Annotated in this window: 439 protein-coding genes, 4 tRNA genes, 3 pseudogenes and 1 riboswitch (2 of these 447 cut by a window edge); of the genes and pseudogenes, 190 read left to right on the top strand and 256 right to left on the bottom strand. The window is 72.0% G+C overall.

Going from position 1 to position 445,016, the window contains the following annotated elements; genetic code table 11:
* The 5 genes from SVTN_RS24555 to SVTN_RS24540 form a co-directional block, all read left to right on the top strand.
* Positions 1-1,250 carry the 3' portion of an APC family permease gene (locus SVTN_RS24555; protein ID WP_041131043.1) on the top strand. It extends 112 nt beyond the left edge of the window, so the window shows 1,250 of its 1,362 coding nt (coding positions 113-1,362); the start codon falls outside the window, past its left edge; its stop codon occupies positions 1,248-1,250.
* A 237-nt stretch (positions 1,251-1,487) separates the two neighbouring features.
* Positions 1,488-2,705, top strand: coding sequence for an exodeoxyribonuclease VII large subunit (xseA, locus tag SVTN_RS24550; protein WP_041131042.1), 1,218 nt, complete (start codon positions 1,488-1,490; stop codon positions 2,703-2,705).
* A gap of 42 nt (positions 2,706-2,747) precedes the next feature.
* A complete protein-coding gene (locus SVTN_RS24545; RefSeq protein WP_041131041.1) occupies positions 2,748-2,996 on the top strand; it encodes an exodeoxyribonuclease VII small subunit in 249 nt (82 codons plus the stop codon).
* A 25-nt stretch (positions 2,997-3,021) separates the two neighbouring features.
* Positions 3,022-3,216, top strand: a complete 195-nt coding sequence (locus tag SVTN_RS45135) for a hypothetical protein (protein WP_218922685.1) — start codon at positions 3,022-3,024, stop codon at positions 3,214-3,216.
* A 127-nt stretch (positions 3,217-3,343) separates the two neighbouring features.
* Positions 3,344-3,934, top strand: coding sequence for a malonic semialdehyde reductase (locus SVTN_RS24540; RefSeq protein WP_041131040.1), 591 nt, complete (start codon positions 3,344-3,346; stop codon positions 3,932-3,934).
* A 73-nt stretch (positions 3,935-4,007) separates the two neighbouring features.
* Here SVTN_RS24540 and SVTN_RS24535 read toward each other — a convergent pair whose 3' ends face one another.
* Positions 4,008-4,541, bottom strand: coding sequence for a DUF4245 domain-containing protein (locus SVTN_RS24535; RefSeq protein ID WP_174518284.1), 534 nt, complete (start codon positions 4,539-4,541; stop codon positions 4,008-4,010).
* Between the two features lie 117 nt (positions 4,542-4,658).
* On the opposite strand from SVTN_RS24535, the gene glpX reads away from it, so the two are divergent.
* The gene (glpX, locus tag SVTN_RS24530) at positions 4,659-5,693 is read left to right on the top strand and encodes a class II fructose-bisphosphatase (RefSeq protein ID WP_041131039.1); all 1,035 of its coding nucleotides are present in this window, start codon (positions 4,659-4,661) and stop codon (positions 5,691-5,693) included.
* A 92-nt stretch (positions 5,694-5,785) separates the two neighbouring features.
* On the opposite strand, the gene SVTN_RS24525 is transcribed toward glpX, so the two are convergent.
* The gene (locus SVTN_RS24525) at positions 5,786-6,157 is read right to left on the bottom strand and encodes a WhiB family transcriptional regulator (RefSeq protein ID WP_078908476.1); all 372 of its coding nucleotides are present in this window, start codon (positions 6,155-6,157) and stop codon (positions 5,786-5,788) included.
* Positions 6,158-6,379: 222 nt separating this feature from the next.
* Positions 6,380-7,099 (bottom strand): DUF1707 SHOCT-like domain-containing protein, encoded by a 720-nt coding sequence (locus SVTN_RS24520; protein ID WP_041131037.1) that lies wholly within the window; start codon positions 7,097-7,099, stop codon positions 6,380-6,382.
* Positions 7,100-7,423: 324 nt separating this feature from the next.
* Between SVTN_RS24520 and SVTN_RS24515 the strand changes: the two genes are divergently transcribed.
* Together SVTN_RS24515 and SVTN_RS24510 are read left to right on the top strand one after the other, a co-directional pair.
* Positions 7,424-9,094: a fumarate hydratase gene (locus SVTN_RS24515; RefSeq protein WP_041134213.1), complete on the top strand. Its 1,671-nt coding sequence runs from the start codon at positions 7,424-7,426 to the stop codon at positions 9,092-9,094.
* 190 nt (positions 9,095-9,284) lie between these two features.
* Positions 9,285-9,905, top strand: a complete 621-nt coding sequence (locus SVTN_RS24510) for an HAD family acid phosphatase (RefSeq protein WP_041131036.1) — start codon at positions 9,285-9,287, stop codon at positions 9,903-9,905.
* Positions 9,906-9,910: 5 nt separating this feature from the next.
* Here the strand turns inward: SVTN_RS24510 and SVTN_RS24505 are convergent, their stop codons facing one another.
* Positions 9,911-10,420 carry an allene oxide cyclase barrel-like domain-containing protein gene (locus SVTN_RS24505; RefSeq protein ID WP_041131035.1) on the bottom strand — a complete coding sequence of 170 codons (510 nt, stop codon included), beginning with the start codon at positions 10,418-10,420 and terminating at the stop codon, positions 9,911-9,913.
* Positions 10,421-10,579: 159 nt separating this feature from the next.
* The gene (locus SVTN_RS24500) at positions 10,580-12,109 is read right to left on the bottom strand and encodes a ricin-type beta-trefoil lectin domain protein (RefSeq protein WP_041131034.1); all 1,530 of its coding nucleotides are present in this window, start codon (positions 12,107-12,109) and stop codon (positions 10,580-10,582) included.
* Positions 12,110-12,216: 107 nt separating this feature from the next.
* On the opposite strand from SVTN_RS24500, the gene SVTN_RS24495 reads away from it, so the two are divergent.
* The 3 genes from SVTN_RS24495 to SVTN_RS24485 all read left to right on the top strand — a co-directional run bounded on the left by SVTN_RS24495 (position 12,217) and on the right by SVTN_RS24485 (position 16,895).
* On the top strand, positions 12,217-13,617 hold the full coding sequence (locus tag SVTN_RS24495) for a class II fumarate hydratase (RefSeq protein WP_041131033.1): 1,401 nt from the start codon (positions 12,217-12,219) through the stop codon (positions 13,615-13,617).
* A gap of 126 nt (positions 13,618-13,743) precedes the next feature.
* Entirely contained in the window at positions 13,744-14,409 is a 666-nt protein-coding gene (fomD, locus tag SVTN_RS24490; RefSeq protein WP_041131032.1) for a cytidylyl-2-hydroxypropylphosphonate hydrolase, read from the top strand.
* A 311-nt stretch (positions 14,410-14,720) separates the two neighbouring features.
* A complete protein-coding gene (locus SVTN_RS24485; protein ID WP_041131031.1) occupies positions 14,721-16,895 on the top strand; it encodes an ATP-binding SpoIIE family protein phosphatase in 2,175 nt (724 codons plus the stop codon).
* A gap of 85 nt (positions 16,896-16,980) precedes the next feature.
* On the opposite strand, the gene SVTN_RS24480 is transcribed toward SVTN_RS24485, so the two are convergent.
* Positions 16,981-19,197: a transglycosylase domain-containing protein gene (locus SVTN_RS24480; RefSeq protein WP_041131030.1), complete on the bottom strand. Its 2,217-nt coding sequence runs from the start codon at positions 19,195-19,197 to the stop codon at positions 16,981-16,983.
* A gap of 290 nt (positions 19,198-19,487) precedes the next feature.
* Between SVTN_RS24480 and SVTN_RS24475 the strand changes: the two genes are divergently transcribed.
* Genes SVTN_RS24475 through SVTN_RS24465 form a run of 3 tightly spaced genes read left to right on the top strand, consistent with a single transcriptional unit; the run spans position 19,488 to position 23,058 of the window.
* Positions 19,488-20,012, top strand: a complete 525-nt coding sequence (locus tag SVTN_RS24475; RefSeq protein ID WP_041134212.1) for a PadR family transcriptional regulator — start codon at positions 19,488-19,490, stop codon at positions 20,010-20,012.
* Entirely contained in the window at positions 20,009-20,692 is a 684-nt protein-coding gene (locus SVTN_RS24470) for an ABC transporter ATP-binding protein (RefSeq protein ID WP_041131029.1), read from the top strand. The genes SVTN_RS24475 and SVTN_RS24470 overlap by 4 nt, the downstream gene beginning before the upstream one ends.
* Positions 20,689-23,058 (top strand): FtsX-like permease family protein, encoded by a 2,370-nt coding sequence (locus SVTN_RS24465; protein ID WP_041134211.1) that lies wholly within the window; start codon positions 20,689-20,691, stop codon positions 23,056-23,058. The genes SVTN_RS24470 and SVTN_RS24465 overlap by 4 nt, the downstream gene beginning before the upstream one ends.
* Positions 23,059-23,166: 108 nt before the next feature.
* Here SVTN_RS24465 and SVTN_RS24460 read toward each other — a convergent pair whose 3' ends face one another.
* Positions 23,167-24,138: a hydrogen peroxide-inducible genes activator gene (locus SVTN_RS24460; protein ID WP_052499287.1), complete on the bottom strand. Its 972-nt coding sequence runs from the start codon at positions 24,136-24,138 to the stop codon at positions 23,167-23,169.
* Positions 24,139-24,271: 133 nt separating this feature from the next.
* Here SVTN_RS24460 and SVTN_RS24455 point away from each other — a divergent pair, with 133 nt between their 5' ends.
* Together SVTN_RS24455 and SVTN_RS24450 are read left to right on the top strand one after the other, a co-directional pair.
* Positions 24,272-24,826, top strand: a complete 555-nt coding sequence (locus tag SVTN_RS24455) for a peroxiredoxin (RefSeq protein ID WP_041131028.1) — start codon at positions 24,272-24,274, stop codon at positions 24,824-24,826.
* A 13-nt stretch (positions 24,827-24,839) separates the two neighbouring features.
* Positions 24,840-25,373 (top strand): alkyl hydroperoxide reductase, encoded by a 534-nt coding sequence (locus tag SVTN_RS24450; RefSeq protein WP_041131027.1) that lies wholly within the window; start codon positions 24,840-24,842, stop codon positions 25,371-25,373.
* A 52-nt stretch (positions 25,374-25,425) separates the two neighbouring features.
* Here SVTN_RS24450 and SVTN_RS24445 read toward each other — a convergent pair whose 3' ends face one another.
* The 5 genes from SVTN_RS24445 to SVTN_RS24425 all read right to left on the bottom strand — a co-directional run bounded on the left by SVTN_RS24445 (position 25,426) and on the right by SVTN_RS24425 (position 31,090).
* Complete coding sequence (locus SVTN_RS24445) at positions 25,426-26,109, bottom strand: hypothetical protein (protein WP_041131026.1); 684 nt, start codon at positions 26,107-26,109, stop codon at positions 25,426-25,428.
* Positions 26,106-27,512 carry an AI-2E family transporter gene (locus SVTN_RS24440; RefSeq protein ID WP_041131025.1) on the bottom strand — a complete coding sequence of 469 codons (1,407 nt, stop codon included), beginning with the start codon at positions 27,510-27,512 and terminating at the stop codon, positions 26,106-26,108. Before SVTN_RS24440 ends, SVTN_RS24445 begins: the two co-directional genes overlap by 4 nt.
* Positions 27,513-27,613: 101 nt before the next feature.
* Positions 27,614-28,330, bottom strand: coding sequence for an aggregation-promoting factor C-terminal-like domain-containing protein (locus tag SVTN_RS24435; RefSeq protein ID WP_041131024.1), 717 nt, complete (start codon positions 28,328-28,330; stop codon positions 27,614-27,616).
* Between the two features lie 377 nt (positions 28,331-28,707).
* Entirely contained in the window at positions 28,708-30,033 is a 1,326-nt protein-coding gene (phoH2, locus tag SVTN_RS24430; RefSeq protein WP_041131023.1) for an RNA 5'-3' helicase PhoH2, read from the bottom strand.
* Positions 30,034-30,328: 295 nt separating this feature from the next.
* On the bottom strand, positions 30,329-31,090 hold the full coding sequence (locus SVTN_RS24425) for an isoprenyl transferase (RefSeq protein WP_041131022.1): 762 nt from the start codon (positions 31,088-31,090) through the stop codon (positions 30,329-30,331).
* 111 nt (positions 31,091-31,201) lie between these two features.
* Here SVTN_RS24425 and mgrA point away from each other — a divergent pair, with 111 nt between their 5' ends.
* Positions 31,202-32,239 carry an L-glyceraldehyde 3-phosphate reductase gene (gene mgrA, locus SVTN_RS24420; protein WP_041131021.1) on the top strand — a complete coding sequence of 346 codons (1,038 nt, stop codon included), beginning with the start codon at positions 31,202-31,204 and terminating at the stop codon, positions 32,237-32,239.
* Positions 32,240-32,585: 346 nt separating this feature from the next.
* Here mgrA and SVTN_RS24415 read toward each other — a convergent pair whose 3' ends face one another.
* Positions 32,586-34,064, bottom strand: coding sequence for a DUF2079 domain-containing protein (locus tag SVTN_RS24415; protein WP_041131020.1), 1,479 nt, complete (start codon positions 34,062-34,064; stop codon positions 32,586-32,588).
* Between the two features lie 25 nt (positions 34,065-34,089).
* Positions 34,090-34,827, bottom strand: a complete 738-nt coding sequence (locus SVTN_RS24410; protein WP_041131019.1) for a prepilin peptidase — start codon at positions 34,825-34,827, stop codon at positions 34,090-34,092.
* A 40-nt stretch (positions 34,828-34,867) separates the two neighbouring features.
* On the opposite strand from SVTN_RS24410, the gene SVTN_RS24405 reads away from it, so the two are divergent.
* Positions 34,868-35,224, top strand: coding sequence for a DUF192 domain-containing protein (locus SVTN_RS24405; protein WP_041134209.1), 357 nt, complete (start codon positions 34,868-34,870; stop codon positions 35,222-35,224).
* Positions 35,225-35,260: 36 nt separating this feature from the next.
* On the opposite strand, the gene SVTN_RS24400 is transcribed toward SVTN_RS24405, so the two are convergent.
* The gene (locus tag SVTN_RS24400) at positions 35,261-36,415 is read right to left on the bottom strand and encodes a hypothetical protein (protein ID WP_052499286.1); all 1,155 of its coding nucleotides are present in this window, start codon (positions 36,413-36,415) and stop codon (positions 35,261-35,263) included.
* A gap of 31 nt (positions 36,416-36,446) precedes the next feature.
* On the bottom strand, positions 36,447-36,833 hold the full coding sequence (locus tag SVTN_RS24395; RefSeq protein ID WP_052499285.1) for a DUF7674 family protein: 387 nt from the start codon (positions 36,831-36,833) through the stop codon (positions 36,447-36,449).
* A gap of 122 nt (positions 36,834-36,955) precedes the next feature.
* Between SVTN_RS24395 and SVTN_RS24390 the strand changes: the two genes are divergently transcribed.
* Complete coding sequence (locus SVTN_RS24390; RefSeq protein ID WP_041131018.1) at positions 36,956-37,876, top strand: hypothetical protein; 921 nt, start codon at positions 36,956-36,958, stop codon at positions 37,874-37,876.
* Positions 37,877-38,217: 341 nt separating this feature from the next.
* Here the strand turns inward: SVTN_RS24390 and SVTN_RS46220 are convergent, their stop codons facing one another.
* Both SVTN_RS46220 and SVTN_RS24380 read right to left on the bottom strand, forming a co-directional pair.
* Positions 38,218-38,343, bottom strand: coding sequence for a hypothetical protein (locus SVTN_RS46220; protein ID WP_281192482.1), 126 nt, complete (start codon positions 38,341-38,343; stop codon positions 38,218-38,220).
* A gap of 62 nt (positions 38,344-38,405) precedes the next feature.
* The gene (locus tag SVTN_RS24380) at positions 38,406-39,047 is read right to left on the bottom strand and encodes a hypothetical protein (protein ID WP_041131017.1); all 642 of its coding nucleotides are present in this window, start codon (positions 39,045-39,047) and stop codon (positions 38,406-38,408) included.
* Positions 39,048-39,801: 754 nt separating this feature from the next.
* Here SVTN_RS24380 and SVTN_RS44385 point away from each other — a divergent pair.
* Positions 39,802-40,869: a hypothetical protein gene (locus SVTN_RS44385; protein ID WP_159026497.1), complete on the top strand. Its 1,068-nt coding sequence runs from the start codon at positions 39,802-39,804 to the stop codon at positions 40,867-40,869.
* Positions 40,870-41,135: 266 nt separating this feature from the next.
* Here SVTN_RS44385 and SVTN_RS24370 read toward each other — a convergent pair whose 3' ends face one another.
* From SVTN_RS24370 to SVTN_RS24350, 7 genes and pseudogenes are all read right to left on the bottom strand, one after another.
* Positions 41,136-41,747: an OmpA family protein gene (locus tag SVTN_RS24370; protein ID WP_041131016.1), complete on the bottom strand. Its 612-nt coding sequence runs from the start codon at positions 41,745-41,747 to the stop codon at positions 41,136-41,138.
* Between the two features lie 9 nt (positions 41,748-41,756).
* Complete coding sequence (locus SVTN_RS24365) at positions 41,757-42,341, bottom strand: hypothetical protein (RefSeq protein WP_041131015.1); 585 nt, start codon at positions 42,339-42,341, stop codon at positions 41,757-41,759.
* 28 nt (positions 42,342-42,369) lie between these two features.
* Positions 42,370-42,765: a hypothetical protein gene (locus SVTN_RS46405; protein ID WP_342669716.1), complete on the bottom strand. Its 396-nt coding sequence runs from the start codon at positions 42,763-42,765 to the stop codon at positions 42,370-42,372.
* Positions 42,766-42,852: 87 nt separating this feature from the next.
* Positions 42,853-43,065: pseudogene (locus SVTN_RS46400) on the bottom strand (pilus assembly protein TadG-related protein); the annotation flags it as partial.
* Positions 43,011-43,223 carry a Flp family type IVb pilin gene (locus SVTN_RS24360; RefSeq protein WP_174518283.1) on the bottom strand — a complete coding sequence of 71 codons (213 nt, stop codon included), beginning with the start codon at positions 43,221-43,223 and terminating at the stop codon, positions 43,011-43,013. The pseudogene SVTN_RS46400 and the gene SVTN_RS24360, both read right to left, overlap by 55 nt.
* A gap of 96 nt (positions 43,224-43,319) precedes the next feature.
* The gene (locus SVTN_RS44380) at positions 43,320-43,484 is read right to left on the bottom strand and encodes a hypothetical protein (protein ID WP_159026496.1); all 165 of its coding nucleotides are present in this window, start codon (positions 43,482-43,484) and stop codon (positions 43,320-43,322) included.
* Positions 43,485-43,615: 131 nt separating this feature from the next.
* Positions 43,616-43,873: a GntR family transcriptional regulator gene (locus tag SVTN_RS24350; protein ID WP_245727620.1), complete on the bottom strand. Its 258-nt coding sequence runs from the start codon at positions 43,871-43,873 to the stop codon at positions 43,616-43,618.
* Between the two features lie 167 nt (positions 43,874-44,040).
* Between SVTN_RS24350 and SVTN_RS24345 the strand changes: the two genes are divergently transcribed.
* Positions 44,041-44,388, top strand: a complete 348-nt coding sequence (locus tag SVTN_RS24345; RefSeq protein WP_041131013.1) for a hypothetical protein — start codon at positions 44,041-44,043, stop codon at positions 44,386-44,388.
* A gap of 155 nt (positions 44,389-44,543) precedes the next feature.
* Complete coding sequence (locus SVTN_RS45130) at positions 44,544-44,693, top strand: hypothetical protein (RefSeq protein WP_218922736.1); 150 nt, start codon at positions 44,544-44,546, stop codon at positions 44,691-44,693.
* Positions 44,694-44,755: 62 nt separating this feature from the next.
* Here the strand turns inward: SVTN_RS45130 and SVTN_RS24335 are convergent, their stop codons facing one another.
* The 9 genes from SVTN_RS24335 to SVTN_RS24300 all read right to left on the bottom strand — a co-directional run bounded on the left by SVTN_RS24335 (position 44,756) and on the right by SVTN_RS24300 (position 51,890).
* Positions 44,756-45,646 (bottom strand): DUF5936 domain-containing protein, encoded by an 891-nt coding sequence (locus SVTN_RS24335; protein ID WP_041131012.1) that lies wholly within the window; start codon positions 45,644-45,646, stop codon positions 44,756-44,758.
* 14 nt (positions 45,647-45,660) lie between these two features.
* The gene (locus SVTN_RS24330; protein WP_041131011.1) at positions 45,661-46,608 is read right to left on the bottom strand and encodes a type II secretion system F family protein; all 948 of its coding nucleotides are present in this window, start codon (positions 46,606-46,608) and stop codon (positions 45,661-45,663) included.
* A gap of 43 nt (positions 46,609-46,651) precedes the next feature.
* Positions 46,652-46,825: a hypothetical protein gene (locus SVTN_RS44375; RefSeq protein ID WP_159026495.1), complete on the bottom strand. Its 174-nt coding sequence runs from the start codon at positions 46,823-46,825 to the stop codon at positions 46,652-46,654.
* Positions 46,825-48,171 (bottom strand): TadA family conjugal transfer-associated ATPase, encoded by a 1,347-nt coding sequence (locus SVTN_RS24325; RefSeq protein ID WP_041131010.1) that lies wholly within the window; start codon positions 48,169-48,171, stop codon positions 46,825-46,827. The genes SVTN_RS44375 and SVTN_RS24325 overlap by 1 nt, the downstream gene beginning before the upstream one ends.
* Positions 48,168-48,554 (bottom strand): TadE/TadG family type IV pilus assembly protein, encoded by a 387-nt coding sequence (locus SVTN_RS24320; RefSeq protein WP_041131009.1) that lies wholly within the window; start codon positions 48,552-48,554, stop codon positions 48,168-48,170. The genes SVTN_RS24325 and SVTN_RS24320 overlap by 4 nt, the downstream gene beginning before the upstream one ends.
* Positions 48,551-48,919, bottom strand: coding sequence for a TadE/TadG family type IV pilus assembly protein (locus tag SVTN_RS24315; RefSeq protein ID WP_041131008.1), 369 nt, complete (start codon positions 48,917-48,919; stop codon positions 48,551-48,553). Before SVTN_RS24315 ends, SVTN_RS24320 begins: the two co-directional genes overlap by 4 nt.
* A gap of 3 nt (positions 48,920-48,922) precedes the next feature.
* A complete protein-coding gene (locus SVTN_RS24310) occupies positions 48,923-50,176 on the bottom strand; it encodes a CpaE/TadZ family protein (protein ID WP_041131007.1) in 1,254 nt (417 codons plus the stop codon).
* Between the two features lie 6 nt (positions 50,177-50,182).
* Positions 50,183-50,893 (bottom strand): Flp pilus assembly protein CpaB, encoded by a 711-nt coding sequence (gene cpaB / locus SVTN_RS24305; protein WP_041131006.1) that lies wholly within the window; start codon positions 50,891-50,893, stop codon positions 50,183-50,185.
* A 64-nt stretch (positions 50,894-50,957) separates the two neighbouring features.
* The gene (locus SVTN_RS24300) at positions 50,958-51,890 is read right to left on the bottom strand and encodes a hypothetical protein (RefSeq protein WP_245727618.1); all 933 of its coding nucleotides are present in this window, start codon (positions 51,888-51,890) and stop codon (positions 50,958-50,960) included.
* A gap of 338 nt (positions 51,891-52,228) precedes the next feature.
* On the opposite strand from SVTN_RS24300, the gene SVTN_RS24295 reads away from it, so the two are divergent.
* The gene (locus SVTN_RS24295; protein ID WP_099055226.1) at positions 52,229-53,959 is read left to right on the top strand and encodes a chitinase; all 1,731 of its coding nucleotides are present in this window, start codon (positions 52,229-52,231) and stop codon (positions 53,957-53,959) included.
* Between the two features lie 80 nt (positions 53,960-54,039).
* On the opposite strand, the gene SVTN_RS24290 is transcribed toward SVTN_RS24295, so the two are convergent.
* Positions 54,040-55,437, bottom strand: coding sequence for a serine/threonine-protein kinase (locus SVTN_RS24290; RefSeq protein WP_063782279.1), 1,398 nt, complete (start codon positions 55,435-55,437; stop codon positions 54,040-54,042).
* A 225-nt stretch (positions 55,438-55,662) separates the two neighbouring features.
* On the opposite strand from SVTN_RS24290, the gene SVTN_RS24285 reads away from it, so the two are divergent.
* Entirely contained in the window at positions 55,663-57,018 is a 1,356-nt protein-coding gene (locus SVTN_RS24285; RefSeq protein WP_041131003.1) for a M14 family metallopeptidase, read from the top strand.
* A gap of 61 nt (positions 57,019-57,079) precedes the next feature.
* Here the strand turns inward: SVTN_RS24285 and SVTN_RS24280 are convergent, their stop codons facing one another.
* Genes SVTN_RS24280 through SVTN_RS24270 form a run of 3 tightly spaced genes read right to left on the bottom strand, consistent with a single transcriptional unit; the run spans position 57,080 to position 59,306 of the window.
* Positions 57,080-57,490: a RidA family protein gene (locus tag SVTN_RS24280; protein WP_041131002.1), complete on the bottom strand. Its 411-nt coding sequence runs from the start codon at positions 57,488-57,490 to the stop codon at positions 57,080-57,082.
* Positions 57,487-58,248, bottom strand: coding sequence for an IclR family transcriptional regulator (locus tag SVTN_RS24275; RefSeq protein ID WP_041131001.1), 762 nt, complete (start codon positions 58,246-58,248; stop codon positions 57,487-57,489). Before SVTN_RS24275 ends, SVTN_RS24280 begins: the two co-directional genes overlap by 4 nt.
* Entirely contained in the window at positions 58,245-59,306 is a 1,062-nt protein-coding gene (locus SVTN_RS24270) for a sugar kinase (RefSeq protein ID WP_041131000.1), read from the bottom strand. Before SVTN_RS24270 ends, SVTN_RS24275 begins: the two co-directional genes overlap by 4 nt.
* 123 nt (positions 59,307-59,429) lie before the next feature.
* Here SVTN_RS24270 and SVTN_RS24265 point away from each other — a divergent pair, with 123 nt between their 5' ends.
* Positions 59,430-60,695 (top strand): alanine racemase, encoded by a 1,266-nt coding sequence (locus SVTN_RS24265; protein WP_041130999.1) that lies wholly within the window; start codon positions 59,430-59,432, stop codon positions 60,693-60,695.
* A 21-nt stretch (positions 60,696-60,716) separates the two neighbouring features.
* Positions 60,717-62,300 carry an N-acyl-D-amino-acid deacylase family protein gene (locus SVTN_RS24260; protein WP_041130998.1) on the top strand — a complete coding sequence of 528 codons (1,584 nt, stop codon included), beginning with the start codon at positions 60,717-60,719 and terminating at the stop codon, positions 62,298-62,300.
* Here SVTN_RS24260 and mptB read toward each other — a convergent pair.
* Together mptB and SVTN_RS44370 are read right to left on the bottom strand one after the other, a co-directional pair.
* Positions 62,274-63,743 (bottom strand): polyprenol phosphomannose-dependent alpha 1,6 mannosyltransferase MptB, encoded by a 1,470-nt coding sequence (gene mptB, locus SVTN_RS24255; RefSeq protein WP_052499281.1) that lies wholly within the window; start codon positions 63,741-63,743, stop codon positions 62,274-62,276. The two genes, SVTN_RS24260 and mptB, sit on opposite strands and share 27 nt — an antisense overlap.
* Positions 63,744-63,973: 230 nt before the next feature.
* Entirely contained in the window at positions 63,974-64,459 is a 486-nt protein-coding gene (locus SVTN_RS44370; RefSeq protein WP_041130997.1) for a hypothetical protein, read from the bottom strand.
* Positions 64,460-64,585: 126 nt separating this feature from the next.
* On the opposite strand from SVTN_RS44370, the gene SVTN_RS24245 reads away from it, so the two are divergent.
* The 7 genes from SVTN_RS24245 (at position 64,586) to SVTN_RS24215 (ending at position 71,870) form a co-directional block, all read left to right on the top strand.
* Positions 64,586-65,797 carry a pyridoxal phosphate-dependent aminotransferase gene (locus SVTN_RS24245; RefSeq protein ID WP_030693207.1) on the top strand — a complete coding sequence of 404 codons (1,212 nt, stop codon included), beginning with the start codon at positions 64,586-64,588 and terminating at the stop codon, positions 65,795-65,797.
* Between the two features lie 90 nt (positions 65,798-65,887).
* Positions 65,888-66,286 (top strand): SCO4983 family protein, encoded by a 399-nt coding sequence (locus SVTN_RS24240; RefSeq protein WP_041130996.1) that lies wholly within the window; start codon positions 65,888-65,890, stop codon positions 66,284-66,286.
* Positions 66,287-66,427: 141 nt separating this feature from the next.
* Positions 66,428-67,564 carry a hypothetical protein gene (locus SVTN_RS24235; protein WP_174518282.1) on the top strand — a complete coding sequence of 379 codons (1,137 nt, stop codon included), beginning with the start codon at positions 66,428-66,430 and terminating at the stop codon, positions 67,562-67,564.
* Positions 67,561-68,775, top strand: a complete 1,215-nt coding sequence (locus SVTN_RS24230) for a toxic anion resistance protein (RefSeq protein WP_425429000.1) — start codon at positions 67,561-67,563, stop codon at positions 68,773-68,775. The genes SVTN_RS24235 and SVTN_RS24230 overlap by 4 nt, the downstream gene beginning before the upstream one ends.
* On the top strand, positions 68,772-70,343 hold the full coding sequence (locus SVTN_RS24225; RefSeq protein WP_041130994.1) for a substrate-binding and vWA domain-containing protein: 1,572 nt from the start codon (positions 68,772-68,774) through the stop codon (positions 70,341-70,343). The genes SVTN_RS24230 and SVTN_RS24225 overlap by 4 nt, the downstream gene beginning before the upstream one ends.
* Entirely contained in the window at positions 70,330-70,920 is a 591-nt protein-coding gene (locus SVTN_RS24220; protein ID WP_041130993.1) for a hypothetical protein, read from the top strand. The genes SVTN_RS24225 and SVTN_RS24220 overlap by 14 nt, the downstream gene beginning before the upstream one ends.
* A 17-nt stretch (positions 70,921-70,937) precedes the next feature.
* Complete coding sequence (locus tag SVTN_RS24215; protein WP_041130992.1) at positions 70,938-71,870, top strand: poly-gamma-glutamate hydrolase family protein; 933 nt, start codon at positions 70,938-70,940, stop codon at positions 71,868-71,870.
* 129 nt (positions 71,871-71,999) lie between these two features.
* Here SVTN_RS24215 and SVTN_RS24210 read toward each other — a convergent pair whose 3' ends face one another.
* Positions 72,000-73,817 carry a phosphoenolpyruvate carboxykinase (GTP) gene (locus SVTN_RS24210; protein WP_041130991.1) on the bottom strand — a complete coding sequence of 606 codons (1,818 nt, stop codon included), beginning with the start codon at positions 73,815-73,817 and terminating at the stop codon, positions 72,000-72,002.
* 197 nt (positions 73,818-74,014) lie between these two features.
* Here SVTN_RS24210 and trhA point away from each other — a divergent pair, with 197 nt between their 5' ends.
* Both trhA and SVTN_RS24200 read left to right on the top strand, forming a co-directional pair.
* Entirely contained in the window at positions 74,015-74,701 is a 687-nt protein-coding gene (gene trhA, locus SVTN_RS24205) for a PAQR family membrane homeostasis protein TrhA (RefSeq protein ID WP_041130990.1), read from the top strand.
* 18 nt (positions 74,702-74,719) lie between these two features.
* A complete protein-coding gene (locus SVTN_RS24200; RefSeq protein ID WP_245727616.1) occupies positions 74,720-75,322 on the top strand; it encodes an acyl-CoA-like ligand-binding transcription factor in 603 nt (200 codons plus the stop codon).
* Here SVTN_RS24200 and SVTN_RS24195 read toward each other — a convergent pair.
* The 3 genes from SVTN_RS24195 to SVTN_RS24185 are packed head-to-tail and all read right to left on the bottom strand — an operon-like array spanning position 75,308 to position 77,513.
* Positions 75,308-76,342, bottom strand: a complete 1,035-nt coding sequence (locus SVTN_RS24195) for a glycoside hydrolase family 26 protein (protein WP_052499280.1) — start codon at positions 76,340-76,342, stop codon at positions 75,308-75,310. The two genes, SVTN_RS24200 and SVTN_RS24195, sit on opposite strands and share 15 nt — an antisense overlap.
* Position 76,343: 1 nt before the next feature.
* Entirely contained in the window at positions 76,344-76,991 is a 648-nt protein-coding gene (locus SVTN_RS24190) for a vitamin K epoxide reductase family protein (RefSeq protein WP_041130988.1), read from the bottom strand.
* 18 nt (positions 76,992-77,009) lie between these two features.
* Positions 77,010-77,513, bottom strand: a complete 504-nt coding sequence (locus tag SVTN_RS24185; RefSeq protein ID WP_063782278.1) for a DUF5949 family protein — start codon at positions 77,511-77,513, stop codon at positions 77,010-77,012.
* 149 nt (positions 77,514-77,662) lie between these two features.
* Between SVTN_RS24185 and SVTN_RS24180 the strand changes: the two genes are divergently transcribed.
* A complete protein-coding gene (locus SVTN_RS24180; RefSeq protein ID WP_041130987.1) occupies positions 77,663-78,064 on the top strand; it encodes a tyrosinase family oxidase copper chaperone in 402 nt (133 codons plus the stop codon).
* On the top strand, positions 78,048-78,914 hold the full coding sequence (locus SVTN_RS24175) for a tyrosinase family protein (protein ID WP_041130986.1): 867 nt from the start codon (positions 78,048-78,050) through the stop codon (positions 78,912-78,914). Before SVTN_RS24180 ends, SVTN_RS24175 begins: the two co-directional genes overlap by 17 nt.
* Before the next feature lie 62 nt (positions 78,915-78,976).
* On the opposite strand, the gene SVTN_RS24170 is transcribed toward SVTN_RS24175, so the two are convergent.
* The 6 genes from SVTN_RS24170 to SVTN_RS24145 all read right to left on the bottom strand — a co-directional run bounded on the left by SVTN_RS24170 (position 78,977) and on the right by SVTN_RS24145 (position 83,370).
* Positions 78,977-79,255: a chaplin gene (locus SVTN_RS24170; protein ID WP_041130985.1), complete on the bottom strand. Its 279-nt coding sequence runs from the start codon at positions 79,253-79,255 to the stop codon at positions 78,977-78,979.
* 301 nt (positions 79,256-79,556) lie between these two features.
* Entirely contained in the window at positions 79,557-80,033 is a 477-nt protein-coding gene (locus SVTN_RS24165; protein WP_245727615.1) for a hypothetical protein, read from the bottom strand.
* A 140-nt stretch (positions 80,034-80,173) separates the two neighbouring features.
* Positions 80,174-81,262, bottom strand: coding sequence for a hypothetical protein (locus SVTN_RS42320; protein ID WP_078908473.1), 1,089 nt, complete (start codon positions 81,260-81,262; stop codon positions 80,174-80,176).
* A 234-nt stretch (positions 81,263-81,496) separates the two neighbouring features.
* Entirely contained in the window at positions 81,497-81,772 is a 276-nt protein-coding gene (locus tag SVTN_RS24155; RefSeq protein WP_041130982.1) for a hypothetical protein, read from the bottom strand.
* Between the two features lie 224 nt (positions 81,773-81,996).
* Positions 81,997-82,854, bottom strand: coding sequence for a hypothetical protein (locus tag SVTN_RS46215; protein WP_041130981.1), 858 nt, complete (start codon positions 82,852-82,854; stop codon positions 81,997-81,999).
* A gap of 276 nt (positions 82,855-83,130) precedes the next feature.
* Positions 83,131-83,370 carry a chaplin gene (locus SVTN_RS24145; protein ID WP_041134196.1) on the bottom strand — a complete coding sequence of 80 codons (240 nt, stop codon included), beginning with the start codon at positions 83,368-83,370 and terminating at the stop codon, positions 83,131-83,133.
* Positions 83,371-83,752: 382 nt separating this feature from the next.
* Here SVTN_RS24145 and SVTN_RS24140 point away from each other — a divergent pair, with 382 nt between their 5' ends.
* The 9 genes from SVTN_RS24140 (at position 83,753) to SVTN_RS24100 (ending at position 94,459) form a co-directional block, all read left to right on the top strand.
* On the top strand, positions 83,753-84,811 hold the full coding sequence (locus SVTN_RS24140; protein ID WP_041130980.1) for a DUF3344 domain-containing protein: 1,059 nt from the start codon (positions 83,753-83,755) through the stop codon (positions 84,809-84,811).
* Between the two features lies 1 nt (position 84,812).
* Positions 84,813-85,949 (top strand): glycosyltransferase family 4 protein, encoded by a 1,137-nt coding sequence (locus tag SVTN_RS24135; protein ID WP_041130979.1) that lies wholly within the window; start codon positions 84,813-84,815, stop codon positions 85,947-85,949.
* Positions 85,946-87,397 carry a sugar transferase gene (locus SVTN_RS24130; RefSeq protein WP_041130978.1) on the top strand — a complete coding sequence of 484 codons (1,452 nt, stop codon included), beginning with the start codon at positions 85,946-85,948 and terminating at the stop codon, positions 87,395-87,397. Before SVTN_RS24135 ends, SVTN_RS24130 begins: the two co-directional genes overlap by 4 nt.
* A 2-nt stretch (positions 87,398-87,399) precedes the next feature.
* Complete coding sequence (locus SVTN_RS24125; protein WP_041130977.1) at positions 87,400-88,728, top strand: O-antigen ligase family protein; 1,329 nt, start codon at positions 87,400-87,402, stop codon at positions 88,726-88,728.
* A 328-nt stretch (positions 88,729-89,056) separates the two neighbouring features.
* Positions 89,057-90,814 carry a murein biosynthesis integral membrane protein MurJ gene (gene murJ, locus SVTN_RS24120; protein WP_078908787.1) on the top strand — a complete coding sequence of 586 codons (1,758 nt, stop codon included), beginning with the start codon at positions 89,057-89,059 and terminating at the stop codon, positions 90,812-90,814.
* Positions 90,714-91,514: a polysaccharide deacetylase family protein gene (locus SVTN_RS24115; RefSeq protein WP_052499279.1), complete on the top strand. Its 801-nt coding sequence runs from the start codon at positions 90,714-90,716 to the stop codon at positions 91,512-91,514. Before murJ ends, SVTN_RS24115 begins: the two co-directional genes overlap by 101 nt.
* Positions 91,511-92,644 (top strand): glycosyltransferase, encoded by a 1,134-nt coding sequence (locus SVTN_RS24110; RefSeq protein WP_041130976.1) that lies wholly within the window; start codon positions 91,511-91,513, stop codon positions 92,642-92,644. Before SVTN_RS24115 ends, SVTN_RS24110 begins: the two co-directional genes overlap by 4 nt.
* Positions 92,645-92,657: 13 nt before the next feature.
* The gene (locus tag SVTN_RS24105) at positions 92,658-93,335 is read left to right on the top strand and encodes a YveK family protein (RefSeq protein WP_041130975.1); all 678 of its coding nucleotides are present in this window, start codon (positions 92,658-92,660) and stop codon (positions 93,333-93,335) included.
* Positions 93,332-94,459 (top strand): GNAT family N-acetyltransferase, encoded by a 1,128-nt coding sequence (locus tag SVTN_RS24100; RefSeq protein ID WP_041130974.1) that lies wholly within the window; start codon positions 93,332-93,334, stop codon positions 94,457-94,459. The genes SVTN_RS24105 and SVTN_RS24100 overlap by 4 nt, the downstream gene beginning before the upstream one ends.
* A 28-nt stretch (positions 94,460-94,487) precedes the next feature.
* Here the strand turns inward: SVTN_RS24100 and SVTN_RS24095 are convergent, their stop codons facing one another.
* Positions 94,488-95,870 carry a glycoside hydrolase family 26 protein gene (locus SVTN_RS24095; RefSeq protein ID WP_041130973.1) on the bottom strand — a complete coding sequence of 461 codons (1,383 nt, stop codon included), beginning with the start codon at positions 95,868-95,870 and terminating at the stop codon, positions 94,488-94,490.
* A 156-nt stretch (positions 95,871-96,026) separates the two neighbouring features.
* Here SVTN_RS24095 and SVTN_RS24090 point away from each other — a divergent pair, with 156 nt between their 5' ends.
* Together SVTN_RS24090 and SVTN_RS24085 are read left to right on the top strand one after the other, a co-directional pair.
* Entirely contained in the window at positions 96,027-97,337 is a 1,311-nt protein-coding gene (locus SVTN_RS24090; protein ID WP_041130972.1) for a carboxylate--amine ligase, read from the top strand.
* Positions 97,338-97,363: 26 nt separating this feature from the next.
* Positions 97,364-98,611 (top strand): FAD-dependent oxidoreductase, encoded by a 1,248-nt coding sequence (locus SVTN_RS24085; RefSeq protein ID WP_041134193.1) that lies wholly within the window; start codon positions 97,364-97,366, stop codon positions 98,609-98,611.
* 68 nt (positions 98,612-98,679) lie between these two features.
* On the opposite strand, the gene SVTN_RS24080 is transcribed toward SVTN_RS24085, so the two are convergent.
* Both SVTN_RS24080 and SVTN_RS24075 read right to left on the bottom strand, forming a co-directional pair.
* Complete coding sequence (locus SVTN_RS24080) at positions 98,680-98,913, bottom strand: chaplin (protein ID WP_041130971.1); 234 nt, start codon at positions 98,911-98,913, stop codon at positions 98,680-98,682.
* Between the two features lie 176 nt (positions 98,914-99,089).
* The gene (locus SVTN_RS24075; RefSeq protein WP_041130970.1) at positions 99,090-99,503 is read right to left on the bottom strand and encodes a rodlin; all 414 of its coding nucleotides are present in this window, start codon (positions 99,501-99,503) and stop codon (positions 99,090-99,092) included.
* Between the two features lie 219 nt (positions 99,504-99,722).
* Between SVTN_RS24075 and SVTN_RS24070 the strand changes: the two genes are divergently transcribed.
* Complete coding sequence (locus tag SVTN_RS24070) at positions 99,723-100,133, top strand: rodlin (RefSeq protein WP_041130969.1); 411 nt, start codon at positions 99,723-99,725, stop codon at positions 100,131-100,133.
* A gap of 66 nt (positions 100,134-100,199) precedes the next feature.
* On the opposite strand, the gene SVTN_RS44845 is transcribed toward SVTN_RS24070, so the two are convergent.
* Positions 100,200-100,349 (bottom strand): hypothetical protein, encoded by a 150-nt coding sequence (locus SVTN_RS44845; RefSeq protein ID WP_167352210.1) that lies wholly within the window; start codon positions 100,347-100,349, stop codon positions 100,200-100,202.
* Between the two features lie 175 nt (positions 100,350-100,524).
* On the opposite strand from SVTN_RS44845, the gene SVTN_RS24065 reads away from it, so the two are divergent.
* A complete protein-coding gene (locus SVTN_RS24065; protein ID WP_041130968.1) occupies positions 100,525-101,565 on the top strand; it encodes an LCP family protein in 1,041 nt (346 codons plus the stop codon).
* 94 nt (positions 101,566-101,659) lie between these two features.
* Positions 101,660-102,067, top strand: coding sequence for a rodlin (locus SVTN_RS24060; protein WP_041130967.1), 408 nt, complete (start codon positions 101,660-101,662; stop codon positions 102,065-102,067).
* Between the two features lie 79 nt (positions 102,068-102,146).
* Here SVTN_RS24060 and SVTN_RS24055 read toward each other — a convergent pair whose 3' ends face one another.
* Positions 102,147-104,168, bottom strand: coding sequence for a thioredoxin domain-containing protein (locus SVTN_RS24055; protein ID WP_041130966.1), 2,022 nt, complete (start codon positions 104,166-104,168; stop codon positions 102,147-102,149).
* Positions 104,169-104,278: 110 nt separating this feature from the next.
* Between SVTN_RS24055 and SVTN_RS46610 the strand changes: the two genes are divergently transcribed.
* A complete protein-coding gene (locus SVTN_RS46610; protein ID WP_052499278.1) occupies positions 104,279-104,998 on the top strand; it encodes a hypothetical protein in 720 nt (239 codons plus the stop codon).
* A 40-nt stretch (positions 104,999-105,038) separates the two neighbouring features.
* Positions 105,039-107,822, top strand: a complete 2,784-nt coding sequence (locus tag SVTN_RS24040) for a tetratricopeptide repeat protein (protein WP_425429053.1) — start codon at positions 105,039-105,041, stop codon at positions 107,820-107,822.
* Between the two features lie 408 nt (positions 107,823-108,230).
* Here SVTN_RS24040 and SVTN_RS24035 read toward each other — a convergent pair whose 3' ends face one another.
* Positions 108,231-108,467: a hypothetical protein gene (locus tag SVTN_RS24035; protein ID WP_041130963.1), complete on the bottom strand. Its 237-nt coding sequence runs from the start codon at positions 108,465-108,467 to the stop codon at positions 108,231-108,233.
* Entirely contained in the window at positions 108,460-109,341 is an 882-nt protein-coding gene (mca, locus tag SVTN_RS24030; RefSeq protein WP_041130962.1) for a mycothiol conjugate amidase Mca, read from the bottom strand. The genes SVTN_RS24035 and mca overlap by 8 nt, the downstream gene beginning before the upstream one ends.
* 98 nt (positions 109,342-109,439) lie before the next feature.
* Between mca and SVTN_RS24025 the strand changes: the two genes are divergently transcribed.
* From SVTN_RS24025 to SVTN_RS24010, 4 genes are all read left to right on the top strand, one after another.
* The gene (locus tag SVTN_RS24025) at positions 109,440-109,841 is read left to right on the top strand and encodes a DUF4307 domain-containing protein (RefSeq protein ID WP_041130961.1); all 402 of its coding nucleotides are present in this window, start codon (positions 109,440-109,442) and stop codon (positions 109,839-109,841) included.
* Positions 109,842-110,031: 190 nt separating this feature from the next.
* The gene (gene greA, locus SVTN_RS24020) at positions 110,032-110,529 is read left to right on the top strand and encodes a transcription elongation factor GreA (protein ID WP_041130960.1); all 498 of its coding nucleotides are present in this window, start codon (positions 110,032-110,034) and stop codon (positions 110,527-110,529) included.
* Positions 110,530-110,646: 117 nt separating this feature from the next.
* Positions 110,647-113,115 (top strand): protein kinase domain-containing protein, encoded by a 2,469-nt coding sequence (locus SVTN_RS24015; RefSeq protein ID WP_041130959.1) that lies wholly within the window; start codon positions 110,647-110,649, stop codon positions 113,113-113,115.
* Between the two features lie 5 nt (positions 113,116-113,120).
* Entirely contained in the window at positions 113,121-115,412 is a 2,292-nt protein-coding gene (locus SVTN_RS24010; protein WP_041130958.1) for a protein kinase domain-containing protein, read from the top strand.
* Between the two features lie 15 nt (positions 115,413-115,427).
* Here the strand turns inward: SVTN_RS24010 and SVTN_RS24005 are convergent, their stop codons facing one another.
* Positions 115,428-116,282, bottom strand: a complete 855-nt coding sequence (locus tag SVTN_RS24005) for an ABC transporter permease (protein WP_041130957.1) — start codon at positions 116,280-116,282, stop codon at positions 115,428-115,430.
* A complete protein-coding gene (locus SVTN_RS24000) occupies positions 116,279-117,298 on the bottom strand; it encodes a daunorubicin resistance protein DrrA family ABC transporter ATP-binding protein (protein ID WP_041130956.1) in 1,020 nt (339 codons plus the stop codon). The genes SVTN_RS24005 and SVTN_RS24000 overlap by 4 nt, the downstream gene beginning before the upstream one ends.
* Positions 117,299-117,507: 209 nt before the next feature.
* Here SVTN_RS24000 and SVTN_RS23995 point away from each other — a divergent pair, with 209 nt between their 5' ends.
* Positions 117,508-118,074, top strand: a complete 567-nt coding sequence (locus tag SVTN_RS23995; RefSeq protein ID WP_078908469.1) for a helix-turn-helix domain-containing protein — start codon at positions 117,508-117,510, stop codon at positions 118,072-118,074.
* Between the two features lie 25 nt (positions 118,075-118,099).
* Here SVTN_RS23995 and ilvA read toward each other — a convergent pair whose 3' ends face one another.
* On the bottom strand, positions 118,100-119,329 hold the full coding sequence (gene ilvA / locus SVTN_RS23990; protein WP_041130955.1) for a threonine ammonia-lyase: 1,230 nt from the start codon (positions 119,327-119,329) through the stop codon (positions 118,100-118,102).
* Between the two features lie 149 nt (positions 119,330-119,478).
* Here ilvA and SVTN_RS23985 point away from each other — a divergent pair, with 149 nt between their 5' ends.
* From SVTN_RS23985 to SVTN_RS45665, 3 genes are all read left to right on the top strand, one after another.
* Complete coding sequence (locus SVTN_RS23985; RefSeq protein WP_041130954.1) at positions 119,479-120,000, top strand: MarR family winged helix-turn-helix transcriptional regulator; 522 nt, start codon at positions 119,479-119,481, stop codon at positions 119,998-120,000.
* A gap of 246 nt (positions 120,001-120,246) precedes the next feature.
* Complete coding sequence (locus SVTN_RS45670) at positions 120,247-120,762, top strand: sigma factor-like helix-turn-helix DNA-binding protein (RefSeq protein WP_041130953.1); 516 nt, start codon at positions 120,247-120,249, stop codon at positions 120,760-120,762.
* 43 nt (positions 120,763-120,805) lie between these two features.
* Positions 120,806-121,057 (top strand): hypothetical protein, encoded by a 252-nt coding sequence (locus SVTN_RS45665; protein ID WP_041130952.1) that lies wholly within the window; start codon positions 120,806-120,808, stop codon positions 121,055-121,057.
* 40 nt (positions 121,058-121,097) lie between these two features.
* Here the strand turns inward: SVTN_RS45665 and SVTN_RS23970 are convergent, their stop codons facing one another.
* Entirely contained in the window at positions 121,098-122,252 is a 1,155-nt protein-coding gene (locus SVTN_RS23970) for a cystathionine gamma-synthase (RefSeq protein ID WP_041130951.1), read from the bottom strand.
* Positions 122,253-122,324: 72 nt separating this feature from the next.
* Here SVTN_RS23970 and SVTN_RS23965 point away from each other — a divergent pair, with 72 nt between their 5' ends.
* The 5 genes from SVTN_RS23965 to SVTN_RS43285 all read left to right on the top strand — a co-directional run bounded on the left by SVTN_RS23965 (position 122,325) and on the right by SVTN_RS43285 (position 127,470).
* The gene (locus tag SVTN_RS23965) at positions 122,325-123,434 is read left to right on the top strand and encodes a hypothetical protein (RefSeq protein ID WP_041130950.1); all 1,110 of its coding nucleotides are present in this window, start codon (positions 122,325-122,327) and stop codon (positions 123,432-123,434) included.
* 186 nt (positions 123,435-123,620) lie between these two features.
* Complete coding sequence (locus SVTN_RS23960) at positions 123,621-125,234, top strand: M48 family metallopeptidase (protein ID WP_041130949.1); 1,614 nt, start codon at positions 123,621-123,623, stop codon at positions 125,232-125,234.
* 43 nt (positions 125,235-125,277) lie between these two features.
* A complete protein-coding gene (locus SVTN_RS23955) occupies positions 125,278-126,390 on the top strand; it encodes a DUF4034 domain-containing protein (protein WP_041130948.1) in 1,113 nt (370 codons plus the stop codon).
* Between the two features lie 83 nt (positions 126,391-126,473).
* Positions 126,474-127,139 (top strand): peptide-methionine (S)-S-oxide reductase MsrA, encoded by a 666-nt coding sequence (msrA, locus tag SVTN_RS23950; protein WP_041130947.1) that lies wholly within the window; start codon positions 126,474-126,476, stop codon positions 127,137-127,139.
* Entirely contained in the window at positions 127,132-127,470 is a 339-nt protein-coding gene (locus tag SVTN_RS43285) for a hypothetical protein (RefSeq protein ID WP_099055224.1), read from the top strand. The genes msrA and SVTN_RS43285 overlap by 8 nt, the downstream gene beginning before the upstream one ends.
* Positions 127,471-127,507: 37 nt before the next feature.
* Here the strand turns inward: SVTN_RS43285 and SVTN_RS23940 are convergent, their stop codons facing one another.
* Positions 127,508-127,855, bottom strand: a complete 348-nt coding sequence (locus SVTN_RS23940; protein ID WP_041130945.1) for a DUF1330 domain-containing protein — start codon at positions 127,853-127,855, stop codon at positions 127,508-127,510.
* Positions 127,856-127,933: 78 nt separating this feature from the next.
* The gene (locus SVTN_RS23935; RefSeq protein WP_041130944.1) at positions 127,934-128,986 is read right to left on the bottom strand and encodes an NAD(P)-dependent alcohol dehydrogenase; all 1,053 of its coding nucleotides are present in this window, start codon (positions 128,984-128,986) and stop codon (positions 127,934-127,936) included.
* Between the two features lie 128 nt (positions 128,987-129,114).
* Here SVTN_RS23935 and SVTN_RS23930 point away from each other — a divergent pair, with 128 nt between their 5' ends.
* Positions 129,115-129,981: a helix-turn-helix transcriptional regulator gene (locus tag SVTN_RS23930; protein WP_041130943.1), complete on the top strand. Its 867-nt coding sequence runs from the start codon at positions 129,115-129,117 to the stop codon at positions 129,979-129,981.
* A gap of 54 nt (positions 129,982-130,035) precedes the next feature.
* Here SVTN_RS23930 and SVTN_RS23925 read toward each other — a convergent pair whose 3' ends face one another.
* Both SVTN_RS23925 and SVTN_RS23920 read right to left on the bottom strand, forming a co-directional pair.
* Positions 130,036-131,304 (bottom strand): L,D-transpeptidase, encoded by a 1,269-nt coding sequence (locus SVTN_RS23925; protein ID WP_041130942.1) that lies wholly within the window; start codon positions 131,302-131,304, stop codon positions 130,036-130,038.
* Between the two features lie 184 nt (positions 131,305-131,488).
* Positions 131,489-131,827 (bottom strand): hypothetical protein, encoded by a 339-nt coding sequence (locus SVTN_RS23920; protein ID WP_041130941.1) that lies wholly within the window; start codon positions 131,825-131,827, stop codon positions 131,489-131,491.
* Between the two features lie 111 nt (positions 131,828-131,938).
* On the opposite strand from SVTN_RS23920, the gene SVTN_RS23915 reads away from it, so the two are divergent.
* Positions 131,939-132,208 carry a hypothetical protein gene (locus tag SVTN_RS23915; RefSeq protein ID WP_041130940.1) on the top strand — a complete coding sequence of 90 codons (270 nt, stop codon included), beginning with the start codon at positions 131,939-131,941 and terminating at the stop codon, positions 132,206-132,208.
* 128 nt (positions 132,209-132,336) lie between these two features.
* Here the strand turns inward: SVTN_RS23915 and hutH are convergent, their stop codons facing one another.
* The 5 genes from hutH to SVTN_RS23890 form a co-directional block, all read right to left on the bottom strand.
* On the bottom strand, positions 132,337-133,878 hold the full coding sequence (gene hutH, locus SVTN_RS23910; RefSeq protein WP_041130939.1) for a histidine ammonia-lyase: 1,542 nt from the start codon (positions 133,876-133,878) through the stop codon (positions 132,337-132,339).
* A gap of 80 nt (positions 133,879-133,958) precedes the next feature.
* A complete protein-coding gene (locus tag SVTN_RS23905; protein ID WP_052499276.1) occupies positions 133,959-135,128 on the bottom strand; it encodes a GGDEF domain-containing protein in 1,170 nt (389 codons plus the stop codon).
* 87 nt (positions 135,129-135,215) lie between these two features.
* On the bottom strand, positions 135,216-136,004 hold the full coding sequence (locus tag SVTN_RS23900) for an enoyl-CoA hydratase/isomerase family protein (protein WP_041130938.1): 789 nt from the start codon (positions 136,002-136,004) through the stop codon (positions 135,216-135,218).
* Positions 136,005-136,066: 62 nt separating this feature from the next.
* On the bottom strand, positions 136,067-137,215 hold the full coding sequence (locus SVTN_RS23895; RefSeq protein ID WP_041130937.1) for an adenylate/guanylate cyclase domain-containing protein: 1,149 nt from the start codon (positions 137,213-137,215) through the stop codon (positions 136,067-136,069).
* Positions 137,216-137,528: 313 nt separating this feature from the next.
* Positions 137,529-138,374 carry a biotin--[acetyl-CoA-carboxylase] ligase gene (locus SVTN_RS23890; protein ID WP_041130936.1) on the bottom strand — a complete coding sequence of 282 codons (846 nt, stop codon included), beginning with the start codon at positions 138,372-138,374 and terminating at the stop codon, positions 137,529-137,531.
* Between the two features lie 134 nt (positions 138,375-138,508).
* Here SVTN_RS23890 and SVTN_RS23885 point away from each other — a divergent pair, with 134 nt between their 5' ends.
* On the top strand, positions 138,509-140,101 hold the full coding sequence (locus SVTN_RS23885) for an acyl-CoA carboxylase subunit beta (protein WP_041130935.1): 1,593 nt from the start codon (positions 138,509-138,511) through the stop codon (positions 140,099-140,101).
* Positions 140,102-140,128: 27 nt separating this feature from the next.
* A complete protein-coding gene (locus SVTN_RS23880; protein ID WP_041130934.1) occupies positions 140,129-140,341 on the top strand; it encodes an acyl-CoA carboxylase epsilon subunit in 213 nt (70 codons plus the stop codon).
* 68 nt (positions 140,342-140,409) lie between these two features.
* Here the strand turns inward: SVTN_RS23880 and SVTN_RS23875 are convergent, their stop codons facing one another.
* Positions 140,410-141,804 (bottom strand): MFS transporter, encoded by a 1,395-nt coding sequence (locus SVTN_RS23875; protein WP_041130933.1) that lies wholly within the window; start codon positions 141,802-141,804, stop codon positions 140,410-140,412.
* A gap of 70 nt (positions 141,805-141,874) precedes the next feature.
* On the opposite strand from SVTN_RS23875, the gene SVTN_RS23870 reads away from it, so the two are divergent.
* The 3 genes from SVTN_RS23870 to SVTN_RS23865 all read left to right on the top strand — a co-directional run bounded on the left by SVTN_RS23870 (position 141,875) and on the right by SVTN_RS23865 (position 143,391).
* The gene (locus SVTN_RS23870) at positions 141,875-142,522 is read left to right on the top strand and encodes a TetR/AcrR family transcriptional regulator (protein WP_052499275.1); all 648 of its coding nucleotides are present in this window, start codon (positions 141,875-141,877) and stop codon (positions 142,520-142,522) included.
* 71 nt (positions 142,523-142,593) lie between these two features.
* Positions 142,594-142,722: a morphogenic membrane protein MmpB gene (gene mmpB / locus SVTN_RS46210; RefSeq protein WP_099055223.1), complete on the top strand. Its 129-nt coding sequence runs from the start codon at positions 142,594-142,596 to the stop codon at positions 142,720-142,722.
* 63 nt (positions 142,723-142,785) lie between these two features.
* A complete protein-coding gene (locus SVTN_RS23865; RefSeq protein WP_078908466.1) occupies positions 142,786-143,391 on the top strand; it encodes a nucleoside triphosphate pyrophosphatase in 606 nt (201 codons plus the stop codon).
* A gap of 19 nt (positions 143,392-143,410) precedes the next feature.
* On the opposite strand, the gene SVTN_RS23860 is transcribed toward SVTN_RS23865, so the two are convergent.
* Positions 143,411-143,857, bottom strand: a complete 447-nt coding sequence (locus tag SVTN_RS23860; protein ID WP_078908465.1) for a hypothetical protein — start codon at positions 143,855-143,857, stop codon at positions 143,411-143,413.
* A gap of 375 nt (positions 143,858-144,232) precedes the next feature.
* On the opposite strand from SVTN_RS23860, the gene SVTN_RS23855 reads away from it, so the two are divergent.
* Together SVTN_RS23855 and SVTN_RS23850 are read left to right on the top strand one after the other, a co-directional pair.
* Positions 144,233-145,987 (top strand): acetyl/propionyl/methylcrotonyl-CoA carboxylase subunit alpha, encoded by a 1,755-nt coding sequence (locus SVTN_RS23855; protein WP_041130931.1) that lies wholly within the window; start codon positions 144,233-144,235, stop codon positions 145,985-145,987.
* Positions 145,988-146,064: 77 nt separating this feature from the next.
* Positions 146,065-146,610: a TetR/AcrR family transcriptional regulator gene (locus SVTN_RS23850; RefSeq protein WP_041130930.1), complete on the top strand. Its 546-nt coding sequence runs from the start codon at positions 146,065-146,067 to the stop codon at positions 146,608-146,610.
* Between the two features lie 144 nt (positions 146,611-146,754).
* Here the strand turns inward: SVTN_RS23850 and SVTN_RS23845 are convergent, their stop codons facing one another.
* Both SVTN_RS23845 and SVTN_RS23840 read right to left on the bottom strand, forming a co-directional pair.
* The gene (locus SVTN_RS23845) at positions 146,755-147,681 is read right to left on the bottom strand and encodes a DeoR/GlpR family DNA-binding transcription regulator (protein ID WP_041130929.1); all 927 of its coding nucleotides are present in this window, start codon (positions 147,679-147,681) and stop codon (positions 146,755-146,757) included.
* 225 nt (positions 147,682-147,906) lie between these two features.
* Positions 147,907-149,346, bottom strand: coding sequence for an NAD(P)H-quinone dehydrogenase (locus tag SVTN_RS23840; protein ID WP_041130928.1), 1,440 nt, complete (start codon positions 149,344-149,346; stop codon positions 147,907-147,909).
* Positions 149,347-149,610: 264 nt separating this feature from the next.
* On the opposite strand from SVTN_RS23840, the gene SVTN_RS23835 reads away from it, so the two are divergent.
* The 4 genes from SVTN_RS23835 (at position 149,611) to SVTN_RS23820 (ending at position 154,295) form a co-directional block, all read left to right on the top strand.
* Entirely contained in the window at positions 149,611-150,048 is a 438-nt protein-coding gene (locus tag SVTN_RS23835; protein WP_017239758.1) for a gamma-glutamylcyclotransferase family protein, read from the top strand.
* A 181-nt stretch (positions 150,049-150,229) separates the two neighbouring features.
* On the top strand, positions 150,230-151,033 hold the full coding sequence (locus SVTN_RS23830) for a purine-nucleoside phosphorylase (protein WP_041130927.1): 804 nt from the start codon (positions 150,230-150,232) through the stop codon (positions 151,031-151,033).
* Between the two features lie 307 nt (positions 151,034-151,340).
* Positions 151,341-152,993, top strand: coding sequence for a phospho-sugar mutase (locus SVTN_RS23825; protein ID WP_041130926.1), 1,653 nt, complete (start codon positions 151,341-151,343; stop codon positions 152,991-152,993).
* A gap of 153 nt (positions 152,994-153,146) precedes the next feature.
* On the top strand, positions 153,147-154,295 hold the full coding sequence (locus SVTN_RS23820; protein WP_107072766.1) for a glycosyltransferase 87 family protein: 1,149 nt from the start codon (positions 153,147-153,149) through the stop codon (positions 154,293-154,295).
* A 6-nt stretch (positions 154,296-154,301) separates the two neighbouring features.
* Here the strand turns inward: SVTN_RS23820 and SVTN_RS23815 are convergent, their stop codons facing one another.
* The 3 genes from SVTN_RS23815 to SVTN_RS41115 all read right to left on the bottom strand — a co-directional run bounded on the left by SVTN_RS23815 (position 154,302) and on the right by SVTN_RS41115 (position 157,537).
* Positions 154,302-154,994 carry a PH domain-containing protein gene (locus tag SVTN_RS23815; protein WP_041130925.1) on the bottom strand — a complete coding sequence of 231 codons (693 nt, stop codon included), beginning with the start codon at positions 154,992-154,994 and terminating at the stop codon, positions 154,302-154,304.
* A gap of 34 nt (positions 154,995-155,028) precedes the next feature.
* Positions 155,029-155,673, bottom strand: a complete 645-nt coding sequence (locus tag SVTN_RS23810) for a class F sortase (protein ID WP_041130924.1) — start codon at positions 155,671-155,673, stop codon at positions 155,029-155,031.
* A gap of 445 nt (positions 155,674-156,118) precedes the next feature.
* The gene (locus SVTN_RS41115; protein WP_052499274.1) at positions 156,119-157,537 is read right to left on the bottom strand and encodes a hypothetical protein; all 1,419 of its coding nucleotides are present in this window, start codon (positions 157,535-157,537) and stop codon (positions 156,119-156,121) included.
* 252 nt (positions 157,538-157,789) lie between these two features.
* On the opposite strand from SVTN_RS41115, the gene deoC reads away from it, so the two are divergent.
* From deoC to SVTN_RS23790, 3 genes are read left to right on the top strand one after another with little or no spacing between them, the layout of a single operon-like run.
* Entirely contained in the window at positions 157,790-158,749 is a 960-nt protein-coding gene (gene deoC / locus SVTN_RS23800; protein WP_041130923.1) for a deoxyribose-phosphate aldolase, read from the top strand.
* Positions 158,750-158,754: 5 nt separating this feature from the next.
* Positions 158,755-160,191, top strand: a complete 1,437-nt coding sequence (locus SVTN_RS23795; RefSeq protein WP_041130922.1) for an aldehyde dehydrogenase family protein — start codon at positions 158,755-158,757, stop codon at positions 160,189-160,191.
* Complete coding sequence (locus SVTN_RS23790) at positions 160,184-161,074, top strand: aldehyde dehydrogenase family protein (RefSeq protein ID WP_041130921.1); 891 nt, start codon at positions 160,184-160,186, stop codon at positions 161,072-161,074. Before SVTN_RS23795 ends, SVTN_RS23790 begins: the two co-directional genes overlap by 8 nt.
* A 253-nt stretch (positions 161,075-161,327) precedes the next feature.
* On the opposite strand, the gene SVTN_RS23785 is transcribed toward SVTN_RS23790, so the two are convergent.
* Complete coding sequence (locus SVTN_RS23785; protein ID WP_041130920.1) at positions 161,328-161,726, bottom strand: hypothetical protein; 399 nt, start codon at positions 161,724-161,726, stop codon at positions 161,328-161,330.
* 52 nt (positions 161,727-161,778) lie between these two features.
* On the opposite strand from SVTN_RS23785, the gene SVTN_RS23780 reads away from it, so the two are divergent.
* Complete coding sequence (locus SVTN_RS23780; protein WP_078908463.1) at positions 161,779-162,468, top strand: ATP-binding protein; 690 nt, start codon at positions 161,779-161,781, stop codon at positions 162,466-162,468.
* A 153-nt stretch (positions 162,469-162,621) separates the two neighbouring features.
* Here SVTN_RS23780 and SVTN_RS23775 read toward each other — a convergent pair whose 3' ends face one another.
* Entirely contained in the window at positions 162,622-163,344 is a 723-nt protein-coding gene (locus tag SVTN_RS23775; RefSeq protein ID WP_078908462.1) for a SigE family RNA polymerase sigma factor, read from the bottom strand.
* A 169-nt stretch (positions 163,345-163,513) separates the two neighbouring features.
* Here SVTN_RS23775 and afsQ1 point away from each other — a divergent pair, with 169 nt between their 5' ends.
* The 5 genes from afsQ1 to SVTN_RS23750 all read left to right on the top strand — a co-directional run bounded on the left by afsQ1 (position 163,514) and on the right by SVTN_RS23750 (position 167,470).
* A complete protein-coding gene (afsQ1, locus tag SVTN_RS23770) occupies positions 163,514-164,191 on the top strand; it encodes a two-component system response regulator AfsQ1 (protein WP_017239746.1) in 678 nt (225 codons plus the stop codon).
* Positions 164,188-165,720 (top strand): sensor histidine kinase, encoded by a 1,533-nt coding sequence (locus SVTN_RS23765; RefSeq protein WP_041130916.1) that lies wholly within the window; start codon positions 164,188-164,190, stop codon positions 165,718-165,720. The genes afsQ1 and SVTN_RS23765 overlap by 4 nt, the downstream gene beginning before the upstream one ends.
* Positions 165,717-166,322, top strand: a complete 606-nt coding sequence (locus SVTN_RS23760) for a hypothetical protein (RefSeq protein WP_041130915.1) — start codon at positions 165,717-165,719, stop codon at positions 166,320-166,322. Before SVTN_RS23765 ends, SVTN_RS23760 begins: the two co-directional genes overlap by 4 nt.
* Positions 166,323-166,651: 329 nt before the next feature.
* Positions 166,652-167,179 carry a VanZ family protein gene (locus SVTN_RS23755; protein ID WP_041130914.1) on the top strand — a complete coding sequence of 176 codons (528 nt, stop codon included), beginning with the start codon at positions 166,652-166,654 and terminating at the stop codon, positions 167,177-167,179.
* Positions 167,180-167,269: 90 nt separating this feature from the next.
* Complete coding sequence (locus tag SVTN_RS23750) at positions 167,270-167,470, top strand: PspC domain-containing protein (protein ID WP_041130913.1); 201 nt, start codon at positions 167,270-167,272, stop codon at positions 167,468-167,470.
* 78 nt (positions 167,471-167,548) lie between these two features.
* On the opposite strand, the gene SVTN_RS23745 is transcribed toward SVTN_RS23750, so the two are convergent.
* Complete coding sequence (locus SVTN_RS23745) at positions 167,549-167,920, bottom strand: hypothetical protein (RefSeq protein ID WP_041130912.1); 372 nt, start codon at positions 167,918-167,920, stop codon at positions 167,549-167,551.
* A gap of 182 nt (positions 167,921-168,102) precedes the next feature.
* Positions 168,103-169,257, bottom strand: coding sequence for an adenosine deaminase (locus tag SVTN_RS23740; protein WP_041130911.1), 1,155 nt, complete (start codon positions 169,255-169,257; stop codon positions 168,103-168,105).
* A 92-nt stretch (positions 169,258-169,349) separates the two neighbouring features.
* On the opposite strand from SVTN_RS23740, the gene SVTN_RS23735 reads away from it, so the two are divergent.
* Both SVTN_RS23735 and SVTN_RS23730 read left to right on the top strand, forming a co-directional pair.
* Complete coding sequence (locus SVTN_RS23735) at positions 169,350-170,123, top strand: GNAT family N-acetyltransferase (RefSeq protein ID WP_041130910.1); 774 nt, start codon at positions 169,350-169,352, stop codon at positions 170,121-170,123.
* 88 nt (positions 170,124-170,211) lie between these two features.
* Complete coding sequence (locus tag SVTN_RS23730; protein ID WP_041130909.1) at positions 170,212-170,988, top strand: alpha/beta hydrolase; 777 nt, start codon at positions 170,212-170,214, stop codon at positions 170,986-170,988.
* Here the strand turns inward: SVTN_RS23730 and SVTN_RS23725 are convergent.
* Positions 170,974-171,954, bottom strand: a complete 981-nt coding sequence (locus SVTN_RS23725) for a LysR family transcriptional regulator (RefSeq protein ID WP_078908461.1) — start codon at positions 171,952-171,954, stop codon at positions 170,974-170,976. The two genes, SVTN_RS23730 and SVTN_RS23725, sit on opposite strands and share 15 nt — an antisense overlap.
* 62 nt (positions 171,955-172,016) lie before the next feature.
* On the opposite strand from SVTN_RS23725, the gene SVTN_RS23720 reads away from it, so the two are divergent.
* The 3 genes from SVTN_RS23720 (at position 172,017) to SVTN_RS23710 (ending at position 175,122) form a co-directional block, all read left to right on the top strand.
* Positions 172,017-173,276 (top strand): MFS transporter, encoded by a 1,260-nt coding sequence (locus SVTN_RS23720; RefSeq protein ID WP_041130907.1) that lies wholly within the window; start codon positions 172,017-172,019, stop codon positions 173,274-173,276.
* 82 nt (positions 173,277-173,358) lie between these two features.
* Positions 173,359-174,066 (top strand): L,D-transpeptidase, encoded by a 708-nt coding sequence (locus tag SVTN_RS23715; RefSeq protein ID WP_041134186.1) that lies wholly within the window; start codon positions 173,359-173,361, stop codon positions 174,064-174,066.
* 84 nt (positions 174,067-174,150) lie between these two features.
* Positions 174,151-175,122, top strand: a complete 972-nt coding sequence (locus SVTN_RS23710; RefSeq protein ID WP_041134185.1) for a sigma-70 family RNA polymerase sigma factor — start codon at positions 174,151-174,153, stop codon at positions 175,120-175,122.
* Here SVTN_RS23710 and SVTN_RS23705 read toward each other — a convergent pair.
* The 13 genes from SVTN_RS23705 to SVTN_RS23645 form a co-directional block, all read right to left on the bottom strand.
* Positions 175,111-175,386, bottom strand: coding sequence for an STAS domain-containing protein (locus SVTN_RS23705; protein ID WP_052499273.1), 276 nt, complete (start codon positions 175,384-175,386; stop codon positions 175,111-175,113). The two genes, SVTN_RS23710 and SVTN_RS23705, sit on opposite strands and share 12 nt — an antisense overlap.
* Before the next feature lie 61 nt (positions 175,387-175,447).
* Positions 175,448-176,038, bottom strand: a complete 591-nt coding sequence (locus SVTN_RS23700; protein ID WP_041130905.1) for a Uma2 family endonuclease — start codon at positions 176,036-176,038, stop codon at positions 175,448-175,450.
* 100 nt (positions 176,039-176,138) lie between these two features.
* Positions 176,139-177,416 (bottom strand): thymidine phosphorylase, encoded by a 1,278-nt coding sequence (locus SVTN_RS23695; protein WP_041130904.1) that lies wholly within the window; start codon positions 177,414-177,416, stop codon positions 176,139-176,141.
* An 82-nt stretch (positions 177,417-177,498) separates the two neighbouring features.
* Positions 177,499-177,903: a cytidine deaminase gene (locus SVTN_RS23690; protein WP_041130903.1), complete on the bottom strand. Its 405-nt coding sequence runs from the start codon at positions 177,901-177,903 to the stop codon at positions 177,499-177,501.
* Positions 177,900-179,162 (bottom strand): ABC transporter permease, encoded by a 1,263-nt coding sequence (locus SVTN_RS23685; RefSeq protein ID WP_041130902.1) that lies wholly within the window; start codon positions 179,160-179,162, stop codon positions 177,900-177,902. The genes SVTN_RS23690 and SVTN_RS23685 overlap by 4 nt, the downstream gene beginning before the upstream one ends.
* Positions 179,159-180,274 carry an ABC transporter permease gene (locus tag SVTN_RS23680; RefSeq protein WP_041130901.1) on the bottom strand — a complete coding sequence of 372 codons (1,116 nt, stop codon included), beginning with the start codon at positions 180,272-180,274 and terminating at the stop codon, positions 179,159-179,161. The genes SVTN_RS23685 and SVTN_RS23680 overlap by 4 nt, the downstream gene beginning before the upstream one ends.
* Positions 180,271-181,980 carry an ABC transporter ATP-binding protein gene (locus SVTN_RS23675; RefSeq protein ID WP_041130900.1) on the bottom strand — a complete coding sequence of 570 codons (1,710 nt, stop codon included), beginning with the start codon at positions 181,978-181,980 and terminating at the stop codon, positions 180,271-180,273. Before SVTN_RS23675 ends, SVTN_RS23680 begins: the two co-directional genes overlap by 4 nt.
* Positions 181,981-182,099: 119 nt before the next feature.
* Positions 182,100-183,158: a BMP family lipoprotein gene (locus tag SVTN_RS23670; protein ID WP_041130899.1), complete on the bottom strand. Its 1,059-nt coding sequence runs from the start codon at positions 183,156-183,158 to the stop codon at positions 182,100-182,102.
* Positions 183,159-183,530: 372 nt separating this feature from the next.
* Positions 183,531-184,751, bottom strand: a complete 1,221-nt coding sequence (locus tag SVTN_RS23665) for an amidohydrolase (RefSeq protein ID WP_041130898.1) — start codon at positions 184,749-184,751, stop codon at positions 183,531-183,533.
* 116 nt (positions 184,752-184,867) lie between these two features.
* Positions 184,868-186,031, bottom strand: a complete 1,164-nt coding sequence (locus tag SVTN_RS23660) for a hypothetical protein (protein ID WP_041130897.1) — start codon at positions 186,029-186,031, stop codon at positions 184,868-184,870.
* The gene (locus SVTN_RS23655; RefSeq protein WP_041130896.1) at positions 186,028-186,921 is read right to left on the bottom strand and encodes an N-acetylneuraminate synthase family protein; all 894 of its coding nucleotides are present in this window, start codon (positions 186,919-186,921) and stop codon (positions 186,028-186,030) included. Before SVTN_RS23655 ends, SVTN_RS23660 begins: the two co-directional genes overlap by 4 nt.
* Positions 186,922-186,932: 11 nt before the next feature.
* Positions 186,933-188,117 (bottom strand): acylneuraminate cytidylyltransferase, encoded by a 1,185-nt coding sequence (locus SVTN_RS23650; protein ID WP_041130895.1) that lies wholly within the window; start codon positions 188,115-188,117, stop codon positions 186,933-186,935.
* On the bottom strand, positions 188,117-189,406 hold the full coding sequence (locus tag SVTN_RS23645; RefSeq protein WP_041130894.1) for a DUF6716 putative glycosyltransferase: 1,290 nt from the start codon (positions 189,404-189,406) through the stop codon (positions 188,117-188,119). Before SVTN_RS23645 ends, SVTN_RS23650 begins: the two co-directional genes overlap by 1 nt.
* Before the next feature lie 219 nt (positions 189,407-189,625).
* On the opposite strand from SVTN_RS23645, the gene SVTN_RS23640 reads away from it, so the two are divergent.
* Complete coding sequence (locus SVTN_RS23640; RefSeq protein WP_041130893.1) at positions 189,626-190,645, top strand: glycosyltransferase family 2 protein; 1,020 nt, start codon at positions 189,626-189,628, stop codon at positions 190,643-190,645.
* Positions 190,642-191,958, top strand: coding sequence for a polysialyltransferase family glycosyltransferase (locus SVTN_RS23635; RefSeq protein ID WP_041130892.1), 1,317 nt, complete (start codon positions 190,642-190,644; stop codon positions 191,956-191,958). Before SVTN_RS23640 ends, SVTN_RS23635 begins: the two co-directional genes overlap by 4 nt.
* Positions 191,959-192,029: 71 nt before the next feature.
* On the opposite strand, the gene SVTN_RS23630 is transcribed toward SVTN_RS23635, so the two are convergent.
* The 3 genes from SVTN_RS23630 to SVTN_RS23620 form a co-directional block, all read right to left on the bottom strand.
* Positions 192,030-192,851: a MerR family transcriptional regulator gene (locus tag SVTN_RS23630; protein WP_041130891.1), complete on the bottom strand. Its 822-nt coding sequence runs from the start codon at positions 192,849-192,851 to the stop codon at positions 192,030-192,032.
* A gap of 37 nt (positions 192,852-192,888) precedes the next feature.
* Positions 192,889-193,542 carry a leucine efflux protein LeuE gene (gene leuE, locus SVTN_RS23625; protein WP_041134184.1) on the bottom strand — a complete coding sequence of 218 codons (654 nt, stop codon included), beginning with the start codon at positions 193,540-193,542 and terminating at the stop codon, positions 192,889-192,891.
* 76 nt (positions 193,543-193,618) lie between these two features.
* Entirely contained in the window at positions 193,619-195,199 is a 1,581-nt protein-coding gene (locus SVTN_RS23620) for an acyl-CoA mutase large subunit family protein (protein WP_041130890.1), read from the bottom strand.
* A 198-nt stretch (positions 195,200-195,397) separates the two neighbouring features.
* On the opposite strand from SVTN_RS23620, the gene SVTN_RS23610 reads away from it, so the two are divergent.
* Positions 195,398-196,273, top strand: coding sequence for a L,D-transpeptidase family protein (locus SVTN_RS23610; protein WP_063782277.1), 876 nt, complete (start codon positions 195,398-195,400; stop codon positions 196,271-196,273).
* 151 nt (positions 196,274-196,424) lie between these two features.
* Here the strand turns inward: SVTN_RS23610 and SVTN_RS46205 are convergent, their stop codons facing one another.
* On the bottom strand, positions 196,425-197,594 hold the full coding sequence (locus SVTN_RS46205) for a hypothetical protein (RefSeq protein WP_052499272.1): 1,170 nt from the start codon (positions 197,592-197,594) through the stop codon (positions 196,425-196,427).
* The gene (locus SVTN_RS23600) at positions 197,594-198,271 is read right to left on the bottom strand and encodes an RNA polymerase sigma factor (protein WP_041130887.1); all 678 of its coding nucleotides are present in this window, start codon (positions 198,269-198,271) and stop codon (positions 197,594-197,596) included. The genes SVTN_RS46205 and SVTN_RS23600 overlap by 1 nt, the downstream gene beginning before the upstream one ends.
* Positions 198,272-198,662: 391 nt before the next feature.
* Here SVTN_RS23600 and SVTN_RS23595 point away from each other — a divergent pair, with 391 nt between their 5' ends.
* A complete protein-coding gene (locus tag SVTN_RS23595; RefSeq protein ID WP_041130886.1) occupies positions 198,663-199,400 on the top strand; it encodes a Clp protease N-terminal domain-containing protein in 738 nt (245 codons plus the stop codon).
* A 9-nt stretch (positions 199,401-199,409) separates the two neighbouring features.
* Here SVTN_RS23595 and SVTN_RS23590 read toward each other — a convergent pair whose 3' ends face one another.
* From SVTN_RS23590 to SVTN_RS23580, 3 genes are all read right to left on the bottom strand, one after another.
* Positions 199,410-199,970 carry a hypothetical protein gene (locus SVTN_RS23590; protein WP_041130885.1) on the bottom strand — a complete coding sequence of 187 codons (561 nt, stop codon included), beginning with the start codon at positions 199,968-199,970 and terminating at the stop codon, positions 199,410-199,412.
* Between the two features lie 66 nt (positions 199,971-200,036).
* On the bottom strand, positions 200,037-200,669 hold the full coding sequence (locus SVTN_RS23585) for a DUF4328 domain-containing protein (protein ID WP_041130884.1): 633 nt from the start codon (positions 200,667-200,669) through the stop codon (positions 200,037-200,039).
* A gap of 93 nt (positions 200,670-200,762) precedes the next feature.
* Positions 200,763-202,385: a beta-N-acetylhexosaminidase gene (locus SVTN_RS23580; RefSeq protein ID WP_052499271.1), complete on the bottom strand. Its 1,623-nt coding sequence runs from the start codon at positions 202,383-202,385 to the stop codon at positions 200,763-200,765.
* A 137-nt stretch (positions 202,386-202,522) separates the two neighbouring features.
* Between SVTN_RS23580 and SVTN_RS23575 the strand changes: the two genes are divergently transcribed.
* The 6 genes from SVTN_RS23575 to SVTN_RS23550 all read left to right on the top strand — a co-directional run bounded on the left by SVTN_RS23575 (position 202,523) and on the right by SVTN_RS23550 (position 207,333).
* Positions 202,523-203,116, top strand: a complete 594-nt coding sequence (locus SVTN_RS23575) for a 2-oxo-4-hydroxy-4-carboxy-5-ureidoimidazoline decarboxylase (RefSeq protein WP_174518281.1) — start codon at positions 202,523-202,525, stop codon at positions 203,114-203,116.
* A 192-nt stretch (positions 203,117-203,308) separates the two neighbouring features.
* The gene (gene sdhC, locus SVTN_RS23570) at positions 203,309-203,689 is read left to right on the top strand and encodes a succinate dehydrogenase, cytochrome b556 subunit (protein WP_041130883.1); all 381 of its coding nucleotides are present in this window, start codon (positions 203,309-203,311) and stop codon (positions 203,687-203,689) included.
* A gap of 8 nt (positions 203,690-203,697) precedes the next feature.
* The gene (locus SVTN_RS23565) at positions 203,698-204,174 is read left to right on the top strand and encodes a succinate dehydrogenase hydrophobic membrane anchor subunit (RefSeq protein ID WP_041130882.1); all 477 of its coding nucleotides are present in this window, start codon (positions 203,698-203,700) and stop codon (positions 204,172-204,174) included.
* Between the two features lie 25 nt (positions 204,175-204,199).
* Positions 204,200-205,954, top strand: a complete 1,755-nt coding sequence (gene sdhA, locus SVTN_RS23560) for a succinate dehydrogenase flavoprotein subunit (RefSeq protein ID WP_041130881.1) — start codon at positions 204,200-204,202, stop codon at positions 205,952-205,954.
* Complete coding sequence (locus SVTN_RS23555; protein ID WP_041130880.1) at positions 205,954-206,712, top strand: succinate dehydrogenase iron-sulfur subunit; 759 nt, start codon at positions 205,954-205,956, stop codon at positions 206,710-206,712. The genes sdhA and SVTN_RS23555 overlap by 1 nt, the downstream gene beginning before the upstream one ends.
* Positions 206,713-206,829: 117 nt before the next feature.
* Entirely contained in the window at positions 206,830-207,333 is a 504-nt protein-coding gene (locus SVTN_RS23550; protein WP_041130879.1) for a hypothetical protein, read from the top strand.
* A 4-nt stretch (positions 207,334-207,337) separates the two neighbouring features.
* Here the strand turns inward: SVTN_RS23550 and SVTN_RS23545 are convergent, their stop codons facing one another.
* From SVTN_RS23545 to SVTN_RS23530, 4 genes are all read right to left on the bottom strand, one after another.
* Positions 207,338-208,048: a DUF7737 domain-containing protein gene (locus SVTN_RS23545; RefSeq protein WP_052499269.1), complete on the bottom strand. Its 711-nt coding sequence runs from the start codon at positions 208,046-208,048 to the stop codon at positions 207,338-207,340.
* Positions 208,049-208,314: 266 nt separating this feature from the next.
* Positions 208,315-209,529: an RNA-guided endonuclease InsQ/TnpB family protein gene (locus tag SVTN_RS23540; protein WP_052499714.1), complete on the bottom strand. Its 1,215-nt coding sequence runs from the start codon at positions 209,527-209,529 to the stop codon at positions 208,315-208,317.
* A gap of 242 nt (positions 209,530-209,771) precedes the next feature.
* Entirely contained in the window at positions 209,772-210,068 is a 297-nt protein-coding gene (locus tag SVTN_RS23535; protein ID WP_041130878.1) for a hypothetical protein, read from the bottom strand.
* A gap of 49 nt (positions 210,069-210,117) precedes the next feature.
* The gene (locus tag SVTN_RS23530) at positions 210,118-210,645 is read right to left on the bottom strand and encodes a MarR family winged helix-turn-helix transcriptional regulator (protein ID WP_041130877.1); all 528 of its coding nucleotides are present in this window, start codon (positions 210,643-210,645) and stop codon (positions 210,118-210,120) included.
* 85 nt (positions 210,646-210,730) lie between these two features.
* Here SVTN_RS23530 and SVTN_RS23525 point away from each other — a divergent pair, with 85 nt between their 5' ends.
* Positions 210,731-211,957 (top strand): MFS transporter, encoded by a 1,227-nt coding sequence (locus SVTN_RS23525; RefSeq protein WP_052499268.1) that lies wholly within the window; start codon positions 210,731-210,733, stop codon positions 211,955-211,957.
* Between the two features lie 32 nt (positions 211,958-211,989).
* A complete protein-coding gene (locus tag SVTN_RS46200; protein ID WP_052499267.1) occupies positions 211,990-214,476 on the top strand; it encodes a DUF4132 domain-containing protein in 2,487 nt (828 codons plus the stop codon).
* Here SVTN_RS46200 and SVTN_RS23515 read toward each other — a convergent pair.
* A complete protein-coding gene (locus tag SVTN_RS23515) occupies positions 214,451-215,242 on the bottom strand; it encodes an alpha/beta fold hydrolase (protein WP_041130875.1) in 792 nt (263 codons plus the stop codon). The two genes, SVTN_RS46200 and SVTN_RS23515, sit on opposite strands and share 26 nt — an antisense overlap.
* Before the next feature lie 125 nt (positions 215,243-215,367).
* Between SVTN_RS23515 and SVTN_RS23510 the strand changes: the two genes are divergently transcribed.
* Genes SVTN_RS23510 through SVTN_RS23500 form a run of 3 tightly spaced genes read left to right on the top strand, consistent with a single transcriptional unit; the run spans position 215,368 to position 217,011 of the window.
* The gene (locus tag SVTN_RS23510; protein ID WP_041130874.1) at positions 215,368-215,799 is read left to right on the top strand and encodes a hypothetical protein; all 432 of its coding nucleotides are present in this window, start codon (positions 215,368-215,370) and stop codon (positions 215,797-215,799) included.
* Positions 215,800-215,834: 35 nt separating this feature from the next.
* A complete protein-coding gene (locus SVTN_RS23505; RefSeq protein ID WP_041134177.1) occupies positions 215,835-216,242 on the top strand; it encodes a thiol-disulfide oxidoreductase DCC family protein in 408 nt (135 codons plus the stop codon).
* 10 nt (positions 216,243-216,252) lie between these two features.
* Positions 216,253-217,011 carry a TetR/AcrR family transcriptional regulator gene (locus tag SVTN_RS23500; RefSeq protein ID WP_041130873.1) on the top strand — a complete coding sequence of 253 codons (759 nt, stop codon included), beginning with the start codon at positions 216,253-216,255 and terminating at the stop codon, positions 217,009-217,011.
* Between the two features lie 11 nt (positions 217,012-217,022).
* Here the strand turns inward: SVTN_RS23500 and SVTN_RS23495 are convergent, their stop codons facing one another.
* The 3 genes from SVTN_RS23495 to SVTN_RS23485 all read right to left on the bottom strand — a co-directional run bounded on the left by SVTN_RS23495 (position 217,023) and on the right by SVTN_RS23485 (position 220,421).
* Complete coding sequence (locus SVTN_RS23495) at positions 217,023-218,576, bottom strand: ABC transporter substrate-binding protein (protein WP_041130872.1); 1,554 nt, start codon at positions 218,574-218,576, stop codon at positions 217,023-217,025.
* A 193-nt stretch (positions 218,577-218,769) separates the two neighbouring features.
* Positions 218,770-220,152 carry a metallophosphoesterase gene (locus SVTN_RS23490; protein WP_041130871.1) on the bottom strand — a complete coding sequence of 461 codons (1,383 nt, stop codon included), beginning with the start codon at positions 220,150-220,152 and terminating at the stop codon, positions 218,770-218,772.
* Positions 220,153-220,175: 23 nt separating this feature from the next.
* The gene (locus tag SVTN_RS23485; RefSeq protein WP_041130870.1) at positions 220,176-220,421 is read right to left on the bottom strand and encodes an SCO4848 family membrane protein; all 246 of its coding nucleotides are present in this window, start codon (positions 220,419-220,421) and stop codon (positions 220,176-220,178) included.
* A gap of 109 nt (positions 220,422-220,530) precedes the next feature.
* Here SVTN_RS23485 and SVTN_RS23480 point away from each other — a divergent pair, with 109 nt between their 5' ends.
* On the top strand, positions 220,531-221,844 hold the full coding sequence (locus SVTN_RS23480; RefSeq protein WP_041134176.1) for a D-alanyl-D-alanine carboxypeptidase family protein: 1,314 nt from the start codon (positions 220,531-220,533) through the stop codon (positions 221,842-221,844).
* On the opposite strand, the gene SVTN_RS42300 is transcribed toward SVTN_RS23480, so the two are convergent.
* From SVTN_RS42300 to SVTN_RS45650, 3 genes and pseudogenes are all read right to left on the bottom strand, one after another.
* Entirely contained in the window at positions 221,729-222,676 is a 948-nt protein-coding gene (locus tag SVTN_RS42300) for a YihY/virulence factor BrkB family protein (RefSeq protein WP_078908460.1), read from the bottom strand. The genes SVTN_RS23480 and SVTN_RS42300 overlap by 116 nt on opposite strands.
* 61 nt (positions 222,677-222,737) lie before the next feature.
* Positions 222,738-223,661 carry a decaprenyl-phosphate phosphoribosyltransferase gene (locus SVTN_RS23475; protein WP_041134175.1) on the bottom strand — a complete coding sequence of 308 codons (924 nt, stop codon included), beginning with the start codon at positions 223,659-223,661 and terminating at the stop codon, positions 222,738-222,740.
* A gap of 173 nt (positions 223,662-223,834) precedes the next feature.
* Positions 223,835-224,344 (bottom strand): annotated as a pseudogene (locus tag SVTN_RS45650) (phosphatase PAP2 family protein); the annotation flags it as partial.
* A gap of 578 nt (positions 224,345-224,922) precedes the next feature.
* Here SVTN_RS45650 and dprE1 point away from each other — a divergent pair.
* Positions 224,923-226,299, top strand: coding sequence for a decaprenylphosphoryl-beta-D-ribose oxidase (gene dprE1, locus SVTN_RS23465; RefSeq protein WP_041130869.1), 1,377 nt, complete (start codon positions 224,923-224,925; stop codon positions 226,297-226,299).
* Between the two features lie 12 nt (positions 226,300-226,311).
* Entirely contained in the window at positions 226,312-227,067 is a 756-nt protein-coding gene (gene dprE2, locus SVTN_RS23460; protein ID WP_041130868.1) for a decaprenylphospho-beta-D-erythro-pentofuranosid-2-ulose 2-reductase, read from the top strand.
* An 83-nt stretch (positions 227,068-227,150) separates the two neighbouring features.
* On the opposite strand, the gene SVTN_RS23455 is transcribed toward dprE2, so the two are convergent.
* From SVTN_RS23455 to SVTN_RS23445, 3 genes are all read right to left on the bottom strand, one after another.
* Positions 227,151-227,741 (bottom strand): 2'-5' RNA ligase family protein, encoded by a 591-nt coding sequence (locus SVTN_RS23455; RefSeq protein WP_041130867.1) that lies wholly within the window; start codon positions 227,739-227,741, stop codon positions 227,151-227,153.
* 92 nt (positions 227,742-227,833) lie between these two features.
* Positions 227,834-228,847, bottom strand: coding sequence for a tryptophan--tRNA ligase (trpS, locus tag SVTN_RS23450; protein ID WP_041130866.1), 1,014 nt, complete (start codon positions 228,845-228,847; stop codon positions 227,834-227,836).
* 107 nt (positions 228,848-228,954) lie between these two features.
* Positions 228,955-230,223, bottom strand: coding sequence for a serine hydroxymethyltransferase (locus SVTN_RS23445; RefSeq protein WP_041130865.1), 1,269 nt, complete (start codon positions 230,221-230,223; stop codon positions 228,955-228,957).
* Positions 230,224-230,287: 64 nt separating this feature from the next.
* A riboswitch (ZMP/ZTP riboswitch) is annotated at positions 230,288-230,378 on the bottom strand.
* Positions 230,379-230,501: 123 nt separating this feature from the next.
* Here SVTN_RS23445 and rocD point away from each other — a divergent pair.
* Both rocD and SVTN_RS23435 read left to right on the top strand, forming a co-directional pair.
* A complete protein-coding gene (rocD, locus tag SVTN_RS23440; protein ID WP_041130864.1) occupies positions 230,502-231,707 on the top strand; it encodes an ornithine--oxo-acid transaminase in 1,206 nt (401 codons plus the stop codon).
* Positions 231,708-231,786: 79 nt separating this feature from the next.
* Complete coding sequence (locus tag SVTN_RS23435; RefSeq protein ID WP_041130863.1) at positions 231,787-232,482, top strand: polysaccharide deacetylase family protein; 696 nt, start codon at positions 231,787-231,789, stop codon at positions 232,480-232,482.
* Positions 232,483-232,508: 26 nt separating this feature from the next.
* On the opposite strand, the gene SVTN_RS23430 is transcribed toward SVTN_RS23435, so the two are convergent.
* Positions 232,509-233,693 carry a glutathionylspermidine synthase family protein gene (locus SVTN_RS23430; protein ID WP_041130862.1) on the bottom strand — a complete coding sequence of 395 codons (1,185 nt, stop codon included), beginning with the start codon at positions 233,691-233,693 and terminating at the stop codon, positions 232,509-232,511.
* An 18-nt stretch (positions 233,694-233,711) separates the two neighbouring features.
* Complete coding sequence (locus tag SVTN_RS23425; RefSeq protein ID WP_041130861.1) at positions 233,712-234,002, bottom strand: hypothetical protein; 291 nt, start codon at positions 234,000-234,002, stop codon at positions 233,712-233,714.
* A 115-nt stretch (positions 234,003-234,117) separates the two neighbouring features.
* On the opposite strand from SVTN_RS23425, the gene SVTN_RS23420 reads away from it, so the two are divergent.
* Positions 234,118-234,957, top strand: a complete 840-nt coding sequence (locus tag SVTN_RS23420) for a DMT family protein (protein ID WP_041130860.1) — start codon at positions 234,118-234,120, stop codon at positions 234,955-234,957.
* 16 nt (positions 234,958-234,973) lie between these two features.
* Here the strand turns inward: SVTN_RS23420 and pdxR are convergent, their stop codons facing one another.
* The gene (gene pdxR / locus SVTN_RS23415) at positions 234,974-236,464 is read right to left on the bottom strand and encodes a MocR-like pyridoxine biosynthesis transcription factor PdxR (RefSeq protein ID WP_041130859.1); all 1,491 of its coding nucleotides are present in this window, start codon (positions 236,462-236,464) and stop codon (positions 234,974-234,976) included.
* 47 nt (positions 236,465-236,511) lie between these two features.
* Between pdxR and SVTN_RS23410 the strand changes: the two genes are divergently transcribed.
* Together SVTN_RS23410 and SVTN_RS23405 are read left to right on the top strand one after the other, a co-directional pair.
* On the top strand, positions 236,512-237,006 hold the full coding sequence (locus SVTN_RS23410) for a carboxymuconolactone decarboxylase family protein (RefSeq protein WP_041130858.1): 495 nt from the start codon (positions 236,512-236,514) through the stop codon (positions 237,004-237,006).
* Positions 237,003-237,737, top strand: coding sequence for an isocitrate lyase/PEP mutase family protein (locus SVTN_RS23405; RefSeq protein WP_041130857.1), 735 nt, complete (start codon positions 237,003-237,005; stop codon positions 237,735-237,737). Before SVTN_RS23410 ends, SVTN_RS23405 begins: the two co-directional genes overlap by 4 nt.
* Before the next feature lie 81 nt (positions 237,738-237,818).
* Here SVTN_RS23405 and SVTN_RS23400 read toward each other — a convergent pair whose 3' ends face one another.
* The 3 genes from SVTN_RS23400 to SVTN_RS23390 all read right to left on the bottom strand — a co-directional run bounded on the left by SVTN_RS23400 (position 237,819) and on the right by SVTN_RS23390 (position 240,629).
* Positions 237,819-238,808 carry a malate dehydrogenase gene (locus SVTN_RS23400; RefSeq protein ID WP_041130856.1) on the bottom strand — a complete coding sequence of 330 codons (990 nt, stop codon included), beginning with the start codon at positions 238,806-238,808 and terminating at the stop codon, positions 237,819-237,821.
* Positions 238,809-239,203: 395 nt separating this feature from the next.
* Positions 239,204-239,767: a DUF3017 domain-containing protein gene (locus SVTN_RS23395; protein WP_041130855.1), complete on the bottom strand. Its 564-nt coding sequence runs from the start codon at positions 239,765-239,767 to the stop codon at positions 239,204-239,206.
* Position 239,768: 1 nt separating this feature from the next.
* Positions 239,769-240,629 carry a bifunctional methylenetetrahydrofolate dehydrogenase/methenyltetrahydrofolate cyclohydrolase gene (locus SVTN_RS23390; protein ID WP_041130854.1) on the bottom strand — a complete coding sequence of 287 codons (861 nt, stop codon included), beginning with the start codon at positions 240,627-240,629 and terminating at the stop codon, positions 239,769-239,771.
* A 231-nt stretch (positions 240,630-240,860) separates the two neighbouring features.
* On the opposite strand from SVTN_RS23390, the gene SVTN_RS23385 reads away from it, so the two are divergent.
* Complete coding sequence (locus tag SVTN_RS23385) at positions 240,861-241,586, top strand: RDD family protein (protein WP_041130853.1); 726 nt, start codon at positions 240,861-240,863, stop codon at positions 241,584-241,586.
* 69 nt (positions 241,587-241,655) lie between these two features.
* On the opposite strand, the gene SVTN_RS23380 is transcribed toward SVTN_RS23385, so the two are convergent.
* The 3 genes from SVTN_RS23380 to purN form a co-directional block, all read right to left on the bottom strand.
* Positions 241,656-243,131, bottom strand: coding sequence for a DUF2079 domain-containing protein (locus SVTN_RS23380; RefSeq protein ID WP_425428998.1), 1,476 nt, complete (start codon positions 243,129-243,131; stop codon positions 241,656-241,658).
* Positions 243,132-243,238: 107 nt separating this feature from the next.
* On the bottom strand, positions 243,239-244,804 hold the full coding sequence (gene purH, locus SVTN_RS23375; protein WP_041130852.1) for a bifunctional phosphoribosylaminoimidazolecarboxamide formyltransferase/IMP cyclohydrolase: 1,566 nt from the start codon (positions 244,802-244,804) through the stop codon (positions 243,239-243,241).
* A complete protein-coding gene (gene purN / locus SVTN_RS23370) occupies positions 244,779-245,408 on the bottom strand; it encodes a phosphoribosylglycinamide formyltransferase (RefSeq protein ID WP_041130851.1) in 630 nt (209 codons plus the stop codon). The genes purH and purN overlap by 26 nt, the downstream gene beginning before the upstream one ends.
* A gap of 311 nt (positions 245,409-245,719) precedes the next feature.
* On the opposite strand from purN, the gene SVTN_RS23365 reads away from it, so the two are divergent.
* Positions 245,720-246,484, top strand: coding sequence for a hypothetical protein (locus SVTN_RS23365; RefSeq protein WP_052499265.1), 765 nt, complete (start codon positions 245,720-245,722; stop codon positions 246,482-246,484).
* Positions 246,485-246,507: 23 nt separating this feature from the next.
* Here the strand turns inward: SVTN_RS23365 and SVTN_RS23360 are convergent, their stop codons facing one another.
* On the bottom strand, positions 246,508-248,055 hold the full coding sequence (locus SVTN_RS23360; protein ID WP_099055221.1) for a cell division protein PerM: 1,548 nt from the start codon (positions 248,053-248,055) through the stop codon (positions 246,508-246,510).
* Positions 248,056-248,174: 119 nt separating this feature from the next.
* Here SVTN_RS23360 and SVTN_RS23355 point away from each other — a divergent pair, with 119 nt between their 5' ends.
* Entirely contained in the window at positions 248,175-249,572 is a 1,398-nt protein-coding gene (locus tag SVTN_RS23355) for a helix-turn-helix domain-containing protein (RefSeq protein ID WP_041130849.1), read from the top strand.
* 134 nt (positions 249,573-249,706) lie between these two features.
* On the opposite strand, the gene sucD is transcribed toward SVTN_RS23355, so the two are convergent.
* From sucD to SVTN_RS23330, 5 genes are all read right to left on the bottom strand, one after another.
* Positions 249,707-250,591: a succinate--CoA ligase subunit alpha gene (sucD, locus tag SVTN_RS23350; RefSeq protein WP_041130848.1), complete on the bottom strand. Its 885-nt coding sequence runs from the start codon at positions 250,589-250,591 to the stop codon at positions 249,707-249,709.
* A 21-nt stretch (positions 250,592-250,612) separates the two neighbouring features.
* Entirely contained in the window at positions 250,613-251,791 is a 1,179-nt protein-coding gene (gene sucC, locus SVTN_RS23345; RefSeq protein ID WP_041130847.1) for an ADP-forming succinate--CoA ligase subunit beta, read from the bottom strand.
* Between the two features lie 399 nt (positions 251,792-252,190).
* Positions 252,191-253,315, bottom strand: a complete 1,125-nt coding sequence (locus tag SVTN_RS23340; RefSeq protein WP_041130846.1) for a VWA domain-containing protein — start codon at positions 253,313-253,315, stop codon at positions 252,191-252,193.
* Positions 253,315-256,137, bottom strand: a complete 2,823-nt coding sequence (locus tag SVTN_RS23335) for a DUF5682 family protein (RefSeq protein ID WP_245727614.1) — start codon at positions 256,135-256,137, stop codon at positions 253,315-253,317. Before SVTN_RS23335 ends, SVTN_RS23340 begins: the two co-directional genes overlap by 1 nt.
* The gene (locus SVTN_RS23330) at positions 256,134-257,291 is read right to left on the bottom strand and encodes an ATP-binding protein (protein WP_041130845.1); all 1,158 of its coding nucleotides are present in this window, start codon (positions 257,289-257,291) and stop codon (positions 256,134-256,136) included. Before SVTN_RS23330 ends, SVTN_RS23335 begins: the two co-directional genes overlap by 4 nt.
* Positions 257,292-257,456: 165 nt before the next feature.
* Between SVTN_RS23330 and SVTN_RS23325 the strand changes: the two genes are divergently transcribed.
* Together SVTN_RS23325 and SVTN_RS23320 are read left to right on the top strand one after the other, a co-directional pair.
* Entirely contained in the window at positions 257,457-258,803 is a 1,347-nt protein-coding gene (locus SVTN_RS23325) for an SWIM zinc finger family protein (protein ID WP_245727613.1), read from the top strand.
* Between the two features lie 127 nt (positions 258,804-258,930).
* Positions 258,931-260,571, top strand: coding sequence for a DUF5691 domain-containing protein (locus SVTN_RS23320; protein WP_041130844.1), 1,641 nt, complete (start codon positions 258,931-258,933; stop codon positions 260,569-260,571).
* A 97-nt stretch (positions 260,572-260,668) separates the two neighbouring features.
* On the opposite strand, the gene icmB is transcribed toward SVTN_RS23320, so the two are convergent.
* Positions 260,669-261,076 carry a coenzyme B12-dependent isobutyryl CoA mutase small subunit gene (icmB, locus tag SVTN_RS23315; protein ID WP_041130843.1) on the bottom strand — a complete coding sequence of 136 codons (408 nt, stop codon included), beginning with the start codon at positions 261,074-261,076 and terminating at the stop codon, positions 260,669-260,671.
* A 303-nt stretch (positions 261,077-261,379) separates the two neighbouring features.
* Here icmB and SVTN_RS23310 point away from each other — a divergent pair, with 303 nt between their 5' ends.
* Together SVTN_RS23310 and SVTN_RS23305 are read left to right on the top strand one after the other, a co-directional pair.
* Positions 261,380-262,171 (top strand): esterase/lipase family protein, encoded by a 792-nt coding sequence (locus SVTN_RS23310; protein ID WP_041130842.1) that lies wholly within the window; start codon positions 261,380-261,382, stop codon positions 262,169-262,171.
* Positions 262,172-262,393: 222 nt separating this feature from the next.
* Positions 262,394-263,956: a M23 family metallopeptidase gene (locus SVTN_RS23305; protein ID WP_041130841.1), complete on the top strand. Its 1,563-nt coding sequence runs from the start codon at positions 262,394-262,396 to the stop codon at positions 263,954-263,956.
* A gap of 75 nt (positions 263,957-264,031) precedes the next feature.
* Here SVTN_RS23305 and pcrA read toward each other — a convergent pair whose 3' ends face one another.
* Both pcrA and SVTN_RS23295 read right to left on the bottom strand, forming a co-directional pair.
* Positions 264,032-266,488: a DNA helicase PcrA gene (gene pcrA / locus SVTN_RS23300; protein ID WP_041130840.1), complete on the bottom strand. Its 2,457-nt coding sequence runs from the start codon at positions 266,486-266,488 to the stop codon at positions 264,032-264,034.
* A gap of 112 nt (positions 266,489-266,600) precedes the next feature.
* Complete coding sequence (locus SVTN_RS23295; protein WP_041130839.1) at positions 266,601-266,954, bottom strand: hypothetical protein; 354 nt, start codon at positions 266,952-266,954, stop codon at positions 266,601-266,603.
* 345 nt (positions 266,955-267,299) lie between these two features.
* On the opposite strand from SVTN_RS23295, the gene SVTN_RS23290 reads away from it, so the two are divergent.
* Positions 267,300-268,415, top strand: coding sequence for a C40 family peptidase (locus tag SVTN_RS23290; protein ID WP_041130838.1), 1,116 nt, complete (start codon positions 267,300-267,302; stop codon positions 268,413-268,415).
* A gap of 45 nt (positions 268,416-268,460) precedes the next feature.
* On the opposite strand, the gene SVTN_RS23285 is transcribed toward SVTN_RS23290, so the two are convergent.
* Both SVTN_RS23285 and SVTN_RS23280 read right to left on the bottom strand, forming a co-directional pair.
* Positions 268,461-269,177: a LuxR C-terminal-related transcriptional regulator gene (locus SVTN_RS23285; RefSeq protein ID WP_041130837.1), complete on the bottom strand. Its 717-nt coding sequence runs from the start codon at positions 269,175-269,177 to the stop codon at positions 268,461-268,463.
* A complete protein-coding gene (locus tag SVTN_RS23280; protein ID WP_041130836.1) occupies positions 269,174-270,436 on the bottom strand; it encodes an ATP-binding protein in 1,263 nt (420 codons plus the stop codon). The genes SVTN_RS23285 and SVTN_RS23280 overlap by 4 nt, the downstream gene beginning before the upstream one ends.
* 156 nt (positions 270,437-270,592) lie before the next feature.
* Between SVTN_RS23280 and SVTN_RS23275 the strand changes: the two genes are divergently transcribed.
* Both SVTN_RS23275 and SVTN_RS42290 read left to right on the top strand, forming a co-directional pair.
* Positions 270,593-271,933 (top strand): PspC domain-containing protein, encoded by a 1,341-nt coding sequence (locus tag SVTN_RS23275; RefSeq protein ID WP_099055220.1) that lies wholly within the window; start codon positions 270,593-270,595, stop codon positions 271,931-271,933.
* Positions 271,920-272,180 carry a hypothetical protein gene (locus SVTN_RS42290; protein WP_078908457.1) on the top strand — a complete coding sequence of 87 codons (261 nt, stop codon included), beginning with the start codon at positions 271,920-271,922 and terminating at the stop codon, positions 272,178-272,180. The genes SVTN_RS23275 and SVTN_RS42290 overlap by 14 nt, the downstream gene beginning before the upstream one ends.
* On the opposite strand, the gene SVTN_RS23270 is transcribed toward SVTN_RS42290, so the two are convergent.
* The 4 genes from SVTN_RS23270 to guaA all read right to left on the bottom strand — a co-directional run bounded on the left by SVTN_RS23270 (position 272,090) and on the right by guaA (position 276,660).
* Positions 272,090-272,650, bottom strand: coding sequence for a DoxX family protein (locus SVTN_RS23270; RefSeq protein ID WP_078908456.1), 561 nt, complete (start codon positions 272,648-272,650; stop codon positions 272,090-272,092). The genes SVTN_RS42290 and SVTN_RS23270 overlap by 91 nt on opposite strands.
* A gap of 90 nt (positions 272,651-272,740) precedes the next feature.
* Entirely contained in the window at positions 272,741-273,973 is a 1,233-nt protein-coding gene (locus SVTN_RS23265) for a hypothetical protein (protein ID WP_041134168.1), read from the bottom strand.
* A gap of 194 nt (positions 273,974-274,167) precedes the next feature.
* Entirely contained in the window at positions 274,168-274,956 is a 789-nt protein-coding gene (locus SVTN_RS23260) for a class II aldolase/adducin family protein (RefSeq protein WP_041130834.1), read from the bottom strand.
* Positions 274,957-275,067: 111 nt separating this feature from the next.
* Entirely contained in the window at positions 275,068-276,660 is a 1,593-nt protein-coding gene (guaA, locus tag SVTN_RS23255; protein ID WP_041130833.1) for a glutamine-hydrolyzing GMP synthase, read from the bottom strand.
* A 400-nt stretch (positions 276,661-277,060) separates the two neighbouring features.
* Here guaA and SVTN_RS23250 point away from each other — a divergent pair, with 400 nt between their 5' ends.
* A complete protein-coding gene (locus SVTN_RS23250) occupies positions 277,061-277,351 on the top strand; it encodes a chorismate mutase (protein ID WP_041134167.1) in 291 nt (96 codons plus the stop codon).
* A 697-nt stretch (positions 277,352-278,048) separates the two neighbouring features.
* Here the strand turns inward: SVTN_RS23250 and SVTN_RS23245 are convergent.
* From SVTN_RS23245 to SVTN_RS23220, 6 genes are all read right to left on the bottom strand, one after another.
* The gene (locus tag SVTN_RS23245) at positions 278,049-279,854 is read right to left on the bottom strand and encodes a GMC family oxidoreductase (protein ID WP_041130832.1); all 1,806 of its coding nucleotides are present in this window, start codon (positions 279,852-279,854) and stop codon (positions 278,049-278,051) included.
* 39 nt (positions 279,855-279,893) lie between these two features.
* Positions 279,894-281,576, bottom strand: a complete 1,683-nt coding sequence (locus tag SVTN_RS23240; protein ID WP_041130831.1) for a succinic semialdehyde dehydrogenase — start codon at positions 281,574-281,576, stop codon at positions 279,894-279,896.
* A 152-nt stretch (positions 281,577-281,728) separates the two neighbouring features.
* Positions 281,729-283,513 carry a serine/threonine-protein kinase gene (locus SVTN_RS23235; RefSeq protein ID WP_063782276.1) on the bottom strand — a complete coding sequence of 595 codons (1,785 nt, stop codon included), beginning with the start codon at positions 283,511-283,513 and terminating at the stop codon, positions 281,729-281,731.
* A 145-nt stretch (positions 283,514-283,658) separates the two neighbouring features.
* The gene (locus SVTN_RS23230) at positions 283,659-286,730 is read right to left on the bottom strand and encodes a protein kinase (RefSeq protein WP_041130830.1); all 3,072 of its coding nucleotides are present in this window, start codon (positions 286,728-286,730) and stop codon (positions 283,659-283,661) included.
* A gap of 159 nt (positions 286,731-286,889) precedes the next feature.
* Positions 286,890-289,274 (bottom strand): serine/threonine-protein kinase, encoded by a 2,385-nt coding sequence (locus SVTN_RS23225; protein WP_041130829.1) that lies wholly within the window; start codon positions 289,272-289,274, stop codon positions 286,890-286,892.
* Between the two features lie 236 nt (positions 289,275-289,510).
* The gene (locus SVTN_RS23220) at positions 289,511-291,217 is read right to left on the bottom strand and encodes a glycerol-3-phosphate dehydrogenase/oxidase (RefSeq protein ID WP_041130828.1); all 1,707 of its coding nucleotides are present in this window, start codon (positions 291,215-291,217) and stop codon (positions 289,511-289,513) included.
* Positions 291,218-291,515: 298 nt separating this feature from the next.
* On the opposite strand from SVTN_RS23220, the gene SVTN_RS23215 reads away from it, so the two are divergent.
* The 3 genes from SVTN_RS23215 to SVTN_RS23205 all read left to right on the top strand — a co-directional run bounded on the left by SVTN_RS23215 (position 291,516) and on the right by SVTN_RS23205 (position 293,672).
* Complete coding sequence (locus SVTN_RS23215) at positions 291,516-292,757, top strand: nucleotide sugar dehydrogenase (protein WP_041130827.1); 1,242 nt, start codon at positions 291,516-291,518, stop codon at positions 292,755-292,757.
* A gap of 108 nt (positions 292,758-292,865) precedes the next feature.
* The gene (locus tag SVTN_RS23210) at positions 292,866-293,132 is read left to right on the top strand and encodes a hypothetical protein (protein ID WP_041130826.1); all 267 of its coding nucleotides are present in this window, start codon (positions 292,866-292,868) and stop codon (positions 293,130-293,132) included.
* 48 nt (positions 293,133-293,180) lie between these two features.
* A complete protein-coding gene (locus SVTN_RS23205; RefSeq protein ID WP_041130825.1) occupies positions 293,181-293,672 on the top strand; it encodes a hypothetical protein in 492 nt (163 codons plus the stop codon).
* A 60-nt stretch (positions 293,673-293,732) separates the two neighbouring features.
* Here SVTN_RS23205 and SVTN_RS23200 read toward each other — a convergent pair whose 3' ends face one another.
* From SVTN_RS23200 to SVTN_RS23185, 4 genes are all read right to left on the bottom strand, one after another.
* Positions 293,733-294,857 (bottom strand): GuaB3 family IMP dehydrogenase-related protein, encoded by a 1,125-nt coding sequence (locus SVTN_RS23200; RefSeq protein WP_041130824.1) that lies wholly within the window; start codon positions 294,855-294,857, stop codon positions 293,733-293,735.
* A 105-nt stretch (positions 294,858-294,962) separates the two neighbouring features.
* Positions 294,963-296,465, bottom strand: a complete 1,503-nt coding sequence (guaB, locus tag SVTN_RS23195; RefSeq protein WP_041130823.1) for an IMP dehydrogenase — start codon at positions 296,463-296,465, stop codon at positions 294,963-294,965.
* A gap of 140 nt (positions 296,466-296,605) precedes the next feature.
* Complete coding sequence (locus SVTN_RS23190) at positions 296,606-297,208, bottom strand: sigma-70 family RNA polymerase sigma factor (RefSeq protein ID WP_030211429.1); 603 nt, start codon at positions 297,206-297,208, stop codon at positions 296,606-296,608.
* 243 nt (positions 297,209-297,451) lie between these two features.
* Positions 297,452-298,063 (bottom strand): response regulator transcription factor, encoded by a 612-nt coding sequence (locus SVTN_RS23185; RefSeq protein WP_003948568.1) that lies wholly within the window; start codon positions 298,061-298,063, stop codon positions 297,452-297,454.
* 431 nt (positions 298,064-298,494) lie between these two features.
* Here SVTN_RS23185 and SVTN_RS23180 point away from each other — a divergent pair, with 431 nt between their 5' ends.
* The gene (locus SVTN_RS23180; RefSeq protein ID WP_041130822.1) at positions 298,495-298,860 is read left to right on the top strand and encodes a WhiB family transcriptional regulator; all 366 of its coding nucleotides are present in this window, start codon (positions 298,495-298,497) and stop codon (positions 298,858-298,860) included.
* Between the two features lie 186 nt (positions 298,861-299,046).
* Here SVTN_RS23180 and SVTN_RS23175 read toward each other — a convergent pair whose 3' ends face one another.
* Positions 299,047-299,940, bottom strand: coding sequence for a LysR family transcriptional regulator (locus SVTN_RS23175; RefSeq protein ID WP_041130821.1), 894 nt, complete (start codon positions 299,938-299,940; stop codon positions 299,047-299,049).
* 80 nt (positions 299,941-300,020) lie between these two features.
* Between SVTN_RS23175 and SVTN_RS23170 the strand changes: the two genes are divergently transcribed.
* Positions 300,021-300,695, top strand: a complete 675-nt coding sequence (locus SVTN_RS23170; RefSeq protein WP_041130820.1) for an MOSC domain-containing protein — start codon at positions 300,021-300,023, stop codon at positions 300,693-300,695.
* A 28-nt stretch (positions 300,696-300,723) separates the two neighbouring features.
* Complete coding sequence (locus SVTN_RS23165; protein WP_041130819.1) at positions 300,724-301,497, top strand: SDR family NAD(P)-dependent oxidoreductase; 774 nt, start codon at positions 300,724-300,726, stop codon at positions 301,495-301,497.
* 91 nt (positions 301,498-301,588) lie between these two features.
* On the opposite strand, the gene SVTN_RS23160 is transcribed toward SVTN_RS23165, so the two are convergent.
* On the bottom strand, positions 301,589-302,869 hold the full coding sequence (locus SVTN_RS23160; protein WP_167352209.1) for an RNA-guided endonuclease InsQ/TnpB family protein: 1,281 nt from the start codon (positions 302,867-302,869) through the stop codon (positions 301,589-301,591).
* Between the two features lie 122 nt (positions 302,870-302,991).
* Positions 302,992-304,818: a DUF2264 domain-containing protein gene (locus tag SVTN_RS23155; protein WP_041130817.1), complete on the bottom strand. Its 1,827-nt coding sequence runs from the start codon at positions 304,816-304,818 to the stop codon at positions 302,992-302,994.
* Positions 304,819-304,983: 165 nt separating this feature from the next.
* Between SVTN_RS23155 and SVTN_RS23150 the strand changes: the two genes are divergently transcribed.
* The 6 genes from SVTN_RS23150 to SVTN_RS23125 all read left to right on the top strand — a co-directional run bounded on the left by SVTN_RS23150 (position 304,984) and on the right by SVTN_RS23125 (position 311,104).
* The gene (locus tag SVTN_RS23150) at positions 304,984-306,084 is read left to right on the top strand and encodes a substrate-binding domain-containing protein (protein WP_041130816.1); all 1,101 of its coding nucleotides are present in this window, start codon (positions 304,984-304,986) and stop codon (positions 306,082-306,084) included.
* A gap of 123 nt (positions 306,085-306,207) precedes the next feature.
* Positions 306,208-307,524 carry an ABC transporter substrate-binding protein gene (locus SVTN_RS23145; RefSeq protein ID WP_041130815.1) on the top strand — a complete coding sequence of 439 codons (1,317 nt, stop codon included), beginning with the start codon at positions 306,208-306,210 and terminating at the stop codon, positions 307,522-307,524.
* Between the two features lie 4 nt (positions 307,525-307,528).
* On the top strand, positions 307,529-308,473 hold the full coding sequence (locus tag SVTN_RS23140) for a carbohydrate ABC transporter permease (RefSeq protein ID WP_052499262.1): 945 nt from the start codon (positions 307,529-307,531) through the stop codon (positions 308,471-308,473).
* Positions 308,470-309,321: a carbohydrate ABC transporter permease gene (locus SVTN_RS23135; protein ID WP_041130814.1), complete on the top strand. Its 852-nt coding sequence runs from the start codon at positions 308,470-308,472 to the stop codon at positions 309,319-309,321. The genes SVTN_RS23140 and SVTN_RS23135 overlap by 4 nt, the downstream gene beginning before the upstream one ends.
* An 18-nt stretch (positions 309,322-309,339) precedes the next feature.
* Positions 309,340-310,359, top strand: coding sequence for a hydroxyacid dehydrogenase (locus tag SVTN_RS23130; protein WP_041130813.1), 1,020 nt, complete (start codon positions 309,340-309,342; stop codon positions 310,357-310,359).
* A gap of 46 nt (positions 310,360-310,405) precedes the next feature.
* Entirely contained in the window at positions 310,406-311,104 is a 699-nt protein-coding gene (locus tag SVTN_RS23125; RefSeq protein ID WP_041130812.1) for an ester cyclase, read from the top strand.
* A gap of 66 nt (positions 311,105-311,170) precedes the next feature.
* On the opposite strand, the gene groL is transcribed toward SVTN_RS23125, so the two are convergent.
* The 4 genes from groL to SVTN_RS23105 all read right to left on the bottom strand — a co-directional run bounded on the left by groL (position 311,171) and on the right by SVTN_RS23105 (position 314,558).
* Entirely contained in the window at positions 311,171-312,799 is a 1,629-nt protein-coding gene (gene groL, locus SVTN_RS23120; RefSeq protein WP_041130811.1) for a chaperonin GroEL, read from the bottom strand.
* A gap of 111 nt (positions 312,800-312,910) precedes the next feature.
* Complete coding sequence (groES, locus tag SVTN_RS23115; RefSeq protein ID WP_010471835.1) at positions 312,911-313,219, bottom strand: co-chaperone GroES; 309 nt, start codon at positions 313,217-313,219, stop codon at positions 312,911-312,913.
* A gap of 218 nt (positions 313,220-313,437) precedes the next feature.
* Positions 313,438-313,620: a hypothetical protein gene (locus tag SVTN_RS23110; protein WP_041130810.1), complete on the bottom strand. Its 183-nt coding sequence runs from the start codon at positions 313,618-313,620 to the stop codon at positions 313,438-313,440.
* Complete coding sequence (locus tag SVTN_RS23105; RefSeq protein ID WP_041130809.1) at positions 313,617-314,558, bottom strand: polysaccharide deacetylase family protein; 942 nt, start codon at positions 314,556-314,558, stop codon at positions 313,617-313,619. Before SVTN_RS23105 ends, SVTN_RS23110 begins: the two co-directional genes overlap by 4 nt.
* Positions 314,559-314,658: 100 nt before the next feature.
* Here SVTN_RS23105 and SVTN_RS23100 point away from each other — a divergent pair, with 100 nt between their 5' ends.
* The 3 genes from SVTN_RS23100 to SVTN_RS23090 are packed head-to-tail and all read left to right on the top strand — an operon-like array spanning position 314,659 to position 317,060.
* Positions 314,659-315,846 (top strand): THUMP-like domain-containing protein, encoded by a 1,188-nt coding sequence (locus SVTN_RS23100; protein ID WP_078908454.1) that lies wholly within the window; start codon positions 314,659-314,661, stop codon positions 315,844-315,846.
* A 10-nt stretch (positions 315,847-315,856) separates the two neighbouring features.
* Positions 315,857-316,504 carry a hypothetical protein gene (locus tag SVTN_RS23095; RefSeq protein WP_041130807.1) on the top strand — a complete coding sequence of 216 codons (648 nt, stop codon included), beginning with the start codon at positions 315,857-315,859 and terminating at the stop codon, positions 316,502-316,504.
* Complete coding sequence (locus SVTN_RS23090) at positions 316,497-317,060, top strand: hypothetical protein (protein WP_041130806.1); 564 nt, start codon at positions 316,497-316,499, stop codon at positions 317,058-317,060. Before SVTN_RS23095 ends, SVTN_RS23090 begins: the two co-directional genes overlap by 8 nt.
* Here the strand turns inward: SVTN_RS23090 and SVTN_RS23085 are convergent.
* The 7 genes from SVTN_RS23085 to tsaB all read right to left on the bottom strand — a co-directional run bounded on the left by SVTN_RS23085 (position 317,051) and on the right by tsaB (position 322,186).
* Complete coding sequence (locus SVTN_RS23085; protein ID WP_425429052.1) at positions 317,051-318,244, bottom strand: RNA polymerase sigma factor; 1,194 nt, start codon at positions 318,242-318,244, stop codon at positions 317,051-317,053. The genes SVTN_RS23090 and SVTN_RS23085 overlap by 10 nt on opposite strands.
* A gap of 61 nt (positions 318,245-318,305) precedes the next feature.
* Positions 318,306-318,671: a YciI family protein gene (locus SVTN_RS23080; protein WP_041130804.1), complete on the bottom strand. Its 366-nt coding sequence runs from the start codon at positions 318,669-318,671 to the stop codon at positions 318,306-318,308.
* Between the two features lie 99 nt (positions 318,672-318,770).
* Positions 318,771-319,613, bottom strand: coding sequence for a polysaccharide deacetylase family protein (locus SVTN_RS23075; protein ID WP_052499261.1), 843 nt, complete (start codon positions 319,611-319,613; stop codon positions 318,771-318,773).
* A gap of 66 nt (positions 319,614-319,679) precedes the next feature.
* Positions 319,680-319,919 (bottom strand): hypothetical protein, encoded by a 240-nt coding sequence (locus SVTN_RS23070; protein WP_174518335.1) that lies wholly within the window; start codon positions 319,917-319,919, stop codon positions 319,680-319,682.
* 11 nt (positions 319,920-319,930) lie between these two features.
* Positions 319,931-321,040 carry a tRNA (adenosine(37)-N6)-threonylcarbamoyltransferase complex transferase subunit TsaD gene (gene tsaD / locus SVTN_RS23065; RefSeq protein WP_041130801.1) on the bottom strand — a complete coding sequence of 370 codons (1,110 nt, stop codon included), beginning with the start codon at positions 321,038-321,040 and terminating at the stop codon, positions 319,931-319,933.
* Complete coding sequence (gene rimI, locus SVTN_RS23060; protein ID WP_174518334.1) at positions 321,030-321,515, bottom strand: ribosomal protein S18-alanine N-acetyltransferase; 486 nt, start codon at positions 321,513-321,515, stop codon at positions 321,030-321,032. Before rimI ends, tsaD begins: the two co-directional genes overlap by 11 nt.
* A gap of 29 nt (positions 321,516-321,544) precedes the next feature.
* Positions 321,545-322,186 carry a tRNA (adenosine(37)-N6)-threonylcarbamoyltransferase complex dimerization subunit type 1 TsaB gene (gene tsaB / locus SVTN_RS23055; RefSeq protein WP_041130800.1) on the bottom strand — a complete coding sequence of 214 codons (642 nt, stop codon included), beginning with the start codon at positions 322,184-322,186 and terminating at the stop codon, positions 321,545-321,547.
* 135 nt (positions 322,187-322,321) lie between these two features.
* Here tsaB and SVTN_RS23050 point away from each other — a divergent pair, with 135 nt between their 5' ends.
* Entirely contained in the window at positions 322,322-322,864 is a 543-nt protein-coding gene (locus tag SVTN_RS23050; protein ID WP_041130799.1) for a hypothetical protein, read from the top strand.
* Positions 322,865-322,971: 107 nt separating this feature from the next.
* Here SVTN_RS23050 and SVTN_RS44840 read toward each other — a convergent pair whose 3' ends face one another.
* The 8 genes from SVTN_RS44840 to glmS form a co-directional block, all read right to left on the bottom strand.
* The gene (locus SVTN_RS44840) at positions 322,972-323,127 is read right to left on the bottom strand and encodes a hypothetical protein (protein WP_167352208.1); all 156 of its coding nucleotides are present in this window, start codon (positions 323,125-323,127) and stop codon (positions 322,972-322,974) included.
* Between the two features lie 105 nt (positions 323,128-323,232).
* Positions 323,233-323,733, bottom strand: coding sequence for a tRNA (adenosine(37)-N6)-threonylcarbamoyltransferase complex ATPase subunit type 1 TsaE (gene tsaE / locus SVTN_RS23045; protein WP_041130798.1), 501 nt, complete (start codon positions 323,731-323,733; stop codon positions 323,233-323,235).
* A gap of 10 nt (positions 323,734-323,743) precedes the next feature.
* Positions 323,744-324,907 (bottom strand): alpha/beta fold hydrolase, encoded by a 1,164-nt coding sequence (locus SVTN_RS23040; RefSeq protein ID WP_041130797.1) that lies wholly within the window; start codon positions 324,905-324,907, stop codon positions 323,744-323,746.
* A 6-nt stretch (positions 324,908-324,913) separates the two neighbouring features.
* On the bottom strand, positions 324,914-326,062 hold the full coding sequence (alr, locus tag SVTN_RS23035) for an alanine racemase (RefSeq protein WP_041130796.1): 1,149 nt from the start codon (positions 326,060-326,062) through the stop codon (positions 324,914-324,916).
* 20 nt (positions 326,063-326,082) lie between these two features.
* Complete coding sequence (locus SVTN_RS23030) at positions 326,083-326,907, bottom strand: L,D-transpeptidase (protein WP_041130795.1); 825 nt, start codon at positions 326,905-326,907, stop codon at positions 326,083-326,085.
* Positions 326,908-327,092: 185 nt separating this feature from the next.
* Positions 327,093-328,550 carry a bifunctional ADP-dependent NAD(P)H-hydrate dehydratase/NAD(P)H-hydrate epimerase gene (locus SVTN_RS23025; RefSeq protein WP_041130794.1) on the bottom strand — a complete coding sequence of 486 codons (1,458 nt, stop codon included), beginning with the start codon at positions 328,548-328,550 and terminating at the stop codon, positions 327,093-327,095.
* Positions 328,551-328,874: 324 nt separating this feature from the next.
* Positions 328,875-329,243, bottom strand: coding sequence for a holo-ACP synthase (locus SVTN_RS23020; protein ID WP_041130793.1), 369 nt, complete (start codon positions 329,241-329,243; stop codon positions 328,875-328,877).
* A 7-nt stretch (positions 329,244-329,250) separates the two neighbouring features.
* Positions 329,251-331,098, bottom strand: coding sequence for a glutamine--fructose-6-phosphate transaminase (isomerizing) (glmS, locus tag SVTN_RS23015; protein ID WP_041130792.1), 1,848 nt, complete (start codon positions 331,096-331,098; stop codon positions 329,251-329,253).
* A gap of 131 nt (positions 331,099-331,229) precedes the next feature.
* Between glmS and coaA the strand changes: the two genes are divergently transcribed.
* Both coaA and SVTN_RS23005 read left to right on the top strand, forming a co-directional pair.
* Entirely contained in the window at positions 331,230-332,342 is a 1,113-nt protein-coding gene (coaA, locus tag SVTN_RS23010; protein ID WP_245727612.1) for a type I pantothenate kinase, read from the top strand.
* A gap of 18 nt (positions 332,343-332,360) precedes the next feature.
* Positions 332,361-333,311, top strand: a complete 951-nt coding sequence (locus tag SVTN_RS23005; protein WP_041130791.1) for a DUF389 domain-containing protein — start codon at positions 332,361-332,363, stop codon at positions 333,309-333,311.
* Positions 333,312-333,405: 94 nt separating this feature from the next.
* Here the strand turns inward: SVTN_RS23005 and glmM are convergent, their stop codons facing one another.
* The 4 genes from glmM to SVTN_RS22985 form a co-directional block, all read right to left on the bottom strand.
* Positions 333,406-334,764: a phosphoglucosamine mutase gene (gene glmM, locus SVTN_RS23000; protein WP_041130790.1), complete on the bottom strand. Its 1,359-nt coding sequence runs from the start codon at positions 334,762-334,764 to the stop codon at positions 333,406-333,408.
* A gap of 115 nt (positions 334,765-334,879) precedes the next feature.
* Positions 334,880-335,392 (bottom strand): 30S ribosomal protein S9, encoded by a 513-nt coding sequence (rpsI, locus tag SVTN_RS22995; RefSeq protein ID WP_041130789.1) that lies wholly within the window; start codon positions 335,390-335,392, stop codon positions 334,880-334,882.
* Positions 335,393-335,436: 44 nt separating this feature from the next.
* Positions 335,437-335,880 carry a 50S ribosomal protein L13 gene (gene rplM, locus SVTN_RS22990; protein WP_041130788.1) on the bottom strand — a complete coding sequence of 148 codons (444 nt, stop codon included), beginning with the start codon at positions 335,878-335,880 and terminating at the stop codon, positions 335,437-335,439.
* Positions 335,881-336,118: 238 nt separating this feature from the next.
* Positions 336,119-337,741 carry an ABC-F family ATP-binding cassette domain-containing protein gene (locus SVTN_RS22985; protein ID WP_425428997.1) on the bottom strand — a complete coding sequence of 541 codons (1,623 nt, stop codon included), beginning with the start codon at positions 337,739-337,741 and terminating at the stop codon, positions 336,119-336,121.
* 56 nt (positions 337,742-337,797) lie between these two features.
* Between SVTN_RS22985 and SVTN_RS22980 the strand changes: the two genes are divergently transcribed.
* Positions 337,798-338,769, top strand: a complete 972-nt coding sequence (locus SVTN_RS22980) for a hypothetical protein (protein ID WP_041130786.1) — start codon at positions 337,798-337,800, stop codon at positions 338,767-338,769.
* Here SVTN_RS22980 and truA read toward each other — a convergent pair.
* The 33 genes from truA to SVTN_RS22815 all read right to left on the bottom strand — a co-directional run bounded on the left by truA (position 338,737) and on the right by SVTN_RS22815 (position 357,900).
* Positions 338,737-339,597 (bottom strand): tRNA pseudouridine(38-40) synthase TruA, encoded by an 861-nt coding sequence (gene truA, locus SVTN_RS22975; protein WP_041130785.1) that lies wholly within the window; start codon positions 339,595-339,597, stop codon positions 338,737-338,739. The genes SVTN_RS22980 and truA overlap by 33 nt on opposite strands.
* A gap of 93 nt (positions 339,598-339,690) precedes the next feature.
* Entirely contained in the window at positions 339,691-340,161 is a 471-nt protein-coding gene (rplQ, locus tag SVTN_RS22970) for a 50S ribosomal protein L17 (RefSeq protein WP_031012120.1), read from the bottom strand.
* A 163-nt stretch (positions 340,162-340,324) separates the two neighbouring features.
* A complete protein-coding gene (locus tag SVTN_RS22965) occupies positions 340,325-341,347 on the bottom strand; it encodes a DNA-directed RNA polymerase subunit alpha (RefSeq protein ID WP_004946635.1) in 1,023 nt (340 codons plus the stop codon).
* A 124-nt stretch (positions 341,348-341,471) separates the two neighbouring features.
* On the bottom strand, positions 341,472-341,876 hold the full coding sequence (rpsK, locus tag SVTN_RS22960) for a 30S ribosomal protein S11 (RefSeq protein ID WP_003956432.1): 405 nt from the start codon (positions 341,874-341,876) through the stop codon (positions 341,472-341,474).
* Positions 341,877-341,942: 66 nt separating this feature from the next.
* Positions 341,943-342,323, bottom strand: a complete 381-nt coding sequence (gene rpsM, locus SVTN_RS22955) for a 30S ribosomal protein S13 (RefSeq protein ID WP_015035595.1) — start codon at positions 342,321-342,323, stop codon at positions 341,943-341,945.
* A gap of 189 nt (positions 342,324-342,512) precedes the next feature.
* On the bottom strand, positions 342,513-342,626 hold the full coding sequence (gene rpmJ / locus SVTN_RS22950; protein WP_003956441.1) for a 50S ribosomal protein L36: 114 nt from the start codon (positions 342,624-342,626) through the stop codon (positions 342,513-342,515).
* A 59-nt stretch (positions 342,627-342,685) separates the two neighbouring features.
* Positions 342,686-342,907, bottom strand: a complete 222-nt coding sequence (gene infA / locus SVTN_RS22945; RefSeq protein ID WP_003956442.1) for a translation initiation factor IF-1 — start codon at positions 342,905-342,907, stop codon at positions 342,686-342,688.
* A 159-nt stretch (positions 342,908-343,066) separates the two neighbouring features.
* Positions 343,067-343,918 carry a type I methionyl aminopeptidase gene (gene map / locus SVTN_RS22940; protein WP_041130784.1) on the bottom strand — a complete coding sequence of 284 codons (852 nt, stop codon included), beginning with the start codon at positions 343,916-343,918 and terminating at the stop codon, positions 343,067-343,069.
* Between the two features lie 97 nt (positions 343,919-344,015).
* Positions 344,016-344,663 carry an adenylate kinase gene (locus SVTN_RS22935; protein WP_041130783.1) on the bottom strand — a complete coding sequence of 216 codons (648 nt, stop codon included), beginning with the start codon at positions 344,661-344,663 and terminating at the stop codon, positions 344,016-344,018.
* Positions 344,663-345,982, bottom strand: coding sequence for a preprotein translocase subunit SecY (gene secY, locus SVTN_RS22930; protein ID WP_041130782.1), 1,320 nt, complete (start codon positions 345,980-345,982; stop codon positions 344,663-344,665). Before secY ends, SVTN_RS22935 begins: the two co-directional genes overlap by 1 nt.
* A 214-nt stretch (positions 345,983-346,196) precedes the next feature.
* The gene (gene rplO, locus SVTN_RS22925; protein WP_030687807.1) at positions 346,197-346,652 is read right to left on the bottom strand and encodes a 50S ribosomal protein L15; all 456 of its coding nucleotides are present in this window, start codon (positions 346,650-346,652) and stop codon (positions 346,197-346,199) included.
* A gap of 1 nt (position 346,653) precedes the next feature.
* Entirely contained in the window at positions 346,654-346,836 is a 183-nt protein-coding gene (rpmD, locus tag SVTN_RS22920) for a 50S ribosomal protein L30 (RefSeq protein ID WP_041130781.1), read from the bottom strand.
* Positions 346,836-347,438: a 30S ribosomal protein S5 gene (rpsE, locus tag SVTN_RS22915; RefSeq protein ID WP_015035588.1), complete on the bottom strand. Its 603-nt coding sequence runs from the start codon at positions 347,436-347,438 to the stop codon at positions 346,836-346,838. The genes rpmD and rpsE overlap by 1 nt, the downstream gene beginning before the upstream one ends.
* Positions 347,439-347,483: 45 nt before the next feature.
* Complete coding sequence (gene rplR / locus SVTN_RS22910; RefSeq protein ID WP_030687809.1) at positions 347,484-347,867, bottom strand: 50S ribosomal protein L18; 384 nt, start codon at positions 347,865-347,867, stop codon at positions 347,484-347,486.
* Positions 347,868-347,870: 3 nt separating this feature from the next.
* Complete coding sequence (gene rplF / locus SVTN_RS22905) at positions 347,871-348,410, bottom strand: 50S ribosomal protein L6 (protein WP_041130780.1); 540 nt, start codon at positions 348,408-348,410, stop codon at positions 347,871-347,873.
* A 21-nt stretch (positions 348,411-348,431) separates the two neighbouring features.
* Positions 348,432-348,830, bottom strand: coding sequence for a 30S ribosomal protein S8 (gene rpsH / locus SVTN_RS22900; protein WP_041130779.1), 399 nt, complete (start codon positions 348,828-348,830; stop codon positions 348,432-348,434).
* Positions 348,831-349,052: 222 nt separating this feature from the next.
* A complete protein-coding gene (locus SVTN_RS22895) occupies positions 349,053-349,238 on the bottom strand; it encodes a type Z 30S ribosomal protein S14 (protein ID WP_003948630.1) in 186 nt (61 codons plus the stop codon).
* Positions 349,239-349,243: 5 nt separating this feature from the next.
* A complete protein-coding gene (gene rplE / locus SVTN_RS22890; RefSeq protein ID WP_099055218.1) occupies positions 349,244-349,801 on the bottom strand; it encodes a 50S ribosomal protein L5 in 558 nt (185 codons plus the stop codon).
* Complete coding sequence (gene rplX / locus SVTN_RS22885) at positions 349,798-350,109, bottom strand: 50S ribosomal protein L24 (protein ID WP_041130777.1); 312 nt, start codon at positions 350,107-350,109, stop codon at positions 349,798-349,800. Before rplX ends, rplE begins: the two co-directional genes overlap by 4 nt.
* A 2-nt stretch (positions 350,110-350,111) precedes the next feature.
* The gene (rplN, locus tag SVTN_RS22880) at positions 350,112-350,480 is read right to left on the bottom strand and encodes a 50S ribosomal protein L14 (protein WP_003956455.1); all 369 of its coding nucleotides are present in this window, start codon (positions 350,478-350,480) and stop codon (positions 350,112-350,114) included.
* A gap of 97 nt (positions 350,481-350,577) precedes the next feature.
* On the bottom strand, positions 350,578-350,859 hold the full coding sequence (gene rpsQ / locus SVTN_RS22875; RefSeq protein WP_030208995.1) for a 30S ribosomal protein S17: 282 nt from the start codon (positions 350,857-350,859) through the stop codon (positions 350,578-350,580).
* On the bottom strand, positions 350,859-351,083 hold the full coding sequence (rpmC, locus tag SVTN_RS22870) for a 50S ribosomal protein L29 (protein ID WP_017239580.1): 225 nt from the start codon (positions 351,081-351,083) through the stop codon (positions 350,859-350,861). Before rpmC ends, rpsQ begins: the two co-directional genes overlap by 1 nt.
* Positions 351,083-351,502 carry a 50S ribosomal protein L16 gene (gene rplP, locus SVTN_RS22865; protein ID WP_017239579.1) on the bottom strand — a complete coding sequence of 140 codons (420 nt, stop codon included), beginning with the start codon at positions 351,500-351,502 and terminating at the stop codon, positions 351,083-351,085. The genes rpmC and rplP overlap by 1 nt, the downstream gene beginning before the upstream one ends.
* A gap of 5 nt (positions 351,503-351,507) precedes the next feature.
* Positions 351,508-352,347 (bottom strand): 30S ribosomal protein S3, encoded by an 840-nt coding sequence (gene rpsC / locus SVTN_RS22860; RefSeq protein ID WP_041130776.1) that lies wholly within the window; start codon positions 352,345-352,347, stop codon positions 351,508-351,510.
* On the bottom strand, positions 352,347-352,694 hold the full coding sequence (gene rplV, locus SVTN_RS22855) for a 50S ribosomal protein L22 (protein ID WP_031012097.1): 348 nt from the start codon (positions 352,692-352,694) through the stop codon (positions 352,347-352,349). Before rplV ends, rpsC begins: the two co-directional genes overlap by 1 nt.
* A gap of 42 nt (positions 352,695-352,736) precedes the next feature.
* Positions 352,737-353,018: a 30S ribosomal protein S19 gene (gene rpsS / locus SVTN_RS22850; protein WP_015035577.1), complete on the bottom strand. Its 282-nt coding sequence runs from the start codon at positions 353,016-353,018 to the stop codon at positions 352,737-352,739.
* A gap of 12 nt (positions 353,019-353,030) precedes the next feature.
* A complete protein-coding gene (gene rplB, locus SVTN_RS22845) occupies positions 353,031-353,867 on the bottom strand; it encodes a 50S ribosomal protein L2 (RefSeq protein WP_030208986.1) in 837 nt (278 codons plus the stop codon).
* A 40-nt stretch (positions 353,868-353,907) separates the two neighbouring features.
* Positions 353,908-354,231 (bottom strand): 50S ribosomal protein L23, encoded by a 324-nt coding sequence (gene rplW / locus SVTN_RS22840; RefSeq protein WP_041130775.1) that lies wholly within the window; start codon positions 354,229-354,231, stop codon positions 353,908-353,910.
* The gene (rplD, locus tag SVTN_RS22835; protein ID WP_041130774.1) at positions 354,231-354,881 is read right to left on the bottom strand and encodes a 50S ribosomal protein L4; all 651 of its coding nucleotides are present in this window, start codon (positions 354,879-354,881) and stop codon (positions 354,231-354,233) included. Before rplD ends, rplW begins: the two co-directional genes overlap by 1 nt.
* A 7-nt stretch (positions 354,882-354,888) precedes the next feature.
* Entirely contained in the window at positions 354,889-355,533 is a 645-nt protein-coding gene (gene rplC, locus SVTN_RS22830; RefSeq protein ID WP_030687820.1) for a 50S ribosomal protein L3, read from the bottom strand.
* A gap of 13 nt (positions 355,534-355,546) precedes the next feature.
* Positions 355,547-355,855, bottom strand: coding sequence for a 30S ribosomal protein S10 (rpsJ, locus tag SVTN_RS22825; protein WP_003948644.1), 309 nt, complete (start codon positions 355,853-355,855; stop codon positions 355,547-355,549).
* Between the two features lie 444 nt (positions 355,856-356,299).
* Positions 356,300-357,541 (bottom strand): RNA polymerase sigma factor, encoded by a 1,242-nt coding sequence (locus SVTN_RS22820; RefSeq protein ID WP_041130773.1) that lies wholly within the window; start codon positions 357,539-357,541, stop codon positions 356,300-356,302.
* On the bottom strand, positions 357,538-357,900 hold the full coding sequence (locus SVTN_RS22815; protein ID WP_041130772.1) for a YciI family protein: 363 nt from the start codon (positions 357,898-357,900) through the stop codon (positions 357,538-357,540). Before SVTN_RS22815 ends, SVTN_RS22820 begins: the two co-directional genes overlap by 4 nt.
* A gap of 213 nt (positions 357,901-358,113) precedes the next feature.
* On the opposite strand from SVTN_RS22815, the gene SVTN_RS22810 reads away from it, so the two are divergent.
* Positions 358,114-360,090 (top strand): PIG-L family deacetylase, encoded by a 1,977-nt coding sequence (locus SVTN_RS22810; RefSeq protein WP_041130771.1) that lies wholly within the window; start codon positions 358,114-358,116, stop codon positions 360,088-360,090.
* 109 nt (positions 360,091-360,199) lie between these two features.
* Here SVTN_RS22810 and tuf read toward each other — a convergent pair whose 3' ends face one another.
* The 5 genes from tuf to SVTN_RS22785 form a co-directional block, all read right to left on the bottom strand.
* Positions 360,200-361,393, bottom strand: coding sequence for an elongation factor Tu (gene tuf / locus SVTN_RS22805; protein WP_041130770.1), 1,194 nt, complete (start codon positions 361,391-361,393; stop codon positions 360,200-360,202).
* A gap of 150 nt (positions 361,394-361,543) precedes the next feature.
* The gene (gene fusA, locus SVTN_RS22800) at positions 361,544-363,670 is read right to left on the bottom strand and encodes an elongation factor G (protein WP_041130769.1); all 2,127 of its coding nucleotides are present in this window, start codon (positions 363,668-363,670) and stop codon (positions 361,544-361,546) included.
* A gap of 39 nt (positions 363,671-363,709) precedes the next feature.
* Entirely contained in the window at positions 363,710-364,180 is a 471-nt protein-coding gene (rpsG, locus tag SVTN_RS22795; RefSeq protein WP_015035567.1) for a 30S ribosomal protein S7, read from the bottom strand.
* Positions 364,181-364,182: 2 nt separating this feature from the next.
* A complete protein-coding gene (rpsL, locus tag SVTN_RS22790; protein WP_003948652.1) occupies positions 364,183-364,554 on the bottom strand; it encodes a 30S ribosomal protein S12 in 372 nt (123 codons plus the stop codon).
* Positions 364,555-365,278: 724 nt separating this feature from the next.
* Entirely contained in the window at positions 365,279-365,728 is a 450-nt protein-coding gene (locus tag SVTN_RS22785; RefSeq protein ID WP_041130768.1) for a helix-turn-helix domain-containing protein, read from the bottom strand.
* A 252-nt stretch (positions 365,729-365,980) separates the two neighbouring features.
* Here SVTN_RS22785 and SVTN_RS43275 point away from each other — a divergent pair, with 252 nt between their 5' ends.
* Genes SVTN_RS43275 through SVTN_RS22770 form a run of 3 tightly spaced genes read left to right on the top strand, consistent with a single transcriptional unit; the run spans position 365,981 to position 367,285 of the window.
* Positions 365,981-366,328, top strand: coding sequence for a WhiB family transcriptional regulator (locus tag SVTN_RS43275; RefSeq protein ID WP_245727611.1), 348 nt, complete (start codon positions 365,981-365,983; stop codon positions 366,326-366,328).
* The gene (locus tag SVTN_RS22775; protein ID WP_078908451.1) at positions 366,321-367,088 is read left to right on the top strand and encodes a hypothetical protein; all 768 of its coding nucleotides are present in this window, start codon (positions 366,321-366,323) and stop codon (positions 367,086-367,088) included. Before SVTN_RS43275 ends, SVTN_RS22775 begins: the two co-directional genes overlap by 8 nt.
* The gene (locus SVTN_RS22770; RefSeq protein ID WP_030687838.1) at positions 367,082-367,285 is read left to right on the top strand and encodes a MerR family transcriptional regulator; all 204 of its coding nucleotides are present in this window, start codon (positions 367,082-367,084) and stop codon (positions 367,283-367,285) included. The genes SVTN_RS22775 and SVTN_RS22770 overlap by 7 nt, the downstream gene beginning before the upstream one ends.
* Before the next feature lie 72 nt (positions 367,286-367,357).
* Here SVTN_RS22770 and SVTN_RS22765 read toward each other — a convergent pair whose 3' ends face one another.
* Positions 367,358-368,182: an ATP-grasp domain-containing protein gene (locus SVTN_RS22765; protein ID WP_041130767.1), complete on the bottom strand. Its 825-nt coding sequence runs from the start codon at positions 368,180-368,182 to the stop codon at positions 367,358-367,360.
* Between the two features lie 280 nt (positions 368,183-368,462).
* On the opposite strand from SVTN_RS22765, the gene SVTN_RS22760 reads away from it, so the two are divergent.
* The 4 genes from SVTN_RS22760 (at position 368,463) to SVTN_RS22745 (ending at position 370,410) form a co-directional block, all read left to right on the top strand.
* Positions 368,463-368,873, top strand: coding sequence for a hypothetical protein (locus tag SVTN_RS22760; protein WP_041130766.1), 411 nt, complete (start codon positions 368,463-368,465; stop codon positions 368,871-368,873).
* Positions 368,874-369,006: 133 nt separating this feature from the next.
* Positions 369,007-369,618, top strand: a complete 612-nt coding sequence (locus tag SVTN_RS22755; RefSeq protein WP_041130765.1) for a phage tail tube protein — start codon at positions 369,007-369,009, stop codon at positions 369,616-369,618.
* A gap of 88 nt (positions 369,619-369,706) precedes the next feature.
* The gene (locus tag SVTN_RS22750) at positions 369,707-369,997 is read left to right on the top strand and encodes a hypothetical protein (protein ID WP_030687847.1); all 291 of its coding nucleotides are present in this window, start codon (positions 369,707-369,709) and stop codon (positions 369,995-369,997) included.
* 119 nt (positions 369,998-370,116) lie between these two features.
* On the top strand, positions 370,117-370,410 hold the full coding sequence (locus SVTN_RS22745) for a hypothetical protein (protein ID WP_425428995.1): 294 nt from the start codon (positions 370,117-370,119) through the stop codon (positions 370,408-370,410).
* Between the two features lie 53 nt (positions 370,411-370,463).
* Here SVTN_RS22745 and SVTN_RS43845 read toward each other — a convergent pair whose 3' ends face one another.
* Entirely contained in the window at positions 370,464-371,291 is an 828-nt protein-coding gene (locus SVTN_RS43845; protein WP_041130763.1) for a hypothetical protein, read from the bottom strand.
* Positions 371,292-371,596: 305 nt separating this feature from the next.
* Between SVTN_RS43845 and SVTN_RS22735 the strand changes: the two genes are divergently transcribed.
* The 15 genes from SVTN_RS22735 (at position 371,597) to SVTN_RS22665 (ending at position 384,101) form a co-directional block, all read left to right on the top strand.
* Entirely contained in the window at positions 371,597-371,809 is a 213-nt protein-coding gene (locus tag SVTN_RS22735) for a hypothetical protein (RefSeq protein ID WP_041130762.1), read from the top strand.
* 101 nt (positions 371,810-371,910) lie between these two features.
* Complete coding sequence (locus SVTN_RS22730) at positions 371,911-372,858, top strand: hypothetical protein (RefSeq protein ID WP_041130761.1); 948 nt, start codon at positions 371,911-371,913, stop codon at positions 372,856-372,858.
* A gap of 30 nt (positions 372,859-372,888) precedes the next feature.
* A complete protein-coding gene (locus SVTN_RS22725; protein ID WP_041130760.1) occupies positions 372,889-374,091 on the top strand; it encodes a phage tail family protein in 1,203 nt (400 codons plus the stop codon).
* Positions 374,092-374,126: 35 nt separating this feature from the next.
* On the top strand, positions 374,127-375,335 hold the full coding sequence (locus SVTN_RS22720) for a phage tail family protein (protein WP_245727610.1): 1,209 nt from the start codon (positions 374,127-374,129) through the stop codon (positions 375,333-375,335).
* Positions 375,336-375,396: 61 nt separating this feature from the next.
* Positions 375,397-376,320: a phage distal tail protein gene (locus SVTN_RS22715; RefSeq protein ID WP_041130758.1), complete on the top strand. Its 924-nt coding sequence runs from the start codon at positions 375,397-375,399 to the stop codon at positions 376,318-376,320.
* A 36-nt stretch (positions 376,321-376,356) separates the two neighbouring features.
* Positions 376,357-377,550, top strand: a complete 1,194-nt coding sequence (locus tag SVTN_RS22710; protein WP_041130757.1) for a hypothetical protein — start codon at positions 376,357-376,359, stop codon at positions 377,548-377,550.
* A gap of 34 nt (positions 377,551-377,584) precedes the next feature.
* Positions 377,585-378,775, top strand: coding sequence for a hypothetical protein (locus SVTN_RS22705; protein WP_041130756.1), 1,191 nt, complete (start codon positions 377,585-377,587; stop codon positions 378,773-378,775).
* Positions 378,776-378,817: 42 nt separating this feature from the next.
* The gene (locus tag SVTN_RS22700; RefSeq protein ID WP_041130755.1) at positions 378,818-379,957 is read left to right on the top strand and encodes a hypothetical protein; all 1,140 of its coding nucleotides are present in this window, start codon (positions 378,818-378,820) and stop codon (positions 379,955-379,957) included.
* A gap of 12 nt (positions 379,958-379,969) precedes the next feature.
* Positions 379,970-381,100: a hypothetical protein gene (locus SVTN_RS22695; protein ID WP_041130754.1), complete on the top strand. Its 1,131-nt coding sequence runs from the start codon at positions 379,970-379,972 to the stop codon at positions 381,098-381,100.
* Positions 381,100-381,672, top strand: a complete 573-nt coding sequence (locus SVTN_RS22690; RefSeq protein ID WP_041130753.1) for a hypothetical protein — start codon at positions 381,100-381,102, stop codon at positions 381,670-381,672. Before SVTN_RS22695 ends, SVTN_RS22690 begins: the two co-directional genes overlap by 1 nt.
* Before the next feature lie 34 nt (positions 381,673-381,706).
* Entirely contained in the window at positions 381,707-382,102 is a 396-nt protein-coding gene (locus tag SVTN_RS22685; RefSeq protein ID WP_041130752.1) for a hypothetical protein, read from the top strand.
* Positions 382,103-382,171: 69 nt separating this feature from the next.
* Positions 382,172-383,077, top strand: a complete 906-nt coding sequence (locus SVTN_RS22680; RefSeq protein WP_041130751.1) for a peptidoglycan-binding protein — start codon at positions 382,172-382,174, stop codon at positions 383,075-383,077.
* A 17-nt stretch (positions 383,078-383,094) separates the two neighbouring features.
* On the top strand, positions 383,095-383,328 hold the full coding sequence (locus SVTN_RS22675) for a hypothetical protein (RefSeq protein WP_041130750.1): 234 nt from the start codon (positions 383,095-383,097) through the stop codon (positions 383,326-383,328).
* Positions 383,315-383,578 carry a hypothetical protein gene (locus SVTN_RS22670; RefSeq protein ID WP_041130749.1) on the top strand — a complete coding sequence of 88 codons (264 nt, stop codon included), beginning with the start codon at positions 383,315-383,317 and terminating at the stop codon, positions 383,576-383,578. The genes SVTN_RS22675 and SVTN_RS22670 overlap by 14 nt, the downstream gene beginning before the upstream one ends.
* Positions 383,579-383,810: 232 nt before the next feature.
* A complete protein-coding gene (locus SVTN_RS22665) occupies positions 383,811-384,101 on the top strand; it encodes a hypothetical protein (protein ID WP_174518280.1) in 291 nt (96 codons plus the stop codon).
* 71 nt (positions 384,102-384,172) lie between these two features.
* Here the strand turns inward: SVTN_RS22665 and SVTN_RS22660 are convergent, their stop codons facing one another.
* The 10 genes from SVTN_RS22660 to SVTN_RS22615 form a co-directional block, all read right to left on the bottom strand.
* A complete protein-coding gene (locus tag SVTN_RS22660; RefSeq protein WP_041130748.1) occupies positions 384,173-388,072 on the bottom strand; it encodes a DNA-directed RNA polymerase subunit beta' in 3,900 nt (1,299 codons plus the stop codon).
* A 98-nt stretch (positions 388,073-388,170) separates the two neighbouring features.
* Complete coding sequence (rpoB, locus tag SVTN_RS22655) at positions 388,171-391,653, bottom strand: DNA-directed RNA polymerase subunit beta (protein WP_041130747.1); 3,483 nt, start codon at positions 391,651-391,653, stop codon at positions 388,171-388,173.
* Positions 391,654-392,233: 580 nt separating this feature from the next.
* Positions 392,234-392,620 carry a 50S ribosomal protein L7/L12 gene (gene rplL / locus SVTN_RS22650; protein ID WP_041130746.1) on the bottom strand — a complete coding sequence of 129 codons (387 nt, stop codon included), beginning with the start codon at positions 392,618-392,620 and terminating at the stop codon, positions 392,234-392,236.
* Between the two features lie 112 nt (positions 392,621-392,732).
* On the bottom strand, positions 392,733-393,263 hold the full coding sequence (rplJ, locus tag SVTN_RS22645; protein ID WP_041130745.1) for a 50S ribosomal protein L10: 531 nt from the start codon (positions 393,261-393,263) through the stop codon (positions 392,733-392,735).
* Between the two features lie 249 nt (positions 393,264-393,512).
* The gene (locus SVTN_RS44365; RefSeq protein WP_041130744.1) at positions 393,513-394,334 is read right to left on the bottom strand and encodes an SCO4651 family lipoprotein; all 822 of its coding nucleotides are present in this window, start codon (positions 394,332-394,334) and stop codon (positions 393,513-393,515) included.
* Between the two features lie 112 nt (positions 394,335-394,446).
* The gene (rplA, locus tag SVTN_RS22635) at positions 394,447-395,175 is read right to left on the bottom strand and encodes a 50S ribosomal protein L1 (RefSeq protein ID WP_041130743.1); all 729 of its coding nucleotides are present in this window, start codon (positions 395,173-395,175) and stop codon (positions 394,447-394,449) included.
* An 80-nt stretch (positions 395,176-395,255) separates the two neighbouring features.
* Positions 395,256-395,690 carry a 50S ribosomal protein L11 gene (gene rplK, locus SVTN_RS22630; RefSeq protein WP_030687894.1) on the bottom strand — a complete coding sequence of 145 codons (435 nt, stop codon included), beginning with the start codon at positions 395,688-395,690 and terminating at the stop codon, positions 395,256-395,258.
* A gap of 158 nt (positions 395,691-395,848) precedes the next feature.
* The gene (gene nusG, locus SVTN_RS22625) at positions 395,849-396,703 is read right to left on the bottom strand and encodes a transcription termination/antitermination protein NusG (RefSeq protein WP_041130742.1); all 855 of its coding nucleotides are present in this window, start codon (positions 396,701-396,703) and stop codon (positions 395,849-395,851) included.
* Positions 396,704-396,747: 44 nt separating this feature from the next.
* Positions 396,748-397,032, bottom strand: a complete 285-nt coding sequence (secE, locus tag SVTN_RS22620) for a preprotein translocase subunit SecE (protein WP_041130741.1) — start codon at positions 397,030-397,032, stop codon at positions 396,748-396,750.
* 105 nt (positions 397,033-397,137) lie between these two features.
* A tRNA-Trp gene (locus SVTN_RS22615) sits at positions 397,138-397,210 on the bottom strand.
* 207 nt (positions 397,211-397,417) lie between these two features.
* On the opposite strand from SVTN_RS22615, the gene SVTN_RS22610 reads away from it, so the two are divergent.
* Both SVTN_RS22610 and SVTN_RS22605 read left to right on the top strand, forming a co-directional pair.
* A complete protein-coding gene (locus tag SVTN_RS22610) occupies positions 397,418-398,644 on the top strand; it encodes a pyridoxal phosphate-dependent aminotransferase (RefSeq protein WP_041130740.1) in 1,227 nt (408 codons plus the stop codon).
* 119 nt (positions 398,645-398,763) lie between these two features.
* The gene (locus SVTN_RS22605; RefSeq protein WP_041130739.1) at positions 398,764-399,780 is read left to right on the top strand and encodes an adenosine deaminase; all 1,017 of its coding nucleotides are present in this window, start codon (positions 398,764-398,766) and stop codon (positions 399,778-399,780) included.
* 24 nt (positions 399,781-399,804) lie between these two features.
* On the opposite strand, the gene SVTN_RS22600 is transcribed toward SVTN_RS22605, so the two are convergent.
* Entirely contained in the window at positions 399,805-400,401 is a 597-nt protein-coding gene (locus SVTN_RS22600; protein ID WP_041130738.1) for a TetR/AcrR family transcriptional regulator, read from the bottom strand.
* Between the two features lie 87 nt (positions 400,402-400,488).
* On the opposite strand from SVTN_RS22600, the gene SVTN_RS22595 reads away from it, so the two are divergent.
* Entirely contained in the window at positions 400,489-401,121 is a 633-nt protein-coding gene (locus SVTN_RS22595) for an NAD(P)-dependent oxidoreductase (protein ID WP_041130737.1), read from the top strand.
* 43 nt (positions 401,122-401,164) lie between these two features.
* On the opposite strand, the pseudogene SVTN_RS22590 reads toward SVTN_RS22595, so the two are convergent.
* From SVTN_RS22590 to SVTN_RS22565, 6 genes and pseudogenes are all read right to left on the bottom strand, one after another.
* A pseudogene (locus SVTN_RS22590) lies at positions 401,165-402,241 on the bottom strand (UDP-N-acetylmuramate dehydrogenase); the annotation flags it as partial.
* Positions 402,242-402,290: 49 nt separating this feature from the next.
* Positions 402,291-402,719, bottom strand: a complete 429-nt coding sequence (locus tag SVTN_RS22585; RefSeq protein ID WP_041130735.1) for a MaoC family dehydratase — start codon at positions 402,717-402,719, stop codon at positions 402,291-402,293.
* 2 nt (positions 402,720-402,721) lie between these two features.
* Positions 402,722-403,174: a MaoC family dehydratase N-terminal domain-containing protein gene (locus tag SVTN_RS22580; RefSeq protein WP_030687915.1), complete on the bottom strand. Its 453-nt coding sequence runs from the start codon at positions 403,172-403,174 to the stop codon at positions 402,722-402,724.
* 101 nt (positions 403,175-403,275) lie between these two features.
* Positions 403,276-403,440: a 50S ribosomal protein L33 gene (gene rpmG, locus SVTN_RS22575; RefSeq protein ID WP_003956487.1), complete on the bottom strand. Its 165-nt coding sequence runs from the start codon at positions 403,438-403,440 to the stop codon at positions 403,276-403,278.
* Between the two features lie 88 nt (positions 403,441-403,528).
* Positions 403,529-403,601: transfer RNA gene (locus SVTN_RS22570), tRNA-Met, on the bottom strand.
* Positions 403,602-403,645: 44 nt separating this feature from the next.
* Positions 403,646-403,718 (bottom strand) — tRNA-Thr (locus SVTN_RS22565).
* Between the two features lie 206 nt (positions 403,719-403,924).
* Between SVTN_RS22565 and SVTN_RS22560 the strand changes: the two genes are divergently transcribed.
* Both SVTN_RS22560 and SVTN_RS22555 read left to right on the top strand, forming a co-directional pair.
* Positions 403,925-405,187: an amidohydrolase family protein gene (locus tag SVTN_RS22560; RefSeq protein ID WP_041130734.1), complete on the top strand. Its 1,263-nt coding sequence runs from the start codon at positions 403,925-403,927 to the stop codon at positions 405,185-405,187.
* Between the two features lie 20 nt (positions 405,188-405,207).
* Complete coding sequence (locus tag SVTN_RS22555) at positions 405,208-405,864, top strand: SDR family oxidoreductase (RefSeq protein WP_041130733.1); 657 nt, start codon at positions 405,208-405,210, stop codon at positions 405,862-405,864.
* Positions 405,865-405,941: 77 nt separating this feature from the next.
* On the opposite strand, the gene SVTN_RS22550 is transcribed toward SVTN_RS22555, so the two are convergent.
* A tRNA-Tyr gene (locus tag SVTN_RS22550) sits at positions 405,942-406,023 on the bottom strand.
* Positions 406,024-406,195: 172 nt separating this feature from the next.
* On the opposite strand from SVTN_RS22550, the gene SVTN_RS22545 reads away from it, so the two are divergent.
* From SVTN_RS22545 to SVTN_RS22525, 5 genes are all read left to right on the top strand, one after another.
* Positions 406,196-406,687, top strand: coding sequence for a YajQ family cyclic di-GMP-binding protein (locus tag SVTN_RS22545; protein WP_041130732.1), 492 nt, complete (start codon positions 406,196-406,198; stop codon positions 406,685-406,687).
* Between the two features lie 117 nt (positions 406,688-406,804).
* Complete coding sequence (locus SVTN_RS22540; protein ID WP_245727609.1) at positions 406,805-407,377, top strand: methylated-DNA--[protein]-cysteine S-methyltransferase; 573 nt, start codon at positions 406,805-406,807, stop codon at positions 407,375-407,377.
* Positions 407,374-408,006 carry an alpha-ketoglutarate-dependent dioxygenase AlkB family protein gene (locus SVTN_RS22535; protein WP_041130731.1) on the top strand — a complete coding sequence of 211 codons (633 nt, stop codon included), beginning with the start codon at positions 407,374-407,376 and terminating at the stop codon, positions 408,004-408,006. Before SVTN_RS22540 ends, SVTN_RS22535 begins: the two co-directional genes overlap by 4 nt.
* A 10-nt stretch (positions 408,007-408,016) precedes the next feature.
* Positions 408,017-409,255, top strand: a complete 1,239-nt coding sequence (locus tag SVTN_RS22530; RefSeq protein WP_041134158.1) for an APC family permease — start codon at positions 408,017-408,019, stop codon at positions 409,253-409,255.
* Positions 409,256-409,430: 175 nt separating this feature from the next.
* The gene (locus SVTN_RS22525; protein ID WP_041130730.1) at positions 409,431-409,832 is read left to right on the top strand and encodes a YccF domain-containing protein; all 402 of its coding nucleotides are present in this window, start codon (positions 409,431-409,433) and stop codon (positions 409,830-409,832) included.
* Positions 409,833-409,902: 70 nt separating this feature from the next.
* On the opposite strand, the gene SVTN_RS22520 is transcribed toward SVTN_RS22525, so the two are convergent.
* Positions 409,903-410,442, bottom strand: coding sequence for a 2'-5' RNA ligase family protein (locus SVTN_RS22520; protein ID WP_041130729.1), 540 nt, complete (start codon positions 410,440-410,442; stop codon positions 409,903-409,905).
* A gap of 280 nt (positions 410,443-410,722) precedes the next feature.
* Between SVTN_RS22520 and SVTN_RS22515 the strand changes: the two genes are divergently transcribed.
* The gene (locus SVTN_RS22515; RefSeq protein WP_041130728.1) at positions 410,723-411,160 is read left to right on the top strand and encodes a transposase; all 438 of its coding nucleotides are present in this window, start codon (positions 410,723-410,725) and stop codon (positions 411,158-411,160) included.
* 9 nt (positions 411,161-411,169) lie between these two features.
* Here SVTN_RS22515 and htpX read toward each other — a convergent pair whose 3' ends face one another.
* The 12 genes from htpX to SVTN_RS22455 all read right to left on the bottom strand — a co-directional run bounded on the left by htpX (position 411,170) and on the right by SVTN_RS22455 (position 422,855).
* Positions 411,170-412,033, bottom strand: coding sequence for a zinc metalloprotease HtpX (gene htpX / locus SVTN_RS22510; RefSeq protein WP_041130727.1), 864 nt, complete (start codon positions 412,031-412,033; stop codon positions 411,170-411,172).
* Between the two features lie 146 nt (positions 412,034-412,179).
* Complete coding sequence (mscL, locus tag SVTN_RS22505; RefSeq protein ID WP_041130726.1) at positions 412,180-412,629, bottom strand: large conductance mechanosensitive channel protein MscL; 450 nt, start codon at positions 412,627-412,629, stop codon at positions 412,180-412,182.
* Between the two features lie 34 nt (positions 412,630-412,663).
* Complete coding sequence (locus SVTN_RS22500) at positions 412,664-414,196, bottom strand: NADH-quinone oxidoreductase subunit N (protein ID WP_041130725.1); 1,533 nt, start codon at positions 414,194-414,196, stop codon at positions 412,664-412,666.
* Complete coding sequence (locus SVTN_RS22495; protein ID WP_041130724.1) at positions 414,193-415,746, bottom strand: complex I subunit 4 family protein; 1,554 nt, start codon at positions 415,744-415,746, stop codon at positions 414,193-414,195. Before SVTN_RS22495 ends, SVTN_RS22500 begins: the two co-directional genes overlap by 4 nt.
* 27 nt (positions 415,747-415,773) lie before the next feature.
* A complete protein-coding gene (locus SVTN_RS22490; protein WP_041130723.1) occupies positions 415,774-417,750 on the bottom strand; it encodes an NADH-quinone oxidoreductase subunit 5 family protein in 1,977 nt (658 codons plus the stop codon).
* Positions 417,747-418,106, bottom strand: a complete 360-nt coding sequence (nuoK, locus tag SVTN_RS22485; RefSeq protein WP_041130722.1) for an NADH-quinone oxidoreductase subunit NuoK — start codon at positions 418,104-418,106, stop codon at positions 417,747-417,749. Before nuoK ends, SVTN_RS22490 begins: the two co-directional genes overlap by 4 nt.
* Positions 418,106-418,654, bottom strand: coding sequence for an NADH-quinone oxidoreductase subunit J family protein (locus SVTN_RS22480; protein ID WP_041130721.1), 549 nt, complete (start codon positions 418,652-418,654; stop codon positions 418,106-418,108). Before SVTN_RS22480 ends, nuoK begins: the two co-directional genes overlap by 1 nt.
* A complete protein-coding gene (locus tag SVTN_RS22475; protein ID WP_041130720.1) occupies positions 418,651-419,307 on the bottom strand; it encodes a NuoI/complex I 23 kDa subunit family protein in 657 nt (218 codons plus the stop codon). Before SVTN_RS22475 ends, SVTN_RS22480 begins: the two co-directional genes overlap by 4 nt.
* Positions 419,308-419,309: 2 nt before the next feature.
* On the bottom strand, positions 419,310-420,278 hold the full coding sequence (locus SVTN_RS22470) for a complex I subunit 1/NuoH family protein (protein WP_041130719.1): 969 nt from the start codon (positions 420,276-420,278) through the stop codon (positions 419,310-419,312).
* Entirely contained in the window at positions 420,275-421,873 is a 1,599-nt protein-coding gene (locus SVTN_RS22465; protein WP_052499259.1) for an NADH-quinone oxidoreductase subunit C, read from the bottom strand. The genes SVTN_RS22470 and SVTN_RS22465 overlap by 4 nt, the downstream gene beginning before the upstream one ends.
* On the bottom strand, positions 421,870-422,436 hold the full coding sequence (locus tag SVTN_RS22460; RefSeq protein ID WP_041130718.1) for an NADH-quinone oxidoreductase subunit B: 567 nt from the start codon (positions 422,434-422,436) through the stop codon (positions 421,870-421,872). The genes SVTN_RS22465 and SVTN_RS22460 overlap by 4 nt, the downstream gene beginning before the upstream one ends.
* The gene (locus SVTN_RS22455) at positions 422,427-422,855 is read right to left on the bottom strand and encodes an NADH-quinone oxidoreductase subunit A (RefSeq protein WP_174518279.1); all 429 of its coding nucleotides are present in this window, start codon (positions 422,853-422,855) and stop codon (positions 422,427-422,429) included. Before SVTN_RS22455 ends, SVTN_RS22460 begins: the two co-directional genes overlap by 10 nt.
* Before the next feature lie 286 nt (positions 422,856-423,141).
* On the opposite strand from SVTN_RS22455, the gene SVTN_RS22450 reads away from it, so the two are divergent.
* The 5 genes from SVTN_RS22450 (at position 423,142) to SVTN_RS22430 (ending at position 430,359) form a co-directional block, all read left to right on the top strand.
* A complete protein-coding gene (locus SVTN_RS22450) occupies positions 423,142-424,332 on the top strand; it encodes a sensor histidine kinase (RefSeq protein WP_078908448.1) in 1,191 nt (396 codons plus the stop codon).
* 168 nt (positions 424,333-424,500) lie between these two features.
* On the top strand, positions 424,501-425,793 hold the full coding sequence (locus SVTN_RS22445; protein ID WP_041130717.1) for a sensor histidine kinase: 1,293 nt from the start codon (positions 424,501-424,503) through the stop codon (positions 425,791-425,793).
* A 620-nt stretch (positions 425,794-426,413) separates the two neighbouring features.
* Positions 426,414-427,085 (top strand): response regulator transcription factor, encoded by a 672-nt coding sequence (locus SVTN_RS22440; protein WP_063782275.1) that lies wholly within the window; start codon positions 426,414-426,416, stop codon positions 427,083-427,085.
* Positions 427,086-427,367: 282 nt separating this feature from the next.
* Positions 427,368-429,305, top strand: coding sequence for a 2-oxoacid:acceptor oxidoreductase subunit alpha (locus SVTN_RS22435; RefSeq protein WP_041130715.1), 1,938 nt, complete (start codon positions 427,368-427,370; stop codon positions 429,303-429,305).
* Complete coding sequence (locus tag SVTN_RS22430) at positions 429,298-430,359, top strand: 2-oxoacid:ferredoxin oxidoreductase subunit beta (RefSeq protein ID WP_041130714.1); 1,062 nt, start codon at positions 429,298-429,300, stop codon at positions 430,357-430,359. The genes SVTN_RS22435 and SVTN_RS22430 overlap by 8 nt, the downstream gene beginning before the upstream one ends.
* A gap of 45 nt (positions 430,360-430,404) precedes the next feature.
* On the opposite strand, the gene SVTN_RS22425 is transcribed toward SVTN_RS22430, so the two are convergent.
* The 4 genes from SVTN_RS22425 to SVTN_RS22410 form a co-directional block, all read right to left on the bottom strand.
* The gene (locus SVTN_RS22425; RefSeq protein ID WP_041130713.1) at positions 430,405-432,591 is read right to left on the bottom strand and encodes a bifunctional serine/threonine-protein kinase/ABC transporter substrate-binding protein; all 2,187 of its coding nucleotides are present in this window, start codon (positions 432,589-432,591) and stop codon (positions 430,405-430,407) included.
* A 4-nt stretch (positions 432,592-432,595) separates the two neighbouring features.
* A complete protein-coding gene (locus SVTN_RS22420) occupies positions 432,596-434,824 on the bottom strand; it encodes a bifunctional serine/threonine-protein kinase/ABC transporter substrate-binding protein (protein ID WP_041130712.1) in 2,229 nt (742 codons plus the stop codon).
* Complete coding sequence (locus tag SVTN_RS22415) at positions 434,821-435,636, bottom strand: hypothetical protein (RefSeq protein WP_041130711.1); 816 nt, start codon at positions 435,634-435,636, stop codon at positions 434,821-434,823. The genes SVTN_RS22420 and SVTN_RS22415 overlap by 4 nt, the downstream gene beginning before the upstream one ends.
* Before the next feature lie 130 nt (positions 435,637-435,766).
* Positions 435,767-436,147, bottom strand: a complete 381-nt coding sequence (locus SVTN_RS22410) for a winged helix-turn-helix transcriptional regulator (RefSeq protein WP_041130710.1) — start codon at positions 436,145-436,147, stop codon at positions 435,767-435,769.
* A gap of 141 nt (positions 436,148-436,288) precedes the next feature.
* Here SVTN_RS22410 and SVTN_RS22405 point away from each other — a divergent pair, with 141 nt between their 5' ends.
* Both SVTN_RS22405 and rarD read left to right on the top strand, forming a co-directional pair.
* On the top strand, positions 436,289-437,155 hold the full coding sequence (locus SVTN_RS22405) for an NmrA family NAD(P)-binding protein (protein WP_041130709.1): 867 nt from the start codon (positions 436,289-436,291) through the stop codon (positions 437,153-437,155).
* A gap of 156 nt (positions 437,156-437,311) precedes the next feature.
* Positions 437,312-438,262 carry an EamA family transporter RarD gene (gene rarD / locus SVTN_RS22400; RefSeq protein ID WP_052499710.1) on the top strand — a complete coding sequence of 317 codons (951 nt, stop codon included), beginning with the start codon at positions 437,312-437,314 and terminating at the stop codon, positions 438,260-438,262.
* A gap of 206 nt (positions 438,263-438,468) precedes the next feature.
* Here the strand turns inward: rarD and SVTN_RS22395 are convergent, their stop codons facing one another.
* Complete coding sequence (locus SVTN_RS22395) at positions 438,469-438,786, bottom strand: DUF6401 family natural product biosynthesis protein (RefSeq protein WP_041130707.1); 318 nt, start codon at positions 438,784-438,786, stop codon at positions 438,469-438,471.
* Positions 438,787-438,887: 101 nt separating this feature from the next.
* On the opposite strand from SVTN_RS22395, the gene SVTN_RS22390 reads away from it, so the two are divergent.
* Positions 438,888-439,535 carry a DUF4291 domain-containing protein gene (locus SVTN_RS22390; protein ID WP_041130706.1) on the top strand — a complete coding sequence of 216 codons (648 nt, stop codon included), beginning with the start codon at positions 438,888-438,890 and terminating at the stop codon, positions 439,533-439,535.
* On the opposite strand, the gene SVTN_RS22385 is transcribed toward SVTN_RS22390, so the two are convergent.
* A complete protein-coding gene (locus tag SVTN_RS22385; protein ID WP_041130705.1) occupies positions 439,478-440,131 on the bottom strand; it encodes an NADPH-dependent F420 reductase in 654 nt (217 codons plus the stop codon). The genes SVTN_RS22390 and SVTN_RS22385 overlap by 58 nt on opposite strands.
* Positions 440,132-440,358: 227 nt before the next feature.
* On the opposite strand from SVTN_RS22385, the gene SVTN_RS22380 reads away from it, so the two are divergent.
* Positions 440,359-440,721: a hypothetical protein gene (locus SVTN_RS22380; protein WP_052499257.1), complete on the top strand. Its 363-nt coding sequence runs from the start codon at positions 440,359-440,361 to the stop codon at positions 440,719-440,721.
* A gap of 656 nt (positions 440,722-441,377) precedes the next feature.
* Positions 441,378-442,697 (top strand): M28 family metallopeptidase, encoded by a 1,320-nt coding sequence (locus SVTN_RS22375; protein ID WP_041130704.1) that lies wholly within the window; start codon positions 441,378-441,380, stop codon positions 442,695-442,697.
* 94 nt (positions 442,698-442,791) lie between these two features.
* Here SVTN_RS22375 and SVTN_RS22370 read toward each other — a convergent pair whose 3' ends face one another.
* Positions 442,792-443,994 (bottom strand): LolA family protein, encoded by a 1,203-nt coding sequence (locus SVTN_RS22370; RefSeq protein WP_041130703.1) that lies wholly within the window; start codon positions 443,992-443,994, stop codon positions 442,792-442,794.
* A 132-nt stretch (positions 443,995-444,126) separates the two neighbouring features.
* On the bottom strand, positions 444,127-445,016 hold the 3' portion of the coding sequence (locus SVTN_RS22365) for a polyprenyl synthetase family protein (protein WP_041130702.1). Its footprint extends 121 nt past the window's final position; only the last 890 of its 1,011 coding nucleotides appear in the window; its start codon lies beyond the right edge, outside the window — the gene reads right to left on this strand; its stop codon occupies positions 444,127-444,129.

The raw sequence follows: 445,016 nt of genomic DNA, 5'->3' as shown, positions 1-445,016 counted from the left end.
TCTTCGGCACGCTCGACGCGAAGTCGCACGGGGCCGTCGCACTGGTGTACGTCGTGGCCACCGTCGCCATGGCGTTCACGGCGTTCAGCTACGCCCAGATGGTGCGGGTCGCGCCGCAGGCCGGTTCCGTCTTCACGTACGCGCGCAAGGGCCTCGGCGAAGGGCCCGGTTTCATCGCCGGGTGGATGGCGATGCTCGACTACCTGCTGATCCCGGCCGTCGCCTACCTCTTCGCGGGCATCGCGATGGAGGCGCTGGTCCCCGAGGTGGACCGGTGGGTGTGGACCGGGATCGCCGTGGTGGTCACCACCCTGCTGAACCTGTGGGGCGTACGGGCGGCGGCCCGGGTCGGCTTCGCGGTGCTCGCGATGGAGATCGTCGTCCTGCTGGTCTTCGTCGGCTCGGCGGTGGTCGTGCTCGTACGGGACGGGGCGCAGCGCGACTGGTGGTCGCCGCTCGCCGGCGACGTCTCGTTCTCGCTCGGCGCGGTGGTGGGGGCCGTGTCGGTGGCCGTCCTGTCGTACCTGGGCTTCGACGCGATCGCCTCCTTCGCGGAGGAAGTGACGGGCGGCTCGCGGAAGGTGGCGCGGGCGGTGCTGTTCTGCCTGGCGCTCGCGGGCGTCCTGTTCGTGGCCCAGACCTGGCTGGTGGCCCTCCTCCAACCGGTCTCCTCGGCCGAGCTCGCCGCCGACCCGGCCAAGCAGGGCTCGGCCTTCTACGACGCCGTGGAGGCGTCGGTCGGCACCTGGCTGCACGACCTGGTGGCCGTCTCGAAGGCGATCGGCGCGGCCTTCGCGGCGCTCGCCGGGCAGGCGGCGGGCGGCAGGCTGCTGTTCGCGATGGGCCGCGACCGGCGCCTGCCGCACCTGCTCGCCCGCACCGACGGCGGCGTCCCGCGGGTGGCGCTGCTCGTGGCGGCGACCGTGACGATGATCGCCGCCCTGTGGGCGGCGCGCCGGGACGACGGCCTCGACCACCTGGTCTCGGTGGTCGACGTCGGCGCGCTCACCGCCTTCGTCCTGCTGCACGCGAGCGTGGTGGGCTGGTTCGCCGTACGGCGGGCGGAGGGGCCGCCGCACTGGCTGAAGCACGTCGTCCTGCCGGTGGTCGGCGCGGCGATCCTGATCGCGGTGATCGTCGAGGCCTCGGCCGCCGCGCAGGTGGTGGGCGTGGTGTGGCTGGGGGTGGGCCTCGTCGTCCTCGCGGTCCAGGGCGCGGCGCGGACGTCGCCGCCGTCCCCGCGCGCGTGAGCGCGGTACGGGCCTCCACGCGCGCGTGACGCCACGCGGCGGGCGCGGTACCGGTCGCCGCACGGCGCGCGGTACGGGGTCGATGCACGGCGCGGTACGGGCCGATGCACGGCGCGGTACCGGCCGGCGCACGGCGCGGTACGGGTCGACGCGCGGGCCCGGCGCCGTACGTCCCGGGCCGCCGCGCACCGTCCGCGCGCCCCTGACGTTGTCGTACCGCGCGGTTACGCTCGGTCCATGGGTCTGACTACGTCCGCAGAAGCACCGCTTCCCGTCGGTGAGGTCTCCCGGATGATCGGGGGGTGGATCGACCGGCTCGGGGCGATCTGGGTCGAGGGGCAGATCACGCAGCTGTCGCGGCGCCCCGGCGCCGGGGTCGTCTTCCTGACGCTGCGGGATCCCTCGTACGACATCTCCATCAGCGTCACCTGCTACCGCCAGGTCTTCGACGCGGTCGCGGACGTCGTCTCCGAGGGCGCCCGGGTCGTCGTGCACGCCAAGCCCGAGTGGTACGCGCCGCGCGGGCAGCTGTCGCTGCGGGCGGCGGAGATCAAGCCGGTCGGGATCGGCGAGCTGCTCGCCCGGCTCGAACAGCTGAAGCGGAGCCTGGCCTCCGAGGGGCTTTTCGCGCTCGACCGGAAGAAGCCGCTGCCGTTCCTGCCGCGCCTCGTCGGCCTGGTCTGCGGCCGCGCCTCGGCGGCCGAGCGGGACGTCCTGGAGAACGCGCGCCGTCGCTGGCCCGCCGTCCGCTTCGAGGTGCGGAACGTCGCGGTGCAGGGCGTGAAGGCGGTCCCGCAGGTCGTCCAGGCGGTCAAGGAGCTGGACGCGCACGAGGACGTGGACGTGATCATCGTGGCCCGGGGCGGCGGCAGCGTCGAGGACCTGCTGCCGTTCTCGGACGAGCAGCTGGTCCGGGCGGTGGCCGAGTGCCGTACGCCCGTGGTGTCCGCGATCGGGCACGAGCCGGACTCGCCGCTGCTCGACCTGGTGGCCGATCTGCGCGCCTCGACGCCGACGGACGCGGCCAAGAAGGTCGTCCCGGACGTCGGCGAGGAGCTGGACCGGGTGCGCGGGCTGCGGGACCGGGCACTGCGGACCGTGCGCGGCCTCCTGGAGCGGGAGGAGCGCGGCCTTGCGCACGCGCTCGCGCGGCCCGTCATGGAGCATCCGCACCGCATGATCGAGGTCCGCGAGGACGAGCTCGCGGCGCTCCTCGCGCGGAGCCGGCGGGTCCTCGGGCACCTTCTGGACCGGGCGGACTCGGAGCTCTCGCACACGCGGGCGCGTGTCCGGGCGCTGTCGCCCGCCGCGACGCTGGAGCGGGGGTACGCGGTGCTCCAGCGGCCGGACGGGGCGGTGGTCCGCTCCCCCGAGGAGGTCGCGGAGGGCGAGGAGCTGCGGGCCAGGGTGGCCGAGGGCGAGTTCACGGTGCGGCGCGTGGCCGACCCGGCCTGAGCGTTCAGCAGAGACCGATACGTACGAAGGATGGAGCGGGAGATGGCAGCGGGTACGGACACGGGCGCGGAAGAGGCGGCCCTCGGGTACGAGCAGGCGCGGGACGAGCTGATCGAGGTCGTCCGGCGCCTCGAAGCGGGCGGGACCTCCCTGGAGGAGTCCCTCGCGCTCTGGGAGCGCGGCGAGGAGCTGGCAAAGGTGTGCCGCCTCCGCCTGGAGGGCGCGCGGGCCCGGCTCGACGCCTCACTGGCGGCGGAGCGCACGGCCGAGGCGGAGGACGAGGACGAGTAGCGCTCCGGCGCGGGCGGACCCCGGCATGAGCGGCACCCGGCGCGGGCGGATCCGGGCACGGATGGAGCCCGGCGCGGGCGGATCCGGGCACGGATGGAGCCCGGCACGGGCGGCCCCCGCCTGGACCGCGCCCCGCATGGACGGCCCCCGCCTGGACCGCGCCCCGCACGGGCAGCACCCCCTGGACGGATCCCCGCCCCGGCCACGCCCCGGCATGTAGACTCCGAGTGAAGCGGATCACTATCCGGATGGATTAGTTGAAATTTCACCAATCCTGGGCGTACTGTCGAGACATCGCTTGAACCCCGTACGAGCGACCCCCCTTTGCAGTCCGGAAGGTACGCAGCATGTCTCTCGCCCTTGACGCCGTCGCCCAGGACCTCCTCTTCCGTGAGGCCCGCACCGCCAACACGTTCACCGACGAGCCGGTGACCGACGAGCAGATCCAGGCGATCTACGACCTGGTGAAGTTCGGCCCGACCGCCTTCAACCAGTCCCCGCTGCGCGTCACCCTGGTCCGCTCCCCCGAGGCCCGCGAGCGCCTGGTGAAGCACATGGCCGAGGGCAACCAGGCCAAGACCGCCGCCGCCCCGCTGGTCGCGATCCTCTCCGCCGACAACGAGTTCCACGAGGAGCTCCCGGCCCTGCTCCCGCACTTCCCGCAGGCCAAGGACATGTTCTTCTCGGAGCGCCCGGTCCGCGAGGGCTCCGCGCTGCTGAACGCCGCCCTCCAGGCCGCGTACTTCATCGTGGGCGTCCGCGCCGCCGGCCTGGCCGCCGGCCCGATGACCGGCCTGGACTTCGCCGGCGTCCAGAAGGAGTTCCTGGACGACGACCACACCCCGCTGATGGTCGTCAACATCGGCAAGCCGGGCGAGGACGCCTGGTTCCCGCGCTCCCCGCGCCTCTCCTTCGACGAGGTCGTCACCACCGTCTGAGCCTGACGGCACACGCGAAAGGGCCCCGCACTCCACGAGTGCGGGGCCCTTCCCGTATGCCTGGAAACCCGGCTCAGGCCTTCTTCGCCTGGAGCGAGCCGGCCATCTCCGCCAGCCGCTCGAAGGAGGCCGTGCCGGCCACCACGGTCGTCGCGCCGTTCTCCGTACGGACGAGCGCGTCGTACTTCGGGCCCTCCCAGCGCTGCCAGACCCGGCCGGCCACGGTCTCGGTCTTCCCGGTGTTCTTCGCCTTGTGGGTCACCTCGGGCACGAACTTCCCCGGCTCGGCCGTCGACTGGTTCACGGCCACGTACTGGGTGTCCGGGGAGAGGAAACCGAGCTGCCAGGCGTCGGCCTTCTCCCGCTTGTACGAGACCACCGTCGCCTTCCAGCCCTCGCCGAGGCCCTCGGGGGCCAGCACCGGATACGGCGCCACCCGCTGGGCCGTGAGGAGCTCGACCCGGTAGTCCTTCGCCTGGATCGGAGCCGCGTCCTCGTCGTGCGGGATGAAGAGATACATCACGCCCGCGGCGATCATGATCACCCCGAGGGACTGGAACATCCCGCGTACCGTCTGCCTGCCTCGCATACCTGCCACGCCCACCATGGTCGCATCATGGTGCTGTGCTCATACGTGGGCCCCTCTGCTCATTTTGTCGACGTACCGATAGAGTCGCACCACCCTCTTTTTTCCGGCCGTCGCCGTACAGAAAGGTGCGTTCCGATGACCGAGCACCACCACCTTCCGCCCGAGCTTGTCGTTTCTCCCGAGGCCCCCGACCGCAACCTCGCCCTGGAGCTGGTCCGCGTCACCGAGGCCGCAGCCATGGCCGCCGGCCGCTGGGTCGGCCGAGGCGACAAGATCGGCGCGGACGGGGCGGCGGTCAACGCCATGCGGACCCTGATCTCCACCGTCTCGATGAACGGCGTCGTCGTCATCGGTGAGGGCGAGAAGGACGAAGCCCCGATGCTCTTCAACGGCGAGCGGGTCGGCGACGGCACCGGCGCCGAGGTCGACATCGCCGTCGACCCGATCGACGGCACCACGCTCAACGCCAAGGGCATGCCGAACGCGATCGCCGTCCTGGCCGCCGCCGACCGTGGCACCATGTTCGACCCGTCCGCGGTCTTCTACATGGACAAGCTGGTCACCGGCCCCGAGGCCGCCGACTTCGTCGACATCAACGCCCCCGTCTCGGTCAACATCCGCCGGGTCGCCAAGGCCAAGAACTCCTCGCCCGAGGACATCACGGTCGTCATCCTGGACCGCCCCCGTCACGAGGGCATCGTCAAGGAGATCCGCGAGACCGGCGCCCGCATCAAGTTCATCTCGGACGGCGACGTCGCCGGTTCGATCATGGCCGTCCGCGAGGGCACCGGCGTCGACATGCTCATGGGCATCGGCGGCACGCCCGAGGGCATCATCTCCGCCTGCGCCATCAAGTGCCTCGGCGGCGTGATCCAGGGCAAGCTGTGGCCGAAGGACGACGCCGAGCGCCAGAAGGCGCTGGACGCGGGCCACGACCTGGACCGCGTTCTCTCCACGAACGACCTGGTCAGCGGCGACAACGTGTTCTTCGTCGCGACCGGCATCACCGACGGCGAGCTGCTGCGCGGGGTGCGCTACCGCGCCGAGACGGCGACCACGCAGTCGCTGGTCATGCGCTCGAAGTCCGGCACGATCCGCCAGATCGACTCGACGCACCGGCTCTCGAAGCTGCGCGCGTACAGCCAGATCGACTTCGACCGCGCGAAGTAACGCTTCAGCACGACGGTACGAAGAGGGGCGCCCCCATGTGCGGTGGGGGCGCCCCTTCTCGTACGGGCGGCGGGAAGCTCTCCGCGGTCCCGTCAGCCCGCCTGGGCGATCCGCTCGGTCGCGGCCGCCTTCCGCAGCTCCACCTCACGCCGCCGGCGCCGGGCGAGGACGACGCGGCGCTCGGCCGCCGTGAGCCCGCCCCACACCCCGTACGGCTCGGGCTGGAGCAGCGCGTGCTCCCGGCACTCGACCATCACCGGACAGCGTGCGCAGACCCGCTTCGCCGCCTCCTCGCGGGCGAGTCGCGCGGCGGTCGGCTCCTTGGAGGGAGCGAAGAAGAGCCCGGCTTCGTCCCGGCGGCACACCGCCTCCGCGTGCCAAGGACCGGCCTCGTCCTCCCGGGCAGGGGCGCGCTGAGAGGGTACGGCGGCGACCTGGAGGGGCTGATGCGGCAGTTGCAGCACGGTCTACTCCTGACGACGGCTTCGCGAGCGAGCGGCGATGCACCAGCCCTACCCGCTGTGCGCGCGCCTATGCACTGCGTGCCCTGCCGTTCCGCACTGCGGATACCCGACGGCGAATTCCGGTCACCGCCGAACGGCCACCGTTGAACGGCCGCCCGGGGCGGCCGTCCCGGGCGGTCACCCGGGGCCGTCACCTCCGGACGGTCGCCCCCCGGAGCGGCGTCAGTGGCCGGGGTTCTTCTTCAGCTTGCCCTGGAGGTCGGTGATCCACTTGCCGCGCTTGGGCTTGGCCTCGACGTTCCCGAAGACCGAGTAGCCGTTGACGACGACGACCGGGGCCTGCGGGTCGACCCCTTCCAGGGTCACGACCTCGAAGTTCCCGAAGACGCCGCTGCCGCTGCCGCGCAGGCTGATGTTCTCCGGGACGCGCACCTCGACGTTCCCGAAGATGGAGGTGGCGTTGATCGTGGTCAGCCGCTGGGCGAAGATCGCCTCGGTCAGGTCGATCTCGACGTTCCCGAAGAGCGCGAAGGCGTTCGTCCGGCGGCTCACCCGCCAGCGGCCCTTGCGGGTCGTGCTGGAGAAGATCGCGACGAGGTTGTCCGCGGGCCCCTCGGGGTCGTCGGAGCCCCAGGCGAAGGCCGGTTCGGGCGCTCGGGCGGTCCGGGCGCCCGGCAGGTCGCGGACGATCGGCTCCAACTCCCCGACGGTCTTGGCCCGGTAGACCGCGTCGATCCGGTCCGAGTGCTCCTCGGCGTCGAGCCGTCCCTCGGCCAGGGCGTCCCTGAGGATGTCCGCGATCCGGTCCCGGTCCGCGTCCGAGGCCCGCAGCGAGCCCTGCGGATCGGCGAAGGCGGGCCCGGCGAGAGCGGGCTCGGCGGGGGCGACCGGACGCTGCGGCCGCGGCTGCTTCTCGGGTTCGGGCTGCTTTTCGAGGTCCACGGACTCAGCCTAGCGAAACGCGATAGATCGCGACCAGGGGGAGATCCCCGGTCCTGTCCCCTAGGGGACACGTAGGGGATGCGCAGGGGGTGCCCCCGCCGTGGGCCGACCCGTACCGCCCGACGGCCACGGTCGCGTAGCCGACCCGTACCGCCCGCCCGACCGCCACGGTCTCGTGGCGAAACACTCCACAGAGGCGCGGTCCCGGTCCCCAGTGAGCCTTACCTCACAGGATCGGGATCGCGCCCTCGTCATACGCTGGAGGGCGCGCCCGCCAACGGAGGCGGCGCGCTGCTGTCTGCCGAGTGAGGAATGGCCGCCGTCATGCCTGAGTTTGCGTACTCCGATCTGCTCCCCCTGGGAGAGGACACCACGCCCTACCGCCTGGTGACCTCCGAAGGCGTCTCCACCTTCGAGGCCGACGGCCGTACGTTCCTCAAGGTCGAGCCGGAGGCGCTGCGCAAGCTGGCCGCCGAGGCCATCCACGACATCCAGCACTTCCTGCGCCCGGCCCACCTGGCCCAGCTGCGCCGGATCATCGACGACCCGGAGGCGTCGAGCAACGACAAGTTCGTCGCGCTCGACCTCCTGAAGAACGCGAACATCGCCGCCGCCGGCGTGCTCCCCATGTGCCAGGACACCGGCACCGCGATCGTCATGGGCAAGCGCGGCCAGAACGTGCTGACCTCCGGCCGCGACGAGGAGGCCCTGTCCAAGGGCATCTACGACGCGTACACCAAGCTGAACCTCCGCTACTCGCAGATGGCCCCGGTCACCATGTGGGAGGAGAAGAACACCGGCTCGAACCTGCCCGCGCAGATCGAGCTGTACGCGACCGACGGCGGCGCGTACAAGTTCCTCTTCATGGCCAAGGGCGGCGGCTCGGCCAACAAGTCCTTCCTCTACCAGGAGACCAAGGCGGTCCTGAACGAGGCCTCCATGATGAAGTTCCTGGAGGAGAAGATCCGTTCGCTCGGCACGGCCGCCTGCCCGCCGTACCACCTGGCGATCGTCGTCGGCGGCACGAGCGCCGAGTTCGCGCTCAAGACCGCGAAGTACGCCTCCGCGCACTACCTGGACGAGCTGCCCACCGAGGGCGACGCCGCCACCGGCCACGGCTTCCGCGACAAGGAGCTGGAGGAGAAGGTCTTCGAGCTGACGCAGAAGATCGGCATCGGCGCGCAGTTCGGCGGCAAGTACTTCTGCCACGACGTCCGCGTCGTCCGCCTCCCCCGCCACGGCGCCTCGCTGCCCGTCGCGATCGCCGTCTCCTGCTCGGCCGACCGCCAGGCCGTCGCGAAGATCACCGCCGAGGGCGTCTTCCTGGAGCAGCTGGAGACCGACCCGGCGCGCTTCCTGCCGGAGACCGAGGACTCCCACCTGGACGAGGCGGGTGACGTCGTCAAGATCGACCTCAACCAGCCGATGGACGAGATCCTCGCCGAGCTGACCAAGTACCCGGTCAAGACCCGCCTCTCCCTCAGCGGCCCGCTGGTCGTGGCGCGCGACATCGCGCACGCCAAGATCAAGGAGCGCCTGGACGCGGGCGAGGAGATGCCGCAGTACCTGAAGGACCACCCGGTCTACTACGCGGGCCCCGCGAAGACCCCCGAGGGCTACGCCTCCGGCTCCTTCGGCCCGACGACGGCCGGCCGCATGGACTCGTACGTGGAGCAGTTCCAGGCCGCGGGCGGCTCGAAGGTCATGCTGGCCAAGGGCAACCGCTCCCAGCAGGTCACGGACGCGTGCGGCGCGCACGGCGGCTTCTACCTGGGCTCGATCGGCGGCCCGGCGGCGCGTCTCGCGCAGGACTGCATCAAGAAGGTCGAGGTCGTCGAGTACGAGGAGCTCGGCATGGAGGCGGTCTGGAAGATCGAGGTCGAGGACTTCCCCGCGTTCATCGTCGTCGACGACAAGGGCAACGACTTCTTCCAGAACCCGGCCCCGGAGCCGACCTTCACGCACATCCCGGTGCGCGGCCCCGGTCTCGCCTGATCCCGTAGGGCCCCCTAGAGCTCTCACGACCAGAGCTCTCACGACGCCCCCGGCCCGGAAGGGCCGGGGGCGTCGTCGATCTTCGCTCAGAAAGTCGCTACCGACCGGTAGCCCTCTCGTCACCTACTGGCCAGTATGGGTCGCGAGCATGTCAATCACTGAGCCGGTTCGACCCACTCGGGAGCCCCCCATGCCCTCCGCCAAGACCACCGCCGCGGCCCTCGGCCTCACCGCCGTCCTCGTCGTCGGCGCCGCGCCCGCCGCCTCCGCCGCCGACCCGGACACCCACGTCGCGTCGACCGCCGCCCTCGCCGGCGTGGACTACGACACCTGGCGCCACGACGTGGCGGCCGTCGTCGCCGAGGCCCGCCCGTACATCGAGGCGCGCGCCGAGAACGCCGGCCGCGAGAAGCAGGCCATCGTCCTCGACATCGACAACAGCTCCCTGGAGACGGACTTCCACCCGTTCTGGGAGCTGCCGACCCCCGCCATCGCGGACGTGCGGGCGCTCGTCCGCGACGCCCACGCGCGCGGGGTGGCCGTCTTCTTCGTCACCGCCCGGCCCGGGATCATCTACTCCCTGACGGACTGGAACCTGAAGAAGGCCGGATACCCGGTCGACGGTCTTTACGTGCGCTCGCTGCCCGACCTGTTCGCCGAGGTCAGCGCGTACAAGACCGAGAAGCGCGCCGAGATCGAGGCCAAGGGCTACACGATCATCGCGAACATCGGCAACAACACGACCGATCTCGTCGGCGGCCACGCCGAACGCGCCTTCAAGCTCCCGGACTACGGCGGCAAGCTGTCGTAACGGGCTCACCGCTTGGTGATGTGGAAGTCCATCCGGTCGTAGTCCCCGTCGGGGGTCACACGGATGTAGCCGCGCGCGCTCTTGAAGTCGCCCGTGCCGCCGGTGACGGCGAGGTCGAAGGCGGACGGCGTGTCGTTCGAGGTGTCGAACGTGGTGAGGGCCTGGGCGGCGATCTGTCCGCCGGGTCCGCCGTTGAGGAGGATGGTGCCGACGCAGTTCATGTCGACCTGGTCGCCGGAGACGCGCACCACGGCGCAGGCCACGCCGTCGCGGCCGACCGTGTCGCCGCCCTTGGTCTTGTAGAGGTCGTCGGCGAAGACGGGGTGGTCCCCGACCTTGGGCGGCGGACTGCTCTCGTTCGTCCCGGGGGGCGGGACCTGCTTGGCGTAGAGCGTGAACTCGAAGCCTTCTCCGTCGTCGGCGAAGGCGGAGAAGGGGGCGGCGGCGAAGGCGACGGCCGCGATGGCCGCCGCCGTACAGACGCCGAGCGTACCGGTCCTCAAGCTGCGGATCATGTCCTGCCTCCCGTGGGATGGGGGTCCCCCTCGGCACGCTTCACATTGTCCGGTGCTCGGCGCGACTTCGCCCGTTCGGGTGAGGCCCGGCCGCTCCGGGCATGGCCGTGGCCCCCGTCCCGCACCGGACGGAGGCCACGGCGTTCCTGGGGTTGCCCCTTACACGAACTTCTGGTTCGCGGAGCCGTCGCAGTTCTGGAGCCGGATCGGCTCCTTCGCCGCGCCCTGGGTGAGGCAGAGTCCGGTCGCGGCGGCGGGCCGGACGGTGGCGCCGTCACGGACGAACTTCTGGTTGGCGGCGCCGCTGCAGTTCCAGATGATGAGCGCCTTGCCGGTCTGGTAGACGGCGCCCGGGACGTCCAGGCAGCGGTCCTGGGTGAGCTGGGTGTGGACGGTCTGCCGGGCGGAGTCGTACCACCAGTTCTGGTTGCGGCCGCCGTGGCAGTCCCAGCCGAGGACGGCGGTGCCGTTGGCCGACTCGGAGGCGTTGACGTCGAGGCAGTTGCCGGTCGCCTGGTTCTTCAGCGGCTGGTACGCGTCGTCCCAGGCGAGCGGGAAGAGCGTCGGGGTGCCGGAGGAGTTGACGTCGGCGCAGCTCGCCTCGCGCAGGCCCGAGTTGTAGATCTGGGTGAGGCAGGACGCGAAGGCGCCGTGGCCGCTCCTGTTGGGGTGGAAGGACTGGCGTACGGAGTTCTCGTCGAGGCCGCCGGGCTTGGAGAGGTCGATGTAGAGGCCCCGGGCCCAGGTGTCCTCCATGCAGACCTCGTGGCCGTTGAAGAGGCGCGAGTTGTCGAGGTAGGTGGCCCCGGTGTCGGCCGCGACCTTGCGCATGCCGCGCTCGAAGGCGGGAACGGCGCTGTTGCGGCCCCACTTGGTGTCGGAGTCGTAGCCCATGCCGCCGCAGGCGAGCTTGCCGGGGAAGTTCGGGTTGTCGTAGAAGTCGGGGCCGATCGGGCTGGGGTAGCCCATGACGACGAGCTTGTAGTCGCCGTCGGCGTATCCGGCGTCCCGCATGACGGTCTTGAGGTCGCGGACCGTCTGCTCGACCTTGGGGACGAGCCCGTCGACGCGGGCCTGCCAGCCGGGGGCGTACTTGGGCTCGCAGGTGCCCTGGCTGAGCACGAACCGCTGGACGCAGTCGGTCATGACGGGCCCGAACTGCAGGTCGTCGTTGGCGCCGGCGACGAGCAGGACCATCTTGATGCGGGTGTTGCGGGCCTTGACCGCGAGGTTGTCGCTCTGGACGAGCTCGTCGGCGTACTGCTTGGAGCCGCCGATCCTGATGTTGCCGGTGTACGCACCGGAGCAGGCGACGTTGAAGGTGAGGTCCGCGGGGATCCCGGTGCGGTGGATGGCGGCGTCCGGGGAGCGGTGGCACCAGTTGGTGGGCCCGTTGGTGGGGGACTCGTACGTGCCGACGCCCTCGCCGGAGATCTCGCTGTCGCCCAGCGAGATCAGGCCGGTCTTGCGCTGGGCGAGCGGGCGCTCCTCGGGGCTGCCGTAGATCTTGGTGGCCTCGGCCGCCCGGATCGCCTCCAGCTCGGGGGAGAGCGGTACGGAGGTGATTCCGGCCGCGGTGCTCGTGTCGGCCGCGCCGGCGGGGGCGGCGGCGGTCATGCTGCCGAGGGCCGCCGCGGCTGCGGCGACGGCCGCGACGGGCCAGCGGAGTCTGTACCTGGTGCGCTTCATTGCGCCTCCTGGAAGTGGGGTTACCCACGGTTTTTACTGGCCGGTACGCCCCTTGGGAATACATCGAACAAGAGAAGTGCTCATCTTTTTCAGGAGGTTGACTCACCATGAGCAATGACGACGGCTACCGCATCGAGCACGACTCCATGGGCGAGGTGCGGGTCCCCGCGCACGCCAAGTGGCGGGCCCAGACCCAGCGGGCCGTGGAGAACTTCCCGATCTCCGGTCAGCGCCTGGAGCGCGCCCACATCGAGGCCCTGGCCCGGATCAAGGCCGCCGCCGCCGAGGTCAACGCCGAGCTCGGGGTGATCGAGAAGGACCGCGCGGAGGCCATCGTCTCGGCGGCCGGGGAGGTCGCCGAGGGGCGCTGGGACGAGCACTTCCCCGTGGACGTCTTCCAGACCGGCTCGGGCACCTCGTCCAACATGAACACCAACGAGGTGATCGCCACCCTCGCCACCGAGCGGCTCCCCGAGGGCCGCGAGGTCCACCCCAACGACCACGTCAACGCCTCGCAGTCCTCGAACGACGTCTTCCCCTCCTCCATCCACATCGCGGCCACCGCCGCCGTCACCCGCGACCTGATCCCCGCGCTCGACCACCTGGCCGCCTCCCTGGAGCGAAAATCAGCCGAATTCGCGACGGTGGTGAAGTCCGGCCGTACGCATCTGATGGATGCCACCCCGGTCACCCTGGGCCAGGAGTTCGGCGGCTACGCGGCACAGGTCCGGTACGGCGCCGAACGGCTCCGCGCCGCACTCCCCCGCCTCGCCGAACTCCCCCTCGGCGGTACGGCGGTGGGCACCGGGATCAACACCCCGGCCGGCTTCTCCGCGGCCGTCATCGCCGAGGTCGCCCGCGCCACCGGACTGCCGCTGACCGAGGCCCGCGACCACTTCGAGGCCCAGGGCGCCCGCGACGCCCTGGTGGAGACGTCCGGGCAGCTCAGGACCATCGCCGTCTCCCTCACCAAGATCGCCAACGATCTGCGCTGGATGGCCAGCGGCCCGCGCACCGGCCTCGCCGAGATCAACCTCCCCGACCTCCAGCCCGGCTCCTCGATCATGCCGGGCAAGGTCAACCCGGTGATCCCCGAGGCGGTCCTCATGGTCGCCGCACAAGTGACCGGAAACGACACCACGGTGGCGGTGGCGGGCGCGGCCGGGAACTTCGAGCTCAACGTGATGCTGCCGGTGATGGCGAAGAACCTCCTGGAGTCCGTACGGCTGCTCGCCAACGCCTCCCGGCTGCTCGCCGACCGCACGGTCGACGGGATCACGGCGAACGTGGACCGCGCCCGCGAGTACGCCGAGTCCTCGCCGTCCGTGGTCACCCCGCTGAACAAGTACATCGGCTACGAGGAGGCCGCGAAGGTCGCCAAGAAGTCCCTCGCCGAGCGGAAGACCATCCGCGAGGTGGTCCTCGAATCCGGCTACGTCGAGCGGGGCGACCTCACGGTCGAGCAGCTGGACGAGGCGCTGGACGTGCTGCGGATGACGCACCCGTAGCGGAGGTGCCCCGCAGGTGACCGGCCGGTAGCGACCGGCCGGTAGCCGATTCGTACGTGACCGGTAGCAGACTCCTTCGTGATCTGTGCCGCAGCGGTCGTGGGAGCGCGCCCCTAAGATCTGCGCATGACAGGATCGGGCGGCTCTCAGCACTGGGCGCCGGGGGATCACATCCTCTGGCGCTACCGCGGCAACGGCACCGGCGCGGTGCACATCTGCCGGCCGGTGACGGTCGTGCAGGACACGCCCGAGCTGCTCGCGGTCTGGATGGCGCCCGACACCGAGTGCGTCCGGCCCGTGCTCGCCGACGGCACGCCCGTCCACGACGAGCCGCTCGCCACCCGCTACACCGCCCCGCGCACCACCGAGCGCGCGCGCTGGTCCGGCAGCGGGGTGCTGAAGCTGGCGCGGCCCGGGGAGCCGTGGTCGGTCTGGCTGTTCTGGGAGCGCGGCTGGCGCTTCCGCAGCTGGTACGTGAATCTGGAGGAGCCCCGGGTCCGGTGGTCCGGCGGTCTCGACTCCGAGGACCACTTCCTCGACATCTCCGTCTACCCCGACCGCAGCTGGCTGTGGCGGGACGAGGACGAGTTCGCGCAGGCCCAGCGGTCCGGCCTCATGGGCCCGGAGCAGGCCGCCCGGGTGCGGGCGGCCGGGGAGCGGGCGGTGGAGCGGATCAAGTCGTGGGGGACGCCGTTCGCGGACGGCTGGGAGGACTGGCGGCCCGATCCGGGATGGCGGGTTCCGGAACTGCCGGCGGACTGGGATCGCACTCCGGCGCACACGGCGCCGTGAGACCCTTGATGCGCCCCAGGGGTTCAAACGTAGGATCGTCCTCCGCACGGCAGAGACCGATCCGACACCACGTCAGACCGACCGAACAGCACGTCAACGACTCAGCACAGCGCAGGACCTGACCAGAAGTCATCCACGAGGGGGAGAGCAGTGCCGGACGTGTGCCCGGGTGTTCCGACCCCTGCCGTTGCCGCAGCTCGCGGAACGTCCAGATCCGCTGCATACGAGGGGTTTACCCCCGCCGAAGGCGCGGCATCGGCGAGAAGAGCGAGTGCATCGCACCACCGGCCCGGACGGACGGAATCCCACGCGTGACGGAGCATCCCACCTCCCACGAAGGCCGGCAGCCCCTGGCTGCCCGGCCGCAGGAACGCGCGCGCCCTCGCCAGGAGGCGGCGGCCGCCGGCCTGCCCTCCGACCTGCCCGCTCAGCCGGGCGGCCCGGTGGCCCCCGCGGCCCCGGGCCCGGAACTGCCCGCGCAGCCGACGGGCCCGACCCCGCCGGCCGGCACGGACCACCCGAGCACCCCGGCCGGTGCGGAACACCCCGACGCCTCCGGCGGTACGGCACACCCCGGCTCCCCCGCCGGCATCGACCACCCCGACACGACGGCCGGTACGGGCCGTCCGAGCCCCGCCGACGACACCGGACACCCAGGCGCTCCCGGCGGTACGGGACACCCCGGCTCCCCCGACACGACGGGCGGTACGGGACACCCCGGCGCCCCCGGTGCCGTGGCCGTCGCCGTGTCCCCGCAGCGTCCCGGCGGCGGGGCCCGCGGCGGGGACGGCGTCGCGCGGCGGGAGGGCGAGCGGCTGCGGTTCGTCGGGGCCGCGACCCGGCGCATCGCGCGCGGCATCGACCTGGACGAGATCGTCCTCGGCCTGTGCCGGGCCACCGTGCCGACCTTCTCCGACGAGATCCTGGTCTACCTCCGCGACCCGCTCCCGGTGGGAGACGAGCGCCCGGTGGCGCCGTTCGTGCTGCGCCTGCGCCGCACGGACCGGCTGCGGTTAAGCGATCTGGAGGGCGAGGAGCTCGTCCTCGTACCCGATCCGGACCCGACCCCCGCAGCCGAACTCTGCGAGGTGCGGAACGGCGGGGCGCTCGCCGAGGTGCTGCGCGGGGTGCGGCCGGTCTTCGGCGACTCCGCGGCCGCCAAGACGGCCCTGACCGAGCTGCTCGGCCCCGAACACCCGCTGCCCGGCGGGCTGCGCGCGATACTGGCTCCGCTGCGCGGCCGGCGCCGGGTGATCGGCGCGGCCGTGTTCCTGCGCCGCCCCGAGCGGGCCGGCTTCGAGCCGAACGACCTGCTCGTCGCGGCCCAGTTGGCGACGCACACCGCGCTCGGCATCGACAAGGCCGTCCTGTACGGCCGCGAGGCGTACATCGCGGACGAGCTCCAGCGGACGATGCTGCCGGACTCGCTGCCGCAGCCGACCGGCGTCAAGCTGGCCTCGCGCTATCTGCCGGCGGCCGAGACGGCCCGCGTGGGCGGTGACTGGTACGACGCGATCCCGCTGCCCGGCAGCAGGGTCGCCCTGGTCGTCGGCGACGTCATGGGCCACTCCATGACCTCGGCGGCGATCATGGGCCAGCTGCGCACCACGGCGCAGACCCTGGCCGGTCTCGACCTGCCCCCGCAGGAGGTCCTGCACCACCTGGACGAGCAGGCGCAGCGGCTCGGCCAGGACCGGATGGCGACGTGCATGTACGCGGTGTACGACCCGGTCTCGCACCGGATCACCGTGGCCAACGCGGGCCATCCGCCGCCGATACTGCTCCACCTGGGCGGCCGCGCCGAGGTGCTGCGGGTGCCGCCCGGCGCCCCGATCGGGGTCGGCGGGGTGGACTTCGAGGCGGTCGAGCTGGACGCCCCGGCCGGCGCCACGCTGCTGCTCTACACGGACGGTCTCGTCGAGTCCCGGCTGCGGGACGTGTGGACGGGGATCGAGCAGCTGCGGGAGCGCCTGGCGGCGACCGCGCAGCTGACGGGCCCGGACCACTCGCCGCCCCTGGAGGCGCTCTGCGACGACGTCCTGGACATGCTGGGCCCGGGCGACCGGGACGACGACATCGCGCTGCTCGCGGCCCGGTTCGACGGGATCGCGCCGAGCGACGTGGCGTACTGGTTCCTGGAGCCGGAGGACGCGGCCCCGGGGCGGGCCCGGCGGCTCGCCCGGCGGGCGCTCGCCCGCTGGGACCTGGAGGAGCTGACGGACTCGGTGGAGCTGTTGATCAGCGAGGTCGTGACGAACGCCGTGCGGTACGCGGAGCGGCCGGTGACCCTGCGGCTGCTCCGTACGGACGTGCTGCGCTGCGAGGTCGGCGACGACTCCCCGCAGCTGCCCCGGCAGCGGCGGGCGCGCGACACGGACGAGGGCGGGCGCGGACTGTTCCTGGTGAACCGTCTTGCCCGGCGGTGGGGGGCGACCCGGCTCTCGGGCGGCAAGGTGGTCTGGTTCGAGCTGGCGACCCGCACCTGAGCCCGTACACCTGTGAGAACAGCCCGTACACCTGTGAGAACGGCGAAGGCCGGACCCCGTGCGGGTCCGGCCTTCACTCATGTCGTCAGCGCGGCGGGCGGGTGGTGCTGTTCGCCACGGGGTCGCCGGCGTCCGGCGGCTGGATCGACGTCGGCGGGGCCGTCGGCTCCTGGGTCGCCGTCGGCTCCTGGGTGGGCTCCGGCGGCGTGGTGACGGGGTCTCTCGTCGGCTGCGGCGGCGTGGTGGTCGTCGAGGTCGCCGGGGCCGTCGGGGCCGTGGTGGCCGTGGTCGGCTCCTCGGTCGGCTCCTCGGTCGCCGGGGCCTCGGTGGTCCTGGTGGGCTCCGGGAGCGTGCCGTCCGGGGCGGCGCCGTCGGTCTCCAGGTCGAAGGAGGCGTCCGAGCCGCCGTTCAGGGCGCGTTCGGTGTAGTCGCCCCAGATCTGGGCGGGCGTGCGTCCACCGTTGGCGCGGCCGGGGTTGATGGTGTCGGTGAGGGTGACCTGGTTGCCCTGGGCGTCCTCGCCGAAGAGGGCGACGGCGGTGACGAGTTCGGGGGTGTAGCCCACGAACCAGGCGGAGCGGTTGTTCTCGGAGGTGCCGGTCTTGCCGGCGGCCTCGTAGTCACCGGCGGCGCGGAAGCCGGAGCCGCTCTGCACGACGCCCGTCATGGCCTGGGTGGCGGTGTCGGCGGCCTCGCGGCTGATGACCTGCTCGCCGATCGGCTGGGCGCCCTTGACGGTGCGGTCCTTGTGCTCGGCGGTCTTCACCAGGGTCGGGGTGACCTTCTTGCCGTGGTTGTCGAGCGTGGCGTAGGCGCCGGCCATGTCCATGGTCGAGGCGCCCATGGTGCCGAGGGAGATGGCGGGGGTCTCGGGGAAACCCGCGCCGTCCTTCATGCCGAGGGCGAGTGCGGTCTTCTTGGCCTTGGCCGGGGTGACGTCGACGATCATCTGGGCGAAGACCGAGTTGATCGAGCTGTTGGTGGCCTTCTGGACGGTGACGGGGCCGTAGCTCTCGTCGTCCTCGTTCTCCGGCGCGAACGCGATGGGGCTGCCGACGACCGGCCGCTGGCTGGTGCCGTCGTAGATCGTGCCGAGGCCGATCTGCCGGCCGTCCTGGGTGACCGCGTGGTTGTCCACGGCGGAGGCGAGGACGATCGGCTTGAAGGTGGAGGCGGGCTGGTAGTCGCGGCGGGTGGCGTTGGACATCCAGTGCTCGGTGGCGCCGACGCCGCCGTACATCGCGACGACCGCGCCGGTCTTCGGATCGACGGAGGTGGCGCCGGCCTGGACGGTGGCCTGCTTCTTGTCGCCCTTGCGGTCGAGCTTGGCCTCCAGCTGCTTGTCGACCGCCTTGACGAGGTCCTTCTGCTTCTTCTCGTCGATGTTGAGGGTGATCGTCCAGCCGCCGGCCTTGATGTCCTCCTCGCTGACGCCCTGGCGCATCAGCTCCTGGTTGGCGGCCTCGACGATGTAGCCGGTCTGGCCCTCCATGCCGGGGAGGGGCTTGGGCTTCTGCGGGACGGGGAACTTCATGCCGGCGCGCTCGGAGGCGCTGAGCCAGCCCTCGCCGACCATGTTGTCGAGGACGTAGTTCCAGCGGTCCTCGACGAGCTTGCGGCCGGTGGCGCTGGCGGAGGTCCAGTCGTACTGGTTGGGCGCCTGGAGCAGCGAGGCGAGGTAGGCGCCCTGGGCGGTGGTGAGCTTGGTGGCGTCGACGCCGTAGTACGAGCGGGCGGCGGCCTGGATGCCGTAGGCGCTGCGCCCGTAGTAGCTGGTGTTGATGTACCCGGCGAGGATGTCGCTCTTGCTCATCCTCTGGTCCACCTTGATGGCGATGACCATTTCCTTGAGCTTGCGCGTGGCCGTCTGGTCCTGGCTCAGGTAGAAGTTCTTGACGTACTGCTGGGTGATGGTCGAGCCGCCCTGCTTGCCCTTGCCGGTGACGGTGTTCCAGGCGGCGCGGGTGGTGCCCTTGATGTCGACGCCGTTGTCCTTGTAGAAGGTCTTGTTCTCGGCGGCGACGAACGCCTTCTGGACCGGGAGCGGGATCTTCTCCAGGCCGACGATCTCGCGGTTTATCTTGCCGGTGCGGGCGAGGATCTTGCCGTCGGAGTACTTGTAGATGTTGCTCTGCATCGTCGCCTCGGCGTTGGCCGACGGCACCGGGACCAGCAGGTAGACGACGTAGAGGGCGCCCATGCCGAGCAGGCAGAACACGAAGAAGGTGCCCAGGAGCTTCTTCCAGGTGAAGAGGCGGCGTATGCCGCGCTTCTTCGCCTTGCCCTTGTCCGGTCGGCCCATGTGTCCAGTCGCTCCGCTCGTCGTGTGTCCGGCGCCCTCGGTGCTGAGCCCGTCCGCGCCGGATCAGCTCAGACAGCTAACACCGACGAGGCGGACAAAGGACAACCGATCACGTCTTTTCCGGACGTGAGAATCAGCACCCACGCCCAGAGGAACCGACGCTCGAGCGGACCGGATGGTTGCGTGAAGGGTCGATTCCGTTTAGTGACCGATACGGCGGCGCTTCGGCGACCGACGCGGCGACACCCGGCTATACATCGTGCGTATACACCCGATGTACAGTGGTCGACATGTCCATCGGTCACACCCTCCTCGGACTCCTGGAGTCCGGACCGCGCCACGGCTACGACCTCAAGCGCGCCTTCGACGAGAAGTTCGGCCAGGACCGGCCGCTCCACTACGGCCAGGTCTACTCGACCATGTCCCGGCTCCTGAAGAACGGCCTGGTCGTCGTCGACGGTATCGAGGCCGGCGGCGGCCCCGAGCGGAAGCGGTACGCGATCACCGAGGCCGGCATCACCGATGTCGCCCAGTGGCTCGCCACCCCCGAGAAGCCGGAGCCGTACCTCCAGTCCACGCTCTACACCAAGGTCGTCCTGGCCCTGCTCACCGGCCGCGGCGCCGCCGAGCTCCTCGACGTCCAGCGCGCCGAGCACCTGCGCCTGATGCGCGAGCTCACCCGGCGCAAGCGGGACGGCGACCTCGCCGACCAGCTCATCTGCGACCACGCCCTCTTCCACCTGGAGGCTGACCTGCGCTGGCTGGAGCTGACCGCCGCCCGCCTCGACGCGCTCGCCGAGGAGGTCCGTCGATGAGCTCCACGCCGCTGCTCCGCGCCACCGGCCTGGACAAGGCCTACGGCCCGACCCCGGCGCTCGCGGGCGCCGACTTCTCCCTCCGGGCCGGCGAGGTCGTCGCCGTCATGGGCCCCTCCGGCTCCGGCAAGTCGACGCTCCTCCACTGCCTGGCCGGCATCGTCCGCCCCGACGCCGGCACCATCACCTACGACGGACGCGAGCTCACCGCGCTCTCCGACGGCGATCGCAGCTCCCTGCGCCGTACCGACTTCGGCTTCGTCTTCCAGTTCGGCCAGCTCGTCCCCGAGCTGACCTGCGTCGAGAACGTCGCCCTCCCGCTCCGCCTCAACGGCGAGAAGCGGAAGGCGGCCGAGGCCAGGGCCGCCGAGTGGCTCGCCCGCCTGGAGGTCGACGCCGTCGCGGGCAAGCGCCCCGGCGAGATATCCGGCGGCCAGGGCCAGCGCGTCGCCGTCGCCCGCGCCCTCGTCACCGCCCCGCGCGTGATCTTCGCCGACGAGCCGACCGGCGCGCTCGACTCCCTCAACGGCGAGCGGGTCATGCGGCTCCTCACCGACGCCTCCCGGGACACCGGCGCCGCCGTCGTCCTCGTCACCCACGAGGCCCGGGTCGCCGCCTGGTCCGACCGCGAGGTCGTCGTACGGGACGGCTCGGTACGGGACTCGGAGTGGGCCGCATGAGCCTCGGCACCTGGGCCCGCGACCTGACGCTCGGCGCCCGGTTCGCGGTCACCGGCGGTCGCTCCGGACTGCTCCGCACCCTGCTGACCGCGACCGGCGTCGGCTTCGGCGTGGCCCTGCTGCTGCTCGCCGCCTCCTTCCCGAACATGCTCTTCCAGCGGGAGGTACGGGAGGCGGTCCGCGCCGTCGACGGCAGCGAAGAGGTCACCTCGCCCCGCCCCGACTCCTTTCTCCACCTCGGCCGGACCACCGTCTACCGGGACGACGTCATCAGCGGCCTGCTGCTGCGCCCCGAGGGCGACGCGCCCCCGCTCCCGCCGGGTGCCGCGAAGTTCCCCGGGACCGGCGAGATGCTGGTCTCCCCCGCGCTCGGCGAGCTGCTCGACTCCCCCGAGGGCGCCCTCCTCAAGAAGCGGCTCCCCTACGAGGTCGTCGGCACGATCGGCCCGGCCGGACTCATCGGCCCGGCCGAACTGCGGTACGTCGCCCACGTCGACTTCCTCGATGCCGACAACCTCGACGGGCGCGGCACGCGCTACGGCTGGTCGGTGCCCGGGGAGCCGATGAACGCGTTCCTGATCCTCCTCGTCGTCGTCGCCTGCGTCGTCCTGCTCCTGCCGGTGCTCGTCTTCATCGCGACCGCCGTCCGGTTCGGCGGCGAGCAGCGCGACCGGCGGCTCGCGGCGCTGCGCCTCGTCGGCGCGGACACCGCCATGACCCGGCGGATCGCGGCCGGCGAGTCCCTCGCCGGCGCGCTCCTCGGCCTGCTCGCGGGCCTCGGACTCTTCGCCCTGGGACGGCAGTTCGCGGGGACCTTCACCATCTGGGACGTCAACGCGTACCCCTCCGACGTCGTACCGATGACCGCGCTCGCCGTGCTCGTCCTCGCCGTCGTCCCGGTCGCCTCCGTCGTGGTCACCCTCTTCGCGCTGCGCGGAGTGGCGATCGAGCCGCTCGGCGTCGTCCGGACCGCCACCCCGCGCCGCCGCCGGCTGTGGTGGCGGCTGCTGATCCTCGCGGCCGGCGCGGCCTTCCTCGTACCCCTCATCGGCGACATCCAGGTGTCCCAGACCAGCATCGACACCGTGGGCGTCGTGACCGGCACGACGCTCGCCCTGATCGGCCTCACCACGCTCCTGCCGTGGCTCGTCGAAGCGGTGGTGAAGCGGCTGCACGCCGGTCCGGTGGCCTGGCAGCTCGCCGTCCGCAGGCTCCAGTTGAGCAGCGGAACGGCGGCCCGCGCGGTCAGCGGCATCGTCGTCGCGGCGACCGGGGCGATCGCGCTCCAGATGCTGTTCCATGCGATGGAGAACGACTTCACGCAGGTCAGCGGCGAGGACACCTCCCGCGCCCAGATCGCGATCGGCATCGACGCGAAGAACGCCGGGGAGGCCCGCGGAATCATCGACCGCGTCGGGCGGACCGAGGGCGTCAGCGGGGTGATCGGCATCGTCGAGTCGCGTGCGTGGCGGCCCGGACCGCTCAAGCAGGGTGAGGAGTTCGCCCCGGGCGTCTCGCTCCGGGTCGGTGACTGCGCCTCCCTCCGGGAGTTCGCCACCCTGCCCTCCTGTACGGACGGCGACGTCTTCGTCTTCCTCGCGCACGGCGCCCAGGGCAACCCGGACGACTCCTTCGTCACCAGGGCGGCCCGGCCCGGCGCCACGGTCGCACTGCGCGACCCGCATCCGCACCCGGGCGCGCCGAAGCGCCCGAAGGGGCCGCTGCCGCAGTGGCGCATCCCCGCCACGGCCAAGGTCGTGGACTCCCGCCCGGACCCGACGGGCATGTACCAGTACGGCGTCCTCGCCACCCCGTCGGCGATCGGCACCCTCCCGCTCGACGAGCCCGACGCGCAGGTCATGGTCCGGCTCGACCCGGCCGTGCCCGACGCCGCCGATCTCGTACGGAACGCGGCGGACGCCATCGATCCGACGTCCTGGGTGCGCACCCTGAAGGACACCGAGCGCGACGCGGCGTTCTCCAGCGTCCGCACCGGCATCCTCGTCGGCTCCACCCTGACGATGCTCCTGGTGGCGGCCTCGCTCCTGGTCACGACCCTGGAGCAACTGCGGGACCGCAAGCGGCTGCTGTCCTCGCTCGTCGCCTTCGGCACCCGGCGCTCGACGCTGAGCTGGTCGGTGCTCTGGCAGACGGCGGTGCCGATCCTCCTCGGGCTCGGCCTCTCCGTGGCCGGCGGCCTCGGCCTCGGAGTCGTCCTGCTGAAGACGGGCGGCCAGCCGGTCGACGACTGGTGGGGCTTCCTGCCCGTCGTCGGGATCGGCCTCGGGCTGATCCTGGCGGTGACGCTGCTGAGCATGCCGGTGCTGTGGCGGCTGATGCGGGCGGACGGGCTGCGCACGGAGTAACCCGTCGTTCGCATGTACGAGGGAGGGGCGGCGGTTCCTGGCACCGGGGGGTGTCAGGAACCGCCGCCCCTCGCTCGTACGGGGATACGGGTCGGGCCCCGGCACCCCTCACTCGCCGGGGGTCACCCGTACGGGAAGCTCCCTCATCGCCCCGCGCAGGGCCTCCGCCAGCTCCTCGAACTCGGCGCCCCGGGCCGCGCCCGTCCGCATCGCGAGGGCGATCCGCCGCGAGGGCGCCGGTTCGGCGAACCTCCCGGTCCACAGGGCGGTGTTGCGGGCGGTCTCGACGGTCACGGCGGTGCGCGGCAGCAGGGTCACCCCGAGGCCGCCGGCGACGAGCTGGACCAGCGTGGCGAGCCCGGCGGCGGTCGTGGTGACCTCGGCGCCTTCGGTGCGCCCGGCCTCCCGGCAGATGTCGAGGGCCTGGTCGCGCAGGCAGTGCCCCTCGTCGAGGAGCAGCAGCCGGAGCTCCTTGAGGGCCTCGCGCGGGATGTCGTCCCGCCCGGCCAGCGGGTGCCCCTCAGGGGTCACCAGGACGAAGTCCTCGTCGAAGAGCGGGAGTTCGGTGACGCCGGGCACGCCGAGCGGCACGGCGAGCAGCAGCAGGTCGAGCCGCCCTGCGGCGAGTCCCTCCAGGAGCGAGGAGGTCTGTTCCTCGTGGACCTGGAGGTCGAGCTCGGGGTAGCGGCGGTGGACGAGCCGCAGGACGGTGGGCAGCAGGTACGGCGCCACGGTGGGGATCACGCCGAGCCGGAGGACCCCGGTGAAGGGGGCCTGGGCGGCCTCCGCCTCCTCCATCAGCTCCGCCACCGCGTCGAGGACGGTCCGCGCCCGGACCGCGAGCCGCTCCCCGGCGGGCGAGAGCAGCACTTTTCTCGTCGTACGCTCGAGGAGCTGGACACCGAGTGCCTCTTCGAGGGCCGAAACCGCGCCCGAGAGGGCGGGCTGGCTCATGCCGATGGCGGCCGCCGCGTCGCGGAAGTGCAGATGCTCGGCGACCGCCACGAAGGCCCTGAGCTGCGAAAGGCTCGGCTGCTTGCCTCGGTGCGGGCCGTGCGGGGTGCTGTACGGGGACGCCACTGATAACCACCTTCGATCAACACGACCCACTCTAGCTATTTCACTGATCAATGCACCCCGTGCCATGCTGTGGGCCGTCCAACCCCTCACGGAAGACCCCAAAAGGGCACCTTCCACCCTGCAAGGAGAGCGCGTGCTCACTGTCGGTGACAAGTTCCCCACCTACGACCTGACCGCCTGCGTGTCGCTGGAGAGCGGCAAGGAGTTCGCGCAGATCGACCACAAGGCCTACGAGGGCAAGTGGCGCGTGGTGTTCTTCTGGCCGAAGGACTTCACCTTCGTCTGCCCGACCGAGATCGCCGCGTTCGGCAAGCTGAACGACGAGTTCGCCGACCGCGACGCCCAGATCCTCGGTGTCTCCGGTGACTCCGAGTTCGTCCACCACGCCTGGCGCAAGGACCACGCCGACCTGCGTGACCTGCCCTTCCCGATGCTGGCCGACTCGAAGCACGAGCTCATGAGCGACTGCGGCGTCCGCGGCGAGGACGGCTTCGCCCAGCGCGCCGTCTTCATCGTCGACCCGAACAACGAGATCCAGTTCACGATGGTGACCGCCGGTTCCGTGGGCCGTAACCCCAAGGAGGTCCTGCGGGTCCTCGACGCCCTGCAGACCGACGAGCTGTGCCCGTGCAACTGGAACAAGGGCGAGAGCACCCTCGACGCGGCCGCGCTCCTCGCCGGCGAGTAAGGGCGGATCCGACATGGCTCTCGACGAACTGAAGTCCGCCATACCGGACTTCGCCAAGGACCTGAAGCTGAACCTCGGTTCGGTCATCGGCAACAGCGACCTCCCGCAGCAGCAGCTGTGGGGCACCGTCCTCGCCTGCGCGATCGCCTCGCGCTCGCCGAAGGTGCTCAAGGAGCTGGAGCCCGAGGCCCAGGCCAACCTGAAGCCCGAGGCGTACCAGGCCGCCAAGTCCGCCGCCGCGATCATGGCGATGAACAACGTCTTCTACCGGACCCGGCACCTGCTGTCGGACCCCGAGTACGGGACGATGCGCGCCGGCCTGCGGATGAACGTCATCGGCAACCCGGGCGTCGAGAAGGTCGACTTCGAGCTGTGGTCGCTGGCCGTCTCCGCGATCAACGGCTGCGGCCAGTGCCTGGACTCGCACGAGCAGGTCCTGCGCCAGGCCGGTGTCGACCGCGCCACGATCCAGGAGGCCGTGAAGATCGCCGCGGTGATCCAGGCGGTCGGCGTCACGCTCGACGCGGAGGCCGTCCTCTCCGAGTAGGGCATCGCTGTACGAGAAGGGCCCCGGGGTTCTGTACCCCGGGGCCCTTCCGTCACTTCTTGAGCGCCTCCATCAGCGCCAGCACGTCCTGGGTCATCGGGACGTCGATCCCGGAGAGGTCGGTGGGCTCGGCCTTCCCGAGCGGGTTCCCGTTCTCGTCGGTGTTGACGTACCGGTAGAGGCGGAGCTGGATCTCGACCTGGCCGTCGAGGACCCGGAGCTCTCCGCCCTCGCCGCCCACGTCGTTGAAGAAGGCCCGCTCCCCGAGACCGCCGATCGGCGTGGTGATCTCGGCGTTCTTCGCCCGCGCCGCGAACTCGGACTCCGGGTCCGTCACCTTGTGCAGGGTGTACATGAGGTCGGCGCTGTACCCGACGTCCGGACCGCCGAAGGTCATCGAGCAGGACGCCTCGTACACGGCCGGATCGTCGATCTCGGGCCCGTAGCCGTCCTCGCTCCGCTTGCCGAGGATCCCGCCGAGCGCCTTCAGCTTCGCCGTCTTGCAGAGCGCGCCCTCGTCCGCCAGCGTCCGGTACCCGCCCAGGTCCGGGCCCGGGTCCTTCCGCTGCCCGTACGCGTACAGCCCGCCGCCCCACACCGCCGAGGCGAGCACCGCGCCGCCCAGCGCCCACAGCCAGGGGCGGCGGTCCCGGGGCGGCCGCGGTGGCGGGGCGTCGGTGAGCACCTCGGGGTCGTCGAACTCCGCGCCGCCCACGAGCTCCGGCTCCGATATCACGCGCGCTCCCCCTCGACGGTGCCCGGCGCCGGGACCGGTGCCACGGCGAAGGCCGTCGCCCCGCGCGGCTCCGGGGTGCTGCGGAGGGCCTGTTCGGTGCTGTACGCGCGCAGGTAGCCGACGACCGTGTTGAGGACGGCGACCAGGGGCACGGCGACGACGGCGCCGCCGATGCCCGCGGTGAGGCCGCCGGCGGCGACGGCGAGGACGACGGCGAGCGGGTGGACGCGGACGGCCCGGCCGAGGATGAACGGCTGGAGGACGTGGCCTTCGATCTGCTGCACGGCGAGGACGACGACGAGCACCATGAGGGCGGTGAACACGCCGTTGGTGACGAGGGCGACGACGCAGGCGAGGGCGCCGGAGATGACCGCGCCGACCAGCGGGATGAAGGCGAACAGGAAGATGAAGACGGCCAGCGGCACCGCCATCGGCACGTCGAGGAACCAGAGTCCGAGGCCGATGAAGACGGCGTCGATGAGGGCGACGAGGACCGTGCCGCGGACGTAGGCGGTGAGGGTGCGCCAGGCGCGCGGTCCCGCGCCGGCGACGCCCGGCCGGGCCTGGGCGGGCACCAGCTTGAGCGTCCACTCCCAGACCTTCTTCCCGTCGTAGAGCAGGAAGAGGGTGCAGAACATCGCGAGGAGTATGCCGGTCATGGCCTCCACGATGACGGTGACGCCCTGGAGTCCGGCGGAGGTGATCTGTTCGGCGTTGGCGCCGATGGCCTCGCTGAGGTTCTTGGCGATGTCGTTGATCTGCTGCTCGGTGACGTGGAACGGGCTGTCGAGCAGCCAGTGCTTGAGTTCCTCGATGCCGTCCTTGACGCGGTCGGACAGGTTGTCGACGTTGTCCATGACCTGCCAGACCACGAACCAGCCGACCAGCCCCATGACGACGAAGCCGGAGACGGCGGTGACGGCGGTGGCGAGCCCGCGGGGCAGGCCCTTGCGGCGCAGCATGGCCACGGTGGGCTGGAGCAGGGCGGTGACGAGGAGCGCGGCGACGAAGGCGAGGACGACCAGCTGCACGGAGCTGATCACCTTCATCAGCACCCAGACCGTGCCGGCGAGGACGAGCAGCCGCCAACTCGCCTCGGCGGCCACGCGCATGCCCCAGGGGATGGCGGCGACGGGGTCGGGGCGGGCGGCGACGGCCGGTGCGTACGAGGGGGGTGCGGGGACGGTGTCCGGGAGGGGCCCGGCGGTGTCCGGGTCGACGTCCGGCCGTGCGGAGGCGGCCGCGCTCGCGGGCGCGGCCTCGTACGGGACGTCGAGGGCGACCTCGTACGGCGGCCCGAGCGGATCCTCCCGTTCCGCCTCGGCCCGGCGCTCGTCGAGGCGTTCACCCATGCGGCTCAGGCTCGCGCCCAGCCGTCCCAGCCACCCTGGCACTCCGGACATCTCTTCCTTCTTCCCCCCACCGACTCGTCCCCGCGAACCTACACGCAGGAAGCCCCTCACCGTAGGACGGTGAGGGGCTTCCCGAGGTTGAGAGCGCGGTACTAGTACCAGCGGTTGGCCTGCCAGAAGGACCAGGCGCCGCACGGGCTGCCGTAGCGGCCGTCCATGTAGCTGAGGCCCCACTTGATCTGGGTGGCGGGGTTGGTCTGCCAGTCGGCACCGGCCGAGGCCATCTTGGAGCCCGGGAGGGCCTGCACGAGGCCGTAGGCACCCGAGGACGGGTTGGAGGCGCGGTAGTTCCAGCCGGACTCGTGGTCCACGATGTTGCTGAAGCACTGGAACTGGTCGGAGCCCATCATCTGCCGGGCCATCGACTTGACCTCGGAGATGCTGTACGAGCCCTGCGCGGAGAAGGACGTGATGTCGCGGGCCGCGGAGCGGCTGGCGCGCTCCTGCGCCTCCTGCTCCTTGCGCTCCTTCTCGGCCTTGGCCTCGGCGGCGGCCTTGTCGGCGGCCTCCTTCTTCGCCTCGGCGTCCTTGGCGGCGCGGATGCGGGCCGCTTCCTCCGCGGTCTTCTTCGCGGCGGCGTCGGCGGCGGCGGCCTGGACGTCGGCCTGCTCCGAGAGGGACGAGACCTGTACCTGGGCCTGCTCGCCCGCGGGGATGTCCGCGAGCAGCGTGGTGCCGGCCGCGGTGGCCTCGAAGTTGTCGTCCGAGGGCTGCGCGGCGTTGCCCGTGGCAACACCGGCGATGGCGCCGACAGTGGTGACCGCAGTGGCCGAAGCCACCGCGAATCCCCGGACCGAGATCCGGCTCACACGGTTTCCTTCCAGCACGCCCGCACAGGTGACCACGCGGGCGAAATCTTGCCCCTGGCACTGGTCTCCGACGTACGGGGTCACAGAAGACACGGGCCCGTGGTGCTGTGGGCGGCATACGGCGACGGCTGTGGAGTTGTGTGGTGCGGTGCGCACCCTTGAGGGTGCACGTGTGCCGTATGCGGGGCCTGACGGAAGCAAGACTTTGCCGGACGGCGACGCCGCAAGGCAATTCCGTGTTGCGTGTGAAAGCTCACACCTGGGTGGACGCAAGGGATTTGATGGATACGGGAGACAGCAGGACGCCGCCCGGCTAAGCTCCTGCGCTTTGCCGAGCGGCGCCAACTCCCGTACCCCTACAGAAGGGTACGAACCGGTCAGATCGAGACGTCCTCCAGCATCTCCGTCACGAGCGCGGCGATCGGGGAGCGCTCGGAGCGGGTGAGGGTGACGTGGGCGAAGAGCGGATGCCCCTTCAGCTTCTCGACCACGGCGACGACTCCGTCGTACCGGCCGACCCGGAGGTTGTCGCGCTGGGCGACGTCGTGGGTCAGCACGACCCGCGAATTCGCCCCGATACGGGACAGAACGGTCAACAGGACGTTCCGCTCCAGGGACTGGGCCTCGTCCACGATGACGAAGGCGTCGTGGAGGGAGCGACCCCGGATGTGGGTGAGCGGCAGGACCTCCAGCATCCCGCGGCCCAGCACCTCCTCGATGACCTCGCGGCTCGCGACCGAGGACAGCGTGTCGAAGACGGCCTGCGCCCACGGGCTCATCTTCTCGGACTCGCTGCCCGGCAGGTATCCGAGCTCCTGGCCGCCGACCGCGTACAGCGGACGGAAGACCATCACCTTCTGGTGCTGCCGGCGCTCCAGGACCGCCTCCAGGCCCGCGCAGAGCGCGAGCGCGGACTTGCCGGTGCCGGCCCGGCCGCCCATGGAGATGATGCCGACGTCCGGGTCGAGGAGCAGGTCGAGCGCGATCCGCTGCTCGGCGCTGCGGCCGCGGAGCCCGAAGGCCTCCCGGTCGCCGCGGACGAGCCGTACGTTCCCCTCGGCCGTGACCCGGCCGAGGGCCTTGCCTCGCTCGGACTGGAGCACCAGGCCCGTGTGGACGGGAAGCTCGGCGGCCTCCGGCACGTACAGCGAGTCCTGGTCGTAGAGCAGGTCGATCTGCTCCCCGGAGAGCGCCAGCTCGGACATCCCGGTCCAGCCGTTGGCGTCTGTGATGGCGAGCTCGGCGCGGTACTCCTCGGCGAGGAGGCCGACCGAGGAGGCCTTGATGCGCAGCGGCAGGTCCTTGGAGACGACGGTGACGTCGTACCCCTCCGCCTGGAGGTTGCGCGCGACCGCGAGGATCCGTGAGTCGTTGTCCCCCAACCTGTAGCCGGCGGGCAGGACGCCGGGGTCGGAATGGTTGAGTTCGACACGCAGGGTGCCGCCCAGGTCCCCGATGGGGAGCGGGGCGTCCAGGCGCCCGTACCGGACCCGGAAGTCGTCGAGCAGGCGCAGGGCCTGCCGGGCGAAGTAGCCGAGTTCGGGGTGGTGCCGCTTGGCCTCCAGCTCCGTCACGACGACGATCGGGAGCACCACCTCGTGCTCCTCGAAGCGCGAGACGGCTTTGGGGTCGGCCAGCAGGACGCTGGTGTCGAGAACATAGGTGCGCCGGTCGGAAAGGCGGCGCTTCGTGCTGGTCACCACGGAAGGACAGACCCCCTCGGAAGACCCCTGTGAGGTCGGGGTGCGACGGAACCGGTGTCGCTGCGGAATGGGACCGGGCTCAGGCCGCGATGCGCGGGCCGAACCACGGCCCTCCGCTTCTCCCGTGCTTGTCCCGCACGGTCGTCCTGGTGCAAGGGGCCTCCCGGGTGGCGGTCTCCGTGCCGCTCACTTCACTTGGGATATGCCCTCGAACACCCTCTGCCATGCCATGGCATATGACGACGTGTTCATGAACACCAGATGATCGGTTCCGACCGGGGGTGACCGGTGGGCCTCAGGTCCCGTAGCGCCGGTGCCGGGCCGCGTAGTCGCGCAGCGCCCGCAGGAAGTCGACCTTCCGGAAGGCCGGCCAGTGGACCTCGCAGAAGTAGTACTCGGAGTGGGCGCTCTGCCACAGCATGAAGCCCGACAGGCGCTGCTCGCCGCTGGTGCGGATCACCAGGTCCGGGTCGGGCTGGCCGCGCGTGTACAGGTGCTCCGAGATGTGCTCGACGTCGACGATCTCGGCGAGCTCCTCGAAGCTCGTCCCCCGCTCCGCGTGCTCCAGGAGCAGCGAGCGGACCGCGTCCGCGATCTCCTGCCGGCCGCCGTAACCCACGGCGACGTTCACGAGTATCCCGGTGTTGGTGCGGGTGGCCTCCTCGGCCTCCTTCAGCACCGACTGCGTACGGGCGGGCAGCAGGTCCATCGTGCCGACGTGGTGGACCCGCCAGCGGCCGTCGGCGGCCAGCGAGCGCACGGCGTTCTCGATGATGCCGAGCAGCGGGACGAGCTGTTCCTCGGGGCGGTTCAGGTTGTCAGTGGAGAGCATCCAGAGCGTGACGACCTCGACGTCCGTCTCGGCGCACCAGCCGAGCAGCTCCGTGATCTTGTCCGCACCGGCCTTGTGTCCCTGCTCGGGGGTCCCGCCGGAGGCCTTCGCCCAGCGACGGTTCCCGTCGAGGATGACCCCGATGTGCTTGGGCACCTGGGTATGGTCGAGGCGGCCTTCCACCCGGCGTGCGTAGAGCCCGTACACCAGGTCGCGCAGGTTCACTGTTCTTTACCCCTCCATGCAGTGTCGGCCCCCCGAAGCCGCCACATTACTGCGGATGGGTAAACGGCTCACAGGCCGGGACTGTCACAAGTCCGTGATAAGCAGAGATACGTGACTGATTCCCCCCTCTACCGCGCCTCCGCGGACCGCTACGACTCCATGGAGTACCGCCGGACGGGCCGCAGCGGCCTCAAGCTCCCGGCGATCTCGCTCGGCCTCTGGCACAACTTCGGCGACGACAAGGCCCTCGACACCCAGCGCGCGATCCTCCGCCGCGCCTTCGACCTCGGCGTCACCCACTTCGACCTGGCCAACAACTACGGCCCGCCGCCCGGCTCCGCCGAGCTCAACTTCGGCAAGCTCTTCGCCCAGGACTTCGCGCCCTACCGCGACGAGCTGATCATCTCGACCAAGGCCGGTTACGAGATGCACCCGGGCCCGTACGGCGAGTGGGGCTCCCGCAAGTACCTGATGTCCTCGCTCGACGCCTCCCTGAAGCGGATGGGCCTCGACTACGTCGACATCTTCTACTCGCACCGCTTCGACCCGCACACCCCGCTGGAGGAGACGATGGGGGCCCTCGCCTCCGCCGTCCAGCAGGGCAAGGCGCTGTACGTCGGCGTCTCCTCGTACAACAGCGAGCAGACCGCCGAGGCCGCCCGGATCCTCACGGATATGGGCGTCCGCCCGCTCATCCACCAGCCCTCGTACTCCATGATCAACCGGTGGACCGAGGAGGACGCCCTCCTCGACACCCTGGAGGCGGCCGGCATGGGCTGCATCTCCTTCGTGCCGCTGGCGCAGGGGCTGCTCACCAACAAGTACCTGAAGGGCATCCCGGAGGGCTCGCGGGCCACCCAGGGCAAGTCCCTCGACCCGAACCTGCTCTCCGACGAGGTGCTGCGGCGCCTGCGCGGCCTCGCGGACATCGCCGAGCGGCGCGGGCAGTCCCTCGCCCAGCTGGCGCTGAAGTGGGTACTGCGGGACGAGCGGATGACCTCGGCGCTGATCGGCGCGTCCAGCGTCGCCCAGCTGGAGGAGAACGTGGCGGCCCTGCACGGGGCGCCGCTGTCGGAGGAGGAGCTGAAGGAGATCGACTCCTTCGCCGTCGACACCGAGGGCACCAACATCTGGGCCGGCCGGGGCTGACCCGTTCTTCGTGAGACCGGAGCCGACCCGGCCCCGGGGGAACCGGAGCCGACCCGGCCTCCGTGAAACCGGAGCCGAGCCGGTCCCGGGGAAAGAAAACGGGCCGGTCCGTGGGGGGGATACGGACCGGCCCGAGGGGGGGTTTCCACCATAACCCTTCGATAGTCGTGTTGCGCGCCACGTGCGCCGAACGAACCGCCTCGAATTCGCCGGAGCCCAAGCGGCACAAGGGCTCCGAGGCCCTGTGGCGGGTTTGCGCCCCGGCGTGGCGGCGGGGTTCCGTCCCTCCGAAGAGGGACCGGCCCGCAGGGGTACGACGTTGACGGAAGAGGGCGTTTCCCGCTGGTCAGCCGCCGGTCCTCCGACTCAGCAGCGTGATGCCGTCACGCCGGGCGACGACCTCGTAGCCGTACGTCCGGGTCGCGGCCTCCAGCTCGGCCCGCTGCCGCTCGATCGGATAGGGCCAGTGGCCCGAGGGGTACGGCCAGGCCTCGGGCGCCCGCTCGTCGTGGACGATCCACGCGGCGGTCGGCGCCGGGATGCGCGGGACGTCGTAGCGGTAGAGCTCGCCGCCCACCGGGAACGTCGGGAAGAGGACGACCGTGCAGCGCGCGGTGAGCTGCGGCGCGAGCCGGTTGGAGGCGGCGACGGTGGCGCCGTCGGGGATGCGGGCGAGCAGCGCGCGGGCCGCCTCGATGTGCGGCGTGGTGCGCCAGGTGGCCCGCTGGGCGAGCTGGGCCAGCGGGAAGGACGGGATCAGGACGGCGGTCACGGCGAGGACGGTCGCGAGGACGGCCCGCAGCTCGCGCCGGGACTTGTCCCCGAGCGCGTCCACGAGGCCGGCGAAGACGACCGGCATGAGGATCGCGCTGTAGTGGAAGGACGTGCCCCAGTGGAAGCCGTTCTCGGAGAGCAGCCGCCAGCCGAGGGTGGGGGTGGCGATCAGGGCGAGCGGTGAGCGGAGCGCGAGCAGCGCGGACGGGGCGAAGACCAGGATCAGGGTGACCGCCTTGGCCTCGGGACGGAGCACGTCGAGCGGGGCGTGGGCGAGGGTGGAGAGCAGGGAGCCCTGGGCGGCGGCGAGGTTGCCGCCGTGGGCGTAGCCGCCGCCGGGGTTGAAGGCCGGCAGCAGGACCTTCACCTCCAGGAGCGAGCCGAGGACGCCGACGGCGGCGGTGCCGAGCCCGAGGCGGCGGGGGCCTTTGATCGCGATGTACGCGCCGACGGCGGCGAGCGTGAACCCCAGGTCCTCCTTGACGAGCAGCAGCGGCGCCGCCCAGGCGACGGCCTGCCGCCAGCGCCGCCGGGCGAGCGCTTCGAGGGAGAAGGAGAGCAGCGGGACGGCGAGCGCGACCTCGTGGAAGTCGAAGGCGGCGGCGGAGGCGATGCCCCAGCTCAGCCCGTACCCGACGGCGACGGTGTGCGCGGCCGCCGGGCCGAGGACGTCACCGGCCCGGCGGGCGAGGGGGACGACGGCGAGGGCCAGCAGCGCGGACTGGGCGAGGAGCAGGCAGAGCGGGGAGGGCCAGAGCCGGTAGAGGGGGGCGAGGACGGCGAGCAGGGGGTGGAAGTGGTCGCCGAGGAGGTTGAAGCCCTCGCCGCGCAAGGGGGCGACGGGCGCCCGGAGTTCGGCGTAGGCGCGGACGGCCTGCTCGAAGATGCCGAGGTCGTAGCCGGTGGTGCGCAGGAGCTGGTGGCGGCGCACGGCGACGGTCGCGTAGAGGAGGAAGAGCCCGGCGGCCCAGACCCAGGGAACGGGGGGCCGGCGGGTCGGGGGCGCGGACGCCGTGCCCTTTACGGGTGCTTCGCTCGCAATTGTCAGCATGTGCGGCGATGCTAGGGGCGGGCTTTCAGGGAATCGCGGTGAACGCGCCGAGGAGGAGGCCGAGCAGGGCGCCCCCGAGCATGAAGGGGCCGAAGGGGATCGCCGAGGAGCGGCCGGCCCGGCGCAGCAGGACGAGGCCGAGGCCGTAGACCGCGCCGAGGAGGAAGCCCGCGAAGGCCCCGGCGAAGAGCACGCCCCAGCCGTACCAGCCGAGCGCGGCGCCCAGCGGGACCGCCAGCTTCACGTCGCCGAGGCCGAGCCCGCTCGGGTTGATCAGGAACAGCACCAGATAGGCCCCGCCGAGGGCGAGCCCGCCGAGCAGCGCGTGGATCCAGGATCCGGCGTCGTACGGGAGGAGTTCGGCGCCGCCGAGGAGCAGCGGGACGGCGACGGCGAGCGGCAGGGTCAGGCCGTCCGGAAGCCGGTGCACGCGCGCGTCCACACAGGCGAGGAGGACGGCGAAGGGCGCGCCGAGCAGCCAGACCGCGAGCTCGGGCCGGGGCCCGCCGGTGGCCGCGGCGAGCGCGGCGCAGACGAGGGCGGTGAGCAGCGGCGCGAGGAACGGACTCGCGGTGGTCGCGCAGGCCTGCCGCCCGGGCCCGCCGAGCCAGCCGCGCCCGGGCCCGACGAGGACGTGCCCGGCGGGGCAGCGGTCCCGCCACGGCTCCTCGGGCTCGACGGAGAGCCGGTACGCGGCCCGGGGCACGAGCAGCCCGACGGCGGCCCCCCACAGGGCGGCGACGACGATCACGGTGACGTCCACGCACGAGACCCTAGGGCGCTGGGCCGCTACGGTCTGGCGCATGGGGAAATGGGTGGACGGGACGGGGACGTTGACGGTGGCCGCTCTGGAGGTGCCGCTGGAGGTGGCGGCCTCGTACCGGGCACGTCGACGGGGACTCCTCGGCCGGGACGGCATCGCGGGGGCCATGCTGATCGTCCGGACGAACAGCGTGCACACCTTCGGCATGCGGTTCCCGATCGACGTGGCCTATCTGGACGGCTCGTTCACGGTCCGGTCCGTGGTCACGATGCGCCCGGGACGGCTCGGGATGATCCGGCCGCGCGGCCGGCACGTCCTGGAGGCGGAGGCGGGGGCGATGGAAGGGTGGGGGCTGAGGAAGGGGGTACGCGTGCGCGTGGACCTCACAGGCGACTGACACCCGGGGCACGCGTGCGCGTGTCCTACGGACAGGTCACGGGGGCCCCGAACCGAGCAGGGTGAACGCCCCGTACACACCGGAGGCGAGGGCGAGCCCGGCGAGGACGGGCACGGCGGTACGGGTCCGCACGCGCGCGAGGGCCACGGCGGGCGGAAGGAGCAGCCCGAAGGCGGGCATCATCAGGCGCGGCCGGGAGCCGAAGTAGGCGGCGCCGACGAGCGAGACGAACACGACGCCGATCGTGTAGACGAGCAGTGGCAGCGGCTGGCGCTGCCGCACGCACAGCGCGATCAGCCAGCCGAGCAGCGCGAGCGCCGCGCAGAGCCCGAGGGCGGCGGGCCACGGCAGGCCCGCGATGAACGTGGCGAGGGCGACCCCGAAGTCGATGGAGTTCCCCCAGGCGGCCTGGACCTCGAAGTAGGCGGTCGGGCTCCCTTGGCGAACGCCCACATAAGCGACATACGCGAGCCAGCCCAGCGGGGCGATGAGCACCCCGGCCACCGTCCGCAGGGACAGCCGCCGTTCCCGTACGAGGGTGGCGAGGGCCGTGATGCCGAGGGCGGCGATCAGCGCGGCGGCCGTCGGCCGGGTGAGCCCGGCGGCCGCGCACAGGACACCGGCGAGGACCCAGCGCCCGCGGAGCACCGCGTACAGCGACCAGGCGGCGAGGGCGGTGAACAGCGTCTCGGTGTAGGCCATGGACTGCACGAAGGCGGTCGGGTACACGCCCCAGAGAACGGCGAGGAGCACGCCCGCGCGTGGCCCGGCGACATGGGCGCCGCACTTCGCGATGCCCCAGGCGGCGGCGAGGCCGGCGGTCCAGGAGACGAGGAGCCCGGCGGTGGCGGCGTCGACGGGGAGGACGGCGGAGAGGCCGCGCTCCAGGGCGGGAAGGAGCGGGAAGAAGGCGAGGTCGGAGTGGACGTCACCGTTCGGCAGGGTGACCTGGTACCCGTATCCGTGCTCGGCGATCCGCACGTACCAGACGGAGTCCCAGCGCCCGTCGAGCCGGTGCAGCCCGTCCTTCCCGGTGGCGCCGGCCGCGATGGCGAGGACGATGAGCCCGACGAGCCGGGTGGCGGCGTACCCGCCGAGGGCGGCGAGGGTGGGGCGGTGGGGTCGGTCGGTCCGGTCGGGTCGGTCGGTCCGGTCGGTTCGGTCGGGACGGTCGGGCCTGGTCAGGGGCATGCGCCCGATTATCCCGAGGAGCCCTTTGCGATCACCCGAGGGGCCTTATGCGGACGAACTTCGCGGCCATGACGGGACCGAGCTGCTCGACGATGGCGTGCCCGGGCTCCTGCGGCGAGGGCAGGTCGCCGAGGAAGGAGGTGACGATGACCTCGTCGATGCCGAGGACGCCACGCGCGCTCTGCTCCTCCAGGAAGTCGAGCGTGCGGCGCCAGTCGGCGGCGTCGGGGGCTTCCCCCAGGAAGGACCGGACGGTGTCCTGGACGACGTCCCAGAAGAAGACGTGCGGCAGGACGCCGCCCTGATGGAAGACGTGGGTCTCGTACGTCCTCCGGAACTCGGGGATCCGGGTGACGAGGTCACTGACCAGTTGCACGCTGGGGGCCGGGTGGGGAGTCGCGCTCGGGCTCGCCGTCATCTGTCCAGAATGCTCCTGCCGAAGGGGGTTGTCCCGCCGGATTTACGCTTTCCTGGCGACGTCTTTCGCCTGGTTTTCCACAGGGGGTGCGAAGTGTCCCTCTTTCGTGAATCGTTGGGCGTATGTACGAGTTGGCGATCCTCGCCAGGGGCGGGGTCCTCCTGACGGTCTGGGCGGTCGCGGCGGGCTGGGCGCCGGGCCGGCTGGCCGGACGGCTGCGCCGCGACGGCTGGCAGCGGATCTGCCGGGGCGCGTGGGCGGCCCCGGGGAGGGAGGTGGACTGGCGGCTGAGGGCGACGGCCCTCCAGTTCCTGCGCCCGGAACTGGTGTGCAGCCACGGGACGGCGGCGCGACTGCATCGCATCGAGCGACTGGGAGCGGCGGACGCGGACAGCCGACTGGATTTCACGGCCCCGGCACCGACCCGCTCGGCGCTCGGCCTGCACCTACGGATCCACGGCACGACGTTCCTGACGTCCCGGGACTGGTCGAACCGACGCGGGCTGCGGACGACGACCCCGGCGCGGACGGTCGGCGACCTGATACGGACTTCGGCGACCCGGGAGGAGGCGGTGGTCGTCGCGGACTCGGCACTCGCGCGCCGGGCGGTCGGGGGCGTGCGGCGGGAAGCCGTCGTCCGGTACGAGGAGCTGGTCGCCGAACTCGCCGCACCCCGACCGGGCGGGCCCCGCGCCCGCACCTGGCTGCGCCTGACGGAACCGGCGTCGGGCTCCCCGGCGGAGACGGTGGCCCGGCTGCGGATGGGCGACACGGGCCTGGTCCCCGAATGCCAACCGACCCTCCTCACGGCGAACGGCCGGCCCCTGCGCCCGGACTTCCTGTTCCGGGCGGCGGGCCTGGCGGTGGAGATCGAGGGCTACGCCTTCCACGGCACCCGCCGCGCCCACGAACGCGACGTCGCCCGCTTCAACGCCCTCCAGTCCTGCCCGGAGGTCCGCCGCGTCCTGCGCTTCACGGCGAGGGAGATCTTCCACCACCCGGACCGGATGACGGGGACGATCCTGGCGGCGCTGAGCCTGTGAACGTCGTGTCACCGGGGTGCCGTTGTCAGAGTCTGTTGACTCGCCAGGCGATCATGCCCGTTGCCCCTGCCCTTCCTGTCACATTGACGAGCAGGTCGGGTGAGCCCGGGAAGCGCACATACGCCATGGACTGATCGCAAGGAATGACCTTGGATGCCGTGCCTGCAGGAGGCATGAAGGAGACTTCCACCTCTCCGCTTCCCGCACACACAACGACAAGCTTGTATTCGGTCTCCTTGTGCAACCCGGCCCGCGTGTGGACTCCGTCCTGGACGCGCTCCTCCCCCGATGCGACAAAGCCCATACTGCCAGCAGGCCGGATAGTGGGCCCGAGAGGGTAACTACGCCTTGTCCGCGCGGAGTTCGGCGTGCCGGTGCCGCCGTGTTCCCCGGCGGGACCGGACGGCGGGCATGCCGCGGATGAGCGGTTTGAGGGCGAGGCTGTCGTGCAGGTTCGCGCCGGACACGACGACGGCGGCTGCGGCCCTTGCCGAGGCGAACCGCCCCTCCTGCGGCGAGGGCGCGAACGTCAGGGTGAGGGGACGGCCACGCCGCTCGCGTCGACGGTGAACCGGCCGTTCTGCGCGACCGTGGCGTTCCAGCCGTAGCTGGAGAAGGTCGGCGCACGGCTGACGCCGGTCGGGTTCGCGCGGTCCCCTCCCCACGTGCTGCCGAGGCGGTCCTCCTCCATCAGCTGCGTCCACAACTGGTCCCGGCTGCCCGGGACCACGTGGCCGGTGCAGACGGCGTCCCGTTCCGGGGCCATCGCCCAGGTCGCGTCGCCGTCCGACCGGGTGCTGAAGCCCGCCGACGGTGTCGTCTCCTCCGTCGGCGTGCCGAAGATCGACTCCGCGAACACGGCCCGGTTCACCTTCGCGATGACGGCGGCGCTGTCGGGAAGCACCGGGTTCGCCGCGTACAGCGTCCGGCCGACGTGCTGCCCGTCGAGCGGATTGTTCAGCAGGAGCGTCCCCTGCTGGTCGAGGCGGAAGAAGGGGAGGTGACTGCGGTCGCAGCCCTCGGGGTACGGGCAGGAGCCGTCCGGGAGGTACGGCCTGAGGCTCGCGTTGCCCGGGTCGTCGAGTCCGTTCCGGAACCGCGTCGAGTGGCCGTAGCCGAGCAGGCTCGGAGCGAAGGTGTCGATCCCCGCCCGGGCGAGGGTCCGCTGCATGCTGAGCGTCCCGCCTTCCGGGGCGCCGATCCGCCGCGCCGCCCGGAGAGGGAGGCTCCGGCCGCCCGCACGCCGAGACCGCGCAGCGACCACGTCCGGTTCGCACGCCCGCCGGCCGCGGGCTCATGTCGGTCGGGACGGCAGGGCATCACGTCTCCCGCGAGTTGATGCGTGTCGGTCCGGCACGGACGGCCTCCGCCATAGTGGCCGTCACGTGCGCTTCCGCCGCGACCGACACATCCGGGTCCGCACGGACGGCCCAATGAGGTCCTGGTCGGCCGCCGGCACCACGGGGACGAGAACGGCGGCGCCACGGGGACGAGAACGGCCGGACCTCGTACCAGTACGCCAGGATCGCCGGCTGACAGACCTGCCGACGCACCCGGCCCGAACGGGCCTCCGCTCCGGCCCGACCGGACCCCTCGCCGGGTCCACCGGCAGCTCAGCGACAGCGGCACCTTCCGCACCACGCCCCGCCCTACGGCAGCCACCGGCGGGGCGCGTCGTCCCTGCTTCGGGAGCCGGTGGCGCGGTGACGCTCTCGGAGCCGACCGCACTGCCGACGTGTGTCGGCAATGCCTCCCGCCCCAGCCACACAGCCGTTTTCTCCGACTTGCGGACTATTCATCCGGGTATGACGCGGCGGTGTGTCCGCATGCCCGGCGCCGGTCTGATGTGGCTTGATCGTCGGGCGGTCCCAGGCGGGGACCACATATCCCTCCCAGTCGGCATCCCTGGTCAAGGAGTCCCGAGCGTGAGACTGACCAAGCAATACGCGGTATCCCCACGACGTGGCGCCCAACGGCTGCGGCAGCCGGTCCGGCGCAGCGCCGTCATGCTCGCCGCGGCGGCACTGCCGGCGGCCTTGGTGGTACCCCTGGCCACGCCCGCCGAGGCAGCGCCCGTGAGCGTCACCTTCACCCCCGGCGCCAACCAGCCTTTCACCGTCCCGTCCGGCATCACCCAACTGACCATCACCGCCACCGGCGCCGCAGGGCAGAACGGTCAGTACGGAGGAGTGGGCGGTGCGGGCTCCACCGTCACCGGCACCGTCAACGTGCCGTCGGGCACCACCACCCTCTACGTCAACGTCGACACGGGCGGAGGCGCATCGGGCAGCTCCTTCCATGAGGGCGGCGCCGGTGGCGGAGCCAGCGACGTGCGTACCTGCGACTCCACCAGCCCCAGCTGTTTCCTCACCGGCGTCAGCTCCACCGACCCCCGGCTGATCGTCGCGGGCGGCGGAGGAGGCGGAGGGGCCGGCGTCGACTTGTACCCCACCCCCGAGGAGACCGGCGGGAACGCGGGAGTCACCGGTCAGACCGGTGGCAGCAGGCCCAACGGCGGCGGAGGGGGAGGCGGGGGAACCCAGACGGCCCCCGGCGCGGGTGGAGCCGCGTGCGCCAACGTCGGCCCCGTGACCAGCACACCCGGGACTCCCGGCGCCGGCGGTACCGGCGGCAACGGCGGCGGCCCCTTCTCCGGCGGAGGCGGCGGAGCCGGCTGGTTCGGTGGCGGCGGTGGCGGCGGCTGCAACTTGATCCAGGCCGATGGGACCTACGGGCCCGGTGGCGGCGGTGGCGGCTCCAACCGCGTCCCGGCGGGCGGTACCTCCGGACCCGCCACCGGCCCGGCCTCGGTGACCATCACCTACGAACAGGCCGGCGGGAACAACGGCGGAGGCAACGGGTCGGGGTCGATCCTGCCCATCAACCTCAGCGGCATCCTCCCGATGTTCAACAACATCAGCATCAACAACAACCTCAAGAGCCCCGGAGCCACCAACACCACCACGCAGAACCTCGGCCTGAACACGCCCTGAGGGCGTTGCTTCGTACCGTGCGGTGAGGTGAGCGGGGCGGTCCGGGCGTATGCCGCCCGGACCGCCCCGGTTCCGCCGGTACGTGTCACGGCTCGAAGCACTACCGGTCGGCGAGACGCCGGCCTGGAGCGCAACGCCGATCCGTACGCCCGCACGTACGCCACCGGCGCGGTGGTCGCCACCGCGGCCCTCGGATCATTCCCACGTCGCAGGAGGCCGGTCCGCGAGGAAGTCGCGGACCGGCCTCCTGTGCCCGCGCCCCGCCCTCAGTGCGTGGTGCGGGGGAAGGAGATCTCGACGCGCCGGTTCTTCTTCCGGCCCTCCTCGGTGCCGTTGTCGGCGATCGGGTAGTCCTCGCTGTACCCACGGATGTCGAACGTCGTCCCCGGGTCGAGGGCCCGCGCCAACACCTGCTGCACGGCCACGGCCCGCTCCTTGGACAGCTTGAGCCCGTGCTCGTACGTCCCGAGGTTGTCCGTGAACCCGAAGACCCGGACGCGTCCGGACCCCATCTTGTTGATCTCGGCGGCGATGGCGGCGATACGGGCGTTGGCGGCGGGCGAGAGTTTGGCGCTGTTCTTCGGGAACAGCACCTCGGCCTGCAGCGCGAACGTCACGTCCACGTTGGTGTCCTGGCGCCGTTGTTGCCCGCCCTCCTCCTCGACGATCTGCTTGATGTCGAGGACCTTGGCGGGGGCGAGGGTGGCGCCGTCGGGGAGCATCAGCCCCGGGGAGTTCGGGTCGATGACGGGTGCGGGCGAGGAGGTGCCGGCGGGCCCGGGCGCGTCATCGGCGTACGCAACGGGCACGGCGAGCGGCCCCAGGGCCACGCACACGAGCACGAGGGCGGCGAGGCGGCGGTTTGTCGTCGTCGTCATGGCGTCGCCTCAGGAGAGCTTGAGGGTGGCGGGTTCGAAGGTGGGGAGTTGGAACGAGACCTCGGTGGTGGAGGCGGGGGGTGCGGGGAATTGCATGAAGACGTCGGTGGACTTGCCGGGCCCGATACTGTCGAGCCCCGTGGTGGTCAAGGGCCGTCCGTCTGTGTCACGCAGCACGTAGTACCGCTTCTTACCCACAGAGTCGACGAGAGTTGCTCCGCCCAATGTCAAGCCATGCTTGATGACTTCCGTCTCGTCCCCTCTCATCTCCACGGGCAGGAGGACCGAAGAGTCAGAGGAATTCGTCAGCTGTCCCTTGATTGTGAGGAAGCCACCCGCATCACGCTCAGCAGAATGGATCGAAAGCTCCACGCCCTTCTGTCCCTTAACGACAGCCAGCGTCTCTGTCGGCTCCTCAGCCTCTTGCGAGCCCTGGGTGGCTGGTGCTCCCTGCCGCGGCGCGGCACTCGTTGAGGCCGGCTTGTTCTCGCTGGGCTTCTCCTCGGCGCCGCACCCGGTCGCGAAGAGTGCCACGGACGCGATCGCGACGGCGACCACCCCTCTGCGGGTCTTCCTTGTGTAGCGCGCGTTCATGAAGCGGGCTTCCTTTGCTCGTCGCGGGTCAGTTCGACAGTCGGACTCTGAAGAGATCTGCGGCACTGGGGAGGAGGCTCGTGCTTTCAGGATCGATCACCCACGACTTTCCACCACACACGAGGTCAACGACAGGTGGCTCGTCGTCAGGCTCTCCTTCACCCTCATCGGGGCTCGTGGGCGTCGGATCCGGGGTGGGCTCCGACGGATCTGGGGTGGGCTTCGGCGGGTCGAAGGTGCAACGCGGCTCGAGTACAGCTTCAGCAGACGCAGTCGCCTCTCGACCCGTCGTACGTACAGTCACCCTGAAGCCGCGGTCCTCGGTAGCAAGAGACACGCATCCGAGGTTTGTGACCACAGCCTCATTTCGCGCCGCAAACTCCTCTGCCTGCTGACACGCCGAGCCTTCGTCGGGGTCCGCCACGCCCTGAAGGAACCTGTTCCACTGCCCCGGATCGAGGATCACTTCAATCCAGCCGTCTCGCAGCTGCTCTCGGGCATCCTGAGCCGCTGCGAGAGCTGCTGCGTCTGCAGCGGTCTGGGCGCTGTTCCGCGTTAGAGCAGCCTGCCCCACCAAGAAGTAGGCGAACGCCAGAAACAGGAGCCCAGCAATGACCGCGATGTAGACGGGGAACGCCTGCCCCGCTTCGCCCTGACCTCGAAGCGTGCCTACGAGCCACCTGTGAGGTCGGAGATCTTCTGGCGAATCGCGTTCATGATCGATGTACCGATGTCCGTGCCGGTGATCGCCACCACAATCGCCACCACCACCACGATGATCCCCAGGTACTCCACCGCCGTCTGGCCGCGGTCCCCGCGGCTCATGCGGGTCGCCAGTGCGACCTTGGTCTTGGTCAGGGCCTTCAGCATCGCGTCGTTCATCGTGGTCCCCTCCGCGTTCAGACGCCTGCGCATGGGCACGGTACGCCGACGGGCGGGTCGGCGGACAGGGCCCGTGGGCCCCGGTACGGGCCCCGGTCATCGGGTGGGCCTGGTGCCCAGCAAGGAGGCTATGTCCTCGGCGTATGTGTGGGGGTGGAGTTCGGCGAAGGCGCGGCCGATGTGGCGCTTGGCCGGCTTCTCGGCGATGGGACAAGTCGCGGCGACCTGCCGGTTGTTCAGGCCCGTGTCGATCAGGTCCATCACACCCACCCCTCTCACACTCGGTCCGCACTCTGTCACATGCGGTTGCGCGCGCGAAGCAGGATCCTCAACCTGAGGTGAGATTGAGACAGTTGCCGCCATCCCCGCGGGGCGGAGTGGACGCCCGTACGTCAGTCGCCGGCCTCGGGCAGCTGCTCGGTGACGAAGGAGCCCCTCGCGCGCACCGTCACGATCAGCTCCCGCTCGCGCAGGATGTCGAGGGCTCGACGGACGGTGTTGGAGCCGACTCCGTACTCCTGCGAAAGGATCAACTCGCCGGGCAGGCGCGTCCCCGCCGGGAACTCCCCGCTCCTGATCTTGCCCTCAAGAATCTTTGCGAGCTGTTCGTAGTGGTAGGCGGCGGCACCGGGATTGATCTGCTCTGTCACGCAATCGAACATAAGCGTCCGACAACGTTCGCGCATCGTCGACAACTGTCAACCACTGCCGTCCACTGTCGGCCGCTTTCGACATCGGCTACGCTGCGCACACGAAAGACCCCGGCGAGTGCGGTAACACTCCCGGGGCACGGCCAACCTGAAGGAAGCAGGTCGACATGACAGACCTTATCCGCGCCCTCTTCTTGTGGGTGAGGCTGGTGTTCGGTACGCGGCGCGGCGGCCGGCATCGGGCCCGTACCCCGCAGTGGGCAACCCACCAACCATCGCTCCGCCCGGCCCCAGCTCCGGCACCCGCCCCCGCGCCACCCGCCCCGCGTTCGCCGTACGGGAGCGACGTCCCCCTCGACGGCCACGCGTCAGCCCTCGTCCGGCCCTACCTGCTCGCGGACGAGCAGCGGCAGGAGCGGGCCCGGCAGCGGCAGCGGCGGCTCGCGATGGTGCTCGCGGCGGACTTCGGCATCGACCTCGACATCCGGGACCTGTACGGGCTGGGGGTGGCGTGATGACTGCCGGTTCGGAGCCGTGCGGGGCTCGGCCTCCCGGGCCTGGGTCTCACCGTCCGCCGTGCGTGCTTCCCGCCGGGCACGAGGGCGAGCACCGTGACCCGTTCACCGTGACGGAGGCGCGGCGGCCCGTGCGGATGTGTGTGCGCTGTGGCGTGATCACCAGGGACCCCGTCGTCGTCTCCGAGGTGCACCAGAGTTCCGGACCCGGTTTCAACGTCTACGCCTGCCCGGAGTGCGCCTCGTACTACCCGCCCGTGCCGGACGTGCTCGATCTGTTCAACGACCGGGACCGACGCCGGTGATGCCGTAGGGGTGCCGCGGACAACGGCGGTCCTGAGCCGTCGTCGTCCGTGGCCTCAGGCCCTCACTCGCCGCCCGTCACCACCCCGAAGTCCGTCCCCGTGCCCAGGAACAGGCCCGCGCCCAGCAGGATCATCGTCGCCGGGACCATCAGCGTCGTGATCACCATCGTCGCCTTCGGGACCGCCTTCGCCGCCTTCCGGCGGGCGTTCTGGGCGTCTGTCCGCCGCATGTCGTTGGCGATCTGTATCAGCGTGTCCACGATCGGGGCTCCCAGCTCCTCCCCCTGCTGAAGGGCCGTGACGAACTGCGCCACCTGCTCCGAGTCGTTGCGGCGCCGCAGTTCGTCGAAGGCCTGCCTCCTGCTCACGCCCATGTCCATCTGCCTCAGCGTGATGCGGAGTTCGTCGGCCCAGGGGCCCTCGTACTTCTCCGCCACCCGTTCCAGGGCCTGCCGGAAGCCCAGGCCCGCGCTGACCACGACCGCCAGGACGTCCAGGAAGTCCGGGAGGGTCCGCTCGATCTGGTCCTTGCGGATGCGGACCGCCGACCAGATCCCGACCTCCGTCCAGAACGCCCCGAAGGCAAGCAGCAGCAGCGCCGTCACGTACGAGCCCTTGCTGATCATCACCAGGCCGCCGAGGCCGCCCAGGAAGCCGTACACCGCCCTTCTCGCCCCGTACCGGTCGATCGTCAGGCCGCCCGGGTTGCCCGCCAGGTCGATGCGGCGGCGGACGGCGTTGACGCGCTTCGGGCCCATCAGGCGGAGGACGGCCGGCGACCAGCGCATGCCCAGGCGGTCCACCGCCGAGTCGACCGCTCCCGTACGGGTCGCGCCGACCTCCAGGGCCAGTTTGAGGTCGTCCGGGAGCTTCGCGTCGGCGCGGTACAGGCGCAGGCCGTACGCCATGCCCGCGACTGCCAGGCCTGCCAGGAGGGCTAGGAGGAGGTCCACTTCGGCTTTCGTCCCTACACGTCGATCTTCGAGAAGCGGCGGATGACGGCGAAGCCCACCACGTACAGGGCGAACGCAGCGATGACAGCGAACTGTCCGATGCCCGAGCTGGTCATGCGGTCGAGGGCGCCCGGCTGCATGTTGTCGATGAGCAGGAGCGAGCCGACGCCGATGACCGGGACGGAGTACGCCGTCATGCTCACCTGCGAGAGCTGGGTGCGGACCTCGCGCCGGGTCTCCTTGCGCTCCTCCAGGGTCTCGGTGAGGTTCCGCAGGGAGGAGACGACGGTGCCGCCGGCCCGGTTGGCGAGGACGAGGGTCGTGACGAGGACGACGAGTTCGCGGGAGGGGAGGCGTTCGGCGAGCTCCCCGAGGGCGTCGTCGAGGGAGGTGCCGACCGCCAACTGCTGTGCCACCTTCTCCAGTTCGTCTCCCGCCGGGGCCTCCAGCTCGTCGGCCGCCAGGCTCAGGGCCATGCGGAGGGCCAGGCCGGCCTGGGTGGCGTTTGCCAGGATGCGGGAGAGTTCCGGGAGTTGGTTGATGAACCGCTCGATGCGCTTCTGACGCTGCCAGTTGAGGAAGCCGACCGCGACCCAGATGCCGAGGAGTCCGCAGATCGGACCGAAGAACGGCGACAGCGCCGCCTGCCCCACGACCCAGAGGACCGCCACGGTCGCCGCGAGCGCCACCGTGAACTCGCCGGGCGTGATGTCGAGGCCCGTCGCCGCGATCCGCAGCTCCAGCTTCCGGCCCAGGGCCGTCTTCCGTACGCGGCGGTCCACGCCCCGGAAGCGGCGCCTGCGGCGGCCGGTCACGGCCTCCGGATCACCTCTCTCGTCGAGGCGGGCGACGAGCGCGGCGTGGCGGCGGGCCCCGCTCGCGTACGTCTGGACGCCGACGACGCCGAGCACACAGGCGAGCAGCGTCACGCCGGCCGTCAGCCAGAAGGGGTCCGTCATCATCGCCGCGCCTCGCGTCGCCGGGTGGTGGGGGCGTGGGGCGTCATCACCGCTCCCCCGGTCGCCAGGTCGGGTCGGTCGAGCCGTCGGCCGTCATCGCTCCGCTTCCCGGTCGCCACGTGGGGTCGCCGGTCATCGCCGTACAGCCGCCGGTCATCGCCGTGCGGCCGCCGGTCATCGCCGTGCGGTCGTCGGTCGTCGCTGTGCGCGCGTCGGTCATCATTCCGCCTCTCGGGTGGCCAGGTGGGCGTCCGTCGCCGCCACGCCGAACGCCTGCGGGATCGGCTGCCCCGCCAGGTAGAGGCGTTCGGCGACGCGCCGGGGCAGCGGGTGGTACGTGAACCGCCCGTACACCCGCCCGTCGGCCGCGATCGGCTGCGCCTCGAAGCGGCAGACCGTGGCCAGCAGGAACCTTTCCCGGCCGTGCGAGGCGAGGACGGAGATCTCGGTGATGCGGCGGGTGCCGTCCGGGTGCCGGGTGAGCTGGACGAGTACGTCCACCGCGCTGTTGATCTGGTCCCTCAGCGCCTCGAACGGCACCTTCACCTCCGACATGGAGGCGAGGGTCTGGAGGCGCATCAGGGCGTCCTCGGCCGAGTTCGCGTGGACGGTCGCGAGGGACCCGTCGTGGCCGGTGGACATGGCCTGGAGCATGTCGAGCGTCTCGCCGCCGCGGACCTCGCCGACGATGATGCGGTCGGGGCGCATGCGCAGGGAGTTGCGGACGAGGTCGCGGATGGAGATGGCCCCGCGGCCCTCGATGTTCGGCGGGCGGGCCTCCAGGCGGATCACGTGGGACTGCTGGAGCTGGAGTTCGGCCGAGTCCTCGATGGTGATGATCCGCTCGCCGTCCGGGACGAGACCCGAGAGGGCGTTGAGGAGGGTCGTCTTCCCGGTGCCCGTGGCGCCGGAGACGATCAGGTTGAACTTGGCTTGAACCAGCCCTGAGAGCAGGAGCAGCATCTGCTCGTCGAGCGAGCCGAGGCCGATCATCTCGTGGAGCGTGTACGCGCGGGGGAAGCGGCGGATGGTGAGGGTCGCCCCGGTGAGCGAGAGCGGCGGGATGATGACGTTGACGCGCTCGCCGGAGGGGAGCCGGGCGTCGACCATCGGATTCGACTCGTCCACGCGCCGGTTGACCGTCGACACGATCCGCTCGATCGTCTGCATCAGCTGCTCGTGGGAGGCGAAACGGAGCGGGAGCAGTTCGACGCGGCCGCCGCGCTCGATGAAGATCTGGTCGGGGCCGTTGACCATGATCTCCGTAATGGAGGCGTCTTCGAGGAGCGGTTCGAGTACGCCGAGCCCGAGGGCCTCGTCGACGACCCGGCGGATCAGCTGGGACCGCTCGGCGGTGGAGAGGACCGGGCCCTCGCGGCTGATGATGTGGCCGAGGACGCGCTCCAGACGGGCCCGCCGCTCCGCCGCCGCGAGCGCGGACATCTCGGTGAGATCGATCTCCTCCAGGAGCTTGGCCCGGAAGGCGGCGACGAGGTGGCCGTCCTCCCTGGCGGCCGCGCTGCCGCCCTTGTCCTCGGGGGCGTTGATCCGGGCGCGCAGGCTCATGGCAGGTCCTCCTCGTCGGGCGTCTCGGGCATCGGCATGGTGGCGGTCTTCTTGATGTCGTCGAAGCTCCAGAAGGGGACGACCTGGGGAATGCGTACGGTGACGGTGGCGACGACCTCGTCCCCGCTGGGGATGACGTTGACATCGGTGGCCCAGCTGGCGGCCGCGTAGCCGGCCGCCGTGGCGTCGGGCGCGTCCTCCGCGTCGCTGCTCGCCGCCCGAGCGGCCGCCCGCGCCGCCGTGCCCGCCTGCTGGGCGGCGTACGCGGCGACGCCGAGCTGAAGGCCGGCGAGTCCGACGATGAGCAGGAGGGGGAGGAAACCGAGGTACTCGATGGCGGCCTGCCCCCGGTCGCGCCGCCGCCTCCGCCGGTCGTTTCTCATGGCGTGGCGCCCTTCTCATCCACGGCGGCCGCCTTGCCGTCCACCCGGAAGAGACCTCCCACACCGGGGACCAGGGCCGGTACCTGGAGACTGACCACCGCGGTCACCATCCCGTCGCCCGGTGGGCAGCTCACCTCGGCCCCGTCCCGCCAGGCCCCGTCCACGTGCCGCAGCCCGGCCTCCTGACAGTCGTCACCCACAGCCGCCGCCCGCGCCGCCTCATCCGCCGCGTTCCCCGCAAGCGTGTACGTGTACCCCACCAGAACGACCTGCCACAGCAGCGCCAGCGTCAGCAGGATCAGCGGCACCATGCCCAGGAACTCCACCGCCACCTGCCCCCTGTCGTCGTCCCGGTACGTCCGCATGCCTCAGCGCACTCCCCCGCGCCGCCGCAGTCCGAGCGAGCCCCGGTCCGCCGCGCGGGCGAGCTCCTTGCCGGGCTGGCCGGCGGCCTGGACCAGGCCCAGTTCCCCCGCCAGCGACCACAGCGCCTGCTTCACCGTCGACTTGGCGTCGAGTTCGTGGAGGCGGCCGGCGTCGACGACCGCCGCGAGTTCCTTGAAGTTGGCCGGGACGGCGACGCCCGCCATCCGCGTGCCGGTGATCTTCTGGACGAGGGGCGGCTGGATCTCGCTGGTGCGGTGGTGGCGGTTGACGAGGGTGACGGTCTCCTCGGCCTTGCGGACCTGGAGCCGTTCCCACATCCGTACGGTCCGTTTGGCGGCGCGGACCGCGACCACGTCCGGGGTGGTGACGAGGAGCGCCGTGTCGGCCATCTCGATCGCGGCGGCGTTGGCGCTGTCGAGCCGGGAGCCGCAGTCGAGGACGACGACCTCGTGGCGGCCGCGCAGGGCGCTGACGACCTGCCGGGCGGCGCGGTCGGTGACCTCCTCGCCGCGTTCGCCCTCCGCCGGGGCGAGGAGCAGCGAGAGGCCGGTCTCGTGGACGTACACGGCGTCCTGGAGGACGCGCGGCGAGATGTCAGCGATCGACGCGAGGTCGGCGACGGAGCGGCGGAACTGGACGTCGAGGTACGAGGCGATGTCGCCGCTCTGGAGGTCCATGTCGACGAGGGCGACGCTGCGTCCGGAGGCGCGGGCGGCGAGGGCGAGGTGGACGGCGGTGACGGTGGTGCCGACGCCGCCCTTGGCGCCGCTGACGGTGACGACGGTGCCGCCGGGGCCGGTGGCGAACTGCTCGGCTCCCGCGCCGAGGTGGCGGCGGACGCCCAGGGACCACTGGGCGGCGGCCTGGACGCGGCTGGCGAGTTCCTCGTAGCCGAGGGGGAGGGTGACGAGGCCCCGGGCGCCGGAGTCCATGGCGGCGGAGAAGAGGACGGGGCTGGCGTCGGCGGTGATGAGGACGACGCCGACGGCGGGGAAGCGGAGGGCGACCTCGCGGACGAGTTCGAGCGCAGGAACGGGCCCGATGCGCTCGTGGACGAGGACGACCTCGGGGAGTTCGTCGAGGGAGGCGGCGGCGAGCCGCGCGAGGGTGTCGACGAGCTGGGTGGAGTCGGTGACCGGCTGGGCGGGTTCGGCGTCGGGGAGCTGGCTGAGCAGCGTACTGACGGACCGGGCCGCATCGGGGTCGCCGACGGCCGGCAGGATCCTGGTGGTCATCCGGCCTCACTTGTCCTTGTCGAGCGTGTAGGTGCGGTCGCCGCCCGGGGTGGCCGGGGAGCCGGCCGTGGACGGGGCGACGAGGGCGAGGCGTACGTGCTCGGCGAAGGACTCGGCGTACGCGACGCGCTGGGTGTCGAGGGTGGAGAGCGCGAAGGTGATGGGGACGGCGGAGGTGGCGCGGTCCCCGCGGTCGGAGCGGGCGGAGACCGGGGTGAGCTGGCCGACGTCGAGGACGCGGGCGCCGGTGACGATCAGCCGGGACTGGTCGGGGTCGCCCTTCTTCTCGCCGGCGAAGGTCGCGTAGATGTTGACGGTGGCGCCGGGGTTGATCTTGCCGGCGACGCCGGCGGCGGCGTCGACCATGATCGCGATCTCCTGCTCTCCCGGACGGAGCTGGGGGCGCTCGACGATCATGTCGGTCTGGAGGAGGGAGCCGGCCTTGAGTCTGTTGACGGCGATCCTGCCCTCGATCTGGCGGAGGTCGGTGACGGCGGTCTCGGAGAGCCAGCGTTTCGGCATGGAGATCTTCTCGAACTGGTTCGCGCTCAAGGCCTTGTAGGGCGCCACGTCCTCCTTGACCCGGTACGCGGTGGTCTCCGGGCCGACCTTGGAGTTCACGTCGCTGATGACGGCGAGGACACCGGCGAACGCGCCGAGGGCGCACAGGACGGAGAGCAGCAGCAGGATCACGCCGCGGCGCTGGCGGGAGTTCATGGCCGTACTTCCTCGGTCGGAGACGTGGGGCGGTGGCAGGAGCAGTGGCGGTGCGCGGGACCGCTCACGGCAGTGCGGCGCGGGCCGAGCGGACGCCGGGGCCGAGGGCGCGGGCGTGCGCGCCCGCCTGCGCGCCGGGCCCGAGCGCGCGGGTCCCCGGGTCCGGAGGGGCTGGTGGGGCCAGTGGGGCGGCGCAGAAGCCGCAGCGGTCGCCGATGAGTTCCATCCCGCACCAGTGGCAGGTCTCGCGGCGTACCGAGGCGACGAGCTGGTAGAGGACGGGCAGGTCGGGCAGGTACGCGGCGAACTCGACGAGCTTGCCGGTGCCCCACCAGCCGGGCGAGGACGCGGGCAGCGGCGCCTCGTGCACGGGTCCGGGGATCCGCCACCGGGGTACGAGGGTGCTGGTCGGCCAGTCGGTCTGGAGCTGGCCGCGGGCGAGGAGGAGTTCGGTGGCGAACTCCGGTCCGGAAAGGTGCCCTTCCCCTCCACCGAGCCGCACGATCTGCGGCGTCGGTCCGGCGAGGACGGCGAAGTGGGCGCCGGGGAGCCAGCCCTTGAGGTGGGAGCCGAGGCTGACGGGGACGCGGTCGAGCCGGGAGACGGAGCCGAGGACGGCGCCGGCGTAGATGTAGTGGGCGAGCAGCCGGGCGGCGGAGGCGAGGACTCCGGGGCTGAAGTCGCAGCCGGCGAGCTGCCGCAGCTGGCGGACGAGGACGGCCGCGCCGAGGGGCGGCAGGTCGGTCCTGACCAGGGCGATCCGGTCGCTCTCCAGGAGGGCGCGGACGGCGTGCAGGCGGTGTTCGACGGCGGCCGGTGCGGCGGTGGGGCAGACGACGACCACGTGTCCGTACCGGGCGAGGAGTTGCTGCATGTCGGCGAGGGAGGCGTCGAGCGACCGGCTCTCGGGGGGCGGGAGCAGGGCGGCCTGCGGGGTCCCGGGGTCGGTCGGTGGCAGCACCAGGTCGGCGCTGGTGACGGCGATCGCTGTCGACACGTCGGACCCCCCGTCCCCTCCGGCCTCCGGTGCCCCGGGGGCCGCGGATCACCTACCGCGTTCGCGGCGTCACCGCAGGGTGTCGCCGTCTCTGCACCTTATCCACGTCCCGTGGGGTGGTGAACACACAATCCGCCAAGCTGCCGCCATTTATCGCGACCTCCGCCGTCGCAGTGCCCGGGGTCCGGCCGAACGCCGTTCGGTGCCAGGGGTATTGACAACGCGATTGGTCTGGACCAACTTGTTGCGACAGCGGTGGCCACCGTCCGCACCACCTCCCCACCCCCTCCGTACGACGACGTACGGCACCTCCACATCCCCAACTCCCCCACCGGAGGATGCACGTGGACCGCACCACCACCCGTCCGCACGGACGCCGCACGGACGGACGCCGTCTGCTCGGCGGAGCCCTCGCGCTCGCCGTCGGCTCCGGGCTCGTCCTCGTCGGCGGAGCCGGCACCGCACAGGCGGCCGACGTCAACGTCGCCAAGAACGCCGGGTTCGAGAACGGCCTCACCAACTGGTCCTGTTCCGCCGGGAGCGGCGCCGCCGTCTCCTCGCCCGTCCACACCGGGACCGGCGCGCTCAAGGCCACCCCGGCCGGTCTCGACTACGCCCAGTGCGCGCAGACCGTGGCCGTGAAACCCAACTCGACGTACACGCTGAGCGCCTGGGTCCAGGGCGGCTACGCCTACCTCGGCGCCACCGGCACCGGAACCACCGACGTCTCCACCTGGACTCCCGACAGCCCCTCCTGGAAGCAGCTCACCACCACCTTCACCACCGGCGCGTCCACCACGTCCGTGCAGATCTGGACCCACGGCTGGTACGGCACCTCCCCCTACCTCGTCGACGACGTGAGCGTCTTCGGGCCCGACGGGGGCGGCGGCCAGGACCCCGCCCCGACCGCCCCGGCCACCCCGGCCGGCCTCGCCGCCGGCACGGTCACCAGCAGCTCCGTCGCCCTCAGCTGGGGCGCGGTCAGCGGCGCCACCGCCTACAAGGTGTACCGGGACGGCGCCAACCCGCAGACGGTCACCGGCACGTCGACCACCGTCACCGGGCTCACCGCCGACACCGCGTACCAGTTCCAGGTCTCCGCGACGAACTCCGCGGGCGAGTCCGCGAAGTCCGCCGCCGTGTCCGCCCGTACGGCCAAGGCCACCGACCCGGGCCCCGGCCCGGCCGTGCCCAAGCACGCCGTCACCGGCTACTGGCAGAACTTCGACAACGGCGCCGCGAAGCAGAAGCTGCGGGACGTCCAGGCCGCGTACGACATCATCGCCGTCTCGTTCGCCGACTCGACGGCCACGCCCGGCCAGATCGCCTTCAACCTCGACCCGGCCGTCGGCTACGCCTCCACCGCCGACTTCAAGGCCGACGTCGCGGCCAAGAAGGCCGCCGGGAAGTCCGTGATCCTCTCGGTCGGCGGCGAGAAGGGCAACGTCACCATCAACAGTGACGCCACCGCCACCGCCTTCGCCGACAGCGCGTACGCCCTGATGCAGGAGTACGGCTTCAACGGGATCGACATCGACCTGGAGCACGGCGTCAACGCCACGTACCTCACCAAGGCGCTGCGCCAGCTCTCCGCCAAGGCGGGCTCCTCCCTGGTCCTGACGATGGCCCCGCAGACCATCGACATGCAGAACACGAGCTCGGAGTACTTCAAAACCGCGCTCGCCGTGAAGGACATCCTCACGGTGGTCAACACCCAGTACTACAACAGCGGTTCGATGCTCGGCTGCGACGGCAAGGTCTACAGCCAGGGCTCGGTGGACTTCCTCACCGCGCTCGCCTGCATCCAGCTCCAGGGCGGCCTCGACCCGTCGCAGGTCGGCCTGGGCGTCCCCGCCTCCACGCGGGGCGCGGGCAGCGGCTACGTCGACCCGCAGGTCGTGAACAACGCGCTCGACTGCCTCACCAAGGGCACCGGCTGCGGCACCTTCAAGCCGGCCCAGACCTGGCCGTCGCTGCGCGGCGCCATGACCTGGTCGACCAACTGGGACGCGACGGCCGGCAACGCCTGGTCGAACGCGGTGGGCCCGAAGGTGCACGGCCTGCCGTAGCGGCACCCCGGAGGCCCGCGCAGCGCCGCCGCTCCCCCGGCGGCGCTGCGCCGTTCCCCCGGGCGGGCCTCAGACGGGCCTCACGCGGGCAGGTAGTGGCGCAGCACCGGGTCGAGCAGACGGATCCAGTCGTCGACCCGGGCGGCCCGGCGGCCGTCGACCTCGCAGTCGTAGGACGAGCCGTCGTAGAGGGTGACGGCGACGCGCAGCACCCGGCCGCGCCGGATGCGCTCGTACCGTACGGCCCCGACCTCGGCCCAGAGGAAGTCGGCCTCCTCGCCGAAGAAGTGCAGGGACACCCCGCTGCCGTCGACGGCGATGCCGGAGTTCCGGTCGGCGGCGGCGAACTCCGGCGCGGGCGGCGGCGGGGCGAAGGGCGGCGGGGGTACGTAGAGGGTGGCGGGATGCTGCGGTACGGGATGCGGTACGGGGACGGGTACCGGTACGGGGGCGGGTACGGCGTCCTGGACACCGGCGGTCCGCGCGGGCAGCGCGTGGGCGGGCGGGGACGGCACTGCGGCGGCGGGCGCGGGCATGGGTACGGGTACGGGCCTGGCGTCAGCGGGCGCGGGCGCGGCGTCAGCGGGCGCGGGTACGGCGTCAGCGGGCACGGACGCGGCGTCAGCGGGCGCGGGCGCAGGCGCAGGCACCGCGTCGACGGGCACCGGGACCGCGTCGGCAGGGGTCGCTTCAGGCACCTGGGCAGGCGGGACCGGCGGGCCCGCCGGAGCCACCCGGGGGTCCGGCACCGCCGTCGGCGTCCCCGCCAGTTCGTCCATGATGGCGTCCGGCGTGGGCCGTTCGGCCGGGTCCTTGGCGAGGCAGCGCCCCACGAGCCCGCGCAGCGCCTCCGGTACGGCGCCGAGGTCGGGGGCCTCGTGCACCGACCGGTACATGAGCCCCATCGGCGTCCCCTCCCCGAAGGGCTTCCCGCCGGCCGCGGCGACGAGGACGGCGCCGAGCGCGAAGACGTCGGCGGCGCCGGTGACCTCCTCGCCGAGGGCCTGTTCGGGGGCGAGGTAGCCGGGGGTGCCGAAGGCGTTGCCGGTGGCGGTGAGCCGGGTGGACTCCAGGGCGCGGGCGATCCCGAAGTCGAGGACGCGCGGCCCGTCGGAGGCCATGACGATGTTGCCGGGCTTGAGGTCGCGGTGGACGAGCCCGCAGGCGTGGATCGCCTCCAGGGCCTCGGCGAGCGCGGCGCCGAGCGAGCGGAGCCGGGCCTCGTCCATGGGGCCCTGGGCGGTGAGGAGTCCGGAGAGGGTGGGCCCGGGGATGTAGGCGGTGGCGAGCCAGGGGGCCTCCGCCTCGGGGTCGGCGTCGACGACCTGGGCGGTGTGGAATCCGCCGACCTGCCGGGCCGCGGCGACCTCGGCGCGGAAGCGGGCGCGGAAGGACGGGTCGGAGGCGAGTTCCGGCCGGGCGACCTTGACGGCGACGGCGCGCCCGCCGCGCGATCGGGCCAGATAGACGGTGCCCATGCCGCCTTCGCCTAGCTTGTGCTCGATGACGTATCTACCGATGACAGTCCCCACGCGGGACAGTATGGCCGAACTCCCCATCTTGACCGGTCCATGACATAGCCGGACCATGTGGCCGAACAGTCACACGCCCGGGAAGCAGCAGCTGTCAGGCAGTCACACACCCGGGCATCCGCACGACTCGGCACGGTCGCACTCCCCCACACTCCCCACCCAGGAGACAGCATGCGACGTCCCACCCGCGGCAGAAGGTCCGCCACCCTCGCGGCCCTCGTGGCGTTCGCCCTCGCGGCGCCCCTCTCCGCCCTCACCACGCCCGCCGGGGCCGACCCGGCGCCGACCGCCGCCCGCATCGCGTCCGGGGCCGAAGAGGTGATCCGGCAGTACGAGATCGCCGGACCGGCCACCCCGGCCGCCCGCACCGCGCTGACCGCCACCGGCGTCTCGATCGACGAGGTCGACGCCCGCACGGTCGTCGTCAGCGCCAACACCGAACAGCTGGCCCGCCTCAAGGCCCTCGGCTACGCGCCGATCGCCCTGCCCGCCCCGCCGAACCGCAGCATCGAGGGCGACAAGACGACCGGCCCGCTCGACTTCCCCTCCGCCGACGCGAAGTACCACAACTACGCCGAGACGAACGCGGAGATCGACCAGCGCCTCGCCGCCTACCCCTCGATCATGCGCAAGCAGGTCATCGGAAAGACGTACCAGGGCCGGGACATCGTCGCCATCAAGGTCAGCGACAACGTCGCCACCGACGAGAACGAGCCCGAGGTCCTCTTCACCCACCACCAGCACGCCCGCGAGCACCTCACCGTCGAGATGGCGCTCTACCTGCTGCGCGAACTCGGCGCGGGCTACGGCACGGACTCGCGGATCACCAACATGGTGAACAGCCGCGAGATCTGGATCGTCCCGGATCTCAACCCGGACGGCGGCGAGTACGACATCGCGAGCGGCTCGTACCGCAGCTGGCGCAAGAACCGCCAGCCCAACTCCGGCTCCTCCTACATCGGCACGGACCTCAACCGGAACTGGGACTTCAAGTGGGCCTGCTGCGGCGGCTCCTCCGGTACGAAGAGCTCCGAGACCTACCGGGGCGCGGCTCCCGAGTCGGCCCCCGAGGTGAAGGTCGTCGCCGACTTCGTACGCTCCCGGGTGGTCGGCGGGAAGCAGCAGATCACGGCGGCCATCGACTTCCACACGTACAGCGAGCTGGTCCTCTGGCCCTTCGGCTGGACCACGTCCGACACCACCACCGGCATGACCCAGGACGACCGCGACGCCTTCGCGACCGTCGGCCGGTCGATGGCGGCGAGCAACGGCTACACGCCCGAGCAGTCCAGCGACCTGTACATCACGGACGGCTCGATCGACGACTACCTGTGGGGCACGCAGAAGATCTTCGCGTACACCTTCGAGATGTACCCGACGTCGTCCTTCGACGGCGGCTTCTACCCGCCCGACGAGGTCATCGAGCGCGAGACGAGCCGCAACCGCGACGCGGTCCTCCAGCTCCTGGAGAACGCGGACTGCATGTACCGCTCGATCGGCAAGCAGGCGCAGTACTGCGCGGCCTGACGGCCCGTGGGTGAAGGGGTGCCCCGGCCGCGCCACGGCCGGGGCACCTCTTCGTCCGGTCTCAGCCGAGGACCGCGAGCGCGTCGATCTCGATGAGGAGGCCGGCGGGGAGGCCGACGTAGACGGTGGTGCGGGCGGAGGCGGGGGCCTTGAGGTCCTGCTCCTCGAAGTACTGGTTGTAGATCTCGTTCATCTCGGCGAAGTGGTCCACGTCCGTCAGGTAGACGCGCATCATCATCACGTCGTCCCAGCTCGCGCCGCCCTCCTCCAGGATCGCCTTGACGTTGGCGAAGGTCTGGAGGGTCTGCTCGCGCAGGGTCGGGCCCGCGACCGTCGGGGCCTGGCCCTCGACGGCGGGCAGGAAGCCGACCTGGCCGGCGACCTGGAGGATGTTGCCCTTCCGCACGCCGTGCGAGAACTTCGCGGGCGGGGCGGTGTGGGTGGCGGGGGTGATCGCGGTCTTCTCGCTCATGCGCTGTCCTTCGTAGCGGGTTCGCCGGAGTACTCGCGGCTGATGGCGTCCGCGGTGCTGCGCACCTGCGGGAGGAGGGTGAGGAGTTCCTCGGCGGTGACGACCACGTTCGGCGCCGAGACCGACATCGCGGCGACGACCCGCCCGTCGGCCCCGCGGATGGGCGCGCCGACGCAGTTGATGGACTCCTCGTGGCCGCCGAGGTCGGTGGCCCAGCCCTGTTCGCGCACGGTCGCCAGCTCCTTGAGGAAGGCGGCGGCGTTCGGCGTCGAACGGGGCGTGTACGGGGGGTAGTCGAGCTTCGCGGCGATCGCGCGGCGCTCCGCCTCGGGCAGGTCGGCGAGGAGCAGCTTGGCGACGGCGGCGACGGTGATCGCGACGGGCTTGCCGATGCGCGAGTACATGCGGACCGGGTAGCGGGACTCGACCTTGTCGATGTAGACGACCTCGCCCTCCTCGTACACCGCGAGGTGGACCGTGTGCCCGGTCCGCTCGTTGAGGGCGACGAGGTAGGGGTGGGCGATCTCGCGGACGTCGAGGTTCTCGACGGCCTCCTGCGCGAGCGCGAACAGCCGGGCGCCCAGGCGGTAGCGCTGGTCCTGCTGCCGGTGGACGAGCCCGTGCTCGTGGAGCGTGCGCAGCAGCCGCAGGGCCGTGGACTTGTGCACGCCGAGCCGCTCGGCGACCTGCCCGAGGTCGGCGGGTCCCTGGGCGAGCAGCGGCAGGATGCTGAGCGCCCGGTCGACGGTCTGGCTCATGGCGTACGTACCTCCTGGTCGTCCCCCGTCCAGCCGGGGCCGAGGTGAAGTGTGCCCCAGGCGGCGGCGTCGAGCGCCGCGAGGCGGTCGGCGTGGCCGCGGCGGGGCGGGACGGCGAAGTCCCCGGGGACGGTGAGCGCGGCGGCGGCCGCGAGGTGCCCGTGCCGGAGCCGGGTCCTCATGTCGAGACCGCGGAGGGTCGCGGAGAGGAACCCGGCGGCGAAGGCGTCGCCGGCGCCGACGGAGGAGACGACGTCGACGCGGGGCGGGCGTTCGAGGTGGCCCACGCCATCGGCGTCCTCGATGTCCGCGAAGGACTCGGGACGGCGGTCGGCGACATAGGCTCCGCCCTTGCCGAGCTTGACGACGAGGACCTCGGGCCCGTCGATGAGGTCGGAGACGGCCCCGGTGCCCTTCAGGCCCCACAGCGCCTTCGCCTCGTCCGCGCCCACGAAGACGACGTCCGCCCGCCGCGCGAGTTCGAGGAGCACCTCGGGGGCGTTGCCGTCGCGCCACAGCCCCGGCCGGTGGTTCACGTCGAACGACACGAGCGGCCGTCCGGGGCGCGGGGCCGTGAGGTCCCGCAGAAGGGCCAGGCAGTCCGGCGAGAGCGCGGCGGTGATGCCGGTGACGTGGAGGATCCGGGCGTCGGCGACGGAGGCGTACGGGACGGTCGCGGGCGACATCGCGGAGGCGGCGGAACCGGCCCGGTAGTAGACGACCTCGTGCGCGTCGGTCGCCCGGTCCTCGTCGGTACGGAAGTAGACGCCGGTCGGCCGGTGCGGGTCGCGTCCGACGGCCCCGACGTCGACGCCGTGCGCCGCGATCGTCTCGACGAGGTGGTCGCCGAAGCCGTCGCACCCGACGCGCCCGACCCACCGGACCCGGTGCCCGGCCGCGGCGAGGGCGCAGGCGACGTTGGACTCGGCGCCGCCGATCGCGCGGGTGAAGGAGGGGACGTCGGCGAGGCGGCCCGGCCGGGTGGGCAGGAAGGTCACCATGGACTCGCCGAGGCAGACGACGTCCGGGGCCGCGACGACGGGCGCCGGTCCGCTCACGATCGCGCTCCCTCGCACTCGTACGGGTCCATTGACCCGGCCTTGGCCCGGATGTTAGACAGCCATCAGCACCATGCGCAATGAGCGTTGCACATCCCGCAACGCCCACGATGAGGAGGCCTCATGCCCGACCTGGCGAACGAGCGCGTCGACCACCGCTTCAAGGCCCTGCCCCCGGACGCCGAGGGCCTGACCGTCGGCGAACTCTCCGCCCAGCGGCGCAACCTCTTCACCGGCGGCTACACGACCCCGGTCCTCGCCCTCTCCGCCGAGTCCGTCGAGCACAACCTCCGCCTCCTGGAGACGTACGCCGAGCGCCACGGCCTCGCGTTCGCCCCGCACGGCAAGACCTCCATGGCCCCCCAGCTCTTCGACCGGCAGCTGGAGCACGGCGCCTGGGGCATCACCGCCGCCGTCCCCCACCAGGCCCGCGTCTACCGCGCCCACGGCGTCGCCCGGATCTTCCTGGCCAACGAGGTCGTCGACCCGGTCGCGCTGCGCTGGCTCGCCGCCGAACTCGACGCCGACCCCGCCTTCCACCTCATCTGTTACGTCGACTCCGTGCGCGGCGTCGAGCTGATGGACGAGGCCCTGCGCGCGGCGGGCGCGTCCCGCCCCGTGGACGTCGTCGTCGAGCTGGCCGCCGGCGCGACCGGACGGACCGGCGTACGGACCGAGGCGGAGTGCGCGGCCGTCGCCGACGCCGTCGCGGCCACCGACACCCTGCGGCTCGTCGGCGTCGCCGGGTACGAGGGCACGATGCCCGGCGCCGACGCCGACAGCGTCCGGGAGTGGCTGCGGCGGCTCGTCTCGCTCGCCGCCGACTTCGACAAGGCCGGCCGCTTCGACCCCGCCATCGGCGAGATCGTCGTCAGCGCGGGCGGCAGCGAGTGGTTCGACACGGTCGCCGAGGTCTTCGCGGAGATCCCCGACCTCTCCCTCCCGGTCCTCAAGTTGCTGCGCTCCGGCGCGTACGTCTCCCACGACGACGGCCAGTACCGCAACCGCACCCCCTTCAACCGGATCCCCGAGGAGGGCGCGCTCCAGCCCGCGTTCCGGCTCTGGTCGCAGGTCGTCTCCCGGCCCACCGACGGGCAGGCCTTCACCAACGCGGGCAAGCGGGACGCCGCCCACGACCTGCACCTCCCGGAGGCGCAGGTCGTCCGCGACGCCCGCACGGGCGAGATCCGCGCCGCGGAGGGCATCACCGTCACGGGCCTCTCCGACCAGCACACCTGGCTCGCCACCGAACCGGGCGCGGATCTGGAGGTCGGCGACTGGGTGGGGATGGGCCTGTCCCACCCCTGCACGATCTTCGACAAGTGGCAGCTGATCCCGGTCGTCGAGGCGGACGGCACGGTGGTCGACCACATCCGCACGTTCTTCTGATCGGCGGAGGGGGCCGGAGCGATGGATCTCGTCTTCCGTGACGCGGAGGTCGTCGACGGCAGCGGCGGCGACTCCTACCGGGCCGACGTCGGCATCGAGGACGGCCGGATCGTCTCCATCGTCAAGGAGGCCGCGGCGGCCGGCTGCCAGCGCCCGACCGCCCGCCGCGTCCTGGACGCCGAGGGCCTCGCCCTGGCCCCCGGTTTCATCGACATGCACGCCCACAGCGACCTCGCGCTGCTCCGCGACCCGGACCACAGCGCGAAGGCCGCGCAGGGCGTGACCCTGGAGGTCCTGGGCCAGGACGGACTGTCGTACGCCCCCGTCGACGACCGCACGCTCGACGAGGTCCGCCGGGCGATCACCGGCTGGAACGGCGACGGTGCGGACGTCGACTTCGACTGGCGCACGGTCGGCGGGTACCTGGACCGGCTCGACCGGGGGATCGCGGTCAACGCCGCGTACCTGGTCCCCCAGGGCACGGTCCGCATGTACGCGATGGGCTGGGAGGACCGACCGGCGACGGAACCCGAGCTCGACCGCATGCGGCAGCTGGTCGCCGAAGGCCTGGAGCAGGGCGCGGTCGGCATGTCCTCCGGCCTCACCTACACCCCCGGCATGTACGCGCCGGACTCCGAGCTCACCGCGCTGTGTCGGGTCGTCGCCGAGCACGGCGGCTACTACTGCCCGCACCACCGCTCGTACGGGGCGGGGGCGCTGCGCGCGTACGCGGAGATGGTGGCGCTCACCCGGGAGGCGGGCTGCGCCCTGCACCTGGCCCACGCCACCATGAACTTCGACGTCAACGAGGGCAGGGCCCCGGAGCTCCTGGCCCTCCTCGACGAGGCCCTCGACGGCGGCGCCGACATCAGCCTCGACACGTACCCGTACACCCCGGGCAGTACGACCCTGCTCGCGCTGCTCCCGAGCTGGGCGAGCGAGGGCGGCCCGGAGGCGGCCCTGTCCCGCCTCCGGGACGACGCGACGGCCGAACGCATCCGGCACCACCTGGAGGAACTCGGCTCGGACGGCTGCCACGGGGTGCCGGTCGACTGGACGACGATCGAGGTCTCGGGCGTCACGGACCCGGCCCTGACGGACCACGTGGGCCGCCGCGTGGACGGCTGGTCCACGGCCCGCCGGCTCCTCCTCGACGACCGTCTCGGCACGACGATCCTCCAGCACGTGGGCCACGAGGAGAACGTCCGGACGATCATGCGGCACCGGGTGCACACGGGCGGCTCGGACGGCATCCTCCAGGGCCGCAAGCCGCACCCGCGCGCGTACGGCACGTTCCCGGAGTACCTGGGGCGGTACGTGCGCGAGCTCGGCGTCCTCTCCCTGGAGGAGTGCGTCGCCCACCTCACCTCCCGCCCGGCGTCCCGCCTCCGCCTCCCGGACCGGGGTCTGGTGAAGGAGGGGTACGTGGCGGACCTGGTCCTCTTCGACCCGACGACGGTCGCGTCGGGAGCGACGTACGAGAACCCGCGCACCCTCCCGGTGGGCATCCCGCACGTCCTGGTCGACGGAAGGTTCGTCATGGAGGACGGACGGAGGACGGACGTACTGGCGGGCCGCTCAGTCCGAAGAACCGAGCTCCGCTGAGTCGGGAACCACCGCGGGGCGTGGACCGCTCGTGCGCTGGGGCGGGACGGCGCCTTCTCCGACATCCCCGGCTCCGGGGGGCCACGGCTCCCGCCGCACCCACACGAGCCCGACCACCAGCACCGCACCCGCAAGCACGAACCCGTACCACGGCGTGTGCCCCGACGGCTGCGTCTCGTACACGAGCGCCGCCGACAGCACGGCAAGGACCTGCCCCGCCCGCCCCCGCCACGCGACCGCCGCGGCGACGACCGTCCCCCACAGCAGGTACCACGGCTGCACCATCGGCGAGAGCGCCACGAGCGCGACCAGCGAGAGCCCGAGCCCGAGGACGGGGTCGAGACGGCCCCGGTACGCCCGCCAGGCGAGTGCCGCGATGACCGCGAGGGCCGCGAGCAGCCCCACCTTCTGCACGAGGGCCTTGACCGGGTCCGGGTCGTCGGCGACGAGCAGCCCCAGGCCGAGGCCCACGTCACTGGTGAGGGACAACGGCGTATGGATGGCCGCGGCCACGCTCTGCGTCCGCAGCCACCCGAACCCCGTCCCGGCCAGTACCGACGCCCCCGCCGCCACCGCCCCCGCGACGGCCCCGGGCAGGACGAGTCCCTTCAGCAGACCCCGTACGCCTCCGCCGCGCGCGAGGAGCACGCCGATGAAGAGCAGGGCGACCGCCGCCGGTGACTTGATCATCATCGCGAAGCCGACGAGGACGCTGCCGAGCACCCACCGCCCGCGCGTGGCGAGCAGGACGCCGCCGAGCATGAGGCCGATCATGAGCCCGTCGTTGTGCATGCCGCCGACGACGTGGACGAGGAGCAGCGGGTTGAGGGCGGCGAGCCAGAGCGCACCTCCGCCGCCGCCGAATCCCCGTACCGCCCAGACGATGAGGGCGAGCGCGCCGAGGGCGACGAGCCGCAGGCCGAGGACGGCGGGCACGACCGCCCCGCCGGTCAGCTTCACGACCCCCGCGGCGAGGAGCAGGAAGGCGGGCCCGTACGGGGCGGGGGTGTGGGTCCAGTTCCCGCCGACGCTCGCCGCCGCGTCGGCCCCGAGGTCGCCGGGGCCGAGAACCGACGGCCCGGCCCCGTACACGTCGTGGCCTTCGAGGACCATCGCGCCCTGGGCGATGTAGCTGTAGACGTCGGCGCTGTGCAGCGGCGGGGCGAGGAGCAGCGGTGCGGTCCAGCAGGCGAGGGTCGCGAGGACCCCGTCCCGCAGGCCGCGGGCGAGGAGGACGCCGTACCGCCACCAGGCGGCGACGAGCAGGGTCAGGCCGAGGGTCGCGAGGACCGCGCCGGCCACCTCGACCGCCGACCCGCGCGGCTCCCAGAGCCCCCAGCCGCCGCGTACCGGCAGCGTTCCGGCGGCCCAGCCGCCCACGGCGACGGCGAGCGCCCCGCCCGCACCGAGCCACCGACATCCGGAAGCACTGAAAACCCACATGACGGGCCAACCTATCCCGACACCCGGAAGCCCTCCCACACCCCGTTGTGGGCATGCGTTCCGCCGGGGCGGAACGGGTGGGCACAACGGACGGCGCCCTTGCCGGCGCCAGAGGCTCCCGCGCCCGAACCCGCACCACGTCGTGCGGCGCCGCTGGGGTGCGGGCCCAGGCGCGGAACGCGTAGGCGCCGCTGAAGGGCGCCGTGCAAGGCGGCGCGGCCCGGCGCCCGCTACCTCGGCCGCTTGCTCGCGCCCCGCCCCTTCCCCGGCTTGGTCGGGCGGCCGCCGTCCGGGACGGTGGCGGTGGCGGACGGGCCGGCCGTCGGCGAGGCGGCCGAGGAGGCCGGGGCGGCGGTCGCGGTCCCGGACGGAGCAACGGTGGCCGTGGTCTTCGCGAGGGGCGACGCGGACGGATGCGTACCGCCGGGCACGGACGTGGCGCCGCCGCCCGAGGAGGTCGAAGAGTCCGAGCCGCCCGACGTCCCGTCGGACGGGTCGGCCTGGATCATCGCGGGCGGCCCGTCCGCCCCGCCCTCGACGGAGGGCCGCGGGCCGCCGCCCTTGCCGAGGCCGCCGGCGAGCAGCGCGGCGGCCAGGCCGAGGACGGTGACGCCGCCACCGGCGAGCAGCCACACCGCTCCGCGGCCCCGGCGTGCGGGGGCGTGGCGGCGGCGGGCGCGCCGGGGTCCGGCGGCGCCGGGGTCGTGGTGGCTCATGGCCCGGATTGTAAGGAGCACGACACCGTCGATGCGATCCGGGTCACACCTCGCCCCGCCCGTCCCGCTGTCCGACGTGTCCCAAAACACCCCGCGTCGCGGCCGAGGTCGCCGTAAGCTCTCGTCATGCAGGTGATCCAGTCCACGAAGCTCGCCAACGTCTGTTACGAAATCCGGGGTCCGGTGCTCGAAGAGGCGATGCGGCTCGAAGCCGCGGGTCATCGCATCCTCAAGCTGAACACGGGCAATCCGGCCGCCTTCGGCTTCGAGTGTCCGCCCGCCATCCTGGAGGACGTGCTCCGCAACCTCTCCGAGGCGCACGGTTACGGGGACGCGAAGGGGCTGCTCTCGGCCCGTCGGGCGGTGATGAGCCACTACGAGACGAAGGGCATTCCGCTCTCCGTCGAGGACATCTACCTCGGCAACGGCGTCTCGGAGCTGATCCAGATGTCGATGCAGGCGCTGCTCGACGACGGCGACGAGGTCCTCGTCCCGGCCCCGGACTATCCGCTGTGGACGGCCTCGGTCTCGCTCGCGGGCGGTACGGCCGTGCACTACCGCTGCGACGAGCAGGCGGACTGGATGCCGGACCTCGCGGACATCGAGCGGAAGATCACCGACCGCACCAAGGCGATCGTGATCATCAACCCGAACAACCCGACGGGTGCCGTCTACGACGACGAGATGCTGCGCTCGCTGACGGAGATCGCCCGCCGTCACAACCTGGTCGTCTGCTCGGACGAGATCTACGACAAGATCCTCTACGACGGCACGACGCACACCCCGACCGCCGCGATCGCCCCCGATCTCCTCGTCCTCACCTTCAACGGGATGAGCAAGAACTACCGGGTGGCCGGTTTCCGCTCCGGCTGGCTCGCGGTCTGCGGCCCGAAGCACCACGCGTCCTCGTACATCGAGGGCCTCACGATCCTCGCCAACATGCGCCTCTGCGCGAACATGCCGGCGCAGCACGCGGTGGCGGCCGCGCTCCAGGGCCGGCAGTCGATCGAGGACCTGGTGCTGCCGGGCGGGCGGCTGCTCGAGCAGCGGGACACGGCGTACGAGCTGCTCACGCAGATCCCGGGCGTGACGTGCGTGAAGCCGAAGGGCGCGCTGTACCTCTTCCCGCGCCTCGATCCGAACGTCTACAAGATCAAGGACGACCGGCAGATGGTCCTGGACCTGCTGCGGGCCGAGAAGATCATGGTCGTGCACGGGACGGGCTTCAACTGGCACGAGCCCGACCACTTCCGGATCGTCACACTGCCGGCGGCCGCGGACCTGGCGGACGCGGTGACCCGGATCGGCCGGTTCCTGGACGGCTACAGCCAGCCGTAGCCCACCACTCCGGACGACTCCGGACGATGCTCAACTTTAGACCGAATCTAAGCTAGGATGGCCCCAGAGCAACCGCTGGAGGCCATCCCCATGTACGAACCGATCCGCACCAAGTCGGTCCACCGGATGGCCGACGACGCCCAGGACGCGTACCCGCACCGCTCCCGCGAGGAGGAGCTGGACATCCAGCTCGCAGGACACCTCGCCGCCCTGCTCGCCGTCACCGACGAGCTGGGCGACACGGAGGCCGGCGAGCTCATCGCCCGGCAGGTGGCGCGGCTGCGCGGCGCACCCCCCGCGCGGCACGCCGGTCTGACCGGCTCGTCCGCGCAGGACCTGCACCGCAGGGCGCACGCCCTCGCGGGCCGCGCACTGGTCGTCGCCGCCTCCCGGGCCGACACGGCCGCCGCGATCCTCGCCGCCGGGCGCATGGACGCGCACACCGCGGCGCTGGCCGCCGGGGACACCACCCTGGTCGCCGCCCCCTGACGGCCCCGGTCCGCGCGGCACGAACCGCGCGGACCGGGCGCCACCCAACAGGGCGGCGCCGCACACCCCCCGGTACACCCCGCTCCGGTTCGGTAACGGGATCGCTCCTTCACCCCCCGTACACCCAACTCCCCCTGGAATGTGGGTTTCCGCGAGCACGCTGCCCGCGTGAGACGCATCCTGGGAATCGTCCTGGCCGTCCTGCTCCTCGGCGGCGTGGCCGCCGTCCTCGTGACGGGCGGCGACAAGGACACGGGCACGGCAACGAAGACCGTGCGAGGAGTCATCGGATCGGAGAAGGCCGAGTTCTTCGCCGATCCGCAGGTGGTGAAGGCCCTGGCCGACAAGGGCTTCACCGTGAACACCGAGACCTCCGGGTCCTGGGACATGGAGGAACTCCCCCTCGACGGCTACGACTTCGCCTTCCCGTCCTCCAAGGGGCCGGCCGACGAACTCCGCGCCAAGGCGCAGGCGAAGACGAAGGACAAGGCGGCCTCCGCCCCGCTGCGGCCCTTCTACTCGCCGCTCGTCGTCGTCGCGCACAGCGCCGCCGCCCAGGTCCTCGCCGGCAACGGCCTGGCGACCCTGGGCCCGCGCGGGACGAGCGGCACCCTGAAGATGGACGCCTACCTCGCGGCGGCCCGCGCCGACCGGACCTGGCAGCAGCTGAAGGGCTCGGGCGGACACGCCGAGCTGAGCGGCACCCTCTTCATCACCTCCACCGACCCGGTCGCCTCCAACTCCGGCGCCCTCTACCTCGCCGCCGCGAGCTACGTCGCCGACGGCGGGCGGGTCGCGGGAGACAAGGCCGCCGTCACCCGCACGGCCCCGCTGATGCGCAAGCTGGTGCAGGTGCAGGGCGCCCAGCAGTCCGGCTCGGACGCGCCCTTCCGGGACTTCGTCAGCGGCGTCGGCAACCCGCTCGTCCTCGTGTACGAGTCGCAGGTCGCCGCCCAGCTGCTCGCCGGCCGGCCCATGGGCGACCTGGTCGTCCTCTACCCGGACACCACGGTCAACAGCGACCACACCCTCGTACCGCTCACCGAGAACGGCCGGAAGCTCGGTGAACTCCTCTCCACCGACCCCGAGTTGCGCAAGCTCGCGGTCCGCCACGGCTTCCGCCCGCAGGGCGCGGCGAGCGAGTTCACCGCCGCGACCGACGGCCACACCGAGTACCTCAACCAGACGCTGACCGGAGTCCGCCAGGCGCCCGTGCCCACCAGCAAGGTGCTGCACGAGATGGCGCTGCGGGCCCGCGACCAGGGGGACACCGCATGACCACGCCCGGAGATCCGAGAAGAACGATGGCCCTGACACCGCCCGAGCAGGACACCCCGCTCGTCCTGACCCCGCCCGAGCCCGTCCCCGCCGTCCGCGCCGAGCAGGCCTCGGGCCTGGTGCCGCTGGACGAGTCGGTCCGTACGGAGATGTCCCGCCGGGCCGTCGAGTACGTCGGCTCGCTGTCCGGACTCGACCCGCGCTCCCCCGAGTTCGCCGGCCGCATCGGCGAGATCACGGCGCTCGGCGCGGGCGAGATGCGCTCCGCCGCCCAGCAGTCGAACCGGATGCTGGACCGCACGATCCGCTCCCTCGGCGAAGGCACGGGCGGCGACGCGCAGGCCCGGGTCGGCTCCTCCCTCGTCGAACTCCGGCGCACGGTCGAGGACCTGGCCCCCCAGGACACCCCCGGCAAGGGCTTCAAGGGCCTGCTCTCGAAGCTGCCCGGCGGGAACAAGCTGCGCGACCACGTCGCCAAGTACGCCTCCTCGCAGGCCACGCTGAACCGGATCGTCGACGCGCTGCGCAACGGCCGGGACGAACTGCGCCGGGACAACGCCGCGTTGCAGACCGAGCGGGCCCGGCTCTGGGAGACCATGGGCAAGCTCCAGGAGTACGCGGTGCTCACCGACGCCCTCGACGCGGCCGTGGAGGAGCGCATCGCCCTCACGCCCGACCCGGGCCAGGCGGACGCGCTCCGCGCCGACGTCCTCTTCCCGGTCCGGCAGAAGCACCAGGACCTGCTGACCCAGCTCGCCGTCTGCGCCCAGGGCTACCTGGCGATGGACGTGGTCCGCCGGAACAACGACGAGCTGATCAAGGGCGTGGAGCGGGCGGCGACGACGACCGTGTCGGCGCTGAAGATCGCGGTGATGCTCGCCTCCGCGCTCGAGAACCAGCGGAAGGTCACCGAGCAGGTGAAGGCGCTGCGCTCGACGACCGAGGACATCATCCGGCGCAACGCCGAGGCGCTCGAAGGCCAGGCGGGCGAGATCCAGCAGATCGCGGCGGACCCGGCGGTGGGCGCGGAGACGCTCCGCATCGCCTTCCAGCAGATCTACCGGACGCTCGACGCCATCGACACGTACAAGGTGCAGGCGACGGAGTCGATGGCGGCGACGGTCGAGTCGCTGACGGCCGAACTCCAGGAGGCGAGCGCCCACCTGGCACGCAGCCGCCGCACCGGCTCCCTGGAGGGCGGCCCCGCATGAGAACCCGCACCCTGGCCCGCGCGGTCGCGGGCCTGGCCCTCACCGTCCTCGCCACCGCCTGCTCCGGCGGCGGCGAGGAGGGCGAGCGTCCCGAAGCGCAGAACACGGAGTACAGGACCGGAACCCTCCGGGTCCTCGCCTCCTCCGAGCTCGCCGACATGGCCCCCGTCCTCGACGAGGCCGCCAAGGCGACCGGGGTCACCGTCCGCCCCACCTACGCAGGCACCCTCGACGCCGTCGAGCGCATCGCGTCCGGCGAGGCGGACAAGACGTACGACGCGGTCTGGCTCTCCTCGAACGACTACCTCCGGCTCCGCCCGGACACGGCGAAGAAGATCACCAACGAGACGCCGATCATGACCTCGCCGGTGGCGCTCGGCGTGCGGCCCGCCGCCGTCGCCCGGCTCGGCTGGAACCCGGCGAAGGTGACCTGGTCGCAGCTGCACCGGGCCGTCGCCGACGGAAAGCTGACGTACGGCATGACGGATCCGAAGCGCTCCAACTCCGGCTTCTCCGCGCTCGTCTCGGTCGCCTCCGGCCTGTCCGGCGCCCAGTCGGCCCTCACCGAGCAGGACGTCGCCAAGGCCACCCCGAAGCTCAAGGAGTTCTTCACCGGCCAGAAGCTGACCTCGGGCTCCTCCGGCTGGCTCGCCACCGCCTACGCCCGCCGCACCGACGTCGACGCGCTCGTGAACTACGAGTCCGTGCTGCTGTCCGCGCCCGAGAAACTGACCGTGATCCGCCCGTCCGACGGGGTCGTGACCGCCGACTACCCGCTCACCCTGCTCACCTCCGCCCGCCCCGAGGCGAAGGAGGCGGCGGGCCGGCTCACCACCTGGCTGCGCACCCCCGACGCCCAGCGGCGGATCACCGAGACGACCCTGCGCCGCCCGGTGGCCGTCGGCGTCCGCCCGGCCTCGGCGCTCGCCCGGGACGCGCGCCGCGAGCTGCCGTTCCCGGGCAGCCGGGCCGTCGCCGACGGTCTGCTCGACGCATACGACAACACCCTGCGCAGGCCCTCCCGCACGGTGTACGTGCTCGACACCTCGGGCTCCATGGGCGGTGAGCGGCTCGACCGGCTGAAGTCGGCGCTCGCCGAGCTGACCGGCGACTTCCGGGACCGGGAGGAGGTGACCCTGATGCCCTTCGGCTCCTCGGTGAAGCAGGACGAGGTCCGTACGCACACGGTCGACCCGGCCTCCCCGAAGGCGGCGCTCGACGCGATCCGCGCCGACGCCGGGAAGCTCTCGGCCTCCGGCGGCACCGCGATCTACTCCAGCCTCCAGGAGGCGTACAAGTACCTGGGCAAGACGCCGTCCGACACCTTCACCTCGGTCGTCCTGATGACGGACGGGGAGAACACCGACGGCGATCCGGCGGCCGCCTTCGACACCTTCTACCGCTCCCTCCCGGCCGGGCAGCAGCACACGCCGGTCTTCCCGATCCTCTTCGGGGACTCCGACCGGGGCGAGCTCGACCACATCGCGAGCCTGACCGGCGGAAAGCTCTTCGACGCCACGAAGGGTTCGCTCGACGGCGCCTTCGAGGAGATCCGTGGCTACCAGTGACCGCCTCCTCCGGTACGCCGAGTCCCGCAAGAACCTGCCCGGCAGCGTCCTCGGCCTGGTCGGCGTCGGAATCACCCTCACCGGCGCAGCCGGCGGCCTGTGGCCGCTGGTGGTCGGCGGTCTGTACGCGGCGGGGGCCCTCATCGCCCCGCCCGAGCGTCCCGACACCCCGCACTTCCCGGACGCGGACGAGCAACTCGACGCCCTGCGGGTCGACTTCGCGACCCTCCTCGACTACCTGGTCGAGGTGGAGCTGCCACCGGCCACCCGCGAGAAGCTCAGCGCACTCGACACCCTGATCGAGGCCCTGCTCGAACCGGGCTGGGTGAGCGACCCGGACCACCTCCACGTCCTGGCCCGCGCGGTGCGGCAGGACATCCCGGAGGCCGTCGACACCTTCGTACGGACACGGTGGTGGTCGCGGTTCACGCCGGGCGCCGAGCCCCCGGAGCAGCACCTTGAGCGTCAGCTGTCGGTGCTGCACGAGGAGATGTCCGGCATCGCCGACGCGCTCCGGCAGGCGGAGGCGATCCGCCAGGAGATCCACACCCGGTACCTGGAGGAGCGCGGACCGTGATCAGTTATGTTCCGCGCATGACATTCTCCGAGCGCACCACATCCCGCCGCACGGTCCTCACCGCGCTGGCCGCCGCCGCCACGGCGGGCGCCCCGCTCGTCGGCCAGCTCGCCGGTGCCGCACCGGCGTACGCCACCAGCGAGAACGACCAGTACGTCAGCAACACGGATCTCTACACCAGCACGGAACGCCCCGTCGTCGAGGGCACCGACTACGGCCGCCGCTTCCGGCGCCACGAACAGTTCGACGGCTATCTGTCCAAGGTGGGCGCCTACACCGCGAAGACGGCGATCCTGGCCATCCACGGCGGCCAGATCGAGCGGGGCACCTCCGAACTCTGTCTGGCGATCGCCGGATACGACCCGTCCGACGCGAACAAGACCGCGCTGCTCCCGACGGTCCACGACTACTGGATGTTCGAGGGCATGCGCTCGTTTAACAACAGCGAGCTGCACGTCACCTCGGTGAACTGCGACGACCACGTCGCGAGGGCGCTGGCCGCGAGCCACCTGAACACGCTGAGCCTGCACGGCTGCCAGTACAACAAGCTCGGCATTCCGGAGACCATGATCTGGCCCTCGCAGTCGGACCCGAAGCTGGTCGTCGTCGGCGGTCTCGACAAGACCTTCCGGGAGGCACTGGCGTACGAGCTGAACAACGCCGGGTTCCCCGCGCTCGACGCCCTCTCCGACGAGTGGCGGGGCCGTTACAACCTGCCGGACTTCGACGGTGCGACCACGAACAACATCTGCAACCGGACGATGACCGGTGCGGGCGCCCAGCTGGAGATCACCGAGGACATGCGTCGGTCCCTCTTCGGCCCCCTGCCGACGGACTTCGACAACAAGAGCGGCCGGATCGCGACCTGGAACAACCCTCGCTTCCTCGGCTTCCGTGACGCCTGCCGCCGGGCCATCGCCACCGCCGAGGCCGGCCAGAAGATCCTCTGATCCTCCGGGACATGCGCCGGCCCCCGGGGCCTGAGGGGGCTCCGGGGGCCGGTTGCGTCGTGATGGACCGTCGTGACCCCACTGGTCAGGGCGGTGTTTCGGGGCAGCCCACCACGAGTTCGGGAGGGACTAGCCGAGGCGCTCCACGAGCGCGTTGTACTGGTCCCACAGCTCCTTCGGCGTGTGGTCGCCGAAGGTGTTCAGGTGGTCGGGGACGAGGGCGGCCTCTTCGCGCCACACGTCACGGTCCACCTTGAGGAGGAACTCCAGGTCCTCGGCCGGCAGGTCCAGGCCCTCGGTGTCCAGGGACTCCGGGGTCGGCAGGATGCCGATCGGGGTCTCGACGCCCTCGGCCTTGCCGTCGAGGCGCTCGACGATCCACTTCAGGACGCGGCTGTTCTCGCCGAAGCCGGGCCAGACGAACTTGCCGGCGTCGTTCTTGCGGAACCAGTTGACGTAGTAGATCTTCGGGAGCTTCGACGCGTCGGCGTCCTTGCCCACCTTGATCCAGTGCGCCATGTAGTCGCCCATGTTGTAGCCGCAGAACGGCAGCATGGCGAAGGGGTCGCGGCGCAGCTCGCCGACCTTGCCCTCGGCGGCGGCGGTCTTCTCGGAGGCGACGTTCGCACCGAGGAAGACGCCGTGGTTCCAGTCGAAGGACTCGGTGACCAGCGGGACGGCGGAGGCGCGGCGGCCGCCGAAGAGGATCGCCGAGATCGGCACGCCCTTCGGGTCCTCCCACTCCGGCGCGATGATCGGGCACTGCCCGGCCGGGACGGTGAAGCGGGCGTTCGGGTGGGCGGCCGGGGTCTCCGAGTCCGGAGTCCAGTCGTTGCCCTTCCAGTCGATGAGGTGCTTGGGCGCCTCTTCGGTCATGCCCTCCCACCACACGTCGCCGTCGTCGGTGAGCGCGACGTTCGTGAAGACGGAGTTGCCCCACATGGTCTTCATGGCGTTGGCGTTGGTGTGCTCCCCGGTGCCGGGCGCGACGCCGAAGAAGCCGGCCTCGGGGTTGATCGCGTAGAGGCGGCCGTCCTCGCCGAAGCGCATCCAGGCGATGTCGTCACCGATGGTCTCGACCGTCCAGCCGGAGATCGTGGGCTCCAGCATCGCGAGGTTGGTCTTGCCACAGGCCGACGGGAACGCGGCGGCGACGTACTTCGCCTCGCCCTGCGGCGGGGTGAGCTTGAGGATCAGCATGTGCTCGGCGAGCCAGCCCTCGTCACGCGCCATGACGGAGGCGATACGGAGCGCGTAGCACTTCTTGCCGAGCAGGGCGTTGCCGCCGTAGCCCGAGCCGTACGACCAGATCTCGCGGGTCTCGGGGAAGTGCGAGATGTACTTGGTGGTGTTGCAGGGCCACGGCACGTCGGCCTCGCCCTCGGCGAGCGGCGCGCCGAGGGTGTGGACGGCCTTGACGAAGAAGCCGTCGGTGCCGAGCTCGTCGAGGACGGCCTGTCCCATGCGGGTCATGGTGCGCATGGAGACGGCGACGTACGCGGAGTCGGTGATCTCGACGCCGATGGCGGAAAGCGGGGAGCCGACCGGGCCCATGCAGAAGGGCACGACGTACATGGTGCGGCCGCGCATGGAGCCGCGGAAGATGCCCTTCTCGCCGGCGAAGATGTCCTTCATCTCCGCGGGGGCCTTCCAGTGGTTGGTCGGGCCCGCGTCCTCCTCCTTCTCGGAGCAGATGAAGGTCCGGTCCTCGACGCGCGCGACGTCGGACGGGTCGGAGGCGGCGTAGTACGAGTTCGGGCGCTTGACCGGGTCGAGCTTCTTGAAGGTCCCCTTGGCGACGAGCTCCTCGCACAGGCGCTCGTACTCGGCCTCGGATCCGTCGCACCAGACGATGTTGTCCGGCTGAGTGATCTCGGCGATCTCGGTCACCCAGGAGATGAGCTCCTGGTGCTGGGTGGGAAGGGGAGCCGCGTTGTCGCGCGCCACGATTGCTCCTTGTTGAGGGGTTTTTTAGATGTCTGCCCCGTGGGGGCTGCGACCCGGATGCGTCGTAGCTGCTCATCCGGTGCCGACCGCACTCATTTGATCATCCGACGGATTCGCCCATATGTCCAGGGGGGTGCACACGTGAGCATCGCCACTCATATCCGGTACCTACGGAGCCGTAGCTAGGATTCCGTCCCATGACTGCAGCCACGCCGGAAGTGACCCCGATCGAGCGCCCCGTGCCGCTCCCGACGAAGCCCCGGCTCAGAGGATGGCTGCACGCGGGCATGTTCCCCGCCGTGATCGTCGCGGGCCTCACCCTCGTCGCCCTCTCCGACTCGCCCCGCGCCCGCATCGCCTGCGGGATCTACGTCCTCACCGCCTGCCTGCTCTTCGGCATCAGCGCGCTCTACCACCGCGGCAACTGGGGCCCGCGCGGCGAGGCCGTGCTCCGGCGCCTCGACCACGCCAACATCTTCCTGATCATCGCGGGCACCTACACCCCGCTCACCCTGCTCCTCCTCCCCGACTCCACGGCGAAGCCGCTCATGTGGGCGGTCTGGGTCGCGGCCGCCGCCGGCATCGCCTTCCGCGTCTTCTGGGTCGGCGCCCCTCGCTGGCTGTACACGCCCTGCTACATCGCGATGGGCTGGGCCGCCGTCTTCTTCCTGCCCGACTTCATGCGCGCGGGCGGCATCGCCGTCCTCGTCCTCGTCGTCGTCGGCGGACTGCTCTACAGCGCGGGCGGCGTCATCTACGGCATCAAGCGCCCGAACCCCTCCCCGCGCTGGTTCGGTTTCCACGAGGTCTTCCACTCGCTGACCCTCGCGGCCTTCATCGTCCACTACGTCGGCATCTCGCTCGTGGCGTACCAGCACGCCTGACCTGGGAGCATGAAGGGCATGAACGACCGCCCCGGCCTCCGCGAACGCAAGAAGGCGAAGACCCGCGCGGCGATCCGGAAGGCCACCTACCGGCTCGTCGCCGAGCAGGGCTGGGACGCCGCCACCACCGACCGCATCGCCGAGGCCGCCGAGGTCTCCCCCTCCACCGTCGTGCGCTACTTCCCTGTCCGGGAGGACATCCTCCTCACCGACGAGAACGACGAACTCCTCGAAGCCCGGCTGCGTGCCCGCCCCGCCGCGGAGGAACCGCTCGAATCGCTCCGGGCGGTCGTCCTCGAAGCCGTCCGCGCCGCCCTCGACGAGGAGCCCGAGGAGACCCGGCTGCGCGCCCGGCTCATGGTGGAGATCCCCGCCGTGCGCGCCCGGCTCACCGAGACCACCGCCACGACCGGCCGCCGGCTCGCCCGCGCGATCGCCGACCGCACCGGCCGGGACGCGGACGGCCTGGAGGTACGGATCTTCACGGCGGCGGTCCTCGGCGCGCTCCGCGAGGCGACCGTCCACTGGGCCGAACACGGCCGCACCGACGACCTCGTCGCCCTCCTGGACCGCACGGTCGACACCCTCAAGACCGGCCTGACGCCCTCACCGCCGGCCTGAGGCCCCCAGCGCGCCCCTGACGATCCGCGCCGAATCCGGATTGTCCGCGCACTCCCACACCCCGTGCGGGCAGTAGTCGGTGACGGTCTGGTAGACGGGCCGGTGCGCCGCGAACCAGCCCAACATCCCCCGCACGTACGCCGGGTCGTCCCCGTTCCTGAAGAGCCCCCACTCCGGGTACGAGACGGGCTTGCCGTGCGCCGCCGCGAAGCGCACCTGGTGCGCGAGCCCGTACTCCTCGTCCACCTGCTCCTCGAAGGAGAGCCCGGCGGGCTGGTCGTAGGCGTCCATCCCAATGATGTCGACGACGTCGTCGCCCGGGTAGCAGTGCGGCCAGGGGATGGCGTCGAGACCCCGGCTCGGCGTGAAGTCGAAACGGAACCGCTGCCCCGGCACCTCCCGCAGCACCCCCACCACCCGTCGCCAGTACGCCTTCCAGGCCGTCGGGTCCGGGCGGCAGCGATGGCTGTACGTGGTGCCGTTCATCTCCCAGCCGAGCACCAGGACCGCGTCGCCGAGCCCCTGCGCCACGAGCCGCTCCCCCAGGGTCCGGAAGTGCCCGTCGTACGCGCCGTCCGCGCCCCGCCGCAGCCCCGCCCGCACCTCGGCGTCCGGCAGCCCGGCCTCGTTCCGGTCGAGCAGCGGCACGTTGAGCACGAAGAGGCGCCCGGGCCGCTCGGCCTTCCAGCGCGCCCAGGGCCCGAACAGCGCCGGATGCCCCTCGATGTTGGACCAGCGGTCGCCCGGCAGATAGGTGTGGCCGACGGTCAGGGAGTCGCCGCCGAGCCAGTCCTGCACCTGCGCGATCCGCCGCACCCCGGCCTCGTCGGAGCCGGTGAAGAACCCCGAGGGGACCCCCGTCAGCGGCTCCGGATCCGTCTCGGGCGCGGTCCGCGTCCCGGTCCGGTCGGACAGGAGCGCGCACAGGAAGACGACAACGGCCGCGAGCAGCACGGTCAGTGCGGCCCGCGGCCAGGTGAACCAGGAGAGCCAGGAAGGCCAGGAGGAGAGCCGCCTCACGTCAGCTGGTCCAGAAGTCCCACCAACGGGTCAGGATCAGCATCCCGATGATCCCGATGTGCAGGACGGGCAGGGCGAAGGTGAACTCGCCGAGGAAGGTCCGCAGCCCCGCCGGGGCGGGCAGGACGCGCTCCCGGACGTTGTGCGCGGTGACGTACCAGAACATGGTGATCGTGGCGACCCAGGCCAGACAGCACCACAGGCAGAGCGCGTTGATCTCGTACAGCGACTGGTACATCAGCCAGGTGCAGAAACCGACCCCGAAGAGCATCCCCGCGTTGAGGCCGAGCCAGAACCAGCCCCGGTAGCGGGCCCCGGCGAGCAGCCCGGCACCGACGGCGACGACGACGGCGTACGTGACGAGCCCGAGCATCGGGTTCGGGAAGCCGAACACCGCCGCCTGCTCGCTCTTCATGACGCTGCCGCAGGACACGACCGGGTTCAGACTGCACCCGGGCTGGAAACCGGGGTCCTCCAGGAGCTTGAACTTGTCGAGCGTGATCACCCAGCCGGCGAGGACGCCCGCCGCGCCGGTGACGAGCAGCAACCAGGCGAGCGCCCGGCCCGCGCCGATCGGGCCGCCGGTCTCCCCGGCGGCCTCCTCCTGCCGCTGGCCCGGCACCCCGTCCCGTACGTTCACCGTCGCCATGGCGCGACCCCTTCCCGCTCAGCCCTGGATGCGGCGGACCGGCAGCAGGACGTGGGCGCTGTCGGCGAGCATCGCCTCGTCCGAGACGAAGGCCTTGAGCCGCTCCTCGTCGACGGGCTGTCCGGGCACGCCCTCGGCCCAGGGCCGTACGGAGCAGATGAAGTAGACCTTGCCCTGCTCGCGCGCCGCCGCCTGCCACTCCTCCGGCACCGGGCACTGCACCTTCAGGAAGGGCAGGGTGAGCACGGCCGAACCGGCCTCGACGATCAGCGAGGCGTTGATCCCGGCGTCCTTCTCCAGATCGAAGAGCCGGTCGCCGACCGAGAGGTTCATCGCCTCCAGGGCCGCGCGCATCGCCTGCTGACCGGCCTCAGGACCGTCCCGGCCGTCGCCGAGCGAATACGCCATCAGGAACGGCGTCCCCGCCGATTCGGCGGAGGGCTCGCTGGACCACGGAATCACCGTGAGAGTTCCCAGCGGAGAGGCGCTGCGCGCCGAGGAAACGACGTTGGAAGTGGTCATGAATCGGATGCTAATGCTCCAACCACCCTTTCCCCGCGCCGAATTCACTCGAACGGCCGACATTCACGCCGCTGCCATGTCCGCCGCAACGAACCCGGGTTTTCATCGTTGTGCCCTGAGGGCATAAGCCGACCACCAGGAGATCACTGATGATCGTCCCGCGCCGCGTCGCATTGCGGTCCCTGTTCGCCCTGGCCGTCACCGCCTTCACGGGTGGTGCGCTCGGCCGTATCGCGACCCGACCGGAATCGGGGGTCGAACATGATCCGCACGCCTTCGACGAGATGTACCGGGGCCGTCGCCTCCTGGGCTTCTCCGGACCCGGGGGCGAACCGACGGCCCTCGTCGACGGCCGGCCGCTGCATCTGATGCGCTGCGCCGACGGCGGCTACGTCACCCCGATCGACCACTACGAGTCCTGCCCGACGCCCCTGGCGGCCACCCGCGCGGCCGTGGACGAGCTGGGCGCGGCCCGGCTCTCCCCGCTCGCGGGCGCCCACGGCGTCCCCACCGACCCGACGGGAGGGAGCCCGCGTGGTGTACACGCGTAAGAACCAGCGCGATCTGACCGGCGCCGAGCGCCGCAAGTTCGTCGCTGCCGTCCTGGAGCTCAAGCGCACCGGTGCGTACGACCGCTTCGTCCGCACCCACATCGACCACTACACGGCCGACGGGGAGGGCCGGCTGCGGATCGCCCACATGACGCCGAGCTTCCTGCCCTGGCACCGCAAGTTCCTGCTCGAGTTCGAGACGGCCCTGCGCCGGATCGACCCGACGGTCTCCGTCCCGTACTGGGACTGGACCCGGGACAACTCCCCGGCCTCCTCGATCTGGCGCGAGGACTTCATGGGCGGCAACGGCCGCCGGGCCGACCTCCAGGTGATGACGGGCCCCTTCGCGGCCTCCGCCGGGCGGTGGACGATCACCGAGTCGATGACCGACGTCCGGTATCTGACCAGGGACTTCGGCCGCCCCCGCGACCCGATCACGCTGCCCACCCCGGCCCAGCTCGACGAGGTGATGCGCGAGCGGGTGTACGACGCGGCGCCCTGGAACTCGACGAGCTCCACCGGCTTCCGCAACGCCCTGGAGGGCTGGGCGCCGGGCCGCGGCAACGAGCGGTTCCGCATCCACAACCGGGTGCACCGCTGGGTCGGCGGCCTGATGCTCGGCGGCGGCTCCGTGAACGACCCGGTCTTCTGGCTGCACCACTCCTTCGTCGACCTGCTCTGGTCGCGCTGGCAGCAGCGGAACCCCGGGGCCGCCTACCTGCCGGCCGAGCCGCCGCCCCTGGGGGACGCGCAGTACCGCAAGGTCGCCGCCCGGCACGAGCCGATGGCTCCCTGGGGCGTGACCCCGGCGTCGATGTTCGACCACAGCCGGATCTACCGGTACGCCTGAGCCCCACACATGAATGTCCCCCCGGCCGACGGCCGGGGGGACATTCATGTGAAGCGGGGGGATCAGCCGCCGTAGCCGCCGTCGCCGTGCCCGTGGCCACCGTCGGCGTTGATGCAGGTGTTGCCGAACGCCGGGTTCAGCAGACCGATGACGTTGACGGTGTTGCCGCAGAGGTTGACCGGGACGTGGACCGGAACCTGGACGACGTTGCCGGAGGCGACACCGGGCGAGTGGGCGGCGACGGCCTCGGCGCCCGAGTCGGCGACGGCCAGGCCGGCTCCGCTGAGGGCAACGGCACCCGTGCCTGCGAGAACAGCGGCAGCCTTCGCGATGCGAGACATCAAGAACTCCTTGGACGTATGAAAGCGACCGCAGGAATCACGGCCGTCACTTCCGTTCAACGCCGATCGCCGGATCGGGTCACGGGCATTGAGCCGAACGGGACGAGGGAAAACCGAAAAAATGGCCCGCGGACCCGATCTCGTCCGCCGCCGGATACGACGGGACGCTTCCGGTCCGCGGGCCGCGGCCATGCGACAAGCCTTCTCTTGCAACGACCGAAACACCTTGGGGTGGCGGGGAAGAATCGTGTCTTCACCCGCCCGGTCAACAGTCGTACGAATGAACGGGGGCGCGGTCGCGTCAGCCCGCGTCCGGCGCCAGCCCGAGCTGGGGGTCGAGGGCTCCGCTGAGCACCGGGGTGAGGAGACCGAGCTGAGGCTTCGCCAGGTGCGGGATCCCGGCGAGCCCGTTGCCGCGCGGGGCCTCCACCGGGGTGCCGAGGACGGCGCCGGGGGTGGCCGCCTGCATCTCCGAGTGCGGGCTGCTCAGCAGGGCGCTGCCGGGCTCGCTGCCCTTGAGGAGCTGGGGCAGCGGCGCGTCGACGACGGTCTCCGGCAGGGTGCCGGTGAGCGGCACGCTCGGCAGGGTGACGTCGGGGAGCGCGCCGACGCCCTTCTGGAAGCCGGTGGGCGCGCCGGGCATCGGGACGGGAACGCCGGTCGCGATGGTCGGCGCGTCCATCGGCAGGACCGGCTCCAGGCCCTGGAGCGGGACGATCACCGGCGCCTCGACGGCGGCGGCGGGAGAGACCAGGGCGGCGGAGGCAAATGCGGTCATGAGGAGTCCCATGCCCGCGTGAGAACGCAGATTCATATGAGGAGAACGAGCCCCTTGGCCGAAACGTCGCGGGACTAACCCATGTGCAGCAACGCGCAGGGCCCTCACCGGTGACGGCGAGGGCCCTGGTTGACGCGGGATCAGTGCCGGCGGGCGATCCGTCCGCCGCGGAGGTAGACGACGGTGCCGCCGATGATCAGCGCGGCGCTGACCGCGGCCGCGCCCATGAGCATGGGCTCGCTACCGGTGTCGGGCAGCTCCCCACACCCGTGCGGCCACTCACCGGGCGCGGGCTTCTCACAGGTGGGCTTGCCGGTGGGGTGGTCGGTCGGGTGATCGGTGGGGTACCCGGTGGGGTGGTCGGTCGGGTAGCCCGTCGGGTGACCGGTGGGGTGGCCGGTGGGGTGACCCGTGGGATGCCCGGTCGGGTGACCCGTCGGGTGCCCGGTGGGGTGTCCCGTCGGGTGCCCGGTGGGGTGTCCCGTCGGGTGCCCGGTGGGGTGTCCCGTCGGGTGCCCGGTGGGGTGACCGGTCGGGTGGCCCGTGGGATAGCCGGTGGGGTGACCGGTCGGGTGCCCAGTGGGGTGCCCCGTGGGATGGCCAGTCGGGTGACCCGTGGGGTGCCCAGTGGGGTGGCCCGTGGGATGGCCAGTCGGGTGGCCGGTGGGGTGGCCCGTGGGATGGCCAGTCGGGTGGCCGGTGGGGTGGCCCGTGGGATGGCCGGTCGGGTGACCGGTGGGGTGGCCCGTGGGATGCCCGGTCGGGTGCCCGGTGGGGTGCCCCGTCGGATGACCCGTCGGGTGGCCCGTGGGATGCCCGGTCGGATGACCCGTCGGGTGGCCCGTGGGATGGCCGGTCGGGTGACCGGTGGGGTGGCCCGTGGGATGCCCCGTCGGGTGACTCGTCGGGTAACCCGTCGGGCCACCGCCGTGATCGTGATCGTGGTCGTCGCCGTAGCCGCCTTGATCGTCGTCGCCGTAGCCACCGTGATCGTCGTCGCCGTAGCCGTCGGGGTACTCCGACGGCTGGGCGCAGAGGTCGCCGAGTCCCGTGCTCTTGCCGCAGGCGTCGGCCGGCGGTCGTGCCTGGACATGGCCGGCCGTGGCGGAGCCCGGACCGTCGCCCGTACCGGAGTGGGAGTTCGCGGCCAGGGCGAATCCCCCACTCAGCGACAGGATGCCGGTCGCTGCCGCCGCGGTGAGTACTTTCCTGCTGATGATGGACCGCATACCGCTCTTCCTCTGGAGAAAGGGAGAGACCGGCGAGGATCCCCCCTCGCTCCGACCGGCCTGATCCGCACCGACGTTCCAGTGGGATCGGCCAAAAGGTATGGGTCGACGCCCGGCGTGAAGCCGGGGCCACACGGCAGCTGATCAGAAAATCATTCGATCAGCCGACCGTGAGGAACAGCGGCACGGAGGGCCGCCGTAAGTGCCCGTGGGGACAGGTGTACTGAGGTGGTGTCAGCCGGCCAGACCGCCGGGGACCGGGAGGCCACCGAGCAGCTGGGCGCCCTTGGTGGCGGTGTTCAGCTGCTCCGCCGCCTTCGTCACGGTCTGGACCGGGGAGCCGTCCGTGGTGCTGCTCAGCATGTCGCTCTTCAGTCCGTGGGCGGCGATCGCTTCGAGGCCACCGTTCAGGCTGGTGGGGGTCAGCGCCTCCGTGGCCATGGCGGGCGCGGCGGCACCCAGGGCCATCATCGAACCGGCGACGACCGCGGCAACCTTGGTGGGCTTCATGGAGTGAATCCTTCCTCTGTGCTTTCAAGTCACGTTCCGTACAGGGTTCTTGGCCGAATCCTGTACATCGTTCTGCTTCTGTAACGAGGAGTGAGCGCCCCGGAAACTCCGGGAGGAAGGATTTCTCCGTACTGCACCCGATCGATGCGGGCCGGTGCTATTTGCCGATCGCACACACCCGTACCGGCCCGACGGACGTCGGGCCGGTACGGGTGTGCGGGGTGCTACCGGACGGGCAGCGGGGGCTTGACCGGCAGCTCGGGCGCGGCGACCGGCGGGTCGACGGGCAGCTCGGGCGCGGTGACCGGGAGCGCCGGGAGCGTGGGCAGATCGGGCAGGTCCGGAGCGGGCAGTCCGCTACCGAGCAGGGTGGCGGTGACCAGGTTGACCAGCGAGGTCAGCGTGGAGGTGACCTGCGGTACGACTCCGCCGGCGTCGCCGGAGGTGACGGCGGCGAGCAGGCCGGCGACGGCCTTCTGGATCGAGGCGAGGGCGTCGGACACGACGTCCGCCGGGGCGGCCTTCGCGTCGGCCACGACGGGCAGGGTCACGGGCGGCTTCGCCGGGAGCTCGGCGGCGGGCGGCGTGACGGGGAGGTCCGCGGCGGGCGGCTTCGCCGGGAGCTCGGCCGCCGGGGGCGTGGCCGGGAGCTCGGCGGCGGGCGGGGTCACGGGGAGTTCGGCCGCCGGGGGCTTCACCGGGAGGTCCGCGGCCGGCGGGGTCACCGGGGTCTCCGGTGCGGGGGCGTCCGGGAGCGGGGCCGGGGCGGTGGCCTTCGCCTCGTCGACCGCCGCGGCGATCTTGCTCTTGAAGGCCTCGACGTCGGCCGCGGGCAGCTGCCCGGAGTCGGCCTTGAGCGCGGCCGTGACGAGTTCGGTCACGGGGGTCGTCACCGAGCCGAGCTCGCCGAGTGCTTCGGCCTGGGCCAGGAGGGCGGTGGTGTCCGGGAGGGGCTCGTGGGCGGCCCGGCCGACCGCGGGGGACGGGTGGTGTTCGCCGGCGAAGGCGGTTCCCGCCGTGCCGAGGGTGATGGCGGCGGATATCGCCAGGGCGGTGAGACGGCGTGTAGCCAGGGGACGCATATGTGTTCCTTTTCCTTATGCGTCGGACAACTGCTCTCTCACGGTGCCTGCGGGTATAGCGCTCCGCAACCGGTGAACTACTGAGCGCCACGCCTCCGTTCGAGTGAATCCGCCCCCGCGACCTGCCCCCCGAAGGGGCGTACGCCGTTGCACCGAACGGCGCACGAAGGTGCGGCCGAACGAGTACCGGACCAGTGACCGCAAGGGAAAAGCCGGTGCGCCCACCCCGGCGGGGTGGGCGCACCGGCTCCGGAAGGACCGATCAGACGTGCGTTGTCAGGCGTTGACGCAGGTGTTGCCGAAGGCCGGGTTCAGCGCGCCGATGACGCTGACGGTGTTGCCGCAGAGGTTGACCGGGATGTGGATCGGGACCTGGACGACGTTGCCGGAGATGACACCCGGGGACTTCACGGCCGCGGCCTCGGCGCCGGCGTCGGCGGAGGCGGCACCGGCGGCGCCGGCGACGGCGGCGGCGGCACCGACGGTCAGGACTACGGCCTTGGCGATACGGGACATGGAGAGGCGCTCCTCGATCGAATTCATCCAACTCGGACTGCGCGGACTGTTCGGCCCGGCTCTCTCAACAACGCCCCGGGTTTTCATCGGTTGCTCTCCCGAACGGGTGACGTTCAACCGATCTTTGGGCCATAGGAGGGCCATTCGAGCGACTGGGCGTGGAATGGCGCAACACGCTCAACGAGGAACCGGCCGCGCGGATACGGGAGTTAGCGTTTCCGGGCATCTAATGCGTACTATCGCCCCGCATCGGGGTTATAACGTTCCCGAACGTTGCTTCCGGGCCCGCCGCGCGTTCACCCATTTCGTGCGGACGACACCTTCCCCTCCCCCGGCCTTCTCGGGTCTTCCCTCCCTTCTCTCATCAAAGCGGAGATCCTGTATGCGGAATTCAGCGGTTCTTGCTGTGGGTCGCGGCGTGGTGTGCGCCTTGTCGTGTGCGGTCCTGTCCGCCGCGCTGCCCGGCGCCTCCGCCGCCGCACCCCGGCCGCGGGAGGCGACCCGCGTCCCCTTCGCCGCGCGTCACCAGGTCGTGCAGCACGGTGGGATCGTGCGCGCCGCCAACACCTCGGCGAAGGGCGCGAAGGGCACCGAGTCGGTCAACGACGGCGCCACGATCAGGTACGTCGACGTGGACCGCGACCCCAACACGTACAACTCCAGCCGTGCCGAACTCCCGGTGCCGGCCGGGGCCCGGGTGACCTGGGCCCGGCTGTACTGGGGCGGGAACCTGCGGGTGGGCGAGCAGAAGCCGCCGAAGGACGACGGCCGCGTCCTGATCGCCGAGCCGGGCGGACGGTACAAGGCGCTGCTCGCCGACTCCGTGATCGGCCACCGCACGGCCGACGGCGCCGACGCCTTCCAGGCCTCCGCCGACGTCACCGAGCTGGTCCGCCGCTCGCACCCGGGGCTGTGGACCGTCGCCCAGATCAATGTGGCCGGGGGCCGTTCCGCGATGGGCGGATGGGGCGGCTGGACGCTCGTCGCCGCGTACGAGAAGGCCTCGGAACCGCTGCGCAGGATCAGTGTCTGGGACGGTTTCGAAACGGTCGGTCCGCGCGCCGGGGAGCTGCGCGTGCCGGTCGACGGAAACCGTTTTCCCAAGGGCGTCTCCGGGCGTCTCGGGTTGATCGCCTATGACGGTGACCGCGGCACTTCCGGGGATTACCTGACGGTGGAAACGAGCCGTTCGAAGAGCACCCGCCTCTCCGATTCCGCCAATTCCGCGGACGACGTACTGAACTCCACCATCACCGAATTCGGCACCGGTCGGACCGTACGACGGCCCGATCGTACGAACACCCTCGGATACGACTCCGACGTGTTCGACCTGCGGGGAGCACTGCGCGCGGGGGGCGACCGGGTCCACGTCCGGGTCGGCAGCCGGAAGGACACCGTCTGGCTCGGCGCGGTCTTCCTCCAGGCGGACGTCCGGCGCTGACGTGCGGTCACCACTCTCCACGGACCCCGGGTCCGTCACCGTCCTGCACGCGGTCCAGCCCGGCGACGGCGGGGTCGCCCGTGTCGTCGTCGACCTGGTCCGCTTCCAGCGCGCCGCCGGCCTGCGGGTCGCGGTCGCCTGCCCGCCCGGCACCGGGCTCTCCGCCGCCGTCCGCGCCGAGGGCGCCGAGACCCACGACTGGCGGGCCGGCCGCGACCCCGGTCCCGCCGTCCTCCGCGAGACGCGGGAACTGGCCCGGCTGATCCGTACGGTCCGGCCCGGACTCGTCCATGCGCACAGCGCCAAGGCCGGCCTGTGCGCCCGACTCGCCGTGCGGGGACGGATTCCGACGGTGTATCAGCCGCACGCCTGGTCCTTCGAGGCGGTCGAGGGGACGACCGCCGCGCTCGCCCGGCGCTGGGAGCGGTTCGGCGCCCGGTGGGCGGACCGGATCCTCTGCGTGAGCGAGGCCGAGCGGCACACCGGCGAGGCGGCCAGGGTCGCGGCGGCCTGGTCGGTCGTCCACAACGGCGTGGACACGGCCCGGTTCGCGACCGACGGACCGCCCGGCAATCCGGCGCCCACCATCGTCTGCGTGGGCCGGCTCTGCCGCCAGAAGGGGCAGGACGTCCTGCTCGCCGCCTGGCCCGCCGTCCTCGCGGAGGTGCCCGCGGCCCGGCTCGTCCTGGTCGGCGACGGCCCGGACGAGGAGGCCCTGCGGGCCGCCGCCGGTCCTTCGGTGCGGTTCACCGGGGCCGTCGAGGACACCGTGCCCTGGTACCGGGCCGCCGACGTGGTCGTCCTGCCGTCCCGCTGGGAGGGCATGGCCCTCGCGCCCCTGGAGGCCATGGCCGCCGGCCGGCCGGTCGTCGTCAGCGACGTGGACGGGGCGCGCGAGAGCCTGCCGCCCGCCCACGCGCCCGAGTGTCTGGTCCCGCCCGAGGACCCGGCCGCGCTCGCCACCGCTCTGGGCCGCCTCCTCGGGAGGCCGGAGCTCCGGCACCGCCTGGGCCGCGAGGCCCACGAGCACGTCCTCAGCAGATTCGATGTCCGGCGCACCGGCGCGGCCGTCGCGGACGTCTACCGCGAACTGGCCGGAGTGCGGGGGGCCGAGCACAGAGAGCCGATTGCGCAGTGACCACGGAAAGTACCAGCGTTCCCCCCTCGCCGGGCCCCTGGCCCACGGCGGGCCAGGGCTTCGGCCTCGCCTCCCTCGCGCCGCGCCGCGGTACGCCCGGCCGGCTCGCGCTGCCGCGCCACCGCCGGGTGCGTCAGCGGTCCGGCGTGGCGGCCCTCGTGGTGGTCGACGCCCTGGCCGTCCTCGCCGCCGCGTCGGTGCTGAGCGCGGCCCACCACGACCTCCGGCTCGTGCTGCCGATCCTCGTGCTCGTCCTCGTCCTCGACGGGCAGGCGGGGCTCTACCGGCCGGCCGCGCACACCCGGGCCCTCGACGAGCTGCCCGCGCTCGGCTCCCGCGCCGGGTTCGCCTGGTGCCTGGCGGCGGCCTCGGTCGCCGCGTACTCCCCCGCCCTGGCGATCGGGCCGCTGCGGCTCTGCGCCGCGTACGGCACGCACGTCGCCCTGGTGTGCCTGGTCCGCGCCGTGCTGCTCGGGCGGCGGCGCCGGATCGCCCGCGAGCGGCCCCGTTCGGCGCTCGTCATCGGCGGGACGGGGGCCGCGCGCCGGTTCGCCGCGGCGGCCGCCCAGCACCCCGAGTACGGGATGCGGCCGGTCGGGATCGTCGGCGTCCCCGAGCAGGGCGGCCCTTCCCGGGCGGCCGCGGAGGGCGGGCTCCCGGTGCTCACCACGACCGAGGAGATCCAGCGCGCGGTCATCCAGAACGCCGTGCGCGACGCGGTGTTCCTCGACGACGACCCAGGCCTGGTGGCGCTCTTCCAGCAGTACGGCTGCGCCACCTGGCGGGTCGGCGGCCGGCCGCAGGACGGGCCGATGGGCGCGCACATGTGGGGGTACGCCTGGCAGCGGATCGTCCCGCTGGGCGAACGGCGCGGACGGGCCTCCAAGCGGGCCCTCGACATCGTGCTCGCCGCCCCCGCGCTCGCGCTCGCGCTGCCGGTGCTGCTGCTGTGCGCGCTGGCGGTGCGGCTCTCGGACGGTCCCGGGGTGCTCTTCCGGCAGGAGCGGGTGGGCCAGCACGGGCGCCACTTCACGCTGCTCAAGTTCCGTACGCTGCGCCCCTCCGACGACACCGAGTCGGCGACCCGGTGGAACGTGGCGGGCGACCGGCGGATGAGCGCGGCCGGGAACTTCCTGCGGAAGTCCTCGCTCGACGAGCTTCCGCAGCTGTGGAACGTGCTGCGCGGGGACATGAGCCTGGTCGGGCCCCGGCCCGAACGCCCGTACTTCGTCGCCCAGTTCAGCAAGATCCACGCCGGGTACGCGGCCCGGCACCGGATGCCGGTGGGGCTCACGGGTCTGGCGCAGGTGCACGGGCTGCGCGGCGACACCTCGATCGAGGACCGCTGCCGCTTCGACAACCACTACATCGACCACTGGTCGCTCTGGCAGGACGTCTGCATCCTGCTGCGCACGGCGGCCGGGCTCGTCCGACCCACGGGGAGCTGAGGATGGCCACGGTCGTGACGGCGCCGGCGGTGCCTTCCGCCCCGGACTCCGGTGCCGACGTACGGACCCTGGCCCGCCGGGCCGGGGCGCTGTCCCCGGTCCTCGCCGTGATCGCGCTGCTGCTCGTCCCGGGCGGCGGCGGGGCGCAGGGCGGCACCGGCGGCACGGGGACGGTCGCCGACGCGGCCTCCGGGCTCCTCGTCCTGATCTGCCTGGTGCGGGTGCTGCGCGGCGGGACCCGGCCGCTGACCCGAGCGGCGGCCGTCGTCCTCGGCCTGCCGGTGCTCGGGATCTGTCTGGCCGCGATCACCTCGCACGACCCGGCGGCGAGCCTGCCGGGCGTCGCCCGTTACCTGCAGATCTTCGTCCTCGTCCCGGCGGCCGTGCTCCTGACGATCCGTGACCGGCGGGACTTCGCCGTGATCGCCTGGGGTCTCGTCGCGTTCGCGCTGCTCCAGGGCGCGGTCGGCGTCGTCCAGTACCTGACGGGCACGGGCGCCTCGTACCAGGGCGAGGACGTCCGGGCCGTCGGCACCTTCGGCGCCACCGACGTGATGGGCATGGCGACGGTCGTGGCGTACGGGCTGATCGTCGCCGCCGGGATCGCGCTCGGCAGCGGCCCCGGCCGGGGCCGCACGGCCGCGCTGGTCTGCGCGGGGCTGCTCTTCGTCCCGCTGGTGCTGTCGTTCAGCCGGGGCGCGTGGATCGCGACCGTGCTGGCCTGCGCGATCCAGCTGCTGCTCGCCGGGGTACGGCGGGCGGCCCGGGTGGCGCTCGTGGCGGCCGCGCTCGGGGTGGTCCTCGTCGGCGGCCTCGGGATCGGTTCGGAGATGGTGGAGGAGCGGGTCGCCAGCATCACGCAGGTGGCGGCCGCGCCGGACCAGTCGGTGACCGACCGGTACACGATGTGGGCGGCGGCGGGGCGGATGTGGCGCGCGGAGCCGGTCACGGGCGTCGGCCTCAAGGGCTTCCCCCAGTACCGCGACTCGAACGCCTCGCTCGCGCTGTCCTCCGGCAGCGACACGGCCGGCGCGGGCGCCGCGTTCGCGCGCCAGCCGTTGCTGTCCCCGCACAACATGTACCTGCTCGTGTTGAGCGAGCAGGGCCTGGTGGGGCTGCTCGCCCTGGCGGGCAGCTGGGTGGCGCTGCTCGTCGGCGCGCTGCGGCGGCAGCGGCTCGGCGCGGACTGCGCGCTCGTCGCGACGGGCCTGCTCGTCTGGCAGCTCATCGACTTCTTCTACGCGGACATCGGCGGCCCGTCGACGGTGCTGATGTCCGTCGTGTTCGGTCTGGCGGCCTGGTGGTCGCTGGCGGAGGTGAGGCGTGCGTGACCCGTGGGCCGGGGAACCGGAGCCCACGGACGCGCCGTGGGCCGACGGGCCGCCCCCCTCGCCCCGGCCGCCCTGCGGCACCCCGCTGACCGACCCCTGGCCGACCTCGCCTCCGGGCTCCACGGACTCCCCGTGGCCCCCGGGGGCCGTCGTGCTGCCGGGGGCGGGACCCTCCGGGGGCTACGGGGCGTACGGGGCGGGGGTCGACGGAATCGCCAGGGCCGCCGGGGCGGGTGCCGGGGCAGGCAGGGCCTGCGCGGCCGCCGAGCTGATCGCCGGGGCCCGGTGGGTGACGCGTCACCCCGCCGGGGCTCCGGCGGCTCCGCCCGTGGCCGCCGCGCCTCCCGTGGCCGCCTCGCCGCGCGGGCCCGTGGCTCCGCCCGCCGGGCGCCGGGCGCACGCACGCGCGCGCGTGTCCCGTACCGGGGCGTCCGGGGGCGGCGGGTTCCTGGCGAAGGCGGCGGCCGTGACGGCGGGGCTCACCGCGGCCGGGGCGGTGCTCGGGCTCCTGCGGGACCAGATCATGGCCGGGTACTTCGGGGCCGGGGCCGGGACCGACGCGTTCCTGGTGGCGTGGACGGTGCCCGAGTTCGCCTCGACGCTGCTCATCGAGGACGCGATGGCGCTGATCCTGGTGCCCGCCTTCTCCCGTGCCCTGGCCCGCCGTTCGGCCGGCCTGTCCGACGACCCGGTGCGCGCCCTCGTGCGCGGGACGCTGCCCCGGATCGTCCTCGCCCTCGGTGTCGCCGCCGTCGTCCTGATCGTCGCGGCGCCGCTGCTCGTGGCCGCGCTCGCGCCGGGTCTTCCCGACCCGGCGCTCGCCGTGGACTGCACGCGGCTCACCGGGACCTGCGTGCTGTCCTTCGCCCTGGTCGGGTACTGCTCGGCAGCGCTGCGCGCGCACGGCCGGTTCCTGCCACCTGCGGCGATCTACGTCGCGTACAACGTGGGGATCATCGGCACCGTCCTGGTGCTGCGCGGGCCGTGGGGGGTGCGGTCCGCCGCCGCCGGGGTCGCCGTCGGCGGGGTCCTGATGGTCCTCGTCCAGGCCCCCGCGCTCCTGCGCGAACTGCGGACGCCGCAGCGGCAGATGCCGGCCGCGCCCGCCGCCGGCGGCGGCAGCGGCGAGGGCCGCATCCTGGTCCTCGGGCTCATCGCGCCCGTCGTCGCGTTCTCACTGTGCCGCCAGTCCCAGACCCTGATCGAGCGGTTCCTCGCCGCGCCGCTGCCCTCCGGCGCCATCTCGCATCTGAACTACGCGCAGAAGGTCGCGCAGATGCCGATGATCCTCTCCCTGATGCTGTGCACGGTCAGCTTCCCGGTGGTCGCCCGCGCGCTCGCGGCGGGCGACCCGGAGGCGGCCCGCCGCCGGGTCGAGCGGGATCTGCTGCTCGCCGCCGTCGTCGTGCTCGTCGGCTCCTCGACGGTGATCGCCGCCGCCCCCCGGATCGTCGAACTGCTCTTCGAAAGGGGGGAGTTCACCGGCGCCGACACCAGCGCCACCGCCGCCGTCATGCGGGTGTACGCGCTCGGCCTGCTCGGCCAGACGATGGTCGGCGCCCTCGTCCGCTGCTACTTCTCCGCCGCCCGCCCCCTCTGGTACCCGGCCGCCGCCATGGCCGCGGGCCTCGCCACGACCGCCGCCGCCGGCGTCCCCGGCGCCCACCACTGGGGCGCGGTCGGCATCGCCGCCGCCAACGCCCTCGGCATCACCCTCACCGCCGTCCTGCTGCTGCGGGGCGCACACCGCCAGGCCGTCCCGATCCACGTCGGCCGCCTCGGCGAGGGGCTGCTCCGGCTCGCCACCGCGAGCGCCTGGGCCACCGGCGCCGGCTGGCTCTGCCAGCTGGCGATCGGCTCCGCCGTCCTCGCCGTCGCCGTCGCGGGCCTCGTCGTCGTCGGCGTCTTCCTGCTCTTCATCGCCTGCGCCGCCAAGGCGCCCGAGATCCCGCCCCTGCCCCGCTCCGCCTTCCGGAGGACCTCCCATGCCCGCCGCCACCGCGCTGCGCCGTCTGCTGCCGAAGCCGCCCCTGTGGAAGCCGCCCCTGTGGGTGGCGATGTACCACTCGATCACGGACGCCGCTGACGATCCGTACAAGGTGACCGTCTCCCCCGTGCGCTTCGCCCGGCAGCTGCACTGGCTCGGCGACCGGGGTCTGCGCGGGGTCTCGGTGCGGGAGCTGCTCGCCGCCACCGCCGAGGGGCGCGCCAAGGGGCTCGTGGGCCTGACCTTCGACGACGGGTACGCGGACTTCCTCGACTCGGCGCTGCCGCTGCTGCGCCGGCACGGCTTCACGGCGACGGTGTACGTCCTGCCGGGCCGTCTCGGCGGCGAGAACGGCTGGGACTCGGACGGACCGCGCAAGCCGCTGCTCGACGAGCACGGCATCCGGCGGATCGCCGAGGCGGGCATGGAGATCGGCTCGCACGGCCTGCGGCACGTCCCCCTCACCGAGGCCGACGACGCGGCGCTCGCCGCCGAGACCCGGACGAGCCGGGAGCTCCTGGAGGAGATGACGGGCCGCCCGGTGGAGGGCTTCTGCTACCCGTACGGGCGGGTCGACCCGCGCGCGATCCACGCCGTGCGCAAGGCCGGCTACCGGTACGCCTGCGCGATCGACCCGGGCGAGCACACCGGCACGTACGCCCTGCCCCGCATCCACATCGGCGAGAACGACACCCCGTGGCGGCTCACCGCCAAGCGCGTCCTGCACCCGCTGCGCCGCCGCCACCCCGGCGACCCGTCCCCCGCCCCGTACGGCCCGGCCACGGTCGGTGCGCCGTGAAGGTCCTGCACGTCATCACCGGCCTCGGCATCGGCGGCGCCGAGCAGCAGCTGCGGCTCCTGCTCCGCCACCTGCCGACGCGCAGCGAGGTGGTCACGCTCGCCAACCCGGGCGCGGTGGCCCTGGGCATCGAGGCCGACGGCACGCCCGTCACCCACCTCGGCATGACCGGGAACCGCGACCTGGGGGCGCTGCCCCGGCTCGCCCGGATCGTCCGGCAGGGCCGCTACGACCTCGTCCACACGCACCTCTACCGGGCGTGCGTGTACGGCAGGACGGCGGCCCGGCTCGCCGGGGTGCGCCGGGTCATCGCCACCGAGCACTCCCTCGGCGAGACGCAGATCGAGGGCCGGCCGCTCTCGGCGGGCACCCGCGCGCTCTATCTGGCGTCCGAGCGGCTCGGCACCTCCACGGTCGCCGTCTCGCCCAGCGTCGCCCGCCGGCTCACGGACTGGGGAGTGCCCCCGGACCGCATCCGGATCGTGCCGAACGGCATCGAGACCGGCCGGTTCGCCTTCGACGCGCGCGCCCGGCGCCTCACCCGGGGCGTCCTCGGCATCCCCGAGGACGCGTACGTCGTCGGCGGCGTCGGCCGGCTCGCCCCCGGGAAGCGGTTCGACCGGCTCGTCCGGGCGGTGGCCTCGGTGCCGGAGGCCCGGCTGCTCCTCGTCGGCGAGGGCGAGCACCGCGCGGAACTCCTCCGGATCGCCCGGGAGTGCGGGGCCGCCGACCGGATCCTGCTCTTCGGGGCCTGCGAGGACCCGCCGGCCGTCGCCCCGCTGGGGCCCACGCTGCCCGAACTCCTCTCCGCCATGGACGTCTTCGTGTCCACCTCCCCCGACGAGGCCTTCGGGCTCGCGATCGTCGAGGCGCTCGCCGCGGGCCTCCCCGTGCTGTACGTGGCCTGCCCGGCGATCGACGACCTGCCCCCGGACGCGGCACCGGGCGCACGCCGGATCGGCGAGTCCGTACCCGAGCTGATCTCCGCGCTGCGCGGCATCCAGGGCGCCCGGCTCGCCCGGCTCCCGCTGCCGGAGGCCGCCCGCCGCTACGACATCGCGCACAGCGCACGGCAGTTGATGTCCCTCTACGACCAGGCCGTCCACGGCACCCCCTCCTCCGCGAAGTGAGAGAACCCGTCCCATGAACACCACCCCACCCCGCGCCCTCCTCCCCGCCGGCCTGCGTTCCCCGGGCCGCTGGGCGGTGCTGCCCGCCGCCGTCCTCGCCGGGGCGGTGCTCGGCGGCGGCTACGGAGCCCTGAAGACCCCGGAGTACGCGGCGACCAGTTACGTCATCGTCGTACCGGCCGAGAAGTCCGACGCCTCGGCGGCGCTCGGCTTCGCCCAGGCGTACGGGCGGGTCGCCACCGACATCGCGGTGACCGGCGACGCCCAGGTGTGGGCCGGGGTCACCGCCGACACCCTGCGGAAGAACGTGCAGGCCGCGACCTCCCCGGACGCGCCGATGATCTCGATCACCGCACGGTCGGCGAAGCCCGCCCAGGCGGTCTCCATGGCCGACGGGGTGGCCCGCGCGCTCGTCCTCGACAGCGCGCACGTCGCCGGCAACACCGGGGTGAAGGTCGTCCAGTTCTCCCGCGCCACCAAGCCCCTCACCCCCGTCTCCCCCTCCGCGCCGCTCTCCGCGCTCGTCGGCGGCTGCGCGGGCGGCCTCCTCGGCGGCCTGGTCCTGCTGATCCGCCCGAAGCGCGCCGCCACGCGCGACGGCGCCCGGCACTCCCGGCAGGCGACCGCCCCGGCCGCGACCGCCGCGGTGCCCGCCCCGGCGGTCGCCACGCACAAGGCGGAGGCGGTGTGAGCCCGAGAACCCTGCGCGCCGAGGTCTGCCGTGACGAGGAGGAGTTCGGGCGGCTTTCGGCCGAGTGGACGGCGCTGTACGGGCGCTGTTCCTCCGCCACCCCCTTCCAGTCCCACTCCTGGCTGCACTCCTGGTGGCTCTCGTACGGCAGGCCCGGTGCGCTGCGGGTGGTGCTCGTACGACGCGAGGGCGGCGAACTCGTCGCCGCCGCGCCCCTGATGCGGGCCCGCGGACCGCTGCCCGTCCTCACCCCGCTCGGCGGCGCCATCACCGACTTCACGGACGTCCTCCTCGACGACTCCTGCCCCGAGGCGGCGCCCGCGCTCGCCGGGGCCCTCGCCCGGGCCGCCCGGGGTGCGGTCCTCGACCTGCGGGAGGTCCGGCCCGGGGCGGCCAGCGAACACGTCTTCGCCCACTGGCGCGGGCCGCGCCGCCGGCTGCCCGACTCGCTCTGCCTGGAGCTGCCCGCCGTCCCCATGGAGGGGCTCCTCGAACGGATCCCGTCCGGGAAGGCCCAGCGGGTCCGCGCCAAGCTGCGGAAGCTCGACGCGCTCGGCATCGACGCGCGCGTGGTGACCGGCGAGGAGGTCCCCGCCGCCCTCGACCGGCTCCTCAGGCTCCATCAGCTCCAGTGGCAGGGCCGGGGCGTGACCGCCGAGCACACCAGCGAGCGGTTCGCCCAGCACCTCACCCGGGCCGTGCGGCCCATGGTCGAGCGCGGCGACGCGATGGTCACCGAGTTCCGGCTCGCCGGGGACGTCGTCGCCGCCGACCTGACCCTGATGTCCCCGCGGCTCGCGGGCGGCTACCTGTACGGCGCCGACCCGGCGCTGCGCGCCCGCAAGGTCGACGTGGCGACGATGCTGCTCCGGCACGGGGCGCGCGAGACCAGCGCGGGCGGGCGGGCCACGCTGAGCATGCTGCGGGGCAGCGAGTCGTACAAGCAGCACTGGCGGCCCGAACCGGTCCGCAACCGGCGTCTCCTCCTCGCCGGACGGGGTACGGCCCCGCTCCTCTGGCTGCGCGCGGGCGCGGCCGACGCCCGGCGCTGGGCCGCCAGGCAGGCACGGGAACGGGCCTGGGTCGGGCGGGCGCTCGGGCGTGGCGGCGGCGGTGGCGGATGAGCTCCGCCACCGCCGCCCGTGAGGAGCGTCAGAAGGGCCAGGCCTCCTGCAAGTCGTCCTGCCAGTCGTCCTTCCAGTCGAGGTCGGGCTCGTCCTTCCACTCGTCCTTCGGGACGCAGACGGACCCGCCGAGCCAGTGCTCCACCCACGAACCGAGGTCCACGGTCCAGCAGTCGGGCTCGGGCTTCGGTTCCGGCTTGGGCTCGGGCTTGGGTTCCGGCTTCGGCTCGGGCTTCGGCTCGGGCTTGGGTTCCGGCTTCGGCTCGGGCTTCGGCTCGGGCTTCGGCTCGGGCTTCGGCTCGGGCTTCGGCTCGGGCTTGGGTTCCGGCTTCGGCTCAGGCTTCGGCTCGGGCTTGGGTTCCGGCTTCGGCTCAGGCTTCGGCTCAGGAACCGTCGGGAGCTCCGGTTCCGTGCCGTACAGCATCTGCCGGAAGACCAGCGACGACTGCGGATTGTCGTCGCACTGCCAGACGCCGTGCGGACAGTAGTCGGTGATCGTGTGGTACAGCGGCTTGTGCTGCCTCATCCAGTCCAGCATGCGCCGCATGTATTCCGGGTTGTCGCCGTTCCGGAAGAGCCCCCATTCGGGATAGGAGATCTGCTTTCCGTGCTCGGCGGCGAAATCGACCTGCTTCTGGAGCCCGTACGGTTCGCTGACGTGCCGGTCGAAACTGCTCCCCGCCGGCTGGTCGTACGAATCCATGCCGATGATGTCGACGACGTCGTCGCCCGGGTAGCACTGGGTCCACGGAATCGCGTCGAGGCCACGGCTCGGGTTGAAGTCGAAACGGAACTTCTGGCCCGGCACGGAACGCATCGCGGTGACGATCCGGTTCCAGTACTTCTTCCACGCGGTGGGATCGGGGGCGCACCGGTGGGTGTAGGTGGTGCCGTTCATCTCCCAGCCGAGGACGATGACGGTGTCCCTGGCCCCCTCCTCGACGAGGCGTTCGGCGAGGGTCGTGAAGTGGTGGTCGTAGTACCCGGCGGCGCCGAGCTGGAGCTGGCGGCGGACCTCGCGGTCGGAGACGCGGGCCTCGTTGCGCTCCAGCATGGGCACGTTGAGGACGAGCATCCGGTGGATCCGCTCGTTGCGCCAGTCGGCCCAGGCCTCGAGGAAGCCGGGGGTCCCCTCGATGTTCGACCAGAGGTCGCCCGGGAGGTAGGTGTGACCGACGCGGAGTTCGTGGCCGCCGAGCCACCGTTCGAGCTGCCCGATGCGGGCGACCCCGCGTCGGCCCGAGTCGAGGAAGGCTCCCATGGCGGTGGCGAGGGCCGGATCGGGGTCGGCCGTCCTCACGGACGCGGCGGCGTGCGCGGGGGACGAGAGCACGGCTGAGCCCGTGACGAGGAGACCGGCGGTGAACACCCCCAGCCACTTTCTCGAGGTTCTCCGGTATGCAGCTCCCATGGCCACTCCTTCGCGGTGTACGCCAATTGATGATCTGTCAATCCGATGTTCCGAAAGTATTCCTAATAAGCCGATCGTGAGCTCGGCTTCCCTCTGATCCGTAGTCCATTAGAGGATTTCATCGCCCAGTTGGGGCACCGAGATGAAGGGCCTGCCGTGCTGCGCCGTCAGCGTTTCGACACCAGCGTCCCCACCGTCCTCGTACGGCTCGACCGGAACCCCTTCCATCACGGCACGCTCGGTGCCACGCGTTCGCTGGGACGGGCCGGAATCCCGGTCCACGCCGTCATCGAATCGAGCACCAGTCCGGTCGCCCGTTCCCGCTTCCTCCGCTCGGTCCGGGTGCGCCCCGGGACGGACTCCTCCGCCGAGCTCTCCGCCCTCCTGGCCCGCATCGCGGACGAGGTCACCGACGACCCGTCACATCCCGTGCTCGCCGTGCCGCTGGACGACGTCAGCGCCCTCGCCCTGGCCCGCCGCCGCACCGCACTCACCCCGCGCTTCCTGCTGCCCGAACAGACCGAGGAGCAGCTCCTCCGGGTCGCGGACAAGGCGGAGCTCGCCGAGACCTGCGCGGGCCTGGGCCTGCCCCATCCCCGTACCGAACTCCCCGGGGGCGCCGACGAGGCCGCCGCCATGGCGTGGTCGCTCGGCCTCCCGGTGGTCGCCAAGTGGAGCAGGCCCTGGCTGCTCCCGGCCGGCGGCGGGCTGCGGAGCACCACGATCGTGCGCTCCCTGGCCGAGGTGCGGGAGCTGTACGCCCGCACCCCGGAGGCCGGCAGCCGGCTGCTGCTCCAGGAACTGCTCCCGGCAGGCCACGACCTCGACTGGTTCTTCCACGGGTACGTGGACTCCGCGGGCCGCTGCTCGACCGGGGGGACCGGGCGCAAGGAGCGGTCCTGGCCGGACGGCGCCGGGCTCACCGCCTCCGGCCGCTGGACGGCGAACCCGGTCGTCGACCGGACGGCCCGCGAGCTCCTCGACGCGCTGGACTACCGGGGCGTGTGCGACCTGGACTTCCGGCTGAACAGGGCGACCGGCGCGTACCACCTGCTGGACTTCAACCCCCGGCCCGGCGCGCAGTTCCGGCTCTTCACCGACCCGGACGGCCTGGACGTGGTCCGGGCGCTGCACCTGGACCTCACCGGCCGCCCCGTACCGCCGCACTCCCCCGCGTACGGCCGCCGGTTCCTGGTCGAGAACTACGCGGCGCTCTCCCTGCTCGCCTCCCCGCGCCGCCGGTACGCGCCCGAGCCCGGCGGCACGCGGGGGCGGACCGAGTGCGCCTGGTCCGCCGCCGACGACCCGCTGCCCGCGCTCGCCATGGGCTGCGCCTGGCTCGCGCACCTGCTGCGCAAGGCGCTGACCGCGCTGCACCGGGCGCTCCCGGCCCGCCGGACGGACCCGGCCGCCGCCCCCGCGGCGCCCCCGGCCCGTACCTCCACCGACCAGCTCACCCCCCGATGAACGCGGAAGGCACGATGTCGAAGTCGATGTACGACCTGGTGGTCGTCGGCGCCGGACCCTACGGCCTGTCCGTGGCCGCCCACGCCGCGGCCCGCGGTCTCGGCCTCCGCGTCTTCGGCCGTTCGATGGAGTCCTGGCACGCCATGCCCTCCGGCATGTTCCTGAAGTCGGAGCCCTGGGCCTCCCACCTCTCCGACCCGGCGGGGGCGTACGGCCTCGACGCCTACGCCGCGACCAGGGGCGTCCGCACCGAGCACGGGGCGCCGCTCCCGGTGGACTTCTTCGCCGCGTACGGCGACTGGTTCGCCCGGCAGACCGTGCCCGCGCTCGACGGGCGGCTCATCGGCTCGGTCGCGCCCGCCCCCGGGGGCTTCGAGCTGCGCACGGAGGACGGCGAGACCCTGCGCGCCCGGACGGTGGCCCTCGCCGTCGGCGTCCTGCCCTTCCTGGAGATCCCCGGGCCCCTGCGCGGCCTGCCCCGGCGGTACGTCACCCACTCCAGCCACCACGGCGAGCTCGACGGCTTCGCCGGCCGGGACGTCACCGTCGTCGGGGCCGGCCAGGCGGCCCTGGAGACCGCCGCGCTCCTCACCGAGCGGGGCGCCGGAACCGTACGGATCGTCGCCCGGGCCGGCCGGCTCCGGTGGAACACCCTGCCGCCGGCCCTCGACCGCGGGCTCTGGCCCTCGGTGCGCGCCCCGCACACGGGCCTCGGCTGCGGCTGGCGGAACAAGCTGTACGCGGACACCCCCGGGATCTTCCGACGGTTACCGGCCGCCACCCGCGAGCGGATCTTCGACTCGGCGCTCGGCCCGGCCGGCGCCTGGTGGCTCCGCGAGCGGTTCACGGCGGTCGGCGACGTACGGCTCGGGGCGCGGATCACCACGGCGAGGGTGACCGGGGACGAGCGGCTCCGGCTGGATGTGGCCGGGCCCGACGGGACGACGGTCCTGGAGACCGACCACGTCATCGCGGCCACCGGCTTCACCCCGGGTCTGGACCGGGCCGGGGTCCTCTCCCCCGTGCTGCGCGGGGCGCTGCGCCGGGTCGGTGCCGGCGGCGCCCCGGAGGTCGGCGGCCTCTTCGAGTCCTCCTGGCCGGGCCTGTTCCTCGCGGGTCTGCTCACGGCCCCTTCGTACGGGCCGTCGATGCGGTTCGTCCTCGGCGCCGAGTACACGGCGGGGCGCCTGGTGAAGGGGGTCCGGCAGCGGCTGCGGGCGGGCGCCGCGGTGGGCCTGCCGCGTACCGGGAGGAAGGCGCCGGTCACGGCATGACGGAGGGCCGGCCCCCGGGAAGCGGATGCTCTCCTGGACCGGCCCTCCGTGCCCGCGGGCGCCGGGACTCAGGCGTTGACGCAGGTGTTGAAGCCGGCCGGGTTCAGCAGGCCGATGATGTTCACGCTGTTGCCGCAGACGTTGATCGGGACGTGGATCGGGACCTGCACGACGTTCCCGGAGAGGACGCCCGGCGAACCGATGGCGTAACCGTCCGCGTCCGCGTCCGCGAAGGCGGGCGACGCCACGCCCATGGCCATGACGATTCCGGCGACGACGGCCGCGACCTTCTTACAGTTCATTTCGGCTGGATCCTTTCCTAGGCGGAATACATTTCCGCTGCACACAACACAACGAACATCCCGCACAAAGGAAACCGAAATAACACCGACGCCTTCTCTTTCACCCCATTGCCCGCATGGAACGGGGCCGGAAGGAACATCCCCGTCCCCGCCGGCCCCGCGGTCCGCGAAGCGGATCAGCCGTTGTAGGCGCCGTTCCCGGAGAGGACCGGGATGTCCTCGACGAGGTGCGACAGCGGCTCGTCGCCCTTGGCCTGGGTGGAGTTCTCGGCGCACTGCTGGTTCTGCGGGGAGGACAGGACGTTGACGTCCTGGACGGCGACCGGAACGAGGACACCGACGACCGAGCCGACGTTGCCCTTGACCGGGACACCGAGGCAGAGCTTGTTCAGCGAGCCCTGGACGGCGGAGAGCTGCGGGCTCATGTCGCCGTGGGTCTTGGAGTTGCCGAACTCCTGGTGCGAGTTGTTGCCCGACAGCGAGGTGGTGCCGCCGTCGTCGGCGATGGCGAGCGCCGGGGAAGCCGCTGCGGCGGAGGCGCCGACAACGGAGGCCGTCACAGCCGCAGCCGCCATAATCTTCTTGATCACGGTGATTCCGTTCCTGTTCCCACCAATCGACCTGATTGATGCGACGGGCTCAACTGCGGTGGCGGGCTTTGGTTCCGGCACTTCACTCGTTCGACTGCGTCCGCCTTTCGCGCTGCCGCGCACGCTCCGCCAAGAGGGTGACACAGCGGAACCCCCGCGTCCGACGGCCTGTTGATCAGGTCGCTCCCTGCACGGAGCCGGTTCTAGAAGGGAACTCCCGTGATCAAGAAGGTTATGGCCACCGCGGCCGCAGCCGTCTCCATCGTCGGCGCCACCGCCGCCGTGGCCTCCCCCGCCCTCGCCATCGCCGACGACGGTGGCACCACGTCGCTCTCCGGCAACAACGCGCACCAGGAGTTCGGCAACTCCGCCACCTACGGCAACATGAGCCCGCAGATGGCGCTCATCCAGGGCTCCCTGAACAAGCCCTGCATCGGTCTGCCGGCCAAGGTCAACGCCGGTTCGATCGTCGGCGCCATCCCGATCGCCGTCCAGGACATCAACGTCCTGTCGTCCCCGCAGAACCAGCAGTGCACCGAGAACTCCACCCAGGCCAAGGGCGACGAGGCTCTCTCGCACATCCTGGACGACATCCCGATCCTGTCGGGCAACGGCGTCGGCAACCACTGACGTTCCGCCTGAGCACGACGACGTTCACACGTCAGGGGCCGCCCTCCGGGCGGCCCCTTTCGTCGTCTACCAGGTGGGCCAGACCGGCGTCGCCATCAGACGCTCCCACTCCCGGTCGGGCATCCCCGGCACCGTCCGCCCCGCCTGCACCCACTGGGTGACCAATGCGGAATAGACGGGGAAGGGGGTGCTGTCCGCCGGGGGCGGGTCACTCACATATCGGCTCTTCGGAATGAAGGCCATCCGTTCCCATTTTCCGGGATCCGGCGCCATTTTCGCTCCTTCCGCTGCGATTCCCGCATCATTACACAGGCGCCGCAGGAGAGTGATTCGTCCTGTTCACGTCGCGTCGCGTACCTGTGTGCGAGCGGGTCGAAATTACGGTGCGGACATGAAATTCCCGCGTCTACGGACCGCCCGGCGTCCACTGCTCGCCGCGGCGGCCTTCGCCGCCCTCGCCGCCCTCGCTCCCGGCGCCCTCGCCGTCGCCCCCACCGGTCTCCCGGCCCCCGAGAAGGGGCTGAACCTCCTGGTCGTCGGCCTCGACACCCGCAAGGGACTCACCCCGGACGAGAAGAACCGTTTCCACCTGGGTGAGTACGAGTGCGGCTGCACGGACGTGATGATGCTCGTGCACGTCTCGGCGGCGAACGACCGGGTCGACGTCGTGAGCATGCCGCGCGACTCCCTCGCCTCCTTCCCGGAGGGGCACCGCGACCGGCGCACCGGGCAGGTGCACCCCGCCCACCCGGCGAAGATCAACAGCGCCTGGGCGGAGGGCGGCCCCTCGTTCGCGGTGGAGACCGTCGAGTCGATGACCGGGCTGCCCGTCCACCGCTACCTGGAGATCGACTTCCGGCGCTTCATGGACACCGTGGACCGCGTCGACGGCGGCGTACCGATCTGTACGGCGCAGCCGCTCAAGGACCCGTCCACCGGCCTCGACCTCCAGCCCGGGACCAAGTGGGTCGCGGGCGGCGAGGCCCTCCAGTACGTGCGGTCCCGGAAGGCCGACGGGCAGATGGACTTCGGCCGCATCCAGAAGCAGCAGAAGTTCGTCGTGAACACCCTGCGCCGGCTCCACGACGGCATCCTCGACGACCCCGAGCAGCTGAGGGCCTTCGCGGCGAGCCTGCGCGGGACGGCGGCGGCCGAGCGGGGGATCTCCACGGCCGAGCTGCTGACGCTCGCCGCCCGCCTGCGGGACCTGCCCCCGGAGCACATGGAGCTCGCGACCGTCCCCATCCGGGGCTTCAACCCGGACATCGAAGACGTCGGGTCCACGCTCGCCTGGGACCAGGAAGGCGCCGCGGAGGTCTTCGGACGCCTGGCCGAGGACCAGCCGCTGCCGGCCGCCGAGGCCGTCGCGCCGAGCGAGATCCCGGTGGGCACGTACCGGCCCGCGAAGGGGTCTTCGCTCATCTGCCCGTAGTCCGTCCGGTGGACTTCCCGGAACTTCCGACCCTCCGACCAGTTGATCAGCACGGCTCGGCACTCAGCTGGCCAGTATCCGAAAGGCCTGAACAATGAAGAAGCTCTTGGCGACGGCCGCTGTGGCCGCGTCCGTCCTCGGTGCGACGGCGGCGGGTGCCGGTCAGGCGCTCGCGATCGCCGACGACGGCGGCACCACGTCGCTCTCCGGCAACGGCGCCCACCAGGAGTTCGGCAACTCCAAGACCTACGGCGACATGAGCCCGCAGCTCGCGCTCGTCCAGGGCTCCCTGAACAAGCCCTGCGTCGGCCTGCCGGCCAAGGTCAACGCCGGTTCGATCGTCGGCCTCATCCCGATCGCCGTCCAGGACATCAACGTCCTGTCCTCCCCGCAGAACCAGCAGTGCACCGAGAACTCCACCCAGGCCAAGGGCGACGAGCCGCTGTCGCACATCCTGGACGACATCCCGGTCCTCTCGGGCAACGGCGCCGGCAACCACTGAGCGACGCCGTCCGGCCACGGTGCGGCCCCGCCGCCCCTCCTCCGAGGGGTGGCGGGGCCGTCCCCGTTCCGGGGCCGCCTCAGAGCTTCCGGCGCAGCTCGGCCGGGTCGGTGACCGGGGCGTCGCAGGTGAAGTGACGGCAGACGTACGCGGCGGCCGACCCGGCCACGAGCGGCCGGTCCTTCAGGAGCGGGAACTCCTCGCTGTCGGGGACTCCGGTGGCGATCACCGCTCCGGGGGTGGTCGCCGCCAGGGCCGTACGACGCAGCTCCCGGAACGCCGGGTCGGCGGGGTCCCCGACGACGGCGATCTCGCGGGGCCCGTCGAGGAGGGCCTCCGCGACGGCCAGGCCCCAGCCGATGAAGCGGGGCGCGCGCGGGCCGAGAGCCTTGACCACGCCGAGGGCCCCTTCGGCGGCGGCGCGGTGGGCCTCCGAGCCGGTGTGCGCCGCGTACGAGAGGAGCGCCCCGGCGGCGGCGGTCCAGCCCGACGGGGTGGCGTTGTCGGTGGGGTCCTGGGGGCGCCGGATGAGGGTCTCGGCGTCGTGGGCCGTGTCGTACAGCGCCCCGCCCTCGGCGGTGAAGCGGTCGAGGACGAGGTCCAGGAGGAAGCCGGCGAACTCCAGCCAGGCGCCCTCGCCGGTGACGGCGGCGAGGGCGAGGAAGCCCTCGGCGACGTCGGCGTAGTCCTCCAGGACCCCCGCGTTCGTCCCGGCCCGGCCGTCCTTGGAGGTACGGGTGAGGCGGGCGGACTCGTCCATGTGGACGCGGACGAGGAGGTCGGCGGCCTCGGTGGCGCGCTCGACCAGGTCGGGGCGGTCGAAGAGGGCGCCGGTCTCGGCGAGGGCGGCGATCGCGAGGCCGTTCCAGGCCGCGACGACCTTGTCGTCACGGCCGGGGCGCTCGCGCTCCTCGCGGGCGGCGAGGAGCCGGGCCGCGATCGACGCGATCCGCCCGGCGTCGGCCGGGCCCGCCTCCTGCGGGAGCTGGAGGACCGAGCTGCCGTGCTCGAAGGTGCCGTCCTCGGTGACGCCGTAGTGGGCGGCGGCGAGGGCGGCGTCCTCCGCGCCGAGGACCTCGGTCAGCTGCGCGGGCGTCCACACGTAGTAGGCGCCCTCGACGTGCCTGCCGCTGCCGTCGTCGGAGTCGGCGTCGAGCGCGGAGGCGAAACCGCCCTCGGGGGTGCGGAGTTCACGGACCATGAAGTCGGCGGTCTCCAGGGCGACCCGGCGGGCCAGGTCGCTGCCGGTGGCCTTCCACAGGTGTGCGTACACCCGGCAGAGCAGGGCGTTGTCGTACAGCATCTTCTCGAAGTGCGGGACCACCCACGCCCGGTCGACGGCGTAGCGGGCGAAGCCGCCGCCGAGCTGGTCGTAGATGCCGCCGCGGGCCATCGCCTCGCAGGTGTCGGCGGCCATCTGGAGGGCGCCCTCGGAGCCCGTGCGGGCGTGGTGGCGGAGCAGGAACTCCAGGGCCATCGACGGCGGGAACTTGGGGGCGCCGCCGAAGCCGCCGCGGGTCGCGTCGTACTCGCGGGTGAGGGCGAGGAGGGCCCCCGCGAGCTCCTCCTCGCCGGGGACGCCGTCGCCGCCGTAGGCGAGGGAGCGGCCCGCCAGGTCCTTCACGATGCGGTCCGCGACCTCGTCGACCTCGCCGCGACGGTCGGCCCAGGCGGCCCTGACGCCCTCCAGGACCTCCGGGAAGGACGGCATGCCGTGGCGGGGCTCGGGCGGGAAGTACGTACCGAAGTAGAAGGGGGCGGCGTCCGGGGTGAGGAAGACGGTCATCGGCCAGCCGCCGTGGCCGGTCGCGGCCTGCACGGCCTCCATGTAGACGGCGTCGACGTCGGGGCGCTCCTCGCGGTCGACCTTCACGGCGACGAAGTTGTCGTTGACCAGGGCCGCGGTGGTGTCGTCCTCGAAGGATTCGTGCGCCATGACATGGCACCAGTGACAGCTTGAATACCCGACGCTGAGCAGCACGGGGACGTCGCGGCGCCGGGCCTCCTCGAAGGCCTCGGCCGACCACGGCCACCAGTCGACCGGGTTGTCGGCGTGCTGCAGGAGGTACGGGGAGGTCTCATGGGCCAGTCGGTTCGGCATGTCCCCATCCTGCCGCAGCGGTCTCCTCCTTTCTCCGCTCTCTCGCGCCGACGCGCGCGACGCAGGACACTGGGCCGGATTCGTCGGGCACGCGCGGAGGGGGAACGCAGATGCGGGAGAGTCACCGGGCCGAGGCCGAGCGGCTGTTGGAACGGGCCGTGGCGGAGGAGGCACGGGCCTCCGGCCTCGCCCCGGACGAGGCGGACGCGCTCCTTGCACGGGGCCGGGCGGGGCTGGACGCGATGGCGGCGGGGGCGGGCGGGGAGTACGCGGCGTACGTGAGGGCGGAGGCGCTGGCGGGGGCGGAGGCGCTGGCGGGGGCGGAGGCCCTGGCGGGAGCGGCGGGCGGAACGGGGGGCGGGGCTGGGGCGACCGGGGCTGATGCCGGAGCCGGGGTCGGTCCCGGAGCGGGGGCCGGGGTCGGGCGGGCGCGTCTGGCGGACCGTTTCAGCGGCTCGGCGATCGGGGGGCCCGCGCTGGTCACGGGTGTCGCCGCGGCCGCGGCCTTCGGTGCCGACCTGGCGCTCGGTACGGCGACGGGGACGGCGCTCGGCGCGGGCGCGGCGGTCGCCGTGGCCGGCGCGGCGGCGACCGTCCTCCGCGCGACGGCCGGCCACCGCGGGGCGGCCGACCATCGCGGGGCGGCCGGTGCGCCGGAGCGGGCCGACGGGGTCGAGCAGCTCCGGGTGGGGTGGCTGACGGCCCTGGAGGTCCGGGGGGTACGGCCGTTCCTGGAGGAGGAGCGGGAGCGGAGGCGGGGGGTGGGCGCGGCGGGGGGGGGGGGGGGGGGGGGGCGGGGGGGGCGGCCGGGCGGAGGCCGGGGAGGCTGAGGCCGGGCCCGGGCGGGTGGACGCGGCCGGGCCCGGGCGGGTGGACGCGGCCGGGCCCGGGCGGGCGGACGCGGCCGGGGCCTCGGGGGTCGGAGCCCAGCGGGGCGAGGCGGGGGTTTCGGCGGCGGGGGTCGGGGCCGGGGGGCGGGGGGTGCGTGGGGGTGATCGGAGTGCGGCCGCGCGGAAGCGGGCCGTGCTCGAGCGGTCCTTCGGGCATCTGCCCGATGCCGGTGGGGTGTTCGCCGGGCGGCGGGAGGAGTTGGCGTCCATCACCCGGTGGGTGCAGGCCGGGCGGGCCTCGGCCGTCACCCGGCCGACCGTCGTGCTGCTGCACGGCGCGCCCGGCTCCGGCCGTACCGCGCTCGCCGTGCGGGCCGCCCACACGCTGCGCGACCAGTTCCGCGGGGCCTGCGTGGTGGACCTGCGGGGCGGCGTCGCCGGCGCGGGCAAGGCCGGCTGGGCCGAGCGGCCCGTCGCGACCCGGGACGCGCTGCTGCACCTCCTCAACCGGCTCGGCGCCCCGCGCGACCGGCTCCTCTTCCGCGAGGGCGCCTCGGCCGGGCAACAGGTGCAGCGGCTCTCGGAGTTGTACCAGCGGCAGTTGAGCGGAGTGCCCGTGGTGCTCATCCTCGACGATGCCGCCGACGCCGCCCAGGTGCGGGCCCTGCTGCCGGAGCGTTCCGACAGCCTCGTCCTCGTGACCTGCCGGGAGCCGCTCGACCTCGGCGGAGACGTACCGGCCGAGGTGCACGCCCTGCCCGTCGCCGCGCTCGATGCGGCCGGTGCCGAGGAGTTGCTGCGCGCGACGGCCGGTGCGCCCGACCCCGACCCGTACGACGCGGAGGCGTTCGAGCGGATACGGGAGCTGTGCGGCGGCCTGCCGCTGGCGCTGCGGGTCGTGGGCTCCCTGCTCGGGCGCCGCTCCATGGACGAGGTGGGCCATGTCCTCGCCCGGCCCGGCTGGGGCACCGATCCCGTCGAACGCGCCCTGTCCGTACGGTACTTCCTCGACTTCGACGAGGACGCCCGGCAGCTGCTCCGGCGGCTCGCGCTGGCCGGGCGGGCCTCGCTCGGCGCGGCGGCGGCCGCCGCCCTGCTCGGCGGGAGCGGGCCCGAGGCGGCCCGGCGGCTGCGGGAGCTGTCCGGGGCCGGGCTGCTCGACCACGTGCGCGGGGAGCGGTACCGGCTGCACGACGTGGTGCGCGGCTTCGCGGCCGTACGGCTCCTCGACGAGGAGGACGCGGCCGAGATCGCGGCGGCGCAGGAGCGGCTCATCCGCAACCACGCGGAGCTCGCCGACGCGGTGATCCGGATGGTCGACGGCAAGATGTCGACCCGCGCCGACCGCTTCGACGGGCACGGCTTCGGCTCCCTGGAGGCGGCGCTCGGCTGGCTCGACGAGGAGTCCAGCTTCATCACGGCGGCCCTGCGGCACGCGGAGGGCGTCGACCAGGAGACCGTGCTCGGCCTGCTCAGCGCGCTCTGCGACTACTGCCTGCTGCGCGGCGACCTCTACCGGCTCGGCGAGATCAACGAGCTGGCCGAGTCCGTCGGACAGGGTCTCCTCACGCGCTCGGTGCGGTGGCGGACCGGTATCGCGGCCCGGCAGCTCGGCGAGCTCGACAAGGCCCGCACGACGCTGACCTCGGTCGTCTCCCAGTACCAGGAGGCCCACCAGGACGCGGGCGCTGCGCTCGCGCTCTGCTCGCTCGGGATCACCCTGCACCACCAGGGACGGCTCACGGAGGCCGCGGCACGCCTTCGGGAGGCGCTCGCACTCCAGGAGCCGGAGTCCCTGGCCGCCGACCGGGGCTGGACGCTGCACGCGCTCGCCGCCGTGGAACGGGACCGGGGCGATCTGGCCGAGGCGACGGCACTGCTTGATCGTTCGCTCGCCCTGCACCGGGAGCACGAGTCGCTGCACGGCGAGGCCTGGGCGCACTTCCAGCGCGGGCAGGTGCTGCTGCTCCGGGGCGACACGGCGGGCGCCGAGGGTGAGCTGCGGCGCGCCCTGGAGACGTACGGCCGCGTCCACGACGGGCGCGGCGAGGCCTGGGCGCTGACCCAGCTGGCCCGGGCGCGGCTGGCCGCCGGGGAGGCGGAGCCTGCGGTGGAGGAGCTGCGCGGGGCGCTCGCGCGGCACCGGGAGCAGGAGGACGCGCGCGGCGAGGCGTGGACGCTGTACTACCTGGGGCAGGCCCTGGAGGAGCGCGGCGACCGGGACGCGGCGATACGGGAGCTGGGGCGGGCGCGGTCGATGTTCTCGCGGATGCGGGACCTGTACGGGCTCGCCTGCGCCCGGCACCACCTGGGGCGGGTCACCCGGGACCAGCAGGGGGCGCGGGCCGGCAACCTGCGCAACTCGGGCTTCGCCCGGCAGCTGCTCGTGGACGCGCGGGCGGACTTCCGCCGGATCGGGGTCGCGCACGGGGAGGCCTGGGCCGGTCTGGAGCTCGCCATCGTCGACGCCGGCAACGGGCGGGTCCCGCAGGCGCTCGCGCTGTGCGAGGAGGCGCGCGGGCTCTTCGAGGCGTACGGGGACCGGCGGGGCGCGGACTGGGCCCGCCTGCTGCGCTGCGGGCTGCTCCCGCACGCGGCGCCGGGCACTCCGGAGCCGGGGGCGGCGTCGGCGCGCGAGGAGCTCGCGGCGCTCGTCGCGGAGCGGCACCCGGGCCGCGACCCGCGGGTCGACGACTGCGCCGAGGCCTACGGGCTGCTCCTGGACCGGGGCATCGCCCCGGCGGCCCCCTGGCAGGCCTGGGACCTGGGCCTGGTCCCGTCCCGCCCGGCCCGGGAGGTCCTCGGCGTACCGGCCGCGGGCTGAACGAGCCGACCCCGTTGTGGGCCTGCGCCCGCCGTTGTGGGCAATCGTTCCGCTGGGGCGGAACGGGTGGGCACAACGGACCCGCGCCCTTGCCGGCGCCCGAGGCTTACGCGCCCTGACCCGCACCCCGTCGTGCGGCGCCGCTGGGGTGCGGGTCCAGGCCCGGAACGCGGAGGCGCCGCTGAAGGGCGCCGTCCCGTGTGCCCACCCGTCCCGCCCCAGCGGGACGATTGCCCACACGGCAGCGGGTGCGGGCCCCGCACGGCGGCGGGCACCGTCCAGCACGGGTGCGGGCGCGCGCGTCGGGCGCCGGCCGGTGCGGGCGCGGTCCGGGGCGAGGGCCGGGAGGGCGAGGTCCGGGAGCCTGGACGGCCCGGCTTCCTGGAGGGAGGCCGGGCCGTTCGGGGGCTACTTGCCGGGGGCGGCCGCCGGGGCGTCCGGGGTCGCCTTCGGGTCCGGGGCCTCCTCGAAGGAGATCTTGCCCATGTGGCGGCTCATCGACTTCATCAGCATCCAGACCGCGAGGGCCAGGGCCGCGAAGACGACGAAGCCGAGGACGCCGGGGGTCACCTTGTTCTTGTCCAGCTCTTCGGCGGCGAAGGGGACAAGCTGGGTCAGTGCCAGGTGTGCGCTCATGTCAGGCATTGTCGCGGATGCCCGCGAAGAGATCTTCCTCGGGGAGGGAGGTGGGGACCAGCGCCTTGCTGAGCTCGTACTCCTCCGTCGGCCAGACCTCCTTCTGGATCTCCATCGGGACCCGGAACCAGCCGCCGTCGGGGTCGATCTGGGTGCGGTGGGCGATCAGGGCCTTGTCGCGGGTCTCGAAGAAGTCCGCGCAGGGGACGTGCGTGGTGAGGTTGCGCGCCTTGCCGCCGAACTCGTCCCAGCGCTTCAGCCAGTCCCCGTACGGCGACTCCAGGCCGCGCGCCAGGAGGGCCTCGTGCAGGGCCTCGGTGCGGGGGCGGTTGAAGCCCTGGTTGTAGTACAGCTTCAGCGGCTGCCAGACCGGGCCGAACTCGGCCTCCGGGTACTTCTCGGCGTCGGCCGCGCCGTCGAAGGCCACCATCGTGATCTTGTGGGTCATGATGTGGTCGGGGTGCGGGTACCCGCCGTTCTCGTCGTAGGTCGTGACGACCTGCGGACGGAAGGAGCGGATCTTGCGGACCAGGGCCCCGGCCGCCGTGTCCACGTCCTCCAGGGCGAAGCAGCCCTCGGGAAGCGGCGGCAGCGGGTCGCCCTCGGGCAGGCCCGAGTCGACGAAGCCGAGCCATTCCTGCGAGACGCCGAGGATCTCGCGGGCCTCGTCCATCTCCTTGCGGCGCACCTCGTGGATGTTCGCCTCGATGTAGGGGTCGCCCTGAAGCTTGGGGTTCAGGACCGAGCCGCGCTCGCCGCCCGTGCACGTCACGACCAGGACGTCCACCCCCTCGGACACGTACTTGGCCATCGTGGCCGCACCCTTGCTCGACTCGTCGTCGGGGTGGGCGTGAACGGCCATCAGTCGCAGCTGCTCAGTCAAGACTCGATCCTCAGTGATTCGACGCGGAGGGTGGTCTCTATAGTGACGGAATCGGGGGAGTGAAAATTCCGCACACCCCGGCTTCGAGAGGATCCCCCATGAGCGCGGTGCGAGAGCAGCTGCCCGAGGGGCGCTACGGGCGCTCCGCGGACGAGCGGGCCGACCGCAAGCTCAGGATCACCGGAGCGGTGCTCGGGGTCCTCTTCCTCGGCGTGATGGGCTGGTTCGGCTGGCACTACGTCGTCGACAACAAGATCAGCGCCGAGATGATCAAGTTCGACGTGGTGAGCGCCGACGAGGTCCAGGTCCACCTGGAGATCCGCAAGGACGAGGGCGCCAAGGGCGTCTGCACGCTGCGCTCCCGCTCCGAGGACGGCACCGAGGTCGCCCGCAAGGACGTGCGGATCGACGACGCCGCCACCCGGGTCGACCGCGTCTTCACGCTGCGTACGACCGCGCGTGCGACGAGTGCCGAGCTCATCGGGTGTACGGCGCGGTAGCGGTGGGTAGGGACGGGATGTCGAGTCCCGGCGAGTCACCGCGGTGACCTGGAGAGACGCCATCTTTATGGTTTATGTCCTCCCGCTTTTCGCCACTCATTGTTAGGCTCGTGGTTTCGCCCATTCGGAAAGCGCATGCTGTCCGTGTCAGGGCGATGCTTTGTATTCCCAGTACCTACGAGGAGCACCCGTGACCCAGACCAGCGACAACGTCACCTGGCTCACCCAGGAGGCGTACACCAAGCTCAAGGACGAGCTTGAGTACCTGACTGGTCCCGCGCGTACCGAGATCGCGGCCAAGATCGCCGCGGCGCGCGAAGAGGGGGACCTGCGCGAGAACGGCGGGTACCACGCGGCCAAGGAGGAGCAGGGCAAGCAGGAGCTCCGGGTCCGCCAGCTCACCCAGCTCCTGGAGCACGCCAAGGTCGGCGAGGCCCCGGCGGAAGAGGGCGTCGTCGCGCCCGGCATGGTCGTCACGATCGCCTTCGACGGCGACGAGGACGACACGATGACCTTCCTGCTCGCCTCCCGCGAGTACGCGAGCGGTGACATCGAGACCTACTCGCCGCAGTCGCCGCTCGGCGTCGGCGTCAACGGCAAGAAGGTCGGCGAGGACGCCGAGTACGAGCTGCCGAACGGCAAGAAGGCCACGGTGAAGATCCTCAGCGCGAAGCCGTACACCGGCTGATCCACACTCCTTGAGCGAAGGGCCGACCCCGGTGGGGGCCGGCCCTTCGTCCTGCATGCACATGCAATGATGCGAGGCTGACGACGCGTCACGCATGTCTCCAGGGGGGAGGACGAGGTGCTGGGACCACTGCGCGAAGGCGCACCGCGCCGGATCGGGCCGTACGAGGTGCTCGCCCGGCTCGGTGCCGGCGGCATGGGCGAGGTGTTCCTCGCGCGGGCCGCCGGGGACACCGTGAGCGACTCCTTCGTCGCCGTGAAGACCGTGCGCCGCGACGTCGCCGGTGATCCGGCCTTCCGGGACCGGTTCCGGCGCGAGATCAAGGTCGCCTCGCTCGTCGACAGCGCCTACGCCGCCGCGCCCGTCGGCGGCGACGCCGACGCCGAGACGCCCTGGCTGGCCACCGCGTACGTCCCCGGGCCCAGCCTCTCGCAGGCCGTGCGGCGCGGCGGCCCGCTGCCCGTCGCCGCCGTCCGGGCGCTCGGCGCGGACGTCGCCCGGGCCCTCGCCGACCTGCACGGGGCCGGGGTCCTGCACCGGGACCTCAAGCCCGGCAACGTCATGCTCTCCGTCGACGGCCCCCGGCTCATCGACTTCGGCATCGCCCGCAGCAACACCGCCACCACCATGACCGCGACCGGCATGATGGTCGGCACCCCCTCCTTCATGTCCCCCGAGCACGTGGCCGGTGCCCGCCGGGTCACGGCCGCCTCCGACGTCTTCTGCCTCGGCTCGCTGCTCTGCTACGCGGCGACCGGCGAGGACCCCTTCGGCGACGGGCCCCTCGCGGCCGTCCTGTACCGCGTCTCCCAGGCCGAGGCCGACCTGAGCCGGGTCCCCGAGGAGCTGCGCGGGCCCCTTGCCGCCTGCCTGGCCCTGGACCCGGCGGACCGGCCCACGCCGGAGGCGCTCGTCGGGCTGCTCGGCACCGGGGCCGCGAAGGTCTTCCCGTGGCCGGAGGGCGTACGGGACCACATCGGCGAGTACGGCGGGGAGCTCGCCCAGCTCGTCGCCTCGGGCGGACCCCTCCTGGAAGCCCCGGCCCCCGCCGCGGCCGGTCCCGTGGTCGCCCCGGCCGTCCCCGGCCTGCACTCCGTACCGACGCTCGCGCCGGTGTCCGCGCCCACCGTGCCCGCCGGACCCGTCGCCGGGGAGCCCCGGAAGCGGCGGAGGCGGCTGCTCGCCGCCGTCCTCGCGCTCGCGGTCGTCGCCGGCGGCCTCGGCACCTATCTGCTGTGGCCCGAGCCCGCGCCGCCGAAGGACCCCGCGAAGGCCGCCCCGCCCGCCGGGCCCCGCGTCCCCGGCGTGGACGGCCGGGGCACCGCCGACGCCTCGGGGGTCGTCGCGCAGAACGCCGCCCAGCGCCCGGCCGGCTGGAAGCCCTGGCGGGCGAAGCTGACCGCCCCCGCCTTCGGCTGCTCGGCCGGCGAGAAGGCGCTGGTGTGCCGGACGACGGACGGGCGGTACGAGGCGCTCGACCCGGCGGACGGGAAGCCGCTGTGGAGCGCCGACCTGGTGGCGGACCCCCGGGACGGTTCGAGCACCATCGGGCCTACCGGCGGCATCTTCGTCGCGGGCAGCACGAACGTCCCCGCCGTCCACGGCGACTCCGTCGTCCTGCTCTCCGGCAAGCGCCTCCAGGTCCGGGACGCCCGCAGCGGCGCCGTGCGCTGGGAGCAGGAGGACCCCGCGCAGGCCAAGCTGGACACCCAGCCGATCGTGGGCGACGGCACGGTCTTCGTCCGGTCCGGCGAGGAGAGCGACCAGGTGACGGCCTTCGCCCTGGCGGACGGCCGCCGGCTGTGGTCCGCCTCGCTCACCAACAACGACCCCTCACGGGCCGAATTCCGCGACTTCGAGCCCGTCGCCTACGCGAACGGCCTCGTGTACGCGCTGAGCGACGGCGGTTTCGTCGCGCTCGACGCGAAGACCGGACAGCAGCGCGGCCAGGTGCCGGCGGAGGCCAAGAGCTGCGACGGCCTCGGCGTCCAGGGCCGGTACGCCTACTGCGCACCGCTCGACGCGACGGCCGCGGCCCCGCTCTCGCTGTACCGCCTGGACGCCACGACACTCGCCCCGGTGGGCACCGGCAGGCTCCCGCTGCCCGCCGACGTCACGAAGTCGGGCGCCCGGCCGGCCGCCCTGTCCGCCCGTACGGCCGTCGTCGTCGACCAGGGCCCGCTGCCCTGGGCCGACTGGGGCAACACCGGAAAGCCCGACGGCGTGTTCGTCCTCGACCCGGCCACCGGCAGGACCCTCGGCCACTACCCGATCCCCCCGCTCACCGGCGCCGACGGCAGGAAGCAGTACGTCTCCAGCCCGCTGATCGCCGGGGACACCCTGCTCTACGCCGACTTCTCGGCCCTGCACCTGGTGCCGCTCGGCCGGAACGGCACCCCCGGCAAGGAGCGCGTCGTGCCCGTGCCCGGCGCTCCCGGGCCGCGCGCCAAGGAGCCGTACGAGCGGGTGAACGGCACCGACATCGGCCGGGAGATCCGCCCGCCGGAGGTGCTGCCGCTCGGCGGTGTCGCCCACGTCGTGTACGACACCGGGGTCGTCGCCTCCGTCGCCCTGCCCAAGGAGTAAGTCCCTTGCTGGAAGCCCTGCCGCCGGGACAGGCCCCGCGGCTCCTCGGCCCCTACCGGCTGCTCGCCCGCCTCGGCGCCGGAGGCATGGGCGAGGTTCACCTCGCCTGCCGGACGGACGCGCCGACGGCCGATCCGTACCGGATGGTCGCCGTGAAGACCGTACGGGAGGACCTGGAGGTCGACGGGGACTTCCGGACCCGCTTCCGGCGGGAGATCGCGGCCGCGCGGACCGTGGACGGGCCGGGCGTCGCGCGGCTCGTGGACGCGGACGCCGACGCGCCCTCGCCGTGGCTGGCGACCGAGTACGTGCCGGGGCCCTCGCTCGCGGAGGCGGTCGTACGGTCCGGGGCGCTGCCCATCGGGACCGTACGGGCCCTCGGGACCGCCCTCGCGCGGGCCCTCGCGGGCGTGCACGCGGTGAAGGTGCTGCACCGGGACCTCAAACCGGCGAACGTCCTGCTCGCCGCCGCCGGGCCCAAGCTCATCGACTTCGGCATCGCGCAGGCCTTCGAGGCGACCGCGCTGACCTCGACCGGTCTGGTGGTGGGCTCCCCCGGCTTCATGTCGCCGGAGCACCTGGTGGGCAGCCGGGCGGTGGTGCCCGCCTCGGACGTGTTCTGCCTGGGCGCGGTCCTCGCGTTCGCGGCGAGCGGCCGGGGGCCGTTCCACGACGACGAGATGGCGGCCGTGATCTACCGGATCAGCCGGGCCGAGGCCGACCTCGACGGCGTCCCGGAGGAGCTGCGGCCGGTCGTGGAGCGCTGCCTGCTGCTCGACCCGGACCTGCGGCCGTCGGCGGCGGAGCTGGCGGAGCTGCTCGGCGGCGGTTTCGCGTCCGAGGTGTTCCCGTGGCCCGGCCCGGTGCTCTCGCTGCTCGCCGAGTACGGGGAGGCCGCCAGGAGCGCCGGGGAGGCGGCGGCCTCCGGCGCGGGCGTGGCCGACCTCCCGACGCTCGGCCCGGTCGTGCCGTACTCCCCCACGGCCATGACGACCCGGCCGGTGCTCCCCGAGGCCCCCGTGGAGCGGCGCCGCCGCCCGTGGGGCGCGATCGTCGCGGGCGCGGTGGCGGTGGCCCTGGTTGCGACGGTCGGCGTGGTGCTCCTGAACCGGGGCGGCGGGCAGGGCGGTACGGCCGCGGGCGGGGTCGCGGGCCCGACGAACGGCGGCCCCTCGGCCTCCACCACGGCGCCGGTCACCGCGCTGAGCCAGGTCGTCCTGCCGTACGGCGGCGAGGGCCACGGCAACGACTTCGGCGCGGCCGCCACGGACCACGCCCACCGTCCGGCGGGCTGGGCGCCCTGGACCGCCGAGGTCGAGCAGGGCACCGGCAGCTGCGCGCTCTCCCCGAAGGTGCTGGTCTGCCCCGGGTCCGGCGGCGCGGTCACCGGGCTGGGCGCGGCGGACGGCAAGGAGCGGTGGAAGGTGCCGGGCCGGGGCGAGGGGCTGCGCAGCGGACCCCAGTACCCGGCGGTCGTCGGCGACACGGCGTACGTGACGGGGCCGGACGGGGTCGTCGCGTACGGGGTCGAGGACGGCAGGGAGCGCGGGCGGATCCCGGGGCCCGGGACCGACTGGGCCGTGAAGGGCACCGACCTGCGGGACGGCGTCCTCTACTCGACGTACGTGAACGTGCGCGACGAGCGGACGGGCCTGGCGACGGCCGTGCGCCTCGCCGACGGCAAGCAGCTGTGGCGGACGCCGCTCGACGCCCTGCCGGAGGAACCGGTCGCGGCGGCGGGCCGGGTCCTGGTGCCGCTGGGGGTCGTACCGGTGGCGCTCGACGCCCGTACCGGCAAGGAGGTGGCGCGCGGGGCGGCGGACTGCCAGCGGTTCGTGGTGCACGAGAAGAGCGGCAGCGTGCTGTGCACGGGCTCCTCGGCCGGGTCCGTGACGGTCCTCGACGGCACGACGCTGAAGCGGAAGCGGTCCTTCGGCGCCGGGGTGACCGCGGGTCCCGCCGTGAACGCGGACGGCCTGGTGGCGGTGGCGAACGGCACGCTCCTGAGCGTCTACGACCTGGCGAGCGGCGAGCGGCGCTGGTCCTTCCCGGCCACCCTGACCGAGGGCGCCGCGCAGGAGGTGTACTTCGCGGGGAACCGGGTCCTCATCGCCGCCAAGAACGAGATGGTGTCCGTCGCGGTGGCGGGTCCCGCCTCCAAGTACGACTACAAGCAGTTCGAGGCGAAGCTTCCCGACGGCTTCACGCTGCAGGCCGGCGGGAAGCCGCTGGCCTCCGGAGGGGCGGCCTTCGTCTCGTTCCCCGGCGGGCTCGTCTTCTCCGCCTACCTGCCCTGAGGCCCGGAGCGGGCGTCACGCCGTCGCCGAGCGGTACTTCCGTACCGACAGCGTCCGGAAGACCACGATGATCAGGACCGACCAGAGGAGCGACGCCCACACCGGGTGCTGCATCGGCCAGGCGTCGGAGGTGGAGACGCCCGGGTTGCCGAAGAGCACGCGGCAGGCCTGGACGGTCGCGCTGAACGGGTTCCACTCGGCGATGGGCTGCAGCCAGGAGGGCAGATTGCTGGAGTCCACGAAGGCGTTCGAGATGAACGTGACCGGGAAGAGCCAGATCAGCCCGCCCGAGGTCGCCGCCTCCGGGGTGCGGACCGACAGGCCGATCAGGGCCCCGATCCAGGAGAAGGCGTAGCCGAGGAGGAGCAGGAGGGCGAAGGCGCCGAGCGCCTTGGGGACGCCCTCGTGGATGCGCCAGCCGACGAGCAGGGCGACGATCGCCAGGACGACGAGGGTGAGCGTCGTCTGGACGAGGTCGGCGAGGGTGCGGCCGGTGAGGACCGCGCCGCGGGCCATCGGCAGGGAGCGGAAGCGGTCGATCAGGCCCTTGTGCATGTCGTCGGCGATGCCCGCGCCCGCTCCGGCGGTGGCGAAGGTGACGGTCTGGGCGAAGATGCCGGCCATCAGGAACTCGCGGTAGACCTCCGGGGAGGTGGAGTTCCCGATCTGCATCGAGCCGCCGAAGACGTAGCTGAACAGCACCACGAACATGATCGGCTGGATGAGCCCGAAGACGATCACCTCGGGGATCCGCGACATCTTGATCAGGTTGCGGCGTGCGATCACGAGCGAGTCGTGGACGGACTGGACGATCCGCCCGCGCGGGCGCGGGGCGGTCAGCCGGTCCGCCGACCCCAGGACGGTGGTCACTTCACGGCCTCCTTCCGGCTCTCCCTCTCCCCGGTCGCCCTCGCGTCCTCCTCCTCGCCCCGGTCGGCCACGTGGCCGGTGAGGGAGAGGAAGACGTCGTCGAGGGTCGGGCGCCGCAGGCCGATGTCGTCGATCTCGACGCCGACGGCGTCCAGGTCGCGGATGACCTCGGCGAGCAGCTTGGCGCCGCCGGTGACGGGGACGGTGAGCTTGCGGGTGTGCTCCTCGACGGAGACCTCGCCGTGGCCGATCCCCGCGACGCCGTAGCGGGCGAGGACGTCCCGGGCGTCGGCAATCGTCTCCGGTTCGTGGACGACGACCTCGACGCGCTCGCCGCCCGTCTGGGCCTTGAGCTGGTCGGAGGTGCCGCGGGCGATGACCCTGCCGTGGTCGACGACGCAGATGTCGTGGGCGAGGTGGTCGGCCTCCTCCAGGTACTGGGTGGTGAGGAGCAGGGTCGTACCGCCGGAGACGAGCTCCTTGATGACGCCCCAGAGCTCCTGCCGGTTGCGCGGGTCGAGGCCGGTGGTCGGCTCGTCCATGAACATGACCGGCGGGGAGACGACGAGGGCCGCCGCGAGGTCGAGGCGGCGGCGCATGCCGCCGGAGTACGTCTTGGTGGGCCGGTCGGCGGCGTCGGCGAGGTGGAACCGTTCGAGCAGCTCACCGGCCCGCTCCTTCGCGGCCTTCGCCTTCATCTGGTAGAGCTGCCCGACCATCTGGAGGTTCTCGCGGCCGGTGAGGTACTCGTCGACGGCCGCGAACTGGCCGGAGAGGCCGATCGAGCGGCGGACCTCGTCGGGGTGCCTGAGGACGTCGATCCCGGCGACGACGGCCCGTCCGCTGTCGGGTCTGATGAGGGTCGTCAGGACGCGCACGGTGGTCGTCTTCCCCGCGCCGTTCGGGCCGAGCAGGCCCAGGACGGTGCCCTCGGGCACATCGAGGTCCACCCCGTCCAGAGCTCGTACGTCGCCGAAGGTCTTCACCAGGCCCTCGGCGTATATCGCGCCTGGCATATGGATTCTCCCAGGGAGATTCGGGCGTTTCCTACCGATCCTAGGATTTCGGGGCGTCTCGTGCCCGGTGAATCCGTACATACGTCCACCGTCCCGGGCGTCCCGGGCGGGGTCCCGGGACGGTCGTTGGCGTGCTGTTGGCGGGCCGTTGGTGCCGGGGACGAAGCTGGGGTCCTGGCACGGAGCACGACGAGGACGGGGAGTACGGGATGGGCAGGGTCGACGGTACGAGTGGGGCGAGCAGGACGGGCGGGACGAGCAGAACGGACGGGACAGGCGGGACGGGCGGGACGAGTGCGGTCGGTGAGCGGGGGTGTTCCGGTTGCGTCGGGTGTGACGCGACGACGCCCTGGGCCGAGCTGGCCGCCGAGATGCGCCGCATCAAGGGCGCCACCGAGCTGAGCTACGGCAAGCTCGCGCAGCGCACCCACTACAGCCGCTCCTCGTGGGAACGGTTCCTGAACCAGAAGCAGTTGCCGACCCGGGTCGCCGTCGAGGAGTTCGCCGCGGCCGCCGGGACGGACCCGGGCCCCCTCCTGCTCCGCCTGGAGCGCTCCCTCGCGCACGAGACGGCCGCCCGCGACGCGGCGCGGGAAGCCGCACGGAGCGAAAAGCCGGCGCTCACCCCCGCTCCCCCGGCCGCCCGGCGCGCCCGGCGGGAGTCCGGGCTGCCGGGGCTCGGCCGGCCCCTGGGCCTGCTCGCGGCGGGCGCCCTGGTCGGCGGCGGGCTGGTGGCCGTACTCGGTCGGGCGGCCCGGCTCCGTAAGGGCAGGTAGGACGAGGAGGGGCGTACGCGACAGGTCAGCCGAGCACCGTGTACCCGGCGTCCCGCAGCGCCTCCTCCACCTCCCGGCAGTGCTCCGGGCCCTTCGTCTCCAGGTGCAGCTCGACCTCCGCCTCCGTCAGGCCGAGGCGCGGATCGGTCCGCACGTGGCTCACGTCCAGGACGTTCGCGTCGACCACCGTCAGGACCGCGAGCAGCGTCGCGAGCGCCCCCGGCCGGTCCGTGACCCGCAGCCGCAGGCTCAGGTAGCGGCCCCCGGCGGCCATGCCGTGCCGCAGGATCCGCTGGAGGAGCAGCGGGTCGACGTTCCCGCCGGAGAGGACCGCCACCACCGGGCCCCGGAAGGACGTCGGGTCGGCGAGGAGCGCCGCGACCGGGCTCGCACCGGCCGGTTCGACCACGAGTTTCGCCCGCTCCAGGCAGAGGAGGAGGGCGGAGGAGAGGTCGTCCTCGGAGACCGTGCGGACCTCGTCGACGTACTCCCGGACCAGGGCGAACGGCACGTCGCCCGGGCGTCCGACCTTGATCCCGTCCGCCATCGTCACCGGCGAGTCGATCACCACGGGGTGTCCGGCGGCCAGCGAGGGCGGGTAGGCGGCCGCGCCCTCCGCCTGGACGCCGATGACCTTCACGTCCGGGCGCAGCGACTTCACCGCGAGTCCGATGCCGGCCGCGAGCCCGCCGCCGCCGATGCCGACGAGGATCGTCCGGACCTCGGGGCACTGCTCCAGGATCTCCAGGCCGACCGTGCCCTGTCCGGCGATGACGTCGGGGTGGTCGAAGGGGTGGATGAAGACCGCGCCGGTCTCGTGGGCGTACTCCTCCGCCGCCGCGAGCGTCTCGTCGACGACATGGCCGTGCAGCCGGACGTCCGCGCCGTAGTCGCGGGTCGCGGCGACCTTCGGCAGCGGGGCGCCGACCGGCATGAAGACGGTGGCGTGCACCCCGAGCAGTTTCGAGGCGAGCGCGACGCCCTGCGCGTGGTTGCCGGCGGAGGCCGCGACCACACCGGCCGCCTTCTCCTCGGGCCGCAGCCCGGAGATCCGTACGTACGCCCCGCGAAGCTTGAAGGAACCGGTCCTCTGGAGGTTCTCGCACTTGAGGTGGACGGGGGCTCCCACCAGCGAGGACAGATGGCGGCTGCCCTCCATCGCCGTCGTCCTGGCCACCCCGGCCAGCATCTTCTGCGCCCCGCGGACATCGTCGAGCATCAAGCGGTGCAAGGGGTGTGGCGTACGGAAGCTCATGACAGCAAGTCTCGCAGCTCACGACCCTCGTGGCCGCCCGGCGGGCGGGTGGCCGGACGGGTTTGCGCAGCGCCGGTACGGACCCCGGCGGGGCCGCGTACTCTGTCCCCCACCGACCGACCACCCCCGCACGAGAGAGACCCACAGCCATGCCCAATTCTCAGGACATGACGACTGCGCTCGACCCCGGTCTCCTCGATGCCCTCCAGCACCAGGTGGCCGTCTTCGCCCGCCGGGCCGAGCAGACCCGCCTCGGCGGCACCGGCCAGCTCCGCAACTCCATGGACCGCGCGGCCTACCTCCTCCTCAACCGCCTCGACCAGGAAGGCCCGATGGGGGTGAAGGCGCTCGCGGCGGGCATGGGGATCGACTCGTCCACGGTGACCCGTCAGGTCGCCCCGCTCGTCGACACCGGCCTGGTGAAGCGGACCTCGCACCCGGAGGACGGGCGGGCGGTCGTGCTCCAGCTGTCGCCGCGCGGTCTCGCGCGTCTCGACGAGGTCCGGTCCTCGCGCCGCCAGCTGATGGTCGAGGTCACGGAGGGCTGGACGCCGGAGGAGCGGGAGTCCTTCTGCACGCTGCTCACCCGCTTCAACACCGCCCTGTCCGCACGGCAGTCGGCACACGCGGGCCACGCCCCGGCCGGGACGGAGCCCGGGACCACCGCGTGACGTGGCGCCCCTCATGACCGGGACCACCGCCTGACGTGGCACCCCGCGCGACCGGGACCACCGCCTGAGGCGCCGCCCCTCGTGACCGGGGCGACCGCCTGACGTGCCCCCCTCGTGACCGGGGCGACCGCCCGCGGCGCCGCCCCGCACGTCCGGGACCACCGCCCGACCTGCCGCCCCGTCCGACCGGGACCAAGTCCGCGCAGACCTCTTGACCCGGCACCCGCACTGTCCTCAGATGAGGAGGTGCGAGAGCAGCAGCGTGGGCGGAGTGCCGAACGCGCCCGCCGCAACCGGGAGTTCGAGGCGTTCGTGGCCGGGGCGGCGGGCCGGCTGCTGCATGCCGCGACGCTGCTCACCGCCGAGACCCGCGCCCGCAACCCGTACGCCCAGGCCCTGCTGACCGCCGCGCTCGCACACACGTACGCGGTGTGGGACCGGCTGCGCGACGAGGACCCGTACGACCTCGCGCGGCGCGACCTCGCCGCCCGCTTCGCACGCACCGCCTGGCGGCACCACGGCGGCCAGGGGGGCGGGGTGCTCGCCGTGCTCTCCCCGCAGGAACGGCTCGTCGTCGTCCTGCGGCTGTACGAGGGGGTTGCGGAGGAGCAGGTCGCGGCGCTGCTCGGCCTGTCGGAGGCCCGCGTCCGCGCCGTGTGCGCCCGCTCGGTCGCGACGCTGAGGGCGGCGGCGCGGGGCGCGGCGGAGGCCCGGGGCGGCGCGGGGGCCGCCTCCCGGCCGGACACCGGGGCCGCCGCGTGAGCCGGCGCACGGCCGCCGTGCGGAGCCGACCGGAGGCCGCCGCATGAGCCGGTACGAGGACAAGGAGGCGGCGGTCCGGCGGCTGCTCGACACCCCGCACCCACCGGTCCCCCGCGACCTCGCGCTGCGGGCCGCCGAGCGCGGGGCCCGGCTGCGCCACCACGCCCGACGGGTGCGGCGCGTGCTGTGGGCCCTGGGCGCGGTCGCCGTGCTCGCCTTCGTGGTGTGGGCGTCGATGACGCACCCGTGGGAGGTCCCGCCGGCGGAGACGACACCACCGCTCGAAGGCCTGTGACGACGGCCGGGGCCCCGGCCGTCGTCACGGGCGGGTCCTGCTAGCCCAGCGCCTGGCGCAGGTCGGCGAGCAGGTCCTCGACGTTCTCGATGCCCACCGAGATGCGGACCAGGTCGGCCGGGACCTCCAGGGCGGAGCCCGCGACGGAGGCGTGGGTCATCCGGCCCGGGTGCTCGATGAGGGACTCGACGCCGCCCAGCGACTCACCGAGGGTGAAGAGCTGCGCGCGGTTGCAGACCTCGACGGCCGCTTCCTCGCCGCCCTGCACGCGGAAGGAGATCATGCCGCCGAAGGAGCGCATCTGCTTGGCCGCGATCTCGTGGCCCGGGTGCTCCGGGAGGCCCGGGTAGAGGACCTGGGTGACCTTCGGGTGCTGGGTGAGCATCTCGGCGATCTTCGTCGCGTTCTCGCTGTGCCGGTCCATGCGCACGGCGAGGGTCTTGATGCCGCGCAGCACGATCCACGAGTCGAAGGGACCGGCGACCGCGCCCATCGCGTTCTGGTGGTAGGCGAGTTCCTCGCCGAGCGCCTCGTCGGCGGTGACGAGCGCGCCGCCGACGACGTCGGAGTGGCCGCCCATGTACTTGGTGAGGGAGTGCACGACGACGTCCGCGCCGAGCGCCAGCGGCTGCTGGAGGTAGGGCGAGGCGAAGGTGTTGTCGACGACGAGCTTCACGCCGGCCTGGCGGGCGACGCCGGCGACGGCCTCGATGTCGGTGATGCCGAGGAGCGGGTTCGAGGGGGTCTCGACCCAGATCAGCTTCGTACGGTCGTTGACCGCGGCGCGCACCGACTCGATGTCCGAGGTGTTCGCGACGGAGAAGTCGACGCCCCAGCGCTGCACGACCTTGGCGAAGAGCCGGAAGGTGCCGCCGTAGGCGTCGTTCGGGATGACCACGTGGTCGCCGGGCACGAGGAGCGTGCGCAGCAGGCAGTCCTCGGCGGCGAGGCCCGACGCGAAGGCGAGACCGCGGCGGCCGCCCTCCAGGGCCGCGAGGTTCTCCTCAAGGGCGGTACGGGTGGGGTTGGCGCTGCGGCTGTACTCGTAACCGCCGCGCAGCCCGCCCACGCCGTCCTGCTTGTAGGTGGACACCTGGTAGATGGGCGGGACGACCGCGCCGGTCAGCGGGTCGGCGGTGTTGCCCGCGTGGATCGCGCGGGTCTCGAAACTCTGATGGGAGTGCTGGTCGCTCATGGGTCAGGAGCGTAGTGCCGCGCGCACCCCGCCGCCTCGTTCGTCTCACCGGGTGTCCTGGACAATGGACACATGGACATTCTCTGGTTCCTGATCGCGCTCGGCCTGCTGTTCGGCGTCCTCGGTCCCTATGTGCTGCGCCGCCGGAGCGGCGGAGGGATCCGGCAGGTCGCGCCGGGGGCACCGGACGCGGCGGACCCGGAGGCGTACGGCTTCGTGCGGCAGGAGGAGCAGGACGTACGGCTGCCGGGCGCCGACGACGAACTCCTCCACGTCCTCGACGTCGTGCAGGCCACCCAGGACTGGCGCCCGGCCTCGCGGCTGCTCGGCTCCACCGGCACGGAGGGCGAGGTGCGCTGGCAGCGCGTCCAGGCCTTCGCGGGCGCGGCCTCCCTCGAACTCCAGGAGCGGCCCGGCGTCGGCGGGGCGTGGCTGCGGGCCTGGCGGGCGGAGGAGCCCCAGGACGCGGGCGGCGCGGCCGTGCACGCCGAGTTCCTGGTGCAGCAGGCGTGGCGCTCCTCGACGGCCGGGACGGACGACTTCCGGATCATCCTGGAGGAGGCGCTGAAGGTCACCGAGGAGGCGGCGCTGCTCGCCCCGGCCGACCCGGTCCCGTACATCACGCGGCTCGCGGTGGCGCGCGGACTCGGCTACGGGCACGAGCAGTTCGACCAGGTGTGGGCGAAGGTGATCGACCGCGCGCCGGAGCACATGGGGGCGCACCTGGCGGCGCTGCACTACTGGTGCGAGAAGTGGCACGGTTCGCGCGAGGAGGCCGACCACTTCGCGACGACGGCCGCGGCGCGCGCCCCGCGGGGTTCGCTGCTGGCCGCGCTGCCGCTGTTCGCGGTGTTCGAGCACGTGCCGGACGTGGTGCTCGTGCAGGACTTCTGGCGTACGGCGGTGGTGTCCAAGGCGGTGGACGGCGCGCTGTACGCGGTCCACTCGGCCCGCCCCGACGACCCGATGCTGGCGCACGTCCGCCATCTGCTCGTCTGGTTCCTGGTGCGCTCGCAGCGCTGGACGGAGGCCATGCACCAGCTGGTGCGGGTCGACGGGCACGTGGGCGCGGTCCCGTGGACGCTGAGCGGCGACCCGGCGGCCGAGTTCACGGTCTTCCGGAACCTGGCGGTCGCGGGGTACGAGGCGAACGGCGGGAGCCCGGCGACGCTGCCGCACTGACGTCCGACGTCCGGCTCCGGCGCGGGCGGTCCTCCCCGGTGCGGGCGACTTGACGGATCCGGGCGCGGCAACCGGAATCCGTTGGACGCCGTACTCGCCCGTGGGCGATACTCCGCATCCCCCCACACGCTTCGAACAGTTGTCTTCGACATCTCGTCGACCATTCCCGTGGGGGGACTCTGCCCGATGGGCGCGACCCTGCGTGCCGTGCGCGCGCTCGTACTGCTGTCCGGTTTCTACGCGCTCTGCCTCGGCCTGCTCGCCCTGCTCGGCGCCGCCGACTGGGCCGCCGTGCTGTGGGCCCCGGCCGCGATCCGGATCAAGATCCTCATCGTCTCCGTACTCCTCGCGATCCCCGTCTTCCGGGGCATGCTCATGCTGCGCACCCCGCGCGACGAGGAGCCCGGCGGCGTCCTCGTCACCGAGGCCGACGAGCCGCGGCTGTGGCGGACCGTGCGCGAACTGGCCCGCGAGGTCGGCACCCGCGCCCCGGACGAGATCCGGCTGACCGCCGACGTCAACGCCGCCGTCACCGAGGACGCCCGCCTCCTCGGCCTCCTCGGCGGCGTCCGCAGGCTGTACCTGGGCCTGCCCCTGATGGCCGGCCTCGACGAGGCCGGGCTGCGCGCCGTCCTCGCCCACGAGCTGGGTCACTACGTCAACTCCGACACCCGCCTCGCCGCGATCGGCGCACGCGGACGCGTACAGGTCGGCCGCATCGTCGAACTGTTCCGGGCCAAGGCCGACGCGAAGGTCGAGAAGGAGCGGGCCCGCCAGGAGCGCAAGTCCGAGAAGCGGGTCGCACGCGGCCGGAAGGCCAAGGAGATCGACACCACCGGCGCCGGCGTCACCTACCGCACCATGGCGAAGATCTACACCGCGTACGGCCGGCTCTACCTGCGCTCCACCCTGTCCGGCGCCCGCCGCCAGGAACTCGCCGCCGACCTCGCCGCGGCCCGGATCGCGGGCCGCGACGCCACCGCGCGGGCCCTGCGCGACATTCCCGCGATCGACGCGGCGAACGACTTCTACCTGTCCTCGTACGCCACGCTCGGCACCGAGTTCGGGCTCCTCCCGGCGCGCGGCGAGGTGTTCGGCGGCGTACGGCACCTGCTCGCGGCCCGCGCCGACGAGCTGGCCGGGCTGCGCGAGGAGATCCCCGACGAGCCCGCCTCCCCCTACGACTCGCACCCGCCGGCCGCCGAACGGGTCGCCCGCGTCGAGGCGCTCCCCGACGACGGCCGCGCGGCGGAGGACTCCGGCCCCGCGCTCGGCCTGCTCGCCTCGCCCGAGGCCGCGCTGGCCGCGATCGAGGACGCGACGCTCGCCCCGGAGGCCCAGCGGATGCGCCGCCTGGACTGGCCCGACCTCGTCCACGAGTCGATGAGCGCCCGGGTCGCCCAGGGCACGGAGGAGCTGCGCACGGCGGCCCACGCGGTCACCGGGGCGCCGTGGGCGGCGCCGCTCCCCGCCCTGCTCGACGCGATCGACGCGGGCTCGGCCTGGGAGATCGCCGACCGGCTCCCGAAGTCAGAGGAGGCCGCGGCGGCGACCGGCCGCGCGGCGCGCGAATTCGCCCGGCCCGCGCTGCGTCGGGGCCTGTCGGCCCTGGTCACGGACGAACTCCTGCGCTCGGGCCGCGCCCGCTGGGAGCTGTCCTGGACCGGCCCCGCCACCCTGACGCTGCCCGACGGCACGGCGGACGCACTGCCGGCCGCCCTGGACGCGGCGACGGCGGACCTGCCGGACACGGCCCCACTGCGCACACTGCTGTCGCAGCAGGCCCCGCTGCCCCTCTGACCGCCCCCTCGCTCTGCCCCTCCGAGAAGGAACCGACTCCCCGATGGCCCGTCTCATCCCGCTGACCGTGCTCGCGGTCTGCCTCTACTTCTGGTTCAAGTCCCGCCGCGCCGCGAAGGCGGGCGGGACCGCGAACCCCGATTCCTCTCGGAGCAAGAACGCCGAGGCCGCAGCACGCCTCGGCCTGCTGCCCGCCGACCGCCTCGACACCGAGGAGATCAACCCGCCGTCGCCGGAGCGCACCGCCGTCACCGAGACGGTGCGGGCCGGTGACTGGGCGGCCGGTGCCGCGTACGTGGAGGGGGCGGGCCGCGACTGGTACGAGCGCGACCGGCGGATCAGCCTCCTCGCGGAGGCGGCCGTCGAGGACGACGCCTGGCTGCTCGCCTGGCGGCGCGAGCGCCCGGAGGACCCGGCGGCGGCCGCGGTGCACGCCTCCTCGCTGGTCTACCTGGCGTGGGAGATACGGGGCTCCAAGCAGGCCCGGCACACCACCGAGGAGCAGTTCGCCTCCTTCCACCGGGTCCTGAAGGAGGCCCGCGAGGCCTTCGCGCGGGCGCAGGAGCTGGCGGGCGACGACCCGACCCCGTTCATCGACGAGCTGCCGCTCGCCATGGGGCTCGGCTATCCGCACGAGGCGTTCGAGGCGATCTGGACCGAGATCGAGAAGCGCGACCCGCACCACTTCTCGGCGTACGGCAGCGGCGTGCAGTACTGGTGCCGCAAGTGGCGCGGCTCGCACGAGCAGGCGCTCGCGTTCGCCCGGCGCGGGGCGGAGGGGGCCCGGCCGGGGCAGCTGCTCACCCTGTTCCCGCTGGAGGCGTACTTCGAGCAGGAGACGTACGAGAACGACGTCGAGCCGCAGGACTTCTACAACCGGCCCGAGGTCGTGGCGGCCACCGAGGCCGCCCTCGCGGACCTGGCGGCGGCGGAGCGGGTGCTCGACGCGCGGGACCCGCGGATCGTGCAGACCCGGCACCTGGTGGCCTGGATGCTGTACTGGCAGGACCGCTACGAGGAGGCGCTGGCCCAGTTCCGGCTGGTGGACGGGTACATCGGCTGCCGGCCCTGGAACTACGCGGGCGACCCGAAGGCCCGGTACACCCGGGTACGGGACTACACGGCGGCACAGGTCCTGAAGGCGCGCGGCGACTGATGCCGAGGGACGACGGGGCCGGGGGAATCCCTCCCGGCCCCGGACTGTTGTCACTGCTGCCGACCGTCGAGGAGAGATGCAGCATGTTCCTGTCCCGCACCCCCGTCCTCCCCACTCCCGAGCAGGCCCTGCGCGGCCGCCCCGAGCCGGAGTTCTCCGTGCCCGAGCGCCACACCGTCCTCGGCAACCCGCTCCTCGGCCCCTACCCGGAGGGCCTGGAGGTCGCCGACTTCGCGCTGGGCTGCTTCTGGGGAGCCGAGCGCAAGTTCTGGCAGACCGAGGGCGTCTGGACGACCCTCGTCGGCTACCAGGGCGGCTACACGCCGAACCCGTCGTACGAGGAGGTCTGCTCCGGCCTGACCGGGCACACCGAGGTCGTCCGCGTCGTCTTCGACCCGTCGAAGGTCTCGTACGAGTCGCTCCTGAAGCTCTTCTGGGAGTCCCACGACCCCACCCAGGGCTTCCGCCAGGGCAACGACGTGGGCACCCAGTACCGCTCGGCGATCTACACCCACTCCCCCGCCCAGGCGGAGCAGGCAGAGGCCTCCCGCGAGGCCTACCAGAAGGTCCTGACGGGCTCGGGCTACGGCGAGATCACCACCCACGTCCTCCCGGCCGACGAGACCCGCCCCTTCTACCCGGCTGAGGCCTACCACCAGCAGTACCTGGACAAGAACCCCGCGGGCTACTGCGGCATCGGCGGCACGGGCGTCTCCTGCCCGATCGGGGTCGCGAAGGCCGATGGCTGAACCCCTCTCGCCGGGCGCGACGGCGACGCTGAACGCGCTGCTCGCCGGTCCCGATCCGGTGAGCAGCGCCCTGCGCGCTCAGATCCCGCATGCACGAGTGACGGGCCGGTGCGGTTGCGGCTGTGTGACGGTCGACCTGACGGTGGACCGCGCGGCCGTGCCACCGGCCCCGCCGCACAACAATCCGGCCGCGGACGCCGGTTACACCGTGCCGGACTTCCCCGGGGTCATGGTCCTCACCAAGGACGGCTACCTCTCGCTCCTGGAGATCTACTCGGTATCCGACGACCCGATCACCACGTGGCCGGAGCCTCGCTTCCTGGACCGCTGAGCGGGCGGTCCCGCAGGCAACCGCCCGGGCGGCGAGGTCAGTTGACGGCCGCGCGGAGCCGGGCCGCGGTCGCCGCCGCCTCGTAGCCCTCCGGGACGCCGTCGATCAGGAGGACGTCGCCGGCCATGTGCCGGGTGCGGAGGGGGATCAGGGCCTGGTAGGGCTCGGAGTCGTACCAGCCGCGGGCGTCCTCGTACGTCGGGAAGCCGATGATCACGACGGCGCCGGGCCAGGTGCCCTCGCGGACCTCGCGGGCGGGGGCGCCGTGGACGAGGAAGCGGCCGCCGAAGGGGTCGAGGGTGGCCTGGATGCGCTCCATGTAGACGAAGACCTCCTCGTCGAGGACGGGCTTCGGGTGCAGGTTTCCGATGGCGTATGCGGTCATGACGCAAGCGTGCCGGGGCATGCCGTGCGGGGTCGATTACCCCGGACGTCATGCCCCGGTCGCGTGCTCAGGAGGACGTCAGATCGTCGCCGTGTCGATGACGAAGCGGTAGCGGACGTCGCTCGCGACGACGCGTTCGTACGCCTCGTTGATCCGGTCGGCGCTGATCAGTTCGATCTCGGCGCCCAGGCCGTGCTCGGCGCAGAAGTCGAGCATCTCCTGGGTCTCGGCGATGCCGCCGATCATCGAGCCGGCGAGGGTCTTGCGGCCGCCGATGAGGGAGAAGAGGTTGACCTTCACCGGCTCCTCGGGGGCGCCGACGTTGACCAGCGCGCCGTCCGTCTTGACCAGGCTCAGGTACGCGCTGAAGTCGAGCGGCGCGGAGACCGTGGAGATCACCAGGTCGAAGGTGCCGCGCAGGGCGGTGAAGGTCTCCGGGTCGCTGGTGGCGTAGTAGTGGTCGGCGCCCAGCTTGAGGGCGTCCTCCTGCTTCTTCAGGGACTGGCTGAGGACGGTCACCTCGGCGCCGAGCGCGTGGGCGATCTTGACGCCCATGTGGCCGAGGCCGCCGAAGCCGACGATCGCGACCTTCTTGCCGGGGCCGGCCTGCCAGTGGGCGAGCGGCGAGTAGAGGGTGATGCCGGCGCAGAGCAGCGGGGCGGCCTCGTCGAGGCCGATGCCCTCGGGGATGCGCAGGGTGTAGTTCTCGTCGACGACGATGTGGGTGGAGTAGCCGCCGTAGGTCGGCTCGCCGTTCTTGTCGAGGGCGTTGTACGTGCCGGTGCCGCCGGTGACGCAGTACTGCTCCAGGCCGCGCAGGCAGTACTCGCACTCGCGGCAGGAGTCGACGAAGCAGCCGACGCCGACGCGGTCGCCGACCTGGAACTTGGTGACGCCGGGGCCGACCTCGGCGACGATGCCGGCGATCTCGTGGCCGGGGACCATCGGGAAGATGCCCTCGCCCCAGCCGTTGGTGGCCTGGTGGATGTCGGAGTGGCAGATTCCGGCGTACTTGATCTCGATGAGGACGTCGTGCTCGCCGACGGGCCGGCGCGGCACGGTGGTGCGCTCCAGCGGGGCGTTGGCGGCGGGTGCGGCGTACGCGGGGACGGTGGTCACGTTCGTGGTCATGCGTACAGGCTGCCGGAGGGCGAGGACCGCACCCAGCCACCTGTTCTGCCTACGACCGGTGTGCCTACCACTGGCAGGGTCAGGAACGTACGTCCGTCCGTGCGGCCCGGCGGCGATAATGGGGCGGTATGGACCTCAGTATCGAACTCGGTGAATTCCTGCGCTCCCGCAGGGCCCGGCTGAAGCCGCAGGACGTGGGCCTGCCCGAGTTCGGGCGGCACCGGCGGGTGCCGGGGCTGCGGCGCGAGGAACTGGCGCAGCTGGCCGGGGTGTCCGTGGCGTACTACACCCGTCTCGAGCAGGGCAACGGGCGGAACGTGTCCATGGAGGTGCTCGACGCCATCGCTCGGGCGTTGCGCCTCAGCGACACCGAGCGGGCCCATCTGACGCATCTGGCGAAGCCGACGGTGAAGAAGCGGCAGCGGGCGGCGATCGCGCGGCCGCAGCGGGTACGGCCCGGGATCCAGCACCTGCTCGACGCGATGGACGGGTTGCCGGCCTTCGTCCTGGGCCGCCGGGGCGACATCCTGGCCTGGAACCGGATGGCGCGGGCCCTGATGGGCGATTTCGAGGCCTGGGAGCCGGGTGACCGGAACATGGCCCGGATGATCTTCCTCGATCCGAACACGCGCGATCTCTACGTCGACTGGGAGTGCAAGGCGGTCGAGGTCGTCAGCACGCTGCGGCTGTACGCGGGGTGCTATCCGGACGACAAGGAGCTGCTCGCGCTGGTCGGCGAGCTGTCCGTGCGCAGCGAGGAGTTCCGCTCGCTGTGGGCGGCGCACACGGTGACCGACAAGGGACACGGACAGAAGCGGATACGGCATCCGCTGGTGGGCGAGATGACGCTGTCCTACGAGGCCCTGAAGGTGGCCGGCGACGATCCGGACCTGGTGCTCGTCACGTACCAGGCGGAGCCGGGGTCGGCGTCCGCGGACGCGCTGCGGCTGCTCGCGCAGTGGGGCGTGGACGAGGCCGTGGACGTACGGAAATGACGTGAGGGCCCCCTCCCGGTGCGGGAGGGGGCCCTTCTCGCGTACAGCCGTGGATCAGACCGCCGAGCCGGCCTTCCACTCCGACCAGCTCATGTTCCAGCCGTTGAGGCCGTTGTCGGGCTTGATCGTCTTGTCGTTGGAGTTCTTGACAATGACGACGTCGCCGATGAGCGAGTGGTCGAAGAGCCAGGCGGCCGTCTGGTTCGGGTCGCCAGCGCCCTTGACGTCGGCGAGGCCGACACAGCCGTGGCTGGTGTTCACGTTGCCGAAGATCGACCGCGCGCCCCAGTAGTTGCCGTGGATGAAGGTGCCGGAGGTGGACAGGCGCATGGCGTGCGGCACGTCCTTGATGTCGTACTCGCCCTTGCCGTCGTCGTCGGTGAAGCCGACGGTGGCGCCGTTCATCCGGGTCTCCTTGAACTTCTCGGAGATCACCATCTGACCGTTGTAGGTGGTGTTCTCCGGGGAGCCGGCGGAGATCGGGATGGTCTTGATCGTCTTGCCGTCCTGCTGGACCTTCATGGTCTTGGTGGCGACGTCGACGACGGAGACCTGGTTGCGGCCGATCTTGAAGGTGACGGTCTTCTGCTGGACGCCGAAGACGCCGTCCGCGCCCTCGACGCCGTCGAGGTTCAGCTTCAGCGTGACGGTCGAACCCTCGGTCCAGTACGCGTCGGGGCGGAAGTCCAGGCGCGTCGAGCTGAACCAGTGGCCCACGACCTCCTGGCCGGAGCTGGAGGTGACCGTGATGCCGCTCTGGACGGCCTTCTGGTTGGTGATCGCCTTGTTGAAGTTGATCGAGACCGGCATGCCGACGCCGACGGTCGAGCCGTCCTCGGGCGTGAAGTTGCCGATGAAGCTGTTGGCCTGGGAGACGGTGGTGAACGAGGAGTTCTCGTGGGCCTCCAGGCCCTCCGCGTCGGTGGCGGTGGCGGCGATCTTGTAGACCGTGGCCCGCTTGAGCTGCTCGGTCGGCTTCCAGCTGAGCCCGTCGGCCGCTATCTCGCCCTTGACCGTGGCGCCCTCGGCGGAGGTCATGGTGACCTCGGTGAGCTTGCCCTCGGCCACGGTGACCTTGGCGTCGTTGTTGATGGAGGCGTTCTGGGCGCCGTTCTTCGGCGCGATGGTGATCTGCGCCTTGGAGGTCTTCTGCGCGGCCGCCTCGTCGACCTGGGCCTGTGACTGCGGCGTCGCGGAACCGGAGGCGCTGCCGTCCTTGTCCCCGTCGTTGCACGCCGAGAGCACGAGTACGCCGCTGAGCACCGCGGCCGCGGCCGCCAGGCTCCTGCGGCGCTTGCCGACCGTCATCACACGCTTCTCCATCGTCGCCGGTTCCCTGCCAACTTCTTCTAATGAACGCCATGAGACCCCGCCCGGTTTCGTTACCGGAGGGTTTGTGGGGAACACCACTGATCCACACGCACGGGCGGGGCCGTCCGGTTCCCGATGCCGCGAAAAGGCCCCGGGACGGCGTCCCGGGGCCCGCGGAACCGTGCGGAGGCCCGCCTTACGGCCGGTCGTCGTCTTCCTCGGCCCCATCTTCCTCGCCGAGGTCCCACTCCAGCGCATCGGGGTCGTAATCGACCTCCTCGCTGCTCCAGGAGGCCTGGACCATCTCGATCCCCGGGACGTCGCGGATCAGGTCGAAGGGCTCGACGAGGTAGGCGAGCGCCTCGGCGCTGTCCTCGCGTGCGGCCTCGCGCGCGTGCACCCGCTCCTCCTCGGGCATGAACTCGTCGCCGTCGATCCGGGCCTCGGCGGCCTCGGTCAGCTCGGCGGGGCCGTCGATCTCCAGGACGACATCGACGCGAAGGCGGACATAGCGTGTGGTCTCAGAAGTACTCATGGGTCGGAGCGTAGGGGTCCGGGGGCCCTCGGCTTTCCCGCGACCCGCTGTGTTCCGTAGCATCGGCGCACCGACCAATTCGCGGTTTCCGCAAGGGGGATCGAAATTTCCGTGTCCGTCGCCCGACGCCCACTGCTGACCGCCGTCGCCGCGGGGACGCTGCTGTGCGCCCTGTGGTTCGTGCCGTCCGCGAACGCCACCGATCAGCAGGGCGGGGCACGGATCGGGGTGACCCGGGACGCCTCCCCGACGGACGAGGGACGCCTGGCCGAGACGGGGGGCGGGGACACCACGCCGTATCTGCTCGGCGGGACGGGGTTCCTGGGGGTCGGGGCGGGTTTCGTGGCGCTCGCGATGCGACGCCGGGGCCGCGCCTGCTGACGGAGTACGCGTACGCGTGAGGGCCGCCTCCCGGATGCCGGGGGGCGGCCCTTTCGTACGCCGTGGGGTTACGCCGTGCGCCGTGGAGTGACGTCGTGCGTCGTGGGGTGACGTCGTACGCCGTGGGGTTACGCCAGCGGGCCGGTGACCTGCTCGACGGCCGCGACCAGCTTCCCTTCGCGTACGAAGGCGTCGGCGGCGGCCAGGTCGGGGGCGAGGAAGCGGTCCGGGCCGGGGCCCTGGACGCCGGCCGCGCGCAGGGCCTCGATGGCGGCCCGCGAGGCGGGCGCCGGGGTGAGGCCCTCGCGGAGCTCGATGCCCCGGGTGGCGGCGTACAGCTCGACCGCGAGGATCCGGTTGAGGTTGCCGATCGCGGTGCGCAGCTTGCGGGCGGCGGACCAGCCCATCGAGACGTGGTCCTCCTGCATCGCGGAGGACGGGATGGAGTCGGCGGAGGCCGGGACGGCGAGCCGCTTCGTCTCGCTGACCAGGGCGGCCTGCGTGTACTGGGCGATCATCAGGCCCGAGTCGACGCCGGCGTCGTCGGCGAGGAACGGCGGGAGGCCGTGCGAGCGGTTCTTGTCGAGGAGCCGGTCGGTGCGGCGCTCGGCGATGGAGCCGAGGTCGGCGGCGGCGATCGCGAGGAAGTCGAGGACGTACGCGACGGGGGCGCCGTGGAAGTTGCCGTTGGAGGCGACCCGGCCGTCGGGCAGGACGACGGGGTTGTCGACGGCGGCGGCGAGCTCGCGCTCGGCGACGAGGAGGGCGTGGGCCATGGTGTCGCGGCCGGCGCCGGCGACCTGCGGGGCGCAGCGCACCGAGTAGGCGTCCTGGACGCGGGGGGCCTCGCCGGCCTGGGCGTGGCCGGTGAGGCCGGAGCCCTTGAGGACGGCCAGCATGTTGGCGGCGGAGGCGGCCTGGCCGGGGTGCGGGCGGATGGCGTGCAGCTCGGGTTCGAGGACCTTCTCGGTGCCGAGGAGTGCTTCGAGGGAGAGCGCGGCGGTGATGTCGGCCGACTTGTAGAGGGTGTCGAGGTCGGCGAGGGCCATGATCAGCATGCCGAGCATGCCGTCGGTGCCGTTGAGGAGGGCGAGGCCCTCCTTCTCCTTGAGCTCGACGGGGGCGATGCCGGCGGCGGCGAGGAGCTCGCCCGCGGGCTTGACCACGCCGTCGGGGCCTTCGGCGTCGCCCTCGCCCATGAGCGCGAGGGCGCAGTGGGAGAGCGGGGCGAGGTCGCCGGAGCAGCCGAGGGAGCCGTACTCGTGGACGACGGGGGTGATGCCGGCGTTGAGGACGTCGGCCATGGTCTGGGCGACCTCGGGGCGGACGCCGGTGTGCCCGGAGGCGACGGTCTTGAGCCGGAGGAACATCAGGGCGCGGACGACCTCGCGCTCGACGCGCGGGCCCATGCCGGCGGCGTGCGAGCGGACGATGTTGCGCTGGAGCTGGGCGCGGAGCTCGTGGCTGATGTGCCGGGTGGCGAGCGCGCCGAATCCGGTGGAGACCCCGTAGACGGGCTCGGGCTTGGCGGCGAGGGCGTCCACGATCTCCCGCGCGGCGGCCAGCGCGGCCACCGCCTCGGTCGACAGCTCGACGCGGGCGCCGTGGCGGGCGACGTCGATGACGTCCTGCGGGGTCGTGCCGGACGTGCCGAGGACGACTGTCTGCATATCCATATTCAGCACCCTACGGATTGAAGACCTGCATGTCACTAGGTGATTTCGTCACTGTCCCCGCAGGGGACGGCCCCTTACGCCGGTGAGTCCCCCGTCGACTCCCCCGCCGGCGGTTCCGCCGGCAGCGGGCCCGTCGTCGGCGCGTCACGGAAGCGGCGGCGGTCCCTGGCCCCCGGGGGCGCGTCGGCGAGGCGGATGACCGTGCCGTCACGGCCCGCGACGACGGGCTTGGAGGAGCGGTCGGCCTTGGCCCGGTACTGGGCGGCGTCGGCGAGCCGGAAGAGGCGGCGGGCCGACCTGAGCGGCCCGATGGGGTCACCGGTGGACGCGACCCCGCAGGCCACGCCCTCGCCGAGCTCCAGCTCCGCCGCCCGTACGCACAGCTCCTCGGCGACCGCGACGACCTCGTCCGCCGTCGGGCCGACGGTGAGCAGGCAGAACTCGTCGCCGCCCAGACGGGCCGCGAGGGCGCCGGGGAGCATGGCGCCGCAGCGGGAGAGGACCGAGCCGAAGCGTTCGAGGAGGCGGTCGCCGACGGCGTGGCCGTGGGTGTCGTTGACCCGCTTGAGGCCGTTCAGGTCGCAGACCATCAGACTGACCACGGAGCCGTCCGCCCGGTAGCGCTCGATGGCCTCGTCCAGGCGGGTGTCGACGGCCCGCCGGTTGGCCAGGCCGGTCAGGGGGTCGGTGAAGGCCAGCTTGCGGACCTCCTCCAGACGCTCGGCCTGGGCGATGCCGGCGGCGACGACCGCCGCCAGGACGGTCGCGAAATCCGCGTCCGCGCGGGTGAAAGGTTTCTCCGCCGGTGGGCGGGCCACGTACAGCTCCCCCCACGCGCGCCCGTGCAGCACGATCGGGGCGACCACGCAGCAGCCGCGCCCCCGCCGCCGCAGGCCCGTCACCCGGCCGGTCGGGACGGGGTCGGCGGCCGTCTCCACCCAGGCGTCCGGCTCGCCGCCGCCCGCCCACTGCTCGTGCAGGAACTCGGTGATCTCCGGGAACTGGTGCACGGGGTACGTCTCCGAGTCCGGGAACTCCTCCTCGCCCACGGCCCGGTCCCCGGCGTTCACCAGGACCTTGAGGCGGCCGTGGTCCCGTTCCCAGACGGACAGGGCGGCGAAGCTCCCGTCGAGGCCCTCGCAGGCCCCGAGCGCCGCCGCCCGCCAGAACTCGCGCGGAGTGTGCGCCGCCGCCATCGCCTGCGCCAGTGCCACTACGGCCCGCAGCCGCCCGTCCTCACCCATTCCTCCAGCTTAGGGAGGTTTGATCCGTTTTCCCTTCCGAGACGTCACCGTAAGTCACATTTGGTACAAAGTGGTAGAAATTTCAGGTCACTCGCCCGGCCAGTTCGGCTTCCGCTTCTCGTTGAAGGCCGCCACGCCCTCCGCCCGGTCGCCCGAGAAGGCCACCGAACGCCAGGCCGCGTCCTCGACCTCCAGGCCCGCCCGCAGGTCCAGGCCCTGACCGAGCCGCATCGCCTTCTTCGCGGCGCGCAGGCCGACCGGCGAGTTCGCCGCGATCCGCCCGGCGAGCTCCAGGGCCGCCGTCCGGGCGTCCTCCTCCAGGAGGTCGACGAGGCCGAGCTCGCGGGCCTCGGCCGCCTCCACCCGGCGGGCCGTGAAGACCAGCTCGGCGGCGCGCGCCGCGCCCACCCGGCGCGGGAGCAGCTGCGTACCGCCGCCGCCGGGGATGACGCCCACGGAGACCTCGGGGAGGCCGACGACGGCGGTCGCGTCGGCGACGATGACGTCACAGGCGAGCGCCAGCTCGAAGCCGCCGCCGAGGGCGAAGCCGTGCACGGCGGCGACGGTCGGCATCGGCAGCTCGAGGACGCCGGTGTAGCAGGCGCGGGCGGTCGGGCGCTGGCGGACGAGCTCGGCGTCGGTGAAGGAGTTGCGCTCCTTGAGGTCGGCGCCGACGCAGAAGGCGCGGTCGTTCGAGGAGGTCAGGACGGTGACGCGGACCTCGGGGTCGGCGGCGAGGGCGTCGCAGGCGGCGCCGATGGAGCGGGCCATCTCGGAGGAGACCGCGTTCATGGCCTTGGGCCGGTCGAGGACCAGCTCCGCGACGTGACCGTCCTTCCGGACCACCACGAACTCACCAAAGCGCTGCTCGGACATGACCGCACACCCTCCCGGTTCAGGCCCGTCAACGGCTGTTAACGGGCGTTCACCGAGTGATCCTAAGTCGGGCGGCGGCTCAGGAGCCAGGGTTCGACGACACCGACGCCACGGACCGAGCGCTGGTACGTCGGCTGGAGCGCGAAACGGTACGTGACCGGCTGCCGGCCCTCCTTCTCGGCGCGGGCCGCCTCCTCGGCCGCCTCCGTCTCCGAGACGGGCGCCTCGCCGGTGCGGGTCAGCTCCTCCGCGAAGGCGTCGTCGACGAGGACGGCGTCCTTCGGGGCTATCGAGGTGAGGCGGCTGGCCAGGTTCACGGTGGTGCCGAAGACGTCGCCCATCCGGGTCGTCACGGTGCCGAAGGCGATGCCGACGCGCAGCGCGGGCATCGTCTCGTCGTGGCCGAGGGTCTCGATCAGCCGCAGCGCGATCTCGGCGGCCGTGCCGGGGTCGTCGGCGCAGTACAGCACCTCGTCGCCGAGGGTCTTGATGAGCCGGCCGCCGTGCGCGGCGACGAGGTCGGCGCAGGTCGTCTCGAAGGCCTCGACGAGCTCGCCGAGCTCCTCCTCCTCCAGGCGGCGGGTCAGCCGGGTGAAGCCGACGAGGTCCGCGAAGCCGACGGCGAGCCGGCGGTCGACCATCTCCTCGTCGTCGGCGGCCTGCACGACCCTGCCGGTGGCGGCGGCGAGCTGCCGGCGCCACACGTAGATCAGGAACTCCTCCAGCTCGGGCAGGAGCAGCTCGACCAGCGGGTACGTCACCTCGGTGCGGGTCATGCCGGGCTCGGGCGGCTCGGTCAGGCCCTCCAGGAAGGAGTCGATCTGCCACTCGGCGAGGCGCGCGGTGGTCTGTCCGGTGGAACGGGCCACCTGCACGGCCATCGGCTCGCTGAGCAGCCCCGCCTCCACGAGGCCGGCGAGCCGCCGCAGGGCGAGGACGTCGGCCTCGGTGAGCGCCTTGGCCTGGCCGATGTCGGCGAAGCCCATGGCCCGCCAGAAGCGGGAGGCGAGCTCCATGGAGACGCCGGCGGTACGGGCGGCCTGGAAGGGGGTGTAGCGGCGGTCGGCGCCGAGGATGAGCTGTTCCAGGCGGATGGCCAGGGGGTCGTGGCTCGGCTCGGCCGTGTGGTCGACCTCGTGGTGGGGGGTGGGGTACGTGGGGGCCTCGGGCGGCTCGGCCCCGCGGCCCGCGTTCGCGTCGTCGACGGTCACCGGCCGCCTCCTGCCCGTTCCCTGCCGCTGCCCACGTGTCCTGCCGATCTGTCGCCATCGATCCCGGTCCACGATACGGCAGCTGTGCGCTGGGTCACCCCTGCGCGGTGCCGAGCCGCTCCGCGCGGGCGGGCCCTGCTCATGCGCGGCCCTGCCGGAGTGCGGGCCCTCCGGCGTGCGGGCCCTGCTGGCGCGCGGGCCCTCCGGGTGAGCGGCCTGGAGGGCGCGGCGCGCATGGGGCGGTGTGCCCACCCGTTCCGCCCCTGGCGGAACGCATGCCCACACCGGGGCGGGGCGGAACGATTGCCCACACCTAGGTCCGGAGGTGGACGATGTCGCCCGCTCCCACCGCTTCCGTGCCGCCGCCCTCCGTGGCGACGACCAGGCGGCCGTCTCCGTCCAGGGCGATGGCCTCGCCCTCCAGCATGCGTTCGCCGGGGAGTTCGGCGCGGACGCGGCGGCCGAGGGTGGCGCAGCCGGCCGTGTAGGCCGCCTGGAGGCCGGAGGCGGCGGGGTCGCCGTCGGCCCGTACCCAGTCGCCGTACCACTGCTCCAGGGAGCGCAGGACGGCCCGCAGGAGGGTGTCGCGGTCGGTGGAGACCGCGCCGGCGAGGAGGAGGGAGCCGGCCGCCGGGACGGGCAGTTCGTCCTCGCGGAGGCTGACGTTGATGCCGAGGCCGACGACGATGGCGTCGGCGCCGGCCCGCTCGGCGAGGATGCCGCCGGCCTTGCGTTCCTCGCCCGCGACGGAAACCAGGAGGTCGTTGGGCCACTTGAGGGAGGTGTCGACGCCGGCGGCCTTCGCGAGGCCGGTGGCGGCGGCCACGCCGGTGAGGAGCGGGAGCCAGCCCCAGCGGTGGACGGGCACGTCCGGCTTGAGGAGGACGGAGAGGAAGAGCCCGGAGCGGGCGGGCGCGGTCCAGGTGCGGTCGAGGCGGCCGCGGCCCGAGGTCTGTTCCTCGGCGACGAGCACCGCGCCTTCGGGCAGTTCGTCGGCCCGGGCGGCGAGGTCGCTGTTGGTGGAGCCGGTGGTGGGGACCACGTCGAACGAGGTCCACAGTCCGTCGGGGAGAACGAGCGCGCGGCGCAGCGCGGGGGCGTTCAACGGGGGCCGGTCGAGGTCGGACCAGGGTCCGCCGGAGCCTTGAGAGGACGTCATGCAAGCCAGAGTAGGTGTGGCAAAGACCGCAGTGCCGAACCCTATCGCCGTCGATACGCTACGGGTCAGTAGGCCAGTAGTAGCCCATTCGTAGTCAACGAACCCCCCGTGACCAGGCAGGGAGCCGCATCCCGATGTCCGAGCCGGCAGAGCAGTACGAGATCGACATTCACACGACCGCGGGCAAGATCGCGGACCTCAAGCGCCGTATCGACGAGGCCACGCACGCCGGCTCGGAGCGGGCGGTGGAGAAGCAGCACGCCAAGGGCAAGCTGACCGCGCGCGAGCGGATCGCCCTCCTCCTCGACGAGGGCTCGTTCGTCGAGCTGGACGAGCTGGCCCGCCACCGCTCGACCAACTTCGGCCTGGAGAAGAACCGGCCGTACGGAGACGGTGTCGTCACCGGCTACGGCACGGTGGACGGCCGTCCGGTCGCCGTCTTCTCGCAGGACTTCACGGTCTTCGGCGGGGCGCTCGGCGAGACGTACGGCCAGAAGATCATCAAGGTGATGGACTTCGCGCTGAAGACGGGCTGCCCGGTCGTCGGCATCAACGACTCCGGCGGCGCCCGCATCCAGGAGGGCGTCAGCGCGCTCGGCATGTACGGCGAGATCTTCCGCCGCAACACGCACGCCTCCGGCGTGATCCCGCAGATCTCGCTGATCGTCGGCCCGTGCGCGGGCGGTGCGGTGTACTCCCCCGCGATCACCGACTTCACGGTGATGGTCGATCAGACCTCGCACATGTTCATCACCGGTCCCGACGTCATCAAGACCGTCACCGGTGAGGACGTGGGCTTCGAGGAGCTGGGCGGCGCCCGGACGCACAACTCGACCTCGGGCGTGGCGCATCACATGTCCGGTGACGAGAAGGACGCCATCGAGTACGTGAAGTCGCTGCTCTCGTACCTGCCGTCGAACAACCTCTCGGAGCCGCCGGCCTTCCCGGAGGTCGCGGAGACCGAGGTGACGGACGAGGACCGCGAGCTCGACACGCTGATCCCGGACTCGGCGAACCAGCCGTACGACATGCACAAGGTCATCGAGCACGTCCTCGACGACGGCGAGTTCCTGGAGACGCAGGCGCTGTTCGCGCCGAACATCGTGACCGGCTTCGGCCGCGTCGAGGGCTTCCCGGTCGGTGTGGTCGCGAACCAGCCGATGCAGTTCGCCGGCTGCCTGGACATCAACGCCTCCGAGAAGGCGGCGCGGTTCGTCCGTACGTGCGACGCCTTCAACATCCCGGTGCTGACGTTCGTCGACGTGCCCGGCTTCCTGCCCGGTGTCGACCAGGAGTACGGCGGCATCATCCGGCGTGGCGCGAAGCTGATCTACGCGTACGCCGAGGCGACGGTCCCGCTGATCACGGTCATCACCCGCAAGGCCTTCGGCGGCGCGTACGACGTCATGGGCTCCAAGCACCTGGGCGCCGACCTGAACCTGGCGTGGCCGACGGCGCAGATCGCGGTCATGGGCGCGCAGGGCGCGGTCAACATCCTGCACCGCCGGACGATCGCCGATGCGGAGGACCAGGAGGCCGAGCGGGCGCGGCTGATGCAGGAGTACGAGGACGCCCTGCTCAACCCGTACATCGCGGCCGAGCGCGGCTACATCGACGGGGTGATCCTGCCGTCGGACACGCGCCCGCAGATCGTGAAGGGCCTGCGTCAGCTCCGTACGAAGCGGGAATCCCTGCCTCCGAAGAAGCACGGCAACATCCCGCTCTAGCCCCTCCCGGACCCTCAAGGAGCCGACATGATCAAGGTCGTACGAGGCAACCCGACTCCGGAGGAGTTGGCCGCCGCACTGGCGGTGGTTCAAGCCCGGGCCGCGGCCACGGCGGCGGCGTCCGCCGAGGCGGGCGGCCCGGTGGTGCCGGAGGGGTGGTCGGATCCCTCCCGTATCGCACGGGCGGTACGGCAGCGGCCCGGCCCGCGGGCCTGGGCCCGGTCGTACTGGCCCGTGTAGTCGTCGCACGGTGAAAGGCCGGATCCCTTGTGCGGGGGATCCGGCCTTTCGCATGCCCGGGCCACTTCTCACGTACGGCGGAGGAAGAGGCCCGACAGTACGGCTCCGGCGGCGACGATCGCGGCGTTGACGAGGACCGCCAGGCCGATGCCGTCGAGGAGCACGGGCGCGGTGACGACGACGGCGCTCATGACCGGGGTGCCCATGGTGATGCCGATCTGCTGGGTCATGGTCGCGAGCCCGGTCGCCATGCCCTGCTCGCCGTCGGGGAGGCCCGAGGTGGCGGTGACCATGAAGCCGACGATCGCGAGCATGTTGCCGACGCCGCCGGCGAAGGTCGCGGCGAGCAGCAGCGCGAGGCTGCCGCGGTCGTCGCCGAGTCCGTACAGGGCGAGGGTGGCGAGCGCCTGGAGGAGGCCGCCGGAGACGAGGGCGGTACGGGCGCCGAAGCGGCCGATGAAGCGGGAGGCGGCCACTCCGCCGAGGACCGTGCCGGCGCCGAGGACGCCGAAGGAGAGTCCGGCGGCGAGCGGGGAGAAGCCCAGGACGTCCTGCAGGTAGAGGGTCATCAGGAAGACCAGCGAGGTCTCGGTGACGAAGGCGACGAGCCCGGCGAGGTTGCCCCAGACGACCGTGCGGCGCTTCAGGACGTGGATCGGGACGAGGGGCGAGGCGGCCCGGCGTTCGACGAGGACGAAGGCGACGAGGAGCGCGGCGCCGGCGGCGAGGGCGGTGAGCGCGGTGGGGTCGGTCAAGGCGTGCTCGCCGGTGCGGGTGAGCCCGTAGACGAGGGCGAGGAGGCCGCCGGTGACGGTGATCGCGCCGGGCACGTCGAGGCGGGGGCGGTCGGCCGGGCGGCTCTCCGCGAGGACGGCGGGGGCGACGAGCAGGACGGCGAGGGCGACCGGCACGTTCACGAGGAAGGCCCAGCGCCAGGAGAGCAGGTCGGTGAGGACGCCGCCGAGGATCGCGCCGGTGGTGAAGCCCGCGGACATGAGGGCGCCGTTCAGGCCGAGCGCCTTGGCGCGCAGCGGGCCCTCGGGGAAGGAGGAGGTGAGCAGGGAGAGCCCGGCGGGGGTGACGGCGGCGGTGGCGAGGCCCTGGGCGACGCGGGCGGCCATGAGCATCTCGGGTCCGGTGGCGAGGCCGCCGGCGAGGGAGGAGACGCCGAGGAGGGCCATGCCGGCGAGGAAGAGGCGCCGACGGCCGATCAGGTCGGCGACGCGCCCGAAGAGGAGGGTGAATCCGGCGGCGGCGAGGGCGAAGGCGGTGGCGATCCACTGGAGGCCGCCGAGGGTGAAGCCGAGTCCCTGGCCGATGACGGGCAGGGCGACGTTCAGGATCGAGAAGTCGACGGCCAGCATGAACTGGGCGAGGAGGAGGACGACGAGGACGAGCCGCATCCGGCCGGTCATCCGGTCGGGCCGGGCGGACGAGGTGGCGGGGAGATCGAGGGCAACCATGCGCGGGACCCCTTAATGGGACGCTAGTTCCGTTAAGATGTCCCGTACCGTAGCAGAGTCGAGGGACTTAATGGAACAGGAGACCCGTTTGACTGAGAGCCGACCGGCCACGCCGGGCACCACGCGCCCCGGCGGCCGCACCGCGAAGGTCCGCAGGGCGGTCCTCGACGCCACCCTGGACGCCCTCGCCGACACCGGCTTCCACGCCCTGAACATGGACCGGATCGCCGCGGGCGCCGGCGTCGGCAAGACCACCGTGTACCGCCGCTGGGGCTCCCCCGTCGGCCTGGTCACCGACCTCCTGCACGACATGGCCGAGCAGTCGCTGCCCGCCTCCGACACCGGCACCCTCACGGGCGACCTGCGGGCCAACGCCGAACTCGTCCGGGCCACCCTCGTGGACCCCCGGATGGGCGCCGTCTTCCGCGCGGTCATCGCCGCGGCGGCCTGCGACGAGGAGTGCGCCCGCGCCCTCGCCGACTTCTACCGGACCCGGCTCGCCGAATGGGCCCCGGTCGTCACCAGGGGCGCGGCGCGCGGCGAGGTCCCGGCGGGCACGGACCCCGTCGAACTCCTCCGCGCCGTCTCCGCCCCGCTCTACTACCGCTTCGCCGTCACCCGCGAGGAGCTCGACGCGGCCGTCGCGGAACGGGCTGTGACGGCGGCGCTCGCGGCGGCGCGGGACGGGGTGTTCGCGCCCGGCGGAGTCCGCGAATAGTCCTTTCGCGCCGGTGCGCCTGAGTATCCGTACTCAGGCGCACCGGCCGCCCCACCAGCAGGATCGGGGGCATGCTGTGGTCGGACCCGGAGAACAAGCCGCCGAAGTTCCTCCGCGAAATGCAGGCGCTGATCAGTCGTACGGGTGTGCTGCTCGCCGTGGCCGTGGTCCTGGCCGTACTCCTGACGGGCACGCGCTGAGAACCACCGGCGGGCACACGCCGAGAAGCACCGGCGAGGGACCGACCCGATTACGCTGCCCCCATGACTGCTGATCCGCGCCGTGTCGTGCTCGCCTCCGCCTCCCCCGCCCGGCTCGGTCTGCTCCGGCAGGCCGGACTCGCTCCCGAGGTGATCGTGAGCGGCGTCGACGAGGACAAGGTCCACGCCCCGACCCCGGCCGAACTCGCCCTCGCCCTCGCGGAGGCGAAGGCCGCCCATGTGGCCGCCAAGCCCGAGGTGTTCGGCGCGCTCGTCATCGGCTGCGACTCGGTCCTGGAGCTCGACAAGCAGGCCCTCGGCAAGCCGGCCGACGCCGAGGAGGCCACCGCCCGCTGGAAGTCGATGCGCGGCCGCGTCGGCATCCTGCAGACCGGCCACTGCGTGTACGACACGGCCGCCAAGCGCTACGAGTCGGCGACGGCCTCCACCGTGGTCCGCTTCGGCGAGCCGACGGACGAGGAGATCGCCGCGTACGTGGCGAGCGGCGAACCGCTCCACGTGGCGGGCGCGTTCACCCTGGACGGCCGCTCGGCGCCGTTCATCGACGGCATCGACGGCGACCCGGGCAACGTGATCGGCCTGTCCCTGCCGCTGCTGCGCCGGCTCCTGCGCAAGCTGGACGTCGAGATCACCGACCTCTGGGCCTAGGGCCTGTTTTCGGACAGGCTCAGGCGGCGGCCGGCGCCTCTCCGGGGGCGTCGGCGCCCTTCCCGCGCTCTTCGCCGTACGCCACCAGGGTGAGGACGACGAGTCCGAGCACGGTCACCAGGAAGGCGAAGGCGGGCCAGCCGAGGAGGCCGACGGCGACCGCGCCGAGGAGGCCGTGGACGATCGCGCAGCCGATGAGGAGGCCGCGGCCGAGGCGGCCCGGGCGGCGGTCGCGGATGCCCGCGACGAGGGCGACGAGGGCGCAGAGGACGAGGGCCACGCCGGAGCCGATGCCGAGCCCCCAGGTGCCGGCGACCATCGCGTCGGGGTCCATGCCGTCCAGGGACATCGACTGGGCCTCCACGAAGCCCGCCATGACGGCGTTGATCGCGACGATGCCCGGCGCTTCGAGGAAGAGCACGGCGGCCGTCACGAGGGCTATCGGTCTGCGGGCCACCTCGGCCACCCCCTGGATTCGCCTGTTACCGGCAGTACGGTCGACAGCACGCAGGCTACTGATCGGTAAACCCTCGGACAAGAGTTCGCGCACGGCGGGCGACGACGGAGGGCGGGGCGGCGGCGGGGCAAAGAATCGTTGAGCCATTCGTAGGGACTCCACAAAGAAACCCGAATGGCCCCTGGTCCCACGAACAGAGACCTGCGCCACACCTCGGAGCTACTGTGCCGTAAAGGAACCCTGCGTACCGTGGTGCGACAAGGGAATTCACGACCCGAGCGGGCCCGGGGTCACGCTCCGTGTGGGCAAGCTCACCACTGGGGACGGGTCGAAAGGCCGTGTCGGCAGTCCCTAAACTCAGCTTGTTTCAAGGAGGGAGCCATCGTGCGCAAGGTGCTCATCGCCAACCGTGGCGAAATCGCTGTCCGTGTGGCCCGGGCGTGCCGGGACGCGGGTATCGGCAGCGTGGCCGTGTACGCCGATCCGGATCGGGATGCCCTGCATGTCCGGGCGGCTGACGAGGCGTTCGCTCTGGGCGGTGACACCCCGGCGACCAGCTACCTGGACATGGCCAAGGTGCTGCAGGCCGCCAAGGACTCGGGCGCGGACGCCGTCCACCCCGGCTACGGCTTCCTTTCCGAGAACGCGGAGTTCGCGCAGGCGGTCCTGGACGCGGGTCTGACGTGGATCGGTCCGCCGCCGCAGGCGATCCGGGACCTCGGTGACAAGGTCGCCGCCCGTCACATCGCGCAGCGCGCCGGCGCCCCGCTCGTCGCGGGCACCCCGGACCCGGTGTCGGGTGCCGACGAGGTCGTGGCCTTCGCCGAGGAGCACGGCCTGCCGATCGCGATCAAGGCCGCCTTCGGTGGTGGCGGTCGCGGTCTGAAGGTCGCCCGCACCCTCGAAGAGGTCCCGGAGCTGTACGACTCCGCCGTCCGCGAGGCCGTCGCGGCCTTCGGCCGGGGCGAGTGCTTCGTCGAGCGCTACCTCGACAAGCCGCGCCACGTGGAGACCCAGTGCCTCGCCGACCAGCACGGCAACGTGGTCGTCGTCTCGACCCGTGACTGCTCGCTGCAGCGCCGCCACCAGAAGCTGGTCGAGGAGGCCCCGGCGCCGTTCCTGACCGAGGCGCAGAACGCGGAGCTGTACGCGGCGTCGAAGGCGATCCTGAAGGAGGCCGGCTACGTCGGCGCCGGCACGGTCGAGTTCCTCGTCGGCACGGACGGCACGATCTCCTTCCTGGAGGTCAACACGCGTCTGCAGGTCGAGCACCCGGTGACCGAGGAGGTCACGGGCATCGACCTGGTCCGCGAGATGTTCCGGATCGCCGACGGCGAGGAGCTCGGCTACGGAGACCCGGAGATCCGCGGTCACTCCTTCGAGTTCCGCATCAACGGCGAGGACCCGGGCCGCAACTTCCTCCCGGCCCCCGGCACGGTCACCGTCTTCACCCCGCCGACCGGCCCCGGTGTCCGCCTGGACGCGGGCGTCGAGTCCGGTTCGGTGATCGGCCCGGCCTGGGACTCGCTCCTGGCCAAGCTGATCGTCACCGGCGCCACCCGCGAGCAGGCCCTGCAGCGTGCCGCGCGTGCGCTGGCGGAGTTCAAGGTCGAGGGCATGGCCACCGCCATCCCGTTCCACCAGGCCGTCGTGGTCGACCCCGACTTCACCGCCGACCCCTTCCGGGTCCACACGCGCTGGATCGAGACGGAGTTCGTCAACGAGATCAAGCCGTTCGCCCCGGCCGGCGCCGAGGCGGACGAGGACGAGACGGGCCGCGAGACGATCGTCGTCGAGGTCGGCGGCAAGCGCCTCGAGGTCTCCCTGCCGTCCTCGCTCGGCATGACGCTGGCCCGCACGGGCCTCGCGGCCGGTGCGAAGCCGAAGCGTCGCGCGGCGAAGAAGTCCGGCCCGACCGCCTCGGGCGACACCCTCGCCTCGCCGATGCAGGGCACGATCGTGAAGGTCGCGGTCGAGGAGGGCCAGGAGGTCAAGGAGGGCGATCTGATCGTCGTCCTGGAGGCCATGAAGATGGAGCAGCCCCTCAACGCCCACCGCTCCGGCACCGTCAAGGGCCTGAGCGCCGAGGTCGGCGCCTCCGTCACCTCGGGCGCCACCATCTGCGACATCAAGGACTGACCGACGCACGCAGTACCGTACGAAGGGCCCGCAGGCAGCCGCCTGCGGGCCCTTCGTCGAGGGGAGGGCCTTCACTCATGCGCGCCGACGCACGCCGCAACCACGAGCGACTGCTCGTCGAGGCCCGCGCCGCCTTCGCGGAACAGGGCGCGGACGCGTCCCTGGAGGAGGTCGCGCGCCGCGCGGGCGTCGGGATCGGCACCCTCTACCGCCATTTCCCCACCCGGGCCGACCTGTTGAACGCGGTCTTCCAGGAGGCCCTCGCCGAACTGCTCGACCACTCGCGGGAGCTGGCGGAGGCCGACGCGCCGTGCCGGGCGCTGGTGGAGTGGCTGCGGGCGCTGATCGCCCACGCGGTCGCGTACCGGGGGCTCGCGCACGCGCTGATGTCCGCCTCGTACGACCGGAGTTCGGCCCTGGCGCGGTGCAGCGATCCGCTGCGCGCGGCGGGCGAGCGGCTGCTCGAACGGGCCCGGGAGGCGGGGCAGGTGCGGGCCGACGTGTCGATCGGCGACCTGATGCAGCTCACCAACGCGATCGCGCTGGCGGCGGAGCAGTGCCCGGAGGACACGGAGCTGGCGGACCGCCTGCTCGCGCTGACGCTACGGGGACTGAAGGACTGACTCGCGCACGGAACGGCGTGGGACCCCTGGGGGAGGGTCCCTCGGGTACTGCGTCCGGCGTACCGACGCCTGACGCACCGACGTCTTACGTACCGACGCCTGACGCACCGACGTCTTACGTACCGACGTACTGACGTACCGACGTCAGCGGCGGCGCATGTCCGCGACCCGGGCCGTGCGTTCCAGCGTCTCGGCGGCCATTCCGCCGCCCGGTCCCCGGAACTGACCGGCCGCCATCCGCCCGCGCTGGACGGGGAGCGGCATGTCACGGCGGGGCCGGGCGCCCGGAGGGACCTGGTCGCCGCCGGAGGGACCGGCGGCCGTGCCCGTACCGGCGACGGCGATCTGCACGCCCTGGTCGGCGAGGGCCTGGAGCTCGGTGGCGGCCCGCTCGTCGTGCGCCGGGGGCTCGTCGGTCACCAGGCGGGTGATGACGTCCGTCGGCACCGTCTGGAACATGGTGTCGGAGCCGAGCTTGGTGTGGTCGGCGAGGACCACGACCTCGGCCGCCGCCTGCACGAGCGCCCGGTCCACGCTCGCGGAGAGCATGTTGGACGTGGACAGGCCGCGCTCGGCGGTCAGTCCGCTTCCGGAGAGGAACGCCCGGGAGACCCGGAGCCCCTGGAGCGACTGCTCGGCCCCGCTGCCCACCAGCGCGTAGTTGGAGCCGCGCAGGGTGCCGCCGGTCATGACGACCTCGACCCGGTTGGCGTGGGCGAGGGCCTGGGCGACGAGCAGGGAGTTGGTGACGACGGTCAGTCCGGGCACGCGGGCGAGCCGGCGGGCCAGCTCCTGCGTGGTCGTCCCGGCGCCGACGACGATGGCCTCGCCCTCTTCGACGAGGCTCGCGGCGACGTCGGCGATGGCCGTCTTCTCCGCTGTGGCGAGATGGGATTTCTGCGGGAAGCCGGATTCTCGCGTGAATCCGCCCGGCAACACCGCACCGCCGTGGCGGCGGTCGAGGAGTCCTTCTGCCTCAAGGGCCCGTACGTCTCTCCGTACGGTCACTTCAGAGGTCTGGACGACGCGGGCGAGCTCGCGGAGCGACACGGCCCCATTGGCTCGCACCATTTCGAGGATCAACTGGCGACGTTCTGCAGCGAACACGAAACTGACAGTAACGTGACCGGCCGATAGTTTTCAGCACTATGCGCCGAATTGCAGAAGATGCGCACGGACGGGGCCTCCAAGTGGTATGGGAGACCCCGTCGTTGATCGTTCTATGTCCCCCCTTGCCGGGGGTTGTCCGAGTCGGCGAACCGTTCCCGCAGGCGGGAGCCGGGCCGGAGCGGGGCGTTACGCCTCGCCCGTCGCCTTTCGGGTGTGCAACTGCCGTGCCACTTCCGCGATCGAGCCCGACAGGGAGGGGTACACGGTGAAAGCATTTGCGATCTGTTCGACCGTCAGATTGTTGTCGACCGCGATCGAGATCGGATGGATCAGTTCGCTCGCCTTCGGCGCGACGACGCAGCCGCCGACCACGATGCCGGTGCCCGGACGGCAGAAGATCTTCACGAAGCCGTCCCGGATGCCCTGCATCTTCGCGCGGGGGTTGCGGAGCAGCGGCAGCTTGACGACCTTGGCGTCGATCTTGCCCGCGTCCACGTCGGCCTGGGTGTAGCCGACGGTGGCGATCTCGGGGTCGGTGAAGACGTTCGAGGAGACCGTCTTCAGGTTGAGCGGGGCCACCGCGTCGCCGAGGAAGTGGTACATGGCGATACGGCCCTGCATGGCGGCGACCGAGGCGAGCGCGAAGACGCCCGTGACGTCACCGGCCGCGTAGACGCCCGGGGCGGTCGTACGGGAGACCTTGTCGGTCCAGATGTGACCGGAGTCCTTCAGCCGGACGCCCGCCTCCTCCAGGCCCATTCCGGCCGAGTTCGGGATCGCGCCGACCGCCATCAGGCAGTGGGTGCCGGAGATGACCCGGCCGTCGGAGAGGGTGACCTCGACCCGGTCGCCGACCCGCTTGGCGGACTCGGCGCGGGAACGGGCCATGACGTTCATGCCGCGGCGCCGGAAGACGTCCTCCAGGACGGCGGCCGCGTCCGGGTCCTCGCCCGGGAGCACGCGGTCACGGCTGGAAACGAGCGTGACGCGGGAGCCGAGCGCCTGGTAGGCACCGGCGAACTCGGCGCCGGTGACACCGGAACCGACCACGATGAGCTCCTCGGGGAGCTCCTTCAGGTCGTAGACCTGGGTCCAGTTCAGGATGCGCTCGCCGTCCGGCTTGGCGTCGGGCACCTCGCGCGGGTGGCCGCCCGTCGCGATCAGCACCGCGTCGGCGGTCAGCGTCTCCTCGGTGCCGTCGGCGGCGGTGACGACCACCTGGCGGGAGCCGTCCATCGCCTGCCGCCCGTCGAGCCGGCCGCGGCCGCGCAGGACACGGGCGCCGGCCCGGGTCACGGAGGCGGTGATGTCGTGGGACTGGGCGAGCGCGAGGCGCTTCACCCGTCGGTTCACCTTGCCGAGGTCCACGCCGACGACACGGGCGGCCTGCTCGATGTGCGGGGTGTCGTCCGCGACGATGATGCCCAGCTCCTCGTAGGAGGAGTCGAAGGTGGTCATCACCTCGGCGGTGGCGATCAGGGTCTTCGAGGGGACGCAGTCGGTCAGGACGGACGCGCCGCCGAGGCCGTCGCTGTCCACGACGGTCACCTCCGCGCCGAGTTGGGCGCCCACCAGGGCCGCCTCGTATCCGCCGGGTCCGCCGCCGATGATCACGATCCGGGTCACTGGGATCTACGCCTCGCGCTCTCGTTCTGCCGGGGGTGTGCGGCCCCCGCTGGGCTGCAGTGCGTACGCCATTGTCCCGCACGCTTCAAGTGCGTACCCCATTCTCCCGCACGCCGGGCGTGGCCTCGCGCCGGGGCCTCCGAAGGGGCGCGGGCGGCCGCGGGAGGGGCGGCCGCGGAGCGCCGACCCCTCCCCGGTGCCCCCCGTACGGCCTTCACCTCGGGGTTCTCCGGACACCCCGCCCCCTCCCGTACTCTCGGTCCCATGTCGCTCTACGCCGCTTTCGCCGGCAACCTCGACGCGCGGCTGATGAGCCGCCGCGCACCGCACTCCCCGCTGCGCGGCACCGGCTGGCTGAACGGCTGGCGGCTGACCTTCGGCGGAGAGCAGATGGGCTGGGAGGGAGCGCTGGCCACCATCGTGGAGGCCCCCCGCTCCCAGGTCTTCGTGGCGCTGTACGACATCGCGCCGATGGACGAGGACTCCATGGACCGCTGGGAGGGCGTGGGCCTCGACATCTATCGGCGGATGCGGGTGCGGGTGCACACCCTGGACGGCGAGGAGCCGGCCTGGGTGTACGTCCTCAACGCGTACGAGGGCGGGCTGCCGTCCGCGCGGTACCTGGGCGAGGTCGCCGACGCGGCCGAGTCGGCGGGCGCGCCGCACGACTACGTGATGGAGTTGCGCAAGCGGCCCTGCTGATCCGGCCGGGCCGATCCGACCGGTGGCCAAAATCGCCCGTTCGTCGGAAACGACAAGACAACGATCGCATGTCCGTCCGCATCGTCATCTACGCGCGTAGGAATTCTCCGGCTACGCTGCTTCGCGTACCAAATCCGTCCGGGGTTCCCCTCGGACCCCCCTCCCCGAGGCGAGAGAGTCAGTGAACGCAACTGCCACCCCGTACGAGGCCGCCGAGGCCGCTGCCGCACGTCTTCGCGAGCTGACCGGTGTCGAGAACCACGACGTCGTCCTGGTCATGGGCTCCGGCTGGGCCCCCGCCGTCGACGCCCTCGGCGCCCCCGAGGCCGAGTTCCCGGTGACCGAGCTCCCCGGCTTCCCGCCGCCGGCCGTCGAGGGCCACGGCGGCAAGGTCCGCTCGTACAAGATCGGCGAGAAGCGCGCGCTCGTCTTCCTCGGCCGCACCCACTTCTACGAGGGCCGGGGCGTCGCCTCCGTCGCCCACGGCGTCCGCACCGCCGTCGCCGCCGGCTGCAAGACCGTCATCCTCACCAACGGCTGCGGCGGCCTCCGCGAGGGCATGCGCCCCGGCCAGCCGGTCCTCATCAGCGACCACATCAACCTGACGGCCGCCTCCCCGATCGTCGGCGCGAACTTCGTGGACCTCACCGACCTGTACTCGCCGCGCCTGCGCGCGCTGTGCAAGGAGGTCGACGAGACGCTGGAGGAGGGCGTGTACGTCCAGTTCCCCGGCCCGCACTACGAGACCCCGGCCGAGATCAACATGGTCCGCGTCCTCGGCGGCGACCTCGTCGGCATGTCCACCGTCCTGGAGGCCATCGCGGCCCGCGAGGCCGGCGCCGAGGTCCTCGGCATCTCGCTCGTCACCAACCTGGCGGCGGGGCTCTCGGGCGAGCCGCTGAACCACGAGGAGGTGCTCCAGGCGGGGCGCGACTCGGCGGCGCGGATGGGTGAGCTGCTGACGCGGGTCCTCGACCGGATCTGACGGTCGCGGTGGGTGCGGGGCCGCTGCGCGGGGCCTCTTCCCCACCCCGCCCCTTCCCGAACCGGGGGCAAGCCCCCGGGCCCCCGTACGCCCTTCGGGCGTGTCCTCAAACGCCGGACGGGCTGAAGTTTCCGCCCGGGGGTCCCCCCACGCCGCCAGGCGTAGGGGGAGTTTGAGGCGCGGGGTCCGGGGCGGAGCCCCGGTTTCGGGAAGGGGCGGGGTGGGGGAAGGCTCCGCGCAGCGGCCCACGTACCCGCACCCGCACCCTCCCACCGCACCCCCGCCCCGCACCCCCGAAAGGCACACCGTGACGCAGGACGATCTCCTCACCCGGGCCCAGGCCTGGCTCGCCGAGGACCCCGACAGCGAGACCCGCGAGGAGCTCGCGCGGCTCATCGAGGCCGGCGCCACCGACGAGCTCGCCGCCCGTTTCAGCGGCACGCTGCAGTTCGGCACGGCCGGGCTCCGTGGTGAGCTCGGCGCCGGGCCCATGCGGATGAACCGCTCGGTCGTCATCCGCGCGGCCGCAGGACTCGCCGCGTACCTCAAGGCCAAGGGCCGGACCGGCGGCCTCGTCGTCGTCGGCTACGACGCCCGCTACAAGTCCGTCGACTTCGCCCGCGACACCGCCGCCGTGATGACCGCCGCCGGGCTGCGCGCCGCGCTGCTCCCGCGCCCGCTGCCGACGCCCGTCCTCGCGTACGCCATAAGGCATCTGGGCGCCGTCGCCGGTGTCGAGGTGACCGCGAGCCACAACCCGCCGCGCGACAACGGCTACAAGGTCTACCTGGGCGACGGCTCGCAGATCGTGCCGCCGGCCGACGCGGAGATCGCCGCCGAGATCGACGCGATCCGCTCGCTGAACGACGTGCCCCGCGCCTCCGAGGGCTGGGAGGTGCTCGGGGACGAGGTCCTGGAGGCCTACCTGGAGCGTACGGACGCCGTCCTGACCCCCGGCTCCCCCCGGACCGCGCGGACCGTCTACACGGCCATGCACGGCGTCGGCAAGGAGGTCCTGACGGCCGCGTTCGGCCGGGCCGGCTTCCCGCCGCCCGCGCTCGTCGCCGAGCAGGCCGAGCCGGACCCGGCGTTCCCGACGGTCGCCTTCCCTAACCCGGAGGAGCCGGGCGCCATGGACCTGGCCTTCGAGGCCGCCCGGGCCGTGGACCCCGACCTCGTCATCGCGAACGACCCGGACGCCGACCGCTGCGCCGTGGCCGTCCCGGACGCGGACGCCGAGGGCGGCTGGCGGATGCTCCGCGGCGACGAGGTCGGCGCGCTGCTCGCCGCGCACCTCGTGCACAAGGGCGCCACCGGCGTGTTCGCCGAGTCGATCGTGTCCTCGTCCCTCCTCGGCCGGATCGCCGAGGCCGCGGGCGTCGGCTACGAGGAGACGCTGACCGGCTTCAAGTGGATCGCCCGCGTCGACGGACTCCGGTACGGCTACGAGGAGGCGCTCGGCTACTGCGTCGACCCGGAGGGCGTCCGCGACAAGGACGGCATCACGGCGGCGCTGCTCGTCACCGAGCTGGCCTCGGTGCTCAAGGAGCAGGGCCGCACGCTCACCGACCTGCTCGACGACCTGGCGGTGGCGCACGGTCTGCACGCGACGGACCAGCTGTCGGTGCGGGTCGAGGACCTGTCGATCATCGCGAACGCGATGGCCACGCTCCGCGAGCGGCCCCCGGTCCGGCTCGCCGGTCTGACGGTCGTCTCGGCCGAGGACCTGACGAAGGGCACGGAGTCCCTGCCGCCGACGGACGGGCTCCGCTACCACCTGGAGGGCGACTACAAGGCCCGGGTGATCGTCCGCCCCTCCGGCACCGAGCCCAAGCTCAAGTGCTACCTGGAGGTCGTCGTCCCGGTCGGCGACGGCAGCGAGCTGGCGACGGCCCGCGCGACGGGCGCCGAGGTCCTCGCCGCGATCAAGCGGGACCTGTCCGAGGCCGCCGGACTGTAGGACGTCGGCCTGTAGGACGTCGGGATGTGACACACCGACGAGGGCCCGTACGGGAGTGATTCCGTACGGGCCCTCGCCCGTACGGGTGAACCCCGTACGGCACGTGACGTAACGCGTGGACCGCGCGCCGGGGGCGCGCGCCAGGGTGACCCGGTGTCCGTCACCCCCGTGCCGTACGTCCCCACCCCCCGTACCGCCGCCCCCGCCGCCCCCGGGCGCGGCGCGCTGCGGCACGCGGCCCCGGCGCTGCTCGGTTTCCTGGCGGTACGGCTCCTGGGGCTCGCGGTGCTCGCCCGCTGGGCGCATCTGCGGGGCCACGGCCTGTGGCCGCTGCTCGCCCGTACGTGGGACTCGCTCTGGTACCTGGACATCGCCGGGCACGGATACACGGACCAGCCGGGCTACCCCCGGAACCTCGCCTTCTTCCCGCTCTTCCCGGGGCTCGTCCGGGGGCTTTCCGCGGTCCTCCCCGGTTCCCGCGCCTCGGTCGCGCTCGGGCTCGCGGTGGTGTGCTCGCTGGTCGCCGCCTGGGGGGTGTTCGCGGTCGGCGACCGGCTGCACGGGCGCCGGACGGGCACGGTCCTCGCGGTCCTGTGGGGTGCTTCGCCGGTGGCCGCCGTGGAGTGGATGGGGTACACGGAGTCGCTGTTCACGGCGCTGGCCGCCTGGGCCCTGTACGCGGTGCTCGGCGGGCGCCGGGCGTGGGCGGCCGGGCTCGCGGTGGCCGCCGGTCTCACCCGGCCGACCGGGCTCGCGGTCGCGGCGGCGGTCTGTACGGCGGGGCTCCTGGCCGCCCGGCGCGAGCGGCGGGCCCTGGCCGCCGCCCTGGCGGCACCCCTCGGGTGGCTCGGGTACGTGGGGTGGGTGGCGCTGGTGCGGGGGCGCTGGGACGGGTACTTCGAGGTGCAGCGGCGCTGGGGGAACGCGTGGGACGGGGGCGCGGTGACCCTGCGGGAGCTGCGGCGCTACCTCGTCCACAGCCCGTCCCCGTCGTTCTTCCTGTCCGTCGTCTCGGCGGTGCTGCTGCTGTCCGCCGCCCTGTACGCGTGCTGTCTCGCGGACCGGCAGCCGCTGCCGCTGCTCGTGTTCACGGGGGTGCTGCTGCTCGTGGTCCTCGGCAGCGACGGCGTCTGGTTCCCGCGCGCCCGCTTCCTGCTGCCGGGCTTCCCGCTGCTGCTGCCGCTCGCCGTGGGGATCGCCCGCGCCCGCCGGCACGTCGCCGCCCTCGTCCTCACGGGGGCGGCGCTGTCCTCGGCGTGGCTGGGCGGCCACATGCTCCTGGTGTGGGGCGGGGCCCCGTGAGCGGGCTCAGCCCGTCGCGAGCAGGATCACGACGAGCAGCAGCCCGGCCAGCGCGGGGCCGACGATCTCGTACGCCCAGCGCACCTGCGGCTCGCCCTGCGCGCCCGGGGTCCCGGCGCGCAGCTCGGCGCGCTCGCGCAGCTCGGCGACGGTCTTGTCGCTGGGCGCGATCCGGGAGGCGCTGTCCCGTACGTCGGCGGTGACGGAGGTGCGGCCGTGCGGATCGTCCTGGGAGGCGCGGGCGGCCTGGCGGGCGGCCTTCTTCCGCTGGCGCAGCGAGACGGGGATCGCCCACAGCTGGTACTTGGCGCCCTCCTGCGTGAAGACCTCGCTGGAGTAGCCGGCGCGGACGTCGGCGACCGTGGCCCAGGGCAGCGTGATCGACCGGAACGGGTTGCGGATCCGGAGCCGGTCGTCGTTGGCGTACACGGCGGGCCGGATCGTGAAGGCGATGATCAGCGGGACGGCGAGGACGAGGCCCGCGAGCGCGAGCCAGGGCGTGCGGCCCTCGCCGCGGACCATCGCGTCGCCGGCGAAGAAGGCCGCGAGGATCACCAGGAAGACCCCGCTCGCGACCCCGAGGGGCGACCGGTAGACCTTGTCGGCGGGAGCCGGTGCGGCGGACGGCTGCTCGGGGGCGGGGGTCGACTCGCGGCTCGGCTCGTGGCTGGGCTCGGGGGTCGGCTCGGGGGTCGTCATGCCGCCGATTGTGCCTCAGCGGGCGGGTGGGGGCTCAGGCGGCCTGCGCGGCCACGAGATCCGCGTACACGATGATGTTGTCGGGCCTGTGGCCGTCGACCAGCTCCCCGCCGCAGGTGACGAGGCGCAGCTCGGGGCGGGTGGTGTTCCCGTACACCTTGGCCGTCGGGAAGGCGTCCTTGTCGACCTGCTCCAGCTCCCGGACCCGGAAGACGGCGGTCGTGCCGTCGGCGCGGGTCACGGTGATCTCGTCGCCGATCCGGACCTTGGAGACGTTCTTGAGGACGGCGGGGCCGCGGACGGTGTCGAAGTGGCCGATGAGGACGGCGGGGCCGGTCTCGCCGGGCGTGACGCCCTTGTCGTACCAGCCGATGCGGTCGGCCTGGGCGACGGAGGGCACCTCGACGGTGCCGTCGGCGTTCAGGCCCAGGTCGAGGATCGGGCGGGCGTCGACCCCGGCGGCGGGCAGCCGCACCCGCACGGGCAGGGACCGGGCGAGCGGCGCCACCGTCTCCGACGCGGGCGTGGGGGCGGTGGCGGTGGCGGTGGCAGTCGCCTGCGAGATCCGGGCGGGCGGGGTGGCGTCCCCTCCTGCGGCGCAGCCCGTGAGCGCGGCGAGTGCGGCCACGAGGAGGACGGAAGCGGTACGGGTACGAGTACGAGCGGGGCGACGGCTCACGGGAGGACTCCGGACGGGACGGGACGGGGTGACGCCCGGTCCCGCGCGGCATGCGGGCCCGGGACGGGACGGGGTGCGCGGGCTCCGGGCGGACGGGTCCGGGCCGGCCGCCGCGCGGGACGCGGCGACCGGCCCGGGATGGGGCGTGCTCCCGCTCGGGTCAAGGGACGGGGAGGCCCGGAGCGCCCGGCGCGCTTGCCGGAGCGCCCGGCACGGGCCCTCCGGCAAGGGCGCCGGGCGGGTCAGGCGCGGTCGGCCGGGACCGTACGACTCGGACGCGGGCGGCCGGGACCGTACGACTCGGACACGGGCGGCCGGGACCGTAGGGGTCAGGCGCGGGCGGCCGAGACCGTACAGGTCAGACGCGGTCGGCCGAGACCGTACAGGTCAGACGCGGTCGGCCGAGACCGTACGGGTCAGACGCGGGCGGCCGAGACCGTACGGGTCAGGCGCGGGCGGCGGCGGCCCGGCGGCGCAGGACGACGAAGCCGAGGCCCGCGGCGGCGAGCGAGGCGGCGCCGACACCGGACGCGATCAGGGCGGTGGAGTCGCCCTCGGCGGCGAACTCGGCACCGGCGGCGACGCCGCCCCGCGGGATGACGGAGGTCTGCCCGGTGTTGGTGGTGATGCCGGTGTTGCCCGCGGAGGCCGAGGCCGCGACGGCGGCGCCCTTCTCGCAGCCCTTGGGGAGCTTGGGGAAGGCGGTCCACCGGTACGGCGTGTCGCCGCCCTGGGTGCGCTGGCCGAGCTGCGGGGTGGTGGTGTTCGCCCCCTTGATCGTGAGGCCCTGGCCCCGGTCGGCCGAGTGGGCGCGGTCGAGGGTGACGATCGGCTTGCCGGCCTCGTCCTTGAGGACGGCCTTCGGGCCCTTCTCCAGGTCGTTGGTGAGCGTCACGGTCAGCAGCGCGAAGACCGAGGGGATGTCCTGCCGGACGGTGCACTTGCCGAGGGTGACGACGGGACCGGCGGTGGGGCCGGACGTGGGCTGACCGCCGCCGCCCATGCCGTACGGCTTCGGGGCGGCCTGCTTCGCCGAGCCGGGGACGTACGCGGAGAACTGGCCGTCCTGCTCCAGGACGACGACGGCCTTGCCGAAGAAGTACACCTTGCGGGCGCCGTGGACGTAGATGTAGCCGCTGCCCTTGTCGGTGGCGGGGTCGATCTTCTGGAGACCGAAGGCGCCGTCCTTCTTGCCGAGTTCGACGACGGTGCCGTCGACGAGCCGGTAGATGCCGGGGGTGCCGGGGGCGATGTTGCCGACCCAGTTGTAGGTGGTGCCGTCCGGGTTGAGGACGAAGAACTCGCCGTTGTCCTGGCCTGCGACGGAGCGGGTGATCGCCTCCAGGACGCCGACCGGGTGGCCGTCCCTGAAGAGCTCGGCGCGGTAGTTCTGCTCCTTGACCTTGTAGATCTTGGCGATGGTGCCGCCGATGAGGGTCTGGGTGCGGACCAGGGTGCCGCCCGTGTGCTGGACCGCGGCGGCGGTCACGTTGCCCTCGGAGTCCAGGGTCACCGCGTATCCGCCGAAGACCTTGGTCTCCTTCGGCGGGTAGCCGGCGCCGGCCTTCAGCTCGCCGAGCACCGTGCCGCCCTTGAGGACGGTGGCGGTGTAGTACGGGTGCTGGTCGCCCTTCGCGTACACCTTGGCCGACAGCCCGCCGGCCAGCTGGACGGTACGGACGAGAGTGCCCTCCGAGGCCCCGGCCCCGACCCCGACCTCGGCCGCCGCAGCGGTGGCGGTCGCGGTGGCCGTCGGCGCCGGGGTCGTACCGGCGGCGAAGGCACTGCCGGCCGCGAGGACCGGGGTGGCGACGACGCCGGCGACGAGCGCGGTGGCGAGGGCGGTGCGAAGGGCGGTGCGCATAACGACTCCCGAAGAGATTCGGTGGCGGATGAGGAAGAGCCGCATGCCGCTGACATCTCCTCGGGGAGGGCCGGTGAGTTCTCGCTGGCTGCTGATGAAAATCTAAAGATCTTGTATGCGGGAGCCGTCCGCTCCACGTCACGGCCATGTGACAGGAGTCACCACGCCGTCGGCCCCCCTGTGACCTCGGGCTCCATGAAGGGGCTCCCCTGTACAGGTCGCTACGCGCGTAGATATGCTCGACTGGTGACCATGCCCACCACTGCAACCGCAGCTTCCGCTTTCGCCGACGTGACCACGTCCGACAGTGCGCTGCGCCGCTTCCTCCACGGGCTGCCCGGCGTCGACGCCGTCGGCCTGGAGGCGCGCGCCGCGTCCCTCGGCACCCGCTCGATCAAGACCACGGCCAAGGCGTACGCCATCGACCTGGCCATTTCCATGATCGACCTGACGACTCTCGAAGGCGCGGACACCCCGGGCAAGGTCCGGGCGCTCGCCGCCAAGGCCGTCAACCCCGATCCGACCGACCGCACGACCCCGAAGACGGCCGCCGTCTGCGTCTACCCCGACATGGTGGCCACCGCCAAGGCCGCCGTCGCGGGCTCGGGCGTCAAGGTCGCCTCGGTCGCCACCGCCTTCCCGGCCGGGCGCGCCGCGCTCCCCGTGAAGCTGGCCGACACCGCCGACGCGATCGCCGCCGGCGCCGACGAGATCGACATGGTCATCGACCGTGGCGCCTTCCTCGCCGGCCGGTACATGGAGGTGTACGAGCAGATCGCCGCGATCAAGGCGGAGTGCGGCGACCGCGCCCGCCTCAAGGTGATCTTCGAGACCGGCGAGCTCTCCACGTACGACAACATCCGCCGCGCCTCCTGGCTCGGCATGATGGCCGGCGCGGACTTCATCAAGACCTCGACCGGCAAGGTCGCGGTCAACGCCACCCCGGCGAACACCCTCCTCATGCTGGAGGCCGTGCGCGACTTCCGCGCGCAGACCGGCGTGCAGATCGGCGTGAAGCCGGCCGGCGGCATCCGCAACACCAAGGAAGCGATCAAGTTCCTGGTTCTCGTCAACGAGACCGTGGGTGAGGACTGGCTGGACAACCACTGGTTCCGCTTCGGCGCTTCCAGCCTGCTCAACGACCTGCTGATGCAGCGCCAGAAGCTGGCGACCGGCCGCTACTCCGGCCCCGATTACGTGACGGTGGACTGATCAACATGGCATCTGCATTCGAGTACGCACCGGCACCTGAGTCGCGCTCCATCGTCGACATCGCGCCGAACTACGGCCTGTTCATCGACGGCGAGTTCGTCGACGCGGCCGACGGCAAGGTCTTCAAGACCGTCTCGCCGTCCAGCGAGGAAGTCCTCTCCGAGATCGCCCAGGCGGGCGCCGAGGACGTCGACCGCGCGGTGAAGGCGGCACGCAGGGCCTTCGAGAAGTGGTCGGCGCTGCCCGGCTCCGAGCGCGCCAAGTACCTCTTCCGGATCGCCCGGATCATCCAGGAGCGCAGCCGCGAGCTGGCCGTCCTGGAGACCCTGGACAACGGCAAGCCGATCAAGGAGACCCGCGACGCGGACCTCCCGCTGGTCGCCGCGCACTTCTTCTACTACGCGGGCTGGGCCGACAAGCTCGACCACGCGGGCTACGGGCCGAACCCGAAGCCGCTGGGCGTGGCCGGCCAGGTCATCCCGTGGAACTTCCCCCTCCTGATGCTGGCGTGGAAGATCGCCCCGGCGCTCGCGACCGGCAACACGGTCGTCCTGAAGCCGGCCGAGACGACCCCGCTCTCCGCCCTGTTCTTCGCGGACATCTGCCGCCAGGCCGGGCTGCCGAAGGGCGTCGTCAACATCCTTCCCGGGTACGGGGAGACGGGCGCCGCACTGGTCGAGCACCCGGACGTGAACAAGGTGGCCTTCACCGGCTCGACGGCGGTCGGCAAGTCGATCGCCCGCTCGATCGCCGGCACGCACAAGAAGGTGACCCTGGAGCTGGGCGGCAAGGGCGCCAACATCGTCTTCGACGACGCCCCGATCGACCAGGCCGTCGAGGGCATCGTCAACGGCATCTTCTTCAACCAGGGCCAGGTCTGCTGCGCGGGCTCACGCCTCCTCGTCCAGGAGTCGATCCAGGACGAGCTCCTTGACAGCCTGAAGCGCCGCCTGTCGACGCTCCGCCTCGGCGACCCGCTCGACAAGAACACCGACATCGGCGCCATCAACTCCTCGGAGCAGCTGGCCCGCATCACCTCCCTCGTGGAGCAGGGCGAGGCGGAGGGCGCCGAGCGCTGGACCGCCGCGTGCGAGATCCCGTCGGCCGGTTACTGGTTCGCCCCGACGCTCTTCACGGGCGTCACGCAGGCGCACCGGATCGCCCGCGACGAGATCTTCGGCCCGGTCCTGTCGGTGCTGTCCTTCCGTACGCCCGACGAGGCCGTCGCGAAGGCCAACAACAGCCAGTACGGCCTGTCGGCGGGCATCTGGACGGAGAAGGGCTCCCGCATCCTCGCGGTCGCCAACAAGCTCCGGGCCGGTGTCGTCTGGGCCAACACGTTCAACAAGTTCGACCCGACCTCGCCCTTCGGCGGCTACAAGGAGTCGGGCTTCGGCCGCGAGGGCGGCCGCCACGGTCTGGAGGCCTACCTCGATGTCTGATCAGACGCGCCTCAGTGTCTTCAAGACCTACAAGCTGTACGTCGGGGGCAAGTTCCCCCGCTCCGAGAGCGGCCGGGTGTACGAGGTGAGCGACTCGAAGGGCAAGTGGCTGGCGAACGCGCCGCTCTCCTCCCGCAAGGACGCGCGTGACGCGGTCGTCGCGGCCCGCAAGGCCTTCGGCGGCTGGGCGGGCGCGACCGCGTACAACCGCGGCCAGATCCTCTACCGCGTCGCCGAGATGCTGGAGGGCCGCCGGGACCAGTTCGTCCGCGAGGTCGCGGACGCGGAGGGCCTGTCGAAGTCGAAGGCGGCCGTGGTCGTCGACGCGGCGATCGACCGCTGGGTCTGGTACGCGGGCTGGACCGACAAGATCGCCCAGGTCGTGGGCGGCGCGAACCCGGTGGCGGGCCCGTACTTCAACCTGTCGACCCCGGAGCCGACGGGCGTCGTCACGGTGGTCGCCCCCCAGGACTCGTCCTTCCTGGGCCTGGTCTCGGTGATCGCCCCGGTGATCGCGACGGGCAACACGGCCGTCGTCATCGCGAGCGAGAAGGCCCCGCTCCCGGCGCTCTCCCTGGGCGAGGTCCTGGCCACCTCCGACCTCCCCGGCGGCGTGGTGAACATCCTCTCCGGCAAGGCCGCCGAGATGGGCCCGCACCTCGCGGCCCACCAGGACGTCAACGCGATCGACCTGACGGGCGCGGACACCGATCTGGCCCGCGACCTGGAGATCGCGGCGGCGGACAACCTGAAGCGCGTCCTGCGCCCCCGTACCGAGGACTTCGCCGAGTCCCCGGGCACGGACCGCATGACCGCGTTCCTGGAGACGAAGACGGTCTGGCACCCCACGGGTTCGCTGGGCGCGAGCGGCTCGTCCTACTAGCCGCCGCACGGAACGGCCCCCGGGCAGCAGCACTGCCCGGGGGCCGTTCCGTCATTCCCCGGCGCGCCCGACCAGCCCGGCGACCCCGCCGAGGACGCACTCCGGGCCCGTCTCGAACTGCCGGAGCCGGTACGGGAGGGCCTGCGGGCGGCGGTGACCGGCGGGGTGCACGGGGTGCTGCTCGGCACGGCCGTGCTCGCCGCCCTGGCGTTCGCGGTGGCCCGGCTCGTACGCGAGGTCCCCCTGCGGAACGCTACGGAAGCAGCCCCCGCGTCAGCGGACCGGCCACCGGCAGATCGGCCACTGCCCCGCCCTTCGTGACGTGGTCGGTCACCAGGTTCGTGCCGACCGGCTTGAAGTCGGCGACCTGGGTGCCGAGGCCGTTGTCGAGCGGGTCGACGCCGGTGTTGGCCAGCGGGTCGAGCTGGAGCTGCGTCAGCGGGCCCACGCCGTGCGTGACGCCCTCCAGGGCGCCCGCCCCGGCCGCGCCCGCGTCCGTCCTGGTCAGCGAGTCGACGGGCAGCGGCACCGGCGCGACGGCCTGCGCCGCGGCGCCCGCGCCGACCAGCGCGGCACCCGCCGCCGTGACCGTCAGACCCGCCTTGAGCAGGGCGTTGCGGCGGGGGGTGCGGGGTTCTGCGTGACGCGCCATGACGATCCTTCCGAGGGGTGACCGAGCGGCCACCGACAGTAGTGGAGGTGTGATGCTCGATACCAACGGCCTTCCTCGGGGGTCCCCTGCACGGGGGAATGGTTCACACTGGTGTCCCGTGAGTTCCCAACCGATCCCGACCCGTGTCGTCCTGCTCGCGGGCCCCTCCGGCTCCGGCAAGTCGTCCCTCGCCGCCGTCACCGGCCTCCCGGTCCTGCGCCTCGACGACTTCTACAAGGAGGCCGACGACCCTTCGCTCCCGCTCGTCGAGGGAAGCGAGGACATCGACTGGGACTCCCCACGCTCCTGGGACGCGGACGCCGCCGTCGCCGCGATCGTCGAACTGTGCCGTACGGGACGGACGGACGTCCCCGTGTACGACATCGCCACCAGCTCCCGGGTGGACCGCGAGCGGCTCGACATCGCGCGGACGCCGCTCTTCGTGGCGGAGGGCATCTTCGCGGCCGAGATCGTGGACCGCTGCCGCGAGCTCGACGTCCTCGCGGACGCGCTGTGCCTGCGCGGCCGCCCCTCGACGACCTTCCGCCGCCGGCTCCTCCGCGACCTCCGCGAGGGCCGCAAGTCCGTCCCGTTCCTGCTGCGCCGCGGCTGGCGCCTGATGCGCGCCGAACGCGCGATCGTCGCCCGGCAGACGGCCCTGGGCGCCCACCCGTGCGCGAAGCCGGAGGCCCTGGGCCGCCTGGCGGCAGCGGCGGCGGGCCGCCACCGCACGCCGGTCTAGACGCGACGCACGAAGCGGGCCGTACGAGACCCCCCGGACTCGTACGACCCGCTTCGTGTTTCCCCGTACCCCCGTACGGTTCCCCCGTGTTTCCCCCGTCCCCCAAGGCCCCGTTTCCCCCGTGGGCCCCCGAAGGGTCGTTCCCCCCGACCTTCAGGCCACCAGCTCGCCGAAGGACTCCTCCTCGTCACGGCCGAAGCTCAGCACCTCGTCCTCGCGCAGTCGCCGCAGCGAGCGCCAGATGCTCGACTTCACCGTGCCGACACTGATGTCCAGGATCTCCGCGATCTCCGGATCGGTCCGGCCCTCGTAGTAGCGCAGCACCAGCATCGTGCGCTGGAGCTCGGGCAGGCGGGCCAGGGCCTGCCACAGGACCGCGCGCAGCTCCGTACCCCGCATCGCGTCCGTCTCGCCGACCGTCTCCGGCAGCTCCTCGGTCGGGTACTCGTTGAGCTTGCGCCGGCGCCAGGCGCTGATGTGCAGGTTCGTCATGGTGCGACGCAGGTACCCGCCGACGGCGGCCTTGTCGCTGATCCGGTCCCAGGCGCGGTACGTGGAGAACAGCGCGCTCTGGAGCAGGTCCTCGGCCTCGAAACGGTCACCGGTGAGGTGGTAGGCGGTGGCGTACAGGGAGGCACGACGCTCCTGGACGTAAGCCGTGAACTCGGCTTCCGAGCAGTTCGTGCGCTCCCCCGTGACCTCCCCGTACGCCGCTCCCCCGTCAGCAACGGCCACCATGTACGGCGCCTTGCGCTGACGCCCGACGGTCCGAACGCACCCCCGCCCGTTCATCCCGCCGGACTTCTCGTTGCTCCGCACGACGTCGTGGAGACGCGTGACAACTGCGCTTGAGGTGGTGCTGTGCAGTGCGTTCATCTTGCGCCCCCCGTCGGTTGGAGTGTGTTTCGGTCCGTGTGCCAAGAAGCTTGCCCCCCGGACTTCATGGCGCTGTCCGCCGACTGTCACAGCCGTGTCACAGGGAACGGAACAGAAGCGAGTCCCCGGGCGGTCGATCTCGGACGGCCCCATGGGCCAGAATGACGGCGTGCCTTTTCTGCTGCTGATCGAGGACGACGACGCCATCCGCACGGCCCTCGAACTCTCCCTGTCCCGGCAGGGCCACCGGGTGGCCACCGCCGCGACGGGCGAGGACGGTCTCCAGCTGCTGCGCGAGCAGCGGCCCGACCTGGTCGTGCTCGACGTCATGCTGCCCGGCATCGACGGCTTCGAGGTCTGCCGGCGCATCCGCCGGACCGACCAGCTGCCGATCATCCTGCTGACCGCCCGCAGCGACGACATCGACGTCGTCGTCGGACTCGAGTCCGGCGCCGACGACTACGTCGTGAAGCCCGTGCAGGGACGGGTGCTCGACGCCCGCATCCGGGCCGTGCTGCGGCGCGGGGAGCGCGAGTCGACGGACTCGGCGACGTACGGCTCGCTGGTGATCGACCGTTCGGCGATGACGGTCACCAAGAACGGCGAGGACCTCCAGCTCACCCCGACCGAGCTGCGGCTGCTCCTGGAGCTGAGCCGGCGGCCCGGACAGGCGCTGTCCCGGCAGCAGTTGCTGCGGCTCGTGTGGGAGCACGACTACCTGGGCGACTCGCGGCTCGTCGACGCCTGTGTGCAGCGGCTTCGCGCCAAGGTCGAGGACGTGCCGTCCTCGCCGACGCTGATCCGTACCGTCCGCGGGGTCGGCTACCGGCTGGACGTCCCTGCGTGAGCAAGGGGATCTACGCACGGCTGCGGCTCTCGAGCCTGCGGCTCCGGCTCGTCGTCGTCTTCGCCCTGGTCGCGCTCACCGCGGCCGTCGCCGCCTCCGGCATCGCGTACTGGCTGAACCGGGAGGCGGTGCTGACCCGCACCCAGGACTCGGCGCTCAACGACTTCCGGCAGGAGATGCAGAACCGGGCGGCGACGCTGCCGCTCCGGCCCACCCAGGACGACCTGCGGCGGACCGCCGAGCAGATCGCGACCGGCAGCGCCGCGAACTACCAGGTGCTGCTGCTCGGCGAGCGGGACGCGGGCAAGCCGATCGTGGGCGCCTCGGACCCGGACGACTTCACGCTCGCCGACGTGCCGCGCTCGCTCCAGGAGGCCGTGGACACGAAGCGGCCGGTGACGGACGCCAACGCGTACCCGTACCACCTGTTCTGGCAGCGTACGGAGCGGAACGGGACGCCGTACCTGGTCGGCGGGACGCGGATCGACGGCGGCGGGCCCGCCGGGTACATGTTCAAGTCACTGGCCCCGGAGAAGGCCGACCTGAACTCGCTCGGCTGGTCGCTGGGGATCGCCACCGCGCTCGCGGTGGCCGGCTCGGTGCTGCTCGCGCAGGTCGCGGCGACGACCGTGCTGCGGCCGGTGCACCGGCTCGGCGAGGCGGCCCGGCAGCTCGGCGAGGGGAAGCTCGACACCCGGCTGCGGGTCACCGGCGCGGACGAACTGGCCGATCTGTCCCGTACGTTCAACAGCGCGGCCGAGTCGCTGCAGAAGCAGGTCGCGGACATGAGCGCGCGGGAGGAGTCCTCCCGGCGGTTCGTCGCCGACATGTCGCACGAACTGCGGACCCCGCTGACCGCGCTGACGGCCGTCACCGAGGTCCTGGAGGACGAGCAGGACTCCCTCGACCCGATGATCGCCCCGGCGGTGGCCCTCGTGGTGAGCGAGACCCGGCGCCTCAACGACCTGGTGGAGAACCTGATGGAGGTGACCCGCTTCGACGCGGGCACCGCGCGGCTCGTCCTCGACGAGGTGGACATCGCCGACCAGATCACCGCGTGCATCGACGCGCGGGCCTGGCTGGACGCGGTGGAGCTCGACGCGGAACGCGGGATCGTCGCGCCGCTCGACCCGCGCCGCCTCGACGTGATCCTGGCGAACCTGATCGGGAACGCGCTCAAGCACGGCGGTTCGCCGGTGCGGGTCTCGGTGCGCACGGAGGACGACGAGCTGGTCATCGCGGTACGCGACCACGGCCCCGGCATCCCCGAGGAAGTCCTCCCCCACGTCTTCGACCGCTTCTACAAGGCGAGCGCGTCCCGGCCCCGGTCCGACGGCAGCGGGCTCGGCCTGTCGATCGCCATGGAGAACGCGCTGATCCACGGCGGTTCGATCACGGCGTCGAACTCGGTCGGCGAGGACGGGACGGTCGACGGCGCGGTGTTCGTGCTGCGACTGCCGCTGGACGCCTCGGGAATCACGCGCGAGGTGCAGACGCGCAGCAGCCAGGGCGAGGAGGAGGAAGCATGAGGCGTCGCCTCTTCATCCCGGCGGTCGCGCTCACCGCACTGCTCCCCGCACTGCTCACCGGCTGCGGAATCCGGACCACCTCGGTCCCGGTGGACGCGGGCGCGGCCCCCTCGCGGGTCCCGTGCAGCGTCACCGACGACGGTACGACGCAGGCGGCGGCGCAGGGCGTGCCGGTCCGGGTGTACCTGGTCTGCGGCTCGCAACTGGAGGCGGTGGACCGCCGGTCGCCGCTGCCGGAGGAGAAGGCGGGCGGCGATCCGGTACGGACGGCCGGGGGGCTGCTCGCACAGCTGCTCGCCGAGCCCTCGGAGGCCGAACGGCAGGCCGGCTTCACGACCGAGGTGCGCGGGCCGCTGACGGTCGGCGGCGGGCACGCCGGCGACCCGGCGGGCACGCTGCGGCTGAGCCGGCAGCCGGAGGACCTGGCGCCGACTTCGCTGTCGCAGCTCGTCTGCACGTTCGCGGAGAGCTCGGCGGGGGCGGGCGGGCACACGGTGCTGCTCGGGGGGCCGGGCAAGTACGCGCCGAAGCGCTACCGCTGCACGACGGACCTCCGCGAACACCCGGACTCGACCCCTCCGACGACCCCACCAACAGGCTGACCTCCACCGGGGCGTTGCCCCCGCTCACCCCCGTGTGGGGCCCGCACCCGCTGCCGTGTGGGCAATCGTCCCGCAGGGCGGGACGGGTGGGCACACGGGACGGCGCCCTTCAGCGGCGCCTCCGCGTTCCGCGCCTGGACCCGCACCCCAGCGGCGGCGCACGACGTGGTGCGGGTCCGGGCGCGGAAGCCTCTGGCGCCGGCAAGGGCGCCGTTCCGTTGTGCCCACCCGTTCCGCCCCAGCGGAACGATTGCCCACAACGGGCGGGGCGCAGGCCCACAACGGCGGGCGGCGGAACCGATTCGGCTGTTCGGCGCGTCTTGGGGGGCGTGCAGCGTCAAGGTTCGGGCGGCCAGGCCGCCATGGTCGTCCGCGTGGCGGGGTTCGCCCTCCTCCTCGCGCATCTGCTGCTCGTCGCCTGGATCAGCCTGCGCCCACGGGACGTCGCCTGGGTGACCCCGCCGAACACGATCCCGCTGCACGGCCTGCGGGCCGATCTCGCGCTCGGCGGCGCCGCGGCGGCCCGGCTGATCGGCGAGGGCCTGCTGCTCCTGGCCCCGCTCGGGGTGCTGCTCCCGATGGCCGACGGACGGCTGCACGTCTCCGGCTGGGCTTCCCTGGCCCGGACGACCGCCGCCGGCGCGCTCGTGTCGCTGGCCGTGGAGCTGCTGCAGACCGCGGTGCCGGGGCAGGTCGTGGACGTGGACTCCGTACTCCTGAACACGGCGGGCGTCGCGCTCGCGCATCTCCTGGTGGTCCCGGCCGCCCGGGCCCGGCTGCGTCGCCGGGGGAGCAGGCCGGGCCGGGCTTCTCAGGGTGCGACCCCGAAGATTTCCAGGGTCCCGATCGCCCCGTAGACGGACGCTTCATCCCCCTTTGCGGCAGCAGTATGGAGTCATCGGGAGCCCGGAGGAGCGGCTCCCGGACCGACTCCGAAGGAGCCCACCATGGCCGCACTGACCCGCCCCCGTGACGGACGCGTGCTCGGCGGAGTGTGCGCGGCGCTGGCCCGGCGCTTCGGCACCTCCGCGACGACGATGCGCCTGATCTTCCTGGTCTCGTGCCTGCTGCCGGGACCGCAGTTCCTGATCTACCTGGGCCTGTGGATCTTCCTGCCCGGCGAGAAGAAGGCGACCGCGGCCTGGTAGCGGCGGTTCGTACGCACGCCGAAGGGGCGCGTACCCGGAGTTCCGGGTGCGCGCCCCTTCGGCGTGTACGAGCGGGGGTCAGCCGATCGGCAGGCCGCCGGCGCCGAGCGGCAGGCCGCCGAGGAGGCCGCCGAGCGGGGTGGCGCCGAGGCCGCCGGCGGCGGCGTCGAGCGGGAGGTGCTGGGTGGCCTGGCCGGCGGCGGCCGGGAGGGTCTTCACGCCCTGGTCGACCCCCTGGCCGAGCGCGCCCTGCCCGGCGCCGAGGGACTCGGCGGCGCCGTCAGGGAGCGTGGTGAGGCCGTCACCCAGCGGGACGGCCTGGGTCACCGTGCCCAGCGCGTCGGCGTCGAGCGGCAGGGCCGATGCGGCGTTGGCCGCGCCGGCACCGGCGGCGACGAAAGCGGCACCGAGAGCGGCGACACCGAGCTTCTTGGCGGCAGACTGCTTCATCAGAGAATCTTCCTTGGGGAATCCGGGGGCTTCGGGGAAAAGCCGGGAGGGGAAATCCTGGGAACCATGGGAATGCAGAGCGGCTCTGCAACCTAACCAGCGAACGTCGCCTCCGCAAACACCGGAAAGCGGCCGGGTGTCGTACCGACCCGGCCGCTCCCGTCCCCTTCGCGGGCCGCCTTTCAGTCCGCCGTGCGGGAAGACTCCCTGGTCGTTGCGGTCTGCTGGAACAGCCATTCGGACTTCAGCTCGGCATAGCCGGGCTTGATGACCTCGTTGATCATGGCGAGTCGTTCATCGAAAGGAATGAACGCTGATTTCATCGCATTGACAGTGAACCACTGCATGTCGTCGAGCGTGTAAGCGAATGCCTCGGTCAGCAGCTCGAATTCCCGGCTCATGCTCGTCCCGCTCATGAGCCGGTTGTCGGTGTTGACCGTGGCCCGGAAGTGGAGCGTGCGGAGCAGGCCGATGGGGTGCTCGGCGATCGAGGCGGCGGCGCCGGTCTGGAGGTTGGAGGAGGGGCACATCTCCAGCGGGATGCGCTTGTCGCGGACGTAGGACGCGAGGCGGCCGAGGCGGACCGAGCCGTCGTCGGCGACCTCGATGTCGTCGATGATGCGGACGCCGTGGCCGAGCCGGTCGGCGCCGCACCACTGGAGCGCCTGCCAGATCGAGGGGAGTCCGAAGGCCTCGCCCGCGTGGATGGTGAAGTGGTTGTTCTCCCGCTTGAGGTACTCGAAGGCGTCGAGGTGGCGGGTGGGCGGGTAGCCGGCCTCGGCGCCCGCGATGTCGAAGCCGACGACGCCGGAGTCGCGGTAGCGGTTGGCGAGTTCGGCGATCTCCAGGGCGCGGGCGGCGTGCCGCATGGCGGTGAGCAGGGCGCCGACCCGGATGCGGTGGCCGTTGGCCCTGGCCTGCCGCTCGCCCTCGCGGAAGCCCTCGTTGACGGCCTCCACGACCTCTTCGAGGGTGAGACCGCCCTCCAGGTGCTGCTCGGGGGCGTAGCGCACCTCGGCGTAGACGACGCCGTCCTCGGCGAGGTCGACGGCGCACTCGGCGGCGACGCGGAAGAGGGCGTCCCTGGTCTGCATGACGGCGCAGGTGTGCGCGAAGGTCTCCAGGTACCGCTCCAGGGAGCCGGAGTCGGCGGCTTCGCGGAACCAGATGCCGAGCTTGTCGGGCTCCGTCTCGGGGAGCTGCTCGTAGCCCTGCTCCCGGGCGAGTTCGATGATCGTGCCGGGGCGCAGTCCGCCGTCGAGGTGGTCGTGGAGCAGCACCTTCGGGGCACGGCGGATCTGGTCCGCGGTGGGGACGTTGGGGGTCTGGCTCGTCATTTCCGCACTCTAGCCCCTACGCGCGTAGAACACCTCTCGTGGCGCCGGATTTCTCGTGGCGGCTCACGGACCGGCCCGCCTAGCCTGCCCGCATGACCTCGACCACGCCCGCGGACGAACTCCCGCGCATCCACCGCTTCCTGTCCGACTTCCACCGCCGTCAGGCGGCCCGTACCGTCGAGTTCCCCGGCGCCGTCGCCGTGCTCGACGACGCCTACCGGCACTCCCGGGGGAACAACCACGTGCTCGCCTACGGGGCCGTGGACCCGGAGGCGCTGGCCGGGTACACGGACGAGGCGCAGAGCCATCTCCCGTACCGCTTCGCGTACGTCCTCGACGAGGCGGTCGCCGCCGCCTGCGTGGCACCCATGGAGCGGGCCGGGTTCCGGCACGCCACCACGCTGATCATGGCGCACACCGGCCCGGTGCCGGAGCACGGCGGGGCGCGGGAGGTCGACTTCGACGAGCTGCGCGGCCCGGTCGCCGAATCCTGGCCGCGGTTCGCCCCGCGGGCGACGCCGGAGCAGATCGAGCACCTGGTGGAGCGGCGGGTGGCGCGGCGGCGCGGGGCCGACGTCGTGCGGTTCTTCGCCGCGTACACCCCGGAGGGCGAGGTGGCCGCCTGGGTCGACCTGTACATGGACCCGGCGACCGGGATCGCGCAGATCGAGGACCTCGTCACCGTGGAGGCCCATCTGAAGCAGGGGTACGCCGGGAAGGTCCTCGACACGGCGCTGCACGAGGCCGCCGCCGCGGGCTGCGGGACCCGCTTCCTCACCGCGTTCGCGGGCGACTGGCCGCACACCTGGTACGAACGGAAGGGCTTCACGGTCGTCGGCTCGGTGGCCCGGTTCGAACGGGTATAGGAGCAAAGGGCGTTCGCTCTCCGGACGATACGTAACAGAGACCGCGCGTACGACTGGCGTACACCTCCGCTTCTGAGACTGTTCTGCCATGGCGCACTTCGCACTCGTGGGGCCGCCCGAAGCCCGGAGACCCCGGCTCGGGCGCCCCGTCAGTTCCCGGTCGGCGGTGGCGGCGGTGGGCGGCGTGGTGCTGCTCCTGCCGGACGGTGAGCCCGTGTCGACCCGGCGGGCCTCGGCGCGGGCGCACGCGGCGATGCTGCCGCTGGGACGCACCCTGGTCCGGGCGGGCCGGTCCGAGGGGCTCGCGGCGCACGTGGTGCGCTACCGGGCGCACGGCTGGAACGGCGCGGACGCGGACCTCGCGGCGGACGCCTCCTGGGCGGTCGAGGAGGCGGTACGGCGCTACGGCGACGTCCCGGTCTGCCTCCTGGGGCACGGGATGGGCGCGCGGGCGGCGCTGCGGGCGGCCGGGCATCCGGCGGTCGGCGCGGTCCTCGCGCTCGCGCCGTGGCTGCCGGAGGACGACGTGGCGGCGGAGCCCGAGCCGGTGCGGCAGCTGGTGGGGCGCAAGGTGCTGCTCGTGCACGGCACGAACGACGCGCGGACGGACCCGGAGCTGTCGTTCCGGTTCGCCGAGCGGGCGAAGAAGGCGAACCGGGACACCTGCCGCTTCGAGGTCCACTCGGACGGCCACGCGCTGCGCCAGTACGCGGCCGAGGTCCGGGCCCTCGCCGCGGACTTCGTGCTCGGCACCCTGTTCGCCCGGCCGGTCGCCCGCCCGGTGACCGACGCGATGGCGGCTCCCCCGCCGCTCGGCCTGCGGATGCCGCTCGCGGCGGGCTTCGGCGGCTCACGCCGGCGGTGAACCCTCCAGGGGCTCCTTCGGGAGCAGATGGCCGCGCCTGCTGAGCAGGAACTTCTTAAAGGCGGCCACAGGGGCCGTGTCCGGGTGGCCGTCCAGCCAGGCGACGCCGATCTCGCGGACCGCGCGCGGCGCGGTGACGGTGAGTTCGACGACGCCGGGGCGGGAGACGGCGGGCGGCGGCAGCAGGGCGACGCCGAGCCCGGCGGCGACCAGGCCGCGCAGGGTCTCGGCCTCCTCGCCCTCGAAGGCGACCCGGGGCTTGAAGCCGGCCTCCGCGCACAGGTCGTCGGTGATGCGGCGGAGCCCGTAACCCGGCTCCAGGGTCACGAAGGTCTCCTCCGCGGCCTCGGCGAGCCGCACCCGCTTGCGGTTCGCGAGCCGGTGGTCGTCGGGGACGACGAGCCGCAGCCGCTGCTCGTCGAGGCGCCGGGCCACCAGGTCGGGGGCGTCCGGCACCGGGGAGGTCAGACACAGGTCCAGGTCCCCGGCCCGCAGCCGCTCGATCATGGCCTCGCCGTAGTTCTGGACGAGGGTGAAGCGGATCCTCGGGTGGTCGACCCGGAAGGCGCGGATGAGGCCGGGGACGGTCTCGGAGCCCATCGTGTGGAGGAAACCGAAGGCGACCCGGCCCGCCGTCGGGTCGGCATCGGCCCGTACGGTGTCGGCGGCCCGCTCCACCTCGGCGAGGGCCCGCTCGGCGGCGGTCAGGAAGCGGCGGCCCGCCGGAGTGAGGGAGACCGTGCGGCCGCGCCGGGCGAAGAGCGTGACGCCGAGGTCCTGTTCGAGCCGGACCATGGCCCGCGAGAGCGTCGACTGCGGCACGCCCATCTCGGCCGCCGCACGGGTCACGTGCTCGTGCCGGGCGACGGCGGCGAAGTACGCGAGCCGCGGCGCGAGCAGCAGCCCCATGTCTTCTTCGTTACTGTTCGGTGACAGGCGAGGCTGTGACCTGTACTCATGCACCATGGGAACGATTACAGCAGTTCCGTGCATTGGACGCATGAACCCGACCGTCCTACGTTCGTGACATGCCTTCCGCCAGTACCAAGGCGGCCGCCACCACCGCGTCCGCCGACACCCGCCTCTCCCCCGGTGCCCCCGGCTACCGCCGGATGAGCCTCGCGCTCTTCGCCGCCGGACTGGCCACCTTCGCCCTCCTCTACTCCACGCAGGCCCTCCTCCCGGCCATCTCGGCCGAGTTCGGCGCCACCGCCTCCGCCGCCTCCTGGACGGTCTCCGCCGCGACCGGCGCCCTCGCCCTCTGCGTCCTGCCGCTCAGCGCCCTCTCGGAGCGCTTCGGGCGGCGCGCGATGATGACGGCCTCCCTCTCGGTCGCGGTCGCCGTGGCGCTCCTGGTGCCGCTCGCCCCGAACCTGGAGTCGCTGATCGCGCTCCGCGCCGTCCAGGGCGCGGCGCTCGCCGGCCTCCCGGCCTCGGCGATGGCGTACCTCGCCGAGGAAGTGCGCCCCAAGGCGCTGATCGCCGCGATCGGCCTGTTCGTGGCGGGCAACTCGATCGGCGGCATGAGCGGCCGGCTCGTGACCGGCTGGGTCGCCCAGCTGTGGGGCTGGCGCGCGGGTCTGGCCGCCGTCGGCCTGACCTCCCTGGCGTGCGCGCTCGCCTTCCGGGCGCTGCTCCCGAAGGCCCGGCACTTCACGCCCGGCACGCTGAACCCGAAGGCGCTGGCCCGAACGGTCCGCGGCCACCTCGCGGACCCGCTCCTGATGCGCCTGTACGTGATCGGCGCGCTGTTCATGACGGTCTTCGGCGCCGTGTACACGGTGATCGGCTACCGCCTGGTGGAGGCGCCGTTCTCGCTGCCGCAGGGCGTGATCGGCTCGATCTTCCTGGTCTACCTGGTCGGTACGGTCTCCTCGGCGGCCGCGGGCAAGCTGGTCGGCCGGATGGGCCGGAGGGGCGCGCTCTACCTCGCGGTCTCGACGACGGCGGCGGGCCTGCTGCTCTCGCTCTCCGATGCGCTGGGTCTCGTCCTGGCGGGCCTGGTCCTGATCACCGCCGGTTTCTTCGCGGGCCACGCGGTCGCCTCCTCCTCGGTGAGCCGCACGGCGAAGACGGGCCGCGCGCAGGCCTCGGCGCTCTACCAGTCCGCGTACTACCTGGGCAGCAGCGCGGGCGGCACGCTCGGCGCGATCGCCTTCCACGCGGGCGGCTGGGCGGGCACGGTCCTGATCGGTCTGGTCGCGGTCCTCGGGGTCGTCTCGGTCACCCTGTACGGCTCGCACAGCGCGCGCGTCGCGGCGCGGCGCCTGCACCCGGCGACGGCGTAGGCGGTCTCCCGCTCCCGGTCTGCAACCGCCACACTCCCCCTTACGTCCTCAAATACAGGGACTCAAGGGGGAGTTGACGATCATGAAGAGAATCGCTCGACGGATGGGCAGAAGGGCGGGCATCGCCGCCGGGATCACCTCGCTCGTGGTGCCGATGACGATCGCGCTCGGTACGGCCCCGGCGCAGGCGGCGTCCTGCAACGTGACGACGGGGCCGTACCAGAAGCAGGTGGAGAAGTTCCTCGGCCGGCCGGTCGACGGACGCCAGTCGCTCGCCGACTGCCAGGCCATCCAGGCCTTCCAGGCCAAGCACGGCATCACCCCGACCATGGGGTACGCGGGGCCGGTCACCTGGCGCACCATGAACACGATGCTCCAGCAGAGGGCGGCCGGCACCACCCCCAACCGGGCGGGCACCTGTCCGACCAACCGGGGCCGGATCGCCTGCGTCGACCTGACGCGGCAGCTCAGCTGGATCCAGGACGGCTCGCGCCTCAAGTACGGGCCGGTGCCGGTGCGTACGGGCAAGGACGGCACCGAGACCCGTACCGGCTCCAAGAAGATCTACTGGCGGAACATCAACCACTGGTCGACGCTCTACCACGTCTCCATGCCGTACGCGCAGTTCTTCGACGGCGGCCAGGCCTTCCACTCGACCACCAAGTCCATGTGGAACCCGCCGGGCTCCGGCGGCTGCGTCAACATGCGGCCGGCGGACGCGAAGGCGTACTGGAACCTGCTCAGGAACGGCGACGACGTCTTCGTCTACGGGCGCAAGCCGGGAACCTGACCCCGGCTGTCAGTGCGCTGCGGTAGCTTCCCTCTCACCGGCACCGAACGGGTGCCGGTGAGGGGTGAGTGGGGTGTGGACCCGATGAGTGACGCCGCGACCGCGACGACCGAGGAACTCGACAAGTACCGCAGGGAGCTGACCGGTTACTGCTACCGGATGCTCGGATCCTCCTTCGAGGCGGAGGACGCGGTGCAGGACACCATGGTCCGGGCCTGGAAGGCCATCGACTCCTTCGAGGGCCGCTCCTCGCTGCGGTCCTGGCTGTACCGGATCGCCACCAACGTCTGCCTGGACGCGCTGAACGCGGGGAACAGGAGAGCACGGCCCATGGACCTCACCGGGCCGACGCCCGTCGCGCAGGCGCAGCTCGTGAAGCAGCCGGAGATCACCTGGCTGGAGCCGATCCCGGACGGGCGGGTCATGCCCTCGGCCGGGGACCCGGCGGAGACGGCGCTCTCCCGGGAGTCCGTGCGGCTCGCGTTCGTGGCCGCGCTCCAGCACCTGCCGCCCAAGCAGCGGGCCGTGCTCATCCTGCGCGAGGTGCTCGCCTGGAAGGCGAGCGAGGTCGCCGAGCTCCTCGACACCTCGGTCGCCTCGGTCAACAGCGCCCTCCAGCGGGCCCGCGCGACCCTCGCCGAGCAGGCGCCGGCCGCCTCCGACGCGGCGGACCCGCTGGACGAGGAGCAGAAGGCGCTCCTGGAGCGCTATGTCGCCGCCTTCGAGGGCTACGACATGAAGGCGCTCACCGCGCTCCTCCACGAGGACGCGACGATGTCCATGCCGCCGTACGACCTGTGGCTCCAGGGCCACGAGAACATCGTGGGCTGGATGCTGGGCGTCGGCGAGGTCTGCTCGGGCTCGAAGCTGGTGCCGACCGTGGCGAACGGCTCCCCCGCCTTCGCCCAGTACCACCCGGACCCGGAGGGCGGCTTCAGCCCGTGGGCGCTGATCGTCCTGGAGCTGCGGGACGGCAAGGTCGCCGGGATGGACTTCTTCCTGGACACGGAGCGCTGGTTCCCGCTCTTCGACCTCCCGGCGCGGCTAGAGGCCTAGCGTTTCGGCGAGGCCGGTGAGGAGGAGCAGGGTCCGCAGCTCGGGCCCCGCTCCCTCGAACCGGATCCGGTGCCCCTGCCGCCCGGCGGCGAGCTTCAGCCGGGCGAGGGCGTCGACGGCGGCGAGATCGGCGCGCGCGAGGGCGCCGACCTCGCACACGACCTCACAGGGCGGGGCGGCGGCGAGCTCGGCGCACAGCCGGGCCAGCTCCTCCCGGGTGGGGTGGGCGGGCAGGGTGACGACAAGGGGCTGACTGGTGTCCACATCCCTCTGACCGTCGGCGTGCCCGGAACTCATCGCCAGGGGCGTGACCGGGTACTGCTGTTCACGTGACGGGGAACTCTGCGGTGTCGAGGGTGAGGTCGAAGGGGGCGGGGAGGCGGATCTCCTCGCCGAACGGGACCGCGCTCAGTACGCGGTAGACGTCGCCCTTCGGCTCACCGTAGAGAGTGATGGTGGGGCCACCCGGAGCGAACGAGTCAACCAGGAGGTAAAGCGGCACACCGGCTTGGGCGCACCCAGCGGCCTTCGTGATCCGGTCCGTACCCGCATTGGACGGCGATGTGATCTCGACGATCATCTCCGCGCCAGCGGCTGAGACGAAGTACCCGCCCTCGCCGCGCAGCACCGCCTTGGGCACCACGGCCAGATCAGGGATGAACAGCCCCTGACGGGACGGAACCGCCGCACCGAGCGTCTGGTAAATGCCCCAATCCTGCGGGATCACTGTGTAGAGCGCCCGCTGAATCTGGTCAGCGATGTCGTTGTGGTCGTTGGCAGGCGGCGGTGACACGGTGATGATCCCCTCGATGATCTCCACCTTGCAGCCCTCGGGCGCGTCCGTCTCCTCCCAGAGCCGGACGAGGTCGTTCCACTCGTACCCAGAGGGCGAGTGGTCGACGGTGAGTGCGCTCATGGCGGTCTCCTCTGTCGATGTGTCACCGATCCCAGCATGCCGAACGGGACCGGCAGGGGTCCACCGGTCCCGTTCACCCGAAGGTGTCTTAGGCATATGCCTATGCGATGCGGTCCAGGACGATCGGGTTCGGGGTGAACTCCGTGCCCGGGGCCGCGATGTCCCAGGCCGACTCCAGGGACTTCAGGGCGTAGTCGAACTTCTCCGGGGTGTCCGTGTGGAGGGTGAGGAGCGGCTGGCCCGCCGTCACCGTGTCGCCCGGCTTCGCGTGGAGCTCGACGCCCGCGCCCGCCTGCACCGGGTCCTCCTTGCGGGCGCGGCCCGCGCCCAGGCGCCAGGCGGCGATGCCGATGTCGTACGCGTCGAGGCGGGTCAGGACACCGGTCGACGGGGCCGTGACGACGTGCTGCTCGCGGGCGACCGGGAGGGTCGCGTCCGGGTCGCCGCCCTGGGCCGCGATCATCCGGCGCCAGACGTCCATCGCCGAGCCGTCCGCGAGGGCCTTCGCCGGGTCGGCGTCCTTGATGCCGGCGGCGGCCAGCATCTCGGCCGCGAGGGCGATCGTGAGGTCGACGACGTCCTTCGGGCCGCCGCCGGCGAGGACCTCGACGGACTCGCGGACCTCGAGGGCGTTGCCCGCGGTGAGGCCGAGCGGGGTCGACATGTCGGTGAGGAGGGCGACCGTCTTCACGCCGCTGTCCGTGCCGAGGCCGACCATCGTCCGCGCCAGCTCGCGCGCGTCCTCGATGTTCTTCATGAAGGCGCCGGTGCCGACCTTGACGTCCAGGACCAGGGAGCCGGTGCCTTCGGCGATCTTCTTCGACATGATCGACGAGGCGATCAGCGGGATCGCCTCCACCGTGCCCGTCACGTCGCGGAGCGCGTACAGCTTCTTGTCCGCGGGGGCCAGGCCGTCGCCCGCCGCGCAGATGACCGCGCCCGTGGTGTCGAGGACGTGCAGCATCTCCTCGTTGGAGAGCAGGGCGCGCCAGCCGGGGATGGACTCCAGCTTGTCGAGCGTGCCGCCCGTGTGGCCGAGGCCGCGGCCGGAGAGCTGCGGCACGGCCGCGCCGCAGGCGGCGACGAGCGGGGCGAGCGGGAGGGTGATCTTGTCGCCGACGCCGCCGGTGGAGTGCTTGTCGGCGGTCGGCCGGGAGAGGGAGTCGAAGTTCATGCGCTCGCCGGACGCGATCATCGCGGCGGTCCAGCGGGCGATCTCCGCGCGGTTCATGCCGTTCAGCAGGATGGCCATGGCCAGGGCGGACATCTGCTCGTCGGCGACCTCGCCGCGGGTGTACGCGTCGATGACCCAGTCGATCTGCTCGGGGCTCAGCTCGCCCTTGTCCCGCTTGGTGCGGATGACGGAGATGACGTCCATGGTGTGCCTCTTTCTACGCGCATAGAGGGGGGAGGAAAGGGGAGCGACCCTCCCATCGTGCCGGAAGGGTCGCTCCGAGGTGCTACTTGGCGAGGTGGCCGGGCCCGAAGGCCTGCGGAAGCATGTCCGCCAGGGTGAGGAACCCGGCGGGCGTCTCCAGGACCAGTTCGGGGCCCCCGAACTCGTACAGGAGCTGCCGGCAGCGCCCGCACGGGACCAGGGACTCGCCCCGCCCGTCCACGCACACGAAGTGCGTGAGCCGGCCGCCGCCGGTCGCCTGGAGCTGCGAGACGAGCCCGCACTCGGCGCACAGGCCGAGGCCGAAGGAGGCGTTCTCCACGTTGCAGCCGGAGATCACCCGCCCGTCGTCCACGAGGGCCGCCGCGCCGACCGGATAGCCCGAGTACGGGGCGTACGCGTGGGACATCGCCTCGCGGGCGGTCTCCCGGAGCAGCTCCCAGTCGGGTTCCGCAGCGGCGGGCGTCACTTGCCCTGGCCCTTCCGGTACGGCAGGCCGTCCGCCTTGGGCATCCGCAGGCGCTGCGCCGAGAGGGCGAGCACGAGCAGCGTGGTGATGTACGGGGCGGCGTCGACGAACTGGCTCGGGACCTGGTCGGTCAGCGCGTACCAGAGGAAGAAGCCGACGGAGAAGACCGCGGCGATGACCGCCGGGATGTACTTCTTCTTGTACAGCTGCCACGCGGCGGCGATCACCAGGAGCAGCGCGACGAGCAGGAGGAGCGCGTGGACGTTCTCGGCGCCGCCGCGCAGCTTGAGGCTGTCGGTGAAGCCGAAGAGGCCGGCGCCCATGGCCATGCCGCCGGGCATCCAGTTGCCGAAGATCATGGCGGCGAGACCGATGTAGCCGCGGCCGCCGGTCTGGCCCTCCTGGTAGATGCCGGTGGAGACGATCGCGAGGAACGCGCCGCCGAGGCCGGCGAGGCCGCCGGAGACGACGACGGCGATGTACTTGTACTTGTAGACGTTGACGCCGAGGGACTCGGCGGCGACCGGGTTCTCACCGCAGGAGCGCAGCCGCAGGCCGAAGGCCGTGCGCCACAGCACCCACCAGGTGGCCGGGATGAGCAGGGCGGCCACGATCGTGAGCACCGACAGGTTGGTGACCAGGCCGCCGAGGATGCCGGCGAGGTCCGAGATCAGGAACCAGTGCTTGCCGTGGAGGTCCGCCAGCCAGTCGGAGAGCCCCGGGATGGTGATGTCGGTGATCGGGTCGATGCGCGGGGACTGCTTGGAGGAACCGCCCTCGGCCTTGTCGAAGGTGAAGTTCGACAGGTACTTGGTGAAGCCGACCGCGAGGATGTTGATCGCCACACCGGAGACGATGTGGTTCACGTTGAACGTGACGGTGATGATCGCGTGCAGCAGACCGCCGACCGCGCCGCCGAGGATGCCGACGACGACACCCGTCCACGGGCCCCACTGGTAGCCGGCCCAGGCGCCGAACCAGGTGCCGAGGACCATCATGCCTTCGAGGCCGATGTTGACGACGCCCGCGCGCTCGGACCACAGACCGCCGAGACCGGCCATGGCGATCGGCACGGCGAGCTGGAGCGCGCCGGAGATCTGGCCGACGGAGGTGAGGTCGTCGGCCCCGGAGACGACGCGGACGAGCGAGAAGAGGACGAGACCGGCCGCGACGATCAGCAGGATCCAGGGCCAGGTCAGCTTGCGGCGTCCGGCCTTCTTGGGCGCGGCGCTCGGCTTGGCAACGGTGCCGGTGCTCATGCCGCCACCTCCTTGTCGGTCTTGATGGCGCCGCCGGCGGCGAGCTCCTCGCCGACCTTCTGCTGCTGGCGGCGGAGGCCGTAACGGCGGACGAGCTCGTAGGAGACGACCACGGCGATCACGATGATGCCCTGCATGATCTCGGTGATCTCCTTCGGGTAACCCTCGACGTCCAGGCTGGAGGACGCCTTGTCGAGGAACGCGAAGAGGAGGGCCGAGAAGAGGATGCCGACCGGGTGGTTGCGGCCGAGCAGCGCGACGGTGATGGCGGTGAAGCCGACGTTGACCGGGAAGGCCAGGCTGTACGTGTGCGACTCGCCGAGCAGGATCGGCATGCCGGCCAGACCGGCGAGGCCGCCCGAGATCAGCATCGCGGTGAGGATCATCTTCTTGGCGTCGACGCCGCTGGCCTGGGCCGCGGACTCGCTCTCACCGGTGGCGCGCAGGTCGAAGCCGAAGCGCGTGCGGTTGAGCATGAACCAGTAGACGACGCCGAGCGCGAGCGCGACGAAGGTGAAGCCGTAGATCTGGCCGCCCTCGCCCATGTCGATGCCGGGGAACCAGCCGGACTCGGGGATCTGACCGGTGGTGAGGTCGTTGGAGCCGGCGGGCTGGACGCCGAAGTTCTTCGGCAGGATCAGCCAGGCCACCAGGGAGGTGGTGATGGCGTTGAGCATGATCGTGGAGACGACCTCGGAGACACCGCGGGTGGTCTTCAGGATGCCCGCGATACCGGCCCAGAGGGCGCCGGTCGCGATGGCGACGAGCACGATGACCAGGATGTGCAGCGGGCCGGGCAGGTCGATGGCCGCACCCACCAGCGCCGAGACCATCGCGGCGAGGCGGTACTGGCCCTCGACGCCGATGTTGAAGAGGTTCATCCGGAAGCCGATGGCCACGGCCAGCGCTGCCAGGTAGTAGATCCCCGTCTGGTTGACGATGAGGACCTGGACGTCGGAGTACCCGGCGTTGTCGATCATCAGCCGGATCGGCTCGATCGGGTCCAGGCCCGTCGCGAGCAGCACCAGGACGGTGAGCACGAAGGAGGTGACCAGGGCGAGCACCGGGCCGGCGGCCCCGATGATCAGCTTGTCCTTGTCGAATTTCATCATCGGGCGTCACCGTCTTCGGACTGCTCGGTGCCTTCGAGGTGGCCGGTGGCCGCGCCGGTCATGGCGGAGCCCAGCTGCTCGGGCGTGATGGTGGCGGGGTCGGCGTCCGCGACGAGCTTGCCGCGGTACATGACCCGGAGGGTGTCGGAGAGGCCGATCAGCTCGTCGAGGTCGGCGGAGATCAGCAGCACCGCGAGGCCCTCGCGGCGGGCGTCCCGGATCGCGTCCCAGATCTGCGCCTGCGCGCCGACGTCCACACCGCGGGTGGGGTGGGCGGCGATCAGGAACTTGGGGTTGTGGCTCATCTCGCGGCCGACGATCAGCTTCTGCTGGTTGCCGCCGGAGAGGGAGGCCGCGGTGACGTCGATGCCGGGGGTGCGGACGTCGTACTCGCGCACGATCCGCTCGGTGTCCTTGCGGGCGGCCTTCGGGTCGAGGATGCCGCGCTTGGAGTTGGGGGCCTCGGTGACGTGGCCGAGGATGCGGTTCTCCCAGAGGGGGGCCTCCAGGAGCAGGCCGTGGCGGTGGCGGTCCTCGGGGATGTAGCCGATGCCGCCCTCGCGGCGCTTGCGCACCGAGACCTTGGAGATGTCCTCGCCGTCGAGGCTGATGACGCCCGCGTCGGGGGTGGACATGCCCATGAGGGCCTCGATGAGCTCGGTCTGGCCGTTGCCCTCGACGCCGGCGATGCCGAGGATCTCGCCCTTGTGGATGGTGAGCGAGATGTCGTCGAGGAGCTTGCGGCCGGCCGCGGCCTCTTCGTGCATCGTGACCGCGGCGGACGGGTCGGCCGGGGCGGCGGTGGTCAGCGGGGCGCCGACGGCGCCGCTCTCGAGGAGCGTCAGGTTCGCGACCTTGAGCATCGGGACGTCGGTGACCGTCGACTCGCGGGTCTCCGGCGAGGGCAGCTCGCTGCCGACCATCAGCTCGGCGAGCTGCTTGGTGGTGGCGGTCTTCGGGTCGGCGGTGCCGACCGTGGTGCCCCGGCGGATGACGGTGATGTCGTCGGCGACCTTCAGGACCTCGCCCAGCTTGTGCGAGATGAAGATGACGGTCAGGCCCTCGGACTTGAGCTCGCGCAGGTTGTCGAAGAGCGCGTCGACCTCCTGCGGGACGAGCACGGCGGTCGGCTCGTCGAGGATGAGGATCCGGGCGCCGCGGTAGAGGACCTTGAGGATCTCCACGCGCTGCCGGTCGGCGACGCCGAGGTCCTCGACGAGGGCGTCGGGGCGGACGCCGAGGCCGTACGCGTCGGAGATCTCCTGGATCTTCTTCCGCGCCTTGGCGCCGATGCCGTAGAGCTTCTCGCCGCCGAGGACGACGTTCTCCAGGACGGTGAGGTTGTCGGCGAGCATGAAGTGCTGGTGCACCATGCCGATGCCGCGCGCGATGGCGTCACCGGGGCTGGAGAAGGTGACCTGCTCGCCGTCGACCGCGATGGTGCCCTCGTCCGGCTTCTGCATGCCGTAGAGGATCTTCATGAGGGTCGACTTGCCGGCGCCGTTCTCGCCGATGAGGGCGTGCACGGTCCCCTTGCGGACCGTGATGGCGATGTCCTTGTTGGCGACGACGCCGGGGAAACGCTTGGTGATGCCGTGCAGTTCTACGGCAGGGGGGCTGGACGCGTTGATGACGCACTCTCCTTGGCCGGAAGGAGTGGGAGCGGGAGGGCAGGGCGGGGCGAAGTTATCGTGCCAGGGAGACATCTACGCGCGTAGCGCTGCCGAAAAATGAAAACCCGTACGGGAATGGGCCCAGGGCCCGGGATCCGGCGGGGGGTGCCACCGGATCCCAGGCCCGGGCTCAGGTCGTGACCTGGGTGTCCTTACGGAGCGGTCTTGACCGTGATCTTGCCGTCGACGATGTTCTTCTTCGCGGCGTCCACGGCGGCGATGACGTCGGTCATCTTCTTGTACGCCGGGTTGGAGTCGGCCAGGCCGACGCCGTCCGTGGCGAGGCCGTAGCGGATCTCACCGGACTCCGGCTTGCCGTCCTTGACCGACTTGATCAGGTTGAAGACGGAGCCCGAGACGTTCTTGGTGACCGAGGTCAGGATGTGGTCCTTGTACGAGGACAGACCCGACTGGTTGTACTGGTCGGAGTCGACGCCGATGGCCCACTTGCCGGCGGTCGCGGCGGCCTCGATCGAGCCGGAACCGGCCAGACCGGCGGCGGCGTAGATCACGTCGGCGCCCTTGTCGAGCTGGCCCTGCGCGGCGGCCTTGCCGAGGTCGGGCTTCGAGAAGCCGTCGAAGTTCGGCGGCTGGGTCAGGTACTGGGTGAGCACCTTCGCCTTGGGGTTGGTGTCCTTGACGCCCTGCGTGAAGCCCGCCTCGAACTTCTTGATCAGCGGAACCTCGACGCCGCCGATGAAGCCGACGGTGCCGGTCTTCGAGGTCTTGGCGGCGGCGACGCCGGCCAGGTAGGAGCCCTGCTCCTCGTTGAAGACCAGGTTGGCGATGTTCGGGGCGGTCACCGAGGTGTCGTCGATGAGGCCGAACGTGGTCTTCGGGAAGGCCTTGGCGACCTTCGCGATGGCCGGGGCGTAGGAGAAGCCGACGCCGATGACCGGGTTGTTGCCGGCGCGGGCCAGCGAGGTGAGGCGCGCGACCTTGTCGGCGTCGCTCTCGCCCTGCGACGGCTCGGCCTCGGAGCCCTTGACGCCGAGCTCGTCCTCGGCCTTCTTCATGCCGGCGTAGGCGGCGTCGTTGAAGGACTGGTCGCCGCGGCCGCCGATGTCGTACGCGAGGGCGACCTTGGTCGCCTGCGAGGACGAGGACGGGCTGGAGCCCGTGTTGTTCGACGACTTGCCACAGGCGGTGGCGGAGAGCGCGAGCGCCGCAGAGGCGATGCCCACGGTCGTGATCCTGGTGATCCGGCGCAAGAGGAGGGTCCCTTCAAGACTGACCGAAAGCGCCTCTTCCGGCGCTGGTTTCGCGGCGATCGTAACGCGCGTAGATGTCAGTTAAAGACCCGTTCATGAGTCGTTATCGGATCGTCGCGAACCGGCCAGCCGAGGCGACCGGGGGCGTTCGGCCCGGTACCGCCGGTTATACCGCCGGGGAAGGGTGGCCGGACAGGGGTCGGGAGGCGACGCGCCGGGCGCTGGGCCGGGCGTGGGACGGCGGTGGGCCGGACGGATGAGCGGTCCTGTTCGAAGCGGGCCCCACCCTCCGCCCGGCACGTTCCCGCCCTCCGTACGGCGCGTTCCCGCCCTCCGCCCGGCACGTTCCCGCCCTCTCCGTCCGGCCGGATGTCAGCCCTGGGGCGTGGCGTCGAGCAGGGCCGCGGCCGTGAAGAGCTCCACGCCGGTCTCGATGCACCGCTCGTCGACGTCGAAGTCGCCGGCGTGCAGGTCCCTGACCCGGGCGTCGCCTGGGACGCGGACGCCGAGGCGGGCCATGGCGCCGGGGACGTGCTCCAGGTACCAGGAGAAGTCCTCGCCGCCGAGGCTCTGCTCGGTGTCCTCGATCGCGTGCGAGCCCCGGCGGGCCGCCATGGCGTCGTGCAGCAGTTCGGTGACGAGCGGGTCGTTCACGACCGGGGGGACGCCGCGGACGTAGGTGACGGTCGACTTGGCCCGGTGCAGGGTGGCGACCTCGTCGATCGCCGCGTGGACCAGATCGGGCGCCTCCCGCCAGGTCGGCAGGTCGAGGCAGCGGACGGTGCCGGAGAGCGCCGCGTGCTGCGGGATGACGTTCGGTGCGTGGCCGGCCTCGATGCGGCCCCAGGTCACCGAGAGGCCCGAGCGGGCGTCGACGCGGCGGGCGAGGACGGCGGGGACGTCGGTGGCGACCCGGGCGGCGGCGGTGACGAGGTCGGTGGTGAGGTGCGGGCGGGCGGTGTGGCCGCCGGGGCCGTCGAGGGTGATCTCCAGGCGGTCGCAGGCGGAGGTGATGGGGCCGACCCGGAGCCCGATCTTCCCGGCGTCGACGCGGGGGTCGCAGTGGACGGCGATGATCCGGCCGACCCCGTCCAGGACCCCTGCCTCGACGGCGTCGGCGGCGCCGCCGGGCAGGACCTCCTCGGCGGGCTGGAAGATCAGCCGCACGGCGTTCGGCAGCAGGCCCCGGCGGGCGAGGTCGGCGAGGACGAGTCCGGCGCCGAGGACGGTGGTGGTGTGGACGTCGTGTCCGCAGGCGTGGGCGCGGTTGGCCACGGTGGAGCGGTAGGCGACGGTCTTGACGTCGGGGATGGGCAGCGCGTCGAGGTCGGCGCGGATCGCCAGCATGGGCCGGCCGCCGGCCCGGGTGCCGATGTCACAGATGAGCCCCGTGCCGGCCGGGAGGACCTTCGGCGCGAGGCCGGCCGCCTCCAGGCGGGCCTTGAGCGCGGCGGTCGTACGGAACTCCTGGTTCCCGAGCTCGGGGTGCATGTGCAAGTCCCTGCGGAAGGCGACGAGTTCGGCGCGCAGGGAGTCGGACAGCGTTCCGGGCAGGGTGACGGAGCCTGGCTCACGGGACTTCAACTGGTTCACCCTTTGAAGGGTAGGCCCGCAGAGAGGTCAACTGCCCGTTGATCACAAAAAGTTCAGCCCCTTAGGGGAAAGAATCTCGGTTTCCCAGGCATGAAGCTCACTCCTTGTGGGTACGCTCAGCCGAATTCGAGCCGGTCGGCCGGATGGGTCGCCCGGGTGGTCAGCCGGTCGACCTCGTGGGCCGCGGTGCCCGTGATACCGGACAGGAAGCCCTGGGCACGCGGTGAGGCGGTCGCCCGCAGCCACTCGGGCGCTATGTCGATGACGGCGACCTTCACCCCCGTGCCGGCCAGGGCCAGTGGCAGGGTGTGCACGACCGTGGACGGAAAGCTGACGACCGTACGCCCGATGGGGCCGCGTCGCGCTATCAGCTCCAGGGGCAGTTCGGGCCGGACCACCTGGAGGCCCGTCTCGACCGCGATCCGGTGCAGCTTCTCGGCGCTCTCCCTGCGGTGCGCGAAGTAGCGGGTGGCGCCGTGGGCGCGGGCGAGTTCGCTCACCACGCGCGCGTAGTGGTCGGCGTCGACGACGCCCGTCTCGACGAGCGAGGTGCCGACCAGGTCCGCACCGCCCGTGAGCAGCGGCGGGCCGAAGGTGTCCCGGGTCCAGGCGTACGCGTTCTCGGTGACCGTGACGCCGGGCGGGGCCTCCACGGGCAGCGAGGTGAAGATCTCGACGGTACGACCCCGGGTGGGGGCGAGCTTCCGCCGCGCGAGGGTCGTGACGGGGGCGAGGACCAGCTCGCGGGGACCCAGGCTGCCCTTGCGGTGCCAGCGCACCAGGCGCTCGCCGCGGCCGAGCTGGGCGGCGAACTCCATGGTCGCGGTGCCGTCGTCGACGACCGTCAGGTGCCGGGGGGCGAAGAGGGTCAGGAGGAGCTGGACGTACCGGGAGAACGGGTCCCCGATGATCACCCGCTCCGCCGAGCGCAGCGGCCGGGCGAGCTCGCGCAGGGTGCGGACGAGCGCGCCCCGGCCGTTGCGGGCCTCCTGCCAGTGGACGGTGAGGCCCTGGTCGCGGGCCAGCTGGGCCATCCGGCGCAGCTGGCCACGCGACATGGGGTCGGTCGGCGAGAGCACGACGACCGTGAGGGTGGTGGCGTCCGTGGCCCCGTCCGTTGCGGGTGCCGCGCTCGTGGGCACCCTGGGGGCCGGGAGCCTGGGCCCGGCAGGGGCGCCGTCCGTTGTGCCCACAACGGGGGCAGTCGACTGCGTGTGCGCCCACTCCAGGACGTTCAGAAGCTGGACCGGGCTCTCGACGAACGCCAGCTGCCCGGTCATGCGGCGGCGTCGCCCTGGACCCGGCGGAGCTTCTTCATCGGGCCGAGCTCCGACTCGTACACCTTCTTGACGCCGTCGCCGAGCGCGGTCTCGATGGTGCGGATGTCGCGGACCAGGCGCTGGAGGCCCTGCGGCTCGACGGAGGCGGCCTGGTCGGAGCCCCACATGGCGCGGTCGAGGGTGATGTGGCGCTCGACGAAGGTGGCGCCGAGGGCGACGGCGGCGAGGGTGGTCTGGAGGCCGGTCTCGTGGCCGGAGTAGCCGATCGGGACGTTCGGGTACTCCTCCTGGAGCGTCTGGATGACGCGCAGGTTGAGCTCCTCGGCCTTGGCCGGGTACGTCGAGGTGGCGTGGCAGAGCAGGATGTTGTCCGAGCCCAGGACCTCGACCGCGTGGCGGATCTGCTTCGGGGTCGACATGCCGGTGGAGAGGATCACCGTGCGGCCGGTGGCGCGCAGCTCTCGGAGCAGCTCGTCGTCGGTGAGGGAGGCGGAGGCGACCTTGTGGGCGGGGACGTCGAACTTCTCCAGGAAGGCGACGGCCTCGTTGTCCCACGGGGAGGCGAACCAGTCGATCCCCTTCTCCTTGCAGTACTCGTCGATCTTGCGGTACTCGTCCTCGCCGAACTCCACGCGGTGGCGGTAGTCGATGTACGTCATCCGGCCCCAGGGGGTGTCGCGCTCGATGTCCCACTGGTCGCGCGGGGTGCAGATCTCCGGGGTGCGCTTCTGGAACTTGACGGCGTCGCAGCCGGCCTCGGCGGCCACGTCGATCAGCTTGAAGGCGTTGTCGAGGTCGCCGTTGTGGTTGATGCCGATCTCGCCGCAGACGTAGACGGGCTGACCCGGGCCGGCGGTCTTGGTGCCGAGGGTGCGCAGACGGGTGCTCATGGTGCTTTTCCTTACGGGTTGGGGGTGTTCAGCTCGGGTCCGAGGAGCCAGGCGGCGATCTCGCGGATCGCTCCGGCGCCGCCCGGGGTGACGGTGACCGCGCGGGCGGCGGCCCGTACGGAGTCGTGGGCGCTGCTCACCGCGACGGGCCAGCCGACGAGGTGGAAGCAGGGCAGGTCGTTGACGTCGTTGCCGGCGTAGAGGACGCGCTGCGGGTCGATGCCCTCGGCCTCGCACCACTCCTTGAGGGCGCGGTCCTTGCGGTCGATGCCGTGCAGGACGGGGATCTTGAGCTTGCGGGCGCGGGCGGCGACCACGGCGTTCTGCTCGGTGGAGAGGATGAGGACGGGCAGTCCGGCGCGGCGCAGGGCCGCGATGCCGAGGCCGTCGCCGCGGTGCGCGGAGACGAACTCGCGGCCCTCGGCGTCGAGGTGGACGCGGTCGTCGGTCTGGGTGCCGTCGAAGTCGAGGACGACGGCGTCGACGTCGGCGAAGCCGGGCGTGACGGGCTCGTCGAGGAGCGGCGCGAGGGCCTTGGCGCGGGCGAGGTCGTGCGGGTCGTCGATCTCCAGGACCCGGGCGGGGTCGGTGACGACGAGCGCGGTGCGGCCGAAGAAGCGGTGCCCGTGGGTACGGAAGCCGGCCGCGTCCATCGCGTAGACGGCGCCGGTCTCCAGGTACTCGGGCTCGCGGTCCTGGCGGCGCGGGCGGTGCGCCTTGTCGTGGTTGACGCCGGTGGCCCCTTCGGGGGTCTCGCGCCACAGGAAGCCGTGGGACGGGGCGGCCGTGAACGCGGTGTCGGCGGCGCCCGAGGTGATGCGTTCGGCGGTCTCGGCGACCTCGGCGGAGGTGAGGAAGGGGCTGGTGCACTGGACGAGGAGGACCACGTCGGCCGGGCGGCCGTGGGTGACCTCGAAGGCGTCCATCGCGTGCAGCACGGCGGCCTCGCTGGTGGCGGTGTCGCCCGCGATGGCGGCGGGCCGCTGGACGGCCTCGGCTCCGGCGGTGCGGGCGGCGGCCGCGATGGCGGCGTCGTCGGTGGAGACGACGACGTGCGTGACGGTGCGGGCGCCGAGGCAGGCGTGGACGGCGCGGGCCACCAGGGGGATCCCGGCCACCGGGGCGAGGTTCTTGGCGGGCACGCCCTTGGAGCCGCCCCTGGCGGGGATGACGGCAAGCACGGTGGGGGTCGACATCACAGTTCTCCCAGGCGGCGGATGACGGGGGCGACGCGCTGCACGCCGTGGCGGTACGCGCCCCGCGCGGCCTCCCGGACGACCCGGCGGAGCCCGCTCTCGCGGGGTTCCGGCGCGGTGACGTCCAGGCGGTGGCGGGCGAGGATCCCGGGCAGGTAGCCGGGGGCCGTCTCCGCGGTGTAGTAGGGGCTGATCGGGGGCAGCGCGGGAAGCGCGAGGAGCTCGGCGACCCGCTCGCGGGCGGCGTCGAAGGCCTCCCCGTACGAGCCGCCGGAGGCGACGCCCTGCCGGGCGAGCCAGGTCTCGTCGGGCGCCGGCACGTCCCCCTTGTCGAGCCGGTCGAAGGAGGTCAGCAGGCCGGAGCCGACGAAGTGGTGGTTGCCGAGCGCCTCGCGGACCCCGAGGTCGGTGAGGATCGCGGTGGGGATCCGGCGGTGCAGCGCTTCGAGGGCGGCCGTGGAGGAGACGGTGACGAGCAGGTCGGTGCGGTCGAGGACCTCGCCCATGTGCCCGTACACGAGCCGGAAGTTGTCCGGCGGGTCGAGCTCGCGCACCAGCTTCTGGAACGGGAACTCCTCCAGGTGCGTGGTGTGTTCGCCCGGCTTGGAGCGGAGCTTGAGGAGGACCTCGCGGCCCGGGTGGAGGCGGGCGTGCCCGATCAACCGCCGCAGTACGTAGGCCCGTTCGGCCCGGGTGGCGGGCACGGAGGGCTGGGCGGCGAAGACCAGGGTGTCGCGGCCGGTCTCGGGGGCGTGCGGGGCGCCGCCGAGGAAGGGCAGCGCGGCCTCGACGACCGAGTCGGCGCCGGCGCCCACGCCCTCGTACACGGCGCGGAAACGCTCGGCGTCGTGACGGGAGTTGGCGAGGACCACGTCGGCGCCGTGGCGCAGCAGCAGGCCGTCGGTCAGCTTCTCGTAGACGACCCCGACGTAGCCGGTGACGATCACCGGGCGCCGTTCCAGGGCGAGGTCGGCCAGCCCCTGGAGGACGGCCCGGACGGTGCCGCCGACCAGGGCGAGCACGAGGACGTCGTATCCCTCGCCGCGCGCCTCCGCGTCCCGTACCGCGCGCAGGAACTCCGCGCCCGTCACCTCGCGCGGGGCGGCCTGGGACACCCCGGTCTCGGCGAGCTGGCGCGCGGTGGGCGTGGCCCGTCCGCGCAGGACGAAACCGGTGGGCTCGGCGGTCGCCGTGGTGATGCGGCGCGCGGTGAGGGCGCCCCATTTCCACCGGGTGTCGGAGTCGGCGAGTACGGCGACCCGTATCGCTTCTCTGGTACTTGCTGGCACGTCGAGGACGCTAGAAGGGCATTCCGCTTTCCGGCCCAACTGAGCCACAACAAACGGTGAACAGAGCCTTCCCGCCCGTTGAAGTGGGTCGTTATCCGGCTACGGAGAGGCCGATTTTCCCCGTAGGTAAAGGCGGTTAATCGGCCCGCCGCTTGGTGTTCACCGAAAGGCCGCCCGGCGGTCGGCGGTAATGCCGGGGCGGCGCCTAGCGTCGGCCGCGTGGTCAAGCTCTCCGTCGTCGTGCCGTTCTTCAACGTGCAGACATACGCCCCCGACACCCTCACGAGCCTGCGGGCCAACGCCCGCGAGGACTTCGAGTTCCTGCTTGTCGACGACTGCTCGTCGGACGGGACCCCGGAGCTCCTCGAACGGGCCGCGCGCGAGATCCCGGGTGCCGTCCTGATCAGGCACGCGCACAACGAGGGCCTCGCCACGGCCCGCAACACCGGCCTGGACGCCGCCCGCGGCGAGTACGTCGCCTTCCTCGACGGGGACGACTGGCTCGCCCCCGGCTACTACGACCGGCTGGTCGCCGCCGCCGAGGAACTGCGCTGCGACTTCCTGCGCACCGACCACGTCACGGTCACCGGCCGCCAGCGGGCGGTGCGGCGGGTGCCGGTCCCCCGGCGCGGCGAGGTGCTGCGCCCCCGGGACGCGATCCTGCCGTCGCACCGCACGACCTCGGTCGACTACCCGTACGCCTGGGCCGGGATCTACCACCGGCGGCTCCTCGACCGGGGCCTGCTGCACTTCCCGCACGGCCTGCGGACGGCCGAGGACCGGCCCTGGATCTGGAAACTGCACCGCGAGGCGGAATCGTTCGCGGCGATCGGGGAACTCGGCGTCTTCTACCGGCGCGGAGTCGCGACCTCGCTCACCCAGATCGGCGACGTCCGGCAATTGGATTTCATCCGCGCCTTCGACCAGGTGATCGAGGAAACCGCGAAGGACGCGGACGCGGACCGTCTTCTTCCCAAGGCCGTCCGTACGTATTGCGCGGTGATTTCCCATCACATCGGTTCGATCGAAAGGTTCGAGCCCGAGGTGGCGCGCCAGCTCAAGGCGATGAGCGCGGGCGCGCTGCGACGGATGCCGCAGGACGTCCTCGACGAGGCCCTGACCGCGATGGGCGGGGACCGCGCGACGATGCTGCGCCGACTGCGCAGGCGCCGCCCCGCACCCCCGCCGACGGCACCGGCCCACGAGGCCGGAGCGAAGTCCGCGGAGGTGGCCGCGTGAGCACCCGCCGGACCACCCAGATCTTCTGCGCCTCCACCCTCTACGGCGCCGTGACGCTCGCCGCCGCGCTCGACAGCGGCGGCTTCGGCCCCGCCGACCGCCGGATCCTCCTCGTCACCAACAACGCGGCCGTGCCGGAGACGACCCCCGCCCTGGACGAGGCCGAGGGCTTCGAGCGGGTACGCGGCCGCTTCGACTCCGTCCTGTCCTGGAACGAGACGATCTCCCCGCTCCACCCGGCCGGCTGGACCCCCCGCGCGAGCGACCTGCCCATGCTCCAGCGCCATCTGCGCAAGCTGTGGGAGCTCGGCGACGACCGCGTCGAACTCGCCCTGGAATCGATCCAGGTGACGCCCGCGCTCGCCATCGCCCAGCTGCTTCCCGAGGCCCCGATCACGGTGTACGCGGACGGCCTGATGAGCTACGGGCCGACCCGCAACAAGATCGACCCGCTGATCGGCGGGCGCGTGGGCCGGCTGCTCCACCTGGACCTCGTCCCCGGGCTCGCGCCGCTGCTGCTCGCCGAGTTCGGCGCGGTGCCGGAGCCGGTGCCGACGGAGGCGTTCACGAAGGTCGTGGAGGAGCTGGCGGGACCGGCCGCCGGGGCCGCCGGGGAGGGTCCCGCGCTGCTCCTCGGCCAGTACCTGGCCGCGCTGAACCTGCTGACCGCCGCCGAGGAGGAGGAACTGCACCTGCGGATGGTCCGGGGCGCGATCGCCCGCGGCCACCGCCGGCTCGTCTTCAAGCCGCACCCGACGGCCCCGGACGCCTGGTCGCGGACCCTGGTGGAGGCGGCGGAGGAGCTCGGCGCCGAACTGACCGTCGAGGACCGGCCGGTCCTCGCCGAGGTGCTCTACCGCGAGCTGCGGCCCGCGCTCGTCGTCGGCTGCTTCTCGACGGCGCTGCTCACGGCGGCGACCTTCTACGGGGTGCCGGTCGCCCGGGTCGGCACGCGCGCCCTCCTGGAGCGGCTCACCCCGTTCCAGAACAGCAACCGGATCCCGCTCACGGTCGTCGACGCGGTCGTCCCGCCCCTGGAGGGGGAGGTCGACGACACCGCGGTCGGTACGGAGGAGCTGAACGACCTGGTCGCCGCGGTCGGCTTCGCGATGCAGCCGAAGATACGCCCGGAACTGCGGGAACCCGCGGTACGGCACCTCTCGGGCCCGCTCGCCGAGCGCACCCGGCACCACTTCACCCTGCGCCGCCTCACCGTCCTGAACCTGCCGGGCGGCCTGCCGATCCCCCGCCACCCCAAGGTCCGCCGGCTCGCGCGCCGCGCACTGCGCCTGCGCAAGGCGCTGAAGAAGTAGCGGACCCCACCGAAAGGGCGGGCCCGGGAACCCGTGCGGGGGTCCCGGGCCCGCAGAGGCCACGAGGGGGGTCAGGCGCGGATGATCGGCTCCTGGATCTCGGAGACCCAGCCGGCCGGGTCCTCCGGGCACTCCAGGTACAGCTCACGGGCGTAGCCGGCCGAGCGGTAGCCGTTGGTGTCGATCCAGGCGGCCAGGGTCTGCACGGTCGGCAGGATCTCGTCCATCGAACCGCGGTGGACGATGGTGGCGGCCTCCTCGATGCCGGGCAGGACGTGCACCTCGACGCCCTCCGCGACCGTGCCCTCGGGCACGGTCGTCGCCGCGTGCACGCGGACCGAACCGTCCCCCCGGCCCGCGTCCTCGTAGTACGCGACGGCCGGGCCGAAACCGGTGACGCCCGCGGCCTCCAGGCGGCCGCACAGCTCCTCGTACAGCGGCCCGATGACCGGGGTGATGTCCTCCGGGCCGAAGCTCTCGGCGACCCCGCTCAGCTCGGCGACCCGGACGGCGGGAACCTTCTTGACGACGACGTCCTGCGTGGACATGCGTCCCTCGCTCTCGATGGCGTGGAGCCTCGCCCCGACCTGGGCGAGCCGGGCCCGCGCCGCCTCCAGGGCGGCCTCCAGCTCGGCCTGGCGCAGCCGCAGCATCCCCCGCAGCTCCTCCGCGCCGATCTCGTCCCGGAGGATCGCCCCCACCTGTTCGAGGGTGAAGCCGAGGTCCTTGAGCGCGATGACGCGGTTGAGCAGGGCGAGCTGGTCCGCCGAGTAGAAGCGGTAGCCGCTGTGCGGGTCGACGTGGGCCGGGCGCAGCAGTCCGATCGCGTCGTAATGGCGCAGCATCCGGACCGACACCCGCCCGTGCCGGGCGAAGTCTCCGATGGCAAACATGACGCCCCCTACGGAACGGCCTCACACGGTGTGAGGGTCAAGCACCGGCCAGGGAGAGCTTCACGGCGAAGCCGAGGAAGAGGGCGCCGGCGGCGGTGGTGGCGCCCGCCGAGAGCCGCTTGCGGCGGCGGAAGGCGGCGGCGAGCCGGGTCCCGCCGAATATCAGGGTCGTGAGGTAGAGGAAGCTGCCGAGCTGGAGCAGGGTGCCGAGGACCAGGAAGGAGAGCGCCGGGTAGGCGTAGGACGGGTCCACGAACTGCACGAAGAAGGAGATCAGGAAGAGGATCGCCTTCGGGTTGAAGAGGCTGATGATCAGTGCGCGGCGGTACGGGTGCTCCGACGGTCCGGCGTCCGGCTCGGCGGCGGACTCGGCGGCGGGCTCGTGCCGGGTGCGCCACATCGCCAGGGCGGCGCGCAGCATTCCGTACGCCATCCAGGCCAGGTATCCCGCGCCCGCGTACTTCACGATCATGAAGAGCAGCGGGGTGGTCTGGAGCAGCGAGGCCGCGCCGAGGGCGGCCAGCGTCATGAGGATCGCGTCGCCGGTGAACACCCCGGCGGCGGCCTTGTATCCGGTCCGGGTGCCCTTGCGGGCGGCGACGGACAGCACGTACAGCGAGTTCGGCCCCGGGAGGAGGATGATGAGGACGAGCCCGGCGAGATAGGTCGGAAGATCGGTGACACCCAGCATGAAGCGGAGTGTCGCATACCGGTACGACACTCCGCTTTAAATTTCAACAGATGGGATCTTTCGCCGGCGGACCCGGTCAGAACGCGTCGGTCGGGACGTACGTGCCCCAGACCTCCCGGAGCGCGTTGCAGACCTCGCCGACCGTGGCCCGGGCCTTGAGGGCGTCCTTCATCGGGTAGAGGACGTTGTCCGTGCCCTCCGCCGCCTTCTTCAGCTCGGCGAGGGCCGCGTCCACGGCCGCCTGGTCGCGTTCGGCGCGCAGCCGGGCCAGGCGCTCGGCCTGCTGGGCCTCGATGGCCGGGTCGACGCGGAGCGGCTCATAGGGCTCCTCGACGTCGATCGTGTAGCGGTTGACGCCGACGACGACCCGTTCGCCGCTGTCGGTCTCCTGCGCGATCCGGTACGCCGAGCGCTCGATCTCGTTCTTCTGGAAGCCGCGCTCGATCGCGCTGACCGCGCCGCCCATCTCCTCGACCCGGCCCATCAGCTCCAGGGCCGCGGCCTCGACGTCGTCGGTCATCTTCTCCACGACGTAACTGCCGGCGAAGGGGTCGACGGTGGCCGTCACGTCCGTCTCGTACGCCAGGACCTGCTGGGTGCGCAGGGCCAGGCGGGCGGACTTGTCCGTCGGCAGGGCGATGGCCTCGTCGAAGGAGTTGGTGTGCAGCGACTGCGTGCCGCCGAGGACGGCCGCGAGGCCCTGCACGGCGACCCGCACGAGGTTGACCTCGGGCTGCTGGGCGGTGAGCTGCACCCCGGCGGTCTGGGTGTGGAAGCGGAGCATCTGCGACTTGGGGTTCTTCGCGCCGAACTCCTCCTTCATCACCCGCGCCCAGATCCGGCGGGCCGCCCGGAACTTCGCGACCTCCTCCAGGATCGTCGTACGGGCCACGAAGAAGAAGGAGAGCCGGGGCGCGAAGTCGTCGACGTCCATGCCCGCGGCGACGGCGGTGCGGACGTACTCGATGCCGTCGGCGAGGGTGAACGCGATCTCCTGCGCGGGCGAGGCACCCGCCTCGGCCATGTGGTAGCCGGAGATCGAGATCGTGTTCCACTTCGGGATCTCGGCCCTGCAGTACTTGAAGATGTCGGCGATCAGCCTGAGCGAGGGCTTCGGCGGGAAGATGTACGTGCCGCGGGCGATGTACTCCTTGAGCACGTCGTTCTGGATCGTGCCGGTCAGCTTGTCCGCCGGGACGCCCTGCTCCTCGCCGACGAGCTGGTAGAGCAGCAGGAGGAGCGCGCCGGGGGCGTTGATCGTCATCGACGTGGAGACCTTGTCCAGCGGGATCCCGTCGAACAGGACCCGCATGTCGTCGATCGAGTCGATCGCGACGCCGACCTTGCCGACCTCGCCGTGTGCGATCGGGGCGTCGGAGTCGTGGCCCATCTGGGTCGGCAGGTCGAAGGCTACCGACAGGCCCATGGTGCCGTGGGCGATGAGCTCCTTGTAGCGGGCGTTGGACTCGACGGCGGTGCCGAAACCGGCGTACTGCCGCATCGTCCAGGGCCGCCCGGTGTACATCGAGGGGTACACACCGCGCGTGAAGGGGTACGCGCCCGGCTCGCCCAGCTTCTCGGCGGGATCCCAACCGTCCAGGGCGTCCGGCCCGTACACCGGCTCGATGGGCAGCCCCGACTCCGACTCGCGCGCCATGCGTTGTGCCTCCCGGTAGACCTGTGCTCGGACCCGTTCACCCAGCGGTACCGACCCTCGCGACGGACTGTAACGGGGCGATGGAGGGCAGCGCGCTGGGACCTTCCTCACAGGATGCGCACTCCGTTCCCCAGGTGCGCAACCGCACGCGCGCGGGAAGCATCCCTACGTACACACGACACACCCCGGGGGGCAGCAATGAAACGGTATTCGTCCGTCGTACGCAGAGTGGTCCTGGCGGCCGCGGCGGTGGCACTCGCCGCCGGCTGCACACCCGACGCGTCCGGTGCGGGTACGGGCACGGGTACGGGTCCCGCGCCGAGTTCGGCCGCGCCCCGGACCTCCGCCCCGAGCTCCACCCCCACCACGGACGGGAAGCCGTCGTCCCCGGCCCCGTCGGCCGCCACCCCCACGCCCACGTCCTCCACCGGGACGCCCGCGCCGAAGCCCCTCATGGGCGACGGGGACGAGAACGAGCAGGTGCGCGAGCTCCAGGCGCGGCTTCGGCAGCTCGACTTCTTCGACCGGGCGCCCACCGGTTTCTACGGGACGATGACGGCGGGCGCGGTCAGGAAGTTCCAGGCGCGCCGGGGGCTGCCGGAGACCGGTTCGGTCGACGAGACGACCTGGCAGACGCTGCTGTCCGTCACCCGGAAGCCGACCGCCGACGAACTGAAGCCGTCGACGACCAACAAGCTGGACACCCCGGACCCGCGGTGCATGACCGGCCGGGTGCTGTGCATCAGCAAGGAGAGCCGGACGCTCGCCTGGATGATCGACGGGAAGGTCGTCTCGTCGATGGACGTCCGCTTCGGCTCGGAGAACACGCCGACCCGTGAGGGCCTCTTCAAGGTGGAGTGGAAGGCGAGGGAGTGGACGTCGACGATCTACCACACGCCCATGCCGTACGCGATGTTCTTCAGCCGCGGTCAGGCCGTGCACTACTCGGCGGACTTCGCGGCCCGCGGCTACGCCGGGGCCTCGCACGGCTGCGTCAACGTCCGGGACCGGGCCAAGCTCTCGGCCCTCTTCGACCAGGTGAAGGTCGGCGACAAGGTCGTCGTCCACTGGTGAGGGACGGAGGAGGAAGGGGCGCGGGTGGGACCGGGGGAACGTGTCCCACCCGCGCCGGGTGCGCGGAGCCGTAGGTACGGGGGGAACCCCGGCTCTCTGCGCGGCCGATGACCAGTCGGCATTTCTTACTGCGCCGACGGGCCCAGAAGTGTTACACCGCGAGCGGGAGGCGTGCTTCGGCGGTGATTCCGGCGGGCAGCGTGACGGTGACTCCGGTCTGGGACTGGGCGTCGGGAAGGACGCTTCCGGCCCGGTTCCCGACGCCGGCGGGCCCGCTGTCGGAGTTGCCTTCGGAGCCGCTGTTCGCGCCGCCGTCGGAGGTGCCGTTCGAGCCGCCCTCGTGGTCGCCGTCGGAGGGGTCCTCGGAGTCGCCCTTGCCGTCGCCCTTGCCGTTGCCGTTGCCGTTGGAGCCGTTCTGGCCGCCCGCCGTGGACGTGCCGGTGTCGCCGGAGAGGATCCGGTCGCAGTAGCCGCCCAGGGTCTCGCCCTTGCGCAGGGCGTTCGTGATCCGCTGCCGGCCGGCGGCGTCGAGTACGCCCTTCCGGTAGGCCCGGCAGGCGTCGAGGGCCTTCCCCCGGGGATCCGTGGAAGTGGTGCCGCCCCCGGTCGAAGGCGTCCTGCCCGGCTTCGGGGTGCCCGTGCCGGGGGTGACCGTGCCGTGCCCGTCCGGGACGCCGGGGGTCGGGGCGGTGGACGAGGAGTCGGCCGAGGGGGACGAGCCGGGCGTGGGGTCGCCGCCGCCCGGTTCCGTCGGGGGTGCCTCGGGGTCCTGGCGTATTCCGGGCTCCTCGGAGACGAGCGGGTCCGTCGTCTCCACCGCCGTGACGGAGCTGGCGGGCGCGGGGCCGACCAGCGGCAGCACACCCGTACCGGCGGCGACGGCGACGCCGCCGACCGTGACGGCGGCGACCGCGGCGGCCAGCCCGTACCGCACGGAACGTCCCCAGCGGCGCGCCGGGGCGGTGACGGGCGCGAGCCGCACCCGGCCCAGCTCGGCGACGGCGGCGCGACCGGCGGACGCGGCCGAAGCGGCGGACGCGGTGGCAGCGGGCGAGGCGGCGGTAGCGGCGGACGCGGACACTGCGGACGCGGCGGCGGCGCGCTCGGCGGTGGCCTTGCGGAAGGCGGCGAGCGCCGCGGCCTCGCCCGGCAGTTCGGTGCGCGCGGCCGGCGGGACGGCCGGAACACGGGCCGTGCCGAGGGCCTCGGCGAGGCGCTCGGCCTGGAAACGCGCGCGGTCGTCGAGGGCCTCGACCGGTTCGCCGCGGAGCAGCCGCTCCGCGGCCTCCTGATCGAGCCACTGGTACCGCTCGTCGGCCATCACATGTCCTTCTGCGTACGCGGACGTGATTGCGTCACACCGCCGGGGGCCACGGACCCCGGCGCGCGACCGCGTTGCGGAGGGACGCCGTCCAGGGGGACGACGGTTCCCGCGCCGTCGTCCTGCCCGTCGACCCCGAGGAGTTCGGCGAGCTTCTTGAGCCCCCGGTGCGCGGCGGTGCGCACGGCGCCGGGGCGTTTGCCCAGGGTGTCGGCGGCGCTCTTGGCGTCGAGGCCGACGACGACGCGCAGGACGACGGCCTCGGCCTGGTCCTGCGGGAGCTGGGCGATCAGGTGCATGGTGTCGCCGGTGGCGAGGGCCTCCAGGGCCTCGCCGGCCGTGTCGGAATCGGCGGGCTTGTCGGCGAGCTCGGTCTCGTCGGCGCCCATGGCGGGGCGGCGGCCGCGCATCCGGATGTGGTCGAGGGCGCGGTTGCGGGCGATCCGGGCCGCCCAGCCGCGGAACCGGTCCGCGTCGCCGTCGAAGCGGTCGAGGTCGCGGGCTATCTGGAGCCAGGACTCGGAGGCGACGTCCTCGGCGTCCGCGTCGCCGACCAGCGTGCGTATGTAGCCGAGCAGCCGGGGGTGCACGGCGCGGTAGACGGTACGGAAGGCGTCTTCGTCCCCGTCCTGCGCAGCGAGCACCGCGGCGGTCAGCTCCGCGTCGTCCCCCAGCACTCCCCAAACCCTGTTCGTCGGTGACGTGGTCACGCCCGCGTCATCGCGGCTGGTCACCACCGCCACGCCGCCTCGCGCACCTGCACGCTACGTGGTGTCGCGGCGTCACGTCCACGTGGTCAGGGGTCTTTGTACAACTTGCAACCTCCGAGCGGTCCGGGAGGGTGTGACAGAAAACGCACCACTGGCGCTGATAGGAGTACGGAGCCGTGCTGCGGCTCCGTGGACGACGACCGGGGCCTCTCCTGTGGGGGGTGGCGGCCCCGGTCGTCTCCCATTTCCCCCCTTCTTCTCACTCTTTCTGGTGACCTTTCGCCTCCCGGGGAGTCGTACGCCCTTCGAGTGTCAACCGGCCGTTGACAGTGGAGGAGTGTCAACCTAAGGTTGCCTCATGACGAATCCAGTCGGCTTGAATGTCCCTGTCCGTCTCGACGAACTCATCGAAGCCATCAAGAAGGTCCACCCGGACTCCCTGGAGCAGCTCTCCAGCGCGGTCATCGCGGCGGACCACCTCGGCGACGTCGCCGACCACCTCATCGGCCACTTCGTGGACCAGGCCCGGCGCTCCGGCGCCTCCTGGACCGACATCGGCCGCAGCATGGGCGTCACCCGCCAGGCGGCCCAGAAGCGCTTCGTCCCCAAGGAGCCGGACGCGGAGAAGATGGACCCGAACGCCGGGTTCAGCCGCTTCACCCCGCGGGCCCGGAACGTGGTCATGGCCGCCCAGAACGAGGCCACCGCCGCCCGGAACGCCGAGACCCTCCCCGCCCACCTGGCGCTCGGCCTCCTCGCCGAGCCCGAGGGGCTCGCGGCGCACTGGATCACCTCGCGGGGCGTGACCCTCGACCAGGTCCGCGAGGCGGTCACGGCGACCCTGCCGCCGGCCGCCGACGAAGTGCCCGCGCTCGTCCCGTACGACGCGGCGGCGAAGAAGGTCCTGGAGCTGACGTTCCGCGAGGCCCTGCGCCTCGGGCACAACTACGTCGGCACCGAGCACATCCTGCTCGCCCTGCTCGAGCACGAGGACGGGCAGGGCGTACTGAGCGGGCTCGGCCTGGACAAGGCCACGGCGGAACGGGAGATCGCGGAGACGATCGCCTCGATCGCGATCCAGCCGCCGGAGGCGTAGACCGAACGGTCAGGCGGTGCGGGCCCTGCGCGACACGACCGCGCGCAGCACCCGGCCGCCCTCGACGGAGAGTTCACGTGCCCGGCGCAGTCCGGTCGGGCCGTGGGCGGCCGTTTCGAGGACGGCCTGCTGGCGGCGGAGCTCCCCCGCGAGCAGCGGGCCCGCACCGTCCGCGTCCCCGGCCCGGCAGCGCTCGACGAGCCCGTCGGGCACCCCGGCCGCGTCGTACCGCCCGTGCAGGGCGAGCGCCGCGACGGAGCAGTCGCCGGCCCAGGCGCGCAGGGCCTCGGCGGTCCAGGCCGCCGGGGCCTGCGCGAGCATGGCGCGTACGGCCTCGGCGTCCTCCGTGCCCTCGACGTCGAGCTCGACCCGGGCCTTGGCGACGGCCTCGCCCCAGGCGGCCCCGTCGCCGCGCGCGACGGCGGCCCACACGGGGCGCAGGGCGTCGGCCCGGTCGGGGGCGAGCAGCGGCAGACAGCGGTCGAGGCAGGCGAGCCCGGCCGCGGCCAGCCCCCGCTCGTCGGCCCCGTCGATCAGTTCCAGCAGGCTCCGGCCGTTCCCCGACGCCATGGACGCCTCCTCGCCACCCGATGCGGACGCAGTACTTCCACTACTGCGCCGAGGGGCGCTTTTTCGTCACTGCGCGGCCGGAATCATGCCAGTGGCCTTGGCGTGCTGCATAGAGGTCAGACGGCGGACGACGAGGATGGCGAGGAAGGCGGCGGCGATGTCGAGGCCGTAGCCCGCGAGTGACCAGAGGGTCGCGGTGTCGTAGGCCTCGACGGTTTCAGCATTCTTGTAAAACTGCCGGGAGATCGAATCCGCCACACCGCTCGCGACGAAGCACACCCACCAGCTGTTGAGCAGCGTCAGCTCGCCCTTGGCATCGGCGGCGTACGGCTCCCAGCGGCTGGCCCGCCAGATGTCGGCCGCGATCACCCGCGGAACCCAGAAGTTGAGGATCGGGATGAACCAGCCGCCGATGGCGTAGCCCGGCGTCCGGCTCTGCAGGTCGGAGGCCCAGACCTCGGCGTTGTTCCGCAGCCGGTGGAACCAGATGATGAAGACGACGATGGTCGCCAGGTACACCAGGCCCGCCGTGGCGTAGGCCCCGTCGACCGGCCCGACCGCCACGTCGGAGTAGTACGGGTCGTCGGCCACCAGGTCGTGGCCTTCGATCCCGCCGAGCAGGACGTCGAAGAAGACGTTGCCGAGGAGCAGGACCACGACGGCTCTCGACAGGCCGATCGGGTTCTTGAGCATGCGCATGTGCTGGGTTCCCCCCAAAGGAACAAGCGGCGGCCACTCGGCCGCCGCCGGGGGAACGTACGCGATCCGGACCGATCGCGTCCACGACAAAAGTCAGGTCACCTTCGCCGCCAACGCCCTGAACTGCCCCCAGGTCAGCGTCGGTGTCGACGGATCCCAGACCTTCTGGGCCAGGGCCGCGAGGGGCAGGTGGATGCCCGCCGCCACCTGGGCCTGGGTCTGGGCCCGGGACAGGTCGCACCAGACCGCGAGCCGGCCGCCGAGGATCTGGGGGTCGTACCGCGCCGGCACGGGGGTGGAGCCGCGCAGGACGCGCGGGGTCCACTGCTCGTAGATGCGGCGGCCGGTGGGGTACGGGAAGCGGTTGGGCTCGCCCAGGATGTAGTAGAGGTAGTCGTCGTTGAGGTTGATCAGCTTGCGGCCCGCGCTCAGGTACGAGGCCGGCAGCCGCGCGCCGATCTCGCGGCCCGTCCAGTACTCGACCTCGATGTCCTTGTCGGGGCTGACCACCCCGCCCGTGAAGAAGCCGTCGTTCCAGGCCTTGAGGGTCTTGCCGGTGGGCCGGACGACGGCCGCGCGGTCGTTGAGCCAGCCGGTGGCGAGGTCCTGGACGCGGCCGGAGGGCCCGTACTTCGCGACCGCGGCCCGCGCCAGCTTCGGGTAGCTCGCCTCGGGGTTCTTGGACATCAGCGCGACGTATTCGTCGCCGCCGAGGTGCCAGTACGCCCCGGGGAAGAGCTGGGTGTACTCGCGCAGCAGCTCGTCGACGATCTTCGCCGAGTCCGGGTTCGAGATGTCGACGGTCCCGCGCGGGGTCCGGCCGCTCGCGCTGACGAGCTGGAGGTTCGGGTGGGCGGCGATGACGGCGCCGAGGTGTCCCGGCGAGTCGATCTCGGGGATGACCGTGACGTGGCGGCTCGCCGCGAGGGCGAGGATCCGGCGGACCTCGGCCTTGGTGAGGTGCTCCGCCGACACCACCTCGGGGTGGCTGTCGGACTCGATCCGGAAGCCCTGGTCGTCGGAGAAGTGCAGCCCGAGCTGGTTGAGCTTCAGGTCGCTCATCTCGCGGATGCGGTCCTCGATCCAGGCCGCGGTGAAGTACTTGCGGGCGATGTCGACCATCAGGCCGCGCTGCGGTTTCGCCGGCCGGTCGGTGACCGTGCCCTCGGGCATCGCGCCGGTGGCCCTGACCGACTGCTTGAGCGTGCGGGTGCCGTAGAAGACGCCGGCCTCGTCGGGGCCCGCGATCCGGACGCGGCCGTCGCGAACCGTCAGGGCGTACGACTCGGGGGCGCCCGTCCCGCCCAGGGCCAGCTCGACGTCCCCGGGTCCGGCCGCGGCGGCACCCCGGTACGGGATGCCGAGCTCCCCGGCGATCAGCCGGCCTTCGTCGGCGAGGGCCTCGCTGTTCGCGGCGAGGACGACCCCGCCCGTGGGCGCGGGCTTCCAGCCGGGGCCGCGGGCGGCCTCGTGGGCGCCGACGGAGGGGATCGTGCGCGGCGCGGTGGAGAGGGGGTAGTTCTTCGTCGGCGTGGGCGTCGGCGTCGGTTTCGGGCTCGGCGGCGGGGTGCTCGTGGGCGTGGCGCTCGCGGACGAGCCCGTGGCGGACGGGGTGGACGGAGAGCCGTTCGAGCAGGCCGCCACGGTGGCCAGCGCCACCGCGGTCGCCAGAAGGGCGGGGCCCCGGCGAGGCCCCCAAAGGGAGTACCGCATCATTCGGATCCTCCCGTACGGACGACGGTCCGACCAGTCGACGGAGCCGGAAGACGATCGTCCATCATGTGTTCCGAAACTCTCCCTTCCGGGTGAAATTCGCGCATCCGTCGGACACTTCCCTCATCCCGTCGATAACGTTGCGTCACGCCCACCCCACCCGTCCCGGAGTACCGGAGCCCACGCTGACCAGCGACACCCACGCCCCCTGCCGGAAGCCGGGCTCCACGGACACGCCTGCCATACCTGCCCAGCAGGGCGCGGCCCGGCACCTCTCCGGGCTCGTCCGCTTCAACGCCGCACCGGCCGGGGCCGCCGAGGCGCTCCTGTTCGACTGCTGCGCGAGCCGGCGCTGGGCCGAACGGGTGAGCGCGCACCGCCCGTACCCGACGCTCGACGCGCTGCTCGCCGCCGCGGACGAGGCCTCCTACGACCTGTCGCGGGCCGAGCTCGACGAGGCGCTCGCCGCCGAGTCCGCCGCCGTCCCGCATCCCGACGCCCCGCCGGCGGCCCTCATGGCGCTGGGCGCCGCCCACGCCGCGTACGAGAGCCGCTTCGGGCACGCCTTCGTGATCAGCCTGGACGGAGTGCGGCCCGACGAGCGTCTCGACCGCGTACTGGCCGGTATCCGGTCACGTCTCGGCAACGAACCGGAGGAGGAACGGGTGGTGGCCGCCGACGAACTGCGCCGGCTCGCCCGTGCCCGCCTCACGTTCGGCGTCACCACGCCGTGAATTCGTCCGTAATGCGGCGATTCCTCCCTGTGCGATAGCCCGTCCGTGCCTGTTTGATCACACCGATGGACCCCGCGCGAGCGAACCGGCGAGTCGTCGCTACGATGACCGGGGCCGGTGGACCGTACCCGGCCGGGTCAGACCGACAGAGAAGCCGGCCGACCCTGATCCCCGCTCCCGGAGGGTTTTTCCGTGCCGGCTGGAACGCTGTACCGCGGCCGGGAAGGAATGTGGAGCTGGGTGGCTCATCGAGTCACCGGCGTCCTCATCTTCTTCTTCCTGTTCGTACACGTGCTGGACACCGCTCTCGTCCGCGTCTCCCCCGAGGCGTACGACGAGGTCGTCGCGACCTACAAGACGCCGATCGTCGCTCTTCTGGAGTACGGCCTGGTCGCCGCCATCCTCTTCCACGCGCTGAACGGCCTGCGGGTCATCGCCGTGGACTTCTGGTCCAAGGGCCCGCGCTACCAGAAGCAGATGCTCTGGACCGTCGTGGGCGTCTGGGTCGTGCTGATGGCGGGTGCCGTCTACCCCGTCCTCAACCACGCCGCACGTGAACTGTTCGGGAGCTGACGCCACTCATGTCTGCTGACACCTCCACCGCGATCGGCCCCGTCGAGGGCGGCGCGCACTACGACGTGGACAATCCCGCGCCGTACATCGAGGCCCCCCGCAAGCGCACGGGCAAGACCCCGCGCGCGACCCGCGGCAACTTCGAGATGGCCGCATGGCTCTTCATGCGCCTCTCCGGCGTGGTCCTCGTCGTCCTGGTCATCGGCCACCTGCTGATCCAGCTCGTGCTGGACGGCGGCGTCACCAAGGTCGGCTTCGCCTTCGTGGCCGGCCGCTGGGCGTCCCCGTTCTGGCAGGTCTGGGACCTGCTGATGCTCTGGCTCGCCATGCTGCACGGCGCCAACGGTCTCCGTACGGTCATCAACGACTACGCGGAGCGGGCCAACACGCGCCTGTGGCTCAAGGGCCTGCTGTACACCGCCACGGTGTTCACCATCCTTCTGGGCACGCTGGTGATCTTCACCTTCGACCCGAACATCCGCTAGGCACGGGGCTGAGGTAATCCACGTCATGAAGATCCACAAGTACGACACCGTCATCGTCGGCGCCGGCGGCGCCGGCATGCGCGCCGCCATCGAGGCGACGAAGCGCAGCCGCACCGCCGTGCTGACGAAGCTCTACCCCACCCGCTCCCACACGGGCGCCGCGCAGGGCGGCATGGCCGCCGCGCTGGCGAACGTGGAGGAGGACAACTGGGAGTGGCACACCTTCGACACGGTCAAGGGCGGTGACTACCTGGTCGACCAGGACGCCGCCGAGATCCTGGCGAAGGAGGCCATCGACGCCGTCCTCGACCTGGAGAAGATGGGCCTGCCGTTCAACCGGACGCCCAACGGGACGATCGACCAGCGCCGCTTCGGCGGTCACTCCCGCAACCACGGCGAGGCCCCGGTCCGCCGGTCCTGCTACGCCGCGGACCGCACCGGCCACATGATCCTCCAGACGCTGTACCAGAACTGCGTCAAGGAGGGCGTGGAGTTCTTCAACGAGTTCTACGTCCTGGACCAGCTGATCACCGAGGTCGACGGTGTGAAGCACTCCGCGGGCGTCGTCGCCTACGAGCTGGCCACCGGCGAGATCCACATCTTCCAGGCCAAGGCCGTCATCTACGCCTCCGGCGGCACCGGCAAGTTCTTCAAGGTGACCTCCAACGCCCACACCCTGACCGGTGACGGCCAGGCCGCCTGCTACCGCCGCGGTCTGCCCCTGGAGGACATGGAGTTCTTCCAGTTCCACCCGACGGGCATCTGGCGCATGGGCATCCTGCTGACGGAGGGCGCCCGCGGTGAGGGCGGCATCCTCCGCAACAAGGACGGCGAGCGCTTCATGGAGAAGTACGCGCCGGTCATGAAGGACCTCGCGTCCCGTGACGTCGTCTCCCGCTCCATCTACACGGAGATCCGCGAGGGCCGCGGCTGCGGTCCCGAGGGCGACCACGTCTACCTGGACCTGACGCACCTCCCGCCGGAGCAGCTCGACGCCAAGCTCCCGGACATCACCGAGTTCGCCCGTACGTACCTCGGCATCGAGCCGTACACGGACCCGATCCCGATCCAGCCCACCGCGCACTACGCCATGGGCGGCATCCCGACGAACGTCGAGGGTGAGGTCCTCTCGGACAACACCACCGTCGTCCCGGGCCTGTACGCGGCCGGCGAGGTCGCCTGTGTCTCCGTGCACGGCGCCAACCGTCTCGGCACCAACTCGCTGCTCGACATCAACGTCTTCGGCAAGCGCTCCGGCATCGCCGCCGCCGAGTACTCCGCCAAGCACGACTTCGTCGAGCTGCCCGAGGCCCCCGAGGCCTTCGTCGTCGCGCAGATCGAGAAGCTGCGCAACTCCACGGGCAACGAGCGGGTCGCCGACCTGCGCCGCGAGCTCCAGGAGACGATGGACGCCAACGTGATGGTGTTCCGCACGGAGCAGACCATCAAGACGGCCGTCGAGAAGATCGCCGAACTGCGCGAGCGCTACGAGAACGTGTCCATCCAGGACAAGGGCAAGCGCTTCAACACCGACCTCCTGGAGGCCATCGAGCTGGGCAACCTGCTCGAACTGGCCGAGGTCATGGCCGTCTCGGCCCTGGCGCGCAAGGAGTCCCGCGGCGGTCACTACCGCGAGGACTACCCGAACCGCGACGACGTCAACTTCATGCGCCACACCATGGCGTACCGCGAGGTCGGCGAGGACGGCTCCGAGACCGTCCGTCTCGACTACAAGCCGGTCGTCCAGACCCGCTACCAGCCGATGGAGCGTAAGTACTGATGGCTACCCCCGTACTGGACAAGGTCGAGGCGGAGTCCGCCGCCTCCCCGTACATCACGGTCACGATGCGGATCCGCCGCTTCAACCCCGAGGTGTCGGACGCCGCGGTCTGGGAGGACTTCCAGATCGAGATCGACCCGAAGGAGCGTGTCCTCGACGCCCTTCACAAGATCAAGTGGGACGTCGACGGCACCCTGACGTTCCGTCGCTCCTGCGCGCACGGCATCTGCGGCTCCGACGCGATGCGGATCAACGGCAAGAACAGGCTCGCCTGCAAGACGCTGATCAAGGACATCAACCCGGAGAAGCCGATCACGGTCGAGGCCATCAAGGGCCTCACGGTCCTCAAGGACCTCGTGGTCGACATGGAGCCGTTCTTCCAGGCGTACCGGGACGTCATGCCGTTCCTGGTCACCAAGGGCAACGAGCCGACGCGCGAGCGCCTGCAGTCCGCCGAGGACCGCGAGCGCTTCGACGACACCACCAAGTGCATCCTGTGCGCCGCGTGCACGTCGTCCTGCCCGGTCTTCTGGAACGACGGCCAGTACTTCGGTCCGGCCGCGATCGTCAACGCGCACCGCTTCATCTTCGACTCGCGTGACGAGGCGGGCGAGCAGCGCCTGGAGATCCTGAACGACAAGGACGGCGTGTGGCGCTGCCGCACGACGTTCAACTGCACGGACGCGTGCCCGCGTGGCATCGAGGTCACGAAGGCCATCCAGGAAGTCAAGCGCGCGCTGATCACGCGTCGCTTCTGACACTCCTGACGCTCCGTTCGGCCGTCGGCCGGATAGCCCGCTTCTGTACGCTTCTGCGTGCGGGAGCGGGCTTTTCCCTTGCACGCGCTTTTCCAGGGCACAGAGAATCGGGGATTGATGAGCGAGCCGAACCCTTACGCGGACGGTGAGTACAAGTGGGGTCCGGGGCAGCAGGACGCGACGCCCGCGTACGGATACCCGCAGACCCCGCCGCCCTACCAGCCGACCCTGCCGGGCGGCGTGCCGGTGCCGCCGCAGTACCCGGCGGGATTCGGCGGGGTGCCGACGCTGACCATCGGCGACATCTCGGTCGTCGGCGACCAGATCCTCACGCCCGCAGGCCCGATGCCGCTGAAGGGCGCGGTCTGGAACGCGATGGACATGTCCCGGGTCGAGGAGAAGATCCCGACGGTCGCGATCGTGCTCGCCGTGGTCTTCGCCGTGTTCTGCCTGCTCGGCCTGCTCTTCCTGCTGATGAAGGAGAAGCAGACCACGGGCTATGTGCAGGTGACGGTGAGCAGCGGCGGCCGGCACCACTCCACGCTGATCCCGGCCGGCTCCCCCGACACGTTCTACGCCGTGATGAACCAGGTCAACTACGCCCGGACGCTCAGCATCTGACGCTTCATACGAGCTGGCTGACGATCGTCGGGTCGGTGATCGCGGTGTCGTCGGCCAGCAGCATCGCCTTGCTGAGGACGATCGCGAGCATGCCGTCGCCCTCGTACGGGAGCGGGCCGGCCCCGTCCGTCGCTCCGGAGGCCCGCTTCGGGACGATGCACAGGTACCGGCCGTGCGGCGCGATCAGCACGTTGCCCGAGCCGAGGTGGATCTCGTACGTGTGGAGGTCGCCCCGCACCCGCAGGAACCGGCCCTCGACCGTGCACCGTTCGCCGATCGCGAGCCGGGGCACGAGGCGGGCGAGCAGCTCGCGGCGGGTCTCGGCGCTCTGCGACAGCTCGCCGAAGCCGTACCGCTGCCAGTAGTCGCGGTGCCGGCCGCCCGGGCCGCCGTCCTGCCACGTCGGGTCGTTGCCGACGCTGGCGACGCCGACGAACAGGTCGACGTCCCGCAGGACTTCGGAGAGCACCTGCTCGGGGATCTCGGCGAGGGGTACCGGCCGGGAGGGGACGGTGTACGCGCCGCCGCCGGCGTGCGCCCAGTTGTGCCCGGCGTCGATCCGGTGGAAGCGGACCTGGTCGGTGGTGACCTGGGCGTAGGCGTACGAGGCGGTGATGTCGCCGTCCTGGTCGCCGCCGGCGCCCTCGACCCAGTACTCGGCGCGCAGCCCCCACTCGGGCAGTTCGCGGTACAGCGGCGGGTACGAGTCGTCCACGGCCAGCCGCAGCTTCGCCGTCCAGCCGCGCTGCGCGGCGAGGGCGTTGAGCTGGTACTGGCGCAGGATGTGCCCGGCGAAGCGGTTGGAGTACTTGACCTCGCCTCGCCCCCATGAATGAGGGCGATTCTCCGTCCGTCGTCGCTCACGTGCGGTGGGCGACGACCACGGTGTTTCCTGGTTCCTCCCGACAGGTGCCGGGGTTGTGCGCGCCGCCTGGCCGCTGCCGGGTCTTACGTGCGCTCCGCAGACGTTTACCGCCGCCGTTACCGGCGTCGGGCCCCCGGTCCGGGGGTGGGTGGTTCTGCCGCCGCGACGATGCGGCGGCCTTCGTATCGGACGTTCTTGCCGGCGTTCCAGTCCCGGTCGTGCCAGGTCTCGCAGTTCGGGCAGGTCCAGGTGCGGACATTCAGCGGCTTGGGGCCGTCGCGGTGCCCGCAGCCGGAACATATCTGCGTGCTGGGGAAGTGCCGGTCGACCTTGGCGAAGGACCGTCCGCGCCGGGTTGCCTTGTAGTTGAGGAAGGACACGAACTGTGCCCATCCGGCGTCGTGCACGCTCTTGGCCAGCCGTGTGCGTGCCAGTCCTCGCACGTTCAGGTTCTCCGCGTAGACGGCTTGGTTCTCGCGCGTCAGCTTGTGGGACCACTGATGGTGGAAGTTCCGGCGCGCATCCGCCACAGCGGCGTGAGCGCGGGCGACCTTGATCCGGGCCTTGTCCCGGTTGTTGCTTCCCTTCTTCTTCCGCGACAGTTCCCGCTGCCGCTTCTTCAGCTTCTTCTCCGCCCTCCGCAGGTACCTCGGCGAGGCGATGTGCGAGCCGTCGGCGAGGACCGCGAAGCGGGTCAGGCCCAGGTCGATGCCCTGGTCCCCGTCTGCCGGCGGGAGGATGTCGGCCGCCGGGTCGGACTCGACGACGAAGGACACGAAGTACCGGTCGGCCCGGTCCTTGATCAGCGTCACAGACGACGGAGCGGACGGGAGATCGCGGGTCCACTTGACCTCGATGTCGCCGATCTTCGGGAGGCGCAGTGTGCCGTCCCTGAGGATCGACCACCGGTCGGAGCGGGTGAACCGGGCGGTCTGCCGGTTGTCCTTACGGCTCTTGAACCGGGGCGGGGCGGCCTTCGGGCCTTTGCGCTTGCCGGTCTTCGAGTCCTCGTGCGCCGTCCACGCCTTGTCGAAGTCCCGAAGGGTCTGCTGGAGAACTCCGACCGGCGCGTCGGACAGGAACGCCCGCTCCTGGGTCTTCTTCGCGCCGGTGATCAGTGTCTTGGACAGGTCCGGGTTCTTCGGGATCTGCTGGTACGGACCTTCGGCGATCCGCTGCTCGGGGTTGCCGAGCAGCTTGTTCGACGCCTTGCGCGGCTTGACGACCGACAGGGCATCGTTCCAGACCACGCGCCTACACCCGAACACCCGCCGGGCGCGGAGCGCCTGGCCGGGCGTCGGATACACGCGAAACTGGTAACGAAGCTGCATGCCGATCACCGTAAGGCGGCAGCACATCAGCCCGCATGAATTCACCCGAAGCGCTTGACACCGGATCCCTCGCATGCTCGGCAGATCCAGTTAAGGCGGATGTGCGCGAGACCCACGCGCCACCCGTCGCGCACTTCCGCCGTACACCTCGGGCGGCCCGCTGGGGGACTCCTGGACCGTCTCCTCGGCAAGTTCGGCGCTCGCCGCGCGGGCGGCGAGCGCCCGCATCCGCTCCAGTGCCGTCATCCCCCCACCAGCGGTACCAGCTTGAGGAACGTGACCTCGACGCCCGGGCCCAGTTCCACCTCGTCGTCGAGCTCCTCGACCTGGCGGTCGCCCACCAGGACCAGGAAGCCGTTCCGCCCGAAGGCCTCGACCGCGCGGGCGAACTCCCGCTCGGCCGCCTCCGGCGCGGTCTCCTGCTCGACCCGGCGGCGGATCAGCTCGCGCAGCGCGAGGCGCTCCTCGGCGACGGAGAGGCCGCCGGCCTCGGTCCGCGCCCCTGACGTCGTCTCGTCGACGAAGGTCACCATTGCCATGCCGAGCAGAGTAGGGGCCACCACCGACAACGCCCCGGGGGCGTCCGGTTCAGCCGTGCCAGGCCTGGACGGGGCCGCCCGCCTCCGCCTCGACCATGATCCGGCGCAGCATGCCGTTGAGCTGGTCGCGCTCCTCGGGGGTGAGGACGCCGAGCAGCCGCTCCTCCTCGTGGCCGAGGACGTCCATCGCGCCGAGCCAGGTCTCGCGGCCGGAGGCGGTGAGTTCGACGACGACCCGGCGCCGGTCGGTCGTGGACTGGGTGCGGCGGACGAAGCCGCGCTTCTCCAGGGCGTCGAGGCGGCCGGAGACGGAGGCGGGGGCCAGGTCGAGGTCCTGGGCGAGTTCGGAGGGGGCGGCGCTGCCGCCGCGCCCCGCGAGCTTGTGGAGGGTGTCGAACTCGTGGCGTTCCAGGTCGAAGTCGACGAGGGACTGCTCCCTGACCCTGCGCAGATGGACCGAGAGCTTCTTCATCCGGGTGACCGCGCCCTCGACGACGGGGTCGAGGCCGGGCAGGACGGGCTGCCAGCGGTCGACGTGCTCGTCGGTCCAGTCGCGCGGTTCGTCGGGGGACGCCATGGAGTGATCGTACGTCGGCGGGGCGCTCCCGTCCCGAAAAGTATTTCGTTGACGAATTATTCGGCACCGAAATACTCTGCCGGTCATGGCCACTGCTCCCGTGCACCACCCCGTCGCACCCCCGTCCGTCCCCCACCCCCTGCGCACCCGCTCCTTCCGCCTCCTCTTCACCGGCCGCGCCCTCTCCCTCCTCGGCGACGCCGCCATCCCCGCCGCCCTCGCCCTCGCCGTCCTGGAGGCCACCGGCTCCACCTCGGCGCTCGCCCTGGTCCTCGGCTGCGCGATGGTCCCCAAGCTGCTCCTGCTGCCGCTGGGCGGGGTCGTCGGCGACCGCTTCGACGCCCGTACGGTCGCGCTCACCACGGACCTCGTACGCTGCGCCACCCAGCTCGTCGTCGGCGTCCAGCTGCTCGGCGGCACCCCCAGCCTCGCCGTCCTCGCGGTCGCCGAGGCACTCGGCGGGGCGGCCGGAGCCTTCGCCATGCCGACCGGCTCGCCCCTGGTGAAGGGCACCGTGGAGGAGGCCGCGCTGCACCGGGCCAACGCGGCGATGAGCGTCGCCCAGAGCGGCAGCCGCCTCGCCGGACCCGCGCTCGCCGGCACCCTCGTCCTGACCGTGGGCCCCGGCTGGGCGTTCGTCCTGGACGCGGCCACCTTCGCCGTCAGCGCCCTGCTCCTGACGGCCGTACGGGTGAAGCGGGTCCCGATCCCGCGCCGTTCGCTCCGCGCCGACCTCACCGAGGGCTGGCAGGAGGTCCGCTCCCGGGACTGGTACTGGACCAGCCTCGTCGGCCACAGCGCCTGGAACGGCGCCGCCGCCGTCCTGATGACCCTCGGGCCCGCGATCGCCGTGGACCGGCTCGGCGGCGGCACCACCTGGGTCGTCCTCCTCCAGGTCGGCGCCGTCGGCTTCCTCCTCGGGGCGCTGCTCGCCGACCGGGTCAGCCCCCGGCGCCCGGTCCTGACCGCGAACCTCGGCCTCGCCACGTACGCACTGCCGCTGGTCCTGCTCGCGCTCGCCGCGCCCGCATGGCTGACGATCGCGGCGTACGGGCTCGCGCAGGCGGGCCTCGGCTTCCTGTCCCCCGTGTGGCAGACCGCCGTCCAGCGCGCGGTGCCCGAGCACGCGCTCGCCCGGGTCACCTCGTACGACTGGCTGCTCTCGCTCGCCGCGATGCCCCTCGGGTACGCCCTGGCACCGATCGCCGCCTCGACGTGGGGGCCCCAAGTGCCGCTGCTCGTCGCGGCGGCGGTGGTGGGCGGGTGCTGCGCGGGGACGGCGCTTGTGCCGGGGGTGAGGCGGTTCCGGTAGGGCTGTCAGTGGGGTCCTCTACCGTCGGGAGCATGGTGGGGATCACGGGCCTGGAGAGCAGGCTGGACGAGGCGGTCGAGCGCGAGCGCACGGAAGGACCGGGAGCGGTCGGCGAGTTGCTCGCGTCCCTGGGCGCGCGGGAACGCAGGGAGTGCGCGCTCGCGCTGCATCTGCGGGCCTGCCGTGGCCTCGCGACCCTGACGGCACCCGCCCTCGCCGTCCTGGCGGAGCAGGAGTTGGGGTGGACCACGGAGGAGTCGGACCTGCTGCTCGCGCGGCTCCTGGGGAAGGACGCGGAGGTCGCACCGCATGAACTCCACGGCGCGTTCTGGAGCTTGGTCCCGATCGCCCTCGCTGCGGCCGCGCAGGCCGAGGACTTCGACCGGCCCCGGGTGAGGGCGCTGCAGCGGATCGTCGAGTCCCACTACGTCTACCGGAGCGAGCAGTACGCGGGGATACGGCACCTGATGGACGCCCTGCTGCGCCGGGAGGTGCCGGTGGTGCCCGGCCGACTGCCCCGACAGGTCCTCGACGACCTCGACGAGTACGGCCCGGCGATGCGCGCGGCGCACGGGGAGCTGCTCGCGGGGGCGGGCGTGGCGGCCTTCCTCGGGCACTGCGTCCTCCTGGACAAGCCCAGGGCGACGCGGGCGTGGCGCCGGAAGGCGGCGGCCCTGCTCGGGGAGGCCGAGCAGGGGGCGGAGGTGGTGCGGCGGCTGTTGGAGGGGATCGCCGCGCAGCCCGAGCACCGGGTCTCGGACCGCAACCCGTGGCATCAGGTCGACTGGGGTCTCGCCGGCGACACCAACACCTCCCTGGTCCGCGGGCTCCTGTGGGCCGCGCTCGACGTCGACGCCGCGTGGGTCGTTCCGCTCGTCGGGGCCGTGGCCGTGAACGCGGGGACGGGGATCGGCGGTTCCGGCGGGTTCTGCCGCAGCCAGACGCTGGCCACCACCGCCGTCGCCGTGCTCGGGGAGTGCGGGGGCGCCCGGGGCGAGGAGGCCGTGCAGTGGCTCGGGCGGCTGCCGAAGAAGGTCAAGAACCGGACCGTGAACAAGGGCATCGCCAAGGCCCTGGAGGCGGTCGCCGCGCGCGCCGGGCTCACCCCGTCGATGCTCCGCGAGCGCGGGGTCGCGACGCTCGGACTCGACGGGCGCGGGGTCCGGGAGGTCCCGCTCGGGGCGTACACGGCGGAGCTCTCGGTGCAGGAGCCGGGCACGGTCGCGCTGTCGTTCAGGAGCCCGGAGGGGAGGCTCCTGAAGACGGCGCCGAAGGAGGTCCGGGAGGCTCACACGGAGGAGTTGAAGCAGGCCAGGGCCGGGGCCAAGGAGCTGAAGGCGCTCGTCGCCGCCGAGCGGTCCCGCCTGGAAGAGCACCTCGCGGCGGGGACGGTCTGGCCGGCGGAGGACTGGCAGCGGTACTACGTCGACCATCCGGTGACGGGGGCGGTGGCCCGGGCGCTGCTCTGGGAGGTCGCCGAGGACGGTGACTGGACGGCCGGCGTTCCGGAGCGCACCGGCGGCGGCTGGGCCCTCGCGGGGCACGACGGGACGGCGCGTCCGGTCGGTCCGGGCGCCCGGCTGCGGCTGTGGCATCCGCTGCGGGCCGGCGGCGAGGAGGTCGCCGCGTGGCGGGCGGCGCTGGCGGAGCGGGAAGAGCGCCAGCCGTTCAAGCAGGTCTTCCGCGAGGTGTACCCGCTGACTCCGGCGGAGCTCGCGACCGCCTCGTACTCCAACCGCTTCGCGGGGCACGTCCTGCGGTACGGGCAGGCGCGGGCGCTGATGGCCGAGCGCGGCTGGACGGGGGACCACCTGGGGTACTTCTCGGACGGCTGGTCCTCGGAGCTGGTGAAGGAGCTACCCGCGCCGGGCGAGCTGCCGGCCGGCGAGGGAATGCGGTGGCGGGCCCGGTTCTTCGTGGAGCTGGTCGACGAGGGGGCGAGCGCGGACGGGGTGGCCCGGCTCTGCTCCACGGACCAGGTGCGGTTCGAGAGGAGAGCGGGGGCGCAAAGGGTCTGGGAGGCGGCCGCCCTCGCCGACGTACCGGCGCTCGTGCTGTCGGAGGCGCTGCGGGACGTCGACCTGTTCGTGGGGGTGGCGTCGATCGGGGCGGACCCGCAGTGGCGGGACCGCGGGGAGAACCGGGCGTACGACAGGTACTGGGAGAGCTGGTCGTTCGGTGAGCTGACGGAGTCGGCGCTGATCCGGCGGGAGACGCTGGCCCGGCTGCTGCCCCGGACGCGGATCGCCGACCGGGTGGAGCTGACCGACCGGTTCCTGCGGGTGCGGGGCGAGTTGCGCGCGTACCGGATCCATCTGGGTTCGGGGAACGTGCTGATGGAGCCGGACGACAGCTATCTGTGCATCGTGACCGATCGTGCGCGGGACCGGGGGAAGGTGTTCCTGCCGTTCGAGGAGGACGGCGGGCTGCTGTCGGTGATCCTGTCGAAGGCGCTGCTGCTCGCCGCCGACGACCGGATCACCGACGCGACGATCACCGCGCAGATACGCCGGGGCTGAGCTCGGAGACCTCGGTCAGGAAGGAGAGGAGCAGCCGGGCCGTCTCGTCCGGGCGCTCCAGGGCGGGGAGGTGGCCGGCCCAGTCGAGGTCGACGCGGCGCGCGGCGGGCAGGAGGTTCCCGAGCTCGTCGGCGATCGCCCGGAAGTCGGGCTGGTCGTGGGCGCCGACGGCGACGAGGGCGGGGGCCTCGATCCGGGCGAGGTCGTCGCGGGTGACCTCGGGGGCGACGGGGTGGTTCTCCTCGGGGGCGGCGAGCTGGAGGTCGAAGGCGCGGCGCTGCCCTTCCCGTACGAGGGCACGGGCGGTCTCGGAGGCCTCGGGGCCGAGCCAGGTGTCGACGTTGAGCTCGACGGCGGCGTCGAGGTCGCCCGCCTCGACGAGGGCGTCCTCGCGGGCGCCCCAGGCGCGCAGCTCCGGGCTCGGCACCATGCCGGGCATCGCGGAGCCCAGGAGCGCGAGGGCCGAGACGCGTCCGGGGTGCAGGGCGGCGAGTTCGAGGGCGACGCGGCCGCCGAAGGAGGAGCCGACGACGGCGGCGCGCTCGGCGCCGAGGTGGTCGAGGAGCGCGCGCACGTCCTCGGCGTGGGTGTGCGGGGCGTCGATCGGGCTGTCGCCGAAGCCGCGGAGGTCGCAGCGGACGACACGGTGTCCCGCTTCGGCCAGTGCGTGGAACTGCCCGTCCCACATCCGGCGGTCGCAGACCCCGGAGTGCAGCAGGACGACGGTCGAGGGGCCGGTGCCGGCCAGGTCATGAGAGAGCGTCACCCGCCCGACCCTAGGCGGCGGGGCGCGGTCGGGCCACCTCATTGCCCAAGCGACTTGAACACGTTCAAGAGGAGGTCTACAGTCATGACCGCCAGCTTTTGAACGCGTTCAAGGGAGGGTGGGGCATGGACCTCACTGTCGTCGCGTACATCGTCTACCTGCTGATCAGCGTGGCCCTCACCGTCTGGGTCGCCCGCACGCTCAGCCGCAACGGAAGGATCTTCCTCTCCGACGTCCTGCACGGGAACGAGAAGCTCGCGGACGCCGTCAACCACCTCCTGGTGGTGGGCTTCTACCTCGTCAACTTCGGCTTCGTCGCCCTCTACCTGAGCCAGGACGCCGCCGTGATCGACGCCCGGGCCCTCTTCGAGGCCCTCTCCGTCAAGCTCGGAGTGGTCCTGCTCGTCCTCGGCGTGATGCACCTCGGCAACGTGTACGTGCTCAACAAGATCCGCCGCCGCGGGGTCATGGAGCGCGAACAGGTGCCGCCGGTCGGCCCGCAGGGCTGGACCAAGACACCCCAGGGCCCCTGGGCCCCGCCCGCGCCGCAGGCCTGACCACCGTGTCGGCCCCGGCGCAGCCCACGACCCCCGTGGGACGTCTGACCGTGCTGTACGACGCCGACTGCCCGCTCTGCGTGCACCTCAGGCACTGGCTGCTGCGCCAGCGGCAGCTCGTCCCGCTCGATCTCGTACCGGCGGGATCGCAGCAGGCACGGCGCCTCTTCCCGGCCCTCGACCACGCCGCCACGCTGCGGGAGATCACCGTGATCGGGGACCGGGGCCAGGTCTACCGGGACACCTCCGCCTGGATCGTCTGCCTCTGGGCCCTGGCCGACCACCGGCCCAAGGCCCACTGGCTCGCCACCCCCGCCGGACAGCCCTTCGCCCGGGTGACCGTCCTGGCGGCCGCGAAGTGGCGCGAGGCCCTCAAGGGGCCGGGAGGGGAAGACGCTCCCTGCGGGGACGGGCACTGCGAGGTGCCCGGTCCGCCCGGTTAGGCTCGGGTCCGTGACGGAAGAGAAGAAGGCCGAAGAGAAGAAGGCCCCCAAGAGCGAGCAGACCCGCACGCTCATCCTCGAAACCGCGCTCCGGCTGTTCCAGGAGCGCGGTTACGACAAGACGACCATGCGGGCCATCGCCCAGGAGGCCGGGGTCTCCGTCGGCAACGCGTACTACTACTTCTCCTCCAAGGAGCACCTCGTCCAGGGCTTCTACGACCGGATCGCCGAGGAGCACCAGGCGGCCGTCGAGCCCATCCTGAGCGGCGACGAGAAGGACCTGACCGCCCGGATCCGCGGGGTCTACCTCGGCTGGCTCGACATCGCGGAGCCGTACCACGAGTTCGCGGCCCAGTTCTTCAAGAACGCCGCCGACCCGGACAGCCCGCTCAGCCCCTTCTCCCCCGAGTCGGAGGGCCCGCGCGAGGCCGCGATCGAGGTGCACCGGCGGGTCATCTCCGGCGCCTCGGTCAAGGTCGACCCGGAACTGAAGGAAGCCCTCCCGCAGTTGCTGTGGCTCCAGCAGATGGGCCTGGTGCTGTTCTGGGTGTACGACCGCTCGGAGGGCGCGGCGAACAGCCGGCGCCTGGTGGAGCGCCTCGCGCCGGTCACCGCCCGCGCGATCTCGCTCTCCCGCTTCCGGATCCTGCGCCCGCTGGTCAAGGAGACGCACGAGCTGCTCTCCGACTTCATGCCGACGGCGGCCGGGATGGCGGCCTCGGGCAAGCCCAAGAAGAAGGCGAACCCGAAGCCGCAGGAGGCCCCATAAGGGGTGCGGGCCTAAATCCAGCTGAGCTCCCACAGGCGCCAGATGCCCGTGCCGTCCGTCAGGTACTGGGAGCCGGTGACCGCCGCCGTGGAGAGGACGTAGTCCTTCTTCTGCCACAGCGGGACGAGCGGGACGTCGGTGGCGACCTCGTTCTGGATCTCCCTGAAGTCGCTCGTCGCGCGGCCCCGGTCGCTGTACTGCTGCGTCGAGGCGATCAGGCTGTCGATCGTCTTGCTGGAGAAGCCGTTGTGCAGGGTGTTCTTCGTCCCGACGAGCGGCGCGGTGAAGCTGTCGGAGTCGGGGAAGTCGGGGAGCCAGCCGACGGGGTAGGCGTCGTAGCTGCCCTTCGCGTACCCCTTCTGGAAGCTCTGCCAGTCGGCCTCGACGAGCTTCACCTTGAAGAGGCCGCTCTCCTCCAGCTGCCGCTTGATCTCGGCGGCCTCGGTGGCGTACGTGGCGTCCTTGCGGTAGCCGAAGGTGAACTCCACCGGCGTCTTGATCCCGGCGTTCGCCAGGAGCTTCTTCGCCTTCTTCGCGCTCGGCTCCGGGTAGAGGTCGTAGAAGGCGGTGCTGTGGCCGACGAAGCCCTGCGGGATGAGGGAGTAGAGCGGCTCGACCGTGCCCTTGTAGGCGCCCTCGGTGATCGCCGGGCGGTCGATGACGGCGGCGACGGCCTGCCGTACGGCCTTGTCGGCCATGGGCGAGCCGGGCCGGACGTTGAAGTTGATGTTGCGGATCTCGGCGCTCTCCGCCTCGTTGATCCGGGTCCCGTCCTTGGTGTCCAGCTTCGCGATGAAGTCCGGCGGGAGCTGCCGGTGCGTCACCTGGACCTCCTTCGCCTTCCAGGCGGTGGCGAGGTCCGCGGACTGGCCGTAGTACTTCACGAGGACCGTGTGACCGGCCTTGGTGATGGCGCCCTTGTACTTCGGGTTGGGCTGCAGGAGCGCGGACTCGCCCTCCTTGTACTCCTTGAGGACGTACGGCCCCGAGCCGTCGACCGCGGAGTCCGTCCGCAGCCGGTCGGCCGGGTAGTGGTCCTTGTCCACGATCGAGCCGGCGCCCGTGGCCACCTTCAGCGGGAACGTGGCGTCACGGCCGCTCAGGTGGAAGGTGACCGTACGGCCCTCGGCCGAGACGTTCTTCAGGGTCGGGAAGAGCGGCTGCGGACCGACGTCCGTCTTGATGCGCAGCATCCGCTCGAAGGAGTACTTGACGTCCTCGGCGGTGATCTTGCGCCCGTTGGCGAAGGTGAGGTCGTCGCGGAGCGTGCACTGGTACGTGGTGAGCCCGGAGCCCAGGAACTTGCAGCTCTCGGCGGCGTCCGGAACCGGCTGGCTGAGGCCCGGCTTGAACGTCAGCAGCGACTGGAAGACGTTGCTGTACATCGCCCAGGAACCGGCGTCGTACGCGCCGGCCGGGTCGAGTGACGTCACCTCGTCGGTCGTGCCGACGGTGATCGGGTCGGTCCGCTCGCCGTCGGAGGGCAGGAGTTGCCAGCCCCCCACTCCGGCGGCCACCAGTACTCCACAAGTGATGAGGATCCGCAGACGGACCGTCGACCGCATTGCCGTGCTTCCTTTTTTTGGTACCACCCCAGATGCGACGGCCCCCGGAAACGCCGCGATGGCTGCATCCCATCACACGGGTTTCACATGGGGAAGGGAAAACTTTCACATCACAGGTATATGTCCGGGATATGAGACTTTAAGTCGATGAGCAGCACGTATCGACTTCTGCGCGGGGAGTGACAACGTCCGTTCAGGCCTGTTTCGAGGCGAGTTCGACGATCGTGATGTCGGAGGGCGCGCCGACCCGGACCGGGGGTCCCCAGGCGCCCGCGCCCCGCGAGACGTACAGCTGGGTGTCACCGTACCGTTCGAGCCCGGCGACGGTCGGGTTGGCCAGTTCGGCGAGGTAGTTGCCGGGCCAGAGCTGGCCGCCGTGGGTGTGACCGGAGAGCTGGAGGTCCACGCCGTGGCGTACGGCGTCGTGGACGACGATCGGCTGGTGCGCGAGGAGCACGGCGGCGCGGGCCCGGTCGCGGTCGCCGAGGGCCCGCGCGAAGTCGGGGCCCCGGCCCTCGCTCTCCCCCGCGACGTCGTCGACGCCGGCGAGGTCGAAGCCGGCCGGGATCTCCACGCGCGCGTTGCGCAGCGGGTGCAGGCCGAGCTCGCGGACGTGGTCGACCCAGGCGTCGGCGCCCGAGAAGTACTCGTGGTTGCCGGTCACGAAGAAGGAACCGTGCCGGGCACGGAGCCGGGCGAGCGGCTCGGCGGCCGGGCCGAGGTTCTCGACGGTCCCGTCGACGAGGTCGCCGACGACGGCGATCAGATCGGGCTGGGTGGCGTTGATCGTGTCCACGATCCGCTGGGTGTGGGCGCGGCCCAGGATCGGCCCGAGGTGGATGTCGGAGACGACGGCGATCCGGTAGCCGTGCGCGGCGCGCGGGATCTTGGCGAGCGGCACGGTGACCCGCTTGACCCGGGGCCCGCGCAGCACGCCGTACGTGCCGTACCCGACGGTCCCGAGGGCGACGGCGGCCGCGGACCCCGCGACGACGCGGGAGACGAAGAGCCGCCGGGAGACGTCGGCGGGGGCGGCCGACTCGACCGGCCGACCGGCCTCCTCGACCGCCACGACCTGCCCGTCGGGGCCGGGCCCGGTCGCGGTCTCGGGCGCGGGCTGGGGCTCGGGCGCCGGCTGGGGCTCGGTCTCGGGCGCGGTCTCGGACGCAGGTGCGGGCGCGGGGGCGGGCGGGGATACGACGGGTCCGGGTCCCGTGGCGGCCGCCGGTACGGGCTCCGCCGGTGCGGCGGCGGCCGCGCGGCGCCCCAGCCAGGCCCGCAGGAGCGGCCGGACGGCCTCGCCGACCACCAGGGCCAGGACCAGGTACAGCAGCACGGCGAGCCAGAGGAAGCCCGGCCAGGCGACCGCCTGCTGGAGCAGGAAGGGCGCGCCCGCCCGCGAGGAGACCAGGGCGGCGATCGAGAGCAGCGGCAGCGCCACGACGGCGACCGTACCGAGCCGGCGTGCGAGGCTCCCGGCCACTGTGACGTCCCGCACGAGGCGCCGCCACACGTACCAGTGGACCGCGCCGAGCAGCGCGAGCACCACGACCAGGACCAGCAGAAAGACGACCACTCCCCCGGAACCCCTCTTCTCTTCTAGGCGTCCGCGCGGCGCGCGGCACGCACCCCGCGCAACCCGATCACGCCGATCACCGTCCCCAGGACAAAGGACGTGATGGCGAGCAGCAGGTGAACCCAGAAGTACGCCGTCGGATCGCCCGCGTCGTCGAAGGCGAGGCCGCTCCCGTCGTTCCAGAGGTTCTTGACGAAGGTGACCCAGATGAAGACGGACCACACCCCGAAGGCGAGCAGGAACCAGGAGACACGGCGGCTGAGCTTCATGACCCCAGTATCACCATCCGTCTCCCGACCCCCGCTTCCGGGTGGACGAGCGCGGGTGAACCGCCTGCCGGGGTTCGGATCGGTATTGCGTACCTGTACGTTCTCGACCGTGTCTGCTTCGAAGAAGACCGCTTGGGCGGTCGCCGCTGCTGTGCTCCTGCCGCTCGTCACCGCCGCGCCCGCGGCCCACGCGGACGGAAAGGACGGGAAGGACAAGCAGCCCAAGCCCCCCGCCATGATGTCCACGGTCGGGGGCGCCCTGCTCAGCAAGCCGGGGACGCAGGTGCAGCTCGGTCCCGGCGCCCCGGTGCTGCCGAAGGAGCTGTCCGGCCGTTCCTGGATCGTCGCGGACGCGGAGAGCGGCCAGGTCCTCGCCGCGCACAACGCGCACTGGCGGCTCGCCCCGGCCTCCACGCTCAAGATGCTCTTCGCCGACACGCTCCTGCCGAAGTTCACCAGGACGCAGAACCACCTGGTCACCAGCCAGGACCTGGCCGGGATAGGAGAGGGTTCCAGTCTGGTCGGCATCAAGGAGAAGCAGACCTACAGCGTCCACGACCTGTGGCTCGGCGTCTTCCTCCGCTCCGGCAACGACGCCGTGCACGTGCTGACCAGCATGAACCACGGCATCAAGCAGACCGTGAAGGACATGAACGACCACGCGGCCGAGCTCCAGGCCCTCGACACCAACGTGGTCTCCCCGGACGGCTACGACGCCGTGGGCCAGGTCTCGTCCGCGTACGACCTGACGCTCATCGCCCGCAACGGCATGCGGAAGCCGGACTTCCGTGAGTACGCCGCCACGTCCCGCGCCGCCTTCCCCGGCGAGGCCAAGCCGGGCAAGAAGCGCGAGACCTTCGAGATCCAGAACACCAACCGGCTCCTCACCGGCGACATCGGCGTCGAGCCGTACCAGGGCATCGCCGGGGTCAAGAACGGCAACACCACGCACGCGGGCGCGACCTTCACCGGGGTCGCCGAGCGCAACGGCAGGGTCCTGCTCGTCACCGTCATGAACCCCTCCTCGAAGGAGTCGCACGCGGTCTACCGGGAGGCCGCCCGGCTGCTCGACTGGGGCTTCGCGGCCTCCGGGAAGGTGACGCCGGTGGGCGAACTGGTGCCGCCCCGCTCGGAACGCACGACGCCCACCGCCCCGGACGACGGCACCGCCCCGGCGCCCGGCAAGAACGCCCCCAAGACGCCGGCCCACGCGACCGCCGCCGCTCCCGAGAAGTCCGGCGGGATCGGGATCGCGCTGGCCGTGGCGGGCGGCGTCCTCGTCCTCCTGGCCGCGGCGGTCTTCCTCGTCAACCGGCGCTGGCCGCTGGCCGCGTCGGCGGCCCGTCGTCGCCGCTCCGAGGAGTCTCGGGAGTCGGAGGGGTCTCCGAAGCCTCAGGAGTCTTCTTCCGATGTGAATCCGTGACCGTCCACGCCGAGCAGAACAGCAGCAGCTTCGCGGTGAAGTTGATCCAGAGGAGCAGGGCGACCGGGACGCCGAACGCCCCGTACATCGACTTCGCCGCGACCCCCTTCATATAGCCGCCGAGCAGCAGCTTCAGCAGCTCGAAGCCGACCGCGCCCATCAGCGCCGCCACCAGGAGGTCCCGGCGGCGCGGTTCGACGCCCGGCAGCAGCGTCAGCACGTACAGCAGGATCAGGAAGTCGGCGACGACCGCGACGAGGACGGCGGCGCCCTGGAGCAGGATGCCGCCCGCCCCCTCGCCGGAGATGCCGAGCCGGTCGGCGCTCCAGCCGACGGCGGTGGAGCCGAGCCAGGACGCGGCGAGCGAGGCGATCGCGACGCCGCCGAGGCCGAGGAGGATCAGCCCGTCCTTGCCCTTGAGCAGGAACGGGTTGCCCTCGACGGCGTCGAGCCCCCAGACCGCCCGCAGGCACTCCCGCATGGAGCCGATCCAGCTGATGCCGGTGACGAGCAGGACGGCGCCGGCCACGAGTCCGATGGTGCCGGCGTTCGCGACGAGCCCGGCGATGTCGAGCTGGTCGGAGATGCCGGGCACCTGGTCGCTGATCTTCTTCTCGATCGAGTCGAGCTGATCCGGCGTGAGGAGCGCGGCGCCGATCGCGGCGGCGACCGTGATCAGCGGGAAGAGGGCGATGAAGGAGACGAAGGTGATCGCGGCGGCGAGCCGGGTCCAGTGCGCCTCGTCGAGGGTCTCGTACGCGCGCCAGGCGTGGGTCCGCATGAGGCGGACGACCCACGGGCCGATGACGGGAAGCTTGGTCAGCCAGTCCATGTCGTACGTTCCACTCCTCGCGCCGTCGGATCACCCGGGTACGAGAATCCCCCGGCGGGGCTCACAGACCCGCGACCGACATCCCGTACAGCGCGGCCCATGCCAGACCGATGACGGCGAGCGGCCGGTCGCGCAGCACGACGTCCTCGGGCGCGCCCGCCGTGCCCCGGTCGGCGAAGACCGCGTACCGCAGGACCCCCAGGACGAAGGCGACCACGGAGAGCTGACGCCACGGCAGCGACGTCTCCGGTGGGCCTGCCTCCAGGGCCCACAGGCAGTATCCGAGGACGGCGGTGCCGGCCGCCAACTGCCAGACGAACCGCAGGTATCCCGTCGTGTACTGGGTGAGCAGCGCGCGCGTGGCGCCCTCGGCGCCCTCCATCTGGACGGCCTCGGAGTACCGCTTGGCGGCGACCATGAAGAGCGCGCCGAACCCGGTCGTGATGAGGAACCAGCGGGAGAGCGGGATGCCGAGCGCCACCCCGCCGATCATCGCCCGCATCAGGAAGCCGGTGGCGACGACGGCGAGGTCGACGACGAGGACGTGCTTGAGGCGGACGCAGTACGCGATCTGCATGACGAGGTACGCGACGAGGAGGGCGGCGGTCAGCGGGCCGCACAGCAGCGCGGCGGCGACGGCGGCCCCGAGGGCGAGGAGGATCCCGGCGCCGGTGGCGAGGGCGGCGGACACCTGCCCCGAGGCCACGGGGCGGCGGCACTTGACCGGGTGGGCGCGGTCGGCCTCGGCGTCGCGCGCGTCGTTGAGGAGGTAGACGGCGGAGGCGGCGGCCGTGAACAGGGCGAAGACGAGGGCGAGTCGGGCCCCGGTCTGCCAGGAGCCGAGCCGGCCGGCGGCGGCGGGCGCGGCGAGGACGAGCACGTTCTTGACCCACTGGCGGGGCCGTGCGGTCGTGACGAGCCCGAGCACCCGTCCGCCATGCGCCCGCGCGGGCGCGTGGCGGACGACGGCGGGGGCGTCGAGCACGGCGGCCGTCCCGCTCCGCCCGCTCACGAGAGGACGTCCCCACGCGCGCGCGTGACGGGGGCGAGGAGGCGGCCTGCCGCAGCCGGGAGACGGCGCCTCGCGGCGACTGCGGCCGGGGCCGAGGCCGAGAAGCGGCGGCCCTCGCCGATCAGGGCCGGGGGCAGGAGGTGGCCACCCGCCGCTGCCGTGGTGGCTCCGAGCAGGACGCCGGCGGCGATGTCGCTCGGGTAGTGGACGCCGACGACCAGGCGGGAGAGGCACACCGCGCCGGCCAGCGGGGCGGCGAGCCGACCGGCGGTCGGGTGGAGGGTGCCGAAGGCGACGACCGCGGCGGCGGCCGAGGTGGCGTGGGAGCTGGGGAAGGAGTGCCGGCCGGCCGTACGGACCAGGGGCTCGTACGTGTCCGGGGCCGGCCGGGGCCGCCGTACGAGCCGTTTGACGCCCATGCTCGCCAGGTGCGCGCCGGCGATCAGGGCGGTGCTCCGCAGCCAGCCGCTCCGGCGCGGTCGGTCGAGGGCGGCGGCGGTGAGCCCGGCGGCCAGCCAGAGGGCGCCGTGCTCGCCGCCGAGGGAGAGGCCCCGGGCGGCGGCGGCCACGCCGGGGCGCTGCCCGCAGCGGCGCAGGGCGGCGAGCAGACGGTGCTCGGCGAGGGTCCAGCCCGCCGCAGCCCCTGACGCGCCCAGGCCCCGGCCCGCCTCAGGCCTTGGCGCGGCCAGGCCCCGGCCCGCCTGACGTTCCCGCTCGGGCACGGCCCCGCCGGAGCCGCCGGGCCGCTCGGCCGAAGCCGGGCCCGGGCCCGGGCCATCGGGCCGCTCAGCGCCGTCGTTCCCCGTCTCCCCGATCGGACCGGCCGTGGCCGGACCCGCCGCGCCGGGCCGCCCCGCGGCGGCACGCCTCGGCCCACGGGCTGCCTCGCCCCGGGCCGGGCCCGCGCCGGGGTGCTCGGCCGAGGCAGGACCCACTCCGGGCCGCTCGGCCGAGGCCGGGCCCGTCGCACCGGGCCGTTCGGCCGGGGCCCGGCCCGTGTCGGGCCGTTCGGCGGCGTTGCCGGTCTCGGGGGGCCCGGGCGCGGCCCGTGTCGTTTCACGCATCCGTGGTGCCCCCTGTCGGGCCTCGCCGTTCCAGTCGGTCAACGCGACTCTCGCGCGGGCCGCGGTCGAGGGCACGAGGTCTCTTTCATGACACTCGTTTAATCACCCATTTCGACGAACGGCCACGTAATACCGACATAAGGCACATTCACAGCTATACGGTCACCATCATGGCTGTCGAGACCCACGTCCTGGACGACGACTGCGAAGCGATCACCGGCTGGGGCCGCACCGCCCCCACCCTCGCGCGCGTGCAGCGGCCCCGCGGGCACGCCGAGGTCGCGGAGGCCCTCCGGGCCTGCGGCCCCCGGGGCGCCGTCGCCCGCGGTCTCGGCCGCGCGTACGGCGACGCCGCCCAGAACGCCGGCGGCACCGTCCTCGACATGACCGGCCTCGACCGGATCCTGGCCGTCGACACCACCGCCGGCCTCGTCGCCTGCGAGGCCGGCGTCAGCCTGCACCGGCTGATGGAGGCGCTGCTGCCGTTCGGCTGGTTCGTCCCGGTCACCCCCGGCACCCGGTACGTGACCGTCGGCGGCGCGATCGGCGCCGACATCCACGGCAAGAACCACCACGTCTCGGGTTCCTTCGGCCGGCACGTGACCGCGCTCGAACTCCTCACCGCCGACGGCGAGATCAGGACCGTGGTGCCGGGGACGACGCTGTTCGACGCGACCACCGGCGGCATGGGCCTGACCGGGGTGATCCTCTCCGCCACCCTGCGGCTGCTGCCCGTCGAGACCTCCCTCATGCGCGTGGACACCGAACGCGTCCCCGACCTCGACGAGCTGATGGCCCGGCTCGACGACGGCGACCACCGCTACCGCTACTCCGTCGCCTGGATCGACCTGCTCGCCCGGGGCGCTGCCACCGGCCGCGCCGTCCTCACGCGCGGCGACCACGCCCCGTACGACGCGCTCCCCCGCCACCACCGGGCCCGCCGCGATCCGCTCGCCTTCCGCCCGGGGCGGCTGCCCGCGCCACCGCCGTACGTCCCCGGCGGGCTGCTCGGGCGGACGTCCGTGGGGCTGTTCAACGAGCTCTGGTACCGGGCGGCCCCCCGCGCCGCCACCGGCCGTCTCCAGTCGCTGCCGGCCTTCTTCCACCCCCTCGACGGCGTCCCCCACTGGAACCGGATCTACGGGCCCGCCGGCTTCGTCCAGTACCAGTTCGTCGTCCCGTACGGGCAGGAGGACACCCTCCGGCGGATCGTGCGGCGGATCGCGGACCACCGCTGCCCGTCCTTCCTCGCCGTCCTGAAACGGTTCGGCTCGGGCGACCCCGGCTGGCTCTCCTTCCCGCTCCCCGGCTGGACCCTCGCCCTCGACCTCCCCACCGGCCTCCCCGGCCTCGGCCGCTTCCTCGACGCGCTCGACGAGGAGGTCGTGGGCGCCGGCGGCCGGATCTACCTCGCCAAGGACTCCCGGGTCCGGCCGGAGACCCTGGCCGCGATGTACCCCCGGCTCGACGAGTTCCGGGCGCTGCGCGCCGCGCTCGACCCCCGGTCCGTCCTCACCTCGGACCTCGCCCGCCGTCTCGCCCTCTGAGGAGTACCCACCATGAAGGACGCCTTCGGTGCCCCGCAGTCCCTGCTCGTCCTCGGCGGCACCTCCGAGATCGGGCTCGCCACCGCCCGCCGGCTGATCGCGCGCCGCACGCGCGTGGTGTGGCTGGCCGGCCGCCCCTCCCCCGCGCTCACGGCCGCCGCCGACTCGCTGCGCGCGCTCGGCGCGGACGTGCGCACCGTGCCCTTCGACGCGCTCGACACCGAGTCGCACGAGGAACGGCTCGGGAAGGTCTTCACGGAGGGCGACATCGACATGGTGCTGCTCGCCTTCGGGGTCCTCGGCGACCAGGCGCGCGACGAGTCCGACCCCGTCGCCGCCGTCCGGGTCGCGCAGACCAACTACACGGGCGCCGTCTCGGCGGGTCTGGTGTGCGCGGGCGCGCTCCAGGCGCAGGGGCACGGTTCGCTGGTGGTGCTGTCGTCGGTGGCGGGCGAGCGGGCACGCCGCGCCAACTTCATCTACGGCTCGTCGAAGGCGGGCCTCGACGCCTTCGCGCAGGGCCTCGGGGACGCGCTGCACGGCACGGGCGTGCACGTCATGGTCGTACGGCCCGGGTTCGTGCGCTCGAAGATGACGGCCGGGCTCGCGGAGGCGCCGCTCGCGACGACCCCTGAGGCGGTCGCGGGCGCGATCGAGCTGGGGCTGCGGCGACGCTCGGAGACGGTGTGGGTGCCGGGGGCACTGCGGATGGTGATGGCGGCGGTACGGCACGTGCCGAGGCCGCTGTTCCGCCGCCTGCCGGTGTGACGTACGCCTGCCGGTGTGACCGCCCGCGGCTAGGCCGTCGGCGCCGGGGTGTCGACCGGGCTGCCGGTGTGACCGCCCAGGCTCTAGGCCGTCGGCGTCGGCTCGTCGACCGGGCTGCCGCCCTGTGCCGGGACCGCCGAGATCGGGCGGCCGCTGCCGAACTCGTAGTCGTACAGCTTCCGCCAGACTCCGTCCGGGCCCTGCTCGTACAGCGCGAAGGAGCGGCAGGTCCAGGCCGCCTCGTACCCGGCGAGCTCCTGGAACGCCCGGTCCATCCCCTCCTCGGAGATGCCGTGGGCGACGGTGACGTGCGGGTGGTACGGGAACTGCAGCTCGCGCGCGAGGGGGCCGGCCTCGTCGCGGATCAGGTGCTGGAGCCGGTTGCAGAGGGGCACGCCCTCGGCCAGCTTCACGAAGACGACCGGGGAGAGCGGCCGGAAGGTCCCGGTGCCCTCCAGGCGCACGGGGAACGGCTGGTGGCCGGCGGCGACGCCCGCGAGGTGCGCCTCGATCTCCGGCAGCCGCTCCTCGGTGACCTCGGTCGGCGGGACCAGGGTGATGTGCGTGGGGATGCCGTACGCGGCCGGGTCCCCGAAGCCGGCGCGCCGCTCCTGGAGCAGGCTGCCGTAGGGCTCCGGGACCGCGATCGAAACGCCGAGCGTTACGGTCCCCACGTCGTTCTCCTCCGTTGTCGGTCGACTTGTGTCGGGTGGTGCCAGCCGCCAGTGTGCGGCAGGCACCACCCTTTGGGCCAGGGTCCTCGGACTCAGTGCTTGGCGGGCAGGAAGCCGATGCGCTCGTACGTCTGCGCCAGCGTCTCGGCGGCCACGGCACGGGCCTTCTCCGCGCCCTTGGCCAGGACCGAGTCCAGCGTCTCCGGGTCGTCCAGGTATTCCTGGGTGCGGGACCGGAACGGCGTGACGAAGTCCACCATGACCTCGGCGAGATCCGTCTTCAGCGCGCCGTACATCTTGCCCTCGTAGCTCTTCTCCAGGTCCTCGACGGAGGTGGAGGTGAGCGTGGACATGATGCTGAGCAGGTTGGAGACGCCGGCCTTGTTCTCCGGGTCGAAGCGGATCACCGTCTCGGTGTCGGTGACCGCGCTCTTGACCTTCTTCGCGGTGACCTTCGGGTCGTCCAGGAGGTTGATGAGTCCCTTCGGCGTCGACGCCGACTTGCTCATCTTGATCGCCGGGTCCTGGAGGTCGTAGATCTTCCCCGTCTCCTTGAGGATGTACGGCGCGGGGATCGTGAACGTCTCGCCGAAGCGGCCGTTGAAGCGCTCCGCGAGGTCGCGGGTCAGCTCGATGTGCTGGCGCTGGTCCTCGCCGACCGGAACCTGGTCGGCCTGGTAGAGCAGGATGTCCGCGACCTGGAGGATCGGGTACGTGAAGAGGCCGACGGTGGCGCGGTCGGCGCCCTGCTTCGCGGACTTGTCCTTGAACTGGGTCATGCGGGAGGCCTCGCCGAAGCCGGTGAGGCAGTTCATGACCCAGCCGAGCTGTGCGTGCTCGGGGACGTGGCTCTGGATGAAGAGGGTGCAGCGCTCGGGGTCGAGACCGGCGGCGAGCAGCTGGGCGGCGGCGAGCCGGGTGTTGGCGCGCAGCTCGGCGGGGTCCTGCGGGACCGTGATCGCGTGCAGGTCGACGACCATGTAGAAGGCGTCGTGGGTCTCCTGCAGGGCGACCCACTGGCGGACGGCGCCGAGGTAGTTGCCGAGGTGGAACGAGCCTGCGGTGGGCTGGATTCCGGAGAGCACACGGGGACTGTCAGAGGCCATGCACATCATTCTCTCAGGTGTCGGGGCCGAACCCATCAAGGCCGATGAGACGCGCGACACAATCCCCCGCTCCCGAAGGAGCGGGGGGCGGGTCGGACGCCGGTGCGTCAGACGGGGAGGCCCGGGGCCGGGAACGCGGCCATCAGGTCGGCGACCTCCGCGCGGACGGCGGCGAGGGTCTCCTCGTCGCCCGTGCCCGCGGCGGCCACCGCGCGGTCGATCCACTCGGCGACCTGCGGCATGTGCGCGACGGTCAGGCCGCGGGAGGTGAGGGACGGGGTGCCGATGCGGATGCCGGAGGGGTCGAAGGGCTTCCGGGGGTCGTAAGGGACGGTGTTGTAGTTGACGACGATCCCGGCCCGGTCGAGGGCCTTCGCGGCGATCTTGCCCGGGACCTGCTTGGGGGTGAGGTCGATCAGGATCAGGTGGTTGTCGGTGCCGCCGGAGACCAGGTCGAAGCCGCGGGCGAGGAGCGCCTCGGCGAGGGCCTTGGCGTTGGCGACGACGGCGTGGGCGTAGTCGCGGAAGGAGGGCTGGGAGGCCTCGCGGAGGGCGACGGCGATGGCGGCGGTGGTCTGGTTGTGCGGGCCGCCCTGGAGGCCGGGGAAGACGGCCTTGTCGAGGGCCTTGGCGTGCTCCTCGGTGGACATGAGCATGGCGCCGCGCGGGCCGCGGAGGGTCTTGTGGGTGGTCGTGGAGATGACGTCCACGTGCCCGACCGGGGACGGGTGGGCGCCGCCGGCGATGAGGCCGGCGATGTGGGCGACGTCGGCGACGAGGACGGCGCCGGACTCGCGGGCGATCTCGCCGAAGGCGGCGAAGTCGATGGTGCGGGGCAGGGCGGTGCCGCCGCAGAAGATGACCTTCGGGCGCTCCTTGAGGGCGAGCTCGCGGACCTGGTCGAAGTCGATGAGCCCGTTGTCCTTGCGCACGCCGTACTGGACGCCCTGGAACCAGGTGCCGGTGGCGGAGACGCCCCAGCCGTGGGTGAGGTGGCCGCCCATCGGCAGGGCCATGCCCATGACGGTGTCGCCGGGCTTCGCGAAGGCGAGGTAGACGGCGAGGTTGGCCGGGGAGCCGGAGTAGGGCTGGACGTTGGCGTGGTCGACGCCGAAGAGGGCCTTGGCGCGCTCGATGGCGAGGGTCTCGACCTGGTCGATGTTCTGCTGGCCCTCGTAGTAGCGGCGGCCGGGGTAGCCCTCGCTGTACTTGTTCTGGAGGACGGTGCCGGAGGCTTCGAGGACGGCGGCGGAGACGTAGTTCTCGCTGGGGATGAGGCGCAGGGTCTCGGCCTGGAGCCGTTCCTCGGCGCCGACGAGGGCGGCGAGCTCGGGGTCGGCGGCGGTGAGTGCGGGGTGCTGCTGCGGTGCGGTCATGGTGGTGTCCTCCGGGCGTTCGGCGGAACGGTCCCGGGGCTGAGGTGCGCACGGGACCGGGGGCCCGTGATGCCCAGGCGAGCGGCACCTCGTGTGGTGGAGCGCGCGCGGCTTCCCCGGGGTCGCTTCCCCGTACGCCAGTCGCCGTGCGTGTTTCCAGGGTAGCTGGCGCGCCGTCGCCGAGGTTTCCCTGTCCGGCATCCGAGCGACGATAAGAAAGGGGCCACAGCCCCCTGGGGACGAGCCACCCCCCGAGCCGCAGGACGAACGGAGATCCCGTGTCGAGGACAGAAGACGCGATCGCTTCCGCGGACGCGCACAGCGCTCACAACTACCACCCCCTTCCGGTCGTCGTCGCCTCGGCGGACGGCGCCTGGATGACCGATGTCGAGGGCCGTCGCTATCTCGACATGCTCGCCGGGTACTCGGCGCTCAACTTCGGGCACGGCAACCGGCGTCTGATCGACGCCGCGAAGGCGCAGCTGGAGCGGGTGACGCTGACCTCGCGCGCCTTCCACCACGACCGGTTCGCCGAGTTCTGCGCGCAGCTCGCGGAGCTGTGCGGGAAGGAGGCGGTGCTGCCGATGAACACGGGGGCGGAGGCGGTCGAGACGGCCGTGAAGACCGCCCGGAAGTGGGGGTACGAGGTGAAGGGCGTGCCGGACGGGCACGCGAAGATCGTGGTGGCGGCGAACAACTTCCACGGCCGGACGACGACGATCGTGAGCTTCTCGACGGACCACGAGGCGCGCGACCACTACGGGCCGTACACGCCGGGCTTCGAGATCGTGCCGTACGGGGATCTGACGGCGATGGAGGCGGCGGTCACCGCGCACACGGTGGCCGTGCTGATCGAGCCGATCCAGGGCGAGGCGGGGGTCCTGGTCCCGCCGGCCGGCTATCTGGCGGGGGTGCGGGAGCTGACCCGCCGGAAGAACGTGCTGTTCATGGCGGACGAGATCCAGTCGGGGCTCGGCCGGACGGGGCGGACGTTCGCGTGCGAGCACGAGGGCGTGGTGCCGGACGTGTACGTCCTGGGGAAGGCGCTGGGCGGCGGGGTGGTGCCGGTGTCGGCGGTGGTGGCCGACCGTGACGTCCTCGGGGTCTTCCGGCCGGGTGAGCACGGGTCGACGTTCGGCGGGAACCCGCTGGCCTGCGCGGTGGCCCTGGAGGTGATCGCGATGCTGCGGACGGGCGAGTTCCAGGAGCGGGCGGCGGAGCTGGGCGAGCACCTCCACGCGGAGCTGGGGCTGCTCGTGGGCGGCGGCGCGGTGGAGGCGGTGCGCGGGCGCGGGCTGTGGGCCGGCGTGGACATCGTGCCGTCGAAGGGCACGGGCCGGCAGATCTCGGAGCGGCTGATGGAGCGGGGGGTCCTGGTGAAGGACACCCACGGGTCGACGATCCGGATCGCTCCGCCGCTGGTGATCAGCAAGGAGGACCTGGACTGGGGTCTCGAGCAGTTGCGGGGGGTCTTGTCGGACTGACGGCGTCCGTTTGGAGGGGGTGGCGAGCCGTCAACTCGACTCATTGACACCGGACTTGGTCTAGGCCAATGATGCCGCCATGCCGAGACTCCGTCTGCGTCACGCCGTGCGTGCCGCGCTCGCCGCCCTCGTCCCGCTCGCGCTCCTCGGCGCGTTCACCGGACCCGCGCACGCCGCCCCGGAGGCGGCCTGGCCCGAGCCCGTCCCGGTGGTCTCCCACGTGGAGACCACCGACCCGGTCGTCTTCATCACGATCGACGACGGCTGGTACCACGATCCCGCCGCCGCGCGGCTGCTGCTCGACCGCCGGGTACCCGCGTCGCTCTTCCTGCTGCCCGGGGCGTACTCGTACGACTCCGGCTACTTCCACACCCTGCTCGACCAGGGCCGCTCCCGCGTCGAGAACCACACCGTCGACCACCCGGACCTGACCACCCTCGACGCCGCCGGGCAGAAGGCGGAGGTGTGCGGGGCCCGCGAGCAGCACCTCGCGCAGTTCGGCGACGGACCGCGGCTGCTGCGCCCGCCGTACGGCACGTACGACGCGACCACCCGGACCACCGCGCGGGAGTGCGGGGCGAAGGCGCTGGTCACGTGGACGTACGACCTGACGACCTGGGGCCAGTGGACCCCGCCGACCCCGCGGCTCAAGGCCGGCGACATCATCCTGCTGCACTTCAACGAGACGGTGGCGCAGGACCTGAAGCGGGCCCTGGACGCGGCGGAGGCGGCGGGCCTGAAGCCGGCGCCGCTGCGGGAGTACGTCCCCGAGTAGGCCCGAGGAGGCCCGAGCAGCCCCGGCTACAGGATCACGTGCGGGAGGAAGCGGGCGTACTCGTCGGTGACGAGGCCCGCCGACTCCCGGATGCCGAGCCCCGCCGCCTCGTCCTCGACGACCCACGCGCCGAGCACCACCCGGTTGCCGTCGAAGTCGGGCAGCGGGGCCAGCTCCTGGTAGCAGCAGGCCTCCCCGTCCCGTACGAAGGGCTCCGTGCCGGCCTCGTGCAGGGTGACGCCCGCGCCCTCGCGGCCGAGCAGCGGCTTGGCGACCCAGCCGGTGGTGGCGGCGAGTTCGCGCGGCCCGTCGAGGTGGGCGGGCAGCAGGTTGGGGTGGCCCGGGTTCAGCTCCCACAGGATCGCGAGGAGCGCCTTGTTGGAGAGCAGCATCTTCCAGGCGGGCTCGATCCAGCAGGTGGTGCCGGTGCCGCCGCCGTTGTCGAGGGTGTCCAGGACGTGCCGGCCGAAGCGGTCGGTGGTCAGCCACTCCCACGGGTAGAGCTTGAAGCAGCTGCGGATGAAGCGGAGCCGGTCGTCGACGAAGCGGCGCGAGAGCCGGTCCCAGCCGATCCGCTCGACGGAGAGCATCTCGGTGTCGATCCCGGCCTGCTGGGCGGTCTCGCGCAGGTACGCGACCGTCATCAGGTCCTCGCCGAGTTCGTCGCCGTCCGAGTGGGCGAAGTGCAGGGGGCCGGGCGGGAGCAGATGGGCCTGGCGCTTCCAGGCGTCGACGAGCCGCTCGTGGAGGGAGTTCCACTGGTCGGCGCCGGGGAACCGTTCCTCCATCCAGAACCACTGCGGGCTCGCGGCCTCCACGAGGGAGGTCGGGGTGTCGGCGTTGTACTCCAGCATCTTGGCCGGGCCGGTGCCGTCGTAGCGCAGGTCGAAGCGGCCGTACAGGGAGGGGAGTTCGGCGCGGCGCCGCCAGGACTCGGCGACCAGGCCCGCCAGCTTCGGGTCGGTGATCCCGAGCTCGGCGAAACGGTTCTGCTCGACGATGTGTTCGGCCGCCGCCAGGCACAGGGCGTGCAGCTCCTCGACGACCTCCTCCAGGGCCTCGACCTCGGGCAGCGAGAAGGAGTAGTACGCGCTCTCGTCCCAGTACGGGCGCAGCGAACCGTCCGGGTAGCGGGTCAGCGGGTAGACGAGCCCCTGCTCCTCGACCGTCTGCTGCCAGCCGGGCCTGGGCTCGATGGTGTGGCGTTCCATGGTGCGCGCCGGCCCGCCTCAGCCGCCGCCGGTGCCGGAGCAGCCGAAGCCGCCGGTGTCCACGGCGGTCTTGTCGAAGCTGCCGCCGCTCACCTTGCGGTCGCGTACGGTGCCGCCGTAGTAGTACGAGCCGCGGGTGCTGCTGTTGCCGTCGCTCCCGCCGCCGCTCTCGCAGCGGTAGCTGGGCAGCTCCTCCCGGGTCAGCGGGTCCACGCACCGCTTGTCCGGCTCCGAACCGCACGCGGTGATCGTCGCCGCGAGCACGCCCATCCCGCCGAGCACCACCGTGCTCGACCTCAGCTTCCGCATGTCCGTCGCCTCCCCTTCGCCCTCGCGAACGCGCCGCGACCGCACAGTGTAGGCCGGTGATTTCCGGCCTCTGATTTCCGGCCGCACGCCCTAGAGTCGGTTCGTGCTACTCGGGATGATTTGTGCGCTGGCCTCGTCCGTCTGCTTCGGCGCGGCCTCGGTCCTCCAGGCGATGGCCGCCCGTGCCGCCGAGCCGGGGACGGGCGGCGGCGTCGACGTCGCGCTGATGTGGCGGGCCCTTAGGCAGTGGCGCTATCTGGCCGGCCTCGGGGCGGACGGCCTGGGCTTCGTGCTGCAGATCGTGGCGCTGCGGACGCTCCCCATCTACGTGGTGGGCGCGGCGCTCGCCGCGAGTCTGGCGGTCACGGCGGTCATCGCCTCCCGTGTCCTCAAGGTGCGGCTGAGCCGGGTGGAGTGGGCGGCCGTCGCCGTGGTCTGCGCGGGGCTCGCGATGCTGGCGCTCGCCTCCGGCAAGGAGGGCCACCGGGACGTCTCGGAGGCGCTGCGCTGGGCGCTGCTCGGGATCTCCTTCGGGGTCCTGCTGCTCGGCATGGCGGCGGGCCGGCTGCCGGCGCGGTCCCGGGCGCTCGTCCTCGGTCTCGGGGCGGGTTTCGGCTTCGGGGTGGTGGAGATCGCGGTCCGGCTGATCGACGGCATCGACTTCACCGATCCCGTCTGGTACGCGCTCCTCGTCGGCGGCGGGGCCGCGTTCATGCTGCTGACCTCGGCGCTCCAGCGCGGCTCGGTGACCACGGCGACGGCGGGCGCGGTGCTGGGAGAAACGATCGGCCCCGCGATCGTGGGGGTGGCCTGGCTCGGGGACCGTACGCGGGAGGGGCTCAACTGGCTGGCGATCCTCGGTTTCGCCGTGGCGGTGGCGGGCTCCCTGACCCTGGCCCGCTTCGGCGAGGCGCCGGCCCCGGTCCCCTCCCCGGAGACGATCGCCCCGTCCTGACCGGCCGCGTGAGCCCTCAGGGCAGTACGCCGCACAGGGCCCGGAGGGCGCCCTGCCAGCCGCTGTCCGGAGGTGTGGCGTAGCCGACGACGAGGCCGTCGAGGGTGGGCGGCACCGTGGGGCGGCGGAACTGGTTGACGCCCTGGACGGCGAGGCCGCGCCAGGCGGCGGCCCGCAGGGTGGCCTGCTCGGTGCCGGGCGGGAGGGCCAGGACGGCGTGGAGGCCGGCCGCGATGCCGCTGACCCGGGTCTCCGGGGAGTGCGCGGCGACGGCCGCCACCAGCTGGTCGCGGCGCCGCCGGTAGCGCAGCCGCATCGCCCGTACGTGCCGGTCGTACGCCCCCGAGCGCAGGAACTCCGCGAACGCCAGCTGGTCCGGCGCGCTCGACGACCAGTCCACGTCCCCCTTCGCCGCCGCCACCTCCGTCGCCAGGCCCTTCGGCAGGACCATCCAGGCGAGGCGGAGGCCGGGCGCGAGGGACTTGCTCGCGGTGCCGAAGTAGACGACGCGCTCGGGGTCGAGGCCCTGGAGGGCTCCGACCGGCTGCCGGTCGTAGCGGAACTCCCCGTCGTAGTCGTCCTCCAGGACGAAGCCGCCGGAGGCCCGCGCCCAGTCGACGACCGCCGCCCGCCGGTCCGGGGGCAGGGCGCCGCCCAATGGGTACTGGTGGGCGGCCGTCATGAGGACCGCGCCGCACCCGTCGAGGGCGGCCAACTCCTCGGTCCTCGTGCCGTGTTCGTCGAAGGCCAGGACGGGCGTGCCGAGTCCGGCCCTTCTCAGGAGGTCGTCGTGGAGCCCGAGCCCGTACGACTCGACGGCCACGTCCCGTACGCCCCGGGCCCGCAGCACCTGGCCGATCAGCATCAGGCCGTGCACGAAGCCCGCGCAGATCACGATCCGCTCGGGCCGGGCGTGCACGCCCCGGGCGCGGGCGAGGTACTCGGCGAGCGCGGCGCGCAGTTCGGGCCTGCCGCGCGGGTCGCCGTACCCGAAGGCCTCGTTGGGGGCGTCGGTGAGGGCCCGGCGGTACGCCTTGAGCCAGTCGGCGCGCGGGAAGGAGGCGAGGTCGGGGGTGCCGGAGTTGAGGTTGTGCACGGGTGCGGCGGGCCGGCCCGTACCGGCCGGCGGGGCCGACGGGTGCGGCGAATGGGGTCTCCCCTGCTCGAGCGAAGCCGAGAGCTTGGGGAACGACGGCGCGGGCGTGCGGGACGGCGGGCCGGAGAGCTCCGGCGCGCGGGGCGCGGTCCGGCGGGCGACGCGGGTCCCGGAGCCCTGCCGGGCGGTGAGCCAGCCCTCGGCGACCAGCTCGGCGTACGCGTCGGCGACGGTGTTGCGGGCCATGCCGAGGTCGGCGGCGAGCTGGCGGGAGGACGGCAGCCGCGTACCGGCCTCCAGGCGCCCGCTGCGGACCGCCTCCCGCAGGGCGTCCATGAGGCCCGCGCGGAGCCGGGTGCCGCGGACTTCCAGATGGAGGTCGGCCCCGAAACTGGCCCACTCGTTCGCCATGGAAATGGACCATACCGCTGAGCCATCGGCTTCGTACGGTGGACGGCATGACGACGGCACTCACCGAGCAGTACGCCCACGAGCACGCACCCCGCATGCCCCTCGCCGAGCACCTCCCCGAGTTCTACCGGGCCATGATCCGGCTGGAGACGGCGGCCGCGAAGGACATCGACCCGACCCTGTACCACCTGATCAAGCTCCGGGCCTCGCAGATCAACCGCTGTGCGTTCTGCATCGACATGCACAGCAAGGACGCGCTGGCCGAGGGCGAGAGCATCGAGCGGATCGTGCAGCTGGCCGCCTGGGAGGAGTCCCGGCACTTCTACACCGAGCGCGAGCTCGCCGCGCTCGCCCTCACCGAGGCCGTCACCGTCCTCACCGACGGCTTCGTCCCCGACGAGGTGTACGCGAAGGCCGCCGCGCACTTCGACGAGACCGAGCTCGCCCGGGTCATCGCCGCGATCGTCACGATCAACGCCTGGAACCGGATCGGCGTCACCACCCGGATGACGCCCGGCCACTACACCCCGCGCCCCGCATGAGCGCCGAGACGTTCCGGGCCCTCCACCGGGACCGGCCCGCCGACGGTCCGCTCGTGCTGCCCGGCCCGTGGGACGCGGCGAGCGCCCGCGCCTTCGAGGCGGCCGGACATCCGGCGCTCGCCACGCCGAGCGCGGGGATCGCGGCCTCCCTCGGGTACGAGGACGGGGCGACCCCGGCGGCGGAGATGTTCGCCGCGGTGGCGCGGATCGTCCGCGCCGTCTCCGTACCCGTCACGGCGGACCTGGAGGGCGGCTACGGCCTTCCGGCGGCCGAACTGGTCGAACGGGTGCGGGAGTCCGGGGCGGTCGGCGTCAACCTGGAGGACAGCGGCCCCGACCGGGCGCTCAAGGACCCGCAGGCGCACGCGGACTGGCTGGCGGAGGTGAGGGCCGCGGCGGGCTCCGGACTCTTCGTCAACGCGCGCGTGGACGTGTACATCCGCGGGGCGTCCGACCCCCTGGCGGAGGCGATCGCCCGGGCCGGGCTCTACGCGTCGGCGGGCGCGGACTGCGTCTACCCGATCGCGGCCCCGCCCACCGACCTCCCGGCCCTGCGCGCCGCCCTCGGCGACCTGCCGGTCAACGCGCTGGCGGTACGGGGCGGCCCGTCCTTCCCGGAACTGGGCCGCCTGGGTGCCACCAGGATCACCTTCGGGGACGGCCTGCTTGTGCGGGCCCTGGAGGACGTGACGTCCCTGGCGACGAGCCTCCGGGAGACGAACGGCCTCTGAGGACACATGAAACGGCGCCCCCGGGCCGTACGGTCGGTCGTACGGCCCGGGGGCGCCGGGACTATGAAGCCGGACTCAGCTTCAGATCAGGCCGAGCTCGCGGACCGCGTCGCGCTCCTCGACGAGCTCCTGCACGGAGGCGTCGATGCGGGCGCGGGAGAAGTCGTTGATCTCCAGGCCCTGGACGATCTCGTACTTGCCGTCCTTGCAGGTGACCGGGAAGGAGGAGATCAGGCCCTCCGGGACGCCGTAGGAGCCGTCGGACGGGACGCCCATGGAGGTCCAGTCGCCCTCGGCGGTGCCGTTGACCCAGGTGTAGACGTGGTCGATGGCGGCGTTGGCGGCGGAGGCCGCGGAGGACGCGCCACGGGCGTCGATGATCGCGGCGCCGCGCTTGGCGACGGTCGGGATGAACTGCTCGGCCAGCCACGCCTCGTCGTTCACGATCTCGGCGGCGTTCTTGCCGGCGATCTGCGCGTGGAAGATGTCCGGGTACTGGGTCGCGGAGTGGTTGCCCCAGATGGTGAGGCGCTTGATGTCCTCGACCGAGGAGCCGGTCTTCTGGGCCAGCTGCGTCAGGGCGCGGTTGTGGTCCAGGCGGGTCATCGCGGTGAAGCGCTCGGCCGGGACGCCCTTGGCGGCGGACTGGGCGATCAGGGCGTTGGTGTTGGCCGGGTTGCCGACGACCAGGACCTTGATGTCGTCCGCGGCGTGGGCGGCGATGGCCTCGCCCTGCGGCTTGAAGATGCCGCCGTTGGCGGCGAGCAGGTCGCCGCGCTCCATGCCCGGGCCGCGCGGGCGGGCGCCGACGAGCAGGCCGATGTTGGCGCCCTCGAAGCCCTTGTTCGGGTCGTCGAAGATGTCGATGCCCTTGAGCAGCGGGAACGCGCAGTCGTCGAGCTCCATGGCGGTGCCCTCGGCGGCCTTCACGCCCTGCGGGATCTCGAGGAGGCGCAGCTTGACCGGCACGTCCGCGCCGAGCAGGTGGCCGGAGGCGATGCGGAAGAGCAGCGCGTAGCCGATCTGGCCGGCCGCGCCGGTCACGGTGACATTCACGGGAGTGCGGGTCATGGCGATCTCCGTAAGACAGCTGGCGGTGGGGGTCCCTGCCCCTGGTGCTGGACAGCTCCCCTGATCGACGATCGATCACGTGATCGGTCGGTGTCTCGACGTGAAGAGATATCCAGCGGTCAGGCTATCCGACCCGGACCCCCGCGAATCCCCATCCCCTTGTGGTCCGGCTCACTGCCACCCGTCCGGGGAGGTTCCGGGGCGCCCGTCCGGGAGGTTCCGGGACGCCCGGCGAGTGCGGAACCGACGTAGCGGAATGGTCACTTCCGTGCCACAGCGCGCCGACGGAGCTTGAACCGACCTTGGCACGTACATGACCCTGGATCATGACGGCGCCCGCCCTCCCACGGGGGAGAGGGCGGGCGCCGCACTTCACGAGCCGAAAGGCCGACGGGCTACGTCACCGTGAGGTGGAGTACGTCCTCCAGGAACGGGATCCGCAGCCACGGCCCCGGCTGGACCATGAGTGCGAGCAGCACGATCAGGCCGCCCATCACCCCGTACGTGATCACGTCCGTGAAGCGGGAGCGGACGGCCAGCATGCCGACGGACGGCACCACCCGGCGCATCGCCGCGCCCGCGAGGAGCGCGGCCCCGACCAGGATCGCCCCCACCCGGAAGGACTGCGGGAAGGGATCCGTCCCCACCACGAGCAGACCGAGCCCCGCGAGCACGAGGACGGTGAGCAGCGGCCACTGGCGGGCGGGCGCCGGGGCGTCGCCGGGGGCGGCCCGGCGGCCGCCCTCGGGGCGCGCGGTCCCGGCGGTGACGACGGTGGGCTTCGGACGCTTGAAACCGCCTGCGGCAGGCGCTGCTTGGGGACCACCCGCAGCGTGCGCGGTTTGGGAACCGCCCGCGGCGTGCGCGGTTTGGGAACCGTCCACGGCGGGCGTCGTTCCTCCGGCCCGCGACGCGGCTTCGTCCGGACTGCCGGGCACCCCCGGCGTCCCGGAGGTCACCTCAGAGCGCCGCGGCCGCGCGCTCGGCGGCCTCGACGACGTTGACGAGGAGCTGCGCACGGGTCATCGGGCCCACGCCACCGGGGTTCGGGGAGATCCAGGCGGCCACCTCGGCGACGCCCGGGTCCACGTCGCCGACGATCTTGCCCTCGCCGTTGCGCGAGACGCCGACGTCGAGGACGGCCGCGCCCGGCTTCACGTCCTCGGGCTTGATGAGGTGCGGGACACCGGCCGCCGCGACGATGATGTCGGCGCCCCGCAGGTGCGCCGAGAGGTCCCGGGTGCCGGTGTGGCACTGGGTCACGGTGGCGTTCTCGGAGCGGCGGGTCAGGATGAGCGGCATCGGGCGCCCGATGGTGACGCCGCGTCCGACGACCACGACCTCGGCGCCGTTGATCTCCACGCCGTGGGCGCGGAGCAGGGTGACGATGCCGTTCGGCGTGCAGGGCAGCGGGGCGGGCTCGTTGAGGACGAGCCGGCCGAGGTTGGTCGGGTGCAGACCGTCCGCGTCCTTGGCCGGATCCATCAGTTCCAGGATGCGGTTCTCGTCGATGCCCTTGGGCAGCGGCAGCTGGACGATGTAACCGGTGCAGGCCGGGTCCTCGTTGAGCTCCCGTACGACCGCCTCGATCTCCTCCTGGGTGGCGGTGCCCGGCAGGGTGCGCTGGATGGAGGCGAGGCCGACCTCCGCGCAGTCGCGGTGCTTTCCGGCGACGTACTTCTGGCTGGCCGGGTCGTCGCCGACCAGGACCGTGCCGAGGCCGGGCGTGATGCCCTTCTCCTTGAGGGCCGCCACACGGACGGTCAGATCGGACTTGATCGCGGCTGCGGTGGCCTTGCCATCGAGAATCTGGGCGCTCATGCCGCTATCCTCCCGGATGACCCTGCCCATGTTCCAATCCGGACGCCTCCGGAACCGGCGGCGGCGCGTTGCTGTCCTACAACACATCTGCATTCCGGCTGGACAAACTTATGCGCCACTTATGACGATGGGGGCCGAACAGTGCCGCGGGCACTGCCGGGGGGCGCACCACAGAACAACCATGTTTCCTCCGCGTGACCGCGTCGTCCCCGCAACGGAGGAAAGCCCCACATGAGCTTCGGTGACCCGAACAACCCGTACGGCCAGCAGCCCCAGCAGCCCCCGCAGGGCCAGCCCGGTTACGGCTACCCGCAGCAGGCCCCGCAGGGCGTTCCCCCGCAGCAGGGCTACGGCTACCCGCAGCAGCAGCCGGGCGCGTACCCGCAGGCGCCGGGCACCATCCAGGCCAACAACGGCTACATCAACGTGCACGGCCTCGGCACCGTGCAGGTCGCCTCGATGGGTCTGCGGTTCGGCGCGCGCCTGATCGACGGTGTCGCCATCGCCATCGTGTACTGGATCCTGTCGGCCATCGGCCTGGCCGGCGTGGTGGGCGCGTCCAAGAGCGTCGACGACTGCACCGGCCTGGACCCGATGTCCTCGGCGTACCAGACCTGCCTCAACGACCAGGCCGAGGCGGTCGGCGGCATGTTCGCCGCCCTCATCGGCGTGTTCTTCCTGCTGTTCCTCGCCACCATGCTCTACGAGTGGCTGATGGTCGCCTTCGTCGGCGCCACGCTCGGCAAGATGGCCCTGGGCCTGCGCGTCGTCAAGGAGAACACGGGCGGCAAGCCGGGTCTCGGCGGCGGCTTCATCCGCTGGATCATCCCGACCGTCGGTGCCCTCCTCTGCTACATCGGCGCGATCCTGGTCTTCCTGTCCCCGTTCTTCGACAGCACGGGCAAGACGCAGGGCTGGCACGACCGTGCCGCCGGCACGCTCGTCATCAAGAAGTAACGCTCCGGCAGATCCTCTGCCGCTGCCGCTCCGCGGGCCGTCCGGTGCACACCGGGCGGCCCGTGGCCGTTACCGCCTCTTCAGGACCGCGAAGCCGTCCGAGCGGTACGTGATCTCGTACCGCGCCTCCGGGTGCAGCTGCGCGGCCAGCTGCGCCGGATCCGACACCTGCTGCCCCCAGCCGCGCAGGTCGAAGGCGAGATAGTCCGGGGTGGCGCCCTTCGACGTGCCCACCCAGTAGACCCGGTGGTCCGCCGTGAGGTGGGCGAGGAGCGGGACGTCCGCCTCGACGCTCGCCCCGTCCGGCACCGCGTCGACCGCTGCCCGCGCCTCCACGGTCCGGCTGTCCGTCCGGTACGTCTCCGACTTGAGGAGCTCCCGCAGCGGCAGGTTCGCGGCGAGGACGAGCGCGACCGCCGTCGCGACCGGGACCACGACCTTCCCGTACGAGACGAGCCAGGCGCGCGGCGAGGTGCGGACCGAGCGGACGCCGTCCACGAGGGCCAGGAAGACGACCGGCATCAGGATCGCGCTGTAGTGCCAGTGCATGCCCCAGTGGTTGGGGTCCTGGGAGAGGAAGCGCCAGCCCAGGGTCGGCAGGACGAGCAGGGCCAGCGGGGAGCGCAGGGCGAGGAAGCCGGTGATCGCGAACAGGTAGAAGACCATCTCCCACCGCTCGCCGGAGCCGAGGGCGTCGGCGACGATCTGCCCGAAGGAGGTGTCGGCGCCCGTGCCGGTCTTCTCGATCTTGGACCAGTAGTCGTACTGGCCGAGCTTGCTCGCCGCCGGGATCAGGACGAGGACCGTCAGCGCGAAGGCGGCCGTGCCGAAGCCGGCCAGGGCCGCGCCCAGCTTCTTCTGCCCCTTCAGGAAGAGGACCGCGCCGACCATGGCGACGGTGAGCCCCATGTCCTCCTTGACCAGGACGAGCGGGGCGGACCAGGCGGCGGCCGCGGTCCAGCGCCCGAGGAGCAGGGCCCGGCAGGTCAGGGCGAGCAGCGGGACGGCGAAGGCGATCTCGTGGAAGTCGGACTTGACGGCCTCCTGGAGCCCCCAGGAGAGCCCGTACGCGATCGTCAGGCCGATGCCGGCGGCGCGGCTGCCGAGGATCTGCTGGGTGGTGCGGCCGACGACGACGGCGGAGGCGGCGAAGAGCGCGGCCTGCCCGAGGAGCAGGGAGGCCGGGGAGGGCCAGATCCAGTAGAGCGGCGCGAGCAGTGCGGTGACGGGGCTGAAGTGGTCGCCGAGTATGGGGAAGCCGGGGCCCTTGATGTCGACGACGGGGGCCCGGAACTCGGCGTACGCCCGGACCGACTGCCCGAAGATCCCGAGGTCCCAGGAGGGCGTGCGGAAGTGCGCGTACTGCACCCAGGAGTACAGGAAGTACAGGCCGCAGAGGACGCCCGCGAGGATCAGGTACGGGCGGAGCGGGGCCGGGGAGAGGCCGTCGGACGGCTCCGCGTCGGTGGACTCGACAGCGGGCCTGTTCAGTACGTCCAACACCACGTCCCCCACTACCGGCGGCCGACAAAAGAGCCAACCCATTAGAACAGAGTCCACTCGTTCGGCGGACCTTGTCGCAGGGTCCCGGGAACGGGAGCGGCCCGTCGGCACCGGTGAGGTGCCGACGGGCCGCTACGGGGCGCCTACCGTCAGTGGAAGAAGTGGCGCGTGCCCGTGAAGTACATCGTCACGCCCGCGTTCTTCGCGGCCTCGACGACCAGCTCGTCGCGGACCGAGCCGCCCGGCTGGACGACCGCCTTCACGCCGGCGGCCGTGAGGATCTCCAGGCCGTCGGGGAAGGGGAAGAAGGCGTCGGAGGCGGCGTACGAGCCGCGCGCCCGCTCCTCGCCCGCCCGCTCGACCGCGAGCTTCGCGGAGTCGACGCGGTTGACCTGGCCCATGCCGACGCCGACCGAGGCGCCGTCCTTGGCGAGCAGGATCGCGTTGGACTTGACCGCGCGGCAGGCCTTCCAGGCGAAGGCGAGCTCGGCGAGCTCCTCGGCGGAGAGCGCCTCGCCGGTCGCGAGGGTCCAGTTCGCCGGGTCGTCGCCCTCGGCCTGGAGGCGGTCGGTGACCTGGAGGAGGGCGCCGCCGTCGATCGGCTTGACCTCGACCGGGTTGGCCGGGGCGCCCTCGGCCTTCAGGACGCGGATGTTCTTCTTCTTGGCGAGGATCTCGACCGCGCCGTCCTCGTAGCCGGGGGCCACGATGACCTCGGTGAAGATCTCCGCGACCTGCTCGGCCATCGCGACGGAGACCGGGCGGTTGACGGCGATGACGCCGCCGAACGCGGACAGCGGGTCGCAGGCGTGCGCCTTGCGGTGGGCCTCGGCGACGTCGGCGCCGATCGCGATGCCGCACGGGTTGGCGTGCTTGATGATCGCGACGCAGGGCTCGGTGTGGTCGTACGCGGCCCGGCGCGCGGCGTCGGTGTCCGTGAAGTTGTTGTACGACATCTCCTTGCCGTGCAGCTGCTCCGCCTCGGCCAGGCCGCCGGTGCCGTCGACGTAGAGCGCGGCGCCCTGGTGGGGGTTCTCGCCGTAGCGCAGGACGTTCTTGCGCTCGTACGTGGCGCCCAGGAAGTCGGGGAAGCCGGAGTCGTCGGCGGCGGCGTAGTCGTCGGCGAACCAGGAGGCCACGGCCACGTCGTACGCGGCGGTGTGCTGGAAGGCCTCGGCGGCGAGCCGCTTGCGGGCGGTCAGGTCGAAGCCGCCGGCCTGGACGGCGGCGAGCACGTCGGCGTACCGCTCGGGGCTGGTGACGATCGCGACCGACGGGTGGTTCTTGGCGGCGGCGCGGACCATCGACGGGCCGCCGATGTCGATCTGCTCGACGCACTCGTCCGGGGTGGCGCCGGAGGCGACCGTCTCACGGAACGGGTAGAGGTTCACGACGACCAGGTCGAAGGGCTCCACGCCGAGCTCGGCGAGCTGCTCGCGGTGCGACTCCAGGCGCAGGTCGGCGAGGATGCCGGCGTGCACGCGCGGGTGGAGGGTCTTGACGCGCCCGTCGAGGCACTCGGGGAAGCCGGTCAGCTCCTCGACCTTGGTGACGGGCACCCCGGCGGCGGCGATCTTCCCGGCGGTGGAGCCGGTGGAGACGAGCTCGACACCGGCCTCGTGCAGACCGCGGGCCAGCTCCTCGAGCCCCGTCTTGTCGTAGACGCTGACCAGCGCGCGGCGGATGGGCTTAACGGTGTCCGTGTTCACCGACATGAACCTTTCGTCCCTCAATGCGGTAGCCGTGCCGGGCGAGACGCCCCACGACGTCGACGAGCAGCGAGCGCTCGACTTCCTTGATGCGCTCGTGCAGAGCGGCTTCATCGTCCTCGTCCCGCACCTCGACCACGCCCTGGGCGATGATCGGGCCGGTGTCGACACCGTCGTCGACGAAGTGGACGGTGCACCCGGTGACCTTCGCGCCGTACGCGAGGGCGTCACGCACCCCGTGGGCACCGGGAAAACTGGGGAGGAGCGCCGGGTGGGTGTTGACGACCCGGCCGCCGAAGCGGGCGAGGAACTCCTTGCCGACGATCTTCATGAAACCGGCCGAGACGACGAGGTCCGGCTCGTACGCGGCGGTGGCCTCGGTCAGCGCGCGGTCCCACTCCTCGCGGGTCGCGTGGTCCTTCACCCGGCGGACGAAGGTGGGGATCCCGGCGCGCTCGGCGCGCTCCAGGCCGACGATGGAGTCGCGGTCGGCGCCGACGGCGACGATCTCCGCGCCGTATCCCTCGGGGTCGGCGGCGATCGCGTCGAGGAGGGCCTGCAGATTGGTACCGGACCCGGAGACCAGGACGACGAGGCGGGCGGCAGCCACTGGGTCACTCTTTCCGTGGTGTTTGTGCGGTCGTACGAACGAATCGTGCCCCTCGATACGGGGAACCCTACGAATGGCTCGACCGTCAGCAACGATACCGGCACACGGGGACGGCCCCCACGGGACGGGGGCGGAGCAGGGCGGTAGCGTCAGGGTCCGACGCCGGACGCGCACCGGACCGGGCAGGGAACCAGGGCCCGTTCGGGCGGGGGACGGCCCGGCGGACGAGCAGCAGACGAGACAGCACGAGACAGCAGCGGAGACCACGGGTGCGGCCGTGGTCGAGACGACAGAGGGAAGACGTTCAGCAGATGCCGGAACGCCAGTCCACGGACGACAACAACCCGTTCGCGCCGCCGCCCGAGGGCCGGCCGGATCAGCCGTGGCAGCCGCGGCGACCGGAGGGCTCGGACGACGACACGTCCGGCACCCCGGACTCGTCGGGGCCGTCCGACGGCCGCTGGAGCCCGCGCCAGCCGGGCCCCTCCCAGGACGGCTGGGGCCGGGGACCGGAGCGCCAGGGAGGCGGCCAGGGCGGGCCGGAGGGCGGCCCCGGACAGGGCGGCGCCGGGCGGGGCCCGGGCATCCGCTGGGACCCGACGGACCCGGCGCAGCGACGGGCGCGGTACGCGATCCTCTCGGGCATGTGGGGCTTCTTCTTCGCGATCTTCGAGATCCCGGAGCTGGCGCTGCTGCTCGGCTCCCTCGGCCTCTACTGGGCGATCAGCTCGCTGCGCGCGAAGCCGAAGGCGGCGGGGGAAGTGTCGCCGACATCACAGCCCCAGGCCCCGTCCCCGTCCCCTGCCCAGGCGGCTCCCCGGGCGGCTTCCGCCGAGGGGCAGCCGGCGGGGGCGTCCGCCGCGACCGCTCCGCTCCGCTCGATGCGGACGGCGGCGATCAGCGGTCTCGTCGCGGCGAGCCTGGCCCTGATGATCGTCGCGGTGGGCTTCACCATGCAGATCGTCTACCGCGACTTCTACGAGTGCCGCGACGACGCCCTGACCCACGCGGGCGAGCTGGCCTGCAACGACCTCCTGCCGAAGCCGCTGCGCGCGGGCTTCGGGGTACGGGAGTAGTCGCCCTCTCCGGTTCCGGTCGGTCAGTTCTGGTCGGCGGAAGGCGGCGGGGAGGGTTCCCAGGCCGCCGGGAGGTAGTCGTACGGCTCGTACCCGGGGTCTCCGAAGGGGTCGGCGATCGGGTCCACGTACGAGTCGCCCGAGTCGCCGTCGGAGGCCTGGCGGGTGCCGGTCTCCGGCGGCGTCTCCGTGGAACCTGAAGGGGGCACGGGCGGGGCCTCGGGCGAGGCGGCCGCGGCGGGCATCCCGGCCACCGCTGCCACGGGAGCTGCCGTGGGGGCCGCGACGGGGGCCGCCGCCGGAGTCGGCGCGGGCACGGACGGCATCGGCGGCACGGACGGCACCGGCGCAGGCGCGGGCCTGGTCCCGGGCCTCCGGGAGCGCGGAATCCGGCGGCCCCAGGCCCGTACCCCGAGCGCCACCGGCACCCCCGCGCAGGTCCCCCACAGCACCGCCGCCGCGCCCGCCTGCCACCACACCGGGCCGAAGGCCGAGAGCCGGCCGCCGCCGAGCGGGCCGCCCGCCGCGCCCGCGAGGACGGCGACGGCCGCCCCGTACGCCCAGGCCGCGCCGAACGCCGCGAGGGCCGCGTCCCGGGCCGCCCAGCTCCGGGCCGCGCGGCCCGCGCGACGGCCCTGGACCACGGCGGCTGCCAGCGGGACCGCCGCGGTCGCCCAGTGCGCCCAGGTGCCGCGCCCCTCGGCGGGCAGCGCGGCCAGGAGCGGGAAGGGCGGCACGGCCGGGTCGCCGACGAGACCCAGCGGGGTCGCGAGCGCGCCCGTACCGAGGACGAAGCCGGGGCCGAGTCCGTACGCGGCTCCCCAGACGGCCGCGTTCGGCAGCAGCGCGAGGACGAGCAGCAGGACCGTCACCCGGCCGGACCACTCCCCCGCGAGCCCTGCGAAGGAGGCCTGCGCACGGCTCGCGTGCCAGGCGAGGGAGACCCCCGCGGCCACCGCGCCGCCGCCGAGCAGCGTGACGAGTCCGAGCCCGGCGGCGCGCAGGGCGGCTGCCGTCCGCTGCCCGGGCAGCGGACGGCCGAGCGCCGTCCAGACGCCCGCGCCCGCCGCGCCGGTGACGACGGCGGGCAGCCAGAGTCCGGCGGTGACGAGGTCGGCGGGCAGGGGGCCGCTCTCGCTGTAGACCACGACGGCGGCCGCGACCAGCAGGTACCCCCCGGCCACGGCGGCGAGGGCGCCGCTCGGGGAGGGGCGCGGCCGGGCCCCGTCGTCACCCGGGTCGAGGGTGTCGCGGGCGGCCCGGTGGACGAGCCAGAGGGGCAGGGCCGCGAGGAGCATCGGGACGATGCCGAGGGGCGCGGGCAGGCCGGACAGGGTGTCCGTACGGACCAGGTCCACGCCGTGCGCGAGCAGCCAGATCCCGGCGGCGACGTGCAGGGCGCCGACGGGGCCGCTGTCGGGGTACGGAGAGCTGATCCAGGCCGCGATCACCAGGACCGCGAGGGTGCCGAGACCGAGTCCGGCGGCCAGCCCGCCCCGGACGCAGGCGGTGGCGAGCGCGGCGGAACGACCGCCCTGGACCAGGGGGTGCGGCTCGGTCACATGGGTCACGGAGTCATGGTGCCAACGACACGCGCTTTCACCGCGTAACAGGCAAACATCCGCTGTGTCGCTCAATATACGTTTATGTACTTTTCCGCCCAGAGCAGCTCTGCGGGAGGTCGACGCCGATGAGCCGGAGCACCGCGGATTCCGCACCCTCCGTCACCCTGCCGACCCCGAAGGAGCGGCGCAGGTTGCGTGAAGCCCTCGCCCTCAGCGAGGAGCAGGTCGCCGAGGCCATGGGCGTCACGAAGGCAACGGTCAGGGCCTGGGAGACCGGCCGCTCGACCCCCCGCGGCCGCAAGCGCGAGGCCTACGCGAGGCTGCTCACCGGCCACGACCCGGAGCCCCCGCCGGCGCGGCCGGAGCCCCGGCCGGAGGCGGAGGAAAAGGCCCGACAGGAAACGGCGTCGGCCGAGGCCCGACCGGAGGCGGCAGAGGCCCAGGTCCAGCCTCCCGCGGCCGCCGCGGCGAGGCCCTCCGCCGGGTCGGGCGCCCCCGCGGCGGCGTCCCCCGCGGCAGCCGGCGTCCGGCCCAAGGCCGCCGCCAAGCGGGCCGCCAAGCCGCCGCGGGCCCCGTCCCCGGTCCCGGCCATCGCTCCGGGTCCCGCCCGCAAAGGCGCCGCGAAGCCGCCGGAGCGGCTGAAACCGGTGGAGGTCCCCGTGGAAGCGGAACCCGCCGCGCCGGAGCTCACGCCCGAGGCTCCGGCGGAACCCGCCGTACCGGGGCTCACCCCCGAGGAGGCCTTCGACGCGCTGTACGCGTACATCGCGCCCGGCCTCGTCCACCAGACGTACCTGCTCACCGGCCGCCGCGGGCTCTCCCGCGAGGCCGTCGAGCACGCCTTCCACCACGCCTGGCAGCGCTGGCCCGAGGTGGCCGTGGACGCGGACCCGGCAGGCTGGGTACGGGCGGCGGCGTACGAGTACGCCCTCTCCCCCTGGCACCGGCTGCGCCGCGCCCACAAGCACCCCGACGCCCCGCCGGCCGAGGCGGGCCACCGGGCGCTGCTCGGCGCGCTCCTCGACCTGCCCCCGGCGTACCGCCGCACCGTCCTGCTCTACGACGGGCTCGGCCTGGACCTGCCGGAGACGGCGGCCGAGACGGAGGCGAGCACTCCCGCCGCCGCGAACCGGCTGCTGCACGCCCGTACCGTCATCGCGAAGCAGGTCCCGGAGCTCGCCGCCCCCGAGGACCTGCACCGACGTCTGAGCGCGCTGGTCGCGGAGGCGCCGGCGGCGGCCCTCCCGGCCGCGCGCGCGGTCCGGACGGGCAGCGAACGCCGGGCCCGCACCTGGACGCGGGCGGTGCTGGGGGTGACGGCGATCCTCATCGCGGTCACCGGTTTCACGGTGGCGACCGCGCCGACCCGCTACATCCCGGTGAACGCCCCCGGCGAGACCGTCAACGGGGTGCCCGTGCGCGGCGGCCCGCAGAAGCTCCGCCCGGAGGACGTGGAGCTCCGCAACAAGCTGCGCTCGGAGCCCAACCCGGGCCCGGAGCGGCTGGTCCCGGCGGTCGAGTGACGCGTGCGGACACGCGGACGTACGGACACGCGAAGGGGCCCCGCCCCCGCCCGGTCTCCCGGGAGGGGCGGGGCCCACTCACGTACCGCTGGTCAGGCTGCTGTGCGCACAGCCCGTTCAGCCTCGTCAGGCTTTCAGCCCGCGAGGATCGCGCGAGCGAGCTTGGCCGTCTCGGTCGGCGTCTTGCCGACCTTGACGCCGGCGGCCTCGAGGGCCTCCTTCTTCGCCTGGGCGGTGCCGGAGGAGCCGGAGACGATGGCGCCGGCGTGGCCCATGGTCTTGCCCTCGGGCGCGGTGAAGCCCGCGACGTAGCCGACGACCGGCTTGGTGACGTTGGCCTTGATGAAGTCGGCCGCACGCTCCTCGGCGTCGCCGCCGATCTCGCCGATCATGACGATCAGGTCGGTGTCGGGGTCCGCCTCGAACGCCGCGAGGGCGTCGATGTGCGTGGTGCCGATGACCGGGTCGCCACCGATGCCGACGGCGGAGGAGAAGCCGATGTCACGGAGCTCGTACATCATCTGGTACGTCAGCGTGCCGGACTTCGAGACCAGGCCGATGCGGCCCGGCTTCGTGATGTCGCCCGGGATGATGCCGGCGTTGGACTGGCCCGGGGTGATGAGACCGGGGCAGTTCGGGCCGATGAGGCGGGTCTTGTTGCCCTTCTCGACGGCGTACGCGTAGAACGCGGCCGAGTCGTGGACGGCGATGCCCTCGGTGATGACGACGGCGAGGGGGATCTCGGCGTCGATCGCCTCGACGACGGCGGCCTTCGCGAAGGCCGGCGGCACGAAGAGGACCGAGACGTTGGCGCCGGTCTCCTTCATGGCCTCGGCGACGGTCCCGAAGACCGGGACCTCGGTGCCGTCGAAGTCGACCTTGGTGCCGGCCTTGCGCGGGTTCACGCCGCCGACGATGTTGGTGCCGTCACCCAGCATGAGCTTGGTGTGCTTCATGCCCGTGGCACCGGTCATGCCCTGGACGATGACCTTGCTGTCCTTGTTGAGGAAGATAGCCATGGCTGTGGTTTCCCCTGTCCCTTACTTCGCAGCCGCGAGCTCGGCGGCCTTGTCGGCCGCGCCGTCCATGGTGTCCACGCGCTGCACGAGCGGGTGGTTGGCGTCCGACAGGATCTTGCGACCCAGCTCCGCGTTGTTGCCGTCGAGGCGCACGACCAGCGGCTTGGTGACCTCTTCGCCCTTGGAGGCGAGGAGCTCCAGGGCCTGGACGATGCCGTTGGCGACCTCGTCACAGGCGGTGATGCCACCGAAGACGTTGACGAACACGGACTTGACGTCCGGGTCGCCCAGGATGATCTCCAGGCCGTTCGCCATGACCTCGGCGGAGGCGCCGCCGCCGATGTCGAGGAAGTTGGCCGGCTTCACGCCGCCGTGGTTCTCACCGGCGTACGCGACGACGTCCAGGGTCGACATGACCAGGCCGGCGCCGTTGCCGATGATGCCGACCTCGCCGTCGAGCTTGACGTAGTTGAGGTTCTTGGCCTTGGCGGCAGCCTCGAGCGGGTTGGCTGCTTCCTTGTCCTCGAGCGCCTCGTGCTCGGGCTGACGGAAGTCGGCGTTCTCGTCGAGGGACACCTTGCCGTCGAGGGCGATGACCTCACCGGAGGCGACCTTGGCCAGCGGGTTGACCTCGACGAGGAGCGCGTCCTCGGCGACGAAGGTCTTCCACAGGGTCACGAGGACCTCGGCGACCTTCTCGGCGACCTCGGCCGGGAACTTCGCCAGGGCCACGATCTCGCGGGCCTTCTCGATGTCGACGCCCGTGTTGGAGTCGACCGGCACCTTCGCGAGCTTCTCGGGGGTCGTCGCGGCGACCTCCTCGATGTCCATGCCACCGGCGACGGACGCCATGGCGAGGAAGGTGCGGTTGGTGCGGTCGAGGAGGTACGAGACGTAGTACTCCTCGACGATCTCCGGAGCGGTCTCCGCGATCATCACCTTGTGGACCGTGTGGCCCTTGATGTCCATCCCGAGGATGTCCGTCGCGCGGGCGACGGCCTCGTCCGGGGTGGCGGCCAGCTTGACGCCGCCGGCCTTGCCGCGGCCGCCGACCTTCACCTGCGCCTTGACGACCGACTTGCCGCCAAGACGCTCGGTGGCCTCGCGCGCCGCCTCAGGCGTGTCGATGACTTCACCGGCCAGCACCGGTACACCGTGCTTGGCGAAGAGGTCCCTCGCCTGGTACTCGAACAGGTCCACGCGCGTCCGTCCCTTTTCTGATGATCGCGGTTCGTTGTCTGCGTGGGCGTGCCGCGGAGGGCAACGTGACTGCGCTGTCACAAGGGAGGCGTGCACGGAGTCCGTGGACGCGGCATGTCCGTCTCGCAGGTTATCCCCGTGGGCCGTGGGTCCCTAAATCGCAGATCCCAACAGAGCGGTGATACGGGTCACAGATCGTAGGGGTCGGGGGGCGTTCCGTAGGGGTGGCGGGATGGGGTCGGGGTGCCCTCGCGGCAGGCGGGGACTGGCCTCCGGGGCCCTCACGACGCGCCGGGCGCTCGGGTGAGGGCCGTTCCGCCACGCGTGTGATATGAGCCTCAGTCGGGCTGCGGACCCCCGTGCGGGTGGTCCCGCGACGACGGATTCCGCACCGGCCGCTCACCCCTCCGGTATCGGAAGGGGGCGCTTCTCCAGGGCGGCGGCCATGATCTCCGGGAACAGGTCGGGGGTGCAGGCGAAGGCCGGGGCGCCGAGGGCGGCGAGCGCGGCGGCATGCTCCCGGTCATAGGCGGGCGCGCCCTCGTCGGAGAGCGCGAGCAGGCTCACGAACTGCACCCCGGAGGCCTTCATCGCGGCGACCCGCTTCACCATCTCGTCGCGGATGCCTCCCTCGTACAGGTCGCTGATGAGCACGACGACGGTGTCGGCGGGCCGGGTGATCTTCGACTGGCAGTAGGCGAGGGCGCGGTTGATGTCGGTGCCGCCGCCGAGCCGGGTGGAGAAGAGGACGTCGACCGGGTCGTCGAGCTGCTCGGTGAGGTCGACGACGGAGGTGTCGAAGACGACGAGGCGGGTGGCGAGCGACCGCAGGGAGGCGAGGACCGCGCCGAAGACGGCGGCGTGGACGACGGAGGCGGCCATGGAGCCGGACTGGTCGATGCAGAGCACCACCTCCTTCCTGACCGCCCGGGAGGCGCGCCCGTGGCCGACGAGCCGCTCGGGGACGAGCGTGCCGTGCTCGGGCAGGTAGTGCTTGAGGTTGGCGCGGATCGTGCGGTCCCAGTCGATGTCGCGGTGGCGGGGGCGGCTGATCCGGGCGGAGCGGTCGAGCGCGCCGGTGAGGGTGGCGCGGGTGCGGGTGGCGAGCCGCTTCTCGAGCTCGTCGACGACCTTGCGGACGACGGCGCGCGCCGTCTCCCGGGTCGTCTCGGGCATGGCCCTGCCGAGGGAGAGCAGGGTGCCGACGAGGTGCACGTCGGGCTCGACGGCCTCCAGCATCTCCGGCTCCAGGAGGAGGGTGGCGAGCCCGAGCCGGTCGATGGCGTCGCGCTGCATGACCTGGACGACGGAGGTCGGGAAGTACCTACGGATGTCGCCGAGCCAGCGGGCGACGGAGGGCGCGGAGGCGCCGAGCCCGGCTCCGCCGCCCTGGCCCTTGCGGTCGTAGAGCGCGGTGAGGGCGCCGTCCATGGCGGCGTCGGTGCCGCTGAGCGTCCGGCCGGTGCCGTCAGCGTCCCCGCCGCCGAGCACGAGCCGCCAGCGCCGCAGCCTCTCGTCGGTCATCACGCGTGGGCCTCCGTTCCGAGAATGAGCTGAAGCAGGGGCAGTACGGCATCGGCCCGCGCACGATCGGGAGTGGGCCCGAAGCCGGGGGCACGGGGAACGGAGCCCCCCGCCCCGCCGGACCGGGGCCCCCGGGCGACGAGCTCGCCGAGGGTGCGGCGGACGCCCGTCTCGTACGTGGAGAAGGTGCGGCGCAGCAGCGGCAGGACGTCGGTGAAGGCCGCGTCCGGCACCCCTGCCAGCCAGGCGTCGACGAGCCCGAGAAGCCGCTCGTCATGGACGAGGAGCAGCCCGCCGCCGGAGGCCCCGCCGACGAATCCGTCGATCCAGGCGGCGGCGTCGCCGGGCGGGGTACCGGGCGAGAGAGCACGGCTCATGAGCACCGCGGCCTCACCGTCCCCGATCCCGCCCTCGTCGAGAAGAAGCCGCGCGGCCCTCCCCCGAAGCACACCGGGTGTCCGGTCACGGTCGGCGAGCCGCCGCAGCACTCCGGTCCAACGCCTGGCGAGGCCACCGGCGGGGCGCCCGGGGGCGGCGGCAGCGCCGGGGCCGGGGCTGGCGGGACCGAGGCTCGCGGGACCGGGGCTCGCGGGACCGGGGCTCGCCTCGGGCCGGGCGGGTGCGGCGGGCCGACCGGGCGCGGTGGGCGCGTCGGGCGCGATGGGCGCGTCGGGCGCGGCCGGGTCGGTGTCCGCCTCGGGTCCGGTCGGCGCGGCGGTCGTCTCCGGGTGGTCCTGGAGGAGGCCGATCGCCGTGTGGACGGCGTCGAGGCGGTCGCGCATCTCGGCGGCGGCGTCCGCGTCGAGGCCGGCGCAGGCGGGCGGCAGGCCGACGCAGATCCGCTCGGCGAGCCCGGCGGCGACCCCGCCGAGGGCGGCCGTGCCGGTGCCGCGGACGTCGCCGTAGCGCAGGGAGCGGGCCAGGGCCGGGAGGGCCTGGGCGAGGTGGGCGACGTCGGTGTCGAGCGCGGCCCGGTCGGCGAGCGCCCGCATGACGACGGGCAGCGCGTCGGTGAGCCCGGCGAGGAGGCAGTGCTCGGCGAGGGCGGTGATGTCGGCGAGGGCGGTCGCGGCGAGCGCCAGGGACTCGGCCTTGGCGGTGGCGGCGCCCTCGACGGTGGTGCCCCAGACGCCGGCCTCGGCGACCTGGACGTGCAGCTCGGGCTCCCAGCGCAGCCGCCAGGTCTCGCGGAAGGTGCCGGTGCCGGCGCGTCCGGCGGCCGGTTCGCCCCAGTGGACGCCGAGGAGGCGCAGCCGGTGCAGCAGACGGCTGCGCTCGCCGTCGGTGTCCTTGCGGAGGTCGAGGCCGAGCTCGCGCTCCTGCGCCTCGGGCTTGAGGCGCAGGGTGCGCTGGCGGCGGGTCAGATCGCGCTGGAGGGGTACGGCGGGGGCGCTGGCCGGGACCTCGCCGAGGACGTCGCCGACGACGAGGCGGTCGCGGACGAGGCCGAGCGGCACGTCGGAGCCTTCGCAGAGGACGGCGCGGACGGCGTCGGTCGTCTCGTCGAGGCCGGGGCGCGGACGGCCGCGCAGCGCGGCGAGGGTCTCGGCGAGCCGAACGGCCTCGATGACGTGGGCGGAGGAGACGGGGTGGTCCTCGGCCCTGAGGAGGCCGGCGACCTTGGTCATCCAGCGCTCGACGGGCCGGTCGGGGGCGGCGAAGAGGTGCCTGTACCAGCCGGGCGCGTCGATTCCGGCGCCGTAGCCGGAGCGGCGGGCGAGCCTGCGGTGGGTCCAGGGGACCCAGGTCAGCTCGGCCTTCACCTTGGGCAGGCCCTTCAGGAGGGCCTTGTCGGCGGTGACGGTGGTCCTGCGGGTGAGGGCGGGCACGTGCCAGGCGCCGCAGACGACGGCGACGGAGTCGCCGAACTCCTTGCGGGCGGCGCGCAGCTGGAGCCGCATGTACGCCTCGCGGACCAGGTCGCGGGGGTGGCCGCCGTGCCCGTACGTCTCGCGCAGGGCGCCCATGGCCTCGGCGAGGGCCTCGAAGGGGGCGGTGGGGTCGCCGTCGCCGCGCAGCTCGACGACGTCCTCCCACCAGCGCTCGGCGTCCTCGTACCCGGCGGCGCGGGCGAGTTCGGCGACCGGGTCGATCCGCAGGCCGCTGCCGGCGACCGCCTCCTCGTCGTCCCCCTCGTCCCGCCAGGTGGGGTCGGCGGCTGCGAGGGTGTGGGCGGCGGGCAGGTCGACGAAGCGGACGGCGGCGCCCCGGTCGAGGGCCCAGCGGATCGCGACCCACTCGGGCGAGAACTCGGCCATCGGCCAGAACGCGGCCCGCCCGGGGTCGTCCACGGCGTGGGCGAGCAGCGCGACCGGCGGCCGCATGTCCGGGTCCCCGGCGAGCGCCACGAGGGCGTCGGCCTCTGCGGGTCCCTCGACGAGCACCGCGGCGGGCTGCTCCGCCTCCAGCGCCGCCCGCACTCCCCGCGCGGAGCCGGGCCCGTGATGCCGCACCCCGAGCAGCAGGGGCCCGCCCCGGCGCCCGCCGGCCCCGGCGCCGACGCCCGAGGCCGGGCCCGCCCCCGGACGCGCGCCCCGGGACGGATCCGACGCCGGGACCGCGACCCGGGACGGATCCGACACCGGGACCGCGGCCCGCCCCGAGCCCGACGCCCGGTCCCCGTCCGCCACCGGAGCCACGACCCCACCCGCGTCCGACGCCCGGTCCGCGTCCGCGACCAGAGCCGCGACCCCACCCGCGTCCGACGCCCGGTCCGACGCCGGCACCGGGGGCACGGCCCGGCCCCCGTCCGACGCCGGGCCCAGCGCCCGGTCCGCGTCCGGCGCGCGGGGCTCGTCCGACGCAGTGGCCGTGGGCGTCATGCGCTCACCTCGCGGCAGGCGCGGTAGAAGTCCTTCCAGCCGTCCCGCTCCCGCACGACCGTTTCCAGGTACTCCTGCCAGACGACCCGGTCGGCCGCCGGGTCGCGGACGACCGCGCCGAGGATGCCGGCGGCGATGTCGGCGGGGCGCAGGACGCCGTCGCCGAAGTGGGCGGCGAGGGCGAGTCCGCCGGTGACGACGGAGATCGCCTCGGCCGTGGAGAGCGTCCCCGAGGGGGACTTGACCCTGGTGCGGCCGTCGGCGGTGACGCCGTCCCGCAGCTCGCGGAAGACGGTGACGACCCGGCGGATCTCGTCGACGCCGTCGGGCGGGGAGGGCAGTTGCAGGGAGCGTCCGAGCTGCTCGACGCGGCGGGCGACGATGTCGACCTCGTCCTCGGGGGTCGCGGGCAGCGGGAGCACGACCGTGTTGAAGCGGCGGCGCAGGGCGCTGGAGAGCTCGTTGACGCCCCGGTCGCGGTCGTTGGCGGTGGCGATCAGGTTGAAGCCGGGGACGGCCTGCACCTCCTCCCCCAGTTCGGGGACGGGCAGGGTCTTCTCGGACAGGATCGTGATGAGCGTGTCCTGCACGTCGGCGGGGATGCGGGTGAGTTCTTCGACGCGGGCGGTCGTGCCCCGGGACATCGCGCGCATCACGGGGCTGGGCACGAGGGCGTCCCGGCTGGGGCCGTGGGCGAGGAGCCGGGCGTAGTTCCAGCCGTACCGGATGGCTTCCTCGGGCGTGCCGGCGGTGCCCTGGACGAGGAGGGTGGAGTCGCCGCTGACGGCGGCGGCGAGGTGCTCGGAGACCCAGGTCTTGGCGGTGCCGGGGACGCCGAGCAGGAGCAGTGCCCGGTCGGTGGCGAGCGTGGTGACGGCGACTTCCACGATGCGGCGCGGTCCGACGTACTTGGGTGTGATGACGGTTCCGTCGGGGAGCGTGCCGCCGAGGAGGTAGGTGGCGACGGCCCAGGGCGAGAGGCGCCAGCGGGCGGGCCGGGGCCGGTCGTCGGCGGCGGCGAGGGCCGCGAGTTCATGGGCGAAGGCCTGCTCGGCGTGCGGCCGCAGGGCCTCGGCGGCGGTCTGCGGCCGTCCCGGTCCGGTGTCCGTCTCGACACCGGAACCGGGCTGCGCGATGGTTTCGGGCACGGGCATGGATCCCCCTCCAGATCGTTCGACCTGCTGTGCGATCCACCGTGCACCATGCCACTGACAATCGGATGTCACCGCTGGTCAGAGGCGTTGCCAAGGGCGTTGCCAAGGGCGTTGTCAGAGGAGTCGTCAGGGGCGTTGTCAGTGGCGGCCTCTACCGTCGGGGACATGAATGGCATGGGGGTGCGCTGGACGGCTGAACAGGTGCTGGCACTGGCTCCTGACGAAGCGTCGCGCAGAGCGGGGAGCAAGCTCGGCACGGCCGGGCCCTGGTCGGAGACCGGGTGCGGCGACGGTGCCGTCTGGGGCCTGTGCAAGGGCAGCGGGAGCACGCCGTACCGGACGGTCGTCGACACCACGGGCCCCGCGTACTCCTGCGGTTGCCCCAGCCGGAAGTTCCCCTGCAAGCACGCCCTCGGTCTGCTGCTGCTCCGGGCGGCGGACGGGATCGCCGCCGAGGACTCCCCCGCGCCCGACTGGGCCGCACACTGGCTCACCGCGCGGCGCGGCCGGGCCGCGGGCGCCGGACGGGGGGACGGGGACGCGGCCCCGGGGCCGACGGCGGACCCCGAGGCCGCGCGCCGCAGGGCCGAGCGGAGGGCGGCCCGGATCACCTCGGGGACGCAGGAGTTGGAGCAGCGGCTCGCCGATCTGCTGCGCGGCGGCCTGGCGGCGGCCGGACAGGCGGGGTACGGGCTGTGGGAGGAGACGGCGGCCCGCATGGTCGACGCCCAGGCGCCGGGACTCGCCAGCCGGGTCCGGGAGTTGGGGGCGATACCGGGCTCGGGTCCTGGCTGGCCCGTGCGGCTCCTGGAGGAGTGCGCGCTGACCCATCTCCTCGACCGGGCGTGGCTGGCGGCGGACCGGCTGCCCGCCCCGTTCGCGACGACGGTACGGACCCGGGTGGGCCTCGCCTCCCCGGCCGACGGCGTCCCGGTGCGCGACCACTGGCTGGTCCTCGCGCAGTACGACGCGGCCGACGCCCGGCTGACCACCCGTCGGATCTGGCTGCACGGCACGAAGACCGGGCGCACCGCGCTCCTGCTCTCCTACGGCGCGGCGGGCAGAGCGCCGCAGCTCGCGCTCCCCGTGGGCGCACTGCTCGACGGCGAGCTGACCCCGCACACCGGCGCCGGCCAGGTGCGGGCGGAGCCGGGCGAGCAGTTCGTCCCGGTCGCGGGCCCGGTCGCCCCTCCGGCGGGCGGGCCGGTCGGCGCGGCGCTCGACGCGTACGGCCGCGCGCTGGCCGAGGACCCGTGGCTGGACTCCTGGCCCGTGACGCTGAGCGGGGTCGTACCGGCGCCCGCGGAGTACGGCTGGCAGCTCGCCGACGCCGACGGCCGCGAGGCGCTGCCCCTGACGCCCGCCGCCCAGTCCCGGCCCGGGCTCTGGCGGCTGGTCGCCCTGTCCGGCGGCGCCCCGGTGACCGTCTTCGGGGAGTGCGGGCACCGGGGGTTCACCCCGCTCGCCGCCTGGTCGCCGGAGACCCCGGGCGAGACGGTCCCCCTCATATGACACCCGCCATGTGACGTCAGCTCACCTGGCTCCCGCTCACCTGACGTCAGCCCACATGACGCCTGCCCCCATGACGCCCGCCCACCCGGCACCCGACCACCGCGCACCGACCCACCGGAGGAGCCCGATGGACACCACCACGACCACCTCCACCACACCCCCCGCCGATGACGCGGCGTGGGAGGAGCTCGTCAGTTCGGCGCTCCTCGGCACGGACCGGCGGCCTCCCGCCGGGCTCGCGGGCTCCACGGCGGCCCGGGACATGCCGGGTGCGCTGCTCGACGCCGCCGCGCTGCACACCGTGCGGCGCAGGGCGGGGCTGCGGCCCGGGCCCGCCGCGCCCCTGCCGGAGCCCGCACCGGAGGACCCGCGCGCGCCGCTGCCCGAGGCGGCCCGGCTCCGCCTCGACCAGCTGCTCGCCGGCCGGGCCGCGCCCTCGCCCGCCGGGCGGCGCGGGGCCGCCCCCGACCTGGCCGAGCTGCTCCCCCAGTGGCTGGCCCTCGCCAACCGGCACGGCTACAAGGCGCCGCCCGCCGCCCTGCCGGCGCTGCTCGACGCGGCCAGGGCCCGCACCGATCTGCGGCCCCAGGCGCTCCGCCTCGCCGGGCCGCGCGGTCTGTGGCTGGCCCGGCTCAACCCCGAGTGGAGGTTCGCCCTCCGGGGCACGGGCGCGGCCGGCAACCTCCCGTCCTCGGGGGACCCGGAGGGGGTCCGCGCCCTGTGGGACGAGGGCCTGTTCGCCGAGCGGGTCGCCCTGCTCGCCGCCGTACGGACCGAGGACCCGGCCGCCGGTCTCGCGCTGCTCGCGTCGACCTGGTCCGCCGAGCGGGCGGAGGACCGGCTGATGTTCCTGGACTCGCTGCGGGCCGGACTCTCCGATGCCGACGAGGAGTTCCTCGAGGAGGCCCTCGGCGACCGCAGCCGCAACGTCCGGGCCACCGCCGCCGAGCTGCTCTCCGCCCTGCCGGCCTCCGCGCTCGCGGGGCGGATGGCGGGCCGGGCCGCCACCTGCGTCGGCCTGGACCGTACGGCCCCGACGCCGACGATCGCCGTCGAGGCCCCGCACGAGTGCGATGCGGCGATGCAGCGGGACGGCCTGGTGGCGACGCCTCCGGCGGGCCGGGGCGAGCGTTCCTGGTGGCTGGGCCAGCTCGTCGAGGCGGCGCCGCTGTCCGCGTGGCCGGCGAGGTTCGGGGGGCGCACCCCGGAGGAGATCGTGGCGCTGCCGGTCGCCGACGACTGGCAGGCCGAGCTGCACGCGGCCTGGTGCCGGGCCGCCGTGCGCCAGCGGGACCCGGACTGGTCCCGCGCGTTGCTCGGCTCCCCGGCGGTCCCGCCCGCGACGGGCCCCGGCACCTCGTCCCTGGCCGAGCGCGCCCAGCTCCTCTCGACGCTGCCCGTGGAGGAACGGGCGCGCTGGGTGGCCTCGTTCGTCGCGGCCCACGGTCTTTCGGAGGCGTTCCAGCTGCTTGGCGTCTGCGCCGTACCGTGGGCGGAACCGCTCGGCGCGGCGGTGATCGACGCCCTCGACATCGCGCGGGAGGCGGGCAGTTACCCGTGGAGCTTCAGCGGGGTGATGGGCCTGGCGGAGCGCTGCCTCGCCCCGGAGGCGGCACGGCAGCTGGAGTCCCTGACGGCCCGTCCCGACGAGGCGGAGGACAGCTCCCCCGGCGCGGGCGACTACTGGTCGGAGGCCTTCCAGCGCCTGGTCTCCACGCTCCGTCTCCGCGCGGCGATGCGCGCGGAACTCACCCCACCGGACGCCTGACGGTCACCGCCCTCCGCCGGGGCGGTTCCCCGCCGGGACGGGACAGGGCCCTCCCGAGCGGGAAGGCCCTGTCATCGCATGCGCACCGCGCAGCGGATCACGCGGCGACGCGGACGTTCGCGTTCACCCAGTCGACGATGGACGCGGTCGTCGCGCCCGGCGTGAAGATCTCCGCCACGCCCTTCTCCTTGAGCGGCGGGATGTCCGCGTCGGGGATGATGCCGCCGCCGAAGACCTTGATGTCCTCCGCGTCGCGGTCCTTGAGGAGCTCCAGGACCTTCACGAACAGCGTGTTGTGCGCTCCGGAGAGGATCGAGAGGCCGATCGCGTCGGCGTCCTCCTGGATCGCGGTGTCGACGATCTGCTCGGGCGTCTGGTGGAGCCCGGTGTAGATGACCTCCATGCCGGCATCGCGGAGCGCTCGCGCGATCACCTTGGCCCCGCGATCGTGACCGTCGAGACCCGGCTTGGCGACGACCACGCGGATCGGACCGCTCACACCCATGACTGCCTCCACATGCGACCCCCGCGCTTCGTTGCCGGGGAGGTGAACGAACGTTATCCCCAGCATCCCGCACCCGGCCGTTTCGCGGTGGCCACCGAGGGGGAAATCACACGTGGGACATGTTCGCTCTGCGCCGTCCCCGCTTACGGGCCCTCCTCCTGGGCCCACCAGCCGCGAGCGGGGCCGGTCGCGAAGGGAGCCGCGACGAGGTCCGCCGCGCCCCCGTGCCGCCGTCCGTGCGGCGCGGGGGCGCGGCGGACCGCCGTACCGTGTCGGCCCCGCGTGCCGTTCGGGAGGCCGGCCATGGAGCTCACCAAGGTCACCGCCCTGATGAAGGCCACCGCGCTGGAAGTCGCGATCCTCACCGGCCATCTGGTCCTCTACCCGTCCGGGATCGTCGCCGAGCGGCTCTCCCCCGCCCCGACCCCCACCACGATCACCCCGGGCAGCCGCCCGGTCGTCCTCCTGCACGGCTTCGTCGACAACCGTTCGGTCTTCGTGCTGCTGCGCCGTTCCCTCGTCCGGCACGGCCGTGACTGTGTCGAGTCGCTCAACTACTCACCGCTCACCTGCGACCTGCGGGCCGCCGCCGAGCTGCTCGGCCGCCGGGTGGACGAGATCCGCGCCCGCACCGGACACGCCGAGGTCGACGTCGTCGGGCACAGCCTGGGCGGCCTGATCGCCCGCTATTACGTGCAGCGACTGGGCGGCGACGCCCGGGTGCGCACCCTCGTCACGCTGGGCACCCCGCACTCCGGCACCACGGTGGCCCCGCTCGCCGACGCGCATCCGCTGGTGCGGCAGATGCGGCCCGGTTCGGAGGTCCTGCGGGAGCTCGCCGGGCCCGCGCCCGGCTGCCGGACCCGGTGCGTGAGCTTCTGGAGCGATCTGGACCAGATGATGGTGCCGGTGGAGACCGCCCGTCTCGACCACCCGGACCTGCTCGTGCACAACGTGCGGGTGAGCGGCATCGGCCATCTCGCGCTGCCCGTGCATCCGACCGTGGCCGCCGGGGTCCGGGAGGCCCTCGACGCCGGGGGTCCCGTCGCCTCCGGGACGCGGGAAGAGGGGCCCGGTTCCACCTCCGTCGCCTGAGCGCACGACACCGTTCTTCGAACGTTCATCGAACACAAGGCCAAAGCTCTACACCCGACCTGGCAAAACGGGGTCGATTGCCCTTTTCCTGCGGGCCCGAACCCCTCCGAAGATTGTCCGCCCCGCGTACCGCCGGGTACAGTCGCGCCACTGCTTACCCCCGGGACACCCCTCACGGGCCCGCCCCGGACTGGTCCTGCTGCCGAGGCGAGAGAGACGTTGGTGAACGACCAGCACCCCCACGCCGGGTACGTCGGAGACGGCGCCCACACCACCGGCAGCTTCGCCATCGACCCGCTGTTCGGCGCCTACCCCGGCGGTCAGGCCGACCACAGCGGCCAGTGGGACCTCGGCCAGTACGCCACCACCGGCACGTACGCGACGACGGGGCAGTACGACACCACCGGGCAGTACGCCACCACGGGGCAGTACGACACGACCGGCCAGTGGGACACCACGGGCCAGTGGAACACCGCCGCCGCCTCCTACGAGGCCACCGGCACGTACGGGACCACCGCGACGCAGTACGACACCACCGGACAGTGGGACGCCTCCGCCTGGACCGAGGCCCAGCACGCCGGCCAGTACGAGACCGCCCACGCAGGCTCCTACGCCGCCCAGGGCGCGTACGGCTACGAGGCCTACGACGCCACCGGCCAGTGGGCCGCCCCCGCCTTCGCGACCGAGACCGGCGCCTTCGACGCGACCGCGTGGAACCACGCGGCCCCGGAGCCCGAGCCGGTCGTCCCCCAGCAGTACACCCCGCAGGCCGAGCACACCGCCGAGTTCGCCTTCGAGTACGTCCCCGAGGGGCACGAGGGCCACGAGGAACTCCCCTCCGACGAGACCTACGAGGCCTACGAGCCGGCCGAGGACGACGACCCGGCCGAGGCCGGGGCCCCGGAAGCCCTCGAAGACGGTGAGGACGACGAGGCCGACGCGTACGACACGTACGAGAAGCCGGCCGTCGAGCTCCGCACCGACTCGCCCGTCGCAGGCCGCCCCGTGCGCCGCTCCTCCGGCGGCAGCCGCGGCCGTCGCCGTACCCCCGCCAAACGGTCCGCGCTGCTGACCGTCGCCGTACCCTCCGCCTGCGTCATGGGCGTCGCCGGCATCGCCGCCGCCTCCGTCGGCGGGCTCACCGGCTCCACCACGACCGGCGGGCAGAAGGACGACACGACCTCGCTCGCCGCCGCCGACCCGGCCTCGGTCAAGCAGGTCGCCGCCAACAGCGCGCTCGACACCCAGCTCGCCGCGCTCAGCGCCGACGCCCGCGACTTCGGCGACCGCGCCAGCCGCACCCAGGAGCGCATCGACCTCCGGGCCCGCCAGGACGCCGAGAAGAAGAAGCGCGAGGAGGAGGCGGCCCGCAAGGAGGCCATGCGCCCCAAGTACGTGCTGCCGGTGACGCTCCACCAGCTCAGCGCGCGCTTCGGCCAGGCGGGCGTCAACTGGATGTCGGTGCACACGGGCATCGACTTCCCCGTGCAGTACGGCACCCCCGTGATGGCCGCGACCGACGGCACCGTCCGCACGCAGTGGAACAGCGCCTACGGCAACATGGCGATCGTGACCTCCCCCAACGGCACCGAGACCTGGTACTGCCACCTGAGCAGCACCAAGATCCGCTCGGGTTACGTCAAGGCCGGCGACGTCATCGCCTACTCCGGCAACTCCGGCAACTCCACCGGCCCGCACCTCCACTTCGAGGTCCGGCCGGGCGCCGGCTCCGCGATCGACCCGCTGGCCTGGCTGCGCAGCCACGGCCTCGACCCGACCAGCTGAGCCTTCCCCCGCACGCGTACGAGAAGGGCCCCCGGCGACTTTCCGCCGGGGGCCCTTCTCGTACGTCCCGCCTCGCTACAGCTTCTCGACCGGCGCGTACCGCAGCAGCAGCCGCTTCGGCTTGTCGTCGCCGAAGTCGATCGTCGCCTGGGCGTCCGAGCCGGCGCCGGTCACCGCCATGACCGTGCCGAGCCCGAACTGGTCGTGCGTGACGCGGTCGCCGACCTGGAGGGAGATCACCGGCTTCTCGCCGGCGCGCCGGGTGGCGAAGCCGGAGGGGCCGGAGCGGGCGCGGGAGGAGGAGAGCGAAGAGGAGAGCGAGGAGGTGATCCCCGCGGTCGGCCCGGCGGGCTTCGCCATCGGACCGGTCCGCTTCCACTCCAGGTACGCGGGCGGGATCTCCTCCAGGAAGCGCGAGGCCGGGTTGTACGAGGGCTGGCCCCAGGCGCTGCGCATCGACGAGCGGGTGAGGTAGAGCCGCTCACGCGCGCGCGTGATGCCCACGTACGCGAGGCGCCGCTCCTCCTCCAGCTCCTTCGTCTGCCCGAGGGCGCGCATGTGCGGGAAGACGCCGTCCTCCATGCCGGTGAGGAACACCACCGGGAACTCCAGGCCCTTGGCGGTGTGCAGGGTCATCAGGGTGATGACGCCCCGGCCCTCCTCGTCCTCGTCCGGGATCTGGTCGGAGTCGGCGACAAGGGCGACCCGCTCCAGGAACTCGGCGAGGCTCGCGGGCTCTTCACCCTTCTCCTGCTCGAACTCGAGGGCGACGGCGGCGAGTTCCTGGAGGTTCTCGATGCGGGTCTCGTCCTGCGGGTCGGTCGAGACCTGGAGCTCGGCCAGGTAGCCGGTCCGCTCCAGGACGGCCTCCAGGACGACGGCCGGGCCGGCGCCGGACTCGACGACGGTGCGCAGCTCGTCCATGAGCGCGTTGAACCGCTTCACCGCGTTCGCCGAGCGCGCCGCCATGCCGTACGCCTCGTCGACCCGCTTGAGGGCCTGCGGGAAGGTGATCCTCTCGCGCAGGGAGAGGGCGTCGATCATCGCCTCGGCGCGCTCGCCGATGCCCCGCTTGGGGACGTTGAGGATGCGGCGCAGCGGCACGTTGTCCTCGGGGTTGGCGAGGACGCGGAGGTACGCGAGGACGTCCCGGACCTCCTTGCGCTCGTAGAAGCGCACGCCGCCGACGACCTTGTAGGGCAGTCCGACGCGGATGAAGATCTCTTCGAAGACACGGGACTGGGCGTTGGTCCGGTAGAAGACGGCGACGTCCCCGGCCTTGGCCTCGCCCGCGTCGGTGAGCCGGTCGATCTCGTCGGCGACGAACTGGGCCTCGTCGTGCTCGGTGTCGGCGACGTAGCCGGTGATCTGCGCGCCCGCGCCCGCGTTCGTCCACAGGTTCTTGGGGCGGCGGGACTCGTTGCGCTCGATGACGGCGTTGGCGGCGGAGAGGATCGTCTGGGTGGAGCGGTAGTTCTGCTCCAGGAGGATCGTCGTCGCGTCCGGGTAGTCCTCCTCGAACTGGAGGATGTTGCGGATGGTCGCGCCGCGGAAGGCGTAGATCGACTGGTCGGCGTCGCCGACGACGCACAGCTCGGCCGGACCGAGGTCCTCGTAGCCGGTGCCGACGAGCTCCCGCACGAGGGTGTACTGGGCGTGGTTGGTGTCCTGGTACTCGTCGACGAGGACGTGGCGGAAGCGACGGCGGTAGTGCTCGGCGACGTCCGGGAACGCCTGGAGCAGGTGGACCGTCGTCATGATGATGTCGTCGAAGTCCAGGGCGTTGGCCTCGCGCAGCCGCGCCTGGTACATCCGGTACGCCTCGGCGAGCGTCTTCTCGAAGCCGTCGGCGGCCCGGTCGGCGAAGGTCTCCTCGTCGATCAGCTCGTTCTTGAGGTTCGAGATCTTGGCGCTGAAGGACTTCGGCGGGAACTTCTTCGGGTCGAGGTCCAGGTCCCGGCAGACCAGCGACATCAGGCGCTTGGAGTCGGCGGCGTCGTAGATCGAGAAGGAGGACGTGAAGCCGAGCCTCTTCGACTCACGGCGCAGGATGCGGACGCACGCGCTGTGGAAGGTCATGACCCACATGGCGTTGGCGCGCGGGCCGACGAGCTGCTCGACGCGCTCCTTCATCTCGCCGGCGGCCTTGTTGGTGAAGGTGATCGCCAGTATCTGGCCGGGGTGGACGTGCCGGGTGGCCAGGAGGTGGGCGATGCGGTGGGTGAGGACCCGGGTCTTGCCGGAGCCGGCACCGGCGACGATGAGCAGCGGGGTGTCGGTGTGGACGACGGCGGCGCGCTGCTGCTCGTTCAGCCCCTCCAGGAGCGCGGCGGCGTCCACGACGGGCCGCGGGGCGCCGTCGCGGTAGTGCGTGTCCCGGGGCGGGGGCGCGTCGAAGTGCTCCCCGAAGAGGTCGTGCGGGACCTCCTCCGTGGCCGGGGAGCCGTGCTCCTCGTCCTCGGGGTGGGGCGGGGGCTCCTCCGAGTGGTTCTGGAGGCTTGCCAGGAAGCTGTCGTCAAAGAGGCTGCTCATCGCCTCACGAGTCTAGGACGCCCCGCCGACATCCGGGTCCGCCTTCGGAACCGTCTCTGTGGAAGGCCTCACACAGGCCTCACACAGGGCTCACGCAGAGCTCACGCAGGGCTCACACCCAGAGGGTCGCGATGAAGATGTTCGCCATGGTCAGGCCGCCGACGGCGCCGAAGAGGGCCTTGTCGACCTTCTCCTCGTCCCGCTTGACGTAGACGAGGCCGAGGATCACGACGAGGATCGCCAGCTTGATGCCGACCTTGAGGTTGTTCACGGTGTGGTCGTCGGCCTGGTTGAGGCCGACGAGCGCGACGCCCGTGATCAGCATGGTCAGCGCGCCGTGCAGCATCGCGGGGCTGAAGCGGGCCGTACCGGCGCCCATCGCCTTCATCTGGGTGAGGAAGCCGCCGAGGAGGGAGGCGATACCGATGATGTGCAGGGCGACGAAGACATTGATGAGTACGTCCATGGGGCGGAGCCTAACCGGGGCCCTAGCACCGCTCTCCGGCCGGGTCCACTCCCCCCGCCGCATCGGTCGGACGACCGCCGGAATGTCCCCGTCCCCTCACTCCGAACGAAAGAGTTCGGTCCACGACACGTCAACTGACGCCAATAGCGGTCAACTCCCCGTCCGGCCGTGACCCCAGGTTTAGCGTCCTCCACCAGGTGACCGGCTCCCCACCACCGCCGGCGATCCGGCGGCCGTCGGTCACCCCCGCCGAGAAAACCCGGCGGCGGTCCGTCTCCCCTGTGCGGCCCGCCGTCGGCCCGGCGGGCACCGTCCCCCTCAGGGAAGAGGATGTGACCCGCCCTCGTGGCAGCGCACCGGAAGTCCAAACAGTCCCCCCTCGGCGGCTCGGCGGTACGGACCGCCGCCACCCTCGCCCTCGCCTCTGCGGCGACGGCGACGCTCTTCGAAGGGTCCGGACACGCGGACCCCCGGCCCACCACCGCCCAGGTCAGGGCGAAGGTCGACCGGCTCTACGAGGAGGCCGAGGTCGCGACCGAGCGGTACAACGGGGCGAAGGAGAAGGCCGACGAGGCCCGCGCCGCCTTCGACCGGCTGCGTGACGAGGCCGCCCGCAGGACCGAGCGCCTCAACACCGCACGGGACGCGCTCGGAGCCGTGGCCGCCGCCCAGTACCGCTCCGGCGGTCTCGACCCCGCGGTGCAGCTCGTCCTCACCTCGGACCCGGACCAGTACCTGGAGCGGGCCGCGCTCGCCGAGAAGGCCGGGGACCGGCAGGCGGCCGCCGTCACGGCCGTACGGCGCGAGCTCGCCGCGATCCGGCAGCTGCGCGGCGAGTCGGCGGGGAAGCTCACCGCACTGCGCGCGCAGGAGGCGGAGCTGCGGCGGCAGAAGGCGACCGTGGTCGGCAAGCTGGCGGAGGCCAGGACGCTGCTCGCCCGGCTGACCGAGGAGGAACGCGCCCGGTACGAGGCGGCCGCCGCGGCCCGGAACGGCTCCGGCACCTCGACGCGGACCGACGGGCCGAGCGCCCCGGGCGCGGCCGACGTCTCCGCCCCGGTGCGGGCCGACCGCTCCTCGGGTGGCGAGCGCGAGCCGGTGACCGCCCCGGACGGACGGGCCGCGGCGGCCATCTCCTTCGCCCGCGCCCAGCTCGGCAAGCCGTACGTGTGGGGGGCGACGGGCCCCTCCGCGTACGACTGCTCCGGCCTCACCCAGGCGGCCTGGCGCGCGGCCGGCGTCTCCCTGCCCCGCACCACGTACACCCAGATCAACGCCGGCCGGCGGGTCTCCCGCTCCCAGCTCGCCCCCGGCGACCTGATCTTCTTCTACTCCGGGATCAGCCACGTCGGGCTCTACATCGGCGGCGGCCAGATGATCCACGCCCCCCGGCCGGGCGCCCCGGTACGGATCGCCCCCATCGACGAGATGCCCTTCGCCGGAGCGACCCGCGTCGGCTGAGCGGCCCGGATTCGCCGATGAGCGGCCCGGGTTCGCCGAGCCCGCTCAGACCAGGCGGCGGGCGGTGGCCCAGCGGGTCAGCTCGTGGCGGTTGGAGAGCTGGAGCTTCCGCAGCACCGCCGAGACGTGTGACTCGACCGTCTTCACCGAGATGTAGAGCTGCTTGGCGATCTCCTTGTACGCGTATCCCCGGGCGATCAGCCGCAGCACCTCCCGCTCCCGCTGGGTGAGCCGGTCCAGGTCCTCGTCCACCGGCGGCGCGTCCGTCGAGGCGAAGGCGTCCAGGACGAAACCGGCGAGGCGCGGCGAGAAGACGGCGTCGCCCTCCTGGACGCGGAAGATCGAGTCGACCAGGTCCGTACCGGTGATCGTCTTGGTGACATAGCCGCGGGCACCGCCCCGGATCACCCCGATGACGTCCTCGGCCGCGTCCGAGACCGACAGGGCCAGGAAGCGGACCGGGTCCTCGGACGCAGCCATCAGGCTCGCGCAGCGCCGCAGCACCTCGACCCCGCCGCCGCCCGGCAGGTGCACGTCGAGGAGGACGACCTCGGGGCGGGTCGCGGTGATGACCGTGACCGCCTGGTCGACGTCGGCGGCCTCGCCGACCACCTCGACGCCGGTGACCTCGGTCCGGCCGATCTCGGCCTGGACCCCGGTGCGGAACATCCGGTGGTCGTCGACGAGCACCACCCGCACCCGGCGCTCCGTGCCCGGCGCCTCCGCTTCGGTTCCGGCCGCTGCTCCGGTCTCGTCGCTCATCCGTCCGCCCTCTCCATCTCGAGCTCCACTTCGGTGCCCCCACCCTGCGGTGACCGCAGCCGGGCCGTACCGCCGTTGCGCTGCATACGACCGATGATCGATTCTCGTACGCCCATCCGGTCCTCGGGCACCGCGTCCAGGTCGAAACCCGGTCCCCGGTCCCGCACCGAGACGAACACCATGCGGCCCTCCACCTCGGCGTACACCTGCACGGCCCCGCCCTCGCCACCGTACTTGGCGGCGTTGACCATCGCCTCGCGCGCGGCCTGCATCTGCGCGGTCAGCTTCTCGTCGAGGGGGCAGTCGCCGACGACGACCACCTCCAGCGGGACACCGTGCTTGTCCTCGACCTCGGCCGCCGCTCTCTTCACCGCCTCCGCGAGGGTCTCGGGCTCCTCGTCCCGGCCGGTGCCCTCGGGCTTGTAGAGCCAGTTCCGCAGCTCGCGCTCCTGCGCACGGGCGAGGCGGCGCACCTCTCCCGCGTCGTCGGCGTTGCGCTGGATCAGGGTGAGGGTGTGCAGCACGGAGTCGTGGACGTGGGCCGCGACCTCGGCGCGCTCCTGGGCGCGGATGCGCATGGTCCGCTCGTCGCTGAGGTCCTGCGACATGCGGACCAGCCAGGGGCCGGCGAGGAGCGCGATGCCGGTGAGGACCGCGACGGAGGCGGTGACGGCCGTGCCGAGCTGGGCGACGGAGCCGCGGACCACCACGAAGACCGCGAGGCCGGTGCCGACGAGGCCGACGCCGACGAGGCCGCGGGCGACCTGGAGCGCGCGTCTGTGGCGCCCGGAGTCGGTCCAGCTGGCCCGGCGGGCGTTGTCCGCCTGTCTCCAGACGAGGACGACGCCGACGGCGATGAGGAGGAGGGGCCATATGTAGCGCCCGGTCTCGTTGTCGACGCTGACGTTCCCGACGAGGGCCGCGATGCCGATGCCGAGGGCGATCAGGGCGACGACCTGGCCGCTGTCGGGCTTGCGCAGTCTGCGCCGCCCGTCCGGGGTCTCCTCGAAGAGGGAGCGCGGGGCGGACCGGCCGCCGACGCCGAGCGGGACGACGATCCAGAAGACCGCGTAGAGCACGATGCCGAGGCCGTTCGAGAACGACAGCACCACGAAGAGCACGCGCACCCAGACGACCGGAAGGCCGAGGTGGCCCGCGAGGCCGCGCGCGACACCACCGAGCCACCGCCCGTCGGCGCTCCGGTAGAGCCTGCGCACGGGCGGTTCGTCGGTCTCGGTGACACGAGCGGTTGCGGACATGCACCGATCGTCACACGTTCGGCCCGCTCCGGACATCAGGGTCGGCCCTGAGATCGTCCCTGGTACGGACTCGGGGGCGGTGGCCCCTCGAATATCAGGGTCGGGCCAGGGTCGGCCCCGGTGCCGCGGGGCGTCACGGGCCGTCACCATGGAGCCATGACGAGTTCGATGCCTTCGCAGCACGAGGCCCCGCCACCGGCGGAGGCCGATCCCGCCCCGCCGCTCCGGCGCTCGCGCGGGAGCAACGTCGTGGGCGGCGTCTGCGGAGGTCTCGGGCGGCACTTCGACCTCGACCCGGTGATATTCCGGGTGGTGATCGGCGTGCTGGCGGTGGCCGGCGGCCTGGGCCTGGTGTTCTACGGCTTCGCGTGGCTGCTGATCCCGCTCGCGGGCGAGGAGGAGAGCGAGGGGCGCAGGCTGCTGATGGGCCGGGTGTCCGGGGCCTCCCTGGCGGCCCTCCTGATGGCGCTCATCGGGTGCGGGATCTTCCTGTCGACGCTGCACAGCGGAGGGGTCCTCGGCTTCACGCTGACGCTGTCGCTCGCGGTGTGCGGGGCGGCGGTCTGGTCGCAGCGGCGGCGGGCCGGCGGCGAGACCGAGGGCGGATCGGACACCGTGACGGTCCCCGCGGCCGCCCAGGCGCCGCCCGAGACCAAGGCCCCGCCGCTCTACGAGTCCCCCTCCTGGTGGAGGGACCCGATCGTCAAGGACGGCTCGACGGGCAAGCTGGCCATCGGCTACCTGTGGGGACCTCACGGAATCCTGGACGAGGACGGCACGGTGAACGGCGAGGTGCCGAAGCCGGGCAGCCAGTGGGGTCCCGACCCGACGGTGTCCGGCCGACCGACGCCCTCCATACGCCGGAGTCCGCTCTCCATCGGAGGTCTCGTCTTCCTGCTCGCCCTGCTCGCGGGCGGTCTCGGCACGGGCCTGACGTGGGACACCCACCCGCTGGGCACCAGCCTGCAGATCGGTCTGGCCGCCGCGCTGGCGGTGTTCGGCCTGGGCCTCGTCGTCAGCAGCTTCCTCGGGCGGACCGGGTTCGGGACGGTCTTCCTGACCGTGGTCACGGCGGGCCTGCTCGCGCTGGCCTCGGCGCTGCCGGAGCGGATCTCCACGGAATGGGTCCGTGAGACGTGGCGGCCCGCCTCGGTGGCCGCCGTGCAGCCGGACTACGGTCTCGGCACCGGGGTCGGCACGCTCGATCTCTCCCGGTTCCCGCTCCCGGCCGGCTCGACGGTGGCGACGCGCGCCTCCGTGGGCGCCGGGCGACTCGAGGTGATCGTCCCGAAGGGCGCGGTGGTGAAGCTGCACGCCCAGGTGGGTCTGGGCGATCTGCAGCTGCCGGGCGCGCCCGCCGGCGACATCGACATCGCGCCGGACCGTGACGTGACCCGGACGCTCACCCCGCCGGCCGGGACCACCCCGGCGGGCACCCTGGACCTCTCGTTGGAGGTCGGACTCGGACAGGTGGAGGTCACCCGTGCTGCTTCATGAGTTCCGCCCCGGCCGACTGCTCCTCGGCCTGACCGCCCTCGCCCTGGCCGCCGTCTACGCGGGCGACGCCGCCGGCGCCTGGACGACCCCGTGGTACGTGGTGGTCCCCGTGCTCTGCGGCGGCCTGGGCACCGCCGCCCTCGCGACCTGGGTCGCCTATCGAATACGGCGCCGTTCGGCGAGGAGCCGGTCCAGCGAGAGCACCGGGGCCCCGGCCAGCAGCAGCGGGAGCCAGGACATCAGATAGGCCAGGTCGTTGCCGAGGTAGTACGGGTGCACCTGCCAGCTCACGGTCAGCCAGAGGCTCAGCGAGATCAGCGCGCCGCCGAGCGCCGCCAGTCGGGCGAAGAGACCGAAGAGGGTCCCGAGCCCGACGGCGAGCTCTCCGAAGGCGATGGCGTAGCCGAAGCCGGTCGGGTTGTTGAGGGCGAGGTCGACGAGGGCGGGGATCGCGGAGCTGTCGCGGACGCCGCGCATCATCTCCCCGATGGAACCGCTGCCCGTGTCGGCGAAGAAGGCGGAGTCGGTGAGCTTGTCGAGTCCGGCGTAGACGAAGGTGACCCCGAGGAAGATCCGCAGCGGAAGGAGGGCATAGCGGGAGGCGGTCGCCCTCCACAGGTCGAAGGTGGCCTTCCGCTCGACGAAGCGCCCACCGTCACCGTCGGTGCCGTCGGCATCCCGGGCCTTGCCCGAGCCGGCGTCCTTCTGTCCCGTCATCGTCGGTCACCTCTCCACGCCCCGTACGACTGTTCGCGGAACGATTCTCCCCGCACCGGGCGGCCGGGACGCGGGAAGGGGGCCTGAGGCTCAGTCCACGACGTCGATCGTGATCCGGTTGGTCTCCACGCCGGCCGCCGTGACGACCGAGACCTCCACCCGGCCCGGTTCCACGTCCGCCGGGAGGGGGACGGTCAGAGCGGAGTCGGTGGGGTTGGCGAAGCCGCCCGGGACCGGGACCAGCGGGACGTGGGCGTGGACGGGGCCGATGCGGACGACCAGCCGGGTCAGCGGGTCGGGGGCGCCGGCGCCGGGCGGGACGAAGCCGCAGCCGCGGATCTCGATGTCGTCTCCGGTACGGATCGGGGCGTCGAGGTCGCCCGCCTCCCGGGAGCGGACCACGGAGTGGATCGTGGGGCGGACGCCCTCGGTGCACTTCGCGGCGAGGTGCCAGGCCGCCGAGACGCCGACGAGCAGCACGAGCGACCAGGGCACCTCGGGGAGGCGGTCGGGGTCGCGGGCCAGGCCGACGGCGGCCAGAGCCAGGACGGCGCCGGAGACGAGGAGGTACTGGACGTCGGCGAGGGCGGCCCGGCCGCTGTCGTCGCAGACCAGGTCGGCGGCGCGCGGGCGGTCGGCGCGCACCTTCTGGAGGCGGCCGGCGGCGATGCCGAGGGCGACGACGAGACGGGAGGTGACGGTGACGGAGGCGACGAGGGCGAGGACCGTGAGGAGGCCCGCGCCCCGGGCCAGACCGAAGGCGGTCGCGCCCGGGGAGCGGAAGGCGAGGAAGAGGAGGGTGTAGCCGAGGAGGAGGAGCCAGCCGGCGGCGACGGCGCGGGTGGTGGAGAGCCGGTTGTCCTCGCCGATCAGCGGGGCGAGGAGGCCGCCGCGGGCCCGGTGGGCGTGTGCGGCGGCGCTGAGCAGGACGGCGAGGACCAGGGCGGTGCAGAGGCCGGCCGTGCGGGCGCCGGTCCAGCCGCCGTCGATGGCGGTGAGGGCCTGGCCGAGGAGGAGGGCCAGGACGGCGCCCCAGACCGCGCCGAGCCCTCCGCGCCGTACCCGGTCGAGCCAGGCGAGTCCGGCCTCCCGGCCGCGCACGGCCACGGCGCGGGCGGACTGGGCGAGCTCGTCGGAGACCCACTGGCGGGCGGCGACCGGGGAGTGGGCGACGGCCGCGGGGACGCCGTGCCCGGCGGCGAGCTCGTCGCGCCGGGCGAGGAAGGCGGCGACGGCCCGTCGGTGTCCGGCCTGCCCGCAGTGGGCGCAGCCGGCACAGGCCGTCGCGTGCTCGCCGTACTGTCTCGCCTCTTGAACCGCCACGGTGCTCACTCCCGAGCTCACGAGCTCATTTCACGGCCCGCGTCGATGTGTCCCGGCGCGCCCCGAAGAGCCAACCAGCCGTTGATTCCACGGAATTGTGCCGTACCCGCGGCTCTCGCGCCTGCCGCGTGCGCCCCGCCGGAGAGTGATTGCCGCGCCATCTCATTGACGTACAGAAGGGTGAAGCGATGGTGTTACGACAGGAGTTCGGGGTCCGTCCGGCTGATCCTGCGCCACAGGGGCTGGTAGTTGATCCAGGCGACGAGGTCGCTGCCGAGCTGTTCCCGGGTGGCGACCGCCTCGCGGTGGTCGATGAGCACGGGCTTGCCGGCCGCCCGCGCGGCCAGCTGGACCTGGGCGCAGCGTTCCAGGGCGATGAACCACCAGGCGGCCGCGTCGACGGAGGTGCCGACGGTGAGCAGCCCGTGGTTGCGGAGCACGATCGCCTTGAAGGTGCCGAGGGCGACGGCGATCCGGCGGCCTTCCTCGGCGTCCACGGTGACGCCGGTGTAGGCGTCGTAGAGGGCGTGGTCCTGGTAGAAGGCGCAGGCCTCCTGGGTGATCGGGTCGAGGAGTTCGCCGAGCGCGGCGAGGGCCCGCCCGTGGACGGAGTGGGTGTGGGCGACGGCGACGGCGTCGGGCCGGGCGCGGTGGACCTGGGCGTGGACGGTGAAGGCGGCCTGGTTGACGTGGTGGCCGCCCCGGACGACCTGTCCGTCGCCGTTGACCAGGATGAGGTCGCTCGCGGTGAGCTCCTCGAACGGCGCCCCGAAGGGGTTCACCCAGAAGCAGTCGGGGTGCTCCGGGTCGCGGGCGGTGATGTGGCCCGAGACGCCCTCCTCGTACCCGAGCCGCCCGAAGAGCCGGAGCGCGCCCGCGAGCCGCTGCTTGCGGTGGGTGCGTTCCTCCTCGGCCGTCGCGTGGACGGGCGGCAGGGCGAAGTGGAGCCGTTCGACGGGGACGGGGTCCGGTATCACGCTCATGCGCCGGAAGGTAACGCCCGGCCGGTCAAGTCACCAGAGTCCCGACGTGAACACGACGAAGCCGCCGCCCCGGAGGTCCGGAGCGGCGGCTTCACACGCGTGCGGGAGCGATTACTCCCACTCGATGGTGCCCGGCGGCTTGCTCGTGACGTCCAGGACGACACGGTTGACGTCGGCGACCTCGTTGGTGATGCGGGTCGAGATCTTGGCGAGCACCTCGTAGGGCAGGCGCGACCAGTCGGCCGTCATGGCGTCCTCGGAGGAGACGGGACGCAGCACGATCGGGTGACCGTAGGTGCGGCCGTCGCCCTGGACGCCCACGGAGCGGACGTCGGCGAGCAGGACGACCGGGCACTGCCAGATCTCGCGGTCGAGGCCGGCCGCGGTGAGCTCCTCGCGGGCGATGGCGTCGGCCTCGCGCAGCAGGTCCAGGCGCTCCTTGGTGACCTCGCCGACGATGCGGATGCCGAGGCCGGGGCCGGGGAACGGCTGGCGCTGGACGATCTCCTCCGGCAGGCCGAGCTCCTGGCCGACCATCCGGACCTCGTCCTTGAAGAGCTGGCGCAGCGGCTCGACGAGCTCGAACTCGATGTCGTCGGGGAGGCCGCCCACGTTGTGGTGGGACTTGATGTTGGCCGTGCCGGTGCCACCGCCGGACTCGACGATGTCCGGGTAGAGGGTCCCCTGGACGAGGAAGGCGACCTCGGGGCCCTCCTCCTGGAGGATCTCCAGCTGCGCCTGCTCGAAGACGCGGATGAACTCACGGCCGATGATCTTGCGCTTGGTCTCCGGGTCGGAGACGCCGGCGAGGGCGTCGAGGAAGCGCTTCTCCGCGTCGACGACGACCAGGCGGGCGCCGGTCGCGGCGACGAAGTCCTTCTCGACCTGCTGGGTCTCGCCCTTGCGCATCAGGCCGTGGTCGACGTAGACGCAGGTGAGCTGGTCGCCGATGGCCTTCTGGACGAGGGCCGCGGCCACGGCGGAGTCGACGCCGCCGGAGAGGCCGCAGATGGCGCGCTTGTCGCCGACCTGGGCGCGGATGGCCGCGACCTGCTCCTCGATGACGTTGCCGGTGGTCCAGGACGGCTGGATGCCGGCGCCGCGGTAGAGGAAGTGCTCGAGGATCTGCTGGCCGTGCGTGGAGTGCAGCACCTCGGGGTGGTACTGGACGCCGTACAGCTTCTTCTCGTCGTTCTCGAAGGCGGCGACCGGCACGACGTCCGTGGAGGCGGTGACGGTGAAGCCCTCGGGGGCGGCGGAGCAGGCGTCGCCGTGCGACATCCACACCGACTGCTCGACCGGGGTGCCCTCGAAGAGGGTGGAGCCGGCCTTGGAGACGTGCAGCGGGGTCCGGCCGTACTCGCGGGCACCGGTGTTGTCGACGGTGCCACCGAGGGTCGTCGCCATCAGCTGGAAGCCGTAGCACATGCCGAAGACGGGCACGCCCGCCTCGAAGATCTCGCGGTCGAGGCGCGGGGCGCCCTCGGCGTACACGGAGGACGGGCCGCCGGAGAGGATGATCGCCTTGGGGTTCTTGGCCAGCATCTCGGCCACCGGCATGGTGGACGGGACGATCTCGCTGTAGACCCGCGCCTCACGGACGCGACGGGCGATGAGCTGGGCGTACTGGGCGCCGAAGTCGACAACGAGGACTACGTCCGGGTTGGAGACGTCGGGCGCGGCAGCGGGAGTCGCTGATGACACTACGGCGGCCTTCCGGCGGTAGGAGAGGTTCCCTCGGGGTTCCCTGGGGGGTTCCTCGGAGCTTCCTCGGAGGTTCCCTGGGGTCCCCCGAAAGGGGGGCTATTTGTCGATTCTACCGGCGCGCCGGTGTCGCTTTTCGTCTCACCATCCGAACCCGGGTTGTCCCGGGGTGCGCGGAGGGGTCCATACTGTCGCCATGCGCAAGTACTCGACCTTCGTCTTTACCTATGGCAACCGGCCCACCGGCTGCCATGGTCGTGCTGCTTGAGCAACTGACAAGCGACTTCCCAGGCGCCCCGGGCCGACAAGGCCCGGGGCGTTCTGCTTGTCTCCGGGCGATGTCGCCCCGGGGCTCCAGGACCCGACACCACGAGGAGCCCCCGCCGTGACCACGAAGACCATGACCCCGAAGACCATCACCGAGCAGACCGGCGCCCGCACCGACGAGGCGGCGACGCTGATCGGCGACGCCCGCGAGCGCATCGACGCCCTCGACGACCGGATCATCGGTCTCATCCAGGAGCGGATGGCCGTCTCGGCCGTCATCCAGGAGGCCCGGATCTCCTCCGGTGGCCGCCGGGTGAACCTGGCCCGCGAGATGGAGGTCCTCGGCCACTACAGGGACGCCCTGGGCAAGCCGGGCACGGCGCTCGCGATGACGATGCTGGAGCTGTGCCGGGGCCGCATCTGAGGGACGGCGGTGCCTCGGGCGACGCGTCTGAGTGTGCTCCCGCACCCCCGTTCGGTCCCGCTCTCACCCGTACGGCGCGTGACCGGCTCCGGCCGGGCTTCGTTGGTCCGGGTGTCCGTGCCAGCCAGGGGCGGGCCCGAATGAAACCACGCGTGGCTTCGCTGGGGCGTGTGGCGTACCTCTCCGGTACGTCGTGGGACCTCGCACCAGCGCGTGTGACCGGACAGCAGGGGACAGCAGCCCGGTCACCCAGAAAGGGCGGTCGGCCCCGGGGACGCCCGGGGTCGGCCGCAACCGGCCGATCCCCCCGTCCTCCCGTCCCCCGATCCCCTCCTGATCCCCTCCCCCTGCGGCGCAACCCCCCGGCGCCGCCCCGCTCGGCACCGCCGCTGCCCTGACACCGGTGCCGACCTCAAGGGCCCCGCGCCGCGACCGGAATCGCGAGCGCGGGGCCCTTCTCGTGCGGCTCGAGAACACCCCTCCCCAGGACGTGACGCGCGTCACACGAAGATCCTGCGCAACCGCTACAACCAATCGCGGGGACCGAAGGTCATCTATGCAGCAACACCAAAGCTGGAGGGGCGCTGCACTCGGAGGGGGGTGCAGCGCCCTTTCCTGCGAACGGGCCCGGTCGAACGGGCTCAGCTCGACGGGCTCAGCTCGACGGGCTCGGCTGAACAGGCTCAGCCGAACGGGCTCAGTCCTTCTTCGGCGGGACCGCCGGCATCCCCAGGAACGGCAGCCGCAGGGCGCCGAAGGCCTCGGCCGGGACGGCGGGGGACTTCGGCTCGACCGCCGAGATCCGGACGTACGCCTCGCCCTGCCGCGGCCGCGGGTCCTCCTCGCCCTTGTTCGGCCAGAAGGACATGGCGCGCTCCGCCTGGGCCGTGATCGTCAGGGACGGGTTGACGCCGAGGTTGGCGGAGACGGCCGCGCCGTCGACGACGGAGATCCCCGGGTGGCCGTAGAGCCGGTGGTACGGGTCGATGACGCCGGTCGTACCGTCGGCGCCGATCGGGCAGCCGCCCAGGAAGTGCGCGGTGAGCGGGGTGCCCATGAGCTCGCCGATGTTGGAGCCGGCGAAGCCGTTGATCTCCTCGGCGAGCAGGGTCGCGGCCCGCGTCGCCGCCTCGATCTGCGTCGGATTGGGGGTGCCGTGGCCCTGGCGGGCGGTGAGCAGGCCCTTTCCGATGCCGCCCGGCTTGCGGTAGGTGGTGAGCGAGTTGTCCAGGGACTGCATGACGAGGCCGATGATGGTCCGCTCCGACCAGCGCCGGTTGGACAGCGAGCGGGCGGCGAGCGCGGGGTGCTTGACCAGTTCGAGCAGCCACCTGCGGACCCGGTGCGCGCCGTAGGGCACCTGGAGGACGGTCATGCCGCCCATGGAGTTGGAGCCCTTGCCGTAGCGGACCGGCTCGATGTGGGTGTTGTCGTCCGGGTGGATCGACGAGGTGATCGCGACGCCCTTGGTGAAGTCGGCCCGGTCCTTGCCGTGCCGCTTGCGGTAGCGGCGGTCGGTGGTCTGCGAGCCGACCAGCGCCTCGGAGTTCGTACGGGTCAGCTCGCCGAGCCGGCCGGAGATGCGGGGCAGCAGCCCGGTGTCCTTCATCCGGTGGAGCAGGGTCTGCGTGCCGTACGTGCCGGCGGCGATGACGACCTTGCGGGCGGTGAAGGTCCGGCCCGCGCCCTTCTTCCTGTTGTCGGTCGGCAGGGTCTTGACCGCGTAGCCGCCCCGCGAGTCCTCGGTGACGGCGACGACCGAGGTCATCGGGTGGACGACCGCGCCCGCCTTCTCGGCGAGGTAGAGGTAGTTCTCGTTGAGGGTGTTCTTGGCGCCGTGCCGGCAGCCGGTCATGCACTCGCCGCATTCGGTGCAGGCCTTGCGGGAGGGGCCGGCCCCGCCGAAGAACGGGTCGGCGACCTCGCCGCCCGGCTTCGCCCGCGCCGTCCCGTCGCCGTCCTCCCCATCGCCGAAGAACACTCCGACCGGCGCCATGTGGAAGGTGTCGCCGATGCCCATGGCCTGCGCGGTCGCCTTCAGATGGACGTCCGAGGGGGTCATGGTCGGGTTGAGGCGCACGCCGAGCATCCGCTTGGCCTGGTCGTAGTAGGGCGCGAGCTCCTCCCGCCAGTCCGTGATGTCCTTCCACTGCGGGTCGTCGAAGAACGGTGCGAGCGGCTCGTAGAGGGTGTTGGCGTAGTTCAGCGAGCCGCCGCCGACGCCCGCGCCGGCGAGGACCATGACGTTGCCGAGCAGGTGGATGCGCTGGATGCCGTACAGGCCGAGCGTCGGGGCCCACAGGAAGTTCTTCAGGTCCCAGGAGTTCTTGGGCAGCTCACCCCGCGCGAACCGGCGCCCGGCCTCCAGGACGCCGACCCGGTAGCCCTTCTCGGTGAGGCGGAGGGCGGTGACCGAACCGCCGAAGCCGGAGCCGACGACCAGGACGTCGTAGTCGTACGAGTCGTCCTCGTCCTGATTCTGGGCAGGGGGTACCGCGGTCATGGCTCTCCTCGTACGAAAAGGGGCGGGTGGGACGGAGGGTCAGCGCAGGCGCAGGGCCTTCATCGCCTTCAGGGACACGCTCATGAACGCGGCGTACTTCTCGTCGTCCATCCCGAAGGAGGGCGCGAGCGGGATCAGCCGCTGCTGGGCGACGGTCTGCGCCTCGGTGTACTTGAGGATGCCCTCGGAGCCGTGGCGGCGGCCGAGCCCGGAGTCCTTCATGCCGCCCATCGGGGACTGCACGCTGCCGTACGCGGGCGCGTACCCCTCGTTGATGTTGACGGTGCCGGTGCGCAGCCGGGCCGCGACGGCGTGGCCGCGGCGCGAGTCCTTCGTCCAGACGGAGGAGTTGAGGCCGTACGGGGTGGCGTTGGCGAGCTCGACGACCTCGTCCTCGTCCCTGAAGCGGTAGACGGAGACGACCGGGCCGAAGGTCTCCTCGCCGCAGACGGCCATCGGGGCCTCGACGCCGTCGAGGATGGTCGGCTCGAAGAAGAGGGGGCCGATGTCGGGGCGGGCGACGCCGCCGGCGACGAGCGTGGCGCCCTTGGCGACGGCCTCCTCCACGTGCCTGGTGACGGTCTCCAGCTGCCGCTCGCCGACGAGGGAGCCCATGTCCGCCCCGTACGCGAGGGAGTTGCCGAGGCGCATGGCCTTGGTACGGGCGGCGAAGCGCTCCAGGAAGGCGTCGGCGATCGACTCGTGGACGTAGAGTCGCTCGATGGAGATGCAGAGCTGGCCGGCGGAGGAGAAGCAGGCGCGGACGGCTCCGGCGGCGGCCTTCTCGATGTCGGCGTCCTCGAGGACGAGCATGGCGTTCTTGCCGCCGAGTTCGAGGGAGACGCCGACGAGCCGGGCGGCGGCGCCCTGGGCGACCTCGCGGCCGGTGCGGGTGGAGCCGGTGAAGGAGACGTAGTCGGCGTGCTTGACGACCTCGGGGCCGACGACCGGGCCCTCGCCGAGCACGACCTGGAAGACCTCGGCGGGCAGGCCGGCCTCGATGAGCAGGTCACGGGCCCAGAGCGCGGTGAGCGCGGTCTCCGTGTCGGGCTTCATGACGACGGCGTTGCCCGAGACGAAGGCGGGGAGCGCGTCGCCGACGGAGAGCTCGAACGGGTAGTTCCAGGGGGCGATCTGGCCGACGACCCCGCGCGGCTGGCGCAGTTCGGTGACCTTGGTGAGGGTCGGCACGACGCCCGTGTGGCGCTTGGCGCGCAGGTACGAGGCGGCCTTGCGGCCGTAGTGGCGGGCGGCGACGGCGACCGCCTGGACCTCCTCGTGGGCGTGCAGGCGGGCCTTGCCCGTCTCCAGCTGGATGAGGTCGAGGACCTCGGCCTGCCGCTGGAGGACGAGGTCGTGGAAGCGCAGGAGGACGGCGGCGCGGGTCCTGACCGGGGTGGCGGCCCAGGCGGCCTGGGCGGCACGCGCGCGCGTGAAGGCCTCGGCGACGTCCTCGGGGGTGGACTCGGGCAGGTCCGCCAGCTTCTCCCCGGTGAAGGGGGTGTGGTTGGCGGTCCGGCCGGAGCCGACGACTCCGCGCGTGAGCCGGGCGACCAGCTCGGGCGTCACGACGTCGGCGGCCGTCCGCGCGCCGGCGGGCGCGGGCGCGACCGGGTTGGTCGCGCCGGCGGGCGCGGCCGGGCGGGCCGCCTCGGCGGCGGAGGCGGCGGTGTCGGCGTCGGCGGGAACCGAGGGGGCGGCGGGGGCCTGCGAGTCCGTCATGAGGCCGAGCGTAGGCCGCGTTCCGGCCTTTGGGTACCCGTCGGTAACGCGTTTTCACCGTCCGCACACATCGCGCCAGCGATCACTGGCACATAAGTCCTGATCAGGGGCTTACGGCCGCCGGAGGCCGCCCACGGAGATTTTTCCGCCCCTCAGTCCCCCGGCGCGCGCCAGTGCTGGAGGACGATGTCGAACTGCTCCCGGGTGGTCTCCCAGCTCGACGCCGGCGAGGACATGTAGATGGCGTACTCGGTGCCGTCCTCGTCGTAGTACATCTGGTCGATCGCGTGCCGCGGCCCCGGGAAGGTCTTCTTCTCTGTCCAGGTGAACTCCCACAGACAGGAGCGGACCTGGTCGCGGTAGGTGTCCTGGCCGAGCTTGACCCGGTTGTAGTCCATGCGCTTGCCCAGCTGGCGCTCCAGGTCGACGGCGTGCATGTACGGGTTCTCGAAGTCGGGGCTCTTGTCGACGCTGATCCGGATGCGGTGGCGGCCGTTGTCCGGGGTGTAGTCGATCTGGTCGCCCTCCGTCTGCCGCTTCCAGCCGTCCGGTACGAGGAGGCTGAAGCCCTCCGGGTCGTCGGCGCGGTGCCAGCCGGCCGGAATGCCGTCCCCGCCGCCCTTCTTGGTGGCGGGGGAGGTCGCCGGCGTGGTCCGTCCGCCGTCGGCACCGCTGTCACGGTCGCTACTCGCGTAGTTCATGGCGGCGAAGACGGCACCGCCCGCGACGACCCCGGCGAGCAGCGCGGCGAGCACGGCGGAACGCCAGCGGCCGCGGGGGGAGGGGGGCGGGGAGCCGGGGTGCGACGGCTGGAGCTGGTGGGACACGAGGGCCGGCTGCTGCTCCTGGGCCGGCTGGGGCCACTGCGCGGTGGCCTTCGGCGGGCCGCCCGCCAGGCTCTCCGTACCCGTACCCGGCCCCATGCCAGTGCCCGGCCCCATGCCCGCGCCTGGCCCCATGCCAGTGCCCGGCCCCATGCCCGCGCCTGGCCCCATGCCCGTACCGGCCGCCGCCTGCGCGTCCGCCGCCGTGTCCAGGTCCTCCCTGGCCACGCGCTGGGTCGGCACGTACGCCTGCGCCGCCGCCGGCGCGCGCCCCTCCATCGCGTCGAGCAGCATCCGCTCGGCCTCGTCCGCGCGCGGCCGCTGCGCCGGATCCTTGCGCAGCAGGGCCACGATGACGGAGGCCAGCGGCCCCGCCTTCTGCGGGTGCGGCGGCTCCTCGGTCACCACGGCCTGCATGGTGCTGATCGGGGAGGTGCGGCGGAACGGCGAGGTGCCCTCCACCGCCGTGTACAGCGTGGCTCCGAGGGACCAGAGGTCGGAGGCGGGACCCGGATCGCCGCCCTGTACCCGCTCGGGCGCCAGATAGTCGATGGAGCCGACGATCTCACCGGTCCGGGTGATCGTCGAGTCGCCCTCGATCGCCGCGATCCCGAAGTCGGTGATGAGGACGCGCCCGTCGCGCGCGAGCAGCACGTTGCCCGGCTTGACGTCCCGGTGCAGCACCCCGGCCGCGTGCGCGGCACGCAGCGCGCCGACGACGTGCAGCCCGATCCTGGCCGCCTCGCGGGGCTCGATCGTGCCGGCCTCCTTGGCGGCGTCGGCGAGCGAGGGCCCGTCGACGTACTGCATCACGATCCACGGCCGGTTGTCGTGCTCCAGGACGTCGTGGACGGTCACCACGCCCGGGTGCGTGATCCGCGCGGCGGCCCGCGCCTCCTTCTGCGTACGGGCGTGCAGCACGAGCCGGTCGGCCTCGGCCACGAACCGGCCCGCCGTCAACTCCTTCACCGCCACCACGCGGTGCAACACCTCGTCGTGCGCGCGCCAGACCTTGCCCATGCCGCCGCGTCCGATGGACTCGCCCAGCCGGTAGCGACCGGCGAGCAGCAGCCCCGATCCTGTGCCCTGAGAAGCGCTCTGAGAATGTTCCACTTGCCCCCGCCCGTTCCTTCTGATGCCAGGTTACGGAGGGGGGCACGGGCAGCGGAACCTCGGGGCGGTCATAGGAACAGCACCGTGACCGGGGGCCGGTGGGACCTCCGGCTCACTGTCGGCTCACCGTCGGCTCACCGTTGGCTCATCGTCCCGGGCGGAACGCCTTCGTGGCCTGCTCGTAGATCTCGGTGACCCTGTCACGCTCGCCCTCCGGACCGATCACCTGGACGACGTGGTACCGGCCGCCGTCGATCAGCGCGAGATTGCGCACGAACACCTCGCGGCCCGTGCTGTCCAGCCAGGTGTAGGTGCCCTCGGCCGTCGGCGTCCGGCCGATGTCCACCCGGCGCGCCCTCTCCACCTGCGCCCAGCTGGACGACCGGTACGGCTCCAACTCGCGCTCCTTGGAGTTCTGGTACTCCAGCGGATCCGAGCCGTTGTCCCGGACGCCGTCCCGGCCGGGGACGACGATCAGCGTGAAGCCGCCGTCGGTGTAGCGCACTTGGCCGGCGTCGTTGATCGGGCTGCGCCGCCACCCCTTCGGGACCCCGATCCGGAACCCCTCCGGGTCCTGGCGCAGCTCGTACCCGGCGGCGAGCGCGGGAGCCGAAGGGTCCGCCGGGGGCGGGGTGGTGGCGGGCCCGGTGGTCGGTCTCCTCGTCGGCTCGGCGGGCGGCTTCGTCGTCGCGGTGGCGGGGGCGGTCGTGGGGGTGGTCGTGGGGGTGGCGGCCGGTGTACGGGGCTGCTCGCCGTCACCGGGCATGAACAGGGCGACGTACGCGACGGCTCCCACGAGCAGCAGGAAGACGAGGATCAGGAGCGTACGGCCCAGGGAACGCGGGGAACCCTGGCTCTGGGAGGACGACGTGCGGCTGGAGGACCGGGGGGTGCGGGGCGCGCGGGGTGCGCGGGGTGCGCGCGGGGCCCGCTGGGGGATCTCCCCGTCGAACTCCTCGTGGAAGCCGTCCTGGAAGCCGTCCCTGGACTCCTCGTGGAACTCCTCCCGGAACTCCTCGCGGTAATCCGGCTGTACGCGCGCGTGGTCGTGGTCGCGGCCGTGTTCCGGGGCGTACTGCGGACCCCGCGAGTCCTTGGCGCGCTTGTTGCGGTGGCGGCCCGCCCCCGCTCCCCCGCGCCACCGGCGCACCAGCTCGCCGCGCCGGCGCACGATCGGCAGTCGCGCCTCGTCGAAGGACGGCAGCGGTACGACGCCGAGCCCGGCCTCCGGCTCCGGCGCCGAGCGGACGAGGGAGCGCAGCCAGCCGCGCAGCTCCTCGAAGTCGGGTCGCTCGGTCGGGTCCTGACGCAGCAGCGACTCCACGACCGGACGCAGGGGCCCGCACTCCTCGGCGAAGGCGGGCGGCTCGGCGCAGACCAGCTGGACGAGCTCGGCCGCGTTGTCCTCGGGGTACGGGGCGTGGCCCTGGACGGCCCGGTAGAGCAGCGCGCCGAGCGCCCACAGGTCGGTCGCGGGGCCGATGGGCGGGGCGAGGCGCCAGTTCTCGTGCACGGGACCGGCCTGCTCGGGCGCCCAGCGCTCGGTGACGGCGCCGACGACCGCGATCCGGGTCTGGCGGGCCCGTTCGGCGGCGAGGCGCGTGGTCGGGCCGCGGTGCGCCTGGGCCGGGATCGCGACGGGCGCCTCCTCCCGGGGGCCGGCGGGGACGGGAAGGCGCGCGGGATCCGGGGTCGCCGCCGTGTACCCGGCGGGCAGCGCGGGCAGTACGGGGCCGCCGCCGGCCGGGATCGGCCCGGAGCCGTCCCGCGCGGCGTGCGGGCCGTCGCTCCAGCTGCCGGCCAGCATCACGCGCGGCGGCGGTCCTGCGCCGTACGGCTCGTCGCCGTCGTCCTCGTCGTCCTCGTCGTCGTCCGCGACCCGTGCCCACCACTGCGGTTCGGGCGCGCCGGACGCCTGCGCCGTCGGCGGCGGCGGGCCGGGCGACTCCGGCGGCGCGGGGCGCTGAACGGGGAGCGCGCCCGTCTCGCCGAGCCGGGCGGCGGCTCGCGCACCGGCCCGGTACGCGGCGATGGCCCCGGCGCGGGCGGCCCGCACGTCGGCGGTGGGCGGCGCGGCCACGGGCTGCGTCTCGGCGACGGTCGGCGCGGCCCGCCCGTAGGGGTCGGCACCGTAGGCGTCGGGGGCGGGACTGGGGCCGGGGACGGGCCCCGGGGTGTCGCGGGCGCCCGGCTCCTCGCCGCCCTCCTCGTAGACCTCCACGTCAAGGGCCTCGGAACCGTACTCCTCGGAGCCGTACTCCACCGAGCCGTACTCCTCGGAGCCGTACTCCTCGACGGGCGCGGGCCACTCGGGCGCGTACGGCTCGGGCGCGTACGCACCGGCTTCGTGAGCCCCGGCCTGGGCCCCGGTCCCGTATGACTCGGGCTCGTACGTCTCGGGCTCGTACGACCCGACCTCGTACACGTTCGGCCGGTACTCCTCGGGCTCGTACGCCTCGGGCTCGTACACCTCGCCCCGAGACACTTCGGCCTCATACACGCCAGGCTCGTACTCCCCGGCCCGAGACCCCTCCGCCTCGTGCCGCTCAGGTGGTGCGTACGGTGCGTACGTCTCGGGCGCGTCCCCCTCCGTCGTCGGAGGCGCGAACTCGTCGGTCCGGTCCGGGACCGTTGCGTAGCCGCAGAGGGCCTCCTCGGCGGCGCCCGCCGCGAGGCCGGTGAGGACCACGCGTCCGTCGTCGCAGACGAGCACGGTCCGGGCGGTGATGTTCCGGTGCACCCAGCCGTGGGCGTGGAGCGCGCGCAGGGCGGTGAGGACGTCGGCGCCTATCTCGGCCGCGCGGTACGGGTTGAGGGGCCGCTCGGCGAGGAGCGCGGCCAGCGGTCTGGCCGCCACGCGTTCGCTCACTATCCACAGCGATCCGGCCTCCGCGAAGACGTCGAAGACCTGGTCGAGCAGGGGATGGTCGGGGATCTGTGCGGCGGCCTGGGCCGCCTCGATCGCGCGGCGCACGACGGGTTCGGCCGGCCGGCGGGTGGCCGGGCCCGCGCCGCCGTAGGGGCCGGCGGGACCGCCCCGCCCGTCGAGCACCTCGGCGTCGACGAACTCCGGCAGCGGCACCTGGCGGACCAGGACCTCCTGCCCGCTGTAGGTGTCGAACGCGCGCGTCTCCACCGGTTCGTACGCGTCGGCGTCCGTCGGTGGCAGCGGCAGGCGGTAGCGGTCGGCGAGCACCCTTCCCGCGTAGTCGTCCACGACGCCTCCCCACGCGCGCACGCTGTTCCCCCGTGGCCCCGCGGATCCCTCGGGATCGGGCGGGATCACGCGAGTCCGTCAGTTCCGGTCCGGCACCGCGCAGTTGTCGGCTCTGTTCGGCTGCTTTCGGTCCGCGAACCTCACGATACGTGGCACGGGTCAGTCCTTGGGGCTGAACGTGGCGAACGCCGTCTCCCGCAGCGTCCTGCACTCCGCGCCGTTCCACTCGCCGGCCGCGCAGCTGATCATGATGGAGTAGCCGTGGTCGGCGTCCACCTTGAAGCCGCGGTTGAGGACGTGGACGCGGACGCCCTTCTGGGTGCGCTCGAACTCCCAGTCGGCGACGGTCGGGTAGCCCTTGTACGAGACCGACTTGATGCCGATGTGCTTGTAGTCCTGGCTGGTGGCGGCCACGCCGTACCTGGCCAGCTCCCAGGCGCCGGCCGCGTCGTCCTTCGGGCTGCCGTTGTAGTCGACCTGGACGCGCGGGAAGCCGCCGCTCTCGTTGAATATCCCGCCGAGGGAGTATCCCGGGATCGAGTGGAACGTGAAGGACGCCGGCATCGCCATCGAGAAGTGGAGCCGGTCGTTGGTGACGAGGGCGTAGCCGGCGGGCAGCTTCGTGCCGGCGTCGCCGACGGGCTTCCCGGTGGGCGTGGTGCCGTTCTGCCCGTCCGTGGAGCCCGTCGTGCCGTTGGTGTCGGTGCTGCCCGTCGATCCCGTGGCGCCGTTGTCGCCGGGCTGGGTGCCGCCCTGCTGGCCGGGGCCGCCCGAGGACTGGCCCTGGGCCCCGCCGGAGCCGGTGGAACCGCCGGCTCCTCCGGTCGAGGCGCCGGCCGAGGCCGTGGTGCCCCCGTCGCCCTTGCCCTGGGTGCCCTCGTCGCCCCCGCCGCCGAGGGAGACGGCGAGGATCGTACCGAGGACGGCGAGGACGGCGACCGCGGCGATGATCACCAGGGTGCGGCGCGGCACGACGTCGGTCAGCGGCGCGCGGGCCGGGGTCGGCTTGCCGCCGCCCCGCAGGGGCTCGGTCGCGAGCTTCGGCGCGGGCTTCGGCTCGGCCTTCACGGAGGCCGCCGCGTTCCGTACGGACTTCAGCGCGCCCCGCATCCGCTCGGCGGCCGCGTCGGGTCCCTTGTCGGCCGCCGGGGCCGTGGGAGCCGCCGGGGTCCGCTCGGGGCGGGGCGGCAGCGGTATGACGGTGGTGGCCTCGGACGAGACCGGCGGCGCCGGCTCGGGCGCGTCGAGCACGGCCCGCAGCAGCACCCGGGCGCCGGCGTCGTCGAGGCGCTGCGCCGGGTCCTTGGCGAGGAGGCCGTAGATGACCTTCTCCAGCTCGGGGCCCGCGTTCTTCGGCGGGTCGACCGGCTCGGTCATCACGGCCGTGAGGGTGGCGATGGCGGAGCCCTTGTCGTACGGCGGGCTTCCCTCGACCGCCGCGTAGATGAGGCCGCCGAGCGACCACATGTCGGCGGCCGGACCGGGCTTGTGGCCTCGGGCGCGCTCCGGGGAGATGTACGAGGGGGCGCCGACGAGCATGCCGGTGGAGGTGATCGAGGGGTCGCCCTCCACCTGGGCGATGCCGAAGTCGGTGAGGACGACCCGGCCGTCCTCGGCGATCAGCACGTTGGACGGCTTCACGTCGCGGTGCAGGATGCCCTCGCGGTGCGCCGAACGCAGCACGTCGAGGATGGCGAGGCCGACCTCGGCGGCGCGCCGGGGCGTGAGCGTGCCGTCCTCGCGGACGGCGTCCGCGAGGGACTTGCCCTCGATGAGCTCCATGACGATCCACGGGCGGTCGTCCTCGTCGACGACGTCGTAGACGGTGACGGCGCCGTTGTTGCGGATCCGGGCGATGGCCTTCGCCTCGCGCAGGGTCCGGGTGATGAGGCGCCGCTTCTCGTCCTCGTCGATGCTGTTGGGGAAGCGGAGTTCCTTGACGGCGACGGTACGGCCGAGGGTCTCGTCGACGGCACGCCACACGGTGCCCATGCCGCCGCGTCCGAGGACCGCGCCGAGCCGGTAGCGGCCCGAGAGGAGTCGTCCCTCGCCGACCGGTTCCTTGCGGAGCCGGTCGCCGCCGCGCGCGGTTCCGGCGGCCGTCCGGCGGTCGCTCTCGCCGTCGCCGTCCCCGGCGCCGAACCCGGCCCGTCCGGTCGACGGCTCGGTGCCGCGCAGCCGCCCGTTCGCGACGGCGTCGTCACCGGCGGTCCCGGCCGCGCCCGCGGTCCCGGCTCCGGCCTTGGTCCCGGCCGCGCCCTGACCCGTCGCCCCTTCCGCCGACGCGTCCTGAGGGCCCTTCACATCCTGGGTGCCCTTCACGTCCCCGGAGGCCTTCGCGGGCTTCGCGTCCTCGACGCCCCGCTCCGGCCCACGCGCGTCCTCCGAGGCCTGCGCACCCCGGCTGACCTGCGCGTCCTTCGTGTCCCGCACCGGCTCACGCGCGGCCGGAACCGCTCCCCGGTCGCCGTCGGTCGCGGCCCCCGCGGCGGCGTCCCGCCGGGGGTCCCTCGCCTTGTCCCGCGACTGCTCCGCCTCCGACATGCGTCCCCTCTGCGATCCCTGATCTTCGCCGCGTCTGCCGCTTCCCGCGCGATGCGGTAACCCGCCCTGGAAGAGAGGCCATTGTCTCTCACCTCGGGCCGGGCGACGCCCCCGGGTCCGTACTCCGGGATACGACGCCTCCGCACGCCCCCGAGGTTCCCACCGGACGCGGACTCCCCGCACCTCCCCCCGGACGTCACCTCGGGCCTCCCCCCGCACCGCCCCCGGACGTCCCGTCAGATGGGCACGATGTCCGGCGCCCCGAGCCGCGCGGCGTCCGCCGTCAGGTCGTCGGGCTGCCGCTGCGACTCGCGCTCCGCCTCCACCCGCTTCTCGTAGTGCTCGACCTCCTTCTCGATCTGCCGGTCGTCCCAGCCGAGGACCGGCGCCATCAGCTCCGCGCACTCGCGGGCGCTGAGCGTGCCCCGGTCGAAGGTCTCGATGGAGATCCTGGTCCGCCGGGTGAGGACGTCGTCGAGGTGGCGCGCGCCCTCGTGCGAGGCGGCGTACAGGATCTCGGCGCGCAGGTAGTCGTCGGCCGCCGCGAGCGGTTCGCCGAGGCTCGGGTCGGCCGCGATCAGGTCGAGGATCTCCTCCGTCAGGGAGCCGTAGCGGTTGAGGAGATGCTCGACCCTGACGACGTGCAGGCCGGTTCTGGCGGCGATCCTGGCCCGCGCGTTCCACAGGGCGCGGTAGCCCTCGGCGCCGAGGAGCGGGGTGTCCTCGGTGACGCAGGGGGCGACCCGCTGGTCGAGTCCGTGCACCGCCGCGTCGACGGCGTCCTGCGCCATCACGCGGTACGTCGTGTACTTGCCGCCGGCGACGACCACGAGGCCGGGGACCGGGTGGGCGACGGTGTGCTCCCGGGAGAGCTTGCTGGTGGCGTCCGACTCGCCGGCGAGGAGGGGCCGCAGCCCGGCGTAGACGCCCTGGACGTCGTCCCGGGTGAGCGGGGTGGCGAGCACGGTGTTCACGTGCTCCAGGAGGTAGTCGATGTCGGCGCTGGAGGCGGCGGGGTGGGCCTTGTCGAGGTCCCAGTCGGTGTCGGTGGTGCCGACGATCCAGTGGCGTCCCCAGGGGATGACGAACAGGACGGACTTCTCGGTGCGCAGGATCAGTCCGGTGGTCGAGTGGATGCGGTCCTTGGGCACGACGAGGTGGATGCCCTTGGAGGCGCGGACGTGGAACTGGCCGCGCTCCCCGATGAGGGCCTGGGTGTCGTCCGTCCACACGCCGGTGGCGTTGACGATCTGCTTGGCCCTGATCTCGTACGCCTCCCCGGCCTCGACGTCCTGGACGCGCGCGCCGACGACCCGCTCGCCCTCGCGGAGGAAGCCGGTGACGCGGGCCCGGCTGGCGGCCCTCGCGCCGTAGGAGGCGGCGGTGCGCACGAGGGTGGTGACGAAGCGGGCGTCGTCCATCTGGGCGTCGTAGTACTGCAGGGCGCCGACCAGGGCGTCCTTCCTCAGGCAGGGCGCGACGCGCAGGGCGCCCTTGCGGGAGAGGTGCCGGTGGGCGGGGAGCCCCCGGCCGTGTCCCGAGGAGAGCGACATCGCGTCGTACAGGGCGACGCCCGAGCCGGCGTAGAACCGCTCCCAGCCCTTGTGCTGGAGGGGGTAGAGGAAGGGGACCGGCTTCACCAGGTGGGGGGCGAGCCGCTCCAGGAGGAGTCCGCGCTCCTTGAGCGCCTCCCGTACGAGGGCGAAGTCCAGCATCTCCAGGTAGCGCAGGCCGCCGTGGATGAGCTTGCTGGACCTGCTGGAGGTGCCCGAGGCCCAGTCGCGGGCCTCGACGATGCCGGTGGAGAGCCCTCTCGTGACGGCGTCGAGGGCGGTTCCCGCGCCGACCACTCCGGCGCCGACGACCAGCACGTCCAGCTCTCGCTCGGCCATGGCCGCGAGCGCCTCGGCGCGCTCGGCGGGTCCCAGTGTCGCTGTCCTCACGCTGCTGCCTCCCGTCGTCCCCCGTCGGTCCCGCACCCGCGCACGCACCCGGTCCGGCCGCACACGAGCCGCGAACCGGGCCCGTGTGGTCCGGCTCACAGCTCGATTCTGGCCCGCTCCCGCGACTTCAGCCACCGCCTCGCCGCCGACCTGTGGATAACACTCGGCGATCTTCGGTCGCACAATGCCGCAGATCGGTCATATTTACGCCTAGTCTGACATTGCGCTCGACCCGTTCTGTCCACCGGGCTTGCGCGTCGCGTTCCCTCCGGCTACTGGGAAGGACGGCCCACCCCCCATGCCCGCTGACCTCGCCGTCATCGGCCTCGGCCACCACGGACTCCCCCTGGCCCAGGCCGCCACCGCCGCAGGCATCGACACCATCGGCTACGACACCGACCCCCGCCCCGTCGTCGAACTCGCCGCCGGCCGCCCCCCGGTCGACGGCTCCCTCACCGCCCCCGAGATCCGCCGGATGCTCTCGGGGGGCTTCCGGCCGACCACCAACCCCGCCGAGCTCGGCCGGGTCCGCACCGCCGTCCTCTGCGCCCCGACCCCCCTCGGCCCCGACCGGACCCTCGACCTCACCGCCGTCACCGGGGCCGCCCGCGCGCTCGCCGCCCGGCTGCGCCCCCACACCACCGTCCTCCTGGAGTCCCCGGTCCCCCCGGGCACCACCGAGGGCCTCCTCCGCGAGGTCCTGGAGACGGGCTCCGGCCTGCGCGCCGGACGCGACTTCCACCTCGCGTACTCCCCCGGCCGCCTCGACCCCGGCAGCCGCACCCACGGCTACGCCGGAACCCCCAAGGTCATCGGCGGCCTCACCCCGGCCTGCACCGAGTCCGCGGCCGCCTTCTACGGCCGGCTCACCGACAAGGTGGTACGCGCGCGTGGCCCCCGCGAGGCGGAGACGGTCAAGCTCCTGGAGACCAACTTCCGGCACGTCAACATCGCCCTCGTCAACGAGATGGCGGTCCTCTGCCACGAACTCGGCGTCGACCTGTGGGACGTCATCCGCTGCGCCGAGACCAAGCCCTTCGGCTTCCAGGCCTTCCGCCCCGGACCCGGCGTCGGCGGCCACGGCGTCCCCGTAGACACCGTCGGCGCCCACCGCCCGCTCCGCCTCGTCGAACTCGCCGGCCAGGTCAACGAGCGGATGCCGCAGTACGTCGTCCAGCGCGCCGCCACCCTCCTCAACGAGCACGGCAAGTCGGCCCGCGGCGCCCGGATCCTGCTGCTCGGCATCACGTACAAGCCCGACCTCCCCGACCGGCAGGGCTCCCCCGCCGACGAGATCGCCCGCCGCCTCATGGACCTGGGCGCGGCCGTCAGCTACCACGACCCCCACGTCCCCGACTGGCGCGTCCGCGAGCTCCCCGTCCCCCGCGCCGACTCCCTCTACGAGGCCGCCGCCCACGCCGACCTGACGGTCCTCCTCCAGCACCACCGCACGTACGACCTCCAGGGCCTCTCGGTGAAGGCCCAGCTCCTCCTCGACACGCGGGGCGCGACTCCGGCGGGGGCGGCCCACCGCCTCTGAGGACGGCCCCGGCCGGAATTCCCTGGGTCGTTGTCATGTACCGGTGCTAACCTCCGGGACCACCGCGCGCGCCGTTCCACACGCGCGCATCGTCCCGGGGGCCCCTGCATGTTCACCGTCATCCTCCTGCTCCTCACGCTCTTCCTGACCTCAGGGGTCTGCGGCCTCTGGGTCGCGCTCAACGTGAGGGAATCCGCCGTGCGGCTGGAACGGTGGCACCTGCGCAACCTCGACCTGCGCGCCCAGGCCGCCGGCCACCTGGGTCCGCACGACCGGCTCCTCACCGCCACCGGCTTCCGCGTGGCCGGCGGGGTACTGGCCCTGCTCGGGTTCGGGATGATCCTCGCGCCGCTGACCGCGGCGCTCCTCGGCTGACGCCGTTCACGCCGACCGCACTTCTCTGTTCCCTGGGGGGATCACCACATGTCTCAGTCCGTTCCGCCGCCCGGCAACCCGTTCGCCGACGGCGCCGCGCCCCAGCAGTACCCGATGGCCCCGCCGCCGGCCCCCGCCCGTGACAACGTGGTGCTCGGCCTGGTGGCCGCCCTGGTCGCGGCGCTCGTCGCCGCGGGTGCCTACGGCGGCATCGCCGGTGGCATCGAGCGGGAGATCGGCTGGGCCGCCGTGGGTGTCGGCTTCCTCACCGGCTTCGCGGCCGGCAAGGTCGGCGGCCGCAACCCCGCCCTCCCCGTGGTCGGTGCCGTGTTCTCGCTCGGCGCGGTGTACCTCGGCCAGCTGATCGCCCTCGCGATCATCGGCGGCAAGGAGCTGCACGTCTCCGCCACCGAGCTCTTCTTCCAGCACTTCGACGTGCTCGCGTCCGCGTGGAAGGAAGACCTCGACCCGCTCACCTTCCTGTTCTTCGGCCTCGCCGCCTTCGCCGCGTTCTCCGGCACCAAGAAGGCCGCCGCGTAGCCGTACGCAGAGGGGCCCCGCACCGGGTGGTGCGGGGCCCCTCTGCGTACGTACGGAAGATCAGCGCTTGTGCTGCGCGTCCGCCACGGTCACCTCGACGCGCTGGAACTCCTTGAGCTCGCTGTAGCCCGTGGTGGCCATCGCGCGGCGCAGGGCGCCGAAGAAGTTCATCGAGCCGTCCGGGATGTGCGACGGGCCCGCGAGGATCTCCTCGGTGGTGCCGACGATGCCCAGGTCGACCAGCTTGCCGCGCGGCACGTCCTCGTGGACGGCCTCCATGCCCCAGTGGTGGCCCTTGCCGGGCGCGTCCGTGGCGCGGGCCAGCGGGGAGCCCATCATGACGGCGTCGGCGCCGCAGGCGATGGCCTTGGGGAGGTCGCCGGACCAGCCCACGCCGCCGTCGGCGATGACGTGCACGTACCGGCCGCCGGACTCGTCCATGTAGTCGCGGCGGGCCGCGGCCACGTCGGCGACCGCGGTCGCCATCGGGACCTGGATGCCGAGGACGTTGCGGGTGGTGTGCGCGGCGCCGCCGCCGAAGCCGACGAGGACACCGGCCGCGCCGGTGCGCATCAGGTGCAGGGCCGCGGTGTACGTGGCGCAGCCGCCGACGATGACCGGGACGTCCAGCTCGTAGATGAACTGCTTCAGGTTCAGCGGCTCGGCCGCGCCCGAGACGTGCTCGGCGGAGACCGTCGTGCCGCGGATGACGAAGATGTCCACGCCGGCGTCGACGACGGCCTTCGAGAACTGGGCGGTGCGCTGCGGGGAGAGCGCGGCGGCGGTGACGACACCGGAGTCGCGCACCTCCTTGATGCGCTGCCCGATCAGCTCTTCCTTGATCGGGGCGGCGTAGATCTCCTGCAGACGGCGGGTCGCGGTCGCCTCGTCCAGCCCGGCGATCTCGTCGAGGAGCGGCTGCGGGTCCTCGTACCGGGTCCAGAGACCTTCCAGGTTCAGGACGCCGAGGCCGCCCAGCTCGCCGATGCGGATGGCGGTCTGCGGCGAGACGACCGAGTCCATCGGGGCGGCCAGGAACGGCAGCTCGAAGCGGTAGGCGTCGATCTGCCAGGCGATCGAGACCTCCTTCGGGTCCCGGGTGCGCCGGCTCGGGACGACGGCGATGTCGTCGAACGCGTACGCCCTGCGGCCGCGCTTGCCGCGCCCGATCTCGATCTCAGTCACGATGTGTGGCCTTTCCCTCTATGTCTGCGCCTACCAGTATCCCCGACACAGGCCGAAGGGGCGGCTCCGGCCACATGCCGGAACCGCCCCTTCCGTCGCGCGCTGTTACTTCCTGCTGTAGTTCGGCGCCTCGACCGTCATCTGGATGTCGTGCGGGTGGCTCTCCTTGAGGCCCGCCGAGGTGATCCGGACGAAGCGGCCGTTCGCCTGGAGCTCCGGCACCGTGCGCCCGCCGACGTAGAACATCGACTGGCGCAGGCCGCCCACCAGCTGGTGGACGACGGCCGCGAGCGGGCCGCGGTAGGGCACCTGGCCCTCGATGCCCTCGGGGACGAGCTTCTCGTCGGAGGCGACGCCCTCCTGGAAGTAGCGGTCCTTGGAGAAGGAGCGCTGCTCGCCGCGGGACTGCATGGCGCCCAGCGAGCCCATGCCGCGGTACGACTTGAACTGCTTGCCGTTGATGAAGAGCAGCTCGCCCGGGGACTCCTCGCAGCCCGCGAGCAGCGAGCCGAGCATCACCGTGTCGGCGCCGGCGACGAGGGCCTTCGCGATGTCGCCGGAGTACTGCAGACCGCCGTCGCCGATGACCGGGACGCCGGCCGCCTTGGCGGCGAGGGAGGCCTCGTAGATCGCGGTGACCTGCGGGACGCCGATGCCGGCGACCACGCGGGTGGTGCAGATGGAGCCCGGGCCGACACCGACCTTGATGCCGTCGACACCGGCGTCGATGAGCGCCTGGGCGCCGTCGCGGGTGGCGACGTTTCCGCCGATGACGTCGACCGAGGAGTTCGACTTGATCTTGGCGACCATGTCGCCGACCAGGCGGGAGTGGCCGTGCGCGGTGTCGACGACGATGAAGTCGACGCCGACCTCGATCAGGGCCTGGGCGCGCTCGAACGCGTCACCGGCGACACCGACGGCGGCGCCGACGAGCAGCCGGCCTTCCTTGTCCTTGGCGGCGTTCGGGTACTTCTCGGCCTTGACGAAGTCCTTGACCGTGATGAGGCCCTTGAGGACGCCTGAGTCGTCGACCAGCGGCAGCTTCTCGATCTTGTGGCGGCGCAGCAGCTCCATGGCGTCCACGCCGGAGATGCCGACCTTGCCGGTGACGAGCGGCATCGGGGTCATGACCTCGCGCACCTGGCGGCTGCGGTCCGACTCGAAGGCCATGTCGCGGTTGGTGACGATGCCGAGCAGCTTGCCGGCCGGGTCGGTGACCGGGACGCCGCTGATGCGGAACTTGGCGCAGATCGCGTCGGCCTCGGCGAGCGTCGCGTCCGGGTGGACCGTGATCGGGTCCGAGACCATGCCGGACTCGGAGCGCTTCACGAGGTCGACCTGGTTGGCCTGGTCGGCGATGGAGAGGTTGCGGTGCAGCACACCGACACCACCCTGTCGCGCCATGGCGATCGCCATGCGGGACTCGGTGACCTTGTCCATCGCGGCGGAGAGCAGCGGGATGTTCACCCGCACGTTCTTCGAGATGTACGAGGCGGTGTCGATCTGGTCGGGCGCCATGTCGGACGCGCCCGGCAGCAGCAGCACGTCGTCGTAGGTCAGCCCGAGTGTCGCGAATTTCTCGGGCACTCCGTCGACGTTGGCAGTCATGACACCTTCCCAAATGGTCTTGATCGGTGCGGGATGTCCATGCTAACGGGCCTGAGTCGTGTCTCATTCCACGATCAAGATCAGCGGGAAGCTTTGGACGTTCGCACGTGTACGAAAGGGATGACGGCAGCCGGCAAGGCTTACTGCTCGGCCAGGGCACGCAGTCGGCTGAGGGCGCGGTGCTGTGCCACCCGGACGGCGCCCGGGGACATGCCGAGCATCTGGCCGGTCTCCTCGGCGGTCAGTCCGACCGCGACCCGCAGCACGAGGAGTTCGCGCTGGTTCTCCGGGAGGTTGGCGAGCAGCTTCTTGGCCCACTCGGCGTCGTCGCTGAGCAGGGCGCGCTCCTCGGGGCCGAGGGAGTCGTCGGGCCGCTCGGGCATCTCGTCGGAGGGGACGGCCGTGGACCCCGGGTGCCGCATGGCGGCCCGCTGGAGGTCGGCGACCTTGTGTCCGGCGATGGCGAAGACGAAGGCCTCGAAGGGCCTGCCGGTGTCCTTGTAGCGCGGCAGCGCCATCAGGACGGCGACGCAGACCTCCTGGGCCAGGTCCTCGACGAAGTGCCGGGCGTCGCCGGGCAGCCGGTTGAGGCGGGTGCGGCAGTACCGCAGGGCGAGCGGGTGGACGCGCGCGAGCAGGTCGTGCGTGGCCTGCGCGTCGCCGTCGACCGCGCGATGCACGAGCGCGCCGATCTCCCCCTGCCCGGCAGGCATGGGGGAACCCACGGTCTCGTCGTCGCGCATCGCTCCATGGTGCCCCGACGCCTCTCGGTTCGCGGCACCGCGTCCGTAGTTGTGCACCGAAGCGTTATGAGCAGGTGCGCCGGCACTCATCTCCCGCGCCCTCCCCTCCCGCTCGATCGACTCGTCCCCGAGGAACTCCACATCTCAAGGATGCGGCATTCCGCGGGGAAGTGACACAAGCCCACCCCGTCCACCCCACGACGGACGCGGGTGAGGACGGGGAGACGGCAGGTGACCTGCGATTCAGCGGACCAGGCCCCAGCGGAATCCGAGCGCGACGGCATGCGCCCGGTCGGAGGCGCCCAGCTTCTTGAAGAGGCGCCGGGCGTGGGTCTTGACCGTGTCCTCGGAGAGGAAGAGCTCGCGCCCGATCTCCGCGTTGGACCGGCCGTGGCTCATGCCTTCGAGGACCTGGATCTCGCGCGCGGTGAGGGTGGGCGCGGCGCCCATCTCGGCCGAGCGGAGGCGGCGGGGGGCGAGCCGCCAGGTCGGGTCGGCGAGCGCCTGGGTGACCGTGGCCCGCAGTTCGGCGCGCGAGGCGTCCTTGTGCAGGTAGCCACGGGCGCCCGCGGCGACCGCGAGGGCGACGCCGTCGAGGTCCTCGGCGACCGTGAGCATGATGATGCGGGCGCCGGGATCCGCGGAGAGCAGCCGGCGGACGGTCTCCACGCCGCCCAGTCCGGGCATGCGCACGTCCATCAGAATCAGGTCCGAGCGGTCCGCGCCCCAGCGGCGGAGGACTTCCTCGCCGTTGGCCGCGGTGGTCACGCGCTCGACGCCGGGCACGGTCGCGACCGCGCGGCGGAGCGCCTCTCGGGCAAGCGGGGAGTCGTCGCAGACGAGGACGGATGTCATGCCTGACCTCCGTGGCTCTCGCAGCTGTTGCGCGTCACCTTGAGCCTCCAGGGCTGTACGTATCGTCACCTGTGCGGTTGACGCTCTCGGACGTTTGCCCGATCGCTTGTTCCTTCAACCGCCTCCGCACTCTCAACGACGGTCACTCGAAAGAGTTACGGGTCGGACGGCGTCTTCGGCACTCTACGTGAGGAGTCGTGCGCGGAGGAGAGTGTCGCAGGTCGTTCGTCCCAACATCGAAAGCTATGCCCCATTTAGAGGGTTTTCTTCCCTTTTCGCAGTGTCTGTGGCTAGATTCGCAATGAGTCATATTTACATCTACTTCGACAGTAGGTGTATCGCCTGGACCTGTCGGGACCCGAGGAGCCCCGGCCATCAGCCATCCACCCGCCCACCTATCCGTTCGACACGGTTTCAAGGGGACAAGCGCAATGGCAGATTTCTCCCGCCTTCCCGGACCCAACGCCGACCTGTGGGACTGGCAACTCCTCGCGGCCTGCCGCGGAGTGGACAGCTCCCTGTTCTTCCACCCCGAGGGAGAGCGCGGCGCGGCACGGAGCGCGCGTGAGAACTCGGCGAAAGAGGTCTGCATGCGGTGCCCGGTGCGCGCGGAGTGCGCGGCACACGCACTCGCCGTGCGAGAGCCCTACGGCGTATGGGGCGGCCTCACCGAGGACGAACGCGAAGAGCTCATGGGACGCGCGCGCAATCGCCTGATCACGACGGCACCGGCCTCCGCGCCGGCCACGTCCGCCGCGTCCGTGACGTCCATGACATCCATCGGGGAACGTATGTGATCCATCCGGAACGTATGTGAAGGAACGTTTCTTCGGCGCAGCGGGCGCCGCCTGAGCGAGCATCACCCGAACGGACCCGTGCGCCCGCGCGCGTCGTGAAGCGACTACGCGCGCGTGGCGGCGCGGATCGGTTACGCGCGGGTCGGCTACGCACGCGTGGCGGCCACGCGTGGCGGCGCGGATCGGCTACGCGCGCGTGGCGGCGCGGATCAGCTCGTCGAGCGTGGCCGCGACGGCCGGGACCTGCGCGAGGTCCGGCAGCGTCAGGGCCACGATCTCCCGCTCCACGGCCGGCTCCACGGCCACGGTCCGCGCCCCCTTGGGACGTACGGACTCGATGGCCAGCTCCGGCAGGACGGCGACGCCCAGACCGGCGCCGACCAGGCCCACCACGGCCGGGTAGTCGTCGGTGGCGAAGTCGATGCGGGGCGTGAAGCCCGCCTCCTCGCAGACGTCCACGAGCTGGCGGCGGCAGCGCGGGCAGCCCGCGATCCAGGACTCGTCCGCGAGTTCCGCGATGCCCACCGATCCGGCCCCGGCGAGCCGGTGCCCCTCGGGCACCAGGCCGACGAGCCGGTCGGCGAGGAGCGGGCGGACCACCAGGTCGTCCCACTCGGCCTGCCCCGCCCCGTACCGGAACGCCAGGGCGATGTCGCAGTCGCCCTCGCGGAGCATCTCGATCGAGCGCGGCGGTTCGGCCTCGACGAGGGAGACCCGGGTGCCGGGGTGCGCGGCCCGCAGCGCGGCGAGCGCGGTGGGCACGAGCGTGGAGCTGCCGCTCGGGAAGGAGACCAGGCGTACGCGGCCCGCCCGGAGCCCGGCGATCGCGGCGACCTCCTCCTCGGCGGCGGTGAGCCCGGCGAGGATGCCGGAGGCGTGGCGCACCAGGACCTCGCCGGCCTGGGTGAGGCGCATCTCGCGTCCCGTACGGATCAGCAGCGGCGTGCCGGCGGAGGCTTCGAGCGCCTTCATCTGCTGGCTGACGGCGGGCTGGGTGCAGCCGAGTTCGCGCGCGGCGGCCGAGAAGGAGCCGGTGGCGGCGACGGCGCGCAGGACGCGGAGGTGGCGGGCCTCGATCATGCGTCCAGCATAAGCGACTCTTGGGTGAAGCCGACTATTTTCGCGAGCGCCTTTGAGATCCTCGCCCGTACAGTGCCCGCATGACCTTGCTGAGCGTGAATGTGGGCCGCGCCAGGCCCGTGGAGTACACGGACGCCGCCTCGGGGATGACGGCCATCGACAAGCGTCCCGTGGAGGGGCCCGTACGGATCGAGGCGCCCGGCGCGCCCGGCGTCGGGACCAGCGGGGTCGCCGGGGACACGGTCTGCGACCTGCGCTTCCACGGCGGGAACGACCGGGCCGCGTACGCCTTCGCCCGGGAGGACATGGACCTGTGGGAGCGGGAGCTCGGCCGCGAACTGGCCAACGGCTCCTTCGGCGAGAACCTCACCACCCGGGGCCTCGACGTGAACGGCGCCCTGATCGGCGAGCGGTGGCGGATCGGCGAGGAGGTCGTCCTCGAGGTGACCGGCGGCCGCATCCCCTGCCGTACCTTCGCGGGCTTCGTCGAGGAGAAGGGCTGGGTGAAGCGGTTCACGCAGTCCGAGGCCGGTCCCGGCGCGCTGCTGCGGGTCATCGTGCCGGGCGAGGTGCGGGCCGGCGACCCGATCACGGTGCTGCACCGGCCGGACCACGACATCACCGTGGCGTATCTGCACCGCGCCGCGACCACCGAACGCACCCTGCTGCCCTCCACGTTGGTGGCCGCCGAGTGGATGGAGTCCGGACTCCTCGCGCTCGCCCGCCAGTACGAGGAGAAGTACGCCAAGGAATAGGCCGGGTACCAGGCACTAGGTTGCCCGTATGACGACTGCACTGATTACGGGCGCCACCGCGGGCATCGGGGCCGCCTTCGCACGGAGACTGGCGGCGGACGGCCACGACGTCGTGCTCGTGGCCAGGGACGTGAAGCGGCTCCGGGAGCAGGCGACCGAGCTGCACGACCGGCACGGCGTCGAGGCCGAGGTGCTCGCGGCGGACCTCTCCGAGGAGGACGGCATCGCCGCCGTCGAGGCCCGGCTCTCGGACCCGAAGCAGCCGGTGGACATGCTGGTGAACAACGCCGGCTTCGGCAACAAGGGCCGCTTCCTCGAAGTCTCCATGGCCGACGAGCTGAAGATGCTGACGGTGCACTGCGAGGCGGTGCTGCGGCTGACCTCGGCGGCCGCCGCCTCGATGAAGGACCGCCGCCGGGGCGCCGTGGTGAACGTCGCCTCGGTGGCGGCCTTCGTGCCCCGCGGCACCTACGGCGCCTCGAAGGCCTGGGTCGTGCAGTTCACCCAGGGCGCGGCGCGGGACCTCGCGGGCAGCGGGGTGCGCCTGATGGCGCTCTGCCCCGGCTTCGTACGGACCGAGTTCCACGAGCGGGCCGGGATGGGCACGGACAACATCCCGGGCTGGATGTGGCTCGACGCGGACAAGCTGGTGTCGGCCGCGCTGCACGACCTGGAGCGGGGGAAGACCCTGTCGATCCCGGACCCCCGCTACAAGGCCCTCATGGGTGTGGTGAAGCTGGCGCCGCGCGGCCTGCTCGGCGGGGTGTCGTCGAAGGCGGGCCGGAAGTACGGGCCGGAGTAGAGCTCGTACGGGCCGGAGGTCGGGGTGCGGGGGCGGTTGACGAAGGTGTTGTTTTGGAGTGTTCTCCTCCGCAAGCGGGGGAGATTCCCACCTACCTCACGGTGGCTGGCTTGACGCGGCATGCGCGCCTGACGACTGCCCTCCCGGCAGCCGGGACGAGCGCGAGGCCCATCCGGTAGAGATGCAGGACGTTCCGGCCGGCGTTGTGGTCGGCGTTACCTGTCCAGCCGCAGTCAGGGTTCTTGCACACGAACACGGCCTGGGACTCCCGGCTGCCAGGGGTGATGTGCCCGCAGGCCGAGCAGCGCTGGGAGGTGCCGGGTGCGGGCACCTCGTGGAGACTGCCACCCGCAAGGGCTGTCTTGTACGTCAGCAATCGGATCGTGCGGCCCCACGCCTCCGCGTAGATCGACCGGTTGAGGCCCGACTTCTGAGCGACATTCTTACCCGGTCGGTCCATCGTGCCCTTGGCGGACTTGACCATGTTCGGGATGGTGAGCGCCTCCACCACAACGATGCCGTACTTCCTGGCGATCTCGGTTGTGGTCTTGTGCTGCCAGTCCAGGTGCCTACGCTTGGCTCTCGCGCGAAGCCCTTGGATCCGGTCGTACGTGCGGTGCAAGCGGCCGGAGATCTTCTCCCCCTGCTTGCGGGAGGCCCTGCGGTGGGCAGCCCGTCGCTCCAATCGCAGCAGGCTGCTCTGCTCCTCCTCAGTCAGCCATGAGCCGTGTGTGTAAACGGACCCGTCCGAGAGGGCAATGGGGACACTTACGCCCACGTCGATGCCGACTTCGCTCCCCTGATGAAGCGCAGGTGCGGCTTCAAGGGTCGTAACACGGAAGGTGATGTGCCAGCCGAGTGCATCCTTCACCAACCTGGCCCCAGTGATGCGGTTCTCCTGGTTCGCCCACTTGCCCACAGGGAGATCCTTGGTCCAGCGGAATCTGACGCGGCCGATCCTTGGGATGTTGACCATGCCCCAGCGGCGGTGCACTCGGCTGACATGCAAGTCCCGGCCTTGCGGAATGTCCACCGACAGCACCAACCGAGAACGCGTCTTGAATGCCGGCTCTCGCGTCCGGCCGTCCCAGCAGTTTCGCCACGCCACGAGGTACGTCTTCAGCACCGTCTGCGCAGCCTGCGCCGGGAGTACGCCAAGCCAATCGATCTCTTTGCGAGCCTGGCGGATGGCCGCGTCCGCAGCTACCGGCGAACGCTGGTGCTTGGGGAGCATCTGCCACCACTCATGCAGCAGATTCCACATTCCCCGAGCGGCATGGGCCTGATCATCAACGAGTCGGGCTTGCGCAGGCGTCAGCGCCAGCCGGGCACGATGCCCGAACTGTCGTTTCACCATTACGCGTCCACTCACAGGACCAAGCTAAGTCGACTCGTTCAGCCCGAGGCGGCAATGCCGGAAGTCGACGCAGTTTGGCTCGCTCTTGCACGAACCAGCTCCGCTAACGCACGGCGTGGATCGGCAGATGCTCGACCTCACAGGCCCTTCGGATCCACGGCTTCGAGCTCTTCGAGGTCGAGGTGTGCGGTGGTGCCGTTCTGCCAGGTCACGGTCAAGAGGCGTCCGTCGACCCGGACGTTCGCGAGGTCCGACACGGGGGCGGGGTCGGGTTCGGCGGTGAGGGAGGCGAGGGCCACGAAGAGCGAGGCCGGGCCGCTCGTGGTGCCGTGCAGGGCGAGGGTGCGGCTGCCGGGACCCTGGAGGGTTTCCCCGGTGGGGAGTTCCCTGACGTCCGGCGCGTAGCCGTGGACCGGGTGGAGCTGGGCCTGCGGGCCCTCGGGGGTGACGGCCCAGCCGGTCTGCCGTACGGGGGTCCCCTCCGGGGCGCCGAGGACGAGGTGGGCGCGGAGTTCGGCGCGGCCGTGGGCGAGGGTCGCGGAGAGGACCCGGACGCCGGGCAGCGGGTGGTGGAGGGAGGCGGCCCGGTCGGGGCCGGTGGTGAGCGGGGTGGCGGGGCCGCGGGTGGTGGCCCGGCCCTCGACGAGCAGCGCGAAGTGGTTGTCGGCCGCTGCCGTTCCCGTACTGGGTCCCGTACGGGTGGAGTAGGCGTGGCGGGCGTAGCCGGGGTCGTCCTCGTCTCCCGGTGCGCTGTGGACGTGGTTGCTGCCGTGGTTGTGGAGGCGTACGAGCCCGTCGGCGGCGGTGGTCTGGACGAGCAGTCCGGCGGGGGCGAAGGCGCGGACGGTGTCGGCGCGTTCGGCGGGGAGGGGTTCCTCGGGGTCGGTCCAGGCGGGGTGGCTCGCGGGCAGGAGGAGGCCGAGGAAGCCCTTGGACGCCCAGTAGGGGGAGCCGGGTCCCGAGTACTCCTGGACGAGCGGCGGGTACGGGCCGTGCCAGCCGAGGGTGAGGAGTCCGCGCTCGTCGGTGGCGCCGTGCCGGTGGAAGTACCGCAGGGTGCCGGAGGCGAGGCGGCGGGTGGCGCCGGGGGTGAGCGGGGTGTGGCCGGTGAGGGTGCCGAGCCAGGGGGCGGCGGCCGCGGCGAAGCGGTAGATCAGGGACCGCCCGTACGGGACGGGGGCGCCGTTCGCGTCGAAGAGGTGGACGTGGTCGTCGAGGTGGGCGCGGAGGCGGGGGCCGTACCGGTCGAGGAGGCCGGTGTCGCCGGCGAGGTGGGCGTGGAGGACGGGGTAGAAGTGCAGGGCCCAGGCGTTGTAGTGGTCGAAGGCGCGGTTGTCGCCGTCGCTGTACCAGCCGTCGCCGAGGTACCAGTCCTCGATGCGGGCGAGGGAGCGGTCGATCGTGGCGGCGGCGCGGTCGGTCTCGATGCCGGCGTCCTGGAGGAAGCCGGCGACGGTGAGGCCGAAGAGCCACCAGTTGTTGTCGACCGGGGAGGGGGCGAGGGCGGGGAGGAGCCAGTCGGCGACCTGTCGTCGGGTGCGGTCGTCGAGGCGGTCCCAGAGCCAGGGGCGGGTGAGGCGGAGGCCGAGGGCGATCGAGGCGGATTCGACGATCGCCTGGGGGGTGTCGGCCATCAGCGGCCAGGAGTCCTCGTCCTCCCGTCCCGGTTTCTCCGTCCCGGCCGCGAGGCCCTCGGCGTACCGGTCGAGGTGGGCGCCCGGGTCCTCGCCGTGGGCGCCGGCGACGCGGAGGGCGGCGAGGAGGAAGGTGCGGGCCCAGCCCTCCAGGCCGTCGGAGCGGGGGCCGGACCAGCTGGGGCGGGGGCCGGGGAGGTCGATGAGGCCGTGTCCGGGTGAGGCGAAGGGGCGGACGTCCAGGAGGAGTCGGTCGGCCGTGGCCTCCCAGTGGGCACGGGTCCAGCCGGTGTACGGGCTGAGCTCACGGTTCTCGGGCGGCGTGGGCATGATGCTCCCTGGGGCTCCGTGCGGTGACGTCTGCGTCGCGGGAATCCTGAACAGACTCCGATCGATCGTCAAGGGAATCGGAGCGAATGATCGAAACTTCTGTCATTCGATCATTCCTGGAGCTAGGCTCGACGGACCACCACCACCGCGAGGGGGAACTGCGCCGTGCGCGAGAGTGCTGCCGAACGACACGACCGACTGCTGGCCCTGGTGCGCGAGCGCGGCACCGCCCGCGTCTCCGAACTGGCCGAGCGCCTCGGGGTCTCCCCCGTCACCGCCCGCCGGGACGTCGAGGTCCTGGCCGGCCGGGGCCTGCTCGACCGGGTGCACGGCCAGGTGTCCTGGCCGGAGCGGCAGGGCGGCCCCGGCGGCGGGCGCTCCGGCGAGGGCCTGGTCCTCGGCCTGCTCGTGCCCTCCGCCACGTACTACTTCGCCGAGGTCATCCGGGGGGCGCACGAGGCGGCGGCCCGCGCCGGGGCGCGGCTCGTGCTGCGGATCTCCGACTACCGGCCGGAGGAGGACCGGGCCCGCACCGAGGGCCTCCTCGCGGCGGGCGCCGAGGGCGTCCTCGTCGCGCCCGGCTGGCGCGGGCTGCCCGAGGACCGGCTGGCGTACGGGGACTGGCTGGCCGAGCTGCCCGTGCCGGCCGTGCTCCTGGAGCGCCGCGCCGAGCCCGGCAGCCCGCTCGACGGCCTGGACCGAGTCGCCTCCGACCACGCCCACGGCGTGCTGCTCGCCCTGCGCCACCTCCTCTCCCTCGGCCACGCGACGCCGCTCCTGGTGGCCCGCCGGGACTCCCCGACCGCGTTCGCGGTGCGCGCGGGCTACGCCGAGGCGCTGGGGACGCTCGGCCTGAAGGAACCGCGCCCGGTCATCGACTCCGTACCGGCGGAGGCGGACCCGGAGGGCTTCGAGCGGGCGGTGCGGGCGGTGCACGAGGCCGTCGGTTCGGGCCTGGCGAGCGCGGTCCTGGTCCACAACGACGTGGACGCGATCGAGATCGTGCAGCGCCTGGCCGAGCTGGGCGTGCGGGTGCCGCAGGACCTGGCCGTGATCGCGTACGACGACGAGGTCGCCGCCCTCGCCGACACCCCGCTGACGGCGGTCGCCCCGCCGAAGCGGCAGGTGGGGCGGCACGCCACGGAACTCCTGGTGGAGCGGCTCACGGAGGCCCCCGACGAGGAGGCGGCGCGGCGCCATCTGAGCCTGCTGCCGTGGCTGCGGGTCCGGGACTCCTGCGGCGCGCGCACGACGCCCGCCGGCTGATCGCACCACCCCTTCGATCTGATCTTTTTTCGATCAATCAATCTTTCGCTCTTGACTTCGGTCATGAACGGTCACAGGATCACGGCCACAACCTCCAGCCGCCCCGCCCTCAGGAGCCGTGCCGTGACCCGTACTTGGAGCAGAACGTCCCGCGTCATAGCCGGCACCGCCACCGCCCTGGCCGTCCTCACGGCCTGCGGCGGCGGCGGTGACGACACCGCAAGCAAGCCGAACGGCCCCGTGACCATCACCTTCTGGGGCTGGGCCAAGGGCTCCAAGGACGTCGTGGACGCCTTCAACGCCTCCCACACCGACATCCAGGTGAAGTTCGAGGAGATCCCCTCCGGCACCGCCGGCGGCTACGCCAAGATCTCCAACGCCGTGAAGGCGGGCAACGCCCCCGACCTGGTCTCCATCGAGTACTCCTCGCTCCCCGAGTTCGTGAGCTCCGGCGCCCTCCAGGACATCGGTGACCAGTTCACCGAGGCCGACCGCGCCAAGCTCCTCCCGCAGTCCGTCGAACTCACCACCCTCGGCGGGAAGTCCTGGGCCGTCCCCTTCGACGCCGCCCCGCAGGCCTTCTTCTACCGCAAGGACCTCTTCGCCAAGTACAAGGTCCAGGTCCCCACCACCTGGGACGCCTTCAAGAAGGCCGCCGAGCAGGTCAAGAAGGCCGACGCCAAGGCCCGCATCGCCACCTTCTTCCCCGACGACCCGACCACCTTCGAGGCCATGGCCTGGCAGGCCGGCGCCCAGTGGTTCAAGGCCGAGAACGACACCTGGAAGATCGACACCACCGACCCGGCCACCGCCGAGGTCACCGCCTACTGGCAGGGCCTCCTCGACGCCGACCTCGTCCACAAGGACGCCTCCTTCAGCCCCGAGTGGGTCGGCTCCCTCAAGAACGGCACCACCGTCGGCTACCTCGGCGCCTCCTGGGGCGCGGGCGTCCTCAAGGGCAACGTGCCCGAGATGGGCGGCAAGTGGGCCGTCGCCCCCGTCCCCACCTGGGACGGCAAGCCCGCCAGCGGCATGCTCGGCGGCACCTCCTTCGCCGTGACCAAGGACAGCAGGCAGAAGGCCGCGGCCGTCACCTTCGCCGAGTGGATGTCCACCACCGAGGCCGGCATCAAGGCCCGCATCGCCTCCGGCACCTCCAGCGCCTTCCCGGCCGCCGCCGGCCTCCGCCCCGTCGCCAAGAAGGCCTTCGACGCGAGCTTCTACGGCGGCCAGGACATCTACACCCTCTTCGAGGCCGCCGGCGCCTCCATCAACCCCAACTGGTCCTGGGGCCCGACCACCGGCACCACCAACACCGCGATCAAGGACCGCTTCGGCAAGATCGCGAAGGGCGGCCCGTCCATCGCCGATGCCGTCAAGGCCGGCCACGACGCCACCGTCGCCGAACTCACCAAGCGCGGCCTGAAGGTCGAGGGCTGACCCGATGAAGGCCCGCACCCGCGCCGCCACGCTTCTGCTGACCCCCTTCTTCGTCCTGTTCACCGCGGTGATGGTGGTGCCGATCGGATACGCGGTCTGGCTCAGCCTCTTCACCGAGAAGCAGTCCGGACTGGGCTTCGGCGGCACCGAGACCGTCTTCACCGGCCTCGACAACTACACCGCGGCGCTGGGTGACCGGGCCTTCCTGGAGGGCTTCGGCGTTCTGCTCGGGTACTGCCTGCTCTACATCCCGCTGCTGCTCGCCGGGGCCCTCGGCCTCGCCCTCCTGCTCGACTCGGCGCTCGCCCGCGCCCGCCGCTTCTTCCAGCTCGCGCTCTTCCTGCCGCACGCCGTCCCCGGCATCATCGCCGCCCTGATCTGGGTCTACCTCTACACGCCCCAGCTCAGCCCGGTCGTGCAGGCCATGGACGCCGGCGGCATCGGCTTCGACTTCTTCTCCCCCGAGGGCACCCTGCCGTCCGTCGTCAACATCGCCCTGTGGGAGTGGCTCGGCTACAACATGGTCATCTTCTACGCCGCCCTCCAGGCCATCGACCGCTCCGTCATCGAAGCGGCCACCGTCGACGGCGCCGGCGCCTGGCGCATCGCCTTCGCCATCAAGGTCCCGCTGGTCAAGGCCTCGCTCGCGATGGTCGGGCTCTTCACGATCATCGGCTCCCTCCAGCTCTTCACCGAGCCGCTCATCCTCAACAAGGGCACCGGCTCCGCCGTCACCTCCACCTGGACGCCGAACATGTACGCCTACACCGCGGCCTTCGACCGCAACGACTACGGACTCGCCGCCGCGGCCTCCGTACTCCTCGCCCTGACGGCGGCGCTGCTCTCCTTCGCCGTGACCCGGCTGACGGGCCGCCGGAAGGCGGGCACGGCACGGCAGGCGGCCCCGGCGCGCAAGGCCGCCACGGCACGGCAGGAGCAGCCCGCATGAGCACCCGTACCCCCAACCGGTGGCTGTCGAAGACCGCCGTCAACGGCGCCCTCGTCCTCGCCGTCGTCTACATGCTCTTCCCCCTGGTCTGGCTGCTCACCGCCGCCACCAAGGACGCCGGAGGCCTCCTCGCCGGAAACGCCTTCTCCTTCGAGGGCTTCGACCTCGGCGGCAACCTCTCCCGCCTCGCCGAGTACAACGACGGCATCTACTTCCACTGGTACGCCAACAGCCTCCTCTACGCGGGACTCGGCGCCCTCGCCTGCTCCCTGATCAGCGTCGCCGCCGGATACGCCTTCCACGTCTACGACTTCCGGGGCAAGGAGAAGCTCTTCGGCCTCGTCCTCCTGGGCGTGCTCGTCCCCACCACCGCGCTCGCCCTGCCGATGTACCTCCTGGCCAGCGAGATCGGCGTCGTCAACACCTACTGGGCCGTCCTGATCCCCGTCCTCGTCAACCCCTTCGGCGTCTACCTCTCCCGCGTCTTCTGCGCCGGCTACATCCCCGACGAGGCCCTGGAGGCCGCCCGTATCGACGGGGCCGGCGAGCTGCGCGTCTTCTGGTCCATCGGGCTGCGCATGGTCATGCCCGGCTTCGTGACCGTCTTCCTCTTCCAGTTCACCGCCGTCTGGAACAACTTCTTCCTCCCCCTGGTGATGCTCTCGGACCAGAAGCTCTTCCCGGTGAGCCTCGGCCTGTACGCGTGGAACAGCAACGCCCACGCCGAACCCGACTTCTACCCCCTCGTCGTCACCGGATCCCTGCTCGCCGTCGTCCCCCTCGTCGTCGCCTTCGTCTCCCTCCAGCGCCACTGGAAGGCCGGTCTGACGGCCGGCAGCCTCAAGTGAGGAAGGCCAGTACCCACGATGCACCCGACCACTGACAATCGCCCGTCCCTCCTCCTCGCCATGGGCCCCGGGGTCGACGAACGCCTCCTCACGGACGCCCACCGCACCCGCCTCGGCCTGCTCGCGCACACCGACCCCCACCTGGTGGCCCACGACCTGGCCGCCCCGGACCCACGGGTCGCCGCCGCCCTCGCCGAGGCCGAGATCCTCCTGACCTGCTGGGGAGCGACCCCGCTCACCGGGGACGTACTGGCCCGGGCCCCGCGCCTGAAGGCCGTCGTCCACGCGGCCGGCTCCGTCAAGCACCACGTCACCGACGCCTGCTGGGAGCGCGGCCTCCGCGTCACCTCGGCCGCCGCCGCCAACGCGCTGCCGGTCGCCGAGTACACGCTCGCCGCGATCCTCTTCGCCGGGAAGCGGGTCCTGCGCTCCGCCCAGCGGTACGCCGAGATCCGCACCGACGACACCTGGCTCACGGAATCCACCCCCTGGGGCAACTACCGCCGCACGATCGGCATCGTCGGCGCCTCCCGCATCGGCCGCCGGGTCGTCGAGCTCCTCCGCCCCTTCGACTTCGAGATCCTGCTGTACGACCCGTACGTGACGAGCCCGCCGCCCGGCACCGAGCTCGTCGGCCTCGACGAACTCTGCGCCCGCAGCACGGTCGTCTCGGTCCACGCCCCCCAACTCCCCTCCACCCACGGCATGATCGGCGCCGTCCAGCTCGCCGCGATGCCGGACGGCACCACCCTGATCAACACCGCCCGCGGCTCCCTCGTCGACGAGACCGCCCTCCTCCCCCACCTCGTCTCGGGCCGCCTCCACGCGATCCTCGACGTGACGGACCCGGAACTCCCACCCACCGAATCACCGTTGTGGACCCTCCCGAACGTCCTCCTCACCCCCCACGTCGCCGGCTCCCTCGGCAACGAACTCCACCGCATGGCGGACCAGGCGCTGGAGGAGGTGGCGCGGTACGGGCGGGGGGAGCCGTTCGCGGAGGAGGTCAGGGCCGCGGACCTGACGCGCTCGGCGTAGCACGCAGACCTAGACTGGAAGGGTCCTACCTGGGTCGGGAGGCGTCATGACATTCGTGCAGATCATCGACTGCAAGACGAGCCGGGTCGAGGACCTGAACCGGCTCATGGACCGGTGGGTCGAGCAGACCAAGGGCAAGCGGACCGCGACGCACAGCATCGTCGGCAAGGACCGTTCCGACGCCTCGCACGTCGTGGAGATCGTCGAGTTCCCCTCGTACGACGTGGCCATGCGGAACTCGCAGCTCCCCGAGACCGACCGGATCTTCCGGGAGATGGTCGCGCTCTGTGACGAGATGCCGACCTTCACCGACCTGGACGTGGTCCGGGACGAGCAGATGTACAAGGCGGCCTCCCGCCGGTTCTTCGAGCTGGTCTCGATGCCCGGGGAGCTCCCGCCGCTCGACGAGGTGTTCGCCGAGGGGTACCACGACCACGATCCGAGCAACCCGACCGACGCGGTCGGCATGGACGCGGTGCGGCGCGAGGCCGAGATGTGGCGGTCGGCGTTCGACTTCACCTTCACGGTCGACGACCAGATCGCCGACGGCGACCGGGTCTGCACCCGCTGGACCTGGAACGGCACCCATGTCGGCGACTTCATGGGCATCCAGCCGACCGGGATGGAGGTGAGCATGACCGGGATGGTCGTCCACCGCTTCCGGGAGGACGGCAAGGCCGTCGAGGGCTGGTGGCAGTACGACATGCTCGGGCTCATGGGACAGCTCGGCGCGGTGGAAGGTTAGAGCGAAACGCCGAGGCCCGGTGCCCCCGCGACGGGGGCACCGGGCCTCGGTGGTCAGTCAGCTGCCTCAGTGGGAGTGGCCGTGACCGTGGCCGTGACCGTGGTCCGCCGGCTCCTCTTCCTTCTTCTCCACCACGAGGGTCTCGGTGGTGAGGAGGAGGGAGGCGATCGAGGCGGCGTTCTCCAGGGCGGAGCGCGTCACCTTCACCGGGTCGATGACGCCGGCCTTGACCAGGTCGCCGTACTCGCCGGTCGCGGCGTTGAAGCCGTTGCCCTTCTCCAGCTCCGCCACCTTCGAGGTGATGACGTAGCCCTCGAGGCCGGCGTTCTCGGCGATCCAGCGCAGCGGCTCGACGGCGGCGCGGCGGACGACCGCGACACCGGTGGCCTCGTCGCCGGTCTTGTCGAGGTTGCCCTCGAGGACCTTGACGGCGTGGACGAGCGCGGAGCCACCACCGGAGACGATGCCCTCCTCGACCGCGGCGCGGGTCGCGGAGATGGCGTCCTCCAGACGGTGCTTCTTCTCCTTCAGCTCCACCTCGGTGGCGGCGCCGACCTTGATGACGCACACGCCGCCGGCGAGCTTCGCGAGGCGCTCCTGGAGCTTCTCGCGGTCCCAGTCGGAGTCCGTGGACTCGATCTCGGCCTTGATCTGGTTGACGCGGCCCGCGACGTCCTCGGAGTTGCCGCCACCGTCGACGATGGTGGTGTCGTCCTTGGTGATGGTCACGCGGCGGGCGGTGCCCAGCACGTCGAGACCGGCCTGGTCGAGCTTGAGGCCGACCTCCTCGGCGATGACGGTGGCACCGGTGAGGGTGGCCATGTCGCCGAGCATCGCCTTGCGGCGGTCACCGAAGCCGGGGGCCTTGACGGCGACGGCGTTGAAGGTGCCACGGATCTTGTTGACGACGAGGGTGGAGAGGGCCTCGCCCTCGACGTCCTCGGCGATGATCAGGAGCGGCTTGCTGGCGCCGGCCTGGATGACCTTCTCCAGGATGGGCAGCAGGTCCTGGATCGAGGAGATCTTGCCCTGGTGGATCAGGATGTACGGGTCGTCGAGGACGGCCTCCATGCGCTCCTGGTCGGTCACCATGTACGGGGACAGGTAGCCCTTGTCGAAGGCCATGCCCTCGGTGAAGTCGAGCTCCAGGCCGAAGGTGTTGGACTCCTCGACGGTGATGACACCGTCCTTGCCGACCTTGTCCATCGCCTCGGCGATGAGCTCGCCGACCTGCTGGTCCTGCGCGGAGAGCGCGGCGACGGCGGCGATGTCGGACTTGTCCTCGATCGGGCGCGCGGTGGCGAGCAGCTCGTCGGAGACGGCCTTGACGGCGGCGTCGATGCCCTTCTTGAGGGCGGCCGGGGAGGCGCCGGCGGCGACGTTGCGCAGACCCTCTCGGACCAGGGCCTGGGCGAGCACGGTGGCGGTGGTGGTGCCGTCACCCGCGATGTCGTTGGTCTTGGTCGCCACCTCCTTCACGAGCTGGGCGCCGAGGTTCTCGTACGGGTCCTCGATCTCGACCTCGCGGGCGATCGTGACACCGTCGTTGGTGATGGTGGGGGCGCCGAACTTCTTGTCGATGACGACGTTGCGGCCCTTGGGGCCGATCGTCACCTTCACCGTGTCGGCAAGCTTGTTGACGCCGCGCTCAAGGGCGCGACGGGCGTCCTCGTCGAACTTCAGGATCTTCGCCATGGGAGCGGTTCAGCCCTCTCGGATTCAAGGTGGAACGAACTGCGCCCCCGGACGCCCGGTGCGGGGTCAAGGGGCGCAGCTCAAAGCATCTGCTTCAGATACTTCGGTGAATTACTTCTCGACGATCGCGAGCACGTCGCGAGCCGAGAGGACGAGGTACTCCTCGCCGCTGTACTTCACCTCGGTGCCGCCGTACTTGCTGTACAGCACGATGTCGCCGGTCTTGACGTCGAGCGGCAGACGCTCGCCGTTCTCGAAGCGGCCCGGGCCCACGGCCAGGACGACGCCCTCCTGGGGCTTCTCCTTGGCGGTGTCCGGAATGACCAGGCCAGAGGCGGTGGTCTGCTCGGCGTCGAGCGGCTGGACCACGATGCGGTCCTCGAGCGGCTTGATGGCAACCTTGGAGCTGGTGGTCGTCACGATCCGACCTCCCCCTTCGGAGATCTCACGGGGTTAACTGTCTGAGGTGGCGACCAGGTGGATCCGTCGTCGCGGGTGCCGGACCTGCCCGTCGCTGTGTTGGCACTCTCCAGTGGGGAGTGCCAGAGCCGAGACTATGACCGCGATTAGCACTCGGTCAAGCGGAGTGCCAATTCATCGCTCCGTGGCGTGACGGGACGGACCCCTCCGGCCTCCTCTCAGTGCTTCGCGCCCACCACCGCCCGCACGGTCTTGACCTCGACCGGCGTGGGCCGGGGCCCCACCCGCTCCGCCGCCTTCCGGCCGAGCCGTCCGATCGGGTCGACCGAGGGGGCGCAGGCGGGGAGGGCGGGGAGGGCGAGCAGCGCGCCGGTCACGGCGAGGACGGCGACCCGCCTCACACGTAGTCCTCGAGCTTCGCGACCGCGTACCCCTTGGACGTGATCACGTTCATCACGCGGCGGATCATGTCCGGCATGGTGCCCTTCCAGTCCTCCTTGCCCCGGAAGTGGGTGAGCACGATGTCGCCGGGGTGCAGGTCCCGGTCCCACTCGCGCCACTCCATGTGGTCGGGGAAGGCCTCGGCGGCCCAGAGCGGGACGGCCTTGACGCCGCAGCTCTTCGCGGCGGTCAGGGTGTCCTCGTTGTAGTTGCCGTACGGCGGGCGGAAGAGCGGGGGCCGCTTGCCGAACTGCTTCTCCATGACGTCCTGCATGCCGCAGATCTCGCGCTTCTGCTCGCCGTACGAGAGGCCGGGCAGGTAGCGGTGGTTGAGGGTGTGGTTGTGCAGGGAGACGCCGGACTCCTCGGACTTCTGCATCTTCCGGAAGTAGCCGTAGTCGTCCTTGACGAGGTAGTTGCTGAGGAAGGCGCTGTAGGGGATCCGCAGCTCCTGCATCATCTTGATCAGCTGGGGGTCCTTCTCCGCGCCGTCGTCGATCGTCAGGAAGACGACCTTCTGCTTGGTCGGGACGGTGGTGAAGACGGGCGGCAGGTCCTCGCCGTCGGTCTCGAAGCCCTTGCGGGTGGTGATCTTCGGTTTGACGGCGGGCGGGGCGGGCGCTTCGAGCGGGGGTTTGGCGAGGCCCCATCTCTTGGCGGCGAGCACGCGGGCGGCCCGCCGGGCGCGGACCTTCTCGACGTACGCGGTGAGGGCGCCGGCGGCGGGGGCCTGTTTCTCGGCGGCGGGGGCGGGCGCGCCGCGCTCGGGTTCGGCGCTGTCGGAGCAGGCCGTGGCGGCGGAGGCGAGGGCGGCCACGGCGAGCACCGCCCCGAGCGTCCGGCGGGAGCGGCGCACACCTTTTGTCATCATCTGGTCCTTTTGTCGTACGAGCTGCATGGCGCCGCATCCTGTCAGCGCGAGAGCCCCTTCCGGGCCGCGACACCGCCGTACCGCCCCACCCGTCCCCCGGCCGGCCCACAGCCCTCCAGGGCCCAGAATGGGACGGGTGACCGACCTCGCCTCCTTCGCCGCCCTGCTCACCCCCGAGGGGCAGACGCTCCTCGCCGCCCTGCGCGACTACGACCCCGCCCAGGAGCTGGCGGTCGCCTCCCGGCTGCGCCGCGAGCATCCCGCCGAACTCGTCTCGGCCGCCCTCGGCCAGGCGCGGCTGCGGCAGCGGGCGGTGGCGAAGTTCGGCGCCGAGGACGCGTACCGGATGTACTTCACGCCCAACGGCGTCGAGCAGTCGACCCGCGCCTCGGTCGGTGCGTACCGGGCGGCCCGGCTGAAGGCGCTGGGCGTCGGCAGCGTCGCGGACCTCTGCTCCGGGATCGGCGGCGACGCGATCGCCCTCGCCCGCGCCGGGATCTCCGTCCTCGCCGTCGACCGCGACCCGCTGACCGCCGAGGCGGTCCGCGCCAACGCGGCGGCGCTCGGCCTCGCCGACCTGGTCGAGGTCCGCTGCGCCGACGTCACCGAGATCGACACCACCCCCTACGACGCCGTCTTCGTCGACCCGGCGCGGCGCGGCGGCCGGGGCAGGATCTTCGACCCCGAGGCGTACTCCCCGCCGCTGTCCTGGGCGATCGAGGCGGCCCGCAAGGCCCCGCGCGCCGCGCTCAAGATCGCCCCGGGCGTCCCGCACGAGGCGGTGCCCGAGGAGGCCGAGGCCGAGTGGATCTCGGACGGCGGGGACGTGAAGGAGGCCGTGCTCTGGTTCGGTACGGAGCCGGGCGCCCGCCGGGCCACCCTGCTGCCCTCCGGCGCGAGCCTCCTGGGCCGGGGCCTGCCCGACCCGACGGTCCGCCCGGTCGGCCGCTACCTGTACGAGCCGGACGGCGCCGTCATCCGCGCCCACCTGGTCGCGGAGGTGGCCGAGGAGCTCGACGGCGGCCTGATCGACGAGACGATCGCGTACGTCACGGCGGACGAGCTGCGCCCGACCCCGTACGCCACCGCCTATGAGATCACCGACGAACTACCCTTCAACCTCAAGAAGTTGAAGGCCCTGCTGCGGGAGCGCGAGGTCGGCACCCTCACCGTCAAGAAGCGCGGCTCGGCGGTCGAACCCGAGGAGATCCGCCGCAAGGTGAAGCCGAAGGGCCCCAACGCGGCGACGGTCCTGCTCACCCGGGTCGCGGGGGCCCCGACGATGCTGATCGGCCGGCCTGCGAACCAGCCCTAGGGGGAGCTACATGGCACTGCACCCGGAAGGCGTGTTCACCGGCGGCCCGCTCGCGCACCTCGCCGAGCTCGCCGCCGGCCCCGACCCGCTGGAGTGGGAGGTCCTGCGCCTGAAGCGGGTCCTGCGCCTGAACCACTGGGACGCGGCCTGGCGGGAGACCCCGCAGAAGCTCGCCTCCCAACTGGACCACCTGTCCACCGTGTTCACGGAGGAGTTCTTCGCGACCTGCCCGGAAGCGGCCCGCCGCATGTGGCGAACGGCGGCCGGCCCGAAGGGCATACCCGCGTTCATGACCGACCTCGCGACACTCCTCCGCCTCGCGGACCGCGAGGGCGACGCCCGCTACGAGGACGTGCCGCTGTCCGCCTGGGAGGTACGGGCGCAGTTCCCCCTCCTCCTGTCCCTCGACGGCTGGGCGTACGACGGCGAGCACACCTCGTACGAGGAGAGCCTGCACGCCTTCATCGAGGCAGAACACCCCTTCTGCTTCCATGAGTTGATCCCCCGCCTCACCCAGGCCCTGGAGGCCCGCACCCTGTGCGCGGAGTCACCGGCCTTCGCCGCCTCCTTCGCGGAGCTCGCCCCGACGGCGACCCCGGAGACCCTGGACGTCCTCGCCCGCCTCACCTTCGCCCATCTGAGGGAGCACCATGGCTGAGCCCTTCCCCGAAGTCTTCGGGAATCCGGACCAGGCGGTCGTCAGCGCGGACGGGCGGTGGATCGCGGCCAGTGCGTGCTGGGACCGCCACAGTCGCGTGGCCGTCTACCGCGCCGCCGACCTCTCCTGTGCGCACCTCCTGACGTTCACCGAGGAGGCCGAGCCCATCGCCTTCCACCCCACGCTCCCGCTCCTCGCCATCGGCCTCGACAACGGCGACGAGTACCTCCGCGCGGGCGGCCTCACCCTCCTCGAAGCCGACACCGGCCACCGCGTCGACTTCACCGACCCCGGCCGGGGGATCGACCTGGTCCGCTGGCGGGACGCCCGCACCCTCGAACTCACCTGCCGCGCGGTGGACCCGCACGACGAGTACGTGCACCACGTGTCCCGGCCCACCGTCGTCCGCGACGACTGGCGCGGCCTCGCCCCGGGCGCCCTCGACCTGCCCGCGCTCGACGGGCCCCTGCTCGACGAGGTCACGTACCCGGACCCGGGATCCGGGCGGGAGCTCCTCCGGTCACTCGCCGAGCAGGCGGGCCGGCCCTACAGCTGAGCCCGTTCGAGGAGCAGCGCCCGCTCGCTCTCGTTCCGGGTGAGTGCGGCCGCCCGCTCGAACTCCGCCCGGGCCTCCTCCGTACGGCCGAGCCGGGACAGGAGGTCGCCCCGGACGCTCGGCAGCAGGTGGTAGCGGGACAGGGCCGGTTCGGCGGCGAGGGCGTCGACGATGCGGAGGGCGGTCTCGGGGCCCTCGGTCATCGACACGGCGACCGCGCGGTTCAGTTCGACCACCGGGGACGGCGCGAGGGTGCCGAGCCGTCCGTACAGTGCGGCGATGGTCGCCCAGTCCGTGTCCTCGTACGAGGCGGCCCGCGCGTGGCAGGCGGCGATCGCGGCCTGGAGGGCGTACGGGCCGTAGGAGCGGCCGTCCCCGGCGCGCGCGAGGGCGGCGTACCCGCGGCGCATGAGGAGCCGGTTCCAGCGGCTGCGGTTCTGGTCGGCGAGGAGCACCGGCTTCCCGTCGGGGCCGGTGCGGGCCGCCGTCCGGGAGGCCTGGAGTTCGAGCAGGGCGGCGAGGCCGTGCGCCTCGCTCTCCCCCGGCATCAGGGCGGCCAGGCCCCGGGCGAGCCGCAGCGCGTCCTCGCACAGGCCCGGGCGCAGCAGGTCGTCGCCGGCGGTGGCCGCGTACCCCTCGTTGAAGATCAGGTAGACGACCTCCAGGACGGAGCCGAGCCGGGCGGCCCGGTCCTCCCCGTACGGCACCTCGAACTCCACGCCCGCCTTCGCGAGCGTCCGCTTGGCCCGGGTGATCCGCGCCGCGACCGTCGCCTCCGGCACGAGGAAGGCGCGGGCGATCTCGTCCGTCCGCAGCCCGCCGACGAGCCGCAGGGTGAGCGCCGCGCGGGCGTCGGCGGAGAGCACCGGGTGGCAGGTGGTGAAGACGAGCCGGAGCACGTCGTCGTCGATGTCGCCGGGGCCGGACGGCTCGGGGTCGTACGACTCCTCCGTGAGCGTCCGGCCCACCTCGGCGAGCTTCCGCGCGTACGTCTCGCGCCGCCGTACGAGGTCGACGGCGCGGTGCTTGGCGGCGGCCGTCAGCCAGGCTCCCGGGCGGTCCGGGATCCCCGACCGCGGCCACTGCTCAAGGGCGGAGACGAGCGCGTCCTGCGCGAGCTCCTCGGCGATGCCGACGTCCCGGACGATCCGCGCCACCGTGGCGATGATCCGCGCCGACTCCATCCGGAAGACCGTCTCCAGCGTGCTCTCCACCGTCACGTCTCACATGACAGCACGGCGCGGGTCAGCCTTCCGGCATCTCCTCGACCTCGCGGACCTCCAGGCCGACCTTCCAGTGCGGCGGGTGCACGGCCAGGAACCGCTTGCCCCACTCGACGGCCTCGGCCATGTCCTTGCACTGGAGCATCGCGTAGCCGCCGACGACCTCCTTGGTCTCGGTGAACGGGCCGTCGGTGAACGACAGCTTCCCGTCCGACCAGGTGATCCGGGTGGCCTCGGCGGTCGGCTTGAGCCCGGCCGTGTCCACCATGGCGCCGGCCTTGGTGATCTCCTCGAAGAGCTCGCCCATCCGCTGCTCGAAGCCGGGGTCGGCGCTCTCCATGTCGATGGTGTTCTCCTCGATGCGGACGAGGGACAGGAAGCGGGGCATGACGACTCCTCGGTGTGCGGTGGGGCGGGGCCGTTCCCCGCCGTCCACACATACGTCGAACGGGATCCGCCCGCATCGACACCGCGCCCGGAGGATTTCTCAGACGTAGTCCTCCAGGCGGGCCACCGTGAAGCCCTGCTCCTGGATCTTCCGCAGCATCGTCGCCGTCATCTCGGTCATCGTCCGGCCCTTGAGCTCGGACGGGCCCCGGAAGTGGGCCAGGATGATGTCGCCGGGGTGCAGCTTCCGGTCGCCGCGCTGGTACTGCATGTTCTTGATCTGCATGGACTCGCGCCACAGCACGATCGCGTCGAGCCCGCACTCCCCCGCCGCCGCGCGCGTGGCCTCGTTCCAGTTGCCGTACGGCGGGCGGAAGAGGCGCGGGGTCGTGCCGTACCGCTGCTTCAGTTTCGTCTGCTGGCCGCAGATCTCCCGGTGCTGGCCCTCCTGGGAGAGGGTGCGCAGGTTGGGGTGGGTGAGGGTGTGGTTGGCGAGGCCGTTGCCCTGGGCGAGGAGTGGCTCGAAGTAGCCGTAGTCGGCGCGTATGGACGAGTCCGTGAGGAACATCGTGACCGGGACCTTGAGGTCCTTCATCATCCGGACGAACTCGGGGTCCTTCTCGGCGCCGTCGTCGATCGTGATGAAGACGATCTTCTCTCGGGTGGGGATCTCGCTGATGACGGGCACCGGTCCGCCGGCCGCGCGGACCACCGGCTTGACCGCGGGCGGGGCGGGCGGGGCCGCGAAGGGCTTCAGGCCCCATTTCCGGTACGCGGCGGCCGTGGCGGCCCCGGGCGCCTCGGGTGCCTTGTGCTCGGCCGCGGGGGTGCTCGTCTTCGCCGGGGTGGGAGCGGCGGCCGCGGCGGGCTCCTCCACAGTGCAGCCGGTCACCAGGAGGGCGACGGCGGTCAGGGCCGCCCACAGCGCGATCGTCTTCTTCACGCGCTGTGGGATGCCCGAAGCGGTCGAAAGGTTGCTCTATTTTCGGTCGCGCGTCGCCCGTGTGAGCTATTCGACCGATTCGAAGCGCCAGCGGTGGACCGGACGGGTGATCAGCTCCGCGTCCGGCTCCGGCAGCTCGGGCAGTTCGGCGTCGAAGGTCTCCGCCTCCCACCAGGTGAGGACGAGGACCCGGTCCTGCGGGGCCCGGAAGAGCTCCCGGCGGAGCGGCTCGCGGGCGAGGACCCGCGCCCGCGCCCACTCCAGGAGCTCGGCGCCCCGGCCCTGGGCGGCCCTGGCCTCCCACATGAGCGTGAGCCTCACGAGTACAGGTTCTCCTTGCTGACCTCGTGCACGTGGTCGTGGTCGTGCGCGTGGGAGTGGGCTCCGGGCACGTGCGGGTCCGTCACCGGCAGCGAGGAGTCCGCCGAGAGCTCCAGGTCCGAGGCCGGCCGGTTGCGGGCGACCATCTCGGAGCCGAGGGCCGCGACCATCGCGCCGTTGTCCGTGCACAGGCCGGGACGCGGCACCCGCAGCCGGATCCCGGCGCGCTCGCAGCGCTCCTGGGCGAGGGCGCGGAGCCGCGAGTTGGCGGCGACGCCGCCGCCGATCATCAGGTGGTCGACGCCCTCGTCCTTGCAGGCCCGGACGGCCTTGCGGGTGAGCACGTCGACGACCGCCTCCTGGAAGGACGCGGCGACGTCCCGTACGGGCACGTCCTCGCCGGCCGCCCGCTTGGCCTCGATCCAGCGGGCCACGGCGGTCTTGAGGCCGGAGAAGGAGAAGTCGTACGCGGGGTCCCGGGAGCCGCTCAGACCGCGCGGGAAGGCGATCGCCGCCGGGTCGCCCTCCTTGGCGAGCCGGTCGATGACCGGGCCGCCGGGGAAGCCGAGGTCGAGGACGCGGGCGATCTTGTCGAAGGCCTCGCCGGCCGCGTCGTCGATGGTGGCGCCCATCGGCCGTACGTCGGAGGTGATGTCGGCGGAGAGCAGCAGCGAGGAGTGCCCGCCGGAGACGAGGAGGGCCATCGTCGGCTCGGGCAGCCGCCCGTGCTCCAGCTGGTCGACGCAGATGTGCGAGGCGAGGTGGTTGACGCCGTAGAGCGGCTTGCCGAGGGCGTAGGCGTACGCCTTGGCGGCGGAGACGCCGACGAGCAGCGCGCCCGCGAGGCCGGGACCGGCCGTCACGGCGATGCCGTCGAGGTCCTTCGGGGAGACGCCGGCCGTCTTCAGGGCGCGCTCGATCGTCGGGACCATGGCCTCCAGGTGGGCGCGGGAGGCGATCTCGGGCACGACGCCGCCGAAGCGGGCGTGGGTGTCGACGCTGGAGGCGACGGCGTCGGCGAGGAGGGTGGTTCCGTGGACGATGCCGACGCCGGTCTCGTCGCAGGAGGTCTCGATGCCGAGTACGAGCGGTTCGTCAGCAGCCATCTGAATCAGTCTCTGTTCCTTGAACGTCTGTTCCCTGGACGATGTGTCGCATCACGAGCGCGTCCACGTTGCCGGGCTGGTAGTAGCCGCGGCGGAAGCCGATGGGCTCGAAGCCGAAGCGCTCGTAGAGCTTCTGGGCCCGGGTGTTGTCCACGCGCACTTCGAGGAGGACCTCTTCGCACTCGAAGGCGGTCGCGGCCTGGAGGAGGTCGGTGAGGAGCCGGGCGCCGAGGCCCGTGCCCCACTGGTCGCGGGCGACGGCGATGGTCTGGACGTCGCCGAGGCCGCCGGCGGCGGCGAGCCCGGCGTAGCCGACGAGCCGGCCGGACCCGTCCTCGGCGACCACGTAGTGGCGGGTCGCGCGCGGCCCCCGGGCGTGCGCGAGCTCGGACCAGAACATCCCCTCCGACCAGGCGTCCTCGGGGAACAGCTCGGCTTCGAGCGCGAGCACGGGCTCCAGGTCCCACCAGCGCATCTCACGGAGCACGGTGCTCACCTGGGCGCTCACTTGGGGGTGACCACCTTGTAGTTCTTCGGCACCTGCGCGTCGGGGCGGCGCAGGTACATCGGCAGCGGGTCGAGGAAGCCGTCCCCGCCGACCGCGAGCTTCTCCGCGGCGAGCCCGGCGAGCGCGGCGGCCGACTGGTGCTCGGGCCCGCGGGCGTCCGGGAAGGCCTCGGGGTAGAGGAGGGCGCCCGCGCCGACGACCGGGAGCCCGGCGAGCTGCTCGGCGATGTCGGCGGGCCGGTCGACGGACGCGTCGGTCACCCGCGTACGGGAGTCCTCGTACCGCGCCCAGTAGACCTCCTTGCGGCGCGCGTCCGTCGCGACGGCGAAGGGCTCGTCGATCCCGGAGGCGTACGCGAGGCCGTCGAGGGTGCACAGGCCGTGCACGGGCACGCCGAGCGCGGACGCGAAGGCCGCGGCCGTGACGAGGCCGACCCGGAGCCCGGTGTACGGGCCGGGGCCGACGCCGACGACGATCCCGGTGACCGCGTCGAGCTTCAGTCCGGCCTCGGCGAGGACCCGGTCGACGGCGGGCAGCAGCAGCTCCCCGTGGCGGCGGGCGTCGACCTGGCTCGACGAGGCGACGACGGCCTCGCCGTCGTGGAGGGCGACGGTGACGGCGGGGGTGGCGGTATCCATGGCGAGCAACAGCACGCGAACAGCCTACGGCTCCCGGGCACGCTGCCCCGAACCTCGGTCCGGCGGCTGCTACCGTCACCCTTCGATACGTTCGTACGAAAGGTGGGCACGGTGGCACGGAGCAGCTCGGGATTCGTGGCCGGGCTCACGGCGGCGGCCGTCGCCGCGGTCTGCTTCCTCGCCTACCAGGCCTCGGCGAACGCCCCCGCCGATCTGTCGGTGAAGCCGCGGACGTCGGGCACGGCGGCCCCCTCGGTCTCGCCGAGCGGCGGCCCGAAGCAGCCGGCCAAGGACCCCCTCGCCGTCCCCGCGGACTCGGGCAGTGGGGAGCGGGTCGTGTACGCGCTGTCCGACCGCCGGGTGTGGCTCGTGGACGCGCAGGGCAAGGCGACCCGTACGTTCAGGGTGTGGCCGTCCACGGTCGACCCGGTGGCGGGCGCGTACAAGGTGTCCTCGCGCTCGGGCTCGGTGCAGGGCTCGGACGGGGTGCAGATCGAGCACGTGGTGCGGTTCGCGACGAACCAGGACGTGGCGATCGGCTTCAGCGCGGCGGTCGACGGCTCGACGCCGTCCCCGGACCCGGCGCGGAAGACGGGCGGCATCCGGATGAAGCGGGCCGACGGGGACGCGATGTGGACGTTCGCGGTGATCGGCGCGAAGGTCGTCGTCGTCCCCTGAACGTCGCTCCCCGAGCGTCGTTCCCTGAACGTCGCTCCCTGAACGTCGCTCCCTGAGCGGCGTTCCCCGAGCCACTGCGTCGAAAGCCGCTACGTCCCGTACGGCTTCTAAGCCGCCTCGTCCCGTACGGCTTCGTCCTCTTCCGCCCGCTCGGACGGCTCCGGCGGCGGGGTCGAGAGGGCCCGGGCAGCCGCGCAGGACGCGAGCAGCTCACTCATCGAGACGTGGTCCCGGCCGGGTTCCGCGCGTTCGGGCGTCGCCATGCATGCCTCCCGTAGGTTAGGTGCACCTAACCAGCTCGTGCATCCATGTGACCACGCCTCGTAGGACCCACGCAACATCTTCCCGACACGTTGTCGGAACCTACGTCAGAAGGCGGCCAGGTCCTCGTCGGCCCAGCGCGTGCCGATCCCGCGCAGCACGACCGTGCGCCGGTCGTCGTCGGTGTCGCCGGTCACCCGGTGGATGAGCAGGTGCAGCCGGTCGTCGGTCAGCTCCTCGACCTTGCCGTCGCCCCACTCGACGACCACCACGGACTCGGGCAGCGAGACGTCCAGGTCGAGGTCCTCCATCTCGTCGAGACCGCCGCCGAGCCGGTACGCGTCGACGTGGACCAGGGCCGGGCCGCCGACGAGGGACGGGTGGACGCGGGCGATGACGAAGGTCGGGGAGGTGACGGCCCCCCGCACGCCGAGCCCCTCGCCGAGGCCGCGGGTCAGGGTGGTCTTCCCTGCGCCGAGCTCACCGGTGAGCATGACGAGGTCGCCGGGCCGGAGGATCTTCGCGAGCCGGCGGCCGAGCTCCTGCATCTGCTGCGGGGACTCGACGGAGAGGGTGGCGCCGGAGACGGGCGGATGTGCTGCTTCCATACGAGCAAACCTAGCGCGTACGGAAGCTCTCCCCGGCCGGGACGGCACCGGCCCGGGCAAGCAGGTCGGCCAGCCGGTCGGTGACCGCCTCCGGGTGCTCCAGCATCACCAGGTGTCCCGCGTCCGGGACGATCACCAGCTCCGCGTCCGGCAGCAGGGCGGCGATGGCCTCGGTGTGCGAGCTGGGGGTGACCAGGTCGTTGTCCCCGGCGAGCGCGAGCACCGGCAGCTCGCCGAAGGCGGCGAGGGCGGCGGCCTTGTCGTGCTCGGCGAAGGCCGGGTAGAAGGCGGCGACCACGTCGATCGGGGTCGACTCGATCATCCGCTCGGCGAAGCGGGCGACCGCCGGGTCCACGTCCTTCGAGGCGAACGAGTACTTCTTGATGAGACCGGCGAAGAGGTCGGCGGTGGCCCGGCGCCCGCGCTCGACCAGCTCCGCCTGGGAGCCGAGGGCCCGCAGGACGCCCGGCAGGACCCGCCGGACGGCGTTGACGCCGGCGAGCGGCAGCCCGTACGTCACCTCCCCGAGCTTCCCCGCCGAGGTGCCGACGAGGGCGACGCCGACGACCCGGTCGCGGATCAGCTCGGGGTACTGCTCGGCGAGCGCCATCACCGTCATGCCGCCCATGGAGTGCCCGACGAGGACGAGCGGGCCCTCGGGCGCGGCCGCGTCGAGGACGGCCTTGAGGTCGCGGCCGAGGAGGTCGATGGAGACGGGCGCCCCGTCGGGCCCGGCCTGGGAGACCCCGTGCCCGGAGCGGCCGTGGCTGCGCTGGTCCCAGTGGACGGTGCGGACGAGACCGCGCAGGGCGGCCCGCTGGAAGTGCCAGGAGTCCTGGTTGAGGCAGTAGCCGTGGCTGAAGACGACGGTGACGGGAGCGGGCTCCCGGCGCCCGAAGAGCCGGCGCCTGCGGGCGGCCGGGGCATCCGCCTCGACCTCGTCCACCTCGTAGTGGAGGACGGTCCCGTCGTCGGCGACGACCCGGCCGGGGGTGCCGCGCAGATCGCCGTACGGACCGGTGGCGTCCAGGGCGAGCCGCGCCTTCTGCCGTACGGAACGGCCGACGGTGAGCCGCTCGACGGCGACCCCGGCGGCCGCACCGGCGGCGAGGACGCCTATCGCGGCACCGGCGAACCCGGCACGCCTCCAGCTGCTGCCGCTCGACTCCGCCATGGCGGGCTACTCCCCCAGGTAGACGCGCGGGACGCGCGCGCCGATCCGGGTGACGATCTCGTACGCGATGGTGTCGGCGGCCACCGCCCAGTCCTCGGCCGTCGGCTCGCCCCGGTCGCCGGGGCCGAAGAGCACGGCCTCGGTGCCGGGCTCGGGGGTGTCCCCGCCGAGGTCGACGACGAACTGGTCCATGGCGACGCGCCCGGCGACGGTACGGACGCGGCCGTCGACGAGGACGGGCCCGCGTCCGGAGGCGTGCCGGGGGATCCCGTCGGCGTACCCGACCGGGACGAGCCCGAGCGTGGTCTCGCCCTCGGTGACGTAGTGGTGGCCGTAGCTCACGCCGTGCCCGCCGGGAACGTGCTTCACCAGCGCGACGCTCGCCTTGAGCGACATGACGGGCCGCAGCCCGAGCTCGGCGGAGGTGCCGAGCTCGGGGCTAGGCGAGACGCCGTACATCGCGATGCCGGGCCGGACCAGGTCGAAGTGGGCCTCGGGCAGGGTGAGGGTGGCCGGCGAGTTGGCGATGTGCCGGACCTCGGGGCGTACGCCCGCCTGCTCGGCGTGGTCCAGCATCGAGCGGAAGACGTCGAGCTGGGCGGCGATGGACGGATGGTGCGGCTCGTCGGCGCAGGCGAAGTGCGACCAGAGGCCGGTCACCTTGACGAGCCCGTCGACCTCGGCCTTCAGGGCGGCCTCGACGAGCTCGGGCCAGTCGGCGGGCTGGCAGCCGTTGCGTCCGAGCCCGGTGTCGGCCTTGAGCTGGATACGAGCGGTCTTCCCGACGGCCTTCGCGGCCTCCACGACCGCGTCCAGGGCCCACATCCCGCTCACGGACATGTCGAGCCCGGCCTCGACGCCCTGGTCCCAGGGGTCGCCGGGGGTCCAGAGCCAGCACATGACGGGAACGTCCGTGATCCCGGCGGCCCGCAGGGCGAGCGCCTCGTGCGGGGTGGCCGTGCCGAGCCAGTCCGCGCCCGCTTCCAGGGCGGCGCGGGCGCAGCGCAGGGCGCCGTGTCCGTACGCGTCGGCCTTGACCACGGCCATGATCCGGACGTGGGGGGCGACGCGGGCGCGCAGCGTGCGGACGTTCGCACGCAGCGCGCCGAGGTCGATCTCGGCGCGGGCCCTGGGGGGCGGAGGTGTCTCAGTCATCGCGCCCAGTCTCTCAGGTGTCAGCTGCCGGGCCGCTTTCCCCAGATGTAGACCCGGTCACCCTTGCGGAGGACGCCCCAGAGTTTCCGCGCGTCGGCGTAGCTCAGATTGACGCAGCCGCGGCTGCCGCCGGGCGTGGCGAGCTGCCCGTACACGGCGTGGAAGGCCTGGCCACCGCTGAAGAACTGGGAGTACGGCATGGGGGTGTCGTAGATGGACGACCAGTGGTCCTTGTGGCGCCAGTAGACGGTGTGCCAGCCGGTACGGGTGGCGTAACCGGGGCGCCCGGTCCGCACGTTGACGACCGGATACGTCACCTTGCTCCCCTTTCGTACCCACATGAGCTGACGGTCGAGGTCGACGCAGGCGACGGCGTACGTCTTCACGGGGCAGCGCCGACCGGGGTCGAGGCTCTTCCGGGCGGCGAGCAGCTCGGCGCGGGCCCAGGTGGCGGGCCCGGCGTAGCCGACGGCCGGCTTGATCTTCTCCTTCACCTGGAAGGCGCGGATGGCACGGCAGTCGGCGCCGGACTGCTTCCCGTCGACGGGCAGCCCGAGCAGCCGCTCGACCCGCCGCTGATGGATGCTCGCCCCGGCGGTGCAGGCGGCACCGACGGCCCCGACGGCACTGCGCGGCAGGTACTCGACGAGCCCGTCGGCGTCCTGCTCGGGCTCGGGCACGGGGATGCCCTCGTCCTCCTCCTCGTGCAACGGCGGCAGCACCTGATCGGGGGTGTCCATCGGATACTCGGCCTGCCCGCCCCCGACGACCCCGGGGACGAGGGGGTCGGGTTCGGCGGCGAGGGCGACGGGCCCGAACGCGAGGGAGGCGGCGAGAACGAACAACAGGGGCGCGGTACGACTTCTCCAACTGGTCACCCCACCCACCCAATCCGCCCTCCGCCGGACGAGCGCGCCGGAACCCACGGCTGGGCGAACGGGGTTCACCCGAGTGGGGGTCGGGACGAGGTCCGAGTGGGGGTGGGACGAGGACCAAGTGGGGGTCGGGCGAGGCCTGTACGGCGACGGCCCTACGCGCCGCCCGCCGTCACGTCCCGCCACGCCCCCCGCAGGGCCCCCGCCACCTCCGTCGCCGTCACCGGCGCACCCCCCTCCGACGCCCGCCGCGCGGCGAGCCCGTGCAGATAGGCCGCGCACGAGGCCGCGTCCAGGGCCGGGAGGCCCGCCGCGAGGAGCGAGCCGGCGAGGCCGGAGAGGACGTCGCCGCTGCCCGCCGTCGCCAGCCAGGACGTCCCGGTCGGGTTGACCCGTACGGGACCGCCCCCGCCCGCCCCGCACACGAGCGTCGTCGAGCCCTTCAACAGCACGGTCGCCCCGAAGCGACCCGCCAGTTCGCGGACCGCCGCGAGCCGCCCCGCCTCGACCTCCTCCCGCGCGACGCCGAGCAGCGCCGCCGCCTCGCCGGCGTGCGGGGTGAGCAGGGTCGGGGCGCCCCGCCCCCGGACGGCGTCGGGGGCGAGGCCCCGGAGCCCGTCGGCGTCGACGAGGACGGGGACGTCGGTGGCGAGGACCTCGCCGACCGCGACCCCGGCCCCGGGCCCCTCGCCGAGGCCGGGCCCGACGACCCAGGCCTGGACCCGCCCGGCCTTCTCGGGCCGCCCGGAGTGGACGAGGGTCTCGGGGTGCGCGGCGAGCACGGCGTCCCCGGCGGGCCCGACGTACCGCACGGCCCCCGCCCCGCCGCGCAGCGCGCCCGCGACGGCGAGGACGGCGGCGCCGGGGTAGCGGGTGGACCCGGCGACGACGCCGACGACCCCGCGCCGGTACTTGTCGCTCTCGGCGCCCGGCACGGGCAGCAGCCACGCCAGGTCGTCGTGCTGGAGGGCCTCCAGGTCCGGCACGCCGGGGAGCAGGGGCCCGAGCCCGATGTCGACGAACCGCAGCGCCCCCGCGTACTCCCGGGCCGGGTCGACGAGGAGCCCCGGCTTGTACGCCCCGAAGGTGATCGTCGCGTCGGCCCGCAGGGCCTCCCCGTGGACCTCCCCGGTGTCGGCGTCGACGCCGCTCGGCAGGTCGACGGCGACGACGACGGCGTCGGAGCCGCGGGCGGCGCGGGCGACGGGCACGGCGTCGGGCCGGAGGCCGCCGCGTCCTCCGATGCCGGTGATGCCGTCGAGGACGAGGTCGGCGCCGGCGAGGGGCCCGAACGGTTCGTCGGCGACCCGTCCGCCGGCGGCTTGCAGCGCGGCGAGCCCGCCCTCGTGCGCGCGCTCCCCGAGCAGGACGGCCGACACCCCCGCCCCGCGCCGGGCGAGCCGGGCCCCGGCGTACAGGGCGTCGCCGCCGTTGTCGCCGCTGCCGACGAGCAGGACGACCCGGGCGCCGTACACCCGTCCCTTCCCGAGCAGGGAGCAGCAGGCGGCGGCGAGGCCGGCGGCGGCCCGCTGCATGAGGGCGCCGTCGGGAAGGCGGGCCATGAGGTCGGCCTCGGCGGCCCGTACGGTCTCCACGCGATAAGCGGTACGCATGGCAAGCAGTCTGCCGCCCCCACCGCCCCGGCGCGCCCCGCCGTTGTGGGCCAGCGCCCGCCGTTGTGGGCAATCGTTCCGCTGGGGCGGAACGGGTGGGCACAACGGAACGGCGCCCATAGCGGCGCCCGAGCTCCCCGCGCCTGAACCCGCACCGGGAGCGCGCCGCGGCGGTGGTGCGGGTCCAGGCGCGGAAGCCTAGGCCCGGCCGGGGGCGCCGTCCCGTGTGCCCACCCGTCCCGCCCTGCGGGACGATTGCCCACACGGGCGCGGGGCGACGCCCAGCCGGGCGCGGGCCCGCAACGGGCGCCGCAGGCCTGTCGCTCAGCCCTCCGCGATCACCACCGCCGACGCCACCCCCGCGTCATGGCTCAGAGAGACGTGCCAGTGCTTGACGCCCAGTTCGGCCGCCCGTGCCGCCACCGTCCCCCGGACCCTCAGCCGCGGCTGGCCGCTGCCCTCGACGTACACCTCGGCGTCGGTCCAGTGCAGCCCGCCGGGCGCGCCGAGGGCCTTCGCCACCGCCTCCTTCGCGGCGAAGCGCACGGCGAGCGAGGCGGGCCCGCGCCGTTCGCCGCTCGGGAGGAGCAGCTCCCGTTCGACGAAGAGGCGCTGGAGCAGCCCCGGTGTGCGCTCGATCGACGCGGCGAACCGGTCGATCTCGGCCACGTCGATCCCCACCCCAATGATCATTTCCCACTCACTCCACGGTCACGGATTTGGCCAGGTTGCGCGGCTGGTCGACCTCGTTGCCCCGCGCGGTGGCGAGCTCGCAGGCGAAGACCTGGAGCGGCACCGTGGCGACCAGCGGCTGGAGCAGCGTAGGCGTGGCGGGGATGCGGACGAGGTGGTCGGCGTACGGGACGACGGCCTCGTCGCCCTCCTCGGCGATGACGATCGTCCTGGCGCCCCGCGCCCGGATCTCCTGGATGTTGGAGACGATCTTGTCGTGGAGGACGGAGCGTCCGCGCGGCGAGGGCACGACCACGACGACCGGCAGGCCCTCCTCGATGAGCGCGATCGGCCCGTGCTTGAGCTCGCCGGCCGCGAAGCCCTCGGCGTGCATGTACGCCAGTTCCTTCAGCTTCAGCGCGCCCTCCAGGGCCACCGGGTAGCCGACGTGCCGCCCGAGGAACAGCACGGTGTTCCGGTCGGCGAGCGACCGGGCGAGGGCCCGCACCGGCTCCATGGTCTCCAGGACGCGCTCGACCTCGTCGCCGATCCGGGCGAGGTCGCGGACGACGGCGTGGATCTCGTCGCCCCACTTGGTGCCGCGCACCTGGCCGAGGTACAGCGCGAGCAGGTAGCAGGCCACCAACTGCGTGAGGAAGGCCTTCGTGGAGGCGACGGCGACCTCGGGCCCGGCGTGCGTGTAGAGAACCGCGTCCGACTCCCTCGGGATCGTCGAACCGTTCGTGTTGCACACCGCGAGCACCTTCGCGCCCTGCTCGCGCGCGTGCCGCAGCGCCATCAGCGTGTCCATGGTCTCGCCGGACTGGGAGATCGCGATGACCAGGGTGCGCCGGTTGAGGATGGGATCGCGGTAGCGGAACTCGCTGGCGAGCTCGACCTCGCAGGGGATCCGGGTCCAGTGCTCGATGGCGTACTTGGCGATGAGCCCGGCGTGGAAGGCGGTGCCGCACGCGATGACGACGACCTTGTCGGCCTCGCGGAGCACGGCGTCGGGGATGCGGACCTCGTCGAGGGTGAGCCGCCCGGAGGCGTCGATCCGCCCGAGGAGGGTGTCGGCGACGGCCTTCGGCTGCTCGGCGATCTCCTTGAGCATGAAGGAGGCGTAGCCGCCCTTCTCGGCGGCGGAGGCGTCCCAGTCGACGTGGTAGGCCCGTACGTCGGCGGGCACCCCGTCGAAGTCGGTGACGGTGACGCCGTCCCTGGTCAGCTCGACGACCTGGTCCTGCCCGAGCTCGATCGCGGAGCGGGTGTGCGCGATGAAGGCGGACACGTCGGAGGCGAGGAAGTTCTCCCCCTCCCCCACGCCGACGACGAGCGGCGAGTTCCGGCGGGCGCCGACGACGACGTCGGGCTGGTCGGCGTGGACGGCGACGAGGGTGAAGGCGCCGTCGAGCCGGCGGCAGACGAGCCTCATGGCCTCGGCGAGGTCCCCGGCGGAGGAGAACTCCTCGGCGAGGAGGTGGGCGACGACCTCGGTGTCGGTCTCGGAGAGCAGCGTGTGGCCGCGCTCGGCGAGCTCCTCCCGCAGGCAGGCGAAGTTCTCGATGATGCCGTTGTGCACGACGGCGACGCGCCCGGCGTTGTCCAGGTGCGGGTGCGCGTTGGCGTCGGTGGGCCCGCCGTGGGTGGCCCAGCGGGTGTGTCCGATGCCGACGGAGCCGCCGGGCAGCGGCCGGTCGACGAGCTCCTTCTCCAGGTTGACGAGCTTGCCCGCCTTCTTGGCCGCGGCGAGCCCCCCGTCCGCGAGCACCGCGACACCGGCCGAGTCGTAGCCCCGGTATTCGAGCCGCTTGAGGCCCGCGACCACCACATCAAGCGCCGACTGACCGCCGACGTATCCCACGATTCCGCACATGACGGCAGACTACGGCGGAACCCGCCCCACCGGCCGGACCCGGACCGGAGTCGGCGCGGGACACGTCAACCGCGGGGCCGCGTGACCCACCCCACCCCCCACACCCCCCACCGACCCGGGACAATGACAACGTGATCACTTCGCCGCCACGAAGCCCCGACGGGGACGGCCCCGCCGACGGAGCCCCCGGCAACGGCGCCGGACCCGGAGAGGCCGCCGGACACGGGACGACCTCCCGGAACGGGACCGGAGAGGCCGCCGCCCCCGGCAGCCCCCGGAACGGGAACGGGAACCGCCGCCCGTCCGAGGCGACCCCGTACGTCGACCTCACCCGGGCCGAGTGGAGCGCCCTGCGCGACAAGACGCCGCTCCCCCTCACCGCCGAAGAGGTCGAGCGGCTCCGCGGTCTCGGGGACGTCATCGACCTCGACGAGGTCCGGGACGTCTACCTCCCGCTCTCCCGGCTGCTCAACCTGTACGTGCAGGCCACCAGCGGTCTCCGCGGCGCGCTGAACACCTTCCTCGGCGAGAGCGCCGAGCAGCGCGGCACCCCCTTCGTCATAGGGGTCGCCGGTTCGGTGGCCGTCGGCAAGTCGACGGTCTCCCGCCTCCTGCAGGCGCTGCTCGCCCGCTGGCCGGAGCACCCGCGCGTGGAGCTGGTGACCACGGACGCCTTCCTCTACCCGATGGAGGAGCTGAAGGCGCGCGGCCTGATGTCCCGGAAGGGTTTCCCCGAGTCGTACGACCGCCGGGCCCTGACCCGTTTCGTCGCGGACGTCAAGGCGGGCAAGGAGGAGGTCACGGCCCCGGTCTACTCGCACCTGATCTACGACCGGGTGCCCGGCGAACGGCTCGTGGTGCGCCGCCCGGACATCCTCATCGTGGAGGGCCTGAACGTCCTCCAGCCGGCGCTGCCCGGCAAGGACGGCCGCACCCGCGTCGGTCTCGCCGACTACTTCGACTTCTCGGTGTACGTGGACGCCCGGCCCGAGGACATCGAGCGCTGGTACCTCAACCGCTTCCGCAAGCTGCGCGACACCGCGTTCCAGGACCCGTCCTCGTACTTCCGGCGCTGGACGCAGGTCTCCGAGGAGGAGGCCTTCGACTACGCCCGCACGATGTGGCGGACCATCAACAAGGTGAACCTCCTGGAGAACGTGGCCCCGACCCGCGGCCGGGCGACCCTCGTCGTCCGCAAGGGCCCGGACCACAAGGTGCAGAGGCTGAGCCTCCGCAAGCTCTGATGTCCGTAAGCTCGGCCCATGCTGCATCTGCGGATGATCGTCCCGGCGGACCGCACCGCGGCCGCGGTCGAGCTGATCGAGTCGACGGTCGGCACCACGCACCTGGTGGTGCTGCCCGGCGTGGCCAGGGAGCCCGTCGGTGACCTGGTCCTGTGCGACATGGCGCGCGAGTCGGCCGACGAACTGCTGCACGGGCTGCGGAACATGGAGATCGACCGGGACGGGTCGATCGCGGTGGAGAACATCGACCTGTCGATGTCCACGCGGGCGGACACGGCCGAGGAGGAGGCGCCCGGCGAGGGCGCGGACGCCGTGATCTGGGAGCAGCTGGCGGAGGCGACCCACGAGGAGTCGACGCTCTCCTTCACCTATCTCTCGTTCATGGGGCTCGCGACGATGATCGCGGCCTGCGGCGTCGTCCTGGACAACACGATCCTGATCGTGGGCGCCATGGCGGTCGGCCCGGAGTTCGGCCCGCTCGCCGGGGTGTGCACGGCGATCGTGCAACGGGCGCCGAGGCTGGCGGCCCGCTCGCTGACGGCGCTGCTCATCGGCTTCCTGACGGCGATCATGGCGACGACCCTGTTCAGCCTGCTCATGGACTGGCTGGGCCTGTTCAGCGCCTCGATGCTGGACGCGGAACGTCCGCAGACCAGCTTCATCTGGCAGCCGGACCCGTTCTCGTTCGTGGTGGCGCTGCTGGCGGGCGCGGCCGGCACCCTCTCCCTGACGTCGTCCAAGTCGGGCGCCCTGGTGGGGGTGGCGATCTCGGTGACCACGGTCCCGGCGGCGGCGAACGCGGCGGTGGCGCTCAGCTACGGCGAGTTTGCGCAGATGGGGGGGTCGATCGGACAGCTGCTGCTCAACCTGCTGGGGATCATGCTGGCGGGTACGGCGACCCTGGCCCTGCAGCAGCGGCTGTGGCGGACCCAGCGCGGGCGCCTCAAGCGCCGGCTGCGCAGGGGCTGACGCGGGCCGGGGCACCGCGTACGAAAGGGCCCGCCGCACCGGAGATCCGGCGCGGCGGGCCCTCACGCACGTGCATGACGATGCCTCGGAAAGGCTAGCCCAGCGCGGACTTCACGACGTCCGCGAGGCGCTGCGCGACCGCGCGGGCCTGCTCGATGTCGGCGGCCTCGACCATGACGCGGACCAGCGGCTCGGTGCCGGAGGGGCGCAGCAGGACGCGGCCGGTGGAGCCGAGCTCGCGCTCGGCGTCGGCGACGGCGGCGGCGAGCTCACCGGAGGTGTTCACCCGGGACTTGTCGACGTCCTTGACGTTGATGAGGATCTGCGGGAGCCGCTCCATGACGCCGGCGAGGTCCGCGAGCGACTTGCCGGTGGCGGCGACGCGGGCGGCCAGCATCAGGCCGGTGAGGGTGCCGTCGCCGGTGGTGGCGTGGTCGAGCACGATGACGTGACCGGACTGCTCGCCGCCGAGGGCGTAGCCGTTGTCCTTCATGGACTCCAGGACGTAGCGGTCGCCGACCGCGGTCTGGACGAGGTTCAGGCCCTCGCGCTCCATGGCGAGCTTGAAGCCCAGGTTGGACATGACGGTCGCGACGACGGTGTCGCCGCGCAGGGTGCCGACCTCGCGCATGGCGAGGGCGAGCACGGCGAGGATCTGGTCGCCGTCGACCTCGTTGCCGGAGGCGTCCACGGCGAGGCAGCGGTCGGCGTCGCCGTCGTGGGCGATGCCCAGGTCGGCGCCGTGCTCGACGACGGCGGCCTTCAGCAGGTCGAGGTGGGTGGAGCCGCAGCCGTCGTTGATGTTGAGGCCGTCCGGCTCGGCGCCGATGGTGACGACCTGGGCGCCGGCCCGGGAGAAGGCCTCGGGCGAGACGCGGGCGGCGGCGCCGTGGGCCTCGTCGAGGACGATCTTCAGCCCGTCGAGACGGTTGGGGAGTACGGACATCAGGTGGGCGACGTACGTCTCGAAGCCCTCGCCGAAGTCGCGGACGCGGCCGACGCCGGCACCGGTCGGGCGCTCCCAGGGGGCGCCGGTGCGGTGCTCCTCGTACACGGCCTCGATCTTGTCCTCGAGCTCGTCGGCGAGCTTGTGGCCGCCGCGGGCGAAGAACTTGATGCCGTTGTCGGGCATGGCGTTGTGGCTGGCGGAGAGCATCACGCCGAGGTCGGCGCCGAGGACGCCGGTGAGGTGGGCGACGGCCGGGGTGGGCAGGACGCCGACGCGCAGCACGTCGACGCCGGCGCTGGCGAGGCCGGCCACGACGGCCGCTTCGAGGAACTCTCCGGAGGCGCGCGGGTCCCGTCCGACCACGGCGGTGGGCCGGTGGCCCTCGAACGTGCCCGCCTCGGCGAGCACGTGCGCGGCCGCGACGGACAGGCCGAGCGCCAGTTCCGCCGTCAGGTCCGCGTTGGCGACACCGCGTACGCCGTCCGTGCCGAAGAGTCGTCCCACAGCTGTCCTCCGAAAATACGTGCCCAAGCGAAAGAGAAAGAGGTTATGAAAAAACGTACGCCCCGACGGCACGGGCAGTGCCGCCGGGGCGTACGAAAGCAGCGAGCAGGCGTGATTAGCGCTTGCTGTACTGCGGAGCCTTGCGGGCCTTCTTGAGACCGGCCTTCTTCCGCTCGACCGCACGGTCGTCACGGGAGAGGAAGCCGGCCTTCTTCAGCGCCGGGCGGTTGTTCTCGACGTCCGCCTCGTTCAGCGCACGGGCCACGCCGAGGCGGAGGGCGCCGGCCTGGCCGGAGACACCGCCACCCGCGATGCGGGCGATGATGTCGTAGCGGTTGTCGAGCTCGAGCACCTTGAAGGGCTCGTTGACTTCCTGCTGGTGGACCTTGTTCGGGAAGTAGTCCTCGAGCGTACGCCCGTTGATCTTCCACTTGCCGGTGCCCGGAACGATCCGGACGCGGGCGATGGCGTTCTTGCGACGGCCCAGGCCGGCGGCCGGCTGCGGGTCGCCGAAGCGGGACGCGAGCGACTCGGAGGTGTACTCACCCTCGACGAGCTCGGTCTCGGTGGTGTACTCCTCGACGCCCTCGAACTCGTCGACGGGGGTCTCAGGGGTGGTCTCGGCCACGATGCTCCTCAGATTTCTTTCGTTCTTAGGGGGTGTGGCCGGAATTACTGCGCGACCTGGGTGATCTCGAACGGAACCGGCTGCTGGGCAGCGTGCGGGTGGTTCTCGCCCGCGTAGACCTTCAGCTTCGAGAGCATCTGACGGCCCAGGGAGTTCTTGGGGATCATGCCCTTGATGGCCTTCTCGACGGCCTTCTCGGGGTTCTTGTCGAGCAGCTCGTCGTAACGGACGGAGCGCAGACCACCCGGGAAGCCAGAGTGGCGGTAGGCCATCTTCTGGGTCTTCTTGTTGCCGGACAGGTGGACCTTGTCAGCGTTGATGATGATGACGAAGTCGCCCATGTCCATGTGGGGGGCGTAGACCGGCTTGTGCTTGCCTCGCAGGAGGTTCGCAGCCGTGGTCGCCAGACGGCCCAGGACGATGTCCTGCGCGTCGATGATGTGCCACTGGCGAGTGACATCGCCGGGCTTGGGGCTGTACGTACGCACTTCGTAGCCTTCGCTTCTTCAGTGGATGGAGTCCAGACACACCTGAAGCGATCATGCAGCTGGGGCCTGCACTGCCGGGACACCGCCCGTATGCGAGCCACTGGTAACTGCTCCAGGGAACTTGCGTAAGGGCCCCTCGCGTGAGAACGGCGAAGCCAATACGCATAACAAACCGCAACAGTACCCGCGCCACCCCGGACGGGTCAAAACGCGCCGACCGCACCGCCCCCGCCCCGGGTCACCGCGCCCGCTCGACCCTCCGCTCGTCCCACACGGGCTCGCTCGTCTCCCGTACGACCCCGTCCGACCCGAAGACCAGGAACCGGTCGAAGCTCTTCGCGAACCACCGGTCGTGCGTCACCGCGAGAACCGTCCCGTCGTACGACTCGAGGCCGTCCTGCAGCGCCTCCGCCGACTCCAGGTCCAGGTTGTCCGTGGGCTCGTCGAGCAGCAGCGCGGTGGTACCGGCCAGCTCCAGGAGCAGGATCTGGAACCGCGCCTGCTGCCCGCCCGACAGCTTGTCGAACGGCTGGTCCCCCTGCCGCTCCAGCTCGTACCGCCGCAGCACCGACATCGCCGCGCCCCGGTCCTTGGCGTGCTCGGTCCACAGGATGTCGACGAGCGGCCGCCCGGCCAGCTCGGGGTGGGCGTGGGTCTGCGCGAAGTGCCCCGGCACGACCCGCGCGCCGAGCTTCCACGCACCCGTGTGGGCGACCGTCGGATCCCCCGCGAGCAGCCGCAGGAAGTGCGACTTCCCGGACCCGTTCGAGCCGAGGACGGCGACCCGCTCCCCGTAGAAGATCTCGAGCGAGAACGGCTTCATCAGACCGGTCAGCTCAAGGTTCTCGCAGGTCACGGCCCGCACACCGGTCCGCCCGCCGCGCAGCCGCATGCGGATGTCCTGCTCGCGCGGCGGCTCCGGCGGCGGACCCGCCTCCTCGAACTTCTTCAGGCGCGTCTGCGCCGCCGCGTAACGGGAGGCCATCTCGTGGCTGACCGCGGCCGCCTGCCGCAGGTTGACGACCAGCTTCTTCAGCTGCGCGTGCTTCTCGTCCCAGCGCCGCTTCAGCTCCTCGAAGCGGGCGAACCGCTCCCGCCGGGCCTCGTGGAAGGTGTCGAAGCCGCCGCCGTGCACCCAGACGTCCGAGCCGGCCGGGCCGGGCTCGACCGCGATGATCTTCTGCGCGCCCCGGGAGAGCAGCTCCCGGTCGTGGGAGATGAAGAGCACGGTCTTGCGGGTCTCCCGCAGCCGCTCCTCCAGCCACCGCTTGCCGGGCACGTCGAGGTAGTTGTCCGGCTCGTCGAGGAGCAGCACCTCGTCGGGCCCGCGCAGCAGCGACTCCAGGACGAGCCGCTTCTGCTCGCCGCCGGAGAGCGTCCGCACCTCGCGGAACTGCGCCTTCTCGTACGGGACGCCGAGCGCGGCCATGGTGCAGATGTCCCAGAGGGTCTCGGCCTCGTACCCCTGCACCTCGGCCCAGTCGCTGAGGGCCTGCGCGTACTTCATCTGCGCGGCCTCGTCGTCGACGGTCATGATCAGGTGCTCGGCCGCGTCGACGGCCTTCGCGGCCTCCCGGATCCGGGGCTGGGCAACGGAGACCAGCAGGTCACGGACGGTGGACTCGTCCCGTACGGAGCCGACGAACTGCGGCATCACGCCGAGCCCGCCGCTGACCGTGACCGTGCCGCCGTGCGGCTGGAGCTCTCCGGCGATCATCCGGAGCAGTGTGGTCTTGCCGGCGCCGTTGGCCCCGACGAGGGCGACGACGGCCCCCTCCCCGACCCGGAAGGAGGCGTCCCCGAGCAGGACCCTCCCGTCGGGAAGGTAGTACTCCAGATGCGCGGCCTCGACATGTCCCATGGGATGCATTGTCACCGCCCGCCTGGGCCCGGCCCAACCGGTTTAGGATGCGCGGCATGAGCTTTGGGGGACCGCAGTGGCCGCAGGAGCCGCAGCAGCAGGGGCAGCAGGGGTACGGACAGCAGCCCGGGTACGGGTACCCGCCGCAGCAGGGGAACGGGCAGCAGCCGGGCTACGGGTATCCACCGCCCCAGCAGCCGAACCCCTTCCCGGGCGCCCAGGGCAGCGGTGACACCCCCGACTGGGGCGCCCTGGCCGACGCCTCGGCCTCGCGCGGCCGCCGCAAGCGCCTCCTGCTGATCGTCGGCGGGGTCCTGGCCACGGTGGCCGTGGGCGCGATCGTCGCGACCGCCGTCGTGAGCACCAACAAGAAGAACGACGAGGCCAAGAACGGCCCGCTCCCCACCGGCACGGTCTCCCCCACCGGCACGCCGACCCCCGAGCCGACGTTCTCGTCGGTGGCGCCGCCGCCCCCGCCGAACCCGAAGGACTACATCTCGGACCCGAAGAAGGACAAGGCCCCGCTCACCGCCGAGGGCCTCTTCCCGGGCAAGAAGATGAGCATGAACGGCCGCGCGTACAAGAAGGGCACGACCTCCGCCACGACCGACTGCGCGGCCGTCACCCAGGGCGGCCTCGGCACGGTCCTGAAGCGGAACGGCTGCCAGCGGGTGCTGCGCGCCACCTACGTGAAGGACGGCGTGGCGATCACCGTCGGCGTCGCCGTCTTCCCGTCCGAGGCGGCGGCCCAGAAGGCGAAGGACCAGGCCACCGGCGGCATCGCGCCCCTGGTGGGCGGGGGCGTGGGTGATTTCTGCCACGCCACGGTCTGCCTGCGCCGCTCGAACGCGATCGGCCGGTACGCGTACTTCACCCAGGCCGGCTTCGCCAACGGCAAGAAGGTCACCAAGGCCGACAAGCCGGTCTTCCAGTCCAGCGACGACCTCGGCACCTTCGCCTTCAACCAGATCTACGCCCGGGGCCGCGCCCAGGCCTCAGCAGCAGCCGCCGCCGGCTCCGGGGAGTGACCGCTTGTTGCGCGCCTCCTTGGAGCGCGCGGCGAGCAGCGCGTCCTCCGGGTAGCCGACCTCTTCGAGGGTGAGGCCGTGCGGCCGTACGACGTGGACGGCCGAGTCCCGCACGCCGGCGGCGAGCACCTTGCCGGGCCAGTCGACCGGCCGGTGGCCGTCGCCGACGAAGAGCAGGGCGCCGACGAGCGAGCGGACCATGTTGTGGCAGAAGGCGTCCGCCTTGACGGTCGCCTCCAGGATCCCGTCGTCCCGCCGCTCCCAGCGCAGCACCTGGAGCGTGCGGATGGTGGTGGCGCCCTCGCGCTTCTTGCAGTACGCGGCGAAGTCGTGCTCGCCGACGAGCGCGGTGGCGGCCTCGTTCATGGCGTCCATGTCGAGGGCCCAGTCGTGCCAGAGCACGTGCCCGCGCAGCAGCGGGTCGACGCCGCCGGGGTTGTCGGTGACGCGGTAGGCGTAGCGGCGCCAGATGGCGGAGAACCGCGCGTTGAACCCGGCGGGGGCCTCTTCCACCGACCACACCCGCACGTCGTGCGAGAGCCGCCCCGCGAGCCGCCGCAGCAGCTTGTCCCGGTGCTCGGCCCACAGCTCCACGGGCAGGTCGACGTGGGCGACCTGGCCGCGCGCGTGCACCCCGGCGTCGGTCCGGCCGGCGACGGTCAGCTCGTACGTCTCCTTGGACCGGGTCACGGTCCGCAGGGCGTCCTCGATCTCGCCCTGTACGGTCCGCTGCCCCTGGGCCTGCTTGGCCCAGCCGGAGAAGTCCTTGCCGTCGTACGAAAGGTCAAGGCGTACCCGTACGAACCCGTCCTGCACGTCATCGCTCACGCGAAGATCCTCTCAAACACACGTCACACACAACGGAACGGGCCCGCACCCCAGGGGGTACGGGCCCGCTCACGAGAAACGTACGAAAAACGCTTACGCGTCCTTCGCCTCGTCCTCGGTCGCCTCGACGGCGGCGGCCTCGTCGGCCTCCTTGACGGCGCGCTTGGTGGCGGCCTCGGCCTCGGCAACGGTCGCCTTCTTGGCGATCTCGCCCTCGACCAGCTCGATCACGGCCATCGGGGCGTTGTCGCCACGACGGTTGCCGATCTTGGTGATGCGGGTGTAGCCACCCGGACGCTCCGAGTAACGCGGGGCGATCTCGGTGAAGAGGGTGTGGACGATGCCCTTGTCGGTGATCGTCTGCAGCACCAGGCGACGGTTGTGGATGTCGCCCTTCTTCGCCTTGGTGATCAGGCGCTCGGCGACCGGACGCAGGCGACGGGCCTTGGCCTCGGTCGTGGTGATGCGGCCGTGCTCGAAGAGCGACTTCGCCAGGTTGGCGAGGAGCAGCTTCTCGTGCGCGGCGGAACCGCCGAGGCGGGCACCCTTCGCGGGACGCGGCATGGTGTTTCTCCTTGTGATCTGCACCGGCCGTGTGAGGTACCGATGTCAGTGTCCGAGCGGGCGGTCACCCGTCGGAGACCCCGCGCCCCGTTAGGGGCGCGGGGAACTGCGCGACCAGCCGAAGCCGGTCCGCAGCCAAATCTGGACCGTCGGTCCCGAGCTCTTAGTACTGCTCGGTCTCGACGAAGCCCGCGTCCGCGTCGTCGTCGGCGCCGAAGGCGTCAGCGGCAGCGGTCGGGTCGAATCCGGGCGGCGAGTCCTTCAGCGCGAGGCCCATGCCGGCCAGCTTCGCCTTGACCTCGTCGATCGACTTCGCACCGAAGTTGCGGATGTCGAGCAGGTCGGCCTCGGAGCGGGCGACGAGCTCACCCACGGAGTGGATGCCCTCACGCTTGAGGCAGTTGTACGAGCGAACGGTGAGCTCGAGCTCCTCGATCGGCAGCGCCAGGTCGGCGGCGAGGGCGGCGTCCGTCGGGGACGGGCCCATGTCGATGCCCTCGGCGTCGATGTTCAGCTCGCGGGCGAGACCGAACAGCTCGACCAGGGTCTTGCCGGCGGACGCCATGGCGTCACGCGGGCGCATGGCCTGCTTGGTCTCGACGTCGACGATGAGCTTGTCGAAGTCGGTGCGCTGCTCGACTCGGGTCGCCTCGACCTTGTAGGTGACCTTCAGCACGGGGCTGTAGATGGAGTCGACCGGGATGCGGCCGATCTCCTGGCCGACCTGCTTGTTCTGGACGGCGGAGACGTAGCCGCGACCGCGCTCGACGGTCAGCTCCATCTCCAGCTTGCCCTTGGCGTTCAGGGTCGCCAGAACGAGGTCGGGGTTGTGGACCTCGACACCGGCCGGGGGCGCGATGTCGGCGGCGGTGACCAGACCCGGGCCCTGCTTGCGCAGGTACATCACGACCGGCTCGTCGTGCTCCGAGGAGACGACCAGCTGCTTGATGTTGAGGATGAGGTCGGTGACGTCCTCCTTGACGCCCGGCACGGTGGTGAACTCGTGCAGGACACCGTCGATGCGGATGCTGGTGACAGCGGCACCCGGGATCGAGGAGAGGAGGGTACGGCGGAGGGAGTTGCCGAGGGTGTAGCCGAAGCCCGGCTCCAGCGGCTCGATGACGAACCGGGAGCGGAACTCGTCGACGACCTCTTCGGTCAGCGACGGACGCTGAGCGATAAGCATGTCTGTGATTCCTTCAGTCGTGGACGCCCACTATTTGACGCCCGACAGGTACTACAAGGGTACGGGCGGTACGTCCCACAAGGGGACGCACCGCCCGAAGAGTCCTGCTCAAGCAGCCCGTGCGTCAGACGCGGCGGCGCTTGGGGGGACGGCAGCCGTTGTGCGGCGTGGGGGTGACGTCCTGGATCGAGCCGACCTCGAGGCCCGTGGCCTGGAGGGAGCGGATCGCGGTCTCACGGCCGGAGCCGGGACCCTTGACGAAGACGTCGACCTTGCGCATGCCGTGCTCCTGCGCGCGGCGAGCGGCCGACTCGGCGGCCATCTGCGCGGCGAACGGGGTGGACTTGCGCGAGCCCTTGAAGCCGACGTGGCCGGCGGAGGCCCAGGAGATCACGTTGCCCGAGGGGTCCGTGATCGAGACGATCGTGTTGTTGAACGTGCTCTTGATGTGCGCGTGGCCGTGAGCGACGTTCTTCTTTTCCTTGCGGCGCACCTTCTTGGCAGCGCCCTGACGACCCTTGGGGGGCATGTCGTTCTCCTACGGGAGGTGGTCGGTCCTACAGCGAAGACCGCTTGGTCAAGCGTCCGCTGAGGACTACTTCTTGCCCGGCTTCTTCTTGCCGGCGATGGCGCGACGCGGGCCCTTGCGGGTACGGGCGTTCGTGCTGGTGCGCTGACCGCGGACGGGCAGGCCACGACGGTGGCGCAGACCCTGGTAGCAGCCGATCTCGACCTTGCGGCGGATGTCGGCGGCGATCTCGCGGCGGAGGTCACCCTCGGTCTGGAGGTTGGCGTCCACGTACTCGCGGATCTTGACGAGGTCTTCCTCGGCAAGGTCGCGGACACGGGTGGACGGGTTCACGCCGGTAGCGGCGAGGATCTCCTCGGACCGGGTACGCCCGATGCCGAAGACGTAGGTGAGTGCGACCACCACACGCTTTTCGCGCGGGATGTCAACACCGGAAACGCGTGCCATTCAATGGCTCCTGTGTTCTCGGGGGTCTGCTGCAGAACCGTTCCCGGCTGCCGTATGAGGTACAGGTCGGGTCCCCGGCCCCCGCCGGAGGTGCCGTCAACCGTGGGACACGGTCGGACGGGCTCTGCGTATGTACGTATTGCTATGCGTCGCGCGAAGAACTGCGAAATGCAGGTCGGTCGGCGTGCGTCAGCCCTGGCGCTGCTTGTGGCGCAGGTTGTCGCAGATGACCATGACCCGGCCGTGACGGCGGATCACCTTGCACTTGTCGCAGATCTTCTTGACGCTCGGCTTGACCTTCATGGGATGTGAGGTTCTCCGGGTCAGTGCCACCACCCGCGCGGAGGCGGGTACGGCAAGATCTACTTGTACCGGTAGACGATCCGGCCACGCGTCAGGTCGTACGGAGAGAGCTCCACGACGACCCGGTCGTCCGGGAGGATTCGGATGTAGTGCATCCGCATCTTGCCGGAGATGTGCGCGAGGACCTTGTGACCGTTCTGGAGCTCCACCTTGAACATGGCGTTCGGGAGGGACTCGATCACGGTGCCCTCGATTTCGATGGCACCTTGCTTCTTGGCCACGCTTCGCCTTTCGAATCGGCTACCTTGATCGACTCTCGCCGCCGTGTGCAGGCACACGGGTACACGAGAGCCGACGCATCAGTCTACGTCAGGCCCCAGGAAAAGACGAATCGGGAAGTCTGCCCACCGTAGAAGATCATTACGCGAGAGACGAATCCGCTACGCCAGCGGGTCCGGCGCAGCCGTCACGCCCAGCTCGGCGAGCTTCGCCTTGCCGCCGTCGACCGCCGTGAGGACCAGGGGGCCGGCCTCCGTGAGGGCCACCGAGTGCTCCCAGTGGGAGGACCAGGTGCCGTCCGTCGTGATGACCGTCCAGTCGTCCTTCAGGACCTCCGTCTGTGGGGTGCCCAGGGAGACCATCGGCTCGATCGCCAGGCAGAGGCCGGGGACCAGCTTCGGGCCCTTGCCGCGCTTGCGGGAGACGTAGTTCAGCAGGTGCGGGTCCATGTGCATCTCGGTGCCGATGCCGTGGCCGCCGTAGTCCTCGATGATGCCGTAGCGGCCCTTGCTGTGGTCGCCCACGGCCGGCCGCGGCTGCCTCTTGATGTACGTCTCGATCGCCTTCGAGATGTCCACCAGACGGTTGCCGAGCTTCATGGCCGCGATGCCGGCCCACATCGACTCCTCGGTCACCCGGGAGAGCTCGATCAGCTCCGGGGCGTGACCGGTGCCGACGAAGGCGGTGTACGCCGCGTCGCCGTGCCAGCCGTCCACGATCGCGCCGCAGTCGATCGAGATGATGTCGCCGTCCTTGAGGACGGTCTTGTCGTCGGGGATGCCGTGGACGACGACCTCGTTCACCGAGGTGCAGATCGTCGCGGGGAAGCCGCCGTACCCGAGGAAGTTCGACTTCGCGCCGTGGTCGGCGATGACCTTCCGCGCGACCTCGTCCAGGTCCTTCGTCGTGGCGCCCGGCACGGCCGCCTCGCGCGTGGCCGCGTGGATGGCGGCGACGACCAGCCCCGCCTCGCGCATCTTCGCGATCTGCTCGGGGGTCTTGATCTGCACCATCGTGGCCGCGGCCTTTCCATCGAGTACGGGGAACAGAACAACGATACGGCCGCGACGCCCCCGAGGGGCACCGCGGCCGTATCGAACGAACCAGGGGTTACTTCTTGAGCGCGGCCATCGCCTTGGCGGTGACCTCGTCCACCTTGCCGAGCGCCGAGATCGTCTCGACCAGGTTCTGCGCCCGGTAGTAGTCGATGATCGGCTCGGTCTCCGTGTGGTAGACCGCCAGACGGTGGCGGACGGTCTCCTCGTTGTCGTCGTCGCGCTGGTACAGCTCGCCGCCGCAGGCGTCGCAGACGCCCTCGGTCTTCGGAGCGTTGTACGACACGTGGAAGACGTGAGAAGAGTCGTTGCGGCAGATGCGGCGACCCGCGATCCGCTTCACGACCTCGTCCTCGGGGACCTCCAGGTCCAGGACCGCGTCCAGCTCGATGCCGTCGGCCTTGAGGAACGCGTCCAGGGCCTCGGCCTGGGCCACGTTCCGCGGGAAGCCGTCGAGCAGGAAGCCGCCCTCGGCGTCCGCCTGGCGCATGCGGTCCTCGGCCATCCCGATCGTCACGGAGTCCGGCACGAGCTGGCCGGCCTTCATGTACGACTGCGCCTCTACGCCCAGCGGCGTGCCCTGCGAGATGTTGGCACGGAACAGGTCGCCCGTAGAGATGTGCGGGATGCCCAGGTTCTTGGCGAGGTACGCGGCCTGCGTGCCCTTGCCCGCACCGGGCGGTCCGACGAGGACGATTCGCATCAGCGGAGGAACCCTTCGTAATTGCGCTGCTGGAGCTGGCTCTCGATCTGCTTCACGGTCTCCAGCCCCACACCCACGATGATGAGGATGCTCGTCCCGCCGAAGGGGAAGTTGGCATTTGCGCCACCGAAGCCTGCCAACGCCATCGTCGGCACAAGAGCGATCAGACCCAAGTACAGCGAGCCCGGCCAAGTGATCCGGTTGAGCACGTAGCTCAGGTACTCGGCAGTAGGTCGACCAGCCCGGATACCCGGGATGAAGCCACCATACTTCTTCATGTTGTCCGCGACTTCCTCGGGGTTGAACGAGATCGCCACGTAGAAGAAGGCGAAGAACACGATCAGGAGGAAGTACGCGGCGATGTAATACGGGTGGTCACCCTTGACGAAGTGGGCTTCGATCCAGGTCTTCCAGCCTGCGGTGCTGTTCGAGAACTGCGCGATCAAGGCCGGGATGTAGAGAAGCGACGACGCGAAGATGACAGGAATCACACCCGCCTGGTTCACCTTCAACGGGATGTAAGTGGACGTACCGCCGTAGGAGCGCCGGCCGATCATGCGCTTCGCGTACTGGACCGGGATGCGTCGCTGGGCCTGCTCGACGAAGACCACGAGGGCCACCATCACGAAGCCGATGAGGATGACGGTGCCGAACTCGATCCAGCCCTTGGCGAGCTTGCCGCTCTGCTTGATGGCCCACAGGGCGCCCGGGAAGCCGGCGGCGATCGAGATGAACATCAGGATCGACATGCCGTTGCCGATGCCGCGGTCCGTGATCAGCTCACCGAGCCACATGACGATGCAGGTGCCCGCGGTCATGGTGATGACCATGGTGGCGATGGTGAAGATCGACTGGTCGGGCACGACCTGGTCGGCGACGATGCAGCCGCTGAAGAGCGCACCGCTCTTGGCGGTCGCGACGAGACCGGTGCCCTGGAGGATGGCGAGCGCCACGGTCAGGTACCGGGTGTACTGCGTGATCTTGGCAGTGCCGGCCTGACCCTCCTTCTTGAGGGCTTCGAGGCGGGGGATCACGACGGTCAGCAGCTGCAGGATGATGCTCGCCGTGATGTACGGCATGATGCCGAGCGCGAAGATGGTGATCTGCAGCAGCGCTCCGCCACTGAACATGTTGACCAGGCCGAACAGGCTGTTGTTGCCCTCGCTGGCCTGCTTGACACACTGCTGGACGGCCTCGTAGCTGACGCCGGGTACCGGGATGTGGGCCCCGAGGCGGTACAGCACGATGATGGCGAGCGTGAAGAGCAGCTTCTTGCGCAGGTCGGGCGTCTTGAACGCCCGGGCGAACGCGGTGAGCACGGTGCCTCCTGCGACCCCCGCGCTATGCGTCAAGGGTGACGGTCTTGAGGTTCGACGATTTGGGTATCGGTCATCAATTCCGTGCGGGCATACCGCACGGAGCCTAGACAGTGCACGCCACCTTACCGGCGACCATGCCCCCCTAGGAACGACCAACCGGGGATGCCCCTTTTGGGAGGCATCCCCGGTCGGATGTTCAGGCCATCGAGTCGTCTCAGACGAGCTCGGTGACGGTGCCGCCGGCGGCGGCGATCTTCTCCTTGGCGGAGCCGGAGACGGCGTCGACCGTCACCTGCAGCGCCACGGAGACCTCGCCCTGGCCCAGGACCTTGACGAGCTGGTTCTTGCGAACGGCACCCTTGGCGACCAGGTCGGCCACCGTGACCTCGCCACCCTGCGGGTAGAGCGCGGTGAGCTTGTCCAGGTTCACGACCTGGTACTCGGTGCGGAAGGGGTTCTTGAAGCCCTTCAGCTTCGGGAGGCGCATGTGGAGCGGCATCTGGCCACCCTCGAAGCGCTCCGGAACCTGGTAGCGGGCCTTCGTGCCCTTCGTACCACGACCGGCCGTCTTACCCTTCGACGCCTCACCACGACCCACACGGGTCTTGGCGGTCTTGGCGCCCGGGGCGGGACGGAGGTTGTGGGCCTTCAGCGGGTTGTTCTCCGCCATGTCAGTCAACCTCCTCGACCGTCACGAGGTGGCGGACGGTGTGCACCATGCCGCGGAACTCGGGGCGGTCCTCCTTGACAACCACGTCACCCAGGCGCTTGAGGCCCAGGGAACGGAGGGTGTCGCGGTGGTTCTGCTTGCTGCCGATGTACGACTTCGTCTGCGTGACCTTGAGGCGAGCCATTACGCACCCGCCCCAGCACGCGCACGGAGCAGAGCCGCGGGAGCGACGTCCTCGAGGGGCAGACCGCGGCGAGCCGCGATCTCCTCGGGACGCTGCAGGCCCTTCAGGGCCTCCACGGTCGCGTGCACGATGTTGATCGCGTTGTCGGAGCCGAGCGACTTCGACAGGATGTCGTGAACGCCGGCGCACTCGAGCACGGCGCGCACCGGGCCACCGGCGATAACACCGGTACCGGGGGAAGCCGGCTTGAGCAGGACGACGCCCGCGGCCTTCTCGCCCTGGATCGGGTGAGGGATGGTGCCCTGGATGCGGGGAACCTTGAAGAAGTTCTTCTTGGCTTCCTCGACGCCCTTGGCGATGGCCGCGGGAACTTCCTTGGCCTTGCCGTAACCGACACCTACGGTGCCGTCACCGTCACCCACCACGACGAGCGCGGTGAAGCTGAAGCGACGACCACCCTTGACAACCTTGGCGACGCGGTTGATCGCGACAACGCGCTCAACGTACGCGGTCTTCTCGGCGGCAGCGCCACCGTCGCGACCCTTCCGGTCCCGCCGCTCGCCGCCACCGGCACCGCTGCCGCGGCGCTGGGGTCCAGCCATTGGATTACCTCTCTCTGTTACGTCCGTTAGTCCCGGAACCGGGGCTTAGAACTTCAGCCCGGCTTCGCGGGCGGCGTCAGCCAGAGCGGCAATGCGCCCGGCGTACCTGTTGCCACCACGGTCGAACACGACAGCCTCGACACCGGCGGCCTTGGCGCGCTCGGCGACCAGGGCGCCGACCTGCTTGGCCTGCGCGGACTTGTCACCCTCGCCGCCACGGATCGACGCGTCCAGGGTCGACGCCGACGCAAGGGTGTGACCCTTGAGGTCGTCGATGACCTGAGCGGTGATACCGCGGTTGGAACGCGTCACGACGAGGCGCGGACGCTCCGCCGTACCCGACACGTTCTTGCGGATGCGGATGTGGCGGCGCTTCTTGGCGGCGCCCTTGTAGGCGTCGCCCTTGGCGATCTTCACACCGTATGCCATGGCTTACTTACCAGCCTTTCCGACCTTGCGGCGGATGACCTCGCCCGCGTACTTCACGCCCTTGGCCTTGTAGGGGTCGGGCTTGCGAAGCTTGCGGATGTTGGCGGCGACCTCGCCGACCTTCTGCTTGTCGATGCCCTCGACCGAGAACTTGGTCGGCGACTCGACCTTGAACGAGATGCCCTCGGGCGCCTCGATCACGATCGGGTGGCTGTAGCCGAGCTGGAACTCCAGAGCGGAGCCCTTCGCGGCCACGCGGTAACCGACACCGCTGATCTCGAGCGCCTTCACGTACCCCTGGGTCACACCGGTGATCATGTTGGCCACCAGCGTGCGGGACAGGCCGTGCAGGGCCTTGTTCTGACGCTCGTCGTTCGGACGGTTGACGTTGAGCACGCCATCCTCGCCCTTAACGATCTCGATCGGCGCGGCGACGGTGTGGGTCAGGGTGCCCTTGGAACCCTTGACCGTGACCGTGCGGCCCTCGATGGTGACGTCCACGCCGGCGGGAACCGTGATGGGGAGCTTGCCAATACGCGACATTAGCTATTCCTCCGTTCCCGACTACCAGACGTAGGCGAGGACTTCCCCACCCACGCCCTTCTTCTGCGCCTGCTGGCCGGTCAGGAGACCGTGGGACGTGGAGATGATCGCCACGCCCAGGCCGCCGAGGACCTTCGGCAGGTTGGTGGACTTTGCGTAAACCCGGAGGCCCGGCTTCGAGATCCGCTTGATGCCCGCGATGGAGCGCTCACGGTTCGGACCGAACTTCAGGTCGAGCACGAGGTTCTTGCCGACCTCGGCGTCCTCGACCTTCCAGCCCGTGATGAAGCCCTCCTGCTGGAGGATTTCCGCGATGTGGGACTTGATCTTGCTGTGCGGCATCGTCACGGAGTCGTGGTATGCCGAGTTCGCGTTACGCAGACGAGTCAGCATGTCCGCGATCGGATCAGTCATGGTCATGAATTGGCCTTCGGCCTCTCTCGCCGGGGTTTCCTGTATGCGCCATCCCTCTCCCCACACAGGGGCGGGACGGGTGCGGCGCGGGGACCTACGGCGTAGTAAGTCGTACGGGCGGCGGACGCCCAACCCCACAAGCCTAAGGCATGCGGGGGTGGGCCTCCGCCGACCCAATGCTTACCGAGAGACTCCGGTTATCCCTAACGTCCTAAGGACAGAAGGGAGTTACCAGGAGCTCTTGGTCACGCCCGGCAGCTCGCCACGGTGAGCCATCTCACGGAGGCACACGCGGCACAGGCCGAACTTGCGGTACACGGAGTGGGGACGACCACAGCGCTGGCAGCGCGTGTAGCCACGCACGCCGAACTTGGGCTTGCGGGCAGCCTTCGCGATGAGAGCCTTCTTCGCCATCTCGCTTACGCCTCCTTGAACGGGAAGCCGAGGTGACGGAGAAGGGCGCGGCCCTCAGCGTCGTTGGTCGCCGTGGTCACCACGGTGATGTCCATACCCCGGACACGGTCGATCTTGTCCTGGTCGATCTCGTGGAACATGACCTGCTCCGTGAGACCGAAGGTGTAGTTGCCACGCCCGTCGAACTGCTTGGGGGACAGACCACGGAAGTCGCGGATGCGCGGGAGCGCGAGCGACAGGGTGCGGTCCAGGAACTCCCACATGCGGTCGCCACGGAGGGTGACGTGCGCACCGATCGGCTGGCCCTCACGCAGCTTGAACTGCGCGATGGACTTGCGAGCCTTGGTGACGGCCGGCTTCTGGCCGGTGATCGTGGTGAGGTCGCGGATCGCACCGTCGATCAGCTTCGAGTCACGGGCGGCGTCGCCGACACCCATGTTGACCACGATCTTCACGAGGCCGGGGATCTGCATGACGTTCTCGTACTTGAACTCGTCACGCAGCTTGCCCGCGATCTCCTCGCGGTACTTCGTCTTGAGACGCGGAGTGGTGGTAGCCATCAGATGTCCTCACCCGTCCGCTTGGCAACGCGGATCTTGTTGCCCTCGTCGTCGAAGCGGTAACCGACACGCGTGACGACCTTCTTGCCGTCCTTCTCCACGACCAGCTGGACGTTGGAGACGTGGACCGGAGCCTCGGTCGTCACGATGCCGCCGGCCTGCGAGGGGCCGGCCTTGGTGTGCTTCTTGACCCGGTTGACACCCTCGACCAGGACGCGGTTCTCGGCGGGGAAGGCCGTGATGACCTTGCCCTGCTTGCCCTTGTCCTTACCGGTGATGACCTGGACCAGGTCGCCCTTCTTGATCTTCATGCTTACAGCACCTCCGGCGCGAGCGAGATGATCTTCATGAACTTCTTCTCGCGCAGCTCACGGCCGACCGGGCCGAAGATACGGGTGCCACGAGGGTCGCCGTCGTTCTTGAGAATGACAGCGGCGTTCTCGTCGAAGCGGATGTACGAGCCGTCCTGGCGGCGGCGCTCCTTGACGGTGCGAACGATGACCGCCTTGACGACGTCACCCTTCTTCACGTTGCCACCGGGGATCGCGTCCTTGACGGTGGCGACGATGACGTCACCGATGCCCGCGTAGCGGCGACCGGAGCCACCGAGAACACGGATGCAAAGGATCTCCTTGGCACCAGTGTTGTCGGCGACACGCAGTCGCGACTCCTGCTGGATCACGTCTATCTCCTGATTGTCTGCCGGTTCCCGGCAGGGGCTTCAGAGGAAGCCCCTGCCGAGCCTGGCGGAACTGACCCGAGGGAAACCCCTCGAGTAATTACTTGGCCTTCTCGAGGATCTCGACGACGCGCCAGTGCTTCGTGGCGGACAGCTTCCGGGTCTCCATCAGGAGGACGCGGTCGCCGATGCCGGCAGCGTTCTGCTCGTCGTGAGCCTTGAGCTTGTTCGTACGGCGGATGACCTTGCCGTACAGCGCGTGCTTGACGCGGTCCTCGACAGCGACGACGACGGTCTTGTCCATCTTGTCGCTGACGACCAGGCCCTCGCGGACCTTGCGAGCGTTGCGCTCGGTCTTCTCAGTCACGTTGCTCTCGCTCATCAGGCGTTCTCCACCGTCTCGATGCCCAGCTCACGCTCACGCATCAGGGTGTAGATCCGGGCGATGTCCTTACGGACGGACTTGAGCCGACCGTGGTTCTCGAGCTGACCGGTCGCCGCCTGGAAGCGGAGGTTGAACAGCTCTTCCTTGGCCTCGCGGAGCTTGTTGAGAAGCTCCTCGTTGCCCAGCTCGCGCAGCTCGGACGCCTTGGTACCGGCCGACATCACAGCTCACCTGCTTCGCGCTTCACGATCTTGCACTTCATCGGCAGCTTGTGGGCCGCACGGGTCAGGGCCTCGCGCGCGATCTTCTCGTTCGGGTAGGACAGTTCGAACATCACCCGACCCGGCTTGACGTTCGCGATCCACCACTCCGGAGAACCCTTACCGGAACCCATGCGGGTCTCGGCGGGCTTCTTCGTCAGCGGACGGTCCGGGTAGATGTTGATCCAGACCTTGCCGCCACGCTTGATGTGGCGGGTCATCGCGATACGAGCCGCCTCGATCTGGCGGTTGGTCACGTACGCCGGCGTGAGGGCCTGAATGCCGTACTCGCCGAACGCAACCTGCGTACCACCCTTGCTGGCGCCGGAGCGCTTCGGGTGGTGCTGCTTGCGGTGCTTGACCCTACGGGGGATCAGCATGTCGGTCAGGCCTCCGTTCCGGTGCTCTCAGCCGGAGCAGCGGCGGCGGCGTCGGCCTTGGGGGCCTCGGCGGCCGGAGCCGACTGCTGCGGCTTGCGGCCGCGGCCGCCACGCTCGCCACCGCGGCCACCACGGCCGGCCGGGCGGTCGCCAGCGCCGGCGCCACGGGCCGGGCGGTTACCCGCACGGGCAGCGGCGTTCTCGGCGCGGACCTCGGCGATGTTCTTGACGTCGCCCTTGTAGATCCAGACCTTCACGCCGATGCGGCCGAAGGTCGTCTTGGCCTCGAAGAAGCCGTAGTCGACGTTCGCGCGGAGCGTGTGCAGGGGCACACGGCCCTCGCGGTAGAACTCCGAGCGGGACATCTCGGCGCCGCCGAGACGACCGCCGCACTGGATCTTGATGCCCTTGGCGCCGGCCTTCATCGTGCCCTGCATGCTCTTACGCATGGCGCGACGGAAGGAGACGCGGGAGGAGAGCTGCTCGGCAACGGCCTGGGCGACCAGCTGGGCGTCCATCTCGGGGTTCTTGACCTCGAGGATGTTCAGCTGGACCTGCTTGCCCGTGAGCTTCTCGAGGTCGCCGCGGATGCGGTCGGCCTCGGCGCCACGGCGGCCGATGACGATGCCGGGACGCGCGGTGTGGATGTCCACCCGCACGCGGTCACGGGTGCGCTCGATCTCAACCTTCGAGATGCCGGCGCGCTCCATGCCGGACGTCATCATCCGACGGATGGCGACGTCTTCCTTGACGTAGTCCTTGTACAGCTTGTCGGCGTACCAGCGGGACTTGAAGTCCGTGGTGATGCCGAGCCGGAACCCATGCGGGTTAACCTTCTGGCCCATTACCGGGTTCCTTCCTTGCTGCTGACGACCACGGTGATGTGGCTGGTCCGCTTACGGATCCGGTAGGCACGGCCCTGGGCACGCGGACGGAACCGCTTCAGGGTCGGGCCCTCATCGACGAACGCCTCGCTGATGTACAGCGAAGAGGCGTCCGTGTGGTCGTAGTTGTGCGCGGCATTGGCGATGGCGCTGTCCAGCACCTTGCCAACCGGCACGCTCGCGGCCTGCGGGGCGAAACGCAGGACCGCCTGAGCCTCCGTGGCGTCCATGCCACGGATAAGGTCCACCACGCGGCGGGCCTTCATGGGCGTGACGCGGATGTACCGCGCCTGGGCCCTGGCTTCCATGGTTGTCCTTCCAGTGTCTGTCATGGTCATTCCACCCCGCTACTAGCGGCGCTTCGACTTCCGGTCGTCCTTCACGTGACCCCGGAAGGTGCGCGTCGGCGAGAACTCGCCGAGCTTGTGGCCGACCATCGACTCGGTGACAAACACCGGAATGTGGGTCTTGCCGTTGTGCACCGCGATCGTGTGGCCGAGCATGGCCGGGATGATCATCGAGCGACGGGACCAGGTCTTGATGACGTTCTTGGTACCGGCTTCGTTCTGGGCGTCCACCTTCTTGACGAGGTGGCCGTCGACGAAGGGTCCCTTCTTGAGACTGCGCGGCATCTAAACCCGCTCCTAGCGCTTCTTGTTCGTCTTGCGGCGGCGGACGATGTACTTGTTCGAAGCCTTCTTCGGCGAACGAGTACGACCCTCCTTCTGACCCCACGGGGAGACCGGGTGGCGACCACCGGAGGTCTTGCCCTCACCACCACCGTGCGGGTGGTCGACCGGGTTCATCGCCACACCGCGGACGGTCGGGCGAACGCCCAGCCAGCGCTTGCGGCCGGCCTTGCCCCAGTTGATGTTCGACTGCTCGGCGTTGCCGACCTCGCCGATGGTGGCGCGGCAGCGGGCGTCGACGAGACGGATCTCACCGGACGGCATGCGGAGGTGGGCCATCGTGCCCTCCTTCGCCAGCAGCTGCACGGAGGCACCGGCCGAGCGGGCGAACTTGGCGCCGCCACCGGGACGGAGCTCGATCGCGTGGATCGTGGTACCGACCGGGATGTTGCGGAGCGCCAGGTTGTTGCCGGGCTTGATGTCCGCGCCCGGGCCGTTCTCGACGCGGTCGCCCTGGGTCAGACCCTTGGGGGCGATGATGTAGCGCTTCTCGCCGTCCACGTAGTGGAGGAGCGCGATGCGCGCGGTGCGGTTGGGGTCGTACTCGATGTGAGCGACCTTGGCCGGCACGCCGTCCTTGTCGTGACGACGGAAGTCGATCACACGGTAGGCGCGCTTGTGGCCACCGCCCTGGTGACGGACGGTCACACGACCGGTGTTGTTACGGCCGCCCTTGCTGTGCAGGGGGCGGACCAGCGACTTCTCCGGCGTGGACCGCGTGATCTCGACGAAGTCGGCAACGCTGGAGCCGCGACGGCCCGGCGTAGTCGGCTTGTACTTGCGGATTCCCATTTCTCAGTCCTCGTCCGATTCCGGACGATCCAGACCGCCGTTAGGCGGTCGGACCGCCGAAGATGTCGATACGGTTGCCCTCAGCAAGGGTCACGATGGCGCGCTTGGTGTTGGCGCGCTTGCCGAAACCGGTGCGGGTGCGCTTGCGCTTGCCCTGGCGGTTGATCGTGTTGACCCCGGTGACCTTGACCGAGAAGACCGCCTCGACGGCCTGCTTGATCTGGGTCTTGTTGGAGCCAGGCGCGACGATGAACGTGTACTTGTTCTCGTCCAGCAGGGCGTAGCTCTTCTCCGAGACGACCGGCTTGACGAGAATGTCGCGCGGGTCCGAGAAGGTCTTGCTGGTGACGACGGCCTCAGTCATCAGGCGTCGCTCCCTTCGGTCTCAGCGGTCTGGGGGCCAGACACGAAGGACTCGAGGGCGGCCTGGGTGAAGACCACGTCGTCGGAGACGATCACGTCGTACGTGTTGAGCTGGCCCGGCTCCAGGATGTGCACCTGGGGCAGGTTACGAGCGGACAGCCACGCGGCCTCGTCGGAGCGCTCGGCGACCAGGAGCAGGTTCTTGCGCTCCGAGATCTTGCCGAACAGCGTCTTGGCGGCCTTGGTGGAGATGCCACCCTCGACCACGCCGGTGACGACGTGGATGCGGGAGTGGTTCGCCCGGTCCGACAGGGCACCGCGGAGGGCGGCGGCCTTCATCTTCTTCGGGGTCCGCTGCGAGTAGTCACGCGGCACGGGACCGTGCACGACGCCACCACCGGCGAACTGCGGGGCGCGGGTCGAACCCTGACGGGCGCGGCCGGTGCCCTTCTGGCGGTAAGGCTTCTTGCCACCACCGCGGACTTCGCCACGGGTCTTGGTCTTGTGCGTGCCCTGACGGGCCGCGGCCAGCTGCGCGACGACGACCTGGTGGATCAGCGGGACGCTGACCTTGGCGCCGAAGATCTCCGCGGGGAGCTCGACGGTCCCGGCCTTGTCGCCAGACGGCGAAAGGATGTCAATGGTGCTCATCGGTTCCTCAAACCCCCTTGGCCGCGGTGCGGACCAGGACGAGGCCACCGTTGGGGCCGGGGACGGCGCCCTTGATGAGCAGCAGACCCTTCTCGGCGTCAACGGCGTGGACGGTCAGGTTCTGGGTGGTCACACGCTCGTTGCCCATGCGACCGGCCATGCGCATGCCCTTGAAGACACGGCCCGGGGTGGCGCAGCCACCGATCGAACCGGGCTTGCGGTGCACGCGGTGGGCACCGTGCGAGGCCTTGCCACCACGGAAGTTGTGGCGCTTCATCGCACCGGCGAAGCCCTTGCCCTTGCTCTTGCCCGTGACGTCGACCTTCACGCCGGCCTCGAAGACCTCGGCGGTGATCTCCTGGCCGAGCGTGTACTCGGAGGCGTCAGCGGTGCGGAGCTCCACCAGGTGGCGGCGCGGGGTGACGTCGGCCTTGGCGAAGTGGCCCTTGAGGGGCTTGTTCACCTTGCGCGGGTCGATCTCGCCGAAGGCGATCTGGACCGACTCGTAGCCGTCGACGTCGTTCGTACGGACCTGGGTCACGACATTCGGGCCGGCCTTGACGACGGTCACCGGGACGACCCGGTTGTTCTCGTCCCAGACCTGCGTCATGCCGAGCTTCTCGCCCAGGATGCCCTTGATGTTCTTAGCCATCTCGCGCGTCACCTCAGAGCTTGATCTCGATGTCGACGCCCGCCGGCAGGTCGAGGCGCATGAGCGAGTCAACCGTCTTCGGCGTGGGGTCGAGGATGTCGATGAGGCGCTTGTGCGTGCGCATCTCGAAGTGCTCGCGCGAGTCCTTGTACTTGTGCGGCGACTTGATGACGCAGTACACGTTCTTCTCAGTGGGCAGCGGCACCGGGCCCGCGACCGACGCACCAGTGCGGGTCACCGTCTCGACGATCTTCTTCGCCGAGGAGTCGATGACCTCGTGGTCGTAGGCCTTGAGCCGGATGCGGATCTTCTGTCCCGCCATGGCTACTAGTAGTCCTTTGTCTCGTAACGCTCTGGAACCCGGCACGTTCGCGTCCTGTCTCCGACCCACGCGGTCGGGCGTGTCGCGCTCCCTCTACGCAGAAATCCCTGAGGATTTCCCAACCAAGGGGGCGCGGTCCCAAAGACCGCGGGCCGGGGGCGGAACACCCACCGGGCGCCTGGTCGGCACCCCGCTGACGCTTCCCAGAAGATTCCCGTACGTCCGCTCCTGAGAAGGAGCGACGAGTACTGTGGGACTCGCTTCCGGTCCTCCCGACGGGAGGCGCGCAGCATCGGCACTCAACCGAGCAACTTGGACAGTCTGCCATACGGGGCCTTCCGGCCGCCAATCGGGGGCGAAGACTGTACCCCACGTCACGTACGCCCATGCGCCGGGGCGCATGCGCCTGCTGCGCACGCCCCTCTCCCCCGCCGTCCGGGACGGTCATCCCAGGCGCCGGGCCCGCTCCGTCAGATGGCGCCGTTCGGGCGCACTGGTCGTGTGGCGGGCCGCCTCCCGGTAGGCGGAGGCCGCGTCCTCCTTCTCGCCGAGGAGTTCGAGCAGGTGCGCGCGGGTCGCGAGGAGGCGGTGGTTCCTGGCCAGTCGCCCGTCCTCCGCGAGCCCGTCCAGGAGCTCGAGACCGGCCTCCGGGCCGTGGACCATGGCGACGGCGACCGCGCGGTTGAGGGTGACCATCGGGTTCGGCCCGGTGCGCTCCAGGAGCTCGTACAGGGCGAGGATCTGCGGCCAGTCCGTGGCCTCGGCGGACGGGGCCTCGTCGTGCACGGCCGCGATCGCCGCCTGCAGCTGGTACGGGCCGACCCGGCCCTCCGGCAGGGTGCGGCCGAGCAGCTCCACGCCCTCGGCGATCAGCCCGCCGTCCCAGCTCCCCCGGTCCTGCTCCGCGAGCGGTACGAGTTCCCCGTCCGGGCCCGTGCGGGCCGGCCGGCGGGCGTCGGTGAGCAGCATCAGCGCGAGCAGGCCCGCCGTCTCGGTGTCCTCGGGAACGAGCCGGTGCAGCATCCTGACCAGCCGGATCGCCTCCGTCGACAGCTCGGGCGCGGTGAGCGCGTCGCCGCCGCTGGCCGTGTAGCCCTCGTTGAAGACGAGGTAGAGCACGTGCCGCACCTCGGCGAGGCGGGCGGTGCGGTCCTCGCCCTCGGGCGGCGCGAGGGACAGTCCGCCGGCCTTGATCGTCTGCTTGGCCCGGCTGATCCGCTGCGCCATGGTCGACTCGGGCACGAGGAAGGCGGCGGCGATCTGCGCGGTGGTGAGGCCGCCGACGGCCCGCAGGGTGAGCGCGATCCGGCTGGGCGGCGACAGGTCGGGGTGGCAGCAGAGGAAGAGCAGCGCCAGGGAGTCGTCCCGGTCGGCGTCCGGAGCGTCGTCGGCGGCGCGCGCGAGGAGCGCGGAGTCCGGGGTGGCGAGGGCGACGGCGTCCTCGCGGCGCCGGCGCGCGGCCTCGCTGCGCACGTGGTCGACGTACTTGCGCTGGGCGACGGTCAGGAGCCACGCGCGCGCGTGGTCGGGGACGCCTTCCCCCGGCCACTGCTGCGCCGCGGCGATCAGCGCCTCCTGGACGGCGTCCTCGCAGAGGTCGAAGTCGCCGTACCGGCGGACGAGCGCACCGAGGACCTGCGGCGCGTACGTGCGCAGCAGGTCCTCGGTCTCGTGCGTCCCGGTCACACGTCCGCCGCGGACTCGTGCAGGATCGGCCAGAGCTCGACGGGCTCGACGTCCGCGAAGGGCATGTCCGCGGCGATCGCCTGGGCCCGCTCCAGGCTCTCGCAGTCGAGCAGGTAGAAGCTGGCCAGGTACTCCTTGGTCTCCAGGTACGGGCCGTCGGTGACCGCGGGGGCCCCGTTCTCGCGCCGCACGAGCTGGGCGGCGGCCGCGTCGGCGAGGCCGTACGCGCCGATCAGCTCGCCGCTCTCCCGGTACTTGGTGTTGAAGGCCTCCTGCCGGGCGATCGCCTCGGGCCAGGCCTCGGCCGGGAAGGAGTCCCACTTGGCCTGGTTGCCGTAGATCATCGCGACGTACTTCATCTCGGGTGTCCTCCCCGTCCCGCCCGCCCCGGTGGCGCGCTGTCACCCTTCGGTCGGAACCAGGATCGCCCCCTCGACATCCGTCCGCACGATCTCGAAGATCTTTTTTCGGTGATCTTTTCCGGTGATCTTTCCGGGCGGCCCCGCCCCGCACACAACCGCCTCGCTCGTACACCCGTCTTCCAGGGGAGCAATTGAGCGAAAGGCCCTGTCGTGCACACTCCACCCCGTCGGCGGACGGTCCTCGCCGCCGCCCTCGCGGTCACCGCGGCCGCCGCCGGGTGTTCCGTACCGGAGCCGCGCCGGACCGCACCGACCGCCGATCCGGCACCGGGCAAGCCGATCGCCTCCGCGCGGGCCCGGCGGGCCCTGCTGATGCAGTTCTCCGCACATCCGGACGACGACCTGTACTTCATGAACCCGGACGCCCAGCGGCTGCTCGACGCGGGCGTCCCGCTCGTCTCCGTGTACGTGACGGCCGGCGAGCACAACGGCAGGAACCGGATCGCGGGGATGCCCGAGACGCCCCCGGACCGGGCCGCCTACTCCTCCGCCCGCCACCAGGGCCTGCGCCAGGCGTACGCGGTGGCGCTCGGCCTCCCGGCGTTCACGCCGTGGCGGCGGGAGGTCCTGACCCTCCCCGGCGGCCGGCGGGCCGAGGCCGACACCCTCGTGCACGGCGCCCGCAGGGTCGAACTGGTCTTCCTCAACCTGCCGATGCACTCCGGCCGCCGCTACATGGCGCTGCCCTCGCTCTGGCAGGACCGCGCCCTGGAGCTGCGCACCCACCTGTCGGCCGGCTCCCCCGTCACCCGCGCCGACACCTACGACTACGACCGGCTGGTCGACGTCCTCGTCGGGCTGCTCCGCCGCCACCGGCCCACGGTCGTGCACACCCTGGACCCGGACCCCGACATCCAGCTGAGCCCCGAGGCCACCCGGAAGCGGGACTCCGAACAGCCGGGCTACGCGGACCACGGGGACCACACGGCGGTCGCCTCCTTCACCTGGGCCGCCCTGTGCCGCTGGGTCTCGGACGCGGTCCGGGACGGCGAACCGATCCCGGCGTTCACGACCACCGCCTTCCGCGGCTACTACAACCGGCACTGGCCCAAGAACCTCCCGCCGGAGGTCCTGAAGGAGAAGGCGGCCCGGCTCGTCCCGTACGGCGGGAACCCGTCCTGGGAGTGCGGGAACCCCTCGGGCTGCGGCGACTACGGCGTCAGCGGCGACCGGCCCCTGACCAACCGCAAGGGCTGGGTCCGTTCCACCCACCACCGCTGGCCCGGCGCGAACCCGGCGCTCGCCGAGGAGTCCGGCGGCCGGCTCGCCGCGTACGGGGTGCTCGGGCTGCGCGCGGTCCGCTGGCGGGAGTCGGAGCCCGGCGTCTGGGGCGAGCCGGTGGACCTGGGCGGCGGCCCGCTCGCCCCGGCGCTCGGCTCGGCGGTGCTCGGCGACGGCCGGGTGCTGCTCCTCGGGGTGCGGTTCGCCGCACTCGACGGGCACGGCGGGGCCAACCGGCGCGAGGTGGTGCTCCTGGAGCAGCGCTCCCCCGGCGGGCCCTTCCTGGCCTGGCGGGGCCTGGGGAACCCGGAGCGCGGGGACGACCGGGGCCGCCGGATCGGTGCCCCGGTGGCGGTGACGGCCCCCGACGGCCGGGTCCACCTCTTCGTACGGAACGCCGACAAGGGCGTCTCGACGCGGGTCCGGGCGGCGGACGGCTCCTGGTCCCCGTGGCGGCCGCTCCCCGGCGACGGAGAGGTCCAGGACGGCCTGGCGGTCTCGCTCGACGCGTCCGGCCGGGTGCACCTGTACGCGGCCGGGCGGGAGCACGTACGGCACTGGGTGGACGGGGTCCCACAGCGGGCGCCGCTGCCGCTCTCCGGCTCCACGGTGGCGAGCGCGGGCGGCGCGCTCTACTTCCGGGCGCCGGCGTCCGCGCCCCTGATCGGCCCGGACGGCGACGCCGGTCTCGACGGGTACGGGGAGGTGGTGGCCGCCCGGTCGGCCGCGCTCGGCACCGTGCTGCTCGGCACGGACCTGAAGGGCCGGACGGCACTCAGGGCCGGCGGCCGGCTCCGTACCCGTACCCCTGCCGGAAAGGGAGCGGCCGCGCTCCACCTGGGGGCGCGGGGGCCGGTCGTCGTGGGCCTGGGCGCGGACGGCCGCCCCTGGAGCTGGCGGCCGTAAGGCCCACCGGAAAAAGCCCACCGGAAACGCGAGAAGGCCCCGCACCTTTCGGTGCGGGGCCTTCCCTCACTGCTCAGCAGCTCTTGCGAGCTACCAGGTCAGTTCAAGATCAGGCAGTGATCTTGACGACCTGGCCGGCGCCGACGGTCCGGCCACCCTCACGGATGGCGAACTTGAGGCCCTCCTCCATGGCGACGGGCTGGATCAGCTCGACGGACATGGCGGTGTTGTCGCCCGGCATGACCATCTCGGTGCCCTCGGGGAGGGTCACGACGCCGGTCACGTCCGTGGTACGGAAGTAGAACTGCGGGCGGTAGTTGTTGAAGAACGGGGTGTGACGGCCACCCTCGTCCTTCGACAGGATGTAGGCCTGGGCCTCGAACTTCGTGTGCGGCGTGACCGAACCCGGCTTGATGATGACCTGGCCGCGCTCGACGTCCTCGCGCTTGATGCCACGGAGGAGCAGACCGACGTTCTCACCGGCCTGGCCCTCGTCGAGCAGCTTGCGGAACATCTCGATGCCGGTGACCGTGGTGGTGGTCTTCTCGGTCTTGATGCCGATGATGTCGACGGTCTCGTTGACCTTGAGGACACCACGCTCGATACGACCGGTGACGACGGTGCCACGACCGGTGATCGTGAAGACGTCCTCGATCGGCATCAGGAACGGCTTGTCGACGTCACGCTCGGGCTGCGGGATGGACTCGTCCACGGCCTTCATGAGGCCGAGGAGCTTCTCGCCCCACTCCTTGTCGCCCTCGAGCGCCTTGAGCGCCGAGACGCGGACGACCGGCAGGTCGTCGCCCGGGAACTCGTACTCGGAGAGGAGCTCACGGACCTCGAGCTCGACGAGCTCGAGGATCTCCTCGTCGTCCACCATGTCGGCCTTGTTCAGGGCGACGACGATGTACGGAACGCCGACCTGGCGAGCAAGGAGGACGTGCTCCTTGGTCTGCGGCATCGGGCCGTCGGTGGCGGCGACCACGAGGATGGCGCCGTCCATCTGCGCGGCACCCGTGATCATGTTCTTGATGTAGTCAGCGTGACCGGGGCAGTCGACGTGAGCGTAGTGACGCTGCTCCGTCTGGTACTCGACGTGCGCGATCGAGATGGTGATACCGCGCTGGCGCTCCTCGGGAGCCTTGTCGATCTGGTCGAAGGCCGAGGCCTCGTTCAGGTCCGGGTACGCGTCGTGCAGCACCTTGGTAATGGCGGCCGTGAGGGTCGTCTTACCGTGGTCGATGTGACCGATGGTGCCGATGTTGACGTGCGGCTTAGTCCGCTCGAACTTCGCCTTCGCCACTGGGGTCCTCCTGGAGTGGTTCTGAACGCCTTGCTTCATCGGCGCCAGGTGATCTTTGCTGGGATGCCAGTAACCGGGGCCCGATCCCTCGGGTTTCGGGGGCTGAGCCCCGGTGACTGGTGTCAAGCCTAAAGCGTGAACTCGGGAGAGTTACTCGCCCTTGGCCTTCGCGATGATCTCCTCGGCGACGTTCCGCGGAACCTCGGCGTAGGAGTCGAACTGCATCGAGTAGCTTGCGCGACCCGAGGTCTTGCTGCGGAGGTCTCCGACGTAGCCGAACATCTCCGAGAGCGGCACGAGGCCCTTCACGACGCGGGCGCCGCTGCGCTCCTCCATGGCCTGGATCTGGCCACGGCGGGAGTTGATGTCACCGATGACCTCGCCCATGTAGTCCTCGGGCGTGACGACCTCGACGGCCATCATCGGCTCAAGGATGACGGGAGAAGCCTTGCGCGCGGCCTCCTTGAAGGCCTGCGAACCGGCGATCTTGAACGCGAGCTCGGAGGAGTCGACCTCGTGGTAGGCACCGTCGAGAAGGATGACGCGGACGCCAGTCATCTCGTAGCCGGCCAGGATGCCGAACTGCATGGCCTCCTGCGCACCCGCGTCGACCGAAGGGATGTACTCCTTCGGGATGCGGCCACCGGTGACCTTGTTCACGAACTCGTAGGAGGCGTCGCCACCCTCGATGGGCTCGATCGCGATCTGCACCTTGGCGAACTGACCGGTACCACCGGTCTGCTTCTTGTGGGTGAAGTCCACGCGCTCGACGGCCTTGCGGATCGTCTCGCGGTACGCGACCTGCGGCTTGCCGACGTTCGCCTCGACCTTGAACTCGCGACGCATGCGGTCGACGAGGATGTCGAGGTGAAGCTCGCCCATACCACCGATGATGGTCTGGCCGGTCTCCTCGTCCGAGTGGACCTGGAAGGAGGGGTCCTCCTCCGCGAGACGCTGGATGGCGACACCCAGCTTCTCCTGGTCACCCTTGGACTTGGGCTCGATGGCGACCTGGATGACCGGGGCCGGGAAGTCCATGGACTCCAGGATGACCGGGTTCTTCTCGTCGCACAGCGTCTCACCGGTGGTGGTCTGCTTGAGGCCCATGACGGCGACGATGTCGCCGGCGCCCACCGAGTCGATCTCCTCACGCTTGTTCGCGTGCATGCGGTAGATCTTGCCGATGCGCTCCTTCTTGCCCTTGACGGAGTTCAGCACCGCGGTGCCGGCCTCCAGGCGACCGGAGTAGATCCGGACGAAGGTGAGCTTGCCGAGGTGCGGGTCGCTCGCGATCTTGAACGCGAGGGCGGCCAGCGGCTCGTCGTCAGAAGGCTTGCGCTTGACGACCAGCTCGGCGTCCTTGACGTCGTGGCCCTCGATGGCCTCGACGTCCAGGGGGGAAGGCAGGTAGCGGACGACAGCGTCGAGCAGGGGCTGAACGCCCTTGTTCTTGAACGCGGTGCCACAGAACACGGGGGTGACCGTGGTCTCGCCGCCCTTGCCGGAGGCGATCGTGATACGACGGACCGCGGCGTACAGCTGCTCCTCGGTGGGCTCAGTGCCCTCGAGGAAGAGCTCCATGATCTCTTCGTCGTTCTCGGCGACCGTCTCGACGAGCTTGGCGCGGTACTCCTCGGCCTGCTCGAGCTTGTCCGCCGGGATGTCGACGACGTCGTACATCTCGCCCTTGCTGGCCTCGGCGGACCAGACGAGGGCCTTCATGCGGACCAGGTCGATGACGCCCTGGAAGTCGGCCTCGGCACCGATCGGGAGCTGCATGACGATCGGGGTCGCGCCGAGGCGGTCCACGATCATGTCGACGCAGCGGAGGAACTCGGCGCCCGTACGGTCGAGCTTGTTGACGAAGCAGATGCGCGGGACGCCGTAGCGGTCCGCCTGACGCCAGACAGTCTCGGACTGGGGCTCGACACCGGCCACACCGTCGAACACGGTGACAGCACCGTCGAGCACGCGCAGCGAACGCTCCACCTCGACGGTGAAGTCGACGTGACCCGGCGTGTCGATGATGTTGATCGTGTGATCGACATTCTCGAGCGGCCAGTGGCAGGTCGTCGCGGCGGACGTGATCGTGATGCCGCGCTCCTGCTCCTGCTCCATCCAGTCCATCGTGGCAGCGCCGTCGTGGACTTCACCGATCTTGTACGAAACGCCGGTGTAGAACAGGATCCGCTCGGTGGTGGTCGTCTTGCCCGCGTCGATGTGGGCCATGATGCCGATGTTGCGCACCTTGGCCAGGTCAAGCGAAGTGGTAGCCATAAGGCTTCAGTCTTCTCTCGGTCTCGATGTGGGTTGCGACTACCAGCGGTAGTGCGCGAAGGCCTTGTTGGACTCGGCCATCTTGTGCGTGTCCTCGCGCTTCTTGACGGCAGCACCGAGGCCGTTGGAGGCGTCGAGGAGCTCGTTCATGAGGCGCTCGGTCATGGTCTTCTCGCGACGGGCGCGGGAGTAACCGACGAGCCAGCGGAGGGCGAGCGTGGACGCGCGGCCCGGCTTGACCTCGATCGGCACCTGGTAGGTGGCGCCACCGACACGGCGGGACTTGACCTCGAGGGCCGGCTTGACGTTCTCGAGAGCGCGCTTCAGCGTGATGACCGGGTCCTGGCCGGTCTTCTCACGAAGACCCTCCATGGCGCCGTACACGATGCGCTCGGCGGTGGAACGCTTGCCGTCCAGCAGGATCTTGTTGATCAGCGAGGTGACAAGAGGAGAGCTGTAGACCGGGTCGATGATGACCGGGCGCTTCGGGGCGGGGCCCTTACGAGGCATTCTTACTTCTCCTTCTTGGCGCCGTAGCGGCTGCGAGCCTGCTTACGGTTCTTGACGCCCTGCGTGTCGAGGGAACCGCGGATGATCTTGTAACGAACACCCGGCAGGTCCTTCACACGGCCACCGCGCACGAGCACGATGGAGTGCTCCTGCAGGTTGTGACCCTCACCCGGGATGTAGGCCGTGACCTCGATGCCCGAGGTCAGACGCACACGCGCGACCTTACGGAGGGCCGAGTTCGGCTTCTTCGGGGTGGTCGTGAACACACGCGTGCAGACGCCGCGACGCTGAGGGGAACCCTCGAGTGCGGGCGTCTTGTTCTTCTCGACCTTGTCCTGCCGGCCCTTACGGACCAGCTGCTGGATCGTAGGCACTACTTCTCCGGTTTCTGTGTGCCGTCGGTAAAACTAACCTGGAACATTCGCCGACCCACGCGGTCGGGTGTGTCGAATCTCGCGGACCTCCGCCAGGGGCGGAAAAAGCGCGGATCGCGGTGGCCGGTATATGACTCGCCGTGCGGTTGAGGACACGCACGGGAGCCCAGGCACACCCCAGGCACAAGGCTTGAGCGTACCTATCGCACGGACTCCGGTCAAAACAAATGCCCACCCGCCCCCGCCCCCGCCCGGACCGGACCGGGACCAGGCCGAATCGTTCCGGCGCGGGGCCGCATACGGGGCCGGGCGGCCCTCGGCGTGCGGCCCGGGGCGGGGTCGGGGCGCCCCGGCGCGGGCCGGGACGGGACTGCCGGGCGTTGCCGGGCGCCGGGGCGGGACCGAGCGGCTCCGGACGGGACCGGCTGGTGGCGGGCCGCCCCGGACGACGTCGGGCGGTGCCGGCCTGCGCCGATCAGCCCCGGCCAGTGTCGGCCGGCCCCGGGCGACCCCGCTGTGCAGGCCGGGAACGGCCGGGTGTTGCCGGATGCCGGGCTGGGGACCGGGCGGCGCCCACGGCCCCGGCGACCCCGGGCGACTTTGGCCCGCGCCGGGCAATCCCGGGCGGTCCCGTCCGGTACCGGACGGCGTCCGGCGGTGCCGGTCGGCCCGCGCGACGCCGGGTGACCCCGGTCGGCCGCGGGCGGCGCCGGCCCCCGCCCCGTCAGTCCCGGGCGGTGCGGCGGGGTTCGGGGGTCTCGCCGGTGGGTGTCGCGTCGGTGTCGGGCTCCAGGAACTGGTTCACGACCTTGACGAAGACGCCCATGCGCTCGTCGGGCACCCCCAGCCAGCGGGCGAAGTCCTCCATGGAGGGCTGCCAGTCGCTCGGCGGCAGCAGGTCCGCCGCCATCGGGAGCTCCTCGGGGGTCACGCGGCCGGACCGGATGAGCATGTCGCGGACGGAGACGCCGAGCAGCGGGGCGATCCGGCGCATGGTCTCCAGGTCGGGCATGCTCTGCCGCTGCAACAGGCGCGTGACGGCCGCGCGGTGGACGCCGGCCTCGTCCGCGATCCGGGACTTGCCGCCGCCGCGCGGGCTGTCGATGTCGTAGCCCCGCTGTCTCATCAGGCCTTCGACCCAGCCTGCGAACTCGTCGAGCCCTTGAGTGCTCATGTGTACTGCTCCTCGCTCCCCACCCTCCGGATCCCATACCTTAGCGTGCTTGCGCGCACGGAATTACGTGCTTTCGGGCACGCAATCGTGTCGAATCGGTGAAGGGCCCGCCCCACCCCTCTCGATTTTTGTTGCGCGCTCGCACGCAACGTGTAAGTCTGGCTCGCCGCCGCACTCGTCGGCCCCCTGAGCCCCAGGCGCCCCACCGGCCCCATGGACGGCCCCGGCGGGCCCCGGACCGTGGAGAACCCCTTGTTCCATCCCGACCCGTCCCCCTGGCAGGCCTCCGCCGCGTGCGCCGGCCTCTCCCCGTCCGTCGTCTTCGCCCGCCGCGCCAAGGAGGCGGCCCCCGCCCTGCGGGCCTGCGCCGGCTGCCCCGTACGGAGCGAGTGCGAGGCGGCGGTGGCCCCGGCCGAGAGCTACTTCGACGGCGTCTGCGCGGGCCGCCTCTGGCGCAACGGCCGCCCGGCGGACGCCCGCCGCGTGGCGAAGGCGCTCGGCCTGAAGGACACCGGGCACGTGGCGAAGCCCCTCGGCCCGAAGGACGCCCGGCGCACGCCGGAGGCGCTCGCCACGGCGGGAAGCGGTCGCCGTGACTGACCGCACCGCCCGCGCCTCCGCACCCGGCCCCGCCGCCGAGGCCACCCCCGCCCCCGTCCTGCAGGACATCGTCCTCTGGGCCGCCTCCCTCGTACGGCAGTTCCCCGAGCTCGCCGAGGAGCTCGCGCCCGGGCGGCGCGGGCCCGCCGGGAGCGCCCCCGTCCCCTCCCCCGCCGGACGCGACGAACTGATCCGCGAGGAGCGCCGGGAGGCCCTGCTGCTCCAGCAGCGGCACGGGCTCTCCGTCCCCGGCCACGGGGCCGCCCCGATCCGGCTGCACGTCTCCGACGCCATCCGCGACATCACCGACGGGGTGGTGGAGCTGGAGGAGGCGGTGTGCGCCCGGCTCGCGCTGCCCCGCCCGCCCCGCGCCGGCGTGATCGACCGGCTCCGGCGCCTGATGGGGGCGCTCGACCCGATCGCCGCCGACCCGGACCTGGCCCGGCACGTGCGGGACGAGATCCGCCGGATGGCCCGCCGCTGCGCGCGGACGCTCGGCGACTCGGAGACGATCGTGCGGGTCTCGGGCCGCTGCCCCTGGTGCGACTCGGTGTCGCTGCGGGCGTTCCCGGACCGGCGCGCGGTGCTGTGCGTGAACCCGGCCTGCGTCTGCACCGACGAGGTGTGCGGCTGTCAGGACGACCCGGCCTACCGGCACCTGTGGCCGGAGGACCGGTGGGAGGAGCTGTCGGAGGCGTCGGGGACCCGTACCGACGAGATCGCGGCGGCGATGGACGATCCGAAGGAGACCTCATGCTGAGCTCGCCCGCCCTGCCCACGCTGGTCCCCGGCCCGCTGGCCGCCGAGGAGGCGGGCGTGGCGCCCGCGACGATCCGCAAGTGGGTCCAGCTGGGCCATCTGCGGGCCGCGGGCCGGGCGGGCCGGGCCCAGCTCTTCCGCCTGGAGGACGTCTTCGCGGCGGAACGACTGGCCCGCCGCCGTCCCCGTACCGCCTGACCCGCCCCCGTACGACATACGACATACGACAAGCGCCCCGCGTCCGGAACGAACCGGACGCGGGGCGCTTCGTCATGCCGCCAGGAAGCGGCGCAGGGAGTCGGCCAGGGTGTCGGCGAAGCGCTCGCGCACCGGCTCGGGGACGCGGTCGAGGGAGAGGTACGGGTTGAGGTCCTCCAGCTCGACGAGCAGCAGTTCGCCGTCGGGGGCGCGGCAGGCGTCGACGCGCTGGATCCCGTGGTCGAGGGTGTTCCAGTCGATGAAGCGGCGGGCGAAGGCGAGGTCGTCGGCGGTGGGTTCGTACGGCTCCAGGACCCAGCGGCGCTCGGGGTCGGGGGCGTACAGGGCGTACTGGAAGAGGTCGTCGACGAAGTAGAAGGAGACCTCGTACCGGAAGTCGACGCGCGGCTGGACGAGGACCTCGCCGTAGGTGAGGCCGGCGAGCTCCTCGTACGACAGGAACCGCAGGCCTATGGAGTCGGCGCCGGCCTTGGGCTTGGCCGCGTACTCGGCGGCTTCCGGCAGGCGGTGGAGGTCCTCGGGCCGGTCGACGGTGGGGATGACGGGGTGTCCGGCGGCCGTCAGGTCGAGGAGGTACTGCTTGCCGGCCATGTCGCCGCGGCCGTGGAGCGGGTTGTAGACGCGGGTGCCGCGGGCGCGGGCCCGCTCCCGGAAGGCCTCGTACTCCCGCTGGTAGCCGAGGACGGGGCCGCTGTTGCGGACGACGACGGCGTCGAAGCCGTCCATGAGGGCGGCGGCGTCGAGCGGGTGACAGAGCGCCAGGTCGAAGGAGCGGCGGAGCCGGGCGGTGAGGTCGACGTCCTCGTCGCCGTAGCGCCGGCCCCGGGCCGGGTAGGCGAGGTCGGTCACGTAGAGCAGGCGGGGGCGGGCGGACACGGGGCGGCTCCTGGATCGATCGGGGCCGTCAACCTATCGGGGGCCCCCGACGGGCCGTACGACAGGAGCCCGCGCCGGGCCGTCGGGCAGATCCGATCCAGAACTAGTTGCGTGCGCGCACGCCCCCTGTCACAGTTGGTGCAGCGGCGGAGCTGCGCCCGCAGGTCGGGACGCGGCTCCGCCGTCCGCCGTCCGGGAGCGCTCCGCGCCCCCGCCCCTCCCCCGCGTCGAGCGCCCCGGGCGGCCCCCGTCCTGTCACCCCTCCCCGAGGAGAACCGTCATGACCACTCCCCCGAGTGCGTTCCCGGACGTCGAGAAGCTGGTCGTCGACGTCCTCAAGGCCGACCCGGCGCTGGCCGGCGTCACGGTCGCCGCCCAGGCCCCGGCCGGCTTCGACGGCACGCAGAGCGCCGTCCTGGTCAACCGCCGCGGCGGCGCCTGGATCGGCGACCTGCACCTGGACAAGCCGCTGATCGAGTTCGAGGTCTACGCGCCGAACAAGCCCGCGGCCCACATCCTCGCCAACGCCGCCCGCAAGTCCCTGCTCATGACGCTCGGCAAGCAGATCGGCAACAGCCTCGTCCAGGACGTGGAGGAGATGGACGGGCCGCGCTGGACGCCCGACTACCTCTACCGAGGCGCCAACCGCTACCTCTGCCTCATCAGGCTCTCCCTGACCGTCGCTCCGTAACGGTCCCGCCGCCCCCTGACGGGGGCGCGCCCCACAGACCAGGCCCTGCCGTCCGGCGGGGCCTTTGCCGTACCCGGGTCCTGATGGCCCGGGGCGGCGCCCTCACCCCCTCTCATCAAGGAGAAACACCACCATGGCTGGAAACAACGCCGCCGAGATCCGCGTCGCCGGTGCAGGCAAGCTCTACGTCGCCACCGCCGGCAACGCCGCCCCGTCCTCCTTCGGCGCCGACTCCGCCGCCGACTGGACCAGCGCGGGCTGGAAGGACCTCGGCTTCACCTCCGGCGACGGCGTCACGTTCTCGAAGAAGGACAAGCTGGAGCCGATCGACTCGTGGCAGTCGGTCTCCCCGGTCCACTACATCTACTCGGCCCGTGACCTGTCGCTGAAGTTCTCGCTGCTGCAGTTCAACGAGGACACGCTGCCGTTCTTCATGGGCGGCGACGCCGTCAAGCAGGACGCGGCCCCGGCGGTCGACACCTACCGCTACGAGATCGCCGAGCGTCCGTTCGTGGACGTGCGCGCCCTCGGCCTCGAGTTCACCGACGTCAAGGCCGGTGGCACGACCGTGGTCAAGTACCGCTTCATCATCCCCAACGGCCAGGTCACCGCGACCGACGACATCAAGCTGGGCCGCAAGGCCGCGTCCCAGCTGGGCATCACCTTCACCGCCATGTCGAAGGGCGACGGCAAGCCGCTGGCCACCTTCATCATGAAGGACAGCCAGTACTCCGCGACCGTCTGATCCTTCTCCACCCGGGGCGGGACGGCGCACCGCCGTCCCGCCCCACCCCTCTCCTCCTCATCCGTTCGAACAAGGAGTACGCATCACCATGGCCCGTTTCGACGTCAACGCCGCCCGCGCCCAGCGACTGGAGGCCCACGGCCGCACCTGGTCCTTCGAGCTGGACGGCGAGTCCTACACGCTTCCCACCGAGCTCTCCCGCAAGACCGCGAAGGCGCTGCGGAAGCTCGACGACAACGACGTGGACGGTCTGCTCGAACTCCTGATGGGTGAGGAGCAGTACGTCCGCTTCGAGGAGCACGACCTCACGATGCAGGACATCGCCGCCATCCTGGAGGCCTACGGCAAGGAGACCGGGCTCGGCCTGGGGGAAGACTGAGCCTCGTCGAGTTCGTCGACGAACACGCCGAGGCCCTTGAGGCGGACCTGCTCCGCTACTACGCCACCGATCTCCTCGACTGGCACCGGGGCGAGCTCTCCAGCCGGCGCCTGATGGTCATGATCAAGCACCTTCCGACGGAGGCCGCCGTGCAGCGCGAGATCCACGGGGAGGCGGCGGAGTGGTCGATCTCCGACCATCTCCTCGCCGCCACCGTGGACCATCTGGCCGTCGCCAACTGGATGTTCCAGTGCGTCAACTCCAGTGAGGACGACGAGACCCCGGATCCGCCGAAGCCCGTCCCCCGTCCGGGCGTCACGGACGAGGACGACGAGGAGCGGGGCGGGGAGTCCGCGGAGGAGGGTGCCGGTCCGGTGGTCTCCCCGGCGGCCCTGGCCCGCTTCTTCGGCTGACCCCTTCGGCTGACCCCTTCGGTCGGACCCTTCGCCCCCGGATCCCGCTCCCCTCAGGAAGCGGGATCCGGGGGCGCTTCCTGTGCTCGCTCGGCCAGTTCGTCCTCCAGGCTCCTGGCCCGTTCGGAGAGCCGGCGGCCGCGCCGCTCGGGGGTCCCCCCGGCCTGACCGGGTACGCCGCTGAGCGGCGGCACGATCGGACGGCCGCCCTTGCCGCGGACGACCTTCCGCACCGGCTGGGCGTTCCTGCGGGGGCGGCTCTCCTGGGCGTTCACCCGGTCGTCCGCCTCGGGTTCGGGCTCGGGCTCGGACCCGGGCTCGGACCCGGGCTCGGACCCGGGCTCCGGCTCGGGTACGGGTTCGCGTTCGGGCGCGCGTTCGGGCGCGCGCTCCGGCTCGGGTCCGTCCACCGGCGCGGGCTCCGGCTCGTACGTCGGCTCGGGGCGCTGTTCGAACAGCTCGCGCTCCCGGCGTACGCGCTCCTCGGCGTCGACCACCAGGGCCGGGGGTTCCATGAGCCGGGCGAAGGGCAGCGGGATGACGCGGGCCCCGTCCGGGTGGGCGGTGTCCGTGCGCCGCTGCGGGCGTCGGATTCCACGCGCGTCACCCTGCCCCTGGGCGTAGGCGTCGGCCACGCGCCGCTCGTACTCCCTGCGGATGCGCGGGAGTTCGTCGGAGACGGCCTCGGCCCAGCCGGCGGTGAACGCGGCGGTCTCGCGGCGGTCGACCTCGGCGCGGGGCAGCACGACGAGGTCCTCCGGGGCGTACCCGGCGACGTGGACGAGTTCGGCGAGCCGTGCGAAGAGATGCGGCAGATCAGCGTGGGATTCGAGCCAGTCGACGACCTGCTCGCGCCGGTTACCGCCCGGCTCCGTGTTCATGCGCAGCACTGCCTTCCGACCCCCTGGGGTCCCCACGCGCCCCTCGCGTCCCCCGGCTCCCCGAGTAAGTCAGGTCCAGGGAACGCGTCACCCAGGGTACCCGGGTCGAACACCAGCTCCGATCGGGGACCAAGTCCCATGGAAAACCCGCAGGAAGACACGCCGTCAGACGTTTCCCGCTCGACAAACATCGAACAGATGCTCCACACTCTGTTCGCACATCAGTTCGAAAACGTGGTGCCCCCGCTCCTCACTCCGCGGCGCCGCCACACACGCACGGGCAAGCAACCGGAAGGCAGGCGTCCATGACTCAGCAGGCTGAGGCATCCCGACCGCACATCCCGCTCCAGGACCGCCTCCGCCAGCTCCTCGAAGGACCCGTCGCCCTCGACAAGAGAGCCCTGCTCGGCACGCTGTACGCCGAGGTCTCCCGCTACGAGAGCCTCGCGTACGCGGCCGGCTGGAACGACGCCCTCGCGACGACGCGACGCGCCTCCCGCCGGGACGACGACGCCTAGCCTCCCGAACCGCCCGCCCCACGCACGAGCCCCTGCCGAAGCTCCACGACGGCAGGGGCTTTTCGGCGCTTGGCCGTCACCGGCCGGAAGCGGAGCACACCATGGCAGAAGTAACGACCGAGGAACTCTCGGTCCAGATCGCCGGCCTCAACCACAAACTCCGGATCGTGGACGGGGGCTGGCTGCCCTCGACCAACTGGCTCAGGGACAACCTGATCGTCCCGGAGTTCAAGACCAAGTTCGAGGAGATGTACCAGGAGCTCCACAAGGAGCTGTCGTCCGAGCTGCTCGAATCGTGGGGCCTGGACACGATCGGCGGTGCGGTCGAGAAGTTCCACGAGGATCACGAGCACAAGTGGGCGTACTTCTGGACCGCCATCGGCGGCATCCTCGTCCCGCTCCTGGTCGCCTCCCTGGCCATCGTCTTCCGGAGACTCCTCCTCGAAGGCTTCCGGAAGCTCCAGATCGGCCTCACCGGCAAGGCCGTCGTCCTCAACGAGAACCAGACCAGGTTCGAGCGCCTGACCAGGGATCAGCTCAGGGACCGGGAGAACAACGCCGGCGGCGGAATCGCCTCCATTCCGCAGGACGCGAACTTCGACAACCTGCGCACCCAGCTCCAGCAGCTGAACCCGGAGCTGCTGAAGTTCAACAACCGGGCGCCCGCCTTCACCCAGGCCTTCCGCAAGCTGCCGTCCGACAGCAAGGCCACCAAGGCCGCGAGCGCCATCAAGAAGATCGCCGACGCCATCACGGGCGTCGACCACTCGCAGATGCAGCCGGTCGCCGAGGGCGTCAACAAGATCAACAACGCCATGCGGCACGCCGACCCCAAGAAGGTCGAGAAGGTCGCCAAGGCCACCGACAAGCTCAAGAGCGCCATGCTCGGCTTCACCCCGACCAAGATCCCCGAGGGAGCCAAGCTGGAGGCGTCGGCCAGGGGAATGGACAGCCTCACCACGGCGACCGGCACCCTGCGCACGAAGTTCAACGAGCTCAGGCAGACGGTCCGGTCCCTCGACCAGGAGCTCGGCGCGGCCGGCAGCTGACCCCACCCCATCACGAAAGGAGGTAATCCCATGGCACTCATCAAGAACCTGAAGAACGCGTCCACCGCCCTCGACAAGCTCAAGACCCAGGCCTCCGGCGCCGGCACCTCGGTCAAGAAGGTCGGCGACGCCGGAAAGTCCGCGTCCGGTCAGCTCAAGACCCTCAAGACCAACGCCCAGGGTTCCAACACCCAGCTCAAGAACCTCAAGACGGCCTCGGACCAGGCCGAGAAGTCCATGTCGAAGGCCGGCACGACCGCCGAGTCCGCCGGCAAGAAGATGGGCAAGTACGAGTCCGGCGCCGGCAAGGCGTCCAAGGGCCAGGACAAGCTCAACAAGTCCATGAAGGGCAACTTCCTCGCCCGTCTGATCGAACTCTTCATGCCTCTCATCGAGAAGATCGTCGAAATGGCGATGGAATCGAAGACGATGCAGAAGATCCTGAAGAAGGCCTTCGACGGCATCAAGACCGTGATCAGCGCGGTCATGAAGGCCGTCGGCCCGATCATGAAGAAGGCCGGCGACCTGATCAAGACGGTCTGGAACGGCATCAAGAAGGCCATCTCCACCGTCGTCAAGGCCGTCGCCACGGTCATCAAGACCTACGTCAACATCTGGAAGACGGTCATCACGACCGTCATGAAGGCGATCAAGACCGTCATCGGCGCCGTCTGGAACGGCATCAAGGCCGTCATCACCCCCGTGGTGAACTGGATCAAGTCCGCGATCCCGAACGCCTTCACCGCCGTCAAGGACAAGATGTCCTCCATCTGGAACGGCCTCAAGGACATCGCGTCCCGGGCGTTCGAGGGCATCAAGAGCGGCGTGTCCGGACCGGTCAACGCCGTCATCGGCCTGATCAACCGCATGATCAACGCGGTCAACGGGGTCAAGGTCAGCGTCCCCGGCTGGGTCCCGATCGTCGGCGGCAAGACCTTCGGCGTGCACATCCCGACCATCCCGATGCTCGCCACCGGCGGTGTCGTCATGCCCCGCAACGGCGGCGTCCCGGCGATCCTCGCCGAGGCCGGCGAGGCCGAGGCCGTCCTGCCGCTGTCCAAGCTGGACCGGCTGCTCGCCATGACCGCCCGGCGCGCCCGCATGACGGCGCAGCTGCAGGGGGGCCACGGCGGCGGTGCCGGGCTGCACATCGAGCACTACCACGCGGCCCGTAACAGCGACCCGCAGTCCACGGCGGACGCGCTGATGTACCTGGCGAAGGCACGCGGATGAGTGCCGCCGCCGTCCGCATGCCGGCGTTCAGGAGCATGACGCCGACGATGAACTCCCTGCGGCGGGGCGCGGAGGCTGCCGGCGGCAGCCTCAAGCGGCTCAAGCAGGACGTCCAGGCGGCGTCGGGCGGCATGGCCGGGTTCGCCACCGAACTGGGGGCCGCCGGCACCTCCGTACGCACCCTCGGGAGCACCGCGTCCGGCGCGGCGACCTCCGCCGGCCGGATCCAGCGGTCGAAGGCGGCCGCCGGCATCCAGAAGCTCGGCGTCGCGGCCGGCAAGGTCCGTACCGCCGCGGGGAAGCTCGGCCCCGCGGTCGGCGCCGTCCTGGCGATCCTGGCGCCGCTGCTCCCCTTCGCCGACACCATCACCAAGCTGATGGACACCTACGGCACGGTGATGGAGATCGCCTCCGTCGCCATGACCGGCGTCAACCTCGCCATGCGCAGCAACCCGCTCGGCTTCATCCTCGGCATCCTCATGCCGGTCATCTCCTGGCTCATCGAGTACGCGGTGAACAGCGAGACCGGCCAGAAGATCATCAAGCAGGTCATGCAGCAGGCCCTGAAGGGCTTCCAGTCCGTCTGGAAGTTCCTGCAGCCGGTCATCAAGCTCATCGGCCAGGCCGTCGGGACCTACTTCAAGGCCTACCTCACCCTGTTCACGACGGCCCTGAGGATCATCGGTTCCGCCATCGACGGCATCTCCCGGGTCCGCACCGCCGTCACCTCCGCCTCCAACGCCCTGCGCGGCATCGCCTCGCGCACGATCGGCGGCATCAAGAACGCGATCCACCCCTTCCTGTCCTTCTTCACCGACAAGATCCCCGGATTCTTCCGGCACGCCAAGGACGCCGTCGGCAAGGCCCTGCACGGCATGGGCGAGCTGATCAAGGGCGCCCTCACCGCGGTCCTCGGCGTCGTCAAGGGACCGATCAACGGCCTGATCGCCTTCGCCAACTGGATCATCGACGGGCTCAACAAGCTGAGCTTCAACTTCCTCGGCAAGCACTTCGGCGTCGACATCGACAAGATCCCGATGCTCGCCGAGGGCGGTCTCGTCTTCCCCGGCGCCGACAGCGCGCCGCGCATCGACCCGCTCACCGTCCTGGAGCAGCGGCGCGTCCCGGCCCTCACCGAGGCTCCCCGGCGGCCCCACCGCATCGCGGAGTTCCACGAGGATCCGGGCGCCGGCCCGCGGTCGACCGCCGAGGACCTGCTCTTCCTCGTCGGCGCCCACTGCTGAACCACCGCCCGCCGCCGAAGCCCTTCACCCGACAGCCCCTCAGAAGTGAGGTGACGGCCCCATGGCCGAGACCACAACCACATACGCCGGAAACGACCTCACCGCCGACCTCGCGCCCGGCTCACTGATCACCCAGGACGGGCAGATCCAGTGGGCCGGGCTCCTCATCGGCCCCGGTACGCCGTTCAACGTCGACAGGACCGGTCTCCAGGGCTGGGAGGACCTGCCCGAGTACGACTCCTCCGACGCCGACCGGCCCACCTCGCACGGCGCCTGGCCCGGCTCCCGGTACGCCAAGCCGCGCAAGATCAGCGGCACGATCGTGCTGATACCGGAGTTCAACGGCGCGGCGGAGGCCGTCCGCGCCCTGCGCCAGTCGCTCGCCCTGCTCGACGAGGAGCGCTGGCTCACCGTCCGGCTGCACGGCGAACTCCTCGCCGTACGCGCCCGGATCGCCCAGCGCGTGGTCCCCGCGGACCAGGGCTTCGCCACCCAGGGCAGCTCGAGGATGTCGATCCAGTGGCTGGCCTCCGACCCGCGCCGCTACGGCGTCAACGAGCAGAGCGCCTCCACCACCCCGCCGCAGCCCGAGTCGGGCCTGACCTGGCCGCTGACCTGGCCGCTCAACTGGGGCCAGGCCAAGTCCACCGGCGACGCCGTCGCCGAGAACACCGGCTCCGCCGCCACACACCCGGTGATCGTCTTCCGCGGCCCCTGCTCCATGCCGACCGTCACCGAGCGGGTCTCCAAGCGCCGGCTGCGGTACGCGATCGACCTGGCCGCCGGCGACGAGCTCGTCGTCGACACCGCCAACGGCACGGTGATGCTCAACAACACCGCCTCCCGCCGCCACACCGCGATGGCCGACTCCAGCCCGGAGGAGCTGTTCCTCCTCGAACCGGGCCGTACGGAGCTGTCGTTCCGGCCCGACGGGGCCACCCCCGAGGCCCTGATGACGGTCCGCTGGCGCAACGCCGAGTGGTGACCGACGCCCCCGTCCACCCCGTGAAGGAGTGAACCCATGACCGTACGGGCCGCCTGGCTCCAATCCACCGGCCAGACCCGCGAGGACACCCGGCTCGCCCTGTCCGCGCTGCTCACCCCCAGCGGCGCGAGCACCACCTCGCCCCCGCTGCGCTCGCGGCCCGGCATCGTGCCGGGCGGCTTCGCGCTGACCGGCGCCTCCGCGATGCAGTGCACCATCGGCACCGGCCGGGCCGTGATCCAGGGCTACGACACCCCCCAGGGCGCGTACATGATCGCGGTGACCGCCCCCGAGACGTTCACCATCGCCGACGGCGACCCGCAGTACGGCCGGATCGACGTGATCGAGCTGGCCGTCCTCGACGACACCTACGACAAGAGCGGCGCCACCGACGCCGTGATCCGGCTGATCAAGGGCACGCCCTCGGCCACCCCCCAGATCCCGGCCTCGGGCCCCGGCAGCTCCTTCCCGCTCTACACCGTCTCGGTACCGGCCGGAACCTCCGCCGGCACCGGCGGCGTCCAGTGGACCGCCCCGGGCGTCGTCACCACCAAGCACTACCCGATGACGGCGCTCGGCGGCATCATGCCGACCAGCGGTTTCAACGGCGTGTACGCCGGCCAGTACCGCGACGTCTCGGGCCAGTTGCAGCGCTGGGACGGCACCGCCTGGGTCGCGTACCCGAAGGCGATCGGCGGCATCGCCCCGAACGGCACGGCGACCACCGGCAGTTACACCGGCCAGTACCGCGACAACGCCGGCGTCCTGCAGCGCTGGGACGGCTCGGCCTGGCAGTACGCCGAGGGCAAGGCGACCATCCTCTTCAGCGCCTCGCAGACCTCGATGCAGAGCGTGCCGCAGAACGCCTGGACGCCGATCACCCTGAACTACGTCGACATCGACGACTTCAACGGCTGGAACGGCACCGACAGCTTCGTCGTCCCGCGCACCGGCTGGTGGCGGGTCGGCGCCAACATCAACTGGTACGGCGACTCCACCAGCGGCATACGCGGCGCCCGCCTCCTCGTCGGCGGCGTCGGCTACTCCCGGATGACCTGGATGGCCGCGGCGTCCATGGGCACCACGAGCGTCGGCGGCGACGGCCTGGTCAAGCTCACCGCGGGCAACGTGCTCCAGCTCGCGGGCTACCACAACGCCACCGCGCCGGTCCGCACCCTCGGCGGCTCCGGCTACTACACCACCCTCACCGCCCAGTGGATCCGGTCCTGAACCCCCTCTCCCTCACCCCGAACAGGAGAACCCCATGAACCTGCGCAGCAGCTGGGTCGCCGAGACCGGCCAGACCCGTGAGGACACCCGCCTCAACCAGGTCGGCGCGACCACCATGATCAACCCCGTCCAGGTCCGCTCCGGCATCCTGCCGGGCTCCTACGACGGCAAGTGGCGGCTGTCCGGCTTCTGGATGGACAAGGCCTCCGCGATGACGGCGACCGTCTCCGAGGGCCGGGCCGTCATCCAGGGCGACATCTCCCAGGGCGTCTACCCGGTGTCCCTGCCGGCCTCCGAGCAGATCACCTTCGCCGCGGGCGACGCCCAGTACGGCCGGATCGACCTGGTCGTCCTGAAGGTCTACGACAACCTCTACGACGGCAGCACCCGCAACGAGGCGAAGATCGAGATCATCCAGGGCGTGCCGGGCCAGGCCCCCAAGGCGCCGGTGGCCCCGCCGCGCAGCCTCCCGATCTACGAGGTGACGGTCCCGGCCGGCGCCAGCGCGGGCAACGGCGGCATCCCGTGGAACACCGCCCTGAAGGACCTGCGCACCCCGGTCGTGGCCCTCGGCGGCATCCTCCCGGTCGAGGGCCCGGTCCTGCCGGGCGCCCACCCGGGCCAGTACCAGGACACCGCCAACAACCAGCTCCAGCGCTGGGACGGCGGCAAGTGGGTCGCCTACCCGGAGGCCGTCGGCGGCATCGTCCCGTCCTCCGCGTCCACGCTCCAGGGCAGCTACACCGGCCAGTACCGGGACGGCACCAACGGCGAGCTCCAGCGCTACGACGGCGCCGCCTGGCGGGCGGCGTTCCCCGGCCCGTACTACAAGGACCTCACGGACGCGGGCTACACCACCTCGTCCACGTACACCAGCACCCTGCTCGACACGCTCGCGGGCCCCGTCCAGGTGAACTTCGTCGCCCCGTCGTCGAAGGCCGTGATCGTCCACTACGGCGCCCGGATGCGGGGCAGCAAGGACCTGTACAGCTACCTCGCGCTCCGGCTGACCCAGGGCACCACCGTCGTCCAGGAGCCGGTCGACGACTACGCGGTGATCGTCGCCAGCGACACCTCCACCACGCAGTCGATGAACCGGCGCCTGTCGGGCCTCACCCCGGGCCTCACCTACACCCTCACCCTCCACTACCGGATCGTGGCCAACGCCGTGAACGCCCAGTCCTGGTACGACAACGCCTTCATCCGGGTCGACCCCCAGTACTGACCGGTCACCCCCCGCCCGCCGCCCACCGACAGGAGTCCACCCATGCCCGTACGTTCCGGATGGCTGATGCCCACCGGGCAGACCCGCCAGAACACCCGCATCACCAACATCGGCGCCACCACCCCCGTCAACCCGCTCGGCGTCCGGTCCGGCATCCTGCCCGGCACGTACGACGGCAAGTACCGGGTCGGCGGCCTGTGGATGAGCTCCACCGGCCCGATGACGGCCACCGTCTACCACGGCAAGGCCGTCGTCCAGGGCGCCACCACCGACGGCGCCTACCCGGTCGCCCTCGACGAGGACATCACCATCACCTTCGCCGACGGCGACCCGCTCAACGACCGCATCGACCTCGTCGTGATCCGCGTCTACGACAACGACGTGGACGCCCTCGGCAAGTTCGAGGCCGGCATCGAGATCGTCAAGGGCACCCCGGCGGCCGTCCCGGTCGCCCCGGCCGCGCCCGCCCGCTCCCTGACGCTGTTCTCGGTCAAGGTGAAGAAGGGCGCCTCCGCCGGCACCGGCGGCATCGACTGGGCGGGCGGCGCCTCCACCGACCTGCGCACCACGACCGTCTCCGCCGGCGGCATCCTGCCCGTCTACAACAACGCGGGCGTGGCCGGCGCCTACCCGGGCCAGTACCAGGACAACGACAACGCCCACTTCCTCCAGCGCTGGGACGGCACCGCCTGGGTCGCCTACCCCAAGGAGATCGGCGGCATCGCGCCCAGCGGCACGATCACCACCGGCAGCTACAGCGGCCAGTACCGGGACTACGGCGGCCAGCTCCAGCGCTGGAACGGCACCGCCTGGGTGGCCTACCAGCCGCCGGTCGAGGTCGAGACGGCCGGCTCGGGCGCGACCCCGGCCGCCGGCTGGACGCTGGTGGGCTTCGCCGGCCGCAGGACCCGCGGCGTGGCCACCGTGTCCGTGACGGTGACCCGCAACGGCCCCGACCTCACCGCCACCACCGCGGGCAACCTCAGCCCCGACGAACTCCTGTGCACCCTGCCCGCGGGCTGGCGCCCCTCGTTCCCCTACGAGGCCACCGGCACCGACTTCTACGGCCAGGGCTCCTTCACCTTCAACACCGACGGCAACGTCCACGTGCGCACCTGGTCCGCCAACGGCGTCCTGACCGCCGGCCGGAACATCCGCATCACCGCCACCTACGTCCTGTAAGGGGGCCCCTCGATGGCAATCGACACGCCCTACCGGGCGATCTTCTGCGACCTGCTCACCGACCAGACGCTGGACATCCTCCCCCTGCGGGACGTCTCGTTCGACGACTACATCGGCAAGGCCGGCTCGCTCTCCGGCACGATCCCCATCCCCGACAAGGCCATCGCCGACCGCGTCAAGAAGGTCCGGGAGGGCCGCACCGCGGTCTATCTGGAGCGCGGCGGCGACCTGTGGTGGGGCGGCATCGTCTGGACCAGCACCCTGCAGTCCAGCGGCCGCGGGGTGCTGACCCTCGGCATCCAGGCCGCCACCTTCGACTCGTACGCCGGACGCCGCCGCATCCGCACCGACATCACGTACAACACCCCCACCGACCAGGTGGAGATCGCCCGCCGGCTGTGGCGCGAACTCGACGTCCAGACCTACCCCGACGCCCCCGAGGGCGAGGAACCCCGCCGGCTCGGGATCACGTTCGGCGACGAGATCCCCAAGTTCCAGAAGACGGCCTCGTGGCGCAAGGGCGACGAGACCGTCTACCTGGAGGCGCTCGACCAGCTCGCCGCCACGGAGAACGGCTTCGAGCACCAGATCATGGTCTACCGCGACCCGGTCACCGGGCGGCGGATCCGACAGCTCCGGATCGGCGAACCCAAGATCGTCACCGGTGCGACCGACCTGATCTTCGACCGGCCCGGCGTCATCCTGTCGTACTCCTTCCCGTACGACGCGACCCGCGGCGGCACCACCGCCCTCGCCCGCGGCGCCTCCACCAACGCCAACGCCGCCGCCGAGTCCCGGCCGATCTACTCCACCCAGCAGTACGCCAGCGACCTGCTCGCGGACGGCTGGCCGCTGATCGACCTGTCCTCGGACCACAACGAGGTCACCGACCCGCTCGCGCTCGACTCGGTCGCCGCCACGGAACTCGCGCAGTCCCGCGGCGCCGTGGTGATCCCCTCGATCAGCATCCACCTCGGCGGGATCGTCCCGTCGGCGCTCCTCGGCCGCGTCGCCCGCATCCGGATCACCGACGAGTGGTACTCCCAGGGCCTCGACGCCCGCTACCGCATCGTCGGCACCAAGATCACCCCGCCGGAGCGCGGCCGCCCCGACACCGCCGAGCTCTACCTCGAGGAGGCCTGATGCCCCAGCTGCCCGAGGACATCATCGACCGGCTCAACCAGATGGAACGCCGGCTCAAGGCCCTGTCCACGGCCGTGAACACCCGTCCCGCCGTCAACGAGTTCCGCCCCCCGCAGACATCCGGCAGCGTCACCATCACCCGGCCGCTGTTCCGGATCTTCGACGGCTACAACCACGAGATCTTCGCCGACGACATCATGACCGGCGGTCTCGCCCGGCCCTGGCTGCAGCTCATGCCGCCGCTGGCCAGCGACCCGGCCAAGTGGCCCTCCACCACCGCCCCCGCGTTCACCACGATCGCCCGCTGCCTCAACCCCATATGGCAGCCGAAGATGCGCCTCTCCCTCTACACGGCGGCGTCGAGCGGCGGCACCGGCCAGGTGCGGGTCCTCGTCGACGGCGTCCCCTTCGGCCCCACCGTCACCGCGGGCACCACCTACGACTACCTCGGCCTGCTGCCCGGCGACATGAAGACCCGCTTCGGCCAGACGATGACCATCGAGATCCAGGCCCTGGCCACCGCCGGCACGGTCTACGCCCAGCCCGCCCTCATCCACGGCGCCCAGACCTGACCCACTCGCCGCACGGCGACCACGAGGAGCACGCATGAACATCGACCCCACCCAGCCCTGGGGCATCGCCATCGACTACGCGGGCCGCGCCACCGTCACCGAGGACGGCCACACCCTCATCGTCCGCGTCTACGACAACACCATGGGCTACGCCCTCCAGCGCGACCCGGTGACCGGCCAGTACCCCTCGGTGTACGTCACCGCCGAGGTCACCGAGAAGGGCACCGGCGACGCCGTCCTGCGCGGCTCCGGCCTGGTCGTCGTGGACGCCAGGGACGGCGTCCCGGCCGTCCCCGACCAGACCGCCGTCCAGCGGGCCGTGGCGGCCGCGCTCGCCGACTTCGAGACCCGCCGGGCCGCCTGCGCCGCACTGTGCGCGGCCTGGGCCCCCGTGACCCCGCCGGCCCCGGGCCCGGCCCCCGCCCCGTAGACAGCCCGCACCCCGCACGCCCGACCGGCTCCCCCGGCTCGGGCTTTTTTCATGCCTGGAGGACACCAGATGGCCACTCCCCTCACCGCGGACCGGTTCGTCGCCGCGCTCCGCGCCGAAGGCGTCACCGTCGTCGAACACCCCGGCTGGCGCACCCACAACCGCAACGGTCACGGCGCCTGGGGCCCCGTGACCGGCGTGATCATCCACCACACCGTCTCCGCCGGCACCGCCAACACCGTCGAGATGTGCTTCAACGGGTACGAAGGGCTGCCCGGCCCGCTCTGCCACGGCGTCATCGCCAAGGACGGCAGCGTCCACCTCGTCGCCAACGGCCGCGCCAACCACGCCGGAGGCGGCGACCCGTCCGTCCTCCAGGCCGTGATCACCGAGACGTACGGAGACCGGCCGCCCACCCCCCGCGAGCACCAGGGCAGCTCCGGCGCCGTCGACGGCAACTCCCGCTTCTACGGCTTCGAGTGCGTCAACATGGGCGACGGCACCGACCCCTGGCCGCCCGCCCAGCTCGACGCCATCGAACGGGTCTCCGCCGCCCTGTGCCGGGCCCACGGCTGGGGCGCCCGCTCCGTCATCGGCCACAAGGAGTGGTCGGACTGGAAGGACGACCCCCGCGGCTTCGCCATGCCCACCATGCGCGAGCGGGTGCAGAAGCGGCTCGGCGCGGCCCCCGCGAAGAACCCGCCGGCCACGCCGGCCGCCCCCCGCCTCCAGCCCTTCCCGGGCACCTCGTTCTTCCGCAAGGAGACGAGCTCCCCGATCATCACCGCCATGGGCCGCCGCCTCGTCGCCGAGGGCTGCTCCGCGTACACCGTCGGCCCGAGCCCCCGCTGGGGCGAGGCCGACCGGCTCAGCTACGCCAAGTGGCAGCACAAGCTCGGCTTCCGCGGCTCCGACGCCGACGGCATCCCGGGCGCCGCGTCCTGGAACGCGCTGAAGGTCCCGTACACGAAGTGACCCCGAGGAGCAGACCGATGTCCGATGCCGCCAAGCGCACCGCCCGCACCGTCCTCCAGTCCGCCGTCGGCATCGCCGTCGTCCTCCCCGCGATCGTCGACGCCTCCGGCATCCCCGCGACCCTCCCCTGGGTCGCCGGGGCCCTGGCCGTCGCCGGCGGTCTGGCCCGGGTGATGGCCCTCGGCGTGGTGCAGAACCTGCTGCCGTCCTGGCTGCGCCCCACCCCGGACGGCGCCGATGACCGAGCCTGACCCGAACGACCCCGTCGCCGTCGCCCTCGAACTGGAGCGGCTCCGCGGCACCCTGGAGGCCGGCTTCGCCCGGGTCGACGGCTCGCTCGCGCTGCTCGTACAGCGCAGCGACCAGACCGACAAGCAGCTCGCCGACCACGAGGCCCGCCTGGACGCCCTGGAGCGGGCCCGCTGGCCGCTGGCCAGCATCGGCGCCCTCGCGGCGGTGGCGACGGTCGCCGTCACGGCCTGGGAACTCGCGGCCCGCTGAGGCGCCCGCCCCGGACGGCGGGGCCACCCGGACCCACCGTCCGGGCGGCCCCGCCGCCCGGGTGGACGCACCGCCCGGGTGGGCCCGCCGCCCGGGAGGCCCCGCCGCCCCACCCGTTGCCGGGCCCCGGCAAGAAGAACCTCCCCGCACGACCGGCCCGGGGTCCTGTCCCCCGGGGCCGTACGGGCGGACACTGCACAGGAGCCCGACCAGCCGACGAAGGGGGACCGTCATGGCCACGGACGACCGCGATCCACCCGTACCCCCGCACGACCCGCCCACCGGTCCCGACGCCGGCACCCTCCTCGACGTCCACCTCACCGTCATCGAGTACGGCGCGGTGGCCGCCGAGTACGCCGCCGCCGCGACCCATCCCGACGCGCCCCGGGCGATCGTGGACGACTACGCCATCGTGGTCGACGCCCTCGCGCTCGCCCGCCGGGTCCCCACCGAGGACGTCCCCGCCGTCCTCGCCGTCGGCACCCGGGCGCTCCTGCGCGTGCACCGCGCGCTCCTCGGCTAGCCGACGGCCGGCCGGGAACGCCGAAGGGCGGCCACCCCTGATCGGGGTGACCGCCCTTCGGTTCGCACTACTTACTGGTTGTACGGACCGTAGTCGTAGTCCTCCAGCGGAACGGCCTGGCCGGAGCCCGAGCCGAACGGCGAGTAGTCGATGTCGTCGTAGCCGACGGCCGAGTACATCGCGGCCTTGGCCTCCTCGGTCGGCTCGACCCGGATGTTGCGGTAGCGGGACAGACCCGTACCGGCCGGGATGAGCTTACCGATGATGACGTTCTCCTTGAGGCCGATGAGGCTGTCGGACTTGGCGTTGATCGCCGCATCCGTCAGGACTCGGGTCGTCTCCTGGAAGGAGGCGGCCGACAGCCAGGACTCCGTCGCCAGCGAGGCCTTGGTGATACCCATCAGCTGCGGACGGCCGGAGGCGGGGTGACCGCCCTCGGTGACCACACGACGGTTCTCGGTCTCGAACTTCGAACGCTCGACCAGCTCGCCCGGCAGGAGCTCCGCGTCGCCGGACTCGATGATCGTCACGCGGCGCAGCATCTGCCGGATGATGATCTCGATGTGCTTGTCGTGGATCGACACGCCCTGCGAGTTGTAGACCTTCTGGACTTCGCCGACCAGGTGGACCTGGACCGCGCGCTGACCGAGGATCCGGAGCACGTCGTGCGGGTTGGTGGCACCCACGGTGAGCTTCTGGCCCACCTCGACGTGGTCGCCCTCGCCCACGAGCAGACGGGCACGCTTCGAGATCGGGAACGCCGTCTCGTCGGTGCCGTCGTCCGGAGTGACGACGATCTTCTTGGTCTTCTCGGTCTCCTCGATGCGGACGCGACCGGCCGCCTCGGAGATCGGGGCGACACCCTTCGGCTGCCGAGCCTCGAAGAGCTCGACGACACGGGGCAGACCCTGGGTGATGTCGTCACCGGCCACACCACCGGTGTGGAAGGTACGCATCGTCAGCTGGGTACCGGGCTCACCGATGGACTGGGCGGCGATGATGCCGACCGCCTCACCGATGTCGACCAGCTTGCCGGTGGCGAGCGAACGGCCGTAGCAGAACGCACAGGTACCGACGGCGGACTCACAGGTCAGGACCGAACGGGTCTTGACCTCCTCGACGCCCGCGTTGACCAGGGCGTCGATGAGCACGTCACCCAGGTCGACGTTGGCCGGCGCGATGACCTTGCCGTCGACGACGACGTCCTCGGCGAGCATCCGCGCGTACACGGAGGTCTCGACGTCGTCCGTCTTCCGCAGGACACCGGCCTCGTCCTTGGCCGCGATCCGCAGCTTCAGACCGCGCTCGGTGCCACAGTCCTCCTCGCGGATGATGACGTCCTGCGAGACGTCCACCAGACGACGGGTCAGGTAACCCGAGTCGGCGGTACGCAGGGCGGTGTCGGCGAGACCCTTACGGGCACCGTGCGTCGAGATGAAGTACTCGAGGACGGAGAGGCCCTCACGGAACGAGGCCTTGATCGGACGCGGGATGGTCTCGTTCTTCGCGTTCGACACCAGACCACGCATACCGGCGATCTGCCGCATCTGCATCATGTTTCCTCGGGCACCCGAGTCAACCATCATGAAGATGGGGTTCGTCTTGGGGAAGTTCGCGTTCATCGCCTCGGCGACCTCGTTGGTCGCCTTGGTCCAGATCGCGATGAGCTCCTGCGTGCGCTCTTCCTTGGTGATCAGACCGCGCTCGTACTGCTTCTGGACCTTCTCGTCCTGCGCCTCGTAGCCCTTGACGATCTCCTTCTTCGCCTCGGGAACGACGACGTCGGAGATGGCCACGGTGACGCCGGAACGGGTCGCCCAGTAGAAGCCCGCCGCCTTCAGGTTGTCGAGCGTCGCCGCCACGATGACCTTGGGGTAGCGCTCGGCGAGGTCGTTGACGATCTCGGAGAGCTGCTTCTTGCCGACGGAGTAGTCGACGAACGGGTAGTCCTCGGGCAGCAGCTCGTTGAAGAGCGCGCGGCCCAGCGAGGTCTTCAGACGGAACGAGTCACCCTGCTGCCACTCCGGCTCGCCCTCCTCGGCGACCGGGGGAACCCAGCCACGGGGAGCGACGGTGCCGACCGGGAAGCGGATCTCGATCTGCGACTGCAGCGCGAGCTCGCCGGCGTCGAACGCCATGATCGCCTCGGCCGTGGAGCCGAACGCGCGGCCCTCGCCCTTGGTGTCACGGAGCTCGCCGTCGGTGGTGAGGAAGAACAGACCGAGGACCATGTCCTGGGTCGGCATCGTCACCGGACGGCCGTCGGCGGGCTTGAGGATGTTGTTCGAGGACAGCATCAGGATGCGGGCCTCGGCCTGCGCCTCCGCGGAGAGCGGCAGGTGGACGGCCATCTGGTCACCGTCGAAGTCCGCGTTGAACGCGGTGCAGACGAGCGGGTGGATCTGGATGGCCTTGCCCTCGACCAGCTGCGGCTCGAAGGCCTGGATGCCGAGGCGGTGCAGCGTGGGCGCACGGTTCAGCAGAACCGGGTGCTCGGCGATGACCTCTTCGAGGACGTCGTACACGACCGTGCGGCCGCGCTCGACCATCCGCTTGGCCGACTTGATGTTCTGCGCGTGGTTCAGGTCGACCAGGCGCTTCATCACGAACGGCTTGAAGAGCTCGAGCGCCATGGCCTTCGGCAGACCGCACTGGTGCAGCTTGAGCTGCGGGCCGACGACGATGACGGAACGCGCCGAGTAGTCGACACGCTTGCCGAGCAGGTTCTGACGGAATCGACCCTGCTTGCCCTTCAGCATGTCGCTGAGGGACTTCAGCGGACGGTTGCCGGGGCCCGTCACCGGGCGACCACGACGGCCGTTGTCGAAGAGGGCGTCGACCGCCTCCTGGAGCATGCGCTTCTCGTTGTTCACGATGATCTCGGGGGCACCGAGGTCGAGAAGCCGCTTCAGGCGGTTGTTGCGGTTGATGACACGGCGGTACAGGTCGTTCAGGTCGGAGGTCGCGAAGCGGCCACCGTCCAGCTGCACCATCGGACGCAGGTCCGGCGGGATGACCGGGACGCAGTCGAGAACCATGCCCTTGGGGCTGTTCGCGGTCTGCAGGAACGCGGAGACGACCTTGAGGCGCTTGAGCGCACGGGTCTTCTTCTGGCCCTTGCCGGTACGGATGATCTCGCGGAGGCGCTCGGCCTCCTCCTCCAGGTCGAAGGACTCGAGACGCTTCTGCAGCGCCGCGGCACCCATCGAACCGTCGAAGTACGTGCCGAAGCGGTCACGCAGCTCGCGGTAGAGGAGCTCGTCGCCCTCCAGGTCCTGGACCTTGAGGTTCTTGAAGCGGGACCAGACCTCGTCCAGACGGTCGATCTCGCGCTGCGCACGGTCGCGCAGCTGCTTCATCTCGCGCTCGGCACCCTCGCGCACCTTGCGGCGCACGTCGGCCTTGGCGCCCTCGGCCTCCAGCTCGGCGAGGTCGTTCTCGAGCTTCTTGGCGCGGGCCTCCAGGTCGGAGTCGCGACGGTTCTCGATCTGCTGACGCTCGACGGAGACGTGCGCCTCCAGGGAGGGCAGGTCACGCGTACGGCGCTCGTCGTCGACGTACGTGATCATGTACGCCGCGAAGTAGATGACCTTCTCCAGGTCCTTCGGGGCGAGGTCGAGCAGGTAGCCGAGGCGCGACGGGACGCCCTTGAAGTACCAGATGTGCGTGACGGGCGCGGCCAGCTCGATGTGGCCCATCCGCTCACGGCGCACCTTGGCGCGGGTGACCTCGACGCCACACCGCTCACAGATGATGCCCTTGAAGCGGACGCGCTTGTACTTGCCGCAGTAGCACTCCCAGTCCCGGGTCGGACCGAAGATCTTCTCGCAGAAGAGTCCGTCCTTCTCGGGCTTCAGGGTGCGGTAGTTGATGGTCTCCGGCTTCTTGACCTCGCCGTGGCTCCACTGACGGATGTCGTCAGCGGTGGCCAGACCGATCCGGAGCTCGTCGAAGAAGTTGACGTCGAGCACTATGCGTCAATCCCTCTCAGGGTTGTAAGGCTTTGGGGTCTGATACGGGGGTCCTGGGGCCGGCGGGGGCTCATCGCTGAGCCCCCGCCGGACTCCCGTCAGACCTCTTCGACGCTGCTCGGCTCGCGCCGGGACAGGTCGATGCCGAGCTCCTCCGCTGCGCGGAAGACGTCCTCGTCGGTGTCGCGCATCTCGATGGACATGCCGTCCGAGGACAGCACCTCCACGTTGAGGCACAGGGACTGCATCTCCTTGATGAGGACCTTGAAGGACTCGGGGATGCCGGGCTCAGGGATGTTCTCGCCCTTGACGATGGCCTCGTAGACCTTCACGCGGCCGGTCACGTCGTCGGACTTGATCGTCAGCAGCTCCTGGAGGGCGTACGCGGCGCCGTAAGCCTCCAGCGCCCACACCTCCATCTCACCGAAGCGCTGGCCACCGAACTGGGCCTTACCACCCAGCGGCTGCTGGGTGATCATCGAGTACGGGCCGGTCGAACGCGCGTGCAGCTTGTCGTCGACCAGGTGGTGGAGCTTGAGGATGTACATGTACCCGACGGAGATCGGGTCCGGGAACGGCTCGCCGGAGCGGCCGTCGAACAGCCTCGCCTTACCGGTCGGGAGCACCATGCGCTCGCCGTCGCGGTTCGGGATGGTGTGCTGGAGCAGACCCGCGAGCTCGTCCTCACGCGCACCGTCGAAGACCGGGGTCGCGACGTTGGTGCCGGGGGCGACCTGGTCGGCGCCGATCGCCTGGAGGCGCTGCGCCCACTCGTCCGCGAGACCGGAGACGTCCCAGCCGCGGCTGGCGAGCCAGCCGAGGTGGATCTCCAGGACCTGTCCCGGGTTCATTCGGGACGGGACACCCAGCGGGTTGAGGATGATGTCGACCGGAGTTCCGTCCTCGAGGAACGGCATGTCCTCGATGGGAAGGATCTTCGAGATGACACCCTTGTTGCCGTGACGGCCGGCGAGCTTGTCACCGTCGGTGATCTTGCGCTTCTGGGCGACGTAGACGCGGACCAGCTGGTTCACGCCCGGGGGAAGCTCGTCGCCCTCCTCGCGGTCGAAGACGCGGACGCCGATGATCTTGCCGATCTCGCCGTGCGGCACCTTCAGCGAGGTGTCACGGACCTCACGGGCCTTCTCACCGAAGATCGCGCGGAGCAGGCGCTCCTCCGGGGTCAGCTCGGTCTCACCCTTCGGGGTGACCTTGCCGACCAGGATGTCGCCGGCGACGACCTCGGCACCGATGCGGATGATGCCGCGCTCGTCGAGGTCCGCGAGGACCTCCTCGGAGACATTCGGGATGTCCCGGGTGATCTCCTCGGGGCCGAGCTTGGTGTCACGGGCGTCGACCTCGTGCTCCTCGATGTGGATCGAGGAGAGGACGTCGTCCTGCACGAGGCGCTGCGACAGGATGATCGCGTCCTCGTAGTTGTGGCCCTCCCACGGCATGAACGCCACGAGGAGGTTCTTGCCGAGCGCCATCTCGCCGTCTTCGGTGGCGGGACCGTCGGCGAGGACCTGGCCCTCGATGACGCGCTGCCCCTCGTCCACGACGACCTTCTGGTTCACAGAGGTGCCCTGGTTGGAGCGGGAGAACTTGTGCAGGCGGTACGTGATGTACGTGCCGTCGTCGTTGGCGACCGTGATGTAGTCGGCCGACAGCTCCTGGACGACACCGTCCTTCTCGGCCTTGAGCACGTCGCCGGCGTCGGTGGCGCAGCGGTACTCCATGCCGGTGCCGACGAGCGGGGCCTCCGACTTAATGAGCGGGACGGCCTGACGCATCATGTTCGCGCCCATGAGGGCACGGTTGGCGTCGTCGTGCTCGAGGAACGGGATCATGGCGGTCGCGACCGACACCATCTGGCGCGGCGAGACGTCCATGTAGTCCACGTCCGACGGCTCGACGTAGTCGACCTCGCCGCCACGCTTGCGGACCAGGACGCGGTTCTCGGAGAAGCGGAGCTCGTCGTCGAGCGCGGCGTTGGCCTGCGCGATGACGAACCGGTCCTCCTCGTCGGCGGTGACGTAGTCGACCTCGTCGGTGACCTGGCCGTCGACGACCTTGCGGTACGGCGTCTCGATGAAGCCGAACGCGTTGACGCGGCCGTACGAGGCGAGCGAACCGATCAGACCGATGTTCGGGCCTTCGGGGGTCTCGATCGGGCACATGCGTCCGTAGTGGGACGGGTGCACGTCTCGGACCTCGAAGCCGGCCCGCTCACGGGAGAGACCACCGGGACCCAGCGCCGAGAGACGACGCTTGTGCGTCAGACCCGACAGCGGGTTGTTCTGGTCCATGAACTGCGACAGCTGCGAGGTGCCGAAGAACTCCTTGATCGACGCCACGACCGGGCGAATGTTGATCAGGGTCTGCGGGGTGATCGCCTCGACGTCCTGGGTGGTCATCCGCTCGCGGACGACGCGCTCCATACGAGCCAGACCCGTGCGGACCTGGTTCTGGATGAGCTCGCCGACGTTGCGCAGACGACGGTTGCCGAAGTGGTCGATGTCGTCGGTCTCGACGACGATCTCGTTGCCGTTCTCGCCGATCGTCTCGGTCTCGCCCGCGTGGAGCTTCACCAGGTACTTGATCGTGGCGATGATGTCGTCGGTGGTGAGGACACCGGCGTCCAGCGGCTCGTCGGCGCCGAGCTTCTTGTTCACCTTGTAGCGGCCGACCTTCGCGAGGTCGTAGCGCTTCGGGTTGAAGTAGAGGTTCTCGAGCAGCGTCTGAGCGGCCTCACGGGTCGGCGGCTCGCCCGGACGGAGCTTGCGGTAGATGTCCAGAAGCGCGTCGTCCTGGCCCTGGGTGTGGTCCTTCTCCAGGGTGGCGCGCATCGACTCGTACTCGCCGAACTCCTGCAGGATCTGCTCGGTGGTCCAGCCGAGGGCCTTCAGGAGGACGGTGACGGACTGCTTGCGCTTGCGGTCGATGCGGACACCGACCAGGTCGCGCTTGTCGATCTCCATCTCCAGCCAGGCACCCCGGGACGGGATGATCTTGGCGGAGAAGATGTCCTTGTCGGACGTCTTGTCGATGGAGGAGTCGAAGTAGACACCGGGGGAACGGACCAGCTGCGACACCACGACACGCTCGGTGCCGTTGATGACGAAGGTGCCCTTGTTCGTCATGAGCGGGAAGTCGCCCATGAAGACCGTCTGGGACTTGATCTCGCCGGTCTCGTTGTTGGTGAACTCGGCGGTGACGAAGAGCGGGGCGCCGTACGTGAAGTCACGGTCCTTGCACTCGTCGATCGAGTTCTTCGGCGGCTCGAAGCGGTGGTCGCGGAAGGTCAGCGACATCGACCCGGAGAAGTCCTCGATCGGGGAGATCTCCTCGAAGATCTCCTCCAGACCGGACTTCGTGGGGACGTCCTGTCCCGACTCAAGGGCAGCCTCGACGCGAGCCTTCCAGGCGGCGTTGCCGAGCAGCCAGTCAAAGCTCTCGGTCTGCAGCGCGAGGAGGTTCGGAACCTCGAGGGGCTCCTTGATCTTTGCAAAGGAGATGCGCAGCGGGGCGGTGCTTGCGCCGTTGTTCGTATTGGTCGAGGCGTTGCGCGAGGCGGCCAAGAGGGGGTCCTTCCGAGGGCTCGGACTCACTACGCGCGTACCGGTCCCCAGCAACGCTTCACGGCAGACGTTTCCTGAGATGACCAAAAGGCCAGGTCAGACGGGGTCGGTCCACGAAGCTGATGCGAAGGTATGCCCCTGGTGACGGGCAGGGGGCAGCTAACAGGCAGCGCAAAGGGTCAGTGTAGCCACTTGGCCCACTGATGTCCAGGGCGACTTCTTCGCGACCCTCGTTGCTCTCAACTCCGCGGTACCTCGCGCCGTGCGGCGCACCTCGATACTGCCCGTTCGGTCGTCGATCCATGCCTCGGAAACGGATCGTTGTGACGACGCGTCCTGAGAATTGCGCGCTGCGTGCGGTTCGTCAAGACCCGCCGGTCCGCGGGGCGCACGGCGAAGATCACCATACTCCGCTTCCGGCGGCCCGCAGGACCCCCGCCACGCCCGTTTCCCGGGAACGCAGAGAGGCGACCACCCAGATGGGTGATCGCCTCTCGGTGCCTCCGCGTTACACGGATTCGCGGTTACACGGATTCGCGTCGTACGGGGGCAGGAGTCAGCTCAGCGAGCCGAAACGGTCTTACTTGACCGTGACGGAGGCGCCGGCGGCCTTGAGGGACTCGGCGGCCTTCTCGGCGACGTCCTTCGCGACCTTCTCGAGGACCGGCTTCGGGGTGCCGTCGACGAGGTCCTTGGCCTCCTTGAGGCCCAGGGAGGTGAGCTCGCGCACGACCTTGATGACCTGGATCTTCTTGTCGCCGGCACCCTCGAGGATGACGTCGAACTCGTCCTGCTCCTCGGCGGCGGCGGCGTCGCCACCACCCGAGACCGGGCCGGCGGCAACGGCGACGGCCGCGGCAGCCTTGACGTCGAACTTCTCCTCGAAGGCCGTCACGAACTCGGAGAGCTCGATGAGGGTCATCTCCTCGAACTGGGCGAGGAGGTCTTCCTGAGAGAGCTTCGCCATGATGGGCGATCCTTCCACTAAATTCGGCAGGTGCCGATATGTCTGAAGAGGCGGGCGTAACGGCCCGCTACGACCCGCGCACTAGGCGGCGCGGATCAATGCGCGAGCCGAATTACTCGGCACCGCCCTGCTCGGCCTGCTTGGCGCGAAGCGCGTCCACGGTGCGGACGAGCTTCGTCGGCAGCGCCTGGAAGAGCTGAGCAGCCTGAGTCTGCTTGCCCTTGAACGCGCCGGCCAGCTTGCTGAGCAGAACCTCGCGGGACTCGAGGTCCGCAAGCTTCTTGAACTCGTCGGCGGAGAGCGCCTTGCCGTCAAGGACACCGCCCTTGATGACGAGGTTCGGGTTCTCCTTGGCGAAGTCACGCAGAGCCTTCGCCGACTCCACCGGGTCACCGGTGACGAAGGCGGCCGCGGTCGAACCAGCAAGCTGGTCGTCCAGCGCGGCGATCCCGGCCTGGTTGGCCGCAATCTTGGTCAGCGTGTTCTTCACCACGGCGTACTGGGCGTTGTCACCGAGCGAACGACGCAGCGTCTTGAGCTGCGCCACGGTGAGCCCCGTGTACGAGGTCAGCACGACGGCGTTCGAGCTGCGGAACTTGTCCTCAAGCTCGGCTACCGCGGCAGCCTTGTCGGGCCTTGCCATGAGCGTCGGCCTCCTTCCGGGTGATGGGACCGCACGGAAGGGGCTGAACAAAACAAAACGCCCCGGGCGCAGGCGCACGGGGCTGAACTCGACCAGATCACGAGGATCCGGGAACTCTTCCACAGTCACCTGCGCGGGTCGTTCGCATCTCAGCGAATCCTTCGGCCACCGCACCCTTACGGGAACAGCGACGACCAGCGGTCTTTGGCTTCTGTGGAAGCGTACGTGACGGGGTCGCCTCCGGGCAAATCAGCCCCTACCGAGGTTCTTCAGGAGCTCCACGAAGCCGACGGCGTCCTCGGCGGGCGGGGCCTGGAAGGCGGCCTCGGCGCCGTAGTCGGAGTACTTCGTGGTGAGCGACGTACGGGTCCCGCCGGACTCCGCGTGGACGATCGTCTTCGCCGGGTAGCCGTCAGCGCCGATCCAGACCTCCATGCGCTTGCCCCCGGGGAGCTCGCCCTCGTAGGCCTCCGCCTTGACGTCGCCGCCCTTCACGGGGCCGAGGTGCTTGACCGCCGACGAGCCGGCCAGGAGGCCGAGCTCCTTGGGCAGGTCCATGTTCACGGCGGTCAGGCCGCCGGTCAGCTGGAGCGTCAGCTCGTCCCCGGCGGCGGCGCCCTCGGCGTCCACCTTCAGCCAGCGCTTGCCGCCCGTCTGCGCGGCCAGGGTCGTCCCCAGGTCCACGTAGGTGGCCCCGTCGGCCGTGACCATGCGCGTCTCGACGGGGGCGCCGGGGATGTCGGCCAGGTAGGACGAGTCGAAGACCTTCAGGTCGGCGGCCACGGGACCCCAGGCCTGGACACCGGTGAACGTGCTGCCGCCGGGCGCCTTCCCGCCGCCCACGGTGAGGCGCATCTCGACCTTGGCGCTCTTCGCCGCCGAGGCCTTGGCGGACGCGGCCCGGACGGCCTTGGCGGCCTCCTCGGGGCTCTGCGTGCCCGGCTGCGCCGTCGCGGAGGCGCCGGCGGCCTTCTCCGTACCGCCGTCGCCGTCCTGGCATCCCGCGGCACCCGCCACGACGGCCGCGGCCGCCAGGGCCACGGCGGCGCGCTTCCACGCGGACCTGCTCATGTCCGTTCCCCACCCTTGATCGACGTCCTGCGTCCCGGACCGTAACAAGAAACCGGCCCCGCACCTCCGGAGAGGTGCGGGGCCGGTTGACCACTCAGCGAGCCTGGGAGGCTCAGACCGCGGCCGGGTCCTCCTCGACGAGGAGGTTGCGGGTGCGGTTGGAGTCCAGCGGGATGCCGGGGCCCATCGTCGTCGTGATGGCCGCCTTCTTGATGTAGCGACCCTTCGCGGCGGACGGCTTCAGACGGAGGATCTCCTCCAGGGCCGCGGCGTAGTTCTCGACCAGCTTCGTCTCGTCGAAGGAGACCTTGCCGATGATGAAGTGCAGGTTCGAGTGCTTGTCGACGCGGAACTCGATCTTGCCGCCCTTGATGTCGTTGACAGCCTTCGCGACATCGGGGGTGACGGTGCCGACCTTGGGGTTCGGCATGAGACCACGCGGGCCGAGGACGCGGCCGAGGCGGCCGACCTTGCCCATGAGGTCCGGGGTGGCCACAACGGCGTCGAACTCGTTCAGGCGGTTGCCCTTGGAGATCTCGTCGATGAGCTCGTCGGAGCCGACGATGTCGGCGCCCGCGGCGATCGCGGCCTCGGCACGCTCACCGGTCGCGAAGACCAGGACCCGGGCGGTCTTGCCGGTGCCGTGCGGGAGGTTCACGGTGCCACGGACCATCTGGTCGGCCTTGCGCGGGTCGACACCCAGGCGGAAGGCGACCTCGACGGTGCCGTCGAACTTCGTGGTGGCGGTCTCCTTGGCGAGACGGACGGCCTCGAGGGGGGCGTAGAGCCGCTCGCGGTCGACCTTGGCGTCCGCGGAGCGGAGAGCCTTGCTGCGCTTCACTGCTTCTCCTGGTGTTTCAGGTATGGAGTCGTGGTGCGGACCGCGCCGGCCCTACCACTGAAAGGTCAAACGGGGGGTGATCAGCCCTCGACCGTGATGCCCATGGAACGGGCGGTGCCGGCGATGATCTTGGACGCGGCGTCCAGGTCATTGGCGTTGAGGTCGGGGAGCTTGACCGTGGCGATCTCGCGGACCTGGGCGGCCGTGAGCTTGGCGACCTTGGTCTTGTGCGGCTCGCCGGAGCCCTTCTCCACACCCGCGGCCTTGAGGATCAGCTTGGCGGCCGGCGGAGTCTTGGTGATGAAGGTGAAGGTGCGGTCTTCGTAGACCGTGATCTCCACCGGCACGACCATGCCACGCTGCGACTCGGTCGCGGCGTTGTAGGCCTTGCAGAACTCCATGATGTTGACGCCGTGCTGACCCAGCGCGGGGCCGACCGGCGGGGCCGGGTTGGCCGCACCAGCGTTGATCTGGAGCTTGATAAGCCCCGTGACCTTCTTCTTCTTGGGAGGCATTGCTCTCTCCGGGTCCTAGTGAGAGTGTTCAGCCCGCCATCCGGTCATCCGGATGCAGGCATACCGCACAACGATAACGGGTATAGACGTGCGGCTAAAAACCGAGCAGGTCAGAGCGGCTACGAGAGCCACTCTGACCTGGTCGGAAGACGGTGAGATCAGTTCTTCTGGATCTGGTCGAAGCTGAGCTCGACCGGGGTCTCGCGACCGAAGATCTCGACGAGGCCCTTGACCTTCTTCGAGTCCGGGTTGATCTCGTTGATCGTGGCCTGGAGGGTCGCGAACGGGCCGTCGGTGACGGTGACCGAGTCGCCGACCTCGAAGTCCAGGACCTGGACCTCCAGCTTGCGGGCCGGAGCCGGCTTGCCCTCGGCCTCGGCGGCCTCGCGGGCGGCCTTCTCCTCGGCCTCCGGGGCGAGCATCTTGACGATCTCGTCCAGGGTCAGCGGGTACGGGTCGTAGGCGTTGCCCACGAAGCCGGTGACACCGGGGGTGTTGCGGACGACGCCCCAGGACTCGTTCGTCAGGTCCATGCGGACGAGAACGTAGCCGGGGAGCTTGTTCTGCTTGACGTTCTTCCGCTCGCCGCCCTTGATCTGGACGATCTCTTCCTCGGGGACCTCGGCCTGGTAGATGAAGTCCTCGACGTTGAGCGAGACGGCACGCTGCTCGAGGTTGGCCTTCACGCGCTTCTCGTAGCCCGCGTAGGTGTGGATGACGTACCACTCGCCGGGGAGGGTGCGGAGCTCCTCGCGGAGCGCGGCGACGGGGTCGACCGGGGCGGCCGGCTCGGCCTCCTCCTCGGTCTCGTCCTCGTCGCCCTCGTCCTCGACCTCGGCGGTCTCGTCCTCGTCGGCCTCTTCGGCCTCGTCGATCTCGACGTCCTCGTCCGCAGCGTCCTCTGCAGCGTCGACCTCGACGTCCTCGACGTCCTCGTCGGCGGCCTCGACGATGTCCAGCTCGTCCTCGACGGACTCGGACTCGAAGGCGTCGTTCAGGTTCGCGTCAGACACGGTGGCTGCTTCTTCCTGCGATACAGATGGGGTGGAACAAAAAGTCAGCCGAAGACGTACTTGACTGCTTCCTGGAAGCCATAGTCAATCACGGTGACAAGGCCGATCATGATGACGACGAAGACAATCACCACGGTGGTGTACGTCGTCAGCTGGTTCCGCGTGGGCCAGACGACCTTGCGGAGCTCGGCGATGATCTGGCGGTAGAAGAGCGCGAGACGGCCCAGGGGGCCCTTCTTTCCGCGCTTCCCGCCCTTGCGGGACTTCTTCTTCGACTCTGCGGTCTCGTCGGCATCAGGCATGTCGATGGAGCCTACGGCGTCCGTCACGATCTCTCACCTGATTCCGGGTCGGCCGTGCCGCGCCCGGGTGGAGCCGCACGGCGGTGCAATGAAGTACGTACACATGCGCACAACACCTGGCGGTGTGTGTAGCAGGGCCGGAGGGACTTGAACCCCCAACCGCCGGTTTTGGAGACCGGTGCTCTACCAATTGAGCTACGACCCTTTGTCGGTGCCCCCCAAACGTACCGCATCGTGAGATGTGGTCGGTGCGGGCCAACGAGGAGTGAGCATACGTGGTCATGGGCCCCTACGTCGAACAGAAACCTCGCCGACCTGCCGTCGGACGCTCGTACGACCGGTAATGACCGGTCCTGTCCGGTCCGTGAAACCTGTGTGCCGGGCCTCGGCGCGGTCTGGGACGATGGCCCGTATGAGCGCTGCTACCCCTCCCACCGAGCGTCGGGTCTCCGCCCGGATCGGTGCGATCTCCGAGTCCGCCACCCTCGCCGTCGACGCCAAGGCCAAGGCCCTCAAGGCCGCCGGGCGCCCGGTGATCGGTTTCGGCGCGGGTGAGCCCGACTTCCCGACCCCGGACTACATCGTCGACGCGGCCGTCGAGGCCTGCAAGAACCCGAAGTACCACCGCTACACGCCGGCCGGCGGTCTGCCCGAGCTGAAGGCCGCGATCGCCGCCAAGACGCTGCGCGACTCCGGTTACGAGATCGACGCCTCCCAGGTCCTGGTGACCAACGGCGGCAAGCAGGCGATCTACGAGGCCTTCGCCGCGATCCTCGACCCGGGCGACGAGGTCATCGTCCCGGCGCCGTACTGGACGACGTACCCCGAGTCGATCCGCCTCGCGGGCGGCGTCCCGGTGGATGTCGTCGCCGACGAGACCACCGGCTACCGGGTCTCGGTGGAGCAGCTGGAGGCGGCGCGCACGGAGAAGACCAAGGTCGTCCTCTTCGTGTCCCCCTCGAACCCGACCGGCGCCGTCTACAGCGAGGCCGAGACCGAGGCGATCGGCCGCTGGGCCGTCGAGCACGGCCTGTGGGTCCTCACGGACGAGATCTACGAGCACCTGGTCTACGGCGACGCCTCCGCCGTCTCGCTGCCGGCGGTCCTGCCGGAGCTGCGCGACAAGTGCATCGTCGTCAACGGCGTGGCGAAGACGTACGCGATGACGGGCTGGCGCGTGGGCTGGATCATCGGCCCGAAGGACGTCGTGAAGGCCGCGACCAACCTGCAGTCGCACGCCACCTCCAACGTCTCCAACGTGGCGCAGGTGGCCGCGCTCGCCGCCGTCTCCGGGAACCTGGACGCGGTCAAGGAGATGGGCAAGGCCTTCGACCGCCGCCGCCAGACGATCGTGCGGATGCTCAACGAGATCGAGGGCGTCGTCTGCCCGACGCCGGAGGGCGCGTTCTACGTGTACCCGTCGGTGAAGGGGCTGCTCGGCAAGGAGATCCGCGGCAAGCGCCCGCAGACCTCGGTCGAGCTCGCCGCGCTGATCCTGGACGAGGCCGAGGTCGCGGTCGTCCCGGGCGAGGCCTTCGGCACGCCGGGCTACCTGCGGCTTTCGTACGCGCTCGGTGACGAGGACCTGGTGGAGGGCGTGTCCCGGATCCAGAAGCTGCTCGCCGAGGCGCGCGACTGATCCTTTCGAGGTGCGGGCCCCCGGTTCTCCGGAACCGGGGGCCCGTTTTTGCGTTCTAGCAAGGTCCCGATCGGGGAAATGGACTTCATTCGTCCATTCGGGTGCGGCAGTATCGGCCAATGGAGCACGTACGCGATCTCACCCTGTTGCCCAAGGCCCATCTGCATCTGCACTTCACCGGTTCGATGCGGCCCACGACGCTCATCGAGCTGGCCGACAAGTACGGCGTGCACCTCCCGGAGGCGCTCAAGAGCGGCACTCCTCCCAAACTGCGGGCCACCGACGAGCGCGGCTGGTTCCGTTTCCAGCGGCTGTACGACATCGCCCGCTCCTGCCTGCGCACGCCGGAGGACATCCAGCGGCTGGTCCGCGAGGCGGCCCAGGAGGACGTCAGGGACGGCTCGGGGTGGCTGGAGATCCAGGTCGACCCCACCTCGTACGCCCCGCACCTCGGCGGCCTGATCCCGGCCCTGGAGATCATCCTGGACGCGGTCGACGCGGCCTCGCGGGAGACCGGGCTCGGGATGCGGGTGCTGGTCGCGGCGAACCGGATGAAGCACCCTCTCGAGGCCCGTACGCTCGCGCGGCTCGCGGTGCGGTTCGCGGACCGGGGCGTGGTCGGTTTCGGGCTCTCCAACGACGAACGGCGGGGCATGGCACGGGACTTCGACCGGGCCTTCGCGATCGCGCGGGAGGGCGGCCTGCTCGCGGCCCCGCACGGCGGCGAGCTGACGGGCCCCTCGTCGGTGCGGGACTGCCTGGACGATCTGCGGGCGGCGCGGGTCGGTCACGGGGTGCGGTCGGCGGAGGACCCGAGGCTGCTGCGGAAGCTGGCCGAGAAGGGCGTGACCTGCGAGGTCTGCCCGGCGTCGAACGTGGCCCTGGGCGTGTACGAGAAGCACGAGGACGTCCCGCTGCGGACCCTCTTCGAGGCGGGCGTCCCGATGGCGCTCGGTGCCGACGACCCCCTCCTGTTCGGCTCGCGGCTCGCCGCCCAGTACGAGATCGCCCGTCGGCACCACGGCTTCACGGACGCGGAGCTGGCGGAGCTGGCCCGTCAGTCGGTGCGGGGCTCGGCGGCGCCGGAGGACGTCAAGGCGAAGCTCCTGGCGGGGATCGACGACTGGATCGCCTAGCCGGTACCGCTCGGTCGACCTCGGCTAGGCGATCCCGCGGAGCAGGGTGCGGGCGAGCGTGCGGGCGAAGTCGTCGAGGGAGTCCGGCGGCCTGCGGTCCGGGGTCATCTCCCACGCGAAGGAGCGCTGCACGCAGGCCCCGAGGAGCAGGGACGCGGCGGCCATCGGGTCGGCGTCGGCGCTGATGCGGCCGTGCTGCTGCTCGGCGCGGAGGTAGGCGGCGAGGCCTTCGATGGGCTTGTGGGGGCCCATGCCGTACGTGCGCATGGCCTCCTCGTGGCGCCGTTTGAGCTGCGGTTCGGCGTAGAGGGACGCGACGACCGGGAAGGTCTGCTCGTAGAAGAGCGCGGCCTGCCGGGCGACCTCGGTGAGGTTCTCCTCGACGCTGCGGCCGCCGGGGTCGGCGACGAGCGTGCCGAGGAGTCCGGCGAGCCGGGGCAGGCGCTCGTTCAGGACGGTCAGGAAGAGCTCTTCCTTGCTGCTGAAGTACTTGTAGAGCGCGGCTTCCGAGCAGCCGGCCGCCTTGGCGATCTCCTTGGTGGTGGTGCGGGCGAGCCCCGCCGTCCGCATGAGGTCGCGGGCGGCGTCGACGATCCGGGTCCGGGTCGGCTTCTCTTCCATGCATCCTCCAGCGACGCTTGACGTGTGAGTGAGTATCCACTCACCCTGGGGGTGAGTGAATACTTACCCACCCAGGGAGGGTGCGACATGAAGCTCACAGTCTTCGGTGCGACCGGCGGCATCGGCCAGGAGATCGTCCACCAGGCCCTGGCCTCGGGCCACGAGGTGACGGCGGTGGTGCGGGACCCGGCACGCCTCACCGTGACCGGCAGCCGCCTGACGGTCCAACGGGCCGACCTGTCCGACCCCGAGGCCCTGCGCGGGGCCGTGGCGGGCCGGGACGCGGTGCTCTCGGGCCTCGGCGCCCGGACCCGGGCGGACGCGGGCGTGACGGCGCGCCTGACCCGCTCGGTGCTCGCGGCGATGGAGGCCGAGAAGACGCGCCGGCTCCTGGTGGTCAGCGCGGCCCCGCTGGGCCCGGTCCCCGACGGCCAGGCCCTCGTCGACAAGGCCGTTCTGGCGATCATCAACAACGTCCTGAAGGACATCTACGCCGACCTGCGGGTCATGGAGTCGGACCTCGCCGCGAGCAGCGCCGACTGGACCTCCGTACGCCCGCCCAAGCTGACGAACAAGCCGGGCACCGGCCGGTACCGCAAGGTCGTCGGCGGCACCCCGTCCCGGGGCCGCTCCCTGGCCCGCTCGGACGTGGCGCACGCGATGCTGGCGATGATCGACGACCCGGCGACGGTCAGGCAGGGCGTCGGAGTGGCCTACTAGGGCCTGTCCGACCCCGATCCGCAGGACAGGCCCTGGTCGCGTGCTAGAGCTCGACGCCCACGGTGACGGGCTCGTTGACGAGGGTGATCCCGAAGGCGTCCCGTACGCCGGCGACGACCTCGCGGGCGAGGGCGAGGAGGTCCTCGGTGGTCGCCTCGCCGCGGTTGGTGAGGGCGAGCGTGTGCTTGGTGGAGATGCGGGCGGGCCCGGAGCCGTACCCCTTGGTGAACCCGGCCCTGTCGATGAGCCAGGCCGCCGAGGTCTTCACGGCGCCGTCCTCGCCCGCCGGGAAGGCCGGCGGGGCGACGTCCGGTCCGAGCCGCTCGGCCACGCGCGCGAGGAAGGTCTCGTACTCCCCCGCCGTGAGGATCGGGTTGGTGAAGAAGGAGCCCGCGGACCAGGTGTCGTGGTCCTCCGGGTCCAGGACCATGCCCTTGCTCGCGCGCAGCTTCAGGACGGTCTCGCGGGCGGTGGCGAGGGGCACCCGGTCCCCGGCCTCGACGCCGAGGGCGCGGGCGGTCTCCGGGTACTTGATCGGCGCCGACATCCCGTCGGCGTCCTCCAGCCGGAACCGGACCCGCAGCACGACGTACCGGTCGGGCTGGTCCTTGAAGAGGCTGTGCCGGTACGAGAAGGCGCACTCGGCGTTCGTGAGGGTGACGGTCTCCTCGGCGCGCCGGTCGTAGGCGACGACCTCGGTGACGGTGGCGGAGACGTCCTGGCCGTACGCCCCGACGTTCTGGATGGGGGTCGCGCCGGCCGAGCCGGGGATGCCGGCCAGGCACTCGATCCCGGCGAGCCCGGCCTCGACGGTCCGCGCCACGGCGTCCGTCCAGACCTCGCCGGCGGCGAGCTCCAGGCGGGTCCCGTCGAGCGAGAACCCGGTGGTGGCGATGCGCAGCGCCGTGCCGTCGAAGCCCTTGTCCCCGATGACCAGGTTGGAGCCGCCGCCGATGATCAGCAGCGGGGTCCCGGCGGCGTCGGCCTCGCGGACCGCGGCGATCACCTCGTCGTCGGTGGTGGCGGTGACGAGCCGGGTGGCGGGTCCGCCGAGCCGGAAGGTGGTCAGGGGCGCGAGGGGGGCGTCGTTGAGGAGCTGCACGGGCTCAAGAGTACGGGCCCGCCGCTTCCGCGACGGGCCCGTGACGTTCGTACGGCGGCTCGTACGGTCAGGCGAGGCGGACGACGGCCCGGGACATGCCCAGGACCTTCTGCCCGGCGCTCATGGCCGTGATGTCGACCCGCACCTGCTGGTCGTCCAGCTTGGCGGCGACCTTGGCGGAGACCTCGATCAGGGCGCCGGTCCCGTCGTTGGGGACGACGACCGGCTTGGTGAAGCGGACGCCGTACTCGACGACGGCGGCGGGGTCGCCGGCCCAGTCGGTGACGACGCGGATCGCCTCGGCCATGGTGAACATGCCGTGGGCGATGACGTCGGGGAGGCCGACCTCGACCGCGAACTTCTCGTTCCAGTGGATGGGGTTGAAGTCCCCGGAGGCGCCGGCGTACTGCACGAGCGTGGCGCGGGTCACGGGGAAGGACTGGGCGGGCAGCTCGGTGCCGACCTCGACCTCGTCGTAGGCGATCTTCGCGGTCATGGTCAGGCCCCCTCGGGTGCGCGGGAGACGAGCTTGGTCCAGGCGGTGACGACGTGCTCGCCGGAGGCGTCGTGGACCTCGCCGCGGATGTCGAGGATGTCGTTGCCGGCGAGGGACTTGATCGCCTCGATGGTGGAGGTGACCGAGAGCCGGTCCCCGGCGCGTACGGGCCGGGTGTAGGCGAACTTCTGGTCGCCGTGGACGACGCGGCTGTAGTCGAGGCCCAGCTGCGGGTCCTCGATGACGGCGCCGGCCGCCTTGAATGTGATGGCGAACACGAAAGTGGGCGGGGCGATCACATCGGAATGTCCGAGCGCCTTGGCCGCCTCGGTGTCGGTGTACGCGGGATTGGCGTCACCGATCGCCTCGGCGAACTCGCGGATCTTCTCGCGGCCGACCTCGTAGGGCGCGGTGGGCGGATAGGTCCGGCCCACGAAGGACTGGTCGAGCGCCATGGACTCGATACCTCCTGGATTTGTTGCCGATGTCATCGGGGGGAGCCGACAAACGACACGAGGCCGCCCCCGAGTGGGGACGGCCTCGTGTACGAGCCTGATTAGCGCGTCTCGCGGTGCGCGGTGTGCGAGTTGCAGCGGGGGCAGTGCTTCTTCATCTCAAGACGGTCCGGGTTGTTACGCCGGTTCTTCTTGGTGATGTAGTTCCGCTCCTTGCACTCCACGCAGGCCAGCGTGATCTTCGGGCGGACGTCGGTGGCAGCCACGTGAGTGCTCCTTGACGGACGGATGGACGGATGAACGCATAGAAGAGTAGCCGATCGCAGGACCGACCCCACAATCGGCTACTGTCTGTAGCGGTGACCGGACTTGAACCGGTGACACAGCGATTATGAGCCGCTTGCTCTACCGACTGAGCTACACCGCTTTGATGATCCGGACCCCGCCCGAAGGCGGGATCCCTCTCACCAGAGCCCCAATACGGAATCGAACCGTAGACCTTCTCCTTACCATGGAGACGCTCTACCGACTGAGCTATTGGGGCGAGCGAGGAAGACATTACACGGTCTCCGGCCCATCACCCAAATCCGTTTCCCCGGGGCCTCTCGGCAGCCCTCACCAGGCATCCCGTACGCCACTCGTGGCCTCATCAGTACGACTATTGCGCTCCTCCTCGAAGCTCGCTCCGAGCGCCCCTAGGCTCGGCCCCACGCTGCGTGATCTTGATCTTGAGGAGTCCTGAGGAGCCCGATGTCAGCCGACAGCAAGCAGCCCCAGCCGCCCGAGGACGGGGCCGCCACCACCGCCGACTCGACCTCGCTCCTGCTCTCCCACGCACGGCTCACCGACGGACGGACCGTGGACGTGCGGCTCGTCGGCGGCCGGATCGAGGCCGTCGGCACCGCCGGCAGCCTCACCGCCGTGGGCGCCCGCGTCGACCTCGCCGGCTACCTCCTGCTGCCCGCCGCCGCCGAACCCCACGCCCACGCCGACACCGCGCTCTCCGCCGACACCCCGGGACCCGTCTCGTACGCCCCCGAGGAGGTGCAGCGGCGGGCCACCGAGGCGGCGCTGCTCCAGCTCGGCCACGGCGCGACGGCGCTCCGCGCGCACGTGCGCATCGGCGACGTCCAGGGGCTCGGCCCGCTGGAGGCCGTCCTCCAGGCCCGGCGCTCGCTGCGCGGCCTCGCCGACCTGACGGCCGTCGCCGCGCCCCGGCTGCTCACGGGCGTCGCGGGCGCGGACGGGCTCGCGATGCTGCGGGACGCGGTGAAGATGGGCGCCGGCGTGGTCGGCGGCTGTCCGGACGCCGACCCGGACCCGGCCGGCTACGTGGAGGCCGTGCTCGGCGTCGCGGCCGAGCACGGCGTCCCGGTCGACCTGCACACCGACGGGGACGACCCGGCGCGCCTCGCCCGGCTCGCGGCGATGGCGGGCGGGCTGCGGCCCGGGGTGACGATCGGGCCGTGCGCCGGGCTCGGCCGACTGCCGTCCGACGCGGCGAGCCGGGCGGCGGACCGGCTGGCGGCGGCCGGGGTGGCGGTGGTGTGCCTGCCGCAGGGCGGCTGCGGGGGCACGGAACTGCGCGGGGCGGCGCCGGTGCGGCTGCTGCGGGCGGCCGGGGTGCGGGTCGCGGCGGGCGGCGGGGCGCTGCGGGACACGGCCAACCCGGTGGGGCGCGGGGACCCGCTGGAGGCGGCGTACCTGCTCGCCTCGCTCGGCGGTCTCGCACCCCAGGAGGCGTACGGGGCGGTGAGCACGGAGGCGCGGGCGGTGATGGGCCTCCCGGAGGTGCGGGTGGAGGCCGGTTTCCCGGCGGAGCTGCTCGCGGTGCGCGGCGAGCGCCTGGCGGGCGTGCTGTCCCTCGCGTACAGCCGGATCGTGGTGCACCGGGGGCGGGTGGTGGCGCGGACGAGCGCGGTGCGGGAGTACTGCGACTCGGCGGCGACCCTGGACCTGCCTCGTCAGACACGCCCTGAGCGGCCGTCCGAGCCGGGAAGCCCTCCGGCCTGACCCGTCGTACGGTCGTGAGTATGCGCATCGTCATCGCTGGAGGACACGGACAGATCGCCCTGCGTCTGGAGAGGCTGCTCTCGGCGGCGGGGCACGAGGTCGTGGGGATCATCCGCAACCCGGAACAGGGCGCCGACCTGCGGGACGCGGGCGCGGAGCCCGTCGACATGGACCTGGAGTCGGCGTCGGTCGAGATGGTCGCCGCGGTGCTCCAGGGCGCCGACGCGGCCGTCTTCGCGGCGGGCGCGGGCCCCGGCAGCGGGACCGCCCGCAAGGACACGGTGGACCGCGCGGCGGCGGTCCTGTTCGCCGACGCGGCGGAACGCGCGGGCGTGCGCCGGTTCCTCGTCGTCTCCTCGATGGGCGCGGACGCGTCCCACCCGGGCGACGAGGTCTTCGACGCCTACCTGCGCGCCAAGGGCGCGGCCGACGACGAGATCCGCCGCCGCACGGGCCTGGACTGGACGATCCTGCGGCCCGGCTCCCTGACGGACGACGCGGGCACGGGCATGGTCCGCCTGGAGGCCCGCACGGGTCGCGGCCCGATCCCCCGGGACGACGTGGCCGCGGTCCTCGCCGAACTCATCGACACCCCGGCGACCGCGGGCCTCACCCTGGAACTGATCGCCGGTTCGGTCCCGCTCTCGGTCGCGGTGAAGGACGTGGCCGGCAACTGACCCGCACCCCCGCCCCGACAATCCCCCGTAACGACGAAGAAGGCCCCCGGCGCAAGCACCGGGGACCTTCTTCAGTGTGGCGACGCCAGGATTCGAACCTGGGTAGGCTAAGCCGACGGATTTACAGTCCGCTCCCATTGGCCACTCGGGCACATCGCCATGGGTTCGTTGCCTTGGTTCTCCGCGTTTCTGCGGTGTTCCCCGGCAACGACGTAAACAATACCTGATCCCGGGGGGTGCTTCGCCACCGGATTGATCAGCGGTTCGGTCGGTGACTCACCCCCTAGGCTTCTGGGGTACCCCAAAGCATCCGAGCAAGGAGCCACGAGTCATGGCCGACTCCAGTTTCGACATCGTCTCCAAGGTCGATCGGCAGGAGGTCGACAACGCCCTCAACCAGGCGGTGAAGGAGATCTCGCAGCGCTACGACTTCAAGGGAACCAACGCCTCGATCTCCTGGTCGGGCGAGAAGATCCTGATGCAGGCGAACGGCGAGGAGCGCGTCAAGGCGATCCTCGACATCTTCCAGTCCAAGCTGATCAAGCGCGGGATCTCGCTGAAGTCCCTGGACGTCGAGGGTGAGCCGCAGCTGTCCGGCAAGGAGTACAAGCTCTTCGCCTCCGTCCAGGAGGGCATCTCCCAGGAGAACGCCAAGAAGGTCGCGAAGGCCATCCGCGACGAGGGCCCCAAGGGCGTCAAGGCGCAGGTGCAGGGCGACGAGCTGCGCGTCAGCTCGAAGAGCCGGGACGACCTGCAGGCCGTGCAGGCGCTGCTCAAGGGCAAGGACTTCGACTTCGCGATCCAGTTCGTGAACTACCGCTGACCTCGAGCGGGACTTCGTGGCGGTCGTGACCGTCGTGTCCGAATACCGCCAGCCCCGCGCTCGGCGGTCCCCGCACACTGGGTCCGAGGAAGACCCGTACGGGGAGAGGAACCAGTCATGACCGTGTACGCGTACGTCGACGGCCCCCTGGGCGAGATGCTCCTCGTCGGGCAGCTCGCCGAAGGGGGCCGGGCCGTGCTGCGCTCGCTGTCCCTGCCGGGGCAGAAGGGCGCCGTCGAGGTCGAGGACGGCTGGACGCCCGCACCCGGGGCGTTCGCCGAGGTCGAGCGGCAGCTGGGTGAGTACTTCGCCGGGCGCCGCGACCGCTTCGACCTGCCGCTCGCCGGCGACGCCGGGACCGCGTTCCAGCGGCGCGTCTGGCGGGCCCTGGAGGAGATCCCGTACGGGACGACCGTCTCGTACGGGGAGATCGCCCGGCGGGTCGGCTCGACCGGCGCCGGGGTACGGGCCGTGGGCACCGCGATCGGGCGCAATCCGCTGCTCGTGGTGCGGCCCTGCCACCGGGTGATCGGGGCCGACGGGAGCCTGCGCGGGTACGCCGCCGGGCTTGAGCGCAAGGAACGCCTCCTCGGCCTCGAAGGAGCCCTCGAAGAGGCCGCCGGCGGAGCCCTCGAAGGGGCCGTCGGCGGGGCCCTCCTCGAAGGAGCCGTCGGTGGGGCCCTCGTGTGACCGGTGACGGGCTCTTCCCCCGCGAGCGGGTCACGGTGGCGCCCGGGGCGGTGCACGTGCCCGCGTGGCTGCCGTTCACGCGCCGGCGGGAGCTGGTGGACGCCTGCCGGGAGTGGGGGCGCGGGCCCGTCCCGTACCGGCGGACGGTGCTGCCGGGCGGCGGCGTGATGTCGGTGCAGACCCTGTGCCTGGGCCGGCAGTGGGTGCCGTACCGCTACCTCGACTCGGTCGGGGTCCCGCTGCCGGACTGGCTGGTCGAACTTGCCCGGGAGGCGCTCGTCGAGGCGTACGGGGAGCACGGCGGCTTCACCCCCGACACCGCGCTGGTGAACTTCTACGCGCCGGGGGCGCGCATGGGCATGCACCAGGACCGGGAGGAGCGCTCCGGGGCGCCGGTGGTGTCGCTGAGCCTCGGGGACCGGTGCGTGTTCCGCTTCGGGAACGAGGAGAACCGCGGCCGGCCGTACCGGGACGTCGACCTGGCCTCCGGGGACCTCTTCGTCTTCGGCGGGGCTTCGCGGTGGGTTCACCACGGGGTTCCCAAGGTGTTCCCGGGGACTGCCGAACCGGCGCTCGGCCTGGTGGGACGCCTGAACATCACGCTCAGGGAGACCGGCCTCAGCGTCTAATGTGCGGAGCATGACACCGGAACTCCGCCGCTCCCTGGGCCTCTTCGACGCGGTCGTGATCGGCCTCGGTTCGATGATCGGGGCGGGGATCTTCGTCGCGCTCGGGGCCGCCACGGACGCGGCCGGCTCCGGGGCGGGGCTGCTCTGGGCACTCGGGCTCGCCGCCGTCGTCGCGTACTGCAACGCCACGGCCTCGGCCCGGCTCGCCGCCCGCTACCCCGCCTCCGGCGGCACGTACGTGTACGGTCGCGAACGCCTCGGTTCCTTCTGGGGATACCTCGCCGGCTGGGCGTTCGTCGCCGGCAAGACGGCCTCGTGCGCGGCGATGGCACTGACCGTCGGGGCGTACGTGTGGCCGGAGCAGGCGCACGCGGTGGCGGTCGCCGCCGTGGTGGCCCTGACAGCCGTCAACTACACGGGAGTTCAGAAGTCGGCGCTGCTCACGCGGGTGATCGTGGCGCTCGTCCTGGCGGTGCTCGCGTGCGTGGTCGCGGTGTCGTTCGGAGCGGGCGGGGCCGAAGTCACGGCGGTCGGCGAGGAGCTGACGACGGGTGGGGTGCTCCAGGCCGCGGGTTTGCTCTTCTTCGCATTCGCGGGGTACGCGCGGATCGCCACGCTCGGTGAGGAGGTCCGCGACCCGGCCCGCACCATCCCCCGGGCGGTGCCGCTCGCGCTCGGCATCACGCTCGCCGTCTACGGGCTCGTCGCGGTGAGCGTGCTGACGGTCCTCGGCCCGGCGGCCCTCGCCTCCTCCCCCGCGCCGCTCGCCGACGCGGCCCGCGCGGCGGACGCGGGCTGGCTGGTGCCGCTGGTCACGGTGGGCGCGGCCGTCGCCGCCCTGGGCTCGCTGCTCTCCCTGATCCTCGGGGTGTCCCGTACGACCCTGGCGATGGCCCGGGACGCCTACCTGCCGACGGCCCTCTCAGCCGTCCACCCCCGCTTCCGGGTGCCGCACCGGGCGGAGCTCGCGGTGGGCGCGGTGGTGGCCGCGGTGGCGGCGACGGTGGACGTACGGGGCGCGATCGGCTTCTCGTCCTTCGGCGTCCTGGTCTACTACGGCATCGCGAACGCCTCCGCCTGGACCCTGGGCGGCCGCGCGCGCCTCCTGTCCGCCCTGGGCCTCGCCGGCTGCGCGACCCTGGCCTTCGCCCTCCCCCTGGGCTCGGTCCTGGCGGGCTCGGGGGTGGTCGCGGCGGGCGTGGTGGCGTGGTCGATAAGCCGGGGCCGCGCGGTACCGCCACGGCCGTAGGGCCCCGGCTGCGGGGCCTTCGCCCCCTCCGGGCCGGGTTGTGGGCACACGTTCCGCAGGGGTCCTTGCGGGTCGATTACCCACACGGCGGGCGCGTCAGCGGCTTGCGTAGCCGTACGGCCGGTTCGTTGGGACGATTTCCTTGCCGGCGAACCCACCTGGAGAGGTGTCGATCATGAAGCTGTTCAACCTGCTGCTGAACATCATCTGGCTCGTCTTCTGCGGCATCTGGATGGCGATCGGCTACCTCATCGCGGCGCTGATCTGCTTCGTCCTGATCATCACCATCCCCTTCGGCATCGCGTCCCTACGCATCGCAGGCTTCGTCCTCTGGCCATTCGGCCGCACCACGGTGGAGAAGCCGGGCGCTGGAACCGGGTCGTTCATCGGGAACGTGATCTGGGTGATCTTCGCCGGGTGGTGGCTGGCCCTGGCCCACCTGGTCACGAGCATCCCTCTGTTCCTGTCGATCATCGGCATCCCGTTCGGTTGGGCCAACCTGAAGTTGATCCCGATCTCGCTCATGCCGTTGGGGCGTGAGGTGGTTCCGTCAGACCAAGGCTTCGGGGGACGCTGAGAGACTTCGGCCCGTGTCGCCGGTCCGCCGACTCGCGGGGCGGCGGACCGGCCAAGCCTCGTGACCTGTTTCACCCTCCGAGTGCGAACGAAGCCCTCTCCTGCCACTTCACGCCGTCGTGCACTATCAGTTCGACCGACGCGACGTGAGACATGAAGGGGAGCCTGCCGACGAGGTCGGCCTCGATCTCCTCCAGGACGGCGTCTTCCTGATCTTGAGCGATGGTCAGGTGCGGCATGACCTCGGCGAATCGGCCGCCATACGGCGGAGCCTCAGGCCAACGGTCAACGATCGCCTCCGTGAGCTGCCGCAACCGCGTGTCAGGATCGGGAACGAGATAGAGCACCCCCGGGAACCGTCCACATCTCTCGAACCGCAGGTCAAAGGCCTGGTGGCCGCCCAGCACATCCGCGAGAGCGGAGTGGACGAGCGCATCTATTCGACTCTCGTCCAGGAACGGGAAGAGCACGGTGACATGCGCTGGGACCCCGGCCCGGGCTGAGGGATCGAACCGTTCACGCCATCCGCGGACGGACGGCTCCGCCTCCGAGATCCGGACGATGAGCGCCGTCTGGCCCGCCTGAAACGCACTGCTGCTGTCGTCTGCCATGACACCGCATGGTGTCACCCCTGCCGCAGACAGCACGACGGCCTTCCCCTCGGAACGATCACAACGATCCGCAAAGCAGGACGAGGGCATGCTGCGGAACCGTGGAAACACCGATGGAACGTCAGATACCCGCGCCACCTTGGAGGTTCAGACAAACGCCCCGGCAGCGGCTGGCACCGCCCCGGGGCCGGCCGACTGATTGGGAGTCGACGTGTCTCCCGTAAGCACACCCCCGTCCTCAGCCAGTGAGACCGCTGCACGTGCGGCCGGTACACGCACCTTGCGTGCGGTCGACTACCTGCGCGTATCGACCGAGGAGCAGAAGAAGGGCTACGGCGTAGCCAGGCAAAGCCGCAAGGCGACCCGGCACATCACATGCACGGTGAGGGCCTGGCACGCCACGAACGGCCTCGGCGTGCCCGCTGCCCCCCTCTCGGACGAGGAGTGGGCGAGGATCGCTCCCCTCCTCCCGAAGGGGCGCAGGGGCACCGTCCGTCGATCCGTGGACGCCATCTTCTGCAAGGCCCGCACCGGCAAGTCACGGCCCGATGTGATCAAGGAAACCGGAGCCACCGTCCAAGCTTCGAAGCATTTCGACGCTTGGACACGCGACGACACCTGGAGCTGTGTGAACGCCGCGCTCACGGACGTGGAACAAGTTCCTCTCCCAGAGATCCGGCTACTGCCCTCGATGGTCGTCGAAGGGCGGGTCCGTTGAGGATCGTCTTCACGGGCGATGACCTGCCATCTGTTCGAGCCGGGCGATCCGCTCGGCCATCGGCGGATGGGTGGAGAACATCTTGGAGAGGCCCTGGCCGGGCCGGAACGGGTTCGCGATCATCATGTGGCTCGCGGTCTCGATCCTCGGCTCGGGCGGCAGCGGCAGCTGCTTGGTGCCGGCCTCCAGCTTCCGCAGGGCGCTGGCGAGGGCGAGCGGGTCTCCGGTGAGCTGGGCGCCCGAGGCGTCGGCCTCGTACTCCCGGGAGCGGGAGATGGCGAGCTGGACGACCGAGGCGGCGATCGGGCCGAGGATGAGGATCAGCAGGTAGCCGAGGATCCCGGGGCCGTCGTCGTCGTCGGAGCGGCCGACCGGGATCAGCCAGGCGAAGTTGACCAGGAACATGATCACGGAGGCGAGCGCTCCGGCGACCGAGGAGATGAGGATGTCCCGGTTGTAGACGTGGCTCAGCTCGTGGCCGATGACCCCGCGCAGCTCGCGCTCGTCGAGGATCGCGAGGATGCCCTCGGTGCAGCAGACGGCGGCGTTGCGCGGGTTGCGGCCGGTCGCGAAGGCGTTGGGGGCCTGCGTCGGCGAGATGTAGAGCCGGGGCATGGGCTGACGCGCCTGCGTGGAGAGCTCGCGCACCATTCTGTAGAGCGCGGGGGCCTCGAACTCGCTCACCGGGCGGGCCCGCATGGCCCGCAGCGCCAGCTTGTCGCTGTTCCAGTACGCGTACGCGTTGGTGCCGAGCGCCACGACCAGCGCGACGATCAGCCCCGTACGCCCGAAGAAGCTGCCGATGACGATGATGAGGGCCGAGAGCCCTCCGAGGAGTACGGCGGTCCTCAGCCCGTTGTGCCGGCGGTGCACGGTACGCCCTCCAGGTGGTGCGGCAGGGGAACCCTTTTCTTCGTGGTGGTCCACTCACTCAGTGGACCCTCCCGTACTGGTCAACGCCAGGCGGGAGGTTCGGGTTCCCCGGCTCGCGCGGGGCGCCGTGTGGGCCGTACGGGTGATCAGCGGGCGGCGGGGATCTTCTCCAGGCCGAGGGCGATCGGCTCGACCTCGCTGGTGCAGTGGGCGCAGCGGGAGGCGATGGCCGGGATCTCGGTGAAGCAGCGGGGGCAGTCGCGCTTCTCCGACTTCGGGTCCTTCGCCTCCTCCTTGGCGAACTTCTCCTGGATCTTCGTCATCGGGACGACGATGAGGAAGTAGAGGACCGCGGCGGTGATGACGAACGCTATGGCGGCGGCGATCGCCAGACCGTACGGGAAGACGGTCTTGCCGACGGTGAAGCTGGCCTCGCTGAAGTCGCCGACCGAGCCCGTCGCCAGACCGATGAGCGGGGTGATGAACGCCTTGCTGAAGCCGGTGACGACGGCCGTGAACGCCGAGCCGACGGCCAGACCGATGGCCATCGAGACGACGTTCCCGCGAAGTATGAAGTCCTTGAATCCGTTCAGCACGGGGTTTCGCTCCTCGGTGTTTCTCTGTGGGGGGTCAGAAGAGGCTGTCCGTCGCGAAGCGGAGGGCGAACTGCGGGTAGCCCGACAGGACGGCTCCGGCGGCGGCGGTCAGCACGATCGCCAGGGTGACCGGCACGGGGGCCTTGAGCGCGGGGGCCTTGTGCGTGGCGGGGGCGCCTTCCGGCGCGCGGAAGAGCAGGGCCGTCCAGCGCAGGTAGTAGTACAGCGCGATCACGACGTTGACGCCCATGATCACGGCCAGCCACCCGAGGCCCGCGTCGACGGCCGCCGAGAAGACGGTCACCTTGGCGAAGAGGCCGATGATACCCGGGGGCAAACCGGCCAGATTCAGGAGGAAGAACCCGAGCGCGAGGGCCGCCGCGGGGCTGGCGGCGTACAGGCCCCGGTAGTCCGCGATGCGGTTCTCGGGGTGGGTGCGGGCGACGAGCGCGACGACCGCGAAGGCGCCGAGGTTCACGACGGCGTACATCAGGGCGTACGCGACGGTGGCGCCGACCTGGTCGTCGCTGGAGTACGCGGCGGCCGCGATCGGCACCAGGAGGTAGCCGGCCTGGGCGACGGAGGACCAGGCGAGGAGGCGTACCGCGCTCCACGCGCGCGTGGACAGCTGGCGGAGCGCGGCGACGTTGCCCGCGGTCATGGTGAGCGCGGCGAGGGCGGCGAGGGCCGGGCCCCACACGTCCGCGTACGACGGGAAGGCGACGACGGTCACCAGGATCAGGCCGGTGAAGCCGACGGCCTTGCCGACGACGGAGAGGTAGGCGGCGACGGGCAGCGGGGCGCCGACGTAGGTGTCGGGCACCCAGAAGTGGAAGGGCACGGCGGCCGTCTTGAAGGCGAAGCCGACGAGGGTGAGGGCGACGCCCGCCTCGGCGAGGGTCTGGAGCTGTCCGGGGACGTCGTCGAGGCGCTGGGCGATCTCCGTGAGGTGGAGGGTGCCGGTCGCCGCGTACACGAAGCTGACGCCGAGCAGGGTGACGGCGGTCGCGGTGACGGAGGAGAGGAAGAACTTGAGCGCGGCCTCGCCGGACATGCGGTCGCCGCGCTTGAGGCCGACGAGCGCGAACGCGGGCAGCGAGGCCACTTCGAGGGCGACGACGAGGGTGGCGAGGTCGCGGGAGGCGGGCAGCAGGGCTGCGCCGGCGGCCGAGGACAGCAGCAGGAACCAGAACTCGCCGGCCGGGAGCTTCTCGCGGGTCTCGTCCATGGACAGGAGCGCGGCGAGCAGTGCGCCGGCGAGGACGAGGAGCTGGATGACCAGGGTGAAGTGGTCGGCGGTGTAGCTGCACGCGGGCGCGTGGCCCTCGGCCTGGGCCTGGGCGGTCAGGCAGAAGGTGGAGCGGTCGCCGTCCCGCAGCGGCAGGAGGAGGGCGAGAGCGGCGGTGAGGCCGCCGATCGCGGTCCAGCCGAGGAGCTGCTTGCGCTCCGGCGGCAGGAAGAGGTCGGCGACGAGGACGACGAGGGCGACCACGGCCGTGAGGGTGGGGGGCGCGATCGTGAGCCAGTCGACGGACTGGACGAGCGACCCGCTGGCGAACGACGTCACTGGGTGCCTCCGGCGAGGAGCTGCTGGACGGCCGGGTCGGTGAGGCCGAGGAGGACGGCGGGCCAGAGTCCGGCGAGGACGGTGAGGGCGACGAGCGGGGTCCAGGCGGCGAACTCGTACCCCTGGACGTCGGCGATCGCCGTCTCCCCCGCGGGTCGCGGGCCGCCCATGCAGACGCGGCGGACGACGACGAGGAGGTAGGCGGCGGTGAGGAGGGTGCCGAAGGCGCCGATCGCCATGAAGGTGAGGAAGGCGGGGCGGCTGAGGCCCTCGGCCGGGTCGAAGGCGCCGAAGAGGGCGAGCATCTCGCCCCAGAAGCCGGCGAGGCCGGGCAGTCCGAGGGAGGCGACGGCGGCGAAGGCGAGGAGGGCGCCGAGGCGGGGGGCGCGGCCGTAGAGGGCGGCGCCGGTGGCTCCGGCGAGGGTGTCGAGGTCGGCGGTGCCGTACCGGTCCTTGACCGCGCCGACCAGGAAGAACAGCAGGCCGGTGACGAGGCCGTGGGCGATGTTGGCGAAGAGGGCGCCGTTCACCCCGGTGGGGGTCATGGTGGCGATGCCGAGGAGCACGAAGCCCATGTGGCCGACGGAGGAGTACGCGATGAGGCGCTTGAGGTCGCCCTTGTTGCCGGGCTTCGCGAGGGCGAGGCAGGCGAGCGATCCGTAGATGATCCCGGCGACGGCGAAGGCCGCGAGGTACGGGGCGAAGGTCGCCATGCCGTCGGGGGTGATCGGCAGGACGATCCGGACGAAGCCGTACGTGCCCATCTTCAGCAGGACGCCGGCGAGGAGGACGGAGCCGACGGTCGGGGCGGCGGTGTGCGCGTCCGGGAGCCAGCTGTGCAGCGGCCACATCGGGGTCTTCACGGCGAGCCCGAGACCGATCGCGAGAACGGCGATGACCTGCACGGACGTGGTCAGTCCACGGCCGTTGTCAGTGGCGAGTGCCACCATGTCGAACGTGCCCGCCTTCACGCCGATGAGGAGCAGGCCGAGCAGCATGACGACGGAGCCGAGCAGCGTGTAGAGGATGAACTTCCAGGCGGCGGCCTGCCTGCCCTCGCCGCCCCAGCGGGCGATGAGGAAGTACATCGGGATGAGGACCATCTCGAAGGCCAGGAAGAACAGGACGAGGTCGAGGACGGCGAAGGTGGCGAGGGTGCCGGACTCCAGGACGAGCAGGAGCGCGACGAAGGCCTTGGGGGAAGGCCCGCTCGGCATCTTGAAGTAGCTGTACAGCGCGCAGAGGAAGGTCAGCAGCGCGGTCAGGACCAGGAGGGGGAGGGAAATGCCGTCGACACCGAGGTGGATCCGCACGTCGAGTGCCCTGATCCAGCTGATGTCCGTCGTGGCCTGCATCTTCGACGGGTGGTCGTGGTCGAAGCCGAGCGCGAGGACGAGCGCGGCCAGCAGGATGACGCCGGTGACGGTGACGCCGTGGCGGAGCACGGCCTGGTCGGGTGACTTCCCCTTCAGTCCGGGCGGTGCGGGGAGGAGAGCGGCGGCGGCGCCGAGGAGCGGGCCGGCGACGATCAACGCCAGAAGGAACTGCATCACGGATTCGCTGATATCGATCACGGGTCACGCTCCGGCGGCGTTGGCGAGGGCGACGGCGACGATCGCCAGGACGACGGAGCCGGCGAGCAGGGCGCTGAGGTAGGTCTGCACGTTGCCGGTCTGGGCGCGGCGGACGAGCCAGCCGAGCCCCTTGGCGGAGTTCCCCGCGGCGCTCACGTAGGTGTCGACGACCTCGCGGTCCAGGAAGCGGACCAGGGAGGCGGCGGCGAGTACGGGGCGGACGAAGGCGGTCCGGTAGACGGCGTCCAGGTGGAAGCCGTCGGCGGCCGGTCCGTGCAGCGGCCCCAGGAGGGCGCGGCCGGGGTCGGCCGGGTCCTCGGCGGGGTGCGGCAGGTGCAGCGCCTCGGCCTCGACCTGACCCGCCTCGGCGTCCGGGTGGGCGACGTGCGGGACGGGGGCCGTGACCGGGGTGCGGGCGGCGAGGGTGCGCCAGACCGCGTAGGTGATGACGGCTCCTGCGGCGGCGAGACCGGTCCCGAGGACGGCGGTGGTCAGCGTCGGGGTCAGCGGGTGCCCGTCGAACCAGTCGTCGAGGTACGTGACGGTCAGACCGAAACCGAGGGAGGGGATCGCGAGGACCCACAGGACGCTCGTCATGGCGATCGGCTGGCGGCCGTGGTCCGGGGCTTCGGCTCCGCGGCCGCGGAAGGCCCGCAGCCAGAGCCGGAGGGCGTACGCGGCGGTCAGCAGGGCCGTGAGCAGTCCGGCGACGAGGACGATCCAGCCTGCCCCGGCGGGGGCGACGTCCCGCTCACCGAGGGCGGTGTGCTCGGCGGCCACGAGGACGGCTTCCTTGGAGAAGAAGCCGGCGAAGGGCGGGATCGCGGCGAGCGCGAGCAGGGCGACGGTCATCGTCCAGTACGCGTCGGGGATGCGCTTCGCGAGGCCGCTCATGCGGGACATGGCGGTGAGCGAGTTCGTCCCGGCGGCGTGGATGACCGCGCCGGCGGCGAGGAAGAGGAGCGCCTTGAAGGCGGCGTGCGAGAGGAGGTGGAAGACGGCGGCCCCGCGGTCGCCGACGGCGAGGGCACCGGCCATGTAGCCGAGCTGGCCGATCGTCGAGTAGGCGAGGACCCGCTTGATGTCGTCCTGGGCGAGCGCGGCGAGCGCCGAGCCGACCATCGTGAGCGCGGCCATCACGGCGAGCACGGTCATCGCGGCGGCGGAGGCGGCGAAGACGGGCAGGAGCCGGGCCGTGAAGTAGATGCCGGCGGCGACCATCGTCGCCGCGTGGATGAGTGCGGAGACGGGGGTGGGGCCGGCCATGGCGTCCGGGAGCCAGGTGTGGAGCGGGAACTGCGCCGACTTGCCGGCGACGCCGGCGAGCAGCAGCAGCGCGATCAGCGTGGGGTGGTCGAGGCCGCCGCTCGCGACGGCGCCGAGGACGCCCGTGATCCGGAACGTGCCCGCGTCGGCGGCGAGCGCGAAGAGACCGATGAGGAAGGGGACGTCACCGAGCTTGGTGACGAGGAAGGCCTTGAGGGAGGCGGCTCGCGCCTCGGGGGTCTCCCAGTAGTGGCCGACGAGGAAGTACGAGCAGATGCCCATGATCTCCCAGCCGACCAGGAGCACCATCAGGTCGCCGGAGTAGACGACGAGCAGCATCGCGGAGGTGAAGAGGGAGACGAGCGCGGCGTACGAGGGGTAGCGCGGGTCGTCGCGGAGGTAGCCGGTCGAGTAGATCTGCACGCAGGTGGCGACGACGCCGACGAGGACGGCGACGAGCGCGGCGAAGCCGTCGATGTGCAGGGCCAGGTCGATCGGGACCGAGCCGGTCGGGGTGAGCTGGGTGGCGGCGTCGATCGCCTTCCCTCCGCCCTGGCGGGCGGCGACGACAGCGGCGAGCACCGCGGCGGCCAGAGTCGGCAGCACGGCAAGCGGGCGGACGAAGCCGGGCGCGGTGCGGCCGAGCAGGAGGCCGGCGGCGGAGCCGAGGAAGGGAAGGAGGGGGACGAGGACGGCGAGGGTGGTCGTGGTCACGCGGCGGCCTCGGCCTTCTCCTCGGCGGACGGCTGTTCTTCGGCCGACGGCTGTTCCTTGGTGTCGCGGAGGCGGTCGACGTCCGAGGTGCCGCGGTTGCGGTGGACCATCAGGACGATCGCGAGACCGATGCCGATCTCCGCGGCGGCGACGGCGATGGTGAAGAGGGTGAGGGCCTGGCCGGCGTGGAGGGCGTCGCGGAGCCAGACGTCGAAGGCGACCAGGTTGAGGTTGACGGCGTTGAGCATGAGCTCGACGGACATCAGGACCAGGATCGCGTTGCGGCGGGCGAGGACACCGTAGAGACCGACGGCGAAGAGGAGGGCGGCGAGGACGGCCGGGTAGGCGAGGTGCATCAGCGCTCGCCCTCCTTGTTCTTCCGGGAGAGGACGATCGCGCCGACCAGAGCGGCGAGCAGCAGCACCGACAGCGCCTCGAAGGGCAGCACCCAGTGCTGGAAGAGGATCTCGCCGGTCACGCCCGTGGAGCCCTGGGCGGGCCCGTCCAGATCGATCCAGGTCGTGCGGAAGGCGTCGACGACCACCCAGACGAGGGCGGCCGCGGCGGCCAGGGCGACGGCGAGGGCGACCGGCCGGTTGCCGGAGTCGGCGTCCGGGGAGCGGCCGATGGGGGCCTTGGTGAGCATGAGACCGAAGAGGAGGAGGACGACGACGGAACCGACGTAGATGAGGACCTGGACCCAGGCGATGAACTCGGCGGTCAGGAGCAGGTACTCGACGGCGAGCCCGCCGAGCGCCACGACCAGCCAGAGGGCGGCGTGCACCAGCTGGCGGGTGGTGACGGTGACGAGGGCGGCGCCGAGGGTGACGAGGCCTACGAGGAGGAAGGCGATCTCGACGCCGGTGGGCGAGAGGAAGCCGTGGGCCTGTGCTGCGAGGGTCACTGCTGGTCCTCCTGGGCCTGGGCGTCGGCCTCGGCCTCGGCCTCGGCTTGGGCCTGGGCCTGGGCCTGGGTGGCGGCCTCGGCTTGGGCAGCGGCCTCGGCAGCAGCTGCGGCCTCGGCTTCGGCTGCGGCCTGGGCGGCCGCCTTCTCCGCCGCCTTGCGGGCCGCTGCGATCTCCTTCGGCTCCTCCGCGTGCGGGTCGAGCGCGGGCGGCTCGGGGACCGTCCACATCCACTCGCGGAGCTTGTCGCGCTCGTGGGTGAGCTCGTGGATGTCGGTCTCCGCGTACTCGAACTCGGGCGACCAGAACAGCGCGTCGAAGGGGCAGACCTCGATGCAGATCCCGCAGTACATGCAGAGCGAGAAGTCGATGGCGAAGCGGTCGAGGACGTTCCGGCTGCGCTCGCGGCCGCCGGGGGCGGCGGGCGGCACCGTCTCCTTGTGGGAGTCGATGTAGATGCACCAGTCGGGGCACTCACGGGCGCAGAGCATGCAGACCGTGCAGTTCTCCTCGAACAGGCCGATGACCCCGCGGGTGCGGGGCGGCAGCTCGGGCTGCACGTCGGGGTACTGCGCGGTGACGGTCTTCTTCGTCATCGTGCGGAGGGTGACGGCGAGGCCCTTGGCGAGGCCGGAGCCGGGAATCGGAGCCATGGTTACTGGATCGCCACCTTCACGATGCCGGTGAGCGCGATCTGCGCGAGCGCGAGCGGGACGAGGGTCGTCCAGGCGAGCTTCTGGAGCTGGTCCTCGCGCAGGCGCGGGTAGGACACCCGCAGCCAGATCACGACGAAGGCGAGGACGGCCGTCTTGAGGAGGGTCCAGACCCAGCCGAGGCCGTCGGCGCCGAAGGGGCCGTGCCAGCCGCCGAGGAAGAGGACGGTGGTGAGACCGCAGAGGACGACGATGCCCGCGTACTCGGCGAGCAGGAAGAGTGCGAAGCGGAGGCCGGTGTACTCGGTGTACGCGCCGAAGATGATCTCCGAGTCGGCGACCGGCATGTCGAACGGGGGCCGCTGGAGCTCCGCGAGACCGGCGGTGAAGAACACGAGCGCGCCGATGATCTGCCAGGGCAGCCACCACCACTCGAAGGCGTTCAGGATGCCGGGGAGCGAGACGGTGCCGGCGGCCATCGCGACGGAGGCGGCGGTGAGCAGCATCGGCAGCTCGTACGCGAGGAGCTGGGCGGCGGTACGGAGGGCGCCGAGCAGCGAGAACTTGTTGGCGGAGGCCCAGCCGGCCATGAGCGAGCCGAGGATGCCCACGCCCATCACGGCGAGCACGAAGAAGATGCCGGCGTCGACGACCTGACCGACGGCGCCCTCGCTGGGCCCGATCGGAATGGCGACAAGGACGAAGAGGTACGGGAGGAGGGCGACGGCCGGCGCGAGCTGGAAGATCCGCCGGTCCGCGTCCTTCGGGACCACGTCCTCCTTCTGCGCGAACTTCACGCCGTCGGCGACGAGCTGGGCCCAGCCGTGGAAGCCACCGGCGTACATGGGCCCGAGGCGCCCCTGCATATGGGCCATGACCTTGTGCTCGGTCTGCCCGATGACGAGCGGCAGCACGAGGAAGACGGCGAAGACGATGAGCAGCCGGACGGCGACGTCGAGTGCGTCGTTCACGCGGGATCGCCTCCGGCGGGGTCGGTGGGGTCGGTGTCGGTGCCGTCACGCCCTGCGGGCGGCTCGGCGGGTCCGCCTTCGGCGGGAGTGCCTTCGGCGGTGCGGGCGGCGTCGGGCGCCGGGGCCTCGGGGCCGGGTGCGGTGGGCTCCACCGGGCCGGCGGGACCGGAAGCCGGGGCGTCCGGCGCAGGGGCTGGGGCCTCCGGGCCGGGAGCCGGGGCCTCCGGGTCAGGACCCGAGGCGTCCGGCGTAGAGGCCGGGGCCTCCGGGCCGGGCGTCGGAGCCTCCGGGCCGGGCCCCGGGGCGTCCGGCGCAGAAGCCGGGGCCTCCTGCGGGGCGGGGGCTTCTGGGGCCGGAGCCTCGGTGACTCCGGGCTCCTCGGCACGCTGCCCGGAGGCGGCGTCGGGCGCCGGAGCCTCCGGTGCCGGGGGCTCGGCAGTAGCCGAGGTGGCCGGTGTCGTCGGGGGCGCGGGCTCGGTCGGGGGCTTCGGCGCGGCCGGGTCCTCGTCGAAGGCCGGGCGGGCGTGGTGCCAGGGGGCGTCCGAGCTGCGGGTACGCGGGGTGGCGGCGGCCGCGCGGGGCGCGGGGCCGTCCGCAGCCGACTGGCCGTCCGCAGCCGGAGCCTCCGGCTCCGGGGTCGCCTGGCTCGCCGAGCCGTCGGCCGCGGAGCGGGTACGGCGCGGCGGGCGGGTCGTGGAGGCCGGGGCCTCCGCGGTCGCGCCCGGCTCGGGGGCCGCCTGGCTCGCCGAACCGTCCGCCGCCGAGCGGGAGCGGCGCACCGGAGCGCCCGGCTCCGGGGCTGCCTGGCTCGCCGAGCCCTCCGCAGCCGTGCGGGAGCGGCGCGGCGGGCGGGCCTCGGTGGCCGGCGCCTCCGTGGTCGCGCCCGGCTCCGGGGTCGCCTGGCTCGCCGAGCCCTCCGTGACCGAGCGGGCGCGGCGGACCGGGCGGTCGCCCGCGGCCGCGCGGGCCGGGCGTTCGCCTGCCGCCGCGCGGGCGGGGCGGGCGGGGGCCGGGGGGAGCTGGCCCTTCAGGGGGCCCCACTCGTTGGGGTCCGGGACGCCCGGCGGGAGCATCTGGCGGCGCTTCGGACCACCGCCGTCGTGCGACTCGCCCGGTTCCTTCGCGCCCGGCCACGCCTTGGCGACCCGCGCCGCGAGGACGAAGTCCTTGCGCAGCGGGTGGCCCTCGAAGTTCTCGGGGAGCAGCAGGGGGACCAGGTGCGGGTGGCCCTCGAAGGCCACGCCGAACATCTCGTGGGTCTCGCGCTCGTGCCAGCCCGCGCCCGCGTACACCCCGATGGCCGTGGGGAGGACGGGAGCCTCGTGCGGGACCGTCGTCCGCAGGAGGAGGCGCTTCGGCGCGCCCTCCCCCAGCGCCACCACGTGCGCGCAGACGCGGAAGCCCGTACCCGGTTCGTCCACCGCGCTCAGCCAGTCGAAGTACGTGCAGCCGAGCTCGTCGCGGGCCGTCGTGAGCGCGGTGATCCAGGAACCCGGCGGGACGTCGACCGTCAGCAGGTCGTACGCCTGCTCCGCCGTCGCCTCCTCGCCGAAGATCTCCGTCACGGAGTCGGGGAGGGAGTCGTACCGGTTCACTCCGCGCCTCCCGACGGGGGCGTCACCAGGGGGCTCGTCAGCTGAGCCACCGACGGAGCCGTCGCGTACCGCTCCGCCAGGCTCTCCCGGGCGATCTTCTCCTGGAGCTTGAGGATGCCCTGGAGGAGGGCCTCCGGGCGCGGCGGGCAGCCGGGTACGTACACGTCGACCGGGATGATCTGGTCGACGCCCTTGGTGACCGAGTACGAGTCCCAGTACGGGCCGCCGCAGTTCGAGCAGGCGCCGAAGGAGATGACGTACTTCGGCTCGGGCATCTGCTCGTACAGACGCTTCACGGCCGGCGCCATCTTGTCCGTCACCGTGCCCGAGACGATCATCAGGTCGGCCTGGCGCGGGCCCGGTGCGAAGGGGATCACGCCGAGCCGGATGAAGTCGTGCCGGGCCATCGACGCGGCGATGAACTCGATCGCGCAGCAGGCGAGGCCGAAGTTGAAGACCCACAGGCTGTAGCGGCGGCCCCAGTTCAGGACCACCTTCATCGGCTCGGGGGCCAGGCGGGCCAGCGGCCCCAGCTTCGGGGCGGGGAGCGGGGTCACGTCCATGTCAGGACGCCCTTCTTGTATGCGTAGAGCAGCCCCACGGCGAGGAAGCCCAGGAAGACGAACATCTCGACCAGGGTCGTGGCGCCGTAGCCGGGCGCCGCGAAGACCGTCGCCCAGGGGAAGAGGAAGATCGAGTCGACGGCGAAGATGACGTAGAGGAAGGCGTACACGTAGTAGCGGACCTGGGTGTGGGCCCAGCCCTCTCCCACGGGATCGACACCGCACTCGTAGGTGAGGAGCTTCTCGGGCGTCGGCACGACGGGCCTGAGCAGCCGGCCGGCGCCGAACGCCACGGCGACGAAGAGCACGCCGACGACGGCGAGCAGGCCGACGACGGAGTACGTCTGGAAGTAGTCCGCCGCGTCGGCCGCGACAACGGTCGGTTCCCGCACGTCCGCCCCTCGGTCTCGGTGTCTCATGAGTCAGTCTGTACGGACGCGAGTCTAGGCCCTGCTAAAGGGACCGTAAGCAGTCGCGGGTGCCTTGCGGCGCCTCGGCCGGTGCCTGCGCCGGTGCCTCGGCCGGTGGGTACGCCGGTGCCTACGCCTGCGCCTCGGCCGGTGGCTACGCCGTGTCTCGGCCGGTGGCTGTGCCGGTGCCTCGGCCGATGCCTGCGCCGTGCCGTCGCCGGTGGGGATAGCCCCCCTTCCGCTCACCCACCTCCCCCATGGCGTCGCACCCTCCTCGAACGGCAGTCTGGGGACCATGAGCGCCGATCTTGATCCCATCCAGCCGGTCGAGTCCCCCGGCTCCGCCGAGACCCCCCGTCCGCCGCTGCGGCTCGCCTACGGGCAGGAGACCTGGAAGGAGATCGCCTTCCTCCTCTCCAACCTGTTCACGGCCCTGGCCGGTTTCGTCTACGCGGTCGTCAGCATCGCGCTCGGCGCGGGCCTCGCGGTCACCGTCGTCGGGCTGCCGCTGCTCGCCCTCGGCCTCGGCGGCCCCCGCCTCATCGGCCGGTCCGAGCGGGCGCGGGCCCGCGCGCTGCTCGGGGTGACGGTCGCCGAGCCCTCCCCGCTGCCCCCGGCCGACGGCTTCTTCGGCTGGCTGTGGTCCCGGCTGAAGGACCCGGTGGCCTGGCGGACCCAGCTGTACGGGCTGATCCGGCTGCCTTGGGGGATCGTGACCTTCATCGTCGCCCTCGTCTCGCTCATCGTCCTCTGGCCCGTGCTGCCCTTCCTGGCCCGCGGCCTGTCCAACGGCGACCGGGGCATGGTCCGGGGGCTGCTCTCGCCCTCCGACGAGCTGGAGCGGCGGATCGCCGAACTGGAGTCGGACCGGGGCGTGGTCGTCGACACCGCGGCCGCCGACCTGCGGCGCATCGAACGCGACCTGCACGACGGGGCGCAGGCCCGGCTCGTGGCCCTCGCCATGGGGCTCGGCCTCGCCAAGGAGAAGCTGCTCGAAGACCCGGAGGCCGCCGCGGCGATGGTCGACGAGGCGCACGGCGAGGTGAAGCTGGCCCTCCAGGAGCTGCGGGACCTCGCCCGGGGCATCCACCCGGCCGTCCTCACCGACCGGGGACTGAGCGCGGCCCTCTCCTCCGTCTCCGCGCGCTGCACGGTGCCGGTGAAGGTGAACGTGGACCTGGCGGAGCGGCCGGCGGAGGCCATCGAGGGCATCGCGTACTTCACGGTCTCGGAGCTCCTCCAGAACGTCTCCAAGCACGCGCGTGCCCGGTCCGCCTCCGTGGAGGTGTGGCGGGCGGGCGGCCGACTGATGCTCCAGGTGCGGGACGACGGGGCCGGCGGGGCGCGCTTCGACGGCGGTACGGGGCTCGCGGGGCTCGCGGAGCGGCTCGGCGCGGTCGACGGGGTGCTCGTCCTGGACTCCCCCGACGGCGGTCCGACGACGGTCACGGCGGAGCTGCCGTGGCGCTCCCGGCCCACCGGATGAGCCGTGGGTAGGGAAAACCCCCGCCCGTAGACGCCCACCTCCCTCATGGTCCGGCGGGCGGCGGAACGGAACCCTGGAACACGTACCGCCCGCCCCCGTTCGAGCAGACGAGCTTCAAGCAGACGAGCTTCGAGCAGACGATCAGACGAGCAGAGAAGGAACTCCGCGATGGCCGCCTCCCACCGACTTCCCGCCGCGATCCGCGCGCCGTTCGAGGCCCGCACCTGGCGCGCCCTCCTGTACGTGCTGATCGGGCTGCCGCTGGGCATCTGCTGGTTCGTGCTCTCCGTCGCCCTCGTCTCGACCGGCGCCGGGCTGCTCGTCACCTTCCTCGGCGTACCGATCCTCGCCGGGGCGCTCGCGATGTGCCGGGGCTTCGGCGCGGTGGAGCGGGCCCGGGCGCGCGGGCTGCTCGGCCTCGACGTGGCGGCGCCGGAGCCGGTGCGCGGGCGGACCGGCGGGGCGTTCTCGTGGATGGGGGCCATGCTGAAGAGCGGCGCGTCGTGGCGGCACCTGCTGTACGCGGTGCTGCACATGCCGTGGGCCGTCTTCTCGTTCTCGGTGGCCGTGGCGCTGTGGACCTGGGGCTGGAGCCTCTTCACGTACCCGCTGTGGCAGTGGGTGTTCCCCACGTGGGTCGGGCAGGACGGGATCCAGCTGTACGGCGACGCGACCCACGCCTTCTACCTCGACGCGCCCTTCGAGCTCGCCGTGACCAGCCTGATCGGGCTCGTGTTCGTCCTCGTCGGACCGTGGGTGCTGCGCGGGCTCGTCTCCGTCGACCGGCTCCTCGTCTCCGGGCTCCTCGGCCCGTCGCGCCTCGCCTCGCGCGTCACGGAGCTGGAGTCGGACCGGGGCGTGGTCGTGGACACCGCGGCCGCCGACCTGCGGCGCATCGAGCGGGACCTGCACGACGGCGCGCAGGCGCGGCTCGCGGCGCTCGCCATGGACCTGGGGCTCGCGAAGGAGAAGCTGGCGCGGGACCCGCAGGCGGCGGCGGTACTCGTCGACGAGGCGCACGGCGAGGTGAAGCTGGCCCTCCAGGAGCTGCGGGACCTCGCCCGGGGCATCCACCCGGCCGTCCTCACCGACCGCGGCCTGGACGCGGCCCTCTCGGCGGTGGCCTCCCGGTGCTCGGTCCCGGTGTCCGTGGACGTGGACCTGCCGGCCCGGCCGGTGCCGGCGATCGAGGGCATCGCGTACTTCACCGTCTCGGAGCTCCTCCAGAACGTCACCCGGCACTCGGGCGCCCGGCGGGCCTGGGTGGACGTGTGGCGGACGGGCGACCGGCTGATGCTGCAGGTGCGGGACGACGGGGTGGGCGGCGCGGTCGTCGGGGACGGCGGGTCGGGCCTGGCGGGGCTCTCCGAGCGGGTGGGTGCGGTGGACGGGGTCCTGGCGGTGGACTCGCCGGCGGGCGGCCCGACGACGGTGACGGCGGAACTGCCGTGGCGGGCGTAGCCCGCGTGGTGGGACCTGGGCTCCGACCGGGCCTGCCGGCACCGGGCCCGCGGCCTCGTCGCCCCCGGTGTGGGCGGTCGTTCCGCCGGGGCGGCGCCCACCCGCCCGGGCCGACGCCCCCGTCGTGGGCCTGCGCCCGCCCCGTTGTGGGCAGTCGTTCCGCTGGGGCGGGACGGGTGGGCACAACGGACCCGCGCCCTTGCCGGCGCCAGAGGCTTCCGCGCCCGAACCCGCACCCCGTGTGCGCCGCGCGGTCGGTGCGGGTCAGGGCGCGGGAGCCTAGGCCCGGCTGGGGGCGCCGTCCCGTGTGCCCACCCGTCCCGCCCCAGCGGGACGATTGCCCACACGGCAGCGGGGCAACGTCCACACGGGCGCGGGCCCACACGGGGCGGGCGCAGGCGCCACATGGGCGGGGGGCGCCGCCCAGGAGGGCGCGGGCCCACACGGGCGCGGGGCGCGGGCCCGTAAGGCGGAGGCACCGCCCAGCGCGGGCGCGGGCACGCGTGGGCGGAAGGCGCCGCCCTGCAGGTGCCGCCCCCGCCGGACGGCCAGGGGTGCCATGCTGAAGGTCCAATCGGAGGACCGGAGCATGGGGGCGGCAAGCCGTGAGTGGGCAAGATGTGGCGGGGCGGGTACGGGTGGTCATCGCCGAGGATTCCGTACTGCTCCGTGAGGGGCTGACCCGGCTCCTGACCGATCTCGGGCACGAGGTCGTCGCCGGGGTCGGGGACGGCGAGGCTTTGGTGGAGACCGTGGCCGGGCTCGCCGAGGAGGGCGCCCTGCCGGACGTCGTCGTGGCGGACGTACGGATGCCGCCGACGCACACCGACGAGGGCGTGCGCGCGGCGGTGCGGCTGCGCAAGGAGCATCCGGGACTGGGCGTGCTCGTGCTGTCGCAGTACGTGGAGGAGCAGTACGCCACCGAACTCCTGGCCGGTTCCAGCCGGGGCGTGGGCTATCTGCTCAAGGACCGCGTCGCCGAGGTCCGTGAGTTCGTGGACGCCGTCGTCCGGGTGGCCGGGGGCGGTACGGCCCTGGACCCCGAGGTCGTGCAGCAGCTGCTCGGCCGGAGCCGTCAGCAGGATGTACTGGCCAACCTGACCCCGCGCGAGCGGGAGGTCCTCGGGCTGATGGCCGAGGGCCGGACGAACTCCGCCATCGCGAAAGCGCTGGTCGTGAGCGACGGCGCGGTGGAGAAGCACATCAGCAACATCTTCCTGAAGCTGGGCCTCTCCCCGAGCGACGGTGATCACCGCCGGGTTCTCGCGGTGTTGACGTACCTGAAGTCCTGATCATCTGACACTCTGTCAGATATCCTGGTCCTAGTTCCAAGGGATGAGGCGGAACCAGACTTTCCGGAACACTCCGGGTGGCGACAGAACGTGACGATTCAGGGCAAGAGGGCGTCTCAAAAAGAGGTCCGCGATGTGAGAAGTCCCGGGAAGGCCCCCCTTACCGTCGTAGGGTGGGCCTGGGACGGAAGGTGATCTCCGCACGGAGGCCGCCTGCCGCGCCCCGAGCCTTCTCCCCGCCTCCGGCGGAGAGTCCCCTTGCCGCGAGGGAGGTCCAGTTCAGTGACCAGCCAGGTCAGTAGCGAGGCCGGTGAGGCCCTGGTCGGGGAGCAGCGCAGCGCCCCGGCGACGCCCCACCACGGCACCGAGAAGGAAGTGCGCCGGCTCGACCGGGTGATCATCCGTTTCGCGGGTGACTCCGGCGACGGCATGCAGCTCACGGGCGACCGCTTCACCTCGGAGACGGCATCCTTCGGGAACGACCTCTCCACCCTGCCCAACTTCCCCGCCGAGATCCGCGCCCCCGCCGGAACCCTGCCGGGCGTCTCCTCCTTCCAGCTCCACTTCGCCGACCACGACATCCTGACCCCCGGCGACGCCCCCAACGTCCTGGTCGCCATGAACCCCGCCGCGCTGAAGGCCAACATCGCCGACGTACCCCGCGGCGGCGAGATCATCGTCAACACCGACGAATTCGCCAAGCGGGCGATGGCGAAGGTCGGGTACGAAACCTCGCCCCTCGAGGACGGCTCGCTGGACGGCTACCGGGTCCACCCGGTGCCGCTGACGACGCTCACCCTGGAGGCGCTGAAGGACTTCGGCCTGTCCCGCAAGGAGGCCGAACGCTCCAAGAACATGTTCGCGCTCGGGCTGCTGTCCTGGATGTACCACCGCCCCACCGAGGCCACCGAGACCTTCCTGCGCACCAAGTTCGCCAAGAAGCCCGAGATCGCCGAGGCCAACATCGTCGCCTTTAGGGCCGGCTGGAACTTCGGCGAGACCACCGAGGACTTCGCCGTCTCCTACGAGGTCGCCCCCGCCACCCGCGCCTTCCCCACCGGCACCTACCGCAACATCTCCGGGAACCTGGCTCTCTCGTACGGCCTCATCGCCGCGAGCCGGCAGGCCGACCTGCCGCTCTACCTGGGCTCCTACCCCATCACCCCGGCCTCGGACATCCTGCACGAGCTGTCCAAGCACAAGAACTTCGGCGTGCGGACCTTCCAGGCCGAGGACGAGATCGCCGGCATCGGCGCCGCGCTCGGCGCCGCCTTCGGTGGTTCGCTTGCGGTGACGACGACGTCCGGACCCGGTGTGGCGCTCAAGTCCGAGACGATCGGGCTGGCGGTGTCGCTGGAGCTGCCGCTGCTGATCGTCGACATCCAGCGCGGCGGACCCTCCACCGGTCTGCCGACGAAGACGGAGCAGGCCGATCTGCTGCAGGCCATGTACGGCCGCAACGGCGAGGCGCCGGTGCCGGTCGTGGCCCCGAAGACGCCGGCGGACTGCTTCGACGCGGCGCTGGAGGCCGCCCGGATCGCGCTGACCTACCGCACGCCCGTGTTCCTGCTGTCGGACGGCTATCTGGCGAACGGCTCCGAGCCGTGGCGGATCCCGGACGTCGAGGAGCTGCCCGACCTGACGACCCCCTTCGCCACCGGCCCGAACCACACCCTGGACGATGGCACCGAGGTGTTCTGGCCCTACAAGCGCGACCCGGAGACCCTGGCCCGGCCGTGGGCGGTGCCCGGCACCCCGGGCCTGGAGCACCGCATCGGCGGCATCGAGAAGCAGGACGGCACCGGCAACATCTCGTACGACCCGGCCAACCACGAGTTCATGGTCCGCACCCGCCAGGCCAAGATCGACAACATCGCCGTGCCGGACCTGGAGGTCGACGACCCCGACGGCGCCACCACTCTCGTGCTGGGCTGGGGCTCCACCTACGGGCCGATCACCGCCGCGGTGCGCCGCATCCGCCGGGAGGGCGGGCCCATCGCCCAGGCCCACCTGCGCCACCTCAACCCCTTCCCCCGCAACCTCGGCGAGATCCTGAAGCGGTACGAGAAGGTCGTCATCCCCGAGATGAACCTCGGCCAGCTGGCCACCCTCGTCCGGGCGACGTACCTGGTCGACGCCCGCAGCCACACCCAGGTCAACGGCATGCCGTTCAAGGCCGAACAGCTCGCCGCCGCCCTCAAGGAGGCCATCGATGCCTGAGCCCACCGAGCCGCTCCTGCACCTGGTCCCCAAGGCCGAGGCCGCCCAGTCCATGAAGGACTTCAAGTCCGACCAGGAGGTCCGCTGGTGCCCCGGCTGCGGTGACTACGCCGTCCTGGCCGCCGTGCAGGGCTTCATGCCCGAGCTCGGCCTGGCACGCGAGAACATCGTCTTCGTCTCCGGCATCGGCTGCTCCTCCCGCTTCCCGTACTACATGAACACCTACGGGATGCACTCCATCCACGGCCGCGCCCCCGCCATCGCCACCGGCCTGGCCACCTCCCGCCGCGACCTGTCCGTCTGGGTCGTCACCGGCGACGGCGACGCCCTGTCCATCGGCGGCAACCACCTCATCCACGCCCTGCGCCGCAACGTCAACCTCAAGATCCTGCTCTTCAACAACCGGATCTACGGCCTCACCAAGGGCCAGTACTCCCCCACCTCGGAGCTCGGCAAGATCACCAAATCCACGCCGATGGGCTCCCTCGACGCCCCCTTCAACCCCGTCTCCCTCGCGCTCGGCGCGGAGGCGTCCTTCGTGGCCCGCACCGTCGACTCCGACCGCAAGCACCTCACCGAGGTCCTGCGCCAGGCCTCCGCACACAACGGCACCGCCCTGGTGGAGATCTACCAGAACTGCAACATCTTCAACGACGGCGCCTTCGAGGCCCTCAAGGACAAGGACCAGGCCCAGGAGGCGGTCATCCGCCTCGAACACGGCCGGCCCATTCGCTTCGGCGCCGACAACGCCAAGGGCGTCGTCCGCGACCCCGCCACCGGCGACCTGAAGGTCGTCACCGTCACCCCCGACAACGAGGGCTCGGTCCTGATCCACGACGCCCACGCCGCCACCCCGACGACCGCCTTCGCGCTCTCCCGGCTGGCGGACCCGGACACCCTGCACCAGACGCCCATCGGCGTCTTCCGCTCGGTGGACCGGCCGGTCTACGACACCCTGATGGCCGACCAGCTGGAGACGGCGGTGGAGCGGTACGGGAAGGGCGACCTGGGCCAGCTCCTGACCGGCAACGACACCTGGACGGTCGTCGGTTAGCACCCGCGCCCGAGGGCCCGGCCCGCACCGCGGGCCGGGCCCTCGTCAGTCCTCCTTCGCGGCGGTCGCGAACGGGCCCCGGTAGGTGGGGACCCCGCCGCGCACCTGCCAGAGGAAGACCGCGTTCAGCATCGCGTCCTTGCTGTTCCTGAGGTCGGGCCGGTACGCCTTCGCGATCCCCTGGTACGGGGCCTGTCGCAGGGCGTTCGCGGCCGCGGTGGCCACGTGCTCCGCCTTGTTCACGACCGCCGTGCGCAGCGCCTGAGCGATCCAGTGGACCGTGTCGTACGCCTCCGTCGCGTACCGCTCGAACGGCGCCGTGGCGGGCAGTTTCCAGCGCTCGCGGTACGCGGCGGCGAATTGCTTCCCGGCCGGCATGCGGTCGGGGTCGACGTAGCTGGTGCCGAAGTACCAGCCCTCCGCCGCCGGGCCCGCCACGCTCAGGAACTCGGGTTGGAGCACCTGCTCCCCGGCGCCGCGCGGGCCCTCGTACCCCTGGCGTGCCAGGGCCTTGGCGCACAGTGCGGCCCGGCGGGGCGACGTCCCCGCGTAGTACATGCCGTCGGGGTGGGTCGCGAGGGCCTGTCGCACGGCGGACTCGAAGTCCTCGCTGTCCGCCTCCACCGGGTGGGATGTGGTGACGCCGCCGCTGGCGGACGAAGGGGGGTTCTCCTTCAGGATCTTGGCGGCGAACCAGGTGGCGCGTCCGCCCGCCCGGTCCTCGATGACGGCGGTCCTGCGGCGGCCGTGCTCTTCCAGCCACCGGGCGAAGGCCACGACCATCGTGTCGGGCGAGGCCCGGGCCTCGAGGTAGGACTGGTCATTGCCCTGTCCGGCGAGGTCCGATTCCTGCACCGAGGCGACCACACTCACCAACGGGACCCTGTGGGTGAAGAGTTCGTCGTGGGCGGCGATGTCGGTCCCGGTGACCGTCGGGCCGAGCACGGCGGCCAGGTTCCCGATGCCGGCCAGGGTACGGGCGGCCGCCTTGGCGCGCTTCGGGTCTCCCCCGTCGTCGACGGCCTTCAGGGCCAGGTCGAAGGTGCGGTCGGCGCGGGCGTTGTGGGTCTCCACGGCGAGCCGCGCCCCGCGCTCCTGGGCCCGCCCGTCGGTCTTCGTGGCTCCGCTCAGGTCGGTGACGACGCCGATCGTGTACGTGGGGAGCCGTGCGCCCGTGCCCGTACCGCCACCACTGCCCGCGCTGCCGGAGGGCGTACGGCTCAGCAGGTAGGCGGTCAGGCCGCCGGCGCCCACGACGGCTGCCGCCGAGCCGCCGATCAGGAACCGGCGGCGCGAAGGGCCCTGCGGGGGCTCGTCGTTCACGAGCATCGTGGGCTCCGGCACCGGCAGGTCGAGGACCCGGGAGGAGCGCTGGGCGATCAGGGCGGGAAGGCCGTCCGGCAGCCAGTCCCCCGCCGGGCGCTCGGCCTCCCCCAAGGCGGCCCGCACCTCGGCCGCCGTGGGCCGGTCCGCCGGATCCTTGGCCAGGCAGGCCTCGACCAGGGGAAGGATCGTGTCCGGCACCTCGGCGAGGTCGGGCTCCTCGTGGACCGTGCGGTAGACGACGGCCGCCACCCCGCCCGTACCGAAGGGGCGTTCGCCGGTGAGCGCGTACGCGAGGACGCAGCCGAGCGAGAAGACGTCGGCGGCCGGGCCGACCTCGCCGGCGCCCGCGGCCCGGGCCTGTTCCGGGGCGAGGAAGCCGGGGGTGCCGATCATCGCGTCGGTGGCCGTGAGTGCGGTCGCCCCGGCGGTCCGGGCGATGCCGAAGTCGATGAGCCGGGGCCCGTCGAGGGCGAGGAGGACGTTGCCGGGCTTGACGTCCCGGTGGACGAGACCCGCCTCGTGCATGTCGGCGAGCGCGGCCGCGAGCCGGGCGCCCAGGGCCCGTACGGTCGGCTCGGGTAGGGCGCCGTGCAGGCCCACGGCCTCGGCCAGCGAGGGGCCGGGCACGTACTCGGTCGCGAGCCACGGCTCGCGGGCCTCCGGGTCGGCGCCGAGGACGCGGACGACCCAGCGGCCCGTGATGCGTTCGGCGGCCCGCGCCTCGCGGCGGAACCGCTCCCGGAAGCCGGGGTCGGCGGCGTGCTCGGCGCGGATCAGCTTGAGCGCGGCGAGCGCGCCGCCGGTCGAGCGGGCGAGGAAGACGACGCCCATGCCCCCGGCGCCGAGTCGGCCGAGGAGCCGGTAGCCGGCGATGGCCGACGGATCGGCCTTGCGAAGCGGCTGCACGGGTTCAGGCCTTCTTCTTGTTCTGCCCGGGCTTGTTCGGTACCAGCGGTGCGGCGCCCACGGGCTTGTACGCGCCGTTCCGCACCGCGTAGACGTACGTGCCGCCGGGGCTCAGCTCGCCCGTCTCGTTGAACATCAAGGCCCCCAGGGCGCCGGTGTACTTCTGCTTGCGCAGCGCGGCCCACAGCCCCTTGCGGGCGGGCTTGCGACCGGCCTTCGCGTCGGCCACCAGCTGCCCGATCGTCATCGTGACGACGTCGTACGACTCGCCCGCGTAGTACGCGGGGGCCGTGCCGTACCGCTTGCGGTGCGCGGCGCTGAAGGCGGCGGCCGACTTCAGCGTGGCGGGGTCGGCCACGGGCGCGCACACGAACCAGCCCTCGGCGTCCGCCCCGCCCTGCTTCAGGAAGTCCGGGCCGAAGACGGCCTGGCCGGTGAACCTCGGCCCGGTGAAGCGGAGTTCGTTGAGGGCGCGGGCCGCGAGGACGGCGGTCTCGGTGATTCCGCAGTGGACGTACGCGTCGATGCCGGCGTCGATCATCTCGCCGAGGACCCGGCGGTAGTCGCGTGCGCCCGCCCGGGCCGGGACGACCCGGTAGTGCGGGGTGATCCCGGCCTGCCCGAAGCCGAAGCGCACGCCGCCGGTGACCTGCCAGCTGTACGAGTCCTGGGTCCGGTCCTCCAGGACACCGGGGCGGCTGATGCCCGGCAGCAGCGTGGCGGCGAAGGCGAGGTGGGAGCCGGCGAAGATGTGACTCGGGATGGCCCGCAGGACCGTCTCGTTCGGCGAGGCCCCGTCGGGCCGCAGGGTGAGCATGTTGTATCCGGCCGAGACCGTGATCAGCGGGAGTCCGGCCTCCTCGAAGACGGGGAGGACGGCCAGGCCGACGGCGTCGGTGGTGGCGCCGAGGACGGCGACGACCCCCGGGTCGGTGGTCAGGGTCCTGGCGCGTTCCACGGCCCGGGCCGCGTCGCCCCGGTCGTCGACCACCTCGAGGTCGAGCGTGAAGGGCTTGTCCTTGCGGGCGTTGAACTGCTCGACGGCCAGGCGTGCACCGTGCTCCTGGGCCTGTCCGATGACCTTGGCGGGTCCCGAGAGGTCGGCGAGGACACCGATCGTCCAGCGGGTGCGGGGCGGCGGGGTCTTCTTGCCGTCGCCCCGGGTGTCCCGGTCGTCTCCGAGCGCCGCCCAGACGGCGCCGCCGCCCAACGCCAGCACGGCGCCGCCGGCGGCGAGCAGGAAGCCGCGCCGGCTCTTCGGGGGCGCGGCGGGTGCCGTGCCCGCCTCGGTGGTGTCGATCTCGGGGAGGGCGAGCATCCGTGCGGAGCGTTCGGCGATGGTCCGGACGACGGGGGCGGGCAGCCACTCGGCGCCGTCGCGCGGGGTGTCCTCGACGAGCTGTACGCCGATCTCGGCCGCCGTGGGCCGGGCGGCCGGGTCCTTGGCGAGGCAGGCCCGGACGAGGTCGAGCAGTCCTTCGGGTACGCCGGTGAGGTCGGGCTCGTCGTGGACGGTGCGGTACATGAGGGCGTCCACGGCGCCGGTGCCGAAGGGCGGGCGGCCGGTCGCCGCGTACGCGAGGAGGCAGCCGAGGGCGAAGACGTCGGCGGGCGGGCCGATCGCGTCGGTGCGGGCCTCGGCCTGCTCGGGGGCGAGGAAGCCGGGGGTGCCGACGACCATGTCGGTGGCGGTGAGGGCGGTCTCGCCGGTGGCGCGGGCGATGCCGAAGTCGATGAGGCGGGGGCCGTCGACGGCGAGGAGGACGTTGCCGGGCTTGACGTCCCGGTGGACGAGCCCGGCGGCGTGCACGGCGGCAAGTGCGCGGGCGACGGACCAGCCGAGGAGGCGGACGGACCGCTCGGGCAGCGGGCCGTGCGCGGCGACGGCCTCGCCGAGGGAGGGGCCGGCGACGAAGGCGGTGGCCATCCAGGGTTCGGGGGCGTCCGGGTCGGCGCCGGTGACGGGCACGGCCCAGGGGCTGGAGACCCGGCGGGCGGCCTCGACCTCGCGGCGGAAGCGGGCCCGGAAGTCGGGCTGGTCGGCCTGGTCGGCGTGGGTGACCTTGACGGCGGCGAGTTCGCCGGCGGCGGTGCGGCCGAGGTAGACGACGCCCATGCCGCCGGCGCCGAGCCGGCCGAGGAGCCGGTAGCCGGCGATCGTCGAGGGGTCGGAGGGAAGGAGGGGCTGGAGGTCGCCGGGCCGGGGTCCCGGCTGCGGGGCAGCGGTGCTCACGACTGGACCTCCAACTGCTTCTTGACGCGATTCAGCATGGTGACGAGGGCGTTGACCTGGGGCTGGATCGTGCCCGTGGTCGTGGCCGTGGCCGTCTCGCTGTAGCCGGCGGCGCCCTTGACCACGACGGCGACGGTGACCTGGCCGATCCGGGACTGGGTCCAGCCGTACTGCTGCTTCCCCTTCACGTCGTCGCGCTCGTAGAAGCCGCGTTCGCCGAGGGAGTCCTCGGCGGTGTACATGCCGTCCCTGCCGAACGAGTTGCCGACCGAGATGAGTCCGGAGATGCGCTCGCCGGCGCGCAGTTGCTGGTCGGGGCAGCGCAGCGCCTCTTCGAGGGTGGAGGCCATCTCCCAGTCGGCGTCGGTCGCGGTGCGGTGCACGGTGACGGTGGAGGCGACCCGAAGGTTGCCCTTGCCGCCGGCGGCCGGGATCTCGCTGTAGGCGGTGACGCTGTAGAGCACCGTCGAGGGACGGCTGCCGGTCTCCCAGGAGCAGGTCTCGTCGAGCACCGGCCAGTACTCCGGGTCGCTGAGGTACGGGCTGCGCTTGACGTACTCGGGGCCCCAGGCGTCGGGACCCGCGACGACGGCGAGGGCGAGGCGCCTGGCCTCGGCCTCGGTCTTCGGCGCGCGCTTCGGGTCCGGGGTGAAGTCGAAGGCGGTCGGCGTGGGAGTGGGCGTCGCGGTCGGGGCCTTGGTCGGGGCCGCCGTCGCGCTCGTACCGCCCTTGCCTCCGGGTTTCTCGCCGCCTCCGGGTTTCTCGCCCTCGCCGCCGCTACTGCACCCGGTCGCGATCAGCCCGCCCACCATCACGGCACAGCAGGCACGCAGCAGTCTTCGGTCCCCGTACGCCACAGTTCCCCCACGGTCGCTCGCACGATCCCCCGGTCGGTGAGGGAGATCGTACGGCTCCGCAGATCAACTCGCGCGGGCTACAACGTCATTGGGACGCCGCACGCACCGTGTCGTAACGCACACGCGCCGCCTCGACCGCGCCGACCTGCTGCTCGGTCCAGCGGGCGAGCTCCCAGACCTGGCGGGCGGCCCCCTCCCCGAGGGGGGTGAGGCTGTAGTCGACGCGGGGCGGGATGACGGGCTTGGCGTCGCGGTGGACGAAGCCGTCGCGCTCCAGGGTCTGGAGGGTCTGGGCCAGCATCTTCTCGCTGACGCCGCCGATCGTGCGGCGCAGCTCGCTGAAGCGGTACGAGCGCTCCAGGAGGGCCGCGAGGACGAGGACGCCCCAGCGGCTGGTGACGTGCTCCAGGACGAGGCGCGAGGGGCACATCGGCTCGTTCACGTTCGGCGGCTTGCTTACTTCCATGCCAGTACCTTACTTCAAAGTGGGTACTTACGAATGGTTAGCGCCCGTCGTACGGTGAGTGCATCGCCCAGCGGAGCCACCGGCCTACCGCACCCACCGCACCCACCGCACCCACCGCACCCACGGGAAGAAGGAAGCACCATGAGCATCGTCGTCACCGGAGCCACCGGACAGCTCGGCCGTCTCGTCGTCGACACCCTCCTCGAAACCGTCCCCGCCCAGTCCGTCGCCGCCGTCGTCCGCGACAAGGCGAAGGCCGCCGACCTCGCCGAGCGCGGTGTCGAGCTGCGGATCGCCGACTACAGCCGACCGGAGACCCTGGCGGAGGCCTTCGAGGCCGGCGACCGGGTGCTGCTGATCTCGGGCAGCGAGGTCGGGCAGCGCGTCGCCCAGCACGCCGCCGTGATCGACGCGGCCAAGGCGGCGGGCGTGGCCCAGCTCGCGTACACCGGCGTCCTCGGCGGCCCGGAGGCCGACTTCACGCTCGCCGACGAGCACAAGGCGACCGAGGAGCTGATCCTCGCGTCCGGCCTGCCGTACACCTTCCTCCGCAACGGCTGGTACTCCGAGAACTACACCGCGAACCTCGCCCCGGTCCTGGCCCACGGCGCCGTCGTCGCCAGCGCCGGCGAGGGCCGCGTCGCCTCCGCCGCCCGCGCCGACTACGCCGCCGCCGCGGCCGCCGTCCTGACCGGCCCGGCCGAGGAGCACCTGAACAAGACGTACGAGCTGAGCGGCGACACCGCCTGGTCCTTCGCCGAGTATGCGGCCGAGGTCGGCGCCCAGACCGGCCGGGAGATCACGTACAACGCCGTCCCCGGCGCGGTCCACCTGGAGATCCTCACCGGCGCCGGGGTCCCGGGGCCCTTCGCCGAGATCCTCGTCGACGTCGACCGGGCCGTCGCGCTCGGCGCGCTCGCCCTGCGGACCGGCGACCTGGCCCGGCTGATCGGCCGCCCGACCACCCCGATCGCCGAGTCGATCAAGGACGCGCTCGCCGCCTCCTGACGCTGTCATGACCGTATGGCGATACGGCCATGACAACCCGCCCCGTGCGGCGCTACCTTCGACAGGACAGGCGCGGCGCACAGGGCGGGAGGTCCGGTGAAGACGGAGAAGAACGAGGGACGAGCAGGACTGCTCTACGGGATCGGCGCCTACGGCATGTGGGGGCTGGTCCCGCTCTTCTGGCCCCTCCTCAAGCCCGCCGGCGCGATCGAGATCCTCGCCCACCGGATGGTGTGGTCCCTGGCCTTCGTCGGCATCGCGCTGCTCGCGCTGCGCCGCTGGGGCTGGATACCCGAGCTGGTGCGCAGCCCGCGCAAGCTCGGCCTGATCACCTTCGCCGCCGCCGTCATCACCGTGAACTGGGGCCTCTACATCTGGTCCGTGAACACGGGCCACGTCGTCGAGGCCTCCCTCGGCTACTTCATCAACCCGCTCGTCACCATCGCCCTCGGCGTCCTCGTCCTGAAGGAGCGGCTGCGCCCCGCGCAGTGGGCGGCGGTCGGCGTCGGCGTCGCGGCCGTGCTCGTCCTGGCGATCGGGTACGGGCGGCCGCCGTGGATCTCGCTCACCCTCGCCTTCTCCTTCGCCGTCTACGGCCTGGTGAAGAAGAAGGTCAACATCGGCGGCCTGGAGTCGCTCGCCGCCGAGACCGCCGTCCAGTTCCTGCCCGCCCTCGGCTACCTCGTCTGGCTCGGCACCCGGGGCGACCTGGCCTTCGGCCACCACGGCGCCGGGCACACGGCGCTGCTCGCCGCCACCGGCATCGTCACGGCGGCGCCCCTCGTCTGCTTCGGGGCGGCGGCGATCCGCGTACCGCTGTCGACGCTCGGACTCCTCCAGTACCTGGCGCCGACCTTCCAGTTCCTCCTCGGGGTCGTCTACTTCCACGAGGAGATGCCGCCGGAGCGCTGGGCGGGCTTCTCCCTCGTCTGGCTGGCCCTGACGATCCTCACCTGGGACGCGCTCCGGACGGCCCGGAAGAGCCGCGCGGCGGTCGAGGCGGCGGCCGCCGCTGCCCTCCTGGACGCCGCTCCCGCGACCGGACACAGCGGCGGAGAGACGGAGACCACTCCGGTTTCCACCCCGTCGGCGCAGCCGGGGCACTGACCGCGGGCGGGCATCGCGACCTCGGTGACCGGCCTCGGTGACCGGCCCGGTGCTCACGGCCGTGCTCGCCATGATCGCCGGTGCCGTGATCGTCGGCGTCGGCGGCGGCCTCGTCACCCCGATGCGGGCCCTACGCGGGGAGCAGCCGACGGACCCGACGCCCGCCCTGCGCGCGGACCCTCCGGCGGACCCGATGCAGGGCGGGCCTACGCGTCCAGCAGGTCGTGTTCCCGGATCAGCCAGCAGACCGCCGTCAGGCGCAGGGTCGCGAAGTCGTGGCCGACGGGCTCGGTCCAGTCGACCTCGGTCAGCCAGTCGGTGAACCCGAGGACGTAGTCGGCGAGGTCCTCACGGCGGACGGTCCGGACCTCCGGGCCCCGCTGGGCCGGGAGCAGTGCGTCGCACACGGCCGCCGCGTGCTGGTCGACGGCGGCCACGAGCCCCGGCTCGAAGGAGAACTCCGAGAGCCGGGGCATGTACGTGGCGACGACGTCGATCAACGGGCTGCCGGGCGAATCGTTCATCCCTCCACATTAGGGGCGTACTCGGCGGTTCAGACCGTGACGTTGCTCGCAGCACGAAAACCGGTGGCCGCGCCCGGCGCCCGCCCCGCACCCTGAGGCGCATGGAAGAACCGAAGTACCGGATCCGCGCGCTGCACACCGAGCGCACGATCACCGTCTACCAGGCCTACCGGCCCGAGATCGGGGTCCCCGCCGCCCGGGACGGCCGCTTCCCGGCGGTCTGGAAGCGGGACCGGATGACGTGGATCAAGCCCTCGTTCCTGTGGATGATGTACCGCTGCGGCTGGGGGGAGAAGGAGGGCCAGGAGACCGTCCTCGCCGTGGAGATCACCCGCGAGGGCTTCGAATGGGCCCTGCGGAACGCCTGCCTCTCCCACTACCAGCGCGGTTTCCACACGGACCAGGCCTCCTGGAAGCGGCAGTTGCGGCAGGCGCCGGCCCGGGTCCAGTGGGACCCGGAGCGCGACCTCCACCTCCGGCCCCTCCCGCACCGCTCGCTCCAGCTCGGCCTGGCGGGCGAGGCGTCCCGCCGGTACGCGGACGAGTGGACGGTCTCGATCACCGACGTGACCGCGCTGGCCCACGAGGTCCACGGTCTGGTCCGGGCCGGTGATCTGGAGGCCGCCGGTCGGCTGCTCCCCCGGGAGGAGCCCTACCCGGAGCCGGAAGGCCTCCTGGACCACCTGCGGGATCAGGCTCGGGCCCCCACGACGGCGAAGTTGAAGTCCCCGGTGCCGAGCATCCCGTAGAGCCGCAGCCACAGGGGCAGCAGCTGCTCGGTGGCGCGGGCGCTCGACAGCTCGCCGAGGTCGATGATCTGGTCGGCCGCCCAGCCGAAGGAGGCGAGCAGCTCCGCGACCACGGCCTTCGCGTCCGCGTCGTCGCCGCTCAGGAAGACGTTGTGGTGCCCCGAGACCCGGCCGGGCTCGACCATGACGGTGTTGGTCATGGTGTTGAGCGTCTTGACGACGCGCGTCCCCGGGAAGGCGTCCTGGAGCTGCTCGGCGACGCTCCTGCCGTCGGGCAGGCCGACCTTGGGCGGGAAGCCCTCCGAGAAGTCCAGCGCGTTGGACACGTCGATCAGGACCTTGCCGCTCAGGTTGTCGGCGCCCGCGGCCTGGAGTGCGGCGAGGGAGACGAGCCCGCCGGTCGCGTTGACGACGAGCTCGGCGGGGCCGGCCGCGTCGGCGAAGGTCCCGTGCGTCCCGCCGTGCTCCCCGGCCCACTTGGCGGCGTCGGCGTTGTCCGCGGTACGGGACCCCAGGGCGACCTCGTGTCCGAGGGAGACCAGCTTCGTGGCGAGCCGGCGACCGACCTCGCCCGTTCCCAGTACGGCGATCTTCATGTGCGGTGCTCCTTCGAGGCGGCGACGGTCGCGCGGAGCCCGACCCTAGTGCCTGAATCCCCCGTTCCGCCGTCGCACGCCGTCCCGCCGCGTCCCCGAGTCACGCCACTGGGGGGATGCTCAACGTCGACGTCGTCCACGGCCGGATCGTGTACGTCGAGATCCTCGACCGCCCGCCCCTGATCCGACGCGAATTGCCAGACAGGCCCTAGGAGCGACCACCCACCATGGCGACCTTCGTCCACCTCACCCCCGGCGCGAACGCGGCCCGGGTCCGGCGGTCCGGTCTTCGTGCCGCCGGACACGGCGAGTGGCGCGGGGTGTTCCTCTTCCCCGTCCTCCCCTCGTACACCCTCACCCACCAGTGGCTACGCGAACTGTCCCGCCGGCCGGGGCCGCGCGGGCTCGTCGCCGTGCACGTACGGCTCCCCGACGAGGAGCCGGTGCGCGTCGGCCGGTACGGCGACCGCGAGCCCGCCCGGGTGACGGCGGCGGGGGCGGTACGGCGGGTGGCCGGGGCCTCGGACGCCCGGGGCTGGGAGGTGTTCCGGGGCGTCGCGGGCCTGTACACGGGCGTCCTGGAGAACTGACCCGAGCCCGCGTGCCCGCCGCCGGGCTGGGCGGTGCCCCGCTGCCATGTGGGCCCGCACCTACGCCGGGCGGTGCCCCGCTGCCATGTGACCCCGCGCCGGGGCGGGCGGTGCCCCGCTGCCGTGTGGGCAATCGTCCCGCTGGGGCGGGACGGGTGGGCACACGGGACGGCGCCCCCGGCCGGGCCTAGGCGTTCCGGGCCTGGACCCGCACCCCGACGGTGCCGTACCTGCGGTGCGGGTTCAGGCGCGGGAGCCTCGGGCGCCGGCAGGGCGCGGGTCCGTTGTGCCCACCCGTTCCGCCCCAGCGGAACGATTGCCCACAACGGGGGCGGCACGAGGCGCCCACAACGGGCGGTGGTCCGGATACAGGGCGAGGGGCCGGAGTGGACGCCCTGCTGCGGGAGTTGGGCCGCGACGCCGATCCGCGCGTGCGGGAGGCGGTGGAGGACGTCCTCGTCCGGTGAGCGAACACACCTGACCGGTTTCCGCTCTTGACGGGAAGTCAAATTCTCACTGAACATTCAGCACGCACGACCGAACAGTCGCACAACTGAACAATCGCGTATCCGCACAGCTCCAGCGCCTCGTGGCACCGCCGCCCGGGGCGTCTCGCACGTTCCGTCCCATCCCCGTTCGGAATCCGGAGCCCCCACATGAACATCTCCGTGCCCAGACGCGCCACAGCGGCCGCCGCCCTCGCGGCGCTCGCGCTCGCCGGACTCACCGGCACCAGCGCCTCCGCCAGCCCGGCCGCGGCCGCCGCCGTCACGCCGCCCGACATCTCCCTCGCCAACGTCAAGCAGCACTTGGCGGACCTCCAGTCGATCGCCACCGCCAACGGCGGCAACCGCGCCCACGGCCGTACCGGCTACAAGGCCTCGATCGACTTCGTGAAGGCGAAGCTGGACGCCGCCGGCTACACCACCGCGCTCCAGCAGTTCACGTACAACGGCGCCACCGGCTACAACCTGATAGCCGACTGGCCGGGCGGCGACCCGAACCAGGTCGTCATGTCCGGCTCGCACCTCGACTCGGTCACCGGCGGCCCCGGCATCAACGACAACGGCTCCGGGTCCGCCGCGATCCTGGAGACCGCGCTCGCCGTCTCCCGCGCCCAGCTCCAGCCGACGAAGCACCTGCGCTTCGGCTGGTGGGGCGCCGAGGAGCTGGGGCTCGTCGGCTCGAAGTACTACGTCAACAACCTGCCCGCCACCGAGCGGTCAAAGATCAGCGGCTATCTGAACTTCGACATGATCGGCTCGCCGAACCCGGGCTACTTCGTCTACGACGACGACCCGACGATCGAGCAGACCTTCAAGGACTACTTCGCCGGGCTCGGCATCCCCACCGAGATCGAGACCGAGGGCGACGGCCGCTCCGACCACGCGCCCTTCAAGAACGTGGGCATCCCGGTCGGCGGGCTCTTCTCCGGCGCCGACTACATCAAGACGGCGGCGCAGGCGCAGAAGTGGGGCGGCACGTCCGGCCAGGCCTTCGACCGCTGCTACCACTCGTCCTGCGACACCTCGGCGAACATCAACGACACCGCCCTGGACCGGAACGCGGACGCCATCGCGTACGCGGTCTGGAACCTGTCGAGCGGGACGACGACCCCGCCGGCCGGCACGGTCTTCGAGAACACCGCGGACGTCGCCATCCCGGACTCCCCGGGAGCCGCGGTGACCTCCTCGGTGACCGTCTCCGGCATCACCGGCAACGCGCCCTCGACGCTGAAGGTCGGCGTGGACATCGTCCACACCTACATCGGTGACCTCGTCGTCGACCTGATCGCCCCCGACGGCTCGGTCTACAACCTGTCCAACCGGGCGGGCGGCAGCGCCGACAACATCAACCAGACCTACACCGTGAACGCCTCCTCGGAGGTCGCCAACGGCGTCTGGAAGCTCCGCGTCCAGGACAAGGCCGGCGCGGACACCGGCTACATCAACAGCTTCAAGCTGACGTTCCCGTAGATCTGACGTTGCCGTAGATCCGGAAGAACTCCCGGGCGGGTCGGTGAATTTCGCCCCCGACCCGCCCGGGGTCCCAACTCGGCCGTTACTTGCGTTACTTGCCGGAGTTCGCCGCGTCGACCAGCGCGTCCTTCGTCACCGCGCCGACGTAGACCTTGCCGTCGTCGGTGAGGAGCGCGTTCACCAGCTTCGTCTTGAAGACGGTGCCCGAGCCGAACTTGCCGGTGACCTTGTCGCCGAAGGAGTCCAGGAAGCCCTGGATCTCCTTCGGCGCCTCGTCGGTCTTGGGCGCGGGCGCCCCGGTGTCGAGCTTCGCGATGGTCGTCCAGCCCTCGCCGATGACGGTCGGGCCCTCGCCGGAGCCGGAGTCGGAGCCGGGGACGAGGCCGGCGCCGCCGAAGACGTCCCCGAGGCCGGGGATGCCCTCCTCGAAGCCCTCCGGCAGGTCACCCGGGGCCTCCTCGCCCTTCTCCGCCGCGCCCTCCGTCACCTTCGCGCCCTTCGGCGCCGTGAAGGTGAACTCCGAGGCGGCCGGCTTGCCGAAGTCGACCTTCGTGAAGCCCGCGTCGACGACCGGCTTGCCGCCCTCGACCGAGGAGAGGGTGAACTTCAGCGGGGTGCCGTTCGCCGCGTCCACCGCGATCTTCACCGACTCGACCGTCGAGCCGGACTGCTTCGGCTTGATCACCAGCTGGTACGCGTCCCGGCCGGCCACCTTCGCCGTGCCGTCGACCGTGATCGACGTGGTGTCGCCCGCGGCCTTCAGGACCTCGTCGGCGAGCTCCTTGGGCGTACCGGGGAGTTTCTGCTCCTTCTCGGGGGCGCCGCCGGACGCGCCCTTCTCGTGGAAGGCCTCGTTCGACTTGCTGTCGTAGGCCCAGACGTCGTCGCCGTTGTGGATCAGGCTGTACTCGTCGGAGCCGTCGAGCAGGGTGAGCCGCTGGCGCTCGGGGCCGTCCGCCGCGATGCGCAGCGTGTGGCTGCCCGAGACGAGCTCGGTGAGCTTCTCGGACGGGTCCGCCGAGGAGGGGCCGCCGTCGCCGGCGTCCAGGCCCCCGAGGCCGGACGCCAGGCCGTCGAGGGCCGGCAGGCCCAGGTCGGTGGAGATCTTGAAGGTGCCGGACAGGGTCTGGGTGTCCGACGCGGCGATCTTCTCGATGAGCTGCTGGGCCGTGATCTCCGGCAGGTCCGGGTCGCCGGACGCGGCCAGCGCCGGGACGAGCCCGATGGTCGCCGCGGCCACTCCTGCCACCGCGACCGGGACGATGAACCGGCTCGCCTTACGGGTCTCTGCCATGGTCTCCGCTACCTCCGTGCCGTGCTGCCCCTGTGGATGATGACTCCATCTCACCAAGGCGCGGGCCCGGAATCGTCAGACCCGGGGATCAACCTCGCGTACTGCTTCGGGATGACCCGACCCTGAGACGCCCTAGCCCGCTCGGTGGACCACGGCGTCGCACATCTCGGCCAGGGCCGCCTTCGCGTAGCCGTCGGGCAGCGGCGCCAGCATCGCGCGGGCCTCCTCGGCGTACCGCACGGTGTCCCGGCGGGCCTGCTCCAGGGCGGGGTGGGTGCGGAGCCGGCGCAGGGCCTCGGCGTGCCGCTCGTCGTCGCTGAGGTCGCCGTCGATCAGGGCGACGAGCTCCAGGTCCTCCGGGCGCCCGTGGGCGGCCGCGGCGGCCCGCAGGTGGAGGACGGGGAGGGTCGGGATGCCCTCGCGGAGGTCGGTGCCGGGGGTCTTGCCGGACTCGTGGGAGTCGGAGGCGATGTCGAGGACGTCGTCGGCGAGCTGGAAGGCGACGCCGAGCCGCTCGCCGTACTGGGTGAGGATGTCGACGACGCTCTCGTCGGCGCCGGACATCATGGCGCCGAAGCGGCAGGAGACGGCGACGAGGGAGCCGGTCTTGCCGCCGAGGACGTCGAGGTAGTGGTCGACGGGGTCGCGGCCGTCCATCGGACCCGCGGTCTCCAGGATCTGGCCGGTCACGAGCCGTTCGAACGCCTCGGACTGGATGCGTACGGCCTCGGGGCCGAGGTCCGCGAGCGTGTGCGAGGCGCGGGCGAAGAGGAAGTCACCCGTGAGGACGGCGATCGAGTTGCCCCAGCGGGTGTTGGCGCTGTCGACGCCGCGCCGGACGTCGGCCTCGTCCATGACGTCGTCGTGGTAGAGCGTGGCCAGGTGGGTGAGCTCGACGACCACGGCGGAGGGCACGACGCCCGGCGCGTAGGGGTCGCCGAACTGGGCGGCGAGCATCACGAGCAGGGGGCGGAACCGCTTGCCCCCGGCCAGGACGAGGTGCTGCGCGGCCTCCGTGATGA

The sequence above is a fragment of the Streptomyces vietnamensis genome (assembly GCF_000830005.1).
GTDB lineage: Bacteria > Actinomycetota > Actinomycetes > Streptomycetales > Streptomycetaceae > Streptomyces > Streptomyces vietnamensis.
This window is presented reverse-complemented; position numbering and strand designations above follow the sequence as displayed.

Excerpts from the sequence above, each read along its gene's own strand:
- xseA (WP_041131042.1), top strand. The coding sequence starts at position 1,488 with ATGGGTCTGACTACGTCCGCAGAAGCACCGCTTCCCGTCGGTGAGGTC.
- SVTN_RS24545 (WP_041131041.1), top strand. The coding sequence starts at position 2,748 with ATGGCAGCGGGTACGGACACGGGCGCGGAAGAGGCGGCCCTCGGGTAC.
- SVTN_RS45135 (WP_218922685.1), top strand. The coding sequence starts at position 3,022 with ATGAGCGGCACCCGGCGCGGGCGGATCCGGGCACGGATGGAGCCCGGC.
- SVTN_RS24540 (WP_041131040.1), top strand. The coding sequence starts at position 3,344 with ATGTCTCTCGCCCTTGACGCCGTCGCCCAGGACCTCCTCTTCCGTGAG.
- SVTN_RS24535 (WP_174518284.1), bottom strand. The coding sequence starts at position 4,541 with ATGGTGGGCGTGGCAGGTATGCGAGGCAGGCAGACGGTACGCGGGATG.
- glpX (WP_041131039.1), top strand. The coding sequence starts at position 4,659 with ATGACCGAGCACCACCACCTTCCGCCCGAGCTTGTCGTTTCTCCCGAG.
- SVTN_RS24515 (WP_041134213.1), top strand. The coding sequence starts at position 7,424 with ATGCCTGAGTTTGCGTACTCCGATCTGCTCCCCCTGGGAGAGGACACC.
- SVTN_RS24510 (WP_041131036.1), top strand. The coding sequence starts at position 9,285 with ATGCCCTCCGCCAAGACCACCGCCGCGGCCCTCGGCCTCACCGCCGTC.
- SVTN_RS24505 (WP_041131035.1), bottom strand. The coding sequence starts at position 10,420 with ATGATCCGCAGCTTGAGGACCGGTACGCTCGGCGTCTGTACGGCGGCG.
- SVTN_RS24500 (WP_041131034.1), bottom strand. The coding sequence starts at position 12,109 with ATGAAGCGCACCAGGTACAGACTCCGCTGGCCCGTCGCGGCCGTCGCC.
- SVTN_RS24495 (WP_041131033.1), top strand. The coding sequence starts at position 12,217 with ATGAGCAATGACGACGGCTACCGCATCGAGCACGACTCCATGGGCGAG.
- fomD (WP_041131032.1), top strand. The coding sequence starts at position 13,744 with ATGACAGGATCGGGCGGCTCTCAGCACTGGGCGCCGGGGGATCACATC.
- SVTN_RS24480 (WP_041131030.1), bottom strand. The coding sequence starts at position 19,197 with ATGGGCCGACCGGACAAGGGCAAGGCGAAGAAGCGCGGCATACGCCGC.
- SVTN_RS24475 (WP_041134212.1), top strand. The coding sequence starts at position 19,488 with ATGTCCATCGGTCACACCCTCCTCGGACTCCTGGAGTCCGGACCGCGC.
- SVTN_RS24470 (WP_041131029.1), top strand. The coding sequence starts at position 20,009 with ATGAGCTCCACGCCGCTGCTCCGCGCCACCGGCCTGGACAAGGCCTAC.
- SVTN_RS24465 (WP_041134211.1), top strand. The coding sequence starts at position 20,689 with ATGAGCCTCGGCACCTGGGCCCGCGACCTGACGCTCGGCGCCCGGTTC.
- SVTN_RS24450 (WP_041131027.1), top strand. The coding sequence starts at position 24,840 with ATGGCTCTCGACGAACTGAAGTCCGCCATACCGGACTTCGCCAAGGAC.
- SVTN_RS24440 (WP_041131025.1), bottom strand. The coding sequence starts at position 27,512 with ATGTCCGGAGTGCCAGGGTGGCTGGGACGGCTGGGCGCGAGCCTGAGC.
- SVTN_RS24415 (WP_041131020.1), bottom strand. The coding sequence starts at position 34,064 with ATGCTGACAATTGCGAGCGAAGCACCCGTAAAGGGCACGGCGTCCGCG.
- SVTN_RS24405 (WP_041134209.1), top strand. The coding sequence starts at position 34,868 with ATGGGGAAATGGGTGGACGGGACGGGGACGTTGACGGTGGCCGCTCTG.
- SVTN_RS24400 (WP_052499286.1), bottom strand. The coding sequence starts at position 36,415 with ATGCCCCTGACCAGGCCCGACCGTCCCGACCGAACCGACCGGACCGAC.
- SVTN_RS24395 (WP_052499285.1), bottom strand. The coding sequence starts at position 36,833 with ATGACGGCGAGCCCGAGCGCGACTCCCCACCCGGCCCCCAGCGTGCAA.
- SVTN_RS24390 (WP_041131018.1), top strand. The coding sequence starts at position 36,956 with ATGTACGAGTTGGCGATCCTCGCCAGGGGCGGGGTCCTCCTGACGGTC.
- SVTN_RS24380 (WP_041131017.1), bottom strand. The coding sequence starts at position 39,047 with ATGCAGCGGACCCTCGCCCGGGCGGGGATCGACACCTTCGCTCCGAGC.
- SVTN_RS24370 (WP_041131016.1), bottom strand. The coding sequence starts at position 41,747 with ATGACGACGACGACAAACCGCCGCCTCGCCGCCCTCGTGCTCGTGTGC.
- SVTN_RS24365 (WP_041131015.1), bottom strand. The coding sequence starts at position 42,341 with ATGAACGCGCGCTACACAAGGAAGACCCGCAGAGGGGTGGTCGCCGTC.
- SVTN_RS24360 (WP_174518283.1), bottom strand. The coding sequence starts at position 43,223 with ATGAACGACGCGATGCTGAAGGCCCTGACCAAGACCAAGGTCGCACTG.
- SVTN_RS44380 (WP_159026496.1), bottom strand. The coding sequence starts at position 43,484 with ATGGACCTGATCGACACGGGCCTGAACAACCGGCAGGTCGCCGCGACT.
- SVTN_RS24345 (WP_041131013.1), top strand. The coding sequence starts at position 44,041 with ATGACAGACCTTATCCGCGCCCTCTTCTTGTGGGTGAGGCTGGTGTTC.
- SVTN_RS24330 (WP_041131011.1), bottom strand. The coding sequence starts at position 46,608 with ATGATGACGGACCCCTTCTGGCTGACGGCCGGCGTGACGCTGCTCGCC.
- SVTN_RS44375 (WP_159026495.1), bottom strand. The coding sequence starts at position 46,825 with ATGACCGACGCGCGCACAGCGACGACCGACGACCGCACGGCGATGACC.
- SVTN_RS24325 (WP_041131010.1), bottom strand. The coding sequence starts at position 48,171 with ATGAGCCTGCGCGCCCGGATCAACGCCCCCGAGGACAAGGGCGGCAGC.
- SVTN_RS24320 (WP_041131009.1), bottom strand. The coding sequence starts at position 48,554 with ATGAGAAACGACCGGCGGAGGCGGCGGCGCGACCGGGGGCAGGCCGCC.
- SVTN_RS24315 (WP_041131008.1), bottom strand. The coding sequence starts at position 48,919 with ATGCGGACGTACCGGGACGACGACAGGGGGCAGGTGGCGGTGGAGTTC.
- SVTN_RS24310 (WP_041131007.1), bottom strand. The coding sequence starts at position 50,176 with ATGACCACCAGGATCCTGCCGGCCGTCGGCGACCCCGATGCGGCCCGG.
- cpaB (WP_041131006.1), bottom strand. The coding sequence starts at position 50,893 with ATGAACTCCCGCCAGCGCCGCGGCGTGATCCTGCTGCTGCTCTCCGTC.
- SVTN_RS24295 (WP_099055226.1), top strand. The coding sequence starts at position 52,229 with ATGCACGTGGACCGCACCACCACCCGTCCGCACGGACGCCGCACGGAC.
- SVTN_RS24290 (WP_063782279.1), bottom strand. The coding sequence starts at position 55,437 with ATGGGCACCGTCTATCTGGCCCGATCGCGCGGCGGGCGCGCCGTCGCC.
- SVTN_RS24285 (WP_041131003.1), top strand. The coding sequence starts at position 55,663 with ATGCGACGTCCCACCCGCGGCAGAAGGTCCGCCACCCTCGCGGCCCTC.
- SVTN_RS24280 (WP_041131002.1), bottom strand. The coding sequence starts at position 57,490 with ATGAGCGAGAAGACCGCGATCACCCCCGCCACCCACACCGCCCCGCCC.
- SVTN_RS24275 (WP_041131001.1), bottom strand. The coding sequence starts at position 58,248 with ATGAGCCAGACCGTCGACCGGGCGCTCAGCATCCTGCCGCTGCTCGCC.
- SVTN_RS24265 (WP_041130999.1), top strand. The coding sequence starts at position 59,430 with ATGCCCGACCTGGCGAACGAGCGCGTCGACCACCGCTTCAAGGCCCTG.
- SVTN_RS24260 (WP_041130998.1), top strand. The coding sequence starts at position 60,717 with ATGGATCTCGTCTTCCGTGACGCGGAGGTCGTCGACGGCAGCGGCGGC.
- mptB (WP_052499281.1), bottom strand. The coding sequence starts at position 63,743 with ATGTGGGTTTTCAGTGCTTCCGGATGTCGGTGGCTCGGTGCGGGCGGG.
- SVTN_RS44370 (WP_041130997.1), bottom strand. The coding sequence starts at position 64,459 with ATGAGCCACCACGACCCCGGCGCCGCCGGACCCCGGCGCGCCCGCCGC.
- SVTN_RS24245 (WP_030693207.1), top strand. The coding sequence starts at position 64,586 with ATGCAGGTGATCCAGTCCACGAAGCTCGCCAACGTCTGTTACGAAATC.
- SVTN_RS24240 (WP_041130996.1), top strand. The coding sequence starts at position 65,888 with ATGTACGAACCGATCCGCACCAAGTCGGTCCACCGGATGGCCGACGAC.
- SVTN_RS24230 (WP_425429000.1), top strand. The coding sequence starts at position 67,561 with ATGACCACGCCCGGAGATCCGAGAAGAACGATGGCCCTGACACCGCCC.
- SVTN_RS24225 (WP_041130994.1), top strand. The coding sequence starts at position 68,772 with ATGAGAACCCGCACCCTGGCCCGCGCGGTCGCGGGCCTGGCCCTCACC.
- SVTN_RS24215 (WP_041130992.1), top strand. The coding sequence starts at position 70,938 with ATGACATTCTCCGAGCGCACCACATCCCGCCGCACGGTCCTCACCGCG.
- trhA (WP_041130990.1), top strand. The coding sequence starts at position 74,015 with ATGACTGCAGCCACGCCGGAAGTGACCCCGATCGAGCGCCCCGTGCCG.
- SVTN_RS24200 (WP_245727616.1), top strand. The coding sequence starts at position 74,720 with ATGAACGACCGCCCCGGCCTCCGCGAACGCAAGAAGGCGAAGACCCGC.
- SVTN_RS24190 (WP_041130988.1), bottom strand. The coding sequence starts at position 76,991 with ATGGCGACGGTGAACGTACGGGACGGGGTGCCGGGCCAGCGGCAGGAG.
- SVTN_RS24185 (WP_063782278.1), bottom strand. The coding sequence starts at position 77,513 with ATGACCACTTCCAACGTCGTTTCCTCGGCGCGCAGCGCCTCTCCGCTG.
- SVTN_RS24180 (WP_041130987.1), top strand. The coding sequence starts at position 77,663 with ATGATCGTCCCGCGCCGCGTCGCATTGCGGTCCCTGTTCGCCCTGGCC.
- SVTN_RS24170 (WP_041130985.1), bottom strand. The coding sequence starts at position 79,255 with ATGTCTCGCATCGCGAAGGCTGCCGCTGTTCTCGCAGGCACGGGTGCC.
- SVTN_RS24165 (WP_245727615.1), bottom strand. The coding sequence starts at position 80,033 with ATGACCGCATTTGCCTCCGCCGCCCTGGTCTCTCCCGCCGCCGCCGTC.
- SVTN_RS42320 (WP_078908473.1), bottom strand. The coding sequence starts at position 81,262 with ATGCGGTCCATCATCAGCAGGAAAGTACTCACCGCGGCGGCAGCGACC.
- SVTN_RS24155 (WP_041130982.1), bottom strand. The coding sequence starts at position 81,772 with ATGAAGCCCACCAAGGTTGCCGCGGTCGTCGCCGGTTCGATGATGGCC.
- SVTN_RS46215 (WP_041130981.1), bottom strand. The coding sequence starts at position 82,854 with ATGCGTCCCCTGGCTACACGCCGTCTCACCGCCCTGGCGATATCCGCC.
- SVTN_RS24145 (WP_041134196.1), bottom strand. The coding sequence starts at position 83,370 with ATGTCCCGTATCGCCAAGGCCGTAGTCCTGACCGTCGGTGCCGCCGCC.
- SVTN_RS24140 (WP_041130980.1), top strand. The coding sequence starts at position 83,753 with ATGCGGAATTCAGCGGTTCTTGCTGTGGGTCGCGGCGTGGTGTGCGCC.
- SVTN_RS24125 (WP_041130977.1), top strand. The coding sequence starts at position 87,400 with ATGGCCACGGTCGTGACGGCGCCGGCGGTGCCTTCCGCCCCGGACTCC.
- SVTN_RS24115 (WP_052499279.1), top strand. The coding sequence starts at position 90,714 with ATGCCCGCCGCCACCGCGCTGCGCCGTCTGCTGCCGAAGCCGCCCCTG.
- SVTN_RS24105 (WP_041130975.1), top strand. The coding sequence starts at position 92,658 with ATGAACACCACCCCACCCCGCGCCCTCCTCCCCGCCGGCCTGCGTTCC.
- SVTN_RS24095 (WP_041130973.1), bottom strand. The coding sequence starts at position 95,870 with ATGGGAGCTGCATACCGGAGAACCTCGAGAAAGTGGCTGGGGGTGTTC.
- SVTN_RS24085 (WP_041134193.1), top strand. The coding sequence starts at position 97,364 with ATGTACGACCTGGTGGTCGTCGGCGCCGGACCCTACGGCCTGTCCGTG.
- SVTN_RS24080 (WP_041130971.1), bottom strand. The coding sequence starts at position 98,913 with ATGAACTGTAAGAAGGTCGCGGCCGTCGTCGCCGGAATCGTCATGGCC.
- SVTN_RS24065 (WP_041130968.1), top strand. The coding sequence starts at position 100,525 with ATGAAATTCCCGCGTCTACGGACCGCCCGGCGTCCACTGCTCGCCGCG.
- SVTN_RS24060 (WP_041130967.1), top strand. The coding sequence starts at position 101,660 with ATGAAGAAGCTCTTGGCGACGGCCGCTGTGGCCGCGTCCGTCCTCGGT.
- SVTN_RS24055 (WP_041130966.1), bottom strand. The coding sequence starts at position 104,168 with ATGCCGAACCGACTGGCCCATGAGACCTCCCCGTACCTCCTGCAGCAC.
- SVTN_RS46610 (WP_052499278.1), top strand. The coding sequence starts at position 104,279 with ATGCGGGAGAGTCACCGGGCCGAGGCCGAGCGGCTGTTGGAACGGGCC.
- SVTN_RS24035 (WP_041130963.1), bottom strand. The coding sequence starts at position 108,467 with ATGCCTGACATGAGCGCACACCTGGCACTGACCCAGCTTGTCCCCTTC.
- SVTN_RS24025 (WP_041130961.1), top strand. The coding sequence starts at position 109,440 with ATGAGCGCGGTGCGAGAGCAGCTGCCCGAGGGGCGCTACGGGCGCTCC.
- SVTN_RS24000 (WP_041130956.1), bottom strand. The coding sequence starts at position 117,298 with ATGCCAGGCGCGATATACGCCGAGGGCCTGGTGAAGACCTTCGGCGAC.
- SVTN_RS23995 (WP_078908469.1), top strand. The coding sequence starts at position 117,508 with ATGGGCAGGGTCGACGGTACGAGTGGGGCGAGCAGGACGGGCGGGACG.
- ilvA (WP_041130955.1), bottom strand. The coding sequence starts at position 119,329 with ATGAGCTTCCGTACGCCACACCCCTTGCACCGCTTGATGCTCGACGAT.
- SVTN_RS23985 (WP_041130954.1), top strand. The coding sequence starts at position 119,479 with ATGCCCAATTCTCAGGACATGACGACTGCGCTCGACCCCGGTCTCCTC.
- SVTN_RS45665 (WP_041130952.1), top strand. The coding sequence starts at position 120,806 with ATGAGCCGGTACGAGGACAAGGAGGCGGCGGTCCGGCGGCTGCTCGAC.
- SVTN_RS23970 (WP_041130951.1), bottom strand. The coding sequence starts at position 122,252 with ATGAGCGACCAGCACTCCCATCAGAGTTTCGAGACCCGCGCGATCCAC.
- SVTN_RS23965 (WP_041130950.1), top strand. The coding sequence starts at position 122,325 with ATGGACATTCTCTGGTTCCTGATCGCGCTCGGCCTGCTGTTCGGCGTC.
- SVTN_RS23960 (WP_041130949.1), top strand. The coding sequence starts at position 123,621 with ATGGGCGCGACCCTGCGTGCCGTGCGCGCGCTCGTACTGCTGTCCGGT.
- SVTN_RS23955 (WP_041130948.1), top strand. The coding sequence starts at position 125,278 with ATGGCCCGTCTCATCCCGCTGACCGTGCTCGCGGTCTGCCTCTACTTC.
- msrA (WP_041130947.1), top strand. The coding sequence starts at position 126,474 with ATGTTCCTGTCCCGCACCCCCGTCCTCCCCACTCCCGAGCAGGCCCTG.
- SVTN_RS43285 (WP_099055224.1), top strand. The coding sequence starts at position 127,132 with ATGGCTGAACCCCTCTCGCCGGGCGCGACGGCGACGCTGAACGCGCTG.
- SVTN_RS23940 (WP_041130945.1), bottom strand. The coding sequence starts at position 127,855 with ATGACCGCATACGCCATCGGAAACCTGCACCCGAAGCCCGTCCTCGAC.
- SVTN_RS23935 (WP_041130944.1), bottom strand. The coding sequence starts at position 128,986 with ATGACCACGAACGTGACCACCGTCCCCGCGTACGCCGCACCCGCCGCC.
- SVTN_RS23930 (WP_041130943.1), top strand. The coding sequence starts at position 129,115 with ATGGACCTCAGTATCGAACTCGGTGAATTCCTGCGCTCCCGCAGGGCC.
- SVTN_RS23925 (WP_041130942.1), bottom strand. The coding sequence starts at position 131,304 with ATGGAGAAGCGTGTGATGACGGTCGGCAAGCGCCGCAGGAGCCTGGCG.
- SVTN_RS23920 (WP_041130941.1), bottom strand. The coding sequence starts at position 131,827 with ATGAGTACTTCTGAGACCACACGCTATGTCCGCCTTCGCGTCGATGTC.
- hutH (WP_041130939.1), bottom strand. The coding sequence starts at position 133,878 with ATGCAGACAGTCGTCCTCGGCACGTCCGGCACGACCCCGCAGGACGTC.
- SVTN_RS23905 (WP_052499276.1), bottom strand. The coding sequence starts at position 135,128 with ATGGGTGAGGACGGGCGGCTGCGGGCCGTAGTGGCACTGGCGCAGGCG.
- SVTN_RS23900 (WP_041130938.1), bottom strand. The coding sequence starts at position 136,004 with ATGTCCGAGCAGCGCTTTGGTGAGTTCGTGGTGGTCCGGAAGGACGGT.
- SVTN_RS23890 (WP_041130936.1), bottom strand. The coding sequence starts at position 138,374 with ATGACGTCCTCTCAAGGCTCCGGCGGACCCTGGTCCGACCTCGACCGG.
- SVTN_RS23885 (WP_041130935.1), top strand. The coding sequence starts at position 138,509 with ATGTCCGAGCCGGCAGAGCAGTACGAGATCGACATTCACACGACCGCG.
- SVTN_RS23880 (WP_041130934.1), top strand. The coding sequence starts at position 140,129 with ATGATCAAGGTCGTACGAGGCAACCCGACTCCGGAGGAGTTGGCCGCC.
- SVTN_RS23875 (WP_041130933.1), bottom strand. The coding sequence starts at position 141,804 with ATGGTTGCCCTCGATCTCCCCGCCACCTCGTCCGCCCGGCCCGACCGG.
- SVTN_RS23870 (WP_052499275.1), top strand. The coding sequence starts at position 141,875 with ATGGAACAGGAGACCCGTTTGACTGAGAGCCGACCGGCCACGCCGGGC.
- mmpB (WP_099055223.1), top strand. The coding sequence starts at position 142,594 with ATGCTGTGGTCGGACCCGGAGAACAAGCCGCCGAAGTTCCTCCGCGAA.
- SVTN_RS23865 (WP_078908466.1), top strand. The coding sequence starts at position 142,786 with ATGACTGCTGATCCGCGCCGTGTCGTGCTCGCCTCCGCCTCCCCCGCC.
- SVTN_RS23850 (WP_041130930.1), top strand. The coding sequence starts at position 146,065 with ATGCGCGCCGACGCACGCCGCAACCACGAGCGACTGCTCGTCGAGGCC.
- SVTN_RS23845 (WP_041130929.1), bottom strand. The coding sequence starts at position 147,681 with ATGGTGCGAGCCAATGGGGCCGTGTCGCTCCGCGAGCTCGCCCGCGTC.
- SVTN_RS23835 (WP_017239758.1), top strand. The coding sequence starts at position 149,611 with ATGTCGCTCTACGCCGCTTTCGCCGGCAACCTCGACGCGCGGCTGATG.
- SVTN_RS23815 (WP_041130925.1), bottom strand. The coding sequence starts at position 154,994 with ATGACGACCCCCGAGCCGACCCCCGAGCCCAGCCACGAGCCGAGCCGC.
- SVTN_RS41115 (WP_052499274.1), bottom strand. The coding sequence starts at position 157,537 with ATGCGCACCGCCCTTCGCACCGCCCTCGCCACCGCGCTCGTCGCCGGC.
- deoC (WP_041130923.1), top strand. The coding sequence starts at position 157,790 with ATGCCCACCACTGCAACCGCAGCTTCCGCTTTCGCCGACGTGACCACG.
- SVTN_RS23795 (WP_041130922.1), top strand. The coding sequence starts at position 158,755 with ATGGCATCTGCATTCGAGTACGCACCGGCACCTGAGTCGCGCTCCATC.
- SVTN_RS23790 (WP_041130921.1), top strand. The coding sequence starts at position 160,184 with ATGTCTGATCAGACGCGCCTCAGTGTCTTCAAGACCTACAAGCTGTAC.
- SVTN_RS23785 (WP_041130920.1), bottom strand. The coding sequence starts at position 161,726 with ATGGCGCGTCACGCAGAACCCCGCACCCCCCGCCGCAACGCCCTGCTC.
- SVTN_RS23780 (WP_078908463.1), top strand. The coding sequence starts at position 161,779 with ATGCTCGATACCAACGGCCTTCCTCGGGGGTCCCCTGCACGGGGGAAT.
- SVTN_RS23775 (WP_078908462.1), bottom strand. The coding sequence starts at position 163,344 with ATGAACGCACTGCACAGCACCACCTCAAGCGCAGTTGTCACGCGTCTC.
- SVTN_RS23760 (WP_041130915.1), top strand. The coding sequence starts at position 165,717 with ATGAGGCGTCGCCTCTTCATCCCGGCGGTCGCGCTCACCGCACTGCTC.
- SVTN_RS23750 (WP_041130913.1), top strand. The coding sequence starts at position 167,270 with ATGGCCGCACTGACCCGCCCCCGTGACGGACGCGTGCTCGGCGGAGTG.
- SVTN_RS23745 (WP_041130912.1), bottom strand. The coding sequence starts at position 167,920 with ATGAAGCAGTCTGCCGCCAAGAAGCTCGGTGTCGCCGCTCTCGGTGCC.
- SVTN_RS23740 (WP_041130911.1), bottom strand. The coding sequence starts at position 169,257 with ATGACGAGCCAGACCCCCAACGTCCCCACCGCGGACCAGATCCGCCGT.
- SVTN_RS23735 (WP_041130910.1), top strand. The coding sequence starts at position 169,350 with ATGACCTCGACCACGCCCGCGGACGAACTCCCGCGCATCCACCGCTTC.
- SVTN_RS23730 (WP_041130909.1), top strand. The coding sequence starts at position 170,212 with ATGGCGCACTTCGCACTCGTGGGGCCGCCCGAAGCCCGGAGACCCCGG.
- SVTN_RS23725 (WP_078908461.1), bottom strand. The coding sequence starts at position 171,954 with ATGGTGCATGAGTACAGGTCACAGCCTCGCCTGTCACCGAACAGTAAC.
- SVTN_RS23720 (WP_041130907.1), top strand. The coding sequence starts at position 172,017 with ATGCCTTCCGCCAGTACCAAGGCGGCCGCCACCACCGCGTCCGCCGAC.
- SVTN_RS23715 (WP_041134186.1), top strand. The coding sequence starts at position 173,359 with ATGAAGAGAATCGCTCGACGGATGGGCAGAAGGGCGGGCATCGCCGCC.
- SVTN_RS23710 (WP_041134185.1), top strand. The coding sequence starts at position 174,151 with ATGAGTGACGCCGCGACCGCGACGACCGAGGAACTCGACAAGTACCGC.
- SVTN_RS23700 (WP_041130905.1), bottom strand. The coding sequence starts at position 176,038 with ATGAGCGCACTCACCGTCGACCACTCGCCCTCTGGGTACGAGTGGAAC.
- SVTN_RS23695 (WP_041130904.1), bottom strand. The coding sequence starts at position 177,416 with ATGGACGTCATCTCCGTCATCCGCACCAAGCGGGACAAGGGCGAGCTG.
- SVTN_RS23685 (WP_041130902.1), bottom strand. The coding sequence starts at position 179,162 with ATGAGCACCGGCACCGTTGCCAAGCCGAGCGCCGCGCCCAAGAAGGCC.
- SVTN_RS23680 (WP_041130901.1), bottom strand. The coding sequence starts at position 180,274 with ATGATGAAATTCGACAAGGACAAGCTGATCATCGGGGCCGCCGGCCCG.
- SVTN_RS23675 (WP_041130900.1), bottom strand. The coding sequence starts at position 181,980 with ATGTCTCCCTGGCACGATAACTTCGCCCCGCCCTGCCCTCCCGCTCCC.
- SVTN_RS23660 (WP_041130897.1), bottom strand. The coding sequence starts at position 186,031 with ATGACCGGGCAGCTGGCGTTCGTCGAGAGCCCGGTCCAGCTTCTGAAC.
- SVTN_RS23655 (WP_041130896.1), bottom strand. The coding sequence starts at position 186,921 with ATGAGCACCCGTCTGCGCACCCTCGGCACCAAGACCGCCGGCCCGGGT.
- SVTN_RS23650 (WP_041130895.1), bottom strand. The coding sequence starts at position 188,117 with ATGTCGACCCCCACCGTGCTTGCCGTCATCCCCGCCAGGGGCGGCTCC.
- SVTN_RS23630 (WP_041130891.1), bottom strand. The coding sequence starts at position 192,851 with ATGTTTGCCATCGGAGACTTCGCCCGGCACGGGCGGGTGTCGGTCCGG.
- leuE (WP_041134184.1), bottom strand. The coding sequence starts at position 193,542 with ATGCTGGGTGTCACCGATCTTCCGACCTATCTCGCCGGGCTCGTCCTC.
- SVTN_RS23620 (WP_041130890.1), bottom strand. The coding sequence starts at position 195,199 with ATGGCGCGCGAGTCGGAGTCGGGGCTGCCCATCGAGCCGGTGTACGGG.
- SVTN_RS23610 (WP_063782277.1), top strand. The coding sequence starts at position 195,398 with ATGAAACGGTATTCGTCCGTCGTACGCAGAGTGGTCCTGGCGGCCGCG.
- SVTN_RS46205 (WP_052499272.1), bottom strand. The coding sequence starts at position 197,594 with ATGGCCGACGAGCGGTACCAGTGGCTCGATCAGGAGGCCGCGGAGCGG.
- SVTN_RS23595 (WP_041130886.1), top strand. The coding sequence starts at position 198,663 with ATGACGAATCCAGTCGGCTTGAATGTCCCTGTCCGTCTCGACGAACTC.
- SVTN_RS23590 (WP_041130885.1), bottom strand. The coding sequence starts at position 199,970 with ATGGCGTCGGGGAACGGCCGGAGCCTGCTGGAACTGATCGACGGGGCC.
- SVTN_RS23585 (WP_041130884.1), bottom strand. The coding sequence starts at position 200,669 with ATGCGCATGCTCAAGAACCCGATCGGCCTGTCGAGAGCCGTCGTGGTC.
- SVTN_RS23580 (WP_052499271.1), bottom strand. The coding sequence starts at position 202,385 with ATGATGCGGTACTCCCTTTGGGGGCCTCGCCGGGGCCCCGCCCTTCTG.
- SVTN_RS23565 (WP_041130882.1), top strand. The coding sequence starts at position 203,698 with ATGTCTGCTGACACCTCCACCGCGATCGGCCCCGTCGAGGGCGGCGCG.
- sdhA (WP_041130881.1), top strand. The coding sequence starts at position 204,200 with ATGAAGATCCACAAGTACGACACCGTCATCGTCGGCGCCGGCGGCGCC.
- SVTN_RS23555 (WP_041130880.1), top strand. The coding sequence starts at position 205,954 with ATGGCTACCCCCGTACTGGACAAGGTCGAGGCGGAGTCCGCCGCCTCC.
- SVTN_RS23550 (WP_041130879.1), top strand. The coding sequence starts at position 206,830 with ATGAGCGAGCCGAACCCTTACGCGGACGGTGAGTACAAGTGGGGTCCG.
- SVTN_RS23540 (WP_052499714.1), bottom strand. The coding sequence starts at position 209,529 with ATGCAGCTTCGTTACCAGTTTCGCGTGTATCCGACGCCCGGCCAGGCG.
- SVTN_RS23535 (WP_041130878.1), bottom strand. The coding sequence starts at position 210,068 with ATGGCAATGGTGACCTTCGTCGACGAGACGACGTCAGGGGCGCGGACC.
- SVTN_RS23530 (WP_041130877.1), bottom strand. The coding sequence starts at position 210,645 with ATGGCGTCCCCCGACGAACCGCGCGACTGGACCGACGAGCACGTCGAC.
- SVTN_RS23525 (WP_052499268.1), top strand. The coding sequence starts at position 210,731 with ATGGCCACTGCTCCCGTGCACCACCCCGTCGCACCCCCGTCCGTCCCC.
- SVTN_RS46200 (WP_052499267.1), top strand. The coding sequence starts at position 211,990 with ATGGTGGGGATCACGGGCCTGGAGAGCAGGCTGGACGAGGCGGTCGAG.
- SVTN_RS23510 (WP_041130874.1), top strand. The coding sequence starts at position 215,368 with ATGGACCTCACTGTCGTCGCGTACATCGTCTACCTGCTGATCAGCGTG.
- SVTN_RS23495 (WP_041130872.1), bottom strand. The coding sequence starts at position 218,576 with ATGCGGTCGACGGTCCGTCTGCGGATCCTCATCACTTGTGGAGTACTG.
- SVTN_RS23485 (WP_041130870.1), bottom strand. The coding sequence starts at position 220,421 with ATGAAGCTCAGCCGCCGTGTCTCCTGGTTCCTGCTCGCCTTCGGGGTG.
- SVTN_RS42300 (WP_078908460.1), bottom strand. The coding sequence starts at position 222,676 with ATGGACTGGCTGACCAAGCTTCCCGTCATCGGCCCGTGGGTCGTCCGC.
- dprE1 (WP_041130869.1), top strand. The coding sequence starts at position 224,923 with ATGGCTGTCGAGACCCACGTCCTGGACGACGACTGCGAAGCGATCACC.
- dprE2 (WP_041130868.1), top strand. The coding sequence starts at position 226,312 with ATGAAGGACGCCTTCGGTGCCCCGCAGTCCCTGCTCGTCCTCGGCGGC.
- trpS (WP_041130866.1), bottom strand. The coding sequence starts at position 228,847 with ATGGCCTCTGACAGTCCCCGTGTGCTCTCCGGAATCCAGCCCACCGCA.
- SVTN_RS23445 (WP_041130865.1), bottom strand. The coding sequence starts at position 230,223 with ATGACCGCACCGCAGCAGCACCCCGCACTCACCGCCGCCGACCCCGAG.
- SVTN_RS23435 (WP_041130863.1), top strand. The coding sequence starts at position 231,787 with ATGCCGAGACTCCGTCTGCGTCACGCCGTGCGTGCCGCGCTCGCCGCC.
- SVTN_RS23430 (WP_041130862.1), bottom strand. The coding sequence starts at position 233,693 with ATGGAACGCCACACCATCGAGCCCAGGCCCGGCTGGCAGCAGACGGTC.
- SVTN_RS23425 (WP_041130861.1), bottom strand. The coding sequence starts at position 234,002 with ATGCGGAAGCTGAGGTCGAGCACGGTGGTGCTCGGCGGGATGGGCGTG.
- SVTN_RS23420 (WP_041130860.1), top strand. The coding sequence starts at position 234,118 with ATGATTTGTGCGCTGGCCTCGTCCGTCTGCTTCGGCGCGGCCTCGGTC.
- pdxR (WP_041130859.1), bottom strand. The coding sequence starts at position 236,464 with ATGGCGAACGAGTGGGCCAGTTTCGGGGCCGACCTCCATCTGGAAGTC.
- SVTN_RS23410 (WP_041130858.1), top strand. The coding sequence starts at position 236,512 with ATGACGACGGCACTCACCGAGCAGTACGCCCACGAGCACGCACCCCGC.
- SVTN_RS23405 (WP_041130857.1), top strand. The coding sequence starts at position 237,003 with ATGAGCGCCGAGACGTTCCGGGCCCTCCACCGGGACCGGCCCGCCGAC.
- SVTN_RS23400 (WP_041130856.1), bottom strand. The coding sequence starts at position 238,808 with ATGACCCGCACTCCCGTGAATGTCACCGTGACCGGCGCGGCCGGCCAG.
- SVTN_RS23390 (WP_041130854.1), bottom strand. The coding sequence starts at position 240,629 with ATGAGCGCCCAGATTCTCGATGGCAAGGCCACCGCAGCCGCGATCAAG.
- SVTN_RS23385 (WP_041130853.1), top strand. The coding sequence starts at position 240,861 with ATGAGCTTCGGTGACCCGAACAACCCGTACGGCCAGCAGCCCCAGCAG.
- SVTN_RS23380 (WP_425428998.1), bottom strand. The coding sequence starts at position 243,131 with ATGGGTTGGCTCTTTTGTCGGCCGCCGGTAGTGGGGGACGTGGTGTTG.
- purH (WP_041130852.1), bottom strand. The coding sequence starts at position 244,804 with ATGTCGGTGAACACGGACACCGTTAAGCCCATCCGCCGCGCGCTGGTC.
- SVTN_RS23365 (WP_052499265.1), top strand. The coding sequence starts at position 245,720 with ATGCCGGAACGCCAGTCCACGGACGACAACAACCCGTTCGCGCCGCCG.
- SVTN_RS23355 (WP_041130849.1), top strand. The coding sequence starts at position 248,175 with ATGAGCCGGAGCACCGCGGATTCCGCACCCTCCGTCACCCTGCCGACC.
- sucD (WP_041130848.1), bottom strand. The coding sequence starts at position 250,591 with ATGGCTATCTTCCTCAACAAGGACAGCAAGGTCATCGTCCAGGGCATG.
- SVTN_RS23340 (WP_041130846.1), bottom strand. The coding sequence starts at position 253,315 with ATGACCGACGAGAGGCTGCGGCGCTGGCGGCTCGTGCTCGGCGGCGGG.
- SVTN_RS23335 (WP_245727614.1), bottom strand. The coding sequence starts at position 256,137 with ATGACGCCCACGGCCACTGCGTCGGACGAGCCCCGCGCGCCGGACGCG.
- SVTN_RS23330 (WP_041130845.1), bottom strand. The coding sequence starts at position 257,291 with ATGCCCGTGCCCGAAACCATCGCGCAGCCCGGTTCCGGTGTCGAGACG.
- SVTN_RS23325 (WP_245727613.1), top strand. The coding sequence starts at position 257,457 with ATGAATGGCATGGGGGTGCGCTGGACGGCTGAACAGGTGCTGGCACTG.
- SVTN_RS23320 (WP_041130844.1), top strand. The coding sequence starts at position 258,931 with ATGGACACCACCACGACCACCTCCACCACACCCCCCGCCGATGACGCG.
- icmB (WP_041130843.1), bottom strand. The coding sequence starts at position 261,076 with ATGGGTGTGAGCGGTCCGATCCGCGTGGTCGTCGCCAAGCCGGGTCTC.
- SVTN_RS23310 (WP_041130842.1), top strand. The coding sequence starts at position 261,380 with ATGGAGCTCACCAAGGTCACCGCCCTGATGAAGGCCACCGCGCTGGAA.
- pcrA (WP_041130840.1), bottom strand. The coding sequence starts at position 266,488 with ATGAGCAGCCTCTTTGACGACAGCTTCCTGGCAAGCCTCCAGAACCAC.
- SVTN_RS23295 (WP_041130839.1), bottom strand. The coding sequence starts at position 266,954 with ATGGACGTACTCATCAATGTCTTCGTCGCCCTGCACATCATCGGTATC.
- SVTN_RS23285 (WP_041130837.1), bottom strand. The coding sequence starts at position 269,177 with ATGAGCGACGAGACCGGAGCAGCGGCCGGAACCGAAGCGGAGGCGCCG.
- SVTN_RS23280 (WP_041130836.1), bottom strand. The coding sequence starts at position 270,436 with ATGTCCGCAACCGCTCGTGTCACCGAGACCGACGAACCGCCCGTGCGC.
- SVTN_RS23275 (WP_099055220.1), top strand. The coding sequence starts at position 270,593 with ATGACGAGTTCGATGCCTTCGCAGCACGAGGCCCCGCCACCGGCGGAG.
- SVTN_RS23270 (WP_078908456.1), bottom strand. The coding sequence starts at position 272,650 with ATGACGGGACAGAAGGACGCCGGCTCGGGCAAGGCCCGGGATGCCGAC.
- SVTN_RS23260 (WP_041130834.1), bottom strand. The coding sequence starts at position 274,956 with ATGAGCGTGATACCGGACCCCGTCCCCGTCGAACGGCTCCACTTCGCC.
- SVTN_RS23250 (WP_041134167.1), top strand. The coding sequence starts at position 277,061 with ATGACCCCGAAGACCATCACCGAGCAGACCGGCGCCCGCACCGACGAG.
- SVTN_RS23245 (WP_041130832.1), bottom strand. The coding sequence starts at position 279,854 with ATGACCGCGGTACCCCCTGCCCAGAATCAGGACGAGGACGACTCGTAC.
- SVTN_RS23240 (WP_041130831.1), bottom strand. The coding sequence starts at position 281,576 with ATGACGGACTCGCAGGCCCCCGCCGCCCCCTCGGTTCCCGCCGACGCC.
- SVTN_RS23225 (WP_041130829.1), bottom strand. The coding sequence starts at position 289,274 with ATGTCGGAGGCGGAGCAGTCGCGGGACAAGGCGAGGGACCCCCGGCGG.
- SVTN_RS23215 (WP_041130827.1), top strand. The coding sequence starts at position 291,516 with ATGCCCGCTGACCTCGCCGTCATCGGCCTCGGCCACCACGGACTCCCC.
- SVTN_RS23210 (WP_041130826.1), top strand. The coding sequence starts at position 292,866 with ATGTTCACCGTCATCCTCCTGCTCCTCACGCTCTTCCTGACCTCAGGG.
- SVTN_RS23205 (WP_041130825.1), top strand. The coding sequence starts at position 293,181 with ATGTCTCAGTCCGTTCCGCCGCCCGGCAACCCGTTCGCCGACGGCGCC.
- guaB (WP_041130823.1), bottom strand. The coding sequence starts at position 296,465 with ATGACTGCCAACGTCGACGGAGTGCCCGAGAAATTCGCGACACTCGGG.
- SVTN_RS23190 (WP_030211429.1), bottom strand. The coding sequence starts at position 297,208 with ATGCGCGACGACGAGACCGTGGGTTCCCCCATGCCTGCCGGGCAGGGG.
- SVTN_RS23185 (WP_003948568.1), bottom strand. The coding sequence starts at position 298,063 with ATGACATCCGTCCTCGTCTGCGACGACTCCCCGCTTGCCCGAGAGGCG.
- SVTN_RS23180 (WP_041130822.1), top strand. The coding sequence starts at position 298,495 with ATGGCAGATTTCTCCCGCCTTCCCGGACCCAACGCCGACCTGTGGGAC.
- SVTN_RS23175 (WP_041130821.1), bottom strand. The coding sequence starts at position 299,940 with ATGATCGAGGCCCGCCACCTCCGCGTCCTGCGCGCCGTCGCCGCCACC.
- SVTN_RS23170 (WP_041130820.1), top strand. The coding sequence starts at position 300,021 with ATGACCTTGCTGAGCGTGAATGTGGGCCGCGCCAGGCCCGTGGAGTAC.
- SVTN_RS23165 (WP_041130819.1), top strand. The coding sequence starts at position 300,724 with ATGACGACTGCACTGATTACGGGCGCCACCGCGGGCATCGGGGCCGCC.
- SVTN_RS23155 (WP_041130817.1), bottom strand. The coding sequence starts at position 304,818 with ATGCCCACGCCGCCCGAGAACCGTGAGCTCAGCCCGTACACCGGCTGG.
- SVTN_RS23140 (WP_052499262.1), top strand. The coding sequence starts at position 307,529 with ATGAAGGCCCGCACCCGCGCCGCCACGCTTCTGCTGACCCCCTTCTTC.
- SVTN_RS23135 (WP_041130814.1), top strand. The coding sequence starts at position 308,470 with ATGAGCACCCGTACCCCCAACCGGTGGCTGTCGAAGACCGCCGTCAAC.
- SVTN_RS23130 (WP_041130813.1), top strand. The coding sequence starts at position 309,340 with ATGCACCCGACCACTGACAATCGCCCGTCCCTCCTCCTCGCCATGGGC.
- SVTN_RS23125 (WP_041130812.1), top strand. The coding sequence starts at position 310,406 with ATGACATTCGTGCAGATCATCGACTGCAAGACGAGCCGGGTCGAGGAC.
- groL (WP_041130811.1), bottom strand. The coding sequence starts at position 312,799 with ATGGCGAAGATCCTGAAGTTCGACGAGGACGCCCGTCGCGCCCTTGAG.
- SVTN_RS23105 (WP_041130809.1), bottom strand. The coding sequence starts at position 314,558 with ATGCAGCTCGTACGACAAAAGGACCAGATGATGACAAAAGGTGTGCGC.
- SVTN_RS23100 (WP_078908454.1), top strand. The coding sequence starts at position 314,659 with ATGGGACGGGTGACCGACCTCGCCTCCTTCGCCGCCCTGCTCACCCCC.
- SVTN_RS23095 (WP_041130807.1), top strand. The coding sequence starts at position 315,857 with ATGGCACTGCACCCGGAAGGCGTGTTCACCGGCGGCCCGCTCGCGCAC.
- SVTN_RS23090 (WP_041130806.1), top strand. The coding sequence starts at position 316,497 with ATGGCTGAGCCCTTCCCCGAAGTCTTCGGGAATCCGGACCAGGCGGTC.
- SVTN_RS23085 (WP_425429052.1), bottom strand. The coding sequence starts at position 318,244 with ATGGAGTCGGCGCGGATCATCGCCACGGTGGCGCGGATCGTCCGGGAC.
- SVTN_RS23080 (WP_041130804.1), bottom strand. The coding sequence starts at position 318,671 with ATGCCCCGCTTCCTGTCCCTCGTCCGCATCGAGGAGAACACCATCGAC.
- SVTN_RS23070 (WP_174518335.1), bottom strand. The coding sequence starts at position 319,919 with ATGTGGGAGGCCAGGGCCGCCCAGGGCCGGGGCGCCGAGCTCCTGGAG.
- tsaD (WP_041130801.1), bottom strand. The coding sequence starts at position 321,040 with ATGGCTGCTGACGAACCGCTCGTACTCGGCATCGAGACCTCCTGCGAC.
- rimI (WP_174518334.1), bottom strand. The coding sequence starts at position 321,515 with ATGCGCTGGTGGGACCTGGAGCCCGTGCTCGCGCTCGAAGCCGAGCTG.
- tsaB (WP_041130800.1), bottom strand. The coding sequence starts at position 322,186 with ATGGATACCGCCACCCCCGCCGTCACCGTCGCCCTCCACGACGGCGAG.
- SVTN_RS44840 (WP_167352208.1), bottom strand. The coding sequence starts at position 323,127 with ATGGCGACGCCCGAACGCGCGGAACCCGGCCGGGACCACGTCTCGATG.
- tsaE (WP_041130798.1), bottom strand. The coding sequence starts at position 323,733 with ATGGAAGCAGCACATCCGCCCGTCTCCGGCGCCACCCTCTCCGTCGAG.
- SVTN_RS23040 (WP_041130797.1), bottom strand. The coding sequence starts at position 324,907 with ATGGCGGAGTCGAGCGGCAGCAGCTGGAGGCGTGCCGGGTTCGCCGGT.
- alr (WP_041130796.1), bottom strand. The coding sequence starts at position 326,062 with ATGACTGAGACACCTCCGCCCCCCAGGGCCCGCGCCGAGATCGACCTC.
- SVTN_RS23025 (WP_041130794.1), bottom strand. The coding sequence starts at position 328,550 with ATGCGTACCGCTTATCGCGTGGAGACCGTACGGGCCGCCGAGGCCGAC.
- SVTN_RS23020 (WP_041130793.1), bottom strand. The coding sequence starts at position 329,243 with ATGATCATTGGGGTGGGGATCGACGTGGCCGAGATCGACCGGTTCGCC.
- glmS (WP_041130792.1), bottom strand. The coding sequence starts at position 331,098 with ATGTGCGGAATCGTGGGATACGTCGGCGGTCAGTCGGCGCTTGATGTG.
- SVTN_RS23005 (WP_041130791.1), top strand. The coding sequence starts at position 332,361 with ATGCTGCATCTGCGGATGATCGTCCCGGCGGACCGCACCGCGGCCGCG.
- SVTN_RS22985 (WP_425428997.1), bottom strand. The coding sequence starts at position 337,741 with ATGGGACATGTCGAGGCCGCGCATCTGGAGTACTACCTTCCCGACGGG.
- SVTN_RS22980 (WP_041130786.1), top strand. The coding sequence starts at position 337,798 with ATGAGCTTTGGGGGACCGCAGTGGCCGCAGGAGCCGCAGCAGCAGGGG.
- rplQ (WP_031012120.1), bottom strand. The coding sequence starts at position 340,161 with ATGCCGCGTCCCGCGAAGGGTGCCCGCCTCGGCGGTTCCGCCGCGCAC.
- SVTN_RS22965 (WP_004946635.1), bottom strand. The coding sequence starts at position 341,347 with ATGCTTATCGCTCAGCGTCCGTCGCTGACCGAAGAGGTCGTCGACGAG.
- rpsK (WP_003956432.1), bottom strand. The coding sequence starts at position 341,876 with ATGCCCCCCAAGGGTCGTCAGGGCGCTGCCAAGAAGGTGCGCCGCAAG.
- rpsM (WP_015035595.1), bottom strand. The coding sequence starts at position 342,323 with ATGGCACGCGTTTCCGGTGTTGACATCCCGCGCGAAAAGCGTGTGGTG.
- rpmJ (WP_003956441.1), bottom strand. The coding sequence starts at position 342,626 with ATGAAGGTCAAGCCGAGCGTCAAGAAGATCTGCGACAAGTGCAAGGTG.
- map (WP_041130784.1), bottom strand. The coding sequence starts at position 343,918 with ATGGTGCAGATCAAGACCCCCGAGCAGATCGCGAAGATGCGCGAGGCG.
- SVTN_RS22935 (WP_041130783.1), bottom strand. The coding sequence starts at position 344,663 with ATGCGAATCGTCCTCGTCGGACCGCCCGGTGCGGGCAAGGGCACGCAG.
- rplO (WP_030687807.1), bottom strand. The coding sequence starts at position 346,652 with ATGGCGGAGAACAACCCGCTGAAGGCCCACAACCTCCGTCCCGCCCCG.
- rpmD (WP_041130781.1), bottom strand. The coding sequence starts at position 346,836 with ATGGCTCGCCTCAAGGTCACGCAGACGAAGTCGTACATCGGCAGCAAG.
- rpsE (WP_015035588.1), bottom strand. The coding sequence starts at position 347,438 with ATGGCTGGACCCCAGCGCCGCGGCAGCGGTGCCGGTGGCGGCGAGCGG.
- rplR (WP_030687809.1), bottom strand. The coding sequence starts at position 347,867 with ATGGCATACGGTGTGAAGATCGCCAAGGGCGACGCCTACAAGGGCGCC.
- rplF (WP_041130780.1), bottom strand. The coding sequence starts at position 348,410 with ATGTCGCGTATTGGCAAGCTCCCCATCACGGTTCCCGCCGGCGTGGAC.
- rpsH (WP_041130779.1), bottom strand. The coding sequence starts at position 348,830 with ATGACCATGACTGATCCGATCGCGGACATGCTGACTCGTCTGCGTAAC.
- SVTN_RS22895 (WP_003948630.1), bottom strand. The coding sequence starts at position 349,238 with ATGGCGAAGAAGGCTCTCATCGCGAAGGCTGCCCGCAAGCCCAAGTTC.
- rplX (WP_041130777.1), bottom strand. The coding sequence starts at position 350,109 with ATGAAGATCAAGAAGGGCGACCTGGTCCAGGTCATCACCGGTAAGGAC.
- rpsQ (WP_030208995.1), bottom strand. The coding sequence starts at position 350,859 with ATGAGCGAGAGCAACGTGACTGAGAAGACCGAGCGCAACGCTCGCAAG.
- rpmC (WP_017239580.1), bottom strand. The coding sequence starts at position 351,083 with ATGTCGGCCGGTACCAAGGCGTCCGAGCTGCGCGAGCTGGGCAACGAG.
- rplP (WP_017239579.1), bottom strand. The coding sequence starts at position 351,502 with ATGCTGATCCCCCGTAGGGTCAAGCACCGCAAGCAGCACCACCCGAAG.
- rpsC (WP_041130776.1), bottom strand. The coding sequence starts at position 352,347 with ATGGGCCAGAAGGTTAACCCGCATGGGTTCCGGCTCGGCATCACCACG.
- rplV (WP_031012097.1), bottom strand. The coding sequence starts at position 352,694 with ATGGAAGCCAGGGCCCAGGCGCGGTACATCCGCGTCACGCCCATGAAG.
- rpsS (WP_015035577.1), bottom strand. The coding sequence starts at position 353,018 with ATGCCGCGCAGTCTCAAGAAGGGACCCTTCGTCGACGGCCACCTCGTC.
- rplB (WP_030208986.1), bottom strand. The coding sequence starts at position 353,867 with ATGGGAATCCGCAAGTACAAGCCGACTACGCCGGGCCGTCGCGGCTCC.
- rplW (WP_041130775.1), bottom strand. The coding sequence starts at position 354,231 with ATGACTGAGGCCGTCGTCACCAGCAAGACCTTCTCGGACCCGCGCGAC.
- rplD (WP_041130774.1), bottom strand. The coding sequence starts at position 354,881 with ATGAGCACCATTGACATCCTTTCGCCGTCTGGCGACAAGGCCGGGACC.
- rplC (WP_030687820.1), bottom strand. The coding sequence starts at position 355,533 with ATGGCTAAGAACATCAAGGGCATCCTGGGCGAGAAGCTCGGCATGACG.
- rpsJ (WP_003948644.1), bottom strand. The coding sequence starts at position 355,855 with ATGGCGGGACAGAAGATCCGCATCCGGCTCAAGGCCTACGACCACGAG.
- SVTN_RS22815 (WP_041130772.1), bottom strand. The coding sequence starts at position 357,900 with ATGAAGTACGTCGCGATGATCTACGGCAACCAGGCCAAGTGGGACTCC.
- fusA (WP_041130769.1), bottom strand. The coding sequence starts at position 363,670 with ATGGCTACCACTTCGCTTGACCTGGCCAAGGTGCGCAACATCGGCATC.
- rpsG (WP_015035567.1), bottom strand. The coding sequence starts at position 364,180 with ATGCCTCGTAAGGGCCCCGCCCCGAAGCGCCCGGTCATCATCGACCCG.
- SVTN_RS22785 (WP_041130768.1), bottom strand. The coding sequence starts at position 365,728 with ATGAGCACTCAAGGGCTCGACGAGTTCGCAGGCTGGGTCGAAGGCCTG.
- SVTN_RS22770 (WP_030687838.1), top strand. The coding sequence starts at position 367,082 with ATGCTGAGCTCGCCCGCCCTGCCCACGCTGGTCCCCGGCCCGCTGGCC.
- SVTN_RS22760 (WP_041130766.1), top strand. The coding sequence starts at position 368,463 with ATGACCACTCCCCCGAGTGCGTTCCCGGACGTCGAGAAGCTGGTCGTC.
- SVTN_RS22755 (WP_041130765.1), top strand. The coding sequence starts at position 369,007 with ATGGCTGGAAACAACGCCGCCGAGATCCGCGTCGCCGGTGCAGGCAAG.
- SVTN_RS22750 (WP_030687847.1), top strand. The coding sequence starts at position 369,707 with ATGGCCCGTTTCGACGTCAACGCCGCCCGCGCCCAGCGACTGGAGGCC.
- SVTN_RS22745 (WP_425428995.1), top strand. The coding sequence starts at position 370,117 with ATGATCAAGCACCTTCCGACGGAGGCCGCCGTGCAGCGCGAGATCCAC.
- SVTN_RS43845 (WP_041130763.1), bottom strand. The coding sequence starts at position 371,291 with ATGAACACGGAGCCGGGCGGTAACCGGCGCGAGCAGGTCGTCGACTGG.
- SVTN_RS22735 (WP_041130762.1), top strand. The coding sequence starts at position 371,597 with ATGACTCAGCAGGCTGAGGCATCCCGACCGCACATCCCGCTCCAGGAC.
- SVTN_RS22730 (WP_041130761.1), top strand. The coding sequence starts at position 371,911 with ATGGCAGAAGTAACGACCGAGGAACTCTCGGTCCAGATCGCCGGCCTC.
- SVTN_RS22725 (WP_041130760.1), top strand. The coding sequence starts at position 372,889 with ATGGCACTCATCAAGAACCTGAAGAACGCGTCCACCGCCCTCGACAAG.
- SVTN_RS22720 (WP_245727610.1), top strand. The coding sequence starts at position 374,127 with ATGACGCCGACGATGAACTCCCTGCGGCGGGGCGCGGAGGCTGCCGGC.
- SVTN_RS22715 (WP_041130758.1), top strand. The coding sequence starts at position 375,397 with ATGGCCGAGACCACAACCACATACGCCGGAAACGACCTCACCGCCGAC.
- SVTN_RS22710 (WP_041130757.1), top strand. The coding sequence starts at position 376,357 with ATGACCGTACGGGCCGCCTGGCTCCAATCCACCGGCCAGACCCGCGAG.
- SVTN_RS22705 (WP_041130756.1), top strand. The coding sequence starts at position 377,585 with ATGAACCTGCGCAGCAGCTGGGTCGCCGAGACCGGCCAGACCCGTGAG.
- SVTN_RS22700 (WP_041130755.1), top strand. The coding sequence starts at position 378,818 with ATGCCCGTACGTTCCGGATGGCTGATGCCCACCGGGCAGACCCGCCAG.
- SVTN_RS22695 (WP_041130754.1), top strand. The coding sequence starts at position 379,970 with ATGGCAATCGACACGCCCTACCGGGCGATCTTCTGCGACCTGCTCACC.
- SVTN_RS22690 (WP_041130753.1), top strand. The coding sequence starts at position 381,100 with ATGCCCCAGCTGCCCGAGGACATCATCGACCGGCTCAACCAGATGGAA.
- SVTN_RS22685 (WP_041130752.1), top strand. The coding sequence starts at position 381,707 with ATGAACATCGACCCCACCCAGCCCTGGGGCATCGCCATCGACTACGCG.
- SVTN_RS22680 (WP_041130751.1), top strand. The coding sequence starts at position 382,172 with ATGGCCACTCCCCTCACCGCGGACCGGTTCGTCGCCGCGCTCCGCGCC.
- SVTN_RS22675 (WP_041130750.1), top strand. The coding sequence starts at position 383,095 with ATGTCCGATGCCGCCAAGCGCACCGCCCGCACCGTCCTCCAGTCCGCC.
- SVTN_RS22670 (WP_041130749.1), top strand. The coding sequence starts at position 383,315 with ATGACCGAGCCTGACCCGAACGACCCCGTCGCCGTCGCCCTCGAACTG.
- SVTN_RS22665 (WP_174518280.1), top strand. The coding sequence starts at position 383,811 with ATGGCCACGGACGACCGCGATCCACCCGTACCCCCGCACGACCCGCCC.
- rplL (WP_041130746.1), bottom strand. The coding sequence starts at position 392,620 with ATGGCGAAGCTCTCTCAGGAAGACCTCCTCGCCCAGTTCGAGGAGATG.
- rplJ (WP_041130745.1), bottom strand. The coding sequence starts at position 393,263 with ATGGCAAGGCCCGACAAGGCTGCCGCGGTAGCCGAGCTTGAGGACAAG.
- SVTN_RS44365 (WP_041130744.1), bottom strand. The coding sequence starts at position 394,334 with ATGAGCAGGTCCGCGTGGAAGCGCGCCGCCGTGGCCCTGGCGGCCGCG.
- rplK (WP_030687894.1), bottom strand. The coding sequence starts at position 395,690 with ATGCCTCCCAAGAAGAAGAAGGTCACGGGGCTTATCAAGCTCCAGATC.
- SVTN_RS22610 (WP_041130740.1), top strand. The coding sequence starts at position 397,418 with ATGAGCGCTGCTACCCCTCCCACCGAGCGTCGGGTCTCCGCCCGGATC.
- SVTN_RS22605 (WP_041130739.1), top strand. The coding sequence starts at position 398,764 with ATGGAGCACGTACGCGATCTCACCCTGTTGCCCAAGGCCCATCTGCAT.
- SVTN_RS22600 (WP_041130738.1), bottom strand. The coding sequence starts at position 400,401 with ATGGAAGAGAAGCCGACCCGGACCCGGATCGTCGACGCCGCCCGCGAC.
- SVTN_RS22595 (WP_041130737.1), top strand. The coding sequence starts at position 400,489 with ATGAAGCTCACAGTCTTCGGTGCGACCGGCGGCATCGGCCAGGAGATC.
- SVTN_RS22585 (WP_041130735.1), bottom strand. The coding sequence starts at position 402,719 with ATGACCGCGAAGATCGCCTACGACGAGGTCGAGGTCGGCACCGAGCTG.
- SVTN_RS22580 (WP_030687915.1), bottom strand. The coding sequence starts at position 403,174 with ATGGCGCTCGACCAGTCCTTCGTGGGCCGGACCTATCCGCCCACCGCG.
- SVTN_RS22560 (WP_041130734.1), top strand. The coding sequence starts at position 403,925 with ATGTCAGCCGACAGCAAGCAGCCCCAGCCGCCCGAGGACGGGGCCGCC.
- SVTN_RS22555 (WP_041130733.1), top strand. The coding sequence starts at position 405,208 with ATGCGCATCGTCATCGCTGGAGGACACGGACAGATCGCCCTGCGTCTG.
- SVTN_RS22545 (WP_041130732.1), top strand. The coding sequence starts at position 406,196 with ATGGCCGACTCCAGTTTCGACATCGTCTCCAAGGTCGATCGGCAGGAG.
- SVTN_RS22540 (WP_245727609.1), top strand. The coding sequence starts at position 406,805 with ATGACCGTGTACGCGTACGTCGACGGCCCCCTGGGCGAGATGCTCCTC.
- SVTN_RS22530 (WP_041134158.1), top strand. The coding sequence starts at position 408,017 with ATGACACCGGAACTCCGCCGCTCCCTGGGCCTCTTCGACGCGGTCGTG.
- SVTN_RS22525 (WP_041130730.1), top strand. The coding sequence starts at position 409,431 with ATGAAGCTGTTCAACCTGCTGCTGAACATCATCTGGCTCGTCTTCTGC.
- SVTN_RS22520 (WP_041130729.1), bottom strand. The coding sequence starts at position 410,442 with ATGGCAGACGACAGCAGCAGTGCGTTTCAGGCGGGCCAGACGGCGCTC.
- SVTN_RS22495 (WP_041130724.1), bottom strand. The coding sequence starts at position 415,746 with ATGCAGTTCCTTCTGGCGTTGATCGTCGCCGGCCCGCTCCTCGGCGCC.
- nuoK (WP_041130722.1), bottom strand. The coding sequence starts at position 418,106 with ATGCACCTCGCCTACCCGGCCGTCCTCGCCGCCCTCCTCTTCGCCGTC.
- SVTN_RS22475 (WP_041130720.1), bottom strand. The coding sequence starts at position 419,307 with ATGGCTCCGATTCCCGGCTCCGGCCTCGCCAAGGGCCTCGCCGTCACC.
- SVTN_RS22460 (WP_041130718.1), bottom strand. The coding sequence starts at position 422,436 with ATGGACGTGACCCCGCTCCCCGCCCCGAAGCTGGGGCCGCTGGCCCGC.
- SVTN_RS22455 (WP_174518279.1), bottom strand. The coding sequence starts at position 422,855 with ATGAGACACCGAGACCGAGGGGCGGACGTGCGGGAACCGACCGTTGTC.
- SVTN_RS22450 (WP_078908448.1), top strand. The coding sequence starts at position 423,142 with ATGAGCGCCGATCTTGATCCCATCCAGCCGGTCGAGTCCCCCGGCTCC.
- SVTN_RS22445 (WP_041130717.1), top strand. The coding sequence starts at position 424,501 with ATGGCCGCCTCCCACCGACTTCCCGCCGCGATCCGCGCGCCGTTCGAG.
- SVTN_RS22430 (WP_041130714.1), top strand. The coding sequence starts at position 429,298 with ATGCCTGAGCCCACCGAGCCGCTCCTGCACCTGGTCCCCAAGGCCGAG.
- SVTN_RS22415 (WP_041130711.1), bottom strand. The coding sequence starts at position 435,636 with ATGGTGGGCGGGCTGATCGCGACCGGGTGCAGTAGCGGCGGCGAGGGC.
- SVTN_RS22410 (WP_041130710.1), bottom strand. The coding sequence starts at position 436,147 with ATGGAAGTAAGCAAGCCGCCGAACGTGAACGAGCCGATGTGCCCCTCG.
- SVTN_RS22405 (WP_041130709.1), top strand. The coding sequence starts at position 436,289 with ATGAGCATCGTCGTCACCGGAGCCACCGGACAGCTCGGCCGTCTCGTC.
- rarD (WP_052499710.1), top strand. The coding sequence starts at position 437,312 with ATGTGGGGGCTGGTCCCGCTCTTCTGGCCCCTCCTCAAGCCCGCCGGC.
- SVTN_RS22395 (WP_041130707.1), bottom strand. The coding sequence starts at position 438,786 with ATGAACGATTCGCCCGGCAGCCCGTTGATCGACGTCGTCGCCACGTAC.
- SVTN_RS22390 (WP_041130706.1), top strand. The coding sequence starts at position 438,888 with ATGGAAGAACCGAAGTACCGGATCCGCGCGCTGCACACCGAGCGCACG.
- SVTN_RS22385 (WP_041130705.1), bottom strand. The coding sequence starts at position 440,131 with ATGAAGATCGCCGTACTGGGAACGGGCGAGGTCGGTCGCCGGCTCGCC.
- SVTN_RS22380 (WP_052499257.1), top strand. The coding sequence starts at position 440,359 with ATGGCGACCTTCGTCCACCTCACCCCCGGCGCGAACGCGGCCCGGGTC.
- SVTN_RS22375 (WP_041130704.1), top strand. The coding sequence starts at position 441,378 with ATGAACATCTCCGTGCCCAGACGCGCCACAGCGGCCGCCGCCCTCGCG.
- SVTN_RS22370 (WP_041130703.1), bottom strand. The coding sequence starts at position 443,994 with ATGGCAGAGACCCGTAAGGCGAGCCGGTTCATCGTCCCGGTCGCGGTG.